Genomic DNA, 452118 nt, shown 5'->3' on the forward strand with positions numbered 1-452118 from the left:
GGCCATCGCCGGCTCTCAAGGCGTGGACAATTGCCGTCCTGGCCGGCTTCGGCATTTTTCACGTCGTCGGGGGATACATGCTGCATCGCGCGCTGAATATCCTACCCATCGAAACGGCAACAACGGCGATCGAGGGCGACTAAATGGATTGGCTGACGCCACGCGTGTGAGTTCGGACGCCCCCACGCTGTCCCGCCATTGACGACGATCACCTTTCTCGAGGAAGCGATACCATGTCAGACGTAGCGGTTTATTTGGTGCTGAGTGGGGCGGTTTTTGCGGGCGCGTTCGTTTCCGGTCTTTCCGGATTTGCGTTCTCGGCGGTCGCCGGCGCGATCCTGCTACACGTTTTTCCGCCTATCGAAGCAGTGCCTTTGATGATGGCTTGCAGCATTACTGTACAAGCCGCCAATCTGTTTGCGCTCCGCAAGAGCATGCAATGGAAAACCAGCCTCGTTTTCATCGCTGGTGGACTATTGGGCATTCCGATCGCGATCTATTTCCTGCAGAATGTGGATACCGGGATGTTCAGACTGGGCTTTGGAATTCTCGTATCGCTTTACGCCGCATATGCCTTGTTGCGGCCAACGGCTGCCTATTTGCGTCAAATGGACAGCCGGAGCAGGAATGCGCTGGTGGGGTTTGGTGGCGGGCTGGTCGGGGGGCTGACTGCGATGCCCGGCGCACTTCCTGCGATCTGGTGCGATATCCATGGTCTCCCGAAAAATCAGCAGCGTGGCCTGGTCCAGCCCTACATCGGGGTGATGCAGTTTTTCGCCCTCGCGCTCATGCTTTCGCACCACAGCCTCTCGCTAAAGGTCTTGATCGACTTTGGCATTGCGCTGCCCGCCTTGGCCGCTGGAACGGCCGTGGGTATCGTCCTGTTCGGACGCGTCAACGAAGCAGCCTTCAAACGAATTATCCTGGGTCTATTGCTGTTTTCGGGACTTTGCCTCGTGATCTAGAGGGGTCTCGGTGGAAAGGTGCGGGCGGCTTCGGGCTGAACATCTGACACCGCGCCGTCACCTGCGGCGGCGCAGGGCCTTTCGACATTAACCTCCTGACCGACGACGAAATACGACATCTGCCGTATCGCCCAGCGACCGGGATAAGGATATGAAGCCCGGTCATGGGGACGAAGTTCGTCTCGAGCATTCGCGTGAGACGCCTGGCATTGATGAAACGGGAGATGGAATATGACCATTGCGCAAGATGCGAATAAGCAAGGGGAAGCTGAGGGCCTCGCGGACGCCGCTCAGGACAAAAGTTCCCAGATCTCGTTGACGTCCGAAAAGGATGCGCTCGGCGATAGCTCCCTGGACAAAGTGTCGGGCGGCGTTTGGCCGTTCAATAATCTGGCGGCTGCCAGCTACGCCAGCACAGGCCCGGCGGGCTAGAAAGCACCTGAGCCGACGACGGCTTGAAGAGGTCATCTCCGCCGCCGCGCATCGAACCGGAAATGGTCGATCTCGTTGATATCGGCATGCCCGCTTTGCTCCATTCTGGAGGAGCGGACATGAGTTGAGCGCAGGGTTGCAACCTCGGGCTGGCCCCGATCAGCATTGATCAAGGATGGAGATTGAAGATGACCAATGAGCAGGACACCAATTCGAAAGCGCAGGCCGATGCTGGCGAGAGCCTCAAGGACGACGCTCAGAGCAAAGTCTCCCAGATCTCGGCGACGTCTGATGCGCTCAGCGACAGCTCCCTGGACAAAGTGTCAGGCGGCGGTTGGCCGTACGCAACCTTGCACTCCGCTCAGGTCTCTCCAACCATCTGATCTCGGGGTGAGGGCGGGACCGGTCTGGATATGACCGAGCATTTGGGATGACCGATGGTTCCGCGCGGTGAGCGTCGCTCTCTTGTCGCGGCGGCATTTGACCGCCGCGAGATAACCATGCCCGCCAATCAGGCATTGCGCTTCGCATGACGCGGCGAGCGGACGATGTCGGAAGCTGTTCGCCGGTGTTTGCGGGGGCTGCGTGAAAAGGGAAACGGAGCAAATCTTTCGGGCAGCGGCCATCGAGCGGCTTTCCAATCCCGAACAGCTCGACCATGTTGTCGGCGTCACGCGCCCGTTCGACTGGATGGCTGCAGCGGCGCTGGCACTTGGTCTTGCCGTGCTGGTTGCCTGGAGCGTGCTCGGCCGCATTCCAACCCGTGTATCCGGTGATGGCATTTTGTTGAGCAGCGGCGGTCGTCTGGTCGACGCCGTGTCCGCGGTCAGTGGCAAGCTGGCCTCGCTCGAGGTCGGCATCGGCGATGCCGTCCGCCGCGATCAGGTGATCGCCCGGATCGTCCAGACCGAGACCGAGCAGCGGCTTCAGCAGGCGAGGGATGTCCTGCGCGAGCGCGAACGCGAGCATGCCGAGCTCGCCGGGGCGATCTCGCGGGAGATCGATGCCAAGCTTGCCAATTATGCGGCGCAGGAGGCAGGTCTGGGCAACGTGATCGCGGCTGCCGAGAAGCGCACCGCCTATCTCACGGACGAGGTGGCCAAGCTCGAGCCGGCGGCAGCGAACGGAACTGTCACGCGCAGGTATCTCGAGGACCGCCGCGTCGAACTCAACAATGCGCGGGAACGCATCACCGACGCAAGGAACGACATTCTCAAGCTCAATGCGCAGCAGCTGGATCTGCAGAGCCAGCGTGAGCGCGATCGGCTGCTTTCGGAATTCAAGGTCAATGATGCGAAGCGGACGGTTGAGCAGCTTGCGGCCGAGCTGGAACGAGGATCACGGATCCTCAGTCCCGCCGACGGGCGTGTCGTCGAACTCAAAGTGTCCAGCGGCGCCGTGCTTGCCCTGGGTACGCCGGTTATCGAAATCGAGACCGCAGGACAGGTCCTCGAAGCGACGGTCTACATGCCGCCGGACCGTGGCAAGAACATCAGGCCCGGCATGGAGGTTCGTGTCGAGCCGAGCACCATCAAACGGGAAGAATACGGCGCGATTGTCGGCAATGTGGTGGCGGTTTCGGAATTCCCTGTCACGCCCCAGGGCATGCTGGCGGACCTGCACAACGATGCATTGGTCAAGCGCTTTTCGCAGGACGGCGCGCCCTATACGGCCAAGGTGACCCTGGAGCGCGATCCCTCCACCGTCAGCGGGTATCGCTGGACCTCCGGCAAGGGGCCGCCGATCCAGCTCTCGACCGGTACGCTGACCCGGGCCGAAGTTACGACGCGCGAGCAGCAGCCGATCGATCTGGTGATTCCGCTGATGAAGCGGCTCAGCGGCATTGGCGGCTAGGATCGGCAGCGTATGACCATGTCATCGCGCCAAACCGATGCCCGGCCGGCGCTCCTCGATCGCCTCGGCAACTGGCTCAGGCGCATCCCGCTGCCGGTGCGACGGCGCTGGGTGACGCGCACGGTATTCCAGATGGAAGCGCTGGAATGCGGCGCGGCTTCGCTCGCGATGATCCTGGCGTATCACGGTCTCTGGGTGCCGCTGGAAAAGCTGCGCGAAGCCTGCGGCGTGTCCCGGGACGGCAGCAAGGCCAGCAACGTGCTGAAGGCCGCACGGCAATTCGGACTGACGGCAAAGGGGTTCAGGAAGGAGCCGGCAACGCTGCATGAGCTGCCGATGCCATCGATCATCCACTGGAACTTCAACCATTTCGTGGTGCTCGAAAGGCTGGATTCGGATTACGCCTATCTCAACGATCCCTCGACCGGCCGCCGCAAGGTCGGTCACGATGAGTTTGACGCGGCCTTCACGGGCGTTGTCCTGGCGATGGAGCCGGGCCCCGACTTCAAGCCGGGTGGTCGCGAGCCCGACCTTGTTCCGCTGCTGCTGCGGCGACTGTCGAATTCGTTGAGGGCGGTGCTGCTGCTGGTTGCACTCAGCATGGCGCTGGTGGTGCCCACCATCCTGGTTCCGGCATTCGCGAAAATCTTTGTCGATGACGTCCTGATCAAGCATGCCGAGGGCTGGTTCACACCTTTGCTGATCGGCATGGCGATGACAGCCGTGGCGCGGGCGCTGATGACGGCATTTCAACAGTCGCTGCTCCTGCGCATCCAGACCAAGCTCACGGTGACGATGGTCAGCCAGTTGCTCTGGCACGTCCTGACCCTTCCGATGGAATTCTTCACCCAGCGGCACTCCGGCGATCTCGCCAACCGCATAGCCGCCAGCGAACAAATCGCCCAGCTGCTTTCGAACGGGGTGGCTGCCAATGCGCTGAACCTGATCGCGGTCGCCTTCGTCGCCGTGACGATGGCATTCTACGACGGTTTGCTGGCCGCGATCAGCATCGCCATGGCTCTCCTCAATGTCCTCGTCCTCAGGCTGGTCGCGCGCCAGCGCGAGGACCTCAACCGCAAGCTGTCGATCGAACGTGCCAAGCTGAATGGAAGCACCATCGAAATCATCCGCACGATCGAAACGATCAAGGCCGGCGGCCTGGAAGATGACGCCTTCGCGCGCTGGGCGGGGTTTCAGGCCAAGGTCCTGAACGCCGAGCGTGATCTCGGCGTCTACTCCACCTTCCTCGACAGCTGTCCGATCTTCCTGACCGGATTGACCACCGCGATCGTGCTGGGGGTGGGGGGCCTTCGGATCGTCGACGGCGCATTGACCATCGGTGGCCTCGTCGCCCTGCAGGCGCTGCTCACCAGCCTGGTCGAGCCGGTCAACGCACTTGTGCAGCAGGCCGCTGTCTTCCTCGCCATCAAGGGCAACCTGTTCCGGATCGAGGACGTCTTCAACTATCCCGCCCGTCCCCTGGTGCCGATCGAGTGCGCGCCCGCAACGATGCCCGCAAAACTGTCGGGCCGGGTCGAGTTGAAGGACATCTCGTTCGGCTATTCGGCGCTCGAGCCGCCGCTGATCGAGGATTTTTCGCTGGTCGTCGAGCCCGGTCGCCGCGTCGCGCTGGTCGGCGCGTCGGGCAGCGGCAAATCCACCGTTGGACGGCTGGTCAGCGGACTGTACCGGCCGTGGTCCGGCGACATCCGCATCGACGGCTGGTCGATGGCCGAGATTCCCCAGGAGATATTCACCAACTCGGTTGCCTATGTCGATCAGGAAATCCTGCTGTTCGAAGGGACGGCCCGCGACAACCTCACGCTCTGGGACCATACCGTGGCTGAGGCCAGCGTGTCCCGGGCGCTCAAGGATGCGCTGATCCACGAGGAGGTTGTCGTCCGGGCCGGCAACTACGATTGCCACGTGGCCGAGGACGGCAGGAATTTCAGCGGCGGCCAGCGGCAACGGCTCGAGATCGCACGGGCGCTGGCAGGCAATCCTTCCGTGGTCGTGCTCGACGAGGCCACTTCCGCCCTGGATCCGATCGTCGAGAAGGCGATCGACGACAACCTCCGGCGCAGGGGATGCACCTGCATCATCGTCGCGCACCGGCTCAGCACGATCCGCGACTGTGACGAGATTCTTGTCATGAGCAACGGGCGGGTCGTGCAGCGGGGAACGCATCAGGAGCTGCTCGCCGAGGGCGGCGAATATGTCCAGCTGGTGTCGAGCGAATGAACCGCGTCTACCAGCCTCCCGCCCTCGAAACTCCGCCCTGGCGCGGAGGCGCGGCGTCTCGCCCAGTCGGGCTCGAGAGCCGCCGACCGCTGCCGATCAATGACCTCGATCTCGTTCTGCACGTCGTGCGCGGCTATGTCGACCTGTTTGCCGTCAGGGAGAGCGCCGGCGGCGAGCCGAGCCGGCGGCATCATCTGTTTCGGGTCGAGCAAGGCGCGGTGGTTTTTGGCTTGCCCGGCATCGGCGATGGAAACGGAAATTCGGTGGCCGTGATTGCGGTCGGCGGTCTCGAGACCGAAATCGTGATCGATCATCGTGGCCGTTTTGCCGATCGGGACGCAATCGACGCATGGACCGCGCTTGTGTCGGGAGTCATCGCAGCGTCTCCTCAAGGAGCGGGCGTGCAGCAGGCCGCGATCGGCTCGCGATACGCATTGGCAGCCGGCGACATACTCCGGCTGTCCGGTCGGCGGGTCGGCTGGATCGGGATTGAGCATGGGACCATCGGCGTGATGGAGATGCCGGCGATCCATGGCTCCAGGGAGTGTCCCGCGCCGATGCCGCCGGGAACGTGGATCGTCGCCCGCGAGGACGCGACGCTGGTGGTGCGGGAGAGCACGGCATTCCCGCTTGCCGAGATATGGGCCGCGCTTGATCGATTCCATGCACGTGTCATGGAAAGCCTGTGTCGCAGGATCGACGAGGAAACCCTCGCGGAGGCCGACCGCCTGCGCCTGCGCTCGAACCTCAACCGGCTGCGGACCAGCAGCATTGTCGGTCGGCTTGCCGGTATCATCGCTGCCGAGCCCGGATCAACGCAACCCGGCGCGGTTGGTGCTAGCCGTCTGGTCGCCGCCTGTCGGGAGGTCGGAGCAGCGCTGGGCATAGCGCTCCACGCTCCGGCCAATATGGCGTTCGACCATGATGATCTTGCGAGCGCCGTGAGGATCGCGGAGGCGTCGCGGGTGCGAACGCGGCGATTGTTGCTGCGCGCGGACTGGGGGGCCAACAGTGCCGGTCCATTCGTCGCGTTTCTCGGCGAAGACCGGCGGGCCGTCGCGATCCTTCCGGGGGCAGGCGGCCGCCACATCATCGTTGACCCCGGCGCCGGCACGCGCCGTGAATTGACGCGCGCAACCGCCGCCGAACTGGCGCCCGAGGCGGTGATGTTCTATCGCCCGCTGCCTTCGGGGGCTCTGACGGTCCGCGATCTCCTGAAGTTCGGCGCCGCGACGGTCCGGGCGGATCTTCTGCGGATCGTTCTGGCGGCCCTGTGCCTCGGTCTTCTCGCGCTGGCCACGCCGCTGGTGATCAAGCTGCTGATCGATTCCGTGCTCCCGCGCGCGGAGGTCGACCAGCTCCTGATCTGCGCCATCGCGCTCATTGTCGTGACGCTGGTGACCGGCGGATTTCAGGTGATGCAGGGCATCGCCATGCTTCGGCTTGAGAGCCGGCTGGACTGGGTATTGCAGGCGGCGGTTGTCGACCGCCTGCTGCGGATGCCGGCCGGGTTTTTCCGCAACTTCTCCGTTGGTGACCTCGCGGACCGCACCCTTGGTGTCGAAGCCGTCCGCACCATCGTCACCGGCCGCGCCATTCGCGGATGTCTGGCGTTGGTGTCCAGCGCCTTCAGTTTTGCCGTGATGCTCATCCTCGATATCAGGCTCGGCATGCTGGCCGCGGCGCTCGCCGTGCTGCGCGTCGCAATGGTGGTCGCGATCAGTCTGGTCCGGCTGTCGGAGGAGCGCGAGAGCCTTTATCAGCAGGGATGGCTGGAGGGGCTGGTGCTACAACTCCTCACCGGCGTCGGAAAACTGCGGATTGCCAATGCGACCATGCAGGCGCTCTCGATCTGGGTCGAGCGCTTTTCCAGGCAGAAGCGCCATTTTATCGCGTCGCAGCGTGCGGGAAACCTCCAGAAGAGCCTCGAGGCGGGGTTTCCGGCGTTGGCGACGCTGCTCATCTTTGCGCTGGCCCAGACGACGTCAGGCGCGCGGCCGGTACACGAGCTTGGTACGTTCCTGGCATTCTATGCGGCGTTCGGGCTGTCGCTTGCCGCGGTCGGCGAGTGGGCGCTGGCGCTCGGAGAGCTGCTGGTCGCAATCCCGAGGATCGAGCGGATCAAGCCGATCATCTCGACGGCGACAGAAATCAGCGACGAGCGCAAGTCGGTTGGCGAGATCGGCGGCTCGATCGAGTTTGCCAACGTGTCGTTCCGCTACGGCGACAGCGGGCCGCTGATCCTCGACGATGTCAGCCTCAGCGTCGGGACAGGAGAGTACCTCGCCATTGTCGGCCCGTCGGGAAGCGGGAAGTCGACACTGTTCCGATTACTTCTCGGGTTCGAGAAGCCGGAGTCCGGCGTGATCTTTGTCGACGGCAAGTCGCTCGAGACCATCGACGTCGGCTTGTTGCGCCGCGACGTCGGTGTCGTGCTGCAGAACTCCAGGCTCGCCTCCGGCAGCGTCTATGAAAACATCTGCGGCGCAGCCCAGCTATCGATTGACCAGGCCTGGGAGATCGCACGGCTGGCGGGATTCGACCGCGACCTCGAGGCCATGCCGATGGGCATGCAGACACTCGTTGCAGAGGGCGTCAACACCCTCTCGGGTGGCCAGCGCCAGCGATTGCTGATCGCGCGGGCGCTGGCGCATCGGCCGCGGCTCTTGCTGATGGATGAGGCCACTAGTGCGCTCGACAACCGGTCGCAGGCCATCGTCAGCGATTCGATCTCACGGTTCAACCTGACGCGCATCGTCATCGCGCACCGGCTCAGCACCGTTCAGTCGGCGGACCGGATTGTCGTGCTGGACGGCGGCAGGATCGTGCAGACCGGCACTTTTGCCGAGCTGATGGCGCAGCCGGGCCTGTTTGCGGATTTCGCGGAACGTCAACTGATCTAGGGGTCACCGATATGCGCAAGGTCCTCTTCATATTCGGCGTGCTGAATGACTCCGACATCGACTGGATGGCCCGTGCCGGCGCCCGCCGCGGCATCGGGCGACAGGACGTCCTGATCGATGAAGGCGTGCCGATCTCGTCGATCGTCCTGCTGTTGCAAGGACGAATGGGCGTGAGTGTGTCCGGCATCGGCGAGATCGCCCAGCTCGAGGCGGGCGACTTCGTCGGCGAGATGTCGCTGGTCGATTCAGCGCCGCCCTCGGCCACGGTGGCTGCGAAGGTCGATTCGGTTGCCCTGTTCCTGGACAAGCAGCTCCTGAAACGAAAGCTCGCGGGAGATCACGCCTTTGCCAGCCGCTTTTACCGCGCCCTGGCCATCCTGCTGTCGGACCGCCTGCGCGCCACCGAGCGCAGGATGGCCTACGGTGAGCAGGACAGCGGCCTCGGCGACGAGACGACGCGGTTGAAGGACGAGCTTGATCCTGCCGTGCTCGACCAGGTGTCGATCGCGGGCGAGAGATTCGACCGCCTGCTCAAGCTGGTCGAGGAGGTCGCGATGAAGGGTGCCAGATCCTGAGATCGAAGGCAGGGCCTTTCGAAGGGGCGGCCTTTCGACGGGGGCCTTTGACACTTCCCCGTGACCGACGACGAAATACGGCATCTGCCGTATCGTTCGCAGATGGATCCAGCGGTAGCTTTCACCCTCAAGCGCAGGAAACAAGGGGCGACGCCGGGGAAACCGGTTTCCCGCCTCCGGCTTTGAAATATTTGGGAAATGACTTCATCGTTACGACGCAACTATTGATTCAATTGGCATGCACCAAAATCGGAGATTGAGAATGGCCAACAAGCAGGACGCGAATTCCAAGCCGGAAGCCGAAGCTCTCGATAGCCTCAAGGACGCCGCCCAGAACAAGGCACCGAAAATCTCGACGTCTGAAAAGGATGCACTCAGCGACAGCTCCCTGGACGATGTGTCCGGCGGTCGCGTGCCTCCGACCCACGGGTTCTGACGTCCGGCCATAGCGCTTGGCATTGATCAGAGTTGGAGATTGAACATGGCCGATCAGCAGGACACGAATTCCAAAGGGCACGCCGGCCCTGGCGAGAGCCTCGAGGACGGCGCGGAAAATCAAGCCTCCCAAGTCTCGCCGGTGGCTGATGCACTCAGCGACGGCTCGCTGGACGATGTCTCAGGCGGCGGTTGGCCCCTCAATACTTTCTCGAGCAGCGTCTACCGCCCCACGAACGGTGGCTAACCAATCAGCATCGATGAAGGTAGAGATTGGACATGACCAACAAGCAGGATGCGAATTCCAAGGCGGACGCCGGACCTTGCGAGAGCAGCAAGGACGGCGCTCAGAACACAGCCTCCCAAGTCTCGCCGGCGGCCGATGCGCTCAGCGACAGCTCGCTGGACGATGTGTCAGGCGGCAGTTGGCCGTATAATAACGCTGTGCGTGCCAGCATCGGCGCCACAGGCGGCGGAGGTTGACCGAGAAAGCGTCTGAGCCGACGACTTGAAGCAATGGCGGCTAACAATCAGCCTTGGTGAAGGTAGAGATTGAACATGACCAACAGGCAGGATGCGAATTCAGAGGCGGGGACCGAACCTCGCGAGAGCCTCAAGGACGGCACGCAGCACAAGATTTCCTCGGCGCCGGAGAAGGATGCGCTCCGCGATGGCGCGCTGGACGATGTGTCGGGCGGCGCTTGGCCTTACGGTACCACTGCATCTGCCAGCTACATCAGATCGGGCGGGGGGGGCTGACCGGGAAAGCACCAGAGCCAACGACGGTTCGAGCTAACGGCAGCTAACCAATCAGCATTGATGAAGGTGGAGATTGAACATGACCGATGAGCAGGACACGAATTCGAAAGGCGACGTTGTACCTCCTCAGAACCTCAAGGAAGGTGCGGAGACCAAGATTTCGTCGACGCCGGGGAAGGATGCACTCGGCGATGGCGCGCTGGACGATGTGTCGGGCGGGCTTTGGCCGGCCGTAATGAGCAGCAGCACATACAACAAAACCATCTGACCTTGGGCCTCACCGGCCAGCATTGATGAAAGTGGAGACTGAATATGAGTAGTGGGCAGGACACGAATTCAACGGCGCAAGCCGAATCTCTCGAGAGCAGCAAGGACGGCGCTCCGAACACGGCGTCCCAAGTCTCGCCGGCGGCTGATGCGCTCAGCGACAGCTCCCTGGACAAAGTGGCGGGCGGCGCTTGGCCTTACAATAGCACTGCGGCTGCCAGCTACAGTGCCGGCGGCCCGGGGGGCTAGCCGAAAAAGCGCTCCGCCGCGCACCGGTGGGGAACGGCCCATCGCCCAAGCGCTTCGCGCGATGCCACGAAACAAAGCGCGACGCCGGGGAAGCAGCTTTCCCGGTCCTTGAAATCCTTACGAAGCGAGACCAGCGCAGCATTTTCAACGTCGGGTTGGCCCGATCAGCATCGATGAAAGTGGAGACTGAATGTGAGCAGTGGGCAAGACACGAATTCAACGTCGCAAGCCGAATCTCTCGAGAGCAGCAAGGACGGCGCTCCGAACGCGGCGTCCCAAGTCTCGCCGGCGGCTGATGCGCTCAGCGACAGCTCGCTGGACGATGTGTCAGGCGGCTCTTGGCCGTTCAGTAGTGCCGCGCGCGCCAGCTACAGCGTCAACGGCCCGACGGGCTAGCCGAAAGCGCTCCGCCGCGCATCGGTGGGGAATGGCCCATCGCCCAAGCGCGATGCCGCGAAACAAAGCGCGACCGCCGGGGAAGCAGCTTTCCCCGGCCCTTGAAATCCTTACGAAACAAGACCAGCGCAGCATTTTCAACGTCGGGTTGGCCCGATCAGCATCGATGAAGGTGGAGATTGAACATGACCAGTGGACAGGACACGAATTCAACAGCGCAAGCGGAATCTCTCGAGAGCAGCAAGGACGGCGCTCAGAACACGGCACCGCAAACCTCGCCGACGTCTGATGCGCTCAGCGACAGCTCCCTGGATAAAGTGGCGGGCGGCGGGTGGCCCTACGCAACGATGGGCTCTGCTCAGGTCACCCCGACCATCTGACTTGGGGCGACGGCGGAATCGGGTCTAGACATTGCCGAGATCTTACGATGATCGATGGTCCTGCGGGCCATCGATCATTTTGTTTTGCTGTCGAGCAACGTCAAACGTCTTCGCGTCGCCCGAAGCGTCCCTGCGGCTGCGATCCTACTTTGCATGGGGTTGTTTTCGATATTTCGGTTTGGCCGGACATTGCTCCGCAGCTTTATGGCGCAGATCGGACGGGCAGGGTTTTCGAAAACATCATATTGCAATGAGCCGGTGTTGTGATTAAGCAATTGAGATGAAATACAAATTCTCCATTGCGCCGATGATGGATTGGACTGATAGGCATTGTCGCGTCTTCCATCGCCTGATGTCGCGGCGGGCGCGGCTTTATACGGAGATGCTGACGACGGGAGCCGTGATCCATGGCGACCGGGCGCGGCTGCTAGGCTTCGATGCCAGCGAGCATCCGGTGGCGCTGCAGCTCGGCGGTTCCGATCCGCGTGATCTCGCGACCGCAGCAACAATCGGCGAGGAGTTTGGCTACGACGAGATCAATCTCAATGTCGGCTGTCCCTCGGATCGGGTGAAGGACGGCCGCTTCGGCGCCTGTCTGATGGCGGAGCCCGCGCTGGTCGCCGAAGGCGTTGCGGCGATGAAGCGCGCGGTGAAGGTCCCCGTCACGGTGAAGTGCCGGATCGGCATCGACGACCAGGATCCGGAGGTCGCGCTCGATACGCTCGCCCGCGGTGTGATCGCCGCCGGCGCGGACGCGCTCGTCGTGCACGCACGCAAGGCCTGGCTGAACGGCTTGTCGCCGAAGGAGAACCGCGACATCCCGCCGCTCGACTATGATCGCGTCTATCGCCTCAAGGCGGCGCTGCCGGATGTGCCCGTCATCATCAACGGCGGCATCACGAGCCTTGCCGAGGCCAAACAGCATCTGGCGCATGTCGATGGCGTGATGCTGGGGCGGGCGGCCTATCAGGAGCCGTGGCGGTTGCTGTCAGTCGATTCCGAGCTGTTCGGCGAAGCTTCGCCGCACGCGACGATGAAGGATGTGTTTGCGGCCATGCTGCCCTATATCGAGCGGCAACTGGCTGAAGGCACGCGGCTGCATTCGATCACGCGGCATTTCGTCGGCGCCTTCCATGGCGTGCCCGGCGCGCGCGCCTTCCGCAGGCATCTGGCCGAGAACGGCGTTCGGCCGGGCGCTGACGTCGACGTGCTGCGCGATGCGATCGCACGCGTCGACGATCGCGCGCCTGCGGCGGTCGCGGCCTGAGGGCGCGGATTACGACTTGCGCTGACGCCGCGTGACCTCCTGCGCGACCTTCAGGAAATTGAAGAGGTGCGGCATCCGGTTGTCGCGCCGGTAGTTCAGCGACAGTGCGGTGCCCGGGTTACGGCCCTCATAGGCGCGGTAGGTGACACCGGGGCGTTCCGATTGCGAGACTGATTTCGGCACCAGCGCGATGCCGACGCCAACCGACACCAGGCTGATCGCGGTCTGATAGTCCTGGGCCAGCACCTGCGATTTCGGAATGAAGCCTTCTTCGAGGCAGATATTGAGGATGTGGTCGGCGAAGCTCGGGCGCGGCTTGCGCGGGTAGAGGATGAATGTCTCGGCCTTCAGCGCCGACAGAAGCGTGACCTGCTGTTCGAGCAGCGGCGAGGTGTCGGGCAATGCGAGGATCAACGGTTCCTGCAGCAGCGGCTCCGACTTCAACTCCTCGTCGTCGAGCGAGGGGCGGGCGACAGCGATGTCGATCTCGCGCTGGATCACGGCACGCTTCTGCTCCGCATTGTTCATCGCCGACAGCGCGAGCTCGACATCGGGATAGGCCGAACGAAACGCCTTGATCACGTTGGGTAGCACGCCATAGGTCGCCGATCCGACAAAGGCGACGCGCAGGTGACCCGAAAAGCCTTCTCCGATCCGCTTGATCTCGCGGTGCGTTCGATCGAGCCGCTCCAGCACGTCGCGCGCGCGTTCCAGCAGGACGCTGCCGGCCTGGGTCAAGCGGATCTGGCTCCGGCTCCGGTCGATCAGCATGACGCCGAGATCGCTCTCCAGCTGCGCGATCTGCCGGCTGAGCGGCGGCTGGGCGATCGCGAGCCGCGATGCGGCGCGGCCGAAATGCAATTCCTCGGCGACGGCCACGAAGTAGACCAGTCGCCTCAGATCCATGACATCGTCGCGGTCGGTCACGGTTAGGCGAACGTTGGTTCGCGCGCTTCCGCGGAAGCTGCGGGGAAGGCCTGCCGGGTTTGATGCCGCGTGGTCATCAGCGCTTGATCGAGACGATGGTTCCAGCGGGAAGACTGAGCGGGCATCCCTGGATTGTCAATTGTCCGCGGGGACGACGCCATCCGCCTAATCCTTCCGGGCGAAGGCGCGGATCTTGTCCTCGTCGACCTCGACGCCGAGACCGGCGCCATCAGGGACGCAGATCTCGAACTCGTCGAACCTGATCGGGTTGACGACAAGATCCTCCACGAGAATCCGCGGACCGAAATGCTCGCTGCCCCATTCGAGCCTGGGCAGGGTGGCGAGTGCGGCGAGATGCGCAGCCGCGCCGATGCTGCTCTCCAGCAGACAACCGCCATAGAGCTCGAGGCCGTGCGCGGCCGCGACCGCGGCGGCGCGCTTCATCTCGAACAGGCCGCCGCTTTTGACGAGTTTCAGCGAGTAGACGCTGCCGCAGCCCATCGTGGCGGTTCGGGCGATTTCTTCCTTGGTGAAAGCGGCTTCGTCGATCAGCAGCGGGATCGAGGTGCGTGCCGCGACACGCGCCATGGCTTCCAGCTGCTGCGCTGACACCGGCTGCTCGACCAGAGCGACATCCAGCTCCTCCAGCGCGGGCAAGAAGCGGATGCATTCGGCCTCGGTCCAGCCCTGGTTGATATCGACAATCAGACGCACCTCGTCGCCGAGGCCGGCGCGCAGCGCCTGCAGCCGCTTCAGATCGGCCTGCGGCCGGTTGAAGCCGAACTTGATCTTGAACTGGCGGTGCTCGCGGCGGCGCAGCTTCTCCTTGGCTTCCTCCAGCTCCTGGCCGCTGTCGCCCGAGGCGAGCGCCCAGATCACCTCCATGCGCGCGCGCACCGCGCCGCCGAGCAGGGCGCTGGCGGACAGGCCAAGCGTCTTGCCGGCGGCGTCGAGCAGGGCGGACTCGATGGCGCCCTTGGCCGCGAAATTGCGGGTGGCGGCCTTGCTCATGCGGAGCGCATTGGCTTCGAAGGCGAGGGCAGGCTGTCCCAGCAGCACCGGCGCCAGATAATTCGTGACCGCGGCCTTGATCGATTCCACGCTCTCCTCGGCCCAGCGCGGCCCGCCGAGCGTCGAGGCTTCGCCGATACCCGCCACGCCATTGTCGAGCAGGACACGGACCAGCACGTAGCCCTGATGCGTGACTTCGGTGTTGGAAAGCTTGTGCCGCCGGCGGGTCGGCGCCTCCACGATGGTCGCGCGGATGCTGCGGATCGTAGTGTCTTTCGCGAGAGGCTGCATGTGTTGCATGGGCTCGGCGATGTCGATCAAGGCACGACTCATATGTCCTCACATGTCAGTTCAAAATGGGCCCTGCCGGGCTCTGCGAGGCCTGGCAGGGCGTAACGCGCATCACTCGGCCGCGACGAGCCGCTCGACCGCCGCCTTCTTGAGCTTGAAGTCGAAGTCGAGAACGAGGTCGGTGTCGGCGCCGGCCGGGGCCTTGCTGAATTTGCCGATCAGGCTCTGCTTCACGGCAAACACCGAGTCGTTGTCGAGGTACTTGGTCTCGGAATCGTAGATCTGCGAGATCAGCGATTGATAGCCGTCCTTCGAGAGCATGAAGTGGATGTGGCCCGGACGCCAGGGATGGTGGCCCATGTACTTCAGGAGCTCGCCGCCGGCGCCGTCATAGGGGATTGGGTAGGGCTCGGGGCGCAGCGCGACGAAGGCATATTCGCCGTTGGCGTCGGTGGTGAACCGTCCGCGCAGATTATAGGCCGGCTGCTCCGGATCCTGCAGATCATAGAGCCCGTTCGGCGCGTCTTCCCAGACGTCGATGGTGACGCCCTCGATCGGGCGTCCCGCGGTGTCGCTGATGCGACCGGACACCTTGACTGTCTGCGCGTTGTCGAACGTCTTCTTGATGATGGAGGCGCCCTTGGCCAGCACCGGCGGATTTTCCCGGTAGAACGGCCCGAGCACGGTGGACTCGCTCTCGCCGTCGGTGACGCGGTTATCGAGCATGTCGACCAGCACCTCGACGCCGAGAATATCCGCGATCAGGATGAACTCGTTGCGCTTCTCGTCCGAGATGTCGCCGGCGCGGCGCAGGAATTCGCAGGCGGCGAACCACTCGGCGAAGGTCAGGTCGACCTCCTTGCAGAAATCGTGCATGTGGCGGATCAGGCTGGTCATGATCTGACGGTTGCGATCCGGAATGTCCTTCGCGAGCGCGGCGATCACGTGGTCGGTGATGGTGTCCTTGTTGACGTTCAGCATGGTCGTTTCCTCCTTTTCTTGCAGTTTGATCGAACTTGCATCCCCGTTTCGGGAATCTCGGTTGGTGGTCTCACCAGACGAATTCGTAGCCGGCATTCTCCAGCATCGCGGGCGCGGGGTGCGGATCGGCAAAGGCCGCCGAAACGGCCGCGGAAGAACAGCAGCGGCTTCTTGCTTTGCTCGAGCGCCATCTCGCGGACATGGCCGAGGAAGATGGTGTGATCTCCTGCGATGATCTCATCCGCAAGATCGGTTACGAAATACGCCGCTGCGTTGGCGATGACAGGCAGCTCGTTGCGGCGTTCGAACACGTCGCAGAGGTCGAGCCTGGGTTTGCCGGCGAAATGCCAGGCGAGATCCTCCATCCCTTCGGCAAGGACGCTGACCGCAAAGCGGCCGGTCTTCTGGATGTTGCCAAGCATCTTCGCGCTCTTCGCGATCGAGATTGCGACCAGCGGCGGCTCGAGCGACACCGACATGAAGGCGTTCGCCGTCATGCCGTGGTCGCGTCCCTCGCAATGCGTCGTGATGATGGTGACGCCAGTGCCGAATTGGCCACAGGCATTGCGCAGCTCTCGCGGATCGATGGCGGTCATTGGCTTGCGACCTTGAGTTGGACCAGAGAGGATCGATTGGCCGGTGGCGCGGTCACGATATCTAGCCAGTTTTCCAGCGCCGCGGCGGCGGCGGCAAGGCCGGATCGCCGCAAGCTTCGGATACGGCTGCTCGAGACGATCTCGCCATTGCCGCAGCGCACCGGCGGCAGAATGCGGGTGTTGAAGTGCTGCCGCAGCAACAGCGCGGTGCCACCCTTGCAGGACCCGAAGCGAAAATCCTCGCCGACGATCACCTCGCGAGGCTGCAAACGTTGCAACTCGGCGAGGAAATCGGCCGCGGTACGGCGGACATAGATCTGGTTGAAACCGGCGACGACGATGTGGTCAGGCGCGAATGTCGCGATGCGCTCGAGCTTTTCGCTGAGCGATATCAGCGGCTCGGCCTGGCCGAAATAGACCTTTGGCGGAGGATCGAAGGTGTAGACCACGGCCGGAACGCCGCGGCGTCGGGCTGCCGCAATCGTCTGCCGGAGCAATTCCTGATGGCCGCGGTGGACGCCGTCAAATGCGCCGATCGTCACGACGCTCGAGTCGAGGGCCAATTCTGCATCGCGATGGAAAGTGACAGTGGTGCTGTCAAAATCCTTGCCCAAACCTTGGCCCATGGTTCGCTCCGGTTTCGCTCCCTTGCCGTGCTGTGCAATTGCTGCGTCAGCTGCGGCGTTGCATCGGCCGGACGGTCATTGCCGTCAGGTCCGTGCCACCCGAGTCATAGCCCGGCCCGGGCCAGTCCGCGCGGTATGGTGTGATACCTTTCGCCCGCTCCCGCTCAGCGCGTAGCGTTTCCTCCGATGTCACGCCGACCAAGAGCGTGACGAGATGGTCCCAGGCCGGTGTGGCAACTCCCCGGTCCCACCACACAAGCGGAGGAGAAACGTTCATGACTACTGCAGCTGCCCTGCGGGCCGACACGCCTGCGTCAACCAGCGTCTATACCGGCGCGGAATTCCTGGACAGCATCCAGGACGGCCGCGAAATCTACATCTACGGCGAGCGCGTCAAGAACGTCACGGCGCATCCCGCCTTCCGCAATTCGGCGCGGATGGTGGCGCGCTGGTACGACCGCTTTCATGAGAAGAAGGATCAGATCGGCGTCCTGACCGACACCGGCTCGGGACAGTTGACCCATCCGTTCTTCCTGGGGTCGCGAACGGCCGACGATCTGATCAGGGGGCGCGATGCGATCGCCGAATTGCAGAAGGTTGCCTTCGGCTGGATGGGCCGTTCGCCGGACTACAAGGCGGCATTCCTCGGAACGCTGGGCGCAAATTCGGGCTTCTACGGCGAGTATGCCGGCAACGCCCGGAAGTGGTATGCCCGGACCCAGGAGCGGCTCGACTTCTGGAATCACGCCATCGTCAATCCGCCGATCGATCGTGACCGCGCGATCGAGGATGTGCGCGACGTCTTCATGCATGTCGAGAAGGAGACCGACGCAGGCCTGATCGTGTCAGGCGCAAAGGTGGTCGCGACCGGTTCGGCGCTCACGCACTACAACTTTATCGCGCATTACGGCATCCCGATCAAGGACAAGTCGTTCGCGCTGATCTTCACGGCCCCGATGGACGCCAAGGGCGTCAAGCTGATCGCCCGCTCGTCCTACGAATTCACGGCGGCCGCGACCGGCTCGCCGTTCGACTATCCGCTGTCGAGCCGCTTCGACGAGAACGACTCCATTCTGGTCTTCGACAAGGTGCTGGTGCCCTGGGAGAACGTCTTCATCTATGGCGACGTCGGCAAGATTAACCAGTTCTTCCCGGCGTCGGGCTTCGTGCCGCGGTTCACGCTGCACGGCGTGACGCGGCTTGCAGTCAAGCTCGACTTCATCGCCGGCCTGTTCTCGATGGCGGTCGAGGCGACCGGGTCGAAGGATTTCCGCGGCGTGCAGACGGCAGTCGGCGAGGTGATCGCCTGGCGCAATCTGTTCCACGGCATTTCCGATGCGATGGTGAAATCGCCGATCGCATGGCAGGGGACCGAGGGATATAATCTGCCCAATCTGAACTACGGGCTGGCCTATCGTGTGTTTGCGCCGATGGCCTATCCGCGGATCAAGGAATTGATCGAGCGCCATGTCGCGAGCGGCCTGATCTATCTGCCGTCGAGCTCGGCCGATCTGGAAAGCGAAGCCATCCGGCCCTATCTCGACCGCTTTGTGCGCGGCTCCAACGGCTATGCGGCGATCGACCGGATCAAGCTGCTCAAGCTGCTCTGGGATGCGATCGGCTCCGAGTTCGGCGGCCGGCATGAGCTCTACGAGCGCAATTATGCGGGCAATTACGAGAACCTGCGCGTCGAGACGCTGATGGCCGCGAGCGCCACCGGCGACCTCGGCGCCATGCAGGACTTCGTGCGCAACTGCATGAGCGACTATGACGTCTCCGGTTGGACGGCGAAGGACCTCATCAACCCCGATGACATCAACCTCGTCAGCCGCGGTCTGGTGCAAGGCTGACGACAGGGCTGACGATCTGGTAGACAGAATATCGGAGCCGCCGCGATCGCACGGCGGCTCCGTTCCGTTTTCGCGCCACTTCATCCTTGCAGAGAGAGTTCACCGTCATGCTGTTTCACGTCGAAATGGAGGTGCGGATTCCGCACGATCTGCCGACTGAGCGAACCGATGCGCTGAAGCAGGCGGAACGAATCCGCGCCATGGAGCTGCAGCGGACGGGCGCCTGGCGACATCTGTGGCGGGTGGCCGGACGCTACGCCAATGTCAGCGTCTTCGACGTCTCAGGCCCGCAGGAATTGCACGACATCCTGTCCAGCCTGCCGCTGTTTCCATTCATGGAGATCCGCGTCATGCCACTGTGCCGGCATCCGTCGTCGATCCACGATGACGACCGCTAGCGGCGGGCGTGTGCCGTTCGCGATCGCGCGAGAACGCGATAAATTCAGATCGGTCAGCCACGGGCTCGGTTCACCTCTCCCCGACGGGGAGAGGTCGATTTGCGAAGCAAATCGGGTGAGGGGCCGCGGCTCCAAGGAGAGACCGTAATCCCTCACCCGGCGCTGCGCGCCGACCTCTCCCAAGGGAGAGGTGAACCGAATGCTCGGCGAATCGATTCAACTAAAGCTCATCACACTCTAGTCGACGGCCATGCGCGGGCGCCGGTGCCGGCTTGAGGGGGAGACACTACCGGTGACGTCGGGGTATCCGGTCAGCGACAGCGTGTCGGAGCGGACGCCCCAGCTCTCGAGACGGTCGAGGAAGCTCATGCCGAGCAAATTGGTCTTCATCTGCCCGCGCTGCACCACCAGCGCCGGCACCGATTTCTCGACCAGCTTGCCGACCGCGAGCCGATCGAGCGTCAGCCGCGCCGCCTTGGTGTGACCGCCGGCGGTCTCGAGGTCGACATTGTATTCGAGCATGTCGGTCGGCAGCCCGATCGCCTTGGCGGTTTCCCAGGTCAGCACCACCGAGGTCGCGCCGGTGTCGATCACCATCGGCGCGCTGACGCCGTTGATCTTGGCGCGGAATGCGAACTCACCGCCCTGGCCGCGTGCGATCTGCACGGCGGGGGCAGAGGCGGGGGCCGACGCAGTGGTGGCAGTGCTGCGGCCGAGGATCTGGTTGAGATTTTCCCTTGCGCGCGCGATCTGGTCGGGATCGCCATAGGTCACGACGGCGCCGGCGGTCGTCATCAGCAGCAGGATGACGAGGAGGATGCGGGTCACGGTGCGTCTCCGGCGGCTGCGCCGATCAGGCGCGCTTCGGATGCGGCTCCATGCGCTCGAGCCCGGCGTCCGCCATGCGCGACGGCAACGTCGCCATCACCGTCAGCCGCTCCGTGCGGTCCATCTTGTGCCAGCGCGCGATCTCCGGAAGCGTGCGGCCACAGCCGAAGCAGAGCTTCGTTTTGGGGTCCATCATGCAGACTGCGATACACGGCGTTTCTGAGCTCATTCTTCCAGTGTTGAACGGTTTCAGCCGCTGGTGCAAGCCGGCCGAAGCGCGATGCTGTCATCACGCCTCAGCTTTTTGTCGTGAGCATGGTCTCCCGCGCCATGCTGCTACAATCCGGTGCCGGCACTCATGATCGCCCTGCGGCGCACACGTGTACGGTCGGCGCCCATCGTGGGCTCCGCGGGCTCCGGCTGCATCGGCGGTGATTCTTCCGCCATTGGCGCCAGCGCGCTCATCACCCGTTCCGGCGGCAAGGTCACGATCACCTCGGTGCCGATGCGCAGTTTCGATTTCAGCGTGAAGGTGCCGCCATGCATGTCGATCAGGCTTTTCGCGATCGGCAGGCCAAGGCCTGCGCCCTGTTCCGCCGACTTGATCGAGTTGGAGCCCTGACCGAACGAGGCCAGCACGACCGGGATCTCGTCCTCGGCGATGCCGCTTCCGGTATCCTTGACGCTCAGATATTGCCCGCCCGATGCGGTCCAGCCGACCTTCAGCCAGATCTCGCCGCCCTGCGGCGTGAACTTGATTGAATTGGAGAGCAGGTTGAGCACGACCTGGCGGATGGCGCGTTCGTCGCCCCAGATCCTGGGCATGCCATGCTCGAACACTTCGTGGATTGTGATGCCGCGGCTGGAGGCACGCAGCTTCAAGAGATGGTGGCAATCGGCGACGACATGCACCAGTGCCACGGCTTCTTCGTTCAGCTCGTATCGGCCGGCCTCGATGCGCGACAGGTCGAGGATCTCGTTGATGAGATTGAGCAGGTGCACGCCGGAATTATGGATGTCGGCGGAATATTCCTTGTACACCGCAACGGCATGCGCGCCGAAGATCTCGCTCTTCATCACCTCGGAGAAGCCGAGGATGGCGTTAAGCGGCGTGCGCAGTTCGTGGCTCATCTGGGCGAGGAAGCGCGACTTGGCGACGTTGGCGGATTCGGCGCGGTGCCGCGCCTCGTCGGAGATCGCCTTGGCCTGTTCCAGTTCGCCGATCAGCGCGTCCTTTTCGGCGCGGGCCTCCAGCGTCGCCAGCGTGGTCGAATGCAGGCGGTGCGCCAGCAGCGCGAAATAACCCTCGGCGGCAAGCGCGAGCAGCGCCAGCACATAATTGTCGAACGCGCCGTTGAGCACGAGGTCGAGCGCGATGCCGACCGTCACTGGAACGGTCGCCGCGAGGGCTGCGATCGGCAGGCTCGCCGCCAGCATGCTGGAGACTGCGATCACCAGCAGCATCAGGAACATCATCAGCGTGTTGGAGGCGAGATCGCGCCCGGCGGGGTGGATCAGGATCGCGGTCCAGCACAGGCCGTAGAGCAGGTCGAGCAGCACGAAGCGCGTCCGCCATTTGCGGGTCACCGCGACCGAGGGGGGCTCGGCGAGGAAGCGGGCGCAGCTGCGGATGATCGCGAGATGGACGGCGAGGATGCCGACGGTCCAGGCGCCGGCCACGATCGGCTGCATCCAGAGGCCAAACAGCACACCGGTCGCGACCACGAGCAGCATCACGACGTAGGACGCCGACATCCGGGTCTGGGCGTATTGCCGGAGCAGTTCGGCGTCGAACGCCGGGCGGGTTCCACTGGTTGACGTTAACCGATCCCGCGCCTCACGCACCCGCTGCGCGGCGGCACGCCGGCTATTCACCGGCGACGCCACCTGGGGGCTTGCCGGAAGCTGTACAACTTCAGGCTTTTCTGCGGGATTACTCATAAACAACACAAATCCTGCCCGCGAACCGCGCGGGCTTTTTGCATTGTCTATCTGTGACGCTAAATCATTAAGCGATGACTTAAAGAGCTAAAGAAAAGCGTTAACGGGGGGTTAAATTAACTTTTGCGCGGGCGCCGTGGCGCGCGATGAATCTCACCATCTCACCAGCAGCAGCGCCGCGGCACCCACCAGGATCGCGAGCGGAACCGCACCGAGCGGCCAGCCGCGCAGATACACGGTCCGCTCGAGATCGGGCTTTCCGGCCAGCGCGCAGCCGACCGCGACCCGCACCGGCGACAGCATGGTCAGGGCTGCGGCTGCAGTGTTCTGGATTGCGCCGAGCCACGGCAGGCTGAGCGCGGCGTCCCTGGCGAGCGCGATCTGGGCTGGCATCAACAGGCCGTTGGCGGCGTTGCTGCTGCCGGTCAGGAATCCGAACAGCCCGGCGAACAGGGGCGTCGCCAGAACGGCGAGCGGGCCAAGCGCCGACCTCAGGCCCCTCGCGAGGCCGTCGGCGAGGCCCGATGCGGCCATCACCTGCGCCATCGCAAGGAAGCAGCCGATGGTGAGGATGGGTTTGTGGCCCCGGCTCCATGCGCGTCCGAGCACAGACGCCGCCGGCCGTCGCATCGCGATCGTCGTGGCAAGGCCGACCACGAGCAGCCAGGAGCCTGGATGCAGCAGGGGAAACCAGGTCGGGCCGTCGGCAAACGGCCGCACCGCGAGCGCAAGGCGCTGCCATTCGTTCAGCAGCGTGATCGCGCGCGTCGCCATCAGGATGGCGATCAGGGCGACGTAAGGTAGCCCGACGCGCAGCGCCGCGCGCCACTGTTCGCGATCGGGCCGGCCGCTCAACAGGAATCTTGCGACGATCAGCGGTCCAAGGGCCGCCAGGGCGGCGACCTCCGGACCGAACAGAGCGTTGGCGGCGACCAGCAGCCCACCGGCCGCAATCGTGCACAGCGCTTCGCCGATAAAATCAAGCGCCGTCCCGGGAACCTTGGCGATGGCGGCGATGCGCCAGAACAGACCGAGCCAGGCCAGCAGCAGCGGCACTGTGAGGAGGGCGCTGTGCACGCCGAGGTCGGTCGGCGTAATCCCTGACAGTTGCGAGCCGACGATCGTGCCGTTGGCCATCGCGCCCCATGACACCATCATCTGGCTGAACAGCCCGAACAGGATGGCGTGGAGCGGCGCAAGCCCGATGCCGTTGAGGATCGGCGCAACCGTGACCTGACCGACGCCGAAGCCGGTCGCTCCCTCCGCGAACGGGCCGATCAGAAAGCACGTTGTGTAGAGCTGCTTGCGGCGCCGCTCCGGCGCGACCGGCACCGGATTGCTTGCCACGCGATGCTCCGAGACCACCTCGCGGAAGAATAATCCTCCAAGAATGACGGCGCCGACGAGCAGCGCCAGCCATCCGCCGCGCGCAATCGCGCCGAGCGCATCGTAACTGCCAAAAGGGTGCGGTGGCGCCGCCATGGCGACAATCAGCGAGCTGACGAGACCGAACAATCCCACCACGGTGGAGGAGGCACGTCCGGTGGCGATCAGCGCCGCGACGACGACGAACGGGAGCGACCACACCAGATATTGCAAGGTCGTCTCGCTTTCCTCTCGGGCATGCGGCATCGACGGCGGGTTTCAAGCTACCGCTATATTTAGCCGTCGACAGCGCGCGAGGGAGCGGAATTTGGGAGGCAACACCGCATGGCAGGTGACCCGCGGGCGCGGGACACCTTGGCTGCGCGGGCAGCTAGCGCTGCAGGCGGGCGAGCAGGCTCGACGTATCCCAGCGCTTGCCGCCCATCTTCTCGACCTCGGCATAGAACTGGTCGACCAGCGCGGTGGCCGGCAGCGTGGCGCCGTTGCGGCGGGCTTCGGCCAGCGCGATCGACAGGTCCTTGCGCATCCACTCGACCGCGAAACCGAAATCGTACTTGCCCTCGTTCATGGTCTTGTAGCGGTTCTCCATCTGCCAGGACTGCGCCGCCCCCTTGGAGATGGTCTCGATCACGGCCGCGACGTCGAGGCCGCTCTTCTTGGCGAAGTGGATGCCTTCGGAGAGGCCCTGCACGAGGCCGGCGATGCAGATCTGGTTGACCATCTTGGTCAGCTGGCCGGCGCCTGCCGGTCCCAGCAATTTGCACATCCGCGCATAGGCGCCGGTGATGATCGGCTCGGCGCCGGCATAGGCGTCCGCGCTGCCGCCGCACATCACCGTCAGCACGCCGTTCTCGGCGCCGGCCTGGCCGCCGGACACCGGCGCGTCGACGAACTTGAAGCCGGCCTTGGTGGCAGCCGCGTCGAGCTCGCGGGCGACTTCGGCGGAGGCGGTGGTGTGGTCGACGAAGGTCGCACCCTTCTTCATTCCGGCGAAGGCGCCGTCGGCGCCGATCGTGACCGCGCGCAGGTCGTTGTCATTGCCGACGCAGCACATCACGAAATCCTGGCCTTCGGCGGCGGCCTTCGGCGTCGGCGCCGTCTTGCCGCCAAACTTGTCGGCCCATTCCTTCGCCTTCGCCGCAGTCCGGTTGTAAACGGTGACCTCATGGCCGCCCTTTTTCACGAGGTGTCCCGCCATCGGGAAACCCATCACGCCGAGACCGAGAAAAGCGACTTTAGCCATATCTGTTACCTTGGGTTCTGTGATTTGCCGTGGTGATCGCCCCTTGAGACCGCCGGAAAACGTCGCGGCGGGCAGGGCATTCCGTCCATGGAAGGAGCCGCACCATACCCCCTGCGCAGCGGAGGGCAACGGCTTCGTTGGATGGCAGATGGCGGTTTTGTGCTAGGATGGCCCACCAAAGAACTTCACAAAAAAGGGAGTGTCTCGCATGAGCGTGGGTGTGCTCGATCATTTCAATATCCGGACCCGGAATCTCGCCGCCACGGTGCGGTTCTATGAGGACATTCTGGGCCTGGAAAAAGGCGCGCGGCCGAACTTCGCGTTCCCCGGCGCATGGATGTACAGCGAGGGCAAGGCGGTCGTGCATCTGGTCGATATTTCGCAGACCAGCGAGGCACAAAAGCCGGATTCCGGCGTCGTCCACCACGTCGCCTTTGCCAGCCAGGGCTTTGACGGGATGAGGCAGCGGCTTCAGTCCAAGGGCATGGAATTCGACTCGCGCCAGGTTCCCGGTGGCGACCTCTGGCAGATCTTCGTCAACGACCCGAACGGGGTCATGATCGAGCTGAACTACGAGGCCGCCAAGGAAGGCGGCTCGGCAGCGCCGGCCGAGCGGCGGGACGATGTCGGAGCGAGGTAGCCTTTTGCGCTGCAACGCTCTATGGGTCGTCTCCCTGGGCATGATCCGGAACTGAGGTTTTCCGGCGCGACAAACGCGACGCGTTTGCGCGGAGATCATGCCCACTGAAAAGCCAGGAGATGCGCGGTGAGCGTGACGCAGCAACAGGTTCTCGATTGCCTTGCCAAGGTGATGTCGCCGCGCGGCACAGCCTTGACCAACGCCAATGTGCTGTCGGCGATCACGGTCACCGACGGCAAGGTGTTCTTCTCGATCAACGTTGACGCCGCGGAGGCCCGCGCCTGGGAAAGCGTGCGTGCGCAGGCCGAGAACGCCGTGCGCGCCATTCCCGGCGTCAGCGTGGCGATGATCGCGCTGACCGCGGAGCGCAAGGCGGGCGCCGCGGCGCCTGCACCGCGCCCGGCCGGCGGCGTCCCGCCGGCGTCCGCGCACCGGCATCCGCATCCGCCCGGCGCGCAATCGCCGATGGCGCGCCAGGCCGAGATTCCCGGCATCTCCGCCGTGATCGCCGTTGCCTCCGGCAAGGGCGGGGTCGGCAAGTCGACCACGGCGCTCAACCTCGCGCTCGGCCTGCGCGACCTCGGCCTGCGCGTCGGGCTGCTCGACGCCGACATCTACGGCCCGTCGGTGCCGCGGCTGACCGGTATCCGCGAGAAGCCGCAGCTCAACGACGACAAGAAGATGATTCCGCTGCAGCGCTTCGGCCTGTCGATCATGTCGATCGGCTTCCTGGTCGAGGAGGACACCGCGATGATCTGGCGCGGGCCCATGGTGATGTCCGCGATCACCCAGATGCTGCGCGACGTCGCCTGGGGCACGCTCGACGTGCTGGTGGTCGACATGCCGCCCGGCACCGGCGACGCCCAGCTGACGCTGGCGCAGAACGTCCCGCTCAAGGGCGCCGTCATCATCTCGACCCCGCAGGACCTCTCGCTGATCGACGCCCGGCGGGGATTGGCGATGTTCAAGAAGGTCAACGTGCCGGTGCTCGGCATCGTCGAGAACATGAGCTATTTCCAGTGCCCGCATTGCGGCACGCGCTCGGACATCTTTGGCCATGGCGGTGCCCGCCACGAGGCCGAGAAGCTCGGGGTGCCGTTCCTCGGCGAAATTCCCCTGCACATCGCCATCCGGACCGCGTCCGATTCCGGCACCCCGGTGGTCGAGAGCGAGCCGGACGGCCCGCACGCGGCGATTTACCGCGCGATCGGCGGCAAGGTCCGTGAGCAGCTGCAGGACGTCATCGCCGCAGCCTGAGGTTGCCTTACCGTCGTCGCGGGCCGGGCTCTAAAGGCGTCGGCCTCGGCGGCGGTTCTTCACAGAACTGTCGCGCTGAACGGTTGCTGGGCCGCTTTCGGCCTGTATGGTTGTGAAGAGATAGCCGAATCGTACCAGTCTGTCCGTCAGCTTGAACGAGTCCATCGCCAGGCCGTAACCGCGGGAAAGGCCGTGAGGCCACGATCAACATGGCAGCACCAGCAAAGAAAGCACGCCGCAAACATCTGACGCGGGAGAAGCGCGAAGAGGCTTCCCGGATGGCGTTCAACATTGCGAAGAAATCCGACTCGATCAAGGAGGCCGCGGCGGCGATCTCGAAGACGTATGGCGTGAGCCACACGACCGCGCAAAGCTGGATCCGGCGCGGGCGGCATTTGGCCAACCAGGCCAAGAAAGCGCGGGAGACGACGCGGCGCTGATTGCCCCGGTAGCCTGGTGGTTGAGCGCGGGCCGGACGGCCCGCACGCGGCGATTTACCGCGCGATCGAAGGGGCCCGGTCCGCGAACAGCTGCAAGGCGTCATCGCCGCGGCCTGAGCCGCAATTCCCGGCCGATTCCCGCGTCATCAGACTTTCGTTTAATTGGCGTGGTCATGCCATTGTCGCGTTTCCGTGAGGCCGCCTTCCGTGTTAAAGGGCCGACCCAGAGCGCCTCGGCAGGCCTGTGCAAGCGTCCCGCCGGAGAACTGCTTGCGGTCACTGGGAAACGCCCCTCAAGGAGAAGCCTTACGATGAAGCGTCGTGATTTTTTGAAAGTTTCTGCGGCCGGTGCTGCCGCGACGGCGGTTGCGGCGCCGGCGATCGCGCAGTCCTCGCCTGAAATCAAGTGGCGCTTGACCTCGAGCTTCCCGAAGTCGCTGGACACCATCTACGGCGGCGCCGTCGAGGTCTCGAAATACGTCGCCGAAATGACCGACAACAAGTTCCAGATCCAGGTGTTCGCGGCGGGCGAAATCGTCCCCGGCCTGCAGGCGCTGGACGCGACCTCCAACGGCACGGTCGAGATGTGCCACACCGTGTCGTACTACTATGTCGGCAAGGACCCGACCTTTGCGATCTATGCGTCGGTGCCGTTCGGCCTCAACGCGCGCATGCAGAACTCCTGGTGGTACCAGGGCGGCGGCGAGGCGCTCGGCAACGAGTTCTTCAAGAAGTTCGGCGTGATCGGTTTCCCGACCGGCAACACCGGCACCCAGATGGGCGGCTGGTTCCGCAAGGAGATCAAGACGGTCGCCGATCTCTCCGGCCTCAAATTCCGCATCGGCGGCATCGCAGGTCAGGTGCTGCAGAAGGTCGGCGTGGTGCCGCAGCAGCTCGCCGGCGGCGACATCTATCCGGCGCTCGAAAAGGGCACCATCGACGCCGCCGAGTGGGTCGGTCCCTATGACGACGAGAAGCTCGGCTTCCAGAAGGTCGCGAAGTACTACTACTATCCGGGCTTCTGGGAAGGCGGTCCGACCGTGCACTCCTTCATCAACCTGGAGAAGTGGAACGCGTTGCCGAAGAACTACCAGGCGATCCTGACCAATGCGTGCGCCAACGCTAACAGCTGGATGAATGCGCGCTACGACATGCAGAACCCCTCGGCGCTGAAGCGGCTGGTGGCCGGCGGCACCCAGCTGCGTCCGTTCACCAACGAAGTGCTCGAGGCCTGCCTCAAGGCGACCAACGAGCTGTGGGGCGAGATCTCCGCCAAGAACGCCGACTTCAAGAAGTCGATCGACGCCATGCAGGCGTACCGCTCCGACCAGTATCTGTGGTGGCAGGTCGCCGAGTACACCTTCGACAGCTTCATGATCCGCTCGCGCACCCGCGGCTGATCGGCGCAGCGTTCGCGCGAGGAGAACGCTGCAACAGATAGGAAAGGGCTTCGCTTCCAGGACTGAAGCCCGTGCCAAGGTTCGACTTAAGTAGCCCGGCCTCCGCGAGGAGGCCGGGTTTTTTGCGTCTGGCGTTCGGCAAGGGGATGCTCCATGCTCGCGCCCGAAGCCTCGGCACGAAGGCGGCGCATGATCGGTCTCCGGTCGTGACGGCAAAAAAGAAAAGCGGCGCGACGATCGCAAGCAGTCGACGCTCGGACAACACAATCATACAGGGCAGGATTCATTCAAATGAAGCGCAGGGATTTCATCAAGGTCACGGGTCTGGGCGTCGCCGGTGCCGCAACCGTCGCGGCGCCGGCCATCGCGCAGTCGATGCCGGAGCTCAAGTGGCGGCTGACGACGAGCTGGCCGAAGTCGCTCGACACGCTGCACGGCGGCGCCGAGCTGATGGCGAAGGCGGTGGGTGAAGCCACCGACAACAAATTCCAGATCCAGACCTTTGCCGCCGGTGAGATCGTGCCGGGCCTGCAGGTGCTCGACGCCGTGCAGAACGGCACCGTCGAGATGGGGCACACCGCGCCCTATTATTATTACGGCAAGGACGCCACCTTCACCTTCGGCTCCTCGGTGCCGTTCGGACCCAACATGCGCCTCAACCAGGCCTGGTACATGATCGGCGGCGGCAAGGAGCTGCTCAACGAGTTCTACAAGAGCTACAACGTCACCTCGCTGCTGGCCGGCAACACCGGCTGCCAGATGGGCGGCTGGTTCCGCAAGGAGATCACCAGCGTCGACGATCTCAAGGGCCTCAAATTCCGCATCGGCGGCTTTGCCGGAAAGGTGATGCAGAAGCTCGGCGCGGTGCCGCAGCAGCTTGCCGGCGGCGACATCTATCCGGCGCTGGAAAAAGGCACCATCGATGCAGCCGAGTGGGTCGGTCCCTATGACGACGAGAAGCTCGGCTTCCACAAGGTTGCGCCGAACTATTACTTCCCCGGCTGGTGGGAAGGCGGCCCGATGCTGGTGGCGATGATCAACCTCGACAAATGGAATGCGCTGCCGAAGCACTATCAGTTCGTGCTCGAGCAGGCCGGCCATCTCGCCAACAACTGGATGATGGCGCGTTACGACCAGGCCAACCCGATCGCGCTGAAGAAGCTGCTCGCGGTCGGCACCAAGCTGCGCCCGTTCCCGCCTACGGTGATGGAAGCCTCCTTCAAGGCCGCAAAGGAGCTGCATTCCGAGGTCTCGGCGACCAACGCCAACTTCAAGAAGGTCTATGACTCGCTGACGTCGTTCTCCAACAACGGCTATCAATGGTTCCAGGTCGCCGAAGTCGGCTACGACAATTTCATGGCGCGCCACTCGCAGGTGTGATCGCGGCTCGGCATGACGACAGCAAGCCCCGAAGCCATCGCTTCGGGGCTTAGCTCATTGAACGATCAGTTCCTCGACGCGACGCGGCTTTCGAACACGCAGGAACGCCAGTCGCTGTTGCGCAATCGGTCGGCCAGCCGCCACCGAGCGCCATGAACAGCGCCGCGGTGTCGGACAGCCGCGTCGCCACCGCCTGCACGCGGGTGATCGCGGCATTCAAATAGACCTGCTGCGCGTTCAGCACATTGACCTGATTGACCTGGCCGAGCCCGAGCTGCTTCTGCACGATGTCGAGGCTGGCCTTGGCGGCGTCCTCCGCCTTGATCGCGGCCTGTACGGCACGGGCGTCGGCCTGCAGGCTGCGCAGCGCGTCGGCGACGTTCTGGAACGCCGTGATGACGGCCTGGCGGTACTGCGCATTGGCCTGCTCGAGCGCGGCCTCCGCCGCCTTTTGCTTGTGGTACAGCGTCAATCCGTCGAACACGGTCTGGGTCGCGCTGCCGGCAACCGTGTAGAACAGCGTCCCCGGCGTGAACAACTGGGCGGCGTTGAAGGCAGTCGAGCCGGGGTTGGCAGAGATGGTGAAGCTCGGCAGCCTTGCTGCGATCGCGGCACCAACTAGCGCGCTTGCCGAATGCAGATTGGCCTCGGCCGCCCGCACGTCGGGGCGCTGCGCCACCAGCGTACTCGGCAGGCTCACCGGCAGATTGGCCGGCAGCGCGAGCCGTTGCAGATCGAATTTCTGCAGGATCTCATCGGCGGAGAATTGCCCGGCTAGCGCCGTGAGCAAATCGCGCTGGATCGCGAGCTGCTTCTGCAGCGGCGGCAAGGTCTCCTCGGACTGCGCGAGCGCCGCCTGTTGCGCCAGCACGTCGACCTGCGCCGCCTGGCCGGCATTGAACTGGTTCTGCAGAATGCCGAGGATGTCGCGCTCGACCTTGATGATGTGCTCGGTGGCGGCGATCTGGCCGCGCAGCGAGGCCTCCTGGATCGCCGCCGTCACCACATTGGAGGTGAGCGTCAGATAGGCTGCCTCGAGCTGGAACTGGGCCTGCTCGGTGAGCGCGTCGAGGCTCTCGACGTTACGCATGTTCTCGCCCCACACGTCGGGCACGAAACTGATATTGAGCTGCGCGGTGTACAGCGTGTAGCGCGCCTGCGCCGTGTTGCCGGGCCCCGACACGGCGTTGGAGACGAGCTGGTCGGACGGGGTGAAGTTTGCACCGACTTGCGGAAAGTACAGGCCGCGCTGCGCCAGCGCGTTGAAGTTCGCCATCCTGATCGCGGCCTCTGCGGCCTGCAGGGACGGATTGCGCTCGACCGACAGGCGGATCAGCTGGTTGAGCGGCGCGGAGCGGAACGCGGCCCACCAGCGCGTCGTGATGTCGGCGCCGTTGACGAAGTGTTGCCCGGCCACGCGCGGTCCGGCCGGATCGGATGGCGGCGATTGCAGCTTCTCCGGCGTGTAGCCGGCGACGGTGGGGGCGGGCGGCGACGAGAAATTGGGGCCGACCGCGCAGCTTGCAAGCATGAGGGCGCCGGCGGCCGCGGCCAGCCCGCGCATCGCGGGAGCGGCATGACGTGGCGTCCTGGTGCTGAAATCGTCCATGGCACGCCCCCTAATGCGCGGCTTCAGGCGGCGCCGCGGCGGGCGTCTCGCTGGGCGAGGCTGCACGTTCGCGCGACAGGAAGATCTTGCGCAGCGCGGGCGCTACGATCAGGAGCCGCAGTGGGCCGATGAACATGCCGCCGACCACCACGGTCGCCAGCGGCCGCTGCACCTGGCTGCCGATGCCATGCGACAGCGCGGCCGGGAACAGGCCGACGCCCGCGGACAGCGCGGTCATCAGCATCGGGCGCATGCGCTGCTCGGCGCCGTTGAACACCGCCTCCGCAATGCTCTGGCCCGACGCGCGCAGCTCGCGGAAATAGGTGATGTTGAGAATGCCGTCCATGACCGCGACGCCGAACAGCGAGATGAAGCCGATCGCGGCCGAGATCGAGAAGTCGAGCCCGGCGAGGTACAGCGCGATCAGGCCGCCGCCGACCGCGAAGGGAATGCCGGCCAGCGCCAGCAGGCTGTCGCGCAGCGAATTGAACAGGCTGTAGAGCAGCACGAAGATCAACAGCAGCGTGACCGGCACCACGATCATCAGCCGTGCCTTGGCGGCTTCGAGATTGTCGAATTCACCCGACCAGATCATCCGGTAGCCGGTGGGCAACGGCACGGCTTGCGCGATCCTGGCCTGCGCCTCCGCCACCGTGCTGCCGAGATCGCGGCCGCGGACGCTGAACTTGATCGGGATGTAGCGCTGGCTGCGCTCGCGATAGATGAACAGCGCGCCGGTATCGAGCGAGATATCGGCAAGCTCGCTCAAGGGGATATAGGCATTGGTGCCCGACGGGGTCGCATAGGCAACCTTGATGTCGCGCACCGCGTCGATGCTCCTGCGGAATTTCGGATCGAGCCGCACCACGACGCCGAACTGCCGGTCGCCCTCCAGCACGGTCGTGGCATTGGCGCCGCCGAGCGCGGCCTGCACCACGGTGGTGACGTCGCCGGTATTGAGGCCGAAGCGCGCGGTCTTTTCCCGGTTGACCCGGATGTTGAGATTGGGCTGACCGACCAGATGGAAGATGCCGAGATCGGCGACGCCGCGGATTTTCGCCATCTCCTGCGCGACCTTGGTCGCGAGCCCTTCGAGCACGTCGAGATTGGGGCCGATGATCTTGATCGAGTTGGCGCCCTTTACCCCGGAAAGCGCCTCCTCGATGTTGTCCTGGATGTACTGCGAGAAGTTGAAGGTGACGCCGGGCATCTCCTCGTCGAATTCCTTCTGCAGCTCCTCGGTGAGCTTCTCCTTGGTGAGACCCGGCGGCCACTGGTCGAACGGCTTGATCGGCGCGAACAATTCGACATTGGAGAAGGGCGAGGCGTCGCTGCCATTGTCGGGGCGGCCATGCTGCGACACCACAGTGATGATCTCGGGGTGGCGCAGCAGGATCTCGCGCATCTTGCGGGTCGGGTCGGTGCCGGCCTCGAGCGAGATCGTCGGCGGCATCGAGGCGCGGATCCAGAAATTGCCCTCCTCGAGCGCGGGCAGGAATTCGCTGCCGAGCCTACTTGCCGCCAGCGCGCTGAGGCCGAGGAACACAATGCCGGATGCGACAGCGACCTTGAGATTGGCCTGCGACCAGCGCAGCACCGGCGTGTAGCTCTTGCGCAACCAGCGCGCGATGATGGTCTCGGTTTCCTCGATATGCCGCGGCAGCAGCAGCGACGCCAGCACCGGCGTCACCGTGAAGGTCGCCAGCAGCGCTCCGGCCAGTGCATAGCCATAGGTGCGCGCCATCGGGCCGAAGATCTGGCCCTCGACGCCCTGCATGGTGAGCAGCGGCACGAAGGCAGTCACCGTGATGGCCGCGGTGAAGAACACTGCTTTGTCGACCTGCAGCGCGCTGACGAAGATCATGCGCAGCCGCTCGGTCCAGCCCGGCGCGGGCCCGCCGTGCTGCGTCGTCGGGTCGCTCCCCCAATAGCCTTCGGCGAGGTTCTGCAGCACGCGCAGCCGGTTCTCGGGGCTGGACTGGAAGTTGCGGAAGATGTTCTCCATCATGATGACGGCGGAATCGACGATGATGCCGAAATCGACCGCACCGAGCGACAGCAGATTGGCGTCCTCACCCTGTAGCACCAGGATGATGATGGCGAAGAATAGCGCGAACGGGATGTTGGCGCTGACGATCAGCGCGCTCCTGAGGTCGCCGAGAAAGACCCACTGGATGACGAACACCAAAAGGCAGCCGAACAGCAAATTGTGCAGCACCGTGTGGGTCGTCACGCTGACCAGCGAGCTGCGGTCGTAATAGGGCACGATCCTGACGCCCGGGGGCAGGGTGCCGTCGCTGTTGATGCTGGCGACCTCTTCCTCGACCTTGGGGATGATGTCGTTGGTGTGCTGGGTGCGTCCCATCACCACGATCGCGGCAGCGACGTCGTCACGGCCGTCCTTGCCGGCGATGCCGAGCCGCGGCACATAGCCGATCGACACCTTGGCGACGTCCTTGATCTGGATCGGCAGCCCGTTCGACTGGGTCAGGACGATGTTCTCGATGTCCTGGACCCTGTAGCCCTTGGTGATGTCGTCATCGCCGCCGGAATTGATCAGGCCGATGCCGCGGATGTTGACGGATTGCTGGCCGATCGCGATCTCGCGGCCGCCGACATTGACGTTGGAATTGCCGAGCGCGCTGATCAGCTGCGGCACGGTGATGTTGTAGGCCTCGAGCTTGGCGAGATCGGCGTCGACATTGAACTGCTTGGTGGTGCCGCCCCAGGAGTTGATCTGCACCACACCCGGAAGCGTCATCAGCCGGCGGGCAACGACATAGTCCTGCAAGGTCCGCAAATTGGTCAGGCCGAAATTCGGCGGCCCGACGAGCTGGTAGCGGTAGATCTCGCCGACCAGGCTCGATTGCTGGATCTGCGGGACCTGATTGCCGGGCAGCTGGACGTTCTGCGTGAGGCTGTTGGTGGCCTGGGTCAGCGCGAAATAATAGTCGACGCCATATTTAAAGGTGACCCGCACGAAGGACAGGCCGTAGAACGAGGTCGAGCGGATGTTGACGACACCGGGCGTCGAGTACAGCCCGACCTCCATCGGGATCGTGTAGTACTTCTCCATTTCCTCGGCGGAAAGCCCGGCGGCCTGCGCCGTGATCTCGATGATCACAGGCGCCGGGTTCGGATAGGCCTCGATGTTCAGCTTGGCGAACGCCGCGAACCCGGCGGCGCAGAACACGATGAGGCCAAGCACGATGACGGCGCTTCGGGTCAGGCCGAACTGGAGGAGGCTCTTGATCAAGGTGCTGCACTTCCTCTTGGGGTGACGAGCGCGCGGTCAGCGTCGTATCCGGCGTGCTATCCGGAGGCCGCATTGGCGAACTTGTTGCTGAGGAAGATTGCGCCTGACGACGCGACCTTTTCGCCCGCGCCGAGGCCTGAGAGGATCTGCCGCCAGCCGTCCTGCTCCATGCTGATCGTCACCGTGCGACGGTCGAATTTGCGGCCGTCGGTCGTGACCCACACCGTCATCGTTCCGTCGCCCTCGCGCACGATCGCATCCGACGGCACGCTGACCGACAGTTTCGGCGGCTCGGTTTCGATGGTGAAGCTCGCCAGCATGCCGGCGCGCAGCTTGTGCTGGGGATCGTCAATCACCGAGCGCACCAGCTGACGGTGCGAGGTGGGATCGATGTTGAGGCCGAGCGTCGTCACGCGGCCGCGAAACACCTCGTTCGGATAGGCGGGCAGGCGGACCTCGACCGATTGACCGATCCGGTAGGAGGGGGCATCGGTCTCGATCACATTGGCGACCATCCACATCGTCGAGATGTCGGCAAGTGAGTAGGGCGCCGGTGCATTGCCGGGCTGCACGTAGAGCCCCGGCGCGGCGTTGCGCGCGATGATCCGGCCCGAGATCGGGCTCGGGACCACCAGGATGGAATCGACCTTGCGGTCGGCGACGATGCGGTCGATCTCGGCGTCGGTCTTGCCGAAGATGCGCACCGCGTCGCGCGCGGCCTTGTAGTTGCCTTCTGCGGTCTGCTGATCCGACGTCGCCTGGTCGACGTCCTTCTGCGCGCCACCGCCGGTCTTCAGCAGCTGCCTGACCCGTGCCAGCGTCCTGATCTGCAGTTCGAGCACGCCGGACGAGGCGAGCAGCGATGATTCCGCCTGCAGCAGGTCGGGGCTGTCGATCGTGAACAGCGTGTCGCCCTTGGCAACCTCGTCACCGACATTGAGCGGCGTGTCGACGATCCTGCCGGGGTTCGGCGTGAACGCCTGCACCAGCATGTTCTGGTTGAAGTCGATCGAGCCGACCGCGTTCTTCAGTGTCCGGAACGAACGTTGTTCCGCCACCATGACCTTGAGCGAGGCGGCCTGCTTGTCGCTCAGCGCGACATATTGCTGCTCGACGTGACATCCTGCGGCGCGGTCTCCTGTGCTGCGACCCTCTGCGCAGCCATCTTCTGTGCAGCCTTGGCGCTCACGACGCCGTCGGCGCGCGTCATCAGCCACGCGCCGGCGAGGAGCACGGCCAGCACCGGCATCGCCGCAAAGCCCATATGCTTCATTCGAAATGACATCGCCCGCCCGGCCAATTCTGCATGAAAGCCTCGCGCGAGGATCGAGGTCTTGCCGCATATTGGGCATTCGTCGAGCTCTCGGCGAGAACGAGCAATCTGTTATCAGGGCTAGCTGACGCCAGCCTTACGCTGGCCGGCCCATTCATGCGGGGTGGGCGCGGATTTTGATTGCAGCCGGTAGGCGTTTATCTATTTTCACGTCATGGCCGGTGCGGCCGGTCATAGCGAAAACATAGCGCGGGTCGCGCAATCGAGGCGTTGTGCCCAAATGCGTGTCGTTTGCATATCGTGATTGCCCAAGGTGATTGACCAAGCCGCGATCCGTCGCGCGGTTCATCCCGTGGCTGGCGCATCGCGACAAGATGTGCAAACGGAAGACATCGAATGAAGACAGGACTGCTGCGATGCGCCTTTTGATCGTCGAGGACAATGTCGAGCTCTCGAGACTTCTCGCCAGCGGATTGATGGCGGCGGGATATGAATCCGATGTCGTCAACAATGTTGCCGAGGCGCGTGATGCGCTGCGCAGCGTCACCTATGCCGCCATGATCCTCGATCTCGGTCTGCCCGACGGTGACGGCCTGTCGGTGCTGTCGGAGCTTCGCCGCAAGACCGACCCGCTGCCGGTGCTGGTGCTGACTGCGCGCAACGGCCTGCAGGACCGGGTCAACGGCCTGCGCAGCGGCGCGGACGACTATCTGGCGAAACCGTTCGCGCTGGAAGAGCTGGTGGCACGGCTCGAAGCCATCCTGCGCCGGCCCGGCCAGCTGCTCGGCTCGTCGCTGAAGCTCGCCAATCTGGTCTACGACACCGAGAGCAAGCAGGTGTTCGTCGACGGAGCGCCGCACGTGTTCTCGGCGCGCGAGACGTCGGTGCTGGAGATCCTGCTGCGGCGGCAGGGGCGGGTGGTGCCGAAGAAGAACGTCGAGGATCACATCTTCGGGCTGTCGGGCGAGGTCGCCTCGAATGCGGTCGAGGTCTATGTGTCGCGCCTGCGCAAGCTCCTCGCCGAGCACCACGCCAAGATCATCATCCACACCATTCGCGGCGTCGGCTATCTGATGGCGGAGGAGAAGTAGCGGTGTTCCGCTTCAAGTCGCTGACCTCGCGGATCGTGTTCCTGCACATCGTGGCGGTTGCGGTCGCCGCGATCTTCCTGCCGCTCTTGCTGCTGTGGCTGTTGAATACGGAGATCAACCATCTGCATCGCGAGGCAATGCGCGATCAGGCCGCCGATCTCGGCCAGAACCTCTCGGTCGATTCCAGCGGCAAGGTATCGCTCAATCTGCCTGATAGCCTGAGGGGGCTCTATTCCGACGCCTATGGCCGCTACCGCTACGACATCTACGATGCGGACGGCCACGTGCTGTTTTCGTCGCATCGCGAGGCGCCGCCACTGCCGGCCTCGGTCGACCGGATCTCCGGTGCCAGCGTCACCAGGCTGCTCGGCGGTCAGACGCTGCGTATCCAGGTCGCCGAGGACCTGTCGCATCGCGACGTCATCATCGATGACATCGTCACCAACTTCTTCCGGCGGGTGGGCTGGATCACCATCCCGATCCTGCTGATCCTGCTTGCCGCCGATATCCTGATCTTCCGCCGCGCGATTGTCCCGCTGTTGCGCGCCTCGGAGGAAGCCAGAAGTATCGGACCGGCCAGGACCGATATCCGTCTGCCGACCGAGGGGATTCCGAGCGAGATCCTGCCGCTGGTGACCGCCGTCAACCAGGCCTTCGACCGTCTGGAGGACGGCTTTCACGTGCAGCGCCAGTTCACCGCCGACGCCGCGCATCAGCTTCGCACCCCGCTCGCGATCCTCAGGACCCGGATCGAGACGCTGGACGCAGCCAAGGGGACCAGCGAGCTGCATGCCGACATCGAGAGCATGAGCCGGATCGTCAACCAGCTGCTCGAGATCGCCGAGCTCGATACGCTGGTGCTGGATCCCGGCGAGACCGCGGACCTGCGCGCGGTGTGCGCCGAGGTGGTCGGCTCGATCGCGCCCTACGCGCTGGCGCAGCAGAAGGACATCGCGCTGCGCGGCACGGACAGTGCGGTCCGGGTCAGGGGCAATGCCGAGATGCTGCAGCGGGCGATCTTCAATCTGGCGGAGAACGCCATCAAGTACACCGCCGATGCGACCTCAGTCGATGTCGAGGTGCACGAAGATGGCTCGGTGCAGGTGCGCGACTGCGGGCCGGGGATTGCGCCCGCCGAGCAGGGCCTGATCTTCCAGCGCTTCTGGCGCGGCGATCGGCAGCGCACCGACGGCGCAGGGCTCGGGCTCTCGATCGTGCGCGGCGTCGTCGACGATCACGATGCGACGGTGAGGGTGGAGAACCTGCCGGCCGGCGGTGCCCAGTTCACGCTGCGCTTCCGCCTTGCGGAGGCGGAGCCGGCGTCGTGAGACGGCCTGCGGCCGAACAGAGCGTTTTGAGCGAAGTGGTGATGCACCCGAAAGCGGACGTCTCACGCTTCAAGCTGTAGCCTTCAACCGCTGTGGCCAGCTTGGGCCACCAACCAATCGCCGACGACTGACTCGATCGCTGTTTGGTAGGCCGGATGCCGCGCCGGCGTCAGATCCCACGCCCGCGGAGCCTTGAAGCTCGTTGCCTGGTCGGCGGCATCAGTCAGGTAGTGGTCCATGTGGTCGATGATCCTGAGCTCGCCGCGGCCGGGGTGGACGCTGTTGACGTTCTGCAGAATCGCCCGGCTGTCGGCTTCACTGGTGATAAAATCCGCGGTCCCGTAAACCACCAGCACGGGTAGGTCGAGCGGCGCCCACAACGCCGGCAGGTTGAGAGCGGCGACCTGGCGCAGGTAAGCGTCCGAAGCCGGATACTTGATCATCGCCGCCGCGGCCGGCCGTTCAGCCAGCAGCGCCGCGCGTGGCTGGCCCTCGATCAGGAGGCGATGCATCGCCCATTCCTTGAGCGCCATGCGGTCGGCCACCGCGGCGGGCGCCAGCCCTTCCAGTTCCAATTGCCGGCGCACATTGACGAGTTCGTACTCGAACCACGTCGTGCCCACGCCTTGCATGACGACGATGCCACGCACCGGGTCGCGTGCCGCGGCCATCGGCGCTTCCACGCTGCCGATGCTGTGGCCCAGAATGAAGACCCGCTCGGGATCGACCTCCGGCCGCTGCTTGAGCATCCGCAGGCCGGCGACGTAACCGGCGAGCTCGCCTTCGAGATCCACTTCCTTGGCCGGCGGCCCTTCGCTGTCGCCGACGCCGCTCTTCTCAACCCTGAGGGTGACGAAGCCGCGGCGGGTGAGGGCGGTGAGCAGGCGCCGGTACGGCTCGGCGACGTCGTGATCGGGATCGAAGGAATAGTCGACGCTGTAGCTGCCGATGCCGCCGATCAGCAGCACCGCCGGTCGCCGACCGGCAGCAGGCGCCTGCGGCGTGGTCATGATCGTGCGCCGAAGTCCGGTCGGCGTTGTGACGGCGTCATAGGTGAAGTCGACGCCGAAGGCAGTCTCGAACGGTACAGCGCCGAGCGTGATGGCCAGTGTGAGTGGTTGGCCGGCGCGGCGCAGCTCGACGCGGATGGTGTCGCCGGCGCGGTGCACCCGCACCTCACGCAAGAAGTCGTCAACTGCGGCGAGCGGCGTGCCGTCCACCGACACCACGACATCACCGGAGACGACGCCGGCTTGAGCGGCCGGCGAGCCGGCGATGACGCGCGCGGCCAGCACGCCAGGTCCAATCGAGCCGGCTCCTGCCGGCAACGGCGTGGCCGTAATGCCGAGCAGTCCGCGACGTCCCAGATCGAGCGCCGATCCCGGGGTCGCCAGGACGACCGAGAGCAGGATCGAGCAAAGCAGTCCGATCAGGTGCTTGTACATCACACCGACCTCCCCAGGAGCGGTTTGCGGTGCGTCAGCTTAGGGACAGTGCGCAGTCACCGCAATCACAGCGGCTGCCATTTCGGGCCCTGCGCAAACGCCCTGCAGTAAGCCTGCCGGTCTATTTCACCTTGCCGTCGGACAGGTCCATGATCATGCGGGTGGCCAGGTACAGACGCGGCACGATGCTGTTGATCTGCACGTACTCCGCATCGTTGGAGTGGGCGCCGAAGCCGGACAGGCCCATGCCTTCCACCACGGCCCCTTTGGTCTTGAGGGCGGCAAACGCAGCGTCGGTGCCGCCGCCCGTAGCCCTTTCGGCCACGTTCAGCGACATGCCCAAGTCCTGATAGATCGTCTTGCCGTGGCTTGCCACGCGGCGCGAGGCATCATTGGCTTCGAGCGGCGGGCGACGCACCTCGAATTTCACGTCCACCTTGGAGTCGGGCAGTAGGCGGTTCTTGATCTTGTCCTGCAGCGCCTTCTCGAGCTCGTCGAAATCCGCAACCTTGAGCGCGCGCGCATCGGCCTGGGCGGTGGCCTCGGCGGGGATCACGTTGCGGTTGGTGCCGGACTTGGAAACCGTCCAGTTCAGCTTCAGCCCCTGCTCGGGCTTGGACAGGTCCTTCATCTGCAGCACCTGGTGTGACAGCTCATAGAGCGCATTAACGCCGCCTTCGGGCCTGGCGCCCGCATGTGACGATTTACCTTGCACCGTCAGGTAGGCCGAGCCGATGCCGCTGGTGGCGAGGCGGAGCGTGCCGCTGGCGTCGCTGCCTTCGAACGAGAACACGGCATCCTGCTCCGCGGCAACGCGGGTGATGGTGCTGCGCCAGCCGGGCGAACTGATTTCCTCGTCGCCGTTGATGAGCACGGTGAGGGTGCCGTAGTCCTTGAAGTTGAGCTTCTGCAGCAGCGCCACGGCATGGAGGATGGTGGCGATGCCCTGCTTGTCGTCGGCAATGCCGAGCCCGTAGGCCTTGTCGCCATCGACGCGGAACGGTTGGTCCTTCAGCATGCCCTTGAGATACACCGTGTCCATGTGCGCGATCAGCATGATCTTCGCCTTGCCGGTGCCGGTGAATACAGCCTGCACGGCCGGGCCGATCTTCTCGGGCGTGTCGTCCAGCCGATAGACGTCGGTGGTTTGCAGGATCTCCACTGCGCCACCGATCTGCTTGAGCTGTCCGGCGATGCGCTCGGCGATCTGGTTGAGGCCCTCGATGTCCTTGCTGCCCGATTCGATCTGCACGAGGTCGCGCAGGGTGTCGAGCAGCGGCTGCTGCTCCTGCTGCGCCAGCGCGCGAAGGTCGGCCTCCGGCGCCGCATGCGCCACGGGCGCGGCAACGGCCAGGCCGAGCGATATGATCAGCGGGCGAACGAACGAGCGGGCGGGACGCAATTGGGGCATGGGTGGGGTCTGTGAGTTCGAGGACGATCGGTGTCCCGTGTCTTCACAGGCCGCACGGCCGCCGTCAACAGGCGCGGCATGCCCCGCTCTCGCGAGGCACGCCGAAGGCGCTGAAGTCCGCGACTGCTTCGGCTGGCCCGGAATCCTACAGCTCTGTTCTCACCTTCCAGAGCTCCGGGAACAGCACGATCTCGAGCATCCTGCGCAGATAGGAGACGCCGGAGGTGCCGCCGGTACCTTGCTTCAGGCCGATGATGCGCTCGACCGTGGTGACGTGGTTGAAGCGCCAGCGGCGGAAATAATCCTCGAAATCGACCAGTTTCTCCGCCAGTTCGTAGAACATCCAGTAGGTTCCGGGAGATGCGTAGATCGTCTTCCAGGCGGCCAGAACCTTGTCATTTTCGTTCCGCGTCGCGCGCCAATCGGTGCGATGCGCATCCTCGCCGATATCGAAGCCATTGCGTCCGAGCAGAAGCAAGGCCTCGTCGTAGAGGCTGGGTGCGGCAAGAATCTCCTCCAGCCTTGCGACGATGTCGCCGCGATGATCGTGCGGGTGCAGCATCGCCAGGTTGCGGTTGCCGGCCAGGAATTCGATCGCCCGGTACTGGTAAGACTGGAAGCCGGAGGACTGTCCGAGCCGGTCGCGAAACTTGGTGTATTCGCTCGGCGTCATCGTCCGCAACACGTCCCAGGCATTGTTGAGTTGTTCGAAGATCCGCGCCATGCGCGAGAGCATCTTGAAGGCGGACTGAAGCTGATCCTGGCGAATGGCTGTGATCGCCGAGCGGATTTCGTGAATCGCAAGCTTCATCCAGAGCTCGGACGTTTGGTGCTGGATGATGAACAGCAGTTCGTCATGCGCGCCCGAGAGCGGCTTCTGGGCTCCCAGCACAAGTTCCAGATTCAGATAGTCGCTGTAAGACATGCGTCCCGCAAACGACATCTGGGCGCCTTCCTGGGAGGGGTCGTAGGGTTTTTCGGTCATGTCACCAGGGCCCTTTTGCGATATTCGGCGGTGTCCCACCGTCGGTTGGCGATGACGTCAGCGATCACGTAGACCGCGGCGCGAACCTCCGTTTCCCCGATGTAAAGCGGCGTGAAGCCGAAGCGTATCGCGTCCGGCGCCCGGAAATCGCCGATCACGCCGCGCGCGATCAGTGCCTGCATGATCGCGTACCCATTGTCGTGACGGAACGAGACCTGGCTGCCGCGTTTGCTTCCGTCGCGCGGTGAGGCCAGCTTCAGCTCCTGGCAGCGCGCCTCCACTTCGCGGATGAACAGATCGGCGAGCGCGATCGACGCCTGACGCACGTCGTTCATGCTGACGCCGTCCCAGACATCGAGCGCGGCGTCCAGCGCGGCCATCGCAATCACCGGCGGCGTTCCGACCCGCATCCGCTCGATCCCCGAGCCGGGCCGGTAGTCGAGATCGAATGCAAACGGCGACTGATGTCCCATCCATCCCGACAGCGCAGGCCGTGCGTTCTCGGCATGCTGAGGCGCCACGTAGATGAAGGCCGGCGCGCCGGGGCCGGCATTGAGATATTTGTAGGTGCAGCCAACCGCGAAATCCGCTTTCGCGCCCAGCACATCAACTGGGATCGCGCCCGCGGAATGTGCCAGATCCCAGATCGTGATGGCGCCGGCGCTGTGCGCCTTCTGCGTCAGCGCGGCCATATCGTGAAGCCGGCCGGTGCGGTAGTCGACCTCGGTCAGCATCGTCGCAGCGATCGTGTCGTCGATGGCGGCTTCGACGTCCTCAGGCGCGACGACCTTGAGCGTATATCCCCGGTCGAGCGTCCTGAGCAGACCTTCGGCCATGTAGAGATCGGACGGAAAGTTTCCGTTGTCGGTCAATACCATGCGCCGCGACGGGTTGAGCTCGAGCGCCGAGGCCAGCGCCTGGTAGATCTTGATCGAGAGCGTGTCGCCGACGACCACCGTGCCCACCGGCGCACCAATCAGGCGGCCGATGCGGTCGCCGATCCGGCGCGGCTGGACCATCCAGCCGGCGCTGTTCCAGCCTCCGATCAGTTGCTTTCCCCATTCCTCCGATATCACGCGGTGGACGCGTTCCGAGACCGCAACGGGCAACGGGCCGAGCGAATTGCCGTCCAGGTAGATCACGCCATCCGGCAGGCTGAACAGCGATTGCGTTCGTTTGAAATCGGTCATCCGTTTTCCTCACGCGCAACGGCAAATTCTGCCATGCGAGCGATTTACTTCAAGCCTAAAATTTATAGGCATGAAATACATTCCCGCTGTGCCTCGGGCGTCCATGCTATTAGATTCCGTCAAGCTGCGTCGCATTTATCGGCGCTGACCCGCAGGTCCCCGAACGGACATCGGCCCATGATTTTCCATCAGGTTTCCGACTGGAATGATGCCTATGCCAACGCCGCCAACATCCCCGGCGGCGAACGCTGGCCGGGGGCGTGGGTGCAGCCGGCCGAGGCCTATCGTGATGAACTCCAGGGTACCGCCCGCGCCAGGCTCGACATCAGCTACGGCGAGAGCGCACGGAACCGGTTTGACCTGTTCCTCCCGCAAGGTTCGCCCAAGGGCCTGGTCGTGTTTGTCCATGGTGGCTTCTGGCGCGCGCTCGACAAGAGCTACTGGTCGAACCTGGCGCGCGGCTCCGTCGACAGCGGCTATGCGGTGGCGATGCCGTCCTACACGCTGTGCCCTGCCGTTCGCATCGCGGACATCACGCGTGAGGTCGGCGCCGCGGTCGAGCGGGCCGCCTCGATGGTCGAGGGGCCGCTATTTCTGACAGGCCACTCCGCGGGCGGCCACCTGGTCACGCGCATGATCTCGGCGACGTCGCCGCTGCCGGATCAGGTGCGGGCGCGTATACAACACACGCTCTCGATTTCCGGCCTCCATGACTTGCGGCCGCTCATGAAGACCGCCATGACCGCCGATCTCAGGATTGATGAGGCGGAAGCATGGGCCGAAAGCCCGGCATTGCTGCAGCCATTGCCCGAGGCACGGGTGACCTGCTGGGTCGGCGGCGCGGAGCGTCCGGAGTTCATCCGTCAGAATGCCCTGCTGGCCAACATCTGGACCGGCCTCGGGGCGCGGACCTGCATCATCGAGGAACCCGGCCGGCATCATTTCGACGTCATTGACGGTCTTGCCGATCACCGTCATCCGATGGTCCGGGCCCTGTTGTCTGCCACCTAAGCGTTTTCGAGCGAAGTGGACGCCGGTTCGCGTGAAGAAAACGCGTCAAAACAAAAAGCTAGAGCGTCGGTTCTGATTCAATCAGAACCGAAAGTGCCCTAGCCGATCGGTGGTTGCTCCGAGCGCGTCAAGGTCGACCTGTCTCGCGACCGCCAAAACAAGCGAAAACCCCGGCGCGAAAGCCCCGGGGTTATTCCTTCTGAAGAAGCGAGGCGCGCTACTGCTTCGGTTGGCCGAAATCGAGCGGCGGCAGCTCGATCTGCGGCACCTCGATCTTGATCTTGCTGAGATCGACGTCGAGCGGCTTGTCGAGCAGGGCGGTCACCACGATCGGGAAAGCGATCACGATCGCCACCATGATCGCCTGCAGGCCGATCCAGGGCAGGGCGCCCCAATAGATGTCGGAGCTCTTGACCTCTTTCGGCGCCACGCCGCGCAAATAGAACAGCGCGAAGCCGAACGGCGGATGCAGGAACGAGGTCTGCATGTTGACGCAAAGCATGACGCCGAACCAGATCAGCGCGGCATCGGGTCCCACGACCGGCCCCAATACCTTCTGCGCGATCGGCGCGATCATCGGCAGGATGATGAAGGCGATCTCGAAGAAGTCGAGGAAGAACGCCAGGAAGAAGATGAAGAGGTTGATGAAGATCAGGAAGCCCCAGACGCCGCCGGGCAGCGAGGTCAGATGGTGCTCCAGCCAGACGCCGCCGGAGACGCCGAGGAACACCACCGAGAAGCAGGTCGAGCCGATCAGGATGAACACCACCATGGTGGAGAGGCGCATGGTCGACTCGTAGCCCTGCTTGATCAGGCCGCGCAGGTCGGGGATGCGGACGGCTTCGAGACAGAGCCAGACGACGGCGAGATAGACCACCGCGAAAGTCAGCTTGAACAGCTTTCCATCGCCGACGAGCATTCCGATGATCGTGCCGATGCCCGTGGCGGCGATGCCGATCAGCAGCATCTTGTGGCCCGTGTTGCTCAGATCCTTGTGGTGGATCGCGGCGAGAACGATGGCGCCGATCGCACCCATCGCGCCGGCTTCCGTCGGCGTCGCCAGGCCGAGCATCATGGTGCCCAGCACCACGAAGATCAGCACGGCCGACGGAATGATGCCCATCAGGCATTTGCGCCAGAGCGGCCAGCCCGTCAGCGTCCGCGCTTCCTTAGGAACCGCAGGGACGTGACTTGGCTTGAAGATGCCGAGCAGGAACGTGTAGCCGGCGAACAGGGCGATCTGGAGCACCGACGGTCCCCAGGCGCCGAGATACATGTCGCCGACCGACTTGCCGAGCTGGTCGGCCATCACGATCAGCACCAGCGAGGGCGGCACCAATTGGGTGATGGTGCCGGAGGCGGCCAGCACGCCGGTGATGTAGCGCACATTGTAGCCGTAACGAAGCATCACCGGCATCGAGATCAACGCCATGGCGATGACTTGCGCCGCCACCGTGCCGGTGATTGCGCCGAGGATGAATCCGACGATGATCACGGAGTAGCCGAGGCCGCCGCGGATCGGGCCGAACAGCTGGCCCATCGAATCCAGCATGTCCTCGGCCAGCCCGCATCGCTCCAATATCGCGCCCATGAAAGTGAAGAACGGAATCGCCAACAGCAATTCGTTGGAGAGCACGCTGCCGAAAATGCGGCCCGGAATGGCCTGCAGGAAGTTCATGTCGAAGAAGCCGAGATAGATCGACAGGAAGCCGAACGACAGCCCGAGCGCGGCCAGCGTGAAGGCTACCGGGAATCCGATCAACATGGCCAGAATCAAGCCGCCGAACATCAGTGGCGGCATCATTTCCAGCGTGATCATTGGGTCGGCCTCTCATACTTCGCATCGATCACGACGTAACCCTTCAGTGCAGCGATGCGCTTGATCACTTCGGAGACGCCTTGCAGCGCCAGGAAAACGAAGCCCACGGGAACAACGAGCTTGATCGGCCAGCGAACCAGCCCGCCGGCATTGCTCGAAATCTCACCCACTTCGTAGGCTTGATAGAAGAACGGCCAGGACAGATAGCTGAGCAACAGGCACGACGGGATCAGGAAGAACAGCGTTCCGATCATGTCGAGCCAGAGTTGGCCGCGCTCGGACAGCATGAGATAGAGAATTTCGACGCGAACATGCTCGTTCTTTTTGAAGGTATAGGAGGCGCCGAACATCACGAAGACGGCGAACATGTACCACTGCAATTCGAGCCAGCTGTTGGAGCTGTAGCCGAACGCGTAGCGGATCATCGCGTTGGCGGCGCTCACCACGCAGGCGGCGAGCACGAGCCAATTACAGATGCCGCCCAATTTCTCATTAAGCAGATCGATAACCGTACTGAGTGCCAGCAATGGGCGCATCACGATCTCCACGGTCGCGCCCTCTGCGCGCCGAATACGTTCTCAACCATCATCTGGCCGCCGTGCGTATGCGCACGGAGCCACGGCTCACTTTCAGGAGCAGTTGCAAACGTTCGTCCTCCCCCGAAATCCGCTTCAGCCGTTCTTGGCTGCACGGGGGCAGCGGCCTATCCTGGCCAGACTAGCGTGGAAGCTAAGGCACCAAATCAGCGCCGTGGAACGCCGTCAATCGGAAAATGGGCAAATTGACACGCGGGCAAATCATTGTCCCGCCTTGGCAATCAGGCGGCACTCAGGGCGTTGGGGAGGGGCCGGAGTCTAGCCGCCGGTCACGCTCATATGGCGGCTGACGCTCGGACGATTGTGGCGGCGGTCGATGATGAAATCGTGCCCCTTCGGCTTCAGCCCGATGGCGCGGTCGATCGCCGCCGACAGCAGCTCGTTGTCGTCGGAGGCGCGCAGCGGCCGGCGCAGGTCGGAGGCGTCCTCGTGGCCGAGGCAGGTGTGCAGCGTGCCGGTGCAGGTGATCCGCACCCGGTTGCAGGATTCGCAGAAATTATGGGTCATCGGCGTGATGAAGCCGAGCTTGCCGCCGGTCTCGGCGACCCGGACATAGCGGGCAGGGCCGCCGGTGTCGTCGGCGAGATCGGTCAGCGTGTAGTGCTTCTCGAGCCGCGCGCGCAGCAGCGACAGCGGCACGTACTGATCGATGCGGCCTTCGCCGATGTCGCCCATCGGCATCACCTCGATCAAGGTCAGGCCCATTGCCTTGCCGTGTGCCCATTGCATCAGCGCGGGGATCTCGTCCTCGTTCATGTTCTTCAGCGCGACCGCGTTGATCTTGACCGCGAGCCCCGCCGATCGCGCCGCCTCGATGCCCGACAGCACCTTGTCGATGTCGCCCCAGCGGGTGATGGCCCGGAATTTTACGGGGTCGAGCGTGTCGAGCGACACGTTGACGCGGCGCACGCCGCAATCGGCCAGCTCCTGGGCGAAGCGGGCGAGCTGCGAGCCGTTGGTGGTCAGCGTCAACTCGTCGAGCGCGCCCGTTGTCAGATGGCGCGACAGCGAGCGCACCAGGCCCATCACGTTGCGGCGGACCAGCGGCTCGCCGCCGGTGAGGCGGATCTTGCGCACGCCCTTGGCGACGAACGCCGAGCACAGACGGTCGAGCTCTTCCAGCGTCAACAGATCGGCCTTCGGCAGGAAGGTCATGTCCTCCGACATGCAGTAGAAGCACCGCAGGTCGCAGCGGTCGGTGACGGAGACGCGCAGATAGCGGATCGTGCGGCCGAACGGATCCGTCATCGGACGAAACAACGAGTCAGAATGCGCCTGCGTGGATCCGTTCATTCAACCCAAGCCTTCAACTAGGTCTTGCGACCTGTTTCCCTGCGTGCCGCGCCGTGATCGGCTCTGCACCGACAATCTATGCATGTTGGCTCGTTGTCACAATGCGTCCGTAAGGATGATCCGCAACATGTAACGCTGATTGCGCGCGCGATAGGTGAGCCATATCGCGTGATGCATCATCGCAATCGCCGATGTGTCTCCACAAAAACCAAAAACCCGGCTTTGGGCCGGGCTCTTGTGCACTGCAATCGTTTGCGATGTTCGACGCGCTTGCGCGCTAGCTTTTCGGAGCCGCAGCTGGCGGCGGCGCCGCGGCGGGAGCTGGGAACGCCGTGTCCGGAGCGGCGGCAGGGGCCGCGGCGGCCGGCTTCGGCTTCTTCTTTTTCGGGCGCATCGGCTTGCGTGCCGCACGCGGCGGCGGGCCGGCGGGTTGCAGCTCGGCGAACACCGGGCTCGGATCGAGTGCGGTAGTGGCCGGGCTCGTGAAGTCGCCCGGCGTGCGGGTCACCGTCACCGGCACCGTCGCCGGCTGGAACTTCGGCATGTTGAAGGTGACCGTGAAGTTCGCCTCCGGCGCCGGGATCGACACGGTGCAGGGCGTCTTGCAGCCCGGACCGAGCGAGGTCACGGCGTCCGCGCCCTGCGGGTTCGAATCCAGCTGCACCGGTACCGGCGGTGGCGCCGACTTGAACGAATCCAATGAGAAGGAGGAGCAGCCGGCCAGGCTCAGCCCGGCGGCCGCAATGACGATGATACGACGCATGATCCACACTCTACTGCGGCAATCAGCCACAATCCCCGGCCGGACCATAGGGGCGTCGGAACAGGGGCGCAACCGGGGGAGGCCTGTTCGTTAAAGGATGGTTAACAGCAGAATCGCATGGCAAATTATTGCCAAGCGATATCAATGTTTTGCAGGATATTTATGCCGCGATGAGGCTGGCGACGGCGTCGGGCAGATCGCGCATATGGCTGATCAGCCGGTCGGGCTTCAGCTCGGTCATCGGTACGTCGGTATAGCCGAAATCGACGCCGATCACCGGGACCTGGGCCCGCCGCGCAACCCCGACATCGGGGCCGGCATCGCCGACCATGATGGCGCCCGGCAGCCGGCCGCCGGCGCGGGCCACCGTCTCGCGCAGGAACGCCGGATCGGGCTTGGCGACGCCGAACGTGTCCTGGCCGCAGATCGCGGCAAAGCGCGAGGTCAGGCCGAGCCGGTCGAGCAAAAGCTTCGACAGCCATTCCAGCTTGTTGGTGCAGACCGCGAAGCGATGGCCCTTGGCCGCCAGCCTGTCGAGCGCGGCCTCGAGCCCGTCGAACGGGCGCGAGCCGTCGGCGATGTGCTCGGCGTAATAGTCGACGAAATCCTTGGTCAAACGGTCGAGGTCGCCAACGCTGACCGCGCGTCCGTCCACCTCGAGGCCGCGTTCCAAAAGCTTGCGCGCGCCGGCGCCGATCATGTTGCGGGCCGCGGCCAGCGGCACCGGCGGCAGATCCTCGCGGGCGAGCACATGGTTCAGCGCGCTGATCAGATCAGGCGCGGTGTCGACCAGCGTGCCGTCGAGATCGAACACGATGATGGGGGGAGAGGAGGCGGACATCACGCTTTTCGCTATCGGGCTGTGCGCCGCGATGCAAGAGTAGATGTGCGCGCGTCATGAAATTGGGGAGGCCTAGGATGCGGGAACTCGCCGGAAAAGCCGCTTTTGTCACCGGTGCGGCCAGCGGCATAGGACTGGCGATGGCAACCGCCTTCGCGGCAGAGGGCATGATGGTGATGCTGGCCGATGTCGAGACCGGCGCGCTGGACAAGGCGGTCGATGCGCTGCGTGCCACCGGCGCCGACGTTCAAGGCGTTGTCTGCGACGTCGCCGATCCCGACAGCGTCCAGGGTGCAGCGCAGGCTTCATTCCTCGCCTTCGGCAACGTTCACGTCCTCTGCAACAATGCCGGCGTCGCGGGCGGCGGCGGCATCGACCCGATCTCGCTCGACGACTGGCGCTGGGTGATCGACGTCAATCTGATGGGCGTCGTGCACGGCTTGAGGAGCTTCCTGCCGCATATCCGCAGGCATGGCGAAGGCGGCCATATTGTCAACACGGCATCGATGGCCGGGATGAATGCCGGGCTCGGTCTCAGCCCCTATTCCGCCACCAAGTTCGCCATCGTCAGCATGTCGGAGGGGCTCGCGGCGCAACTCAGGCCGCTCGGCATCGGCGTCAGCGTGCTCTGTCCGAGCTATGTGCGCACCCGGATCGCCGAAAGCGGGCGCAACCGCCCCGAGCAGTACGGCCCGTCCCGCCAGTTCGCTCCGGACAGCCCCGCGGCTGCGATCATCGCCGAGATCGCGCGCCGCCTGGAAGCCGGTCTCGATCCGGCATCGGTTGCGGCCCGCGTCGTGAGCGCGATTCACGACGATCAGTTCTATGTTTTCACCCATCCCGGGATGCGGGCCGAGGTCGAAGAGCGTTTTTCGGCGATTTTGGCCGCGATGGATGCCGTTTCGGCCTGAAGACGAGCCCGGATGCCGCTATTCCTGCCCGTGAATCGAGGCTAGATATGCGCCCGCCGGGCCGCCGATTGGCGCGCCCGCAACTGCGGAAACCGGGGGCTAGCGGCACGTGGACATGGACGCACTGAAACGCCAGGCGGCGGCGCGCGCGCTCGAAGAGGTGCGAGACGGCATGAAGCTCGGGCTCGGCACCGGGTCGACCGCCAAGCATTTCGTCGAGCTGCTCGGCGACAAGGTCCGCGCCGGCATGAAGGTGATCGGTGTGCCGACCTCGGAGGCGACCCGCGCGGATGCGATCCGCTGCGGCGTGCCGCTGACCACGCTGGACGAGATCGACCATCTCGACCTCACCATCGACGGCGCAGACGAGATCGACCCCGCGCTCAACCTGATCAAGGGCGGCGGCGGCGCGCTGTTGCGCGAGAAGATCGTGGCGGCCGCCAGTGATCGCATGATCGTGATCGCGGACGACAGCAAATGGGTCGACGTGCTCGGCCGTTTTCCGCTGCCGGTCGAGGTGATCCCGTTTGGCCTCGCCGCGACGCAGGCCGCGATGGCGCGGGCGTTCACTGATGCCGGCGTGTCCGGCCAAATGGTCATCCGTAAGGGCAAGGACGGTCACGCTTTTGTCACCGATGGCGGCCACTGGATCATCGATGCCCATCTCGGCCGGATCGGCGACCCGCCGCGTCTGGCCGGTCTGCTCAGCGTGATTCCGGGCGTGGTCGAACATGGTCTGTTCATCGGGCTTGGCAGCGTCGCCGTTCTGGCCGGCGCACAGGGAATTCGGGTTGTTGAACGGCGATGACGCCGCAAGCAAGGAGACTTGGAATGAAGCGTTTCTCGGGACTTTTGTCGGCTGTGGCCCTGTCGGCCGGCCTCGCGTTCGCGGCCGCGCCGGCGATGGCGCAGCAGCCGCCCGCTGCGCCCAGCGTCAAGCAATCGACCCCTGCGGCGATTGGGTACGCCAAGGAAATCCTGACGATGAAGAACGTGCAGGTGATGTATGCCGGCGCCGTGCCGGGCATCATCGAGAAGACCAAGACCGGTCTGCTCCAGCAATACCTCAACTACCAGAAGGATCTCGACGAGGTCGCGGTGATCGTCGCCAAGGCCTACGCCGGCCGCGAGAAGGAGATCGGCGACGGCATGGCGCAGATCTACGCCGCCGAGTTCACCGAGCAGGAGCTGAAGGACCTCGTGACGTTCTACAAGACGGCGCTCGGTCAGAAACTTTTGATCTCGGAGCCAAAGGCAATCAACGACTCCCTGCAATATATGCAGCAGTGGGCGCAGCAGTTTGGCGTGCAGGTCAACGCCCAGTTCAAGGCCGAGATGAAGAAGCGCGGCAAGGATATCTAAGCGCGCCATGTGACCTCGCCCCGCTTGCGGCGGCTATCGCATATGGCGTGTCAGGCGCTTTGGCCCTGACGTTTCCGCATCCGTCATGGCCGGGCTTGTCCCGGCCATCCACGTCTTTCTTGCTGCGGAAACCAAGACGTGGATGCCCGGGACAAGCCCGGGCATGACGAGTGATGAGGACAGCGCGGGGCGAGGCGTAGTGAGAGAGGGTTGCCATGGCCGAGTATGACGTCGACCTGTTTGTCATCGGTGGCGGTTCGGGCGGGGTTCGCGCCGCGCGCATCGCCGCCAATTATGGCGCCAGGGTCATGGTCGCCGAAGAGTACCGGATGGGCGGCACCTGCGTGATCCGCGGCTGCGTGCCGAAGAAACTGTTCGTGATCGGCAGCCACGTCCACGACGAGATCGAGGACGCGGCCGGCTTCGGCTGGCGCATCGGCCAGGTCTCGTTCGACTGGGCCACTCTCGTCGCCAACAAGGACAAGGAGATCGCCCGGCTCGAGGCTGCCTACACCACCAATGTCGAGAAATCAGGCGCGCGGATCGTGAAGACCCGCGCGGTGCTGGAGGATGCCCACACGCTCCGCCTCGCCACCGGCGAAAAGGTGACCGCGAAATACATCCTGATCGCGACCGGCGGCGCGCCCAACCACGGGCCGGCCGTACCTGGCATCGAGCACGTGATCTCCTCGAACGAGGCGTTTCACCTCAAGGAGCTGCCGAAGCGGATCGTGATCCAGGGCGGCGGCTATATCGCGCTGGAGTTCGCCGGCATCTTCAATGGCTACGGCTCCGACGTGACCGTGATCTACCGCGGAGACAACATCCTGCGCGGCTTCGACGAGGACGTGCGCAAGCATGTCCGCGCCGAGATGGAGAAAAAGGGCATCACCATCATCACCGGCTGCACGGTGGCGAAGGTCGACAAGCACGGCCATGATTTCACCACCCATCTGTCGAGCGGATCGAGCATCGCCTCCGACCAGGTGATGTTCGCGATCGGCCGGCATCCGAACGTCGGCCATCTCGGGCTCGAGGCTGCCGGCGTCGCCATCAATCCCGCCAATGGCGGCATCCAGGTCGATGCCTGGTCGAAGACCTCGGTCGACAACATCTATGCGGTCGGCGACGTCACCCACCGCACCAATCTGACTCCCGTCGCGATCCGCGAGGGCCATGCCTTCGCCGACACCGTGTTCGGCAAGCGCCCGGTCGCGGTCGACCACGCGACGATCCCGACCGCGGTGTTCTCGCAGCCCGAGGTCGGCACGGTTGGCCTGACGGAAGAAGAGGCGCGGGCGCAGTTTTCCCACGTCGACATCTACAAGACCGATTTCCGCCCGATCAAGGCGACGATGTCCGGCCGCGACACCCGGGTGCTGATGAAGCTCGTGGTCGACGGTGTGAGCGACCGCGTGCTCGGCTGCCACATCGTCGGCGACTGCGCCGCCGAGATCACCCAGGCGGTCGCGATCGCCGTGAAGATGAAGGCGACCAAGGCCGATTTCGACGCCACCGTCGCGCTGCATCCGACCGCCTCCGAAGAGCTGGTGACGATGCGGACGCCAACCGCGCGGCACGTGCGGCAGGCGGCGGAGTAGGGGGCTGCCGTCGCGAGATTTCTCCCGGATCAGAGGGAAGCGTCTCGATGAGGTTTCTGGTGCTGTGGCTGATCCTCGTCGCAGCACCGGGCCTCGCGCGTGCCGAGGACGCAATATTCAAGGTCGGCGTCACCACGCGCGATTTCACTCTGGCCGAACCTTACGATTGGCGCGGTGCCAGCGTGCATGCGCTCCGCGCCACCATCTGGTACCCGGCCGCGGCCGATGCGCGCGAGCAACCGCAATGGATCGGGCCGCGCATCGTCCCGTTCATCAGCACCGGCAGCGCCGCGCCTGATGCGACGCCGGCGGCGGGGCTCCGCCACCCGCTGATCCTGCTGTCCCACGGTTTTGGTGGCTCGGCGTCCAATCTGGCCTGGCTCGGCGCGGGGCTTGCGGCGCACGGATTCATCGCCGTTGCGGTCAACCACCCCGGCAACAACGGATCCGAGCGCACGACCGTCGACGGTTATGCGCTGACGTGGTTGCGCGCGGTCGATCTCAGCGCGCTGATCGACGCCATGCGCGCCGACAGCACGTTCGGCGACCGGATCGACCCGGCGCGGATCGGCGCCGCCGGCCATTCGTATGGCGGCTACACCGTGATCGCTATCGCCGGCGGCATCACAGATCCGGAACGGACTCCGGCATTCTGCCGCTCGCCCGCCGCCGATGCGCTGTGCACGTCGCAGTCGGGCGCGACAGAGCTGCGCCAGAAGAGCGTGTTGCGTTTGACGACCGATCCTGATTTCCGGCAGCGCTACAGTCTGGCCGGCCAGTCCTATCGCGACGAGCGCGTTCGCGCCGTGTTCGCGATGGCGCCGGGGCCGGTGCCGGCCTTCACGCCGGAGAGCCTTGCCGGCATATCGATCCCGATCGCGATCGTCGCGGGAAGCGCCGACGAGATCACGCCCATAGCCTCAGGCGCCGAGGCGCTCGGCAAAGCTGTTCCCCATGCGACGCTGAAGCTGTTTCCGCATGCGGGCCACTTTGTCTTCTTCGGGACCTGTACCGCGATAGGGCGCCTGGTCATCGGGGGGACCGTATGCCGCGATCCCGACGGCACCGACCGCGACGCAGTTCATGCCGAGACCATCAGCCTTGCGCGCGATTTCTTCACGGCGAACCTGCGCTGAGCGGACTGCGCCAGGCGGCGGAGTAGGGGGCTACCCGCACGCCGCCGGTGCGTGGTGGGTAATCGCGCGACCCGGCGCCCGCCACCACACAATCTGATTGCTCCCGGCCGCGCCGCGTCGCAGACTGCGGCGGCGCACCATATCGCGCGCGTTTTGGAACGTTGTGCCGGACTGGAAGTTCCCCTTTCAAACGATTTGATATTCGCGATTAAGGGAGCCGCTCATGAAAGGTCCCACCGAGCAGGAGATCAGGACCCGAGCCTACGAGTTGTGGAAGGACGCCGGCGAACCGCACGGCAACATGGATCAGCTCTGGTATCAGGCCGAGAGAGAACTTTTGGCGCGCAAGGCCGCCAATGGCGAGACGCCCTGCGGGATGAACGGCCATCACAAGCCAACGTCAGTCCAGTAGAGAGCCGGATCGCGCTCGACGCAATCGACGGCATGCGATCGCCGCGTCCATCGGGCGCGGCGATCGCATCTCGCTTCCCGCTTCCCGGCGATACGATTCGAGATCACCTCGAAGCCGGCGAGGCAACCCACCGGCGCTAGGAACGTCTCTCTGCCGCGGACATTGACATCGGTGTCCCAAACGACGGGAGGAAAGAAATGATCCGACCGATTGCCGTTGCTCTTTCAGTTCTCATCGCCTCGACGTCCCTTGCCTTCGCGCAGGCAAGCTCGAGCTCCAGCGGCAGCGCAAGCTCCAGTGGCAGCGCGAGTTCGAGCAAGAGTTCGAGCGGTTCGGGCAGCGCCCAGGGCTCAGCCTCGACGACGGGACAAGGGCAGCCACAGAAACCGCCGAGCGCAACAGACAAGTAATCAAGGAGGCCGCAGGAGTAAGCGGCCTCTTTCATGTGTGGTCTTCAGGCTGCCATCGATCGCCTTCAATCTGGCGAGCCCGGAGGCATCCATGAACGACGCGATCGATCTCGCACAAAAGCTGTCGACCTTTTCCGACCACTGGTCGCCGCGCACCGTCGCGCAATTCAACGCCTGCGACGTCATGGTGGTGAAGGTGCAGGGCGAGTTCGTCTGGCACAAGCACGACGACACCGACGACTTCTTCCTCGTCCTGAAAGGCGTGCTCGACATCGAGCTGCGCGACCGCACGGTGACGCTGAGAGAGGGCCAGATGTTCATCGTGCCGAAGGGCGTGGAACACAGGCCCGTCGCACGGGAGGAGGTGCATCTGCTGCTGATCGAGCCTACGGGGACGCCGAACACCGGCGATGGCGAGACGGCCGCGCCGCGCAAGCTGGTCTGAGGCCTTCAGTTCACCGCGACAAAAAAAGGGCTCCAGCACTTGACCGGGACGGACAGCGCTGGAGCCGTCAAGTAAGCGCCCATGTTCGATCCGCCGGGTGACGACAGCTACGTAGCGAGGTGGGTGCGGGTTTCAGTGTTGAGAGAAGTTGATCAACGGGCGTTGCTCTGCGCCAAAGCGCGAAATTCATAAGTCCAATCAAAGCGATCACCCCTGTCCAGTGCCCTCGCGGAAAATATTCCGCTTGGCGTTCGACCCAACTCAGATGTTCAATCTGGCCGTCTCACCCGATTGAGGGGCGCGTCGCGGTCGTCACGAGTGTTGCGGTGGACGCCGCGCATGCGAGAGACGAAGTGCATGTGAGGCGGACCCCGTCACCCTGAGGAGCGCGTAGCGCGTCTCGAAGGGTCGACGGCCACCAGCCGGGCCGTGCATCCTTCGAGGCTCGCCCAGTGGCGCAAGTACGCCGCAAGGCTCGCACCTCAGGATGACGGGGTCGATAGCCGTCATGCGAGCGAAGCAATGACGCCGCGGCCCATCGGTTCAATAACCACTGCCTCTGGAATACTGGATCGCCCGGTCGAGCTGGGCGATGACACCGGAGGTGGGGTACGCCAATGAAGCTGCGAGCGACGCTACAAACGACCGCGCGAGAACCATCCGCATCGTCGTCCTGGCGAAAGCCAGGACCCATTACCCCAAATGTTCGTTGCTGCACGACGCTGGGGCCGCGATCCCGTTCACAAACAAATGCGGTGGTTATGGGTCCTGGCTTTCGCCAGGACGACGGTGGTGAAAATTTGCGGCTACCCCTCCGCCTCGAGCCACTCCGCGGCGCCGCGCCACAGTGCGTCGCGGTGTTCGCTGCTGAAGAAGCCGAAATGGCCGATCGTCTTGACGCCGGCGTCAGTGGGGTGGATCGAGATGATCTCCGGCGTGGTCGAGGTGAACGCGGAGCACAACAGCTCGACCGCCGGACGCGTCGCCCAGGTGTCGTCGGTCATGCTGATGGCGCGGAGCTTGCCCTTGAACTTTGGAAAATTCTCGCGCGCGGCCAACGTCGTGTCGTCGAGCAGATAGCGCTCGCGCATCACCCAGCGGGTCCATTGCTCGAACACGCCCCTCGGCAGGTCCATGCCGAGCCCGGCCCAGCCGGGCAAATAGCCGAGCGTGCGCGTCAGCGGCAGGCCGATGCCGTTCATGAAGGCTATGACGCGATAGCGCTCGGGCGAGGCCATCAGTTTCCAATATGCGGCTTGCGAGGCGATCAGCAGCACGCGCGGGATCTCGGCATTGTTCGGCAACAGGCCGAGCGCTTGGCCGCCGAAGGAGTGGCCGACATAGGCAAACGGCAGGCCGCGGTAGCGCTCGCGCATCCAGCTCACGGCGGCGGTGGCATCGAGCGCGGCCCAGTCCGCCATCGTGGCCTTGAAGCCGGCGAGCGACTTCGGCTTGTTGAGGCCGGTCGCCGCCATCGGCCGGCTATCGCCGGTGCCGCGGTAGTCGTAGGTCAGGACCGCCGCGCCGCGGCGGGCGAGGTAGCCGGCAAAGCCGCGATAGACTTTTCGGGACACGGCGGTCGCCGAATTGATCAGCACGGCGTGGCGCTTGGCACCGCGCGGCAGGAACAGCGTCGCGGCGAGCGGATAGCCGTCCGCGGCCGGCACGACGATGTCGTCGCTAAAAACGTCGTCAAGCGTGGCGGAGGCCACGGCGATTTCCCTGGCATTCATGGTATGGTCCAGCAAAGGCGAATCCGCATTTTCCTGCAAGAGTTTGACGGGATTGCAGGAATCCTTCTAGCGGGGGAGCGGGCGGCTGTGTATAAGCCGGGCTTTCCCGTCGATTAAGTCGCGGTTTTTGCTCAGGAGTTGACCTCATGTCCGAGCGGTGGACACCCGATAGCTGGCGCGCCAAGAAGGTGCTGCAGGTGCCCGATTATCCCGATGCCAAGGCATTGGCCGATGTCGAGGCCCAGCTTGCGACCTTTCCGCCGCTGGTGTTCGCCGGCGAGGCGCGCAGCCTGAAGAAGGCACTGGGGCGGGTCGCCGCCGGCGAGGCCTTCCTGTTGCAGGGCGGCGACTGCGCCGAGAGCTTCGCCGAGCATGGTGCCAACAACATCCGCGACTTCTTCCGCGTGCTGCTGCAGATGGCGGTCGTGCTGACCTATGCCGGCGCGCTGCCGGTGGTGAAGGTCGGCCGCATCGCCGGTCAATTTGCAAAGCCGCGCTCGTCGCCGACCGAGAAGCAGGGCGACATCGAGCTGCCGAGCTATCGCGGCGACATCGTCAACGACATCGCCTTCACGCCGGAAGCGCGCATCCCCGATCCGCAGCGCCAGCTGATGGCCTACCGGCAGTCGGCCGCGACGCTGAACCTGCTGCGCGCCTTCGCCACCGGCGGCTTCGCCAATCTCGGCAGCGTGCATCAATGGATGCTCGGCTTCCTGAAGGATTCGCCGCAGTCCCGCCGCTACAAGGAGCTGGCCGACCGCATCTCGGATGCGCTGAACTTCATGCGCGCCTGCGGCCTCGACCTCGAGAGCCATCCCGAGCTGCGCGCCACCGATTTCTACACCAGCCACGAGGCGCTGCTGCTCGGCTACGAGCAGGCGATGACGCGGGTCGATTCCACCACCGGCGACTGGTACGCGACCTCCGGCCACATGATCTGGATCGGCGACCGCACCCGGCAGCTCGATCACGGCCATGTCGAATATTTCCGCGGCATCAAGAACCCGATCGGCCTGAAATGCGGCCCGTCGCTGAAGCCGGACGAGCTGTTGAAGCTGATCGACATCCTCAACCCCGACAACGAGCCGGGACGGCTGACGCTGATCAACCGCTTCGGCGCCGACAAGGTCGGCGACCATCTGCCGGGCCTGATCCGCGCCGTGCAGCGGGAAGGGCGCGTCGTGGTGTGGTCGTGCGATCCGATGCACGGCAACACCATCACCTCGACCTCGGGCTACAAGACCCGGCCGTTCGACCGCGTGCTGTCGGAGGTGAAGTCGTTCTTCCAGGCCCATGCCGCCGAGGGCACCCATGCCGGCGGCGTGCATCTGGAGATGACCGGGCAGGACGTCACCGAATGCATCGGCGGCGCCCGCGCCATCACCGATGAGGATCTCAACGACCGCTACCACACGGTCTGCGATCCCCGTCTCAACGCCGAACAGTCGATCGACATGGCCTTCCTGATCGCCGAACTGCTGAAGCAGGAGCGCGCCGGCAAGGTCAAACCGATGCCGGCCGCTGCGGGGTTGTGATTTGGGGCAGGTGACTTGGGGACAGTGACTTGCTGAGGTTCTGGCGGGCCACCATCAACTCGCGCAACGGGCTGGCGTTCGCCATTCGCTCGGAGCAGGCGATTCGCGAGGAGGTGGTGGCGCTCGTGCTGTCGCTGCCGCTGGCCTGGCTGGTCGGCGCCACCGTGATGCGCCGGGTCGAACTGGTCGCGACTGTGGTGCTGGTGCTGGTGATCGAGCTGCTCAACACCGCGATCGAGAAGCTCTCCGACCGCCTGACCATGGATCACGATCCGCAGATCGGCCGGGTCAAGGACATGGGCTCGGCCGCGGTCGGCGTCGCGCTGGTGATGGCCGGGGTGTTCTGGCTGTTCGCTCTCGCCGAGCGCATGGGGGCGTTCTGAGTCTGACCATGATCCGGAACGGCAAGGCGTAGGAGGTCATCGTGAGCGCCAACAAGGCGATCAAGCTTGCGGTGATCGGACGCGGTCTGATCGGATCGGCGGCTGCGCGACATCTGGCCAAAATGGGCCACGACGTTGCACTGATCGGGCCCGATGAGCCGGCCGATTTTTCGCAGCACAGCGGCGTCTTTGGCAGCCATTACGATGAAGGCCGCATCACGCGGACCTACGATCCGGGAGCGTTCTGGCGGCAGGCGAACCGCGCTGCGATTTCGCGCTACGGCGAGATTTCCGCTGAGAGCGGTGTCGAATTCTACCGCGAAGCCGGTGCGCTTCACGTCGGCAACAGCCAAACCACCGATGTCGCATCGGTCGGCACGATCTGCGCCGAAGACGGGATCGCTTGCGAAGAATTTCGTGATGCGGGGCTCGCCGAGCGATTTCCGTATCTCAAATCAACCGCGGGAATGCAGGGCTTTTTCGAGCCGCGCAATGCCGGATACATCTCACCGCGCCGCCTGGTCCGGGCGCAGACGATCGCGGCGGAGCGGGCAGGCGCGCGGATTATCGACGAAGTTGCGCTGGGGATTTCGGAGAACGGCTCCGGCGTGACGATCCGGACGCGATCGAGGAGCGTCGAGGCCGAGCGCGTTCTCGTCGCGGCAGGCGGGCACACCCAGTCGTTGCTTGGTCGCTCGCTGGGATTCACGGTCTATGCGCGCACCGCGGCGCTGTTTCGGCTCGGTGCGGCGGAGGTCCAGCGCCTCGCCGGAATGCCATCGATGCGTTGTCTGGGGCCCAAGGGCGACAATCCCTATATCCTGCCGCCGATCCTCTATCCGGACGGCCAGACCTGGTTGAAGCTCGGCGGTGATCCGGTCGACATTGCGCTCGACAGCGAGGCTGACATCAAGGACTGGTTCCGATCGGGCGGATCGGTTGACGTTGCTGATCACCTGCAAGAGCAGATCCTTGCCCGTATCAGCGACCTCAGGTTCGAGGAACGCCGCGTGGTGCCGTGCATGACCACCTTTGGCGACACGGGCTTGCCCTGCATCGGACCACTTTCCGAGCGGGTGACGGTCGCATTCTGCTGCTACGGCAAGAGCGCGAAATGTTCGGACGAATTGGGCCGGTTGGGTGGTATGGCGCTGCTCGGCGAGGTCAGAGCCGAGCTTGCGCCCTGACCAGCCCCCGACATGGTGCGATTTCTGCAATCGCACCATGACCGGACGACCATTGAAGTTTGCCCTTGTGCGGGACAACATGACGATATGAGCGAACAACAGATCAAGATCACCCTGGCGCAACTCAATCCGACGGTCGGTGACGTCACCGGCAACGCCGCGAAGGCGCGTGCCGCGCGCGAGAAGGCCAAGGCAGACGGCGCCGACCTTGTGGTGCTGTCGGAGCTGTTCGTCGCCGGCTATCCGCCGGAGGATCTGGTGCTCAAGCCGGCGTTCCAGTCGGCCTGCCGCGCCGCGATCGAGGAACTGGCGCGCGAAACCGCCGATGGCGGCCCGGCCATGCTGATCGGCACGCCCTGGGTCGAGGACGGCAAGCTCTACAATGCCTGCGCGTTGCTCGACGAGGGCCGCATCGCCGCGCTGCGCTACAAGGCCAATCTGCCGAACTATGGCGTGTTCGACGAGAAGCGGCTGTTCGCGCGCGGCCCGGCATCGGGCCCGGTGACGGTGCGCGGCGTTCGCATCGGCGTGCCGATCTGCGAGGACATCTGGCTCGAGGAGTCGGAGGAATACGAGAACGTCGTCGAGTGCCTCGCCGAGACCGGCGCCGAGATCCTGATCGTGCCGAACGGCTCGCCCTATGCCCGCGACAAGGCTGATCTGCGTCTCTCGATCGTGGTCGCGCGCGTCACCGAGAGCGGGCTGCCGCTGATCTATCTCAACGAGATGGGCGGCCAGGACGAATTGATCTTCGACGGCGCCTCGTTTGCGCTGAATGCCGATCTTTCGGTGGCAGCGCAGCTGCCGGCGTTCGAGGAGAACATCACGACGCTGATCTGGCGCAAGACGGCGGACGGCTGGCGCTGCAACGGGCCGATCACGCCGCAGCTCGAGGGCGACAAGGCCGACTACGCGGCCTGTGTGCTCGGGCTGCGCGACTATGTCCGCAAGAATGGCTTTCCCGGCGTGCTGCTCGGCGTCTCCGGCGGCATCGACTCGGCGCTGTGCGCGGCGATCGCGGTCGATGCGCTCGGCGCCGACAAGGTGCGCGGCGTGATGCTGCCGTTCCGCTACACCGCGCAGGTTTCGCTCGACGATGCCGCCATGCTCGCGACCGCGCTCGGCATCCGCTACGAGGTGCTGCCGATCGCCGACGCCGTCAACGGGTTCGAGGCGATTCTCGCGCCGGTGTTCAAGGGGCTGGAGCGCGACATCACCGAGGAGAATCTGCAGGCGCGCGCCCGCGGCACGCTGTTGATGGCGATCTCCAACAAGACCGGCGCCATGGTGGTGACGACAGGCAACAAGTCGGAAATGTCGGTCGGCTACGCCACGCTTTACGGCGACATGAACGGCGGCTTCAACCCGATCAAGGACATCTACAAGACCGAGGTGTTCCGCCTGTCGAGCCTGCGCAATGCCTGGAAGCCGGACGGCGCACTGGGACCGTCGGGCGAGGTGATTCCGGTCAACATCATCATCCGGCCGCCGACCGCGGAGTTGCGCGAGAACCAGACCGACCAGGATTCGCTGCCGCCCTATGACGTGCTGGATGCGATCCTCGAGCGGCTGGTGGAGCGCGAGGAGCCGCTTGCGACCATCATCGCCGCCGGCTTCGACCGCGACGTGGTGACCCGCATCGATCGCCTGCTCAACATCGCCGAATACAAGCGGCGGCAGGCCGCGCCGGGCGTGAAGGTAACGCGCAAGAATTTCGGCCGCGACCGCCGCTATCCCATCACCAACCGCTTCCGCGATTTCGGCCAGGCCTTGCCGGAGCCCGACGACAAGCTGGTGACCCGCACCTCGCGCGCGTCGGCCGAAGCGTTCGAGGGGTAAACCTTACTGCTTCTTCTGCGGAATAAAGGTCGGTCCGACGGTGCGGATCTGGCCGTCGCTCGCGGGCGCGGCCGGCGCCGTGGCGTCAGCGGCGGCAGGCTGCTGCGGCGCTGCCGCGGCCGGCGCACCCTTCTTGCCGGCGGCAGCCTTGGTCTGAGCCCGCTGCTGCATCTTCCGCGCGCTCTCCTCAGTGACGATGATGTCGCCCTGCTGCTCGGCGGACGCCTTGTCGTCGACGGCCTTCAGCGCCTCCGCCCAGCTCTGGCCGGCCGGCTTGCAGGAGCAGGACGGGTTGAACTCGGTGCGGTACTTGAAGGCGTTCGGCAGCGACGAGTAGGACTGGCCGTTGATCGAGACCGCCTGGTTGATGTCCTCGCCGGGATTCCGGTAGGTGAACAGGCTGGCTTCCGCGGCAGGGCACTGCGCCTTGCAAATTTGCTCGTCGGCGCCGAAGCGTGCCTGCGAGGTCGCGAACGAGATCGGGAAATAGGCGCCGTCGCAGGTGCGGACGCAGACCGTGCGGAAGGTGCCGGACTGCGCGCCATATTGCGCGTCGGGCGGGGGCAGCGGATTGGGATTGTTTTGGCCGCCGCCGAACAGGTTCTCGATAAAATTGCCGGGGCCGCGCGCCGCCGCGGCATATTGCGGGCCGCAATTGTTCTGCGCGAGCGCGGTCAGCACTGAGCGGCGCTGGTTCTCGCGGTCGGCGCCGCCGAGTCCGCCGGAGCGCAGCCGCTCCAGATTCGAGGTGATCTGGTCGAGATTGGCGCGCATCTGCTGGATCTGGGTGTTGACCGGACCGCACTGCGCCGAGTTGTTATTGAAGAGCGAAAAGAAGCCGGAACTGTCGCAGCCCATGCGCCGGGCCTGCGCCGTCACGCGATCGAGCTCGCCCTGCTGCCTTGTGGCCGCATCCTGATAGCGGCGGATTTGCTCGTCCTTGGCCGGATCGCCGGTGCCGCCGCCACGATCAATCGCCGCCAGCTGGCCTTCGAGCCGTCCGCACATCGGATTGGCTTGCGGATTTGCCTGCGCGCCCTGGGGGGCCGGGCCAGGCGGGCCCGGGGGCACCTGCGCGAAGGCGCCCGTGGCTGGCAGGGCGATGCCGGCCAGCACGGCGCCGGTCAGAAGCCAGCGAGAGAAGCGAGAACAGGGGCTATTGGGCATATCCGGCCATTAAAACGACGCCGCGCGGCGATCAACGCCAAAGCGCGCGGCCAAGCCGCTTGCAATAGCCGTTTCTCGGGGCAGCGTCACGTCGTTTCCGGGGCGCCGGTGTGGCAATAACCCCGCTTGACCAGCGGCTTGCCGCGGCCTCAGCGCTGGCAGGTGATGGCGACGTATTCGCCACAGACATTGCCGCTGCATTTCTCGTTCGCGGCGTGCGGAACCGCGCCGGTGATCTCGTCCGGATCGACGCGGCGGTAATTGGTGGCCTGCGCAAAATCGCGTGACTGGCAATAGGCGCGGGCGGCGGAGGCGCCGCAGCGGTCGCCGCGCGCCAGACATTGGTCGATGCCGTAGCCGTCGGCCTGGTTGGCGATGATGAAGACGCGGCTGTCGGCTAGCGCGGCCGAGGAGACAAGGAAGAACGTGCAGGCAATCAATGCTGAAATGGGCCGCATGGTGCACCAGTGAAAATGGCGGGGAATCCGCTGGCCCTCCCGATACGCCCAAATGCTCAATAATGATTAACCATGAGGGCGTTGGCGTGATTTTGGCCCGCCCCGGGCGCTGCAAATCGCCCGAAAACAGCCCCTTGACGCCATGCAGGGGGCATGAGACAGGATGGAACCATGAACGGCCACCTCGCCATCTGCAGCATTTGCCGCGAGATTATTAGCTAGCGATTCGCTGGCTGAGGCCGTCTTTTCTCAATCACCCTGAGATCACTGGACGCCCGGCCGCGAGGACAGGTGATCCATGGAATTGCGCCTTTACGACACGTTGACCCGGGAGAAGCGGCCGTTCGTGCCGCTCGATGCCAATAACGTCCGCATGTATGCCTGCGGACCGACGGTCTATGACTTCGCCCATATCGGCAACGGCCGCGCCGCTGTTGTTTTCGACGTGCTGTTCCGCATGCTGCGCCATCGCTATGGCGCCGGCCACGTGACCTATGTCCGGAACGTCACCGACGTCGACGACAAGATCAACGTCCGTGCCGCGCGGGATTATCCCGGCGTGCCGCTGAACGAGGCGATCCGCAAGGTCACCGAGCAGACCTATCAGCAATACCAGGACGACGTCACGGCGCTGGGCTGCTTGCCGCCCACGGTGCAGCCGCGCGCCACCGAGCACATCCCGGAGATGCGCGCGATCATCGAGAGACTGGTCGCCGGCGGCTTTGCCTATGTCGCCGAGGATCACGTGCTGTTCTCGCCGCAGGCTATGAACGCGGCCAATTCGGAGCTGCCGCGCTACGGTGCGCTGTCGAAGCGTTCGCTCGACGAGATGATCGCCGGCGCCCGCGTCGATGTCGCGCCTTACAAGCGCGACAACACCGACTTCGTGCTGTGGAAGCCGTCCAAGCCGGGCGAGCCGTCATGGCCGTCGCCATCAGGCATCGCGGTCGAGGGCCGGCCCGGCTGGCACATCGAGTGCTCGGCGATGGCCTGGAAGCATCTCGGCGAGAAGTTCGACATCCATGGCGGCGGCATCGACCTGGTGTTCCCGCACCATGAGAACGAGCTCGCACAGACCTGCTGCGCGTTCAACTCCGACCGCATGGCCAATGTCTGGATGCACAACGGCTTCCTGCAGATCGAAAGCGAGAAGATGTCGAAGTCGCTCGGCAACTTCTTCACGATCCGCGATCTCCTGGCCGATTGGCCGGGCGAAGTGCTGCGGCTCAGCATGTTGCGGACGCATTACCGCTCGCCGCTCGACTGGACGCTCAAAAGCGCGGAGGAGGCCGCGCGAACGCTCGACGACTGGTATGCGGTTGCGGCCGATGCCGAGCCCGGCGCGCCATCGCCGGCGATGGTCGAGGCGCTTTACGACGACCTCAACACGGCGCAGGCGATCGCGGTGCTGCATGGCCTCCGCAACGCCGCGTCGGCGAGCGAGCAGAGCCGCAAGGAGTTTGCCGGTTCGCTCCGGCTGCTCGGCTTCCTGTCGGAGAGCGCGGCCGCGTGGGAGGGGCGCAAGCAGCAGGCGAGCGGCGTCGATGCTGCCGCCGTCGAGGCGCTGCTCGCCGAGCGCACCGCGGCGCGCGCGCGCAAGGACTTCAAGGAGTCCGACCGGATACGCGATCAACTCGCCGCGATGGGCGTGGTGATCAAGGATGGCAAGGACGCCGACGGCAAGCCGATGACCACCTGGGAGGTTGCGCGATGAGCCGCTCCGCACCCGCATTGCGCCCGTATCTGCCCGACGACGCGCCGCTGCTGGCGGCGATCTTCACGGCCTCGATCATGGACCTGACCGGCGACGATTACAGCGAGGCGCAGCAGGAAGCCTGGGCGGGGGCCGCCGACGACGAGGAGGCCTTCGGCAAGAAGCTCGCCGGGCAGCTGACGCTGATCGCGACATTGCAGGGCGCGCCGGTCGGCTTCGCCTCGCTGAAGGGGGCCGATCACATCGACATGCTCTATGTGCATCCGAGCGCGGTGGGGCAGGGTGCGGGCAGCGCGCTGTGCGACGCGCTGGAGAAGATCGCGAGCGCCCGCGGCACCAAGGCCCTGAAGGTCGACGCCAGCGACACCGCGCTGGAATTCTTCCGCAAGCGCGGCTACGTCGCGCAGCAGCGCAATACAGTCACCGTCAACGACGAATGGCTCGCCAACACCACGATGCAGAAGACGCTCGACGGTGTCGCGACGCCGGGAGGCCACGCATGAGCCGCGAACGCCTCTATCTGTTCGACACCACGCTGCGCGACGGTGCGCAGACCAACGGCGTCGATTTCACGCTGCAGGACAAGCAGGTGATCGCGGCGATGCTCGACCAGCTCGGCATCGACTATGTCGAGGGCGGCTATCCCGGCGCCAATCCGACCGACAGCGAGTTCTTCAGCAGGAAGCCGGTCTTCGACCATGCGCGCTTCACCGCCTTCGGCATGACGCGGCGGCCGGGCCGCTCGGCGTCGAACGATCCGGGGCTTGCCGCCATCCTCGAGGCCAGGGCGGACGCGATCTGCTTCGTCGCAAAATCCTCCGCCTACCAGGTCCGCGTCGCACTCGAGACCACCAACGAGGAGAACCTCGCCTCGATCCGCGACAGCGTCGCGGCTGCGAAGGCGCTCGGCCGCGAGGTGATGGTCGACTGCGAGCATTTCTTCGACGGCTACAAGGAGAACCGCGACTATGCGCTCGCCTGCGCGAAAGCGGCCTATGAGGCCGGCGCGCGCTGGGTGGTGCTGTGCGATACCAATGGCGGCACCATGCCGCATGAGGTCGAGACCATCGTCGGCGACGTGATCAAGCATGTGCCGGGCGCCCATGTCGGCATCCACGCCCATAATGACACCGAGCAGGCGGTGGCCAATTCGCTCGCCGCGGTGCGCGCCGGCGCGCGGCAGATCCAGGGCACGCTCAACGGCCTCGGCGAGCGCTGCGGCAACGCCAATCTCTGCTCGCTGATCCCGACCTTGAAGCTGAAGCAGGAGTTTGCCGAGAAGTTCGAGATCGGCGTCACCGCGGAGAAGATGGCGACACTGATGAAGGTGTCGCGCACGCTCGACGACATGCTGAACCGCGCGCCCAATCGCCATGCGGCCTATGTCGGCGAGAGCGCCTTCGTCACCAAGACCGGCATCCATGCCTCCGCGGTCATGAAGGATCCGCAGACCTACGAGCACGTGCTGCCGGAGTTGGTCGGCAACCACCGCAAGGTGCTGGTCTCCGACCAGGCGGGCCGCTCCAACGTGATGGCCGAACTCGACCGCGCCGGCATCGTCTATGACAAGGGCGATCCGCGGCTGACCCGTCTGGTCGAGGAGCTGAAGGAGCGCGAGGCCGCCGGCTTCGCCTATGAATCCGCCAACGCCTCGTTCGAGCTCCTGGCGCGGCGCACGCTCGGCAAGGTGCCGGAATATTTCAAGGTCGAGCAGTTCGACGTTAATGTCGAGCAGCGCTACAACGCCAACGGCCAGCGCGTCACGGTGGCGCTCGCGGTGGTGAAGGTCGACGTCGACGGCGAGCGGCTGATCTCGGCCGCCGAAGGCAACGGTCCGGTCAATGCGCTCGACGTGGCGCTGCGCAAGGATCTCGGCAAGTACCAGAAATATATCGACGGGCTGAAGCTGATCGATTACCGCGTGCGTATCCTCAATGGCGGCTCCGAGGCGGTCACGCGCGTGCTGATCGAGAGCGAGGACGAGACCGGTGACAGCTGGACTACGGTCGGCGTGTCGCCCAACATCATCGACGCCTCGTTCCAGGCGCTGATGGATTCATTGGTCTACAAGCTGGTGAAGTCGGGCGCGCCGGTGTGAGTGGCTAGGCCGTCATTCCGGGGCGCGTTGAAGACGCGAACTATGGTTCGCAATTGCGCACCTGAGAATCTCGAGATTCTCAGATGTGCAATTGCACATCATAGTTCGATGCTTCGCATCGCCCCGGAATGACAGCATAACGAGGAGGGCGCTTGCATGATCGACCACGTCTCCGTCGGCGTCCGCGATCTCGAGCGCGCCGCGCGGTTCTACGAACCGACGCTGGCCGCGCTCGGCCTGACCCGTGTGGTCACGCGGCCGGCGACGATCGGCTTCGGCAAGGCCTATCCCGAATTCTGGATCAATCTGCGCGCCACGATGGCGCAGGTCGCGCATGAGAGCGGCAGCCATATCTGCCTGCGCGCCAAGACCACCGCCGAGGTCGATGCCTTCCATGCCGCCGCGCTGGCCTCCGGCGGCTTATCCGATGGCGCCCCCGGCCTGCGCCCGCACGACCGGGTGCGCTACTACGCCGCCTTCGTCCTCGACCCCGACGGCAACCGCATCGAGGCCGTGACGTTTCCGAGCGAGTGAGTTTAAATCAGGCGTTCGATTATCCCGACCCGTCATCCTGAGGAGCGCGTAACGCGTCTCGAAGGATGCACGGCCACAGTTGGGCCGTCGTGCTTCGAGACGGCCGCCGCGCGGCCTCCTCAGCATGACGGTGTAGGAGCTGCGAGCCCGAGACGTTACAGCCGCCGCGCCACTTCCGGCGCGAGTTCCTTCGCGGCCGCCGGCTTTCCAGCCACCGCGGAACGGAGCCGCGGCAGGATATCGTCGACGCGGTCGGCCATCAGCACGTTGATCGGAAGCGTCGCGCGGATGAATTCGGTCGTGCGCATGTGGCTCAGCAGCGAGAGCAGGGGTTCCCAGAAGTTGTCGATGTTGGCGAGCAGGATCGGCTTGTGGTGACGGCCGAGCTGCTGCCAGGTCAATTGCTCGACCAGCTCCTCCAGCGTGCCGATGCCGCCGGGTAGCGCCACGAACGCATCCGAGCGCTCGAACATCAGCCGCTTGCGTTCATGCATGTCGGGTGTGACGATCATCTCCTGAACTGAGGTCAGCGCGTTCTCGCGCGCGCGCAGGAATTCGGGAATGATGCCGGTGACCGAGCCGCCATGGTCGAGGGTGGATTTTGCCACCGCGCCCATCAGGCCGATCGAGCCGCCGCCATAGACCAGGCGCACATTGTTTTCGGCAAAGCTCTTGCCGAGCGCGATGGCAGCTTCGATGAAGCGGGGATTGTTACCGGGGCCGGAGCCGCAATAAACACAGACAGTCTTGATTTGGTTCATACGTTCCTTGTGGCACTGCAGCGTAAACAGGGTCAAGACTCGCATATGGGGATTGAGGGTCAAAAAATCCCGTAAATTCCCGCGAATCGCGAACAAATTTCGCCATAAGCCTGTACGCGACATTCAAACGATCTATATGACGAGCACAATGGCAAATCGTGGAAAAGCTGTGGCAGCGGACCGCCGCGCCGGCATGGCAGTGCTCTTCGTTACCCTCCTGGCGCGGGCGGGCTCCTGATGGTGCCGCCGCAACCTCATGTGACCGCTGCTGCAGCGCCCGCGGCCGCGGCGCCGGCCGTCGAGAAGGGGACGCTGGTCGGCACCCTCGTTCATCTCTGGCCCTATATCTGGCCGGGCGATCGCGCCGATCTGAAGACGCGCGTGATCTGGTCGGTGGTGCTGCTGCTGTTCGCCAAGCTCGCGACGCTGTCGGTGCCGTTCACCTTCAAATGGGCGATCGACGCGCTGAACGGCACGGGCTCGGCGCCGGTCGCGGCCTCGAACTGGGTGGTGTGGCTGATCGCCTCTCCGGTGCTGATGACGATCAGCTACGGCGCGGTGCGCATCATCATGGCGGTGCTGACGCAGTGGCGCGACGGCATTTTCGCCCGCGTCGCGATGCATGCGGTGCGGCGGCTCGCCTACATCACCTTCGTGCACATGCACGAATTGTCGCTGCGCTTCCATCTCGAGCGCAAGACCGGCGGCCTGACCCGCGTGCTGGAGCGCGGCCGCTCCGGCATCGAGACCATCGTGCGGATGGTGATCCTGCAGCTGATCCCGACCATCGTCGAGGTCGCGCTGCTGGCTGCGGTGCTGCTCTGGCAGTTCGACTGGCGCTATGTGCTCGCCGTGCTGCTGACCGTCGTCGTGTTCATGTACTTCACCTACATTGCGACCGAGTGGCGGATCGAGATCCGCCGCAAGATGAACGATTCCGATACCGAGGCGAACACCAAGGCGATCGACTCGCTGCTCAACTACGAGACGGTGAAGTATTTCGGCGCCGAGGAACGCGAGGCCAGCCGCTACGACCGCTCGATGGAGCGCTACGAGCAGGCCAGCGTGAAGACCTATACCTCGCTTGCGGTGCTCAACACCGGGCAGGCGATCATCTTCACCGCGGGCCTGACCGCGACCATGCTGATGTGCGCGTTTGGCATCCGCAACGGCACCCACACCGTCGGCGATTTCGTGCTGATCAATTCGATGATGATCCAGCTCTACCAGCCCTTGAATTTCATGGGCATGGTCTATCGCGAGATCAAGCAGGCGATCATCGACATCGAGAAGATGTTCGACGTGCTGGAGCGCAATCCCGAGGTCAAGGATTTGCCGGGCGCCAAGCCGCTTGCGGTGTCCACAGGCAGTGTGCGCTTCGAGGATGTCCGCTTCGCCTACGAGCCCGACCGGGCGATCCTTAAAGGTCTGAGCTTCGAGGTACCGGCCGGCAAGACGGTCGCGATCGTCGGTCCCTCCGGCGCCGGCAAGTCGACGATCTCGCGGCTGCTGTTCCGGCTCTACGACGTTTCGAGCGGCCGCATCCTGATCGACGGGCAGGACATCAAGACAGTGACGCAGGCCTCGCTGCGATCGGCGATCGGCATGGTGCCGCAGGACACCGTGCTGTTCAACGACACCATCCGCTACAACATCCGCTATGGCCGCTGGGACGCCAGCAATGAGGAGGTCGAGGAGGCGGCACGGCTGGCGCAGATCGACGGCTTCATCCGGATGTCGCCGCAGGGCTATGAGACCCAGGTCGGCGAGCGCGGCTTAAAGCTCTCCGGCGGCGAGAAGCAGCGCGTCGCGATCGCGCGCACGGTGCTGAAGGCGCCGCCGATCCTGGTGCTGGACGAGGCGACGTCTGCGCTCGACAGCCACACCGAGCACGAGATCCAGGGCGCGCTGGAGCGGGTGTCGCGCAACCGCACCTCGCTGGTGATCGCGCATCGGCTCTCGACCATCGTCGGCGCCGACGAGATCATCGTGCTGGACCAGGGCCGGATCGCCGAGCGCGGCACCCATGCCCGGCTTTTGGCCGGCGGCGGCCTCTACGCCAGCATGTGGAACCGGCAGCGCGAGGCCGAGGAGGCCCGCGAACGGCTCGCCCAGGTCGATGACGATGGCCCGGCGCCGAATCGCCCGCCGCCGCCGGTCACCGAATCCTCTGACGATTCCACCCCGGTTGCGGGTGAGAAGCCCTTGCCGACCGCCGCGGAATAGTCGATTTAGGGCATGATCCGGAAAAGTGCGAAGCGGTTTTCCGAAAAGATCATGCTTAAACAACCAACTAAAGAGCGATGATCCCATCGCGCTTTAGGGCCTCTCCCGCCAAACCGGGCGGGGAAACGCAAGCGAGCTTTGATGTCGATCGCCAATTCCATCCGCGCGCAGATCCCGCCGATCCACCCCGAGGGGTATCCCTTCATCGGCGGATTCGCGCTGGCGAGCTTGATCCTGTTCTGGATCTGGACCCCGCTGGGCTGGATCGGCACGCTGCTCACGGTCTGGTGCGCGCTGTTCTTCCGCGATCCCGTCCGCGTGACGCCGCTGCGCGACGGCATCGTGGTGTCGCCAGCCGATGGCCGCGTCTCGATGGTGGTGCAGGCGCTGCCGCCGGCCGAACTCGGCCTCGGCGATAAGCCTTTGCCGCGCGTCTCGGTCTTCATGAGCGTGTTCAACTGCCATGTGAACCGTAGCCCAGTGGTCGGCCGCATCGACCGCATCGCCTATCGGCCCGGCGCGTTCATCAATGCCGAGCTCGACAAGGCGAGCGAGGACAATGAGCGCAATTCGCTTGTCATCTCGACCGCCAACGGGCGCATCGGCGTGGTCCAGATCGCGGGCCTGGTGGCGCGCCGCATCGTCTGCTTCGTCAAGGAAGGCCAGTCGATCGGCGCCGGCGAGCGCTTCGGCCTGATCCGCTTCGGCTCGCGGCTCGACGTCTATCTGCCCGAGGGCACCAAGGCTTTGGTCTCCGAGGGCCAGACCGCGGTTGCCGGCGAGACGATCTTGGCGGATTTCCGCGGCGCCGATCCGGGCCGCACCTACCGCGCCGATTAACTCTGTTTCCCCAGCTTTATCGGCTGGTTCCCGGTGCAATGGCGGAGCCGGGCCATGCTTGCTATATTACCAAGCATGATGCCATCCGATCCCAATTCCACCGAGTTTCGCCGCCGGCGGTTCCGCCCGATTCCGGTGCGAATGCTCGTGCCGAACATGATCACGCTGCTGGCGATCTGCGCCGGCCTCACGGCGATCCGGCTGTCGACGGAAGGGCGGATGGAGCTTGCGGTCGCCGCCATCGTGTTCGCCGCGATCCTCGACGGCATCGACGGCCGCGTCGCGCGCCTGATCAAGGGCCAGTCGAAATTCGGCGCCGAGCTCGACAGCCTGGCCGACTTCGTCAATTTCGGCGTCGCGCCGGGCCTGATCCTGTATTTCTGGACGCTGCATGAACTGAACAATGGCGGCTGGATCGCCGCGATGGTGTTCGCGATCTCCGGCGGCCTGCGGCTGGCGCGCTTCAACGCCTCGATCGACGATCCGAACAAGCCGGCCTTCGCCGCCAATTATTTCACCGGCGTGCCGGCGCCGGCCGGCGCGATTACCGTGCTGCTGCCGATCTATCTCGCCTTCCTCGGCGTGCCGATGCCGCCGGCGACGCTGACCGCGTTCTACACGCTCTTGATCGCGTTCCTGATGGTATCGCGGCTGCCGGTGTTCTCCGGCAAGACCGTGAAGATGCGCGTGCCGCCGGAGATGGTGCTGCCGGTGTTCGTCGCCGTGGTGTTCTTCGTGGCGCTGTTGATCGGCTATCCCTGGCACATCCTGTCGGCCGGCTCGGTGCTGTATCTGATCAGCCTGCCCTGGGGCTGGAAGTCCTATCGAGACCAGGAGCGCAGCCTCGCCGCGCAGACGCAGGCGGCGGGTGCAGCCGCGCCGGCATCTGCTGCCGCGCCCTACGCGGCACCGGCCGCGGAGAGTGACCGGGACGATCGTCCGACGCATTTGCACTGACACATCTGCCTGCCCCGTCATCCTCGCGCAAAGGCTTCGCCTTTGTCGCCGGAGGAGCGCGTAGCGCGTCTCGAAGTATGCACGGCCACCAGCGGGGCCGTCGACCCTTCGAGACGGCCGCTGTGCGGCCTCCTCAGGGTGACGGGTATGAAGTTCGTTCGCTCTCTCCCAAATATCAGCCATGAGCGTGGCTCGGTTGGGTTCGCCGCCGATCTCGGCTATAGGCCTAAGACCGGCCAGCGAACGCCAAAAATCAGGAGAGAAACGCCGTGACGACATCCGCTTCCGCCCCGCTTCCTGCCTCCGTCCTTGAAGCGTTGGCGCGCTACGACACGCCGACGATCTGCAACGCGATGGAGATCGTCGCGCCGGAGCGCCGTCTGATCGGCTACACCGTGAAGCCGCTGGTCTGCCCGTTCCCGACGCTGCCGCCGATCGTCGGCTATGCGCGCACGGTCGCGATCCGCTCGGTGCTGAAGTCCGGCCTCTCGGCCGAGGAGCAGTCGAAGCGCCGCATCGAATATTACGAATATGTCGGCACCGGCTTCGGTCCGCGCATCTCCGTGATCCAGGATATCGACGGGCCCGATGTCGGCTACGGCGCGTTCTGGGGCGAGGTGCAGAGCGCCGTACACAAGGCGCTCGGCTGCCTCGGCGTCATCACCGACGGCTCGATCCGCGACATCCCGCAATGGGCCCCGGGCTTCCAGGCGCTGGCCGGCTCGATCGGCCCTTCACACGCCTGGGTACATGCCGAGAGCTTCGGCGGTGAGGTCCGTGTCGCCGGCATGACGGTGCGCTCCGACGATCTGATCCACGCCGACAGCCACGGCGCGATCGTGATCCCCCACGAGATCGCGGCCAAGCTGCCGGAAGCCGCCGAGCTCTGCGGCCGCCGCGAGACCCCGATCCTGGACATCGCGCGCAGCAAGGATTTCACGCTCGAGAAGTTGAAGGAAGCGCTGAAGCGCTCGGCGGAAATTCACTGAGGCAGCATGCGCTGTCGAACTAGGAACGGCGGGCCATGAGGCCCGCCGTTTTGCCTTCAGCCTCACGCCGGCGCGACCTTCGCGATCTCGGACGCGCCGCGCACCGTCATGTCGATGGCGACGTACAAGATCACGGCCAGGCCGACATAGGCGATCCAGCGATGGTTCTGCAGCAGTTTTGCGATGAAGCTGGCGGCCGCGCCCATCATCGCGATCGAGAGCGCGAGCCCGAACACCAGCACGATCGGCTGCTCGCGCGCCGCACCTGCCACGGCCAGCACGTTGTCGAGCGACATCGAGACGTCGGCGACGATGATCTGGGTCGTCGCCTGCAGCAGCGTCTTGCGCGGCGCCTCGGTCCCGCCATGCGCGGTCGTGGTCTCGTGTTCGGTGGCGCGCAGCTCGCGCCACATCTTCCAGCACACCCACATCAGCAGGATGCCGCCAGCCAATAGCAGGCCGACGATCTGCATCAGTTGTGTGGTGACAAGGGCGAACAGGATGCGCAGCAGCGTGGCGGCGCCGATGCCGATCAGGATCGCCTTGCCGCGTTGCTTCTGCGGCAGGCCGGCCGCGGCAAGGCCGATCACGACGGCGTTGTCGCCGGCCAGCACGAGGTCGATGACCACGACTTGCAGCAATGCGCTGAGGGCGTCGAGTGAAAACAGGTCGGACATGGATCATGCTCCCCTTGAGGTCGGGGAGTGGACCGGTTCGACGACGCCGGCTGTTGCCGTCATGCGGACGGAAAATCCGCCACGACGCTGGTCACGTCGCGGGTCGAAGCAGGGCCACTCCAACTGAGTTCCAGTCCGACATCGCAGCTTGTGGCTGCCAGAGGGGCCCGGCCTGGGATTACGGTCGCGTTACCGACGCAGCGCGGCCTGTTCCTCGAAGAACAGCGCCGCCTGATCCGGCTCGCCGAGGATCGCCGCCGCGCACCCCATGAAGGTGAACGCCCCGGCAAAATCCCACAGCGTGAGGTTCGCCGCGCTGCTGCGCACGTGGATCACGCACGCGGCCATCGCGGTAATGGCTGCCTCAGCGAACAACAACAGGCTGAGCGCGGGCAGCACGAGTGCGGGCTCAACCAGACGAACCGTCAGGATGATCGGCAGCGCGGTGAGCACGCCGAACAGCAGGAGCATGCCGTACGGCTCCAGCGAGGGAGCCTTCCGCAAAATCCGGTCTGGAATGGTCGAGGACATTTCGATCCCTGCCGATCCTTTCCGACCCTTGCCGATCCTGGCCTTGTCGTTCATCTCGACGATATCAGAACGCATTCACCTTGACGCGCGGCGCGGCGCCGCGCGACTGCAGGTCGCGCGACAAGCTGACCATGCAGGCATCGTATTTGCACTGGTCAGCAACGCCCTTGGGGCCATCTTTCTGCGGGGATGAGGTCGTGTTTGGTGATAAAATCCCGAACCATCACGTCGATGAGCGCCGCCTGCGGCGCGTCAGGAACCAGGAGGCCGAGCAGATGCGCGACTGCCCAATGGGCCATGCGGCCGCTCTGGGTGACCATGGAGCGGGAGGCCCTGGGCCAACCATGATGGACGCCGTTTTGGCGCCGCCGGCGGCGTGGCATGCCATGGCAATGTCCGCAAGGGGCCTTTATCTTCGGTGGCAGCGCTGGGCGTACGATCGAAAGGCAATTTCGATGAATATGGCAGGCAAGACGGTGCTGATCACCGGTTCCACCGATGGCGTCGGCCGCTACGTCGCGATGAAGCTGGCTTCCGCCGGCGCCCGGGTGCTGATCCACGGCCGCGATACCAAGCGGGCGCAGACCCTGGCCGACGAGATCAAGCGGGTCAGTGGCCGCGAGCCGATGTTCTATCAGGCCGATCTGTCCTCACTGGCCGAGGTCCGCGAGTTCGCCCAGCTGGTGCTCGACGATCAGGAGCGGCTCGACGTGTTCATCAGCAACGCCGGTATCGGCTCGCAGAATGAGGGGCCGGCGCGGCAGACCAGCAAGGACGGCCACGAGCTGCGCTTCGCGGTGAACTATCTCGCCGGCTTCTTGCTCGCGCATCTGCTGCTGCCGCGGCTCAAGGCGAGTGCGCCGGCGCGCATCGTCAATGTCGCCTCGCTCGGCCAGCATCCGATCGATTTCGACGACGTGATGATCACGAAGAACTATAGCGGCGCGCGCGCCTATGCGCAGAGCAAGCTGTCGCAGATCATGTTCACCATCGAGCTTGCCGCGGAGCTCGAAGGCTCCGGCGTGACCGTCAATGCGCTGCACCCGGCGACCTATATGAACACCACGATGGTGCGCGCCAGCGGCGCGACGCCGATCTCGACCGTCGAAAAGGGCGGCGATGCCATCCTGCGTCTGGTCCATGACGACGATGTCGCAGGCCAAAGCGGGCTGTTCTTCGACGGCAGGCGCGAGGTGCGCGCCCATGCCCAGGCCTATGATGCCGAGGCGCGCAAGCGGCTGCGGGCGCTGAGTCTCGCGCTTACCGGCTTGCGGGCTTCCTGACGCGGCGTGACGCCGGCGCGCCATGGGTGCGGTCTTGCGCGCGGATCGCCGCGAACAGACGCTTGCAGGCGGCCTGAACGCCGCGATCGGGCACCGTTGCAATGCCGAGCAGCAGGCCGGGCTGCGCGCGCTTCGATGAGACATACCAGGGCGAGAGCGGGGCGGGCGCCAGCCCATGCGCGAGCGCCTCGCGTGCGATTGCGACATCGTCGGCCTTGTCCGGCAGCGTCAGCATCACCGCGAGGCCGGCAACCCGCACATCGTTGCTCCACGTCCGCAGCGCAGCCGTCAGCGCATCGCGGCTGTCGCAATAGGCCCGTTTGGTTCGTCGGAGATGGCGGATGTAATGGCCCTCTCGCATGAACTCCGCGGTCGAAAGCTGTACCGCCGGTCCGGGGGCAGGGGCGAGGCACGTCGCCACGTCGGCGAACTGCGCCGCCAGCGCTTCAGGGGCAACCAGGAAGCCGAGCCGAAGCGTCGGCGAGATCGTCTTGCTGAACGAGCCGAGATGGATCACGCGGCCGGCAGGATCGAGCGAGGCGAGTGCGGGCGCGGCGCGGCCGTCGAGCTGCAACTCGCCGAGATAGTCGTCCTCGATGATCCAGGCGCCGGCCTGCGCGGCCCAGTCCAGCAGCTGCGCGCGGCGCCCCAGTGACAGCGGCGGGCCGAGCGGCGCCTGCTGTCCCGGCGTCACGACCGCGAGCGCCGCGTCGGGTGCGTGCCGCAGGCCGTGCTCGACATCGATGCCATTGGCATCGACGGGGATCGGGACCGGCTCGAGCCGAGCGAGCTCGAGGCCCTTCCGGGTCAAAGGAAATCCCGGGTCTTCCAGCCATGCGCGGCGGCCTTCGAGGCCGAGCACCCCCAGCGCGAGGCCGAGGCCGCCGCTGAAGCCCGACGTGATGACGATCTGTGCCGGCGAGCATTCGATCCCGCGCGCGATCGCAAGATGCGCTGCGATCTCGCGTCGGAGTTCGATCTCGCCGCGCGGATCGATGGTGCGCGTCACCGCGCTCAATTCCGCCCGCACGGCGCGTGCGCGGATTCGCGCCAGCAGCTTGGCGGGGAGGGTCTCTTGCGCGGGGACACCCATCCGGAAGATGCCCTGACCGCTCAAATCCTGAAACATCTCCACGACCGAGCCGGGAACGACCGGCGCGTCGGGCTTCGCCGCTTTCCTCGGCCGCATCGCGACGGTGGTGCCGTTCGCCTTCGACGACACGATGTGCTGCGCGTCCGCCAGTCTGTCGTAGGCCGCCCGCACGGTGCCGCGCGCGACGCCGAGCTGGGCGGCGAGGTCGAGCCATGACGGCAGCCGGGCGCCCGGCACCAGCACGCCATTGTCGATCGCCGCCGCAATCGCCTTGCGGATCTGCTCGGACAGCGGCGTCCTGGCCGAGCGGTCGAGCGCGATGGGAAGCGGGTTTGGCATGGCCCGTGGTACACCAATTCGGTTCATTCTTGGTGCTTCATTTTGGCCGTGTGCGCCCGCATTTATTTGTCAGCAATGGAGGCACATGATGAATACCTTATGGACGACGCTGCTGGCCTGCGCCGCGCTTGCGACCCCTGCGATGGCGCAATCGGTGACGCCGAAATTCGAGCACGCAATTACCAACATTCCCGGCAAGTCGCTGATCGCGGTCGAGGTGAATTTCCCGCCGGGCGAGCCGTCGGCGCCGCATCATCATGCCAAGTCGGCTTTCCTTTATGTCTACATTCTGCAGGGCGCGATCGAGAGCCAGCTGGAGGGCGAGGCGGCGCACGTCTATCGGGCTGGCGACAGCTTCTTCGAGCCGCCCGGCGCGCATCATGTGCTCGGCCGAAACGCCAGCGCGACCGAGCCGGCGAAGCGGCTTGCCGTGTTCGTCGTCGACAGCAACGACAAGGCGCTGACCGTCTTCGACAAGGAAGGACACAAGCAGTGAGCATGCGGATCGATTACAACAAGGCCGCGCCCGCCGGCATCAAGGCGCTCGGCGGCGTCTATGGCTACATCACGCAAAGCGGGCTCTCCGCGACGCTGATCGAACTGGTCTATCTGCGCATCTCGCAGATCAACGGTTGCGCCTACTGCCTCGACATGCACACGCGCAGCCTGCAGAAAATGGGCGTCAAGATCGAGAAGCTGGCGCTGCTGCAGGTCTGGCGCGAGGCGGAGACGCTGTTCGACGCCGAGGAGCGCGCAGCGCTGGCCTGGGCCGAGACGGTCACGCGCGTGTCGGAGACCGCGATCCCGGACGCGGATTATCAGGCAGCGCGCGCGGTGTTCAACGAGAAGCAGCTGGTCGACCTGACCATCGCAATCGGACTGATGAACACCTACAACCGGATCGCGATCGGTTTCCGCAATCCGCCGCAGGCGGTGGTCGAGCATTCGGCGGCGGCGTGAATGCGCAAATCTCGTAGGGTGGGTTAGCCGCCCACGAGTGCGGTCGTTCGGCAAGCGATGGTGCAAGGCGTAACCCACCATCCTTGTTGCGCGTAAGGTGGTGGGTTACGCGGAGTTTATCATCGGGCCGCGCTTCGCGCCGACCCGTTGGCTAACCCACCCTACGATTCCTGTTTCGCCTCGACCGGCTTCGTCGCGAATTGCGGAAAGGTCTCGGCCACGACAGGTCCGTCCAGCCGCCACGAATAGCAGCCGCCGACGAAGAACGGCGGCTCGGTCGCGTCGCGCTGGTGATCGAGCGAGCCGCGGCCCTGCGGATCCTTGCCGGCGGTCGCGGTCTGGAACAGCGTCGTTACCGCCGGCCCCAAGAGCTCGGCGAGATGGGTGCAGGTTTCGAGCTTGCCGATCTTGCGCCTGACAATCTCGCGCCAGCCCTTGCCGATGCGCTCGCCTACCAGGCGCTGCAAGATACCCTCGACATCGAGGCAGGACGGGTAGGGCGTCGAGGCCATCGTGGTGCCGGTCTCGCGGATGGTAAAGCTGTCGTCGACCGCGAGCCGCAGCCTTATGTCGTGCACGGGATCCTCCGGCTGCTGCTGGCCGCGATACTTGTCGTGCCGCGCATAGGGCTTGGTGTCGACCAGCCGTGCCTCGACCTCCCACAGCCCGTCGTCGCGGAGATAGCCCAGACATTCGACGGAGCGGCGGTGCATCAGGCGGCGGGGCTTGCCGTCGGCATTGGTATCAGGTGCGGACATCGGAACTCGCTGGATTGAATCTGGAATTGATCCAATCGGCCGCATGCTCCGATGTCAACGCCTGAGGCCCGCGCGGCGCCATGCATTGCGTAGGGTGGGTTAGCCGCCCGCGAACGCGGTCGTTCAACAAGCGGTGGCGGAAGGCGTAACCCGCCGTCTTTCGCGGCACGAAGTCGGTGGGTTACGCGGAGCCTGTCATCGGGCCGCGCTTCGCGCGGACCCGTTGGCTAACCCACCCTACGATTCCCGCGTGCCGGCCTCAGCTCACCCGCCGCTCGCGGTTCTCCCAATACGGCTTGCGCAGCTCGCGCTTCAATATCTTTCCCGCGCCGGAGAGCGGCAGCGGGGTTGCGGTGATGTCGACGCTGCGCGGGCATTTGTAGCCCGCGATCAGCGCCTTGCAGTGCTCCATCAGCTCTTCCGGCGTGGCGCCGGCGCCGCTCTTCAGCACTACGACGGCGTGCACCTGCTCGCCCCAGCGCTCGCTCGGGATGCCGATCACGGCGCATTGCGCCACCGCGGGGTGCTGAGCGAGGGCGTTCTCGACCTCAGCCGAATAGACGTTCTCGCCGCCGGAGATGATCATGTCCTTGACGCGGTCGACGACGTAGACGAAGCCGTCCTCGTCCATGTAGCCGCCGTCGCCGGTGTGCATCCAGCCGTCGATCACGGCGCGCGCGGTTTCCTCGGGCCGCTCCCAATAGCCCATCATCACCATATCGCCGCGCACCGCGATCTCGCCGACGGTGCCCAGCGGCACGACCTTGTCTTCGGCATCGACGATCTTCACTTCAGCGCCAAGCGTGGCGCGGCCGGCGCCGCGGTGTCGGCCCTTGGCGCGGCCGTCGCCGATATGCTCCTTCCAGTGCAGGATCGTAGCGATCGGCGACAGTTCGGTCATGCCATAAGCTTGCGTGAATTCGACATGCGGCAGCGCCTTCATGGCGCGCATCAGCACGGCGTCGCTGATCACAGAAGCGCCGTAGGAGATGCCCTTCAGCGACGACAGGTCATAAGTGCCGAGCGTGGGGTGATCGACGAACATCTGGATCATGGTCGGCACCAGCAGCACGTCGGTGACGCGCTCCTTCTGAATCGCAGTGGCGACGCCATCGGGCGTAAAGCCCTGGATCACGACGTTGGATCCGCCCGACAGCAGCACCGAATACATCGCAGCGCCATTGGCGAGGTGGAACATCGGTGCGGCGTGCAGATAGATCGTGCTGCCCGGCCACAGGCCTTCGCCGAGCGCGTTGAGCGCATTGGCCATCAGATTGCCGTGGCTCAGCATTACGCCCTTGGAGCGGCCGGTGGTGCCGCCGGTGTAGAAGATGCCGGCGAGATCGTCGCGCGAGCGCATCGCGTCCGCCATCGGTTCGCTGCGCGCGATCAGCGTCTCGTAGTTGTCCATGTCTGCGGGGGTCTCGCCCTCATCGGCATAGACCAGCTTGAGGCCGGGGATGGTGGTTGCGAGCGTCGCGCCGACCGGTGCAAAGGCCTTGTCGACGAACAGGATTTTGGCGCGGCAGTCGCGCAGCGCGTCCTCGTTTTCGAGGGGGCTCCAGCGGATGTTGAGCGGCACGATCACGGCGCCGGCCCAGCCGACCGCAAGGTACAGCTCGAGATAACGATCGGAGTTCAGCGACAGGATCGCGACGCGGTCGCCGTTGTCAGCGCCAAGGCCGCGGATCGCCGCGGCGAGGCGGGCGACGCGGGTGCCGACCTCGCGCCAGTTGCGTCGTCGCTCACCGCAGACGACCGCGAGCCCGTTTGGATTGACCTGCAGCGCCCGCCGCAGCCCGTGTGTGATGTTCACTTCCGTCCTCCCTTGGTGCGTTTCCGTTGTGAGGCGGTCTGTCCGCCTTCTCTCCAGCTGGAACGGCTGCTTTGTGCGCCGTTGTTTTGCGCGTTGATGTCGTGGCAATCCCCTCGGTGAGGCGGATCGCGAATTCCTCGGCGACGGCGCGTCCGGTCAACTCACCGCCGGGCTGGAACCAGTGGCCGATCCAGTTCAGCGAGCCCGCGATCGCAAACGCCGCGAGCTTCGGGTCGCACGGTTTGACCGAACCGTCCTCGACACCCTGTACGATGTAGTCGCGGAAGGCGCGGTCGATCCGCCGCTTCGCCGTCTGCACGATCTTGCGATTGTCCTCGCTGAGGTCGCGGATGTCGAAGCGGACCAGGCTCTTGCCGTAGTCCTCGGTCATCAGCTCGGCATAGCGGACCACCAGCTTGCGCAGCTTCGCAAGGCCGCTGCCGCTGCCGGCCGAGGTCTCGGCAATGCATTCGTCGACCAGCTCGTTGCCGATCGACCAGCACTCGAACAGGATCTCGTCCTTGCCGCGGAAGTAATTGTAGAGCGCGGGCTTGGTGATGTTGAGCCGCTTGGCGACGTCGTTCAGCGTGGCGCGGTGATAGCCCTGTTCGAGGAACAGCTGCACGGCGGCGCGCAGCACCGCCTCGCGCTTCTCGTCGCGGGCGCGGCGCCGGCTCTCGAAGGGCAGCCAGGGGGACTGGCTGGAGGAGGGGATGTGTCCGTCGTCCATGTGAGGCCGATACCGTGAAGCCGATGCCGCATTGACTCTGCGTGAGGTGCCGTATATTACCCATGGGTAATAAATAGTCCAGCGGGTAAGTTTCGGGAGGACACGCGATGACGTCACGCACCTATGTTGCCGGGGTCGGCATGATCCCGTTCGTCAAGCCCGGCGCCAATGCGCCGTATCACGTGATGGGCGCCGAGGCCGCCAGGCTCGCGCTCGCCGACGCCGGCCTCGACTACGGCCGCGTGCAGCAGGCCTATGTCGGCTATGTCTATGGCGACTCCACCTGCGGCCAGCGCGCGCTGTATCCGGTCGGCATGACCGGGATCCCGATCGTCAACGTCAACAACAACTGCTCGACCGGTTCGACCGCGCTGTTCCTGGCGCGGCAGGCGATCGAGTCAGGCGCGGCGGATTGCGTGATGGCGCTCGGCTTCGAGCAGATGAAGCCCGGCGCGTTAGGGGCCGTGTTCACCGATCGGCCCAGCGCGTTCGACGATTTCGACGCTGCGGCCGACAAGCTGGTCGATGCACCCGGCGTGCCGCTGGCGCTGCGCTATTTCGGCGGCGCCGGCTTGAGCCACATGAAGAAATACGGCACGCCGCTCTCCGCGTTTGCAAAAGTGCGCGCCAAGGCGAGCCGCCATGCCAAGAACAATCCGCTGGCGCTGTTCCGCAAAGAGGTCACCGCAGACGACGTGATGAACGACCAGGTGATCTGGCCCGGCGTGATGACGCGGCTGATGGCGTGCCCGCCGACCTGCGGCGGCGCCGCCGCAATCCTGGTCTCGGAGAAGTTCGCCGACCAGCACGGGCTCAACAAGCAGGTCCGCATCGCGGCGCAGGCGATGACCACCGACACCCCGTCGACCTTCGGTGCCGACGACATGATGCAGGTGGTCGGCTATGACATGACGCGCGACGCCGCGACGAAGGTCTATGAAGCCGCCGGCATTGGGCCGAAAGATCTCAACGTTGTCGAGCTGCACGACTGCTTCGCCCATAACGAGCTGATCACCTATGAAGGGCTCGGCCTTTGCGCCCAAGGCGAGGCCGCGAAGTTCATCGACGACGGCGACAATACTTATGGTGGCAAGTTCGTCACCAATCCCTCAGGCGGCCTGTTGTCGAAGGGCCATCCGCTCGGCGCCACCGGCCTCGCTCAGTGCTACGAGCTGACGCGGCAGCTGCGCGGCACCGCGGCGGCGACCCAGGTCGAAGGCGCGCGGCTCGGGCTGCAGCACAATCTCGGCCTCGGCGGCGCCTGCGTCGTGACGCTCTACGAACGCGTCTGAGGTCGTCATGGTCGATCAATCTGCCGTCGGGCGTGCGTTCACGCCGGTGACCGCGCGCGTCGAGCCGGGGCGCCTGCGCTTCTTCCTCGATACGCTCGGCGAGAGCAATCCGGTCTATCGCGACGAGGCGGCCGCGCAGGCCGCGGGTTTTGCGGCGGCGCCGGTGCCGCCGACCTATCTGTTCTGCCTGGAAATGATGGACGCAACCGTGCCGTTCGAGTTCCTGACCGCGCTCGGCATCGATCTCGCCCGCGTGCTGCATGGCGAGCAGCGCTTCGACTATCACGCCCCCGTCATGGTCGGCGACACCCTGACGTTCCGCCCGCGCGTCACTGGCGTCACCGACAAGAAGGGCGGGGCGATGACGCTGATCGTGGTCGACACCCCGGTCACCAACCAGAGCGGCGTCCATGTCGCCGATATCTCGCGCACCATCGTGGTGCGCAATGCGAGGCCGTCATGAGCGCTGCACATCCGGCGGTCGGCGACATCATCGTCCACAAGGCGTTCCCGCCGATCACCCGGCATCGCCTCGCGCTGTATTGCGGCGCCTCTGGCGATCACAACCCGATCCATGTCGACATCGACTTCGCGAAGCAGGCCGGTTTTCCCGACGTGTTCGCGCACGGCATGCTTGTCATGGGCTATCTCGGCCAGGCGCTGACGGATGCGGTCGCGCCGTCGCGCATCCGCTCGTTCTCGACCCGCTTTGCCGCCATCACCCAGCTCGGCGCCCAGCTGACCTGCGAGGGCACGGTGACCGAGCTGATCGAGCAGGGCGGCCAGAAGCGGGCGAAGGTCGCGCTGACGACGAAAGATCAGAACGGCGAGATCAAGCTCGCGGGGGAAGCCGTTATTGCGCTGTAGCGAGATAGTCACGCCAAGCAAGGACTCGTACTCCCTCTCCCGCTTGCGGCAGGGCTGTCCGGGAAAGCTCAGCCATAGCAGAACTCCATCTGGTTGGCGGAGGCTGTGGGTTTGCTGGGGCTGGGGTTGCTGGGCGGAGGCTTGTCGATAGTGGCAAGGGATCGGCGGGTGAACAGGAACTGGCCGACAAGTTCGGCCAGCCTGAGGGGAAGCATTTTGATGCAGTTGGCCCGCGCAGCGATGCGTAGCAGCAGGTAGGCAATCATCGCTGCAAGCACTTGCAGGCGGATCGCATTGTCGTTGGTGCCGAGAAACTTGCGGATATCGAGATGCTGCTTGATCCAGCGGAATAGCAGTTCGATCTGCCACCGGCTCTTGTAGAGGGCGGCGATCTCGACGGCCGTTCGCGTCATATCGTTGGTGAGAAGCGTGATCACGCCGCCGTTCTCCCGCCTGACCTTGATGCGCCGCAGTGGTATCGGCAGTCGCGAGTCGCCTTTGCTGGTGAGCTTCACCTCGTCATCGGCGATGACCTTGAAGCCATCGCCCTTGCGCTTGCGATTAGTGCGTCGCTTGATCTTGCGGAGACGCATGCTTGTCTTCGCCCGGGTGACGAAAAAAGCCTTGCTGTCATTGATCTTCTGCCACCAGTCGAAGCGGCAATATCCCTTATCGAACACGTAGGTTGTGCCCACCTGGATAGGGACATGGCGACCGATCTCGATGTCATTGACGTTCGCATCCGTCACCTCGACGCAGTCCGGGACATCGCCCTTGGGATCGTAGACCATATGCAGCTTCATGCCACGGATGCGGCCGTTCCACGCCGCCCAGGTGCAGAGCTTGCCCAGCGGGATCGGACTGGCGTCGATCAGGCGCACCATCTCCTGGCCTTCGCTCCGCAACTGCCGGCTTGCCATCGCTGATAGTCTGGCAAAGGTTTGCGCAAAAACGCCGGACGGGCGGCGGGCATTGGCATCCGATAGCGTCGAGCGGGACAACCTGCCGGTGCCCAGATGATAGTGGTGCTGAGGATTGGCGTTGAAGCCGGCCACCACGGCGCGCAGGCTGTCGTGACTGCTCAGCTGCGCATAGATCAGCGCCACCAGGTGATCCCAACTCCTGAACGATTTGTCGTAGGCATCCCCGTCCAGACGATCCACAGCCGTCTGAAACTGCCGTCGATTGATCGGTTCAAGCAGCCTTCCAAAAATGCTATCGCGGAATCGCATGCTCGGCCTTCTGTGTCTCGACAACCAGAAAAGGCCGATTTGCCTCGGTCTTGCCGAGCATGCACCGCGACATAGTGAATCATTCCCCGGACAGCCCTGCGCTTGCGGGGGAGGGCTGGGGTGGGGGCTCTCTCCACGAGTCATGTCGCGGAGAGAGCCCCCACCCGCATCGCATCTTCGATGCGATGCGACCTCCCGCGCAAGCGGGAGAGGTGAAGAAAGAAGATCATCTCGTTTGAGGGAGGAACCATGTCGAAACTGCAAGGCAAAGTCGCGCTCATCTCAGGCTCGGGCCGCGGCATCGGGCGGGCTATTGCGCTGAAGCTTGCGAGCGAGGGGGCGCGCGTCGTGGTCAACGACCTCGATGCCGAGCCGGGCAATGCCGTCGTCGCCGAGATCAAGGCAATGGGCGGCGAGGCGATCGCGGTCAATGGCAGCGTGACCGACGCCGGCTTTGCCGATCGTTTCGTAGGCCACGCGATCGAGCAGTTCGGCGGCCTCGACATCATCGTCAACAATGCCGGCTACACCTGGGACTCGACGATTCAGAAGATGTCGGACGAGCAGTTCCAGGCGATGCTCGATGTCCATCTGGTTGCCCCGTTCCGGATCATGCGTGCGGCGTCCGAGCCGATCCGGGTGATGGCCAAGAAGGAGGCCGAAGCCGGCCGTGAGGTGTTCCGCAAGGTCGTCAACATCTCCTCGATCGCCGGCCTCTACGGCAATGCCGGGCAGGCGAGCTATTCCTCCGCGAAGGCCTCGCTGATCGGGCTAACGCGCACGATGTGCAAGGAGTGGGGCCGCTACAAGGTCAACGTCAATTGCGTGGCGTTCGGCCTGATCAACACCCGCCTGACCCAGCCGATCGAGACCCAGCAGAAGACCATCGACGTCGCCGGCCGCGACATCAAGGTCGGCGTCCAGCCGCAGATGCTGGAGGCGATGGGCCGGATGATCCCGCTCGGCCGCGGCGGCACGCCGGAAGAGGCGGCGGACGCGGTCTATCTGTTCTGCGCTCCGGAATCGAACTACATCAGTGGTCAAGTGATCGTCGCCGGCGGCGGTCTGCTAATCTGATAACGAGGAAACAATGCTCTACCGATCGTCCTGGATGACCGAGGAACTGGACACCTTCCGTGACCAGTTCCGCAAATTCCTCGCCAAGGACCTTTTGCCGCACGCCGAAAAGTGGCGCGAGCAGAAGCTGGTCGACCGCTCCGCCTGGCGCGCGCTCGGCGAGATGGGCGCGTTGCTGCCGAGCGTGCCCGAGGCCTACGGCGGCCTGGGCGCCAGCTTCGCCTATGATGCCGCGGTGCTCGATGATCTCGAGAGCACGGTGCCGGAGCTGACCACCGGCGTCTCCGTGCATAGCGCGATCGTCGCGCATTACATCGTCAATTACGGCTCTGAGGAGCAGAAGCTGCGCTGGCTGCCGAAGATGGCGTCGGGCGAGATGGTCGGCGCCATCGCAATGACCGAGCCCGGCACCGGCTCCGACCTGCAGGCTGTCAAGACCACGGCCAGGAAACAGGGCAATTCCTACGTCATCAACGGCCAGAAGACGTTCATCACCAACGGCCAGGCCGCCGATCTCGTCATCGTGGTGGCGCGCACCGGGGCTGCGGGCTCGAAAGGCATTTCGTTGATCGTCGTTGAAACTGCCGGCGCGGAGGGCTACCGGCGCGGGCGCAATCTCGACAAGATCGGCCTGCACGCCTCAGACACCTCGGAACTGTTCTTCGACAATGTCACGGTGCCGCCGGAAAACCTGCTCGGGGCGGAGGAGAGCAACGGCTTCGCGCAGCTGATGCAGCAATTGCCGCAGGAGCGGCTGGCGCTCGCCGTCGGCGCCGTCGCCTCGATGGAGCGCGCGGTCCGGATCACCGCCGACTACACCAAGGAACGCACCGCGTTCGGCAAGCCGCTGCTCGAATTCCAGAACACCGCCTTCAAGCTCGCCGAGCGCAAAACCGAGGCGATGATCGCCCGCGTGTTCGTCGACTGGTGCATCGAGCGCCTGGTTGCCGGCGACCTCGACACCGTGACCGCCTCGATGGCGAAATGGTGGTGCTCGCAGAAGCAGGTCGAGACCGCGGACGAATGCCTGCAGCTGCACGGCGGTTACGGCTACATGCAGGAATATCCGATCTCGCGGATGTTCATCGATGCCCGCATCCAGAAGATCTATGGCGGCACCAACGAGATCATGAAGCTCCTGATCGCGCGCTCGCTGTAAGTGACCGGGTCATTCCGGGGCACGCGGAGCGTGAACTAATGGCGCGCAATTGCGCGCCCGAGAATCTCGAGATTCCGGGTTCGATGCTGGCGCATCGCCCCGGAATGACGGAGCCCGTCAGTGCAACGGAATCCGCCCGCTCTGCACAAATCGGCGGCCACGCGCCGCTGCCCTTTCCCTGCCGCATGGCTCGATGCCGCCACCGCGTCCCGCGGCGGTTTCGGCCTTGCGCCATATTGCCGTCTATCATACCCCCGTCGGACCATTTTCCGCGCAAGCCTCGCGCGCGCGCCAATGCCTGCAGGGAGCCCTCATGACCAAAAGCAATGCCCGCACCGGAGGCCAGATCCTGATCGACCAGCTGGTCGCGCAAGGGGTGGAGCGCGTCACCTGCGTGCCGGGCGAGAGCTATCTGGCGGCGCTCGACGCCCTGCATGACAGCCCGATCGACGTCGTGATCTGCCGCGCCGAGGGCGGGGCCGCGATGATGGCGGAGGCCTATGGCAAGCTGACCGGGCGGCCCGGCATCTGCTTCGTCACCCGCGGTCCCGGCTCGACCAATGCCGCCCACGGCGTGCACATCGCGATGCAGGATTCGACGCCGATGATCCTGTTCGTCGGCCAGGTCGACACCGGCATGCGCGAGCGCGAGGCGTTCCAGGAACTCGATTACAAGGCGGTGTTCGGCACCATGGCGAAATGGGCGGTCGAGATCGACCGTCCGGACCGCATTCCGGAGCTGGTCGCGCGCGCCTTCCGCGTCGCGCTGCAGGGCCGCCCCGGGCCGGTGGTGATCTCGCTGCCGGAGAACATGCTCACGGAGACCGCGGCGGTCGCCGACGCGCCGAAGGTCGAGCCTGCGGTGACCTGGCCGGCGCCCTCGGATCTCGAACGTCTCGGCACGATGCTCGCCGGCGCCAAGGCCCCGATCGTGGTGCTCGGCGGCTCGGCCTGGACCGCAGAGGCGGCCAAGGGCATTGCGCGCTTTGCCGAGCGGTTCGACCTGCCTGTCGCGACCTCGTTCCGCCGCGCCTCGCTGATCGACGCCGACCATTCGCATTATGCTGGTGACCTCGGCATCGGCCCGAGCCCGAAGCTGAAAGATCGCTTCACCGGCGCCGATGTGATCCTCCTGATCGGCGGCCGCATGTCGGAAATGCCGTCCTCGTCCTACACGCTGCTCGACATTCCCACACCGAGCCAGAAGCTGATCCATGTCCATCCCGGCTCCGAGGAGCTCGGCCGCGTCTACCAGCCGGCGCTGGCGATCCAGGCGACGCCTGCCGCCTTCGCCGCGGCGGTCGAGACCATGAAGCCCGCAGTTGCGCCCGCCTGGAAGGGCGAGGCGGCGAAGGCGCACGCGGATTATCTCGCCTGGACCGACAAGCCGCGCGAGCTGCCGGGCCATTTCCAGTACGGCGAGGTCGTGACCTGGCTGCGCGATCGGCTGCCGAAGGATGCGATCGTCTGCAACGGCGCCGGCAATTACGCCGGCTGGATTCACCGCCACCATCGCTTCCACACTTTCGCAGCGCAGCTCGCGCCGACCTCGGGCTCGATGGGTTACGGCGTGCCGGCGGCTGTGATGGCCAAGCGGCAGCATCCGGATCGCGTCGTCGTCGCGTTCGCCGGCGACGGCTGCTTCCTGATGAACGGGCAGGAATTCGCCACCGCCGTGCAGTATGACGCGCCGCTGATCGTCGTCGTCATCGACAACGCGCAATACGGCACCATCCGCATGCATCAGGAGCGGGACTATCCCGGCCGCGTCGTCGGCACCCAGCTCAAGAACCCGGACTTCGCGCTCTACGCCAAGGCGTTCGGCGGCCACGGCGAACGGGTCGAGCGCACCGAGGATTTTGCGCCGGCGTTCGAGCGCGCGCTGGCCTCCGGCAAGCCGGCGATCCTGCACTGTCTGGTCGATCAGCGCGCGCTGTCGGTCGGCAAGGACTTTGTGCCCGAGCAGGCCGCGCGTTGATGGCGCAGCCAACGGGCCGTCACGTCGCGATCATCGGCGCCGGCGCCGTCGGCGTGATCAGCGCCATCGAGGCGCTGCGCTGTGGTCACCGCGTCACGCTGATCGATCCGGGCGAGCCCGGCGGTGAGCAGGCGGCGAGCTATGGCAATGCCGGCTGGCTGTCGTCGCATTCGGTGATCCCGCCGGCCGAACCCGGCACCTGGAAGAAGGTGCCGGGCTATCTGATGGATCCGCTCGGGCCGTTGTCGATCCGCTGGTCGTATCTGCCGAAGGCGTTGCCGTGGCTGATCAAGTACTTGTTGTCGAGCCGGACCGAGGCGCAGGTCGAGGCCACTGCGCGGGCGATGCGCGATCTCTTGAAAGACGCGCCGCTGCTGCACCGGCAGCTCGCCGAGGAAGCCGGCGTGCCCGAACTGATCGAGCGGCGCGGGGTGATGCATGTGTTTCCCTCGCGCGAACCGTTCGACCGCGACCTCGGCTGGCGCATCCGCAAGCGTGTCGGCATCGAATGGCTCGAGCTCGATGAAGACGAGATGCGCCAGCGCGAGCCTGACCTGCATCCGCGCTACAAGTTCGGCGTCGTGGTCGAGGAGGCCGGCCGTTGCCGCGATCCCGGCGCTTATGTCGCAGCGCTCGCCGCGCATGCCATTGCGAACGGCGCCGAGCGCGTCGCCGCCAAGGCGGTCGGTCTCAGACTTGCGGGCGACCGGCTCGCCGCCGTGGTTACCACGACCGGCGAGATTGCCTGCGACGCCGCGGTGGTCGCCGCCGGCGCGCGCTCCAGGCAACTGACCGCGTCGATCGGCGATTCGCTTCCGCTGGAGACCGAGCGCGGCTATCACGTCATGATCGAGAATCCCGAATCCGGACCGCGCAATTCGATGATGGCCTCGGACGCCAAGATGGTCGTCAACTGGACCGACAAGGGCCTGCGCGCCGCAGGTACGGTGGAGATCGCGGGGCTCGACGCCGCGCCGAACTGGAAGCGCGCCGAGATCCTGCGCGAGCATCTCTTCAGCATGTTTCCGAAACTGCCGAAGGATATTCCGGCGTCGCGGATCAAGACGTGGTTCGGCCATCGCCCAAGCATGCCGGACGGGCGACCGTGCATCGGCCATAGCAGCGCCACGCGTGACGTGGTCTACGCTTTCGGCCACGGCCATGTCGGCCTGGTCGGCTCGGCCCGTACCGGCCGGCTGGTCGCGCAATTGCTCAGCGGCAAGGCGCCGGAAATCCCGCTCGCGCCGTTTGCGCCGTCACGTTTTCTGTAGGACGCAACATCACCGGAAGGCTTCGACCGGATCGAGCCGCGCCGCGCGCCATGACGGATAGAGCGTGGCAAGCAACGACAGCGTCAGCGCCATGATCACGACTGCTGCGGTCTGCGCGATGTCGACCTCCGCCGGCAGCTCGGACAGGAAATAGAGCTCGGGCGGGAACAGTTGGATGCCGGTCAGCCATGACAGGAATTGGCGGATCGCTTCGACATGGCGGCATACGAAAAGGCCGACCGCGAAGCCGACCAGCGTCCCCACCACGCCGATCGAGGCTCCGGTGATCAGGAAGATCCGCATGATCGCGCCCTGAGAGGCGCCCATCGTCCGCAGGATCGCGATGTCGCTGCCCTTGTCCTTCACCAGCATGATCAGCCCGGACACGATGTTGAGCGCCGCCACCAGCACGATCATGGTCAGGATCACGAACATCACGTTGCGCTGGACCTGAAGCAGGCCAAAGAAGGTCGTGTTGCGCTGACGCCAATCCACCAGGAAGACCGGCCGCTCGGCCGCTTCCGTCACCGTCTTGCGAAACTGGTCGACCCGATCGGGATCGGTGGTGAAAACCTCGATCCCGGTGACGTTCTTGCCGCGGTTGAAATAGGCCTGCGCTTCGATGATCGGCATGAAGATCAGGCCAGAGTCATACTCGGACATGCCGATCTCGAACACGGCCGATATCGGGTACTTTTTGATCCGCGGCATGATGCCCATCGGCGTGGTCGCGCCGCGCTGCGCGACCAGCGTGATGCCGTCGCCGACATGCGCCGAGAGTTGATCGGCGAGCCGGCGGCCGATGACGATCCCCTGGCCCTCGTCAAAATGCTCGATCGATCCCTTGATGGTGTTGCTGACCGAGGGCAGGCGGGAGAGGTCGGCGGCGCGAATACCGCGCACGAGAACACCGGAGGCGTTGGACGACGATGCCAGTGCCATGCCGTCGACCACGGGGACAGCGAGGCGGATGCCCTGCAACTGGCTGATCCGCTCGGCAACGTCCTGCCAGTCGGTCAGGGGCCTTTCCACCGGCTGAATCAGAATATCGCCGTTGAGGCCGAGGATCTTGCCCAGCAGCTCCTTGCGAAAACCGTTCATGACGGCCATGACGATGATCAAGGTGGCGACGCCAAGCATGATGCCCAGAAACGAGAACCCGGCGATCACAGAGATAAAGCCTTCCCTGCGCCGCGCCCGCAGGTAGCGCGCGGACAGCATCCATTCGAACGGTGCGAAGGGCGCAGTTTGCGATGGCTCTGCCAAAGTCCTGCTCATTGACCGGAGGGACCGGCATTCTGTCTGCTTGCCGGGGGATTCGCCAGCGCTCCTGCCGCCGCCTCAGCTCTTGCCGGCCCAGGTGGTGATCGCCGCCGGTGCGATCACACGCCTTGGGGTGTGCGGGTTGATCGTTCCGGCGCTGACGTCCTGCGCCTGATCGAGCAGGGTGCGCGCGAATGCCTTGGCGTCCAGCTCGCTCGCGAAGGTGCGGGTCTGGCGTGGGAAGCGGTGGTGTCCGGCGTCGGAATTTCTCACCGCGAACGAGACGTACCAGATGGCCTTGTCCGTCTTCATCGCGCGTCTCTGACGGCGGTGATCCGCCTGCGCGATCGGGACGTCGTGCCCGGTGCCTGATATGCAAAAAGTGCCAAAGTGAAGGATCCTGAAATTCAACAGATGACGACTAAATGAATCTCTCGGCGGACAGGCAACACGACGGGATCGGCACACATACCGAACACTGACGGGTGTTACCTTTCAACCGGTGGATGAAGTGACAATGCGCCGCACCGACGTTGGTTCCTGCGATCCGACGCCGCGGTTTCCAGTGGAAGACGGAGCCACCATCGGCCGCCCGGCTACGCGTCCGGGAGATCGCCGAACACCTCGACCAGGCGAAAGCGTTCGCACATCAGCATCATGTCTTCGCTGAATCGTCCGAGGCGGCCGAAATAGGCGCGATGCGCATCACGCCAATAAGCCAGGCTTCCGTCGCCTTCGCCCTCGTCACGTGCGAAGCCGGCATCGACCTCGCTGAAGCGCCGATACGTCACCTCGGTGGTTTCGATCACGCAGCGGGGCTCGCCGCGACCATCGAGCACGATCCAGCGCTCCCCGGGCGCCGAGGTGTTCGGCTCGTCTTCCGTGCTGCAGGTCGCGGTCTTGACGCCGTCGGTCACGAGTTCGAGGAGTTGATCGGCGAGGGCGGGATTGTCGCCGAAAGCGAACGCGCGGAGGTGCTGGTACCGTTCGGGGATCGGCTTTGCCATGGGGACAGCGTAGCCGGCCCGGACCGGCGCGCAAGCGTTGCGCGGGACGAACGTCTCTGGCCCGGGCACTGTCAGCTTCGCAACGCAAGAACACGCAGAAGAATGGCGCGGCCGCCACGCGACAGGCGATCGTGAAACAATTCGGAGAGCCGGTCTCCTCGCTTCCGCAGCGAGAGCCGCCTCCGCAACTCGTGGGCGCGAGGCAGCGAGCAAAAGAGAAAGTCCCGGCGGAGCTGGCGAAGGCGCTCGCCATAGCCTCTCACATCGGTGCTCGCATAGGCTTCCATCAAGGTGCGGATCAAATAGTCATCGCTCGGATCTGGATTGGATTCGTAGGCAACGCTCGATGATCGCATGGACACGGGTTCATCGGTCGTCGACAGGAATATGTTCATGCGGATCAGCCCATCTGATACGCCGGTCGCTTCCTTGTTGAAACTTCCGTAGTTCACAGAGGGCAAGGCGGCGAGTTGCCGGCGCAAATTTTCGAGCGTCGCCGCCGGAATCTTCACGCCGTTGCCCGCGCTGGTGTCGAGCCTGTTGGCGCGCAGCGTGGCGTACAAGTCGCCCCAGAACTTGTCCCAGGCGGCTGTGCCGGTGCGGTTAGCCGATGGATTCTTGCGCACGCTATAGGTCGTTTGAGTGAGATAGGCCGCCAATTCGCCCATGTGACGCGTAACGGTGCCATCAGGATCATAGACGTCGATCATGGCGTGGACGCATTCATGCAGCAGCAGCGCCCGATCGCCGTCATTTGCGGGCGGCGACTTCTTCTGTGTCAACAGAACCTCCGCCGTTTGATCGTAGAAAGCGAGATCCTCGGTGCCGCCCTTGACCAGGATATTGCCGGCGCGAATGTGGTCGCGAACTGTCGTCAAGTATTCGCCTTTAATGTGAATCTTATCCACGTAGAACTCGATGCCAAGCGCTACCGGGTCGCTCAGTGTATCCAGGACGTCGCCTTCGGTCAGTGGCATGACCTGCTTCCCTTGCCAGATTGAGCAATGATGGTCCGGCCAATCTCTGGTAAAAGAAAACCCTTCCTCTCAGGAGGAGGATCATCAAACTGCGCCTCTCCGATACCGCTTTTGGGCAGGCTTGGCGGCGTGCGGGGCGTGTCATTTTGATGCGGCAACCTCACCTGAGATTGCGTTTAAATGTGTCTGGCCAGGCGCACCAGGGTTCAAATTGTATGCTGTGCCGTCGTATGAACGTTACCTTTCACAATCACTGAGGACACCGTCATGCCGGAGAAGTCTGCAAAAGGCATCGATCGCCGCGATCTGATAATGGCATCCATTGTCACGGTCGGCTCCGCCGTCGCCGTCAACGCCGGTGCCGCGAATGCCCAGGGCGCAGCGGCACCCCCTGGCAATCCGGCATCAGGAACGGTCTACACCGGTGATGTTATCGAAGGCAAAAAGGTCGTCAGTGCGCTCGACGTCAACGACCTTGAGCCCGGGAAGAAACACCGTTTGTATTTTCAGGGCGTTGAGATGCCAACCGGACAGCACTGGTATGTGTCTGTGACGGTCGCCAAGGGAGCAAAGCCGGGCAAGCGCGGCATCCTGACCAGTGGCGTGCATGGCGACGAGATGAGTTCCGTGCATACGGTCCAGACCGTGATGAACCAACTCGACCCGGCGCAGATGTCGGGCACGGTGATGGCGGTCACGGACGTGTCCCGCCCGGCCCTGGAAAGCATGCAGCGCAGATGGCCCAACCAGGGCAGAGGCATCGATCTGGTAGATATGAATCGGGAGTGGCCCGGGAACGAGAACGGCGCCACCGCACCCAGCCGACACGCCGGGCTTCTGTTCAAGCGGCTGCTGCGGCCGAACGCCGACTTCGCGATCGACTTCCACACAGGGACAACCGGATTCGAAGTTACCGCATTCAATATTGGCGGCATGGATGTGCCCGCGGTCAAGGCGATGGTTGAGCTCTATCCCGTCGGCCAGATCTTCGACAATCATGTGTATCCCGGTGTCCTGCACAACGCGTTTATGGACGTCGGCATCCCGTCCTTCACACCGGAAATCGGCGCTGCGCGCGTCCTGGACCCTGAGATGATCTCGCTCTTCGTGGAAGGCACAATGAACGTCCTCAAGCATCACGGCATCGTTGCCGGGCCAATGGGACGTACAGGCAAGGACGTGACTGTCTTTGTCGGTAACAGCGCGTACCCGATCCTGGCCACCGCGGGCGGTCTCGTTGAGCATCTGGTCAAACTCAACGGCAAGGTCGAAGCCGGACAGAAAGTTGCGATCCAGCGCAATAGCTTCGGCGAGGTGATTGCGGAGTATACAAGCGGCGTGGCCGGAGAGATAACGGGCCAGCGCAGCGATGCAATGTCCGAGCCCGGCAACCCCTTGGTATTTATCCTTTTCAACAAGCCGGGGCCAAAGGACGTTCAGGTCTATCCCGAGTAGTTGCGTCACGCGCGAAGCCGGCATCGACCTCGCTGAAGCGCCGACGTGTCACCTCGGTGGTTTCGATCACGCAGCGGGGCTCGCCGCGCCCATCGAGCACGATCCAGCGCTCCCCGGGCGCCGAGGTGCTCGCCTCGTCTTCCGTGTTGCAAGTCGCGGTCTTGACGCCGTCGATCACGAGTTCGAGGAGTTGATCGGCGAGTGTTGCGCTCAGCTGTTTTCCGAATTTGCAAACGGCAAGATGCGAATGCGCCTGCCGGTCGCCTTGAACATCGCATTGGCCACCGCTGGTCCGATCGGCGGAACGCCGGGTTCGCCGACGCCGGTTGGCGGAGCCGACGATTTGACGATGTGAACTTCGACCGATGGCATTTCGTTGATTCTCAATACGTCGTAGCCGTCGAAATTGCCCTGGACGACCCGGCCCTTGTCGAGCGTGATCTGTGATTTCAGGATTGCACCAAGCCCGAATCCGATACCTCCCTCCATCTGTGCGCGAACCTGATCGGGGTTCACGGCTATGCCGCAATCGACGGCGCAGACGACGCGGTGGACCTTGGGCAGTCCCTTGTTGTCGACCGAAATCTCTGCCACTTGCGCGACATAGGAGTGGAACGACTCGGCGACGGCGACGCCGCGAAAGCGTCCCGCAGGGGGCGGGGTGTTCCAACCGGCTTTTTCGGCGGCAAGCTGCAGGACCGCCGCGTGCCGCGGCTTGTCCTTCAATATGGCCAGCCGAAACTCCACCGGATCCTTGCCGACTGCATGCGCGATCTCGTCGATGAAGGCCTCGAGCGCGTACGCTGTGTGCGTGGATCCCACCGCGCGCCACCACAGCACGGACACCGGGGAAGTTGTTGTTGTCAGGTCGACGCGCAGATTTGGAATGGCATAAGGCTGGTTGGCCATCCCCTCCACCGATAGCACGTCCACTCCGTTCTTGACGAGACCCGCCTCCATCACCGTGCCTTTGGAGATGGACTGGCCAACGAGTGTGTCGCGAAGAGCGATCAGATTGCCGTTCTCGTCGAGCCCCGCCCTCATTTTGTGGATGAAAGCTGGACGATAGTGACCGGCGCGCATGTCATCTTCGCGGGTCCACTGAACCTTGACGGGCGCCTTCCATCCGATCGCTTTCGCCGTCGCGACCACCTCGACAATGATGTCGGAATCGACGGAAGCGCGTCGACCGAAACCGCCCCCGGTCTTCATCACGCGCAAGATCACCTTATCCGGTGCAATGCCGGCAACCTTGGCTGCAACCGCCTGATAAAGGTCGGGCATCTGATGGCCGCCCCATACTTCGAGAGTCCCATCAGGATTCATTCTTGCGGCAGCGTTGATCGGCTCCAACGGAGCATGCGCCAAGTACGGGAATTCATACTGCGATTCGATCACCTTCGTTGCTTTCACAAACGCCGTATCGACGTCGCCGACATTGGCTGCAACGACTTCGCCCCCCTTCTGGGCGGCAGCGCGATATTCTGCGGTGATCTCGCTAGAACCTCGCTTCTCGGCGTTGGTATCCTCCCACTCAACGGTGACGACCTCGCGGGCTTTCATGGCCTCCCACATTCCCGTCGCAACGACCGCGACGCCCCGCGGGATTTCGACAACGTCGACAACGCCCTTCATCGCCTTGGCTTTCGATCCCTCGAAGGATTTCAACGTCGCGCCGAAGAGCGGCGGATGGATCACCACCGCCGTGAGGATGCCAGGCTCGCGCAGGTCGATCGTGTACCGCTGCGTGCCGTTGGATTTGGGCCGGGAGTCGTATCGAGGCAGCGCTACGTTGCCGATGTATTTCCATTCGCTGGGCTGCTTCAAGGCGACGCTCGTCGGAACCGGACCACTCGCGGCACTCGCGGCCAGCGCACCATAGGTCGCCGACTTGCCGGACGCGTGGCTCACAACGCCGTTCTCCGCCTTGATCTCGGCGACCGGCACATTCCAGTGTTCCGCGGCAGCCGCGATCAGCATCGTGCGCGCGGTCGCGCCAGCACGGCGATAACGCTCCCAGGACGAGGCGGTCCCGCTGGATCCGCCGGTCATCTGAATCTTCCCGCCAAAGGGAATGTTGCCGTACAGCGCTGTATTCCCGGCCTCGCCGACAACGGTCACTTTCGACCAGTCCGCATCGAGCTCTTCCTGAACCAGAGTGGCAATGCCGTGATAGATACCTTGGCCCATGTCCATTTGCGACGAGTGGATCGTCACAGTGTCGTCTGGCGCGATCTGCACATATCCGACAAATGGGTTCGCGCCCGGCTTGGCGGCATCCGGTACTGCATCAGACTTCGCCGAGAAGCCGACGACGAGGCTCGAACCGAGCGCTGTCGCCCCGATGAGGAACGAACGACGAGATGGCTCCGAGCCGGGCGGGAGCGAAGCAAGAGATGAGTCGTGCATGTCAGGCCTCCAGCAGCTTGGCGGCTTCGTGGACGGCAGCTCTAATGCGATGATAAGTGCTGCAGCGGCAGAGATTACCACTGAGCGCGTCATCGATGTCGGTGTCGGTCGGCTTCCGGTTTGCTGTCAGCAGGGCGATCGTAGCAACCACCTGACCCGACTGACAGTAACCGCACTGCGGGACGTCGAATTTGGTCCAGGTCGTCTGAACGACCTCGGCCACCTTTCCGGAGACGCCCTCGATGGTGACGATGCTTCGGCCTTCAGCATCAGCGATCGTCGTCTGGCAGGCGCGCGCGGGTTGTCCGTCGATGAGAACGGTGCAGGCCCCGCAAAGAGCCTGGCCGCAACCGTATTTGGTGCCAACCAAACCGAGATCATCTCGCAAAACCCAGAGCAGCGGCTTGCCGGCGTCGACGTCAATATCCGTCGTCTGCCCGTTCAAGGTCATTCGCATACTGACTCCTCCCGATTCATTGCCACATCAAGTCCACGTCGGCTCTGGCGCGGTCTACGGCTCCACTTGGTGCTCAACCTTAGCGAAACGCATTGGCGCCCGCGGCTGTGTCCGTGTACTCGTGGAAGGCTCCGATCTGACCGCCGCGAACGGTGAAGACGTGCGCGAAGTCGCTCTCGTAGGTGCGCCCGTTGGCCTTGACCTGCCAAACGTAATGACCGAGCACGACAACCTTGTCGCCCTGTGCAATGAATTCACGTGGCTCGAATGAACGCGCATCCTGTAGGCTGGCGAGGGTCGAAAAAAACTCGCCGACCGCGCCGCGCCCCTGTCGCTTGCCGGCAAAAGGCACGTTCTCAATCTCTGGCAACGTCCACGTGATGTCCTCTGACATGGATTGTAACAGAGTGGGGATGTCACCTGCTTTGAAGTTGGTGTAAGCCTGCTCGACAAGCTGTCGGTTCTCATGTTCGCTCATCGCGCCCTCCTAAAGCATTTTGGGTGAAATACCGTCATTTCAAAACTTATATGCGAACCTGTCAATGCGCGGCGGTTAGCGGCCATTCCGTCTGTGTGACTTCGACGCCGCTATCATGTTGCGTTCCTATGGACGCCGGGTGCCAAGCCTAATCCTGGATTGCTCATTGCACGGACTCGAATAGCGGTTCGATTAACCGCCGGATTATCGGCAAGGCAACCGGGAGTCAGTCATCAAGGCTTACGCAATGGCATTGCTCGCAGGTGTCACCATCGGAGCCATCGCAGTCCGCAGGTTGTTCAAATTGAGGGTAGCCGCCTCCCAAGAGTGCGGCCATCGTCGAATGAGACAGCATGGATGACGCAGTAGCATTCTACAAGTCGAAGGCCTGGGCGGACCTTGTACCCCAGCGGGACAAGGCAACCGAGGTCGTACGGCGGTACATCGTCGAAACCGAACAGGAGCCTGTTGCGCGAATAACGCTGCTGATTTCCACCGGGCAACGTGCGCCCCGGTATCCGCGTGCGTAACGAGGGAGGAAATGTCGATGACATCAAACTACAAAATTGCGGTGGCTGTAATCGCCAGCTTTTTTCTGGGGGTTGGCGCGGTCAGCGTATTGCACGCGCAGGTCAGGCTACCGGCTTATGTGGTAGCTGAGATCGATGTCAAAGATCAGGATGGTTACGCCAAGGACTTTTTGCCCAAGGCGCAAGCCAACATCAAAGAACACGGCGGCAAATACCTCGCCGGCGGCCTTAACAAAGCGGTCAGCTTGGATGGATCGCCCCCACCAAATCGCGTGGTGCTCTTGCAGTTTGCCGATATGGACGCGGTCAAGGCATTCAATGTCAAACAGAGGCAGCTTGAGGCAGACGTTGGCGACAAATACGCCAGCTTCCGCGCGGTCGGGATCGAAGGCGTCGAGCAGAAGTAACAATGCGGAAGGCGGCGGGCTGCGCTAGCGGCCCGCCGTTAGTCGGCCACCTTGCGGGCCGCGGCAATGGCCTTCTCGACTTCCGCGGCGAGGGCCGCAAGATCCTCGGCAAGCTTGGCAAACAGTTCACGCTTCTGGATGTCCGTGGTCAGGTCGCGGATCAGGGCGCACTCCGCGGCGTCGGTGCGAAGTTTCTCGAGATGCGTCAGCATATCCTGCATTTTTTCTGTCCCGCTGCCGTTTTCGGCGAACGGTAGGCGGCACCGAACCCGGCGACAATAACGTGTGATAGTGCCGGGCATGGGGCCGCGCGCCGGCTGGTGCCTCCGCGAGCGGCCTCGACGACGGGCAACCCGGCATAACCTGCCAATCTCCAGCGAATGAGGGATTTCGCGTTTTCGGAAATTTTTCTTGACGCGGCCCCCAACTCAGCAGTCTAATGCCGCCGTCTCACCCGATCGAGGGGCGCTTCGCGATCGTCACGAACGCGGTGTGGGATGCGGTGGACGCCGAGCGTGTGACTGACGAGAGCACGTGAAGCGGACGGTGAAGTCGTGTGGTCCTGACGCCCTAGCGGCAGGTGTCTCGTCGCAACACGCGAAGGCGTGATGCGGGGGCGGTGACAAGCAAGCCCAGTCTCGCCGGGGAGAGCACGAAGTAAGCCGTAACCCATCGCGCAGGGAAAGCCGGGTTGTTTCCGGTTTCACCTGTGGTCCTACCCCCGAGCTTTCTACCTTTGCTCGGGGCCCATGGGTGCGATCGGCACCCGGCTTTCCCTGCGCCCTCTGCGAGAGGAGGGCGATACGAAGAGCAAGCCTCGGACAAATCATGTCGCGAGAATGCGGATGTATGACCCGGATGTCATGTGGTTCGAAGTGATGCGTGCGTCAGCGCGCCGGATCAAACAGCTTCATCGCCTCGACGACGATGATCTCGCCCGCCTCCTGCACGAAATGCCCGGCGTCTGGCAGTTCGAGCGGCGGCGGACAGTTTCGGATCACCTGCCGCAGCACGCTCATCACCGGCGGACCGAGCACAGGGTCCTTCATGCCAACCGCCATGAAGCTTTGTCCGGTCCAGCGCTGCGACCAGAAGCCCCGCGCGCGCCGCGAAAGCGCTGCGCCTCCAGCGTCCGGCCGATCGGGCACCAGATTGGGAAAGCGCCGGACGCCGGCCTTATATCGCTCGTCCGGATAGGGTGCGGCGTAGGCGGCGGCTTCCTTGTCTGCGAGACCAGGGACCGCTCGCTGCATCAGCGCCGCGATATCCATGTCCGGGCTCCGATTGGAGAAGGCCCGCCACGCGAGAAAGCCTTCGCCGAGCGGCACATCTCCGGTGCCGAGCATCGTATTCATCACAAGCAGTCGATCGAAGCGATCGCTCATGTCCATGGGGATCGTCAGTCCGATCAATCCGCCCCAGTCCTGGCACACTAGCATGATGCGGTGCAGGTCGAGCGCTTCGACCAGGGACATGACCGAGGATCGATGGAAATCGAAAGTGTAGATGTCCTCGTCGACGGGCTTGTCGGAACGGCCGAAGCCGAAGAAGTCCGGCGCCACGACGCGGAACCCCGCGGCGACAAGCGCCGGGATCATTTTTCGATAGAGGTAGGTCCAGGTCGGCTGGCCGTGCAGGCAAAGCGCCACCGGCGCGGTCCTCGATCCCTCGTCGAGATAGTGCATTTGCAACGGACCGATCTGCATGTAACGCGCCGCGAAGGCAAACCCGGGCAATCCGGCGAAGCGCTCGTCCGCTGTTCGAAGCGTCTGCATGTCTCTCCCTTTTTCGATTCGTCATTCGGCTGCGCGAGGACGTCGCGCGATGTTTTCCATGCTAGTCTATCACACGACCCGACCCGGGAGAGGAAATGACTGTTATCGCGTCAATGATCGACGACACGCTTCTCGTGACCATCGATCGGCCGCCCGTCAACGCGCTCGACCTCGATGCGATTACGTCGCTCGAACAGTCGTTTGCCGCGGCTGCCGCTGACGCTCCGCCGAACGGCGTCGTGCTCACCGGCGGCGGCCAGGCATTTTCGGCGGGGGTCGATACGCGCGCGTTCGCGAGCTACGCCCGCGAGCAGCGCCATGCCATGGTGCGTGCGATCACGCGGATGCTGGCGCGCTTGCTGGCGATCCCTGTTCCCGTCGTGGCGGCAATCAATGGCCACGCGCTGGGCGGCGGCTTCGTGCTCATGCTCGGATGTGACTATCGCCTCGCGGTCGACAGCACGGCCGTAAAGCTCGGCATGACCGAGGCGCAGGCCGGCATTCCGTTCCCGTCGGGGCCCCTCGAAGTGATGCGCCATGAGCTTTCGCCGGAACTGCTGCGCCGCTTGACGCTGACGAGCGCGGTGCTCAGCCCGCGCGAATGTCTCGACCAGCGAATATTCGATGCGCTTTGCGCGGGTGCAGATCTGCAATCCAAATCGATCGCGGCCGCTAAAAGCCTCGCCGCCCAGCCAGGGTTTCGCGCAGTGAAGCGGCAAATCCGCGGCGGACTTGCCGAACGCCTCGAGGGCCTGGCCTTGACCGGGCACGACGCGTCTCTCGCTCTGTTCGGCTGATCGCGGAAACTAGAATCTGCGAGTTGTTGGCAGTTGAAGCGCACAACAGATTCATTGTCGTCCTGGCGAAAGCCAGGACCCATTACCCCGGATGCGAATTGCTGCGCGACGCTGGGGCCACGATCCATCTACCAACAAACGTCTGTGGTTATGGGTCCTGGCTTTCGCCAGGACGACGGTGAGGATGAGGTGACCGACGTGCCTCTCTCACCGTCCAATCCGCACCACCATCTTACCGAGCGCGGCGCGGGTCTGCATCGTGGTGAATGCGTCCCGAAAATCCTCAAACGCGAACACCTTGCCGACCACCGGCGTCAGTCGGCCGTTGTTCAGCCACGCCGACAATTGCGTCATCACGCGCGCCTGCGCCTCGGGCTCGCGGCGCGCGATCTGGGCGGCGTCGACGCCGATCAAGAGACCGCCTTTCAGGAGCGGCAGATTGAACGGCAGCGCGGGGATGCTGCCTGCCGCAAAGCCGACCACGACATGGCGGCCGTTCCAGGCGATCGAGCGGAACGCCTGCAGCGAGACCTCGCCGCCGACCGGATCGAAGATCACGTCGGGGCCATGGCCGCCGGTCGCGTCCTTTAGCGCGTCGCGCCAATCCGGCCGCGTGTAGTCGACGGCAGCATCGGCGCCGAAGCTTGCGGCGAAGTTGCGCTTCTCCTCGGTCGAGGCCGCGGCGACGACCCGCGCGCCGAGCAGCTTGCCGATCTGGATCGCGGCAATCCCGGTGCCGCCGGCGGCACCGAGCACCAGCAACTGCTCGCCGGATCGCAGCCGGCCGCGCTCGCCGAGCGCATAGAGCGCGGTGAGGTAGTTGGTGCGGAAGGCGGCGGCGGCCTCCATCGTCAGGCCGTCGGGCATGACCTCGACGGCGGCAGGCGGCACCACGATCTGCTCGGCCAGCGCGCCCGAGCGCGCCGCGCCCATCACCCGCATGCCCGGCGCGATGCCGGCGACGTCGCTCGCAACAGCATCGACCACGCCGGCGAATTCCGCGCCGGGCGTAAAGGGCAGGGCATCCTTGGTCTGGTAGCGGCCTTCGACCTTCAGCCCGTCGACGAAGCCGATGCTCGCGGCGTGAACCCGGACGCGGATCTCACCGGGACCAGGTTCGGGAGTGGCGATCTCTTTCAACCCGATCTGATCGATGGGCGCATATTGCTCGACGACGACCGCCTTCATCCTGTCCTGCTCATTGGTTCGTTTCCTCTGAGCCAACCTATCTCATGTCCGTTGTTCTACGGGGAGGCCTTTTCCGCATGCAGCGGCAGCGTCGCATGCGGAAAGCCAGCATCTTCAACGACATCACGAAAAGACCGGCGTTTACCCGTTGTTATCCCTACCAAATTCGGTAACGCGTCCTTAATGGCATTAACGTTAGGGTTTTTCCACGCGGCCCGCCTTGGGCTGCGCGCCGTCCAGGACAGGCGGGTTGCGTTCGCGTTGGAGTTTTTCATGGATATCATGACAGGCGCCGGGCTGTTGGCCGGCATCATCGTCATCGCGGTGATGATGTTCATGGGCGGCGACCTGCACATGTTCATCTCCGAACACGCCATGATTATCATCTTCGGCGGTTCGATCGCGGCGACGATGATCCGCTTTCCGCTCGGCGTGATGCTGCACGGCCTGCCGCTCGGCGCCAAATTTGCCTTCACCATGAGCCGGCTGTCGGCCCGCGACCTCGTCGACGAGCTCGCCCGCATCGCCGAGATCGCCCGCAAGCAGGGCCCGGTCGGCCTCGAAAAGGTCGAGACCGACGAGCCATTCCTCGCCAAGGGCATCCGCTACGTCGCCGACGGCTACGACCTCGAATTCATCCGCGACAACATGGAACGCGACCGCGACAATTTCCTGATGCACCTCGACGAGGGCAGCAAGATCTATCGCGCGATCGGCGACTGCGCGCCGGCGTTCGGCATGATCGGCACGCTGATCGGCATGGTGCAGATGTTCGCCAACATGACCGACCCCTCCAAGCTCGGCCCGTTCATGGCGACCGCGCTGCTCGCGACGCTGTACGGTGCGCTGGTCGCCAACCTGTTCTGCCTGCCAATCGCCGACAAGCTGCACGGCAAGCTGCTCGACGAGGAGACCAACCGCACGCTGATCATTGACGGCATCCTCATGATCCGCGACTCCAAGAGCCCGGCGCTGGTGCGAGAAATGCTCTTGGCCTATTTGCCAGAGAAGCATCGCAACGAGGAAGGCGAGCCGGTTCCGGCCTGATCGGCCGGCGCTTTCGGGAAACGCAGCGATGGCCAAGAAAAAGCGCGGCGACGCTCACGGTGGAGGTCACGGATGGTTCGTGACCTTCGCCGACCTGATGGGCCTGATGATGAGCTTCTTCGTGATGCTCGTCGCGTTCTCCACCATGGACAACAACAAGCTGAAGATCGTCGCAGGCTCGATGCGCGACGCCTTCGGCGTGCAGACCGATGTGCGCTATTCCGGCATCGTCGAGTCCGACGGCCTGCCGACCCGGCCGAAGCTGAAGAATGTCGAGCACATCTCGCCGGAGGAGTCCTCCGCCAATCCGACGCCGGACGAGAAGGAGCGTAGCCAGATCAACGGCGCGCGGCTTAAGATCGACCGCGAATTCGCGCTCGCCTCCGCCTCGCTGCGCCAGGCGCTGCAGGACATGCCGGAGCTGACCGAGATCTCCAAGAACATCATGTTCGAGGAGACCAAGGAGGGGTTGAACCTCGAGATCGTCGACCAGGACGGCCGCTCGATGTTCGCCGACGGTTCCAGGGAGCCCTATGAGCGCACCCGCCGGCTGATCCAGAGGCTCGCAGCTCCCTTGAAGGCGACGCCGCTGCGGGTCGCGATCGTGGGGCATACAGCCGCAGGCTTCGTGCCGGCACGCAGCGACTACGACGCCTTCGACCTGTCTGCGGACCGCGCCAATGCGGTGCGGCAGATCCTGGAGCGGGAAGGGCTGCCGCCGTCCCATATCTTCGCGGTTTCCGGCAAAGCTGACGGCCAGCCGCTGTTTCCCGACGATCCGACCTTGCCGGCCAACCGTCGCGTGACCATCACGTTGATGCGGGAAAATCCGCCGCTGCCGCCGGATCTGAAGCCGTAGCCTAGGTTACCATGCTACCGTCAAGCTCGTAATGTTGCGCGGTTGACACGCGGAGCGGAAGCGTCGATAGCCGCGCGGATCAAAATCAACCGATCGGGCGTTCCAATCTCGCCATGGCTGCCAGCGTCTCATCCACCGAAGCCCAGGAGGGTCAAGGCTCGGGCCAAGGAACGGGCCAAGGCACCTCCGGCTTCTGGGCCCTGACGCTAGGCAGCATCGGGGTTGTGTTCGGCGATATCGGAACGTCGCCACTCTACGCATTCCGCGAGGCGGTCGGCGGCGCCGCGCATGGCCAGCCGGTCACCCGCATCATGGTGCTCGGCGTGCTCAGCCTGATCCTGTGGGCGCTGTTCACCGTCGTCACCGCCAAATACGTGCTGCTGCTGCTGCGCGCCGACAACAATGGCGAGGGCGGCACGCTGTCGCTGATGGCGCTCGGCCAGCGCGCGATCGGACGGCGCAGCTGGCCGCTGCTCGCGCTCGGCGTGGTCGGCGCCTCGATGTTCATCGGTGATTCCATGATCACGCCGGCGATCTCGGTGCTGTCGGCGGTCGAAGGTCTCAAGCTCGCCACGCCGCATCTCGAGCACTATGTGGTGCCGCTGACGATCCTGATCCTCGTCCTGCTGTTCTCGGTGCAGCGCTCCGGCACCGCCCGCGTCGCCTCCGCCTTCGGGCCGGTGATGGTGCTGTGGTTCGCCGTGCTGGCGGTGATGGGGCTGGTCCACATCACGGACGATCCGTCGGTGCTGGCGGCGATCAATCCGTATTACGCGCTCCAGTTCATGCTGACCCACGGCACCATCGGCCTGGTGACCTTGGGCGCGGTGTTCCTCGCGGTGACCGGCGGCGAGGCGCTGTATGCCGATCTCGGGCATTTCGGCCGCAAGCCGATCCAGTCCGGCTGGCTGTTCTTCGTGCTGCCCTCGCTGCTCCTCAACTATTTCGGCCAAGGCGCGCTGGTGCTGTCCGATCCCTCCTCGATCGAGAACTCGTTCTACCGCATGGTGCCCGACGTGTTGCTGCTGCCGCTGGTCGGGCTGGCCACCGCTGCGACTGTGATCGCGAGCCAGGCTGTCATCACAGGCGCCTATTCGCTGATCAGCCAGGCGGTGCAACTCGGGCTGCTGCCGCGCTTCGAGGTCCGCTACACCTCGGAGACCCATGCGGGCCAGATCTATTTGCCGCGCGTCAACCGGCTGTTGTTGATCGGCGTGCTGCTGCTGGTGCTGCTGTTCCGCACCTCGAGCGGGCTCGCCTCGGCCTATGGCATCGCGGTCTCCACCACCATGGTCGCCGACGGCATCATGGGCTTCATCGTGATCTGGAAGTTGTGGAACTGGCGCGTGGCGTCGGCCGCGGCGTTGATCCTGCCGTTCGTGATCGTCGACATGACCTTCTTCAGCGCCAATCTGCTGAAGCTGTTCGAGGGCGCCTGGGTGCCGCTGTTGTTCGGCGCCGTGATGGCGACGATGATCTGGACCTGGCGCCGCGGCGCTGCGATCCTGATCGCCAAGACCCGCCGTATCGAGGTGCCGCTGCGCGATCTGATCCACAGCCTGGAGAAGCGGCCGCCGCACATCGTCAAGGGCACCGCGGTGTTCCTGACCAGCGATCCCAGTTTCGTGCCGACCGCGCTATTGCACAATCTCAAACACAACAAGGTGCTGCACGAGCACAACGTGATCCTGACCATCGAGACCGCACCGACGCCGCGCGTCGACCTGTCGGAGCGCGTCAACATGGAGAAGGTCAGCGACAAGTTCACCGCGGTGCGGCTGCGCTTCGGCTACATGGAATCGCCGAACGTGCCGAAGGCGCTGGCGGTCGCACGCAAGCTCGGCTGGCAGTTCGACATCATGGCGACCTCGTTCTTCGTGTCGCGCCGCTCGCTGAAGCCCTCGGCCCAGTCCGGCATGCCGCAATGGCAGGACCATCTGTTCATCGCGATGAGCCGCTCGGCCAACGATGCCACCGACTATTTCCAGATCCCGACCGGCCGGGTGGTTGAAGTGGGTACCCAGGTAACTATTTGATGCGGCAACGAATTCTACAGTTGAAAAGCCGTGAACTATGCGTGATATGCATGGCGGAGGCCTGAATCCGGGCTAACCTATGCATTCCTGCCGGGAGTATAGCCCTGCGACCCGGCATTGTGCGGTGCGGCAGAAGACAGAGGCGCAGCTTCCCATGTCATCCGAGAGTGCGATCACCGCGGCGGAAGCGCCGGCGGCAAATGGCCATGGCGAGGCGCATTCCACCGCCACCTTCAAGGCGCTGATGCTCGGCAGCATCGGTGTCGTCTACGGCGACATCGGCACCAGCCCGCTCTACGCGCTGCGCGAAGCCATTGTCGCGGCTGCCGGCGGCGAGGGCGGCGTGACGGCGCACGCGGTGCTCGGCGTGCTCTCGCTGATCCTGTGGGCGCTGATCGTCGTCGTCACGCTGAAATACGTCGTGATCCTGCTCCGCGCCGACAACAACGGCGAGGGCGGTACGCTGGCGCTGATGGCGCTGGCGCAGCGCGCGGTCACCAAAGGCGGCGCCGCAATCGTGCTGCTCGGCATTATCAGCGGCGCGCTGTTCTATGGCGACGCCGTCATCACCCCGGCGCTCTCGGTGTTGTCGGCGATCGAAGGCATCAAGCTGGTCACCTCGACCTTCGATCCCTATGTCGTCCCGCTCACAGTGGTGATCCTGGTTGTCCTGTTCGCGGTGCAGTCGCGCGGCACCGCGCGCGTGGCGGCGTTCTTCGGCCCGGTGATGTGCGTGTGGTTCGCCGTGATTGCGATCGCGGCGCTGCCGCAGATCGCGCGGCATCCAGAGGTGCTGTACGCGCTCAACCCGATCCTTGCGGTGTCGTTCATGCTGCATCATGGCGTGATCGGCTTCATCACGCTCGGTGCGGTCTTCCTCGCCGTGACCGGCGCGGAAGCGCTCTATGCCGACCTCGGCCACTTCGGCAAACGCCCGATCCAGACCGCGTGGCTGTTCATCGTGCTGCCATCGCTGGCGCTGAACTATCTGGGGCAGGGCGCGCTCCTGATCGGCGATCCCAAGGGGATCGAGAACCCGTTCTTCCTGATGTTCCCGGACTGGGCGCTGATCCCGATGGTCGCGCTTGCGACCATGGCGACCGTGATTGCGAGCCAGGCCGTCATCACCGGTGCCTATTCGCTGACCCGGCAGGCGATCCAGCTCGGCCTGATGCCGCGGTTCGAGATCCGCCACACCTCGGAGGCGCATTCCGGGCAGATCTACATGCCGCGCATCAACCGCTTCCTGTTCATCGCGGTGATCGTGCTGGTGCTGATGTTCCGCTCATCGAGCGCGCTGGCGTCGGCCTACGGCATCTCCGTGACCGGCACCATGGTGGTGACCGCGATGATGGGCTTTGTGGTGATCTGGCGGGTCTGGAAATGGTCGCCGATCGCCGCCGCCGCGCTGGTTGCGCCGTTCCTGTTCCTCGACATCACCTTCCTTGCCGCCAACCTGCTCAAGGTGTTCGAGGGCGGCTGGGTGCCGCTCGCGCTTGGCGGGGCCATGATCCTGGTGATGTACACTTGGCGGCGCGGCAGCCGGCTGCTGTTCGAGAAGTCGCGCAAGCTGGAATTCCCGCTCGACGATCTCGTGAAAATGCTGGAGAAGCGGCCGCCGCAGCGGGTCTCCGGCACCGCGGTGTTCCTGACCAGCGACCCCGTCAGCGCGCCGACCGCGCTGATGCACAGCCTCAAGCACTACAAGGTGCTGCACGAGAAGAACGTCATCCTGACCATCGAGACCGCGCCGACGCCGCGGATCGATCCGTCCGAGCGGGTGCGGATGGAGCAGCTGAGCGAGACCTTCTCCAAGGTGACGCTGAAGTTCGGCTTCATGGAACAGCCGAACGTGCCGAAGACACTGGCGATCGCCCGCAAGCTCGGCTGGCAGTTCGACATCATGTCGACCTCGTTCTTCCTGTCCCGCCGTGCGCTGAAGCCGGCGGCGCATTCGGGCATGCCGAGCTGGCAGGATCATCTGTTCATTGCGCTGAGCCGTTCGTCGAACGACGCCACCGACTATTTCCAGATCCCGACCGGGCGGGTGGTCGAGGTCGGCACACAAGTCACGATCTAGGGTCCACGATCTGGCGTTTCTGCGCAGCATCTAACCCGTTTCGGACGCTTGATTTTCTCCGCGCAAGAGGCGACTTTGCGGCCCGGAACGGCGAGCCGCGCGACGCTCGCCAACTGATTGTCGGGAGGATTTTTCCGTGGCGGACCACAAGGTGCAAGATTTGTTTCCGGACGAGGTGTCAAAGGGCATAGCGGAAGGCCGCTATCTCCTGGTCGACGTCCGCGAGCCCAATGAGGTTGCTGTCGAGGCCTATCCCGATGGCGTCGTGGTGGCGCTGTCGACGTTCGATCCGGCAGCGATTCCCGATCCGCAGGGCAAGCAGGTGGTGTTCGCCTGCCGCTCCGGCAAGCGCTCGGTGACGGCCTCGCTGGCCGCCCAGGCCGCTGGCCTGCCTTACGACAAGCATCTGGCGGGCGGCATCATCGGCTGGAAGGCGGGGGGACTGCCGACCAAGACGGGCGGCTGATCCCTGACATGACCTCCATGAACAAGGTCTTCGCAGACCTTCCCGTCACGATCTTCGAGGCGATGTCGCAGGCTGCGCGCGACAACAACGCCATCAATCTCGGCCAGGGCTTTCCCGACGATCCCGGACCGGAGGACATCCGCCGCGCTGCCGCGGACGCGTCCGTCAACGGCTACAACCAGTATCCGTCGATGATGGGGATTCCCGAGCTCCGTCAGGCGATCGCATCGCATTACGGCCACTGGCACGGGCTCAAGCTCGATCCGATGACCGAGGTGATGGTCACCTCCGGCGGCACCGAGGCGCTGACCTCCTCGATCCTGGCGGTGGTCGAGCCGGGCGACGAAGTGGTGTGCTTCCAGCCGGTCTATGATTCCTATCTGCCGATCATCCGCCAGGCCGGCGGCATTCCGCGGCTGTTGCGGCTCGAGCCGCCGGAATGGCGGCTCAACGAGGAGATGCTGCGCAGCGTCTTCAACCACAAGACCAAGGCGGTGCTGTTCAACAATCCGCTCAACCCGGCCGCCGTGGTCTATCCGCGCGAGGACCTCGAACTGCTGGCGCGATTCTGCCAGGAGTTTGACGTGGTCGCGATCTGCGACGAGGTCTGGGAGCACGTGGTGTTCGACGGCCGCGAGCACATCCCGCTGATCACGATCCCGGGCATGCGCGACCGCACCATCAAGGTCGGCAGCGCCGGCAAGATCTTCTCGCTGACGGGATGGAAGATCGGCTTCGTCTGCGCCGCACCGCCGCTGCTGCGGGTCGCCGCCAAGGTGCACCAGTTCCTCACCTTCACGACAGCGCCCAACCTGCAGGCGGCGGTGGCGTATGGCCTTGGCAAGCCGGACGATTATTTCCTCGACATGCGCAAGGACATGGCGCGGAGCCGCGACCGCTTGACCAAGGGGTTGGAGAGCATCGGCTTTCCGGTGCTGAAGTCGCAGGGGACCTATTTCCTCACCGTCGATCTGTCGCCGCTCGGGCTCAACGAGACCGATGCTGAGTTCTGCTGGCGAATTGTGCAGGACTACAAGGTCGCGGCTATTCCAGTGTCGGCGTTTTACGAGCAGGATGCCGTGACGTCGGTCGTGCGTTTTTGTTTCGCCAAGAAGGACTCGACGCTCGACACCGCGCTGGAGCGGTTGTCCGACGCAGTGCATCGTCGCAAGAGGTAAGCCAGAATGCAGAAGCAGAACCGTCGTCTCGTCAGCTTCGTCGGTACGGTCGCCACGGTTCTGTTGTTCGCTGCCTCCGCAAGTGCGGAGGAGCGCACGGTCAACTTCTACAACTGGTCAAACTACATGGCGCCGGGAGTCCTCGAGGACTTCACCAAGGAAACCGGCATCAAGGTCGTCTACGATACGTTCGACGCCAATGAGACGCTGGAGACGCGGCTGCTCGCTGGCAAGTCGGGCTACGACGTCGTGGTGCCGACCGGCTATTTCCTGCAGCGCCAGATCACCGCGAAGGTGTTTCTCAAGCTCGACAAGTCGAAGTTGCCGAACCTCGCCAATGCATGGCCCGTGGTGACCGGTCAGCTCGCGACCTACGATCCCGGCAACAATTACGGTGCCAACTACATGTGGGGCACCACCGGCATCGGCTACAACGTCAAGATGGCGGAGAAGATTCTCGGGCCTGACGCGAAGATCGACAGCTGGGACATCGTGTTCAAGCCGGAGAACCTCGCCAAGTTCAAGGATTGCGGCATCCATATGCTGGATTCCGCCGACGACATCCTGCCGGCGGCGCTGAGCTATCTCGGCCTCGATCCGAGCTCGACCAAGCAGGCCGACCTCGACAAGGCCGCCGATCTCGTCATCAAGATCCGGCCCTATGTGCGCAAATTCCATTCGTCCGAATATCTCAGCGCGCTGGCCTCGGGCGAGATCTGCTTCGTGGTCGGATGGTCGGGCGACATCATGCAGGCACGCAGCCGGGCGGCGGAAGCCAACACCGGCGTCGAGATCGGCTACACGATCCCGAAGGAGGGCGCGCAGATGTTCTTCGACAATCTCGCGATCCCCGCGGACGCCAAGAACGTCGCCGAGGCCTACGAGCTGATCAACTACCTCTACCGACCCGAGGTCGCGGCGAAGAACTCGAACTTCCTGTCCTACGCCAACGGCAATCTGGCGAGCCAGAAGCTGATCGATCCGAAGATATTCAACGACAAGAACATCTATCCCGACGAGGCGATGCAGAAGAAGCTGTTCGTGATCACGGCGCACGATCCGGCGACGCAGCGGATCATCAACAGGCTATGGACCCGGGTGAAGACCGGGAAGTGATGTCTCGTTGGAACCGCCGTCATTGCGAGCGGAGCGAAGCAATCCATCAAGCCGCATATGCTGAAGCATGGATTGCTTCGTCGCTTCGCTCCTCGCAATGACGAGGTGGAGTTGCCCCAGCTTACCGCCAGCGCCGGTGCAGCCAGAGCCATTGATCCGGATACTCGCGGACCCAGCCCTCGACGACATCGGTGATCGCCTGCATCGTGCCCTGGATATCGATCTCGCCGGATGCGTCGAACACCGGCTTCACTTCCTCGGAGACTTCGCCGCGGAAACGGCCGTCGGGCAGGCGGATGATCCGCGTGCCGTGGATCGGGCAATCGATCTGCCGGCGCAGGCGCGCCAGCAGCGGGTTCGCCGTGGTCTTGCGGCCGAAGAAGGTGACGGGAACGCCGTTGGTCAGATACTGGTCGACCAGCATCGCAACGTGCTGGCCGTCCTGCAGGGCCTTTGCCAGCTTGAGCGGCGCGTCGCGGCCGGCCGGGACCAGCGTGCCCAAATTGACGGCTCGGATCCGTTCGATGGCGCGGTCGGCGGCTTCGATGTTCGGTCGCCGGAACAAAACGACGGCTTCGAGCCCATGCGCGGCGGCGGCGAGCGGAGAAAGCTCCCAGTTGCCGAGATGTGCGGCAAAGAACAGCGCCGGTTTGCCGTCGTCGCGCAGCTGATCGAACAATTGCTTGCTGCGTCCGGAGAATTCGACACGGCCGGGCTTGTCGGGATGTGCGGGGTCGTGGTCCCAGATGCGATCGAGATGTGCGAACTCGGCGCCGATGCGGCCGAGATTGTGCCAGACCCCGGTGAGAATCGTCTCGATCTCCTCCGGTGACTTTTCCGGGAAGGCCGCCGTGAGATTCTCGCGGCCAATGCGATCCTCGCGCAGCCGGCGGCCGATGAAATGCGCGGCGTTGCCGAAGAAGTTTGCAGTCTTGTCCGGATCGAAATAGCGGGTGGTTCGCAACAGGCCGGTCGTCAGCGCGCCGATTGCAACGCCCGCCACAGGCTTGGCGGCGTCGCGCAGGCGCGCACGGGTACGAAGGAGCAGGCGTTTCATCGGATGAGGCGAGGGCGCCGGCCTAGGCCGGCTCCCGCGTCAGGATCAGCGAGGCGTTCTGCCCGCCGAACCCGAACGAGTTCGACATCACGGCGGTCACCTTGGCGTCGCGCGCCTTGTTGCCGACCACGTCGAACGGGATCGCGGGGTCGGGCACCTCGTAATTGATCGTCGGCGGAATTCGCTGATGCTCAAGCGTCAGCAGCGAGAAGATCGCCTCGACCGCGCCGGCGGCCGAGATGGTGTGGCCAACCATCGATTTGTTCGACGACACCGGAATGTTCGGCGTGTGCTCGCCGAACACGGCTGCGGTCGCCAGATATTCCATCTTGTCGTTTTCAGGCGTCGAGGTGCCGTGCGCGTTGATGTGGTCGATCTGCTGCGGCTCCATGCCGGCATCAGCAAGCGTCTTGCGCACGCAGCCGATCGCCGGCTTGCCGTCGGGCGCCGAGCGGGTGCGGTGGAAGGAGTCGGTCAGCTCGCCGCAGCCGGCAACGACGCCCAGGATGCGTGCGCCGCGCGCCATCGCGGCCTCATAGCTCTCCAGCACCAGCGCGCCGGCGCCTTCGGCCATCACGAAGCCGTCGCGGTTCTTCGAGAACGGCTTTGAGGCGCCCTGGGGCGGATCGTTCTGGGTCGAGAGGGCCGAGAGCAGCGAGAAACGCACCATGGCTTCCGGGTTCACCGAGCCGTCGGTCGCAATGCACAGCGTCGCATCGGCTTCGCCGCGGCGGATCGCCTCGACGCCGAGTTGAATCGCGGTGGCGCCGGACGCGCAAGCCGTCGAGAGCGAGATCGGCGAGCCCTTGGTGCCGAAGGTCTCGGCGAGGTTGAGCGCGACGGAGCCGAAGGTGAAGCGGCGGTGGAAATGCGCAAACTTGCCGCCGCTGCAGGTCGCCAGATAGTCGATGATTCCAAAGTCTTTGGTCGGGACGGAGCGCGCGACCTCGAGCCGCTGCGGCCACTCGGTCTCGATCGGCGCGACTGCCAGAAACAGCGGGCCGGGGAAGTCGCCCTTGCTGCCGATGCCGGATTGCTCCAGCGCTTCCTCGGTCGCAACCTCGGCCAGACGCTGCGACAGGCTGGTCGAGGAGAACGGGTCGACGGTGACGAAATCGACGGCGCCGGCCATCGTCGTCTTCAGGCTGTCGATCGGGAAGCGCGTCACGGTCCTGATGCCGGACTCGCCCGCGGTGAGACGTTTCCAATTGTCGGTCTTGCCGCCGCCGAGCGACGTCACGATTCCCATGCCGGTCACGACAACGATCGGTCGGCCGAATTTATCGCGTGGTGCTGTCATGGTTTCCCCGTCGGTGCTTGCGCCGGACTTAAAGCGCGATGACACTCATCGCGCTTTAGCTATTTGTTTGAGCATGATCTTTTCGGAAAACCGCTTCACACACTTTCCCGGATCATGCTCTAACTGACGGCCTCGACCAGTGCCATGCCCTCGCCCTGCCAGTGGCCGACCCCCAACACGACAATCTGGGTTGGCGCTTCGGTCTTTTCAACCTCCAGCCCGGTCGGATCGTTGGCCGGATAAAGCGCGCCGCGCGAGATCGACAACGCGGCCAGCGCCAGCCCGAGCGGGAACTGCGCCTCCATGGTGTGCCCAAAGGTCGTTCCGGTGGCGCGCACGGCGAGACCGGGGTGCTGACCGAGGAATGCGCGCTCCTCAGTGGTCGCGGGCTCGGCGCCGGTCGCGCCCGTGATCAGCATGGCCTTGTCGTCGTTGACGCCGAGCTTCGGCCACATCGCCTGCAGCGATTTCGTCACGGCGCCGGGCTCCTTGCGCTTGGCAAGATCGGCGACCACCCTGGTCAGCCTGGCGTAGGGCTTGGCGCCGCGGACCTCGGCGTGCTCGCGCGACTCCATCACCAGGAAAGCGCCGGCCGAGCCGATGGCGAAGCCCGGGTTGTTCCTGCGCCCCCATACCGCGCTATGCCGATCCTTGAGGGCGAAGTCGCCGAACGTGTAGAGCATCAAGAGGTCGCCGCGATCGCCATTATGCGCCGCGCCGACCAGCGCGATGTCGCTCTGTCCGGCGCCGATGCGCGCGACTGCGATCCGCGCAGCGTCAATGCTCGAGGCTTCCTCGCCCATGAAGGTGCGCGACGTCCCGCACACGCCGTGAACGATTGCGATGTTGCCGGCGAGCAAGTTGGAAAGCTGTGCCAGGAACAGCGTCGGGCGCAGTTCGTTCATCAGCTTTTCGTTGAGCAGGGCGGGCGGCAGCTTGCCCTGCGCATCGGCGTTCATGATCGCCAGGTCGACATTGAGGTCACGCTCGCCGCCACCGGCTGCGATGATCATGTCCATCCGCGACAGGATTTCCTGATTGCCTTTGACGCCGGCGGAATCGAGCGCCAGCCCGGCGGCATAGGTGCCGATGCGCTGCCACAGCTCCATCTGGCGCTGGTCGCCCTTCTTCGGGATCTGGGCGTCGAAGCTGACCGGGGCGATCGGATGGATCACGTAGGGCGCGAGACGCTTCTCGTCGGCATTGACGCGCCGTTCGCCAAGCGCCTGCCAATGCGCGTCCAGCCCTTCGCCGAGCGAGGAGAGCAGGCCGACGCCGGTGATCCAGACTTCCTTCTCAGCCATTGGTCATTGCCTGCATCGGAAAGCCGATCTTGTTGGCCATCGCATCCATGTGCACACGCAAGTCCGGGTGAGGGAAGGGGATGTGGCGGAAGGTCAGCTCGGCATTGCACTTGAGCTCTTTGCCGACGCGAACCCTCGCTGAGGTCACGGCGAAGCCTGAACCTTCGTGTTCGATCTTGGCTTCGATCCTCAGGACCGAGCCGGGGCTGACGAAGCCGCGCATCTTGGCTTCCTTGACCATGGCGAGGAAAGGCATGCGCTCGAACTTGGTCAGACCGAGGATCAGCCAGCCCGAGCTCTGGGCCATTGCTTCGGTCAGCAACACGCCGGGCATGATCGGGTAGCCCGGGAAGTGCCCCGCGAATACGGAGTGGCTCTCGGGCGGGACATCCGCCTCGACGACAATGGTTCTTGCGTCGAGGTCGAGGTCGACGATCCGGTCGATCAGCTGAAAAATTTCGAGCTGCATGATGGGCGATTACGAGCCCGTGCCCGTGCCCGCGTTCTTGGCCGCAACCAACTCGTCGATGCGGTCGGCGAGATTCTTCAGCACGAAGTACTGCTCCGTCGTTGCCTTGCCGTCGTTGACCTCCTGGGTCCACTTCTCGAGCGGCATCTTGATGCCAAAGGCCTTGTCGATGGCAAAGGCGATGTCGAGGAAGTCGAGGCTGTCGATTCCCAGATCGTCGATCGCATGGCTCTCCGGCTTGATCGTGTCGCGCGGGATGTCGCAGGTCTCCGCGATAATGTTGGCGATCTGCTCGAATGTGGAGGACATCATTAAGCCTTTGATATATTGAAGGTAATTTCGGGACTCTCGGAGGAGGCGGGCGCGTTGCCCCGGAATGCCCTTATTGCTGCTGCCGGAGTCGTGTGCCCGTATATCGGAGCAGGGCCGTTAGTTCAATGGAGCTTGGCCGGCCCGGCAAGGGCGGTTTTTGGGCAGGGTTCCGGCCAGCCTAGTTGCGCGGCATCACCGTAATCTTCGCGCAATCGCGGCGGCCCATCAGCACGCAGTCCTGGGTCTTGCGCAAATCGGCGATGCTCATGGCCAGCCAGATACCGATTGCGGTCAGCGCCACGGTGAAGGCGAAGGCGGCGATGTTGGCGAGCATGCGCTGGCGGAAATCGTCCGGCTCCTCGCGCGGCTTCTCATAGCGAGAGAGATCGTTGGCAACGGAAGCGGGACGGGGCGATCGGATCGCCTGCTCGCGCTTGCCGGGCGGCTGCGCCGAGGTGCGCGGCCGGAATTTGAGCACCACGTGCTCGTCATCCGAGGAAATTGGCCGCTGCGTCTTCACTGTTGTCAGTCCGGTCGCGTCGCCGCTTATCTCTAGCATGTTCGCCGCGCTTCACATCTAAAATCTTGGTGCGCGCAGAGGTGGTATTCATCCTTCGATCGTCTCGTGGAACCGACTGTAATCGATCCTGAGACGGCCGTCGTCGGTCGCGCGCAAAATTTCCGCATAGCGATGGCCGAAGCGGATGTCGGAATGTTCGTACGATTTTCGCGCATGCACAGTTTGCGCTGCAACGACGTCATAGCCGGATACGATGAGGCCGAGCCCGGCATTGACGGCTTCCAGGTCCGCGGCGCCGAGGCCGTGGAGCGGGCTGTCCTGGTCGATCACATGAAACACGGTCCAGCTCAGCGCCAGCGCCGGGCTTTCGCTGCGCACCAGTAGCAGCTCGTAGAACCGGCGATAGGCCATGCCTTCCTTGCTGACGCCGCTCTTGAACAGCCACAGCCGCGCGGTGGCATTGGCGATGATGTTGTGCCGCTCGTTGGCGAGACGGATCATCAGCGTCAGCTGTCCCTCATGGTTTGAGATCACGGGACTGTCGGCGAACAGCAGCCGCGCGCTCGGCCGCGAGAAGCGGGCGAAGATCAGCCCGGTCATCAGCGACATCGAGAAGATGCCGGTGAAGAGTTCGATGGTGGCGATGAAGTGCCCGTAATGCGTCTGCGGGTGCATGTCGCCGTAACCGGCGGTCGAAAGTGTTTCGATGCTGAAATAGAGGTAGTCGATGTATTGGCCGTTGGGCACGTTGGCGATCGGATGATCGCCGAGCCAATAGAACAAGGCGAACACGGCGTTGAATACGACGAACACCAATGCTGCACCGCCGATAAAGGCGGGCCAGGATGCCGTCATGCAGCGATGGCTTATGTCTGCCCAGAAACTGAGCTCCAACCCCTCGGTCACGACCTCGCGGTTGCCGAGGCGGACCGTGCGGGCCTTCACGCGATCGTTTGCTCTCAAAGCCATCCCGCCGAACCGGCTGTTTCACCTGTCTGCGACATCATGACATAATGGAACCTATTCCGGAGTGCCGGCCAAACGGGAGCATGCATCATGGCCCATACGCGCGAGCCCTACGTCAAACCGGTCCCGATCATGTCGCTGCGACCGACCCAGATGACGGTCGGCATGCATGAGGTAGAGGAGAAACGGAAGCGCTGGCGCGAGCACAAGTCCGACAAGAAGCGTGCCGAGCTTCTGGGCAAGCACATGATCCCGGTCGTCCATGGTCCCGACGATCGCTATTACGTGGTCGATCACCATCACATGGCGCGGGCGCTGCACGAGGAGGGCGTCAAGGACATCCTGGTCACCGTGATCGGCGATCTCACGATGGTCGAGCGTGACGTGTTCTGGGGCGTGATGGACAACAAGCGCTGGGTCTATCCTTACGACTCCAAGGGCGAGCGCCGGCACTTCAGGGACATTCCGAGATCGATCAAGGATCTCAAGGACGATCCGTTCCGCAGCCTTGCCGGCGAGATGCGCCGGGCCGGCGGTTTCGCCAAGGACACGACGCCGTTCAGCGAATTCCTCTGGGCCGATTTTCTGCGCCGCCACATCCCGCGCAAGACGGTGGAGAACAATTTCGCCAAGGCGCTGGAGAAGGGGCTGGCGCTCGGCCGCAGCGGGGGAGCGGTCTATCTGCCCGGCTGGTGCGGCCCGGCGTCCGACGACTGACCGGGCGCGGCCTCCGGCTTGTGCTGGTCCTCCTTGCCGCCGAGCGCGTGGTGCAGCCAGCGCTCGGTCCGCTTGCCGAAGGTAAGCAGCAGGAATGCCAGCACGAGCGCGGTTGCGACGATCGGCCAATGTCCGGCGCCGCAGACGATCCCGATGCATGCGGCGAAGAACGCGCATGCGGCGCTGGTCAGGCCGCGGACCTGAAAGCGGTCGCCCTGCCGCACGATGACGCCGGCGCCGAGAAATCCGATTCCCGTGAGCACGCCCTGGATCACGCGGCTCACCGCATCGGTGAACTGGCCGGGCGCGGCGGCTTGCAAGGCCAGCAGCACGACCGTGGCGGTCGAGAGGCTGACGAGACCCAGCGTCTTCAGGCCGATCGGCTTGCCGCGCAGGTCGCGGTCGAGCCCGATCGCGCTGCCGGCAAGGGTCGCAACGCCGAGGCGCAGGATGATCTCGCTCCAGTCCGTCACCGCGCCCTCTATTTCGGCTGCCGGCCGAGCATGTAGAATTCGGCGTTCGGCCGCATGCCGGTGACGTTTGCGAGCCGGTTCGACAGCGCGAAGAAGGCCGCAACCGCGGCGATGTCCCAGACGTCGTCGTCGCTGAAGCCGTGGGCGGCGAGCGCCGCGAAGTCGGTCTCCGCGACCTCCTCGGCCGTGCGGCTCACCTTCATGGCGAAGTCGAGCATCGCGCGCTGCCGCGGCGTGATGTCGGCCTTGCGGTAGTTGACCGCGATCTGGTCGGCGATCTCGGGATTCTTGGCGCGGATGCGCAGGATCGCGCCGTGGGCGATCACGCAATACTGGCACTGGTTGGTGGCGCTGGTCGCCACCACGATCATCTCGCGCTCGGCCTTGGAGAGGCCGGAGTCCTTTTCCATCAGCGCGTCGTGATAGGCAAAGAACGCACGAAACTCGTCGGGGCGATAGGCCAAAGTGAGGAACACGTTCGGCACGAAGCCGGACTTCTCCTGCACCGCCAGGATGCGGGTGCGGATATCCTCGGGGAGCTTGTCGAGAGCGGGTGTCGGGAAGCGCTTTGCGGTCGGCGGCGTCATGAGATGGTTCCGGCATGCCGCAGGCTGCGGCGTCAGGCGAAACCATAGTGGATGACGGGTCCGGCGCAAGGCGCATCGGCGCCTTGCGCGATCCCGCTAGCGCAGCGGCTTCTTCAGCAGTGAGAAGCGATCCGGATCGAGGCCCAGCGATGGCTGCAGCATTGGCGCCTCGGCCGGCGCCATCGTGCGCGGCGGCGCGGGCGAGTTGAGGTTGGAGGTGAGGCTGGAGTTGAGGCCGGGGTCGTTCGGCGCGGTATCGCGATGCGAGGTGGCGCCGCGCCAGCGTTCCAGCACGGCGCTGACGAAATGCAAATCATGCCCGGCGGTGACCGATGGCACGGTTGCTATGGTGGCCTCGCCGCGCGGCAGCTGGTGCGGTGGCACCTCCTTGAAGCGCAGCCGGGTCGGCAACGCCACGCCTTCGCCGAACGCCAGCACTTCGCGGGTGCCGAGCGAGGGCACGAACGACAGCAAATTGGCGGCCGCGTCCGAGACCGCGGAGCGCAGCAGCGCCTGGTCGCGGTCGTTTGCAAGGCGCATCGTGAACAGCGTGTTGCACTGGGAGATGATGGTCGCGTCTAGCTCGGCCGGACGCTGGGTGATCAGGCCGAGATAGACGCCATATTTGCGGCCTTCCTTGGCGATGCGCGACACCGCCTTGCGGGTCGGCCCGAAGCCGATATTGCGGTCGGCGGAGGCGTAGCGGTGCGCTTCCTCGCAGACGAACAGCATCGGCGAGACGCCGTCGCTCCACAGCCCGAAATCGAACGCCATGCGGCACAACACCGACACCACGGAATCGACGACCTCGGCGGGGAAGCCCGCGAGCTGCATGATGGTCATCGGCTTGCCGTTGGCGGGCAGGCGGAACAGATGGCTGATCACTTCGGCCATGGTGTCGCCGCCGACGTTGGCATTGTCGAACATGAAGGCGTAGCGCGGATCGTTGCGCACTGCGTCGATGCGCGAGATCAGCTTGTGATAGATGATGCGCGAGGAGCGGTTCTCCAGCTTGCCCATGCGCTCGTCGATCAGCGAGATCAGGTCGACGAGGCGATACGGCACCGGCGTATCGACGGTGTAGCCGACCTGCTTGGGGTCGACGCGCTTCAGCCCGAGACCGACCCGGTCGGAGTTCTGGTACTGGGTGTAAAGGCCCTTCGCCATCGGAATCACTTCGGCGAGGATGTCGAGCTCTTCGGGCACGCCGGGGCGGCCGCCGAACAGCACGTCGACGATCTCCTCGAAGTTGAACAGCCAGAACGGCAGCTTGAGGTTTCGCGGGTTGAGCACCTGGGCGCGCTCGCCGAAGCAGCGGCCGTATTCATTGTGCACGTCGAGCAGGAAGATGCGCAGGTTCGGCCGCGATTTCAGGATCTCGTTGAGCAGCAGCGAGACGCCGGTGGACTTGCCGACGCCGGTCGAGCCGAGCACCGCGAAGTGCTTGGAGAGCATTTCCTCGACGTCGACATAGGCGATGACCGAACGATCCTGCTGCAGCGTGCCGACATTGATCTGGTCCGAGCCGCTCGGCGCATAGACCGTGCGCAGCTCCTGGTTCGTGATCAGGTCGGTGCTGTCGCCGATGGTCGGATAATGGGTGACGCCGCGCTGGAATTTCGGGCGGTCGCCGCCAAGGATTTCGCCGAGCAGGTCGACGGAAGCGGTCGCCATGTACTGGTCGGACGGCGGCAGGTGCTCGCACGACACTTCGGTGATCATGGCGACGATGATCGAGCTCGCGCAGCGGATGCTGACGAACCGGCCGACAGTTGCGCGCATTTCTGAAAGTTGCATCTGTCCGCCGGCCAAGAGCCCAACCCGGGCCTGCGAGCCGCGCACAGAGATCACACGTCCGAAGGATGTCACAGTTCTCGCCTGGCTCGTTCTCGAAATCTAAATGTCCGGATCAATATGCCAGCCCGGGGCTGGAAAAACCGTTAAGTCGCCGGGGTTGCGTATCGGCTAAATCTACACGTTCGCGGTGACGATTTGTTTCTGTCGTGTCGTGAGATCGCGCCCTGTCGCGCGCCCCGGCGGCGAAATCGTCGCTTTCCGGCACAGCCGCGATTGTTTCGCGGTTTTGCCGTTAACGCCGCATTCACCATCTCCGAGGAGTGAGCGGCGGCTCGGTAGGTTTACGGAGACTGCGGCGCGATTTGCCGCGCGCCGTGTCATGGTATCGTGTAACCGATTGCTAACTGCGACTTGTAACGTCCTTTCCATTTGTGCCGCGTAACGATGCCGCGCTCGGGGAGAGATCAGCGTGCGCATCGAACACCGCAATGCAAAATCAGGAAATGCCGACGACGGCTCGACCAAGGGGCTGGCGTTCTGTGCCGGCATGCTCGTGGGCAGCCTGCTCGGAAGCGCGACCGCGCAGTGGAGCGAGCGCGAAGGCCTCTTGATGGCGGCATTTGCGATCATGGCCGTGATCGTCTTCCTGTTGCTGAAGCGGCACCAGATCTCGGACGACCGGCTCGCCGCCGAACGGCGCAATCTCACGACCGCCGTGAACAACATTCCGCAGGGGCTCGTGCTGTACGATGCGTCGGCGCGCATCATCATCTGCAACCGCCCCTATATCGAGATGTTCGGGCTCTCGCCCGATATCGCGAAGCCGGGCTGCACCATGCAGCGGCTGATCGCGCACCGTCAGGAGACCGGCTCGTTCGATGGCGACGTCGAGGATTTCTGCGATGCCATCATCGGCAACGTGAAGCTTGGCCGGGCCACGCGTCAGCTCACGCGCGCGCCGGGCGGGCGCGCGATCGAGATCGTCAACAAGCCGCTGCCCGGAGGCGGCTGGGTCGCGACCATCGAGGATGTCACGGAGCGCACGCGCACCGAGAACAGGATCGCCTACATGGCGCATTATGATGCGCTGACCGATCTGCCGAACCGTGTGCTGTTCCGCGAGCGCCTGGAGCGGGCGCTGAAAGCGCTCCGGCCCGACGAGCAGCTCGCGGTCATGTACATCGACGTCGACGAATTCAAGAGCGTCAACGACGCGCTCGGCCATCAGATCGGCGACGAACTGCTCAGGGCGATCGCCGATCGCCTGCGCTCCTGTCTCGCGGAGGGCGATGTCGCAGCGCGGCTCGGCGGCGACGAGTTTGCCGTGATCCAGACCGCCATCCGCGACCAGACCCAGACGATGCAGCTGCTGGCCGCGATCTATCAGGCGATCCGCCAGCCGGTCGACTGCAGCGGGCATCTGATCACCACCGACGCAAGCATCGGCATCGCGGTCGCGCCCGCCGATGGCCTCGACCTCGATCAATTGCTGCGCAACGCCGACCTCGCGCTCTATGGCGCGAAGAGCGACGGCCGCCGCACCTACCGGTTCTTCGAGACCGGCATGGATGCGCGCGCCAAGGCGCGGCGCAGTCTTGAGCTCGAGCTACGCCAGGCGATCGCCGACGGCAGCTTCGAACTGCATTATCAGCCGCTGCTTCATCTCGAGGACAGCCGGGTCAGCTGCTGCGAGGCGCTGCTGCGCTGGCGTCATCCCGAACGCGGCATGATCTCGCCGGCGGATTTCATCCCGGTCGCCGAGGATACCGGTCTGATCAACGACATTGGCCACTGGGTGCTCAACACCGCGTGCCGGGAAGCGGTGAACTGGCCGGAACATATCCACGTCGCGGTCAACGTGTCTCCGATCCAGTTCAAGAGCCAGACGCTGGCGCTGAACGTCGCCGCCGCGCTGGCGGCGTCCGGGCTCGCGCCCTCGCGGCTCGAACTCGAAATCACCGAGGCCGTGCTGATCCGCGACGACGAGGCCGCGCTCGATATCCTGCATCAGCTGCGCGAGCTCGGCGTCCGCATCGCGCTCGACGATTTCGGCACCGGTTATTCGTCGCTGAGCTACCTGCAGCGCTTCCCCTTCGACAAGATCAAGATCGATCGGGCGTTCATCAAGGATCTCGCCGGGGCCGGCGCGTCGTCCACGATCGTCCAGGCCGTCGTGAACATTGCCACCGCCAGCGACATGACCACGACCGCGGAGGGCGTCGAGACCGAGCAGCAGCGCAACATGCTGCGCATCCTCGGCTGCACCGAGATGCAGGGCTATCTGTTCAGCCGGCCGGTGCCGGCCGCTGACGTCCGCAAGCTGCTGTCGTCGCATCGCGAGAAGGCCGTTTCGGTCGCCTGACCGCCGGCCTCGATCGCTTTCACTCTGTGATTCCGGCCGCAGACTGCAGCGCGGGCGCCGGCCATCTCGTCGATACGCACGCTGAATAATTTGTTGACGAGACCTAATCCTTTGTACACTAGTACAAATCGACGCGCCGCCGCCCGCCCGAGCGAAAAGACGTCGATCCGGCCGTCGCGGAAGGAGACCGCCCCATGCAGCCGGAACCGATCTTCGATCTCGCTCATCTCGGGCACATGGAGCTGCTGACGCCGAAGCCGGACGAGAGCCTGAAATTCTTCGTCGACGTGATGGGCATGACGGTCAGCGGCCGCAACGGCGAGTCGGTCTATCTGCGCGGGTGGGACGATTATGAGCGCTATTCGCTGAAGCTCACCGCGTCGAACAATTCGGGGATGGAGCACATGGCGCTGCGGACCCGCAGTCCGCAGGCGCTGGAGCGCCGCGTCGCCGCGCTGAAAGGCTCGGGCTTCGATATCGGCTGGATCGATGGCGACATGGGGCAGGGACCGGCATTCCGCTGCCGCGATCCCGACGGCCACGTCATCGAGCTCTATTACGAGACCGAGTGGTACGAGGCGCCGGCCGAGCTGAAGCCCGCGTTGAAGAACCAGGCGCAGCGCTTTCCGGCGCGTGGCGTCAATGTCCGCCGGCTCGACCATCTCAATTGTCTTGCGGTCGACATCAAGGCCAATCGCCTGTTCTTCGAGAACTACCTGGGCTGCCGCACCACCGAGCAGATCGTGCTCAACGACGGCACCGAAGCGGCGATGTGGATGGCGATGTCGAACAAGAGCTACGACTTCGCCTACACGCGCGACCATTACGGCAAGATGAGACGCTTCCACCATGTCACCTACGCGCTCGACAGCCGCGAGGAGATCCTGCGCGCCGCCGACATCTTCCTCGAGCACGGCGTGCATATCGAGACCGGGCCGCACAAGCACGCGATCCAGCAGACCTTCTTCCTCTATGTCTATGAACCCGGCGGCAACCGCGTCGAGGTTGCCAACGCCGGAGCGCGCCTGATCCTCGCGCCGGACTGGAAGCCGATCGTGTGGACCGAGGAGGAGCGCAAGAAGGGGCAGGCGTGGGGGTTGAAGACGATCGAGTCGTTCCACACCCACGGCACGCCGCCGGTCGCGAGCTGAGCCGACGATCTCGGTATCGGGGTGCGGTCTCGGCAATTTGAAGCCAAGGCTGCCTCGGACGGCGTTGCACGCAGAGCGTGCCACACCATGTTCCGGCGGCCCCGGGGGCGACACCGCATGAGGTGATGCAATGGCATCGCAACCAGATTTTTCCAGCGAAACATTCAATCGAGATCCTGCCGCCGGCATCGCCGCGCTGCGTGCCCGTGGGCAGGTCGTCGAGGTCAAGTTTCCGATCGTCGGTCGGGTCTGGCTGACGACCACCTACGACACGGCTTCCGCAGTGCTGAAGGACAGCACGACCTTCACGCTCCGCAAGGAAAACGGCGAGGTCGCCGGCTTGCGCTGGTGGATGCCGAAGTCGATCGCGATCGTCGCCAACAACATGCTGACGATGGACGAGCCCGATCATACGCGGCTGCGCAGTATTGTGGACGAAGCCTTCCGACGCCGTGCCGTGCTCGAGATGGAGCCCCACATCCGCAGCATCGCCGATCGTCTGGCAGATGAATTGTTCGCAGCCGGAAGCCCGGCCGACCTGATCCAGCGCTATGCGCGTGTCCTGCCGGTATCGGTGATCTGCGAACTGCTCGGCCTGCCGCCCGCCGACCGGCCAAAATTCATCGCCTGGGCCAATGCGATGACGCAGCTCAGGGGACCGATCAGCTTCCTGCGCATGATGGGTTCGCTGTCGAAGATGCGGAAATACCTCGCGCAGCAATTGCAGCTCGTCCGGGAGCGGGGCGGCGACGGGTTGATGGCGGAACTGGTGCAGGTTGAGAAGGAAGGCGGTCGCATCACACCGGACGAAATGGTTTCGATGGTGTTCCTGCTGCTCGGCGCGGGCTCGGAGACCACGACCCATCTGATCGGCGGATCGGTCTTCGAATTGCTCAAGGATCCCGCGCGACGGGACTGGCTCGCGGCGGACTGGAGTCGCGTCGGCCTCGCGGTCGAGGAATTGCTTCGCTTCGTATCGGCGGTGCAGTTCACCAAGCCACGCTATGTCAGGCGCGACGTCGAGCTGGGTGGTGTCCATCTCAAGAAGGGCGAGCGTGTGATGGCTATGATCGCAGCCGCCAATGTCGATTCCTGCGCGCACGTCCATCCTGATCGAATGGACCTTGAGCGCAAGCCGAACCGGCATGTTTCGTTCGGGACCGGAATCCATTTCTGCCTCGGCCATCAGCTTGCGCGAATCGAGACGACTTGTGCACTGCAGGCGCTGTTCACGCGCTGGCCGCGCCTGCAGCTTGCGGTCCGACCGGAGCAGGTCCGCTGGCGTGGACGTCCCGGCATCCGCTCGATCGACAAATTGCCGGTCGTCGCTGGTAGTTGATGCAGCACTGCGCATTGCAGCCTTGCCTCGCCTCGGCCGTTTGGTGCTAGGCTGCACCTCGTAACGTCAGAGGAAAACGTCGATGAGCGAACACACGACGGACAAGCGCGTGCGAGAGGCGTCTCGCAGGCAATTCCTTCAGGCGGGTGCAGCACTGGCCGGTGGCTCCGCGATGGCGGCAGTTGCCGGTTCTACCGCGCTCGCCGATCAGGGGAATAATCTTCCGCCCAATGTGCCGGAATGGATGAAAGCGCCCGGCGATCCAATGGGAAGCCAGCCCTATGGCACGCCGTCGGTTCACGAGAAGGGCGTCGTCAAGAACATCTCGAAGACATTGCCGCAATATATCTCCGCCTCGGGCCGCACGCCGTTGCAGGAGCTCGACGGCATCATCACGCCGAACGGTCTGTTCTACGAACGCCACCATGGCGGCGTGCCGACGATCGATCCGGCCGAGCACCGGCTGATGCTGCACGGCATGGTCGATCGCCCGCTGCTGTTCACGATGGAGGACATCCGCCGCTTTCCGTCGCAGTCGCGCATCCACTTCATCGAATGCTCCGGCAATCCGGTCTACACCAAGCCCTACGGCAAGACGGCCTCCGACCTCGTTGGCCTCGTGAGCTGCGCGGAATGGACCGGCGTGCCGCTTAAGACGGTGCTCGACGAAGCCGGCCTGCAGGCCGGCGCCAAATGGATCGTGGCGGAAGGCGCCGACGCCGCCGCATTGACGCGCTCGATCCCGATCGAGAAATGCCTCGACGATGCCATGCTGGTCTACAGCCAGAACGGCGAGCGGCTGCGTCCGCAGCAGGGCTATCCGTTGCGGCTGTTGCTGCCTGGCTTCGAGGGCAACATGAATGTGAAGTGGCTGCGCCGGCTCAAGGTGGTCGCCGAGCCGGCCTATTCGCGCGAGGAGACCTCGAAATACACCGACCCGATGCCGGACGGCACGTCGCGCGAATTCACCTTCTATATGGAAGCCAAATCGATCATCACGCGGCCGTCCGGCGGCCAGAAGCTGACCACGCAAGGCTTTCACGAGATCACCGGGCTTGCCTGGAGCGGGCACGGCAAGATCAAAAGCGTGGAGGTCTCACTCGACGAGGGCAAGAGTTGGCAGCAGGCGGAACTCCAGGAGCCGGTGCTGACGCGCGCGCTCACGCGCTTCCGGCTGCCCTGGCACTGGGACGGCAGCCCCGCCGTGATCCAGAGCCGCGCCATCGACGAGACCGGCTACGTGCAGCCGACGCTGGCCGAATTGGTAGCGGTGCGCGGTCTCAACTCCTTCTACCACAACAACGCGATCTGGCCCTGGCGCATCGCTGCAAATGGCGAGGTGAGCAATGGCCAGGCGTAATGTAAAGGTCGCCGCTTGGGTGAGCGCGATCGCGATGTTCGGCATCGCCGCGCATGCCGAGGAGCGCTACGGCATAGGCCGGGCGGCGACGCCGGCGGAGATCGCCGGCTGGAACATCGATATCGGCCGCGACGGCGCGGCGTTGCCGCCGGGCAGCGGCAGCGTCGAGCGCGGCCGCATCGTGTTCAGCGAGCAATGCGCGGCCTGCCATGGCGACAGCGGGCAGGGCGGCGTTGGCGATCGCCTGGTCGGGGGGCAGGGCACGCTGGCGAGCCCCAAGCCGATCCGCACCGTCGGTAGCTATTGGCCCTATGCCTCGACCTTGTTCGACTACATCCGCCGCGCGATGCCGCAGAGCGCGCCGCAGTCGCTGAGCAATGAGGACGTCTACGCGGTGTCCGCCTACATCCTCAGCCTCAACGGCGTCGTCCCCACCAACGCCGTGCTCGACGCGAAATCGCTCGCCGCCGTCAAGATGCCGAACCGCGACGGGTTCGTCTCCGACCCGCGGCCTGACGTGCATAATCGCTGAAGGGCGGGCGGACGTCCCTCGCGAACCGCGGTTGGCGTGCCACGCAGACGGCTGCCTCGCGGCATTGTGACTTGCTGGTCCCTGTGTCCGGACGGTGGTCGTCACCACATCGATTGCGGGCACAGGGACGGCGCTGCTGCCCCTGAACAGTCTATTGGACTATTTTCAATCGATGCATCGGAGAGATCCTATGGCCGGACTCAAGGCCGTTGCAGCCGCTGTGCTGCTGGTGGGAATGACGTTCACGCCGGTCTTGGCTCAGATGTCGGAGCCGGCACTTTTCGACGCGCAGAATCCGGGGCGTAGCGCGATCAATGGCGGCGCCCTGACGCCGTGGGGCGAGGCCCAGCTGGCCGCGCAACAGGGCGGCAACCCGGCCAACGCCTATGGGGCGATACTGGCGGCACCGTCCTCCTCCTGCGCTCGCTACCATTCGTTCGATCCTGCGTCCGGCACCTTCCTTGGCCGCGACGGCCGCCGCCATCCCTGCCAATAAGGCCCCGCACCGCTTGGCCGTAGTTCTTGGCCGTAGTTCTTGGTGGTGGATAAGCGCGCCGGCTGTCGCCCGGCGCCCGAACGACTGCGCGCTAGGCGCGTTATAGTCCGACGATCGTGTCGGGTCCCCCGGACCCGAGCGGCGGAGGGCACCTGACGTGACCGACACCTTGGCCGGTTTCTGGGACCGAAAGTCGACCTCGGACCTGTTGCGCGAGGCGGCGCGCGCGGACGGCGATGCCGAGACGCCGATCTTCAAGCGTTCGCTGTCGGCGTTGCAACTGGTCACGCTCGGCATCGGCGGCATCATCGGCGCCGGCATCTTCGTGCTGACGGGCCACGCGGCCGCCGCCAATGCCGGTCCCGCGGTCACGCTCTCCTTCATGCTTGGCGCCGTCGCCTGCGCGTTCGCCGGCCTGTGCTATGCCGAGATGTCGTCGACCGTGCCGATCTGCGGCAGCGCGTACACCTATGCTTACGCGACGCTCGGCGAACTGATCGCCTGGATCATCGGCTGGGACCTGATCCTCGAATACGCGGTCGGTGCGATCGCGGTCTCGGTCGGATGGTCCGGCTATTTCGTCAGCTTCATGCGCGATTTCGGCATCAACCTGCCGCAGCAATTCACCTCGGCGCCGCTCGCCTATGACGTCAACAGCGGTGCGTGGTCGGCGACCGGCGCCGTCATCAACATCCCGGCGATGGCGATCATCGCCTTCGTCACCGCGCTGCTGGTGGTCGGCATTCGCGAGTCCGCGCGCTTCACCGGCTTCGTCGTGGTGGTGAAGCTCGTCGTCATCGCATTGTTTCTCGCAACCGCGGCTTCGTCGGTCTCGCTGGCGAACTGGGTGACGGCGGGCAATCCGGACGGCGCGCTGATCCCGCCGAATGCCGGCCCGGGCGCATTCGGCTGGTCCGGCGTGATCCGCGGCGCGGCGGTGGTGTTCTTCGCCTATATCGGCTTCGACGCGGTATCGACTGCGGCGCAGGAAGCGAAGACGCCGGAGCGCGACATGCCGATCGGCATTCTCGGCTCGCTCGTGATCTGCGCCACGCTCTATGTCGCGGTCGGCTTCGTGCTGACCGGCATCGTGCCATACGACAAGCTCAGCGTGCCCGATCCGATCGCGGTCGGCATCGATGTGATCGGCATCGGCTGGCTCGGTCCGTTCATCAAGCTCGGCATCCTGTTCGGGTTGACATCGGTGATCCTCATCATGCTGCTGGCGCAGCCGCGGATCTTTCGCGCCATGGCGCATGACGGGCTGCTGCCGGGCTTTGCGGCCAAGATCCATCCGCGCTTCCGGACCCCGTATGTCTCGACCATCTTCTCCGGCACCGTCGCCGCTGTTCTCGGCGGGCTGCTGCCGATCGGGCTGGTCGGCGAACTCGTCTCGATCGGCACGCTGTTCGCATTCACCGTGGTCTCGATCGGCACGCTGGTGCTGCGGCTGCGCGATCCGGAATTGCCACGCCCATTCAGGGCGCCGGCGATCTGGCTGGTGGCCCCGGCTGCCGCTGGGACGTCGCTGTTCCTGATGTTCGGCCTGCCGCTCGACACCTGGATCAGGCTCGCAGTGTGGCTCGTGATCGGGCTGGTGATCTATGCCGCCTACGGCAGGCGCCACAGCCGGCTGCGGGCGAGGGGTGGGGGCAGCGCAGGCCTATAGTGCGCGCGCGTGCGGCCTGCTAGATTTACGCGTTGAGATAGCACCGCAAGCCGTGACAGTCGGCACAGTTCCCGGGAGGCTTCCATGCAAAATCTAACGACGCGAGGGCGATGCGTGATCGCGGCCATTGTCGCGATCGGCCTCACAGCTTCAGTCCCTGGCCGCGCCGCGTCGGTTGCGCCGGTCGCCGCCGAGAACGGAATGGTCGTATCGGCGCAGCATCTCGCGACGCAGGTCGGCATCGAGGTACTGAAGCGGGGCGGCAATGCGGTCGACGCCGCGGTCGCGGTCGGTTACGCGCTTGCGGTGGTTTATCCGGCCGCCGGCAATCTCGGCGGCGGCGGCTTCATGACCATCCAGCTCGCCGACGGCCGCAAGACCTTCCTGGATTTCCGCGAGACCGCGCCGAAGGGCGCCACCGCTAACATGTATCTCGACAAGGACGGCAACGTCGTCAACGGCCTGTCGACCAAGGGGCATCTCGCCGTCGGCGTGCCGGGCTCGGTGTCCGGCATGGAATATGCGCGCGAGAAATACGGCACCATGAAGCGCGCGGACGTGATCGCGCCGGCGCTGCAACTCGCCGAGGACGGTTTTGTGCTGGACCAGGGCGACGTCAGCATGCTGGAGACCACGACCAAGGATTTTCAGGACGACCCGCCTTCGGCCGCGATCTTTCTCAACAATGGAAAGCCGTTCCAGGTCGGCGAGCGGCTGACGCAGCACGAACTCGCCGAAACGCTGCGCGAGATCAGCAAGCGCGGCACAGACGGCTTCTACAAGGGCTGGGTCGGGGCTGCGATCGTGGCCGCGAGCCAGGCCGGCAAGGGCCTGCTGACGCAGGAGGATCTCGACAACTACAAAGTCCGCGAGCTCGCGCCGGTCGAATGCGACTATCGCGGCTATCACGTGGTCTCCGCGCCGCCGCCAAGCTCGGGCGGCGTGGTGATCTGCGAGATCCTGAACATCCTGGAGGGCTACCAGCTCAAGGAACTCGGCTACCATTCCGCGCAGGCGGTGCACTACCAGATCGAGGCGATGCGCCACGCCTATGTCGATCGCAACAGCTATCTCGGCGACCCCGACTTCGTGAAGAATCCGCTCGCGCGTCTGCTCGACAAGGACTACGCGGCGAAGATCCGCGCCGTGATCGACCCGGCCAGGGCCGGCGTCTCCAAGGAGATCAAGCCCGGCGTTCCGCCGCATGAGGGCAGCAACACCACGCATTATTCGATCGCCGACAAGGACGGCAACGCGGTGTCGGTCACCTATACGCTGAACGACTGGTTCGGCGCCAAGGTGACCGCGGCCAAGACCGGCGTGCTGCTGAACGACGAGATGGACGACTTCACCGCCAAGGTCGGCGTGCCGAACCTCTATGGCCTGGTGCAGGGGGAGGCCAATGCGATCGCCCCGGGCAAGCGTCCGCTGTCCTCGATGAGCCCGACCATCGTTTCCAAGGACGGCAAGCCGGTCATGGTGGTGGGCACGCCGGGTGGCAGCCGCATCATTACGGCCGTGCTGCTGACGATGATCAACGCCATCGACTATGGCATGAACGCGCAGGAAGCCGTGGACATGCCGCGCTTCCACCAGCAGTGGCTTCCCGAAGCCACCAATGTTGAGGATTTTGCGCTGTCGCCGGACACGCGGAAGATCCTGGAAGGCTTCGGCCACAAATTCGGCCCGCCGCAGCCGGCCAACCATCTCGCGGTCATCATCGTCGGCGCGCCGTCGCTCGGCGGCAAGCCGGTCGGCAGCAACCGCTTCTATGGCGCGAACGATCCGCGCCGCAATTCGGGGCTCGCTGCCGGCTATTGATTGTCGCTGTGCGATTGTGTGGTGGCGGCTGGGCAGGGCCGCCGCGCGCGATATCGATCGCGCGTCAGGCGACCGCCGTCGACCTGCCGTCGCCGTCCTGGCCGCCGATAAGCAGCAAGCGCCGGCGGATCGCGTCCTCGACCAGCGCCAGCGATTGCCGGGCTTCGCGCGCTTCGGCTTCGGCGGCCCGGGCGCGAAATTCGGCGGCATCGAGCTGCTCCTGCTGGGACTCGATGCGCCGTCGGGCCTCCTCGAGCGCCCGGGAGGCGTCCCTTAGCTTGCGCTCGGTGGCGGCGATGATTTCGAGCTGCGCCTGTTCGGCGGCCTCGGCGCGCGCTTCGCCGGCGCGGGCCCGGTCCTCGATGCTGCGGAACAAATCCGCCGCCTGATAGACGAGGTCCAGGGCTTCCGTGCCCACAGCCGATGTGGGGGGTCTTGGAAATCCAAGGACATTCGGGTCGGCCACAAAAGGCCCCCTAAATCCGCGCAGTGCCATGTAATTCAGCCCGTCGCGAGTCAGCGTATGCCAACAACTTGCAGTAGTTATAGTTAGCGGATCGTTAATGTGACGCAGTCACGGATCCTGTCCACCGGTTTCTGATGACGCAGCACCCGAAACGGCAGCCGGGTAGTGCAGGCGTGCGTTCGGCCCGCGCTTTTCTTTCGTAACTTGTCCCTCGCGCAAGCGCCTCGATTGAGGCCCGGAGCAGGAGACGGCGGAGCGCGCGCGAATCGAGGCGCGGTGCGCCGGAGATCGATGCAGCGCCCGCAGAGCACCGCAAGGCGGGGGAGCTGCTGATTTGGCCGAGAGCGCGAGTCGGGGCTCTATGGCATAAGTTTGACGCCTGGCTCGCTTTAATTCTCCAGCGTCGAATTGCAGGTCGTTGGGGCGACCGATATACCGGGCAACCTATGTGGCACGCAGCGCGCTCAGAACGAGCGACGCACTCGCCACGGAAAATCTGGTCGATGAAATTTCTGTTGCGGTTCTTCGGGTTCCTGTTCACTGCAGGAACCATCCTGTTCCTGGCTGGTCTGGCCGCGGTCGCAGGGCTGTTCTGGCATTTTTCCAAGGACCTGCCCGACTATTCGCAGCTGCAGAACTACGAGCCGCCGGTGATGACCCGCGTGCACGCGGCCGATGGCTCGCTGCTCGGTGAGTTTGCCAAGGAGCGCCGGCTTTATCTGCCGATCCAGGCGGTGCCGAAGCTCGTGATCAACGCGTTCCTCGCCGCCGAGGACAAGAATTTCTATGAGCACGGCGGCATCGACTATACCGGCATGGCACGTGCCGGCGTCTCCTATGTCCAGAACTTCGGTTCCAACCGCCGTCCGCAGGGCGCCTCCACGATCACCCAGCAGGTCGCCAAGAACTTCCTTCTGACCAACGAGGTCTCGTTCAGCCGCAAGATCAAGGAAGCCCTGCTGGCGATGCGAATCGAGCGGGCCTATTCCAAGGACAAGATCCTCGAGCTGTATCTCAACGAGATCTATCTCGGGCTCGGCGCCTATGGCATCGCGGCGGCCTCGCTGGTCTATTTCGACAAGTCGGTGAACGAGCTCACGGTCGCCGAAGCGGCCTATCTGGCGGCGCTGCCGAAAATGCCGGCCAGCCTGCATCCGGTGCGCAACCGCGCGCGCGCCATCGAGCGGCGCAACTACGTGATCGACCGCCTGCAGGAGAACGGCTGGATCACCACCGCCGACGCCGACAAGGCGCGCAAGGACCCGCTCGTCGTCACCAGCCGTTCCAATGGCGCGCACACCTTCGCCGGCGAATATTTCTCGGAAGAGGTCCGCCGCGACATCTTCGAGCGCTACGGCGAGAAGAAGCTCTATGAGGGCGGCCTGTCGGTGCGCACCACGCTCGATCCCAAGGTCCAGGTGATGGCGCGCAAGGCCATGGTGGCGGGGCTCGTGAACTATGACGAGCAGCAGGGCTATCGCGGCGCGATCCAGAAGCTCGATCTGACCAGCGACTGGGGCGTGCCGCTCGCCGAGATCAAGTCGCTCTCGGACATCTCGCCGTGGCGGATGGCCGTGGTGCTGGAGAGCAACGACCAGTCGGCGCGGATCGGCTTCCAGCCGGGCCGTGAGCTCGGCGGCGCCGTCAGCAAGCAGCGCGAGACCGGCATCGTCACGATGGACGGCGTGCGCTGGGCCAAGAGCAAGGGCAAGACGCCGACCTCGGTGGCGCAGGTGCTGCAGCCCGGCGACGTGATCTACGCCGACCCGCTGTTCAAGGACGGTCGCGCCGTCGAAGGCCAGTACCGGCTGCGCCAGATCCCCGAACTGTCGGGCGCGATGGTGGCGATGGACCCGCACACCGGGCGCGTGCTCGCGATGGTCGGCGGCTTCTCGTTCGACCAGAGCCAGTTCAACCGCGCGACCCAAGCCTATCGGCAGCCCGGCTCGACCTTCAAGCCGATCGTTTATTCGACGGCGCTCGACAATGGCTACACCGGATCGACCGTGATGATCGACGCGCCGATCGAGATCGACCAGGGGCAGGGTAATGTCTGGCGGCCGGAGAACTTCTCCACCGGCAAGTATCAGGGCCAGGTGACGCTACGCAACGCGCTCCGGCTGTCGCTCAACACCGTGACGGTGCGGCTGGCGCAGGAAATCGGCATGCCTGTCATCGGCGAATACGCCAAGCGCTTCGGCGTCTATGACGAGCTGCCGAACTATCTCGCCTATGCGCTCGGCGCCGGCGAGACCACGGTGATGCGGATGGCCACGGCCTATTCGATGATCGCCAATGGCGGCGTCCGCGTGAAGCCGACCCTGATCGACCGTATCCAGGACCGCTACGGCCACACCATCTTCAGGCACGACCAGCGCGAATGCCGCGGCTGCGACGCGCCGGAGGGCTGGAAGAGCCAGGCGGAGCCGCAGCTCGTCGACCGCCGCGAGCGGGTGCTCGACGCGATGTCCGCCTACCAGATCACCTCGCTGATGGAGGGCGTGATTCAGGCCGGCACTGGCACCGCGCTGAAGGAGGTCGGCAAGCCGATCGCCGGCAAGACCGGCACCTCCAACGAGGCCAAGGACCTCTGGTTCGTTGGCTTCTCGCCGGACCTCGTGGTCGGACTCTATGTCGGCTACGACAAGCCGCGCTCGCTCGGCCGCAACGCGCAGGCCGGCCACACGGCAGCGCCGATCGCGCGCGACTTCATGAAGCTCGCGCTGGCCGACAAGCCCGCCACCCCGTTCAAGCAGCCGGTCGGCATCAGGCTGGTGCTGGTCGATTCCAAGACCGGCCTGCGCGCCTCGTCCGGTCAGAACCGGGGCGTGGTGCTCGAAGCCTTCAAGCCGGGCCAGGCGCCGCCGTTCTATGATCCGACGATGGTCGCCGGTACCGATGTGATCGACGGGACCCAGCAGCCGATCTCACCCGACGCGGGCCGCGCGGTGATGCAGTCCAGCCCGAGCGGGCTGTATTGAGGGCGATTTTCACGCCCATTCCCCGCCAACAATGCTTGCCAAGCGTGGGACCAAGCAGGTAGAAGGTCGCACTCGCGCGGGCGCTGATTTGGCAAGCGAAGGCGCTGCACCGAGATGTCCAGTCATCCAGCTAAGCTGTTGATACCACGGACAATTCTTGGGGAATGGTGTAACGGTAGCACAACAGACTCTGACTCTGTTTGTCTTGGTTCGAATCCAGGTTCCCCAGCCAATCTGCCTTAATGGCGCGAGCAACCCTCAAAATCCCGACGCGACTGCGCGGCACAGCCTGCTCCTGATGGAGGACCGGTCGTCACCCAGCGTGCCCTCACGGCATCGAGGGTGGATTAGCCCGGCGTAATCCACCATGGTCGCGCGCGCGGCTCCGGCCGCTCGGATGTTGCGACAGAGGTTAAGGTGATGGACGAAATTCTCTATGCCCGCGAAGCGTCGATCGGCATCGACGAGTTCATCGAGGTGCTGCGCCAGTCGAGCCTCGGCGAGCGGCGTCCGCTCGCGGATACCGACCGGATGGAGCGCATGATCGCCAATGCAAATCTGATCGTGACGGCGCGGCAGGAGCACACGCTGATCGGCGTCTCGCGCGCGCTGACGGATTTCGCCTATTGCTGCTACCTGGCCGATCTTGCGGTCGATCGTCGGCACCAGGGGCACGGCATCGGCAAGCGGCTGATCGCGGAAACGCGGCGCCACGCCGGACCTGAATCGATGTGCCTGTTGCTGTCGGCGCCCGACTCGATCGGGTTCTACAAGTCGATCGGCATGCCGCAGCCGGACAACGCGTTCCTCTACAAGCGGGAGCGATAGCGCGGGCGGCTGCCTGCGCTGACCTACTTGATCTTGTCGTACACCGTCGCGAAGTCGGCGAGCGGCATCGGGATAGAGATGGTTTCCTTGGCGAGATTCTGGAACGACACCTTGAGCTGCTTGCCCGATTTCAGCTGGCTCAGGACGTCGGCCGCGATCGGCGCATTGATGTAGCAGCCACGCGCCTCGCAGGTCTGGATCGGCACGTCGACGGCCTTGCCGTCGTCGACCTGCAGCTTGGCGCCGATGGGCAGGTTCAGCCCGAGCGGAAGCTGGATCAGCGCGACCGGCGTGCGGGTGTCGCCGGGAACGCGGATGTTGACCAGCACGATGAGCTGGCCGGTCTTGGTGAGCACCGCGGTCTGCTCCATCGCGCATTCGAGCGGGGCGTCGCGGCTTGCGCTGGTACAGCGCGCGACCCAGCCGGTGTTGTTGGGGGCTGCGGCGTCGCCTTGCGGAGCTGCGGGAGCGGCGGCCGGAGCCGGCGCGGCGGCATTCTTGGCCTTGGGCGTCTGGGCGTGGCCAAGGCCGGCCATGCCGAACGCGGTCAACAGGACGACAAGCGACTTTGCGACAATCTGCACGGTACCTGCTCCGAAACGAACATCTTTCGGATGTGCCGGTATGAAGGCAAAGTCAAGTCACTCGGCGGCCTGCTTGACCGATCCGTCCTCGCCGTCGTCGGCGTCGTGATCGGCGCGCGGCGAGCGGCCCCAATTCGCGAACGCGTTGGAGAGCTTGTCGAGATAGAGATAGACGACGGGCGTCGTGAACAGCGTCAGCGCCTGGCTGACGATCAGGCCGCCGACCATGGCATAGCCGAGCGGCTGGCGGATTTCCGAGCCGGTGCCGGTGCCGAGCATCAGCGGCACGCCGCCGAGCAATGCCGCCATCGTCGTCATCATGATCGGGCGGAAGCGGAGCAGGGCGGCCTGACGGATCGCAGCCTCCGGCTCCATATGCTGGTCGCGTTCGGCGGCGATCGCGAAGTCGACCATCATGATGCCGTTCTTCTTCACGATGCCGATCAGCAGGATGATGCCGATCAGCGCGATCAGCGAGAAGTCGAAACCGGCCGCCATCAGGATCGCCAGCGCGCCGACGCCGGCCGAAGGCAGCGTCGACAGAATGGTGATCGGGTGGATGTAGCTTTCGTAGAGAATGCCGAGGATCAGGTAGACGACGACGAGCGCGGCCAGGATCAACAGCGGCACGGTCGACAGTGATTGCTGGAACGCCTGCGCCGTGCCCTGGAAGCTCGAGCTCAGGGTCGCCGGCGCGCCGAGGTCGACCATCGCCTTCTGCACCGCTTCCGTCGCTTGGCCGAGTGCGACACCCTGCGCCAGGTTGAAGGAGATGGTGATCGCCGGGAACTGGCCCTGGTGGCTGATCGACAGCGGCCGCACCGGCACGCTGGTCCACTTCGCAATGGTCGAGATCGGCACCTGCTCGCCGGTCAGCGGCGACTTGATGTAGATGTTGTTCAGCGTGTCGATCGCGCCCTGCAGTTCGGGCAGCACCTCGAGGATCACGTGGTAGCTGTTGAGCTGGGTGAAGTACTGCGTCACCTGGCGCTGGCCGAACGCGTCATAGAGCGTGTCGTCGATCAGCTGCGGCTGGATGCCGTAGCGCGAGGCGGTGTCGCGGTTGATCTTCAGCTCGACCGTGGTGCCGTTGGTCTGCTGGTCGGTGGCGACGTCGCGCAGCTGCGGCAGCGTCTGCATCTTGCTGAGGATTTTCGGCGCCCACTGGTTCAGTTCGCTGAGATCGGCATCCTGCAGCGTGAACTCGAACTGGGTGCGGGTCGGGCGGCCGCCGAGGCGGACGTCCTGCGCCGCCTGCATGAACAGCCGGGCTCCCTCGATCTTCTCCAGCTTCGGCCGCAGCCGGGCGATCACCTGCTGCGCGTTGGCGTCGCGATCCCTGAGCGGCTTGAGCGTGATGTACATTGCGCCGTTGTTGCCGGCACGGCCGCTGCCGCCGATCGCCATCGCCACCGTCGCGACGGCCGGATCAGTCATCACGATCTTGCCGAGCTCTTCCTGTCTCCGCTTCATCTCGGCGAAGGAGATGTCCTGGTTGGCTTCCGACGTCGCCGTGATCAGGCCGACGTCCTGCTGCGGGAAGAAGCCCTTCGGAATGACGACGAACAGGTAGACCGACAGCGCCAGCGTCCCGAAGAAGATCATCAGCGTCGTGAACTTCCAGCGCAGCGCGAGGTCGAGCCCGCTCTGATAGCCGCGCAGCATCGCATCGAAGCCGCGCTCGCTGAGCTGGTAGAAGCGGCCGTGCCGCTCCTCATTATGGGCGCGCAGGAACCGCGAGGCCATCATCGGGGTCAGCGTCAGCGACACGAACATCGAGACGAAGATCGTCATCGCCAGCACGACAGCGAATTCGCGGAACAGGCGGCCGATGATGCCGCCCATCAGCAAGAGAGGGATCAGCACCGCGACCAGCGAGATGCTGATCGAAACGATGGTGAAGCCGATTTCCTGCGAGCCCTTGAAGGCGGCCGCCATCGGCTTCTCGCCCTCTTCGATGTAGCGGCTGATGTTCTCCAGCATCACGATGGCGTCGTCGACCACGAAGCCGACCGCGATCGTCAGCGCCATCAGCGACAGATTGTCGAGCGTGTAGCCGAACACCCACATCAGCGCGCAGGCGCCGAGCAGCGCCAGCGGCACCGTGACGGTCGGGATCACGGTGGCCCAGAAACTGCGCAGGAAGACGAAGATCACCATCACGACCAGGAAGATGGTCAGGAGCAGGGTGAACTGGACGTCCTCCACCGCGGCGCGGATCGTGGTGGTGCGGTCCGAGATGACATCGATCTTGATCGCCGGCGGGATCGCCGCGACCAGCCGGGGCAGCGCTGCCTTGATCTTGTCGACGGTGTCGATGACGTTGGCGCCGGGCTGCTTGAAAACGACGAGGAACACGCCGCGCTTGCCGTTGGCCCAGGCGGCCTGCTTGGCGTCTTCCGGCCCGGTGACGGCCTGGCCGATGTCGCGGATGCGCAGCGGCCCGCCATTGCGGTAGGCGATGATGACGTCGTTCCACGGATCGGCCGTGAGCAACTGGTCGTTGGCATAGATGGTGTAGGCGCGGGTGGCGCCGTCGATATTGCCCTTCGGGCTGTCGACGGTGGCGATGTTGATCGCGGCGCGGACGTCTTCCAGCGACAGGCCTTTGGCGACCAGCTTGGCCGGGTCGATCTGGACGCGAACCGACGGCTTCTGCTGACCGCCGATGATGACCTGCGCGACGCCGGAAATCTGGCTGATCTGCTGGGCAAGTTGCGCATCGACGCTGTCGCTGACCGTGGTCAGCGGCAGCGTGTCCGACGTCGCCGACAGCAGCATGATCGGCGAGTCGGCCGGGTTGACCTTGCGGTAGGTCGGCGGCGAGGGGAGGGTCTTCGGCAGCTGGCCACTGGCGGCGTTGATGGCGGCCTGCACGTCGTTGGCGGCGCCGTCGATGGAGCGGTTGAGATCGAACTGGATGGTGACCGCCGCGGTGCCCAGATAGCTCGTCGAGGTCATCTGGGCGATGCCCGGGATCTGCGCGAACTGGCGTTCAAGCGGCTGGGCGACCGAAGTCGCCATCGTCTCCGGGCTTCCGCCCGGCAGCGTCGCGGTGATCTGGATGGTCGGGAAGTCGACCTGCGGCAGCGGCGCCACCGGCAACAGCGGATAGGCGACGAGACCTATGAACAGGATGCCCGCCATCAGCAGCGAGGTGCCGATGGGGAAGCGAATGAATGGTGCGGAAATTCCGGCGCTCATTCCTGCGTGACCTTCGACTGGGATTGATCCGAGCTCGCCACCGCCGTCGTCACCAGGGTCCCCGGCGAGACCTTGTACTGGCCCGCGGTGATCACCTGCTGTCCCGGCGACAGGCCTTCCTCGATCACCGACTTGCCGTCGATCGACTGGCTGACCTTTATCTTGCGAAGCTCGGCCTTGTTCTCCTGATTGACTGAATACGCGTAGAGGCCTTCGGTGCCATGCTGCACCGCGTCATCCGGGACGACGGTGGCATCCTTCAAGGTCCTGACCAAGAGCCGGGTCGAGACCGACTGGCCCGGCCACAGCGCATGGTCCTTGTTATCAAACACCGCCTTCAGCCGGACAGTCCCGCTTGACGTGTCGACCTGGTTGTTGATCAGCGCCAGGGTTCCGGTGGACAGCACCCGCTTGCCGTCGGTGGTCAGAGCAATGGTCTTGGGCGGTGCCACGGCCAGCGCCGCCTTGATGTCGGGCAGCTGGTCTTCCGGTGCAGTGAAGATCACCGTGATCGGCTCGATCTGCGTGATCGTCACGATGCCGGTCTGGGCCGAGGCGTTGACGATGTTGCCGATATCGACCAGTCGCAGGCCGACGATGCCGTCGATCGGCGACTTCACGGTGGTGTAGTCGACCTGGGTCTGGGCGTTGAAGATGGCGGCCTCGTCGGCGGCGATCTGGGCCGTGAGCTGGGCCACGGTGGAGCGCTGGGTGTCGAGCTGCTGGCGCGTCGCGAACTCGCCGAGCTTGGTGTAGCGCTGCAGGTCGAGATTGGCGTTGGCGATATTGGCCTCGTCCTGGGCCTTCTTGGCCTTGGCCTGGTCGAGCGTCGCCTGATAGGGCCGCGGATCGATCTCGACCACTGTGTCGCCGGCCTTGACGAATTGGCCTTCCTTGAAGGCGATCCTGGTGATCTGGCCGTCGACCCGGGTGCGGACCTGGACGGTGTTGAAGGCCTGCACGGTGCCGAGCCCGGTGAGATAGACCGGGAAGTCAGCCTTCTCGACCGGCGAGATCTTGACCGGAACGGCCGGGCGCTGGGCAGCCCGCTTCTGCGCAGCCGCGATCGCCTGCTGGTTGTCGATGTATTTCTGCCAGCCGAAATAACCGGCCGCGCCGACCGCTGCGATCACTAAAACCCAACCGATGGTGCGTGACTTTGACATGCGGACTCTTGGGCTCGACGTAACAATAAAGGGTGATCGAAACGGTTCACAGAGCTTGCGGATATAATATGCGTGCACTTAATGTGTAAACACACCAAGGCTTGAGAATCCTAAACATTTGGAAAGGTTTAGGTCAGAAACGATCAGAAACATTCCGTCTGGGAAATGCACCGAGGACCCCTATGTCGCTCGATCTCAAACGCCAGTTCATTGCGCAACTCGTGGAGAGTTCCAGGCTGCTGCGCAATTATATCGATCATCGCGCCAAGGCGCGAGGCACCACGCGTGCACAATGGATTGTGCTGTTCCGCCTGCGCGAGCAGGAGGGACTGTCCCAGGTCGATCTCGCCGACGTGCTCGAACTGCAGCCGATCTCGCTGGTGCGGCTGCTTGATCGCCTGGTCGAGCATGGCCTGCTCGAACGCCGGCCTGACCCGAGGGATCGCCGCGCCAATCGCCTGTTCCTGACCAGGACCGGGCGCCGCCTCGTCGATGATCTCGACAGTCTGCGCGATGCCATCGCCGGCGACGTGCTGCGCGACGTATCCGACAAGCATGTCGAAAGCGGCCTCAACACGCTTCGCGAGGTCAAGGATCGCATCAAGGCGCTCGGCGAGGAGGCGGAGCACATCGCCGCGAAATAGCGCGCATCTCGTCGCGCGCAGATCTGCTTTCTTGTCCGTTCACCTGCTGCAGCTTGCGCGACGTGGTTGAAACGCCGCGCGATGTCGTTCATATCGCGCAGCGACGATGCGAGAGGATGAGGGCAGCGATGGATGAGTTGAACGGGCGCATGATGGCATGCCAGATCCTGGTCATCGGACTGATCGCGCGCGTCGCCAACGAGCAGCGCGACCCGCTGCGCTTCCTCACGGATTTCCGCGACGAGATCAAAGCTGTCGTCAACGGCGTCAATATCACGGGCCTGGAGAACAGCGACAGCGTGCGGCAGGTCGCGCAGCGGACCATCGACGAACTGTTTTCGCTGATGAAGCCACCGAGCGCCGAGTGATCGGGACGACGTATAGATCAGCGCCTTGCAAGGCGGTGGCCGGCGACGCTTGGTGTCACTTTAGAACAGTTATTAGAACGCTTAAAAACTAGAGTTTAGAACGATTTGAAAGCGCAGATTAGAATCGCTTTGAATTGGGGCGATTCAAGCCAACTGTTGCGCTGATCGCATTGATAAAAAAACTCACGCTCGATAACCGATGAAGACAGTTCGTCGCAGCTTCATTTCGCGAACGAACTGGATTTATCTGGGGCACGCAAAAAATGAGCAATGTGAAGGCGCCGAGATCGCTGCGCTTCGATGCAGCGAACGGTTCGGCTGATGATACGGGGTATTCCGCGACGAAGGTCTCCGCGGTCGCTGGTCTGATCGCGGTGGCGTCGTTTTCGGGGGCGGAAGCGCAGCAATCCAACCTCCCGCCGGTGAATGTCGATGCGCCGGTCGCCCGACCCAAGCCCGTCACGTCAAAGCCGACCTCGGATCAGGTCCGCGCCCGCAATGCGCTGCGCCGTGCCGCGCGCCGCAACAATCAGCAGGCGCAGCAGGCACCGGTGCCGTTTCCCAACGCCGGCGGTCTTGCCGCCGACCGTGACCCCTATGCGGATCCGGCCGCGCCGTACAAGGGCGACCGCTTGCAGGCATCCGGCAAGTTTCCCGAGCCGATCCTGAACACGCCGAGGTCGGTCACCGTGCTGACCAAGGACGTGCTCGAAGACAAGAATGCGACCTCGCTGAAATCGGCTATCCTGTCGACGGCGGGTGTCACACTCGGTACGGGCGAGGGCGGCAACGCTTTCGGCGACCGCTTCTTCATCCGCGGCTTCGACGCACGCAACGATATCTTCATCGACGGTGTCCGCGACGCCGGCGTCAGCGTCCGCGAGAACTTCTTCACCGAGCAGGTCGAGATCCTGCGCGGCCCGGGCTCGTCCTTCGCGGGCCGCGGCACCACCGGCGGCGCGATCAACATCGTCACCAAGCAGGCGACGACGGAGAAGAGCTTCTACAACATGGACACCACGTTCGGCACCGATCGCACCAAGCGAGTGGTGCTCGATGTCAACCAGGTGATCAGCCCGACGCTGGCGATCCGCGCCGGCGGTCTGTTCCAGGATGCCGGCGTCGCCGGCCGCAGCTACGTCACCGACAATCGCGATGGCGGCTTCGTCGCGGTGAACTGGAAGCCGGTCGATGCGGTCAAGATCACCGGCAACTACATCCACACCGAACTCACCGGCATTCCGGATTTTGGCGTGCCGTATTATCGGCCGAGCACCGCGAGCACGGCCGGCGGCCCGTTCCCGGACTTCGGCGTCAACCGCAACAATTTCTACGGCTTCGTCAATCGCGACTTCTTCAGGACCGGGCAGGACATCGGCACGATCAACGCCGAGGTCCAGATTACGCCGGACCTGACGATCAGCAACAAGATCCGGGAATCGCGTTCGACCCAGAACTACATCGGCACGCTGCCTGAATCGCCGACGCTGGCCGCTGGTGCGCCGTTCAGCGCGTACACGCTGACTGCGAATCCGCAGAGCCGATACCAGGTCACCGACGTGTTCGCCAACCAGACCGAGGCGACCTACAAGTCGGTCGACGGGCTCGGCTTCAAGCACACGACGACGGCCGGCATCGAATACGACAACGAGCGGTCTTCGATCGACGGCTACACCGGCCTGAGCTCCGAAATCACCACCGGCACATCGTCGTTCACGGGCAGCGGTTCGCTCTCCGGCGTCAGCGTCTTCAACCCGCAATTCACAAATCAGCCGTTCGGGATACCGTCGCTCCTGGGAAGACCGACCAAGATCGGTATCGACACCGTCAGCGGATACGTGATGGATTCCGCCAACTACAACGACTTCGTCATCCTCAATGGCGGCGTCCGTTACGACGACTACAAGATCAACACGTCCGCATTCGCGACCAATGGTACCCTCGGCCAGCAGTCGGCCGAGTTCGGGATGCCGAACTTCAACCTCGGCCTCACCCTGAAGCCGCTCCCGAACGGCAGCGTCTATGCAGCCTACGCGACCTCGTCCAACCCTGTCGGCGCCGAGTTCGACGGCACCAGCACCGCCTATGGCGGCATCAATCCCAACCTTCCCGGCGGCAACACCCAGATCTTCGGGCCGGAAAAGAACAAGGCCATCGAGGTCGGCACCAAGTGGGAGCTGTTTGATCGCCACTTGCTGGTGACGGCGGCGCTGTTCCAGACCGAGAAGGAAAACGCGCGCGAAGCGCAGAATGTCAACAACGCAACCGCGGCTTCAGCGCTTGGATGCACCTATCCAGCCGGAACGACCGGCAACATCTCCTGTATCACGGCGGGCGCCGCCTACCGTATCCGCGGTATCGATCTCGGCGTCGGCGGCAAGATCACCGACAAATGGAGCGTGTTCGGCGGACTGGTGCTGATGCAGTCGGTCGTGACGAAGTCGCTGGCGCCGCCGGCCAACACGATCCTGTACTCCAGCAACGTCGGATTGCCGCTCGCCAACGTCGCGCCTCAGTCGTTCAGCATGCTGACGAAGTACCAACTCACCGACATGTGGGAGCTCGGCGGGCAGGCGGTGTACCGTTCGAAGGTGTATGGCGGCACGCTGCTCGCGGCGAACCAGGGCACCTCGATCCCGAGCTACTGGCGCTTCGACGCCTTCGCCGAGGCGAAGATCGACAAGAACTGGACCATGAAACTGTTCGTCAACAACATCTTCGACAAGCGCTACTACGACGCGCTGTACCAGAGCGCTGCACCGTTCGTGCTCGAAGCACCCGGACGCGCCGCGTATCTGGTTGTTTCTGCGCGTTACTGACGGAGGCTTCGCGGCGGAAGATGCTGGTCTGTGTTCCCAACGTATTGAGCAAGGCTGATGTGGCGGACTTCCGCCGCATCATGGATGCCAGCGGATGGGAGGACGGCCGCTCGACCGCCGGTGCCGCTTCCGCGCTGGTCAAGCGCAACGAGCAGTTGCCGCCCGACAGCGAGGTCGCGCGGCAGCTTGGCAACCGGATCCTGAGCGCGCTGTCGGCAAGCCCGCGCTTCATCTCGGCGGCGATCCCGCTTAGAATCTTTCCACCCTTGTTCAACCGCTATGCCGCAAGCGACGGGCACCATTTCGGCCTGCATGTCGACAATGCGGTGCGCGGCGACAAGCTGACGGGCCTGCGGATCCGCACCGACCTCTCGGTCACGCTGTTTTTATCGGAGCCGGAGGACTACGATGGCGGCGAGCTTGTGATCGAGGACCTCTACGGATCCCATGAAATCAAGCTGCCGGCGGGCGATCTGGTAGTTTATCCTGCTTCCAGCTTGCATCTGGTCACGCCGGTGACCCGGGGCACCCGGGTTGCGTCTTTTTTCTGGCTGCAGAGCATGGTACGGGATGCACACACGCGCAGCCTGATCTTTGATCTCGATACGGCGATCCAGGCTCTGGTGGAGCGGCTGGGGCGCGATGACCCTGAAACGGTCAAATTGACCGGCATCTATCACAACCTGATCCGTCACTGGGCTGAAGTGTAACTGATGATGACATTCAAGTTCCCCGCTGCATCCGTCGTGATCGCCTCGCTGGCGATGCTGATGCTGGCCGCGCCGTCTTCGGCGCAGCAGCAAACGGCGCCTGCCGCGAAACCAGCGCCCGTGACCCAGTCTCAGTTGCCCGTGGCCCAAGCGCCCGCGGCCCAACTGGCGCCCGCGGCCCAACAAGCGCCTGCGGCCCAGCAGGCGCCGGCGGCCCCATCCCCAGTGGCTGCCCAGGCTGCGCCGGTGGCCCCAGCGGCACCGCAGGCCCAGGCCGCCCCGGTACCTGCCGCGCAGGCCTCAGTACCGACCGCGATCGATGCGTCGTCGGTCGCGCCCGCAGGTGGCGATGGCAAGTCGCTGAAGTCGACCGGCACCGGGCTGCGCGAATTGTCGCCGTGGAATATGTTCCTGAACGCCGACATCATCGTGAAGGCGGTGATGCTTGGCCTTGCCTTCGCGTCGCTCGTCACCTGGACGGTGTTCATCGCCAAGATGGTCGAGCTGACCGTGGCGCAGAGCAAGCTGCGCGGTGCGCTGGCCAAGATTGCTGAATCGCGCTCGCTGGCGGAAGCGCAGTTCGCGCTCGGCGCCAAGGGCAGCGTGCTATCGTCGTTCATTGCGGCTGCGATGCGCGAGGGACGTCTGTCGGCGGGGATCTCCAGCGACAGCGGCATCAAGGAGCGCGCCGCGTCGAGCTTTGCCGAGATCGTGCGCGCCGAAGCCCGCAAGATCCGCATCGGCATGGGCCTGCTCGCGACCATCGGCGCGACGTCGCCCTTCGTCGGTCTGTTCGGCACCGTCTGGGGCATCATGAACAGCTTCATCGGCATCTCGAAGTCGCAGACCACGAATCTTGCCGTGGTGGCGCCGGGCATCGCGGAAGCGCTGCTGGCAACCGCGATCGGCCTCGTCGCGGCGATCCCCGCCGTCATCATCTACAACCATTTCTCGCGCGTCACGAAGGTCTACCTCGAGCTCGTCAACCGCGCCTCGGGCGCGGCCGGACGTCTGTTGTCGCGCGATCTCGATCGCACCCATGGCAGCGTTCCGCTCGGCACGCATGCGCGCGCCGCGGCGGCGGAGTAGGCGATGGCAGTCTCGATCTCCGAGAACGATGGCGACGACGATTTCGCGGAATCCCACGAGATCAACGTCACGCCGTTCATCGACGTGATGCTGGTGCTGCTGATCATCTTCATGGTGGCGGCGCCGCTCTCGACCGTCGACCTGCCGATCGATCTGCCGACTTCCAGCGCGACGCCGCAGAAGAAGCCGGACAAGCCGACCTATGTCAGCATCAAGCCGGACCTGACGCTTGCGATCGGGGAGAATTCGGTGAAGCGCGTCGACCTGGTCAATGCGCTGGATGCGGTGCCCGAGATGAGCAGGGACAAGTATGTGTTCGTGCGTGCCGACCGTGTCGTGCCCTACGGCGAATTGATGGGCGTGATGGAGTTGCTGCGCGCCGGCGGCTACACGCGGGTCAAGCTCGTCACGCTCGAGGGCGTTCCGGGAGCGCCCGCGGCACCGCAGGCCGAGCCGGCCAAACCCTGACGGCGAACAACGATGTCCACCAACCCCGATCTCGATCTGCGGGCGTCCAAGCGGCTCTGGGTGATCGCCGCGGTGACGGCGGTCGGGCTGCATCTGGGCGGCGCGGCGCTGGCGCTGACCAATTTGCGCGGCGACGACGACGACGAAGGCCTTGGCGCTGCCGGCGCGGAATATGCCGTCGAGCTTGCCTCCCCGGATGTGCCTGAGGAAGCCGCACCGCCCGGAGCGCCGGCCGACGAGCAGCAGGCCGTGCAGGAGATGACCCAGCAGAAGGCGGAGGTCAAGGATACCGACCTGCCGCAGGCCCAGCCGATGGAGGCCGACGACCCCGATCGCATCGTCACCGAGGACAACAGCAAGAAGCAGAAGGAGGAGGAGGCCAAGGTCGCCAAGGTCGAGACCAACGCGCAGGAGGCTCAGCAGGCTTCGGAGGCGGCGGCGCCGACCAAGCTGGAAGACGCTTCGCGCCAGTCGGAGACCACGAAGGCCCCCAATCCCGGGATCGGCAAGGACAAGCTCGCGCTGACCGCCAAGTGGGGCAAGAAGATCAGCGCCTATCTCGACCTGCACAAGAAATTCCCGGAGAACAAGATCAAGGATGCCAAGGTCAAGGTGGCCCTTGTGCTCAACCGCGTCGGCAAGGTGCTGTCGGTCGCTGTGATGGAATCGTCGGGTGACGCCGCCTATGACGACGCGGCGGTCTCGATGGTGCACCGTTCCGATCCGGTGCCGGCGCCCCCGGCCGACCTGACCGACGATCAGTTCTCCTTCAGCCTCGACGTCAAGTTCAACAAGCCGAAGAAGTAAGCGGAAAGACTCGCGACATAATCGCAAGTCTTCGTCATTCCGGGGCGCGACGAAGTCGCGAGCCCGGAATCCATTTCACCGTTGAATACGCTGCCCAGTCGCGTAGGGCGGGTTAGCTTTTCTTCACCAATGGGCAGACGCTCTTCTCGAGCGGCAAAAAGGCTTCATCGGCGGGGATGGTGGCGACCAGCTTGTAATAGTCCCACGGATACTTTGACTCCGACGGCTTCTTCACCTCGAACAGATAGGCGGGGTGGATCTTGCGGCCGTCGATGCGGATCGAACCCTTGCCGAACAGCGGATCGTCGGTCGGCAATTCCTTCATCTTGGCGACCACGGCGCGGCCGTCGTGCGGATTGCCGCCGAGCGCCTCCAGCGCCTTGAAATAATGGATCAGCGACGAATAGACCCCGGCCTGCACCATGGTCGGTGGGTTCTTCTTGAAGCGCTCCATGAAGCGCTTGGTGAAGGCGCGGGTCTGGTCGTTCAGGTCCCAGTAGAACGTTTCGGTGAAGTTCAGGCCTTGCGCGACGTTGAGGCCGAGCGCGTTGACGTCGGTCAGGAACATCAGCATGCCGGCCAGCTTCTGGCCGCCGGCGACGATGCCGAACTCGGCCGCCTGCTTGATCGCATTGGTGGTGTCGCCGCCGGCATTGGCCAGTCCGACGATCTTGGCCTTCGAGCTCTGCGCCTGCAGCAGGAAGGACGAGAAGTCGGCGTTGTTGAGCGGATGCTTGACGCTGCCGAGCACCTTGCCGCCATTCGCGGTGACGACCGCCGCGGTGTCTCGCTCGAGCGCCTGGCCGAACGCGTAGTCCGCGGTGAGGAAGAACCAGGTGTCGCCGCCGGACTTCACCAACGCCTTGCCGGTGCCGTTGGCCAGCATGTAGGTGTCGTAGACCCAGTGCACCGTGTTCGGCGAGCACTGCGCGCCGGTCAGGTCCGATGATGCCGAGCCGGAGTTCAGGTTGACGACGTTCTTCTCCTTGGCGAGGTTAGCAATCGCAAGCCCGACGCCCGAGCTTGCGAGGTCGACGAACACGTCGACCTTCTCGACGTCGATCCACTGCTTGCCGATGTTGACGCCGACGTCGGGCTTGTTCTGGTGATCGGCAGCGATCACATCGATCTTCCAGCCCTTGGCGAGCAACCCGGAATCCTCGATCGCCATCTGCGCCGCCACCGTCGAGCCGGGTCCGCCGATATCCTGATAGAGACCGGACTGATCGCCGAGGCTGCCGACCCGGACAACCTTGTCCATGGTCTGCGCCGACGCGCTGCCTGCGAATACCAGGCTCGTGGTCATGACCAGGGCTGCAATGGAACGCTTCATCTTCCCTCCAGTATGATTTTGTTTTTTGAGTTCCGCATTATGCCCGGCATCGGGCGCATCGCCTAGGGCACTGGCGCGATCGGCCGCACGCGTTATTCCACGCTGCGGCGATATGAGGGGCCGGTGACGCGCGACGGGATGCCGCGGCGTCCGCGCGTCGATCATCAAAACGGGGGAGGGTTGAAGCGCGGACTGCGCTATTTGAAGTAGTAGCGGATCGCGACGTAGACCACGACAAGACAGGCGAAGATCAGCGCCACCGGCATCGGGCGCTTGGCGTTCGCGTCGGAGGCGTTCGCCTTCTTCGCAGGCAGGCGGCGGAACGTGGTGACGTTGCCGGTGTCGGCAACCGGTTCGCGCGAGCGCGCCGGAACTTCCGGCGCTTTGCCGGCGCCGCCCATCTCCGCATAGTAGGTGCGATACATCTGTTGGATGGTTGCCTCGCCGGCATCGGCTTCGCTCATCTGGTCCACAAGCTTCTTGTAGATGGCGAGGAAATTCTGCGCCTCAGGCGGCAATGCGGAGGCGCCGTTCAGCTTGGCCATCATCTTCCAGGTTGCAAGGTCAGCCCGCGCGCGGGTGTCGGCGCGTCGTGCAATCAGCATATCGGCAGCTTTGATCACCATGGCCTCGAAGCGTTCCCGTTCCCGCGCATGACCCGGACAAATGGACGCCGGTTTTCCGATCAGGTCATGCCTAAAGCAAGGCTATGTGTTTCCGGTAATGAGGAGAAGGGCATTGATCACATAGCCGGTCAGAGTTCGCAGTATCGTTGAAATAACATCAAGATTTAGGCCGATCTGCCGGCCGACCACCGGCAGCAGGATCAACAGCCCGATCAGGATCAGCATGCCGTAGGGCTCGAGCCTGGAGAGCGGGATCGCCAGCGGCCGCGGCAACAGTCCGACCGCGACCCGGCCGCCGTCCAGCGGCGGAATCGGCATCATGTTGAAGATCGCGAGCACGATATTGATCAGGAAGGCGTTTTTCAGGTTGTCCGCGGTCCATTTTGCGGCATCGGCCGGCACCAAGGGCAGTGCGTGGAATGCCAGCGCCGCCGCGGTCGCCAGGATGATGTTGGTCACCGGGCCGGCCAGCGCCACCCACACCATGTCGAGCTTGGGATGGTTGAGCTTGCGGAAGTTCACCGGAACCGGCTTGGCGTAGCCGAACAGGAACGGCGAATGCGCGAACAGCAGCATGGCCGGCAGGATCAGCGTGCCGAACGGGTCGATGTGCTTCAGCGGGTTGAAGCTGACGCGGCCAAGCTGCCAGGCGGTGTCGTCGCCGAGCCGGTGCGCGACGAAGCCGTGTGCGGCTTCGTGGAAGGTGATGGCGATGAGGACCGGCAGCACCCAGACGGAGACGTCGTAGAGGGAAATATTCAAATGCGTGCCGCCTCGGGTTCGCTTGGACCGGACCGTCAGGCTAGCACGGATTCGCCAGGAACCTGGCTGGCAGGCGTTGCCGCAGGTCAGCGCGGGTCCGGAGCGACGGCCGGCTCAGCCACGTGCGCCTGTTGCGGCTGGGTGGTGGCGATCCAGATGCCGGCGAAGACGGTGACGATGCCGGCCATCAGATTCCAGCTCAGCGGTTCGCCGAGCAGGACGGCGCCGACCAGCGAGGCCGCGATCGGATTGACGGTGACGGATATTGCGACCCGGGTCGGCGTCGTCCGCTCCAGCGCGAAGGCCCAGAGATAGAAGGTGAGCGCTGCGCCGAAGGCGCCGAGATAGATCGCGCCGAACCATTGCGGTGCGCCGAAATCGGCAACCGGCGCAAAGCTGCCGCGCACGAGCGAGGCCGTTATGAGGACCGCGGCTCCGGCCGCCATGGCGAATGTGGTGAAGGGGATCGGGCCGGAACGGCGGATGAAGGGTTTCGACCAGATGCTGTAGAGCGCCATGCACAGCGCGGCGGCGACCATCAACAGGTCGCCGCGCCAGGCGCCCATGGGCGCCGTGGCGAGGCCGGAGAGCAGCGCCAGCGAGACGCCCAGGATCGTGACCAGCACGCCTGTGGTCTTGCGTGCGGTCAGCGGCTCGGCACCGAGTGCCGCGCCGACCAGCATCGTCAGCAGCGGCAGCGTCGAGAGCGCGAGCGCGCCGCGCGCGGCGGTGGTTGATATCAGCGAAGCGTTGAACAGGATCGGAAACGCCGCAAAGAACAACAGGCCAAGGCCGGCCACGCCGGGCCAGTCACGCCGCGGCGGCCAGCTCCGACGCTGCAACAGCGCCAGCGGCAGCAACAGCAAGACGCCGATGCCGAAGCGGAATGAGCCGATGGCCAACGGATCGATGGCGCCGACCAGATACCGCGTCGCCCCGATCGAGGTGCCGCCGAGCGCACTCGACAGCACCGCCGCCAACACCCCAGAGATCTCGCCCATGCCGTTCGCCCCCGGTTTCGCTTGCGCAATCTAGGGAAGGGGCGATAATCAGGAAATCGAATAGATTTGATCAATCAAATCACGGATCGTTATGAGTATTCCTGTCCTGGATCCGGACCTGCTGCAGGCCTTTGTCGCGGTGGCGGACCATCGCTCCTTCACCCGCGCCGCTTCGGCGCTGAACCGGACTCAATCGGCCGTCAGCATGCAGGTGAAGCGGCTGGAGGAGCGGTTGCAGGCCGAGCTGTTCCACCGCAGCACGACCAATGTCGACCTAAGCGCGGCCGGCGAAGGGCTGCTGGGTTACGCCCGCCGCATTCTGAACCTCAACGCGGAGGCGGTCGGCCGGGTGCGCGAGCGCGGCACGGACGGGCGGGTGCGCTTGGGCGTGATGGACGACTACGGCACGTTGATCGTCCCGCCGTTGCTCAAGGACTTCATCGCCAACTATCCGCTGATCCATGTCGAGATGGAGACCGGGCTGACCTCGTCGATGACCGACCGGCTCGGCGAAGCCTATGACCTCGTGATCGCGATGCACCCCGAGGGGCGCGGCGAGGGCGAGCTGCTGCGCAGTGAGCAGGCGGTGTGGGCAACGAGCGCCGCGCATCGCGTCGAACAGCTCGATCCGCTGCCGGTCGCGCTCTACCCGCAGGGCTGCCTGTTCCGGAGCTGGGCGATGCAGGCGCTGGACGAAGCCAACCGCCCGTGGCGGCTCGCCTTTGTCAGCCACAGCCTGTCAGCGGTCGAGGCGATCGCGGCGCAAGGCCTTGCCGTGACCGTCGTCAAGTCGGGCACCTTTCCGCCGAGCTTGCGCCGCCTGACCGCGCGCGACGGCATGCCGCGACTGCCGCGCGCCGAGATCCGCCTGCATCGTGCGCCAAATCTTTCGCGCGCAGCGTCACTGCTCGCCGATCATCTCGTCACGGCGCTTCGGCAGCCGGCCAGGCGTGGAGCCGCCTAGTACGTCGCGCGTCCGCCGGAGATGTCGAACACTGCGCCGGTCGAGAAGGCGCAATCTTCCGACGCCAGCCACGCCACCATCGAGGCGAGCTCCTCGACCAGCACGAAGCGGGCTTTCGGAATCTTCGACAGCATGAAGTCGATGTGCGCTTGCGTCATCTGGTCGAAGATCGCGGTCTTCGCCGCGGCCGGCGTCACCGCATTGACCAGGATGTCATGCTGGGCGAGCTCCTTGCCGAGCGATTTCGTCAGCGCGATCAGCCCGGCCTTCGACGACGAATAATGCGCGGCGTTCGGATTGCCTTCCTTGCCGGCGATCGAGGCGATGTTGACGATGCGGCCGTATTTCTGGCCGATCATGGTCGGCACGATCGCCTTGCAGCAGATGAAGGGACCCTCGAGATTGATGCGCATCACCCTGCGCCAGTCGTCGAGATCGGTTTCCCACACCGGCTTGTTGGCCCCGGTGATACCGGCGTTGTTGACGAGGATGTCGATCTTGCCGAACGCCCGCAGCGTCTGATCGCGCGCGGCGTCGACCGCGGCGGGGTCGGTGACGTCGGTCTTGATCGCGATGACGTTCTCGCCGATCGCCCGCGCGGTCTTCTCGGCCAGCGGCTGGTCGAAATCCCAGATCGCGACCTTGGCGCCCGATCCGACAAAGCGCTCGGTGATGGCGCGGCCAAAGCCTTGCGCGCCGCCGGTGACGACGGCGCAGCGGCCGTTGAGATCGATCCTGTTCATGCAAAATGCCTTTGATCGCGTGGAGTCAGAGCATGAAGCCGCCGTCGACGACCATGTCGACGCCGGTGGTGAATGCCGCTTCGTCGCTCGCAAGATAGACCGCCATGGCCGCGATTTCCTCTGCGGTGCCGAGCCGGCCCATCTTCTGGCGGGCGACGAATTTCTCGCGTCCATCCGGGCCGGCGGCGGCCGCGCGATCGAGCATCGAGGGCGTCTCCACCGTGCCCGGGCAGATCGCGTTGCAGCGAATGCCCTGGGTGATGAAGTCGAGCGCAACCGCGCGCGTCAGCAGCGAAACTGCCGCCTTCGACGCGCTGTAGACATAGCGATTGGCCGGCGGCCGCAGCGCCGCGCAAGACGAGATATTGACGATGCTGCCGCCTCCGCCCGCCAGCATCCCAGGCAGAAACGCCTTGATGGTCCGGTGCATGGATTTGACGTTGAGGTCGAACGAGAAGTCGAAATCCTCGTCCGAGCACTCCAGAATGGTGCCGTGATGCACGAAGCCTGCCGCATTGAGCAGGATGTCGATCTTGCCGACGCGCTTGGCGAAGCTGTTGACCTCAGCGCTGCTGCGGACGTCGAGCCGCGCGGTCTCGGCGACGCCTTCCTTGCCCAGCGTGGCGATGCCGCTCTCATTGATGTCGGTCGCGATCACGGTGGCGCCTTCACGCGCGAATGCGATGGCGCATGCACGTCCGATGCCTGCCGCGGCGGCGGTGACAATTGCGCGCTTTCCCTTCAGTCGATCTGACATGCGTTTCTTCCTTCAGCTCTCGTATCTTTTTGCTGTCATGCGCGGGCTTGACCCGCGCATCCATCTTGCGAAGAGCGATGGATTGCCGGGTCAAGCCCGGCAATGACGGTTTTGGGGTCAGTGATTATCCCGCGCCACGCCGACCTTGCCGGCGATGTCGTGGTAGCGGGTCGCGAGCTCGAGGCAGGCGCCGGTCGCGTGCTGGCCGACGGTCTGGCGGTAGAGCTCCTGCCACGGCGTCTGGTTGGCCGGGTGCGGGAAGCCGCCCTTGGCCTTCAGCTCGGCGCGGCGGGTGCGCAACTCATCCTCCGAGATCAGGATGTTGGCGCTGCCCTTGTTGAGGTCGATGCGCACCTTGTCGCCGGTCCTCAGGATCGCGAGCCCGCCATCGGCGGCGGCCTCCGGCGAGGCGTTGAGGATCGACGGCGAGCCCGAGGTGCCGGACTGCCTTCCGTCGCCGATGCAGGGCAGGGACAGGATGCCGCGTTTGATCAGCGCCGCCGGCGGCTGCATGTTCACCACCTCGGCGCCGCCGGGATAGCCGATCGGGCCGGTGCCGCGGACGAACAGCACGCAGTGCTCGTCGATCTCGAGCGCGGGGTCCTCGATCCGGGCGTGATAGTCCTCCGGCCCCTCGAACACGATGGCGCGGCCCTCGAAGGCGTTGAGGTCCTTCGGGTTGGACAGATAGCGGTCTCGGAACTCCTTCGAGATCACGCTGGTCTTCATGATCGCGGAATCGAACAGATTGCCGCGCAGCACGAGGAAGCCGGCGTCCTTCACCAGCGGCTTGTCGTAGCCCCAGATCACGTCGCCATCCGGCTTCGGTGCTTCCTTGCAATTCTCGCCCATGGTGCGGCCGTTGACGGTCAGCGCCCCTTCATGGATGCGCTTGTGCTTGATCAGCTCGCGCACCACCGAGGGCACGCCGCCGGCGCGGTGATATTCCTCGCCGAGATAGAATCCGGCCGGCTGCATGTTCACCAGGAGCGGCACGTCATGGCCGTATTTCTGCCAGTCGTCGATCGACAGCTCGACGCCGACATGGCGCGCCAGCGCATTGATGTGGATCGGCGCATTGGTCGAGCCGCCGATCGCGGAGTTGACCACGATGCAGTTCTCGAACGCCTCGCGGGTCAGGAAGTCCGACGGCTTCAGATCCTCCCAGACCATGTCGACGATGCGTTTTCCGGTCTCGTAGGCGATCTGGCCGCGCTCGCGATAGGGCGCCGGGATCGCCGCGCAGCCCGGCAGCGAGAAGCCGAGCGCTTCGGCCAGGGAGTTCATCGTGGAGGCGGTGCCCATGGTGTTGCAGTGGCCGACCGAGGGCGCCGAGGAGGCGACGATCTCGATGAACTGCTCATAGTCGATCTCGCCCGCGGCGAGCCGCTCGCGGGCCTTCCAAACCACGGTGCCGGAGCCGGTGCGCTGGCCCTCGTGCCAGCCGTTCAGCATCGGTCCACCCGACAGCACGATCGCCGGCAGGTTGACGGTCGCCGCCGCCATCATGCAGGCCGGCGTGGTTTTGTCGCAGCCGGTGGTCAGCACCACGCCATCGAGCGGATAGCCGAACAGGATCTCGACCAGGCCGAGATAGGCGAGGTTGCGGTCGAGCGCCGCGGTCGGGCGCTTGCCGGTCTCCTGGATCGGATGGGTCGGAAACTCCATCGCGATGCCGCCGGCGGCGCGGATGCCCTCGCGGACGCGGTGCGCAAGCTCGAGATGATGCCGGTTGCAGGGCGACAGGTCGTTGCCGGTCTGGGCGATGCCGATGATCGGCTTGCCTGACTGCAATTCCTCGCGGGTCAGGCCGTAATTGAGGTAGCGCTCGAGATAGAGCGCGGTCATGCCCGGATTGTGCGGATTGTCGAACCATTCCTGGGAGCGGAGCCGGCGGCCCTTACCCTGCTTGGTCTCGCCTGCGGCGCTATGCCCGTTGGTGGGGGGTTTTGTCATTGGTTTCTCCCGCAATGCAAACACTTGATGGGCCCATTCAAGGGCTCTGGTTCAACGTTGTTCTACCTTGCGCAAATCGTGGCGCATTACAAACCTCGACGATCACGCACAGGTGTTTCACTGGATGGATTGGACCTTAGTTGAAGGCTCTTGGTTGCGCTACCATTTTGTCATTTTTGCTTCCCTTGTGACGGTCTGTTGGCGGGTGGATGTCAGGTGCGTCGCGCCGAGCTTTGTCGTTCCATGACACTGAAGCCGAGATCGACGACCGGCTCGGCGGGGCGGCGTCCTTCCAGCGTCTCGATCACCATCATGGCAGCGCTTCTGCCCATTTCGTAGCGATTGGTGCGCACGCTGCTCAGCGTCGGCTCGCTCGACGCCATGAATTCGAGGTCGTTGAAGCCGACGATGGCCATCTGCTCCGGCACCGCCACGTGACGGCGCTTGCATTCGAACAGCGCCCCCAGCGCAAGGTCGTCATTGACGCAGAACACCGCGTCGATATCGGGCGCCTTGGCGAGCAGGTCGGCAAATAACGTGCCGCCCAACGTCACCGAGGTTGGAATCGCCGTGGTGACGATCAGCTGTGGATCGAACAGCCCAGCCTCGGTCATCGCGGCGCGATAGCCGTCGAGCCGGCGCTGCACCCGTGGATCCATCCGCGCGCCGAGGAAGCCGATCCGCCGGTAGCCCTGCGCGAGAAGATGGGCGATCGCAGCTTTTGCCGCGTCAAAATGCGAGAATCCGATCATCATATCGATCGGAGAGGGGCCGACCTCCATGATTTGCACGATCGGGCAGTCGACCGTTTCCATGATGCTGCGGGAATCGGGGGTCTGGTTGATGCCGGTGATGATGAGACCGGCCGGCTTCTGTGCCAGAAAAAGACGCAACAGGCGCTCTTCCTGCAGAATGCTATAGCGGGTGTTGGCGAGCTGGATGCTGTAGCGGCTGCCGTCGAGTGCCTCATAGATGCCGCGCAGCACGTCGGAGAACACATTGTTGGTCAGCGACGGGATCAGGACACCGATCACCTCGGTGCGCTGCGATGCGAGCGCGCGTGCCGCGAGATTGGGCACATAACCGAGTTCTTTTGCCGCACTCTCAACCCGGGCGCGCTTGCCGAGCGAGAGGGCTTCCGGATTCCTGAAGAAGCGTGAGGCCGTAATCGGGCTGACACCGGCGAGTTTCGCGACTTCCGCGAGCCGGATCTTGCCTGGCATGATGCGCTTTCGGGCCATTTGCCGCTCATATCACGACGTTCGTCGCAGACAAACTGATATTGACAGCGCTACCAAGCGATTGCTAATCGAACGATTGCCAAAACCGGATAAACTGCGGACAATAAGTTCAGTCCAACAGAGCCGCGCACCCAGCGCGGCCGGAACAAAACAGAGCGGTGGCGGCACTCGCCGTACGTCGTCGGGAACTTGAGGGAGGGAAGTGGATGTCGTCGGTCCAGATTCGCGACGTGCGGAAATCGTTCGGCAATTTCGAAGTCCTGCACGGCGTGTCGATCCCGATCGAGGACGGCGAGTTCGTCGTTCTGGTCGGCCCTTCCGGCTGCGGCAAGTCGACCCTGCTGCGCATGCTGGCGGGGCTTGAGAACATCACCTCGGGCACGATCTCGATCGGCGACCGCGTCGTCAACAATGTCCAGCCCAAAGAGCGCGACATTGCGATGGTGTTCCAGAACTACGCGCTCTATCCGCACATGACGGTCGCCGACAACATGGGCTTCTCGCTGAAGCTGCGCGGCGCCAAGCCCGAGGAAATCTCGAGCGGCGTCAGGCGCGCAGCCGAGATCCTCGCCCTGACGCCGCTGCTCGAGCGCTATCCCCGCCAACTCTCCGGCGGCCAGCGCCAGCGCGTCGCAATGGGCCGCGCCATCGTGCGCGATCCCCAGGTGTTCCTGTTCGACGAACCGCTGTCGAACCTCGACGCCAAGCTGCGCGTCGCGATGCGCACCGAGATCAAGGAGCTGCATCAGCGGCTGAAGACCACGACCGTCTACGTCACCCACGACCAGATCGAGGCCATGACCATGGCCGACAAGATCGTGGTGATGCATGACGGCATCGTCGAGCAGATGGGCTCGCCGCTCGAGCTCTACGACAAGCCGGAGAACCAGTTCGTGGCCGGCTTCATCGGCTCGCCCGCGATGAATTTCCTCAAGGGCAAGGTCAAGGTGAACGGCGCGGCCTATTTCGAGGGGCCGAACGGCGTCAAGCTGCCGCTGAAATCGGCGCCGGCCAATTCCGACGGCCAGCCCGCGGTCTACGGCGTGCGGCCCGAGCATTTCACCATCGCCGATGACGGCGCCGAGGCCGAGATCGTGGTGGTCGAGCCGACCGGCTCGGAGACCCAGGTGTTCGCCAAGCTCGGCGGCGAGCAGGTCGTCGCCGTGTTCCGCGAGCGCCATCAGTTCAATCCCGGCGACAAGGTTCGGCTCAAGCCGGATCCGGCGCTGGTTCATCTGTTCGACGATTCGACGGGGAAACGACTGAATAGCTGACGGACCGATTGATCTGAATGGCCGACCAACAGGCCAGATCAAAAACAAGAAAAACACAAATCATTTGGGAGGAAGAACGATGCACGATTTGACTCGCCGCTCGCTACTTCAGGGCGGCACCGCGCTGGCTGCAACCGGCATGCTCACCGGGCCGGCGCTGTTTGACTTCGCCAAGGCCTGGGCGCAGAGCGCGCCCTGGAAGGCGGAGCCCGGCGCCAAGCTCACCGTGATGCGCTGGAAGCGCTTCGTGCCCGCGGAAGATGATGCGTTCAACGCCATGGTCGCGGCGTTCAAGACGGCGACCGGCACCGAGATGAACGTGTTCAGCGAGTCCTTCGAGGACGTGCAGCCGAAGGCGTCGGTTGCCGCCAACACCGGCTCCGGTCTCGACCTCGCCTGGGGCCTGCACACCCTGCCGCAGCTGTTCCCGACCAAAGTGCTGAAGATGAACGACGTTGCCGACTATCTCGGCAAGAAATACGGCGGCTGGACCGACGCTGCCGCGAAAACCTGCAAGCAAGGCGATGACTGGCTCGGCATTCCCGTCGCAACCATCGGCGGTTACCTGACCTATCGCAAATCGGCGGTGGAGAAGGCGGGCTTTAAGCAGGTGCCGTCGGACTTCCCGGCCTATCTCGAACTGTGCAAGGCGCTGAAGGCAAACAACACGCCGGCCGGCTTTGCGCTTGGCCACGCCACCGGCGACGCCAACGCGTGGGTACACAACATCCTCTGGGGCCACAACGGCTGGACCGTCGACAAGGACGACAAGGTCATCATCAACTCGCCGGAGACGATGAAGGCGCTGGAATATGCCAAGGCGTTGTCGGACACCTTCATTCCGGGTGTCGCATCCTGGAACGACTCCTCCAACAACAAGGCGTTCCTGTCCGGCGAGCTGTACCTAACCTCGAACGGCATCTCGATCTACGTCGCGGCCAAGGACGATCCGAGCAAGAAGGAGCTCGCCGAGGACATCGACCACGCGCTGTGGCCGGTCGGCCCGCTCGGCAAGCCGACCGAGCTGCAGCTTGCGGTTCCGATCCTCGCCTTCAACTTCTGCAAATATCCGAACGCGGCGAAGGCCTTTGTCGCCTTCATGCTGGAGAAGGAGAATTTCGAGAAGTGGCTGTCGGGCGCGCGGGGCTATCTCACCCAGACGCTCAATGCCTACGACACAGCTCCGGTGTGGACCGCCGATCCGAAGAATGCCGTGTTCGGCCAGGCCTCCAAGCGCGCTCTGCCGGCCTCCGGCATCGGCACGCCCGGCGAGAAGGCGGCGACCGCGATCGCCGACTTCATCGTGGTCGACATGTTCGCGAACTACTGCACCGGCGCCAAGGACGGCAAGACCGCGATGGCGGAAGCCGAGCGGCAGTTGAAGCGCATCTATCGCTGATGTGATGCCCGCGGGCGGCGGACAGCCGCCGCTCGCGCCATCGCTGGAATGCCATCATTGGAAGTTTGCGTAGCCATGCTCAATGCTTTGAGCAATCGGGACATCGCCTATGGCTGACATTGCCCTCGCGCCGCGACGTGCGAAGACGGAAATCCGCGAAGCGACCACGTGGGATCAGCTCCGCCACAACAAGAACTGGCTCGGCTTCTGGTTCATGTTGCCGGCGCTGGCCTTTCTGATCTTCTTCCTGGCCTATCCGCTGGGGCTCGGAATCTGGCTGTCGTTTACCGACACGCGGATCGGCCGAGTCGGTCATTTCATCGGCACCGAGAACTATGAGTGGCTGTGGGACGATTCCATCTTCTGGCTGTCGGTGTTCAACACGCTGCTCTACACCTTCGTCGCGAGCGCCATTAAGTTCGCGGTCGGGCTCTATCTGGCGCTGCTGCTCAATGAGCGGATGCCGTTCAAGGCGCTGCTGCGCGCTGCCGTCTTGATTCCCTTCATCGTGCCGACGGTGCTGTCGGCGCTGGCGTTCTGGTGGATATTCGATTCCCAGTTCTCGATCATCTCCTGGTCGCTGAAGCATCTCGGCGTGATCACCCAGAACATCAATTTCCTCGGCGACACCACCTGGGCCCGCATCTGCGTGATCTTCGCCAATATCTGGCGCGGCGTGCCGTTCGTCGCGATCACGCTGCTGGCCGGCCTGCAGACCGTGCAGCCCTCGCTCTACGAGGCCGCGACGCTCGACGGCGCGTCGCGCTGGCAGATGTTCCGCTTCATCACCTATCCCTTGCTGACGCCGATCATCGCGGTCGTGATGACGTTCTCGGTGCTGTTCACCTTCACCGATTTCCAGCTGATCTGGGCGATGACCCGCGGTGGCCCGGTCAACGCCACCCATCTGATGGCGACGCTGTCCTACCAGCGCGCGATCATCGCGGGGCAATTGGGCGAGGGCGCTGCGATCTCCAGCGCGATGATCCCGTTCCTGCTTGCCGCGATCATGGTGTCATGGTTCGGCTTGCAGCGCAGGAAGTGGCAGCAGGGAGAAAGCAATGATTGATCTCTCCGCTCGCTGGTTTTGTTTTGCGCTGACGGGGCAGGCCCCGCGCGCGCTCTCGCGTCCCGGGCGCAGCGCGGCATGCAATGACGCGCTGCTGAACCGGGACCCACGGGTCCACTCCACCAAGACAATGGGTCCCGCATCTGCGGTGCACCGCTGCGCGATGCACCGCGCGCGGGACAAGAGAGGGCGTCATGACTGATCTTCCCGCCCAAAAGGTCGATCTCAAGTCCATCCTGTCGACGTCGGCCCGCGTCGACAACAGCGAGGGCATGAGCTACCTGCAGTCGGTGCCGCGGCGGATCGTGACGCTCTACATCCCGCTCTCGATCATCGTCATCATCCTGCTGTTCCCGTTCTACTGGATGGGGCTGACCGCCATCAAGCCGGACGACCAGCTGCTTGACCTGGACAAGTACAATCCGTTCTGGACCTGGAATCCGACCTTCAAGCACGTCCACAAGCTGCTGTTCGAGAGCTACTATCCGCACTGGCTCTGGAACACGATGTATGTGGCGATCGGCGCCACCGTGCTGTCGATCGTCGCGAGCGTGCTCGCGGCCTATGCGATCGTGCGGCTGCGCTACAAGGGCGCCAACCTCGTCGGCGGCCTGATCTTCCTGGCCTATCTGGTGCCGCCGTCGATCCTGTTCATTCCACTCGCGACCGTCGTGTTCCAGTACGGCCTGTTCGACTCGCCGATGGCGCTGATCCTCACCTATCCGACGATCCTGATCCCGTTCTCGACCTGGCTGTTGATGGGCTATTTCAAGACCATCCCGTTCGAGCTCGAGGAATGCGCGCTGATCGACGGCGCCAGCCGCTGGCAGATCCTGATCAAGATCGTGCTGCCGCTCGCGATCCCCGGCCTGATCTCGGCCTTCATCTTCTGCTTTACGCTGTGCTGGAACGAGTTCATCTACGCGCTGACGTTCCTGCAATCGACCCCGAACAAGACGGTACCGGTCGCCATCGTCAACGAATTCGTTGACGGCGACATCTATCGCTGGGGTTCCCTGATGGCAGGGGCGCTATGCGGCTCGCTGCCGCTGGTTATTCTTTACGCCTTCTTCGTTGAGCATTATGTCTCGGCGATGACGGGCGCCGTGAAGGAATGAGCGCGCAAGGCCCGCATCTGAATTCGAAGAACAAGCCAAGAAGACAAGACAAGAAAAGGAGAGCAGGGTCGTGCACATTCTGATTCTGGGCGCCGCCGGCATGGTCGGCCGCAAGCTGACCGAGCGTCTGCTGCGCGAGGGACGCCTCGGCAAGCAGGACATCACCAGGATGACCCTGCAGGACGTGGTCGCGCCGGCCAAGCCCGCGAATGCCGCGATCCCGGTCAATGTCGTCGCCTCCGATTTCGCCGACGCCGGCGCTGCGGCGCCGCTGATCGCCGAGCGGCCCGACGTGATTTTCCACCTCGCCGCGATCGTCTCCGGCGAGGCGGAGGCCGAGTTCGACAAGGGCTACCGGATCAATCTCGACGGCACCCGCTATCTGATCGACGCGATCCGCGCGGTCGGTGGTGGCTACAAGCCGCGGCTGGTGTTCACGTCCTCGATCGCGGTGTTCGGCGCACCGTTCCCCGAGAAGATCGGCGACGAGTTCTTCCACACGCCGCTGACGAGCTACGGCACGCAGAAGTCGATCTGCGAACTCTTGATCAACGACTACACCCGCAAGGGCTTGCTCGACGGGATCTCGATCCGTCTGCCGACAATTTGCGTGCGTCCAGGCAAGCCGAACAAGGCGGCGTCCGGCTTCTTCTCCAACATCATCCGCGAGCCGCTTGCGGGCGAGGAGGCGGTCCTGCCGGTCTCCGAGGACGTCCGGCACTGGCACGCCTCGCCGAAGTCTGCGGTCGGCTTCCTGGTCCATGCCGGCACCATGGACCTCAATGCGATCGGGCCGCGGCGCAATCTCAGCATGCCCGGGATGTCCGTGACGGTCGGCGAGCAGATCGCGTCGCTCGAGCGTGTCGCCGGCAAGAACGTCACCGCGCGCATCAAGCGGGTGCCCGATCCGACCATCATCGGCATCGTCTCCGGCTGGCCGCGCGATTTCGTCACCGACCGCGCGCTGAAGCTCGGCTTCACCACCGCCGAGGAGACGTTCGACGACATCATCCGTATCCACATCGAGGACGAGCTCGGCGGCAAGTTTGCCGCCTGAGCGACGTCCGGGCGAGCGCGGCTCTCGAGATGACCAGGGTTGCCAGCATCGGCGAATGCATGATCGAGCTGCGTCAGGCCCCGGGCGGCCAGATCGGCGGTCTGTATTCGCGCTTCTACGGCGGTGACACGCTCAACACCGCCGTCTATCTGTCGCGGCTCGGCGTCCACATCGATTACATTACGGCGCTCGGCGATGACGCGCTGAGCGATGAGATGATCGCCGGCTGGGCGAGCGAAGGCATCGGCACCAAGCATGTCGCGCGATTGGCGGGCAAGCTGCCGGGGCTCTATCTGATCCAGACCGACGACAAGGGCGAGCGGCGCTTCTTCCACTGGCGCGACAGCGCCGCCGCACGCGAGCTGATGGACCTTCCCGAAACGGACGACCTGCTGAACTCGCTCGCGACCTATGACGTCGTCTATCTCTCGGCGATCACGCTCTCGATCCTGCGCGACGACGGCCGGGAGCGGTTGATGGCGGCGCTCAAGCGTGCGCGGCTGCTGGGGACGCGCTTTGCGTTCGACACCAACTTCCGCGCCCGTGGCTGGCCGGATCTGAACGTCGCGCGAAAAGTCTTCAGCAGCGCGTTCGAGACCGCCGATATCGTGCTCGCCTCGACGGAAGATCTGGCGCCGCTTTATCCCGGCGAGAGCAACACGGCGCTACTGGCGGGCATCTCCAGCCCGGAGGTCGTGCTGAAGCTCGCCGAACCTGCCTGCATCGTGCGCTCTGCCGGCGGCACGCGCGAGGTGAGGGCGGAGCCGCTGCCAAAGCCGGTGGTCGATACCACTGCGGCCGGCGACAGTTTTGCCGCGGCCTACCTCGCCGCGCGGCTCGGCGGCGCCGAGCCCGAGGAGGCAGCGCGCGCCGGCCATCGGCTGGCCGGCGTCGTGGTGTGCTATCCCGGTGCGATCATTCCCCGCTACGCCATGCCGCCGAAGAAGGCGCCTCGTCCCCCACCATCCCGCAAGGCCTCGCAATGACAACGACTTCAAAGCAGGACCGGATCGCCGAACTGATCCGCCAGGCCACCGTGATCCCGGTGCTGACCATCGAGCGGCTCGCGGATGCGGTGCCGCTCGCCAAGGCGCTGGTCGCCGGCGGCGTGCGGACACTCGAGGTGACGCTGCGCACGCCGGTCGCGGTTGACGCGGCCAGGGCCATCATCGCCGAGGTGCCTGACGCGATCGTCGGGATCGGCACGATCCTCAATGGCGACGATCTGGCGCGCGCCGAGGCGCTCGGCGCCAAATTCGGCATCAGCCCCGGCGCGACGCCCGAGCTGCTGAAGGCGGCTGCCGCCAGCCGGCTGCCCTTCGCACCGGGGATCGCGACCGCGTCCGAGCTGATGCAGGCGCTGACGCAAGGCTTCGACGTCGTCAAATTCTTCCCCGCCGAGCAGGCCGGCGGTATCAAGGCACTGCGGGCTCTGGCTGGTCCGTTCCCGCATGTGAGGGTCTGTCCGACCGGCGGTATTGGCGAGGCCAATGCGGCGACCTGGCTCGCCGAGCCCAATGTGCTGGCCGTCGGCGGCTCCTGGCTGTGCCCGGCCTCCGATATCCGCGCCGGCAATTGGGTAGGCATAACCGCCATGTGCGCGCAGGCGATGAAAACGCTGAAAGCCGCCTGAAGATACGCTACATAACTCCCTGAACAGGAACAGGGAGATACGGCCATGACAGCAGCCAGCATCGTGGGTTGGGCGCATACGCCATTCGGAAAGTTCGACGCCGAGACCGTCGAGAGCCTCGTCGTCAAGGTCGCCAACGAGGCGCTCGCCGATGCCGGCATTGCTGCGTCCGACGTCGACGAGATCATGCTCGGCCATTTCAACGCCGGCTTCTCGCCGCAGGATTTCACGGCTTCGCTGGTGCTGCAGGCCAATCCGGCGCTGCGCTTCAAGCCGACCACCCGCGTCGAGAACGCCTGCGCCACCGGATCGGCCGCCGTCCATCAGGGCATTCGCGCCATCGAAGCGGGCGCTGCGAAGATCGTGCTGGTGGTCGGCGTTGAGCAGATGACGCGGACGCCGGGCCCGGAGATCGGCAAGAACCTCCTGAAGGCGTCGTATCTGCCGGAGGACGGCGACACCGTCGGCGGCTTCGCCGGCGTGTTCGGCAAGATCGCGCAGGCCTATTTCCAGAAGTATGGCGACCAGTCGGACGCGCTGGCGATGATCGCCGCCAAGAACCACAAGAATGGCGTCGCCAATCCCTATGCGCAGATGCGCAAGGATTTCGGCTTCGAGTTTTGCCGCGCCGAGAGCGACAAGAACCCGTTCGTCGCGGGTCCCCTGAAGCGCACCGATTGCTCGCTGGTGTCGGATGGCGCCGCCGCGCTGGTGCTGACCGATGCCGAGACCGCCAAGACCATGGGTAAGGCGGTGAACATCCGCGCCACTGCGCATGCGCAGGATTTCCTGCCGATGTCCAAACGCGACATCCTGCAGTTCGAAGGCTGCACCACCGCCTGGCAGCGCGCGCTGCAGAAGGCCGGGCTGCAGCTGTCCGATCTCTCCTTCGTCGAAACCCATGACTGCTTCACGGTTGCCGAGCTGATCGAATATGAAGCGATGGGCCTGACGCCGAAGGGCCAGGGCGCGCGCGCGATCATGGAGGGCTGGACCCAGAAGGACGGCAAGCTGCCGGTCAATCCGTCCGGCGGCCTCAAGGCCAAGGGTCATCCGATCGGCGCCACCGGCGTCTCGATGCACGTGATGAGCGCAATGCAGCTCACGGGACAAGCGCCCGAGGGCATGCAGCTCAAGAACCCGCAGATCGGCGGCATCTTCAACATGGGCGGCGCCGCGGTCGCCAATTACGTCTCGATCCTCGAGCCGGCGAAGTAGCTTGAACGTTGCCGAATGGCTGGCGGCGACGGCGCGGGCGCGTCCCGCCGCGCCGGCGCTGCTGACCGGATTCGACCTCGACGCCGACTATGCAACCTTTGCCCGCCGCGCCGCCTCGATCGGGGCGGCGCTGGCGCACGATCACGGGATTGCCGCCGGCGACCGCGTCGCACTGTTTGCGACGAATTGCACGCAATATCTCGAATGCCTCTACGGCATCTGGTGGATCGGCGCCGCCGCGATCCCGATCAACGCAAAACTGCATGGCCGCGAGGCGGCGTGGATCTGTGGCAATGGCGGCGCGAAGCTCGCCTTCGTCTCCGACGACACGATCGATGCGTTGAGCGAGGCGAAGTCCGATTGCCCCGCCGGCATGACCATGCTGTCGGTCGACAACGCTGCCTACAAGGCGATGCGAAGCGGCGAGGGCGCGCCCGCGCCGCTACCGCGCGAAGTCAACGACCTCGCCTGGCTGTTCTACACCTCCGGCACGACAGGCCGTCCCAAGGGCGTGATGCTGAGCCACGGCAATCTGGTCGCGATGTCGCTGTGCTACCTCGCCGACGTCGATGCGGCGACGCCGAACGACGCCTCGCTCTACGCCGCGCCGATCTCGCACGGCGCCGGCCTCTACAATTTTCCGCATGTCCGCATGGGCGGCCGTCACGTCGTTCCGCAATCCGGGGGCTTCGATCCGGATGAGGTGCTCAACCTCGGCCGCCAGCTCGATAACGTCGTGATGTTCGCCGCACCCACCATGGTGCGCCGCCTCGTCGATGCCGCCAGGAAGCGCGGCGAGAATGGCGAGCGGCTGCGCACCATCATCTATGGCGGCGGGCCGATGTATACCGCCGACATCCTGGACGCGATGGCGACGATGGGCCAGCGCTTCGTGCAGATCTATGGCCAAGGCGAGTCGCCGATGACCATCACGGCGCTGTCGCGCGACTGGCACCGGCAGAGCGATCACCCGCGCTATCTCGAACGGCTGGCCTCGGTCGGCACGGCGCAGAGCGTCGTCACCGTGCGCATCACGGACAAGGGCGGCCAGCCGCTGCCGGCGGGCGAGACCGGCGAGATCGAGGTCAAGGGCGCAACCGTGATGCTCGGCTACTGGAACAACCCGAAGGCCAATGCCGAGACCCTGAAGGACGGCTGGCTGCGCACCGGCGACGTCGGCCGGCTCGATGCGGACGGCTTCCTGACGCTGTCAGACCGCTCCAAGGACGTGATCATCTCCGGCGGCACCAACATCTATCCGCGCGAGGTCGAGGAAGCCCTGCTGACCCATCCCGATGTCCGCGAGGTCTCGGCGATCGGCGTGCCGGATGCCGAATGGGGCGAGATCGTCGTCGCCTGCGTCGTGCTGGAGGACGGCGTCGCGGCCGACGACGGCAAGCTCGACGCGCATTGCCTGGCTTCGATCGCCCGCTTCAAGCGGCCGAAGCGCTACGTCTATCTCGATGCCCTGCCGAAGAATAATTATGGCAAGGTGCTGAAGACCTCGCTGCGGGAGATGATGGCCAAAGGGATAGGCCAAGGGATAGGCTAAGGGATAGGCCGCTGCCTCCCGCCGCGCTAAGCTGCCTGTGCCTGTCACCGGGAGAACGGACCATGGGAATCGAGACGTCTCTGTCACTGTCGGAAGTGAACAATCGCATCGCAATCCTCCGGGACAACATCAGGCAGCTGATCGAGCAGGCCGCAGGCGCTGCGGGCGCCGAAGTCGAGGAGCGCATCGCCGACCGCCTCGAGCAGCAGAATGCGGAACTGGAAAAGCTCCTGAAAGCGCGCGAGGCGATGACGGGGCAGTAACATTAGGGGCGGTGGACACGCTACGGTTTTCCCGCCGTTCCGCCGCGCGGAAACCGTTCGGCCGCCGCCGCGCATACGCCCATACGCCTGGCGCCGGTTGATCTCGGCAAAGACCTCCCGTTACTAGCTCCGTAACCAGAACATCCGGGAGCGAACAGGACGATGGGACCACTGCAGGGTATCAAGGTCGTCGACATGACGACCGTGCTGATGGGACCCTATGCCACGCAGATGCTTGGCGACTACGGCGCCGACGTTATCAAGGTGGAATCGCCTGACGGCGACGTGACGCGGCAGATCGGTCCGACGCGGCACCCCGGCATGGGGCCGGTGTTCCTCAATACCAACCGCAGCAAGCGCTCGGTCTGCCTTGACCTGAAGAAGCCGGCGGGGCGCGAGGCCGTGCTGCGGCTGATCGCGAAGGCTGACGTGCTGGTGTACAATGTGCGCCCGCAGGCGATGGCGCGGCTGCAGCTCGGCTACGACGTCGTCGCCAAGGTCAATCCGCGCCTGATCTATGCCGGCGTGTTCGGCTTCGGCCAGGAGGGACCGTATGCCGCCAAGCCCGCCTATGACGATCTGATCCAGGGCGCGACCGCGCTGCCGGCGCTGATGGCGCAGACCTCGGACGGCGTGCCGCGCTACGTGCCGAACGCGCTGGTCGATCGCATCGTCGGCCTCACCGCGGTCGGTGCGATCTGCGCGAGCCTCGTGCATCGCGACCGGACCGGGCAGGGCCAGCGCGTCGACATTCCAATGTTCGAGACCATGGCCGGCTTCGTGATGGGCGACCACATGGGCGGCCTGACCTACGATCCGCCGCTCGACAAGGGCGGCTATGCCCGCCATCTGTCGCCGGACCGGCGGCCGTACAAGACGCTCGACGGCTATATCTGCGTGATCGTCTACAACGACAAGCAGTGGGAGAACTTCTTCAAGGCGACCGGGCGTGACGATCTGCGCAGCGATCCGAAGTTCGCGACCTTCGCCGGCCGCGCCAGCAATATCGATGTCGTGTACGCCGAGCTCGCGCGCATCCTGCTGACCAAAGCGACTGCCGAGTGGAACGAGATCCTCGAAAAGGCCGACGTGCCTGTGATGCCGATGCACGATCTCGAGAGCCTGCTGCAGGACCCGCATATGGTTGCCACCGGCGTCTTCCCCGTGATTGATCATCCAACCGAAGGCCGCATTCGGAGCATGACGCCGTCGGCACGCTGGTCGGAGACCAAGGTCGAGCCGAGCCGGCTGGCACCGCGGCTGGGCGAGCACAGTGCGGAGATTTTGCGGGAGGCGGGTTACTCCACCGATGAGATCGCGGCGATGGTGCGCGACGGCGTTGCCAAAGCGGTGAAGGCATAGGAGCACGACAGATGGATTTCGCACTCTCCGCCAACCAGGAATCGATCCGCGATGCCGTCGCAAAGATCTGCACTAGCTTCGACGAGGCCTACTGGCTGAAGAAGGACAAGGAAGGCGGCTATCCCTCTGACTTTCACCGCGCGCTGGCCGATGCCGGCTGGCTCGGCATCTGCATCCCCGAGGAATATGGCGGCTCCGGCCTCGGCATCACCGACGCTGCCATCATGATGCGGACGATCTCCGAATCCGGTGCCGGCATGTCCGGCGCGTCAGCCGTGCACATGAACGTGTTCGGGCTCAACCCGGTGGTAGTGTTCGGCACCAGGGAGCAGTGCCAGCGCATGCTGCCGCCGATCGTCGACGGCCGCGACAAGTCCTGCTTTGCGGTCACCGAGCCGAATACCGGCCTCAACACCACGCAGCTCAAGACCCGCGCGGTGCGCCAGGGCGACAAATATATCGTGAACGGCCAGAAGGTGTGGATCTCGACCGCGCAGGTCGCCAACAAGATCCTGCTGCTCGCGCGCACCACGCCGCTGGAGGAGGTGCGCAGCCCGACCCACGGCTTGAGCCTGTTCTACACTGATTTCGACCGCAAGCGTGTCACCGTGCACGAGATCGAGAAGATGGGCCGCAAGCCGGTCGACTCCAACGAGCTGTTCTTCGAGAATTTCGAGATCCCCCTCGAGGACCGCATCGGCGAGGAGGGGCGCGGCTTCGAATACATCCTGCACGGCATGAACCCGGAGCGCATCCTGATCGCGGCCGAAGCCGTCGGGCTCGGCCAGATCGCGCTGAAGCGGGCGTCGGAATATGCCAAGGGCCGCATCGTGTTCAACCGCCCGATCGGCATGAACCAGGGGATCCAGCATCCGCTGGCGAAGTGCTGGATGGAGCTGGAGGCCGCCTGGCTGATGGTGCTGCGCGCCGGCTGGCAGTACGACCAGAACCTGCCCTGCGGCCCCGCCGCGAACGCGGCAAAATATCTCGCGGCGGAAGCCGGCTTCCACGCCTGCGAGCAAGCGGTGATGACCCATGGCGGCTTCGGCTACGCCAAGGAATATCACGTCGAGCGTTACTTGCGGGAATCCCTGATCCCGCGCATCGCGCCGATCAGCCCGCAGTTGATCCTCAGCTTCATCGGCGAGAAGGTGCTCGGCCTTCCGAAGTCGTATTGATGTTAACCCGTCATTCCGGGGCGATGCGAAGCATCGAACCCGGAATCTCGAGATTCCCCGATGCGCAATCGCGCATCTGCGGTCTGGTCCTTCGGACCATCCCGGAATGACAGCGGATCGAGGTGAACAGATGAGCTTCGTCACCGGCGTCGGCCTCACACCCTACGGCAAGCATGAGGGCTCATCCTCGCTCGACTTGATGAGCAAGGCGGCCGAGCTTGCGATATCGGATGCCGGGCTGAAGCGCTCCGAGATCGACGGCATCCTCTGCGGCTATTCCACGGTCTCGCCGCACATCATGCTGGCGACCGTGTTTGCCGAGCATTTCGGCATCCGCCCGTCCTACGCCCACGCCGTGCAGGTCGGTGGCGCCACCGGGCTTGCGATGACCATGCTGGCGCATCACCTGGTCGACGCCGGCGTTGCAAAACACGTGCTGGTGGTCGGCGGCGAGAACCGGCTGACCGGGCAGAGCCGTGACGCCTCGATCCAGGCGCTGGCCCAGGTCGGGCACCCCGATTACGAGGTGACACTGGGGCCGACGATCCCAGCCTATTACGGCCTGGTCGCAACGCGTTACATGCATGAATACGGCCTCACGCAAGAAGACCTCGCCGAGTTCGCCGTGCTGATGCGCAAGCACGCGCTGATGCATCCCGGCGCGCAATTCCACGAGCCGATCACGGTTGCCGACGTGATGGCCTCGAAGCCGGTGGCGATGCCGCTGAAACTGCTCGACTGCTGTCCGGTGTCCGACGGCGGTGCGGCCTGCGTGATCAGCCGCGAGCCGACCGGTGAGCGGCGGGTCCGTGTCCGCGGCTGCGCCCAGGCACACACCCATCAGCACGTCACGGCCGCGCCGGCGCTGAGCGAGCTTGGCGCGGAGATTTCGATCGCGAAGGCGAAAGCGGCGTCGGGCGTCGCGATCTCGGACGTCCGCTATGCGGCGGTCTACGACAGCTTCACGATCACGCTCGCGATGCTGCTCGAGGACCTCGGCTTCGCCGGGCGTGGCGAGGCGGCGGCGCGGGTGCGCGCCGGCTGTTTCAATCAAGATGGCGAGATGCCGCTCAACACCCATGGCGGGCTGCTCAGCTACGGCCATTGCGGCGTCGGCGGCGCAATGGCGCATCTGGTCGAAACCCATCTGCAGATGACCGGCCGCGCAGAAAACCGTCAGGTGCGCGACGCCTCGGTCGCGCTGCTGCACGGCGACGGCGGCGTGCTGTCGTCGCATGTCAGCATGTTCCTGGAGCGCGTGCGATGAGCGGACCGATCGCGGACTGGACCAAAGGCGCGGAAGCCATCGTCTATCAGAGCTGCAACGCCTGCGGCGCGCGGCAATATTTCCGCCGCAGCTTCTGCGCGGCGTGCGGCGCGTCCGATCTCGCCGAGCATCGCGCGAGCGGGGCAGGGACGGTGTATGCGGCCTCGCTGGTCTGCCGTGCCGCGACACCGGCGACGCGGGCGCATGTGCCTTACAACATCCTGCTTGTTGATGCCGACGAGGGCTTTCGCATGATGGCCCATGGCGACCACGACCTCGCCATCGGCGACAAGGTTTCCGCGCGTTTCACGCAATTTGCGGGACGGCTGGTTCCATATTTCGCGAAGACGAAATGAGGGGCTGAACGATCCGATCAGAACGCAAGACCAGGCTGAATTGGTTCGCTCGCGCCCCTCATAGTTGCGGATATTAGTGCCAGTAAAAGACAAAGCTGGCGATGACGAGCATTGCCGTCACCGCCAGCATTTGCGCAAGCGCTTCCGAGGCCGCCCTCTTGGTGGCTTCCTTCATGCGTTTCCCCTAGACTTGGGCGTGACTCATCGTTGCGCTGAAAGCGCGCTAGACGGCCAGATTTTTGTACTCGGAACACCCCGCGTCGAGCATCCGCTTTTGATGAGTCCCCACTCAGCGAATATCGACTGTGACAAGGTTGTCTCGGAATGCGGCGGCAATTTGACTCGCGCGTGTTGCTCCTGCGACGGCCGCCCGTACAGAGCGTTTTCGAGCGAAGTGGATACCGGTTCGCGTGAAGAAAACGCGTCAAAACAAGGATCTAGAGCCCCGTTCCGATTTCATCGGAACGGAAAAGGCTCTAGTGTTTCGGAACCCGACAGAAACGACGGCAAGATCAAGGTTAGGAAATGGCCCGTATCGATTACTCCGATCCCGCGAAGGCAAACCCGCGCACCCGCGAGATCCTCGACAAGAACCGCAACGCCAACATCTTCCGCATGATGGCGCATTCGCCGAGCTACTTCGAACAATACTGCCGGCTCGGCGGTGCGATCCGCCACAAGGGCGAGCTCGATCCGATCGTGCGCGAGCTTGCGATCACGCGCACCGGCATTCTCTGCGAGGCGCCTTACGAGATCGTCGCGCACAAGCGCATCGGCAAGAATGTCGGCGTCACCGACGAGCAGAACGCGGCGCTGGACAACTGGCAGTCCGCGACCTGCTTCACCGAGGTGCAGCGCGCGGCGCTTACCTTCACCGACGAGGTCGTCAAGCTGAAGAAACCGACCGACGCGACCTTCAAGGCGATCGCGGCGATGCTGACGCCGGCCGCGCTGATCGAGCTGCAGCTCTCGGTCGGCTTCTACATCATGACGTCGAAGTTTCTCGAAACGTTCGAGATCGACATGCAGCCGGTGACGGAAGTGGTGAGCTGAGGCGCCGCGCGCGAAGACCGGAGCGCATGCACCCTCCGACGTCATGGCCGGGCTTGACCCGGCCATCCACGTCTTTCTTCACGGTCAGCAGCAAGACGTGGATGCCCGGGTCAAGCCCGGGCATGACGGAGTTGTACGAGTCCTCTCGCTGCGTGATTGGAATCTACCCCGACGTCAGCAGATCGACCTTCGCATTCGCCAGGATCAGCCGCTCGGCGAGAATCTGCGCGAGGTTGCGCATGATCCGCTCGCCGGCGCGCGGATGTTGCCCGCGGAAGCGCTCGAAATCCTTGATCGTCACTTCGTAGGTCGTCGCCGACATGTCGGCGACCACGTCCGCGATCCGCTTCGGCTCCAGCAGTCCCATCTCGCCGAACGCCATGCCTGCGGTCAGCGTCGCAAGGCGGATGCCGTCGGGCAGGGTGACGTGGACCACGCCGCTGCGCAGGAAGAACAGTGAGGTCGCCTCGCTGCCCGCGGCGATGATCTGCTCATTCGGCTGGTAGGTCCTGACCGTGCAGAGCGGGATAAGATCGGCAATCTCCTGCTCACTTAGTCCGGCCAGCAGCGGCTGCTCGGCAAGCTCCGTCGTCTCGAGGAAGTCGATCGAGCCGCCATAGCGGTAGACGATCTGGTCCTCCGCCCACTCGATCGCGGTGTCGAGCAGATAGAAATCCCTGATATTGCCGAGCCGGTTGGTCCATTCGCTGATCGTGGTCCATTCGCGCGAGGTCCGCTTGATGCCTGAGAGGATCACGGTGACGCCGAGCTCGGCCAGTTCCTGGAAGGCTTCCGCGACCAGCCGGGCGCCGGCGCGGGTCGTCGCGGTGACGCGGCGCAGATCGAAGATCACGAACTCCGGCCGCGGGCTGCCGGCGAGGCGGCGCGAGACATAGTCGACATTGGAGAGCGACAGCGTGCCGACCAGCTCGATCACGCGCACCTCCTGGAAGTGCTTCGCCAGGATCTCCTGCTCCTGCGGTCGGCGCACCCGCCGTGACGGGTTCTTGCCGATATTGTAGTCGGCGATGATGCTGTGGCGGGCGTCGTCGCTGCGGTTCAGCATGTGCAGGTCGTAATGCGACGACAGTGCCTCGCATACCTTGATGCCGCGCACGCTGTTGCCGTGCTTGTCGAGCTTTGGTGAATAGCTGCCGAGCCCAAGCCGCGCCGGCAGCGCCGCCAAAATGCCGCCGCCGACGCCGCTCTTGGCGGGGATGCCGACCCGGTAGATCCATTCGCCGGCGAAGTCGTACATGCCGGACGACGTCATCACCGAGAGCGTACGCGCGATCGCATAGGGCGTGACCACCTGCTCGCCGGTCACGGGATTGATGCCGCGGTTGGCGAGCGTTGCGGCCATCACCGCGGTGTCGCGCGCGGTGACCAGGATGGCACATTGCCGGAAATAGACGTCGAGCACCGCCGGGACGTTCTCGGTGATCACGCTGTTGGTGCGCAAGAGATAGCCGATCGCCCGGTTGCGGTCGCCGGTGGCGCTCTCGGAGGCGTAGACCGCTTCGTCGACGCCGAGCTCGCGGCCGGCGAAGCGGCCGAGCGCCTGGCGGATGAAGTCGAACGCACCGTCGCCCTTGTCGGCGTGGAGCAGGCCGGAGCAGGCGATCGCGCCGGCATTGACCATCGCATTGAACGGATGGTTGTCGGCGTTGAGCCGGATCGAATTGAAGGGGTCGCCCGACGGCTCGACGCCGATCACGCTCTCCACCCGCTCGGCGCCCAGCGTGTCCAGCGCCAGTGCGAACACGAACGGTTTTGACATCGACTGGATGGTGAAGGGCACCCTGGTATCGCCGACCTCGTAGACATGGCCGTCGAGCGTCGCGAGGCTGATGCCAAAATGGGCAGGGTCGGCCTTGCCGAGCTCGGGGATGTAATCGGCGACCGCGCCGGCGGCCTCCGGAAGGAAGTCTGCGTAACACGTGTGCAGAAACCGCAGCAGCGGCGGCTTCGAGCTGGACCAGTTGACGGTGCTGGCGGTGACAGGCGGAGGCGATTGTTTCATCGCCTCCTGTTGTGCAACGCAATCAGGGCGCGCGCAACTGGTTCGCAACCAGCGGCTGGCGGCGCACCAGCACCAGCGCGATCAGGATGGTCGGGGCGAGGATCGCAAGCCCCAGCAGCGTCACCTGCAGCTGCGACAGCGGGTTGATGCCGCCGCCCGGCGTCGCGATCACAAAGCCGCCGATCACCAGCAGCACCCGCAGCGGCCATTCCACGATGCCGGCCCTGCGCAGGTCGCCGACATAGGCCTGGTAGCCCTGAATGCCGCCGCAGATGAAGACGATGCCCAAACAGGCAAGGCCGGTCAGCCCGAGCGCCTCGAGATAGGGATTGCTGCCCTGGAGCAGCAGGGCCGGGTTCAGCACGAAGAAGAACGGGATGAAATAGATGATGCTGCCGACCCACATCGATTCCCATCCGGTCTTCATCGCCGGCGCGCCGGCGATGCCGGCAGCCGCGAAGGAGGCGATCGCGACCGGGGGCGTGATCGAGGACAGCATGCCCCAGTAGAAGATGAACATGTGCACGGCCATCTTGTTCAGCCCGAGCTTCTCCAGCGCGGGGGCGACAAGAATAGCGAGGAAGATGTAGCAGGACGTCGTCGTCAGCCCGAGCCCAAGGATCAGGCTGGTGATCGCGCACATGATCAGCAGCAGGAAGGCATCCCCGGCGGCGATGCTGAGCAGATCGTTGGCGAGGCTCGAGATCACGCCGGTCAGCGAAAACGCGCCGATCAGGAGGCCGCAGCCGGCGAGGATCGCGATCAACTCGACGAAGGTCTTGCCGTTCAGCTCGAGGAATTGCAGCCAGCGGGCGCCGCCCCAGTTCTTGCCAGGGAAGAACTCGTTGAGTGCTACAAGCAGGCACATTCCCCACAGCACGGCGTTGAGCACGTCGAACCAGAGCATCAGCGCCGTCACCGCGACCGACAGGGCGAGAACCGCCGTGTTGCCAGCCTTCCACGGCGCCGGGCCCGACCATTGGTGCAGGATCACGAGCAGGGCGGAGGCATAGAACGGCGCGTGGCTTTCGCGCTTGAAGTAGAGCAACATCACCACCAGCACGACGATGACGAACAGATAATACCAGCCCTCCATAAAGGCATCGCGGAACCGCGGCAGCTCGGCGCGCGGAATGCCTTCCAGTTTGTGGCGGGCGGCGTAGGCATCGACTTGCGCGAACAGGCCGACATAATAGAGCATTGAGGGGATGGTCGCGGCGAGTGCGACGTCGGCGTAGCTCGTGTTCATGAACTGCGCCATTACGAACGCCGTGGCGCCGAGCACCGGGGGTGCCAGCACCGCGCCGGTCGAGGCGCAGGCCTCGATGGCGCCGGCATAGGACGGCGTGAAACCGGTCTTCTTCATCGCAGGGATCGTCATGGTGCCCGCGGTGAGCACGTTGGAGACGATGCTGCCACCGACGGTGCCGAGCAGTCCCGAGGCGAACACGCAGACCTTGGCGGCGCCGCCGCGGAAGGTGCCGCACATCGCGAACGCGATATTGATGAAGAACTTTCCGGCACCCGTCATCATCAGCGCGGTGCCGAACACCAGGAAGCCGATCACCGTGTCGGCAAAGGCCTGGATCGGGATGCCGAGCAGGCTCTCGCCGGAGAGCATGTGATAGGCAGTGGTTTGCTGCAGCGTCGACTGCGTGCCGCGGAATGGGCCGAGCCAGCTGGCGTCGGCAAACAACGGATAGAGCGTGAACGGCAACACGCTCAGCAGCAGGCTCCAGCCACCGGTGCGGCGCAACGCCTCCATCAGCACGAACCACATGATCAGTCCGGCTACGATGACATTGGTCGGCGCGCCATCGAACTCCCATCCGGCCTGCGCCGCCTTGCGGATGTTGGCCATCAGCCAGATCGCCGAGCCGAATGTCAGCGCGAACAGCAGCAGGTCGTACCAGGGAATCCGGTCAAGCGGCGCTTGCTCGCTTCCCGGGAAGATCAGGAAGGTGAACGGCAGCATCAGCGCGATCAGGACATAGAAATATTCGGTGTTGAGCTGGGTGTAATCGATGAAGAAGCGCAGCGAGAATTGCTGATTGACGCACAGCAGGATGGTCGCAGCAGTGGCCACCAGCAGGGCCCAGCGCCAGGCGCCGCGCAAGGTGCGGACGCGCGTGACCTCGGATTCCTGCAGGTCGGCCGCCGCGGAGAGATGCGGATCGTCGAACTCGACCTTCTTCGCCATCGCGGCCGCGCCGTCGGACATCGCGCTCCCTCTCGGTGATCTTGTTATCGCGGCAGCCTAACCGCCTTTAGTCGAAGCCATTAGGCATATTGGCTTTCGTAAGCGCCGTGGCGCGCGCCTTCATCCAGCCGTCGAGGAAGGCTTTTTCATCGGAGGGTGGATTGGACTTGCCGTAATCCGTCCAGGCCGCGCCCAGCACCTCCTGGCGCTTGTAAAGTGCGTTGTTGTGCGCGTCCTGCTCGTCGCTCCAGTAGCCTGCTTCCTTGAGCGCCTTCACCGCGCCGGGATGCACCGGGACGACCCAGTTCTTGGTCTGACGGTCGGCGCTGAGGCCGCCGGCGCCGGGCGCCGAATCCTTGTAGGCGTCGTAGTTGACGATCATCGCCTTGGTGATCGCATAGATCTGGTCGGCCGGTTGCGCGGCGTAGGCGACGAAGATCGGGTAGGGGTAGTTGCCGAGCTGGATCGGCTTGTCCGGCGAGATGCCGGCGCCGCAGGTTGCGGTTTGCGGGAAGAAGAACGAGCCGACCTTCTTCACCCGCGCCCAACCTTCCTTGTCGCTGGCGGGCAGCGGCGGCCACATCAATCCGCGCGGCGAGGTCTCGGCCTCCTTGGAAGGGCCGGTGATCGTGGTGCCGAAGGCGGCGTCGGTGTCGTTGTTGATGAGGCCCTTCCACATCGCGCCATAGCTTGCGAACTCGACGACCTTGACGTCGCTTTGGGTGAGGCCGCCGAAGGCGAGCATCGCCAGCGAGTTCTGGTTCAGCGCCGGCGAGCCGACCACGAAGCCGACCCGCTTGCCGCGCAGATCCTTCATTTCCTTGACGCCGGCATCGGCCGCCACGCCAAGCGCTCCGCAATTGCAGTCGACCGACGACAGCATGAGCTGCAACGGCTGCGGGCCCCATTCCTTGGCGCCGAACTCGAACACGCCTTCCTGCGCGAAATAGGTCCCCGATCCCATCGCCGACGAGACCGCGCGCTTGGCGCGCAAGGGTGCGAGACGCGCGACGTCGTTGCCGGCCGGCAGCACGCGGACGTCGGTGCCGTATTTGTCCTTCATCATCTTGCCGACGCCGACCGCGATGTTGAAGCCGGCGGTGCCGGTGTCATAGGCGGTCACCGCCATGGTCGGCGGCAGCTTGATGTCCTCGGCCGAGGCGGGCAGGGCAGCGACGAGTGACAGGCCGGCAAGCGCGGCAGGCGCGAGCGCCATCAGCCGATGGATCATAATCCCTCCCTTTGTTTCGCTGTGCGAAACTTTTCCGGGCGGGATGATTGCATCGCGATCCGGCGATGGCAACGCCGCCCTGGCCGCAGGCCGCCGATTTCGGCCGCTGCATCACCGGACAGATTGTCGCGGCTGGCCGGAGGTTGCGAGATCTCAGGTCTCGACGATCGCGACCGCCTGGCCTTCGGCGATGACGTCGTCGATCTTGACCAGAATCGACTTGATTTTGCCTGCTGCCGTCGATGTGACCGGTATTTCCATCTTCATCGCCTCGACGAACGCAATCTCGTCGCCATCGCCGATGCTGGTGCCGGCCTCGACAGGAAGCGCGCAAACGCGCCCGGCAACTTCGGTCACGATCTTGATCTCAGGCATTCCACTCTCCGATACCGTCTTGCGGAAATTTCATCCGGCGAACGGCTTTTTGTTGTGGCGGCAGATTGCCTGAGGTAGCTTCATCTGCAAGTGGAATTTTATTCCGCAGGACGGAATGGAGCCAAAACAAATGGGACGGCGCTCGGAACGACTTAGCAGGCAGGGAATGCTCGCCAGCGAGACAGGCGATGGCGATGTCATCCAGGTGGTGTCGCGCGCCTTTGATGTGTTGCGGTGCTTCGAAGGGCACGAAGCCCGGCTCGGCAATCTCGAAATCTCGAACCGCTGCGGCCTGCCGCGTTCGACGGTGTCGCGGTTGACGCACACGCTGACGCGGATGGGACAGCTCGTCTATCTGCCGCGCGATCAGAAGTATCGGATCGGTCCGAGTGCGGTCGCGATGAGCACCACGATGATGAAGGGGCTGCAGCTGCGCAATCTGATCCGGCTGCGCCTGCAGGATGTCGCCGATCAATTGCCGGGCACGGTGGGCTTCGTGATCCCCGACCGCTTTCAAATGGTCTATCTGGAGTTTGCCCGCGCGGCGAACGCGCTCGGCCTGCATGAGGCGACCGGCAGCCGCATCTCGATGGCGACCACCGCCGCCGGCCACGCCTACACGGCCGCGCTCGATCCCGCGATCGGCGACGCGCTGATATCAGAGATGGAAGGCGAGTTGCCTGAGAGCGCCAAGATGCTGACGCCGCGGATCGAGGCCAACCGCCGTCACCTGCAGGAGCACGGCTACGTCGTCGCCTGCGGCCTTTGGAGCCCGCATATCAACGGCGTCGCGGTGCCGCTGTGGTCGCCGCAATATCAGACCTATGTGGTCACCACGATCGGCCTGCTCTCGGCGATGTACGACGAAGAGCGGCTGCACCGCGAGGTCGCGCCGCAGATGGTCGAACTCGCCGCCGCGCTCGGCAGCCTGCTCGAAGGCGCCGACGGCGATATCTTCAGCAATCGGATCGAACGCAAGTCGCTATCGGTGGCCGCCCATAACAACAAAATGATCAAGACGGAGGCAATGAATGAACTGGAAGCCGGAACTCGACGACCTCGCCCGGCGCGAAGCGTTCGCGCGGGAGATGGGAGGCGTTGACAAGGTCAAGCGGCAGCGCGACCAGGGCCGGCTCACCGTCCGCGAGCGCATCGACAAGCTCGTCGACCAGAACAGCTTCCACGAGGTCGGTGCCATCTCCGGCATCGCCGAATATGACGAGAGCAACGAACTCAAGCATCTGACGCCGGCGAACTGCGTGTTCGGCCGCGCCAGGGTCGACGGCCGCACCGTGGTGGTGGTCGGCGACGATTTCACCGTGCGCGGCGGCTCGGCCGATGCATCGATCTCCGCCAAGCCGTTGATGGCGGAGGAGATGGCGCATGATTTCCGCCTGCCGATCGTTCGCGTGATCGAAGGCTCCGGCGGCGGCGGCTCGGTGAAGACGATCGAGACCAAGGGCGCCGCCAATCTGCCAGGCGGCGTCGGTGGCACGCGCTGGTACTGGTACACGACCGCCAATCTGGCGCGCGTGCCGGTGGTCGGCCTCGGCCTCGGTTCGGTCGCCGGCTTAGGTGCGGCGCGGCTGGCGGCCACGCATTATTCGGTCATGACCAAGAGCTCCGCGATGTTCGTCGCCGGCCCGCCGGTGGTGAAACGCTTGGGCCAGGATCTGACCAAGCAGGAACTCGGCGGCGCCGACATCCAGACCCGCGCCGGCGCGATCGATCAGGCGGTCGAGACCGAGGAGGAGGCGTTCGACTACGCGCGGCGCTTCCTGTCCTATTTGCCGTCGTCGGTCTACGATTTGCCGCCGACCATTCCCTGCACCGACGATCCGGAACGCGCCGAGGAGCAGCTGTTGAAGGCGGTGCCGCGCAACCGCAGGCAGGTCTACAAGATGCGGCCGATCATCGAGGCCGTCGTCGACAAGGGCTCGTTCTTCGAGGTCGCCGCCAATTTCGGCCGGCCTGTGATCACCGGGCTGGCGCGCATCGAGGGCCGGGCGGTGCTGCTGCTCGCCAGCGATCCGTTCCACTATGGCGGCTCGTGGACCGCGGACGCCTGCCAGAAGGTGGTGCGCTGGGTCGACTTCGCCGAAACCTTCCATCTGCCGGTGGTCTATCTGATGGACTGCCCGGGCTTCATGATCGGGCTTGAGGCGGAGAAGTCGGCGACCATCCGGCACGGCGTGCGGGCGATGGCGGCGGTCAACCAGAGCACGGTGCCGTGGTGCACCATCATCATCCGCAACGCTTTCGGCGTTGCCGGCGTGGTGCATCAGCCGGCCAACCGCTTCTCGATGCGCTATGCCTGGCCGTCGGCTTATTGGGGCTCGCTGCCGCTCGAGGGCGGCATCGAGGCCGCCTATCGGGCCGAGATCGACGCGGCCAGCGATCCCGCCGCCAAGCTGCGCGAGATCGAGGATCGCCTCAACAAGCTGCGCTCGCCGTTCCGCTCGGCCGAGAAGTTTTGGGTCGAGGAGGTGATCGATCCGCGCAAGACGCGCTCGCTGCTCTGCGAATTCGCGCGTCTCGCCGAACCGATCCGAACCCCGGGCCCGCCGGGCAACATGTCGACGCGGCCGTAAGCTTTTCACGCCGTCATTCCGGGGCGATGCGAAGCATCGAACCCGGAATCCCGAGATTCCGGGTCTGGTCCTTCGGACCATCCCGGAATGACGATGCGTGCTACTCGCTCTCCCGATGCACGTCGTGGATCACGATGCCCATGCCGTTCTCGGGCATCTTGATCCATTCGCGATGCTTTAGCGAACGCTTGGTGTCCTCGTGTCCACTCACCCAGTGCTCGCGCATCGAGGTGCCGGAGAATTCGTGGTCCTTGGCGTCGCCCTCATAGGCCTTCTGCTGATAGATCAGCTGCAGCAGCGTGATCCCGGGCAGCCGGCTGTTCGCCTCCTTGAGCTGGCGCTCTTCGTCCGAGAGCTGATCGTCGGGGATTTTTCCCAACGCGTTGTGCAGGGCGGTGCGCAGATTGTAGGTCTTGCGATAGACGTCGGTGTTGTAGCGGGTGCGCGACGAATACATGATGTCCTTGTGGCGGGCCATCACGTCCTGGATGTCGCGTGGCAGCATGCCGCGCGCCGAGAACAGGTCGACCTGGAACACCAGCGAGTTGGCGTTGTCTTCCTGGTCGAGCAGATGCTGCAGGGGCGTGTTGGAGACGATGCCACCGTCCCAGAAATGATCGGTGCCGACCTTCACCATCGGCAGTGCCGGCGGCAACGCGCCGCTCGCCATGATGTGCTCGGGGATGATCTCGTCATGGGCATTGTCGAAATAGATGAAGTTGCCGGAGAGCACGTTCACCGCGCCGACCGCGAAGCGCATCTTCTTGGAGTTGATGCGGTCGAAATCGACCAGCTCGAGCAGCGATTCACGCAACGGCGTGGTGTCGTAATAGCTGGTGGCGGTGCGCGCGCCGGCCGGGCTGAACCACGGATTGGCTTGATGCGGGGTGAAGAAGCCGGGTTGCCCGAGCGTCGTCGTCAGCCATGAACTGGTGAAATTGCGGGCCTTGCGGAAGATGTCGCCGTCTGGCGTGTAGTGCCAGATCTTGCGGCTGGTGATGCGATCCCAGAATGTGTGCAGCCGCTCCAGCCGCTTCGAAGGCGGATTGCCGGCGATGATCGCCGAGTTGATCGCGCCGATCGAGACGCCGCAGACCCAGTCGGGTTCGATATTGGATTCGTGCAGCGCCTGATAGACGCCGGCCTGATAGGCGCCGAGCGCGCCGCCGCCTTGCAGGACAAGAGCCACGCGATCGCAGCCTTCGGGGCGCCAGCCGGGCGTCGCGTGCTCGATATCGTCAAAATGAGGGGTTCGCGCGTCCATCTCATGGCACTCCAAAAATTCGCGGCGAGAATTCAGGGCGCCGATGACGCCGTGATGACAAACACCGCGTCGGCCCATGGCGCATCCGCCATGCCTGCCTGCATGGTTAGCATTGGCCACCACCGTGAGACGCGGGTCATGCGGCTGACGGAAATCCCTCATCTCGCTGTCAATCTCGGCCGTTAGCTTCCGCGCAAGCTTTTCAAACAGGGGGTTATTGCGATGCGCAGGGAAGATCTGCTCAAGCTTCCGTCCATGCCGGCCGCCGGTCCGAGCTATCCCGCCGGTCCCTACCGCTTCATCGATCGCGAATTCCTTGTCATCACCTATGAGACCGATCCGGAGCTGATCCGTGCCGGCCTGCCTGAGCCGCTGGAGCCGATCGAGCAGGCGATCGTGCATTACGAATGGATCAAGATGCCCGACAGCTCCGGCTTCGGCAGCTACACCGAGTCCGGTCTTGTGATCCCCGCACGCTTGCATGGCGAAGAGGTCAATTTCGTCTGCCAAATGTATCTCGACGATGATCCGCCGATCGCGGCCGGCCGCGAGATCTGGGGCTTTCCGAAGAAGTACGCCCACCCGAAGCTCGAGATCGTCAAGGACACGCTGACCGGTACGCTGGAATATGCCGGCCAGCTCGTTGCGATGGGCACGATGGGCTACAAACACGAGAGCATGGCGGGCAATGGCGACATCACGCGCGCCACGCTGTCGAAGACGCAGATCAATCTGAAGATGATCCCCGGCGTCGACGGCCATCTCGAAATCTGCCAGCTGGTCGCGATCAACCTGACCGACATCGTCGTCAAGGGATCGTGGATCGGGCCGGGCCGGCTGCATCTGGTGCCGCATGTCAACGCGCCGGTCGCGGATTTTCCGGTCAAGCGCGTCGTCGGCGCGCATCATTTCCTCGCCGATCTGACGCTGCCGTTCGGGCGCGTTGTGCACGACTACAACAAGGAAGCCGCCGAGGCGGCGACGCCGACCGGCCTTGCGGCCGAGTAGGGCTGTCGCTGACACAAAACTGTAACGGGCGCGTCCTCCAATATGAAGGACGCGCCCGCCCGGTTTTGCACGTGGGCGGGGTTTTGAACATTTCGCGCGGTTGCCTTGAAGATTCCCTTGGAGAGCGGCCATGCTGGCAGATCCACCTCCTGCTCCTGTCGGCTCGCTGCTGACACGTGAGGCCGTCCCCGGCCTGGTCTGGGCGTTTCGCCTGCACCACGACGGCCGTGCCGAGGCGCTTCCGATCGACAAGCCGATCGAGCCGAGCCATGACGGAAGGTTGTGGCTGCACTTCAACCTGAGCGATGTCCGCACCCGGGCGTGGCTCGCCAACATGCATATCCCGCAGCTCGCGCGGGACCTGCTGCTGTCGAGCGACGAATTCCAGCAGATCCACACCATCGACAATTGCGTCTATGGCGTGTTCTCCGATCTGGTGCGCAGCATCGATGCTCCGACCGAGGAGACCGACTTCCTTCGGTTTGCGATGACCGAGCGTCTCCTGATCAGCGGACGCCACCAGGCGCTCTGCGCGGTCGACGCGACGCGCCGCGTGCTCGAAAGCGGCTATCGCGTCGAGAGCGTCGCGGCGCTGCTGGAAAAGATCATCCACGAGGTCGCCGACACCATGGACCGCATGGCCGACAAGATCGGCACCGAGATCGATGCGATCGAGGACCGGGTGGTCGCCGGCGAAACCAATTCCGAGATGCGCAGCGCGCTCGGGCGGATGCGCCGGACCTGCGTGCGGCTGCATCGCCAGCTCTCCGGTTTGCGTGTGCTGTTTCACCGTCTCGAGCTGAAGAACATGGACAATCTCAGCCCGGCGCTGCGGCTGCAGGCCGGCAAGCTGGCACAGCGGCTCGACGGCCTCGACCATGACATCGTCGAACTGCGCGCGCGCAGCCGCCTGCTGGAGGAGGAGCTGCGCTTCAAGCTCGAGGAGGAGAGCAACAAGCATCTGCATGCGCTCTCCGTCGTCACCATGATGCTGCTGCCGCCGACGCTCGTCACCGGCATCTTCGGCATGAACACCAAGGGATTGCCGCTGACCGACGTCGACAGCGGGTTTCTGTGGGCTGCAGGCTTGTTGGTCGGATCGTCGCTCTTGGCCTATCTGCTGATGCGGCGGCTGCGCATCGTCAAATAGCGCGATCGCACTGCGGCATCTTCCATGAGCAGAGCTCTTTCCCGCGCAACACTGGTGGCCGCGGCCCTCGCGCTCTGCGCCCCGGCGCATGCGGACGACAAGCCGGTCGCCGATCGGATCGCGGATACGCGCGCCGCGCTGGAGGAAGCCGGCTACCAGTTCAGCATGACCTATATCGGCGAGGCGTTTAGCAACACCTCGGGCGGTGTGAGCAACGGTGCGGCCTATACCGGCCGTCTCGATCTCGGCACCACGATCGACCTCGACAAGGTGATGGGCTGGACCGGCGCGACCTTCCACGCCAACATGTTCCAGATCCATGGCGACGGGCTGTCGCGGGGCTATGTCGGCAATTTGTTTCTGGTGTCCGGCGTCGAGTCGCTGCCGGCGACGCGGCTCTACGAGTTCTGGATCGAGCAGAAGCTTCTGGACGGCAGGCTCGCGGTGCGCGTCGGCCAGCAGGGCTCCGACGTCGAGTTCATCGACAGCCAGTACGACGACATCTTCATCAATTCGGCGTTGGGCTGGCCCGGCATCACCGGCGTCAATCTTCCGACCGGCGGGCCATCGCCGGCGCTTGCCGTGCCCGGGATCCGCATCAAGGCGAGCCTGACCGACCGCCTCACGGCCTATCTGGGGCTGTTCGACGGTTCGGCCGCTCCGCCGCAGGGAACCGAGGACCCGCAACTCCTCAATCCACACGGGATCCTGTTCCGCGTCAACGATCCGCCCTGGTGGATCGGCCAGCTCAAATACAAGTTCGAGATCGGCGAGAGCAAGCTGCCGGCCACGATCACCGGCGGCGGCTGGTATCACATGATGTCGTTCGCCGATCAGCGCTTCGGGGCCGACGGGCTGTCGCTCGCCGATCCCAACAGCTCCGGCGACACGCGGTGGCTGCGGCGGGACAACGGCATCTTCATGGTCTATGAGCAGTTGCTCGCGCGCGCCAAGCCGGACGCGGACAAGGGCGTCGCGTTCTTCATGCGAGCTTCGGTCAGCCCGTCGGACCGCAACCTCATCAGCACCTATGTCGACGGCGGCTTCCTGTTCACCGGCTTCAGCGACAAATATCCGGACGACCGGTTCGGCATCGCCGGGATTTACGGCAAGATTTCCGACGCCGCGCGCGCGCTCGATCGCGATACGCAGATCTTCACCGGCACGGCGTATCCGATCCGCGACTATGAGGCGATCCTCGAGATCACCTACCAGCACGTCGTGAACGCCAACTTCACGATGCAGCCGATGTTTCAATACATCGCCCATCCCGGGGGCGGCGCCGTCGACCCAAACGATCCGACGCAGACGCATCGGATCAAGGACAGCATCGTGTTCGGGATGCGCACCATCCTCTCGTACTGACCGGCGCAAGTCGCGCAGGCGAGGGCCTCAAGCCGCCGCCGGTTTCGGCTCGGCCGCGGGCTTCGGCTGCGGCCGTGCGATTGCGAGGGCGATCAGCGCGGCGAACACGCAGAGCGCGCCGGCAATGAAGAACGCCGGCAGATAGCTCTGATAGAGCGTGCGCGACAGACCGGCGCCGAACGCGGCGGTGCCGGCGCCGAGCTGGTGGCCGGCGAAGATCCAGCCGAACACCAGATTGGCGCGCTCTGCGCCGAAGCGCTGCGCGGTGAGGCGCACCGTCGGCGGCACGGTCGCGATCCAGTCGAGCCCGTAGAACATCGCAAACAGCGACAATCCGTAGAACGTGAAGTCGGAGAACGGCAGGAACAGCAGCGAGAGGCCGCGCAGGCCGTAATACCAGAACAGCAGGTAGCGGTTGTCGTAGCGGTCCGACAGCCAGCCCGAGACGATGGTGCCGAAGAAGTCGAAGATGCCCATCGCGGCGAGCAGGCTGGCGGCCTGCACCTGCGGGATGCCGTAGTCGAGGCACATCGGGATCAGGTGGACCTGGACCAGGCCGTTGGTCGATGCGCCGCAGACGAAGAAGGTCGCGAACAGGATCCAGAACACCGACGATTTCGAGGAATCGCGCAGCGTGCCGAGCGCGGCCGCCACGATCGGCGCATTGGCCGGCGGTGGCGCCGGGAGGGGCGCGGTGCCCTGATCGCCGAACGGACGCAGGCCGACATCGCTGGGACGGTCGCGCATCAACATCAGCACGGCGAAGGCGGCGACGCCGAGCACGACGCAGACCAGCGACAGCGCGATGCGCCAGCCGTAACGCTCGGTCAGCGTCGCGAGCAGCGGCAGGAAGGCGAGCTGCCCGGTCGCAACGCTCGCGGTGAGGATCCCGATCACGAGCCCGCGCCGCGCCACGAACCAGCGCGTGGCGATGGTCGCGCCGAGCACCAGCGCGGTCATGCCGGTGCCGATCCCGATCACGACGCCCCACAACAGCACCAGCTGCCAGACCTGCGTCATGGCGAGCGAGGCGAGCAACCCCGAGACCACGATCAGCTGTGCCGCCAGCGTCACGTTGCGCAGGCCGTAGCGGTTCAGCAGCGCTGCGGCGAACGGCGCCATCAGCCCGAACAGGATGAAGCGGATCGACAGCGCCGAGGAAATCTCGGCGGTGGACCAGCCGAACTCCTTCTGCAGCGGCACGATGAAGACGCCGGGCGCGCCGACGGTGCCGGCCGAGATCAGCGCGGCGAGGAAAGTGACGGCGACCATCACCCAACCGTAGTGGATGTTGCGGCGGGCGAGGGCGGAAGCAAGCCAGTTCGAGATCATTGGGCCCCAATTGAAATGCGATGAGGGTTCTGTTCGTGATGCGCAATATGGCACGACGGAGCTATGTCTAAAACGACTTAGTTCCCTCGTTTTCGGACTCGCAGGCTGCGCTCGAATTGCCGGCTGCGTAGATGCTGTGCTCCCTCTCCCGTTTGCGGGGGAGGGCCGGGGTGGGGTCCCGCCGCGAGTCATATTGTGGAGACACCCCCCAAACCCGCCGCGCTCTGGCACGCGAGTGCGCTGCCGAGCGCGTCGGCCTCCCCCGCAGGCGGGAGAGGCGAGGTGAGGCTGCGGACAAAGCGATCGGAACTAGGATCATTGCGCCTCAGTGCGTGACGCGCTCGATCGCGATCGCGGTGGCTTCGCCGCCGCCGATACACAAAGCGGCGACTCCGCGCTTCAAATTCTGCGCTTCCAGCGCGTGCAGCAGCGTCACGATCAGCCGCGCGCCGGTGGCGCCGATCGGGTGGCCGAGCGCGCAGGCGCCGCCATTGATGTTCAGCCTGTCCCTGGGAATTCCGAGATCGCGCTGCGCCGCCATCGCGACCACGGCGAAGGCTTCGTTGATCTCGAACAGGTCGACATCGCCGACGCTCCAGCCGACCTTGTCGAGCAGCTTTCTGATCGCCGGGATCGGCGCGGTGGTGAACCACTGCGGCTCCTGGCTGTGGGTGGCGTGGCCCTTGATCTCGGCCAGCACCGGTAGCCCGTCGCGGTAGGCAAGCGAGCGCTTGGCCAGGATCAGCGCCGCGGCGCCGTCGGCGTTGGCGGAGGAGGCCGCCGGCGTGATGGTGCCGTTGGCACGGAATGCGGGTTTGAGGCCGGGGATCTTCGCGGGATCGACCTTCAGCGGATGCTCGTCATTGGCGATGATGCGCGGGCCGGCCTTTTCCTGCAGCGTGATCGGCGCGATTTCGGCCTTGAAGGCGCCGCCCTCGACCGCCTTGCGGGCGCGGCTCAGCGTCTCCATTGCGAAAGCGTCCTGGTCGGCGCGGGTGAACTGATAGGCCTCCGCGGTCGCCTCGCCGAAATCGCCCATCGAGCGGCCGGTCTCGTAGGCGTCCTCGAGCCCGTCCATCATCATGTGGTCGATGATGCGGTCATGGCCGGCGCGATAGCCGCCGCGCGCCTTCTGCAAAAGATAAGGCGCGTTGCTCATGCTCTCCATGCCGCCGGACAATACGATCTCGGCCGAGCCGGCCTTGATGATGTCGTGGGCGAGCATGGTCGCCTTCATGCCGGAGCCGCAGACCTTGTTGACGGTGGTGGCGCCGGTGGCATCGGGCAGTTTTGCGCCGCGCGCCGCCTGGCGGGCAGGGGCTTGGCCCTGGCCGGCGGGCAGCACGTTGCCCATGAACACCTCGTCGATGCGTTCCGGCGCGAGCCTCGCGCGCTCGAGCGCCGCGCCGATCACATGCGAGCCGAGCTTGTGGGCCGCGAGCGGCGTCAGTTCGCCCATGAAGCGGCCTAGCGGGGTGCGGGCGGCGGAGAGGATGACGACGGGATCGGCGCTGGATGCCATGGCAGGATTTCCTTCAATGCCGGGGATTTGATTGAATTATCTTCATCATATGATGCGATGCAAAAAATGCAACTCCGCGTCCCATGACAAAATGTCGTGTTCGCATGAGTTGGAGAGGGAGCGTGAGGCCGCGTTGTCGCCTCGATTCCGCTGTCGTCCCGGCGAACCCCCAACCCGGGATGTCATCACCCGCGTATGCGGGTGATCCAGTATTCCAGAGACTGCGGTGCTTGAGCCGAAAGGCCGCGGCGTACTGGATCGCCCGGTCGAGCCGGGCGATGACAGGGGTAGATGTGGATGCAGTTCTATATTCTCGCGACATGATTTGCCCGAGCTTTGTTCTTCGTCTCGCCCTCTTGCAGAGGGCGCAGGGAAAGCCGGGTGCCGATCGCACCCATGGGCCCCGAGCAATGGGTAGAAAGCTCGGAGGTAGGACCACAGGTGTAACCGGAGCAGTCCGGCTTTCCCTGCGCGATGGTTTTACGGCTTACTTCGTGCTCTCCCCGGCGAGACTTGGCTTGTTTGTCACCGCCTTCGCAAGACGCAATTACGTCTTACAAGGGGACACCGGCCGCTAGGGCGTCAGGACCACACGACTTCGCCGTCCGCGTCATGCGCATTCGTCGACTGCGCGATCGGCGTCCACCGCATCCCACACCGCGTTCGTGACGACCGCGAAGCGCCCCTCGATCGGGTGAGACGAACAGTTCATACACTGAGTTGGGTATTCTGATAAATAGAAATATTTTTGCTGCGGGGGCTTGCGTCGTCGGGCAACTCAGTGATCGAGATTTCGGCACGGAACCGTTGATTTCGCCGAGTGGGAACACGTTGCCAAGAAGCCACAGCGATCGAAAGGAATGGAAATTGGTAGCGTCATTCCCGTGGCGGCGCGCGCGCTCGCGGCTTATTGGTTAGGGATCAAATCGGGCAGCGTGAATGATTTCCGGCCCGGCAGTTTGTTTCAAATGCGTGATTGATCAGAGCTGGAATTGGCATGAGCCAATTCAAGAAGCCATGGAGCTTGTCGCGAAATGAATTTTGATAATCGATCCACATCCAACTGTTCGAACCACACACATTCAGCATCAGCGAACCCCGTCGACGAAACGACTGAAAACCAGAGCGCTGAGATGCGCTTTGGTTTCAAGGCGACGGACTTGATCGTGTACCCTGCGCACGGCGTCGGCCAAATTGTAGCGATTGAGGAGCAGACAGTGGCAGGGGCTTGCCTCGAGTTCTTTGTCGTCTATTTCGCGAAGAGCAAGATGACGCTGCGCGTTCCGACGAGGAAAGCGGCAAGCGCTGGAATGCGTAAGCCCTCCGATCCCGCTGCCATCCAGCACATGCGACGAATCCTGGGTCAAGCGCCGCACAAAGCGCGGGGGAATTGGTCCCGGCTTGCTCAAGAATACGAAGGCAAGATCAATTCGGGCAATATTGTCGCCATCGCGGAAGTCATGCGGGATCTCTATCGGCCCGCGGTCAATCCCGAACAGAGCTACAGCGAACGGCAGCTTTACGCGGCGGCAGCCGATCGCCTGTCCGGAGAAGTCGCGCTCGTCAGCGGCATAACCGAAGCAGAAGCCGTCAGGGAGCTTGAAAGCCTGATGCTCGCTGAGGTCAGGCGGAGCGCATAGAGCGGTCGGCTCGGACATCGTCGGAACGTCCGCTTCCGCCTCCAGGCTGACGTTCCGGCGCCGCTGGCGCTCTAGGATGGCCGTTCGACGAAGGCGACGGCCTTGTTGCTATAGGTCCATATCGCGCCGTCGCGTTTGCTGATCCCGAGAAAGGCGGTCGGCGAACCGGCATATTTCATGTTCCGATTGCCGCCGTCGATGCCATAGGCCCATGGGTCGAGGCATAGAAACTCGGTGATCTTGCCGTCGGCTCCCGAAGTGCGGTGGCCGACGATGCCGACATAATGGGCGCCGCCGAGCGAGGCCCGCACCGGCACCTTGTTTTCAAGATTCTTGATCGTCCAATCCACCGCTTTGCCGGGATCGCGGGCCGCGCTCACTTGGTCGCGCGACGTCGGTTCGGCCATTTTCCAGCCCATATAGCGGACGAACACGATCTTGATGATCGAACCGCACCAATATTGATTGTTCACTGCCTTGAGGAAGCCGCCATTGTTCTGGTTCCATGGCAGCTTGCTCTTCTTGTAGTTTTCCATCGACTCGTCGGCGGTCGCCGCCAGGGTGGGAAGGGTGTTCAGCGGTTCGTCCACCAGCATTTCATAGACGCGATGGCGGTCGTCCAATTCGTCGCTGGGGTCTTGGTTGCTGTAGAACTTGCGATAGGCGGGCGTCTTGGCCGCCGTCGTGACGTTGTGGAGATAGTGCCAGATCAAATCGGTTGTCCACGAGGAGTCGCGGGTATGGGTGTCGGCCATCGGGAGGTTCCATATAGGGCATTCGGCTGCGGCGGCTTCGCGGCCGTTTCCCACTTGCGGTCAGACCAGCCGCGCTGAAAGGTTAGTCCCCGCTCGGTTGATGACGGTTCACTGAGGACTTCGCGAAGCCCGATCTCGTCTTGGCAGGAACATTGATCAAGCAAACCGTCTTGGAAGCACCGGCCGCATGATCGAATAGCGTCTCTTTTTGGTGCACCACCTGAGCCTGGATTTGGCCCTTGGCGGACCTGCGCGTGTCCCAGGCTGAGGTCGCGAATGACCCAAAGCAGACTTCCGCGCGGGCTCGGAGCAGACAAAGCCGTCGGCGCACGCCGACGTCGGCCGTTGACCCGCAGCCGACTTCGCGAACTCGATAGACACGCCCCGGTTCCGACGCATAGACTTGTCCCACTACTACGCTGGGTCGGAGCGCACCACGTGGCCGAGACGCGGGTCGAACGCAGACTTGCTGCCATCCTTGCAGCTGATGTCGCAGGCTACTCGCGCCTGATGGGCGCTGATGAGGTCGGCACGCTGGCCGCTTTGAAGGCGCACCGCCGCGAGGTCGTCGATCCAGCCATCGCCCAGTATCACGGCCGGATTGTCAAGACCACCGGCGACGGCATGCTCGTCGAGTTCGCCAGCGCGGTCGACGCCGTAACTTGCGCGGTTGCGGTTCAGGAAAAAATGGCGGAGCGAACGGCCGAAGAGACCGTGGCGCGTGTCCAGTTCCGGGTCGGAATAAACGTTGGCGACATTATCATCGACAGCAACGACATCTTCGGCGATGGCGTCAATGTCGCCGCGCGGGTCGAGAACGAATGCGAGCCGGGTGGCGTATACCTATCAGAGGATGCCTATCGGCAGGTACGGGGAAAGACGGCTTATTCGTTCGATGATCTCGGCGAAAGATCGCTAAAAAACATTGACCGGCGGGTGCGGCTTTATGCCGTGCGTTCAGCCATTTCGTCTGCAGTAGACACCAAGTCGCCTGCCGAGACCGGCAAGCTTCTCCCGCTGCCTGACAGACCCTCCATCGCAGTACTGCCGTTCGCCAACATGAGCGGCGACCCCGAGCAGGAGTATTTCGCTGATGGCGTTGTGGAGGACATCATCACGGCGCTGTCCCGCTTCAAGTCACTGTTCGTGATCGCGCGAAATTCCAGTTTCACCTACAAGAGCAAGGCCGTCGATATCAAGCAAGTCGGTCGCGAGCTCGGGGTGCGCTATGTACTGGAAGGCAGCGTTCGCAAGATGGGCGGGCGGGTGCGCATTACCGGCCAGCTCATTGAAGCTGCGACCGGCGCTCATCTCTGGGCGGACAAGATCGATGCTGCGCTGGAAAACGTGTTCGAACTACAAGACGATGTGACGACGCGCGTGGTCGGCGCTATCGAGCCGTCGATCACCGAGGCCGAGATCAGTCGTGCGCAGATGAAGCCGACGTCCAGCCTCGATGCCTATGATTTCTATCTAAAGGCCCTCTCGATCCACTATTCTCAACTGCGCGCCGACCTCGACGAAGCGCTCCGGCTGCTTGAACGGGCTATCGCTCTGGACCCGACCTATTCCTGGGCAAAGGCATTCGCGGTCTACATTCATACCTTACGCTTGAGCCAGGGCTGGGCATCGCCAGAGGACGTGGCGCGGGGACGTGAGTTGGCTCAGGAGGCATTGCTCGCGAGCCGCGATGAACCCAACACGATAGCACTCGCGGCTCATGGCTTCGCTTGGCTGGCACATGAGTTCGACATGCCTCTCGCTGCCATGGACCGCGCCCTCTATCTAAATCCCAATTCGTTCAACGTTCTGATTCGGAGCGGTTGGCTGCGGGCCTGGGTAGCCGATACTGAACGTGCCATCGATAATTTCTCGCGTTCGATCCGATTGAGCCCGGTCGATTCTTTACTTGGATGGGCTTACGGCGGCCTCGCCTTCGCCCATATTCTCAAAGGCGAATACGCGATTGCCTTGGAGTATGCCCGCCGCACCACATATGAGATGCCGCGATGGGTCGGGAGTTGGAATGCGGTCGCCATTTCGGCAGGTCACCTTGGCAATCAGCAGGAAGCGGCTGTTGCCAAGGATCGGCTACTCGAATTGATACCTCACAATTCCATAGCGGCGACACGTTTACGCAGACCTTTCCGAGACAGATGGGTCAGCGACCTGTTCGACGAAGGTCTGCGTCTGGCAGGGCTACCCGAGGGTTAAGTTCGTCAGGCGACTGCTGTACTTCCGCTCCTGGCCCCAAAAGCAGACTTCGGCGCGGCCAACCCGCCTACGGTGCGACAGAGCGAGCTGGTAGGGTTGCAAGAGCGGGGCCAATTTGCCGGAAAGTCACCCTGCCGAGGTGGAGCCCGCGCGTCCGAGTGCATGGCGTTGATGACGGGAGTAACGAGATGATACTCAATCCTGACCATGTCACCATCGCAGTGGCCGACGCCGGCCCGGCGATCGCGTTCTTCGCGCTGCTTGGCTTCAGAAAGGCGCATGTCGCGACGATCGACGGTGGCGTGCCCGCTCAGTACATGGGCATGCCGGGCATGAAGGCGCAGCACATCACCCTCGCACTCGAGGGAGCGGATCCTCATTTCGAGATTCAGCTGCTCGCGTTCGACCCGCCGCCTGCGACCGATCCGGGTGCGCACCCGACGAATCTGCGACGACGAGGCTTCAACCACCTCGCGTTCCGCGTCGACGACATCGAGGCGGCCACCGCACACCTCGTGGCCAATGGCGTGACCATGCTGAGCGACGAGATGGATTACATCAGCCGTAAGCTGCGGCTCTTCGAGGGTCCCGAGGGCATCACCATCGAGTTGGTGCAGCGGGACGACTGAGACGCTTCCGATTAAGGGCCGTTACTCGGCGCGACGCCGAGCGGCTCGAGCGGGCGTTGACGCCCGGGCGTTTTGCCGCCATATACAACTCATGAACAAGCTTTTCTCAGCCGCTTCGACCACCACCGCGACCGCTGACGGCGGATCGCCTGCTGGTTGCGCGCGCTAGAGACAAGCGTCCTTCACCCAGAAAGGCCCCGCCGGCGACGGACGGGGCCTTTTCTGTTTGGGTGGTCACCGTCCGCGCTGTTTCCCATCACAAGGAACATAGCCATGGACGATCTCGACCACAGACATCTCGGCGTACAGCTCAAGCTCTGGCACCTCCAGGAGGATGCGCCGGGCATGGTGTTCTGGCATCCGCGCGGCACCGCGCTCTACCGGGTGCTGGAGGACTATGTCAGGCGCAAGATGCGCCGCGCCGGTTATGCCGAGGTCCGGACGCCGCAGCTGCTGCCAAAGCAGCTCTGGGACCGCAGCGGTCACTGGGACAAGTTCGGCGCGCACATGTTCCGCGTCGACGACGGCGAGGCGGCGATGGCGCTGAAGCCGATGTCGTGTCCGTGCCATGTGCAGATCTTCAACAAGGGGCTGCGCTCGTGGCGCGAGCTTCCGATCCGCTATGCCGAATTCGGCGCCTGCCATCGCAACGAGCCGTCCGGTTCGCTGCACGGCATCATGCGAACGTGCGCGTTCGAGCAGGACGACGCGCATGTGTTCTGCCGCGAGCAGGACGTCGAGAGCGAAGTCGCGTGCTTCATCGCCCTGCTTGATGAGGTCTACCGTGAGCTCGGCTTTCCCGACTACGAGGTGGCGCTGGCGACGCGGCCCGCGCTGCGCGCCGGCAACGATGCGAGCTGGGACTGGTCGGAGGCGAAGCTCGGCGATGCCGCGCGGCGCTGCGGCCTCGCGCCGCAGATCAATCCGGGCGAAGGCGCGTTCTACGGACCGAAGCTGGAATTCGCGTTGCGCGACCGTCTCGGACGATCCTGGCAGTGCGGCACGGTGCAACTCGACAGTGTGCTGCCGGAGCGCCTCGAAGCGTCCTACATCGCCTCCGACGGCAGCCGTGCGACGCCGCTGATGATCCATCACGCCATCTTCGGATCGCTCGGCCGCATGATCGCGATCCTGCTCGAGCATCACGGCGGTGCGCTGCCGTTCTGGCTGTCGCCGGACCAGGTTGCGGTGGCGCCGATCTCGCAAGAGCAGGCGGCGTATGGCGCGGACGTCAAGGCAGCGTTCGAGGATGCCGGGATCCGGGCTGTTGGCTATGACGGCGCCGACACGCTGTCGCGACGCATCGTGGCGGCGCATGACATGGCGGTGCCTGTGATGGCGATCGTCGGCGGGCGCGAGATGAGGGAGGGCCGGGTGACCTTGCGCGAGCGCGACGGCGCGCAGGCCGACATGCCGCTGGCCGAGGCGGTGTCCCGCCTGCAGGCGAGGGCACGGCCGGGTGCCGTGATGGCTGAAGCGTTGTAGCCCGCGGATGCAGGTCCCAGGCGAGCAGGCGCCAGGATGAGGGGGGCTTCGCCCGCTGGCTCACTGCGGACCTGCCGATCGGCGGCGCTGCCAGACGCTTTCACCGCTTTTTCTTGGGCGCGGCTTCGCTGCTCGCCGCTGCCTCGCGCGCCAAACGCTCCGCCTTCAGTCGCTCACGGTTCGCATGAAATGCGTTCTGGACGCGTTGGTGTTCCGATGTCGCGGTCTTGGCGTCAGCTGCCCGGAACGCCTTTTGGGCCTCGCGCTGAGCCTGGGTGGGTCTCCTCGACTCATGGGTGTAAGGCATTTCTTCCTCCTTACCGCGGCATTGCTCCCGACTTGGGCTCTCAGGGGCGTCGCTTGCCGGAGGTAAGAAGTCTACTCCCGATTCGCCCTAAAGTTCCATTTTGCGGTGCAGCGGAACGCACACAGCGTTCGAAGACGCGGTCTTGTGTGCACCTTTGGGCATACGCGGAAGGCAGAAGGGGTGCGAGCCGACAATCAATAGCGACCACCATCGCGCTTCTGTTGTGTGAGCCATTCCGACAGGGTCTTGGTTTTTGATCCTGGATCGGCCGACGCCCCTCGTCTGATACTTCCGCCGGAGCGCGCTGACCGAAGCCCGGTTGATTGAGTTTCCGTGATCGCCTCCGCGGAAGCGGTCGATCTCACCGCAGCTTCCTTTTCGAGGCGCAGCTTCTTCAATCGCGCCATCTTGTCCCGCTCGGCCTCAGTTTCAGCTGTGTCCGACAGCAGCGCCTTGTGGTGAGCGGTCTCTGCTGAACCCAAGACTCCGATAATCGTCGTCTCGCCAAGCGCCTTGCAGGCCTCGAGCCGATGCAATCCCTCGAGCAAAACGAGCCGGCCTTCGTCAGGCCGAACGAGAATGGGAATCTGTTGTCCTAATTCCAGAATACTCGCCGCGATTTCCTGAACGAGCTCAGGCCTCAGCGTTTTCCTCTTCTTGATGGGAACGTAAATCTGGTCGATTGGAAGACTTTCCGGGTCGGGCACAGTCATACTCCCTCCTCAGGGTCCGTCCACAATACGGTTTAGGGACGAAGCGCTATGCCGCCAAGGGATTTCTAAGGCATTTCTCATCCTATGGGGCGGTGCACCTGTCGCGGCCCGGGAGCGCGTCCGCATTCGATGCCACAAGGCTGGCGTGCCTCAGTCCGAACGCCACGCGCCGAGCAGGAATCGCCGCTTCGGTGTGGCGCCTGCCTGATTGTGCAGATCGGGCAGATCGACGGCGTAACGCTTCATCAGGAGCCGGATTGCGACCCCAAGGATCACAAAGGGCGTCAGATAGATCGCGAAAACTTCGAAGGCTTTCATGTGGTCCTCCGCAGCTTTGAAGCGGGCATGCTACCCCAAAGCCGGCACGGCGGCACCTAAAACTGTACCTGTGACGCTGGGTCCCCGTTAACCGAATTCCCGAACGCCGATCAATTCAAGGTTGCGGCATGGAGGGTCCATTTACCGACCGGATGCTAGGCATCGCCGATTGTGCAATGGAAAGTCATATCGCAATGTCCGTCATCGCTGTCGAACAGTCGCCCGCGCGCATTCCGCTCTCCGTCAAGATCGGCTTCAGCGCCTTCATGGCCGTCCTGGTGCCGGTGTACACATATTCCTACGGGCCGACGAATTTCCTGTATTTTTGCGACGTCTGCCTGATCCTCACTTTGATCGGGGTCTGGACCGAAAGCGCGCTCCTGATTTCGATGTGCGCCGTCGGGCTGCTGGTGCCGCAGACCGTCTGGGTGATCGACTTCCTCGCGCATGTCGCCGGCTTTTCGCTGACCGGAATGACCGATTACATGTTCGACTCGAACGTCTCGCTGTTCCTGCGCTTCCTGTCGGGCTTCCACGGCTGGCTGCCGTTCCTGCTGCTGTTCCTGGTCTGGCGTCTCGGTTACGATCAGCGCGCGCTGATCGCCTGGAGCGTGCTGGCATGGGCGCTGCTGCTGCTCTGCTACTTCGTGATGCCGCCACCGCGGCCGGACCCGGGCATGGCCCCGGTCAACATCAACTACGTCTTCGGCACCAGCGACAGGGCGCCGCAAGGCTTCGTGCCGCCGCTGGTGTGGCTCGCCGGCCTGATGATCGGCCTTCCGCTGCTCGCCTTCATTCCCACGCACTTCATGCTGCGGCGCGCCGTGCCGCGGACGTGAAGGACGTCGGCTTCCGCAGATCGAAGACCCCGCCGCTGATGCCATGGCGGCATGGCGGTGCGGCGGCGCCGGAGCACGATCCGCTGTATCGGCATCCGCGGATGCGTTAACATCCAGCGGCGCCGTCGTTGCAGAACGAGCCGGAGCGGCGTTTACGCTGCATTCGGCGGGCGCGACCTGACCGGCATTATTCCGCAATCGATTTTTGTGGAGTTCATTTGACCAATCAGTTTGACGAGATGGCCGTCGTGGTGGACTGGCTCGACTGCTGCCGGAGCCGCGATCTCGAGGCGTTGCTCGACCATTATGCCGATGATGCCCGGCTGGAATGCGCCTGCGAGGGGAGCTCGATCAGCGGCCGTTCGGCGCTGGCGGATTACTGGCGACCGAAACTGTCCGCGGTGGCGTCGAGCGCGTTCGGGCTCGAGGAGATTTCGCCGCGAGGGAACGGGATCGTGCTTGACTATCTGAGCTTCGAGGGCAGGCGGGTTCAGATCGTGTTCGGGTTCGATGCCGAGGGGCGGATATCGCACATGCGCTGTGCCCCGTCGTCGCGGTGATGCCTTCCTCATTGCACGACAGCATGGTCGAGCGGCAACAGGCATCGCACGACGGTGAGACCTTGCTCGCGGACCAGCTCCAGCGTGCCGTCGAGCGCGCGCACGCGTTCCTGCATGCCGGTCAGGCCGCGGCCGAAAACCAGGTTCCGCGGCAGGCCAATGCCGTCGTCCGAAATCTCGATCCGGATCTGGCCGTCCTCGATCGCCGCCGCGACGCTCATCGTCCACGCCTCCGCATGGCGGAGGACGTTGGTCACCCCCTCCTGGATGACGCGGTAAGCGGTTTGCGAGAGCAGGCCGTCGAGGTCGTTCAGACGCTGATCGATCTGCGATTGCAGGCTGAGGTCGGGAGCCTGGGATTTGGCATTGCGCAGCAACGCCTGCACGCTGGCCATTAGTCCCAGCTCCGTAACGTAGAGCGGGCTCAGCCCCTCAAGCACGCGCCGGTTGGCCAGCTGCAAGGCCTCGGCCGCGCTGAGGATGCCATGCGCCGGCGAGCCCGGCTCGGGAGGGCCCTCAGCCTCGGCCAGCGCCGTGGCGTTGGCGCGGATGGCGAACAGCAGCGGGCCCATCTCGTCATGCAGCTCGCGGGCGAGCTCGCGGCGCTCGTCGTCCTGCACCGCAACGAGCTTGCGCAGCAGCTCGCGATTGTCCTGGCTGAACCGCCTCAGCGTCGCGGCGAGCTGGTTGGCTTCCGCGCAGCTGTTGCGGATCTCGGGCGGGCCGGCCAATGGAATGGCGGCGTCGTATTCGCCGTTTCGCATCCGGGTCAGGCCGGCGCCGAGCTCGGCCAGCGGGCGCAGCGCCGTGCCTGTCGTGAAATAGACGCTGAGCGCGGCGAGCAGCATCAGCGCCGAGCTGGACGCGGCGATGGCCAGGAAGCCGAACCATTTCTCCTCGATGTCGGGCGAAAGATCCGGACTGAAGACGATGTCCCCGACGTGAGCCGCCCCGATTCTGACCGGATGGGTCGAGCCGAGCTGGGGGACCTGGAGCAGGGCGGTGAACCAGGCGGGAATGTTGCCGCGATAGGGGGCGGCCGCATTGGGCTGCGGGCTGGACCCGGGCGGTACGAATGCGATGGCCTCATGGCTCCCGAGCCCGGCCGCGAACGCATCGAGGGTCTGCTGCGGATTGCGCGCAGCCGCCAGCGCGGCATTTAGCGCGTCGGCGACGAACCGGGCGGAGCGCGCCCCTTGCGCGTTCTCGTTCTCGAATTGCTCGGGCGAGGCGATCTGCAGGGCCAGGCCGCCGAGCAGCAGCGCCCCGACCACCATCGCCGCCATCGGCAGCAACAGCCGGGCGCGAAGGGAGAGGCGGTTCCAGAGTTTTGGCACATCGGGCTCCGTTCGGCGATTCTTCTCTTTCCATTCCCGCGCGAAGTTTCTATCAAGGCGGAGGGGTAGTCATGCACGAAACGGCCAAATCAGCCACGAGGGTATTGATCGTCGACGACCATCCGGTCGTGGTCTCGGGCTGCCGCTCCCTGTTCGCCTCCGACAAAACGGTCAAGATCGACGAAGCCGCCGATGCCAAGGCCGGCCATCGTGCCTTCATGCAGAAGCGGCCCGACGTCACCGTCATCGACATCAAGCTGCCCGATGTCTCCGGGTTCGAGCTGCTGCGCAGGATCCGCAAGGACGATCCGGACGCCCGCATCATCATGTTCAGCATGAACGACGACCCCGCATTCGTGGTGCGGGCCGTCGAGATGGGCGCGCAGGGCTATCTCTCGAAGAGCGACGATCCGCGCCTGTTCGTGAAGGCGGTGCGCAAGGTCGCAGCCGGCGAGCGGTTCATCTCGCCGCATCTCGCGGAGGCGATCGCCTTTGCCGGCGCCGCGATCAAGGCCAACCCCGCCTCGCAGATGTCGGCGCGGGAACTGGAGATCCTGCGGCTGCTGGGCCGCGGCGACAAGATCGTCGATGTCGCCTCCGCGCTCGGCATCTCCTACAAGACCGTCGCCAACACCACCTCGCTGCTCAAGCAGAAGCTCGGCGCCAAGAACCACTCCGACCTGGTGCGGATCGCGGTCGAGCTGGAGCTGGACTGAGCTTTGCGGAAGACGCCCAATCCTGCTTTTCGGGAAAAATATGCAGCCGGCTGGAACTGTTTGTCTCTGTCCCGGTTGATGCCGTGCGTTAAGACACAATCAACTTCCCAATAAGACTCCGGCGCGGCTCCCCGGCTGCGCCGGAGCTGATTTTTGTGTGCAGTGGTGGAGCAGGAACGAGATCAGGCGCGGCGGTCGCGCCGCGCGGGATGATACCTCAATTGACGGCTTTGCCTCAGACGCCTCAGAGACCACAGGCTCTGACAGAGCGTGAGCACTTGACCGCGCGCTAGAGCGGAACCCTGACCTGCGGCACGGCCGGCATTACAGGGCTCCTTGCCGCCCGGGACTCGACGAACAGGCTGGATGTGACGATCAGCGCGATCGAGAACAACGCCACCACCGACATGCATGCGACCTGATCGCCAGCGCCCATTTCGCTCCTCCGCGTTTGCTTCGAGCGGAGAACTTGGCAGCGATCGGTTCGTTCCTATGATCGGGAAAAACCAGCAATACTCGCTTCGCCGTTGCCGGCGCTTCCGCAACGCAGGATCGGCTGCGGCTGATTCGGACCGGGTTTGACGCGAGGCCTTGACGCGAGCGGTGCGAAGAGGGCCGCGCCCGGCATGGCCGCATGCGGCGGCCGCGATTGACAGGGGCGGCGTTGGCGCTACGCTTCCGGAAGTTTTCCCAAACGACTGCAATCAAGACCACGCTCATCACGACCAGACTCAAGAGCCAACCAAGAACCAAGAACAAGGGCAGGAACGCCGTGAAACGCGTCATCGCGTCTTGAGCGGAGCCACGCGGACCTCCGCGCTCGCGCCATTTCGCATCCGCAGCTATCGCTTTCAATGGCCGTCCGATCTGCTCACCTCGTGGGCGTTCGAGGTCGAGACGCTGGTGCTCGGCTGGTACATCATGGTCGAGACCGGCTCGGTCCTGCTGCTGACCGTGCTCGCCTCGCTGCAATATGTCGGCACCCTGGTCGCGCCTGTCGTCGGCATGATCGGCGACCGCATGGGGCATCGCGATCTGCTCGCCGTGATGCGCTTTGCCTATACCGTACTCGCCGGCACCATCATGACGCTGGCCCTGACGGGGCACCTGGCGCCCTTGAACGTCATGATCATCGTTGCGATCATGGGCGTGATCCGCCCGTCGGATCTCGGCGTGCGCGGTGCGCTGCTCGCCGACATCATGCCGCCGGAGCAACTGGTCGGCGCCATCAGCCTGGCGCGCACCACGCAGGATTCGGCGCGGATCGCCGGCGCGCTGACCGGGGCCGGATTGTTCGCGGCGCTCGGCATCGGCTATGTCTATGTCGGGATCGCCGGCTTCTATTTCATCGCGGCGATCCTGATGCTGTGCATGAGCCGTCCGAAATCACACGGCGTAGCTGATCTTGCGGCCGACGATCTGCCGGGTTCAAAACTGCTGCGGGACCTCAAGGAGGGCATCGTCTATGCCTGGAGCGGCCCGGGCATGCGCGCCGCGCTGTGCGTTGCATTCCTCGCCAACCTGACCGCGTTTCCGCTCACCAACGGCCTATTGCCCTTTGTCGCGCGCGACATCTTCCATACCGACCAGACCGGGCTCGGCTATCTCTCGGCGAGTTTTGCGGTCGGCTCGCTGATCGGCTCGATTACGCTCAGCATGGCCGGCGGCGTGCGCATCGCGCGGCTCCTGATCGGCGCGACCTTGGCCTGGTACGCAATGCTCTTGGTGTTCGTCGAGCTCAGGACCATGCCCGTGGCGATGGCCTGCCTGGTGCTGGCCGGCATCGCGCAGAGCATGTCGATGATCTCCGCCGCGGTGATGCTGATGCGCAATGCCAGCGCCCATTTGCGCGGCCGCGTGATGGGCGTGCGGATGATGGTGATCTACGGCCTGCCGCTTGGCCTGCTCGCCGCCGGCAGCCTGATCGACCTGATCGGCTACACCGCGACCGGCACGCTGCTCGCTGCCGCCGGCTTCATCGCGATGCTGGCGATCGCGCTGCACTGGCGCGCCGATCTCTGGCCGACCCATGCGCCGGCGAATGCAAGGTGAAGGCGAGCTTCCGTAGCCCGGATGAGCGAAGCGATATCCGGGGCGAATGGTCCCGTATGTCGCTTCGCTCATGCGGGCTACATTCAGCGAAGCGGCGCTACGCCGCCTTGTCAGCGCGGCGGATATGCACGGGCACCGACTTGTACGAAGGCGTGCCGCTTTCCTTGTCCTGGTAGTCGAGCGGCACCAGGCCGTTGGCTTCCGGGTAATAGGCGGCGACCGAGCCGCGGGCGATGTCGTAGGCGATCGCGGTGAGGGTGAGGCGGCGTGGCGCGCCCGAGGGCAGCGCGGTCTCGATCTCGACGAGGTCGCCATGCGCAAGCCCGAGTTCGGCGAGATCAGCCGCGTTGGTGAACAGCACGTCGCGCCGCCCGAACACGCCGCGATAGCGGTCGTTCAGCCCATAGATCGTGGTGTTGTACTGATCGTGGCTGCGAATCGTCGTGAGCTTGAGGACCGCGTTGTCCGACAGCACCGGATCCTCCTCGAGGCCGTCGAAGATCAGGAATTCGGCCTTGCCTGATGGCGTCGTCCATTTGCGCTCGGTCGGCGGCAGCGGCAGGCGGAAGCCGCCGGGAATCCGGATGCGCGCGTTGTAATCCTTGAAGTCGGGGAAGACGCCCTCGATGGCGTCGCGGATGCGGTCGTAATCGGCGATCAACTCGGCCCACGGCACCTTGCTTGCCGGCAAGGTCGCCATCGCGATGCCGGCGACGATGGCCGATTCCGAGCGCAGATGCGCGGAGGCCGGGGTCAGCTTGCCGCGCGAGGCGTGCACCATCGACATCGAATCCTCGACGGTCACGACCTGCGGGCCCGAAGCCTGGATGTCGCGCTCGGTGCGCCCCAGCACCGGCAGGATGATCGACTGCTTGCCGACCAGCAGATGCGAGCGGTTGAGCTTGGTGCCGAGATGCACGGCAAGCTCGAGCTTGCGCATCGCGACCGTGCAACGCTCGGGGTCGGGCAGCGCAATGGCAAAATTGCCGCCGAGACAGATCAGGACTTTCGATCGCCCGTCGTCGATCGCCTCCATCGCCGCGACCGCGTCGTGGCCCTGATGGCGCGGCGGCTTGAAGCCGAAGGTGCGCTCGATGCCCTCGAACATCGGGATGTTGGGCTTCTCGGTGATGCCGACGGTGCGGTTGCCCTGCACATTGGAGTGGCCGCGGAGCGGGCAGATGCCGGCGCCCGGCTTGCCGTAATTGCCCTTCAGCAGCAGCAGGTTTGCGATCTGCTGGACATTGTCGGTGCCGTGGCTGTGCTGGGTGATGCCCATGCCGTAGGTGACGATGGTGGCGTTGGATTTTGCGTACGCGGCGGCGACCTCGCCGAGCTGTGCGCGCGTGAAACCGGAGACAGCCTCGATCGCGTCCCACGCCGTGCCGCGCAGATCGGCCGCAAACGCCGCAAAACCGTTGGTGTGCTCGGCGATGAAGGCATGATCGAGCACGTCCTTGGCAACGTCGTCCTTCTCGATCAGCGCCTTCATGACGCCTTTCAGCACCGCGGCGTCGGCGCCGACCTTCGGCTGATAATAGGTCGACGCGATCCGCGTCGAGCTGAAGGTCGCCATCTCGATCGGGTCCTGCGGATCGGCAAAGCGCTCCAGCGCACGTTCGCGTAAGGGATTGAACACGATGATCGGCACGCCGCGGCGCGAGACCTCCCACAGCGTGCCCATCATGCGCGGATGGTTGGTGCCGGGGTTGTGGCCCATCGCGATGATCAGCTCGCAATGGTCGAAATCGTCCAGCGACACCGTGCCTTTGCCGATGCCGATCGATTGCGGCAGGCCGACGCTGGTCGCCTCGTGGCACATGTTGGAGCAGTCGGGGAAATTGTTGCTGCCGTATTCGCGCGCGAAGATCTGGAACAGGAAGGCGGCTTCGTTCGAGGCGCGGCCGGAGGTGTAGAACTCGGCCATGTCGGGATCGGGCAGGCTGCGCAGGCTCGCGCCGATCCGCGCGAAGGCATCGTCCCATGCGATCGGCTGGTAGGTGTCACTCGCGGCGTCATAGGCGAGGGGCTCGGTCAGGCGGCCCTCGTTCTCCAGATGGAAGTCGCTCCAGGTCAGCAGCTCGGTGACGGTGTGACCGGCAAAGAATTCCGGCGTGACGCGCTTGCTGGTCGCCTCCCAGGTCACGGCCTTGGCGCCGTTCTCGCAGAACTGGAAGGTGGAGGTGTGCTCCTTGTCCGGCCAAGCGCAGCCCGGGCAATCGAAGCCATCAGGCTTGTTCGTCCGCAGCAGCGTGATCGGCGCCTCGACCAGATCCATCTGATCGCGAACCGCTGTTGCGGTGGCCTTGAGGGCGCCCCAGCCACCGGCCGGAGCATCATAGGGGCGGATACCGGGAACGTCGCGCTTTCGGACCATATGTCCTCCTGCAGCTCTAGAGTGGTGACCCCGTGCGTTTGTCCCGAAAGTGATTGTCTTGTTGGCCGCAAGCGCGGCGATCCGCGCGACCAGCGCGTTTCTATCGACATGCTCGATCCGATGCGGCTGGCTCGCGATGGAGCTTAGCCTAATAGGCTGGCGTCTGCGGTCAACAGTCTGTCAGGTTGGTCTTCTAGCCCGGATGGAGCGAAGCGTAATCCGGGGCATTTCGGTCGGCGGACAACGTGCCCCGGATTTCGCTCCGCTTCATCCGGGCTACAAGGTATCTACGCTTACCGCTTCCGATCCAAAAATCCCTGCAGCAGGCGCTGCGGCTCGCCGGTCTGGAAGGATTTGCCGAACACGCCGACGCTGAGGTTCACCGACTCGGTCAGCGGCAGCTCTTCCCACTGACGCAGCAAATCCTTCTGGATGCGCAGGGCTTCGGGACCGCATTCCAGCAGCGCCTTGACGGTGTGCTCGACGGCGTCGTCGAGGCCGCCGGGTTTTGCCACGGTGTCGACCAGGCCCCAGGCCAGTGCGGTTTGGGCATCGATGTTCTCCGCGGTCATCATCAGCCAGCGGGCGCGGCCCCAGCCGATCAGGCGCGGCAATAGCGCGGCGTGGATCACCGAGGGGATGCCGACGCGCACCTCGGGCATGCCGAACATCGCGTCATGCGCCGCAATGCGGACGTCGCAGGCGGCCGCGACCTCGAGCCCGCCGCCGAGGCACCAGCCGGGCAGGCGGGCGATGACAGGCGCCGGGAATTTGCGCACGGCCTCGCAGAGGTCACGCAGGCGGCTGATGAACGCCTCCGCAGACGTCTGGTCGAGCGTCGCCATCTCCTTGATGTCGGCGCCGCCGATCATGCTCCGCTCGCTTTCGCCCGTCAGGATCACCGCGCGGATATCGCGGTCGGCGGCGAGGTGCTCAAAACCTTCGCGCACGCCGTTGGTCACGGCCGAGCTGACGATGTTCAGCTTGCCGGCGTTGCAGATCGTGAGGCGGACGACGCCTCTGGAGTCGCGGTCGATGCCGCAGTGGGGATTGAGCATGTCCATGGAAAAAGTCCCGGCGCAGGAATTGATCGCGCCATGTCCCGGACAAAGCGCGTCCCTGTCAAGGGACCGGACTGGCGGTTGCGCCGCAGGGCGCGCGTCTATAGAATTATATTCATCATACAAGTGGAGCCGTCATGACCGCCGCCGAGACCACCGACCTTCATTCGTCCGATCTGCTGCGCAACCGCGTGGTGGAGTGGCAGGCGCCCGGGCCGGTCGCAAAGGCGGCAATGCCGATGTCCGGCATCGAGGCGATGCGCGCGATCCGTGACGGCCGGTTGCCGCCGCCGCCGATGGCGAAACTGATCGGCTTCCGCATGGCCGTGGTCGAGCCCGAGCGGATCGTGATGGAACTCGAGCCGCATGAGAGCCTGGAGAACACCATCGGCCTGCTGCACGGCGCGACCGCCGCGGCGCTGCTCGACACCGCGATGGGCTGTGCGATCTCGACGGTGCTGCCGGCCGGGCAGACCTCGGTGACATTAGACCTCAAGCTGACTTATCTGCGCCCGCTCTCGGTGCGTTCCGGGACCATCTCGGCCGAGGGCAGGGTGATCAAGCTCGGCCGCCAGACCAGCTACACCGAAGGTTTCGTCCGCGACGGCAAGGGTAGTCTAGCGGTGCACGCGACCGCGACATTCTCCATGCTCGGCGGGGAACCCAAGACTCTGGGCAACAGTCGGGACCAGACACCGAATGAGACGAAATAAATGCAGCAACGCGGGCGCAAATCTGCTATTATATGATTAGAAACATTCCATGAGAGCGGCATGCGCTATTCGAAAGAGCACAAGCAGGAGACCCACGCGCGGATCGTGAAGAAGGCCGCAACGCGGCTGCGCGAGCGGGGCGCCCACGGCATCGGCGTCGCCGACCTGATGAAGGACGCCGGGCTGACCCATGGCGGCTTCTATGCGCATTTCGATTCGCGCGAGGCGCTGGTGATCGAGGCCTTCAGCTATGCGATGGACCGGGCCATCGAGCGCTGGCGCAAGGTCGCGGCGGATATACCGCCGGAGAAGCGGCTGTCGACCATCATCGACGGCTATCTGTCGGCGGCGCACCGCGACGATCCCGGCCAGGGCTGCGCGATCCCGGCGCTCGGCGCCGAGATCGCCCGCGAGAGCCCGAAGACCCGCAAGGCCTTTGCCCTCAAGCTCGACCAGATGATCGACATGATCGCCGACCAGATCCCCGACATACCGCGCAAGGCCGCGCGCAAGCAGGCCATGGCCGTTCTCGCGACCATGATGGGCACCATCGTCATGTCGCGGATCTCGGGCAGCGGCGAAATGTCCGACGAGATATTGGCCGCCGGCCGCGAGGCGGTGATGGGACGGGCGGCCGCGGTTAAGGCGCCGGCGAAGAAGAGGGTGAATTAGGCGGGGTCTCTCCCCGCCGTCGTCCCGGGCTTGACCCGGGACCCATAACCACTGATGTCAGCTGTAGAGTTCCGCTGGGGCCACGCTCCCGTCAACAACACGATCCGGTGGTTATGGGTCCCGGCGTTCGCCGGGACGACGGAGAGATACATTCCGCCAAACAGTGCGCGCTCAGCTTCTAGTGTCTCGTAGATGCAGTCGGCCACAGCGTGGATGCGGGCGAGGCCGCGGACTCACGATCAGTCCGGAAGCCCTGCTTCGCGAAGACCCTTGGCAAAAAGGGCCGCATCCTCCGCCCGGCGAAATGGTGCCAGATCTTCCAGATTGGAGATGCGCAGATCGGGATTGCGCTCGCGTGCACGCGCGATGCCCTTCTGTGCCGACTCAAGGCGTCCGGTGAGCGCATTGCAGGCCGCGCTCATGCAGATTGTCAGCAGGAAATCCGGATTGTCGCGCAATGCTTTCTCGGCCCATGACAACGCCATTTCATGACGGCCGGAGAGAAAATGAGCATACGCCACGGCTGCGTTGATGCTGTACATCGACGGATCGAGCGGGCTCAGGCGCATGGCGCGCGCGGTGTAGTCAAGTACGAGGTCGGGCTCACCTCGAAAAATCCTCACCCACGCACCAAGATTCCAGGCTTGCGCCAGGTTCGGATTGATCGCCAGTCCGCGATCCACGAAAGCAATCGCATCATCGAACTCATGGGCGATGAAGGCGAGGACATATGCACCCATGCACATCGCTGCCGGGTCATCTACTCCCAGATGCACTGCTTTCCAGCCTAGCCGCGTCGCTTCGGCACTTTCCTGCTCACGATCGATCATCCAGCGACGCGCTTTGCGCTGGATGTAGCACCACCCGGCCATGCCATAGGCGCACGCCAGACCGGGGTCGAGCTCGATCGCCTTGCAAAAGAGCTGGAGTGCTTCGCTGTTCGCTTCCCTGGTCCAGCGACGAACGCTCGCCAACCCACGCAGGTAGTAGTCGTATGCATCCAGGTTCTCGGTCGGCTTGCGCCTGGCTCGCCTGATTTCCTCGCGCTGCAGCATGGGCGCGATGGCACCCACGACGGTAGAGGTCACCTGGTCCTGCAAATCGAAGAAATCTTCGAGCGCACCATCAAAACGGTCAGCCCAGAGATGCGCGCCGGTTTCAGCATCGATCAGCTGACCGGCGATACGAATGCGATTTCCGGCCTTGCGCACGCTACCTTCGAGGACATAGCGCACCGCGAGTTCGCGGCCGACCTGCTTGATGTCCACGGGCCGGCCCTTGTAGGTGAAGCTGGAATTGCGCGCGATCACGAGCAGCCAACGAAACCGCGACAGTGCCATCGTGATATCTTCCACGACGCCATCGGCGAAATACTCCTGCTCCGGGTCGGCGCTCAGGTTCTGGAAGGGCAGCACGGCAATCGAAGGTTTGTCGGGGAGCGCGACGGTTGGCTTCGCCAGTTCCAGCTCAGCGCCGGCTGTTTCCGCGCTTGCAGGCCCCCGATCTTCCCGGACCGCACCGACGAACCGAAAACCTTTGCGTGGCAGTGTCTTGATCAGGCGCTGCTGTTCGCCGGAATCACCGATGGCGCTGCGCGCGACGTTGAGGCGGGTGGTCAGCGCCGCATCGGACACGCTGCGCCCGTTCCAGATGGCGTCGATGACGTCGTCCTTGCTGACGACGCGCTCCCTGTTGCGGATCAGAAAGTCGAGCAGGTCGAATACCTGTGGCGTGACGGAGACCATGTCCGCCCCGCGATGCAGCTCGCGCCGGTCAGTGTCGAGTGCGTACTCCTCGAAGAGATAGCGCAAGCCGCGAATCCCTTGGGTGTGCCTCCGATGATCGTCATGAGGCGCCTTGGCACCGCCTGGAGCGCCAAGAATAAGCCGCCGGTGAGGAAAATGTAAGCCGCCTGTGAAGCGCGCGCGTTCATGCCGCGGCACCTTGTGCGGGTGGAGAGAACGTATCCCGGAGGTGCTGCAATGAGCACGACCTACAGTCCAACGCGTTCAGCCCGGACGCCCGCGTCGACGCCGCGCGGCCCCGGCGCCTTCAGGAATTTTTGGGATGCAGTTCAGGAATGGCGCAAATGGGAGCGGCTGCGCGCCGATCTCGGCAGTTTGAGCGATCGGGAGCTCATCGATATCGGGATTTCCCGTGGCGAGATCGACCACGTCGCCGCGAACCGGGACACCGACCCGCGAGGCATCCGATCCGCCTGACGACGTCGATATCCGGCAGCGGTCGGAATTGGACACGACCATGCGTCTCCTGGCGCAGATGCCCGCCCTGAACGGTCGGTTACGCTTCCCGCCTATGCTCTGCCGCTGGCGGGCTTTCCGGCGGCCCGTGCCCAGTTGATGAACGCCGTGATCAAGTCCGTCTTCGGGTGTCCTGCGCGGTGCACGATGTAGAATCCGTAACCCGGCAGCTTGATCCGGGAGACCGGCACCAGTGTGCCGTTTGCCAGCTCGGGACCGATCAGGACGGTGCTGCAGATCGCCACGCCCTGGCCGGCGATCGTGGCCTCGATCGCATGCAGCTCCTCGCGAAAGCTCAGGCTTGGCAGCGCCGCGAAATCGGGCGTGGAGCGATGGCGCCGACTGGCGATGCGTTGCCAGTGCTGCCAGCGCGGCGCGTCAAGGTCGGCCGGTGGCCATTCGGCTTCGATCAGGGGGAAGCGCGCCAGCTCCGCTGGGCTCAACGGTCGCTTGAGGTCGCCGACCAGCCGGGGACTGGCGACGACATAGAATTCGTCGCGAAGCAGCTCGACGGAGGGGCCGCCCGGCGGCGCCTTGCGTGCGTAGCGAACGGCAATGTCGGCCTCTCCGCTATCGAGATCGAGCACCGTGTCAGTGCCGATGATGTCGAGCTTCAGGCGTGGATAGGCGTCCCGCCAGTCGGGCAATCGCGGCACTAGCCACCGTGCGGTGAATGCGTTGGTCGCGGTCAGGCGGAGCCGTCCGCTTGTGCCGCCGCTTCGTATCGCGCTCAGCGCCTCAGCGAAGGTTTCGAAGCCGTCGCGAACTACGGGGAACAGCTGTTGTCCGGCGCGCGTGAGCGCCAGCGGCCGCGGCCGGCGGCGGAACAGCGACTGGCCGCAGTGACGCTCCAGCAATTTCAGCTGGTGGCTGATTGCGGTTGGCGTGACGCCCAACTCGGCCGCAGCCAGCTTGAAACTGAGGTGGCGGGCGGCGGCCTCGAACGCGCGCAGTTCGGTCAGCGGCGGCAATTTGCGCATGCGGCATTGTAGATGAATTCAGTTCACCTGCACCTGAATTCTTCGGATTTGCCGTGGCAGTTCCTGCTTTCTAGACTGCCTGTCGCGCGTGATGGAGGTGTCCATGCTGATGACGGCTCACACCGGTGTGTCGGATTATCTGGCGGCCGTGCAACGGCTCGTGCCTCTCATCGACGAGCATCGAGGAAGCTTCGATACGGAGCGCAGGATCCCCGATGCAGTGTTCATCGCGCTCGCCGAGGCCGGGCTATTCCGCCTCTATCTGCCGAAGGTACTGGGCGGTCCCGAATTGTCGCCGTTCGATTTCATGAACGTCGTCGAAGCCGCTTGCGCGCTTGACGGTTCGGTCGGCTGGCTAGTTGGCAACGGCGCTGGAATGAGCCGGACCGGTGGCTATCTGCCGGAAGCGGTGGTTCGCGACTGGTTCGCCGACCCTCACACGTTCATTGCCAGCGCGACCGGAGCCGTCGGCGTGGCGGAACGCGTGGCTGGAGGCTATCGCGTCAGCGGGCGGTGGCCGTTCGGCAGCGGCGCCCATCACGCCACCAGGTTCATGGGGCTGGCCAGCGTCAAGTCCGCCGACGGTGAGAGCGAGCCGCCGTTGTGCTGCTATTTCGCGAAGCGCGATGTCACCGTTCACGACAACTGGTTCGTTTCTGGTCTGCGCGCCACCGGCAGCTGCGATTTTGAAGTCCGCGACGTCTTTGTCTCCGCCGACCACTCGCATCCGTTGGTCGACTTCAAGCCGACGCAACCGGGATTGATCTACCGCTTGCCCGGCCTGTCGGCGTTTGCATCGACCATCTCGGCCGTTCCACTCGGGATCGCGCGGGGGGCGATCGTCGCATTTATTGCGCTTGCCGGCCGCAAGACGCGCTTGGGCAGCACCATGCTGCTGCGCGAGAGCGAGCTCGTTCAGGCGATGGTGGGGCGCGCGGAAACGGCGCTGCACGCCGCGCGTGCCTTGCTGGTCGATGCCATGGCGGAGCTCATGACGGCGACCGATATCGGCGGGGATCGTCTCTTGCAGGCGCGCGCCGCGTTTCGAGCGGCCTGCAGCAATGCAACCGAATGCGCGCTGCAGATTGTCGATAGCATCGCGGCCAACGCCGGCACCGCGGCCATCTTCGAGTCCGGAAAGCTGGAGCGTGCGGTTCGCGACGCCCAGGCGGCGGCCAAGCATGTGGCGGTAAGTCCGAACAACTACACCATCGTCGGGCGGCTTGCGCTGGGGCTCGAACCCGGCACCACGCGCGTCTGACCATCAGGCGTCGGCGCGTCGGGAAGGCCCGCTGAACAGCATGCGCTCGGTTTCCACCGTCTCGTAGATGTAATCCGCCACCGCGCGGATGCGGGCGAGGTCCTTGCTGTCGGCGTGCATCAGGAGCCAGAAGGTGCGGGAGATCCGCACTTCGTCCGGCAGCACCGGCACCAACTCGGGGTGTGCGGTCGCCATGAAATGCGGCAGCACGGCGATGCCGAAGCCGGCGATGGTGGCATTGAGCTGTGCGATCAAATTGGCGCTGCGGAATTTTGCCGAGATTTTTGGCGAGACCTGCGGCAGATAGTCCAGCTCCGGCGTGAACAAGAGCTCCTCGATGTAGCCGACGAAGCGATGCTGCGGCAGGTCGGCGCGCGCGGCGATCCTTGGCGCCTGCGCGAGATAGCCGGGTGCGGCATAAAGCCCGAGCGTGTAGTCTAGGAGTTTGCGGCCGACGATGCGGCCTTCCTTCGGCATGGTCAGGCTGATCGCGATGTCGGCCTCGCGCTTGGAGAGCGAGAACAGCCGCGCGGTGGCGACGAGCTGCAGATCGAGATCGGGATACCGCTCGGTGAACTTGACCAGCCGCGAGGCCAGGAAGTGGCTGCCGAAACCGTCGGGCGCGCCGATCCGCACCGTGCCGGTGAGGTGCGCGCGCGAGCCGCCGACCGCCTCCTGGTTGGCGACGATGGTCGATTCCATCGCCTCGGCGCTGTCGGCGACCCGCTGGCCGGCCTCGGTCAGCAGGTAGCCGGTCTTGCGGCGATCAAACAGTTTTGCGGAGAGGTGGCGCTCCAGCCGGTCGACACGGCGGATCACTGTGGCATGATCGACACCGAGCTGCTTAGCGGCAGCCGAAACCGACCCGCCGCGCACGATGGCCAGCACGAAACGGAAGTCGTCCCAGTCGATCGCGTCGCCGCCTTGATCCTGCATTTCCGCACATCTATGGTGCAATTTATCGGACTTGAATCCTATAAAATGCAGGGTCATTAGGGTTTGTAAAGCGATCTCGCCGCCGGCAGCGGCGATTCAGGTCTCCAAGGGAGGATATTCATGCGCGCGATCGGACATTTCATCGGTGGCAAGGAGGTCAAGGGCACATCGGGCCGCACGGCCGACGTCTTCGAGCCGATGACCGGCGAAGTCCAGGCCAAGGTGGCGCTGGCCTCCAAGGCCGAAGTTCGTGCCGCGGTCGAGAACGCCCGCGCCGCCCAGCCGGAATGGGCCGCGACCAATCCGCAGCGCCGCGCCCGCGTGATGATGAAGTTCGTCGAGCTGGTGCAGCGCGACTACGACAAGCTCGCCGAACTGCTGGCGCGCGAGCATGGCAAGACCGTTCCCGATGCCAAGGGTGACATCCAGCGCGGTCTCGAAGTGGCCGAGTTCGCCTGCGGCATCCCGCATCTGATGAAGGGCGAGTACACCGAAGGCGCCGGCCCCGGCATCGACATCTACTCGATGCGGCAGCCGCTCGGCGTCGTCGCCGGCATCACGCCGTTCAACTTCCCGGCGATGATCCCGATGTGGAAGTTTGCGCCGGCGATCGCCTGCGGCAATGCCTTCATCCTGAAGCCGTCGGAGCGCGATCCCGGCGTGCCGATGAAACTGGCTGAACTGATGATGGAGGCGGGCCTGCCGGCCGGCATCCTCAACGTCGTCAACGGCGACAAGGAAGCGGTCGACGGCATCCTCGACGATCCCGACATCAAGGCGGTTGGCTTCGTCGGCTCGACCCCGATCGCGCAGTACATCTACGAGCGCGCCGCGCAGACCGGCAAGCGCTGCCAGTGCTTCGGTGGTGCCAAGAACCACGCCATCATCATGCCTGACGCCGACATGGACCAGACCGTCGATGCGCTGATCGGCGCCGGCTACGGCTCGGCCGGCGAGCGCTGCATGGCGGTGTCGGTTGCCGTCCCGGTCGGCAAGACCACCGCCGACCGTCTGATGGAAAAGCTGATCCCGCGCGTCGAGTCGCTCAAGATCGGCACCTCGGTCGACCCGTCGGCCGATTACGGTCCGCTGGTGACCCGCGAGGCGGTCGAGAAGGTCAAGAACTACATCGACATCGGCATCAAGGAAGGCGCCACGCTTGCGGTCGACGGCCGCGGCTTCAAGATGCAGGGCTACGAGAAGGGCTTCTATCTCGGCGGTTCGCTGTTCGACAACGTCACCAAGGACATGCGGATCTACAAGGAAGAGATCTTTGGCCCTGTGCTCTCGGTGGTGCGCGCGCACGACTACCAGGAGGCGCTGGCGCTGCCGTCGGAGCACGACTACGGCAACGGCGTTGCGATCTTCACCCGCGACGGCGACACCGCGCGCGACTTCGCGGCCAAGGTCAATGTCGGCATGGTCGGCGTCAACGTGCCGATCCCCGTGCCGATCGCCTATTACACCTTCGGCGGCTGGAAGAAGTCCGGCTTCGGCGATCTCAACCAGCACGGTCCGGATTCGGTGCGCTTCTACACCAAGACCAAGACCGTGACCTCGCGTTGGCCGTCCGGCGTCAAGGACGGTGCGGAGTTCTCGATCCCGACGATGAAGTGATTTCCTCAAGCGTCATTGCGAGGAGCGCAGCGACGAAGCAATCCATTCTTTCCCGGTGCGGAGACGTGGATTGCTTCGCTTCGCTCGCAATGACGATGGGGTAACAAGGGTAGGCGGCGAGATGCAGTTCGCTCTCAACGAGGACCAGATCGCGGTTCGCGACATGGCGCGGGCGTTTGCGGCGGAGAAGATCGCGCCGCACGCGCTCGAATGGGACGAGAAGAAGCATTTTCCTGTCGACGTGATGCGCGAGGCCGCAGGCCTCGGCATCGGCGGCATCTATATCAAGGACGATGTCGGCGGCTCGGCGATGACGCGCTTCGACGCGGCGCTGATCTTCGAAGCGCTGGCGACGGGATGTCCGACCACGTCGGCCTTCATCTCGATCCACAACATGGCCTCCTGGATGATCGATGCCTATGGCAACGACACCCAGCGTCACACATGGCTGCCAAAACTCTGCACCATGGAGCTGATCGCGAGCTACTGCCTGACCGAGCCGGGCGCCGGCTCCGACGCCGCCGCCTTGCGCACCCGCGCGGTGCGCGACGGCGATCATTACGTGCTCAACGGCCAGAAGCAGTTCATCTCCGGCGCCGGCAGCACCGACCTGCTGGTGGCGATGGTACGGACCGGCGGCGATGGTCCCGGCGGCGTCTCGACTGTTGTCGTCGACGGCAAGACGCCGGGCGTGTCGTTCGGCGCCAACGAGCGCAAGATGGGCTGGAACGCGCAGCCGACCCGCGCCGTGATCTTCGAGAACGCGCGCGTGCCGGTCGCAAACCGGCTCGGCGAGGAGGGCATCGGCTTCAAGATCGCGATGGCCGGCCTCGATGGCGGCCGTCTCAACATCGCGGCGTGCTCGCTCGGCGGCGCGCAGTCAGCACTCGACAAGGCGCTGGCCTACATGAGGGACCGCAAGGCGTTCGGCAAACGCCTCGACGAATTCCAGGCGCTGCAATTCAAGATCGCCGACATGGCGACTGAGCTCGAGGCCGCACGCACCTTCCTGTGGCGCGCCGCGGCCGCGCTCGACCGCAAGGACCCGGATGCCTCGATGCTCTGTGCAATGGCAAAACGGTTCGGCACCGATGTCGGCTTCGAGGTCGCCAACCAGGCACTGCAGCTGCATGGCGGCTACGGCTATCTCAGCGAATACGGCGTCGAGAAGATCGTGCGCGATCTGCGCGTGCACCAGATCCTCGAAGGCACCAATGAAGTTATGCGGCTGATCGTGTCGCGCAAACTGATCGAGGGCGCGCGATGAATGATGCGGCAGCTGCCGAGGGCGATCTGATCGCGCGCAAGGAGGGATCGGCCGGCATCATCCGCCTCAACCGGCCGAAGGCAATCAATGCCGTGACGCTTGAGATGTTCCACGACATCGACAAGGCGCTCGACCTGTTCGAAGCCGATCCTGATGTCGCGGTCATCGTGCTGGAAGGCGCCGGCGAGCGCGGCCTGTGCGCCGGCGGCGACATCCGCGCGCTCTGGGAAAGCTCCAAGGTCAAGGGTGACCTCGGCAAGATCCTGTGGCGCGACGAGTACATCCTCAACGCGCGGATCAAGAAATTCCCGAAGCCATACATCGCCTTCATGGACGGCATCGTGATGGGCGGCGGCGTCGGGCTGTCGGCGCACAGCCGCCACCGCGTGGTGACGGAGCGAACCAAGCTCGCGATGCCTGAGGTCGGGCTCGGCTTCTTCCCCGATGTCGGCGGCACCTATCTGCTGTCGCGCTCGCCGGGCGAGGTCGGCACCTATTTTGGTCTCACCGGCACCACCATGAATGGTCCGGACGCGATCTACGCGAAGTTCGCCGACGCGGTGGTGTCGAGCGCCAAGCTGCCGGCGCTGCGCGAGGCGCTGACCAAAATTGCGCCAGGCACCAGCTCGGTCGAGATCGATCGCCTGATCGCAGGCTTCGCCACCGGCGAGACATCCGGCCCTGTTGCCGCGATGCAGGCCACGATCGACAGCTGGTTCGCGCGCGGACGGATGGAAGACATCATTGTCGCGCTGAAAGCCGATGGCTCCGATCTGGCGCAGGCAACCTTGAAGACGCTGGCTGAGAAGTCGCCGCGCGGCATGGTGGTGACGCTGAAGCTGCTGCGGCTGGCGCGCGCGACCGCGACGCTGGAGGAGTGCCTGGTGCGCGAATATCGCGCGGCGCTGGAAGTGTTCGCCAGCGACGATTTCCGCGAGGGCGTGCGCGCCGCCGTGATCGACAAGGACCGCAATCCGAAATGGTCGCCGGCGAATATCGAGGACGTGACGCCGGAGATGGTGGCACCGTATTTCACCGAGATCGGTGCCGACGAACTGAAATTCCCTGACAGCAAATAGAAACGCCGCAAGCGGAGGACTTCCCATGGCAAACGTCGCATTCATCGGGCTCGGCAATATGGGCGGGCCGATGGCGGCCAATCTGGTCAAGGCCGGCCACAAGGTGACCGCGTTCGATCTGATCGCGGCGTCCCGCGATCAGGCCAAGAGCGATGGCGCTGCGATCGCCGACAGCGGCGCCGGCGCGGTGAAGGGCGCCGATGTCGTGATCACAATGCTGCCGGCCGGCAAGCACGTGCTCGGCGTCTGGAACGAGGTGCTGCCGGCGATGGGCAAGGGCGCGCTGATCATCGACTGCTCGACCATCGATGTCGAGAGCGCCAAGCAGGCGCATGCGCTGGCCGCCAAGCATGGCATGGCCTCGGTCGATGCGCCGGTCTCCGGCGGCACCGGCGGCGCCAAGGGGGGGACGCTGACCTTCATGTGCGGCGGCGAGGCGAAGGCGTTCGCGGCGGCCCAGCCGATGCTGGCCAACATGGGCAAGAAGATCGTGCATTGCGGCGCCGGCGGCGCGGGGCAGGCGGCCAAGATCTGCAACAACATGATCCTGGGCATTTCCATGATCGCGGTCGGCGAGGCCTTCGTGCTGGCCGAAAAGCTCGGCCTGTCGCACCAGGCGCTGTTCGACGTCGCCTCGACCTCGTCGGGGCAGTGCTGGTCGCTGACGACCTATTGCCCGGTTCCCGGCCCCGTGCCGACCTCGCCCGCTAACAACGACTACAAGCCGGGTTTCGCCTCAAACCTGATGGTCAAGGACCTGACGCTGGCGCAGGACGCCGCCACTGCCGCCGGCGCCGTCACGCCGCTCGGCAAGCATGCGCAGGAGCTCTACAAGACCTTCGACGCGTCGGGCCATGGTGGGGTCGACTTTTCCGGAATTATCCAGCACGTTCGCAGCCTCGCTGGGAAGTAATGTTGATCGCGTCATCCTGAGGTGCGAGCGCCAGCGAGCCTCGAAGGATGCGGCGCCCGTGGCCCATCCTTCGAGACGCCGCGCAAGGGCGCGGCTCCTTAGGATGACGCCAGAAAACGTGGTGAAGCCGGATGACCACATTTCAGGACGCACGCGCCTTTCTGCTCAAGCACCGCACCGACTACGACACGGCGGTGAGGGATTTTCGCTGGCCAGATCCGGTGCCGTTCAACTGGGCGCTGGACTGGTTCGACGCCGAGCTGGCGCACAACGCCGACAGCCGCGATCGCCCGGCGCTGTGGATCGTCGATGCCGCCAGCGGCAATGAGACCAAGCTTTCCTTTGCGGCGCTGTCGCGCCGCTCGAACCAGGTGGCGAATTTCCTGCGCGCGCAGGGGCTGAAGCGCGGCGATCATCTGTTGCTGCTGCTCGGCAATGTCGTGCCGCTGTGGGAGACCATGCTGGCGGCGATGAAACTCGGCGTCGTCGTGATCCCGGCGACCACGCTGTTGACTGCGGATGAATTGCGCGACCGGCTGGATCGCGGCCGGGCCAAGGCGGTGGTCGCGACGCAAGATCAGGTGGCGAAGTTCGCCGGACTCGGCAGCGACAAGCTGGTGCGCATCGTGGTCGGTGCGACGCAGACCCAGGACGGCTGGCTGCCGTTCGAGGACGCCGCGAAGGCGCCCGAGGCATTTTCGCCCGATGGCCCGACCAAGGCCGACGACCCGATGCTGCTGTATTTCACCTCGGGCACCACGGCAAAGCCAAAGCTAGTGCGGCACAGCCAGCGCAGCTATCCGGTCGGCCATCTCTCGACCATGTACTGGATCGGCCTGCAGCCAGGCGACGTCCATCTCAATATCTCGTCGCCCGGCTGGGCCAAACACGCCTGGAGCTGCTTCTTCGCGCCGTGGAATGCCGGCGCGACGATCTTCATCGCCAACCAGCCACGCTTCGAGGCGAAAGGACTGCTCGCGACCATCGCCCGCTGTGGCGTCACGACGCTGTGCGCGCCGCCGACGGTGTGGCGGATGTTCATCCAGGAGCAACTGTCAGACTTCAAGGTGAGCCTGCGGGAAGTCTGCGGAGCCGGCGAGCCGCTCAATCCCGAGATCATCGACCAGGTCAAATCGGCCTGGGGGCTGACCATCCGCGACGGCTACGGCCAGACCGAGACCACCGCGCTCGCCGGCAATTCGCCGGGGCAGAAGGTGAAGGTCGGCTCGATGGGCCGGCCGTTGCCGGGCTATCGCGTCCAGGTCACCGACAATGACGGCCATGCGTCCAAGGAAGGCGAGGTGACGCTGTTGCTCGGCGCCGACAGGCCGGCCGGCCTGATGCAGGGCTATCAGGGCGACGACGGCAAGCTCGCCGGCGCCGACGGCGAGATCTATCGCAGCGGCGACGTCGTGTTCACCGATGACGAGGGCTATCTGACCTTCGTCGGCCGCACCGACGACGTCTTCAAATCCTCCGACTACCGGATCTCGCCGTTCGAGCTGGAAAGCGTGCTGCTGGAGCACGATGCGGTGGCGGAAGCCGCCGTGGTGCCGAGCCCGGATCCGATCCGGCTGGCGATCCCGAAGGCCTATGTGCTGCTGGTCTCGGGTGTCGAGCGCACGCCGGAGACCGCGCTGTCGATCTTCCAGCACCTGCATGCAAGGCTGGCGCCGTTCAAGCGCATCCGCAAGATCGAGCTGGTGACCGAGCTGCCGAAGACGATCTCCGGAAAAATCCGCCGGGTGCAGTTGCGCCGGCTCGAACATGACGATAATCGCAGCGATGCGTTGCGCGGAGCCGAGTTCCGCGAGGAAGAATTTCCGGAGCTGCAGAAGGTGCGGTCGTCCGGATCGGAGAGCTAGCGAAATGAACGAAGTCTGGAAGAAGCCGCCGGTGTCGCTGGAAACCTACCAGGGCATGGTCGGCAAGGAGATCGGCGTGTCCTCGTGGCATCTGCTCGATCAGGGCCGCATCGATACCTATGCCGACGTGATCGAGGATCACCAGTTCATCCATGTCGATCCCGAGCGTGCGAAGAAGGAGACCGCCTTCGGCACCACGATCGCGCATGGTTTCCTCACGATGTCGCTGATGTCGATCATGTCCTACGAGGTGATGCCGGTGCTCGAGGGCACCGCGATGGGCGTCAATTACGGTTTTGACAAGCTGCGCTTTATCTCGCCGGTCCGCTCGGGCAAACGTGTCCGCGGCCGCTTCGTGCTGGCGGAAGCCACGCTGCGCAAGCCGAAGGAACTACTGTCGCGCACCAACGTCACGGTCGAGATCGAGGGCGAGGAGAAGCCCGCGCTGGTCGCCGACTGGCTTGGCCTGATCTATTTCAGCTAAAGCGACGTAAGATCGTCTGAATAGTAGCCACGACGAGGTTGCGCTCCCACTCCCGCTCGCGGGCGGGGCGAGCGCAAATGACGTCTGAGGCTTTGAAACTGACGTTTCCACATCGTCATGGCCGGGCTTGTCCCGGCCACCCACGTCTTCCTTTATGCCGAAACCAAAGGCGTGGATGCCCGGGCCAAGCCCCGGCATGACGAGTTTCATAGGCGGTGAGTTGCTCGCCAAGTCCACTTGGCGCATTGACGGCGACGGTTCCTGGTGTCCATCATCGCCCTTTAGGCGGTGCGGTCCCGGAGTGGCAGCCATGGTGCAGAACATCGTCGCCGGACTTGTCGTAGTCGCTTTGATTGTGATTGGGGCGATCAGCTACGCCCAGGAGCATCACGAGTGCTGGAGCGGGCACCTGCTCAAAAGCCTGAAACCCTGCGGATCGATGACTCCTTCCGTATAGCGCGCCCGATGGCCGTCTTGGACGGTCCTGGCCGGGCTTGACCCGGCCAGCCATCGCTGCTCAAAAGCTGCCAATCGCGCGCGGCAGTACCCTCTCCCCCTGTGGGAGAGGGTGGCTTCGCGGAACGCGAAGCCGGGTGAGGGGTCTGCCTCCACGCAAAGACTCTCGCTTGAGTTCGCGGAGACAGACCCCTCATCCGGCGCGCCGGCGCGCGCCACCCTCTCCCACAAGGGGGAGAACGGAAGAAACGACAGGGAAATACTTGCATGGCAATCAGGTTTGACGGACGCGTCGCTATCGTCACCGGCGCGGGCAATGGTCTCGGACGGGCGCATGCGCTGGGGCTCGCCAGCCGCGGCGCCAAGGTCGTGGTCAATGATTTCGGCGGCGCGCGCGACGGCACCGGCGGCTCGCTGTCGCCGGCCGAAACCGTGGTCGAGGAGATCCGCAAGGCGGGCGGCATCGCGATGGCCGACGGTGCCGACGTCTCGAATTTCGAACAGGTCACCGCGATGGTCGAGCGCGCCACCAGGGAGTGGGGCAGCGTCGATCTGCTCTGCGCCAATGCCGGCATCCTGCGCGACAAATCGTTCGCCAAGATGGAAGTCGCCGACTGGGACAAGGTGCTCGGCGTGCATCTCACCGGCACCTTCTACTGCTGCAAGGCGGTGTGGGCCGGCATGCGCGAGCGCAACTACGGCCGCATCGTGCTGACGACCTCGTCGTCCGGCCTGTTCGGCAATTTCGGCCAGGCCAATTACGGCGCGGCGAAGGCCGGCATGGTCGGCCTGATGAACGTGCTCGCCGAGGAGGGCCGCAAGAACAACATCAAGGTCAACACCATCTCGCCGACGGCGGCGACCCGTATGACCGAGGAACTGCTGCCGCCGCAGGCGCTGCAGTTGATGCGGCCGGAAGCGATCACGCCGGCGGTCGAATTCCTGCTCTCGGAGGATGCGCCGACCCGCACCATCATGGGCGCTGGCGCTGGATCGTTCGCGGTGATCCAGGTGCTGGAGACCGAAGGCGTCAACCTGCCGCAGTCCGAATGGACGCCGGACGGCGTCGCCGCGCACTTCAAGGACATCGCTGACATGTCGACCGCGAAGGCGCTGCAGGGCGCCTTCGAGCAGACGCAGAAATATGTCGCCCAGGCCGCCGCGCGGGCGGGGATCAAGCTCTGAGCATGGTCGTCGCCGTCATCGGAGCCGGACCTGCCGGCCTGATGGCGGCGGAGGCGCTCGCGCAAGGTGGCGCTGAAGTCGCCGTCTACGACGCGATGCCGTCGGCCGGCCGCAAGTTCCTGATGGCGGGCCGCGGCGGGCTCAATCTCACCCATTCCGAACCGCTGCCGGATTTCCTTGCGCGCTATCGTGAGGCGATGCCGCGCCTGAAGGCCGCGGTCGAGGCATTTCCCCCCGACGCCCTGCGCGCCTGGAGTGAGGCGTTGGGGCAGCCGACCTTCGTCGGCACCAGCGGCCGCGTATTCCCCAGGGCGTTCAAGGCATCGCCTCTGCTGCGTGCCTGGCTGCGGCGGCTCGACGCTGCGGGTGTGCAGTTCGCATTCCGGCATCGGTGGACCGGATGGGACGCGGGCGGCGGACTGCTGTTTGAGACGCCGGATGGCCGGCGCGCGATCAGTGCCGATGCAGCCGTGCTCGCGCTCGGCGGTGCAAGCTGGCCGCGGCTCGGCTCGGACGGCGCCTGGGTGGACATCCTCGCCGCAAAGGGCGTTGCCGTCGCGCCGATGAAGCCGGCCAATTCCGGCTTCACGGTCGCGTGGTCCGATGTCTTCCGCGATCGGTTCGAGGGCCAGCCGCTCAAGGGCGTCGCGCTGACGATCGGCCCGCACACCGTGCGCGGCGAGGCCATCGTCACTCGCGCCGGGATCGAAGGCGGCTCTATCTACGCATTGTCGGCGGAGCTGCGCGAGGCCGTGCTCGCCAAGGGAACGGCGACGCTGAGCGTGGCGCTGCGGCCCGACGGTGCGCGCGACGAACTGATCGCGCGGCTGTCGGCGCCGAAGGGCAAGCAAACCTTCTCCAACTTCCTGCGCAAGGCCGCGCAGCTCTCGCCGGTCGGCATCGGGCTGCTGCAGGAGGCGGCCATCGCCTCCGGCCGATCGCTGGCCGCGTTGCCGCCGGCCGAACTGGCCGATCTGATCGGTGCGGTGCCGATCAGGATCACCGGCGTGGCGCCGATCGCGCGGGCGATTTCGAGCGCCGGCGGAATCAGGTTCGACGAGCTTGACGAGCATTTCATGCTGCGGCGGCTGCCCGGTGTTTTCGCCGCCGGCGAGATGCTCGATTGGGAAGCGCCGACTGGTGGTTATCTGCTGCAGGCGTCATTCGCGACCGGAGCCGCCGCCGGAAAAGGCGTGTTGGTGTGGCTCGCGCAGAAATCGTAGGACGGGTAGAGCGAAGCGAAACCCGTCGACTTCGATCCACGCGGAGACATGATGGGTTTCGCTGCGCTCTACCCATCCTACGAGATCGTCGTCATTCCGAGCCGGTCTTCGTCGCCATGTCGGTGATGAAGCCGAGCACGCCGAACCCCGCGGCAACTGCGCAAACCATATTCCAACTGCCATAACTCCACGCCGCCGACGCCGCGGCCGCGCCGATCGCGCCGCCGATGAAGAACAGCGCCACGAACAGGCCGTTGATTCGGCCGCGCGCCTCGGGCCGCAGCAGGTTGACGGCGCGGCGGCCGAGCGTCTGGTCGGTGGTGATGCCGAGATCGAGCAGGATGGTGCCAAGACTGAGCACGACAAGCGCTGCGATCCGGGATTCGAGCATGCCGGCCCAGGCGCACAGCGCGAGCGATGCGATGATGAGAAGGTGCGAGACGATCAGCAACGGGCGCGCAAAACCCATGTCGCCCCAGCGCCCGGCGATCGGGGTTGCCGCGGCCCCGGCGACGCCGATCAGCGCGAACAGCGCGATGCCTTTGGCATCAAGGTTGAACGGCGCGTCCGGCAGCCGCAGCGCGACCGCAGCCCAGAACGCGGTGAATGAGGCCATCACCAGCGCCGCGGTCCAGGCGTGGACGCGCAGCACCGGCTCCTCGCGCAGCAGTCGTGGGAACGACGCCAGCAGCGCGCCGTAACTGACCTTCGCTGAAGGTTGCAGCGTCGGCAGATAGCGCGCCAGCGCACCGGCGAGCACGATCATCAGGATGGCCGAGGTGAAATAGTAGCCGCGCCAGCTCCAGTTGTCCGCGATCAAGCTCGCCATCGGCCGCGACAGCAGGATGCCAATCATCAGGCCGCTCATGACGTCGCCGATCGCCTGTCCCCGGCGCTCCGGCGGGACCATCGAGGCGACCAGCGGCACCACCATCTGGATCGCGGCGCAGGACGCGCCGAGGATGAAGGTAGCGGCGAGCAGGATCAGCGGCGTTGGCGCCAGCGCAGTGCCGACCGCGGCCACGATGGCGCAGGCGAGCGTGCGCAGGATCAGCCGCTTGTTCTCGACGAGATCCACCAGCGGCACCAGCAGCAATAGCCCAAGCGCATAGCCGAGCAGGGTCAGCGTCGAGATCAGGCCGGCCTGCAGCGCCGTCATGCCAAGCGAGCGGCCGATCAGGCCGACCAGGATCTGTGGCGCAAACAAGTTGGTGACGACGGTGCCGGTGGTGATGGCGCCGATCCAGATCAGGGGGCGCACGGAGACGGCGCGCGCCGGGAGTTTGGTGGCTTCGGAAATAGTCATGGGACCTCGCGATGGAGTGGCGAGGCCCCCTTTAGGGGATCGGCTTAATATGCTACAATTCAAATAAGATGATGATGAATATGCGAGATTGTTATGAACACGCATGACCTAGTGGCGTTCGTCGCCGTGGTGGAGACCGGATCAATCGTCGCGGCGTCGGCGCGGCTCAACCTGACCCAGCCCGGCGTGACGCGGCGGATCCAGAATCTCGAGGAGATGCTCGGCGCGCAGTTGCTGGACCGGCTGTCGAAGCCGCTGAAGCCGACCGCGGCGGGGGTCGAAGCCTATGAGCAGGGCCGCCGCGTGCTGCGCATGCTCGAGGATCTCAAGTCAGGCGTCGCCAATGACGGCGTGGTGCGCGGCGAGTTCAGGCTCGGGCTGACGCCGTTCTTGTCGGAGGCGGGGCTGACCGGTCCGCTCGATGCGGTGCGCGGCGAATTTCCCGCGCTTGCGGTGCGCGTCGTCTCGGGCTGGTCGCCCAATCACCTGGAGCGGGTCAGCCGCAACGAGCTCGACGCGGCTGCGATCTGCCTGCCTGACGGCACCGCGCCGCCTGACGATCTCGTGGCCTCCGATCTCGGCGCGCAGCCGGTGGTGTTCGTCGTCGCGCGCGACATGAAGACGCCGAAATTCGCCGACCTCGAATGGCTGTCGCGGGTCGGATGGGTGATCAACCAGGACGGCTGCGGCTTCCGCCAGACGCTGAAGCGCCATTTCGATGCGGCGCATCTGCCGTTCACCATCGCTGTCGAGGCGCTCGACAGCGAGCTGCGCCTGTCGCTGGTGGCGCGCGGGCTCGGCATCGGCCTGGTTACGCCGGTGGCGCTGAAGCGCAGCGCGTTCAAGAGCCGGCTCAAGACCGTGAAGATCGCGGACTTCAATCCCGCGGTCCGCGCCTGGATCGTGCATCGCCCGCCCGCCGGCCGGCTGGCGCAGCCGATCGAGGTGTTTCGCGCGGCGCTGGATCAGGAGTTGCAGGCGCTGATCCGCGGGTAGATTTGTAGGATGGGTAGAGCGAAGCGAAACCCATCAACTTTTCTTCCGCGCGGAGACATGATGGGTTTCGCTGCGCTCTACCCATCCTACAGGATAGCCTAGCGCAGCTTGCCGCGAGCCGCGACAGGCAGCGTGCCGATGATTTCGTCGCCGCGCACCATCACGACCTCATCCATCATGTTGACGACGACGCAGACATGGTTCGGCACGATCCGCACGACGTCGCCGACATTCGGGCGGGTGTTGCTGCGGGAGAGGTCGAGGAAGCCGTGCTCCTCGGCAAAGCGTGCGATCCTGGCCTCGGGATGTTCGAGGATCAGGCCGTGGCCTTCCAGCCCGCCGGTGTCCGAGGTCAGTGTCTTCGAGCCGGCGTCGAGGATGCCGCGCTCGGGGCCGGCGCGGCTGACGACGGTCGAATAGATATGCAGGGCGCAGTCGTCCCAGCCGGCGACGCCGGCCGCGACCTGCATGCGGTCGTTGTAGATATAGGTGCCGAAGCGGTGCTCGGTGCCGCCTTTCAGCTTGCCGAGATTGACCAGGTTCGGCGTGCCGCCGGTGGAGACGATTGTCGCGTCGAGGCCGTGGGCGCGGACGCCGGCCAGCGCCTCGTCGTAGAATTTCTGCGCCTCGGCCCAACCGGTCTCGGTCGGGTACAGCATGAAGCCCGCGAAGCTCAGGCCCTTGGAGGCCGCGATCTCGCGCGCCAGCGCGATCGCCTCGGACGGGGTCTCGACGCCGGCGCGCTTGCGCCCGGTGTCGCACTCGACCACGACGGAGAGCGGGCGGCCGGAGGCGGCTGCCGCCTTCGGCAAGTCGCCGACCACGACCGAATTATCCGCCGCGACGGTGACGTTGGCCTTGCCCCGCAGCGCGCCGAGCCGCGCCATCTTCTCGTCGCCGAGCAGATTGTAGCTGATCAGGATGTCGTCGATGCCGGCATCCGCCATGATCTCGGCCTCGCCGAGCTTCTGGCAGGTGATGCCCTTGGCGCCGGCCTTGATCTGCAGCTGCGCCAGCGTCGGGTTCTTGTGGGTCTTGATGTGCGGCCGGTTGGCGACGCCGGCCTGATCGCAGGCCGCCTGGATGCGCGCGATGTTGCGCTCGACCCGGTCCATGTCGATCACGGCGCAGGGCGTGCCGTAGTCCTTGGCAATCTTGGCGGCGAGGGGCGTGGTCATCGGGTCAACTCCAGTTATTTCCGTCATTGCGAGCGGAGCGAAGCAATCCATCTCTCCGCGTCTGCCGATTCATGGATTGCTTCGTCGCTTCGCTCCTCGCAATGACGAAGAATCATGTTCACGCCTGTTCGATCTCTTCGCGCAGCACTTCGAGTTCGAGCCAGCGGTCCTCGGCTGTGGCGAGCTCGTCCTGCGCCTTGGCGATCGCGGCCGAGGCGGCGTCGAACTTCTTGCGATCCTTGCTGTAGAGATCGGGATCGTCGAGCAGCTTCTGCTGTTTGGCGATTTCGGCGTGCAGCTTGTCGATCGTCTTCGGCAAGGTTTCCAGCGCGTGTTTCTCGTTGAAGCTCAGCCGGCGCCTGGGTGCCGCTTCGGGTGCGGTGGCGGTCACCGCAACCTTGGCTTCCTTCTTATCCTCGACCGCGGCGTCAGCCTTCACGGTCTCGCGCTTCACGTCGGCGCCGCGCTGCGCCAGCATATCAGAATAGCCGCCGGCATATTCGATCCAGCGGCCCTGGCCTTCGGGCACGATCACCGAGGTCACCACGCGATCGAGGAAGTCGCGGTCATGGCTGATCAGGATCACCGTGCCGTCGTAGTCGCCGAGCATCTCCTCGAGGACGTCGAGGGTTTCGAGATCGAGGTCGTTGGTCGGCTCGTCCAGAATGAGCAGGTTCGACGGCTTGGCCAGCGCGCGCGCCAGCATCAGCCGGCCGCGCTCGCCGCCGGAGAGGGCTTCGAGCGGCGTTCCGCGCTGCTCCTGCGCGAACAGAAAGTCCTTCATGTAGCCGATGACGTGCTTCGACTTGTCGCCGACCATCACGTGGTCGCCGCGGCCGCCGGTCAGGGCTTCGGCCAGCGTCAGCTTCGGATCGAGGCTTTCGCGATGCTGGTCGAGCGTCGCCATCTCGATATTGGCCCCCAGCCGCACCGAGCCGGAATCCGGCGGATCGTTGCCGATCAGAAGGTGCACCAGCGTGGTCTTGCCGGCGCCGTTCGGGCCGACGATGCCGAGTCGGTCGCCGCGCTGGATCCGGGTCGAGAAGCCGTCGACGATCTTGCGTTCGCCGTAGGCCTTCACGATGTTCTTCGCCTCGATCACCAGGCGGCCGGATTTGTCGGCCTCGGCGGCGGCGAGCGTGGCATTGCCGGTGGCGCCGCGATAGTTGCGGCGCTGGTCGCGCAGCGCGAAGAGATTGCCGAGCCGCTTGACGTTGCGCTTGCGGCGGCCGGAGACGCCGTGGCGCAGCCAGTGCTCCTCGTTGACGATCTTGCGGTCGAGCTTGTGCTGATCGCGCTCTTCTTCCTCCAGCACCTCGTCGCGCCACGCCTCGAACGCGCCAAAGCCGCGGTCGATCTGCCGGATCTGGCCGCGATCGAGCCAGGCCGTTGAGCGCGACAGGTTGGTGAGGAAGCGGCGGTCGTGGCTGATCAGGACCAGCGCGCAGCGCCGGCTCTCCAGCTCGCCCTCCAGCCATTCGATGGTCGGCAGGTCGAGATGGTTGGTCGGCTCGTCCAGCAGCAGGATGTCGGGCGAGGGCGCCAGCACCCGCGCCAGCGCCGCGCGGCGCGCCTCGCCGCCGGAGACATGCGCCGGGTCTTCGTCGCCGGTGAGGCCGAGCTGTTCGAGCAGATAGCGCGCCTGGTAGTGGTCATCGCCGGGGCCAAGGCCAGCCTCGACATAGGACAGCGTTGTCTTGTGGTCGCCGAAATCCGGCTCCTGCGGCAGATAGCGGATGGTGGCGCCGGGCTGCACGAATCGGCTGCCGGAGTCAGGCTCGACCAGGCCGGCCGCGATCCGCAGCAGCGTCGACTTGCCGGAGCCGTTGCGCCCGATCAGGCCGACGCGCTCGCCTGCGGAGACCGACAGCTCGACGCCGCTAAGCAGCGGCGTGCCGCCAAAGGTCAGGCTGATGTCCTTGAGCTGGATCAGGGGCGGGGCCATCGCGCTAACCCCCGTTCGCCGTTGCCTGCTCGGCGCGGCGGCGCTGAATGCGGCGGATGGTCTGGTCGAGTGTCGCGAGGAACGTCGAGCGGTCGCGCGGCGAGTAGGATTTCGGCCCGCCGGTGATCTCGCCCGACGAGCGCAAATCGGTCATCAAATTGCGCACCGCGAGCGTCATGCCGATCGACTCCTCCGTGAACGGCTTGCCGTTCGGCGCGATCACGTCGGCGCCGGCCTTGACGCAGCGGCTCGCCAGCGGAATGTCCGCGGTGATCACGACGTCGCCCTCGCGCGCGCGTTCCGCGATCCAGTCGTCGGCGGCGTCCATGCCGGAACCGGCGGCGACGCGTTCGATCAGGGGATCCTGCGGCACGCGGATGAAATTGCCCGCGACCACGCTGACGGGCACGCCGAGCCGGATCGCGACGCGATAGATCTCGTCCTTCACCGGGCAGGCGTCGGCATCGACATAGATACGGGTGGGAGCGGGGGTTTCAGTCATCGATTCAATGGTTGGCAGGCGCGGCCTGCGTGTACTCCATGGTGCGGAAAATTGCGAGCAAAACGAGAGGCTTGCCACGCCTCTTTGTTCGACTACCATTGTCACCAGAAAAACAACGGAAATAAGGGAAAACCCCATGGACTCGCAGACCTACCGCGTCTCGGCCTACAACACCTCAAAGCTGTCAGAGAACAAGATCCACGACGACACGGTGGCGCGGAAGTTCGGCTTTTCCGGCGGTCTGGTGCCCGGCGTCGATGTGCTGGCCTACATGATGCACCTGCCCGTCGAGAAGTGGGGCCGCGATTTCCTCGCGCGCGGTCTGATCGAGGCGCGTTTCGTCAAGCCGGTCTATGACGGCGAGATCGCTGAATTGACCGGGCGAGAGACCGGCAATGGGCTCACGATCGAGCTCACCAGCCGCGGCGAGCTCTGCGCCACCGGCACCGCATCGCTGCCGGCATCGGCGCCGAAATTTGTGCTCGACGATTACAAGCAGGTCGCAGCGGTTGCCGAGCGCAAGCCGGTGAGCGCGTCGTCCTATCAAGAGGGCCAGTGGCTCGGCACCATCCCGCGCGACTGGTCCGGCGACGCCGCGAAGGAGTATCTCGCCGATATCAGGGAGACCGATCCGATCTATTTGCGCGAAGGTCTCGGCCATCCCGGCCTCTTGCCGCGGGTGATGAACAAGGTCCTGGTCGACAATGCGATCCTCGGGCCCTGGATCCATGTCGGCACCCGCATGCAGCTGTTGTCGGCGGGAAAGATCGGTGACGAACTGACCGCGCGCGCCAAGGTCACCGGCAATTACGACAAGAAGGGGCATCGTTTCGTCGAGCTCGACGCGCTGGTGCTCGGCAACGGCACGCCGCTCGCGCATTGCTGGCACATCGCGATCACCCAGCCGCGCGAGCAGGCGGCGGCGTAGCGCGGTCCGTCATTGCCGGGCTTGACCCGGCAATCCATCGCCTTCGCAAGAGTCGCTTCAGGTTGATGGATGCGCGGGTCAAGCCCGCGCATGACGAGAGTGAATCGGGCTAGGCTCGAGCTCATCCGCACCAACAGGTGTCATCCCCCGCGCATGCGGGGGATCCAGTACGCCGCGGCCTTTCGGCTCAAGCACAACTGTCTCTGGAATACTGGATCACCCGCTTTCGCGGGTGATGACAGCGGTGTTGCTGGTGGCAGCGGCGCTAGCGGCGGCCGCGCGGCCTTACGCCGCCTTCGCCTTGGCATCCTGGATCGCGCGCCAGACGCGCTCGGGCGTCAGCGGCATGTTGATGTGCTTGATGCCGTACTCCGACAGCGCGTCGACCACGGCATTGACGATGCAGACGAGGCTGCCGGCGCAGCCGGCTTCGCCGCAGCCTTTTGTCCCCAGCGGGTTGGATTTGGCCGGCGAGGGGTGATCGCCGACCTGCATCGACGGCACGTCGCCGGCGCGCGGCAGCGCGTAGTCCATGAACGAGCCGGTGATCGGCTGGCCCGAGCCGTCGTAGCTGACTTCCTCCATCAGCGCCTGGCCGATGCCCTGCGCGACGCCGCCATGCAGCTGTCCCGCGACGATCATCGGATTGACCACGGTGCCGAAATCGTTGACCGCGGAGTAGCGCACGATCCGGACCACACCGGTATCGGGGTCGATCTCGACCTCGGCGACGTGGCAGCCGTTCGGGAAGGTCGACGCCGTCTCCTTGGTGGCGTGGTCGACGTCGAGCGACTCAGGCGTGCCCTCCGGCATCTTGGCTCCGCGCATCCGCTCGGCGAGCTCCATGATGCCGATCGAGCGGTCGGTGCCGGCGATGGTGAAGCGGCCCTGGCCGAACTCGATGTCGGCTTCGGAAGCCTCCAGCATGTGCGCGGCGGCCTTCTTGCCCTTCTCGACGACGAGCGCCGAAGCCTCGACGATCGCCTGTCCCGTCGCGGTGATCGAGCGCGAGCCGCCGGTGCCGTTGCCGAAGCGGACCAGATCGCTGTCGCCCTGTTCGAGCGTGATCTTCTCGAAGGGAACGCCGAGCTGCTCGGACATCACCTGCGCGAACGGCGTGGCGTGGCCCTGGCCGTAGTCGAGCGTGCCGGTGGTGAGCTTCACTGAACCATCAGGCTCGAAGGTGATCTTGCCGAGCTCGCCGCTCGGCGGCGCGGTCACCTCGAGATAGGAGCCGACGGCGATGCCGCGCAGCCTGCCGCTCTTTTTGCTCTCCTTCTTGCGCCTGGTAAAATTCTCGTAGTCGGAGATCTCCAGCGCCTTCTGGAACACGCCGGCGAAATCGCCGCTGTCATAGGTGACGCCGGAGGCCGCCGGGAACGGCAGCTGCGACGGCTTGATGAAATTGCGCTTGCGCAACGTGAAGCGGTTGATGCCCATCTCGTCGGCGGCGGCGTCGATCAGCCGCTCCATGTAGTAATTGGCCTCGGGCCGGCCGGCGCCGCGATAGGCGCCCATCAGCGTGGTGTTGGTCAAAACCGTCTTGATGTCGACGCCGAGCAGCGGCGTGCGATAGACGCTGGCGAGGTTCTTGCCGGTGTTGAGCGACAGCGGGCCCGGCGCGACGCCGGTGATGTAGGCGCCGAGATTGCCGTAGCCGGACAACCGCACCGCGAGGAACTTGCCGTCGGCATCGAGCGCGAGCTCGGCATGGATCAGCTGCGCACGGCCCTGGCTGTCGGAGAGGAAGCTGGTCGAGCGCTCGTCCAGCCACTTCACCGGACGGCCGAGTTCGCGCGCCGCATGCGCGATGCAGGTGTATTCGGGATAGTTCATGTTCTTCATCCCGAACGAGCCGCCGACATTGGCGGTGAGAATACGAACCTTGTCGGCTGGCACGTTGAGGATCTTTGCAAACCCGGCCTTGTTGCCGGAGACCCCCTGGGTCGGCACTTGCAGCGTGAAGCGTTCGGTCTTCTTGTCATAATGTGCGAGCGCGACGCGCGGCTCCATCGAGACCACGGCGACGCGGGTGTTGACGATGTCGAGTTTTGTCACATGCGCGGCACCGGCGAACGCGGCCTCGATCTTCGCGGTGTCGCCATAGTGATAATCGAGCGCGACGTTATCAGGGATGTTGTCATAGAGCTGCGGGGCGCCGGGCTTGGCGGCTTCGGCCGCGTCGGTCACGGCGGGCAGCGGCTCGATATCGACCTCGACGGCCTCGGCCGCATCGCGCGCCTGCGCCGCGGTCTCCGCGACCACGAAGGCCACGGGATCGCCGACGAAGCGCACCTTGTCGGTGACCAGCGCAGGGCGGTTGGTCTGCTTGAGCGGCGAGCCGTCGCGGTTTTTCAGCGGCAGGCCGCAGGTGAAGGGGTTGTAGCCGGCGGCCGCGAGATCGGCGCCGGTCCAGGCTCCGAGCACACCCGGCATCGCCCTGGCGGCCGCCGTATCGATGCCCTTGATGATTCCGTGGGCATGGGAGGAACGAACCATCCAGCAAGTGACTTGGCCGGGCAGGGAGAAATCGTCGGTGTATTTGCCCTTGCCGCGCACCAGGGTGTCGTCCTCTTTTCGTCGAACCGGCTGTCCGACACCGTATTTTTGCAGTGCGATAGCGTTCTCGAGGGAGGCGGGCGGCGTATGATCTTGCATCGGAAAATGACCTGAAATGCCCGGATTTGCTGGAGTTTGGGGGCGCTGAGGAGATAACGCACACCCCCCTTAACGACAACGCCCGATTAGGCATGGACCCAATGTGAACGGAGTTTGCGCAGGCCCTTGGCGCTGCTAAAGTTTCCGTCAACGACAATTCTTCGGCGGGCCCTATGGATTCCCCGTGGGCCCTGCGGAAAGACAGTATTTTGATGAATGACCATGTGCGGCTTTGTGACGGTCCTCCGGCCGGCGAAGCCCCGTCAGGCTTGGTTGCGGCAGGACCGGAGACCGGCGTCTACGCCGCGCTCGATCTTGGCACCAACAATTGCCGGCTCCTGATCGCCTGTCCGACCGGCGACGGGTTCCGCGTGGTCGATTCGTTTTCGCGGATCATCCGGCTCGGCGAGGGCATCGCTGCGACCGGCTCGATCAGCGAGGCGGCGATCGAGCGTGCGATTGCTGCGCTCGCCATTTGCAGCGACAAGATCCGCTATCGTAAGGCCCGCCGGCTGCGGCTGATCGCCACCGAGGCCTGCCGTGCTGCCGGCAACGCCGAGAGTTTTCGCGCGCGCGTCGCGGCCGAGACCGGCATCAAGCTCGAGGTGATCGACCGTGAGACCGAGGCGACGCTCGCCGTGATCGGCTGCTCGCCGCTGCTCGATCCCAGGGGGCGCGGCGCCATCCTGTTCGACATCGGCGGCGGCTCGACCGAGCTGGTGCGGATCGAGCGCGATCCCGACCCGCCCAATGCTCCGCCACGCATCAAGGCGTGGATGTCGATCCCGCTCGGCGTCGTCACGCTCGCCGAGCATTTCGGCGGCAAGAACGTCACGCGGGATCTGTATGCCCAGATGATCGACGAAGTCGCGCGACACGTCGCGCCGTTCGCGGCCGAGCACGGCAAGGATCTGCGCGACATGCACATGCTCGGCACCTCGGGCACCGTGACCACGCTCGCCGGCGTCTTCCTTAATTTGTCGCGTTACGATCGCCGGCGCATCGACGGCATCTGGATGAACGATGGCGACGTCACGGCGACGATCCAGAAGCTGCTCGGCATGAGCTATGAGGCGCGCGTCAGCAACAGCTGCATCAGCGTCGAGCGGGCCGATCTGGTGCTCGCCGGCTGCGCGATCCTCGACGCGATCCGCAACGCATTCCCGATGCCGCGGCTCCGCGTCGCCGATCGCGGCCTGCGCGAGGGCATGCTGGTCGAGATGATGCGCGAGGACGGCGCGCTGCGGGCGTGCTAGATGCCTTGCTTGCCTCGCCCCGCTTGCGGGGAGAGGCCTAGGCCGCCTTTGGCGGCCGTTCTTAAGATGGACGCCGAAGCGAAGCTTCGGCTATGTCGCGTCGCAAGATGCGATCCGGGTGAGGGGGACTCTCCACGAGCACATCTCTCGCCTTCATTTGCGGAAGCAGCCCCTCACCCCAACCCTCTCCCCGCAAGAGCGGGGCGAGGGAGAAGAGAAAATGAAATGGCGAAAGACACCACCGGGCGGCTGCACGTCACGGTCAAGAGCGGCGGCAAGCGAAAACTGTCGTCAAAACTCTGGCTTGAGCGCCAGCTCAACGATCCCTATGTCGCCAAGGCCAAGGCGATGGGCTACCGCTCGCGCGCGGCCTTCAAGCTGCACGAGATCGACGACAAATATCGCCTGCTCAAGCCGGGCATGACGGTGGTCGACCTCGGGGCTGCGCCGGGCGGCTGGAGCCAGATCGCGGCCAAGCGCACCGGCGCGGCCGACGGCAAGGGCAAGGTGATTGCGATCGATCTCTTGGAGATGGGCGAGATCCCCGGCGTCACCTTCGCGCAGCTCGATTTCCTCGACCATGACGCGCCGGCGAAGCTGATCGCGATGATGGGCGGCCGCGCCGATTTCGTGATGTCCGACATGGCCGCCAACACCACGGGCCACCGCAAGACCGATCAGCTGCGCATCATCGGCCTGGTCGAGACCGCCGCGCATTTTGCCGGCGAAGTGCTCAATCCCGGCGGCACCTTCCTGGCAAAAGTGTTTCAGAGCGGCGCCGACGCCGAGCTGGTGGCGCAGCTGAAGCGCGATTTCGCCAGCGTGCGCCACGTCAAGCCGTCCGCCAGCCGGCAGGATTCCTCGGAGCGCTACGTGCTGGCGACGGGGTTTCGCGGGCAGCAGCAGCCGTCATTGTGAGGCACTGAGGCCGCTTCTTGCAGGACTGGAAAATTGGGTAACGCAGGCGCATATCTCTCATATGGCGACCATTGTTCAATGCAATTGCGGCGCCGAGTACAGACGCACTGAAGAGAAGTTCTTGGTGCCGCATACGGGTGACGCAATCTGCACGGTCTGCGGAGCTGCGCTGGAATCGTGGCTGGAAACGACCCACGTTCCCACATACGAACTTGTTGAACGTCCGGATCGAAGACAGCCAGCCGGAACGACCGGCCAACCCTAAGGGCTTGGCCGTGACCGGACGGCGGCCTGCAGCGTCCGTGCCTCGGGAACGGCTCGTTCGCTCGACTAGCCGAGCCGCTGATCCCGCGCGTTTTGCGTATCCTCGGTCGCGACCTTGACGGCCTCAGTGGCGGCGCGCTTCTCGGCGCCCTTGCGGCTCGAAATGTCGATCGCCTTGCGGCCGGCGATTTCGTTGCCGGCGTCAACCGGCATCTGCCAGAAGAACCAGGCCGAGGCCGCCGAGATCAGCGAGACCACGATGAAAGCCGGCGCGAACACGTCGGCGGAGAGCTCGGTCGCATGGTGCAGCGCCAGCGTGGTTTCAACCGAGAACGCGCCGACTGCGACGCCCGCGGACACCGCGAGCTGCTGGTTGACGCTGACGAGGGTGGTGGCGCGGCTCATCTGCGGCGCCTCGACCTCGGCATAGGCCACGGTGTTGATCGCGGTGAATTGCAGCGAGCGGAAGAAGCCGCCGACCACCAGGATGGTGAAGATCAGCATCAGCGGCGTCGAGATCGTGAACAGGGCGCAGGCGGCCAGGAAGGCCGAGCTGACCACGGCGTTGACGGTCATCATGTTGCGGAAGCCGAAGGCGCGGATGATGCGCGCGGCCAGCGTCTTCATGCCCATGGCGCCGACGGCGGAGGCAAAGGTCACGAGGCCGGACTGGAACGGCGACAGGCCGAAGCCGACCTGCATCAACAGCGGCAGCAGGAACGGCAGCGCGCCGATGCCGAGCCGGAACATGAAGCCGCCGATGATCGACGCGCGCATCGTCGGCAGCCGCAGCAGCCCGAAATCGAGCACCGGCGAACCGGTGCGCCGGGCGTGGATGACATAGAGCGTCATCGACACCGTGCCGACCCCGACCAGTGCGGCGACGATCGGCCACGGCAGCAGATTGAGGCCGGCGACCGAAAGCCCGAAGGCGATGCCGGCAAGCCCGATGCCGGCCAGCACCAGCCCCACGAGATCAAAGCGCTCGGGGTCTTCGCTCTTGATCGGGTCGATATATTTCAGCGCCAGGAAGATGCCGAGCAGTCCGATCGGAATGTTGATCAGGAAGATCCAGTGCCAGGAGAAATAGGTGGTGATGAAGCCGCCGAGCGGTGGCCCGATCACCGGGCCGATCAGCGCCGGGACCGTCACCCAGGCCATCGCGTTGACCAGCGCGCTCTTGTCGACCGAGCGCAGCAGCACCAGCCGTCCGACCGGGGTCATCATCGCCCCGCCGAGGCCCTGCAGGATGCGGGCGAACACGAAATCGGTCACCGAGGAGGACAGCGCGCAGCCGATCGAGCCCAGCATGAAGACGGCGACCGCGCCGGCAAACACAATGCGGGCGCCAAAACGGTCCGCGGTCCAGCCGCTCGCCGGGATGAACACCGCAAGCGACAGCAGATAGGACGTGATCGCGAGCTTCAGCGTCAACGGGCTGGTGCCGATATCGGCGGCGATCGCCGGCAGCGAGGTCGCGATCACAGTCGAATCCATGTTCTCCATGAACAGGGCGCTGGCGACGATCAGTGGAATGATACGCTGATTGTTCAAGGGCTTGGTCGATTCGTGGAACTTGTGGGGCCGTTAGACTTGGCACAGAATGGCAGCGATTTGCACCCTGATCCGGGGAATATCCGAGGAGCGTTTTAGATCGCAGTACGCCAATGATCCCGTCGCGTAATCGCTCTGGCTCGATCCGGCCGCCGTGCCTTGCAGCAGCTTCCGCGCGTTGCCGTTTTGGTCGGATCAAACGAGCGAACCGGCTGCACCCGCTTCAAGAGTGCTGCAACCGATGAGTGCCGGCTCGCGCTGAAACGCCTGTTCGATTTGTTTCCAAATATTTCCAAACATCGAGGCAGGCACAAACAGACGTTGTTGGGAGACAAATCTCACGTAATCTGAATGAGTCCCCCAATCGATCGGACCCCATGCCCGCTGCCACCGACCGTCTCCTCGCCGCCGTCGAAGCGATCTATGACACCGCGCCCAATCCATCACTCTGGCCATCCGCTCTTGGCAAGATCGCCGACTGCTTCGATGACGCCGGCGCGATCCTCGAATGGCGAAGGGAGGATGCGACGTTCGGAGTGATCGTTTCCGAGGGCCTCACAGCGGCGGCCCGCGAGTTCGAGGCGCGGTGGGCGCAGCACAATTTCAAGGGCGAACGAGCGATACAGGCCGGCCTCTATTTCAGCGGCGAGCCCGTCACGGATCGGCACGTTGGCCCGATCGACGATGCTTACCTCAATCATCCCTTCCAAAAGGAGTTCCTCGTCAAACACGGCCTAGGCTGGTTCGGCGCAGTGGGAGTGTCGCCGGATCCACGGATCGCTGTGGCGATCAGCGTGCAGCGGGATTTCGCCAAGCCGCAATTCTCCGACGCTGAACTGGAGGTCATAGGGACGCTCGGGCGCCACACGGAGAAATCCTTACGTCTGTCGATCAGGCTGCTTGATACCGAACTTGCCAATCTCGGCCTCGGCGACGCGCTCGCCCGGATCGGTATCGGCGTGTTTGCGCTGGACTGGTCGGCGCGCGTGCTGTTCGCCAACCCGATCGGGAAGAGTCTTATTGGCGAGGTGTTCGACCTCGTGAACGATCATCTACGCGTTCGCATGGCGGCGAGCCGGGCTCCGTTCGAGGCCGCGATGACGCAAACCCTTCGCGCCGAGGCGAGGGACCTCCTTGCCGAGCCAAGACCCATTCTCCTCGGGCCGACCTCGACAGACCGGCGTTTCGTTATCTACGTGCTCCCGATCACGGCCGGCGCACTTTCAGCCGGTCACTTCCTGACCCATACTCGGGCGATCGTCCTCGCTATTGAACAAAAATCCGCCGAGCCGCCCGACCCCGCGGTCGTGCGTGACATCCTGGGATTGACGCTTGGCGAAGCAAGGGTCGCCTCGCTGGTCGGTTCGGGTCTTCCGCCGCGAATGGCTGCGGAACGCCTCGGCATTGCCGAGGATACGGCGCGCAACGTGCTGAAGCGGGTATTTGAGAAGCTGAACGTCTCGCGGCAAAGCGAACTCACGGCGTTGCTCGGCCGGCTGGTCTTGCGCTGATCTCGGATCATCGCGGCGCATCCTTTTGCGTCGCCGGTCCAATGAATCGCACAGATTGTATCGCAAAAAATGAGCGCTTAGACCCATTTGGGTCATGTCCCGGCGGTGGAGCAGCGGAATATCCCCCTGCGATCGCGTGCAGTGGACTGAAGCCTCCCAATCATGTCTCGGTTTCTCAAGAAGCTTGCGGTCGTCCTGGTGACGGCTCCGCTGGTGTTGTCCTGCTCAGCGGCGGGTACAGCCGGATATCGGGAGCTGAATTTCTCGCACGAGACGCTCCTTTTTCATTTTACTCATTTCTCAATTCATACTGGAGAAGATTGTGTCCACCATTTCGTACGTCGCTTTGACAGGCACTTCCGCTTCCGAAACCCTGACTGCGAACGTTAGTTACGATCCGGTCGCCGACACCTACGATGTTGTAAGCGTTATTTACGGCGCCGGAGGCAACGACGTCCTGACGGCCCTTTCGATGCCGATCACGGTCAATGGCCAGGTGCTCGATTTTGGTTCGAGCCTGGATGGCAACGACGGAAACGATGTGCTGTACGGCGGGAATCGTAACGACACTCTCAGTGGCGAAGCAGGCTCGGACACGCTTTATGGCGGCGATGGCAACGACCAGCTTGCCGGCGGCGGCGGCAACGACGCGTTTTACGGCGGCAACGGCGACGATAATATGTCATTCGACGGCGCCGGCTTCGATACGTTTGATGGGGGCGCTGGCAATGATACGCTGACCGTCGTGAATGCCGATCTCAGCAACAGCACGTTCACCAGTGTAGAACACCTATACCTAAATAATCTCGATCCTTATCTCAGCGCTACGGCGGCGCAGCTCAACTCCTTTAGCTCGGTAGGCAGCTACACCGGTTTCCACCTGACGTTGACCTCCCCGGGCAGCATTGGCTCGAACTTCAACGCGCTCGATACCTCCCTCAATCCATATGCCTCCGGTTCGATCACGGGATCGTCTGGAGCAGACACTATCGACATGGCGCAGGCGAATGGGGGATTAACATGGTACTTGTATGCTGGCGACAACCTCGGCGGAAACCTGCTCGTCGGCGGATCGGGCAATGACTACCTTTGGGGCGGTAGTGGCGGCGACACGCTCGTGGGGAATGGCGGCGACGACTGGCTAACCGGCGGCAGTGGCAGCGATGGGCTCTACGGTGGCGCCGGGAATGACTCGCTGAGGGGTCAATTGGGCAACGACACGCTCGATGGTGGCGAGGGAAACGACAATATAGCAGGCGACGGCAGTCATGAGGTCTATTACGGCGGTGCGGGCGATGACATCATAGATCCGGGCAGCCTCGGCTTTGATACGATCGACGGCGGTTCGGGCAACGATTCCTTTTACCTCACCAGCCCGAATACAGACCTTAGTCATAGCACCATTACCGGCGTAGAAACTCTCCAGCTCTACCTTATTTCTTTCACTGCGACGGCTGCACAGATCAACTCATTCACCACGGTTGGCGGTGGGGACTATAATGCTTGGACGCTGACGCTGGCGACGCCAGGTTCGATCGGATCGAATTTTGACTATCTCGACGATTTTGTTTCGACGATAATTGGCTCATCGGGGGCAGACACCATCGATGTGTCGCAGTCCTCAGTCGGATCCAGATGGACTTTATCCGCGGGCGACAATCTCGGTGGAAATGTCCTTAGTGGCGGGGCCGGCGGGGACGTGCTCAACGCAGGCAACGGCGGCGATACGCTCAATGGCAACGGTGGCAATGACACCCTGAACGGCGGTGGCGGCAACGACTACCTCAGTGGCGGCATCGGCAATGACAGTCTCTATGGCGGTGGTGGCAACGATACGCTCGACGCGGGGGTCGGCACCAATACGTTAGACGGCGGCAGCGGCACCGACACAGCCAACTATACCGCCTTTACGCGCGCAAGCTTCACTGTCACCGATCTCGGGAACGGGCATTACCATATCGTTGGCAACGGTCATGACGATACGCTTGCCAATATTGAATATCTGAAATTCTCCGATCAGACCGTTTCTATCGGCGCACCTGTTCCGATCAGCGGAACGGCAGGCAATGATCAGCTCTACGGCACCGCTGGCAACGACACGTTCTACGGCGGCGCGGGCAACGACGTGCTCGTCGGTCTTGCCGGCAACGACCTCGGCTACGGTGGTGACGGTAACGACTACTTCTATGCCGGCTCAGGAAACGACACGCTGATCGGCGATGCCGGCCTCGACGTGCTGTTGGGCGAGGACGGCAACGACGCCCTCTATGGCGGCACCGGCTTCAACTATCTGTTCGGCGGCGCGGGCTCCGATACGCTGCTTGGTTCGGGTGGCGTTGCCGGCGACGTCAACGTCATGTTCGGCGACGACGGCGCCGATTATCTCTACGGCGGTCTCGGCACCAACTACTTCTACGGCGGCGCCGGCGTCGACACCATGTATGGCGGCGCCGGCCTCAACATTTTCATTTCCTCCGGAGAGACCGACGGCAACCTGATCTATGGCGGCTCCGGCCAGAATTACATCTACGGCTCCAATGGCGGCGACACTGTCACTGGCGGCAGCGGCGTCGACGTATTCTTGATGGGCTCCGGCAACGACGTCATCAGCGGCGGGGGCGGGGTTGACTATGCCTGGGGCGGCGGCGGAGTCGACACGTTCGCCATTTCCGACACTAAGCCGGAAGTGATGGTGATTCAGGATTTCAACAGCGGTGGAACGAATGATTTCGTGAACTTTGCCGGTACGTCCCTGCATTCGTTTGCGGACGTGCAGGCGGCGGAGTTCTATTCGCCTGGCATCAACACGACGATCATCACCGATGGCGCAGGCAACGCCGCGTGGTTGATCGGCGTTGCTCCCGGACAACTCGATGCCAGCATGTTCAAGCTTACATGACGCGCTGTCGTCAGCTAACGGGCCAAGTCGAGACTCGCCCAAGTTTAGATGCCGCATTTGACGGAATTCTCGAAAAGGCGGGCGAGGGGGCCGTATCGTCCTGCCCCCGGCCACGCTATTGCGGAACCGGCCAAACGTCCTAGATCCTGCGTGACGCTGGTATGCATCCGCCAGCGCTCGAGTCCCTTTCCGCTCGGATAGGATCGGAAAGGGGCTCTGGTTTCTTGTTTTGACGCGTTTTCTTCACGCGAACCGGAAGCCACTTCGCTCGAAAACGCTTCTGAGGTGTGTGCCGTGATCTACGTCCTTGCCGCTCTGCTGCCGCCGATCGGGCTGCTCCTGAACGGACAGCCGTTTTCGGCCGTCTTCAACCTGGTCCTGATCGTATTTTGTGCGGTTTTCGGGCTGTTTTTCCACGTCTTGCTGCTGGTGCCGTCGGCCCATGCCGTGATCGCGGTGCATATGAAGCGGGAGGACCGCCGCCACCGCGAGATGGTCGAGGCGATCCGCCGGCACGGGCCGCCGCCGGGCTTTCGGGCCCCGTAGGGCTACCGGGCCCTTAAAAAGGCCTGTGCATGGCTGGCAAACGCTTTGATTCGTCATCCCGCCATGCTATCGACCCGCGTCAACCCCATCGATGGGCTCCGATTCGACGGTGACGCAGCAAGCGTCGCCGCAGACGGCGTTCATCCGTAAGACCATCGCGGCGGACGCCGCAGATAAGGAGTTGGCAATGGCCACGGGATTTCAGGCTATCCGCGAAGCCTACACGTTCGACGATGTGCTTCTGAAGCCCGGCCTGTCGGACATCCTTCCCTCGGAGGCCGACATTCGTTCGCGCGTCACCCGCGCGATCCAGCTCAACATCCCGATCATGGCGTCCGCAATGGACACCGTCACCGAGGCGCGCATGGCGATCGCGATGGCGCAGGCCGGCGGCCTCGGCGTCATCCATCGCAATTTCGATCCCGAAGGCCAGGCCGCCCAGGTGCGGCAGGTGAAGAAATTCGAATCCGGCATGGTGGTCAATCCGCTCACCATCGGTCCCGACGCCACGCTGTCGGATGCGCTCTCGCTGATGAAGGATCACGGCATCTCCGGCATCCCGGTCGTAACCGGTGCGGCTAAGAACGTGCCGGGCAAGCTGGTCGGCATCCTGACCAACCGCGACGTGCGCTTCGCAACCGATCCGCGGCAGAAGGTTTCGGAGCTGATGACGCACGAAAATCTCGTCACGGTGCGCGAGGGCGTCAGCCAGGACGAGGCGAAGCGGATGCTTCATCAGCACCGCATCGAGAAGCTCGTCGTCGTCGACGATCAATATCGCTGCGTCGGCCTGATCACCGTCAAGGACATGGAAAAGGCGGTCGCCCATCCGCTCGCCTGCAAGGACGCGCAGGGCCGGCTCCGTGTCGCCGCCGCGACCACGGTCGGCGAGACCGGATATGAGCGCACCGAGCGGCTGATCGATGCCGGCGTCGACGTCGTCGTGGTCGATACCGCGCATGGCCACTCCCGGCATGTGCTCAACGCCGTCAACCGCATCAAGCGGCTCTCCAATGCGGTGCAGGTCGTGGCCGGCAACGTCGCCACCGAAGGCGGCGCGCAGGCCCTGATCGATGCCGGCGCCGACTGCATCAAGGTCGGCATCGGCCCGGGCTCGATTTGCACCACGCGCATCGTCGCCGGCGTCGGCGTGCCGCAGCTCACCGCGATCATGGATGCGGTCGCGGCGGCGAAGAAGGCCGACATTCCCGTCATCGCCGATGGCGGCATCAAATATTCCGGCGACCTCGCCAAGGCGCTCGCCGCCGGCGCCGACATCGCGATGGTCGGCTCGCTGCTCGCCGGCACCGACGAGACGCCCGGCGAAGTCTTCCTGTGGCAGGGCCGCTCCTACAAGGCCTATCGTGGCATGGGCTCGGTCGGCGCGATGGCGCGCGGCTCGGCCGACCGCTACTTCCAGCAGGATATCAAGGACACGCTGAAGCTCGTGCCCGAGGGCATCGAGGGCCAGGTGCCTTACAAGGGCCCGGTCGGCAATGTCATGCATCAGCTCGCCGGCGGCCTGCGCGCCGCGATGGGCTATGTCGGTGCCCGCAACATCGCCGACTTCCACGACAAGGCCGAGTTCGTCCGCATCACCGGTGCGGGCCTGCGCGAGAGCCACGTCCACGACGTGACGATCACGCGCGAAGCCCCGAACTATCCGGGCGGGGTGTAAGTAGCTCGTTCGTCATTCCGGGATGGTCCGAAGGACCACACCGCAGATACGCAATTGCGCAGCATGATTGCGCAAACGCCAAAAAGGGGATGCCGTCAACTGAGGCGGCCTCACCATCCACCTTGTTCGGCTTGCTTTGCCATCTCCCGCAGATGGCGAGCCAGCTCGAGGTAAATCTCTCGGGCGGCAGAGTCGCGCACGCTCGCTGCCTTTGCCTCGGCTTCTTCGGCTTGGAGTCGATATTCTTCCGCTTTCGAGTTTGGCATCCGGCATCAGGTCGGTGACTGCAATCCAGGTTAGGTCAACCAGTCTGTCATGTGTGCTGCGGCTTCGCGCTGCCGCGCCCTTCGGATCAGGGCTTCGCGCTCGACACCGTGCGGCATGTTGCCGGCCCGCGCTCGCAACTCTTCGGCTTCGATCGTCAGTCTCTCTTCGAGTGAAAGGTCGTGCTTTACGCGGTGTCGGAGTTGTCCCATGCATTTCCCCTTTTCGGTTCCTGCCCGGAACGGAGAGTCTAAGTGTCAGGCAGCCGTAAGGTTCCAATGCCCCCAAATCTCCTCCACCACGAATGACGATGCCGGGCGGGCGCATCGTCTCGAAATGACGACTGTCATTTCAAACAGAATTTCAAACAAGTGCGCGCGAAAGAGCAGATCCGTCTCCCTTGCGGGGAGCTGGATTGCGTGACTACGTGTCCGCCACGAACCAATCACCTCAAGAGGAAATCAGCATGTCCCAAGGAAAGCGCATCGTTCTTGCCTCGCGCCCGCATGGCGAGCCCACGCCGGCCAATTTCAGGCTCGAGGACTATACGCCGCCGGTGCCGGGCGCAGGTGAGGTGCTGCTGCGCACCATCTGGCTGTCGCTCGATCCCTATATGCGCGGCCGCATGGCCGACGGTCCGTCCTATGCCGCACCGGTGCCGGTCGGCGGCGTGATGGAAGGCGGCACCGTCAGCGAAGTCGTCGCCTCGAACAATCCCGGCTTTGCCACGGGCGACATCGTGCTTTCGCGCGCGGGCTGGCAGACGCATGTGCTGTCCGACGGCAAGGGCCTCGCCAAGATCGATCCGAAGATCGCGCCGATCTCGACCGCGGTCGGTGTGCTCGGCATGCCCGGCATGACCGCCTATACCGGCCTGCTCGAGATCGGCAAGCCGCAGGCGGGCGAGACCGTGGTGGTTGCGGCCGCGTCCGGCGCCGTCGGCTCCGCGGTCGGGCAGATCGCCAGGATCAAGGGCGCGCGTGCGATCGGCATCGCGGGCGGCAAGGACAAATGCGCCTACGTCAAGAACGAACTCGGCTTCGACGAGTGCCTCGATCACCGCGATCCCAACCTTGCGGCCAAGCTGAAAGAGGCCTGCCCGAAGGGCATCGACGTCTATTTCGAGAATGTCGGCGGCGCGGTGTTCGACGCGGTGTTTCCGCTCCTCAACGCGTTCGCGCGCATCCCGGTGTGCGGCCTGATCGCGCACTACAACGACACCGAGGCTCACGCACCGAAATGGGCCGGCGCGATGATGCGCAACATCCTGACCAAGCGGCTGACCTTCCGCGGCTTCATCGTCAGCGACTTCGCCGCCATGCACGGCGATTTCCTCCGCGACATGTCGCAATGGGTCCGCGAGGGCAAGGTCAAGTACAAGGAGTTCGTGACCGAGGGCCTGGACAGCGCGCCGGAGGCCTTCATGGGCCTGCTCAAGGGCGCCAATTTCGGCAAGCAGCTGGTCCGGGTCGGGCCGGACAAGGCGTGAAGCTTCCCAGGATTCGATTCACCTCTCCCCGACGGGGAGAGGTCGATTTGCGCAGCAAATCGGGGTGAGGGGCCGCAGCTCAACGAGAGACCGTCAATCCTCACCCGGCGCTTCGCTATAGCCGAAGCTTTGCTTCGGCGTTCCCTTCAAGAGCGGCCGCCGAAGGCGGCCTACGCCTCTCCCAAGGGAGAGGTGACGGCGGTTGCTTGTCCGGGTCGGGCTGGATAGGGCCTTCCACCTCCCATTCCGCGCAACAAAGTATCAAAAACGCCACAATGGCGGGCTTTTGGGGGCTTTTTGGCCCCCATTTGCTTGACGGGGGAACCGGAGCAGTTGAATCAATTTGGCTATATTTCAGAGTGTAGCCATGGTTTTTGAGCTTATTGTTTCGGGGGTCATTCTCCTCGCCGTCGGCTATTGGGCGACGATGTTCGTCATGGGTCGGCGCGACGACGTCTTGCATGGAAAGTTCGTGGAGCAGGAGGAGGACGCCGAGCCGCAGCGGCGCCAGATGCCGCCGCTGACGCGCGCCCGGCGCGTGGTGCAGGCCGCACCGCAGCCGAGCAAGGACTCGCTGCAGGCCCTGCTCACCGTCATCAAGCAGGACCTGCACGACGCGGCACGGAGCTGAGGCCGCTTACGCCGCCGGCTGCTTGCCGAGCAGCATGTCGAGATCGACATCGACCTGGCCTTTCGCCCTGACGTGGCGGACCTCGAAACTGTCGGGCTGGAAACGGTACTCGACGAAACCAACTTCCTTGGTGCCGATCCACTCCTGCTTGGCGTCGGGGACGGTGAAGCCGACCGAGGGCGCCCAGACATGTCTGACGTGCTCGAAAGTGTAGTCGCGGCGTTGGTGCACATGGCCGCTGCCGACCAGGCGCCAATCGACCTTGCCGAACATCTCGATCAGGCGCCGCCGCGCCGGTTGCGGCACGTAGCGGAACGAGGTCGCCTCGCGCTCGGCATCGTAGGGCACGTCGAGATAGAGCGGCTTGTGTATGAACAGCGCGACCGGCTTGCCGACGGCCTTGTCGAGTGCTGTGGCGAGCCAGTCGAACTGCTCGGACTCGCGGTCGAGGCCGGTGTTCATGATCAGCGAGTTGAGGCCGATGAAGCACCAGCCGGCGGCGTCGAAATGCCAGCGGTCCTCGCCGACCACCGAGGCGAAGGCGTCGCAGGTCGCTTCGGTCGGCAGTTGCGCCGGCACCGCGGCGACCGCGGTCGGGTTGTCGCCGATGTCGTGATTGCCGGGCAGATAGAGGCAGTCGACCGGCAGCGCGGTGTGCAGTTGTTTGGCGAACACCAGATCGTCGCGGCCGTTAGGCCCGTCGAACGAGACGTCGCCGGAGTTGAGCACGAGGTCGGGACGCGTCGCGTCGATGTGCTCACTGACCCGATGAAAGTTGTCGATGAGCAGTTTGTGGCGGCGCGCGAGATGGGTGTCGGAGATCTGTGTCAGGCGAAATTGGGGCATGCATCGATCCTTTCGCACCAATCATAAGCCGGCGCGGAAGTCGGAACGATGACGATTTCAATGACTTATTCGATGCTCTGTTTGATGTCTTGTCTGAAGACTTGTTCGATAATTTGGCGCGGGCCGGCCGCGGGAGCTAGGACGCGGACTCATTGGCGCGCAGCCATGGCCTGATCGATGCGAGTTGAACGAAGGCAAGGTAGTTGGCGGCGGCTTGTCATAGCGCGTCGCAACACGCTTTGGTCGCGATGCGCCCGAAAGCGGACGCGTTATGCTCACTTTGAGTTTTGTCGTTCGTGACCCTGAGCGGACATTCGCACATCCCCTGACGGGGCTATGTCTCGGCTACGGTCGGCCGTCAGCATGCCAGCGGGACCAGACCACGTCAAACCAAGTTGATTTGCTTTGCAAACGCGCCGTTCCCGGGCGATTTGGCGTCGTCTCAACGAACGAGGGGGTATTCATGGCCGATCCTACACCGACGAATGCCGCTGATGACATCGATCCGGCGCGGGTGGCTCCGGATATCACGAACACAACACCGGAAAACCAGGCGCCGACCTTCCGCAACCAGGACCAGGTCTGGCCGCATCGCGTCATCCGGCGCGGCGACGCGGTGCGGCCACTGCCACCGCACGCCCGTTCGCTCGCGGACCTGACGTTCGAGGTGGGCGGGGTGCGCGTCGGCCTCAGCGACTACATGGCCCGCCGCCGCACGGCCGGGCTGCTGATCCTGAAGCGCGGCGAGATTGCGCTGGAGCGCTACGGCATGGGCAACGGCCCGGAGAGCCGGTGGGCCAGCATGTCGACCGCGAAGTCGATCACCGCGACGCTCGTCGGGGCTGCGCTCCACGATGGCGCGATCGGGAGCCTTGACGCTGCGAGCAATACCTGCCGCGGATGCGCGGCTCGGCCTACGAGGGCGTCACGATTCGTAATCTCCTGCGGATGTGCTCCGGTGTGGCCTGGCGCGAGGAAAACGATGCAGACGGACGCTCAGAGGACTATCGCCTCGGCAAGGCCATGGTGAGCCGGCGGCCAGGGTCCGTCCTGGGCCTGCTATGCAAACTGCCGCGTGCTCATCCGCAGGGCGTCGTCTTCAACTATTCGACCGGCGAGAGCTGCCTGATCGGCGCGCTGGTTGTGGCCGCTACGGGCTGGCCCCTGGCCGACTACTGCGCTGAGAAGATCTGGGGACCTGCCGGCATGGAGGCCGACGGGTATTGGCAACTTGAGTCTGAAGGAGGCATGGAACTCGCCGGGTTTGGCGTCAGTGCGCGCCTGCGCGACTTCGGCCGCTTCGGCCAGCTGGTGCTGGAGGATGGCGAAGCGTTCAGTGGCCGACGGGTGCTGCCGCCCGGCTGGCGCGATCTCGCCGGACAGACCGACAGCGCGCCCACTGGCTTCGGCCGGCTCATGCCCGGTTCACCGGCGGGATACGGCTATCACTGGTGGGCGGTGCCGCCCTTGCAGGGCGGCGTCAACAACGGTGCCTTTGCGGCGAATGGCGCCTTCGGCCAGTTCATCTACGTCAATCCGACCGAGCAGGTGGTCATTGCACTTCAGAGCGCGTGGCGTCAGCCTCGCGACAGCGACGCCGCGGTCGAAAACATCGCGATGATCAGAGCCGCGGTAAGCGCGCTGCGAAGGGAGCCAGCGTCGTAGGCTGCACCCTAGATCGCCAGCTGCTTGATCGAGGGCGGTGGCGGGGCAGGTGGACTGACGCCGCGTCCGAGCAATCCGGTGTCGGGCAGATTGGTCCCGGTGACTGGTGGTGCCGCGGTGAGGCCGAAATAAGCGAGCGCATCGCGCCTGACATCGTAGACCGCAACGCCGATCAGGGTCAGCACCAGCGCCGCGGCGAGCCCATGCCTGACCATGTCGCGCGTCGAGCGATAGCCGCTGCGGAAATAGATCGAGAGCAGGATTGCGACTAGCAGCGCCGCGGCGACGCCGGCAAGCCCCGACATCACCATGCCGAGCCCGCCATCGGCTGCGTCGTCGAACCAGCCGGTGGGGGAATCGATCGCCTGCAGCAGGGGCGTGGTGATATCGCCGAGAGTTTCGGTCGCTTGGGCCGCCTGGGCCGCGCCGTCGAAAATCCGGGCGATGATGCTCATCGCGTCATCCATGAGGGGCTGAAACCGTCGTAACTCCTGAGAGTTGGTCATCCAGGCTCGGATGATGGTTCAACGGGCTCCACAGCTGCTTGATTGCGCCGGGCGGGGTTGGCAGCTAAGAGGACGGCCGGGCGCTGAGGGAGATTCTGATGTCGGTTCAAATGGTTCTGCTACCAGTCTTCATCCAGATTGGGCTCACCTTCGCACTCCTGTTCGCGATGGCGACGACGCGCACCAGGGCGCTGACGAGCGGCGAGACCCGGATCAAGGACATCGCGCTGCGCGAGCCGAACTGGCCGGCCGGCGCCACCAAGTTCGGCAATTGCTTTGCCAACCAGTTCGAGCTCCCGGTGCTGTTCTATGTCCTGATCGCCATTGCGCTGCCGCTACGGCGTGCCGATCTGTTCATCGTGCTGATGTCCTGGGTGTTCGTGGTCACGCGCTTTGCCCATGCCGGGGTGTTCGTCACCTCCAACGACGTGCGGCCGCGCTCGCTCGCCTGGTTCGCCGGCGTGCTGGTGCTGGCGGCGATGTGGCTGTATTTCGCGCTCAAACTGCTGCTGCTGATCTGACGCGCCCAACCGAAAGAGACCAATGACCCCCGCTGCCCGGCTTTCCGCCGCGATCGAGCTGATCGCCACCATCGACGCACAGCGCATTCCCGCGGCGAAAGCGCTGAAGGAATGGGGCACCGCGCACCGCTATGCCGGCTCCGGCGATCGCGCCGCGATCTCCGGCCTGATCTGGGACGTGCTGCGCCGGCAATCCTCCGCGGCCTGGCTGATGGAGGATGACAGCGCCCGCGCGCGGGTGATCGGCATGCTCAAGCTCGAACGCGGCATGGATGTCGCCACGATCGCTGCGCTGTGCGACGGCGGCCGCTTTGCGCCTGATACGCTGACGGGGTCCGAGGAGGCCGCGCTGACCTCGCGCTCGCTGAAGGATGCGCCGGCGCCGGTCGCGGGCGATTATCCGGAATGGCTCGATCCCTATCTGGCGAAGGTGTTCGGCGACGACCGCGCCGCGGAAGCGACCGCGATGGCGAGCCGCGCGCCGCTCGATCTGCGGGTCAACACGCTGAAGGGCAAGCGCGAGAAGATCCTGCCGCGATTGCATCATTTGGGCGCGAAGGAAACGCCGTGGTCGCCGCTCGGCCTGCGCATCGAGCTCGGCGCCGATGCGCGCAATCCCGGCATCCATGCCGAGGAGGATTTCATCAAGGGCGCGATCGAGGTGCAGGACGAGGGCTCGCAGCTCGCGGCGCTACTCTCGGCCGCCAAGCCCGGCGAGCAGGTGATCGATCTCTGCGCCGGCGCCGGTGGCAAGACGCTGGCACTCGCCGCGATGATGCAAGGCAAGGGCCGGCTGATCGCGACCGACAGTGACAAGCGCCAGCTCGTGCCGATCCATGAGCGGCTGTCGCGCGCCGGCGTGCACAATTGCGACGTCCGCACGCCGCGCGGCGAGGAAGAGGTGCTGTCCGATATCAAGGCGTCCGCCGACCTCGTGCTGATCGACGCGCCCTGCACCGGCACCGGCACCTGGCGCCGCAATCCCGACGCCAAATGGCGCATGCGCCCGGGCGCGCTCGAGGTGCGGCTGAAGGACCAGGCCGAGGTGCTGGAGCGCGCCGCGCCGCTGGTGAAGCCGGGCGGCCGCATCGCCTACATCACCTGCTCGGTGTTATCAGAGGAGAACGGCGAGCAGGTCAGGGCCTTCATGGCGCGGCATCCGGAGTTCTCGGTGCAGCCGCCGGAGCAGACCGCCTCGGTGCTGTGGGACAAGGCCGAGGCTTTCGCAGAAGCCGCGCTGCAATCGGCCGAGGGCTGGCTGATGACGCCACGCCGCACCGGCACGGACGGATTTTTCGTCTCGGTGCTGACGAAGGCGTGACGCTTCCTCCGCCGTCATTGCGAGGAGCGTAAGCGACGAAGCAATCCATCGTTCCGCATATGCGGCGGGATGGATTGCTTCGCTGCGCTCGCAATGACGGGTTGAACAGCCTATGCCTCGGAACACACGCCCGCCGGCACCGGCGTTCTGCTCACCACGACGACCCAGTACAGCAGCGCGCAGGCGCTGATCGCAGCGCCCAGCACGCAGACCCCGAGCCAGCCAGCCATCGCGTAGGCCATCGTCGAGCCGATCGCGCCGAGGCCTGAGCCGATCGAATAGAACACCATGTAGGCGCCGATCAGGCGGCTCGAGGCGTCGGGGCGCGTCGCCACGATCAGGCTCTGGTTGGTGACATGCACCGCCTGCACCGCGAAATCGATCATGACCACGCCGGCGAGCACCAGCCATAGCGAGCTGTGAAGGCAGGCGATCGGGATCCAGCCGGCGAGCATCAGCATCAGCGACAATCCGGTGGTGCGCTGCGCCCAGCCGCGATCGGCGAGGCGGCCCGAATTGCGCGCCGCGAGCGCGCCGGCGAGCCCGGCAATGCCGAGCATGCCGATCGTGGTGTGCGACAGCGACAGCGGGGGAGAAGCGAGCGGCAGCACGACCGAACTCCAGAACGCGCTGAAGCTTGCGAAGATCAACAGCGCGAACACCGCGCGTTCACGCAGCACCGGCTCCTGGACCACCAGGGCTGCGGTCGAGTGCAGCAGTTTTGCATAGGACGATCCGGCGAGCGGCTGCGGCTGCCGTTGCGGCAGCGCGCGCGCGAGCAGCGCCGCCATCACCAGCATCAGCACCGCCGAAGTCAGGTAGACCAGACGCCATCCGCCGATGTCGGCCAGCGCGCCGGACGCGAAGCGGGCGAGCAGAATGCCGGAGACGACGCCGCTCTGGATGGTCCCGATGGTCTGGCCGCGTTCGGCCGGCGTTGCGAGCGTCGCGGCGTAGGCGACGATCACCTGGATGACGACGGCGAGCAGCCCGACCAGTGCCATGCCGACGAACAGCACGATGGCGTTCGGCGCCATGCCGACGACAATGAGGGCGACCGCGGACAGCATCACCTGTCCGACGATCAGCCGCCGGCGGTCCCAGAGGTCGCCGAGCGGCACGATCAGCATCAGACCGAGGGCGAGGCCGATCTGGGTCAGCGTCACGACGATGCCGATCGCGGCGGGGGTAATGCCGAGATCCTGCGCTATGGTGTCGAGCAGCGGTTGCGCGGAGTAGATGTTGGCGACGCTCAGCCCGCAGGCGACGGCAAACAGCAGGACGATCGCAGGCGACAGCGGGCCTGTTGTCGCGTTGCCGGCCTCGTTCGCGGCTTCCTGGGCCGGTCGGGCCTCCGCCATGGTCCTGTTCGTCATCATGCCTCCGCTGCAGTTCGCAATCTGGTCTTATAATAAGACCAGTTGCGCTGGACGCTGTCTAGTCCTATTTTAAGACCAGTTCGAAATCGTGAGCGAGGAGAGGCTGAGCGCGATGAAGCGGACCGAACTCGCAAAAGCGGAATGCCCGGTGGCGCGCGCGCTGGACGCGATCGGCGACTGGTGGTCGCTGTTGATCGTCCGCGATGCGTTCGACGGGTTGCGCCGGTTCGGCGACTTCCAGAAGAATCTCGGCATCGCCAAGGGCATGCTGACGGCGCGGCTGCGCAAGCTGGTTGAAACCGGCGTGCTCGAACAGGTCGCGGCCTCCGACGGCAGCGCCTATCAGGAATATATGCTGACCAAGCGGGGGCACGATCTGTTTCCGATCGTGGTCTCCTTACGACAATGGGGGGAGGCGCATCTCTACGCGCGCGGCGAGCCGCATTCGGTGCTGCTGGATCAGGCCGGGCAGGCGGTCGGGCAACTCGTGCTGCCGTCGAAGGCGGGCAAGCCGCTGAGCTGGGCGGACACCAGGGTGAGGAAGGTTGCGGCGCGGAGGCGGTGAGCGCTTTGCTGTGGCTAGTTTACCGTCGTCTCCCCAAACGCTGGCGTCATCCCCGCGCAACGGCGAAGCCGTTGTCGCTGGAGGTGCGAGCGGAGCGAGCCTCGAAGGATGGGGAAAGAGCGAGGCCGTCGACCCTTCGAGACGCGCTACGCGCTCCTCCAGCGACAAAGGCGAAGCCTTTGCGCGGGGGTGACGGATGACATCGGTTCAATCCACGATGAACAGCGTCGCGCCGGTCGCCGTCGACGAGCGGTGCGCGGCGTCGCCGAAATCGGAGACCTGGTAGCTCATGCCCGGCTTCAGCGTGAACTTGCGGCCGTCGCGCAGCTCGGTGTCGAGCTCGCCCATGACGACGTAGAGCACATGGCCGCGGTCGCACCAGTGATCGGCGAGATAGCCCGGCGAATATTCCACCATCCGCACCCGCAGATCGCCGATGTTGAGCGTGCGCCACAGCGCTTGCCCGGTCTCGCCGGGATGCACCGACGGCTCAAGCTGGCTCCAGTCGGTGACGGTGAAGGGCAGGGTCGGGATTTTCATGGTGCGCGTCCTGATCGCCGCTGCGTAGGGTGGGTTAGCGTAGCGTAACCCACCGACTTTGCTCACCGCGGAGAGAATGGTGGGTTACGCCTTCCGCCTTCGCTCGTTGAGCTATGGCGGACGCGGTCGGCTAACCCACCCTATGATTTTCGCCTCAATGCACCAAATGGTTCGCGGAGCCTTGCGTGATCTTGCCGTCGGCGTCACACCGCAGATACTCGCAAATCTTGCTGCCGCGTTCGTTCTGGTAGAACACCACGACGCTGTCCGGCGAGACATAGAGGTCGATCAGCTCGAAATGCAGCTCGGGCAGTTTTGCCAGCGCCGCGCTCCAATAGGCGCGCAGTTGCGTCTTGCCGCGCACTGTGCCTGACGCGCCGAAGCCGAGCGCCGGGATCCGGTCCGAGGTCATCTCGGTATCCTCGGCATACATCGAAAGTACGCGCTCGAGATCGCGCGCGTTCCAGGCGGCGATCCAGTCGTGGCCGAGCGCTGTGAGGCGGGACGGGTCATGGAAATCTGGCATGGGTTTCCTCCGACATTCGTTCTGGCCAAATTAGGTCAACGATACTGACATATATCAATTTGTCCATGCCCAAAGAAGAATGTGGGCGCCCCGCGCAGCGCGGTTGCGGGGGCGGGCGGTGTCGCGTATCTGCTTGCCATGACAGCCGCACCGAAAACTCAGCCCTCGTCGACGCCCACCGTGGCCTCGGCGCATGACAAGATTCTGATTGTCGATTTCGGCAGTCAGGTGACGCAACTGATCGCCCGCCGCGTCCGCGAGATGGGGGTCTATTCCGAGATCGTGCCGTTCCAGAAGGCGGAGGCAGCCTTCAAGGTGATGAAGCCGAAGGCGGTGATCCTCTCCGGCGGCCCTGAGTCCGTGCACGAGACCGGCTCGCCGCGCGCCCCGCAGCTGATCTTCGAATCAGGCGTTCCCGTGCTCGGCATCTGCTACGGCCAGATGACCCTGGCCGCCCAGCTCGGCGGCGAGGTCGAGGGCGGGCACCACCGCGAATTCGGCCGCGCCGATGTCGAGGTCAAGACCGACAGCTGCCTGTTCGACGGCGTCTGGGCCCACGGCGAAAAGCATCAGGTGTGGATGAGCCATGGCGATCGCATCACCAGGATGCCGCCCGGCTTCTCCGTGGCCGGCGTCTCGCCGAACGCGCCGTTCGCGATCATCCAGGACGAGACGCGGAAGTATTACGGGCTGATGTTCCATCCCGAGGTGGTGCACACGCCCGACGGCGCCAAGCTGTTGCGCAACTTCGTCCGCAAGGTCGCGGGTCTCACCGGCGACTGGACCATGCGCGCCTTCCGCGAGGAGGCGATCGAGAAGATCCGCGCCCAGGTAGGCTCGGGCAAGGTGATCTGCGGCCTGTCCGGCGGCGTCGATTCCGCCGTTGCCGCGGTCTTGATCCACGAGGCGATCGGCGACCAGCTGACCTGCGTGTTCGTCGATCACGGCCTGCTGCGGCTCGACGAGGCGAAGACGGTCGTCGATCTGTTCCGCAACCACTACAACATCCCGCTGGTCCATGTGGACGCGTCGAAAGAGTTCTTGGGCGAGCTCGGTGGCGTCACCGATCCCGAAGTGAAGCGCAAGACCATCGGGCGTCTGTTCATCGACGTGTTCGAGGCGGAGGCGAAAAAGATCGGCGGCGCCGAGTTCCTGGCGCAGGGCACGCTCTACCCCGACGTGATCGAGAGCGTCTCCTTTACCGGCGGGCCGTCCGTCACCATCAAGTCGCACCACAATGTCGGCGGCCTGCCTGATCGCATGAACATGAAGCTGGTCGAACCCTTGCGCGAGCTGTTCAAGGACGAGGTGCGCGTGCTCGGCCGCGAGCTCGGCCTGCCCGAAGTGTTCGTCGGCCGTCACCCGTTCCCGGGCCCCGGCCTCGCGATCCGCTGCCCCGGCGACATCACAAAAGAAAAGCTCGACATCCTGCGCAACGCGGATGCCGTCTATATCGACCAGATCCGCAAGCACGGCCTATACGACGCGATCTGGCAGGCCTTCGCGGTGCTCTTGCCGGTCAAGACCGTCGGCGTGATGGGCGACGGCCGCACCTACGAATACGTCGTGGGCCTGCGCGCCGTCACCTCGACCGACGGCATGACCGCCGACTTCTACCAGTTCGACATGAAATTCCTGGCCGAGACCGCGACGCGCATCATCAACGAGGTGAAGGGCGTCAACCGCGTGGTGTACGACGTGACGTCGAAGCCGCCGGGGACGATTGAGTGGGAGTAGTGTGGCCGGCTGCTATCGCGCAGTTTTGCGTAGTCTGGTGGAGTTGTTCTCGCTTCCTTTCGCATTGAGGACGCCGACCGAAGTAGTGAGCCGGCTTATCCCGGCTGAGGCCGGTAATCCAACGCGTTTTCGCTAACGGAGCATTGCAGCGTACTTGATCGTGCAGAGGGGCGGGGCGTCCAAAGCTCAGCTTCGAGCACCGCCAGGTTTTGGCGGCAAAGGCGGACATTCGGCTGGAGCCGCTCGTCTCAGAAGGGTCCAGAATATGACTTGGCGCGAGGGCCGCTTGTGGCGGCGCAAAGCGGACATGCCTCACATGGCCGATCGCTCGTATCCTCGTCGTTTTCTGTTTGCGCCTTGGCTCGCCAGGTGCATCAGACCGTCGGGCACAAACAGTTTAATTGCCGCAGAATTTTCCGCAGCACTTCTTCGGCATTTTTGGAACGCACAATCGCCGGCGAGGTGGGGCTCTCGCCGGCGATGCCTCGCCATCAGCAGGGTGCCACCCTTATTGCCGCGTCAGGCGAACCACGTCCTGCCTCAGCAGGTAGAACGAGACGGCGAGCAGGACGACGTCCTTCATCAGGAAGGGCACGTTACCGGTCATCGCAGGGAAGCCTCCCGCAGCGACGTCCCAGCCCTCCGGCATGAAAGGAATGATGGTAACGGTTGCGATGAAAGTGCCTGTCGAGCCCAGTGCGCCAAGAACGCCGAGCCGCTTGTCCCAGAAGCCTGCGAGCAGCAGGGTCCCGAACGTCCACTCCGATGCGCCCAGGAAGTAGCTGGCGCCGGCATGGCCGAAGACCGGATAGAGCCACCAGATCAGCGGCCCGTTGCTGATGAACGGGACCAGTCGTTCGAATTCGTACGGAAACCACTTCTGGTAACCGAAGAAGGCGAACATGATCACCATCGAGGCCCGGACGACGTGGTAGTCGAGGTCCTCCGCCAACAGGCCGGATCTATGCAGCGCACGGACGATCGGGTTTTGAGCAGTAATGGAAAGCGTAGTCATGGTCGTGATCCTTTCATGTTTGAGATCTGACGGATCGCTCGATCGCTTCACGCGACGGCGGGGAAGTCGATCTCGGTGTCGTTGATGCGGTTGAAAACGTTGGTGAAGACGGTGGTCGCGAAGGCCAGGCTGATCTCGACGAGCTGGGCGTCGCTGTAGCCAGCGGCCTTGATCGCCGCGAACTCCTCGTCGCTGACGGTGCCGCTGGACTGCGCGAGCTTGCGGACGAAGCGGGCGAGCGCATCGCGCTTGGCGTCGCCTGTGGGCTTGCCGTCGCGGATGTTCTTCAGTTCGTCGGGCTTCAATCCCGCGAGCTTGCCGAGCAGGCTGTGCGCGGCCACACAGTAATCGCAGCCGGCAACACCGCTAATGATCAGTTTGATGGTTTCCTGGTCGCGCTTGCTGAGCGAGCCGGACGCGAGCACCGTATCTGCGGCGAGGACGGACTTGAGCGCAGCGGGGCCATGGGCAGCGATGGCCGCAAAAGTCTTCGGCACGCTGCCGATGGCCTTCTTGATCTGGGCATAGACCTGGCCGGACGGACCGGCGTCGGTTTCGAGGTTCGGAACAGAAAGACGGGACATGGTGGCACTCCTTTGTTGGGTGGTGAACGATTGCGGAGTGACAGTATGATCAGTGGATGAGACTTTGAATGTCGCTCAGGCTCGAGTATATGCTTCAACGTCTCACATTTAGTCCGTTCAGGAGGTGGCCATGGACTGGCTGAGCAGGGTGTTCGAGATGATGCCGGTGCGCGGGAGGCTGGATCTTCGCTGCTCCTATGGCGCGCCTTGGCGGATCGATCAGGGGCCGGGCAAGGCGAACGAGATCCCCTATCATGCGGTCGTCGGTGGCTCGGCCGTTTTGGAAGATCCGGCCGGCGGCAAGCCGCTGCGGCTGGAGACTGGAGACATCCTCCTGCTGCCGGGCAATCCGCGACACGTCATGCACGACGGGAGCGGGAGCCGGCCGAAGCCGGCGCGCAATCGCGCGGAGCTCAATCTCGTCATCAGCGAGAACGCCGGCAGGGGAGACCGATTGGATCTGCTCTGCGGGCACTTCGCGATCGCGCCCCCGCACGATCGCCTGCTGCGCAGTTATCTGCCACCCCGGTTGGTCGTGCATGCCCGCGGTCAGGACGAAGGAGAGAACGCCACGCAGCTCGCGGGCCTGGTTGCCCTGTTGCGCGGCGAGTCGGCGGACGATCGCCTCGGCGGTCGCGCGATGCTGAATGCGCTGTCGACCGCGATGTTCGCGCTGGTGCTGCGGCTCGCCAGCGAGACCGAAGATGCGCCGCGCGGTCTTCTGGCGCTGGCCGGGCATCCGCGCCTGGCGCCGGCGGTGGCCGCAATGTTCAACGAGCCAGCGCGCGCATGGTCGCTGCCCGACCTGGCGCACCTGTGCAACATGTCGCGTGCCACGCTCGCCCGCCAATTCCAGGAGAAGCTGGGGCGATCGGCCTCCGATCTTCTGGCTGACATCCGGATGACGCTCGCGGCGAACGAGCTGAGGAGCTCGTCTCTTTCGACGGGTGCCGTAGCGGAGGCTGTGGGGTACCAATCAGAAGCCGCCTTCCAACGCGCCTTCAAGAGTCACATGGGCGCTACGCCGGCGCAGTGGCGCAAGATGCTGGAACCGTCGGGTCGGGACATATTCGCAAAGCCCGCGGCGCATACGGACGCTGATTCCGCGAAGGTCGCCGCGGACTGATGCGCCCACGAACGAGGGCCAGCGAGGGGCGGCGACGTGCCCTCGCTGGCCCTGTTACGCGGCTGATGAAGCGAGTTGCGTTCAGGCCGCCGCTTTCGCGGTCGGGTAGTCCGTGTAGCCGCGCGCGTCACCGCCGTAGAACGTCGAGCGATCGTAGTGGGCGAGAGGCAAGCTCTGCCGGATCCGCTCCGGCAGATCCGGGTTCGAGATGAAGTGGCGCCCGAACGCGACCAGATCGGCGTCGCCGAAGGTGACGATGGCTTCCGCCGAAGCCGGAGTGAAGCCGCCGGCCGCGATCAAAGTCCGCGAGAACTTCGGCCGCAGATGCTGAGACGCGATCGGCGCTCGGCCGTGCGAGATCTCCTCGGTGCCCTTGATGCGCGGCTCGACCACGTGAAGATAGGCGATGCCCAGGCGGTCAAGCTCCTTCGTCACGTAGCCGAAGGTCGCCGCCGGATCGCTGTCTGACATGGATCCGTAGGTGCCGCTCGGCGCGATGCGGACGCCGACGCGATCGGCTCCCCAGACCGAGATGGCGGCCTTGGTCACCTCCAGCATGAACCGGGCGCGGTTTTCGATCGGGCCGCCGTACTCGTCCGTCCTCTTGTTCGTTCCGTCTTGCAGGAACTGGTCGGGCAGGTAGCCGTTCGCGCCATGGATTTCGACGCCGTCGAAGCCCGCCCGCAGCGACCGCTCGGCGCCCAGCCGAAACTCTTCGATGATGCCAGAGATCTCATGCAATGCGAGCGCGCGCGGCATCGAGAACGGGACCTCGCCGCGCTTGGAGTATGCGTAGCCCTCGGCCGCGATGGCGGAGGGCGCGACCGGCGCGTCTCCATTCGGCTGCAGGTCGACATGCGATTGCCGGCCAACGTGCCACAACTGCTGGAAGATGCGGCCGCCCCTCGCGTGGACCGTGTCGGTGACGCGCTGCCATCCTGCGATCTGGGTGTCCGAGTAGATGCCGGGAGCGCCGGCATAACCGTTGCCGCGGATCGAGACCGGCGACGCTTCGGAGATGATCAGGCCGCCCCTCGTGGCGCGCTGCTTGTAGTATTCGACCATCAGCTCGCTCGGGATGTCGCCGGGATTGGAGCGCATCCGCGTCAGTGGCGCCATGGCGACGCGATGGGATAGACGGTAGGGGCCGATCAGGGTCGGCGTGAACAGCTTGGACATAGGTATGTTCCTTTGAGTTGAGAGACAGCGGCCGGTGGTCATTGCGCCCCACCGGCCGTCTCATGTGCCGTCACACTTTGACGGCCGCCGCCCGCTGGAGGACCGGGATCATGTCTTCAGGCTCCGGCCGGCGGTTGTAGTCGGGGTTCACTTCGGAATAGAGGATGACGCCGTCCTGTCCGACGACGTAGCGGGCCGGCATCGGCAGCGTCCAACTCGGGTCGTCGTTGAACGTCGGCAGATCGTTCTTGAGCTGCTTGTAGAGCTCGACCAGATAGTCGGGCAGGTCGAAGCGCAGGCCGAACGCGGCGCCGACCTTGCCCTTCACGTCCGACAGGATCGGAAAGGACAGCTTGTTCTGGTGCACCGACTTCCGGCTGTTCGGAGCGGTCTGCGGCGAGATCGCAACGAGCGAAGCGCCGTACTTGTCGAACTCCGGCTTGGCGGCTTCGAGCGCCTGCAGCTCCATGTTGCAGTAGGGACACCAGACGCCGCGGTAGAAGCTGAGCACCAGCGGGCCGCGCTTCAGCAGGTCGGCCGAGCTCACGACGTTGCCCTCCGGATCCTTGAGCGAGAAGGTCGGAGCGAGGTCGCCCGCCTTCTTGGCGCGCTTGGCCGCGCCGGATTCAATCAGTTCTGCGGTGGCGCGGTGCATCGTCTCGATGACGGGACGAGGAACGCTGTAGGGCGGCTTTCCGGCCTCGAAATCGGCTTTGAAAGCATCGAGCTTGGCTTGAAGCGACACGTCGGTCTCCTTTGGTGTCTGCGTGGAGGACGGCGGTGCCGTCCGTTTCGTGGAAGTCACGTGCAGAAAGCTAAAGGAGGCCGCCGTTCGAGGTAGCGGGCACGTCCGACTAGAGCTTATTCCGCTTGGGAATGACCGCCGCGCAGCGGGTCAACATCCCTTGCAGATGATCAGCTTACGGTCCAATTCCTGGTCGAACTGCTGTTGCTGCTGCTCCCATGCCGAGACCGCTTCGTGCTGGGGAACGTCGGCCTGGTTAGGTTGCCGATGACCGACCGGAGCGAGCCAGGGCATGCGCGAGGTCAACAGGATCGGGGTGCGAGCTGCTGCCGCGCTCGTCGACACATCGGGGAAGACGGCGAGGGCATCTTCCCGGTCGGCTGCGTTTGCCGGTGAGAGCAAGGCGGAAAGGACAACAGCGACGGCCGTTGCGCGTACTGAGCGATTCAGGATCGAGGTGCGGGACATGGTGACACTCCTTTTGGGGAGGGCTCGGGGTGAGCAACTCCATGGATGTCACCGTACTCATTCGCCTGAGACGTTGAATGCCGCATTTGCCAGAAAAAATGCTCATTCGTCTCAAGCATTTTGCATTCGCTGCGCGGTCGTTGGGATGCGATCGTCGGATGTGGGGCGCGCGAGGGTCACATCCGACCTCGTCGGAGAAAGCGATCGAATGACTTCCGGAGCTTGCGAGACTGAAGTTGCCCGATTGAGCAAATTCCACCCTCGGGGCCTCGTCTGCGCCGACGAGAGCCATCATGCGACCCACGACGTCGAACGCAGCGCGCCACGCATCCAGCCGACTTCGACAGTCCCGAAATTAAGGGTTGAACGAACGCTCGAAGAACCCGACAAACGCTCGCGCCTTCGCCGTTGCGGCACGGCCGCTCGGTAGGACTGCCCACAGATCGAGTGGCGGGAGACTCCATTCAGACAGGGCCGTACGGACGGCGCCCGATCGCAGTTCGGGGCTGAACATCCATTCCGACGCGATGGTCAGGCCCGCATCGGCGAGCACGGCGGCTCTCACGCCCTCCGCGGCGCTCACCCGCAACCTGCTTTGAACGCTAACGGCCAATTCCGTACTCTCGCGCCTGAACGACCAGACGCTGCCTTCTCCCTGCAGATAGACGACGGCCTGGTGCTTGCTCAGCTCGCTCGGCGTCGACGGCGTGCCCGCCCGATCGAAGTAGGCGGGCGTCGCGAGCACGAGCCGCTTGCACCTTGCGACGCGGCGAGCGGTCAGGGTCGAATCCATCATCTTCCCCATCCGGAGCGCCACATCGATCCCCTCCTGGACCAAGTCGATTTGACGGTCGTCCAGGATCACCTCGAGATCCAGCTCCGGATGCTGAGCCATGAACTGCGGCAACATCGGAATGAGATGGATCCGGGCGAACGTGACGGCGGCGCAAACACGCAGGCGTCCTTTGAGGCCTGCCCGAGCTCCGCGCGCGGCGAGCTCGGCCTCCGCCGCTTCCTCGAGAGCCCGTCTGGCGCGCTCAAGATAACCGAGCCCTGCTTCGGTCGGCGTGAGTCCGCGGGTCGACCGGGTCAGCAGCTTGACGCCGAGATAGTCCTCGAGCTGAGCGACCGACTTGGAGACGGCCGGCTGCCCAACGCGGAGCTGTCGGGCCGCTCCGGAAAAGGAGCCCGTCTCGACCACCCGCACGAACGTTTCCATCGAAGCCAGACGATCCATCTTACTTATTCTCCGCAGGAATGAGCGATATCGCTTGGCCCTATCTGCCATGCCTTGGAAGAATTGGCCACTCTCCACGTAAAGGAGAGACGCAATGAGTACGAATGAATTCCAGAGCGCCAGCTTGCCGACCGCAGGTGCGGTCTGGATCCGCTCCATCCGCGCGAAGGCGGTCGCAAGCGAGACGGTTCAGATCATCAGCGCGACGGCGAGGGATGCGCTGTTCGCCTATGCGACGACGGGCAGCGCGCTGGCCAGCGTAGCCATTGTCGTTGCCCCGCATCTCGACATCCTGCTGCGCTGCGCCGCCCACGGCCGCGGTTAAGACCATGCTGCTAACCAACACCTACCGAGGAAGAGGAGAGTACGATGTTGCAGTTGTTGATTTCAGTATTGACGATTGCGCTGACGTCCACCCTGGCCGTGGCGTCGCTGTATTCCGGCGAAACGATACTGTCGGAAGCCAAGGTCAAAGCAAACGTACAATCCGGTAGCGGCCTGCACAGCGATTGACAGCAAGCCGGAACCGTCTTGAATCGGCGAAGAGTTCCTTGAAAGCAGGAGGTCCGCATGAACCGACCGATCGAACGTCTTGAGGCCAAAGATGGTTCGCAGCGCCGCCGGTCGGACCGCAGCGACCTCCCGGGTCAGATCGTCCTGGTACTGCAGGGCGGCGGCGCTCTTGGGTCGTACCAGGCTGGCGTCTATCAGGCGCTGCAGGAGGCCGGGATCGAACCGGAGTGGATCATCGGCACCTCGATCGGCGCCATCAACGCAAGTCTGATCGCTGGAAACGAGCCGCAGCGCCGGTTAGAGCGGTTACGCGAGTTCTGGAGTCGCGTGCAGCGCGCCCCGGCGTGGGGCTTTGAGGGCGCTTTCCCTGCATTGGACGGACGCTGGTCGCACTGGAGCACGTTGACCCAGGGCATTCCCGGCTTTTTCACGCCGAACCTGCTTGCCCACGTCGGGGACGCTTTTCCGCTGGGCGCCGATCGGGCCGGCTACTACTCGACGGCGCCGCTCGAACACACCCTTGCCGAGATGGTGAACTTCGACCTGGTCAATCAGGGAAGGCCGCGCCTGTCGGTTGGCGCAGCGCATGTGCGAACCAGCCAGATGCGCTATTTCGATAGCCGCGATGGCAGAATCGACGTCAGGCATATCATGGCTTCGGCAGCTCTTCCGCCCGCGTTTCCGCCGGTGCGCATCGACGGCGAACTCTACTGGGATGGCGGCATCCTTTCCAATACGCCCACCGAGGCGGTGTTCGACGACAATCCGCGAAGGGACTCGGTGATCTTCTCGGTCCATCTGTGGAATCCGATTGGGCCCGAGCCGACGACGATGGCCGATGTTCTCAACCGTCACAAGGACGTCCAGTATTCGAGCCGGATCGCGAGCCAGATCGCGCGCCACCAGCAGACGCACCGGTTACGTCATGTGATCAACGAGCTCGCATCGAAGCTGTCCGAAAGTGAGCACAGCAATCCGGAGGTCAGGGAATTGCTGGGCTATGGCTGCCAGACCCGCATGCATGTGGTCCAATTGCTCGCGCCGCAGTTGGACCACGACGATCACACCAAGGACATCGATTTCAGCCAGGCCGGCATCCGGCGGCGTTGGGAAGCAGGGTACGCGCACACCAACGCGGTGCTCGCGCGCAAGCCTTGGGAGGGCCAGTTCGACCCGTTGTCAGGTGTCATCCTTCACGTAGCCAGGGATTTGACGGCGCTCGCCGCCGTATGAGCGGCCGCGAGTCACGCGTCCGCGGCCACGCTCAACTGGTATAGCCGACCCGTGGCATCTAGATCCTCCACCCGCCATGGGCCGCCGACGCCGGCGATCATCCACCTGACCAGCGCCCAAAGATCGGCGTCGATCTCCGGATCGTTCAACGGCTCCAACGCGTCGGGCAGGGCGCAGACCTCGATCCCGTCGGGAAACGGTTCTCCGCTGCGGCCGATGAAGACGAGCGCGTAGACCATTCCCGAGGGCGCCAGCACGTAGCCGGGACGCGATAAGGCGTTCGCGTCCAGAGAAAACTGCTTGACGAAGAATTCGCGGAATTCCGGGTAATGTCCGACGCGGTCTTCGGCGAGCACAAACGCTCTCCTCTTGCCTTCGAGTGTCGGATTTTCGATGACGTGGATCGTTGTCATGACTGCCTTCCCTCGATGCGGTCCAGGAAACCGTTGATCTTGCCGGCGATTTCCTCGCCGGAGTCCTCCTGCAGAAAGTGCCGGCCCGTCACCAGCTCGGGTCCTTCGGCATGCGGCAAGAGCTCTTTGAAGCGCGTTGCGAACGTCTTGTGGTCGAAGACCTCGTCTTCCCGACCCCAGACCAGCAGCGTCGGGAGTTTCGACTTCCTCAGTTCGCGCTCGAGCCATTCGAAGCGGGCCAGGCCGCGTGCGCTTTCGTCGAGCGGGATCCAGCGCGGCCAGGTCCATGTGAGTAGGCGCGATGCGGGATCTGGCAGGATGCTCTCATAGACGCTCTGGGCCTCCGCCCTGAACTTCTTGCGGTCGACCACGGAAAGATACATTCCGCGACCTGTAAGCGCATTGTGACGTCCGAGAAGATAGGGGCCGACGAGGGGCGCGTGCATCATGCGCCAAGGAAAAATCCGCTTGTGGAAGTCGGCCGGAGGCAGCGGCCATGCCCAGGTGCTCATGATGACCAGAGCGCGGACCCGGTCCGGATTGGATAGAGCGAACCCGAGGCCAGTGGGGCCGCCCCAATCGTGACAGACGATGGTCGCGTTGCGCACGTCGAGCTGTCGCAGGAGGCCGGTTAGATTGGCGATGTGGCCGTCGAGCGTGTGGGCCTGTTCGCGGACGGGCTTCTCGGACAGCCCGAAGCCGACCATGTCCGGAACGATCACGCGCCTTCCTGCCTCGGTTAGCGGCTGGATGAATTTCCGGTACAGAAAGCCCCAGGCCGGGTTGCCATGCAGGAGAACGACCGGATCGCCGGTGCCCTCGTCGACGTAGTGCATGCGCCAGCCGTTGACTTGCTTGAATCTCGGATCGTACGGCCATTGGCCGTGCTCGAACCTATGCGTTGCTCCCGATGCTTCCATTATTTTCCTCCCTAGCCAAAGAAGATCACGGCCTGGCCGTTGAGACCTGGCAATGTAACCACCGGTCCCAAGGATTCGCCGGTCGTAAAATCGAACGCGACGACCTCGTCCTGGGCGACGCAGTACAGCTTCCCGTCCGGTCCGAAGCGTAGCCCGCGCGGCTTCCTGAATCCGACCCGGCGATCCGGAGTCAGGACGCGAACGAGACGGCCGTCGGATCGGTCGTATTCGCGGATGGTCGTCACCGCGTCCGGAGCACCGAAGGGATGTTCGCTGCTGACGAGCACGTTTCCGTTCGGCGCGATCGTGAGATCCAGCGGACTGAGGTCCGGATCCTGGACATTCCAGGAAGGCTTGACCGCTCCCTCCGGATCGAAGGCCAGAATGGTGTTGTCGCCTTCGCCGCCCGGGCCGATGCCGGACGCGAGAAAGAGGGTGCCATCCGGGCCGAAGGCAAATCCGCGTGGGAACGGTACCACGGAGGATGGAAGCACGGCTTCTGCAGCTCCATCGAGGGTGGGCGCAAAGGCCATAATCGTCCGCGCGGCTCGCATTCCTACATGGTACCGGCCGTCGGGGCCGAAATTACCGCCGCCTGGGTTCAGCCAAGGTATCACGCCGGTCTCGCGCACCACACGCCCATTGTCGTCGAGCGCCAGAATGCGGTCCGAGCCGCTGTTCACGAAGAGGAGTGATCCGTCGCTGCCGAGTCCGCGCGGGTCGACGATCCGGACGTCGTCACTGAAGGGGCCGAGCGCCTCGCCGTCCGCATCGAACGCCAGGAGCTTGCCGTACCCCGAGCCATTCGCGCCCGATGCGCTCGTTACAAGAAGGACCATCGAAGGCTCCTGTGGTTGTTCTCAAGCGATCATCTCGAGGGCGAGAGCGATTCCTTGCCCGCCGCCGATGCACATCGTGACGACGCCCTTCTTGAGGTCGTCTCGACGCATCGAATGGAGCAGCCGGGTCGTCAGCACGGCGCCGGTAGCACCGATCGGATGTCCGTGCGCGATGGCGCCACCCTCCACGTTCACGATCTCGGGCGGCAGCTTGAGCTCCTGCATGACCGCGAGCGCTATTGCGGCGAATGCTTCGTTGATCTCGATGCGCTCGACATCCTGATTGGTCCAGCCGGCGCGTGCCAGCGCCTGTCTGACGGCAGGGATCGGGCCGAGCCCGAACATACCCGGCTCGACGGCCGCGATGCCGTACGACACCAGCCGGGCAACCGGCGCCAGACCGCGTTTGTCGGCCCAATCCTCGCTCGCCAGCACCATCGCCGCAGCGGCCGTGTTCAGGCCGGGGGCATTGCCGGCGGTGATCGTGCCGCCCTCGCGGAAAGCCGGCTTCAGCTTGGCGAGCGTCTCGATCGTCGCGTCCGGACGGTTATGCTCGTCGGTCCGGAACGTGTTCGCTCCCTTTCGCGCGCGAACTTCGACCGGCACGATCTCGCCCTCGAATTTGCCGGCGCTCTGCGCGGCGGAAAAGCGGCTGTGCGAACCCAGGGCCCATTCGTCCTGCGCTGCCCGGCTGATCTGAAACTTCGCGACCAGGTCTTCCGTGTGCCAGCCCGAGTGCGCGTCCGAGAAGGCATCGTTGAGCCCGTCGCGCAGCACGCTGTCGTAGAGGGTTCCGTCGCCCATGCGGTGACCCCATCGGCCGCGCGTGACGAGGCAGGGAGCGGCGTCCATGTTCTCCATGCCGCCGGCGATGGCCGCATCGACAGAACCCATCAGGATTTCATGCGCCGCGGAGACGATGGCCTGCGCGCCCGAACCGCAGACGCGATCGACCGTCATCGCAGGTACCTGGACGGGAAGCCCCCCGTGAATCGCGGCCTGGCGGGCGGGATTCATCTTGTTGCCGGCCTGCACCGTGTTTCCCATGACCACAGTGCCGATCTCGTCGGGTCGCAGCATCGATCGCTGGAGAGCGGCATTGATGGCCGCTGCGCCCAATTCGACGGCAGGAATATCCCTCAAGGTGCCGCCGAACGTCCCGATGGCCGTACGAACAGGCTCAGCGATCACTACCGAGTGCTTCGATGTCATGAAAAAATCCTCCGCCGAGTTGACGCGCAGGGAACACGTGCCGACAAAATTGCGGAGCCGGCTACGATCTCGGCAGTGCGCTTGTCGCAATAATGCTTATTCCTGCGTGGCATATATGGACCGACGGCTATTTGGTCTGCTAACCCAAGCCGCCCGTCGACCGTCGAATTTGGGCTATCAACGTATGGTCTCATTGTTTACGCTGCATTTTCTAGCCGTGACAGGCGCTGGTGGTCGACTCGCCCCCTGAGGCATCGCGCGGTAGACTAGGGCGGATCTGGCACGGGTACTTGCTGTCCCCGAAAGAGAGAGCCGCGATGCCGAGCCACGACCGCGGAATGCGTGTATGAACCGTCGTCACGATGGCCGGCCCGGTGACGTGCTTTGCTTTGGGCCGTTCAGTCTGTTCGTGGCGGCCAGGCTGCTGATGAGGGCTGATGAGACGATACCGCTTGGCGGACGCGCTCTCGACGTTCTGATCGCGCTGGCGGAGCGAGCTGGCGAGACCGTCGGCTACGATGAGCTGATATCGACTGCGTGGCCTAGCGTGACGGTGGATGAATCCAATCTCCGCGTTCAGATTGCATCCCTGCGGAAGGCACTCGGCGGAGAGGATGGGGCTCGTTACATATCGAACGTTGCCGGTCGTGGCTATTGTTTCGTGGCGCCCGTATCGCGTTCGACGGAGCGGCTGCCTATTGCGGAAGGCGAGCGGCCCAGAAAGCTGCCGCCCCCATTGGGACGGATGGTCGGTCGAGATGACGTCGTGCGCGCCGTATCGGAGCAGCTCCTGACAGCGCGGTTCGTCAGCATCGTCGGCCCCGGCGGCATAGGCAAGACGACGGTAGCCGTTTCGGTGGCGCACGCATTGTTGGGCGGCTTCAGTGGTGCCGTTTCCTTTGTCGATCTGAGCGCGCTGACGAATCCGCAACTCGTTCCAACGGCAGTCGCGTCGGCACTTGGTTTCATTCTTCAGTCCGCCGATCCGTTCGGCAGCCTTGTGTCTTTTCTCGGTGACAAGAAGATCCTTCTTGTTCTCGACAACTGCGAACATGTGATCGAATCGACGGCGGTGCTGGCCGAGCGGGTCGTCAGCGAGGCGCCACAAGTACATATCCTTGCGACCAGCCGCGAAGCGCTACGCGTCGAAGGTGAGCGTGTCCATCTGCTCTATTCGCTCGACTGCCCGCCTGATCAGGTCGGTCTGACCGCCGCAGAAGTGCTGAAATTCCCTGCTGCGCAGCTTTTTATGGAGCGGGCGGCCGCCGGCGGTTACAGCGTAGCGTTGGGCGATGAAGAGGCGCCGATCGTCGCCAACATCTGCAGACGGCTCGACGGGATCGCGTTGGCTATTGAGCTCGCCGCAAGCCACGCCGGCTCTCTTGGGATTCGCGGAATTGCGGAACTTCTCGACAATCGCTTCAGCCTCCTCTGGCACGGACGCCGAACCGCGCTGCCCCGGCACCAAACTCTGCACGCGATGCTCGACTGGAGCTACAACCTCCTTCCCGAACACGAAAGGGCTATTCTGCGCCGACTATCGGTGTTCGTGGGGGATTTCACGTTTGAGGCAGCCAGCGCCATTGCCTACGCTGCGGAGCCGGACGAGGAGGGCTCTACGGGGGCCTTCGAGAACCTGCTTGCGAAATCGCTTATCTCCACGACGCCGGTACACGGGCCGACGTATTACCGGCTGCTCGACACGACGCGCGCCTATGCCAAGGCAAAACTAGCCGGGCGAGGCGAGCTGGATCATATCGCCCGCCGGCATGCGAATTTCTTTTCCGACTTTCTCCGGGATGACGAGCTCGTTCAGTCGAGGTTCGGGGAGTGGGATCTTTCCGGCTATGCCTCGCATATTGGCAACGTGCGGGCGGCGCTCGAATGGGCGTTCTCAGACGACGGTGACGTTTCGATCGGTGTGGAGCTCGCTGCCTGGGCGGCTCCCCTGTTTGTTGGACTGTCCTTGCTTGAAGAGTGCGCTCGGTGGTGCGAGCGGGCGCTTGCGTGTCTTGAGGACGGTGCGCGAGGCACAAGACAGGAGATGATTCTGCAGGAAGCTCTGGCGTTGTCCGCAATGTACACCAGCGGAAACTCGGAACAGGTTCATGCCGCGATCGAGCGTGGTCTCGCGATCGAGGAGACATTCGGTGACCGGCGCCACAAGTTGCAGCTTCTTTACGGTCTGTATCGGCTTCTCATGAGGCTGGGGGATTTCCGTGGCGCGCTCGATACCGTGCGGAAGGCCGCAGCTTTTGCGGAGGATGCGCAGGATCAGGCGGGTCTGGTGGTGGCCGATTTCATGCTTGGTGCCTGTTACCACTTCATGGGCGACCAATCGGCAGCTCAATTCCACGACGAGCGCGGCATGACCCGCGCGGCCAACACCGGCACGGTCATCCCTAACTTCTTCGGGTTCGACTATCGGATCTACGCCCCGATCAGTCTCGCGCGGACCCTATGGTTGCGCGGTTTTGCCGACCAGGCGCGCCAGCTCGCAAAGACCGCCATCGATGGAGCCGGACATGACAACCCGCTTTCGATGTGCGTCGCGCTTGCCTACGGTTCGGCGGTCTTTGTCTGGAGCGGAGATTTCGACATGGCAGCCGAGTACGCCGAGCGGCTCGTCAAATATTCGGACCGATATTCGATGGAACCATATCGCGCCGCCGGAGATGGGCTTAAGGGTACGATTGCTATCGCGCGCGAGGACTTGGTTGCCGGCGTTGACTTGCTACGAAGTGCGATAGGCACTTTGTCGGCGGGAAGGCCAAACCACCAGCTAACGCCCTTTGCGGGAGCACTGGCCGAGGGCCTCCACATGATCGGGCAAGTGGAGGAGGCCCTGATCACGGTCGACGGGGCGATCTCTCGCGCCCACGATTGCGGATCGACCTTCGATTTGCCGGAACTCTTGCGGGTCAAAGCCCAGATTCTAGCGGCGATCCCGCGTTATGGCTCTGGGCCTGCTATAAATTGCCTGTCCGAGGCCATCCAAGTCGGACGCAAGCAGTCTGCGCTCGCCCTTGAGCTGAGATCGACGATGAGCCTGGCGCGCTTGTTGGCCCAAGAAGGACAGCGCGATCAGGCCGGTCATGAACTCGGTCTCGTTCTGAATCGTTTCACGGAAGGATTCCAAACCAGAGATCTCAAGCTGGCGCGCGCCCTCCTGGACGATTTGCTGACGTCATCGTAGGTCAGATCACCCGTTCGGAGATGCCACCATCCGGACGCGTCCGAAGCGGTGACGCCGACGAAGCGCTGAGCGCGACAACCATCGATTCTGCCGATTTAATAAATTTTTACATCATACAATGATCCGTCGGTCGGAAGATGATGCACCCTGTTGAGGTGGCGCAAATTCGTGATGGCGGTCCTTCCGCATGCCAAATCCAGGTTCTTCGACCAGCGGTCCGATTAGCCTTCCACCCCTCATAGCGGCTTTCGTAGAAGCCACGAACGGCTTCGACCTGGATCGGATGATGGCTACCTTTGCTGACGACGCGCTCGTCAACGATCAGCTGCGTGACTATTGGGGCAAGGCGGCCATCAGGCGTTGGGCAGAGCGTGATCTCATCGGCGAAGAGCTGACGATCGCAGTCACGAAGGTCTTGAAGCACCACGACAACTTTGTCGTGACCGCCAACGTCGATGGAAATTTCGATATGCGTGGTTTGCCGGATCCGCTGATTCTGGCCTTTTATTTCACGATCGATCGTGACCTCATCGCCCAGTTGATCATCTTGCGCAATCGTCAGGATATTTGACGTATCGTCAGGCGCATCTTCCGCGCCCTTGATCCACTACCCCGGGCGCGTCTTCAGCCCGTCCGATTCACAAAATATTAGAACGTTTAACTGGCCTCCGAGGAGGAGCTGCGTGACGCTAGGACCCGCAACAGCGTTATCGGGTCTACCTGCGGGAGAGCGCACATGTGCGAGACAAGAAGCCGGGTCGGTGCCGCGGTAGCCAGTCGAACATTCGGCAGCGGTGAGCCGTGTCCGGCCTGGAGTATGACCCGGCCTGGCCGCGCACGGGACGGTCTCGGAATTGGCCTGTTCATCGCCGGCAGGCGCTCGGGATGCTGGGGTCACCGCATCGACATCGTTTCCACGCCCTGCCCCGGTTCTCGTTTTTCCGTTTTCGTCGCGCGTTTCGATGCGATGGCACCATATTCCAGACCGGAATGAACCATATCGCCAGCCCGCATCTGCCGCAGCGCAGGGGAATGGGTGAGGGTGCGGTCCTAGAGTTCACATGAAGAAGGAGAGAGAAAATGATAAACGGCTTCACGCTTCACGACACGAACACGGCGCCGGCAGCGTCCGGCGAAATGCTAAACGGGATCCAGAAAAGCTGGGGCTTCGTGCCCAACTTGCATCGCATTCTCGCGCAGAGCCCGGCGGCGCTCGAGGCTTACAGCACCCTCTGGGGGATCGCCGAAAAGACGAGTTTCACCCCGCAGGAACGCAACATCGTCTATCTCGCCATCATCTATGAGAACGAGTGCACTTATTGCATGGCCGGCCACACCAATCTGTCGCGCATGGCGAAGGTGGAGCCGGAAGCGATTTCCGCCGTCCGCGAAGGACGTCCGATCGCCGACGCGAAGCTCGAGGCACTGCGCCAGTTCGCGGCCAAGGTCACGCGTCAGCGCGGCGTCGTGAGCCAGGCCGAGGTCGCCGCCTTCAAGGCCGCGGGCTACGACAATCAGGCGGTGCTAGACGTGCTGGTGCTCGCCGCCACCAAGCTGATCTCCAACTACACCAATCATCTCGCCGAGACCCCGAACGACTCGTTCATGAAGGGGGCCGAGTGGAATCCTCCCGGCAAACTGAAGCCCGCGGCCTGACCACGCTGCGATGAGCCGCCCTCGCGTGAAGGCGGGAGCGGCCTCTTCTTCGACACCGAAATCGACTTCCCGATTTCCGCGGTCGTGTGATGCGGCTGCGCAACGGCGCTCGACACAACTCGACACAAGGAGTGGCGAAAATGAATGCAATTCTAAACGCGGCAATGAGTCCGCTTACCATGATCATGCGGCGGTCCGGCCTGCTTACTGAGGACCTCGACTACCATCTGGTGCGCGCGTCGATGGTGATCATGTTTCTCTTCTTCGGTTACCAGAAGTGGTGGCCGTATGAGGCCGAGCGGCTTGTGCCGTTCATCAGCAACGGCCCATTGATCTTTTGGCTCTATCCGGTTTTCGGCCATCAGGGCGCGAGCTGGTTTCTCGGCGTCAGCGAATGGACATTCGGTACGCTGCTGTTCGCGGGCTTCTGGGACAAACGCCTCGGTGTTCTTGGCGCCCTGGGGTCGACCGGCACCTTCATCGCCACCGTCACGATCATCCCCTTCATGCCCGAGGGGTGGGATCCCGCGGCTGGATTTCCGGCGATGACTGGCAACGTGCCGTTCCTGATGAAGGATGTGGTTCTGCTGGCGGTTTCCTTCTACCTGCTGCGACAGGACGTGGTGCGTGTCGCCCGGCATGAGCCAGCGCGGCGTCGCGTGAAAGGCATGGAATTCGTCCATTCCGCGCGGGAATGAAAGATATTGCTCTGACCTGGCTGCCCTTTGGGCTCGCGGACCCGCATTTTTGTCGCCGTCACATCGTAAAGGAGACGAGGGATGATCAACGGTTTCACACTTCACGACGCGTCCTCGGCGCCGGCGGACTCGACGGAGATCCTCGACAGCGTTCAGAAGTCCTGGGGCCTCGTTCCGAACCTCCACCGCGTACTGGCGGAGAGTCCCGCCGCCCTGGAAGCTTACGCGACCCTGTGGAGCATCGCGGAGAAGACGGGCTTCACGCCGCAGGAGCGCAACGTCGCCTATATCGCGATCATCTACGAAAACGAGTGCACGTACTGCATGGCCGGCCACACGAACCTGTCGCGCATGGCGAAGGTTGAGCCGGAGGCCATCGCGGCTGTACGGGAAGGACGGCCGATCGCCGATCCCAAGCTCGAGGCCTTGCGTCAGTTCGCGGCCAAGGTGACGCGAAGCCGCGGAGTCCTCAGCGAAGCGGACGTGTCTGCATTCAAGGCGGCGGGCTACGACACCCGCGCGATGCTGGACGTGCTCGTCCTCGCCGCGACCAAGCTCATCTCGAACTACACAAACCACCTGGCGCAGACACCGCTCGACCCTTTCATGAAGGGAGCCGAGTGGAACGCGCCGGGCAAGCTGAGACCCGCCGCTTGACGCGCGAAGGCCGCCGTTCGCCTCTGCGTGGCGGCCTCGCGCTTAGCGCACAGAGAGATCGCAGATGATCGAGCTCTACTACTGGCCTACTCCGAACGGCCACAAGGTTACGATGTTCCTGGCAGAGGCCGGGCTGGATTATGCGATCCATCCGGTCGACATCAGTGGCGGCGATCAATTCAAGCCCGAGTTTCTGGCGATCTCGCCGAATAACCGCATGCCGGCGATCATCGACACCGCGCCGGCCGACGGCGGCGAGGCGATCAGCGTATTCGAGTCGGGCGCCATTCTGCTGTACCTGGCCGAGAAGTCCGGTCGCTTCATTCCCAAGGATGTGCGTGGCCGCAAGACCGCGGCGGAGTGGTTGTTCTGGCAGGTCGGTGGGCTCGGACCGATGGCCGGTCAGAACCACCATTTCGGCGTCTACGCCCCGACCAAGATCCCGTACGCGATCGACCGCTACGTCAACGAGACGAACCGGCTCTACGGCGTGCTCGACCGGCACCTGGAAAACCGCGCCTTCATTGGCGGCGACAGCTACAGCATCGCCGACATGGCTTCGTATCCCTGGGTCGTTCCCTGGAAGCGTCAGCAACAGAATCTGGAGGACTTCCCTAACCTCCGGCGCTGGTTCGACTCGGTGCGCAGCCGCCCCGGCACGCAGCGGGCCTACGCCAAAGGCGAGCCGTACTCGAGCCGCCCGGCCGTCACGGAGGAGGGGAAGAAGATCCTGTTCGGACAAACCGCGACCAGGGCGTCGGTGGCGTGACGGTTCAGGGAGAAACACGTGGAGAGGATAGTGCGATGACGAGACGCGAAACCGTCGATGTAGGCGGTGTTCCGATCAGCTATCTGACGGCCGGCAAAGACGGGCCTTTGGTTCTCCTGCTTCATGGTACCTATTGGAGCCGTGTCTGGCTGCCGGTGCTCGACGACATCGCTGCTGCGGGTCTCCGCCCGGTGGCGGTGGATTTTCCCGGCTTCGGTCGCTCCGGAGGGGAACTCACGGTTGCCGATGCTTCGGTGCCGCGTCTCTCGGCCTGGCTCGTCCGTTTCCTCCAGGCGCTCGGACACAAGGACCCGGTCATGGTGGCCGGTCATGACATCGGCGGAGGCGTCGCGCAGCACTTGATGCTCGCGAAGGCGGTGGAGGTACCGCGCGTCGCGGTCGTGAACGGAACCATGTACGACTCTTGGCCGGTACCCGGCGTCGCCCGCTTCCGGGATCCGGCGGTCGCTGCGGCCACCACGCGCGACGACATTCTGGCCGCGCGTCGCGTATCCGTCGTGAAGGCGCTTGGACGCCCGGCAAGCGAGGCCGAGATTGCGGAATATCTCGACCCGTGGACGGACCCGCGGGTCGCCCGATCCTGGCTGGCGCTCGCAGGCGCTGCCGACCATCGCTACACTATGGAGATGCTGCCGGCATTGCTGCACTCCAAGACCCCGAAGCTCCTCGTCTGGGGCGAGGACGACGGCTTCCAGACGGTCGACTACGCCGAACGCTACGCACGCGAGATTCCGCAAACGCGGCTCGTCCGGATCAAGTCGGCCGGCCACATTCCGATGGAGAACGACACCAAGGCGGTAGCTGGAGCTCTGGCCAAGTTCTTCGCCGCCGAACGCTGAGGGAGGGCTGCAATGAAGGTTGCGATCCTCGACGACTACCAGAACGTGGCGCTGCGGCTCGCTGACTGGTCTGACGTCCGTCGGCACGCCGAGATCGTCGTGTTCAATGACCACTTGGCCGACCCCTCGGCCGTCATCGAACGGTTGCGGCCGTTCGATGTGGTTTGCGTCATGCGGGAGCGCACTCCGCTTCCCAGGGAGATTCTGCAGCAGCTACCGAACCTGAAGCTGATTGCTTCGACCGGGCCGCGAAACGCGTCCATTGACAGTCCGGCCGCGACCGATCTCGGGATCGCAGTCACCGCGACAGGATACGACGCGACGCCCACCATCGAGTTCACCTGGTCGCTCATCCTGGCGAGTATGCGGGGCATCGATCACGAGGCCGCCTCGCTCAAGGCGGGCGGGTGGCAGACCGGCCTCGGCTCGAATCTGCGAGGTAAGACCCTCGGGGTCGTGGGCTTGGGCAACATCGGAAATGAGGTCGCGCGCATCGGACTTGCTTTCGGCATGAAGGTGATCGCCTGGAGCCAGAACCTGACCGCGGAGAAGGCCAGTGCCGCCGGTGCCGTCCTCGTCGACAAGCAGACGCTGTTCCGCGAGGCGGACGTCGTCACGATCCATCTCGTCCTGAGCGGGCGCACCAGAGGCCTGGTCGGCGGGTCCGAGCTTGCCTCGATGAAGCCGACGGCGAGGCTCGTCAACACGTCGCGCGCTCCGATCGTGGACGAAGCGGCTCTGATCGAAGCGCTGCAGGCGCGCCGAATCGCCGGCGCTGCAATCGACGTGTTCGACGTGGAGCCACTGCCTCCGGATCATCCGTTCCGGAAGTTGCAGAACCTCCTGGCGACCCCTCACATCGGCTACGTGACCGAAGATCTCTATCGGACCTTCTACGGCGATGCCGCGGACAACATCGCGAAATGGCTCGAGGCCAACGCATCGGCCGCGTGAGCTTCTTCACGCGCGACAATCATCCACAACAACGAGGATTGAAATCATGAATACGACCAATCAAAGCAAGATCGCTCCGCAGAAGGTCCTGATCACAGGCGCAAGCGGCCTGCTGGGCGTCGCGGCCATCGAGAGGTTTCTTGATGCGGGATGGGACGTGGTAGGCGTCTCACGCCGCAAGCCCGAACTGCCGAGCGGCCGCGACGTCGATTTCCTGTCCGTCGATCTGCGGGATCGGGAAAAGGCCCGCGCCGCATTCGAGCCGCTGACCGACGTCACGCACGTCGCCTACACGGCCCTGCACGAAAAGCCCGAGCTGGTCGCCGGATGGTCGAGCAAGGACCAGATCGATACCAACAACGCGATGCTGCGCAACGTGGTGGAGCCCATCGTCCGCAGCGCGACGAATTTCCAGCACATCAGCGTCCTGCAGGGGACCAAGGTCTACGGCGTGCACTTGCATCCGATCCCGATCCCCGCCCGCGAGCGTGATGCCCGCAAGGATCACCCGAACTTCTTCTTCGATCAGGAAGCCTATGTGGGTGAGATGGGGGCCAAGCACGGTTTCAGCTATACGGCTCTGCGTCCGCAGCTCGTCACCGGTCCCACCCCAGGGGCGCTGAACGTGCTCCCCGCCATCGGAGCCTACGCGGCAATCCGTCGCGAGAAGGGTGAGCCGTTCGGCTTCCCGGGCGGCCCGTCGTTTGTCTGGGAAGCGGCCGATGCAGATCTCGTCGGGGACGTGGCGGTCTGGGCTGCGCAGTCGCCTCAGGCAGCGAACGAGGCTTTCAACATAACCAACGGCGACGTGTTCGAGTGGCGCAATGTGTGGCCGGGGATCGCCGAAACCCTCGGCGTCGAGGCCGGACCGGACACGCCGATGAGTGTGACGGCGTACCTCGCGGAACACGCCGACGTTTGGGGCAAGATTGTCGCGAAGTATGGTCTTCGCTCGCGGAGTCTGCGGGATCTCGTCGGTCAAGGGGACCAACATGCCGACTTCGCTTTCGCCTATGGCGCCCCGGCGGGACCGAGGGCCTTCGTGAGCACCGTCAAGCTGCGCCAGGCCGGCTTCGTAACGGTGGTCGACACGGAGGTGTCGTTCCGCAAGGCCCTGCAGTCTCTGATCGACAATAAGCTCTTGGCGCCGGCCTCGAAGCAAGCGGCTGCCCGGCTCTCAGTCGCATCCTGATTGGAAGGAAGGGAATGATGCCAAGACTGCAAGGTAAAGTGGCGCTCATAACAGGCGGTAGCAGTGGTCTCGGACTCGCGACGGCCCAGCGGTTTGCGAGGGAGGGGGCATTTGTCTACATCACAGGCCGCCGCCAGGACGAGCTCAAAATGGCGGTTGCCCTGATTGGAGAGCGCGCAGCGGCCGTTCGAGGGGACGTCCAGAACCTCCAGGATCTCGATCGGCTCTACGAGAGGATCCGGAGCGAGAAGGGAAGGATCGACATCCTGGTCGCAAATGCGGGCTTCATCGATCCGGAGCCGTTCGTCGAAGTGACGGAGAAAAATTTCGACCAGACCTTCGGCATCAATGTGCGCGGGCTTCTGTTCACGGTTCAGAAGGCGCTGCCTCTCTTCTGTGACGGAGGCGCCATCGTCCTGATTTCGTCTATCGCCGCCTTCAAGGGCATTCGGGGCTACACTGCCTACAGCGCCACCAAGGCAAGCGTTCGTTCGTTTGTGCGAACGTGGACCGCTGAACTCAAGGACCGCGGCATCCGTGTCAACGCGATCAGTCCGGGCGCGATCGACACGCCCATCATCGACGCGCAGGCGGCAACGGAAGAAGGCGCCGACGCGATCAGGGAGAGCTTCAAGGCTGCCACCCCGCTCAACCGCCTTGGTCGCCCGGAGGAGATTGCTGCGGCAGCGCTGTTCCTGGCTTCTGACGAAAGCAGCTACGTGGCCGGAGCTGATCTCGTCGTCGATGGCGGACTGAGCGCGCTTTGAGTTTGGAGATGCTATGTTGGCAATCCCGCGTCGCTACAGTCACTTCATCTTTGGCGTTATCCAATCGGGATTGACTTCCTTTGCTGCTGCAGGCATCGCGAGCCTTTCCGCGTCCGCAACCGGCCATTTCCCGTGGAATTGGCTCGGCTCATGGCTGGTTTCGTGGGCCGTGATGTCGCCTGTTGTCCTGCTCGCCGCGCCAATAGTAAGATCATTATCAATGGCTCTTACATGAGAAGAGTCGACGGACTAAGGGCGCCAGCGCTGCAAACGCGTGATCGCATTCAGTTTCGACCCCCTGGACTGAAAGACTTCTAACTGCAGTCCTTCAGTAGTCGACAATTACGCCGAAACATGTGCTGGCGAAGTCATGCGGTGCAGACTTTGCGGGAGGGCAGCTCATCGCGCAAACCGGACCATCCATACCCAGTTCGACTGACTATAGACGGTATCGGGCGGAAATTGGCGAGAGGCCAAGAGGAGGCCGTTCCGACTTAGTATACGTCTACTGCGTCGATTGATTCCGATACTTGCCGAAGTCGCCATGCCTCCGAGCCGCGCAAATTTTACTGTGAATTCAAGATCGAAAAGTTGGGACGGATGTACCGCCGGGATTTGTCCGTCAGCTTTGAGAGATTGTGCTTGCGAGGTTGACCTCCATCGACGCGACCAAATGGTCCCACCAGTCGAGGTCTTACGGGAACGTTGAGCCCCACTTGATATTGCCGGTGGCCGTCCACCAAGCCGTCGGTTCGCAACTGTAAAATCTTCGGTTTTGCATGCGGCGACAAACCGAGGCCCACGCTAAGCAGCGGACATATGCTGCCGAAAATTACCAATATACGCCAATCGAAAGCCGAGCTTCGCGTTGGAAGCTCATATCACGAGACCGACACTTATTGCGGCTTCCATTTGCCGCGAAACTCTCTCGGTGTAATTCCGGAAAATCGTCGGAAAGCGCGTGTGAAGTGCGCGGGGTCAGAGTAGCCCGATGAAAATGCGACATCGATAATTTTGGCATTCGTGTCGCGAAGAAGTTTAGCGGCATTTTCAAAGCGGGCCCCGTCAAGGAGGTCAGAATATGAAACGCCCGCGCCTGACAGTTTGCGCTGAAAGCTTCTGATGCTGATGCCAGCCATCTCTGCGATTTCTGCGATAGTTGGAATTCTATCGTCCAGGTAGGATGGCAGCATCAATTTGACTGCTGAGACGATTTCGTGGCCGGACGGCCCAACGTCGTCGCTATGTGAAGGCGCCGGCGTCTCGACGGCGAGATTGGGGAGATCCAGGAATGAAACGGGAATATCGATCCACGAGGAATTCTGATCCGATATAAAGCGGGTATTTTGCCAGAACGATCGAGTCTCAAGGCTCGGTTCATAGCGGGCTTCGAAGGCCATCGTCGCCGGAACCCAGTGGGGGCCGGAAAATTGCCTTACGATATGCATCACGTAAACGTTCTGAAGCCACTGCGAATGCTCAAGATGCGGCACCCCGGCCGTGTCCGCGAGCTTGCTGCAAATTCTCACGTGATTGTCGTCGCGCTCCAGCCACACACTCACGGTCGTGTCTTCAATCGACGCCCATTTGCACAATTGCTGCAAGGCAATGAACAGTGTCGGGGAGAAGCGGATGATGGCGCGCATCTTCTCGCTCAGGTGGCCGAAATGCAGTTGGCGAGCAGCTTGAAATCCAATGTCTGTGATGCCTTGCGACCGCTGTGCGGCTTCCGCGAAACGTATGGCTAGCAGGATCGGGATATAGTGCTCAGGCTTTTCCTCTAAAGAAGCCGGAAGGCGAAACTTGGTCAGCAACGCCTCCGTTGGAGCACCGATCGCATCACAAATGGCAGCAAAAGGAATAATGAATTGGCAACGGGTCAAAGGAATGGTCATTTTTCTGTCTCGTGCAGAATTTGAGTTTCGGCGGCCTCTCCCGTTTCGGGATGCGGCTTGGCTGAACTGTCGAAAGCCTAACAGTTCTCGGTTGGCGCGTATTGCAAAATGTTGCCCGATGCATTTGGAGGCCGAAGGGGGGAGGGTCTGGGTTGACCCGCTGGGAGCAGGCGCGCTGTTCGTTTTCGGCTTGGCGGCTTATGGCAAGACCGCTCACGATTTCCCACTCATGCTCCAGCAAGAAGAAGGCTAGACGAGGCGTCACGGCGCTGCTCTTCACCAGATGTCTTCGGTCCTATGAAGCCAGTTCAAATACCTTCCCGATACTCGGTGCGGGCAGCGATTGCTGCCTCACTGTGTCACGGTGACGCAGCCCTTCTACACACAGCACTCCAGCTGGGGTTGAGCCCGCGCTCGTTGCAGCGTCATCTCGCCGGAATGGGCACCAGCTACAGTGACATGGTTGCGGAAGTGCGCCTCGATACAGCCTGCTACCTGCTTCTAGAATCCAACGAGCGTATATCGGACATCGCCTTGCGCCTCGGCTATGCGGGAACGAGCAGCTTCAGCCGTGTCTTCATGCGTTTGACAAGGATGCAACCTGTCATCTATCGGCGGCAGCGAACTGTTCAAGGAAATGACAAGTCCCGTCTCGTGAAGGAGCCGCATACGGGCAATCCGCAGAAGCCGTCGCGATTGGCGCGAAATGGCAAGACATCTTCCCAGCCAAGCGGGAGTAACGTCGTGCGCCCTAGACAAGGGAAAAAACCGTTCTAACGGCACTGACCGAAGAACGTTTGCCTCAGCCTGCCACCGCTGCGACAGGACAAACGATGTTCATCATTCTCGTCAGCTACCTTGTCTTGATTTGGCTGGCATTTTCAAAGTTCAAGCTGATACGCTTGACTTGGTCGTCCGGAGCCGTCGCGGCCCTTGCAGGCATTGCGATTCTCGCCGTCTTCATGGCGATGCTGAATTATCTCACCCCCAACGGGCGCGTCGTGGTCGTATCACGTGTCGTGGAGGTGACGCCGAACGTCAGTGGCGAGGTGATTGCGCTCCCCGTCAAACCAAACGTGCCGATAAAGGCCGACGAGGTCTTGTTCGAAATTGACCCGACGCCGTTTCGATACAAGGTCCGTCAGCTTGAAGCTGCACTAATCGCCGCTCAGCAGGCCGAGGTGCTGAAGGCGAATTACGATCAAGCCAATGCCGACGTGACGGGTCTTGAAAAGCAGGTCGCCTTTCATGAAAAGAGGCTGAACGATATCGCCTCCCTGACGAACAGCGGAGCCGCCACCTCGTTTCGTGAACAGGACACGCGCGAGCAACTCGATATTACGGTTGCCCAGTTGCAGTCCGCAAAGGCGCAACAGCGGAGCGCGAGGGCCTCGTTCGAATCGTCGATCGGCGGTGTCAACACCACCGTGGTGCAGACTCATGCGCAACTCGATGACGCAAAATGGGAGCTTGAGCAGACGACGGTCAAGGCGCCCTCGGACGGTTACGCCAGCGTCGTGGCGCTCGCGGTCGGTGCGCGCGCCCTGCAGGCGCGTGCGGCGATGTCCTTTATCGTAGAGTCCGACATTTCCATTGTCGGTGTGTTTTCGCAGAATGGCTTTGGCACCATCAAGCCCGGCGCGCGGGTGAGACTCGTTTTCGACAACGACCCTGGACGCATCTACGAGGCCAGCATCACGGAGATTCCGGAGGGCGTCGGTCAGGGGCAGATTGCGGTATCAGGGATGCTCGCTCGTGTCGGATCAGTCGGCGGTACGAGCGCGTATCCCGCGGTGATTTCGCTTCCAGCGGACGCCAACCGCTCCATCTTGCGCCTCGGTACGTCGGGCACGGCGACAGTGTTCGCCGAAAATGCGGGTCCCATCGGGCTCATCGCCCGTATCGTGCTCTGGGTCCAGTCCTATGCGGCTTATCTGTAAGAATTCGATAGCGATCCGGCAGCAAGAATTAGCGAAGGCCGCAGCCATTGGCGTGAAATGGCAAGATATCTTCCCCGGTTGCCGCGAAATGGCGGCGTGAAAACCACTTCCCGGTGCTCACCGGATGCCAGCGACGATGGTCTGAGTTGGGGCGGAGAGCATGACACGGGACACAGGGATCTGGCAGCCGAGGTGCCCCGTTTGAGGGCACGACTTCGGCCTGCCGCCGTGCGGACAGGATATAGAAAGGTGAACCAATGACAATACTGCGTGCCGCTCTTCTCGCCATTGCCGCTGCTGGCATGGCGTGTGTGCCGACGATCCTTTCCGCTCAATCGGCAGCCGAGCCGAAGCCGCACATGCCGTTGGAGAAATCCATCGGACAGTCGAAGCCCGAGGTCGTTCCGTCGTTGTTTGTTCTCAACTCCAAGGGCGCCAGCCTCAAGGACGGAAAGCTCGTTCTCGCCGGAGTTTCTCCGAATGCCATCGTATTTGCGGATCGCCCTGTGCGGTCTGCCGGGCATGATCTGACGACGCGGATCGTCGAGGATTGGGGCAGCGGCAGCGACAATTTCGCAAAGGATCCGCCGAACGCTACGGTGTCCGGATTCAAGAAGGACGGATCGGCTGTCTTCGACGCGGTGGTTGTGCTGAAGTCGCCGAAGCTCGAAGGCGACAAGCTGACTTTCGATGTCGATGTGCTCGAAGGTGATCTGGCAGGAGCCGATGGACCGGCATCGATCTTCATCGACATCATTGGCCGGCCGCTGACGCCGCTGTCGTTTGCTGGTGTCGCCCGCAGAACGGCTTGGCGCGGCGCTTACTATCGCGGCGCTGCTGTTGCCGGGGCCGCGGCTGTTGGAGCGGCTGCTGTGGCTGCCTATCCTTATTACTATGGGCCGCCGCGCTGTGGCTATTACCCCTATCCGCCTTGCTACTAGCGAGCCGCGCGGCAGTTCGAACGACCTTATGGCAGGAGCAGGCCGGGCGTCGCGATCATGAGTATGTGACAATCTTGCAGGCTGGTCGCTGTCGCGTCGCTGGCAAGCGCGGAGGCCGCGGTCAATGTGTCGGTCGGTGTATCAACCAATAAACTGCAATGGGTGCTCCGAGATCCGAATGCAGATCGATTCGATAACTCAATCGAACAATAATGGAGTACGGCAAATGTTGACGAAGCGAGACTTACTTCGCTCCACCGCGGCGATCGCCGCCGGCGCCGCGATTGCGAGGCCAAGCCGCATGATGGCACAGAGCTACCCTGGCATTATCGAGGCCAAGGACATCGCCGAAGCCGGATTCATCTACGGCCTGCCGATCGTGATGAACTACGGCATCATGTACGAATACGCCATTGACCGCAACTCGGGACAGTTCAAGGCGCCGTTCAATCAGATCAAGAACGAATCCCACGTCTTTACTTATAAAGATACCGCCGTCATTTCACCGAACAGCGACACGCCCTATTCGGTTGTGTGGATGGACCTGAGGGCGGAGCCGATGGTGCTTTCGGTCCCGGCGGTGGATCCAAAGCGCTACTACTCTGTCCAGCTTATCGACGGCAATACCTTCAATTACGGTTATATCGGCAGCCGCGCCACTGGAAGCGATGCTGGCGACTACATGGTCGTCGGACCGGAGTGGAAGGGGACAACTCCCGCCGGAATCAAGAAGGTGTTCCAGTCGGGCACGCTGTTCTCGCTCGCCCTGTACCGCACCCAGCTTCTTGATCCGGGCGACATCGACAACGTGACGAAGGTGCAAGCCGGTTACAAGGCGCAGCCGCTTTCCGCCTATCTGAAGCAGCCGGCGCCGCCCGCTTCGCCGGCCGTGAGTTTTCCGAAGATCGACAAGGAACTCGTGAAGACGAACTTCTTCGAGTATCTCGATTTCTGCTTGCAGTTCGCGCCGGCGCTCGAGAACGAGAAAGATATCCGGGCGAAGCTCGCGCGCATCGGTGTCGGGAGCGGAAAGACCTTCAGCTTCAGGGATCTCCCGCTTGAGCACAAAGCCGAGATTCTCATTGGAATGAAGCAAGGAGAACGAAAAATCGACGAGGCCATCGACAAGGCCGGCGTGTCGGTCGACGGATGGCGGCTCAGCTCCCTCTTTGGCGACGCCGCATTCTTCAATCGCGACTGGCTGAAACGCGCCGCAGGCGCCAAGGCGGGCATCTATGGAAACGATGCGGTGGAAGCGACCTATCCGCTCGGAAAATTCGATTCGGAAGACAGGCCGCTCGACGGCAGCCAGCATAACTACACGCTGACTTTCCCGGCCGGTCAATTGCCGCCGGTCAACGCCTTCTGGTCGGTGACAATGTACGATGGCAAGACCCAGTTGCTGATCGAAAATCCGATCGACCGCTACCTGATCAATTCGCCGATGCTGCCGACCTTGAAGAAGAACGCCGACGGGTCGCTGACGCTTTACATCCAGCACAAGTCGCCGGGTGCGGACAAGGAATCGAACTGGCTGCCGGCGCCGAACGGCCCGATTTATACGGCGATGCGGCTCTACTGGCCGAAAACTGAAGCGCCTTCGATTCTTCCGGTCGGCAAAGGGACGTGGCAGCCGCCTGGCATCAAGCGGACTTGACGGCACTTGGACCAATCATGCTGCGCGGAAAATGACTTGAGCGCGCGAACTCGTGCCGGCCTTTTTTGGCGGGCGCGAGTTCGAGCGTGACTCACAGGTTCCAAAGCAGCAATCGGAAAATGTTGAGCAATTGCACACAGAGCACTGATCCTCTCGCTGCAATACTCCGCCTGGCGGCAATACAATCGGCGCGCGCTCAGACCAACCTGAGCGCCTGCGTAGATAGCGAAGGACATGTCGACATTCAGGCGCTGACCTGCGCTCAACTTGCGGGCACCTGGCAGGAAGACGCGGATATGTTCCCAAGTGGTTGGTACGACGGTCTCGCCCGTATGCATCGTCTCAACGTCAGGAGAGCGAAAGAAGCGGAGCACGAGGTCATATCGTACTGCAAGGCCAAACCCAGCAAGCCGGTCGTCGAAGCGATTGCTGTCGTGTTCAAGGATATGCGCGCGATGCTTGGTATCAAGATGACACCGCGAGCCGATAGAAAGCCGAGTGGGAGGAGTTTTCCGTTGGCGGCTGTTAGCGACGTACCATTGCTCAGCCTTAGCTTTGACCAATATTCTGACATGGTTATTGGGGCGACGGTGGATTTCCTGCTGACTGGTCCCAGTCAAGCCCCTTGGTCGGTTGGTCATTGCAAATTGGGTTCGATCGTCTTGCAATTTGGCGTGGAGGGAGGCTCCAAGATTTTGCACGGCGTTTCGCGTCCGGATACTTTGAGCTTTATTTTCCAGGGCGAGCAAATTGCCGATCGTCTGATTTTTGACGGTCAAGTCCTTCAGCCTCGGGACTTTGTGGTGCTTCCGCCTGGGAGCGATTTTACGTTCGCGTCGTGCGGCATCCATCGTTGGATGTCGATTTCGATGCGTGTTGGGTTTTTTGAAACATTGTCTATTAAGACCGGCAGAAAACGTCTCGCATGGCTCGAGAAGGAAAAGCGCGTCATTTCGCCCCCGGAACAATTGTTCGAATGTTTGACTGCGGCAGCCGCGAGCACCGCCGTGCTTATGCGCGAGAAGCAAACGTCGACGCTCCATGGATTTGGTGTCGCCAGTTTAAATGCATTGATCACCGCAATTGCGGATTTGGATAGCGAAATGCGTCCCCCAACAGAAAAGTCCCGATTGCCCAGCGACACCGTGGCAAAAGCTTTGAAGTATGCCCGTGGTCTGAAATGGGGAGGGCTTCAGGTTGCTGACTTGGCCCTCGCTGCTGACGTAACAAGCCGGACACTGTTGAGGACGTTCCGGCAGCAGCTGGGCGTCGGGCCGGCAAGCTATCTTAAGCTACGTCAACTCAACATGGTCCGCCGTGCACTCCGCGGAAAATGTTTGCCGTCAAGTAAAGTCACAAACATCATGAGCGAACACGGCGTTACTGAATTCGGTCGTTTTGCCTCGGAATACAAGGCCCTTTTTGGCGAGCGCCCATCAGAGACGGTGGCGAGGTCGCGGGTACAAAGAGCGGGATGACGCGATGCGCTTGAGCCGGCGTCATCGGCCGCAGCGCGCAAATTCACTAAGTGCAATTCGCGCCTCCGAGCGCGCCTAAAAGAAGCGCGGACGCAGCCGCCTGCGAAATGGCATTCGGCACGTGATAGGCCGCCTTGTTCAGTGACCGGTTTCCGACGAAGCATTTGGCTTCAAGACTGGCCTTGAGGTCGGTTGATGCTGCCGAAACGGAAGCGTCGCACTGCAGTGTACCGAATTTGCAACGGGCCAACTTCTTTCTTCGGTTGTCCGATTTTACATAGCGACCGGTAGTTGACCCAAATATTTTCGGTACAGGCCCTCGAACTTGCGGCTGATGTGTTTCCAAAGGATTCAAAAATGAAAAAGATCGTACTCGCGGCTGCTGCGTTCGCTGCATTCGCAGCCCCTGCGTTCGCTGCCGACCTGCCGCAGCGAACTTACGCCCCGGTCAAGGCCCCCTTGATGGCTGCAGTCTACGACTGGACCGGCTTCTACATCGGCGGTAACGGCGGATATGGAACGAGCCGTAATTGCTGGGGCGTCGTACCGGCAGGTGGCGCGGTCATTCCCGACGGTTGCCACAGTCAGTCGGGAGGCGTCATCGGTGGACAGGTCGGTTACCGTTGGCAGGCTGGTCAGTTTGTGTTCGGTCTGGAAGGCCAGGGCGACTGGGCAAGCATGCGCAGTTCACACGTGAGTGTTGTTAATCCGCTTCTTACCGATTCTTCCAAGGTTACTAGCTTGGGCCTTTTCACCGGCCAGGTTGGCTACGCCTGGAACGCAGCGTTGCTGTACTTGAAAGGCGGCGCGGCGGTGACGAACAACAACCTTCTTCAAGCGACCACGTTTGGAGGCGTTGGCCTGAACTATGCGACCTCAACCCGTTGGGGCGGCGCCATCGGCGTTGGGTTCGAATACGGCTTCACGCCGAACTGGTCGGCAGCCATTGAATACGATCGCTTGATCATGGGGAATGCCAACAATTCCTTCTCGGTACCGGCAGGCGCTGCTGCTGTGGTCAATCAGATCAGCCAAGATGTGGATGTGATCACAGTGCGCGTGAACTACAAATTCGGTGGACCCGTCGTTGCGGCATACTGATCTTTGCTGGCTAACGCAAAGGCCGGCTTGGCAGCCGGCCCTCGTCGGCCTCTTGGCCCTTTTGGAGCGGAGTTTTCGTGATGAACGACATGAAGAAGTTTATTATTGGAGCAGCATTTGCTGCAGTCAGTTCTACCAGCGCCTTTGCGGCAGACCTTCCTGTGCAGGCCTATAAGAGCGCGCCCGTGGTGGCCCAGGTCTATAACTGGACCGGCCTCTATGTCGGCGTGAACGGAGGTTACGGCTGGGGCTCGCAAGATCCGCTGACGCTCGTCTCTAACAGGTTCGACCGTACAAGCTTCAATATCAGTGGCGGGATGCTCGGCGGCACCATGGGCGCCCAGATCCAGCAGGGGTATGTGGTGATCGGCCTCGAGGGTGATCTTGATTGGGCGAACATCAAGGGCAACGGCATCTCAAATCCGGCTATTGCTGGCATTGGGCAGGGTATTGCGCTCGATATCGCGTCCAAGGTCAGCGCCATTGGAACGGCAAGAGCACGCGTTGGCGTCGCTTTGAATAACTCGCTGCTCTACGTAACCGGCGGTGCGGCATTTGTGAAATCGAGCGCCAATGGCACCTCAATTGCGGGCTTGCCTTGCGGTACGCTTGGTGTGCTCCCGAATTGCGCGGCCTCCGCCTGGCGCCCTGGCATCGTTGCAGGCCTGGGCATCGAATATGGCTTCACACCTAACTGGTCCTTGAAGGGTGAATATCTTTTCACGCAGGTGGTCGGCACGGGCGCAAGCACGGACAAGCTCAACACCTTCCGCGGCGGCATCAATTATCGATTTTGAAATGGAAGATGCGGGGAGGGCGTTATTATGAGTCCTAAGGCATTGGCTCTTTGCGCAACGTTGGTTGCACTTGCCGGTCCTGCTTCGGCCCAGACGCCAACATGGACCCAGACGGGTATGCTTAGCTGTAAGCTTAACCCGAGCATTGGCTTCATTATCGTCGGACACCAGTCGATGGAGTGCCGCTTCGTGCCATCCATGCCCGGTCCCCCACAACTTTACGAGGGTGCCCTCAACACTGTGGGAATTGATATTGGGATAATCGGTGGCGGCGCTTTGGCGTGGGGCGTTCTGGCGCCCAGCGCCGGCGTTCCTGCCGGCGCTCTGGCTGGCACCTATGTTGGTGCAAGCGGTGATGTGGCGTTGGGCGTTGGTGTTGGGGCAAACGTTCTGGTCGGCGGATCCAACAGAAGCTTCGCACTGCAACCGGTGTCGGTCGAGGGCTCGGTCGCGCTGGATGTCACACTTGGTCTGTCAGCGCTTCAACTGCGATCGGTTCCTTGAGCAAAGCGCGCCTGCCGCGGAACACCCAAGTCGAACAAGAGATAGAGGATTTATAATGCGGTATTGTTACCTTCTTGCAGTTGCCATGACAACCGCTTGCTCCGGCGCTCTCGCCCAGACGCCGCTGTCGACCTACGTCGACAGCAACGGCTTCATCGATGTGCAGAAACTGACATGCGCCCAACTCGCGGGTACCTACCAGGAAGACGCGGACGCTCTGACGTCCTGGTACAGCGGTTGGTACAACGGTCTGGCCAAGAAGCACTACCTGGATCTCAGGAAGGGAAAGGTCGTGGAGCATGAGGTGATCCAGTACTGCAAGGCAAATCCTGACAAACTCATCATCGAAGCCATCGCTGTCGTATTCAAGGATGAGCGGGCGAAACTGGGAATTCGGATGAAGGCCGATTGAGAGAAGAGCGCCATTCGTTAGGTCTGGTGTTCGATGATAGGAGACCTGCTGATGTTGCCCATTGCGAAGCGTACAGTTGCCAACGTGCTGTTTGGTGGTTCAAACCGCACCATCGCACTGCAGCCACTCTCGGTGGAGGGGCAGGCGGGCATCAATGTTTCCCTCGGGGTATGCGGCCTGATCCTGGCGTTCGTATCGTGATGCCATGAGCACCCCCGCAATCAATCTGTGGCCACGATGGCTCAGGATATTGATTGTCGGAGCAGCCACGGCCACGGCGATTGGCAGCGGATGGTTCGCATATCGCTACTTCGCAAAGCCTGTTGTGCTCACCGTGGCTGCCGGGTCGGCCGATGGCGAGTCGCTGGCGCTGATCTCGGCGATATCAGCGCGCCTGTCGGCGTCGAACTCTCATGTCCTGTTGAAGGTCAGCGATGCCGGAAGTTCAGCGAAGGCCGCCGAATTGTTGGCGGCGGGCAAGGCCGATCTTGCAGTCGTTCGCGGCGACACCAGAGGCCTGGCGGACGCGCGGAGCGTTCTGCTCCTGACCCATGGGGTGGTCCTGATCGTGACGCCCGCGGCTGTCAGCGCCGACAGCCTCGGTGACCTACACGATACAACCATTGGCGTCGTCGGCGGCGCCATCAACGCTCCGACAGTTGAGGCCCTCAAGCAGGTGTATCAATTCGACCGCGCCAAGGTCACCTTTAAGAATGTTGCCATCAACGACGCTGCGGCGTCGCTCGCATCAGGAAAAGTTCACGCGTTGCTGGCCGTTGTTCCGCTAACGGAGAAATACCTCGCCAAAGTTAGGCAATTCTTTCACCAGGAACGCGCCAAAGGGGCGGGGCTAAAACTGATCGAAATCGAGTCGGCTGGCGCGGTCGCCAACGTCGCGCAGTATTACGAGAGCTATGACATCCCGAAGGGCACCTTGCGGGGCGCTCCGCCGGTTCCGTCCGATGACCTGACGTCGCTGCGCTTGTCGTATTTTTTCGTCGCCAACAAGTCAGTCAATGCCGACGCCATTACCGATCTGGCGCAGTCGCTGGTCGATGCAAAACGGGATCTGCTGTCACAGTTTCCGATATTGGCCCAGGCCGCGGCGCCGAGCACGGATGCGGACGCGTTGATCCCGATCCATCCGGGGGCTGCGACCTATTACAATGGCAACCAGCAGAGCTTCTTCGACAAATACGATGACAAGCTTTACTACGGGTCGCTGCTGCTCGGCTCTCTGATCTCCATCCTCGTGGCAGCCTGGCGTTTCGCCCGCTCAGGCCGCGGACCGGAAAGTATGCTGGAGCCGCTTTACGAGCTTGGCAACGAAATCAGGATGGCGAAGAGCGAGGCCGAACTGGACCAAATCGAACGGAGAATTGACAGCATCCTCAGGGCTGAACTCGCCAGAAATGCTGGCGGTGAGGGCGCCGACGGCGCCGAGATGGCCGCGCTAGGTCTTGCCTCTCAACGGCTCCAATATCTGATGAGCCATTGCCGGACCCGGCTCGGCCACACATTGGCTCGCCCGGCGAGCAACTAGCGCGTGCACGAACACTCACGCTGCTGGGCAAGCGCCGCATCCTTGATCTGGATCAGCGCGGGCGGCGACTATACTCCGGCCGCCTTGTCGGCTTGCTCGATGCACGAGCCGTGCCAGGCATACTTCCCCGTCCGTGCAATAGGGATCGCTTCGCCGTTCCGGCCATCAAGCGTGGGATCGATCCCGTCCATAGATGACCGTCCGTTCCGAAAAAGCGGCGGTATCTTCAGCGTTTGATGGACGATCGATAAAGGCATTCCGACAAAGAGAAATTCTGTAGTGATCTCAATCGCCCGAAAAGCAGGCAAAACGTCCGAATGAGTGCTGAAAGCACTCTGGAAATTCGAAGACTTCCAAGCTGAATACCGCAAGTCGTAGGGGTCTCAAGCCGCTGACTCGAAGAGTAATTTGAGATGGTTGCAGGTCCAGGATTCGAACCTGTCGCGGCCGTCTCGTCGGTGGACCTACGTGATATAGTACGACGTCCGATGACACTTCCTGAAACTAGCTCAAACTTGCCCGTGATGGATTGGAGCGAGAGTTCAAATGTTTCAATTGGTTAGAAGGCGACGTGTGGGCGACGTGTGCACCGGGAGATCAAAAAAATACTTTGGCAACCAACGTCAACTGTCGTTCTGCGGCTAACCGGATATCGGCGAGGCGGAGCGGCGCGCACAAGCAAACGCTGGCCGAACACGGGGCCGCCTAGGGAAATCTAAACTTCAACTATGAGAGTAGAGAATGCTGAGGACGCTCGACGCGTTGCGCTGAACGCCGGCAACTGGGCTCAACTCGCTACCCCTCTATCTTTTCCGCGATCAGCGCGATCTTCTGCCGCGTTGTTCTTGAGACGGAGCGATAACAGAGCTTTGGACGTTGGGAGACGATCCTTGGACCCTGAGAGACCCGGGCGCCTTTGGCTCTATGACCTGGAATAATACTTAGCACGCTAGGACCACTTCGTGCCGGATGACAAAGCGCAACATAGCCGAACCAGGTGCAACTTCTCGGCCGAGGTCTCGGTCATATGAGCATGGTACGACCCGCGCAGGTGAACGTTCATGGCGGATAATTCGGTTATGGGGGCAGAGGAATTCTTGTCCTTTGGGCCGTTTCGACTCTCGTCCGTTGGACGCATCCTGTACCGAGACGATAAGCCCGTGGCACTTGGCAGTCGCGCGCTCGATATCCTGATTGCACTGGTCGAGCGCGCTGGGGAGACCGTTTCTCGGCGAGACTTGATGAATCAGGTGTGGCCGGACTTGTTGGTGGAGGATGCGAACCTTCGCGTTCACGTCACGAATCTTCGCCGGGCGCTGCTTGATGGCCGCGATGGCGCTCGTTACGTGACGAACATTCCTGGCAGAGGCTATTGCTTCGTAGCACCTGTTAGGCGAACCACGGCGCCGCAACCGCATGCCGCCCGCGCTCTGCGCCATTCCTCGGCTCCGCCTTGCAATTTGCCACCGCGTTTGGAGCGCATGGTCGGGCGCGACGAGACTGTCTCTGAGCTCTCAGGGCTCCTTCTTCGGCACCGCTTCGTCAGCGTGGTGGGGGCGGGAGGCTTAGGTAAGACAACGGTCGCAACGGCCGTTTGCCACACGCTCCGCCAGAAATTCGACGGAGCGGTCTACTTCGTCGACCTCAGTGCGATTTCGGATGGCTCGCTCGTCGGGAACGCGGTGGAGTCAGTGCTTGGTCTGTCCACAGGCTCACAAGACTGTTTCGAAAGCCTTGTCTCCGTTCTCACCGGCAAGCGGACGATGCTCGTCTTGGACAATTGCGAACACGTGATCGACAGGGTCGCGCCGCTGGCCGAGAGAATTTTCGCCAGCGTGTCGGACGTGTTCATCCTTGCGGCCAGTCGCGAAACGCTTCGTGTAGAAGACGAGCATGTCTATCTGCTGCATCCCCTTGATGCACCTCCCGCCGGCGCCGACCTGACGGCGGATTGCGTAGTTGGTTGGCCTGCCGCCCAGCTTTTCATGGAGCGGGCGGCGGCTGGAGGATATCGCTTTCAGCTCAACGATAATGAAGCGCCGGCCGTGGCGAGCATTTGCCGACAGCTCGACGGGTTGGCGCTTGCGATCGAGTTGGTCGCCAGCCGGGTCGGTGCATACGGGATTCAGGGGACTGCCGACCTCCTGGAAAACCGATTCAAGCTGCTCTGGGAAGGTAGGCGTAGTGCTTTGCCGCGGCACCAGACCATGCGCGCCTTGTTGGACTGGAGCTACCATCTCCTGTCCGAAAAGGAGCAGCGCGTTCTTCGGAGATTATCCGTCTTTGCCGGGTTCTTTTCGCCCGATGCCGCACAGAGAGTTGTGGCCGACGAGGTGGTATCGGAACAAGATGCCGCCGAGGCGCTGGCAGGCCTGATCGACAAGTCCCTGATCGGGATCTCGACGGTCGGCGGAAAGATCTACTATCGTCTGCTGAATACGACGCGGTCCTACGCGATGCTCAAGATTGAGGAGACGGAGGAGCGCGATATCGTCGCCGGTCGGCACGCCCTATACTATTGCGACATGCTCCGATCGAGGTCGATCCGCGACTTCGACCGACAGGAACCAGGTTCGTACGGACTCCATATGGGCAACATTCGGGCGGCGCTTGAGTGGTGCTTTTCCTCTGGCGGAGACAGCAGGATCGGAGGCGAACTCACGGTCGGTGCTGCACCGCTATTTCTGTGCATGTCGCTGCTGAGCGAGTGTCGGCATTGGTGTGAACATGCGTTGGCCGCGCTGGAGACCTCCGATCGAGGAGGCGTGCCTGAACTCGTGCTCCGGCGATACCTGACAGTCTCGATCATGTTCACCAGGGGAGAACAGCAGGATATTCGTCATGCCCTCCAACGAGGGCTTGATCTTGCCGAAACGGTAGGGACGCCCGAGGATCAACTGTATTTCCACGCCGGGCTGCATCTCTTTCTGATCCGCGTTGCCGAGTTTTCCGGCGCCGCGGAGGCGGCCGAACGAAGCGCCGTCCTGGCGGCGGACCTTGACCGAGCGGACGCCATGGTGGCGGCGGAATGGATGCGCGGCGCTGCCTACCACCTGATCGGCGACCAGCGGAGAGCACAACACCACTGCGAGATCGGATTCAGACGGGCAGCCTCGCTCGGACAGCTTGAGGTCAATGTTTTCGGTTACGATTATCGTGTTCGCAGCCTCGCGGTCTTTGCCCGTGTCCTGTGGCTGCGTGGGTTTCCGGAACAGGCCGAACGGACAGCGCGCCAGGGAATCGAAGAGGCAGAGCGCTGCGGGCATCCCGTAAGCCTATGCGCTACCTTGTTCTATACGGTATCGGTTGCATTATGGGATGCGGACTACGAGCTTGCCAATGGGCGTGTGGAGCGCCTTGTCGCTCATGCGGCGAGACATTCGCTTGCTTCCTACCATGCTATCGGGCTTGGGTTCAGGGGGGAATTGGCGGTGTGCCGGGGAGGCGCAGCATCCGGGGTCGCCATGCTACGTGATGCTCTTGCCGCTCTCCATCAGGAACAGCACCATATGTTCATGACGGCGTTTCAACGTGCGTTAGCTGAGGGCTTGGCGCTCAGCGGCCAGGCGGAAGAAGCGGCAAATATGATCGATGGTGCTCTCGTCAGGGCGACGGAGCGGGGCGAGACCTATGAGCTTCCGGATCTCTTGCGCGCGCAAGGAGAGATACTCTTGGCTCTGCCGCGCCCTGATGCGACCCTTGCCGAGGAGTCGCTGTTGCGCTCGTTGGCGATGGCGCGCGAACAATGCGCTAGAGGCTGGGAGGTGAGGACAGCCGTTCCGTTGGCACGGCTTTGGCTCGCCCAGGGACGCAACCACGAAGCAGACGAACTGCTCGCCACCACGCTGCAACAGTTCAGCGAGGGATTGCGAGGCGCGAGCCTCGTGGAAGTGGCCAAGCTACGGCGAGAGGTTCAACGCCCAATCGGTCGCAAGTAAGCATGACAGGCACAACGCAAGCCGCGATCTTCGAGAAATATGGCCGCCCGTTCCGCGTGACGACGATACCGCGTCCCGCGCCAGGGCAAGGTGACGTGCTGGTGCGAATTCGAGCCAGTGGCATTAATCCGCTAGATCTCAAGATTCTCGACGGCGCAGCCGCCCATGCACGTCACCTCCCGCCCGCGGTTCTCGGGCTCGATATGGCCGGCATCGTTGAGGCACTCGGGCCAGACGTCACCAAGTTCAAGGTAGGCGACGAAGTCTACGGAATGGTTGGCGGCGTCGGCGGAATCCAGGGAACGCTCGCGGAGTCTGCGGCAGTCGATCCCGATCTCCTCGCGCTCAAACCGACCAATCTTTCGTTCCGCGAGGCGGCGGTGCTGCCTTTGGTCGTGATCACGGCTTGGGAGGGGTTGGTTGACCGGATGCAGGTCAAGCCTGGCGACAAGCTTCTTGTCCAAGGCGGCGCCGGCGGCGTCGGAACCGCGGCGATCCAGCTCGCCCGCCATTTCGGGGCTGACGTGTTCGCTACGGGTTCGACATCGAGCCGTGAGGTCATCGAGCACGCTCGCGCGACATTTATCGAATCCAGCGAAGCAGTCGTCGACTACCTTGGCCGACTGACGGGTGGGCGCGGCTTCGACATGGTCTATGACACGGTAGGCGGAACGGGACTGGACGCGTCATTCGAGGCGGTAAAGAAATTCGGTCACGTCGCGAGCGCTCTGGGCTGGGGCAATCACCTGCTCGCGCCGCTTTCGTTCAAGGCGGCGAGCTATTCGGGCGTGTTCACGTTGATGCCGTTGCTCACGGGGGAGGGGCGCCGCCATCATGGCCGGATCTTGCGTGAGGTGGCACGAATGGTCGAGGCCGGGAAACTGAAGCCGCACATCAGCGGGGAGCGCTTCACGCTCGAAACCGCATTCGATGCCTACCAGGCGATCGCGGAGCGCCGGTCGCGCGGCAAGTTCGCTGTCGATATCGGTTGACAGAAATCCATTCGGGACGGCGGCATTCGGCCGTCCCGATCGTTCCGTGTGTTCGCTGCTCGTCTGCTACTTGAGGAGCACCGGTCCCGCGTCGATTTTTACGCGAAACAGGGAGTAGGGCTTCTCGCGCAGGTCCCTGCCTTCGTGGAATTGGGGTTGCCGATGCAATTGATTGGCCGTGAAATAGAGATACCCGTCGCCGGCGACAGAAAGTGTGTCTGGCCATAGAATGCGCGGATCATGGGCGATGGTTTTCCATTCGCCGTCGGTCTGACGCTGTCGGATGCTGTTACGTTCGTAGTCTCCGGCATAGATGCGGCCCTTGTCGTCCGCTTCGAGGCCGTCTGACGCGCCTTTCTCGCCGAGGTCGATGACGGCCTTCGCCACGTCGGCCTCGGAGACCGATCGGTCGAGCAACAGGGCGGTCGGGACTGAGAACAGATGCCGGCTCGACAGCGAGCAATAGTAGAGCGTCGCGCCATCCGCGGAGAGGGCAATGCCATCGGATGCCACGGCGAAGGGGACAGGCGGCTTTCCCGTTTCGCGAATTGCAAGGGTCTCGCCCTCGACCACGGGAACGAACGCGGGGTCGGCCGACGTTGAAGCGTGGCCGTTCAGCTTACGCCAGCTTTCACCGCTGTCGAGGTCGACGACGATGATTGCGCCCGGGCCCGAAACCGAGGAGTCGGTGATGTACGCCAGGCCAGCTTTGCCCTTCCGCAGATCGAAGCGCACATCGTTGATGTAGGTGGTGTTCAGCACGGAGGTCGGCGCCAGCACAATGGTCTTGACCACTTTGTCCGTCGCGAGATCGACGGCGACGAGCTTCGCGCCGTCAGGCACGGGCGTGCTGAAGGAGGGCGCCGCGGTGTCGAGGATCCAGAGCCGGTTCACCGGGTCGACGACGACGCTCTGCACGCTGCCAAGCGTCTCGCTCGGACGCTTTGGATCGAACTTATTTATCGTCGCGTCGGGATATGGAACGATCTTTCGGTCGCGGATTTCCGCGACTGTAAAGGGGACCTCACCGCCCCATCGTGGGAAGTTGATGAAGATCCGACCGTTGTCGGCGACGGTCACTCCGGTGGGCATGTCGTCACGAAATTCGAAAACCGGCTCGATGTCGCCGATCGGACGATCTGTTGGCACGCGAGTTGACGTATTCATGATCTCTCCATGGGTTTGGGCGCATACGGCGACAGGCAACGCAAGAAGGAGAGCGAAGCATGCTGCGGTTGGGCGGGGAAGACGGCTCATCATCGGCTCCGGAATGGGTGGGCCGCCTGTCAATCGGTTTGGGCTGAGAGAGCAGCGAGCACGGCATCGCGGCCGGCTTCAGCCACCGCTACGTCCTGCTCGGTGGTGCCGGAGCCGACGCCGATGGCGCCGAGGACGTGGCCATTGAAGATGATAGGGAAGCCGCCGCCGAGATTGACGATACCGCCTTGGCTCGCGAAGCCGAGATTAGCACCAAACTCGAACGGTATGCCACCTGTCGGCATCGCCAGAGAAGCTGCCGTGGCAGCCTTGGCGACAGCGGGCTCGCGGGCAAGCACTGCGGCACCCTCGACCCTTGCGAAGGCCAGGAGGTTGCCGCCAGCATCGACAACAGCGATGCATTCCGGCGCTGCGATTTTCTTCGACCTTGCGACTGCGGCCTCGATGGCGATTGCCGCGCCGGCATAAGTCAGTTGTCGTGTATCCTGGAGAAGCTTGGAATGGGTCATGTGTCGGTTCCTGCGTGGGGCGGGCGAGAAACTACTTTCGTCGAGAGAGACGTGTCATCCTCCACGTTTACGTGGCTGGGAATCCAAGCCGGCGTTGCGGCGCAGCGCATCGTCGAGCGCGCTCATGCGCGTGTTGCCGATAGTTAGGCGCGACAATTCAGCGAGCGCAGGCGCGCCGATCCGAACCTCGGCATCGTGACGCACGATCAGGGTAGCCTTGTCGGTTCCGCCGAGCAGCCCCTTTGGCTCCTCGAGCGCGCGAATCTTGTGACGATGATGCAACGCCTGCGGATGCCAAAGCGGAATGACGACCCAGCGGCGTTCAGCCACCGCATCCTCGAACCGGCCGAAGCAGTCTTGCTCCGTCCCAGCCTCGAAGTGATAGCCCGCGGCCGCCAAGCCATATTGCTCAATGATGGCCTTCGAGAAGCGGCTTATGCCGGCCCCCGGATTGATACCCTGGATCAACTTTTCCATTCGGGCCGAAACCTCTGGCCTTAGGAGGTCCGCAACCCCGGCGACGTCGGCCGGGACGTATTCCGGCACGCCCCAGATGCAGTAGGGTTCATACAGGACGGTGACCTTTCGCACCGCCTGCTCGAATGGTCTGAGGTAGCCGCCGTGACTTGTCGGAAGCCACGCCGAAACAAGCATATCGATCTTGCCGCGGCGCATCCGCTGGAACATCTCCCCATGCGGTGCTGCCGAGCGCTCGACGTGATGGCCGTGAGACGTCAAGATCGCCTCGACTTCCCGCGCACTGGCGTCGTGGAAAGATAGGTCGATGTGACCGACTCGGACTACGCTGCCTGTACTGTCCGTCATTTCACGTCCTTGCTGCTCTTGTTGCCCGTGCGTGGCGATGGAGAGGGGACGGGTCATCTTCCCGCTGCGACGGAAGGTGCGCCATCGAGCCAGTCCTGGCGTTGCGGCGCGAAGAAATCGATATCGATTGTGTCCTCGGTACAAACGAACTCGTGCGGCGTATTCGGCGGTATGACCGGAACAGTGCCAGCCGTCATCACGAACTTTCTGCCCTGGGAGTAAACCTCGCAGCGCCCTTCGGTGATCCACGTGATCTGCTCGCTGGCATGATGATGCAGCGGAAATACTCCACCTTTCTTCACCGTCCATTTGACGAAGGTCGACTGCGTGCCGTTCAAATACTGGCGCTGGACGAGCGGCGAAATCTGTTCGATTGGTTGTGCGTCCAGTTGGTAGAGCGTCGGCACGATGGCGGTATGGCCGCTCACGGTCGGCAAGGTGCCACGACCACGGGCGTCCGTGACGACCGGAGGTCCCGACAAGGCAGGGGCAGGCATGTCCTGGGCAGATGCGGCCGCGCGTGCGGCTAGGGCCAGGATGGCGGTAACGAAGACAGCCGTTTTGGAGTTTTTCATTTCGATGAGGCTTCTTTGATATGAGATTTGCATTTCGGGTGATCGTGGCTGGTTGCCTCAGAAGCCGGAAAGCACCGTCTTTCCGATCGCGCGACCGCTCTCGACCAGCGCGTGCACGCGCTTCAGATTCGCTACGTTGATGGCGCCCTCATCGTCCGTCATCGTGGAGCGGAGCACACCATCGTCGACGAGAGCGGCGACTTCATTCAGAAGGCGGTGCTGCGCAATCATGTCCGGGGTCTGGTAGAGCGATCTGGTGAACATCAATTCCCAATGCACTGATATGCACTTGCGCTTGAGACCGACGATGTCCAGCGCGTCGGGATCGTCGATCAGCGCCAGGTGACCCTGCGGTGCCATCACTGCCTCGATAGCCTGGAGATGCTTTCCGGTTGCAGTCAGACCGGCGACATACTCGACCTGCGCAACCCCAAAGCCCAGCAACTGTTCGGGGAAAGGCTGGTGGTGGTCGATCACGTGATGTGCACCCATTTTCCTGCACCACGCGATCGTCTCCGGTCGAGATGCCGTTGCGATAACGGTAAGTCCGGTGAGGCGCCGCGCAATCTGGGTCAGGATCGATCCGACGCCGCCGGCACCGTTGATGATCAGCAGCGTGCCGGATTGCGTCTTGACGCCATAGGGAACGCCCAGGCGGTCGAACAGCAACTCCCATGCGGTGATCGAGGTGAGCGGCAACGCGGCTGCCTCGGCGAAGCTCAGTGTCTTGGGTTTATTGCCGACGAGGCGCTCGTCGACCAGATGCAATTCGGCATTCGTGCCGAACCGATCGATGGCGCCTGCATAGAACACTTCGTCGCCTGGCCGGAACATCGTCACGTCGGAGCCAATAGCCTCGACGACGCCCGCCGCGTCGTAACCCAGGATGCAGGCCTCGCCCTTGGGGGGCGGGCTGCTGGCACGACGCTTGACGTCGGCCGGGTTGACCGAGATCGCCTTTACTGCCACGCGCAGGTCGCGTGGCTTCGGTGCTGGGATAGGCAGCTCGAGCTCGATGAGAGCGTTCGTTGCCGTGATTGGCTGCGGAACAAGATAGCCGATTGCTTTCATGCTGACCTCCTGGGATGGACTTCGCGGGGTGAGAAGTCAGATGAGCGGCGGGACGGCCGGGTCGATCTCCACTTCGATCAGGTGCGGAGTTTCGCTCGCCATGCCACAGCGCAGGGCGCTTGCCAGCAACGCCGGATCGGATACCCGCTCGGCGATGACGCCATAGCCGGCAGCGAGCGAGACGAAATTAAGACCTGGCAGATCGAGACCGGGAACACCGGGAGTCTCGAGCAGATGCGCGAACGACTTCAGAATATTGTAGGCGCCGTTGCGAGGGATAACGAACAGGATCGGCAACCTGTGCTGTGCAGCCGTCCAGAGGGCCTGGATGACATAGTTGGCGGCTCCGTCGCCGACGATACAGACGATCTTGCGGTCGCCGCCCTTGTCGCGCTCGGCAAGCGCGACCCCGACAGCGGCGGGCAGACCGTAACCAAGAACTCCGCTCGACATCGAGAAGAACGAGCGCGACCGGCTCGTCGGCAGGCGCTGACGCCGCATCTTCAGGGTCGAAAGCGATTCCTGGACAAGAACACTGTCCTGCGGTCGAGCCTCGTTGATCGAATGATAGAGGAAGTCGGCCGTGATCTTCGTCGCGCTCTCCGGTTGCGGCAGCTTGCTCCGTGCCGGTGGTGGCGCCCGATCCGGCGGTGCGACATAATCCGCCAACACCGCGCAGGCCCGTCCAGGATCGGCAAGGACGCTCTCTCCCACCGGTGCACGGCCAGCCTCGGCCGGGTCATCGGTAATGTGAAAGAGGCGAGATCCCGCGGGGATGTAGTCGCCGGGAACGTGGGGATAGTAGCGAAAGACCGGCGCGCCGATCACGACGATCACATCATGGCCTGTCAGTTGTTTCCCGAGTGGGCCGATCGCGCTGGTATCAGCATGCCCTGATAAAGTCGATGGGTCTCGGGAAAGCCGGGCCGGCCTTCGGCCGGCGCCGCCCACACCTCGCAACGCAGCTTCTCGGCAAGCCGCACTGCGTCATCCCAACCGCCGCTCTGGTCGACGGCGCCGCCGATCACGAGCGCGGGCGACCTGGCGGAGGAAAGCGCTTCGATGACCGAGGCGAGGTTTTGTGGATCCGCCCCCAGGCGACGGCTGAGCGTCCGGATTTGCGGTGGGTGCGGACAGGGCTTGTCGACATCGTCCATCGGGATCGACAGGAAGACCGGCCCGGCTGGTGGCTGCACCGCCATGGCGTAGGCACGCATCAGAGCTGCTGGCACGTCTTCCGCACGGGCAGGCTCATAAGCCCACTTGACGAACGGCTTCGGGATTTCGAGCGGCTGCACGTTGGTGAGATATGGCTCGATCAGCAACATCTCGCGGGTCTGTTGACCGGCAGTGATGATCAGTGGCGCGCGGTTGTACCAGGCGCTCTCGATATTGCCCAACGCATTCCCCATGCCCGCCGCGGTGTGCAGGTTGACCAGCACGGCCTCACCCGTCGCCTGGGCATAGGCATCCGCCATCGCAACGGCGGGCGCTTCCTGCAGCGCGAGCACGTAGCGAAAATCGGAAGGAAAGTTCTTCAGCAGAGTTTCTTCGGTGGATCCGGGGTTGCCGAAGATCGTGGTGAGCTTCAGCTTGCGGGCGACATCGAAGAATGCTTCTTGGACCGTCTTCATCGTGGGATCTCCTGGTTGATGCGCTGTGATTAGCCGCCCTGGTTGACGCCGGGTGGTGGCGCCCCGACGGGAGAGACGTTGATGAGCCGCCGGTTGACGAATTCTCCGAAACCCAGCTCCGACAGTTCACGGCCGTATCCGGATCTCTTGACGCCGCCGAAGGGAAGTTCCGGTGCGGTCCACGTCGGATGATTGACAAAAACCATGCCGCTTTCGATCCGGGCCGCTAGCCGTCGGCCGCGCGTCAGGTCCGCCGTGAAGACGGAGCCGCCGAGGCCATACGGCGTCGCATTGGCCAGCGCGATCGCCTCTTCCTCGCTGTCGACAACGTAGAAGCTCATCACCGGCCCGAACAATTCCTGCCGGAAGATCGGATTGTCCCTGCTGATGCTGGTCAGGATCGTCGCCTCGACATAGAAGCCGGGCCGCTTTACCCGGCCGCCTCCGAGAACGACCTCGGCGCCGCCGTTGCTGGCGGCTTCGATTTGCTCGAGCAGCCGGTGCATGGCCTGCTCCGAGCAGACGGGGCCGAGCGTCGTGTCAGGATCGAACGGATCGCCGGTCTTGAGTGCGCCCATGCGCGCCTTGAGTCCCTCGAGGAATGCGGCGCCCCGATTCTTCCCGACCACGATGATCCGCTTGGCGGCGACGCAGCTCTGCCCGGTGTTGTTCATGCGGCCCCAGAGCGCATTATCGAGCGTCGGCTCGAAAGGAGCGTCCTCGAGCACGATGAGCGGATCGCTACCGCCGAGTTCCATGACGGATTTCTTGAGGTTACGGCCGGCGCGCTCCGCGACGATCGCGCCGGCACGTTCGCTGCCGGTGAGGGTGACGCCGCGGATGCGCGGATCGTCGATGAGCCGTGCGACCTGCTCGAAATTGGCGAAGAGGTTGGTGTAGAGCCCCTTGGGCGCTCCGGCGTCTTCAAACAGCTGCGCGAATGCCAGCGCCGATTGCGGGACATTGCTCGCATGTTTGATCATCACGACGTTGCCGACCATCAGCTGTGGACCGGCGACCCGAGCGAGCTGATAGTAGGGAAAGTTCCAGGGCTCGACGCCGAAGATGATGCCAAGTGGCCGCGCTTCGACGATGGAGCCGGGTGCCTCTGGCAGCGGCTGCGGCTTCAGGTATGCCTCCGCGCGCGCCGCATAGTAATCGATGATGGCTGCGGAGAGAGCGACCTCGCCACGGGCCTCAGCAATCAACTTTCCCATTTCGAGGGTGAGGTATCGCGCATATTCTTCGGCGTTCTCGCGCAGCTTGGCCGCGACGGCGTTGAGAACTTTTGCTCTGTGCTTGACAGGTTGCTGGCGCCAGGTCTCGAAGGCAGCCTGAGCTTCGGCCACGGTCGCATCAAGGTCCGCATCCGAGATTTCCGTGAAGCGCTTGATGACTTCGCCGGTGGATGGATTGATTGTCTGGTAGGCCATTTATCGTTCTCCGTGCGCCGGAAGGGTGGTGGATCGGAAGATCTCGCTCGATCTGCGGGAGACGCCATCAAACCTTGACGGCGTATTTCGCGACGGCCTTTTCGTTCCAGCTGATGCCGATGCCGGGCCGGTCCGGGGCATGAACGCGGCCTTCACGTGGCTGGAGCGGTTCCTCGAGAATCGGGTTCGCCCAATCGACCCACTCGAGCCAATGCGCCGTCGGCGTCACGCGCAGCAGGTGGGCAGAAATCTCGGGATACAGATGATTGGAGAGCTGGACGCCCGTCGCTGCTGCGATGCTCGCTGCGCGCAGCCAGCCGGTGACGCCGCCGATGCGCATCAGGTCGGCCATGGCATAATGGACCGCGCCGGCATTCAGATTAGCGAAGAAGTCGCGAGGACCGTAGAAGTTCTCGCCCATCTGCAATGGCGTGCGCACTTTGGCGGCAAGCTGGGCATATCCGCGGGTGTTGTCGTACGCGATCGGTTCCTCGAACCAGTAGAGGCCGGTCTCATCAAGCTCGTGACAACGTCGAATGGCGTCGCCGAGGCCGAGGGCCTGATTGAAGTCGACCATCAGATCGATGTCTCTGCCGACACCCTCGCGGACTGCGTTGATCGCGGCGACGTCGTCTTTCAGGTGCTCGTTGCCGAGCCGCAGCTTCATGGCGGAGAAGCCACCCTCTCGTTGAAGCTCGCGCGCCTCGGCAGCCAGCGTACTCACTTCATGCCGCCATAGGCCGTTGCTGTCGTAGCTGCGAACGGGACCGGGAGTGCCGCCGAGAAACCTGACCAACGGCTGGTTGGCCGCTTTCGCCAGCGTGTCCCAGATCGCCATGTCCACCGCAGAGGCCGCGATCATCGACATGCCGGCCAAACCGACGACGTTCAGGGCCTTGGCTGCGGACTCGAATGCATCGAACGGCGCCACCGGCGTGCCCTTCAGCATGTCGTGCAGATCTCTCAGGGCGGCAACAACGACCGGTATGGCCGCCGCGCGGTACGGCGCCACATAACTGTGCCCAATGATGCCGCCGGTGGTTTCGAGATCGACGAGCACCAGTGGCCACAACTCGAACCGCCCGATGCCGGCAATCACCGGACGCCGCAATGGCACGAGTACAGCCCGCGTCCGGATATCCTTGATCAACAGTGCAGATGTCATCACGCAAGCTCCTGACAGATGTCTATCGGAGAGCCTGTTCCGCCCGAAACGAGCGTCCAAGCTCTTCGCCTGCAATGTCGCAGAGTGCAGCGTCGATTGCTCGCTAAGCTACGCAAAGGGACGCTAAGCGCTGTCAGTCTGGCGCGATCTTCGTGTTGGTAGGGGGAGCGGCTTGGTGCGTTCTTTCCGATGCCGGAGCCGCGCGGTGCTTAGCCGAATGGCCGGTGTCGATGCGCGGCTTTGCAATGATTTGCACCGATCAGCGCGACCGTGGGACTTCCACCTGCGATAAGGAGAGGGAGGAAGCTTGGTGGCGCGGAATCTACCGATGGGGCGGACAATGTCTGGTTGGAGCCTTCCCTCGCGCGTCGACAGGTTTCTGCGCGCGGCTCAGGTCACCGACGTTGATCGAATGGTCTCGGCGATGGAGAGCGATTGCATTCTCGTGGACGCGGGACGCGAACTTCGAGGCGACGAGAGAGCTGCTTGGCTGCGTGACTTTCTAGGGCGTGGAGCTGTCCAGATTCGCCCCGTCAGTTGCCGGCGGGAGAAGGGGGGTGTCGTCTTGACTGTGCTGGTTAGACGCGGCGAACTCGGAGAAAGCATCGCCTTCGATTGGATCTTTCACTTGGAGGATGAACGGATCCGACGGGCGTTGATCGAACTCCATCAACTTTCGGCGCTTCCGCTCCCAGTGGATACATTCGTGCGTGCGACGAATTCCGGAAACCTGGAGCTGCTGCTGGACACATTCGTCGATGACGCGCTGGTGAATGACCAGCTTTGCGATCACTGGGGAAAGGAAGCAATTCGCGAATGGGTGATTCGTGACGTTGTCGGCGAACAGCTTGCCATCCACGTGGTCAGTAACGTTGACCACTACGGACATTGCATTCTGACGGCGCATGTCGACGGAAATTGTGACAGGCGCGGCCTTCCAGAACCTCTTGTTCTGGTATTCTACTTCTCAATGCACCGCGACAAGATCGCCCAGTTGATCATCTTGCGCAATCTGTCGGGTACCTAGCGGCTCAACCTTCAATTGGTTACTGAAGGTTGACGCCTACAGCGAAAATGAATCGTCGCTTGGCTCTGACAGCGGCGGCCGTGCACCGTCCGCTTGCGAAAGCGTGAGTTTCTGTTCAGCACGAAGTTCGCTGGGCGAGTAGCCGAAGACCTGCTTGAAAGCATGGCTGCAGGAGGTGCGGGAGGCGTAGCCATTCCGATAGGCGACGGTGGCAAAGGGCAAGCTCGTGGCCAGCAATTCTCGCCGCACCTTGTGCATCCGCCAGCGCGTGACGTAGTCGAGAGGTGAGAGTCCCACTCGGCGGCGAAATCGCTCGGCGAAGGATGAACGCGACATTCCCGCCGCCTTTGCCAGCGATGCCACTGTCCAATCAGCCGCGGGATCGGCGTGAAATTTCTGTATGGCGCGACCGAGCTGCCGGTCGGTGAGTGCCGCAAGCCAGTTGGTTGCTTCGGGATTGTCCGCGAGATGAGTGCGGATCGTCTGAACGAGGAGCACATCCGCCAGACGGCTCGTGATCAGGCGCCTACCCGGAGCATCGGCTTCGCTTTCAGACCTCAGCAGTTCGATGATTGAACCGGTCGGCTTCGCTGCGGCAGCCTCGGCGGCGAGACGAATAACCGGCGGCAGCGCTTCCCTGAGCCAGGCGGCGCCTTCCTTGTCGAGAGTGAGACGTCCGGCGACGACAACGTCATTCATCGATCCGGTTCCGACGCGCATAACGCCGCCCGAACCGCCGCTATAGTCCGAGCAGTAAATCTCTCGACCGCCTTCGACGTTGAAGGCGCGGCCAGCGCGTGCGCCGGTCAGCAAAAAGCAGTCGCCGGCTGTCGGGCGAACTGGCGCCGTTTCTCCGTCCAGCCATATGTTGTGGCTGCCCGTGATCACGACGCCGAACGTGAAGCGTTCGTCCGCATCGAAGCGCGTTTCAAAGGGAACGCTGCTTTCAAAGCGCACAAGCTCGGTGCCGACGACCGTGAACGCGCTGAGGGTGTCTGCCAGCGGGTCAGTCAGCATCGAATCGATGCGCAAATGATCAAGTGGGTGTTGGGCCATGGTCATGAAAATCTTTGTCAGCAGCAGCGCCACAAATGTGGGGACTTGCAGGAATAAGGCAAGCGCATAGTTATGATTGCATCTATTGGATAATCAAATGGGCGGCCAATGCGCTATCCCGACCTGGAAATTGAACTTCTCCGTGCCTTCGTGGCTGTGGCCGAATCCGGCGGTTTCACGGCAGCCTCTGGTGTCGTCGGCCGATCGCAATCCTCGGTAAGTCAGAAGGTCGGCAGGCTTGAGGACCTTGTTGGGTGCAAGCTCTTCGAACGGACGAGCCGCTCCCTGAGCCTGACACGGGACGGAGAGCGGCTGCTGGTCACCGCGCGGCAGATGCTCGAACTGAACGATCTCACCGTCCGCAGCATGCGCGAACCGGCAACTGTCGGCTCACTTCGCCTCGGTATCTCCGAGGATTTCATTCCGCGCCAGTTGGCGGCGTTGCTTGCACGGTTTCGGCGTCTCTATCCTGAAGTGCAGCTTGAACTCATGACGGGGCTGAGCTGCGATCTCCTCGATGTGTACGATGCTGGTGGCCTCGATGTGGTGATCGCGAAGAAGGATGGTACAGCCCAGCGAGGACGCGTGATCTGGCGAGAGCCGCTCGTTTGGCTCGCTGCGGCTGATTATCAGCCGGACTTTAGTAAGCCGACGGAGTTGGTCCTGCTGAAGCCGCCCTGCACCTATCGAGAGTTAATGGCGCGCACCCTGGATTCGGTTCGACAGCCATGGATAGCATCCTGCACAGCGCGTAGCTTGATGGGGGTGCAGGCGGCCGCCGCCGGCGGCCTGGGCATCACAATACTTGGGCGGTCATTCGTTCGGGATGGCCTGCAAGTTGTGCCGACGCCGGACTCCTGGCCGGCATTGCCGATGACTGAAATCGTGCTGCTTGGGGAGGAGACGGCGGAAGCCGACCTGGTGCGTCCGCTGGTCTCCTTCCTTACCGAGACTCTCGCCGGAATGGGTGCGCTAGCGCTTGTGGCTTAGCTTCACTTTGCCTGAGCATCCAGCCCGTACCGGTACAGACGGATAGGCCACGCGATCCGGGAGGTGCCGCTGTTGAAGAGCGACACACGGTCGATCTGCGGTACGGGCAGCCAGATGAAGCCGTCCGCGAGAGCAGGTGCGTCGCACCAGTGCAGGCGTGAATCCCGGATGATGGTTGTGATCGTGCCGTCTGGCGAGCGCTTCTTCAGCGCATCGCTTGCCAATTCGGTGAAATAGAGCGTTCCGTCCGATGCCATCGCCGTTCCGCCGACTGGCGGAAGATCCGCCCAAGCTTCCACCTTACGCGCGAGTTCGGTTGCGGGAACACCGGGATCGTCGAGCAGCCGTGTCTCGACCCGAGACCAGGGCCCATGCAGACTGCCAAAATAGAGATAGCGTCCATCGGGGCTGACCTCGAGCGGGTCGCTGTTGACCCGCAGTGGGAAGCCGTCCGGCGCGCGGACGATCTCGCCGTCGATCACGATCGGTCGGTCGGTAGGCGCCGTGACCGAGGGGGCGCCGTCGAGCACCCGACGTGTTTCTCCGTTGCGTAAGTCGAGCACGATCAGCCCGGCGCGCCCGGCATCCGTGAAATAGGCATGGTCGCCATGGAAGCGGATGTCGTCGATATAGCTGCCGGGAAGAGCGGCTGGAGGTCCGAAGGGATAAATCCGCTCGACGAGATTAGTGGCGAGATCGATACGCACCGCCTTGGCAGCACCGGGCAATGGATCGCCGCCAAAGCTGGGTGAGCCCGTGTCGATGATCCACAGGCCACCGTGGTTGTCGCGATGGATCGCATTCACGTTGACGAAGGTGTTGGTCACGTCGGCGCCGGGCTGCCACGCGTTCCATGACGCGTCGGGATAAGAGATCAAACCGTCCTTGCCATCAATCAGTATCGCATGCAGGACTTGGCCGGCGATGGCGAGTACATCTTCGCGAACGCGGACGGTGTGCCGTTGAGCGACGCCGCGATGGGCGCTGTTATCAACCGTATGAATGAAGAAGTGCGGCGTTGGATCGATCCCGCGTCAGACCGCGAAGTCGTGCCTCATGGCTTCCGCTCTTCGTTCCGCGACTGGGCCGCCGAGCGCGGCTACGACGATCCGGTCGCCGAAGCTGCGCTCGCGCACAAGATCAGCGATAAGGTGGTTGCAGCGTACAAACGCACGCGCTTTTTCGAGTTGCGCAAGCAGATGATGGCCGACTGGGCTGACTACTGCGCCCGTCCTGCTGCTGGGGATAACATAGTGCCGTTGCGGGCTTAGGTATGGCTGCAAATCCGACGAAGGCGCGCAAGCGCGGAAGGAAACAACAGCTCAAACAGATCGAGCGACTGCAAGACAGGATTACAGCGGGAGGGCTGCTCGACATCAAGAGCAAGGACGAACTGCTGATTGACGAGTTCGAGAGGGACTACGGTAAAGGTCTGCGTTCCAAGGTCGAGCGGATTGGGCGAAACGTGGCGGCCAAAGCGGTTCTTTCTCTCAAGACGCTACCTGCGGCAAGAGAAACAGCTGAGAGTGCGCTCCAATCCGTCGCCAAGTTGGATCAGGAAACGCGGCGGCTGATCGGCCTGGACCGGCGGATCCTGGCGACGGGTTTCAACGCGCAGGGCGATCGACCTCCGAGCCTTCTATGGAAAGAGAAGTTGGCGCTCGTTCGCGATTGCTATCAGGTTCTCCTTCGCGATCTTACGCTGACAGCGCCGCTCCCCGGTGGCCGCATCGAGATACTGGCGGACCAATTCGTGACGGAGATGTACGTCTTTCACGTGCGCCACACCGGCCAACGCCCTTCTAAGTCAAAGACCGGAAGGTTCGTCGATTTCATGCTGGCTGCATGGGCCGATCTCGATTTTCCCAAGCCGCCGGAGGGCGCGCTGGGAAGCAGAGCGGAACGGTTGCCGCATTCGAAGCTGATTTTTCAGAAGCGAACGCGGTAAGCGCAAGCCCGATCAGGCGCTAGATGAGCCTTCCTGAACTACGGATGGCTCTGAATGTCTCGTACCCCCCACAAGAAACAGCATTCGCCGTTGGCGTCGCATCGTCTCGGCTGGCGCATTCCGGAATGGATGAAGGCAACCGGCACCTCGCGCCCGACGCTCTGGCGGCAAGTCAAGCGTGGTGACCTGAAGCTCGTTTACGTCGGCCCGACGCCGATGGTGCCCCGCTCCGAGGCGATCCGCCTCGGTTTCATCAAGTCGTAATTCACGAAGCAAAGCCCGGGACGTTCGCGCGTCGCCGGGCTTCAGTACTTTGGAAATCAGTCAATGCACGGCCCTTATAATACTGATACCGAGCGCTCGCAAGCGCAGATCAGCGAGCCCGCGTTTAACGAGCACGACGCGGCCAGCGCGAAGGTCAACGTCACCTTCTTCAAGACCTTCGCGGCCAAGACCAACACGACCGACAATCTGACCTTAATGGAATTGCGTGAACGTGTGCTGAACGCCGCCGCTCGCGAGAAGGGCAAGCTGCCCTGGCTGAAGTTGGCGATCTTTGGCAAAAAGCGCACCGACCAGAACAGCCTGCGCCATGATGCCAACGTAACGCAGATCACGGGCATCGAGCTGGACTACGACGACGAGAAGATCGCGTTCGACCACGCGGTGAACGCCGTCAAGGCGATGTGCATCTCCGCCTTGATCTACACCTCGCCGTCGCATGCACCCGATGCGCCGCGCTGGCGCATTCTGGCTCTGACCTCGCAGCCGCTGCCGCCCGAGATGCGCGCCAAGCTGGTGGCGCGGCTAGATGGCTTCCTGAAAGCCAAGCTCGGCGCGGAGAAGATTGCTGCCAACGAGAGCTTCACGCTTAGCCAGGCGTATTACTATGGCTGGGTGATGAACAAGCAGGGTCTCGATCATCGCGCCGAGGTGAGCCGGTTTCGCGCGGAAGTGAAGTAAAGAGGCGGACTTCAAAAAATATTTTCGACCAGCCAAAGGACTGGCAAGAGGACATCGACGCCGCTGCACGCAAACTGTTTCCGAATGTCAGTGACGATTTGCTTGAAGAGGCGAAATTGCTGGCCGACGATCAGATCATAGCCGACATCATCAGGGAGCGGGGTTAAGGCTCCGCCTTGAGCAGTAGGCTGAGCAAACAAACTCACAAGGCGTTGGTGATCGAGCATCAGCGTCGGACTGACAATCAGACCGAAAGCGACGCCGACCCACGAGCTAGAGCGGTACATGCGCTGCAAGGATTGCTCGGATGTTCGGGGCTATCCGTACAAGCGCGGCCATCTCATCGCGTTGCGGCCGACCAAGATTTCGGCCGACCATCCGCGCTCGACGTGGTGGCCGGGTGAACGGCGAAGATCACCAAAATACCGCTCGGTCTGTTGCAGTCATGCAACCTTCTCTCTGCTCCGAAACGATAGTGTTTTGGGTTCGGATCGGAGGTGGCACATGTTCGACGTGTACCTAAACCATAAACGTGATCTGCTCGTTGTGAGGCAGGGATCGTCAATACCTCTCGGTGGCACGTCGGGGAGATGGCAAAAGAGAAAGAGGAGGGTCGTCAGCGTCAGCGATGAGATTAAGTCTACCGTTCAGAGGCAGGGCTACTACATGCGGAAGCGAAGTGAGTTGAAGGCAAGCTAGGCTCAAGTCCGGTTTTCGAAGCGCGGCTCGCATGTGCAACCTCTACAGCATCACGACCAACCAAGCGGCTATCGCCGCACTCTTCCGCGTCGTTAATCGCTACGTCGGCAACCTCGCGCCATTGCCGGGTGTGTTTCCTTGTTTCCTGATTATCCCGCGCCGGTCGTCCGCAATACTGGCACCGGCCGCGAATTCACGATGATGCGTTGGGGCATGCCCACCCCCACCGCGCACAGGCGGCCCGCCCGTCACCAACATCCGCAATACATCCTCGCCGCACTGGCGCGGCTGGCTCAAGCCCGAGCGCCGCTGCTCGCCAACGTGCTTGGAGCGCTGGGCTGCCTCGCTAATGCAATGCAGTCATTTCCGCAAACCGGAGACCACGGCGATTGCAGTAATCAGAGCGGCTATCAGCATCCAATACTGAACGTGGACGCCCCAGAGGCTGAAACCTTCAACAAGCGTATTCAGATTGGACTGCCATCGTTGACTCAAAGAAAGGCCCAGCCGCGCGGGAAGGGATGCAGTGAAAACCGCAAGCGCCGTTACGCGCGTGCTCTCATCAGCACGAAGAATTCAGACAGGCTCGCCGGCGGCGAGAGGAACCCGGTAAGCGACGACGATACCAGACCGAGCCGCGTTTGGCACGGTGCTGGTGTGGGTTCGCAAGCCGCCGAACCCATCAAATTCTGTTTAGAGAGCCCGCCTCAGTTCCGTCCAACTGAGTGAGCTTAACTTGCTCTCCTCGTTCGCAATGACTCCAAAGATTGGAGCACGAACTAAAATCAAATTTGGCGGTGTCGTCAGATTGCGAACCCGCATCAGCTTCACGCATTCGGCGTTCCAGTGAAAGCTCCACCATGGATTGTGACCGCTCCAAGCCCAACGGTACTGTGTTCGGCATACACGATTGGCTTGACTATCTTTGGAATCAAGCGGCCATGTGCCGGAAACTTGTTCAGCAGGCCGACGATCCTCTCGTTAAAACCGAACTGCTAGCGTTGGCGTCGGTCTGCCAGGAGATCGCCGATAACATCGAAGATCATTTGACGGGTGGGGAAGGCCATGCGCCGCGCGGGCAAAGGCTGTCATGAAGAGGCCGCCAACTGAGACGGCGTTACTCGCCCCGGCTTAGTTCGCTTTTGAGCCCCACTTGGATTCATTGGTCCTCCGCCAGCGTTTTGTAGGCCAGTTCGCACTTGGGACATACAAGCGTGCACAAATCGGGACCGGCCACGCTGCACTCGACACCGACCAGCATCATGCGAATATCGCACTTGGGGCAGCGAGATCGCTCGATCATGCGAGGGGAATGACATTCCGGCATGTGATGCACTCCCCATGGGTCAGGCGGGAGCGCAACACTCTCAGTCACCGATAGCAGCCGAAGGCAGGGCGGTGATGATGATATTCCACACCCGCAATACGCCTGGAAGCTGACGAAAAAGTGCAATCTCGGACACACTTGCCGCGCCCATGGCTTTTTGGCCACTTCCCGGCACTTGCCCCAAAGGACCCGGAAAATGATGGGTGCACACGAAAGGAAAGGCCGCCTGCGTTGCCACAAGCGGCCCAAGTCCAGGGAGGAAACGCCCAAGGAGGGCAGCGATAGCGGGAGCGCTACCGCACACTCAGCTAAGACGATCGCGATCAGCGGCTCAATTGGACGTAGGTAATCGTCGGGGTATCCAGAGGGGTCGCCGGAACGATACGATGGTTTATGGCGCTCGCCCTTAAAGCCGACCACTTCTGCAATGGGCCCCGTCGATCTTGTCATTTCGCTACAGGTCCGATCTCGGACACGACGGTGTGAAAAGTGGTTCCAAGGCTAGACGACGGTGCATGCCTCAAGAGTGCTCTTCGGTAGTCGCATTTCATTCCGAAGGCATGGTTGTGATAACCCCGGCAGTCTAGTGAATGCGTTGACGCCACTCGCCGGGTTCCTCGTCCGGACAGAGCCTGATCAAGGGAACGAAAGCCGCCGCCAGGCATTAGAAATATGAGACCGTCGCTCGCCGGTGTTTAATACGGCGCATGTCGCGGATAGCCAAAGGTCGCTGCCGGCGACCCGCTGCTCTTAATGCAACGCTCGCGCGGATAGCCAAAAGCGGCGGTCTCCGGTTCCATTCAGAATTGCCAGCCGCGCTCGCGAGCGGAACGCGCAAGATGCTGGGGCTTCGCTGCTGGCGCTTCGCTGCTGGCGCTTTCTTACCCAAACGAGGCTTCGTATGCACAACCGCATCAACATTGAGCACGTACACAGCCGAGCCATCGTTCGAGAGATCGGCGAAAGACTGTACTTGTCGCTGAAACCAGAGCCGGCACTCCCAACGAGATTCGGGAAGCAAATCGACCAGCTTCGCGAATTGGAGGAGCGTTCACCGTCGATCGTTCCCAGTGCCGAGCATTGAATAAACTCGCCGTTGAGCCAAAGACGGCTCGCACGAACATGGACGAGTGATGCCGTCGGTGAAGCGCCGTGCGTCGCAAATTCTGAACGAGTTTGGCGAGGCGCAGGCCGAATTAATCGGGAAAACCGTCATCCTTACCGACGGAAAGGCAGGCGCTGTCGAGAACGTTTGGCTGGATGAATTGCACGGGCTTCGGATTTCGATCAAAGGTCATGATGGAAGATGGCCGGTCTCAACCATCAAGTTCGAGGAGAACTAGACCTTCGCACCCGCTGCGCACCACCCCAATAGCGCGCTATTTCAGAACATTCCGATCAGGATGAAAAACCCGATCTCAATCAGGAACGTCGTGCTCATAAGCGCGACCGTAAGGAACACGTCGCTCGCCGAAAGAGGGTTCATGAATGCCTCGCATCTTGCGAAGCCCGAGTGAGTAAATTCATTCAGGCTAGAAAATGTTTCAGTTCCGAACGCAGACGGCGCGAGATGCGAGCGGCGCGGACATCCTAGGCGGCCTAAGGTGCAATGCCCGCTAATGGGTCAAATACGGAAGTTGGAGGGCGCAACCGTGACAAGTCCGCTCAACCCCGTCACCAGACTTTCGATAGCCAGCGCGGCGCCTTCCGATAAGGGCCAACAACGGCCAGTGCACCGCAGCAGTGATAGTCACCGCTTGGTAGTGCTGGACGGCGCTCAATGCGAGGGATAGCTCACCGAGCCTAGGTGTGATGCGGGGCTGACTTGACACGTCCCAAGGGTCCTCGAACTGTCGCATGGAGGATCGTCACTTGGGACGGCCGTCGTATCGTTAGTTACGCAAACCGACAAATCAGAACAAGTAGGATCAGCGCAACAACAATCACAACAGCGGCAGTACGTGCGGGCCAAGGATAACGCCTATCGCGGCTGCGGAGAGGCGGAATATAGCGGGCTTCCATGGCAACCCTAGTCGCGCATTCGACGCCGAAGGCGCGTCACACGTGCTTGCTTTAGTAGGATGTGTCGAAAATATTTCCGTGCGACCCTATCTAACACTGCCGAGATTAGTTCATCCGGTCCTGACGCATCACGGCGCTTTGCTTCACGCAAATATTCGGCAACGTCTTCCCCCAATTTCACCAAGCTCGCATCATCACAAATTGGCGTTGCCAATCGAAGCCGTTCGAACGCGCGTATCCTTTCGCTGCGTGAAGGCATGAGAACCTCCCGACATTATTTTGGCTGATTGATCTTGAAGCGACCAGGATGCTGTTGAGGTCCGGTTCGGTAGATCATTCGGATAACCGATGGCGATATGTCCGGTTCCTGACATAAGCGGTGAAACAGTTGTTCCTTGTCAGAGAACCGGCGGTTTCCAGTTTGCGTTTCCGATGTCACGGGTCACAAGGCGACAACCTTGGTGCGGGACCGCGTGTCGGTTTCGCTTTCAAAAGCGGACATCCCAGGGTTCCTTTCGAACGCGCCTTAGGTCGGCAGGTTTTACATTTGCAGCCTTGACTCATCGTTCGCGTTTCGTTCTTATGGCAGCTCGTCGTCGTCCAGAGCGAACTATGCCCACACTCGAATTCGTCCGTTCGGAGATCGAGCGCATGCGCGTGCAAGTTAGCCGCCAGCGCAAGGAAATGCTTCAGCTTCAGAGAGCAGGTATTCCGACCAACTCGGCCGAGGCGCTGCTGCAACGGATGCTCAACAAGATCGACACCCTCTGTGCTGACCGAGATCGAATGAAGGCCGCACTGCCGAAGCCGAAGGGCAAGGTTCTCGGAGGTCGGAAATGGTGAGAGAGCGCCCGCAGTGGTTTGATGATTGGGAAAATCCGCCGCCGTTTGTCAGAGCGCTAAACGAAGTCCGACAGCTCTCAGCCCGTGAAGGTTGGTGCTATTACCACGTTCAGGCCATCCAGGTTGCCATCGATCAATACGCGGAGGCCGCGCTCGGCAACCGCGAGTTCTTTTTGAACCGGCCTTACAGTATCGGTCCGACTAGGAAGGAAGATTGTCCCTAATAAAGCGGCTCACCGCGCTGATCCGCTTGCTTGGTGCAGGCTTCAGCAATCTCGACGCGCAGATCAAACACGGCCTTGTCGATCGCGCGGCGCGCGGCCAGATCACGACCGCCGCACCGGGCCGACAGACCGCTCAAGCCAGTCAGAAACAACCCGACCAGTTGCTCCATCTGGCTGAAGGCTTCCTCCTGCGGGATCAGCTCCCGCTGCTTTTCGGCCACCCGGAGCCTTACCAGTTCTGCCTTTGCCAAGGCGAACTCTGCATCAACCGCCGATCGCGGCGATTGCCGCCGCTCGCGCCGCAGGTATCGCAGGTAGGCAACTCGGCTCTGGTCGAGCGGAAAGCCGCCACCTTGCCGCTGGAACACGCCTTCGGCTTCGAGCTTGCCGATGTAGGTCCGGCTGCAATCGAGGTGCTGCGCCAGTGCCGACGCGCTGACGGTCGCTGCCTTTCTGGATCGCGGTTGAGAGACCGTCGCCCCGGCGGCGGGCGGGCGATCAATGGGGACGGTCTCAGCCATCAACGTCGTTCCTGCGCGTCGAGTAGAATAGCGCACTTCCGCTTTCGGCGTCATAGCAGACATGGCCGGGCTGGCTGTTGTCTCGACCCGGTCGCGAATGACCCATCAGAGACATCAGCCGCTCGGGCGTCTTGCGGTCGGTCAGGACTGGGTCCGCGCTATCGCGCGGTAACGGGAACGTGACCGATGCTCCGGCTGAACTTCTGGCCGCGTTGATCTGCGTCAATATGCGTGAAGGCAAACGTTCATTGGTGAAGGATGGGGTGGGTGTTCCTCAAAACGGAGAAGAGCTCATGAAGTATGTAAGAAAGGCAGCGCTTGCAGCTTCTGCCTTCGGCTGTGCAGCACTGTTCTCCCTTAGTTGGGCTGGCAAGGCGGCATCTCGCTGTCAGTCGAGAGCGCCCAGGCGCGGGTTGGTCGCCCGCTAACCCCCGTGAGCGTTGCGGGGGTTGCGCGTCGTCACAACCGACGGGCGGCCTACTACGGGGCAGGTGTTGTCGGCGCAGGCGTTGCAGCGGTCGGCACGGGTGCCGCTATCGCCGCCACGGCTGCGCCTAACGCTTGGGGAAACAACAATTGGGGAAACAACAATTGGCGCGGCGCTTACGCGGCCCAAACTGATCCTTACTTTGGGCAAGCTCACTACGTCCACAGGGCTTATCCCGGACACAGCCCCTACTACGGTTATTCCGGATGGGATGATTACTCGGCGCGTAACGGCATTAAATGCACACCGGGTGGCGCTATTAAACTTGACGACGGTCAGATGTATTTCTGCCAGTAGGGGCTCCACCTACGCATCGCGAAAGAGGCGGCTTTCTCGGCCGCCTTTTTGCGAGCTGCTCAGACGCAGGAGTATTAATTGATTGACCTAGATCAACACTCCGCCGGTCTATCAGATTGCCTATAACAGTTGTCGACAATAGGCACACACAGACCAGACAGCCTTTGCCGTCTACCCAATGTGACAACAGGGAGTAGGTGCAATGAGAGCTTTCTCACTTATCGGACTGCTGTTTGCGGCGGTGGTGTTGGCGACCGTTCCGGTCTCGCCGCAGGTGACACCGCGCGGCGTGGAGTTAAGCGTTGATCAAGCGCAGGCCATCACGTACCGGCGCGCCCGCGTGACTGCGCGTCGTGTCGACCGTCGCGATTTCCGCCAAACACGGCGCGCCGTGCGGCGTGGTGTCTATTAACGGTGCTCGATGGGCAAGGATAATGGCGCGGGCAAAGTGAGCCAGAAGCGACCCAAGGTATCCGCTGATGGCATCGCGTCTTGGAGACCTGTTGTACTGGATTGCCTCATGGATCGCCGTGATCGTGATCGCTGGTGGGATCGTCGTCTGGCTCTTCTTCGCTCGGCCGAACTACGATCCCTTAGGATTATTGATCAGTGCGTGGGGCGTCATCATTTGGCTAGGCGGTCGTGTGATCCGGTATTGGCTTGGTGGTCGATAGACATTCGCCCCTGTAACTGTAACCACGGATTTTCTCGTACCTAATATCCTCGATAAGCCCGGTGGCGCGGTCCCGGCGGTTACCTACGCTCACAGAGGGACCCAAAATTTAGTGGCGGGTCCATGGAGACGGAAGCGCGCAGTAGTGGCCTCCGATGCGATTTGCCGCACGGGACCGTCCTTCTGATGAGTTAACGTTAGGGAAGATGGCTGGCCTGACGGAGGATCGCCGCTATGGGGGCATTTGAAGCACTCGCCATCGTCGTTCTTTTTGTTGTGGCAGCAGTGGTCGTGACCATGCTCGTGCGAGCCCGGAGACGATAGCAGGACGGCGTCACGATCCAAGACACAGCCGTCGCGCATCACGTCACCACGCAACACGGTGCAAACCATCAACGAAGGGAGTGTCCGTTTTTGGGGCCAAAGCAGACGTGCGCTGGTCGGCCCGGAATTTCGCCTTTTGACCCATGGCAGACATCGGCCAACCTATCTATCCAGTGTCACTTTTGCATGCAGATGGGCCTAAGCGTCTCGTCAAGGCCACGGGCCTTGGCGTAGTCGATCACTGCCTGCCGGGCTGCTTCGCAACGCTCTGCGCTCGTAAATTCCTGTGTCGATATCGCGGCGCCATTGACAGCCCCGAGCCAGCTCATGACGATTAGAACATGGGTCATAATATCCTCATCACCGTCTTGTTTGGCGGCTCATTACCTCAAAAAGGCGCACGTTGCGCCTGCGCACTTTGCGCCCAATGAGCGGCTGACAATTGATCTGTATCAACGCGAAACACTGACCGGCCGGTGCTGCTGGCCAGCGCCGGTTGCATCTCAATCGCACTTTGCCGGGAATTTGCACGCAAGCGGGCTGGTAGATGCCCCCAGCAACGAGCGATTGTCACGCGCCGCCCTCTTCGCTACCAGCGTCGAGGCCATTAGAAGGCCACACAGCGTCCCATCGTAGGGCCACAGGCACGGGCAAGCCGCGCCAGCGCACAGACTTTGATCTAGGTCAACGTCAGCGATCCTTTGGCGCTCACGCTATGTTCAGCCGCACCTGAGGCGGCTCCCGTGCATCTGTTCCTCAGGCACGAAAAAGGGAGGTCCGCGATGCATTCGAGGAAGCGTCTTTCGATCAAGTCAGCGACTGTTGCCGGGATTGCTGCTAGCGCCCTGTTGGGCCTTGCAGGTCTCACTCTCAATCCAGTCCCAGCCAGCGCGGTCGTGTACTGCCAGTACACTGCATATCCGGCTGGTTGCGTTGCCCGCGCAGGCGTCGTGCTTAGGCCTCGTCCGGTGGCACGCGCTGCGGTTCGTCATAACGCCGGTGGCAACATGAATGGTGGCGTCAATCGCGTTGGGGCGCGGCGGTAAGAGCTTGTTCGCGGTCACGAGCGAAAGAGAAGCCGTCACCGCTTCGTCCCGGTGATGGCTTTTTATCGTCCCGGTGCGGAGGACAGGCGACCGACATTGGGTGGCGACATCGCGGCATGAACCACACGTGGTATGTCACTTTTGAAGTGCCGACAGATGGCACGCTGTCAAGGCGGCGACATCCGCGCTTAACCAAGACGTTCGCAACAGAGGCAGAAGCTAAGGATTTTGCGCGAACCAAATTCAACGACGGTTTGATCGTCACTGCCGGAACCATCATTCCGCACCTGCCGAGAGTGTCAATCCCATCGGTAGAAATTCCAGCGTGGCTTGAACCGCGCGGCCAAGTTGATCCAGATCAATAACTAAGCTCTCGACGTTAAGTGACATGCTCCGACAGGGCAGCAAACCGGGAGCCTGAAAATGAGCGAACGTTCGGAGCCGAAAGAAGTCTGTCGTCGCAGCGCACTCGTTTTCCTTGGACACGCGGCTGCATTTGGACTTGTCGCTTCTTCTGCGGTGCTGACGGTCTCGCAGGCTGAAGCCCAAACCACCACGACGCCCGCCGCACCAACGACACCGCCCACGGATACCGCGAGGTCTGGTACGGAGCGGCGTCAGGAACGGCGAAGCGGGCGAGCGGAACGACGACAGGAACGACGCACGGGACGCGCAGAACGGCGTCAGGAGCGGCGCACAGGACGCGACGAGCGACGAGACACCCGCGACGGCACCACCACCACCGAGCAAAAAAAGTAATCGGTCCAACTACGGCAACCGCGCCGCCTCAGCGCGGGACCGTAGGAAGGTCCACGGCACTTCGCCAGCGCCGGGCTACCAGACAGCGGGCCGCCAGCGCCAGCGCGACAGGCGGCCACGCGGCGCAATCTGCCGGGCCATTCGGGAGGAACCTCGAACAAGGGACACTATACGGACACCGATTTCGGTTTGTGCCGCTATCTCAATCGGTTACATAGAGCCGCATATTCCCACAAGGGGAAAAGGTACGCCCCCGGAAGAGGTGTATGTAGGGGTGTATGTAGTCGTAGCGCTGTGCTGGAAACGCCTATAAAAAGCGGCGTTTTTTGAGTTTCGGGCGGACACTCTCTCCGCCTCACTGCTTGTCTACTAGATTAGTTCACCACGCAAGTCGTAGGACGGACTGCGCATAGCACGCAAAGCCCAAGCATCTTGAGCAGGCTTCACGATTTGAATGTTGGGCTCATTGGGCAGGGTGCAAGACGGTCTTCTTTATGTCTTGGTACGAACCTTGCGATGATTTGGCTCCAATCGGACATCAATTGCTGGAGCTAGCGCAAACTTGCCCATGATGGACTGGACCGACTGACGTGTCGCGGTGAGAAAGTGTCAGTCTACAACGCGGGGCGTTTCAAACCGATCCGCATGCGAGGCCCAGATCTCCGATCTTGCTGTCCCAGCCGCGACATCGTCACGAATGCGTTGAACCGGCTGATCGATAAGGCCTCGGTCGCAAACTGACTCAAGGAGCACGGCCCCACACACCTCGATAGCCGGCGCCTCATGGGCAAGGCTGAAGGTCGTTGGGCCCCTTGGGCGGTGTAGGGAACGATCGGGCGACGAAACCAGCGTTTTCCTCATCGCTGACGGTATATGAAGCTACGCTGTGTCAGTACGAGCGGTGGCGATGTCCGCTAAGAGTGCGGAGCTATTCAGACGATTGACTCCAATAGATAGCGGAATCGCCAGTATTCCGAGCGGCACAAATTATTCTGTGAATTCAAGACCGAAAAAATACGGCGGGTATACCGTCGGGATTTGTCCGTCAGACTTGAAGATTTGTGCTTGTAGATCAACGACGAAATGTCGTCCTAAATGATTGAGTGGGAGTAGGGTAGGAGGCACCAATAGCCAGCTCGCAGCTCGCAGAGGGTGGATTAGCCAACGGGTCCGCCCACAGGGCGGCCCGATGACAGGCTCCGCGTAATCCACCACTTCCTGCAGTCGTGCTCGCGATGGCGGGTTACGCTTTCGCTAACCCGCCCTACGAGCTTGCATGGACCCGGTCACCCGCCGCCGCGAGCTACGTGAGCCTGAACATGCTCGCGTCCAGCTGCCCCGGCGCCACGCCGATCAGCCAGGCGGCATTGCCGGCGGCATCTGTGATGATGGTGGTGTTGATGCCGGGCGAGTAGAACTCCGCCGCCTGCAAATCGGCAAACGAATGCAGCGATGTGCCGGCGAAGTTCACGACGTCGTTGACGCCGCCCGCGTTGAAGTCCTGGATCACCATGACTTCCGACGTCGTGTCGTTGATCATAAATGTGTCCGAGCCGCCGCCACCCCAGGCATAGTCGACCCCGCCGCCGCCGCTGATGACGTCTGCGCCGCTCCCCATCAGGAACACGTCGACGCCGCTGCCGCCGGAGACGGTGTCACCGCCATTGGAGCCATAGACGTAGTTCTGACCCGAGCCGCCGTAGATATAGTTGCCGTCGGTCTCGCCTGACGAGATGAAGATGTTCTCGCCCGAACCGCCGAACATGGTGTCGACGCCGGCACCGCCGTAGAAGTAGTTCGTCCCCAGGCCGCCGTAGAGGTCATCGCCGCCGTTGCCGCCGAACATCACGTTGACGTCCGAGCTTGCCGTCCCGCCCGATCCGACCAGGATGTCATTGCCGTCGCCGCCAAACAGATAGTTGAAGCCGGAGCCGCCATAGATGCTGTCGTTGCCGGCTTCGCCGAGCAGCACGTCGAGGCCATTGCCGCCGAACAGCACGTCATTGCCGGCGCCCGCATAGAAATAATCGTTGCCGTCGCCGCCATAGCCGACATCGTCGCCGCCGAGGCCGACGAGGACGTCGTTGCCGGCAAGGCCGCTGAGCGTATCGTTGCCGCCGCCGCCATAGATCAAATCATTGCCGGCGGTCCCGGTGCTGTTGATCGGCACGTCGCTGGCGTTCAGCGTCATGTCGGCGAATTGCAGATGCTCGACGTTGGTCAGCGTCACGACATAGGTGCCCGATACCAGGATCTGGCCGCCCGAGTTGCTGATCGTGTAGCTGCTCCGGTTGCCGGAGAACACGGCGGTATCATCGCCGGCGCCGCCGTCGATGGTGTCGTTGCCGGTGTTGCCCGCGATGGTGTCGTTGCCGCCGCCGGCGCTGATCTGGTCCGCACCAACGCTGCCGTTGATCAGATCGGCCTGGCTCGATCCGATCGCCGTTGAGGTGACGCCGTAATAACTGACGTTGATCGTGATGCTGTCGACACCCGCGGTCCATGAGCTGAAGGACACGCCGGAAAGGTTGGTCTGGCTGCTGTTGATGACGATCTTGTCGGTGCCGGCGCTACCGATGATGGTCGGAACGGCCGTGACCAGCGTGTTGCCAAGAAAGGTGATGGTGGAGTTGCCGCTCAGGAACACCAGGCGTTCGACATTGGTGAGGCGGCCATCGCCATAGGTGATGTTGGCGGATTCGAGTTCGATCGTGTCGTTGCCGGCCCCGCCGTCGAGGTCTCCGCCGGCGCTGGTGGCGTTATAGATGAAGGTGTCGTCGCCGGTGCCGCCCTGAACGTTGCCGCCACCGTTCAGAGTCATGGTATCGTTCTGATTGGTTCCGACCAGCGAACCAAAATTGCCGTTGTTGGTGATGAAGTTGATCGTATCGACGCCCGCGGTCCACGACGTGAAGGTCAGGTGGGAGAAATCGCTGTAGGCATTCTTAAAAGTGACGGTATCGGCCTGCGCACTGCCGATGAAGGTATTGATCTCAAGGGTGCCGGCGTGCACCGGTTGCCCGGAGTCGAAGGTGGCGCTCGAGACGCCGCTGCCGAACTTGACGGTGCTGATTCCGGAAAACGTTCCGGTGCTGAAGTCGACGCTGCCGGCATTCTCGAGATCGATGATGCCGGCCCCGTTATCGGTGATCGACTCGCCCGCCGCGAAGTCACCCGCGTCGAGGATGAAAACGTCGTTGCCGCCGCCGCCGTTCAGCGCATCGGCGCCGCCGCCGCCGGTGATGGTGTCGTCGCCGGTGTGGCCCCAGATATGATCGGCCCCGGACGAGCCGACGATGCTGTCGTTACCTGCGAGGATGCCGGTGAAGAAATGCCCGGCCTGGTATCCGAGCGTGATGTTGGTGATGCTTTCGAGCACCGTGGTGCCGTCCGCCGCAACATGATCGACTGACGTCAGCGTCGTCCATGTCGGGTCGTTCGAAACGGTCAGGCCGGTGCCGTTCAGATAGGTAAGCGTGCCGTCGCCGTTGTTGAAAATCAGCCGGGTCGAGGTGGAGTGCACCGAGTCGATGCTGCCGAGGCCGTCGAATGCCCAGGACGCGTTCGCAGTCCCGGAAAAGGCTGTCCAGGTCGCCATAATATGCCCCCGCAGTATGTCAAAGTTCGAAAAAGCCGAGATTCTTCAGCAATATAATTCAGTGTGTCAAATTGTCGCGATTAAGTCCAGTGGCAACATTGGATATCCAAAGGACGTGGTGAATGACGCTCGGGTGGCGGTGCTCGGCGTCATGTATGGCGGGCGGCTCGTGGGTTTCTTCGGGGGAAAGGCATCAACCGCGTGGTGTACGACGTGACAGGCGCGGCGGCCGGGCGTTGCCGAGTGCAGCGTTTCGCTGTGAGCCAGCTAAATTCCTTTGGTCGAGACGATGGAGGGGAACGGCAGCCGTTCGGATGGCCGCAGATTCGTATCGTCGCCCTGCAATCCCGATCTGAGGAACTGGTCGGCGTGTGATACGAAGAGTTCCGGGTACTGGTAGAGCGATCCGTGATTTGCATCCGGGTAGAGGATCAGTTGCGCGTTCGCTAGATTCTGCTGCAGGACATAAGAGTTCACCGTGGGCACGATGACATCGTTGCTACCTTGCACGATCAGCGTTGGCTGACGGATATCTCTCAGATGGTCGAAGACGCTCTCGGCCGGCGCGATATATTTGCCGATCGCTTCGCGCTGCGCCGCCGCGGCTTCTTCGCTCACCTCGGGGTCGCGATCCCGACGGAGGAGCTTGCGTTTCAGAAAGGCAAGGCCAGCGGCCCGGCTCGAAGCGGACGGCGAGAAGTGAACCGCAAGCCAGAGGTGCTCGGGCGGATCGTAGGTGCCGCCAAAGATCTCAGCGGATTTACTCGTTGACATATCGGCGCCGCGCGGCCCGGTGCCGACAAGAATGAGCCGGCGTACGAGATCGGGAGCCTGCACGGCGATTTCCTGAGCGACCATGCCGCCGATGGAAAAACCGAGCACGTCGACCTTGGCAAGTCCGAGAGCCTTGATGAAGGCGATGGCGTTTGCCCCCATCTCCTGAAAGCTCGTCGGGACCTGCCCGGAACTGCTGGAAACACCCGCGTTATTGAAAAGAATGACCTCGCGGTTCTTGGCCAGGCCGTCGGTGACGGCTGGATCCCAGTAATCCATGGTCCCGCGGAAATGCTGGTTGAAGACCAGCGGCACGCTGCCTGTCTTGCCAAAACGGCGATAGGCGAAACGGATGCCGTTGGCCTCGACGAATTGTGTTGGCGCGGTCTGGTGGGTGTGAGTCATGTCTTGGCGCGGATGAATCATTTCTGGACGGGTGTGGATCACCATGATCCGAGCCTCGATTATTCAGTCAGTATCGCATCGGGCACGAGCGCAAGGGCGGCTTTCGCGCAATCGACGTCATGCTGCACAGTTGGAGCCCCGCTCACCCCAATTGCCCCAACGATTTCTTCGCCCACCTTGATGGGAAACCCTCCTCCGTACGCCGCCACGCGTGCAAGCGTGGGGATTCCAGCCAGAAGCGACGGGTCGCGCTGGATGAAGTTGAAAAAATCCTGCGTGGAGACGCCGAACAGAGCCGTGTACGCCTTGTTGTGCGCAATCTCGATGGAGAGGATCGGGGCCCCATCCATTCGGCTAAAGGCCTTGAGATTGCCGCCGTCATCGAGAATCGCGATGTTCTCGGAGACGCCCATTTGTCTGGCTTTCGTCACCGCTTGATCGATCATCTTCTGTGCCAGCTCAGAAGAAATGCTGTACTTCCTCACCACGTCGGCCATCGGACTCCTCCCACCAATTTCGCTAACCCGCCCTGCGAACTGCCCGATCTCAGGGGCGTTCTTCGATCGCGTCGACGCGATCGGGGTAAAAGGCCAGGTGGTCCTTGATGGACACCACCGCCGGGTAGGGCGCCTCATACGTCCAGACGGCGTTGGTCGAACGCTCGCCGCCGGGCGGAATGCTGAAATAGGCGCAGTCGCCTTTATAGGGACAGTAGGTGGAGTGATCTGTTCGCTGAAGGAGCGCCATGTCGACGTCCTTGCGCGGAATATAGTGGACGACCAGATAGGCGGCCTCACGGAGCGTCAACGCGTCCCGCGTGTGGGCAATGACGCGGCCCGCCACCGAGATCACAACCTGATGGGGATTGCGCTCGATCGCGATTGGATGATCCGGCCCCGGAACCTTGATCGACTTGGTGGGTGCATCTTTGATCTGTTGCATGATTTATCCTTTGGATGGTTCAGCGCGACGCGAACCTTCGCGCCCAGACCGGAGTTAGTGGCTCTTGCCACCATCGACATTGAGGACATGACCGGTGATGTATGACGCTTCGTCCGACGCGATGAAGACGATCGCGTTGGCAAGCTCCTCCGAGAGGCCAAGGCGAGCCATCGGAACGGTCGTCACCAGAGCCGCCTTGTTGTCCGGCGTGCCGGTGAAGCGGGTCAGCATGCCGGTGTCCGTCGGGCCGGGCGCAACCGCGTTCACGCGGATTCCGGATTTCGCGAGCTCGAGCGCCACCGACTTTGTGATGCCTTCGACGGCGTGCTTGCTGCCGACATAGATCGAGGCCCCCGCCGCGCCCTCGTGCCCATAAGTCGAGGAGATGTTGATGATAGTGCCGCTGCGCTGTCTCTGCATGACGCGCGCTTCGTGCTTCATGCTTAGGATCACGCCGAGAACATTGGTGTCGAACGTCGCGGCATAGCTCTCGGCGGTCTGGTCCGTGATCGGGCCGGGTCGGCCTTCGGTGCCGGCGTTGTTGACCGCAACATCCAGCCGGCCAAACCGCGCGACGGTCTTGTCGACGAGGGAGCGGATGTCATCTTCCTTGCGGACATCGGCGTTGATGAACTCGGCCTCCGCACCGAGGTCACGCAGCTCGCTCGCCAACGCCTTGCCGGCCTCGTCGCGCCGGCCGGCAACGACGACTTTCGCGCCCTTCCTGGCGAAAGCTATGGCTGCGGCGCGCCCGATGCCGGTAAGTCCACCTGTGATCAAGACGACGGGGTTGCTCATGGATCCAATCCTTCATTGCGTTGAGTTGGACCGAAGATGAGCTCCCCCGCAGGCTTGAAAAATGGGCTGTAGTTCCAAACATATCGGACTTGGTTGTCCGCAATGGAGCTGCGGGGATGGACAGTCTGGGATCGCTACATGCCTTCGTTCAGGCCGCGGAAGCCCGAAGCTTCACGGTTGCGGGACGGCAACTCGGCGTGTCGTCGTCGGCGATCGGCAAGGCGGTGGCGCGGATGGAGGAACGACTCGGTGTGCGTCTCTTTCATCGCAGCACGCGCAGCATCACGCTGACCGTGGAGGGGGCCCTGTTTCTCGAACGCTGCCGGCGCATCTTTTCTGAGATCGAAGCGGCCGAGTTCGAACTGTCGCAGACGAAGGACGCGCCGCGCGGCACACTGCGTGTCGGCCTGCCGTTGGCCGGCATTCTGCTGATGCCCACTCTCGTCGCGTTCATGCGGGCCTATCCAGAGATCCTGCTGGATCTCGATTTCAGCGATCGAGTGGTCGATGTGATCGAGGAGGGCTTCGACGCCGTGGTGCGCTTCGCCGATTCCGGCGACTCGCGTCTGATGTCCCGGGCGTTGGGCCTATATCGCCGACGACTCGTGGCGGCCCCGGCCTACCTGGTGGCGAGGGGTGTTCCCCTGACCCCGGACGACCTCAAGGCTCATGCCTGTCTGCACCACAAGTTTCCGACCAGCGGAAAGTTCGAGCGCTGGCCGCTGCGGCCCGAGCATGCCGGCGTCGAGAGGGACCTGCCCAGAACGGCCGTGGCAAGTACGCTCGAGCCAATCATCTTCATGGCCGAACAAGGCTTGGGCATCGCCTACCTGCCGGACTTCGCCATCAGCAGGCAACTTCGTGAGGGCCTCCTCGTCACGGTGCTCGACGACTACACTGACCGCTCGGGGCCGCTGCGGGTCCTATGGCCGTCGAACCGGCACCTCGCTCCCAAGCTCCGCGTGTTTGTCGACTTTCTCGCCGCGAACCTCATCCCCGCCGTCGAAGGCGAAGCAAGGGCAGCTCGACAAGTTGCGGGGCAACAAACGTTACCCGGATGAGCGTCGCGAGATCTGAGGCTCGTCCGCGCAACGCGCTCCGTTACGCGATTGATTTGCGTCGGGTGACGCAAATCAAATCTCGCTCCTCCGCCTCCGACAAATCACCCCGACGGGCAACTCAGCAAAACCTGTCAATCCCGCGATAAGAAAATATTCCGCTTGGCGTTTCACCCAACTCAGATGTTCAATTGGCGTGTCCCACCCGATCGAGGGGCGTTTCGCGATCGTCACGAGCGCGGTGTGGGATGCGGTGGACGCGGAGCGTGTGACTGACGAGAGCACGCGAAGCGGACGGCGAAGTCGTGTGGTCCTGACGCCCTAGCGGCAGGTGTCTTCTCGCGGAATGCGAACGCGTCTTGCGAGGGCGGTGACAAGCAAGCCCAGTCTCGCCGGGGAGAGCACGAAGTAAGCCGCACAACCATCGCGCAGGGAAGGCCGGGATGTCCCGGTTACACCTGTGGTCCTACCCCCGTGCTTTCCACCTTTGCACGGGGCCCATGGGTGCGATCGGCACCCGGTCTTCCCTGCGCCCTCTGCAAGAGAGGGCGGAACGAAGAGCAAAGCTCGGGCAATTCATGTCGCGAGGATGCGAAAGTACGCCCCCATCCACATCTGTCATCGCCCGGCTCGACCGGGCGATCCAGTACGCCGCGGCCTCTCGGCTCAAGCACAGGCGTCTCTGGAATACTGGATCACCCGAATGCGCAGGTGATGACACCGCGTGGTGCGACAACTTGAATCGAGAACCATCCTCATCGTCGTCCTGGCGGAAGCCAGGACCCATTACCCCAAATGCCAATTGTTATGCGACGCTGGGGCCATGATCTCGTTCATCATCAAATTCGGTGGTTATGGGTTCTGGCTCCCGTGCGCAATTGCGCACCAGGCCAGGATGACAGTGGTGCAAGCAGAGGCGGCGCTGCGACAAACGCCATCCTGCAAATTATTTTCATCAGCTTGGCGCTGCGGTGTCGGCTGGCGTCTTCGCCAATCGTCCTTCGCCCATACAAGGAGACTGCAAATGACCGATCTCGTCACATGCCTTTGGTTCGATCAGGGCCGGGCGCGCGAAGCGGCGGAGTTTTACGCCGCGACATTCCCCGACAGCCATGTCGATGCGGGCCACCCATCGCCGATACCGGGTATCGGGCAGGGCGACGAGCTGACCGTGGAGTTTACGGTGCTTGGCCGCCGCTTCGTCGGGCTGAACGGCGGCTCCAACTACACGCCGAACGAGGCGGTGAGCTTCATGGTGCTGACCGACAGCCAGGACGAGACCGATCGCTACTGGAATGCGATCACCACAGGTGGCGGCAAGGAATTGCCGTGCGGCTGGTGCCGGGATCGCTGGGGCTTTGCCTGGCAGATCACGCCGAAGCGGCTGCTCGCGCTCGTCAACGGGGCTGACCGCGCCGCCGGGAAGTGCGCGATGGAGGCGATGATGACGATGACGAAGATCGACATCGCCGCGATCGAGCGTGCGGCGGTGAATGCGTAGGGTGGATTAGGCGAAGGCGTAATACACCATGCTGTTGGGTTTTGGTCCATATGGCGGGTTACGCGGAGCCTGTCATCGGGCCGCACTTCGCGCGGACCCGTTGGCTAACCCGCGCTACGATTCCGGCCTAACCGCGCGACAGCTTCTCGTATCGCTTGATCAGGCGCTCCCGCTTCAGGCGGGACAGCCGCCTGATCCAGAACACGCCGTCGAGCTGATCGATCTCGTGCTGATGGCACACCGCACGCAGGCCGTCCGATTCCTCGGTGTGCATGTTGCCATCGGTGTCCTGATAGCGGATCCGGAGGCGCGCGTGCCGCTCGACCTCGTCATTGACGCCGGGCATCGAGACGCTGCCTTCCTTGTGCAGGATCATCTCGCCCGACGCCCAGATGATCTCCGGATTGACATAGGTCCGCGGCCCCTCGGCTGTGTCGAGCTCGAGCACCACGACCCGCAGCGCCACGCCAATATGCGGCGCGGTGATGCCGATACCCGGCGCCGCATGCATGGTCTCGAGCAGGTCGGCCGCCAGCTCGCGCAGCGCGTCGTCGAACAGGCTCACCGGCTCGGCCGGGAGCGCAAGCCGCGGATCGGGATAGCGGACGATGGGGCGGATGGTCATGCCAGCGTCTTAGGCCAGCGCGCGGCGCCGGACAATACGCGCGTGCAAGGGCTCAACTCGCCGCGCCGCTCAGAGACGTTTTTCGAAGAACAGATCGGGGTAGGGGTCGTCGTTGAAGCGCGGGATCTCGGTCCAGCCGCTCCGGCGATAGAGCTGGCCGGCTTCCGCCAGCGCGCTGTTGGTGTCGAGCCGCAGCACCGCAATGCCGAGCTCCCGCGCGGCGCGCTCAGACGCGTCCATCAGGCGGCGGCCGAGGCCGAGCCCGCGCGCGGCCGGCGCGACCCAGAGCCGCTTGATCTCCGCGAATTCGCCGCTGCTGCCCTTCAGCCCGACGCAGCCGAGCGGCAGGCCGTCCGACATCGCCACGATGAAGCTGCCGCGCGGACGCACCATGTCCTTGGCATCGGGATCGCGCGACAGCTTGACGTCAAAGCCCTGTTTGAAGCGTCGCGCCAGCTCGGCGTAATATTCGCCGAGGCAGTAGCGTGCTTCCTCGCCGCGCGGATCCATCTCTCGCAGAGCGGTGCCGTCGCGCCCGAGCGCCGAGGCGATCATGTCCATCGCCGCCAGCAGCGCATCGCGTTGCGTGTGGTGGGCGAGGAAGTCCTTTGCCTGGCGGTTGGAGATCGCCTCATAGGCGTTGAACTCGCGCTTGCCCGCCGGCGTCAGCCTGGCGATGCGGCGGCGCGCGTCGTCGCCATGGGCCGTGGTCTCGATCAGCCCCTCGTCCTCGAGGCTGCGCAACAGACGGCTCATCAGGCCGGAATCGAGGCCGAGATAATCCCTGATCTCGCCCACGTCGGTGCGTCCATGCCCGATCGCGTTGAGCACGCGCGCTGCCCCGAGCGGCCGGCCGCGCCCGAGGAACGAGGTGTCGAGCGCGCCGACGGCGGAGGTCACGGCACGGTTGAAGCGGCGGACGCGGGAAACAGGGTCGAGCATATATCTGACTTTAGTCAGATATTATTTCCGCGTCAATCGCCCGCCGATCCGCTGCGTCCCTTCATGCCATGTCCGCGGTCACGCGACGGCCATCCTGACCTTGACGGTCTGCGGATCGACGAAGCCGCCGAAGCCGACCGCGATCCGGTTCCAGCCGTTGATGATGTTGATCAGCAAGGTCACCTTGACCTGCTCCTCCGCCGTGAAATGCGCCTTCAGCGTCTCGTAGGCGGCGACATGGGTGCGTTGCTCGCAGAGCCGCGTCAGCGCCTCGGTCCAGCCGAGCGCGGCGCGCTCGCGGTCGGTGTAGCAGGGCGCGTCGCGCCAGGCCGACAGCAGATAGATGCGCTGCTCGGTCTCGCCCTCGTCGCGGGCGAACGTCGTGTGCAAATTGATGCAGTTGGCGCAGCCATTGATCTGGGAGGCGCGGATCTTGATGAGCTCGGCGAGCCGCGGCCCGAGGCTGGCCGCGATCGCGACGGAGGCGTCGAACCAGATCTTCATGATCCTGGGGGCGGCGGCGAGGGGATCAAGTCTGACAGTCATGCTGGGTTCCTCGGTGTTGTCCGACATCAAGACGAACGAGGAACGGCCAAAGTGACATGATGGCGAGATTTTTCTGGGATCTAGTTCCGCGCCAGCACCAGCACATTGCCGGCCAGGATCGCGCCGGCGCCGGCGAGCACCGGCCAGCCGAGTGCAAGGTGCTCGAACAGCGCGGACAGCACCAGCGCGACCAGCGGCACCAGCGCGAGCGTGTAGGCGGCGCGGCCAGGGCCGAGGCGGCGCACCAGCTCGAAATACAGCATGAAGGTGATGCAGGACGCGGCGATCGCGAGATAGAGGAAGCTTGTGAGATAAGAAAGGGAAATGTCGGCCGCAAACGGCGTGCCGGTCGCTGCGGCCCAAAGCGCGCTCGCGGCCGCGCCGACGAATGCGCCCCAGGCCAGCACGGAGACGACGGGCAGTCCGGCGCGCTGGTTGCGCGCACCGACCGTCGTTCCGGCGCCGGTCGCGACCGCCGCAGTGAGCGCCCAGGCGAAACCTGCCAGCGGCGCGGTGCCATTCGCGGCGGCGCCGGGCAGGAAGATGATGGCGAGGCCAAGGATGCCGCACAGCGCGCCCCACACGAAGCCGGAGGAGATCGGGACGCCGAGCGCGGCGCGCGCGATCACGGCCGCGAACAGCGAGGATGTCGACAGCACCAGCGCCGCAAGTCCGCTCGGCATCCGCGCGGTCGCTTCATAGAAGGCGATGAAGGCGATGGCGAAGAACAGCAGGCCCTGCAACGCGACGGCCAGGCGATCTTTTCGTGGGATCGCCAGCGGCACGCCGCGCAGCCGGCCGTAGCCGAGCAGGACGAGGCCTGCGAGCACCATGCGCAGTGCGACCGACCACGGCGCGGGCGTCACGCCGGCCTGCATCGCGGTTGCCAGCGCGCCGCCGCCCCACAGCAGTGCGGTCAGCGCGAACAGTGCGGCGGTCATGGCGCAGCGGTGTCATCGAGCAGCGCGTGCCAGCCGCCGGCGTCGATCCGTGCGCTCTCTCCCTCAAGCCTGGTGAGGGCAGAATCGAGCATCGTTCGCTCGCTCTCCGAGAGGCGCGCAAGCAGTCGCGCCTCGATCGCGCTGCCCAGCGCGGCGATCCGGTTGAAGGCGGTTCGGCCGCTGCGGGTGATGCTGACCGCGGCGAAGCGCCGATCAGTCTTCCCGGAGCGTCGCACCGCGAAGCCGAGCTCGACCAGCTGGCCGATGCCGCGGCTGACCGCGAACGGGTCGAGCGCGCAGGCGCGGCCGATCTCGGAGGCATTGGCGGCATTTCGTTCGGCGATGACGGCGAGGATGCGCCAGCCTGCCTGGCTCAGTCCAAATGTCTCGCTGTAGAAACTCTCGAGCGGGCGGGCGACCTGCGCCGCGACCAGGAACAGGCGGTAGGGCAGCCAGGCGCTGAGCTTGAGGCCATCATCGGACGCAGGGGCGGTCTGTTTCATGGGGCAGGAGGCTCGCACAAGTAATTGCAAAGTGCAAGCATATCGCAAGGATGAAGTCGGGCATCGAGGCGCATGCGGGAAAATCCCGACACACTTGTCACTCCCACCCGTCGCTGCCGCTGCGCCAGATTGCGGCATGGCCAATGACGAACGGCCGCGGACGTGGAACTGCGCCGAGGCCCCCGAGTTCGTCCAAATCGGAGATGGAGATCATCATGAGCAAATCAGCGGAAAACGATCGCGGCGGACTGGCGGCGATGCAGACCCCGCCGGTGGTGTCGCAGGAGGCGTGGGAGGCGGCGCGCCTGCAGATGCTGGTGAAGGAGAAGGCGCAGGTGCGGGCGCGTGATGCGCTCGCTGCAGAGCGGCGGCGGATGCCCTGGATGGCGGTCGATAAGCCGTATGTGTTCGAAGGACCGAACGGCAAGGTCAGCCTGCTCGATTTGTTCGAGGGCCGCCGGCAGCTGATCGTCTACCGCGCCTTCTTCGAGCCCGGCGTGTTTGGCTGGCCCGACCACGGCTGCCGCGGCTGCTCGCTCGGCGCCGATCAGGTCAGCCATCTCTCCCATCTGAACCAGCGCGACACCACGCTCGCCTACGCCTCGCGCGCGCCGCAGGCCGATATCGCGCGGCTGAAGGAGCGGATGGAGTGGGAGATGCCCTGGTACACGATCACCGACAGTTTCGATTCCGACTTCGGCGTCGCCGAGTGGCACGGCCACAACGTCTTCATTCGCGACGGCGCGCGGATCTTCCGCACCTATCTCGTCAACAGCCGCGGTGACGAATCGATGGGGACGGTCTGGAGCTATCTCGACATCACGCCGTTCGGCCGCCAGGAGCTCTGGGAAGATTCGCCGAAGGGCTATCCGCAGGGCCCGACCTACAAATGGTGGAACTGGCACGACAATTACGATGCCGAAGCCACCCCGAACGCGAAGTGGGCTGCGGTGACCGATGCCGGTGAGGCCGCATTCCGTGAGATCGCGGAGCAGGAGCGCAAGGCCACTTGATGGGGTGGGAGCAGGGAGGGCGCGCGGCGTCCTCCCTAGCGGCCGTTGTGCCTTCCGGCCGAGAGCGTCTTCAGCGCCGACAAGGCCTGCCGGAGCCCGCGATCGAGGCGTTTGTCGCGGCGGATCACGACGGCGAGCCGGCGGTACAGCTTTGGCGACAGCGACCGCACGACGAGATCGCGCTGCCTGGTCCTGGCGGGCACGGCCATGCCGGGCAGGATCGCGCAGCCAAGACCGGCACGCACCATCTCCTTGATCGCCTCGACGCTGCCGAGCGACATCAGCGGCTTCAGCGACACGCCGCCGCGCGCCAGCCATTCGTCCGCGGTGCGCCGGGTGTTGCCGCCGGGCTCGAACAAGAGAACGGGCCTGGTCGCCAGCACCTCGGGCGTGATCCGCGCCGGCAGCTGCATGTCGCGGGGCGCGATCAGCACGAACTCGTCATTCATGACCGGCGTGATCTCAAAACTTCGTCCCGACACCGGCAGCGTGACCAGCGCGATGTCGATCGTGTTGTCCTCGACGGCTCTGGCGATCTCCGCCGTGTTGCCCGTGGTGACCGTGATCTCCAGCGAGGGCAGTGCAGCGCGCAGCTCCTTCAGGATCGGCGGCAGCAGGAAGATGCAGGCGGTCGCGCCGGTGCCGAGCCGCACCCGGCCTGCCGTTCCCGTCGTCTGCTGCGCGACGGCGTCGACCGCCGATGCCACGGCCGCGTTGATCTGCTGCGCATGCGACAGCAAGGCGACGCCGGCGGCGGTCGGCCTGGCCCGCCGTCCGACCCGCTCGATCAGGGTTGCATTCAGGCTGCGCTCGAGCTGGCGCACCTGCAAACTCACCGCGGGCTGCGTCAGCTGCAGCCGCTCGGCCGCCGCGGAGAAGCTGCCGCAATCGATCACCACGGCGAAACTTTCGAGATAGTCGAGGTTGAGGCTCTTCATCAAAGTATCTCTTATGCTTTGCATAAGCTGTCAAAGCTTCACTTATATAGCGCCAGGGCGCATGCTCGAGCAACATTGACGGCTTGGGTGAGAGACGGAATGGCGGTAGGCAGCAACGGCGTCGTGGTCCGCGACGCTGCAGGTGGTGACATGGCTGACGTGCAGGGCATCTATGCCCATCACGTGCTCAACGGACTGGCGACCTTCGAGGAAGTGCCGCCGACGGTGGACGAGATGCGCAGCCGCCGGAACGCCGTGCTGGCGGCAGGGCTGCCGTATCTCGTGGCTGTCGTTGACGGCCGCGTGGCCGGCTATTCCTATGCGACATCGTATCGGCCGCGGCCGGCCTATCGCCTCACCATCGAGGACTCGGTCTACGTGTCCGACGGACTGGGTGGACGCGGCATCGGCGTGGCGCTGCTGCAGGGCTTGATCGCGCGGGCCGAAGCAGGACCCTGGCGGCAGATGCTCGCCGTGATCGGCAACAGCGGTAACGCCGGATCGATCGCGCTGCACCGTCGCATGGGCTTTCAGCCGGTGGGCACCCTGACATCGGTCGGCTTCAAGCTCGGCCAATGGGTCGACACCGTGCTGATGCAGCGGCCGCTGGGGCCGGGCGCATCAGTGCTTCCATCGGAGCAGGAGACGGCCCGGTGATCGAACGCCGGGTCGTGGCCGCCCTCGGGCTTGCGCAACTGATATCGTGGGGCGCGACCTACTACCTGATCGGCGGCTTCGGCGAGCAGATCGCCGCCGATCTCGGCTGGAGCCGCGACATCGTCTACGGCGGATTTGCCGCTGCACTTCTGGTGATGGGCGTGACGTCACCACTGGCGGGGAGATGGGTGGACGGCCGCGGCGGCCGCGAGGTCATGGTCACGGGCGCCGTGATCAACGCGCTCGGCTGCGCCGGCCTCGCTGCCTCGTATCAGGTCGCAACCTACTTCGCATCGTGGATCATCCTTGGTCTCGGCATGCGGCTGACGCTATACGATGCGGCGTTCGCGGCGCTGGCCCGGATCGGCGGACCGGAGGCGCGCCGCGCGATGTCCGGCATCACGCTGCTCGGTGGCCTGGCGGCGACGGTGTTCTGGCCGCTCGGCCATACGCTCTCGGAACATTTCGGCTGGCGCGCTGCGGTGCTGGCCTATGCCGGCCTTGCGCTGCTGACGATCCCGCTGCATCTGCTGATTCCGAACCAGCGGTTTGCCGGCGTGCCGAGCTCCAGTTCGGTAGTGCCCAAGCAGCCGCGCGCGGTCGGCCGGAGGCAGCTTGCAGCGGCAGGCGGGCTCTATGCCGTGATCATGACCGGCGCCAATTTCCTGAATGCCGGCATGTCCGCGCACATGATCGCGGTGCTCTCCGGCCTCGGGCTCACCGTCACCGTGGCGGTGTGGATCGCAACGTTCCGGGGCATCGGGCAATCCGCCGCGCGTCTCTGCGAAGTGCTGTTCGGCGGACGGATCGATCCGCTCGCGCTCAACCTGGCCGCCTGCCTGATCATGCCGCTCTCCTTCATCGCCGGCCTGTTCAGCGGGTCGTCGAAGGAGATGGGGATCGCCTTCGCGCTGCTGTACGGCGCCTGCAACGGCATTCTGACCATTACCAGGGGAACGCTGCCGCTGATCCTGTTCGATCATCGCAGCTATGGCACGTTGGTCGGCCGGCTGATTGTTCCGAGCTTCATCCTGCCGGCGGCGGCGCCGCTGGCCTATGCGATCGTGATCGACCGGCTCGGCGATGCGAGTGCGCTCTATCTCTCCACCGGCCTTGCCACGATGACATTGCTTGCGGCCGCCATGCTGAAGCTGCTGTTTCCGCCGCGTCGTGAGGACGCGAAGCAATAGCTCAACCCGCCGTCGGCTCGCGAGGCAGCCACAGCGAGAGCCAACCGCCGACGGCCAGCAGCGCCACGTTGCAGCCGAGCGCGATCGTGAAAGCGTGCGCGTAATCGTCGGTCTGCGGATGCGTCCCGAGCAGGCCGTAGAAGACGCCGCCGATCACAGCGACGCCGAGTGCCGCGCCGATCTGGAAGGTCGAGATCATCATGCCCGATGCCAGCCCGGCATGGCGCGGATCGATGCTGCCGATTACGGCCTTGATGACCGAGGGCATCACGGTGCCAAAACCGAGCCCGCCGCAGATCAGGCCGAAGGCGAGGCTTTGCGGCAGCGCGCCGCCGACCGACAGCATGACGATACCAAAGCCGATCACCTGCAACGCAAAGCCCAACGTCAGCGTGCGCGCGCCGAGCCATTGCATCACCAGCGGCGAGACGAGCGAGCTCACGAAGAAGCCTGTGGCAAAGGGCAGGGTGGCGAGACCGGCCGCCAGCGGAGACTGATGCAGGCCGCTTTGCAGGTAGACCGCAAAGGTCAGGTAGAACGACGAGAGCATGTAGAACGCGGGCGCCATCACCAGGCCGATGACGAAATCGCTGTTGCGCAGCAGATGCAGCGCGACCAGCGGGTCGCCGCCGCGGGCTTCGAGTCGCGCCTCGAAGCGGACGAAGGCGGCGAGCATCACTGGTGAGGCCAGCAGCATCGCGATGATCCACGCCGGCCAGCCGAGTTCACGGCCCTCGATCAACGGATAGACCAGAAGGCCGAGCGTGAGCGACAGCAGGATGACGCCACCAATGTCGAGCCGCTGGGCGTGCTCAGAGCGGGAGTCGGCGAGGTACAGCACGCCGCCGACGAACGCGACGAGGCCGATCGGCAGGTTGATGAGGAAGATCGCCTGCCAGGCCAATCCGAACGGACGGGCCGATACCAGAACGCCGCCCAGCACCTGGCCGCAGATGTTGGCAAGGCCGAAAGTCGCGCCGTAGAAGCCGAGCGCGCGGCCCTGTTCGGCTGCCGGAAACAGCACGCGGATCGAGGCAAGCACCTGCGGGGCCATCACCGTCGCGGTGAGGCCCTGCAGGATCCGCCCCGCGACCAGCACCGTGGGCGACCATGCAATGCCGCACAGCACCGACGCGATCGTGAAGCCGGCGACGCCGGTCAGGAACATGCGGCGACGTCCGAAGAGATCGCCGAGCCGGCCGCCGGTGATTAGGAACACCGCATAAGTCGCAGCATAGGCCGAGATGACGAACTGGACCTCGCTTGCGCTGGCACCGAGATTGTCGCGAATGGCCGGCAGCGCGAGATTGACGACATTGAAATCGAGGATCGGCAGGAAGGCGCCGGTCAGCAGCACGGGCAGGGCCAGCCACCGCCTTGGGTCGGCTGTCGCCGGCCGTGGGTCGTGCAGTTGCAACGTCTCGGTGGTCTCGCTTGTCACCTGCCATTCCTCCTCGGCAATCGGCAACGGCTCGCGTGGGGTGCGCGAGGCCGATTTAATAATGGAGAAGATGGCCTGTTCGTTTGCGATCAGGTATTATCCAGATATGGCAAATGAGTTTGCAAAAATGCACAGTGCAGGAATGCACAGCGCGCTGGACTGGAACGATCTCCGGCTCGTCCTCGCCATTGCGCGGGAGGGCAGTCTTTCGGGAGCGGCGCGCCGGCTGGGCGTCGCGCATTCGACGGTGTTTCGCCGTCTCGGCACGATCGAGCGAACGATCGGAACACGTCTGTTCGAACGCTTCCGCGACGGCTATGCGCCGACGCCTGCGGGAGAGACCGCTGCGGCATCGGCGGCCCGTCTCGAGGACGAGGTGCTCGCGCTCGAGCGCAAGCTGGCGGGACAGGACCTCAGGCCGTCGGGTCCGGTCCGGATCACAACCACCGATACGCTCGGCGCGGTCCTGATGCGGCATCTGCCGGCGATGCGGGCCGCGCATCCGGAGATTCAGCCCGAGATCGCCATCTCGAATACGATGGCGAACCTGACGCGCCGCGAGGCCGAGATTGCGATCCGGCCCACGCCTGCGCCATCCGAGCTGCTGGTCGGGCGGCGCGTGGCCGATATTGCACATGCGGTCTACGGATCGCGGGCCTATCTCGCCCGGCGCCACGACAAGGATCTGTCTGCACACGACTGGATCGGGCTCGACGACGTGCTTGCGGGAACCGTGATCGCCGGCTGGATGCGCGACAACTTTCGTTCAGCGCGGATCGCCTGCCGCGTCGATGCGCTTCCGGCGCTGCGCGACGCGGCCATCGCCGGAATGGGGCTCGCCTTGCTGCCCTGCTATGTCGGCGATCTCGCGCCCGCGCTGCGCCGCGTAACCCCGAAGACGCTTGCCGAGCCGCGATCGGCGCTGTGGCTGTTGACGCATGACGATCTCAAGCGCACCGCGCGGATCCGCGCCACCCTCGATTTTCTGGCCAAGGCGCTCGCGTCGGAGCGCGCGCTGTTCGAGGGCAAGCGCGCCGACAGCGCGCGACGCTAGTTGGCATATGGTTCAGGACCCAGCGGCTTCCGTGACGGCACGGATTTCCTCGGCTGCGCGATCTGCAGGCAGCCGATGATGCTCGCGAAAGGCACCGACGAGCGTCTTCAGCACGACGCGGGATTTTGCATCCGATAACGCCGCTAGCAGCACGATCTCGGACGGCGGAAGGGCAGGCAGGCCGAACCGGCGACTGACCTCGATTGTGCCTGCCGGTGCAAGGCGGCACGAGAACACCGATGTGGCGAGGCCGGCGGCCACCGCGTCGGCGACCGCAAAGGATCCGCAGCCGAGGAAGGTCTCCGTCCACGGGATGCCTGCCGCCGCCAGCGCCCGCGTCGCGATGTTGAGCACGCCGCAGCTTGGCGAGGAGGCGGCCAGCCGCAGCGGCTCGCCGGTGCGATGGACAAAGTCCGGCGTGGCGAACCAGCCGTAGTGATCCGTCGCCAGTATCTCGCCGTCACGGCGGTCGTCCTCGCGGCGGATGATCGCGGCGTCGATCTGGCCGCGGTCGAAGGCGTCGAGCAGGTCGCGGGAATCGTCGAGCCGGACCTCGATGGTGAGCGTAGGATCGTGCGCATGCAGCCGCGCCAGCAAGGTCGGGACTTCAGCGCCTCCGACATGGGTGGCGATGCCGAGCGAGAAGCGGCGGTGGCGCGCCGGCGACAGTCCCGCGACGGCGCGGTCATGCGCAGCGAGCAGTTCGCGCGCGGGCGCGAGAAATTCCGCGCCCTGTGCCGACAGGCGGACCAGCCGCGGTGTCCGCTCGATCAGCCTGTGGCCGACCTGGCGCTCCAGCCGCTTCAGCTTCACGCTGATCGCACCCTGCGTGGTGCCGAGTGCTTCGGCGGCGCGCGTAAAGCTCCTGAGCTCGGCGATGGTCACGAAGGTCTTCACAGCATCGACGTCAAGCGTGGTCATGTCAGTCATCCGGAATTGTTGTCTCTGAAATATCTAGTCATCCAATTCACCAATGCTCAAGCCGTGACTAGCTTTGCGCTCTGAAGCGCCGCGGCCACCCGATTCCTGCCGCTGCTGCCTCAATACATCGTGAGTCAATCGACCGACGCTGCTGCCAGCACCCTGGCAACAGCGTGCGGTATGCCGTTGGCTCGCCACAACAAAAGGCCTGATCATGTCCTCTGAACTGAGCCGCCGCGGCGCTGTCGTGCTGTCAGCCGTATGCCTTGCCTGCCTGATGTTTGGATTGGAGATCTCCAGCATCCCCGCGATCCTGCCGACGCTTGAACAGGTGCTGCATGCCGACTTCAAGGCGCTGCAATGGATCATGAACGCCTACACGATCGCGGTCACCACGGTGCTGATGGCGATCGGGACGGTGGCGGATCGCTATGGGCGCAAGCGCATCTTCTTGGTCGCGATCGCGGCGTTCGGCATCACCTCACTGATCTGCGGCGTCGCCTCGAGCGTCGAGATGCTGATCGTCGCGCGATTTCTGCAAGGGCTGAGCGGCGGTGCACTCTTGATCTGTCAGATCGCCGTGCTGTCGCATGAATTCCAGGGCGGCCGGGTGCGTGCGGTCGCCTGGGGCTGGTGGGGCGTCATCTTCGGCATCGGTCTCGGCTTCGGGCCGATCATCGGTGGCGCCGTTGCCGCGGTACTGAGCTGGGAGTGGGTGTTCCTTGTCCACGTGCTGCTCGCTGCTGTGGCGTTCGTGCTCACGATCGGCGGCGTCCATGAATCCAGGGATCCGAAGGCGAGCAGCCTCGACATCGCCGGCATCGTGACGATGTCGCTCTCCGTGTTCTGCCTCGCCTTCTACATCACGCAGGGCCCCGATCTCGGCTTCCTAGGCACGAAGGGGCTTGCGATTCTCGGTGTCTCCGTTGCGAGCTTCATCGCGTTCCTCGTTGCGGAGAAAGTCAGCCGGCGGCCGATGTTCGACTTTTCTGTGTTCCGTATTCCAGCCTTCTCCGGCTCGATCATCGGCTCGGCCGCGATGAACCTCAGCTACTGGCCGTTCATGATCTATCTGCCGATCTGGTTTCACGCCGGCCTCGGCTATGACAGCGTGTCGGCCGGTCTTGCGCTGCTCGCCTATACGCTGCCGACACTGGTGATGCCGCCCTTCGCCGAACGCCTGTCGCTGCGCTATCAGCCGGGCCTGATCATCCCAGTGGGGCTGTTCATCATCGGCACCGGATTCATGCTGATGAAGTTCGGCAGCGCCGCTGCGCAGCCCGGCTGGCTGACGATGCTGCCGGGCTGCCTGATCGCCGGAATTGGCCTCGGCATCACCAACACGCCGGTCACCAACACAACGACCGGCTCGGTGTCGAGCGACCGTGCCGGCATGGCCTCCGGGATCGACATGAGCGCGCGGATGGTCTCGCTTGCGGTCAACATCGCGCTGATGGGTTTCATCCTCGCAAGCGGGGTGCTGGCGCATCTGAAGGCGGTGCTGCCGGCGCTGGACAGCGTGCAACTGCGCGTCATCGCCGAGCGGATCGCGGCTGGTGACGTTGCAGCGTCGCCCGAGCTAACGGGCCCGATCGTGCATCAGGCGCTCGCCAGCGGCTTTGGCTGGGTGATGCTCTATGGCGGCGTCGGCGTGTGGATCATGGCCGCGACCAGTCTGCTGATCTTCAACGCGCGGCCGGTGCGGCAGGCCGAGGTTCAATGCACGAAGTGAATCTGATGTCGCCGTGCCCGCCCGTGAGGTGGCGGGCAGGCGGCTGACTTCACTTCGCGAGAGTGAGCAGCGGCTTGTCCTTCTCGACGATATACGTCGCAAGCTCGCTCGCGGTGACATTGCCGACGTTCCTCGCCGCATGGATCGTACCTGCGGGGATGAATAGCACGTCGCCGGCCTTCAGCGTCGCCGGCGGCTTGCCGTCGACGTCGTATTCGAGCGTGCCGGCGAGCACATAGATGATCTCTTCGCCCGGATGGGTGTGCCGGCCGAACGCCTTGCCGGGAGCGATGTCGACACGCACCTGGACCGCTTCACGTCCGGGCGCGCTGAGATCGTGGCGCTGAAGGTCGGTTCGCGTGATGCCGGCCGGTTGCTGGGCCTGCGCGGTTGGGATCGTCAGGAGGCTTCCAGCGATTAGGGCCGCTCTTGCGAACAGGCGCGTCGCCTTCATCAGTCTGCTGGTCATTTTGAACTCCTGTGCTTTGTCGCCCGACCGCGAGCCGGCAGCCGGCCGGCCCGCGTCGGAGGCCGTCATGCGCGTGTTTCAGACGAGCGTGGTGGTGACGTCGATGTTGCCGTGGACCGCCTTGGAGTAGGGGCAGATGCCGTGGGCGGCTTCGATCAGCTGCTGCGCAACCTCGCGCTCGACGCCGGGAACGTGGACGTTGAGGCGCGCGCTCAGGAAGAAGGCGCTACCGGCCTGGTTCAGATCGATCTCGGCGTCGACCTCGGGCTCGCTCGCGAGCTTGATCTTGCGCTGTCCGGCGGCGAGCTGGATCGCGCCGAGGTAGCAGGCCGACCAGGCGGCCGCGAACAGGTTTTCGGCGGCGGGGTGCGGCTGCGGCAGCTTGACGTCGAGGAAGCCGTCGCGCGAGCGGGCGGCACCGTTCGCTCCGGCGGTAACGTGGGTCTTCCCGGTGACGAGAACCTTGGCATTGGCGGTCATGGCGAGCTCCTTTTGGATGTAGATAGATCGTATACGATCTAATCGGATGCGTGTTGAAATAGACCTCGCGTCCGGCGGTGTCAAGCACTTCCGAGTTAATCGGATACGATTTATATTGATTCGGACTTCACGAACTCCGGAGACGCCCGTGACCCGCCCCGCCAAGGCCGACACCAAAGGCCGAAAACTCTCGAATTTTCTGTGCTTTGCGGTCTATTCGGCCAATCTGGCCTTCGGCCGCGCCTACAAGCCGATCCTGGACGCGGTCGGCCTGACCTACACCCAATACATTGCCCTGGTGGCGCTGTCGGAGGCCGACGAGCAGACCGTCAGCGCGCTCGGCGAAAAGCTGTTTCTGGAATCCAACACGCTGACGCCGATCCTCAAGAAGCTTGAGCAGAGCGGGTACATCAGCCGCGTCCGCGATCCTGCCGACGAGCGGCAGGTGCGGGTGAGCCTGACGCCGGCGGGAAGGCGCCTGCTCGACAAGGACCTCAACGCGTCCCTGATCGAGGCGACCGGACTCGGTGACGAGTTTCCAGTCGTGCAGAAGACCGTCGTCAGGCTGCGCGACAATCTGCTGCACAACACGCGCGGCGATCCGAAGAAGGGCTGATCCCGCGGCGGCAAATTGTAACGCGCTGTATCCGCACCGCGTCCTTCCGCATTTTCGCCACGGCGCAACCGGCAACTCCGGCCCGCGTTGCGATGATGCGGAGGAGGGATCAGTTTGCGCGGAAGATCGTCATCGATCTGCGGGGTGATTGCCACGATGAGCCTGCTCTGCGCGGCCATCTCGGCTGTATCGGCGCAACCGGCTCCATCAGATCAAGAGCATCGTCCGCAGCCGGGCGGAGATCGCTCGCCGGCGAGCGCAGCCGAGATCTGGGACGCCAATCGTGATGGCGTCTACACCTGCGACGAGTGGAAGGCCTATCTGGGGCGGCTGTTCGATCGTGCTGACCGCAACCACGACGGCAATCTCGCGCCTGCGGAGTTCGACGGCGTTCGCCGCGCCGGCAGCGCGCTCGCCGACGCGGATTTCGGCTATTTCGACGAGAACCAGGACGGCAAGATCACGCGCAGCGAGTTCGTCGGCAAGCCGAATGAATTCATCCTGCAGAACGACAAGAACGGCGACTGCCGCGTCACCCAGGACGAGCTCAAGAATACCGGAACGGACCAGAAGCGACCTCCCGGCAGAGGCAAGAAATCCTGACGCCCGGTCTATCCAATGGCGTCCTCGTGAAGCGGCCGACGCGACGAATGCGACCCGCTGCGATTCGGCTCCTGGCGCTGCGTTCCCGGCAGCTCAATGCGGACGAGCAGGCCGTGCGGCGCATTGTTGTGCAGCGAGAGCCCGCCGCCATGCCCGCGCACCACGGCGTCGGCGATCGAAAGGCCAAGTCCGAAGCCGCTTTTCTCATCCATGGTGCGCGCCTCGTCGCCGCGGACGAAGGGTTTCAGCATTTCGGCGCGGCGGTGTTCGGGAATCCCCGGACCGTCGTCCGCGACGTCGATGGTGGCCCGGTTGGCCGATGCGGTCAGCCGGATCTCCACCTCGCTTCCGAAGCGCAGGGCATTCTCGACCAGGTTGGTCACGGCGCGGCTGATCTCGCCGGAGCGGATCATCAGCGAAGCTCTGTTCGGGCCCTGGTAGCGCACGACATGGCCGCAATCGGAGAATTGCTCGCAGATCGTCTGCAACAGGGCGGCCACGTTGACGAGGGTCGGCTTCGCCGCGCTGCCGCCGCTGAGGAATGACAGCACGGATTCCAGCATCGCCTGCATCTGGTCGAGGTCGTGAAGGGTCTCCGCGCGGTGGGCGTCGTTCTCGATGTATTCCGATCTGAGCCGCAGCCGGGTGATCGGGGTGCGCAAATCGTGGCTGATCGCGGCGAGCATGCGCGTGCGGTCGTTCATCAGGCTGGTGATGCGTTCGCGCATCTGATTGAGCGCGACCGCCGCCGCGCGGATTTCCTCCGGGCCCGTCTCGGGAAGCGGTGCTGCCGCCTGGCTGATGCTGAAATTCTCGGCGGCGCGGGCGAACGCGGACAGCGGAGCGCTGAGCGCGCGCCCGGCCCACACGCCGAGCAGCGTGACGCTGACGAACAGGAACAGGAACGTACTCAGCCAGAATGCGCCGAAGAAGGGCGGCATTTTGGTCGGGCCGATCGTTGCCTCGAACAGGGCGCCGTCCGGCAACCGAACCGCCGCCGGTGCGGTCTTCGCGGAAAACTCATCGACATCGTCGACGGCTGGCGCATTTGCATCGTCAGACAAGCCCGGGCCAGCGTCGCGCAATGTGAAGTGCAGCCGGGGAAAGGTCCGATCGGCCGCCTGCAACAGCGTTACGCGATTGGCCGCAGGGGTCACAGCCAGAAGCTTGGCAATCAGCTGGAACTGATGGATCGGCCGGTCCGCAAACGATCGCGGTTTCTGGCTGGTGAAATACAGCCCGATCAGCGCGTGGATCAACACCAGCGAAAGCAGGATCAGCGCGGCGATCTGGCCGCTGATCCGCCGGAAGCTGAAAAGCGCGGCAATCCTGCGGGTCCAGCTCATGCGTCTTCCACATGCGGTGTGAAGATGTATCCGCCGGTCCGCACTGTCCGGATCACGGATGATCCTTCGTTCGTATCGAGCTTGCGACGCAGCCGGCTCACCAGCACATCGACGCTGCGCCCGAACGGACTGGCCGGCCGGCTGCGCGTCATGGTCAACAGGCCGTCCCGCGTCAGAATGCGGCCGGGCCGCTCGCAAAACGCTTGCAGCAGATCGAACTCCGCGCTCGTCAGCGGCACCTGGGCGCCCTCGGGATCGCGCAGCTCGCGCACGCGCAGGTCGATGGTCCAGTCCTGGAAGCGCAGCCGGGTGGCGCTCTGGCCGGAGCGCCCGGCAAGATCGGCCTGGGCCTGACGGCGCAGCACGGCGTTGATCCGCGCCAGCAGCTCGCGCGGATTGAATGGCTTGGCGAGATAATCGTCGGCTCCCATCTCGAGCCCGAGGATCCGGTCGAGGTCCTCACCTTTCGCCGTGAGCATGATGATCGGGATCGTCGAATCGCCGCGCAGGCGGCGGCACAGCGTCAGCCCATCCTCTCCCGGCAGCATCAGGTCGAGCACTACGAGATCGAGCGAATGCCCGGCAAGGTAGCGATCCATCTCGCGGCCGTTCGAGGCGGTGGCCACCAGGCAGGATTGGTCGCGCAGGTAGCGGGCAATCAAGTCTCTGGTTTGCTGATCGTCCTCGACGACCAGGATCTTTGGCGTATGTGCAAGCATGGTCCGTGTCTGGGCCCTGGTCATGATGTCATCTGGCGCGCGTTCTCGTGCGCGTTCAGCCACCAATCGACCAGCATACGCGTCGCTTGTGGGCGGCATTGTGCCTTTTCGTCAGTATAGTGTTTCTGGAGTGTAACCGGCGCCCGCCTGCCGGAAACAAGCCGGGCAAGGGCTGCGTCGCTTGGCGCTTACAGTCCCAAACCACTGGAAATAATCCCGCAACCTAGCAGCCACACCGCAGCCATCACCGTCCCGTCACAACGGGTGACTTGTTCGCGAGGTGTGGAATGAAGACGTGGCGGAGCCTTGTCGTGGCGGTCGTGCTCTCGGGTTTGTCGATCCCGGGAACGCCGGGGACATGGCTGTTGGTGGCACCAGTGGCGGCGCAATCGGTCGATGCGATCACGGTCGAAGGCAACCGGAGAATCGAGGCGGAAACCGTCCGCTCCTATTTCAGGCCGGGGCCCGGCGGACAGCTCGATCAGGCCGCGATCGACGACGGGTTCAAGGAGCTGCTCGCGACCGGGCTGTTCCAGGACGTCAAGATCAATCGCGCCGGTGGGCGGATTGTCGTCTCGGTGATCGAGAATCCTGTGATCGACCGCGTCGCGTTCGAGGGCAACAAGAAGATCAAGGACGAGCAGCTCTCGGCCGAGGTGCAGTCGAAGTCGCGAGGCACGCTGTCGCGGCCGATGGTGCAGTCCGATGCGCTGCGGATCGCTGAAATCTACCGGCGCTCCGGCCGCTACGACGTGCACGTCACGCCTGAGATCGTCGAGCGGCCGAGCAACCGCGTCGATCTCGTCTTCACCGTCGAGGAGGGGCAAAAGACCGGCGTCAAGACCATCGAGTTCATGGGCAACAACAGCTTCTCGGCGGCGCGCCTGAAGGACATCATCAAGACCCATGAGTCGAACCTCCTGAGCTTTCTCGGCAACGGCGACATCTACGACCCCGATCGCGTCGAGGCCGATCGCGACCTGATCCGTCGCTTCTACCTCAAGCATGGCTATGCGGACGTGCAGGTCGTGGCCGCGCTCGCCGAATACGACCCGGGACGCAAGGGTTTTCAGGTCACTTTCAAGATCGACGAAGGGCAGCAGTACCGCGTTGCGACGGTGAGCTTCCGCTCGACCATCGCGGGGTTCGATCCAAACAGCCTGCGCTCGCTTTCGCGGGTCAGTGAAGGCTCGCTCTACAATGTCGAAGCCATCGAGAAATCGGTCGAAGACATGCAGATCGAAGCCTCGCGCCGCGGCTATGCCTTCGCCGTGGTCCGTCCGGACGGCAGCCGGAATTTCGAGGCCCACACGGTGGGGATCATGTTCCGCGTGGAGGAGGGGCCGCGGACCTATATCGAGCGCATCGACATTCGCGGCAACGGCCGCACGCGCGACTACGTGATCCGGCGCGAGTTCGATCTCTCCGAGGGCGACGCGTATAACCGCGCGCTGGTCGATCGTGCCGAGCGGCGGCTGAAGAATCTCGACTACTTCAAGACGGTCATGATCACCACGGAGCCCGGCTCATCGAGCGATCGAGTGATCTTGGTCGTCAATCTGGAGGAGAAGTCGACCGGTGACTTCTCCGTTTCGGGGGGCTATTCCACCACCGACGGCGCGCTCGCCGAGGTCAGCGTCTCCGAGCGCAATCTGCTGGGCCGTGGCCTGTTTGCGAAGGCAACGGTCAGCTACGGCCAGTACTCGCGCGGCCTGTCGCTGTCCTTTGTCGAGCCGTATCTGCTCGATTATCGCGTCGCGCTCGGGCTCGATGCCTATTACAAGGAGCAGTTGCCAACCGATTACACGACCTATGGCGTGAAGACGATCGGGTTCTCGCCAAGGCTTGGTCTGGCGTTGCGCGAGGATCTGACGCTCCAGCTTCGGTATTCGCTTTACCAACAGGAAATCTCGCTCGATAGCGCCTACGCGAACTGCAACAACAACGCGTCCAACACGTCGCTCGCGTTCAATCCGACGCCCGCCTACATCCAGAGTCTGCTCGGCGGCGTCGATCCGACCAACTCGGTCTCATCGGGGCTCTATGGATATGGTTGCTACGGCGACGGCGAATCCACCTTGCCCGTGCGCAAGGAGCTGGCTGCCGGTGCGACCTGGACCTCGCAGCTCGGCTACACCCTGAGCTACAACACCCTCGACAACAACAAGAACCCGACCGACGGCCTGATGATCGACTTCAAGCAGGATTTTGCCGGCGTCGTCGGCGACGTGACCTATCTGAAGAGCGCGGTGGACGCCAAGTACTATACGCCGCTGGTGTCCGACCTGATCGGGCTGATCCACCTGCAGGGCGGCCTACTCACCAAGATCGGGGACAATGATCTGCGTATGCTGGATCATTTCCAGATGGGGCCGAACCTCGTGCGTGGCTTTGCTACCAACGGCATCGGTCCGCGTGACATCACCTACGCGAGTTTCGGGGCGGTCGGGGATGCGCTCGGCGGAACCAAATATTGGGGCGCTTCGATGGAACTGCAAATGCCATTCTGGTTCTTGCCGTCGGAGGTCGGGTTGAAGGGAGCGGTCTATGCGGATGCCGGCTCGCTCTGGGGTTACCAGGGACCGACGTCGTGGGCCGCGACCGGCGAGGTGAACACGGCTGCTTGCAAATGCGGCCTGCAATACGACGACGAGAACGTGGTGAGGACCTCGGTCGGCGTCGGCCTGATCTGGGCGTCGCCGTTCGGGCCGCTGCGCTTCGATTACGCGGTGCCAATCACCAAGGGCAAATACGACATCGTGCAGGAGTTCAGGTTCGGCGGCGGGACGTCGTTCTGAGGCGGTTGCGCCGACCAGATGCGACGCCTGCCATGCGGCGCTGCGGCTTGCGGCGCCTGCCGAAGCGGGGCAGGCTGCACCGGTTCAGTTCCGACCCGAGGCGAGATCCAAGGCAAAATCCATGTCACGCGTGTCCATCAAGACCAAGAGCGACCTGCCGGCCGAGCTCAAGCCGCTGTGGGACAAGATGACCACCTATGGCGCGTTCGAGAACCAGGCCGGCGTTATGGCGCAGCGCCCGCCGATCTTCAAGCACACGTGGTCGCTGCTGGTCGATCTTGCCGACGAGGCGGTGCTGTCGAAACGGCATCTCGAACTCGCACTGGTGACGGTGTCGCTGTTGAACAAGTGCGATTATTGCGTATCGCATCATGCGCCGAAGCTCGCGATCCAGGACGTCTCGGAGGAGGGCGCCGAACGGCTGCGCGACTATCAGGATCATCCCGAGCTCGACGCGCTCGACAAGCTCGTGGTCGAATATGCGATCGCCGTCACTAACAACTGGAACAAGACCCGCGACGAGATCTTCGCGCGGCTCCGCGCGCATTTCTCGGAAGCGCAGATCGTCGAGTTGACCTGGCGGATCGCGCTGTGCGGGGCCTTCAATCGCTTCAACGATATTTTGCAACTCGATGTCGAGCAGGGCGTTCCGCTGCGCGAGGCCGCAGAGTGACGGCTTGATCAGGTAACAGATGTGATGCAGCCGCCGAGCGTAGCCAGGACGAAGTCGGCGCGCGCGGCCGGCGATGTCTTCGGCAGGTTGACGACGTCGTAGTCGGGCGTCGGAAGCGTCTCTATCAGGCGCTGATGCTCGGCCGTCGTCGCCTCGAACTCGTGCCGGCGCTTTGCTTCTGGAGGCATGCTATGACTATGTGGCAGTCTGCAGAGATTCTTCCGTCGAAAGCGCATATATATGAGTATTGGAAGCATCGGCTTTCACGGTTGTACTTGCATGTAGAACCGAGGAAGCCTCGCTGTTGGGCTTGTGGATTTCACTATGGCACAAGGTACGACATCAAGCGGCCTGACGCGGGTTGGGACGAAATACTGCGATGTTGGAACCGCATTCCTCTTCAACGCTGTCACATAATCCCAAGGTCGCTCAACGGAAGCGACAATGTGTCAAATCTGTTCTTGCTTTGCCGCGAGTGCCACGACCAGATGCCAAACACCAGCATTCCTGAGGTGTTCTTCAGATGGTCTCGCGCACAAAACTGGGAGTCTCGTGAGGATGCCAGGATTCGAGATGCGATGAGAGCTTTCGGCGTGGACACAGTCAGCTTGCGGCGTCTCGATCAGGTGATCAAGTCGTCTGAGTTCAAATCTTGGATCGAGGGCAAGTTCGGGTTGCATCGTCCACAATCGAATTACGCGCCGATTTCTTCGCGGCTCACGCCGGCGACGTTCGTAGGGTTGGCTGTCCTTTATCATCGCGAATTGGCCGACACCTCTCGGAGTTCGCGAGGCAATCCCGCAACCAAGCAATAGCCGGGAGCGATTGCCCCGGCGGTTGCGCTCTTAACCAATCCTTTCGAGCCGCGCAGCTAGACTCGGCCGACATGCGCTTGTCGGCGGTACGAATCGAGGACACATGGCATCACGCAGGATCACGTGCATCGCGCTCGCGCTGCTGCTCGGCTCCACGGCGCTGCGACCTTCATGCGCAGCGGACGCCGGCGGACCGATCCGCGTCGGCGCGGTGCTGCCGTTTTCGGGTGGCGTCGAGCTTTATGGCCAGCAGGCGAAGCTCGGGCTCGATCTCGCCGCGCGCGACATCAACGCGGCGGGCGGGATTCTCGGCCGTCCCGTCGAGATCATCTATGCCGACGACAAGACGCGGCCGGAGGCCGCCGCTGACGCGATGCGCTCGCTGGTCGAGAAGGACGGCGCGCTGGCCGTGGTCGGTCCGATCACCTCGCGCAATTTGAATGCGCTGGTGCCGCTGGCCGAGAGTTCGAAGACGCCGCTGCTCTACGCCACCAATTACGAGGGCGGCAAATGCAGCCGCTATCTGTTTTCGTTCGGCGCGGTGCCGAACCAGGAGCTCGGCCAGCTGTTGCCCTACATGACCCAGACCTTCGGCAACACGTACTTCCTGCTCGGCGCCGACCGGGTCTGGCCGCACCAGATGTTCGACATCGCACAGCCCCTGATTGAGAAGCTCGGCGGCAAGGTGGTCGGGACCAAATACACGCTGGGGACCGAGACCGACTTTTCGCCGCTGATCAAGGAGGTCGCGGCGAGCAAGGCCAAGGTGCTGCTGTTCGCGCTGAAGGGCGACGGCATGGATTTCATCCGGCAGGCCGACGAGGCCGGGTTGCTGAAGGACATCACGGTCGCTTTCCTTGGCTTGTCGGAGGTCGACCTCGGCATCTTCCGCGGCAAGGGCCAGAACATGGTGACCGTGGTGCCGGCGGTCGCAGCGAGCGACGATCCCGCCGTCAAGGCATTCGTCGCCAAGGCACGCGCGGCGGCTGGTGCCGGCGTTGCCGTGTCGAATTACGTGATGACGCACTACAACACCCTGGTCGCGCTCAAGGCGGCGGCCGAGAAAGCCGGCAAGCTCGAGAAGGAGGCCATCATCGACGCAATGGCGGGCCTCACCATTGCGTCGCCGACCGGTCCCGTGACGCTCGGTCAGGATCACCACGCCGCGATGAACATGTTCATCGCCAGGACACAGGGGAGCGAACTCGTACAGGTCCGTGCGCTCGGCGAGATCGCGCCGCAGCCCGGGTGCAGTTTGGCTGGTCGCTAGGCGCCAAGGGGACGGGGCGCGGTTGCGGCCATTGGAGGCTGCCACGCTCGCAAAAAAGTGAGCCGGAGCGGGTCGCCGGCTGTCGGTTCCTCACCGTCCCGCTCGTCTTCCATTCAGAACGAGCTGAATGGGAGTTTTGGAATGAGCAATTCGACCTATCGCTGGGTGATCGTCGCGGCCGGCGGCCTGCTCGGCTGCGTCGCGATCGGCGGCATGTTTTCGCTGCCGGTGTTCCTCCAGCCCATGGCGCGCGAGACCGGCTGGTCGGTGACCGGCATCTCCAGCGCGATGACGATCGGCTTCCTCGCGATGGCCTTCACCAGCATGATCTGGGGCACGCTGTCCGACCGGTTCGGGCCGCTCCCGGTGGTGCTGACCGGATCGGTCGTGCTGGCGGCGAGCCTGGCGCTGGCCAGCCAGGCCACGTCGCTGCTGGCGTTTCAGTTCGTGTTCGGCGTGCTGGTCGGTGGGGCCACCGCCGCGATCTTCGCCCCGATGATGGCCTGCGTCACCGGCTGGTTCGACACCCATCGCAGTCTCGCCGTCTCGCTGGTGTCGGCGGGCATGGGCATGGCGCCGATGACGATGTCGCCGCTTGCGGCCTGGCTGATCTCCCACCACGACTGGCGGTCCGCGATGCTGATCGTGTCGGGCGTGGTCGGTGCGATCATGATCCCGGTCGCGTTCCTGGTGCGCCGTCCGCCGGCGCTGCAGAGCGACCACGCTGAGGCGGTCACCGAGAACGGCGAGCCGCCGATGTCGCTGGCTCAGGCGCTACGCTCGCCGCAATTCATCATCCTGACCGCGACCAGTTTCTTCTGCTGCGCCACCCATTCGGGCCCGATCATCCACACCGTCAGCTACGCTATCACTTGCGGCGTCCCGATGATCGCAGCGGTCACGATCTACAGCGTCGAAGGACTGGCCGGCATGGGCGGCCGTATCGGCTTCGGCCTGCTCGGCGATCGCTTCGGCGCCAAGCGCTTGCTGGTGTTCGGCCTGCTCGCCCAGGCGTTCGGCGCTCTCGGTTACGCCTTCGTCCGCGAACTTGCCGCGTTCTACGCAGTCGCTGCGCTGTTCGGATTCATCTATGCTGGAACCATGCCGCTGTATGCCGTGCTGGTCCGCGAGAATTTTCCGCTGCGGATGATGGGCACTGTGATTGGCGGTACGTCGATGGCCGGCAGCCTCGGCATGGCAACCGGCCCCTTGGTCGGCGGCCTGATCTACGATGCCTTTGCGAGCTACACGTGGCTCTATGTCGGCTCCTGGGCCATGGGCATCGGCGCGTTCCTGATCATGATGACGTTCCGGCCGATGCTGGCGGCACGGCCCAATGCGGTGCCGGCGCCGGCGTGAGAGTACGGTGGGTGACGCGGTCTGTTCGATCGCGTCACGCACGTCACTTGCGGTCGCGCTTCGGCCGCCGGATGGCGCGCACCTTGTTGTTGGTGGAACCGCTGCCGCAGAAGAACCGGTCCTTCCCGTCGGATTCGAGCCCGGAGACGAACACGCCCTGCGGCATCTCCAGCCGTTCGATCACTTCGCCGGTCTGCGGATCGATCCGCCGCACGTCGCTCTGGTCCTCCTCCCATGTGCCGTGCCAGAGCTCGCCGTCGACCCAGGAGACACCGGTGACGAACCGGTTGCTTTCGATGGTGCGGAGGATCTTGCCGGTCTCCGGATCGATCTGGTGGATGGTGCGGTCGCGATACTGGCCGACCCACAGCGAGCCTTCCGCCCAGGCCATGCCGGAGTCGCGGCCGCCGCCGGGCGCGGGGATGGTGGACACCACGCGTCCGCTGTCCGGCTCGATCTTCAGAATGCGGTCCTCGGCGATCTGATAGAGGTGCTTGCCGTCGAAGGCGGTGCCGGCATGGGCCGCGATGTCGAGGATGCGGGTGGTCTTGCCGCTGTCGGGATCGAACGCGACCAGCCGGCCGCCGGCCGCGAACCAGACCTGCTCGCCGTCGAAGCTGACGCCGCCCACGCTCTCGACGCCTTCGAAGGCATATTCCCGGATGATCTCGGCTTCGGACTTCTTCATGCGGCGCTCCTGGTTCTTGCTTTGACGCGTTTTCTTGACGCGAACCGGTATCCACTTCGCTCGAAAACGCGCTGATTGCGCCCTGATGCTAGCCGTTCGGCAGCGGGGCAGGGAGTAACAACGTCGTCGTGAATCCCGGCACCGGCGGCGTCATCCAGCGCCGGGCACGAGCGCGGCCGACCGACTGCACCTTGCCTGTGGCGGCCAGCGCGTCGAGCGCGCGCTGCACGGTGCGCTGGCTTGCCCCGAGCGCCACCGACAGCGCCGAACTCGACCAGGCCTCGCCGTCGGCGAGGAAGGCGAGCACTTCCGCGTGCTCCTCGTCGACCGGCAGCGCCAGCACGGCGACGTTGCGCCGGCCGCGCGGCTCTAGCACGAAGCCGTCAGGCGTCGCGGTGAGATCGGCGAGCGGCCGCAATGCCCGGCGCAGACGTCCGATCTCGACCCGGAGCCGCGCGCGGTGCGATTCGTCGGCGTGCTTGCCGCGAAACGCCCGCGCGATCAGCGTGCCGCGCGACACGTCCTGCGGCCAGGCTTCGCCAAGCGCGCGGGCGAGCGCGAACAGCACCGGCCGCCGCGTCAGCGACACAGTGGTGCTGAGATCGCGCACGACATAGCGGCAGGCATCGACGACGAGCGCCTTCGACGCCAGCAGGGCCTCGACCTCCGCGAGCAGCAGCGGCCGCTCGCTGCCGCGTGCGATCAGACGCGCCGCGGGGGTCGCGAGCAGATGCGCGGTGCCTTCGACCTCGGCCGCGAGTTCGGCGATGCCGGCGCGGCGCGCCGCATCCCTGGCCCGCGCCAGCGCTTCGCGTGCGGGCTTGGTGCGCAGCCGCCGCATCGCGATCCCGGCCACGACCAGTTCATGGCCGACCCGCAGCGCCGGCGGGAAGGGCGCCGGGTCGAGGTCGTCGAGCATACGCTCGGCTGCATCGAGGCTTCCGATCAGCAGCAGGCGACGGATTTCGAGATAGCCGGCATGCGCAGCGTTGAGCGCGTCGCCATGCGCGGCCAGCGTCGCGCGCGCCGCGGCGAGCGCCTTCTTGGGAAAGGACAGATCGCGCGACACCAGCGCGATCTCGGCCTCGGCCACCACGCAGCGCGCCCGTGCGATGGCTTCCCGCGGGCCGAAGGCGCGGCCCGCCCGCCGCAACAGCTCCTTGGCGCGGGCGAAATCGCCGAGCCGGGCCATCGCAATGCCGCGGAGCGCCAGCGCCGGGGCATCGTCACGCAGGGCCACCCGTTTCAGTGCGCCGAGGGGATCACCCGCCGCCAGCGCGCGCGCCGCAGCTGTTATCAGCGAGTCCATTCGAATCCCGACACACTTGTCACTCTCGCCCTCCGAGGCCCGGTCCTAACCTAGCACATGACGAGATGGATCAGCTCCAGAGAGATCGAATGATGACCGGGATCGAAACACACGAGGATTGGTTGAAGGGCCGGCTAGGCGGACGCGGTCCGATGGTGGCGCGCTGGCTCGCGCTGGCGGCAGCGCCGACCTTCGCGCTGATGGCGCTGATCGCCGCGATGGCGCCGGCCGACATGATCTGCGGCGGCATGCAGGGGCCGCTTTCACTGCAGGGGATGGTGCCGATGTATGCGCTGATGAGCGCCTTCCATCTGGCGCCGTGGCTGCGGTTGTTCCGATGACCGGCTCATCCCTCCGGCACGACCGCACATGGCCGTGCGATGCCGCGCAGCTCGTGGGTGCCGAGTGCGATCAGCGGCATCTCGGTCTCGGTGGCGAGTGCGCCCGAGACCAGCACGGTCTGCTCGAGCGGCTTGCACAGTCCTTCCAGCCGGCTGACCAGATTGACCGCGGCGCCGATCGCGGTGAAGTCGAGGCGGTCGGCCGCGCCGATATTGCCCCAGTGCACCTCGCCGAGATGCAGCGCCGCACCGAATGGCAGCGGCGGCAGGTCGCGGCCGCGCCGCTCGGCATCGAGATGCGCCATGCCGACGCGTGCCGCCGATACTGCGCGCAGCGCCGCCTCGCATGCGCTGCGCGCGCTGGTCGTGACCGGAAAGATCGCGAGCAGACCGTCGCCGATGAATTTCAGCACCTCGCCGCCGAAGGCATGGATCGCGCCGGCGATGCGGTCGAACCAGGCATCGAGCGCCGCGATCACCTCGGCAGGCGGATGGTTTTCGGAGAGCGCGGTGAAGCCGCGCAGATCGGCAAACAGCAGGGCCGCCCGGATGGTTTCGCCGGTGTTGCGCCGCAAGGGCGACGCCAGCACGCGCGCCGCGCTGCGCCGGCCGAGATAGGCTTCCAGCGCCGCGGTGAGTGTCGCGCGTGCGGCGAGCGCGACAAGCGGTGCGGCCGTGAAGCGCGCCGCCTCGCGCAATTGATCCGCCTCCGCGGGCGTGAAGGGACGTGTCCCGATCCAGCCGAGGGTCGGGCCATCCGGTCGCCGCCAGCAACCGGTTGGCGCCCGCGGTCTCGGCGGCGGCGTCGACCAGCCAGCTCAGTGTCGAGGACAATCGCATCGCCCATCATGGAGTTGATGCGCCGCCCTTGTCACGAATTATCCCGAAACCTGACCGCCCATGGAGGATCAACCGATGACCGAAGCCTTCATCGTCCAACGCGAGATGCAGATCGCAGCTCCGCCCGCAACCGTGTTCGCCTTCCTGACCGATCCGCAGAAGATCGTCAGCTGGATGGGGCTCGAGGCCGAAACCGAGCTGCATCCCGGCGGGCTCTATCTGCTCAAGGGCGTCTCCGGCGATCTGTCGCGGACGGCGCGCGGCGCGTTTCGCGAGGTCGTGCCGGTGCATCGCCTAGCCTACAGTTTCGGCTGGGAGGGCGGCGCCGAAGTGCCGCCGGGATCGAGCCTGATCGAGATCGACCTGATGGAACAGGACAACGGCACGCTGTTGCGCATGACCCATAGCGGCACGCCAAATGCGGCGCAGTGCGCGAGCCATGACAAGGGTTGGACGCACTACCTTGCCAGGCTCGCGCTCGCGGCCGGTGGGCGAGCTCCTGGCCCTGACCGCGGTCCGCACGCCTGAACCGCGCCGCGGGCGCCGTTCAGTCTGCTCGCATCGAGGAGATCGGATCGCTGCAGGGAAAGCTGTCCTCGAGCGCGACGTCGAGCCAGTAGTCTTTATGGATCGGCTGGTCGTTGCCGCGAAACGCTGGCTCGGCATGCGATGCCACGGAGGCGTCGCGATTGATCTCGAAAGCGGTCATTGTCGTTCTCCCTGATATGCCTGCTGTTGGGCGGTCCTATTTCACGTCGAGCGTCGCGCGCAGCATCCAGGCGTGCTTTTCGTGAGCGGCGGTGCGGGCGTTGAGCATGTCCATCGTCGCTTCATCGCTGGCAGACTCGGCGACTGCGAAGGCGCCGCGGATGGCCTTCACGACGGTCTCGTTGTCGAGCAGCAGCTCGGCCACCATGGCGTCGGAGTCGAGGCTGGCGTGGCCGTCCTTGATCGCGGTGAGGTTGGCGAAGGCGGAGTAGGTCTGCGGCACCAGCTCGCCGAGGGCGCGAATGCGCTCGGCGATGTCGTCCAGCGCCTGCCACTCCTCGCGATATTGTCCCTCGAACAGCGTGTGCAGGGCCTGGAACGTCGGACCGGTGACGTTCCAGTGGTAGCCATGCGTCTTCAGATACAGCGCATAGGTGTCGGCAAGCACCTTCGAGAGCGCCTCGGCGATGCTGGTCCGTTCCGCTTCGCCGAAGCCGGTGTTGACGGCGATGGTCATGGTCGTCTCCTTCGCGGTTCGGATTGAAATTCGGCGCGGCGTCATGTCGGCCATTTCGAGCCGAGGATGATCGAGCAGAAGTTCGTCCTTGTGTAATTCACGTCCTTCAACGCGAGCACGTCGGCCTTGACGTTGCCGAAGGTGGTGTGCGGCTTCTTGATGGTGCCGGCGGCGAAATGGTCGATGATGTTTTCCTTGAAGTTGGCCTCGCGCGGATGGTGCGCGCAGACGTGGTCGCGGTGTTCGTGCGCGAAATCGTCATATGCGATGCCGAGCACGTCCATCTCGACGCCGGCGGTGACCAGTGCAATGGTCGGGCGCATGTGCTCGGGAACGCCGGGCGTGGTGTGCAGCGCGATCGATGTCCAGACGTCCTCGATGTCGCGTTCGGCGACGCCATAGCCCTTGAGGAAGTCGCGCGCGGCGTTGGCGCCGTCCACCTCGAAGCGCAGGTCCGGGCTCGCGTGCGCCGCCGTGAGACCCATGTCGTGGAACATGGCGCCGATATAGAGCAGCTCGGAATCGAATTTCAGCTTGCGGCGGTTGCCAGTCAGTGCGCCCCAGAAGAACACCCGGCGGCTGTGATTGTAGAGTAGATCGTCCTCGGTATCGCGCACCAGCTGGGTGGCGGCGCGAGCCATGGCGCTGTCGGGTACACGGATGCCGGCGATGATCTCGGTCATTTCAAGACGCTCCTCGATGTGGCAAGACGATGCCGTGGCGTGCGAACACGCGGGCACCAGCGTTCGTCTCTGCGGTGGGTTCGGATCGCCCGGTGGCGTGATCCGTGGGGTGTATGTCGCCCGTTTGGCCTGATCTCGCAACGATCGCGCGCCGCCGGATCGGGCCAACGAGACGTCGTTTCGCGCCAGCTGAGCAAGGAGAACGTATGGCGGTTCAGAAGATCGCGATCGCAATTCACGAGGGGGTTCAGGCGCTCGATGTCGCCGGTCCCGTCGATGTGTTCGCGGAAACCAATGGCTTCGTGCCATCAGGCCATGGCTACGAGACCGTGCTGATCGGCGCCAACCGCGAACCGCTGCGCGCATCGAACGGCATGAAGATATCCGCCGACCTCAGCTTCGACGAGGCAAACGAGAAGTTCGATATTCTGCTGGTCGCCGGCGGGCCTGGATTGCCCGACGCCGATCCCGATCCCGAACTGACGCGGTGGCTGCGCGGGGCGCCCGAGCGCGCCGAATTGTATGGTTCGATCTGCACCGGCGCGTTCGCGCTCGGCCATGCCGGGCTGCTCGACGGCCACAAGGTGACGACGCATTGGCAGAACGCGCAGCGGCTGGCGGCGCGCTTTCCGGCCGCCGAGGTGATCTTCGACCGGATCTACATCCGCGACGGCAAGCTGATGACCTCAGCCGGCGTGACCGCTGGGATCGATCTTGGATTGGCGCTCGTCGCCGAGCGTCATGGGCCACAGGTCGCGGTCGCGGTGGCAAAGCGGCTGGTCGTGGTGGCACAGCGCCAGGGCGGGCAGTCGCAGTTCAGTCCCTATCTCACCGCGCCGGTCGACGAGGATTCGCCGATCGCGCGGGCGCAGGCGCATGTCATGCAGCGCGTCGGCGAGCGCCACACGCTGCAGTCGCTGGCCGAGGCCGTCAGCATGAGCGTGCGCAATTTCGGCCGCAGCTTCGCGCAGGAGACCGGCATCACGCCGCACGAATTCGTCGAACGGGCGCGGGTCGACGCCGCGCGCCGGTTGCTCGAGGGCTCGGACCGGCCGCTGAAGGCGGTTGCGTTCGACTGCGGCTTCGGCTCGGCCGACCGGATGCGGATCGTGTTCTCCGAACGGCTCGGCGTGTCCCCCGCGCAGTACCGCGCGAGTTTTCGCAAATTGTGACGCCGTTCATGAAGCCGACGCCTGATCGGGGGTAGGATCGATGTCGCCGACGCCGTTTCCCCCCGCATATCCTTCCCCACGAGGCCGCCATGGACGCGCTCACGCTCTTCATCATCCGTCATGCCGAAAAACCTGGCGATGGCTGGCCGGGACCCGGCTTCACCGCGGACGGAGTGTCCGATACCGAGTCGCTTGTGCTCCGCGGTTGGCAGCGCGCGGGTGCTTGGGCTGCGTTGTTCGGCACCGATCTCACCGGCGGTGACTATGCCAAGCCTGACGCGATCTACGCCGCGACGCCCGGCACCACGCCCAACCAGCCGCCAAGCAGCCGTCCAGCCGAGACGATCTCGGCACTCGCCGCGCGCCGCTCGCTGGCGCCGAACGAAGGCTTTGGCAAGGGTGATGAGCCGGCGCTGATGCAGGCCGTGCTGGCGCTGAAGGGCGTCGTGCTGTTGTGCTGGGAGCACAAGGCGATCATCTCGGACATCCTTCCGCTGATCCCGGTCAGCAAGGGCACGCCGCCGACCAAATGGGAGGGTAGCCGCTTCGACGTCGTGCTGCGCTTCGACCGCGCAAAGGGCGACGACAAGTTCGCCTTCAAGGAGCTGTTTCCGAAATTGCTGTCGGGCGATTCCGACAAGCCGTTGGGTGGTTGAGCGGCGCTGCGGCCGGAGCCTTTGCCGTTCCGATTGAATCGGAACGGGGCTCTAGATTCTTGTTTTGGCGCGTTTTCTTCACGCGAACCGGTATCCACTTCGCTCGAAAACGCTTTTGCCGGTCACGCGAGCCCGAGCGCCTTGCGTGATTTCCGCGTCAGCTTCGCGGCGATCAGGGCATGCGCCTGCGCGAGATAGGCCTTGAGCTCGGCGTCGGGCAGGGCGTCGTTGGCCGCCAGCTGCACCCATGTGGCACGCGCCAGATACGGCGCCGGCCGCGCCAGGCCCTGCTCGATCAGCAGCTGATAGGCCATGTTCGAGGTCTTGAACATGAAGCCGCCGGTGCTCTCGATGAAGCCGCCGGCCAGCGCGAACATCTTGCCGCCGACCTTGAACACCGACGTGCCCTCCCATTGCACCACCTTGGTGGCGGCGGGCAGGCGCAGGCAATGGGCTTCGAAGGTTTTGGGGCGCATGAGTCGCAGAAGTTGGGAAACCTTCTGAAGCCATAGGCCAGCTGCGCGAACGTCGACAAGCCCAGTCGTTCCCAGCGAGCGTGGCCGCCGCGGCGTCGGGCCGCCGGCTCCTCACGAAAACGTGGGTTGTCGTCTTTTCATCTGAAGATATATCGTAAGATACGTTTTCAGTAAGGAACAAGCGATGATAAAACAGATGTTTCGTGACCGGGACGATGATGGATTCCGGTTTGGGTTCTTCGCCATGGGCCGGCACGGCCGAGGTGGCCACCGCTTTGGCCGCGGCGGTCCTGGCTTCTTCGGACGAGGCGGAGGCGGCGACTTTCCGGGATCGCGGCGGCTCTCGTCGCAGGATCTGCAGCTCGTCGTCCTGGCGCTGCTCGGCGAGCAGCCCGCGCACGGCTATGAGCTGATCAAGACCATCGAGGAGAAGTCAGACGGTTTCTACAGCCCGAGCCCGGGCGTGATCTATCCGGCGCTGACATTCCTCGAAGAGATCGGCCATACCAGCGTCACCCAGGATGCAGCGCGCAAGCTCTACAGCATCACCGAGCAGGGCAAGGCGCATCTCGCCGACAACCGCGCCACCGCGGACACCATTCTCGAAGCGCTGTCGCGGATCGGCCGCCGCATGGAGGAGGTGCGCGAAGCCTTCGCCGGCGTCAGCGATCTCGATGGCGAAGCGTCCGACGAAATGCACCGCGCTCGTCACGCGCTGAAAAGCGCGCTGCGCCAGAAGCGCGGCAGCGATGCCGCCGAGGCGCGGCGCATCGCGAAAATCCTGGAGCGCGCTGCCGCCGAAATCCTGCAGCAATGACACAGTCGCAGCGAAGGAGACCTTTCATGTACAACGCTGAACCGCACAGCGCGATGATTGACGCCCGCGTTGCTGCCGTCATCGAGCGCCTGCAGGCGACGCGCCGGGCGCCCGTGCGGGGCAATCCGATGCAGAGCGGCAGCCGCGATCCGCACGACTATGCCGGGCAGGGATTCTCGATCCATCCCGAGCAGGGCGAACTGATCTATCTCTTGTGCCGCGGCCTGCGCGCCAAACGCGTCGCCGAGTTCGCGACCTCGGTCGGAATGTCGACGCTGTATTTCGCCGCCGCGATGCGCGACAATGGCGGCGGCACGGTGATCGGCTCGGAGATCGTGCCGGCCAAGGTCCAAACCGCGCAGCGCAATCTCACTGATGCCGGCCTTGCCGACTACGTCGAGATCCGCGAGGGCGATGCGCGCCAGACGCTGCGCGATCTCGGCGGTCCCGTCGACTTCATCCTGATCGATGGCTGGCCGGGCGACAAGGGACCGACGCTGGCGCGCCAGGTGATCGAGATCGTCGCCCCGCAGCTTCGGGTCGGCGGCTATGTCATGAACGACAATGCCGAGGCGGATTTTCTGGAGTTCGTGCGCGATCCGAAAAATGGCTTCGTGTCGATCACGCTGCCGCTCAAGGGCGGCACCGAGCTCTGCCTCAAGGTGGCGTAGCCCGGCCGACGGCATCGCTTGACCGGCGGCTGGCGTGATTGTGAGCCGCATCCGCATCACGCCATGCTGGATTTTGCCGGCGCTTCTTGCTCTGTTCGAGGCAAATCAGGAGCGAAGCGCCGCATGTCCGCCGTACCGCCACTTCATCCGCTCGATCGCCCGATCTGGAGCGCGCTGACCACAAGACAACGCGGCCTGGCGGAGGGCGGCACCGAGCCCGGCGCTTTCCGCTCGCGATCGCACCCTTCGCCGACATGGTCGACATGTCGCCCGAGAGCTTTGCGGCGCTCGGCGCGCTGTTGTCGGGACCTGAGATCGCGGTGCTGTTCACGCCCGATCCGGTCACCGTGCCGGCGGCGTTCAAGGTGCTGCTGGCCGAGACCGGCGAGCAGATGATCGGCACACCCGCAGACTTTGCGCTGTCCGGCGTCGAGATCGTCACGCTCGGCGCCGCCGACGTTCCTGCGATGATGGCGTTGACGGAGCTGACAAAGCCCGGCCCGTTCAGTGCGCGGACGCATGAGCTCGGCACCTTTCTCGGCATTCGCGTGAACGGCGAGCTGGTCGCGATGACCGGGGAACGCATGAAGCCGGGGAACTTTACCGAGATGACCGCGGTCTGCGTGCATCCGGACTATCGCGGCCGCGGCTACGCGCAGGCGCTGCTGGCGGCGGTCGCCCGCCAGATCGTGGCGCGCGGCGAAATTCCGTTCCTGCACGTTTTCACCAGCAATGTTTCGGCGATCGCGCTGTACCGGCGCCAGGGCATGGAAATCCGCCGCCGTCTGCACATCACGGTGTTGCAGAAGCAGGGACAGGGCTGAAGTGTTGTCTCTGCTCAATTCGGCGCTCGCTCATGCCAGCCGGTTGTTGGCGAGATGCACCGTGCGCTTGTCGCAGCTGGGATCGATCGCGACGGCATTCGCCGCGATCCGGCCGCGTGCGGCGACATTGTTGCTGATCTCGACGTTCCTGGAGTGGCCGACATAGATCGCGCTGTCGGGCCTGATCCTGAAGAACTCGCCGGCCCCGAACGCATTGCCGCGCACAAATGTCTGGCCGATCACATTGTCGGCGATCTTGAGGCCGTCGGCATTGCTGACGAAGATCGCGTAGATGCAGGAATCGTCGATATGATTGCCTTCGATGATGACGCGCCGGTTCTCGAAATTGTCCTGAAATCCCTTCGCGCTCTCCGGCGGCACCATGCCGACATAGATGGTGCCGAGGGTGCCGCTGCCGCTGGTCAGCTCGTTGGCGCCGTTGACGCAATGGCTGAAGCGGTTGCCTCTGAACACGAGGTTGTCGGCAAATCCCGACTCCGACCAGAAGCCGATGTCGCTGCCCGCCTGCAGCGCCACCCCGGTCGAGAAGGTGAACTGGCAGTTTTCGACGATGGCGTTCGGCGCCTTCATCAGCACCCGGCCGCAGGCGTGGAAGCTGCACCTCAGCACCGTGGCGCCCGACCCGGCATGCGTCAGCGAGGTGATGGCGTCGCCGACCTTGAGCGGCAGGTCCTGCTGCAGGGTGACGTCATAGACCAGGTCCGGCTCGGTTGTCGAGCTCCTGTTGTTCCAGAGCTGGGCGATCTTCGCCTTCAGCTCCGGCGCATGGCGCTTGGTCAATTGCGCGACCTTGCCGCGCCCCAGTGAACGAAACGTCGCGTGATCGCAGCTCTCGATGTCGTCACCGGCCACAAGCCCGATGTCCCATTTCGGGCTGAGCAGAAACCGCCGCGGCGCGGTCTTTGCCACGACGTAGTAGTAGAAGCCGTGAACATTGACCGCATCGTCGGAGGTGTTGGCGAAACTGCAATCCTCGATGGTCGGACCCCGCGCGACCGCGGTGAAGTGCGAACCGTCGGAGTTGGTCGAGATCAGCCGGTCGGTCGTCGCGCCCTTCGGCCGGGGTCCCGGAACGACTGAGACTTTTTGCAGCATCATCGAGCCTTCGCCGCCATTCTCGATGATGCCCATGCCCGGCGAGGCCAGGAGCTTCAGGTCGATCAGGCTCGTGGCGACGCTGGAGTCCACCGTAACGGCGTGCGCGCCGCCGTTGGAGATCGCGACCACGTCGCCGATCGCGATCGGCAGCTGGCTCGGGAAGCGGTCATTCGCGCTCCACTGCAGCCGCACATTGATCAAGCCGTCACTGATGCGCGCGACGTGGCTCGGCGAGAGGAAGTCGCGGGCGCCAGTCTTCAGCGCCCGGTTGTGGCGGTCCATCACCTTGAAGAAGCCGCCGGCCATGGCGGCGAGCTGGGCGGCATCATCGGGATAGCCCGGATCGATCCTCACCGTGATCTCGAGTGCGGCCTTGTCGAAGGCCGCGATCGTACCCTGCGTGAACGGCAGCGGATCGTAGTCAATGCTGAGGTCACGGATCGTGAGGTGGCTGCAACCCGAGATCACGAAGGTCCCGCTGCGCGTCGTGTTGATCAGCTGCGCGCCATTGCCGTTAAGCTCGAAGCCGTGCAACTGCCGGAACGCGATCGGCCGCTCGATCCGGTAGCTGGCGTTCTTCTCTAGGTTGAGAACGATGTGAACCGGTCCAGCCTTGCTGGCGTCAGCCGCTGCCTTGGCAACGGCAGCCAGCGCCTTGGCGAAGGCCACGTCGGCGTCGCCGCTGGAGGTGGCCGTGAAGCTGGCCATGTCGAAGGTTGCAGACCCAGGGAGCGGCGCCGGTTCGGCGCCGCTTTCGGCGCCGAGCAGCGGGCTCGCTATGACGAACGAGGCAAGCGTCAGCGCTCGCCGGCGGCTGATCGGCATCATGCACGACTCCTTGCGCGACCGCGATCGGTCGCGCGCACCATCCGGCCGCGGAGATGAATTGGAGCCAAACGACGCGGAGGTGGCGCAGGGGCTCTCGACGTTGTGATGAATATCGCCGCTGCGTTCCCTCAGGCTGCACCGGTCTGGCGCCGGGTTCCCCCCCGCGAGCCATTGAGGGAAATCCCTCGTTCGTGATTTCGGGGCTCGTGCTTACCTTTGCAGGATCGCAACACGATGAGAGGATATCGCGATGTCCGAGCAATCCCAGGACAAGCGTCCCGTACCCGATCCGGCGGAGAACAACGCCTTTTTTCCGTCGCCTTACTCGCTTGGGCAATTCACCTCGGCCAAGTCGGATCTCTCCGGCGCGGACTATCCCAATGCCTACAAGGGGGGCCGCTGGAAGATTCTGATGATCGCCGCGGATGAGCGCTATCTGCTGTTGCAGAATGGCACGATGTTCTCGACCGGCAACCATCCGGTCGAGACCTTGTTGCCGATGTATCACCTCGACAAGGCCGGTTTCGAATTCGACATCGCGACCGTGTCGGGCAACCCGGTCAAGATGGAGCTCTGGGCGTTTCCGAAGGAGGACGACGCGATCAAGAGCATCTACCAGAAATATCTCGGCCGGCTGAAGCAGCCGCTCAAACTCTCCGACGTGATCGAAAACAAGCTCGGCAAGGAGTCCGATTACATCGCGGTCTTCATTCCCGGCGGCCATGGCGCGCTGATCGGGTTGCCCGAAAGCCTCGATGTGAAGGCCGCCCTGAAGTGGGCGCTCGACAACGACAAGCATATCATCTCGCTTTGCCATGGCCCGGCGGCGCTGCTGGCGTCCGCGGTCGGCGAAGCCAAGGGCGATTATCCCTTCAAGGGCTACAAGATCTGCGCATTTCCCGACGCCATCGACCGCACCACGCCAGACATCGGCTACATGCCGGGCGCGCTGACCTGGGCCTTCGGCGAACAGCTGCAGGTGCTCGGCGTCGAGATCCTGAACAAGGACATCACCGGCAAGACGTATCAGGATCGCAAGCTGATCACCGGTGACAGCCCGTTCGCTGCCAACAATGTCGGCAAGGCGGCGGCAAAGGCCTTGCTCGATACGCTCGGCGGCTGAGGGGGGCTTGGCCATCGGCCAAGCCAGCGCACGGCGAGGGCAAACCTCGCCGCGTCGCCCGCGACCGGCAGACGATGGTGACGCGGCTTGAGTGACGCGGTTTGGGTGACGCGGCTTGCGGGTCGGCTTCCGCTGAGGGAAAGTCCTCAATCGGCCGGGCCGCGCCCGGCGAGACTTTCCGGGACACGACATGGATCGCTACATCGAAGCCGTGGTTGCGATCGAGGGCAGCGAGAGCTTGTCCGCGATCCGGGCGGTTGTGCGGTCGGCGTGCGTGCCGCTCGGTTACGACCGGTTCGTGATGTTCTCGGCATCCCCGGCGCGGGAGGACCTGGTCGACAGGATTTATTGGGTCGAGGGCGACTGGTTCGGCAAGGGCGTGACGGTCGATGCCGAGACCTATGTCCGGCACTGTCCGGTGACGCGCAATTTCCTCAATGTGGACGAGCCGTTTTTCTGGACCAAGGTGCTGTCCGCTCGTGGCGAGAAATACCGCGTGGTGCGCGCGCCACGCGGACCGGGTTTCCATGGGCTGCAGGTCCCGGTGTTCGGGCGCACCGGCCTCGAAGGCGCGATGAGCTTCGCCGGCATACGTATCGACGCGTCGGCACGGACGCGGGTGGCGCTAGCGATGATCGGCGCCGCGGCCTTCCGCGCCGCTCGCCGGCTGATGGAAGCACGCGAGCCGGACGGTGCGTCGAGCCTGTCGCCGCGCGAGCGCGAGGTGTTGCGCTGGATCTCCGCCGGACGGCGGCAGGCCCACATCGCGGCGTCGCTTGGTCTGTCGGAGCGGACGGTCGAAAACCATTTGCGGCGGGCCCGGCTTCGGCTCGGCGTCGCGACCACCGCGCAGGCCATCCGGCTCGCGATCCGCAGCGGCGAGATCGAGGATTGACGCGAGCACGAACTGGCTGCCGCTTCTTAGCGCTTCTTCGCCGCCCTCGTTTTGATTTTTGGCTGGCTGCTGCGCGCAGCAATCCGCGTCAACGCCTCTGCAAACGCGCCCGCGGCGGGGCCGAGCGGCTCGTCGAGCCGGTGCGCGAGATAGGCTTCCATCGCAAGCGCGGCGTTGCGGCCGAGCGCGCCGGTTTCGACCCGCACCAGGCGGCGTTCGCTGAGGTCGCGCGCCACCTGCCAGAGCGGCAGCCGGCCCCAGCCGAGCCCGGCCAGCATCATGGCGTGCTTGGTGTCCTGATTGCTGACCCTACAGATCTGCGGCGAGAGCACGCCGAAGCTGCGGCCCTCCGACAGCGGTGTCGGATCCGACAGCACGATCTGCAGATGATCGGCGAGGTCGGCGACGCTCTTGCGGCCGCGGCGCGCGAGCGGATGGCTTGCGGCGACGACGGCGACCATCTGCACGGCGCAGATCGCATCGAGTGCGAGGCGGGGATCGCGGAAATCTTCCCCGACCGTGACGGCGAGCGCGCTGCGTCGTTCGGTCAGGGCGGCGATCGGCCCGCCCATCGGTTCGACCGCAAGCCGGACGCCGACCGATGGATAGGCCGCCCGCATTTCCGTCAGCGCCGCGCCGATGGCGGCGATCGGAAACAGCGTATCGACGACGAGCGAAAGTTCCGATTCCACCCCGTCGCCAAGGCCGCGCGCCCGCGCGCGCATCGCGTCGACGCGGAGCAGGAGGTCGCGCGCATTGCCGAGCAGCGCCTTGCCCTCGGCCGTCAGTGCCGGGCGGTGGCTGGAGCGATCGAACAGCATGAGGCCGAGTTCCGCCTCGAGGTTGGCGATGGCGTGGCTGACCGCGGATTGCACCCGCGTCAGCTTGGTCGCCGCGGCGCGAAAGCTGCCGTTCTCGGCGATGGCGACGAAGGTGCGGATCTGGTCGAGCGTGAGGTTATCGAGCATGATCTATGAAATCGATCAACTGGATGCAAAACATATCACTCCTGTCGATGATCGGGAAACGCTATCTCTGGTGAATTGGGCTGGGGCAGGGTGAACGCATGACGATCGAGACGGCCGTGGTGCAGCAAAGCGAGGCGAAGCGATGGGCGACGGTCGCCGTCGTGATGGGCTGCGGCATCGGCGCCGCCCTGCAGGTCGGCAAGGTGCCGATTGCGGCGTCGATGCTGCAACAAAGCCTCGGTATCGACCTCGCCGCGGTCGGCACCGTCGCCGGCATCTTTGCGGTGCTGGGGCTCATTGGCAGTGTCCCGGCCGGCGTCGTGATTGCCGCGGTTGGCGCGCGCCGGGTGTTATTGTGCGGCCTCGCAGCCATTGCGCTCGGCGCGGCCTCAGGCGCGCTCGCGCCGTCGCTTGCGGTGCTGCTTGTGTCCCGTCTGCTGGAAGGGCTCGGCTTCCTGCTGGTGATGGTCGCAGCCCCAGCACTGCTCGATCGCGTCGTCGATGTCAGCGCGCGCGACGTCACCATGGCGGTGTGGAGCTGCGTGATGCCGTTCGGGATCGCGCTGGCGCTGGTCGCGGGGCCGATCTTCGATGGCTGGCGCGCGATCTGGTGGGCCAGCGCCGCCTTTGTCGCCCTGCTGTTCGTGCTCGCCGGCGTCATCGTGCCGGAAGTGGCATCGCAGACCGGCCCAGCGCGAACTGGCCTGATGCAGGAAGCGGCTGCGCTGGCGCGGCGACGCACACCGGCGCTTCTGATGGTGCTGTTCGCACTCTACAGCCTGATGTTCTTTGCGTTGTTCAGCTTCCTGCCGATCCTGCTGACCGAGCGGCTCGGTGTGTCCAGCCAGAGCGCCGGCGGGCTCAGTGCGCTGGCGGCGGCCGGCAACGTCCTTGGCAATCTCGCCGCCGGCAATCTGCTCGCGCGCGGCGTCAGCCGCATCGTGCTCATCGCGGTGGCGGCCTTTGTGATGGGCGCCTCGGCGCTCGGAATCTTCCTGCCGTTGCTCGGCGGGTGGGGGGCATTTTGGCTGTGCCTGCTGTTCTCCGCGACCGGCGGCCTGATCCCGGCGACGTTGCTTGCAACCGCACCCGCGGCGGCGGGTTCGGCGGCGATGGTCCCCGTCATGATGGGACTGTTGATGACCGGCAGCAATTTCGGCCAGGTGACCGCACCGATCGCGGTCGGCGCCGTGGTCTCGGCTTGGGGCTGGGGCGCGGCCTGTATCATGGTGGTTGCCGCGGCGATCCTCGCCGGTCTTGCGGCATGGGTGCTGGCGCGCGGCGATCACAAGCGCGTGGGCGAGGCGAGTGACCCGGCTTGACGCCGCGGGCGCAGAGGTCGAAGGAGTGAAGGTCTCTCACGCCAACGACAACAGGAAAGTTTCATGACACGCGTGCGCTGTATCACCGAAATGGGCATGGGCGTCGACGTTCATGGCCGCGACGCCACCAAGGCCGCCAAGCGCGCGGTCTCGGACGCGATCCGCCATTCCAGCCTCGGCTTCTTCCGCATGCTCGGCAAGACCGCGAATGACATGTTCGTCGACGTCACGATCGCCGTGCCGAATCCCGAAGATGTCGATATCGCAGCGGTCGCCAAGGAACTGCCCTATGGCACCAAGACGGTGAAGGCAATCGCGGGCGGGCTTGAGATCCCGTCTGATCTCGGCAACGACCCGATCCTGATCGCCAACGCCGCCGTCATCGTCAGCTTCGACGACGGGAAGACCAGCTGATCAACCGCGGTGGGTCGATGGGATCGAGAGCCGTCCCTCACGGCGTCGTCCTGGCTTGCGCCAGGACGACGCAATTGGAGGCGTCAATCGCCGCCCCGAAAATAGTCCGGCTTGCCGGTCGTCCAGGTCTCGCCCCAATGCTGACCGCCGCCATCGACGGTCAGCGTCTCGCCGGTGATGAACTTGCCGGAAGGCGCGGACAGATAGGCAGCCGCTTCTGCGATGTCCCACGGCGTGCCCGGGCGCATCATCGGGTTGGAGCGCGGATAGGCGGCGCGCGCGGCCTCGCTGTAGACGTTCCAGCCCTCGGTCTCGATCGCGCCGGGCGCGATGCAGTTGATGCGGATGTCCAGCGGCGCCCATTCGACCGCGAGCGCGCGCGACAGCCCGATCACGCCGGCGCGCGCCGCGATGGTGTGCGCGATGCCATAGAGGCCGTGCGTCGTGACCACGACGATATTGACGATGCTGCCGGGATGCTTGCAGTCGCGCCAGCGCTGCGCCGCGGCCTGCATCATGTACCAGGTGCCGTTGAGGTTGGTGTTGATGACCGCGTTCCAGCCCTTGATCGAGAAATCGATCGCGGCTTGCGGGAACTGGCCGCCGGCGCTGTTGACGAGATGATCGATGCGGCCATGCGCGGTCCACAGCGTGTCGAACATCGCGCCAACCCCATCGGGATCCCTGATGTCGGCGACATGCGCGGACGCCTTCAGGCCGCGATGGCCGAGATGATCGACCAGCGCATCGAGCTTGTCCGCATTGCGGCCGACCACCACGACGTGCGCGCCGAGCCGGGCGAACAGCCAGGCGATGGCGCGGCCGATGCCGCCGGCACCGCCGGACACGACGACCACCTGACCGGCCAGCGCGTCTGCCGCGAACACGGTCCGGTGTGTCGCGAGTTCGTCATCGGAGAGGCCGAGACTTGTGCCTGTTCTTGCGTGTGTCTGTTGATCGTTCATGGCCGGTTGCAGACCTTGCGGCTTCCACTGAGCTCCGTACATTAGCCACCCAACAACAACCCTGCAAAGAATGTCGACATGACCGACCTGTCAGCCTTTCCCATCACAAAACGCTGGCCCGCCCAGCATCCGGACCGCCTCCAGCTCTACTCGCTGCCGACGCCGAACGGCGTGAAGGTCTCGATCATGCTCGAGGAGATCGGGCTGCCCTACGAGGTCCATCTCGTCGACTTCGGCAAGGACGACCAGAAGACGCCGGAGTTCCTGTCGCTCAACCCGAACGGCAAGATTCCGGCGATCCTCGATCCCAACGGTCCCGGCGGCAAGCCGCTGCCACTGTTCGAATCCGGCGCCATTCTGCAATATCTCGCCGAGAAGACCGGCAAGCTGTTGCCCTCAGATCCGGCGCTCCGCTACCAGGCGATCCAGTGGGTGCATTTCCAGATGGGCGGCATCGGACCGATGTTCGGCCAGGTCGGCTTCTTCCACAAATTCGCCGGCAAGGATTATGAGGACAAGCGGCCGCTGCAGCGCTATGTCGACGAATCCAAGCGCCTGCTCGGCGTGATGGAGATGCATCTCGCCGGACGGCAATGGTTCATGGACGATGAATACACGATCGCCGACATCTCGATGATCGGCTGGGTGCGCAATCTGATCGGCTTCTACGGCGCGCGCGAGCTCGTCGCATTCGACCAGTTCAAGCACGTCGCCGGCTGGCTGGAGCGCGGTCTCGCGCGGCCGGCCGTGGAACGCGGATTGAATATTCCGAAGCGGCCTTAAAATTTGGGCATGATCTTTTCGGAAAACCGCTTCGCACTTTTCCGGATCATGCCTTAACTCGCTCGCTTCAGCAGCTCATAGACGACCGGATTGTCGGCACAGGCGCCAAAGCCGCATTCGAGCAGGGTGGAGAGCACGTTCAGCGCCGTCAGCCCGACCACGAGCCACACGGCACCTTGCGCGAACTTGCCGGGTGAGGCGCCCGGCGCCGCGCGGTGGTCGAACTGGCGGTCGAACAGCAGCATCGCGGCGAGCAGGACGATCGCCGCAATGAAGGCGATCAACGCCCACGGATAATAATGATAGCCGAGCAGCGCCGAACCATAGCCGGCGTCGCCGGGCAGGATGTGCAGCAGCACCTGCCGGGTCGAGACCGTGGCGCCGAGCACGGCCGTCAGTAGGGACAGGGCATAATGGCTCGGCCGTGGTCCGAAGCGGATGTTGAGGATCGGCCCGATCGCCAGCAGGGCGAAAAGGATGCGCTGCAGCAAACACAGCGGGCAGGGGAGCTCGTGCAGCACGAGCTGCGCGGCAAAGGCGGCGGCCAGCAGCAGCGCAAGGCCGTAAAGTGCGAGCGCGTTCAGGGTGACGGCCTGCGTATCATTCATGGCTGGCCTCAGAACGACAGGGGCAGACGGTCGGTGGCGTGGTGCAGCAAGGTTGCAACGCAGGCGACCAGGATCACCGCGAACAATCCAATCGCCAGGGGACGCGGACCACGCCAGGCCACCAGCATGGCGATGGTGATGGCGAGAAACAGCACGGTGAATTCCATCCTCAGCCTCCGGATGCGAGCCGGCCGTAGTCTATGACAGATTCGTGTGCGCTCGCGGCGGGCCTGAATGGGCATTGTCGCTTGCGCAGTGCTCGGCCAAGATGGCATCACCATTGAATTCATCCTAACCCGGGGCACCTCATGACCACAGACGCGATCAGGCCCGCCGCCCAACGCCATCATCAGCCCTGGTACAAGATCCTCTACGTCCAGGTGCTGATCGCGATCGCGGCAGGCGTCCTGATCGGGTACTTCTATCCAAATCTCGGCAAGGAGCTGAAGCCGCTCGGCGACGGCTTCATTGCGCTGATCAAAATGATGATCGCGCCGGTGATCTTCTGCACCGTGGTGCACGGCATTTCCTCGATGGGCGACCTCAAGCGCGTCGGCCGGGTCGGGCTGAAGGCGCTGATCTATTTCGAGGCGGTGTCGACGGTCGCGCTCGCCGTCGGCCTTCTGATCGGCGAAGTGCTGCAGCCCGGTCGCGGCTTCAACATTGATCCCTCCACGATCGATCCGAAATCGGTCTCCACTTACGTGACGCAAGCGAAGGAGCAGGGCATCGTTTCCCACCTGATGGCGATCATCCCCGACAGCTTCTTCGGCGCGCTCGCGCGCGGCGACCTGTTGCAGGTGCTGCTGATCTCGATCCTGTCGGGATTTGCCATTGCCTTGATGGGTAAGCCCGGCGAGCCGATCGCCGAGGCGATCGACAAGGCATCCAAGATGTTCTTCGGCATCATCCGCATGATCGTCCGGCTTGCGCCGCTCGGCGCCTTCGGCGCCATGGCCTTCACGGTCGGCGCCTATGGTCTCGGCTCGCTGGTGAATCTGGCGGCGCTGATCGGCACCTTCTACCTCACCAGCGTGCTGTTCGTGCTGATCGTGCTCGGCGCGATCGCCCGCCTGGCCGGATTCTCGATCATCCGCTTCATCGCCTATATCAAGGACGAGCTGTTGATCGTGCTCGGCACGTCGTCGTCGGAGACCGTGCTGCCGCAGATGATCCAGAAGATGGAGCATCTCGGCGCTTCGCGCTCGGTGGTCGGCCTCGTGGTGCCGACCGGCTACAGCTTCAATCTCGACGGCACCAACATCTACATGACGCTGGCGACGCTGTTCCTGGCGCAGGCCACCAACACCCATCTGACGATCTGGCAGGAGCTCGGCATTTTGGGCATCGCCATGATCACCTCGAAGGGTGCCTCCGGCGTCACCGGCGCGGGCTTCATCACGCTGGCCGCGACGCTGTCGATTGTGCCCGACATCCCGATCCAGTCGATCGCGATCCTGGTCGGCATCGACAAGTTCATGAGCGAATGCCGCGCGCTGACCAATTTGATCGGCAACGGCGTCGCCTGCATCGTGATCAGCCTCTCCGAAGGTGAGCTCGACAAGGACGCGCTGCACGAGACGATGGCGCATCCGCTCGAACTCGGCGAGGCGCTGGAGCCGGGCGGGGCGGGCTAGCGTGCAGGGTTCGGTATGAATACGATACGTTCCGTCTGTGTCTATTGTGGTTCCTCGCCAGGCAACGATGTTGCCTTTGTCGAAGCGGGCGAACGCTTCGGCAGGGATCTTGCGGCGGCAAGATTGGAGCTGATCTTCGGTGGCGGAACTCATGGTGTAATGGGTGCGGTCGCACGCGGGGTCCTTCAATCCGGCGGGAAGGTCGGTGCCATCATTCCGCGTTTTCTCACCAACCGCGAGTCCACTACGGATGCGCTGGCAATCTTCGATGACTTGACGGTTACTGAAACAATGCACGAACGTAAGCACAGGATGTTTGAACGTTCGGACGCGTTCGTGGCGCTGCCCGGCGGCATCGGCACAGTGGAAGAGATCATTGAGGTCATGACCTGGGCCCAGCTCGGGCAACACCGGAAGCCCATGGTCTTTGCCAACATTAAGGGTTTTTGGGATCCTATGCTGGCTATGCTCGACCACCTGCAACGCGTTGGTTTCCTTCACAGTCACCACCTGATCCGTCCGATTGTGGTTGATCGCGTCGACGGCATAATCCCTGCGATCTTGGCTGCTGCTTCGTCCGCTGGCACGTCTTCCGAGGGCAGTTCCGCTGTCGTCGACAAGATGTAGTGCGGACGGGTAGCCGCGCCACGATGGCGCATCCGCTCGAGCTCGGTGAGGCGCTCGAGCCGGGCGGCTCCGGCTAGAGCAATATGAAGTTATGGGGCCGTCGCAGGGGGGCGCTGCCAAAATATCGAAAACAACCCCATGCAAAGTAGCCGGCGGCGGCCGGCGTTCGACCAAGCAACTTGACCCGTCGGGCAACTCAGGCGTATATTTCTAATATTCAGAAATTGCCCAATGTTCCCCTCGCGCCAAGGCGTCGCATATGGCATTTGCGGGCCTCTGCAACTGAGGCTTCCACATCGCAGGTCGGAGAGGGAACGCGCCGTATTCGCGGCCGCAGCCTAGGTCGTGAACCGATAAAGTGGGAAGGGCCCGCACGGTAGGATGACGAATATGTGCCAAGCCTTGAGTGCATTATGCGCCATCGATAGTCCATTGCGCGACTGGCTCACCTCTGCGAGTGAGTCTGGCCCAATCCAGGAAGGCTTAACTATGCTCACCGTCTATGGCGAAGGTCGTGGCTTCCGTGTTGTTTGGCTGCTTGAGGAATTGGGATTGGCTTATCGGCTGCGCCCGGTCGATCTGCTGGCAGCCGAGAAGGATCGCGATTTTCTCGCGATCAACCCCGCCGGCTTCATTCCCGCACTGCAGGACGGCGAGACGATCATGGTCGAATCGATCGCGATTCTTGAGTACCTGCTCGCCCGCCACGGCTCAGGCTCGCTTGCCGTCGCCCCGGACGATCCCGCCTTCGCTTCCTATCTGCAATTTCTCCACTTGGGCGAGGCCGGGCTCGCCGGGCCGATGAACGCCGTCATTGTAGGTCGCCAACTGGCGCCCGAAGCCGAGCGAGATGCCCGGGTTACTTGTTGGGCACTCGAGACCTTCGAGAGCCGGCTGGGGTTGGTTATCCGCCGCCTCGCGGATTGCCCCTATCTCGCCGGCGACCGCTTCACTGCTGCCGATATCTCGGTGAGCTACGCCCTCCTGCTCGGCCTGCGAACTGGCAACTACGTCCCCGGTTCTACCGAGCGGGACTATCTCGCCCGCACGACGGCACGCCCTGCCTACGTCCGGGCGATGGAAAGCTGCCAGGCCACCAAGGCTTGGGCGGCGAGATCACCGGGATTGTAGTGCTCGCTTCATCGGAGCGGCCAAGCGACGGGAGTAGTACTGCGTAAGCCGTGTACTCATTGAGCGACCGGCGCCTGACGTCCGCTTAACCGCAACAGCGGCGGAAAAGCGGACATCTCCCGAGATCGCCGAAGGGCCAGAAGCGGAAGCAATCCAGACAATACAGCCGGAGCCGATCATGCCCCGGCGTCAGCCCGGGCGGAGACTCGGGCCTTAACTTCGGGGGCTAGGCTGAGGCATCGGCAAAGCTTCTCTGCTTCTGCGTAGCTTTTCATCGCCACTACGGACGTCCGTGATCGATTTTGGATGGAAACGATATGGTCCCCGCGTCGACGCGGGAGGGAACTTTCGGTTTCGCTCCGAGTCATATTTGTAACACGATGCGGCTTGGCGCGGAGGAGGGATCATGTCGACGTCCCGCATTGGAATGGCTGCGGCCGGCGTTGCCATGGTCGCTCTGGGCGCGTTGCCGAGCGCGGCCGAGGCGGGCTTCCGCCTGCGCGTTGGTGGCCCAGTCGGTGTCGCGCGCTTCGCGATGGCCAGCATGCTGTCGGTCGCAGGTCTCCGCCACGCACGCATGGCAGCACGCCACAGCCGCGTCCGAACCGCCGCCTTAAGACCGCAAGATCTCCGCTCCACCGCCGAGTCGATCCACCCGAGTGCGCGTGCGCAGCTCACTGCCGTGGCGGCGCTGGCCGGCTGGCAGGGCGGCCGAGCTGCGCAAGGCTGGTGGCAGCACGCCGACGGTTCATACGGCTGGGTCGGTCCGCTGTTCTGGCCGTTCGCCTATAGCGATCTTTATGACTACGCGCTTCTCAGTGACGGTAGCGGCTTCTGGGCCTATGGCTACGGCGATCTCTACGCCGCGATCTTCTCGCCTTACGCTGCCAGCGATCTCTCAGCGTTCGCGGCCGAGCGCCCTGCCGGGAGGCGGCATCGCAAAGCGCCCTCCGTGCAGGAGTTCTGCGGCGCTGACACCGCCAAGATGACCGGCCTTCCCTTCGAGCGGATCGGCCGGGTGGTCGCGGCGAACGAGGCACAGCGCACAGCCTTCGACGAGCTCGCGAGCGCCTGGACTTCCGCCGGCGACACCATCCGCGCCTCCTGTCCAACACAGGCCGCAACCACCGCGCTGGAGCGGTTCGCGGCCATGCAGGGCCGCGTCAACGCGATGCTGAGCGCGGTTGCGGCGGTTCAGCCACCGTTCCAAAAATTCTACGATCTCCTGAGCGATGAGCAGAAGGCGCGGCTCAACGCGCCCCAACGCGACCGCCGCGCCAACGCCGCGGCCGCGAAGCTGAAGGAGATGCAGGACGCCGCCTGCCAGGCGAGCCGCGAACTGCAGGACGAGCAACAGGCCGAAAAGCAATACCGCGAGCTCGTCGCCCAGCAATGGCCCCTCGACGACATCGCCGCCAGCCTGAAACTGGACGATCTCCAACTCGCCGCTCTCGAAGTGGTGCAGGACACCACAATGGGTACTATGGAAGCCTTAAGCGCATGCCCGCCAAAGGACGCGCTCACCCCGCCGAACCGCCTTAAGGCCGTAAAGGCGCGGTTGGAAGCGATGCGAGAGGCGATCAGAAGCGTGAACGACGCGGTCGACGATTTCTATGCGAACCTGAGTGACGAGCAGAAGACGCTGTTCGAGGGGCTCGGGCCGAAGATGCGGGGGGTATGATTTTTCCATCCCCAAACGAGACTTTTTCACGAAAAGGGCCAACAGCAGACAGTTGCCTTCGGCGCGATCCGTCAGTTGTCGAAAGACCCTTAACGCTCACGCTCCCAATTGAGGGTGCCAACGACTCGCTTACCGGGAAGAACTGCGCTGGCCTGTTCGGCTGTTCGAATGGAGAGCTTGTCTCCTTCCAGCTTGAAGAACCGGACTTGGGACGTACCGGTCAAAAGCTCGTTCCACGATAGATCGACGTCGGTCGTAAGCTTGTCCCCGTCTATGGTAAATCTTCCGGTGTAGACCATCAGCGATTTGAGGAGCGCGGCCGAGTCCGCATCATTCGTTGCCGGCTTGCGATCTGGCCTAGCGATCATGAACGCCGAGAACCCGTCCGGCGTAAAGACCGCCCTACCTTTGGGTTTGGGACCGAAAGGCTCTGTAGCGTCTCCGCCGATAATCTGAATCGTCCATGAAGTTAGTTTCCAACTACCGGCAAGTCGTCCCGCGATATCCTCCGCAAGGGAAAATCCAGATTGAAGACAGAAGCATACAGCGACAAGGACACCGAGACGCATCATCTTCGTCCTCCTCCACCACTAACCAGTGCATCAAGTAATGAGCAGACTGCCCTGAGCGACGAAACGCGCGAGAGCAAGGCTTAGGGAAGTCCACTTCGGGTCAAACTCGACAAAACTCAAAGTGAGCATAATGCGTCCACTTTCGGGCACATCGCGACCGCTCCCGTCGGCACGGGCTCATTGAGCCTAACTGCCGAGCCATGATTCAAATCTTTGACCGAATAGATCCGGATCATGCGCTACGAACTCTACGACGAGGGATGCACCGCCATCAGGCCGATGCTGCCAAACAAGCCGCCCGGCGCACCACTGGTGAATGATCGTCGCGTCGTCCGAGCAGCATCAATCCGGGACGCCGGCCGCCTTGAGGGTTTCACGATAAGTGGCGGACATCGCTTCCACCGGGAAGGGGATCCGCGCCAGGAAGCCGGAGACCGTGAACTCCGGGTCGACCTTGAGCAGTTCGCGCGCGGTCTGGGTCGCGCGCTCGTTGTCGCCGGTCTTCACCAGCGCCACAATCAAGACGCGCAGCGCCACCGCGAAGCGGCGGTTCTGCGCCAGCGCCTTGTCGGCCCAGATAACCGCCTCAGTGAAATCCCGGTCGAGCACCGCGCAGATCGCCAGCGCCGCGGAGGCGAACCAGCCGCGCGGGTCGCGCGGGTTGAGCCGCTGCGCGCGCTCGATCATGGCACGGCCGGCCTTCTGGTTGCCGCGCATCGCCTCGATCCAGCCGCCGAGCACGAGCGCCATCGCCGAGTTCGGGTTGATCGCAAGCGAACGCTCGAACAATTCGCGCGCGGGCTCGATCTCGTCGGCCATGTTCCAGATCGCGAACGCCGCCATCCACAACACTTGCGGATCGCCGGGCGCAAGCTCGACCGCGCGCCAGGCCTGCGCGACGGCGCGTTCCCGGTAGGCGTCGTTCGGCTTCAGCCAGCCCTGGAAATGGCACAGCGCGTGACAATAGGCGGAGGCCGCCAGCGCCGGCGCATAGGAAGGGTCGAGCGCCAATGCCTGGTCGAGGCAAGCGAGCGCGGCGGTCATGCTCTCCGGCGTGAACTCGTACCGCAGGCTGTAGGCGCGCAGCAGCAGGTCGTAGGCGTCGAGCTTGTGCGGCGGCGCGGCGCGCAGCCGCTCGGCCTCAGCGATAAGCAAGGTCGGCTCGATCGCGCCGACCACGTTCTCGGTGATGCGGTCCTGCAGGTCGAACACGTCGGTCGCCGCGCCATCGAACCGGTCGGCCCACAGATGCGCGCCGGAGACGGCGTCGATCAACTGCCCGGTGATGCGCAGCCGATCGCCGCCGCGGCGAACGCTGCCCTCGAGCACATAGCTGACGCCGAGATCGCGGCCGACCTGGCGGATATCGACCGCCTTGCCCTTGTAGGTGAAGGCGGAGTTGCGCGCGATCACGGTGAGGCGGCTGCAGCGCGCGAGCGCGGTGGTGATGTCCTCGGCGATGCCGTCGGCGAAATAGTCCTGCTCGGGATCGCCGCTCATATTGGTGAACGGCAGCACCGCGATCGAGGGACCCTCGATCGGCCGCGGCGGGGTGGCGCTGTCCGAGATCGGACGATCTGATGCGGTGTCGTCCCTGACATCGCCGACAAAGCGAAGGCCCTTGCGGGGCAGGGTGCGGATCAGCCGCTGCTCCTCGCCACTGTCGCCGATCGCCGACCGCGCCGCGTTGACCCGGCTGCTCAGCGTTGCTTCCGAGACGATCCGGCCGTGCCAGACGGCTGCCAGCACTTCGTCACGGCTGACCACGCGGTCGCGGGCGCGGATCAGGAACTCGATGAGGTCGAAGACCTGCGGCTCGACCGCCACCAGGGCATTGCCACGGCGCAGCTCCCGGCGCTCAGGGTCGAGGATCAAGTCGTTGAAATGGTAAGCCAAATTCGATAGTCCGGCGGCCGGCAGCTGAATCGGTGGCGGAACCTAGCACAGGCGGCCCAGAGCCAAAATCACGACGCCCTGAAGGATAAATCCACGTCCTCTGAAAGCGGACGGGTTCGGTCTCTGCAATATTCAAGTCCGACACCAGACGCAGGAGATTGCCATGTCCCAATCCATCAATCAGCAACGCCGCCGCTTCCTCGGCATCGCCGGCGGGATCCTCGCCGCTTCCAGGTTCGGCTTGATCGGATCGGCCCAGGCCCAGTCCAAGCCGGCGCTGCCTGCGGTCAAGGTCGGCGCCCATACCTCGATCGGTCCGGTCAAGCAGATCAATGCCGGCGTGCTCGACACCGGCTATGTCGAGATGGGGCCTGCACCGGCCCCGCGGTGATCCTGCTGCACGGCTGGCCCTACGACATCCACAGCTATGCCGACGTCGCGCCGGCGCTGGCCGAGGCCGGCTACCGGGTGATCGTGCCGCATTTGCGCGGCTACGGCACGACTCGCTTCCTCTCCACCGACACGATGCGCAGCGGCCAGCCGGTCGCGGTCGCCGCCGACATCATTGCGCTGATGGACGCGTTGAAGATCGAGAAGGCTGTGCTCGGCGGCTATGATTGGGGCGCCCGCACCGCCAACATCATGGCGGTGCTCTGGCCCGAGCGCTGCAAGGCGATGGTCTCGGTCAGCGGCTACCTGATCGGCAGCCAAGCGGCCGGCAAGATGCCGCTGCCGCCGAAGGCCGAACTGCAATGGTGGTACCAGTTCTATTTCGCGACCGAGCGCGGCCGCGAGGGCTATGCCAAGAACCGGCACGATTTTGCCAAGCTGATCTGGCAGCTCGCCTCGCCGCAGTGGAAGTTCGACGACGCCACCTATGACCGCAGCGCTGTTGCTTTCGAGAACCCCGACCATGTCGATATCGTGATCCACAATTACCGCTGGCGGCTTGGGCTCGCCGAGGGCGAGGCGAAGTACGACGCCTTCGAGAAGACGCTCGCCCAGGCGCCTGTGATCGCGATCCCGACCATCACGATGGAGGGCGATGCCAACGGCGCGCCGCATCCGGAGCCCGCGGCCTATGCCCAGAAGTTTTCCGGGCATTACGAGCATCGGACCCTGACCGGCGGCATCGGCCACAATCTGCCGCAGGAGGCACCGCAGGCCTTCGTCCAGGCCATTATCGACGTCAGCAAGGTCTGAGCTGAGAGCGGACCAAAGATCATGACACAGGTTGTGAAATGGGCAGCTGCCGCGATCGCGGCAGCCTGCATCAGTGCCGCATTGCCCTTTGCCGTCGGACATGCCGATGACGCGGTGCCGGCATCGCCGATCTTCGGCGTGAGAATTCCCGAGGGCTATCGCGACTGGAAGCTGATCGCGGTCGGCGAGGAGACCGGGCTCGACGAGCTGCGCAGCGTGCTCGGCAACGCCACCGCCGTGAAGGCCTATCAGGACGGCGCCGCGCGATTCCCTGACGGCACCGTGCTGGTCAAGCTTGCCTGGAAGCGCAAGCCCGTCGCCGGTCTCAACGGCGCCTTCATCACGGGGCCGGCGACCACCGTGCAAGTGATGGTCAAGGACTCCGCCAAATATGCCGCGACCGGCGGCTGGGGCTTTGGCCGCTTCATCGACGGCAAGCCGGTCGACGCCGCCCAGCATGAGACCTGCTTCGCCTGCCACGAGGCGCACGCCAGCGATCACGATTTCGTCTTCACGCATGACGCACACTGAGCGCCACCAAGATCGGTGTGGAGACCGGCGCGGTCCGATCTGGCGCTGTGGTTGCCGCGGGGCTAGTTTCGCCGCTGCAATCGCATGCGGGGAACGGCTTTGACCATCACCATCTACGGCATCAAGAACTGCGACACGATGAAGAAGGCGCGCGCCTGGCTCGACGATCATGGCGTCGACTATGATTTCCACGACTACAAGACCGCCGGGATCGGCAAGGACAAGCTCAAGCAGTGGAGCGACGAGGTCGGCTGGGAGACGCTGCTCAATCGCGCCGGCACGACCTTCAAGAAGCTGCCCGATGCCGACAAGGAAGGGTTGAATGAGCGCAAGGCGCTGGCGCTGATGGCGGAGCAGCCGTCGATGATCAAGCGTCCGGTGCTCGACCTGGGCGCAAGGCGCGTCGTCGGCTTCAAGCCGGACATCTACGCCAAGGACGTGCTGGCCAAGGCGCGCAAGAAGGGCTGACGCTTTTTGCGCGAACCCCAGTTTGGGAATTTGAATCACGGGAGTCCGGCCGAACAGGACACTTCTGGTTCGGCCCCTGTTCGGCGCTTACGGACAGAATCGGACATCAACCTGCTGACAATCCCTGGCTAATCCCTCGACCCGTTGCGGACCTTTGACGATGCTTCGGATCGCGCGTCCTGCTATGCTGAAACCTACCGGATACTACAGGCAATGGTTCATGACTGATATCGTCGTTAAGACCGGCCTCACAGACCATGCTGCGTTCCAGCGGCTGCTCATGTCCTGGTTGCCGGACGTAGCCGCAAAGATCGACGACGAGGAGCGAGCGCTGCTCCACATGGAAATGTCAGTCGTAGCGCGGGCGACCTGTCGCGCCATCGAGAATGGCGATGAGAATTCAATCCGCCGCCACTTTGAATTCATCGACAGCGTGCTCTCGAATGCGGCACCGGACGTCGAGAATGCTGTCCACGTTTCGTATCTGGAGAACGTCTTTCTGGGCGAAGAGAAAGCAGCCTTTCTAAGGGCGCGTAATGCACTTCCTAGTCGTCTATCTGCTGCTTTGTCAGACTTGGAAGCGCATTGGAGGCTACTCAGTACGGTGTCCAAAGGCACCTAAGCCCCTCGTTGTGGAACGGGGGCGCGGGAGCACTCACAACAGCATCCAAGCGCCTCCTCATTTCAATCGGCGGAGCGACCATCGATTTGTTTTGACCGAAGCGTCACCCATAGCCAATCCATCATCTCTCGCCGTGTCGAGTTGAACGTGGGATTGCCTTACAACCTGAGCTTGATTTACAGTTGCATTGCTCGCAACGGGGTTTTGCAATGTGGTGGAAGGTTATCACGTTTGTTTACGCGTTTGGTTACTTGTGGGCTGTCTTTGATGCCGCGCATGACGGGACGGCATTTCGTCTGATAACGACAGCGTTACTGCTCCCTGCGCTCGTAAGTTTGTTTTTGCTTGCTTTTAACAAGCATCTTCTTCCGAGACTTTTTTGGAAGACTTATGCCATCATATTCGTGGCCTATTGGGCGTTACCATTAGCCTTAAGGTGCGAAGATGCTGGTCAACGCAAGCGGCATTCTGACTTACGCGATAATCATCATGGCCTGCGTAGTCTTCTTGCTGCCTGTCGTGCGGAGCTTGTGGTGGCTTTCCTTCGTGCGCGCTGAACCCGGCTTAGAACACCTTGGTGAAACGGCCAACCCGTCGCAAAACTGATGAGACACCGACCATGGACTTCGATAAGGCGGCAGCACTTGCAACCGCTTGGGTGGATATCCTTTGCGACGGACAGGCGCGCATTGTGCGTGAGGCCACAATCGCGAAACCATATGGCTGGATATTCTTCTACCAATCCAAAGAATTCCTCGATGATGGCAACCCCTCAGCCCAGCTCGCCGGGAACGCTCCGATCATCGTGAACAGAAACACGTGTGAATTGCGCCTAACGGGAACGGCAAAGCCGCTTGAACACTATTTGGCTGAATACGAGAAAACGCTCCCTCCAATCTCACTTCAACGAACGCCGCAGCTTCCAACTTGATAAGGACATCCGAATCTAGACGAACGGCATGGCGGCGCAGCCGCTTTTGGCCCATCCCGACATTTGCTGCGGTTGCACAAAGGCGGTCGGTGTCGGGGCGAACCGGACATCGGCGAAGGTTTATGAGTATGCGTCCTAGTCTAGATCAACTCGACTGAATCCTGGCTCGCCGGATGATCCGCCGGCACGAACCTGCGGTCGATTACCGCGCGCACGGTGACGACCGGGACCGACTTCGGCGTCACGCCCATCAGATTGTGCAGCCGAAAGCCGCCCTCGATGCTGATCGCCTTGTACGAGCCGATGATGTGTTCGACGGTATCGCCGCGTCCGAACGGCAGCAGCAGCCGTTCATAGGACACGTCCTTGCCGTCGGCGTCCGTGACCTCCGCAACCGTATAGGTCGGATGTTTGCGCGTCAGGCAGGCACGATAGGACAGGATCACGCCGGCATAGCGCTCCGGGCCGATCGCCTCATCGAGATAGCGGTTGGTGCGCTGCCGCGGATCGACATGCTCGTTGCCGTAAGCCGTGGTCAGCCTCACGCCTTCCTGCGTGATCAGGAAGCGGGCGTCCTCGCCGCTGCCGACCACGTCAAAACCCATCATGTCGGCGCGCTCGTCGGCGCTGCCTTCGGTGTGGAAGTCGCTCAGCTTAGGAAGCGCGTCCGGCTTGCGCGCCGCGCGCAGCCAGGCATTCAGCAGCACCCGCTGCGTGATCGATTTGACCACCGATGGATAGGCACTCCTGAATGGCATCGGCTAGCCGAATTCAAGCACATCCCCGAGCGGGATGCGGCCGGGGGACCGGTGGTACAGGTCGCGGTCGATGATCGCGCACAGCTTGAAACTCGGCAGCACGACATTGCCGCGCATCAGATTGCGGATTTCGAAATGGCCGTTGTCGCTGATCGTCTTCAGCGACGCGACCAGATGCGTGACGGGGCCGCCATCCGAGAACGGCAGCAGCAGCCGTTCATAGGCCACGACGTGACCATAGATGTCGTCGATGTCGGTGATGGTGTAGGCGGGAAGCCGGCGGGCGATGCATGCGTGGTAGACCGGCATCACGACCGGCGCGAGCCGCGGGCCGAGATAGTCGTCGAGCAGGCGGCCCTTGCCGCTGTGTCCGTAGGCGGTGGCCATCCGCGTGCCGTCGCTCTCGATCGTCAGCTGCGGCGGTTGCGCCGCGGCGTCGACGCTGAGGAACACGGTGTCCGGCAGATCTTCCTCGATCCGCTCCGGCTGAAATTCATCCATGCGCGGGATCGTCTGGCTACGGGCATAAAGTCGCAGCCACGTGTTCAGGAAATCACGTTGCCGGATCGACTTGACGACCGAAGAATTGGCGCTCTCGAAATGCAAGGCTCTAGCCATTCTCAATGCAATGGCCGGAGCTTCGGCGAGAGGCGGAAATATTCTATGAAAGTGACGGTCCGGAGGAAAACACCGTTAACGGCCGCTTTCCCGAGGCGCAAAGCCCGTTCAAATACCATTCGACTAAGGATCAACCGGAACTGGTCGCGCCGATACCGCACCGCACAGCTTTCGACCTTGCGTAACCGCCGCAGATGACGGCATATTCCGGCCCGGAGGCGACGGGCCCCGGACGGTTTCCAAGACGGTCGGACAACCTGTCGAACACGAAAAAATCTGGCCACGCGGGCGACGGGCTTCGCGGCGATGGCGTATGGGGGATTCTATTTGGCCGATGAGTTCATTCTCGAAACCAGCGGATTGACCAAGGAATTCGCGGGTTTCTTCGCCGTTCGCGACGTTGCATTGAAGGTGCGTCGCGGCAGTATTCATGCGTTGATCGGGCCGAACGGCGCCGGCAAGACGACCTGTTTCAATCTGCTGACTAAATTCCTGAAGCCGACGGGAGGGCAGATTCGCTACAAGGGCCAGGACATCACCGCGATGCCGCCGGCCGATGTGGCGCGGCTTGGCCTCGTCCGCTCGTTCCAGATTTCGGCGGTGTTTCCGCATCTGACCGCGCTCGAGAACGTTCGCGTGGCGCTGCAGCGCCAGCATGGGTCGTCGTTCGATTTCTGGCGCTCGAAAACCGTGCTCGACCGCTTCAATCCGCGCGCCCACGAGCTGCTGAACGACGTCGGCTTGAGCGAATTCGCCAACACGCCGGCGGTCGAGATGCCGTACGGCCGCAAACGCGCCCTTGAGATTGCAACGACGCTCGCGCTCGACCCCGAGATGATGCTGCTCGACGAGCCGATGGCCGGCATGGGCCACGAGGACATCGACAAGATCGCGGCGCTGATCAAGCGGATCTCCGCCAAGTACACCATCCTGATGGTCGAACATAACCTCTCGGTGGTGGCCAACCTCTCCGACATCATCACCGTGCTGACGCGCGGGCAGGTGCTGGCGGAGGGCAACTACGCCGATCTCTCCAAGGACGAGCGCGTGAAGGAAGCCTATCTGGGAGCGGGTCATGGCTGAGGCAATTCTGGCGGAGAAGCCCGTGGCTGCGGCCGGTGCCGAGGTGCTGACGGTCAAGGATCTGCAGGCCTGGTACGGCGAATCCCACATCCTGCACGGTGTCAATTTCAATGTGAGGGCCGGCGAAGTGGTGACGCTGCTCGGCCGCAACGGCGCCGGCAAGACCACCACGCTGAAGTCGGTGATGGGCGTGATCGGCAAGCGTTCGGGATCGATCCGCTTCGACAACAAGGAGATCATCCGCACCACCTCCGACCGCATCGCGCGGCTCGGCATCGCATTCTGCCCCGAGGAGCGCGGTATCTTCGCCAGCCTCGATGTGAAGGAGAACCTGCTTCTGCCGCCGGTGGTGCGCCCGGGCGGTCTGCCGCTCGACCAGATCTTCACGCTGTTTCCGAACCTGAAGGAGCGTCTCACCAGCCAGGGCACCAAGCTCTCGGGCGGCGAGCAGCAGATGCTGGCGATCGCGCGTATCCTGCGCACCGGCGCACGCTTCCTGATGCTGGACGAGCCGACCGAAGGGTTGGCGCCGGTCATCATTCAGCAGATCGGGCACACCATTGCGCGCTTGAAGTCGCAGGGCTTCACCATCCTGCTGGTCGAACAGAATTTCCGTTTCGCCTCGACCGTTGCCGACCGCTACTACATCGTCGAGCATGGCAAGGTGATCGACGGCTTCGCCAATTCGGAGCTGTCGGCCAACATGGACAAGCTGCATACCTATCTCGGCGTTTGAAATCTCCAGAGCCAGAAAATTCAAAGACTGAGGAAATACGACATGAAGAACACGATTTCTGCGCTCCTGCTCGGCACCGCGATGGTGCTGTCAGCTGCAAGCGTCGCCTCCGCTGACGACAAGACGGTCAAGATCGGCGTGCTGTCGGATCAGTCCGGCCTCTATGCCGACCTTGCCGGCCCCGGCTCGACGCTGGCGGCGCAGATGGCGATCGAGGACTCCGGTCTGAAGGCCAAGGGCTGGACCATCGACCTGATCTCCGGCGATCACCAGAACAAGCCCGACATCGGCACCACCATCGCCCGCCAGTGGTTCGACGTCGACAAGGTCGACACGGTCGTCGACGTACCGAATTCCGGCGTCGCGCTCGCGGTCAATAACGTCGTGAAGGAGAAGAACGGCGTCTACATCAATTCGGGCGCCGCGACCTCCGATCTCACCAACGCGCAGTGCTCGCCGAACACCGTGCACTGGACCTACGACACCTACATGCTCGCACACGCCACCGGCCAGGCGCTGGTGAAGGCGGGCGGGGACACCTGGTTCTTCCTGACCGCAGACTATGCATTCGGCGCCGCGCTCGAGCGCGACACCACGGCCGTCGTGACCGCCAATGGCGGCAAGGTGGTCGGCGGCGTCAAGCATCCGCTCAACACCGCTGATTTCTCCTCCTTCCTGCTGCAGGCGCAGGCCTCCAAGGCCAAGATCATCGGTCTTGCCAATGCCGGCGGCGACACCACCAACTCGATCAAGCAGGCCGCCGAGTTCGGCATCGTCAAGGGCGGCCAGAAGCTCGCCGCGCTGCTCTTGTTCCTCACCGACGTCAAGGCGATCGGGCTCGAGACCGCGCAGGGCCTCAACTTCACCGAGACGTTCTACTGGGACCTCAACGACAACACCCGCGCTTTCTCCAAGCGCTTCTCGGCGCGGATGAAGAGCAGCGCGCCCCCGACCATGGTGCAGGCCGGCGTCTATGCGGGCCTCATGCATTACTTCAAGGCGTTGGAAGCGCTCGGCGGCAATCCGCATGACGGCGCCAAGGTGGTCGCGAAGATGAAGACCATCCCGACCGACGATCCGCTGTTCGGCAAGGGCGAGGTCGAGGCCAACGGCCGTGTCACCCACGACGCCTATCTGTTCGAAGTGAAGAAGCCCTCGGAGTCCAAGGGGCCGTGGGACTTCTACAAGCTGGTCGGCACCGTGCCGGGCAACCAGGCCTTCACGCCGCTCGACAAGAGCACCTGCGCGCTTCTGAAGAAGTGACGGTCATGCCCGCCGGCCATGAGCGTGGCCGGCGGGCTTCATCTATCCAGCGAAAGCTCATTCGATGCAGGCTCTCTACGCACAGCTTCTGGTGGGACTGATCAACGGCTCGTTCTACGCGCTGCTCAGTCTGGGGCTCGCCGTCATCTTCGGCATGCTCAACATCATCAATTTCGCGCACGGCGCGCTCTACATGATGGGCGCCTTCGTGGCGTATTTCCTGCTCAACCTGGGCGGCATCAACTACTGGTGGGCGCTGATCATCGCGCCGGTCATTGTCGGCATCTTCGGCATGATCCTCGAGCGCACCATGCTGCAATGGCTGGCCGGCCTCGACCATCTCTACGGACTGCTCCTGACCTTCGGCATCGCGCTGATCGTGCAGGGCGTGTTCCAGAACTATTTCGGCTCCTCCGGTCTGCCGTATTCGATCCCGGATCAGCTCAAGGGCGGCGTCAATCTCGGCTTCATGTTCCTGCCGATCTATCGCGGCTGGGTCGTCATCTTCTCGCTCGTGGTGTGCCTTGCCACCTGGTTCCTGATCGAGAAGACGCAGCTCGGCGCCTATCTGCGCGCCGCCACCGAGAACCCGACGCTGGTGCGCGCCTTCGGCATCAACGTGCCGCGCATGATCACGCTGACCTACGGGCTCGGCGTCGGCCTTGCCGCGCTCGCCGGCGTGCTGTCGGCGCCGATCAACCAGGTCCGCCCGCTGATGGGCGCCGATCTCATCATCGTGGTGTTCGCGGTGGTCGTGATCGGCGGCATGGGCTCGATCATGGGCTCGATCATTACCGGCTTCGCGCTCGGCGTGATCGAGGGACTGACCAAGTATTTTTATCCCGAAGCCTCCAACACCGTGGTGTTTGTCCTGATGGTGGTGGTGTTGCTGGTGAAGCCAACGGGACTGACGGGACGGGCGGCCTGATATGTCAGCATTGACCGACGATACACTTCCGGTGACGCCGCGCGCGATGCGCGACGAGATGATCGTATTCGCCGTGATGGCGGTACTGCTGGCGGTGGTGCCGTTCACGGGGATCTATCCGTTCTTCGTGATGCAGGCGCTGTGCTTTGCGCTGCTGGCATGCGCTTTCAACCTGCTGATCGGCTATGGCGGTCTCTTGTCGTTCGGCCACGCGATGTTTCTCGGCACCTCCGGCTACGTCACGGCGCACGCGCTGAAGGTGTGGGGGCTGCCGCCCGAGCTCGGCATCGTGGTCGGCACCGCTGCCGCGGCCTTGCTCGGCCTCGTCACCGGCTTCATCTCGATCCGCCGCCAGGGCATCTATTTCTCGATGATCACGCTGGCGCTGTCGCAACTGCTCTACTTCATCTATCTGCAGGCGCCGTTCACCCATGGCGAAGACGGCATCCAGGGTATCCCGCAGGGGCGCCTGTTCGGGATCTTCGATCTCTCGAAGCCGCTGGTGCTCTATTACGTCGTGCTGGCCGGCTTCCTCGCCGGCTTCCTGCTGATCTACCGGACCATCAACTCGCCGTTCGGCGAGGTCTTGAAGGCGATCCGCGAGAACGAGCCGCGCGCGATCTCGCTCGGCTACAAGACCGACCAGTACAAGATGCTCGCCTACATCCTGTCGGGCACGCTGGCGGGCTTCGCCGGCTCGCTGAAGGTGTTCGTGGCGCAGAACGCCTCGCTCACCGACGTGCACTGGTCGATGTCCGGTGAAATCGTGCTGATGACGCTGGTCGGCGGTCTCGGCACCATCTTCGGGCCGGTGGTCGGTGCCTTCGTGATCATCGCCATGCAGCAATATCTCGCCGGCTTCGGCCAGTGGGTGACGGTGATCCAGGGCGTGATCTTCGTCGCCTGTGTGCTGCTGTTCCGGCGCGGCCTGGTCGGCGAGCTGGCCCATATGCTCAGGCGGTCGCTGTAGGGCAGGGCGCGGCCTGCGATTTTCCGCTGACATAGCGGTGGACGACCGCCCGTTCGGGCGGTCGATCGGTCCTTTCCCCGCCAGATGCTATATGACAGTTCTGTGACAGTCGCTAAAAGGGCTGTCCCGGAACGATGGAACTGAGACATGCTGCGCTGGTTTCGCGCCTTCCTGCCCAAGGAAGAGCGGTTTTTCGACCTGTTCGCCCGCCACGCCCAGACCTCCGTGCAGTGCTCATTGGCGCTGCAGGACATGCTGAAGGGCGGGGAGGAGACCCCGGTCTTCTGTCAGCGCGTCAATCAGTTCGAGAACGACGCCGATAGCGTCACCCGTGAGGTGCTGACCGCGGTTCGCCGCACTTTCATCACCCCGTTCGACCGCGGCGACATCAAGAACCTGATCACCGCGATGGACGACGCGGTCGACCAGATGCAGGCGACAGCAAAGGCGGTCATGCTGTTCGAGGTGCGCGAGTTCGAGCCGCCGATGCGCGAGATCGGCACCCTGATCGTCGAATGCGCCAATCTGGTCATCCGCGCGCTGCCCTTGTTGCAGGCGATCGGCCAGAACGTCTCGATGCTGACCCAGATCACCGAGGAACTGACCAAGCTCGAGGGCCGGGTCGACGATCTCCATGATATCGGGCTGAAGGAGTTGTTCCTGAAGCACCGCAACGCCAACACGATGGACTTCATCGTCGGCGCGGAGATCTACGATCACCTCGAGAAAGTGGCCGACCGCTTCGACGACGTTGCCAACGAGATCAATTCGATCGTGATCGAGCAAGTGTAAGGCGGGGGCCATCACGTGGACGCCACGCTGGGTCTTCCGGTTCTCACCATCCTGATCGCGGTCGCGCTGCTGTTCGACTTCCTGAACGGCCTGCACGATGCCGCGAACTCGATCGCGACCATCGTCTCGACCCGCGTGCTGCGGCCTCAATATGCGGTGTTCTGGGCGGCCTTCTTCAACTTTGTTGCCTTCGCAGTATTCGGCCTGCACGTCGCTAACACCATCGGCACCGGGATCATCGACCCGTCGGTGGTCGACGCGACGGTGATCTTCGCCGCGCTGGTCGGCGCGATCGTCTGGAACGTCATCACCTGGGCGCTGGGTATTCCCTCGTCGAGTTCGCACGCGCTAATCGGCGGGCTGGTTGGCGCCGGCATGGCGAAGGCGGGCATTTCGGCGGCGGTGTGGAGCGGGCTCACCAAGACCTTGCTCGCGATCGTGCTGTCGCCGCTGGTCGGCTTCCTGCTGGCGCTGGTGCTCGTGGCCGTCGTGTCCTGGCTCTCGGTGCGCTCGACGCCGTTCGCGGTCGATCGCGCCTTCCGCATCCTGCAATTCGCCTCGGCGTCGCTCTATTCGCTCGGCCACGGCGGCAACGACGCGCAGAAGACCATGGGCATCATCGCCGTGCTGCTCTACTCGCAGGGCCATCTCGGCGACACCTTCGAAATTCCGTTCTGGGTCGTGCTGTCCTGCCAGAGCGCGATGGCGCTGGGCACCCTGATGGGCGGCTGGCGGATCGTGCGCACCATGGGGCTGCGGATCACCAAGCTGACGCCGATGCAGGGCTTTTGCGCCGAGACCGGCGGCGCCGCGACCCTGTTCATGGCGACCTATCTCGGGGTTCCGGTATCGACCACCCACACCATCACCGGCGCCATTGTCGGCGTCGGTGCGGCACGGCGGCTCTCCGCCGTGCGCTGGAATGTGGCGAGCTCGATCGTCTATGCCTGGGTGATCACGATCCCGGCGTCGGCCGCGGTCGCGGCCGCGACCTATTGGGCCGTGCAGATCCTGAAGTGACCGTCGCGATGTCGAGCGACGAAATTATCCGACGAGCTTCAGTCCGACGATGCCGGACACGATCAGGGCGATGCTGGCAAGCCGCATCGCGGTCGCGGGTTCGCCGAGCAGGATGATACCGAGCGCCGCGGTGCCGACCGCGCCGATCCCGGTCCAGACCGCATAGGCGGTTCCAATCGGCAGCGTCTTCAGCGCGATGCCAAGCAGGATCACGCTGCCGGCCATCGCCGCGAGCGTCAGCACCGACGGCACCAGCCGCGAGAAACCCTCGGTATATTTCAGCCCGATCGCCCAGCCGATCTCGAGCAGGCCAGCGGTGAACAGAATGGCCCAAGCCATCACGAACCCTCCGGAAAAGGCAGGGTCGTCCCCGCTGATGGTGTGGTGAGGAGAAGGTCGTCCTTCGCGTACCTATATGGGGAAGGTGCGGCCCGGCCGCATTGCGACAAAACGCCCTTGATTGCGCCCGTTTTCCCTGCCAAACGCTGCCCCGCCATGTCCGATACCGCTGCAACAACCGAATCGCCGACCCGCTCGCCACTGTCAGAGGAAGTGGCGCGACGGCGCACCTTTGCGATCATTTCCCACCCGGACGCCGGCAAGACCACGCTGACGGAAAAGCTGCTGCTGTTCGGCGGCGCCATCAACCTCGCGGGTCAGGTCAAGGCCAAGGGCGAGCGCCGCAACACCCGCTCGGACTGGATGAAGATCGAGCGCGAGCGCGGCATCTCGGTCGTCACCTCGGTGATGACCTTCGAGTTCAACGACCTCGTGTTCAACCTCTTGGACACGCCGGGCCACGAGGACTTTTCGGAAGACACTTACCGGACGCTGACCGCGGTCGACTCCGCGGTCATGGTGATCGACGCCGCCAAGGGCATCGAGGCGCGGACGCGAAAGCTGTTCGAGGTGTGCCGCCTGCGCGACATCCCGATCATCACCTTCATAAACAAGATGGACCGCGAGAGCCGCGACACGTTCGATCTGCTGGACGAGATCGAGAAGACGCTGGCGCTCGATACCACGCCGATGACCTGGCCGGTCGGCCGCGGCCGCGACTTCCTCGGCACCTATGACGTGGTCAATGGCGGCGTGCGGCTGCTCGAGGGCGGCGGCGCCAAGACCGGCGCCACCGAGCAGATCGACATCGCCGATCTCGGCAAGCGCAACCCCAATCTCGACGTCTCCGAGGTCAGGGACGAACTCGCGCTGGCCTCGGAAGCCTGCAAGCCGTTCGAGCTCGCGGCGTTCCGCGAGGGCCATCTGACGCCGGTCTATTTCGGCAGCGCACTGCGCAATTTCGGCGTCGGCGACTTGCTCGAAGGCCTCGGCAAGTTCGCACCGGCGCCGCGCGCGCAGGATTCCGATCTGCGCAGGGTCGAGGCGGCCGAGCCGCGCATGAGCGCGTTCGTGTTCAAGATCCAGGCCAACATGGATCCGAACCACCGCGACCGCATCGCCTTCGCCCGGCTGTGCTCGGGCAAGCTGAGCCGCGGCATGAAAGCCAAGCTGGTGCGCACCGGCAAGAACATGAGCCTGTCGAGCCCGCAATTCTTCTTCGCCCAGGACCGCTCGGTGGCGGACGAGGCGTTTGCCGGCGACGTCGTCGGCATTCCGAACCACGGCACCTTGCGGATCGGCGATACCCTGACCGAGGGCGAGGATCTGACCTTCGTCGGCGTGCCGAGCTTTGCTCCGGAAATCGTCCGCCGTGTTCGCCTCACCGATGCGATGAAGGCGAAGAAGCTGAAGGAAGCCCTGCAGCAAATGTCGGAGGAGGGCGTCGTGCAGGTGTTCCGCCCGCGCGACGGCGCGCCGGCGCTGGTCGGCGTGGTCGGCCCGCTGCAGCTCGACGTGCTGAAGGCGCGGCTGGACGCGGAATATTCACTGCCGGTCGAGTTCGAGATCTCTGAATTCTCGCTGGCACGCTGGATTTCCTCCGACGACCGCAAGAAGCTCGACGCCTTCGTCGCCGCCAACAATTCCGGCATTGCCGACGACGTCGACGGCGATCCCGTGTTCATGGCCAAGAACGAGTTCTATCTCGGCTACACCCGCGAGCGCGCCGAGGGCATCACCTTCTCCAACGTCAAGGACGTGAAGAAGAAGGCGTAATGCCCATTCCTCGGTGTCGTCCCCCGGCTTGACCGAGGGACCAGTACGCCGCGGCCTCTCGATTGATCACAACTGCCTCTGGAATACTGGATCGCCCGGTCGAGCCGGGCGATGACAGTGGGGGTGTGACGCGAAAAGCGCGAGGACGTGAACTCGGCCCGGCTTGCTCCGCTCCGGCCGCGGTACCATGTTTCCGAAAAGCGCATTCCGGATCCAGCTGCATGCTTCGACGCGTCATCATCTGCCTCGCTCTAGCCGTGCTGGCCATCAGCCTTGTGGGCGCGGCCGGTGCGCAGGAACGGCAACAGACCAACCCGGTGCCGTTCGCGCACACGCCCTGCAGCGTGCTCGACGGCGGGCCCTGCACGCCGTCCTATTGCAGCGTGTTCAACCATGGGCCGTGCCTTCCAGAGATGGATTATCCGTACGGCGAAAATCTTCAGCTCACGATCCTGACCGTGCCGCCCGCGGCGCAAGCCCAGAAATACCACAAGCCGGACCATGATCTCGATACCATCGGCGATCTCTTCGCGGCGCTGCGTTCCTGCTGGGCGCCGCCGCCGCCCGACGATGCGCGCGAGGGCATGCAGATGTCGGTGCGTTTCAGCTTCAAGCGGACGGGCGAGATGATCGGCGCGCCGCGCCTGACATTCGCGACGCGGGGCGTCCCGGCGGACACCCGCACGACCTATCTCAATGCGATCAACGCCTCGCTCGGCGCTTGCCTGCCGCTGAAATTCACCGGCGGGCTCGGCGGCGCGCTGGCCGGGCGCCCGATCATGATCCGCTATGTCGACAACCGCGAGTTCGCCAAGCCGGCCGGCAATCCCTGATCCGCCGCCCGGCGTGATGCATTGCCTACCGCCCGGCGAAGATGTTACGCGAGGACATCAATCGATCAGGGGAGGAACATCGTGGGACTGCTCGTCATGATCCTGGGTCTCGTGCTGTTCCTCGGCATCCATGTGCTGACCAGCCTACGCGACCTGCGTGCCGGCCTGATCAAAACGATGGGCGAGGGCGTCTACAAGATCGTCTATTCGCTCGCCGCCGCCGCAGGGCTGTTCCTGATTGTCTGGGGCTTCGGCCACTACCGCGCGACCGGATGGATCGATGTCTGGACGCCGCCGACCGCGTTGAAGCACATCACGGTGGCGCTGATGCTGCCCGCCGTCATCCTGGTCGTCGCCTCCTATATCCGCGGCCGCATCTATACCACGCTGAAGCACCCGATGCTGGCGGGCGTGAAGCTGTGGGCGTTCGCGCATCTGCTCGCCAATGGCGACCTCGGCTCGATCATCCTGTTCGGCTCGATTCTCGGCTGGGCGGTCTATGACCGCATCTCGCTAAAGCGCCGCGCGGATGCCGGCGCGCCGCCGATCCCGGTGGGCGGCCCAACTAACGACCTGATCGCGATCGCGGTTGGTGTCATCGCTTATCTGGCGCTGGCGTTTGCGTTCCACCCGGTCGTGATCGGCGTGCCTGTCATGGGAGCCTGACAATGTCTGTTCAATCTGCCATCAAGCGCAAGACCGCGCCCGATCTGCGCGCCCGCAAGAACGGCGAGCCGATCGTGATGCTGACGTCCTACCACGCGCATACCGCGGCGCTGGTCGACCGTCATTGCGATGCGATCCTGGTCGGCGATTCCCTCGGCAACGTCATGCACGGCTTCGAGACCACGGTGCCGGTCACGCTCGACATGATGATCCTGCAGGGCCGCGCGGTGATGCGTGGCTCGCAGGCGGCGCTCGTCGTCGTCGACATGCCGTTCGGCTCGTACGAAGGCTCCAAGGAGCAGGCGTTTCAATCGGCGGTGCGGATCATGAAGGAAACGCTGTGCGGCGCGGTCAAGCTCGAGGGCGGCGCGCGGATGGCGGAGACGGTGGCGTTCCTGTCCGAGCGCGGCATTCCCGTGATGGGCCATATCGGTCTGACGCCGCAGTCGATCAACACGCTCGGCGCGTTCCGCGCCCAGGGCCGCGAGGAGGAGAACTGGGCGCCGATCGAGAACGACGCTCACGCGATCGCGCAAGCCGGCGCGTTCTCGATCGTGGTCGAGGCGGTCGCCGAGCCCTTAGCGCGCAAGATCACGCAATCGATCGCCGTGCCCACCATTGGCATCGGCGCCAGTGCGGCCTGCGACGGCCAAGTGCTGGTGCTGGAGGACATGCTCGGCCTGTCGCCGCGCGCGCCGAAATTCGTGCGCCGCTACGGCAATCTCGGACCGATGATCGAGGAAGCGATCGCGGGCTATGCGCGCGACGTCAAGAGCCGCGCCTTCCCCGGGCCGGAGCACGTCTACGGCATGAAGAAGAGCTGACGGAGCGGGCATGGACTGGTCGCAACACGCACTGCCGCCGATGCGGCTCGAGCCGCGCTTCGGTGACCGCGTCGTGCCGGCTTTCCCGGAGCGGCCGGGCAGCCTGTGGGCGATGGTCACTGAGGCCGTCGCGCACAACGGCGACGGCGAGGCGCTGGTCTGCGGCGATCAGCGCCTGAACTGGCGCGAGGTGGCCGAGCAGTCGTCCAAGGTGGCGGCGGGCTTTGCCGCGCTTGGCCTTGCGCCCGGTGACCGCGTCGCGATCCTGCTCGGCAACCGCATCGAATTCGTGCTGACGATGTTCGCCGCTGCCCATGCCGGGCTGGTCACGGTGCTGCTCTCAACCCGCCAGCAGAAGCCCGAGATCGCCTATGTGCTGAATGATTGCGGCGCGACGCTTCTGGTGCACGAGGCCGCGCTTGCCGATCGCATCCCCGATGCGGCCGATATCCCCGGCCTGAAGCATCGCATCTCCGTCAGCGACGACGGTGCGTCGCAATTCACAGCCTTGCGCGACCATGCCCCGGCGCAGGCGCCGGCGGAGGTGAGGGAAGAGGACATCGCGATGATCCTCTACACTTCGGGCACCACGGGCCGGCCGAAGGGCGCGATGCTCGCCCATTGCAACATCATCCACTCCTCACAGGTGCTCGCGTCCTGCCTGAAGCTGACCAGGGCCGATCGCTCGATCGCTGCGGTGCCGCTCGCGCATGTCACCGGCGCGGTCGCCAACGTCACGACCATGGCGCGCTGCGCCGGTGCGCTGATCATCATGCCGGAGTTCAAGGCGGCGGAGTATCTCAAGGTCGCCGCCCGCGAGCGCGTCACCTACACGGTGATGGTGCCGGCGATGTACAATCTCTGCCTGATGCAGCCGGATTTCGACAGCTACGACCTGTCGAGCTGGCGGATCGGCGGCTTCGGCGGCGCGCCGATGCCGGTTGCCACCATCGAAAAGCTCGACGCAAAAATTCCCGGGCTGAAGCTCGCCAATTGCTACGGTGCGACCGAGACCACGTCGCCCTCGACCTTGATGCCGGGCGAACTGACCGCGGCCCATATCGACAGCGTCGGCCTGCCGTGTCCCGGCGCCGAGATCATCGTGATGGGGCGCGACGGCCGCGAGGTGCCGCGCGGCGAGATCGGCGAGCTCTGGATCCGCAGCGCCTCCGTCATCAAGGGCTACTGGAACAATCCGAGGGCGACCGCGGAGAGCTTTACCGCCGGCTTCTGGCATTCCGGCGATCTCGGCTCGGTCGACGCGGCAAACTTCGTCCGCGTGTTCGATCGCCAGAAGGACATGATCAACCGCGGCGGCCTGAAGATCTATTCCGCCGAGGTCGAGTCGGTGCTGTCAGGCCATCCGGCCGTGGTCGAGAGCGCGATCATCGCCAAGCCGTGTCCGGTGCTCGGCGAGCGCGTCCACGCCGTGATCGTGACCCGTACCGACGTCAACGCGGAGAGCCTGCGCGCCTGGTGCGCGGAGCGCCTGTCGGACTACAAGGTGCCGGAGACGATGGCGCTGACCGTAGAGCCGCTGCCGCGCAACGCCAATGGCAAGGTGATCAAGCGCCAGCTGCGCGAGGGCCTGGCGGGGGCGTGAGCCCCGGGGCAGGACAAACTTCCCCTGTTAACGCGTTGATCCGCCTCGCTTTGCCTTGCCTCCGCCACACCGTTAGGGTAACGCCGCCGCGATGTGGGGATCGGGTGCGGGCATGGCCCCACCGAGATTCGCGGTCCCGAGGGGATGGGATAGCCTTAAGTGTCTGAATTATTTGACGAAGTCGACGAGGAAGTCCGTCGCGATCAGCTCAAGAAGCTGTGGGACAAGTACTCGATCTTTATCATCGCGCTGGCGATCCTGGTGGTCGCCGGCGTCGGTGGCTGGCGTGGCTACCAATATCTCGAGGCCAAGAAGGCGGCCGAGGCCGGTGCGGCGTTCGACCGCGCGGCCGAGCTGTCCGAGCAGAACAAGCACGCCGAGGCAGAGGCTGCGTTCGCCGACCTCATCATCAAGGCGCCGTCCGGCTACCGCAATCTGGCGCGGCTGCGCATGGCCGCCGAGGTCGCGACCCGCGACCAGCCGGCCGCAGCGAAGATCTATGACGAGATCGCGGCCGATCGCAGCGTCGGCGGTCCCGAGCAGGATCTGGCGCGGATTCGTGCCGCGCAGATCCTGATGGAAACCACGACCTATCCGAACATGCTGCAGCGGCTCGAGGCGACGGCCACGGCGAAGGATTCGACCTTCCGCCACTCCGCGCGCGAGCTGCTGGCGCTGTCGGCCTTGCGCGCCAACGATGCCACCGCCGCGCGCCAATGGCTCGAGCAGATAGCCAATGACGGTGAGACGCCGCCGAGCCTGCGTTCGCGCGCCGAAGCGCTGCAGGCACTGTTGCCGCCGGTCGCCAAGAGCTGAGGAGGCATGATCCGCAAAAGTGGGAACCGGTTTTCCCTCGCGACAAACGCGAAGCGTTTGCGCGGAGATCATGCCCAGACGAACCCGAGTTTGAGTGAGAGATCGACCATGCGCCGCTCGCAACGCCTGATCGCAGCCGCAGTTCTCATCGCGCTTTGCAGCGTGTTGGCGGGCTGCGGCGGTGGCGGCATGTCCAATTTCGACCCGAGCGACCTGCTCGACTTCCTCGACACCAAGAAGAAGCTGGCCGGCGACCGCAAGCCGGTGTTCCCGGAAGGCGTGCCTGGCCTTGAGCAGGGCGTGCCGAAGGAATTGTACAAGGGCTCGCAGCAGGAACAGCTCGACCAGCAGAACGCCGCGGCTGCCGCCGCCCAGCAGGCTCCGCCGCCCGAGCCGCCGAAGGGCGCCAAGAAGAACGCCAAGGGCAGGGCGGCGCCGGCCGCAGCCCCCGCGGCGGATCAGGCGGCGGCTCCCGACGCCGCGCCGGAGGAGGGTGCGCCCGCCGCGCTGCCGCCGGAGCCGAAGCCGAAGAAGATCGTCCGCCGCCGCACCACCGCGCCGCCGGCCGACGACCAGCAGGCGCAGCCTGCGGCGCCGGCCCAGACCCAGACCTCGCAACAATCCGGCGGCGGCTTCCCTGCGCCGGTGCCGAGCGGCGGCTTTACACGCTAACCGTTAGTTGAGTTCCACCTCGCCCCGCTTACGGCGAAGGGGGAAGGTGCCCGATCATTTGCTTCGACCGACCAACATTCCTGCTGTAGTTCTTGCCAGCACCTTGACCCGCGCGTCGCAGACCGCGCCTGGATGATCCATGTCCTTCACCATCGCCATTATCGGCCGGCCCAATGTCGGAAAGTCGACGCTGTTCAACCGGCTGGTCGGCCAAAAGCTCGCGCTGGTCGACGACGAGCCCGGCGTGACGCGTGACCGCCGCGAGGGCCAGGCCCGGCTCTACGATCTCGACTTCACCATCATCGATACCGCGGGCCTCGACGAAGGCGCCAAGGGCTCGCTGACGGCGCGGATGCAGGAGCAGACCGAGACCGCAATCGAGCTTGCCGACGCCCTGATGTTCGTGGTCGACGCCCGCGTCGGCCTGACGCCGACCGACCGCGCCTTCGCCGATTTCGCCCGGAAAGCCAACAAGCCGGTGGTGCTGGTCGCCAACAAGGCCGAGGGCAAGCATGGCGAGATCGGCGCGCTGGAATCCTACGCGCTCGGCCTCGGCGATCCCGTGCAGATCTCGGCCGAGCACGGCGAGGGCATGGGGGATCTCCGCGATGCGCTCAGTGCGTTGATGCCGGAGTCTGCCGAGGAGGCGGAAGATGGGATCGAGGGTGTCGAGGATTGGTCGGACGAGGAGATCGCGCAGCGACCGATCCGGGTTGCGATCGTCGGCCGGCCCAACGCCGGCAAGTCGACGCTGATCAACCATCTGCTCGGCGAGGAGCGGCTGCTGACCAGCCCCGAGGCCGGCACCACGCGCGATTCCATCGCGGTCGAGATCACCTGGCAGGGCCGCCAGTTCCGGGTGTTCGACACCGCCGGCCTGCGCCGCCGCTCGCGGATCGAGGAGAAGCTGGAAAAGCTCTCGGTCGCCGACGCGTTGCGCGCGGTGCGCTTCGCCGAAGTCGTCGTGATGATGATGGACGCGCAGAACAGGTTCGAGGAGCAGGATCTGCGGATCGCCGACCTGATCGAGCGCGAAGGCCGCGCCATCGTGCTCGCGGTCAACAAATGGGACCTTGTCGAGCGCAAGCCTAACCAGATCTCGCAGCTGCGCACCGATGCCGACCACTGGCTGCCCCAGGTCAAGGGCGTGCCAATCGTCGCCGTCTCCGGCCTGATGGGCGAGGGCATCGACCGCCTGATGATTGCGATCCAGGAGGCCTATGCGGTCTGGAACCGGCGCTTGCCGACGGCCGCGCTCAACCGCTGGTTCGAGCAGGCGATCCAGGCCGCGCCTCCGCCGGCGGTCTCTGGCCGCCGGCTGAAGCTGAACTACATCACGCAGGTGAAGGCGCGCCCGCCGAGCTTCGTGCTGTTCTGCTCGCGCGCCGACGCGATCCCGAGATCCTATCTGCGCTACCTCACCAACTCGCTGCGCGAGACCTTCGATCTGCCGGGCACGCCGATCAGGATCACGCTGCGTGAAAAGGCCAATCCGTTCGCCCACAAGCGCAAACGCCCGTCATGAGCGGAGAGGTGGCGCTTAGCGTTTTCGAGCGAAGTGGGTCCCGGTTCGCGTGACGAAAACCCGTCAAGACGAGAAAGACGCAGCGGACGCGCCGCAGGCGCGCGGTGCGCCGTCATCTTCATCTTCGTCACCATCCTGCTCGACACGCTCGCGCTCGGCGTGGTCATTCCGATTCTGCCGAAACTGATCGAGAGTTTCGTCAACAACGACACCGCGAACGCCGCGCGCATCTTCGGGCTGTTCGGCACGATCTGGGCGTTGATGCAGTTTTTCTGCTCGCCGATCCTGGGTGCGCTGTCCGATCGCTTCGGTCGCCGGCCCGTGGTGTTGTTGTCGAACTTCGGGCTTGCCGCCGACTATGTGGTGATGGCGCTCGCGCCGACGCTGAGCTGGCTGTTCATCGGCCGGATGATCTCGGGCATCACCTCGGCGAGCATCTCGACCGCATTCGCCTACATCACCGACGTTACCGCGCCTGAGCAGCGCGCCGCCGTGTTCGGCAAGATCGGCGTCGCCTTCGGCGCGGGATTTATCCTCGGGCCGGCGCTGGGCGGTTTGCTCGGCCAATTCGATCCGCGGCTGCCGTTCTGGGTTGCAGCCGGCCTGAGCCTTGCCAACGGCCTCTACGGCCTGTTGATCCTGCCGGAGTCGCTGCCCGCCGGGCGCCGCTCGCCGTTCCGCTGGCGGAGCGCCAATCCAATCGGCGCATTGCATCTGTTGCGCTCGAACCGGGTGCTCGCCGGGCTGTCGCTGGTGAATTTCTTCGCCCAGCTTGCCCATGTCGTGCTGCCGTCGGTGTTCGTGCTCTACGCGACCTATCGTTACGGCTGGAGCACCGGCACCGTCGGCGCGACGCTGGCGCTGGTCGGCGTCTGCGCCATGATCGTGCAGGGTGCGGCGATCGGCCCGATCGTCAAGCGTTTCGGCGAGCGCAAGACGCTGTTCCTCGGGCTCGGCTTCGGCGCGGCCGGTTTCTTGATCTTCGGTGCGGCGCCGACCGGCCATTGGTTCTGGGTGGGCATTCCCGTGATGGCGCTGTGGGGTGTCGCGGGCGCCGCGACCCAGGCACTGACCACGCAACTCGTTGCGGCAGATCAGCAGGGCCAGCTGCAGGGCGCGACATCAAGCGTGCAGAGCGTCTCGCAGCTGATCGGCCCGTTCCTGTTCACGCTGACATTTGCGCATTTCATCGGCGCCAACGCGCCAGTGAAGATGCCCGGCGCGCCATTCTATCTGGCGGGCGCGCTGCTGCTGCTCGCGCTCGCGATTGCATGGCGTTCGACGGCGAAGGCGCCTGCGCAGGGTGGGTGAGTTAGTTCGGCCGAAGGCCTCACCCGGCCGACGCGCGCGCAGTCTCGGCGTGGTCAGGTCGCGTGCTCGATCTTCCGGGTCAGCGCGGCCGCTTCGGCGTCGGCCTGGCGCATCGGATTGAAGCTTGCGTCGGCCTTGGTGAGCGCCGCATAGAAAGTCCCCTGCTGCGAGCGAAGCCAGCCCATCAGCAGTCGCGGCGACGGCGTCAGGTTCTTGTCGAGGAACGACGCCGCATCGATCGGCGCGCCGGCATAGTCGAAGATCGACTGCCGCCGTTCCGAGCGATAGACCATCTGTACGACACTGGCGAAGAACTCCTCCATATTGCGATAGCTGCCGCTGACCGGCGCCTGAAAGGAAAGTCCCTTCGCCAGCCGCGCGGCATGCACCAGCTCATGCAGCAGTGCATCGTCGGCGCCCATCGGCTGATCGTCGAAGCGCTGCGCCGTATAGAACATATAGACGCCTGTCCCCGCACCGGTGGCCGGATAGGTGAAGTCGAGACGACTCCACTGCGTGCCCTTCAGCATGCCGTCGAGCTGCGGCTGCAGTGCCGCGGGTGGAACCGTGGGATTGGCCCGCCAGGCGGCGATCATCTCCGGCGTCGGCATGATCACAGTCGCCTCGGTCGCGGCCGCCGTCTCGGATTTCCACTGCCCCGAGGGCAGGAAATCGAACGGAAAGATCGTCACCTTGTGCGACGGCTTGCGGCCGATTTCCGCAAGCACGGCGCGGCCAGTGGCGCGCTTGGGGATGAGATCCAGCTGCGCCTTCACGGTGCGCTCATGATGGCCCTTCATGTCCTGGTAACGGGATTCCAGCGCCATGACGTCGCGATAGATGCCCTGCTCGTTGGGCATGCGCAGCGGGCCCGGCTGGTACAGCGCCAGCCAGTCCAGCCGATGCGGATAGCCGATGACGATGTCAGGCGCCGCCGCATACGGCGTTTCCTCGATCGGCCTCGTGATTGCGAATTTGGGTCGGTTGGCCATCTGTCCAGCTCCCGTGTCGAGCTCCCGTGTCGAGCTCGGGCTTGGCCGCCCCTTCTCTTCGGTCGCCCCCCGGGAGGAGCGGGTTCACGCCGTTAGGCAAAATAGCTGTCGGCCACATCACGACACAAAATGCCGAAAGCTTGCGGAACGATGTGTGCGTCGCGCGCTCCATGCTGGAGCCGTTGGATGCAATGTGATCCGTCACACTGAGAGGATCTGAGGCAATTTCCGGCCAGGCACGAGTGAGGGCACACATCAATCCGTCGCGGGCACCGAATGGTGCTCGTGCGTGATGCGCCAGCCGTCGCCGACCTTGCGCAGTCCGATCGTCAGCCTGAACTGGAAGGTGGCATCGGGCGGGCCGCAGCGCATCACCGCAGCCGCGAAGGCGACATCCTCGCCGGCCGTGATCGCGATCTCCTCGATATCGAACGCGTAGGACGGGCGGTTGTACCTGAAGAACAGATCCCAGGTCTTGCGGTACTCATCCAATCCGCGCGACTGCAACGGCGGCGGCACGTCGAACATCACGATGTCCTGATCGTGATGGGCGAGCACGCCGGGATAGTCGTGCCTGCGGACGGCGTCCGCCCAGGATTCGATGAGTGCCCTGATTTGGGTTGTCTGGCTCTGTGACATCGCTCGCATGCTCCAAGTGCTGGCTGATCGATGCTTCGAGGACGAATGCGAGGGCGGCTATCCGACAGGCCGATGGGCCCGATCGGCCGAATCCGGCGGATTGCGCTATTTTGCCTATTTACAAACCATCCGGTTGGTTTGTATGCAGGATGGTATCGGATCTAGATGCGTGCCTCGCCCGGAGGCCACTTCGGCAGGAGGAGCGTGGTGAACGACGAGGCCGTTGATATCTGCGATGAATTGAGCCGCTTCAGCGACGTACAGGCGGCGCTGCTGATGTCGCGCGGCCTCGTCTATCTCACCGACCTGAAGCTCGAGGGGAACAGGCACGGCACGATCGTCGCCGCCAGTTATGCCGATGCAGAGTCTGTTGCCCGCACGCGTGGTCGAGGGGAAAAGGTCATCGGCCGAATGGCGCACGGTTTCCTTCACGGCCTGCGTCGCCGCTTGCTGCAGACGGTTCGCGGCACCGTACGCGCGTGCGCGTGAGCGATCAGATCGCTCGATGATCGATTCGTTCGCATGATGCGCCACCCGAGGCCGACGCCGGCATTTCGGGTACGTCGTTCGCGCTGCCTGGCAGAATCGGATGCAGCGCTTGAGATTGACCGAGGCCGCTGAGATACTGTGCGCTCAAGCGACTCCTTCCTGAGTAAGCAACCCCATGGATAATCCTTCTCGCTCGGAACGCTCCCGCAACGCCGCACTCGAGGCCGCGATCACCATCGTGACGCGCGATGGTCCGGGCCGCCTGACGCTGGACGCGATCGCGCGCGAGAGCGGGCTCAGCAAGGGCGGCGTGATGCATCAGTTCCGCACCAAGGAAGCGGTGCTGCGCGCGTTGCTCGAGCAGCAGATGGCGCATTTCGAGGAGTTCTCGAAGCGCTACATCGAAAAGGCGCGTGAGACCACGGACCAGCCCGAACTCGCGGCGCAGATCGCCACGCTGCGGGAGGCGATCTCAACGCCGCGGGCAGGCGCCTTCGCACTGCTGGCGGCGATGAACGAGAACCCCGAATTGATGGCGATGCCGCGCGATGTCGACGTCCAGAAGATCGCGCTGATGAAGGCCGAGGCGCGTGACCCCGATCTCGCGCTGTTGCGCTGGGCGGCTGCGAGGGGGCTGCTGCTGAGTTCGTTGTTCGGCCTGTCATCGTTGAGCGATGCCGAGCGCGATCGCCTGTTCGAGCGATTGCTCTGTGACAGCAAATGGGCTCCGATCGAGCAGGGCGCGACGGCGGCTGCAAAGCCGGCCGGGACGGTCGCGGCGCGCGCGGCATCGCAGGCTCCGGCCGTAAAGCCGGCCACGGCCCGCAAGCGCAACTGAATCTCCCTGACACCGGCGGCGCTTCTGGCGCCGCATTTTTTCTAACGCGTTTCTTGCGATTGCAACTTTACAAACCAACTGGTCGGTTTTATAATTCGTCGCACTGAGGCAAGATCTGGCGGCGCCGGGACGGCGAGCCAGATCGGCAGTGGCGGCCGCAGCCGCACTTTCAGCCCCGGACGCGGCTGCGGCCGAGCTGCTTTTTTCCGCAGGTCGGATGAGGAGACTGGAATGGAGAGCTCGATCGCCGCGCGCGGTCTGGGAGCGATGGCGCTTTGCGTCATCGCAGCAGGATGTGCCGCCGTCACGCCGGTGGCTTATTCGGAGGTGGCCTCGTCGGCCTACATGACGCCTGACACGTCCGATTCCTCGGGCCGTGTGCCGTATCGCTATGCGCCGCCGGTCGACTGGCGGAGCTACAACAAGGTCATGCTCGATCCGGTCGTGATCTATCGCGGCGCGGATCATCAGTTCGGCGACATGTCCGAGAAGGACAAGGAAACGCTCGCCGCCTACATGCAGACCCGCTTCGCCGACAAATTGCGCGGCCGCTTCACGCTGGTGAACACGCGTGGGCCGAACACGTTTCGGCTGCGGCTGACGCTGACCGGCGCTGTCGCCAACACGCCGGTGCTCGGCACGCTGTCACGGTTCGATCTGGCAGGCGCGGTCTACAACGGCGTCCAGGCGGCGCGCGACGGCGAGGGTACCATGACGGGCTCGGTGATTTATGCCGTCGAGATGTTCGACAGCTCGACCTCGCGGCTGCTCGGCGCTTACGTCAGCAAGCAATATCCCAACGCCTACGACATCAAGGCCAGCGTCGGCGATCTCGCCGCCGCCACCGCCGGCATCGACAAGGGCGCCGATGCCTTCATGGCGCGACTCAAGTGAGGCGCGCGTTGCGCGTCCCTAAAACCATCCCGGCAATGAAAGGTCCCCTGCCATGAACTTTCTGGTTCGCATGTTTCTGCGCAGCCTCGTCGCCGCCTTGCTAATGAGTTCGACTGGCCGCGCCGAGACGATTGCTCCGGTCGATCCCGGCGGCACCTGGTTGACCGAGGACGGGCGAGCCCGCATCCGTCTCGAGCGCTGCGGTGCTGCACGTGACCGCATCTGCGGCTTCATCGTGTGGATGAAGGATCCGCTGGATCCACGCGGCCAGCCGTTCCGCGACAGCTTCAATCCCGATGCCGACAAGCGAACGCGCGCGCTGCTCGGCCATCAGCTGATCCTGGGATTGAAGCTGACGCCAGAGGGCCGGTTCGACGGCGACATCTACAATGCCGAGGACGGCAAGTCCTATTCGGTCTCGCTGTGGCGCGACGCGTCCGACCGGCTGAAGTTGAAGGGCTGCCTGCTCAAGCTGCTGTGCCAGACCCAGACCTGGACCCAGACGCTCGACGTTCAGGCTGGACAACTCGTCGGCCTGACCGGCGATCCCGGCGGCCCGCGCGCCGACAAGGAATGGGCATCGTTGCCGCCGCCGGCGAGGAAGGCGGCCGCAAAGTGATGGGGTGGAGTAGGGTGGGTTAGCTACACAGCTACGGCTACTCGCTCACTGAGAAGGAGCGAGTCATTCCGGGATGGTGCGTAAGCACCAGACCCGGAATCTCGAGATTCCCCGGTGCGCAATTGCGCACCTGAGGTTCGCGCGTTGCGCGCCCCGGAATGACTGCTACGCAGTCACTTCTTCACCAGCGGACACTCGCTGGCCTCGAGCGGCTTGGCGGCGTCATCCGGCGAGATGGTGGCGATCAGCTTGTAATAGTCCCAGGGATATTTCGACTCTTCCGGCTTCTTCACCTCGAACAGGTAGGCCGGAATGATGCGGCGGCCGTCGATGCGCAGCGGGCCCTTGCCGAACAGCGGATCGTCGGTCGGGATCTCCTTCATCTTGGCGACGACCTTGGCGCCGTCATGCGGATTGCCGCCCATCGCCTCCAGCGCCTTCAGGTAATGCAGCACGCCGGCATAGACGCCGGCCACCGTCATCGACGGCATCGCATTCTTCGGCGAGACCTTCTGGAAGCGCTTCGACCAGGCGCGGGTCTGGTCGTTCATGTCCCAGTAGAACGACTCGGTGAAGGTGAGGCCCTGGGCGATCTTCAAGCCCAGCGCGTGCACGTCGTTGACGAACAGCAACAACGCCGCGAGCTTCTGCCCGCCCGCGGTGATGCCGAATTCGGAGGCCTGCTTGATCGAGTTGGTGGTGTCGCCACCGGCATTGGCGAGGCCGATGACCTTGGCCTTGGAGGCCTGCGCCTGCAGCAGGAAGGAGGAGAAGTCTGCGGTGTTGAGCGGATGCTTGACGCCGCCGAGCACCTTGCCGCCGCTGGCGGTGACGACCGCCGTGGTGTCGCGCTCCAGCGCATGGCCGAACGCATAATCGGCGGTGAGGAAGAACCAGGTGTCGCCGCCCGCCTTGGTCAGCGCCTTGCCCGTGCCGTGGGCGAGCATGTAGGTGTCGAAGGTGTAGGAGATCGTGTTGGCGTTGCATGCCTTGCCGGTGAGATCGGCGGTCGCCGCGCCCGAGTTGAGCACGATCGAGTTCTTCTCCTTGGCGAGGTTACTCACCGCCAGCGCGACGCCGGAGTTCGGCGTGTCGGTGATGATGTCGACCTTCTCGTTGTCGATCCATTGGCGCGCGATGTTGACGCCGACGTCGGGCTTGTTCTGATGGTCGCCGCTCACCACGTCGATCTTCCAGCCCTTGGCACGCAGGCCGGAATCTTCCACCGCCATGTTGGCCGCGGCCACCGAGTTCGGGCCGCCGATGTCGGCATAGAGGCCCGACATGTCGTTCAGCACGCCGATCTTGACGTTCTTGTCTTGGGCAAAGGCAGGTGTTGCAAGGCCGAGTGCAGCGCAAGCGAGAAGCACGGCGTGGCGCCGCACGAGCGTCGTCGTCATGAGTATTCCCTCCATTGTCATTTTCCGGACGGCCCTCTTGTGGAGCCTTGTACCGGTCGTTCGAGTTCCCGCTTACCCTTTCTCGGCAGAGGCGGCAATCCGCATAAAGCCTGATGAACTGCGTCGAAGCGTCATCCAGCTGTAATCCTCACTTCAGCGCGTCCGAGGTCAGCCTGAACTTCTGGATCCGCTTGCCCTCGACCTCGCCGGTGTAGACGTTGCCCTTCTGGTCGACTGCCATCGCGTGCAGCAGCGCGAACTGGCCGGCATTGTGGCCGCTATGGCCGAACGTGCCGACCACAGTGCCGTCGTCGCGCTTGAGCACGCGGATCTCGTTGTTTGCGCCGTCGGCGTTGAGCAGATAGGTCTGCTTCGGATCGGGCCACAGCGCGAGGTCGAACACCGCGCCGTCGCCGCGCGTGTTCTTCTCGTAGAACCATTCCCTGACGAAGGTGCCGTTCTTCTGGAAGACCTGGATGCGGTCCTGGCTGCGATCGCAGACATAGACCAGCCCGTCATTGGCGATCTTGATGCAATGCACGGGATTGCCGAACTGCTCCTGCACCGCGGCGCTCGGATCGTAAGGCGGCTGCTTGTCGTCGGTGGGCAGCTTGCCATAGCCGCCCCAGTGCCGCTTGTACGCCAGCGTGGTGGCGTCGAACACGATGACGCGGCGGTTGCCATAGCCGTCGGCGATGTAGAGCTCGTTCGCATCCTTGTCGATCGCCATCTCGGCGGGCCGGCCGAGCTGGGTGGTGTCGTTGCTGTTGGTGCGGGCTCCGATCTTGCCGATCTGGCCGAGATATTTGCCGTCGAGCGTGAACTTCAGGATCGCGCTGTCGTCGTCGGCATTGCCGCCGATCCAGACGAAGCCGCGCTCGTCGACCTCGATGCCGTGCTCGCGGCCGACCCATTGATAGCCGTCGCCGGGGCCGCCCCAGGATCGCAGCAGATTGCCGTCGACGTCGAATTCGAGCACCGGCGGCGCCGCCACGCAGCATTTCGCGCGCGGCGGGGTGAGGCTCAAAGCCTTCTCGCCATCAGTCAGCGAACGCGGACGATGGATGACCCAGATGTGCCCCTGCCAGTCGACGGTGATGCCGCCGATCTGGCCGATGATCCAGTTGTTGGGAAGCTGTTTTGGCCAGGAGGCGTCGACCGCGAAGGTCGGGATGTCGGCTGCCTTGGCGGGCGAGGGCGGAGCGAGAAGGACTGACGATGCGATGCCGGCAGAGAGAAACAATCCGGACAGAATGGAGCGCGCGCGATTGAGCGTCGGCGTCATGAAGCCTCCCGAGATTTTTCTTGGCGGGGCGTCCCGCTGGGGAGGGCAGTCAATCGTGAGGAGGGGGCGGAGTCAATTGCATCGGAAAGGCAGGCCCAAGCGTCAGAAAGGCGTCATCGCCCGGCTTGACCGGGCGATCCAGTACGCTGCGGCTTCTCGATTCAAACGCAATCGCCTCTGGAACACTGGATCCCCGCATTCGCGGGGATGACAATCGAAGGCGCGGCTCACCTGTTACTCCTTACGCCGGTGGCTGAAAGCTCCGCAGCGTGCGCGCCTTGTAGTCGTAGAGCTTGCCGGTCTCGGTCCACACGGGCGAACACATCGGCACGATGTATTCGGCAGCCATGTCGGGCGTATCCAAGGTCATCGGGTCTTCGCCGGGAAATACCTGCGCGCGCATCCGCGTGCGGATCGGACCGGGGCTGAACAGGTTGACGCGCAAAGCCGTATTCGCGGTCTCATTGGCCCAGGAGCGCACCAGTGCGTCCAGGGCGGCCTTCGAGGCCGCGTAGGGGCCGAGATAGGCATTGGCCTTGTGGGCTACGCCCGAGGTTACGAACACCGCGCGGCCGGCGTCGGACTGGCGCAGCAGCGGGTCCATGCAGCGGATCAGCTGGAAGTTGGCGGTGACGTTGATCGCGAACACGTCGTTCCACGGCTTCAGCTCGATATGGCCGAGCGGCGAGGAGGGACCCGCGGTGCCGGCATTGCCGACCAGGATGTCGAGCCTGCCGTGCCGCTCGTGCAGCGCGAGCCCGAGCCGCGCGATGCCGTCGTAATCGGTGAGCGAGAGCGGCACCAGGGTGGCGCTGCCGCCATCCTTCTGGATCGCGTCGTCGAGCTCTTCCAGCCCGCCCTGGGTACGCGCCACCGCCACGACATGGGCGCCGGCCTTTGCCAGCGCGACCGCGGTCGCATAGCCGATCCCGCGCGAGGCGCCGGTCACGAGGGCAATACGGGAGGCGAGGGGTTTTGTCATGAGCGTAACTCTATCGTCGTCGTCCCTGCGAAAGCAGGGACCCATACGCCGCGGCGGTCGTGTTGTGCAAAGGTGTTCGTAACCGATGCCGCCCGAAAAAACGAGGGCCGGTGGTTATGGGTCCTGCTTTCGCAGGGACGACGGTGGTGGTGGCGTCAGCTCGCCTCCGCCAGCAGCGAGAGCTGGCGCGGTGGCGCCTCGGTTTCGCTCTGGTCGGTGAGATGGGTCGGATAGGCGCCGGTGAAGCAGTGGTCGGCGAATCTCGGATTGGTCGGATCGCGTCCCTCATAGCCCATCGCGCGGTACATGCCGTCGATCGACAGGAACGCGAGCGAGTCGGCGCCGATGATGTCGCGCATCTCCTCGAGCGAATGGGTGGCGGCGAGCAGGCCGCCGCGGTCCGGCAGGTCGATGCCGTAATAGTCGGGGTAGAGGATCGGCGGCGAGGCGAGGCGGAAATGCACCTCACGGGCGCCGGCGTCGCGCATCATGCGCACGATCTTCTTCGAGGTGGTGCCGCGCACCAGACTGTCGTCGATCAGGATGATGCGCTTGCCCTCGATCGCGGCGCGGTTGGCCGAATGCTTCATGCGCACGCCGAGCTCGCGCACGCTCTGGGTCGGCTGGATGAAGGTGCGTCCGACATAGTGATTGCGGATGATGCCGAGCTCGAACGGCACGCCGGAATACTGGCTGTAGCCGACCGCGGCGGGCACGCCGGAATCCGGCACCGGCACCACGACGTCGACCTCGGGATGGCTCTCGCGCGCGAGCTGCGCGCCGAACGCCTTGCGCACGTCGTAGACCGAGCGGCCGCCGACGATCGAGTCGGGCCGCGCGAAATAGATGTATTCGAAGATGCAGGGCCGGGCCGGCTTCGGCGGGAACGGCTTGTGGCTGTGCGCGCCGGTCTCGTCGAACACGATGATCTCGCCGGGCTCGATGTCGCGGACATATTTCGCGCCGATCATGTCGAGCGCGCAGGTCTCCGAGGTCAGGATCGGATGACCGTCGAGATCGCCGAGCACCAGCGGACGGATGCCAAGCGGATCGCGTGCGCCGACCAGCTTCTTGTTGGTCAGCGCGACCAGCGCATAGGCGCCCTCGATGGTGCGCAGCGCCTCGATGAAACGGTCGATGAAGCGGGTGCGCTTCGACTGCGCGACCAGATGCAGGATCACCTCGGTGTCGGTGGTCGACTGCATCATCGCGCCGCCCTTGACCAGCTCGCGGCGCAGGGTCAGGCCGTTGGTGAGGTTGCCGTTGTGGCCGACCGCAAAGCCGCCGGCGCTGAGCTCGGCAAACAGCGGCTGAACGTTGCGCAGGATGGTGCCGCCGGTGGTGGAGTAGCGGACATGGCCGACCGCGGCATTGCCGGGCAGGCGCTCGATCACCTCGCGGCGGGAGAAGGCATCGCCGACCAGGCCGAGGCGGCGTTCACTGTGGAAGCGGCCGCCGTCGAAGGTGACGATACCGGCGGCCTCCTGGCCGCGGTGCTGCAGGGCGTGCAGGCCGAGCGCGGTGATCGCGGCGGCTTCGGGATGGCCGAAGATGCCGAACACGCCGCATTCCTCGCGGAGCGTGTCGCCATCGAGATCCGGGTGGTATCTGAGAGGGTCCTGCAGTTCGATCGGGCCGAGGTCGAGATCCATCTGGTCGGCTTGATCCGAAGGGGTCTGCATCTCGTTCATCGCCTCTCGTCAGGGCCCAAATAGTTTATCGGCCCGCGGGTTTCTCGATCAGCTTTTTCAAGCTGTCACGCGCCGGTTTGCTATAGCCATCACCCGACGCCGGCGTCGCCTGATCGTTGGTATCGGCCGCAGAATCGTCGTCTGGCTTATTCTTCTTGAACTTCTTTAAGATGGTGTTCTCGGGGTCGTCAGGCAAGAGCGTCATCAGCCAATCCCCGGTTCCCTGTAGCACCACGCGGGACTTCGCCCCGGTGACCCAGTCGGGCCGCTGCTTGTCCGGAACCAGCCAGGTGAAGAACATGAACGCCACGACCACGATCAGGAGACCGCGGGCGAGCCCGAACAGGAAGCCGAGGGTGCGGTCGAGCGCGCCGATCCGGGAATCCAGGATCATGTCCGAGATCCGCACCGTGATCACCGAGACCACGATCAGCGTGCCGATGAAGGTGCCGGCCACTACCACCACGGCCGCGACCGTGTCGTTATTGAAGTAAGTTTTGGCGGTCGGCAGCAGCTTCGAGAAAGCATACAGCGTGACCAGGGCGGCGGCGCCCCAGGCCGCGATCGACAGGATCTCGCGCATGAAGCCGCGCACCATCGCCAGCAGGCCCGAGATCAGCATCACGCCGAGCAGGACAAGATCGAGTATCGTTACGGGCATCGGCTGGTCAGGTCCGCTGGTACGTTTCGGTACGCTGTTAAGGGCTTACGCTGTTAATGGCTCTCGCGAATCGGCAAAGTCGGTGCCGTCCTAAATGAGGCGCATCGGGGGCGTCCGGCAAGTCCGCAACACCACCTGTCCCGCGCGGCGGATGTATAGCGGCGAGGGGCTGAGACGTCACGCCCGCTTTAGCCGTTGTCGCGACGGAATCGGGCCGGTGTGGCATTTTTCCCAGCCGATTCAGCGCGCCCAGAACCGTCTTGGTCGCCCGAAGACGGATTCCGGCCGCCTCTGGGCGTTCCGCGTGCGGCAATTTCGGCGACCAGCGTGGTCAGATTGCCGACGCTGTTCAGCGCTAGGCCGGCATCGCCGCCGCTCTCACCGCGGACCGATTCGGGCAGGATGGCGCGGCCGAAGCCGAGCTTGAGCGCCTCCTTCAACCGGGCCGGGGTCTGCGCCACCGGGCGGATCGCCCCCGACAGCGAAATCTCGCCGAAATAGACCGCATCCGTCGGCAGCGGCGCGTTGACCAGCGAGGACACCAGCGCGGCCGCCGCCGCGAGGTCCGCGGCCGGCTCCTGGATGCGCAGGCCGCCGGCGACATTGAGATAGACATCATGTCCGGACAATTTGACCCCGCAATGCGCTTCCAGCACCGCGAGCACCATCGACAGCCGGCTCGGGTCCCAGCCGACCACGGCGCGGCGCGGGGTGCCGAGCGAGGTCGGCGCCACCAGCGCCTGCAACTCGACCAGTACCGGGCGGGTGCCCTCGATGCCGGCGAACACCGCCGTGCCGGGGCTGCCGAGCTCGCGTTCGGAGAGGAACAATTCCGAGGGATTGGTGACCTCGCGCAGACCAAGCCCGGTCATCTCGAACACGCCGATCTCGTCGGTCGCACCAAAGCGGTTCTTCGCCGAACGCAGGATGCGGAACTGCTGCGAGCCTTCGCCCTCGAACGACAGCACCGCATCGACCATGTGCTCGACCACGCGGGGGCCGGCGATCTGGCCGTCCTTGGTCACATGCCCGACCAGGATGATCGTTGCCCCGGTCTTCTTGGCGAACCTGATCAGGGCCTGCGCCGAGGCGCGGACCTGGGTCACGGTGCCGGGCGCGGACTCGACGGTGTCGGTCCACATGGTCTGGATCGAATCGATCACGATCAGCCGCGGCACCGCGCCTTCCGACAGCGTCGAGACGATGTCCTCGACCGACGTTTCGGACGCCAGCTGCACCGGCGCGTCGGCGAGCCCGAGCCGCTCGGCCCGCAGCCGCACCTGGGCGACGGCTTCTTCGCCGGAGATATAGACCGCGCGATGGCCGGCGCGCGCCATCATGCTGGTGGCCTGGGTCAGCAGCGTGGATTTTCCGATGCCGGGGTCGCCGCCGACCAGGAGCACCGAGCCGCGGACGAAGCCGCCGCCGGTGACGCGGTCGAGCTCGGCCATGCCCGACGACAGCCGCGGCGCGTCCTGGGTCTTGCCGGACAGCGATTCCAGCACAAACGTCCGGCCCTTGCGCTTGGAGCGGATCGAGACCGGCACCGAGCCCGTGGTGTCTTCCTCGGCCAGCGTGTTCCACTCGCCGCAGGAATCGCATTTGCCCTGCCAGCGATTATACGCCGCGCCGCAGTTCTGGCAGACGAAGGAGAGGGTCGATTTGGCCATGACGGGATTGGTTCAGCGGTGATTTCGAATCCGCGACACCCATTAGCACGGAATGAGGAATGCGTGGCGTTTGATGCGCACGACGCTAAGCCTACGACGTCGCCGCCGACCACAGCAGCGACACGCCGGCCGCCAGCATGATGCCGTCCATGATCAGGCGGAACGCTTCGGGCTTCAGATGCAGCACGAAGCGTTTTGCGATGAAGGCACCGGACATCAGCGATGCCCCGGCAACCAGGCCCTTGAATGCGATGTCAGGCGTCAGCGCGCCGAAGCGCTCGAACGTCACCGACTTGCTGACATAGAGCCCGAGCGAGCTTGCCGCTTCGGTGGCGAGGAACGCGCCCTTGGACAGGCCGTAAAACAAAAACAGCGGCACGCTGAGCGGGCCGGTCGAGACCACGACGCCGGTGAGATAGCCGATCACGGCGCCGCCGATGGCCAGATGCCAGAGATTGGCCTTCAGCTCGTGCCGCGCCAGCCAGTGCCGCGCCGGCACCATCGCGATCAGGAACACGCCGATCGCGATATCGACCGCATGCGAGGGCAAAGCGAGCAGCGTCCGTGCGCCTAGCGCTGCGGCTGGAATGCCCGTGATCGAATAGGCCGCGCAGGCGCGCCAGTCGACCTCGCGCCACCAGGCGAGAATCCGCGACAGATTGGCCATCACGGCGGCGACCGCCATGATCGGCACCGCCTGCTTCGGCCCGTACTGATAGACCAGCACCGGCATCAGCATGATCGACGAGCCGGTGCCGACGATGCCGGAAATGGTGCCGGCGACCAGGCCGACGATGAGGACGAAGAGGAAGCCCACCTGCGCGCTCCGGGACGTGATTCCGAGCCGCGCTGGATGCGAGTCTCGGGATCGGAAGCTCACTGTGACCTGATGGTTCGAGACGGCGCAAGGGCGCCCCTGAACCACGGACATGCGATCGTGAGGCGCGTCAGTACTTCGCGATGACCGGGCCGCCGAACCGGTAGTTGACGCGCACGGTCACCATGTCGACGTCCTGGCGGATGCGTTCGTCATGGTTGAGCTGGGCGATGAAAGCCGGATCGTAGGTCATGCGAACATTGTTGGTCCCCATGAACAGATGGTCGTATTCGACCGCCAACGACCAGTTGCGCGCGATCGCATATTCGGCGCCGGCGCCGATCGCGCCGCCCCAGCGCGTCTCGGCGCCGCGATCGGCGATGAATCCGACCGGCACGCCGGGACCAAACGCCGGTGTGATGAAGCTCTCGTAGCGATCGCGCACGACGGCCGCGCCGCCTTTCGCGTGCAGCAGGAACGAGCCCCAGGAATAGCCGACCTGTCCGGTGAACAGGCCGATGGCATCGATCTTCGAGCGGTTGGCGAAGCCCGCGAACAGCGGGGCGACGGACGGATTCGAGCCGGAGAGGTCGGCCCAATTACCCTGCGCTTCCACGCCGAACACCCAGGTCGCCTGCTGCCAGCGATAACCGATCTGGCCGCCGGCGGTCGCGCCAGAGGCCGTGTGGCAACCCTCGGGGCCGGCAAAATTCAGCACGCCGAGCGTCGGATTGGTGATCGTGAACGGCACCACGTCCCAGCATTTCCGGCTCCAGCCGCCGCCGCCGTTGGCGCCGACATAGAAGCCGCTCCAGTCATAGGCGGTGGCGACGATCGGGACCGCCTTGGTGTAGGGGCGGGCGGCGAGGTCGGCAGCGGACGCGCTGGCAATGCCGAACATGAGCATCGACGCGGCGGCGAAATAGGACTTCATGGGCAGACCCAATGCATGAATCAAATCGGCGCGATTGTAGTCGATTTGCACCACCCCAGGCTGTACCCGGCCCGCCACATGCGAAGCGCATTCGCCTGCATCGGCTGGCCTCGGCGAGCCATGCAAAAACTGCCCGTCGGGCAACTACGAAGCTGCGTCCCCATCCACAACTGTCATCGCCCGGCTTGACCGGGCGATCCAGTACGCCGCGGCCCATCCGCTCAACTACGACTGTCTCTGGAATACTGGATCGCCCGGCCAAGCCGGGCGATGACACCGAACGAGCTGTTTGACAGATTGAATCGAGAACCATCCTGATCGTCGTCCTGGCGAAGGCCAGGACCCATTACCCCAAATACGAATTGTCGTGCGACGCTGGGGCCGCGATCCCCTTTCATAACAAAGCTCGGTGGTTATGGTCCTGGCCTTCGCCAGGACGACGTCAACAATGAGCATCCATCACTTCAACACCACCCACGCCGGCGCATGATCGCTCGCGCCTTCCTCGCCACGAACATCCCGGTCGACGCCGGCTTTCGCAAGCCGCGGCGCCACTTGGGGGCTGAGCAGCAGATGATCGAGCCGGAGGCCGGCATCGCGCGGCCAGCGGTTGCGCTTGTAGTCCCAGAAGGTGAACATCTGATCATCCGGATGCAGCGTGCGGATCGCGTCGCACCAGCCCTGATCGACCAGCGCCTTGAACGCGTCGCGGCTCTTCGGCTGGATCAGCGCGTCCTTGTCCCAGGAGCGGGTCGGATAGATGTCGAGAGGCGTCGGCGCGACGTTGTAGTCGCCGGCGAGCACCACGGGGACGTCCTGCTTCAGCAGCTTGGCGGCGTGGGCGCGCAGCCGCTTGAACCAGGCAAGCTTGTAATCGAATTTCGGTCCGGGCTGCGGATTGCCGTTCGGCAGATAGAGGCTGGTGACGACGATGCCGCGCACCGCGGCCTCGATGTAGCGCGCCTCGTGGTCGTCGCGGTCGCCGGGCAGCGCGGTGCGGATCAGGACCGGCTCGGCCTTGCGCGCCAGGATGGCGACGCCGTTCCAGGTCTTCTGTCCTTGCCACACCGCGCCGTAGCCGGCCTTCTCGATCGCGGCAGCAGGAAACTCTGCGTCGGACGCCTTGAGCTCCTGCAGGCTGACGACATCGGGCTTCGCCGACTTCAGCCAGCGCAACAGGTTCGGCAGCCGGCGATTGATATTGTTGATGTTGAAGGTCGCGATCTTCATGCGTGCAGCCGATCGCGCCGATCGATCGCGTCAAGTGGATGGCGCGGTCGGTTCGGCGGGCAATGGCGGTGGCGCAGCGAGTGCTGTCGGCAGCGCAGGCGGCGCTGCAGGTGCGGCGGCAGCTGTCTCGCTCTTCTCGGCGATCGCCTCGCTCTTCTCGACGGCATCGCTTCGTGCGGCTGTGGCATCGCCGCCCTTGTAGATGCGCACGAAGCGGCGGCCGAGGCTGGTCAGCACCTCATAGCCGATGGTGCCGAAATGATGCGCGACCTCGTCGACCGTGATGCCTTCGCCGATCAGCGTCACCATGTGGCCGCGCCGCACGGCATTCTTGTCGAGATCGGTGACGTCGACCGCGATCAGGTCCATCGAGACGCGGCCGGCGATCGGGCAGCGCTTGCCGGCAACCACGACCTCGGCGCCGCGGGTGCCGTCATTGGCGCTGGCGGCGCGGAAATAGCCGTCGGCATAGCCGGCGGAGACGATCGCAAGCCGGGTCGGCCGCCGCGCGGTCCAGGTGCCGCCATAGCCGACGGTCTCGCCGCGATCGATGTTGCGGATCTGCACGATGCGCGCCTTGAGGTCCACGACCTGCTGCATCGGGTTGTCGGCTTCGGGCGTCGGATTGACGCCATAGAGCGCGCAGCCCGGCCGCACCATCTCGAACTGGAACGGGGCGCCGAGGAACACGCCGGAGGAGTTGGCGAGCGACGCCTGCACGCCGGTGAACAGGCTCGCGATCTCGCGGAAGCTTGCAAGCTGCCTGGCGTTGGCAGGACTGTTGAGCAGTTCGGCGGAGGCGAGGTGGCTCATGACAAGCGTGATGCCGTGGTCGCCGGCATTGATCCGCGGGATGATGCCCTGGGCCTCGCTGACCGTGAGCCCCAGCCGGTTCATGCCGGTGTCGATATGGATGGCGGCGCCGCCGGACCAGCCGGAGCGGCGGCAGAACACGTCCCATTCGGCGAGCTCGTTGAGATCGCCGATCACCGGCTTGCAATCGATCCTGGCGTAGGCGTCGCCGGTGTTCTGGAAGAAGCCGCCCAGCGAATACACTGTGGCCTCGGGAACGGCCGCGCGCACCACGGCGGCCTCCTCGACGGTGGCGACGAAGAAGGTCTTGCAGCCGGCCTTGGCCAGCGCCCGCGAGACCTGCTCGGCGCCGCAGCCATAGGCGTTGGCCTTGACCACGGCGGCGCATTCGGCCGGGACTGCGGTCTTCTCGAGCTTGCGCCAGTTGGCGATGATGGCGTCGAGGTCGACGGTAAGGATACCGCTGGCGGTCGGATGGGCCGGCAGCAAACTGGCTTCGGGCGTCAGCTGCGATTTCGCGTCGGTCACGATGTTCATGCCGCACTTCTACGCGTCGCGCTTGCGGCGTTCAACCGCGTCAGAGCATCAATAGTGGCGATCCGGAACCTGGCCGTCGGGGGCGAGGTCGCCGAAGCGCGTCACGCTGGCCTCGAAGTGCAGATCGACCGTGCCGGTCGGGCCGTGGCGTTGCTTGCCGATGATGACTTCGGCCTTGCCGTGGGCAAGGTCCATGTCCATCTGCCACTTCTCGTATTCCGGAGTACCCGCGCGCGGCTCCTTGTTGGCGAGGTAATATTCCTCGCGATACACGAAGATCACGACGTCGGCGTCCTGCTCGATCGAGCCGGATTCACGCAAGTCCGAGAGCTGCGGCCGCTTGTCTTCGCGGTTTTCGACCTGACGCGACAGCTGCGACAGCGCGATGATCGGGACGTTCAACTCTTTGGCCAGCGCCTTCAAATTGGTGGTGATCTCGGTGATTTCCTGCACGCGGTTGTCGTTGCCCTTCTTGCCCGAGCCCTGCAACAGCTGGATGTAGTCGATCACGATCAGGTCGAGACCCTTCTGACGCTTGAGCCGCCGCGCTCGCGCGGTGAGCTGCGAGATCGAGAGGCCGCCGGTTTCGTCGACGTAGAACGGCAGCGATTGCAACTCGATCGAGCAGTCGCGGATCTTCTCGAAATCGAGCTCGGAGATGCCGCCGCGGCGGATCGAGCTCGAGGGGATGCCGGAGCGTTCGGCGAGAATACGGGTGGCGAGCTGCTCGCCGCTCATTTCGCAGGAGAAGAAGCCGACCGCGCCGCCGTTGATCGCCTTGGTGGTACCGTCCGCCTGCACCTCGCCCTCATAGGCTCTGGCGACATTGTAGGCGATGTTGGTGGCAAGCGAGGTTTTGCCCATGCCGGGACGGCCGGCAAGGATGATGAGGTCGGAGGATTGCAAGCCGCCCATCTTGGCGTCGAGGTCGCGCAGGCCGGTCGAGATGCCGGACAATTTGCCGTCGCGCTGAAACGCCTTCGCCGCCATGTCGACGGCGACGGTGAGTGCCTGCGCGAAGCGCTGGAAGCCGCCATCGTAGCGGCCGGTTTCGGCGAGGCTGTAGAGCTGCCGCTCGGCATCCTCGATCTGCGCGCGCGGGGCAAAGTCGACCGGCGCGTCGAACGCGACGTTGACGATGTCCTCGCCGATCCGGATCAGGTCGCGACGCAGGCTGAGATCATAGACGGTACGTCCGTAATCCTGCGCGTTAATGATGGTGGTCGCTTCGGCTGCGAGCCGCGCCAGGTATTGGCTGATGGTCATGCCGCCGATGTCGGTATCGGCCGGCAGGAACGTCTTCAGGGTCACGGGGGTCGCGACCTTGCCCATCCGGATCAGGGAACTGGCAGTCTCGTAGATCGTCTGATGCAGCGGCTCGAAGAAATGCTTCGGCTCCAGGAAGTCGGAGACGCGGTAGAACGCGTCATTGTTGACCAGGATCGCGCCCAGAAGACTCTGTTCCGCTTCGATGTTGTGCGGCGCACTCCGATAGGTCGGGGACGCGGCGTCGGGCGCGAGCTTGTGGACGTTCGAATCAATCAAGGCCATGGACGAGCTTATTCTTCTGATTTCGTCGTTACTGCGATTTTCGGATGTGGGGCGGCGATCAAGCGCCAGCCCGGCACGAAGCGAAAGGACGGATGTGCCTTATGCACGATTCACACAACGCGATGTGTGAATCCGCCACGGCCGAATGCATTCCGCTTGACGGGGTTTTGCCCGAAACCGAGGGGAGCGCGGCCGATCAGGGATGTCGTTGGTAAAAATTGGAGGCGGCCTGAACCTTTTGTCGGGCTGCCGCGCCCAATCCGAAGCGAAGTCGCTGCTGGCCCCGGTTCCTCAGACCAGAATGAGGAAAGCCAGTGCGATCAAGGCGGCCGCCACGCCGGTTGCGATCAGGGCGTAGTCGGTCACGAGGTCGCGTTGCGGGTCCAACATCGTCTGGTGCGTTTCTCGGGTCATTCCGGACCTCTACGACAGATCGGGGCGGACCTCTGTGAAGCAGATCACACCTGGCGCACTTTCTTTGCGTCAGGTTCGCGGGAACGACCCGGCGGATTCCGGGTTGTATTCGCTCAGGGAAGATACGGGGACCATGGCTCACGAGTTTCAGACAGCGCGAATTCAGCCCGGCCGGGCAGGTGGCATGGACCGCCGCTGGCTGGCGGCGCTTGTCGAGGCCATGGAGCAGGCGGCGCGTCCGGAGGTCCGGAGTGTTCCCTGCGATGCCCGGCTGATCTCGGCGGCCGCGGCCCATCTGGCGCGTCCGGCCCCGACCTTCGCCCATTGCAGGTCCGCCTTCAGCCTGCGCAACTAGCAGATAGCATTCCTTCAGACTTATTCGCCGGCGAGTTGCAGCCGGGGCTTGGCGGCGCCGGCCTCCTTGAGCCGCAGCCGGGCTTCCTCGCGGCCGATATAGTCGCGGGTCATCGGGACCACGCCTTGGCGCTTGGTGAGCTGCAGCTGGAAATTCATCATGTTCTGCACCCGGAACGACATCTCCGAGGCCGCCAGATAGAATTCCCACATCCGGGCAAAGCGCTCGTCGTAGAGCCGCACAGCCTCCTCGCGCCGCGCCATGAAGCGCTCGCGCCACGCCTTCAGCGTCTCGGCGTAGTGCAGGCGCAGGATCTCCATGTCGCAGATCAGCAAGCCGGCCTTTTCGATCGCCGGCATCACCTCGGAGAGCGCGGGAATGTAGCCGCCGGGGAAGATGTATTTGCGGATCCAGGGGCTCGTGACATCGGGCCCGGTCGAGCGGCCGATCGAATGCAGCATCATGACGCCGTCGTCGCTCAAGAGCTCGGCGCAGCGCTTGAAGAAGGTTTCATAGTAGGCGACCCCGACATGCTCGAACATGCCGACCGAGACGATGCGGTCGAACGGGCCGGGGATGTCGCGGTAGTCCTCGAGCAGGAAACGCGCCGAATGCGACAGGTTCCGCTCCGCCGCCCGGGCTTTGGACATCTGCAGCTGCTCGGTCGACAGCGTGACGCCGGTGACGTCGGCGCCGCTCATCTCGGCGAGATAGAGCCCAAGCCCACCCCAGCCGGAACCGATGTCGAGGATGCGGTGGCCGGGCTTGATCAGGAGTTTTGCGGCGAGGTGGCGCTTCTTGGCGAGCTGGGCATCGTCCAGTGCCGCGTCCGGCGTCTCGAAATAGGCGCAGCTGTACTGCTTGTCCGCGTCAAGGAACAGGGAATAGAGGCGGCCGTCGAGATCGTAATGGCTGGCAACATTGCTCCTGGAGCGGCCGCGCACATTGATCTGCTGGGCGCGCCGTCCAAGGAAACGCACCCAGGCCTGCAGCCTGGCAAAGTTCGGCAACATTGCCGCCTGGCCCATCAGGACAGACAGCACCTCGGCGATGGTGCCTTGTTCCACCACGAACGTGCCGTCCATGAAGGCTTCGCCGAGATAGAGCTCGGGATCGACCAGAACGCGGACTTCAGCCCCTCGGGTCATGAAGCGCGCGGCAACGGGTTCGCCGGTGCCGTCACCGCAGGCGAATTGGGCGCCGCTCGCGGTCGTGAACGTGATCGAGCCGCGGCGGATGAAGCGCCCCAAGAAGAATCGCAACAATCGGTCCATCGAAACACCAACGGAACGGCAAGCTGCACACCGACACCACCGGAGCTGATCACTCCAATGTGTCCCCATCCTCAACATAGGCAGGGAATTAAAAGCCGCTATTGCGTTGTGGTCAAAGCCGATATTCCAAAATGTGACAATTGCGTGGATGCGTCATGCGCGCGCTTCCATTCGCGTGATAATCGGCTAAAAGGTCACCGCCGCGGCCGATCCATGAGGCGCAGGCGGCGATTTTTCCGGAATCTGGAGACTTAAGGAATGTTGAGCCGAGCCCTCAGTCTGGCGACGGTGACGCTTCTGATTGGCTGCCTGTCAGCCGTATCGGCGCAAGCGCAAAACCTCGAGGCCGGCAAAAGCCCCTCCCAGATCTTCGCAAACACCTGCACAGCCTGCCACAAGAGCCCGCGCGGCCTGCTGAAGACCGTGCCGGCCGGTTCGCTGCCGGGCTTCCTGCGCCAGCACTACACGACGTCCAGCGACATGGCCGGAGTGCTCTCGTCCTTTCTGATTTCGAACGGTGCCAACGATCCGCGCTACCAGGCCAAGGATCAGCCCAAGGGCTCAAAGCAGGGCGCGCGCGAAGGCCGGCAGGAGGCGAACCAGTCGCCGGAGCAGCAGCCGTCCGAGCGTCCGCCGCGCCGCCAGCGTCAGGGTGCTGCGCCGCAGGAAGGCGCCAATGAAGCGTCGAAGCCCGACGCGGACGGTCTGACGCCGGCTCCAGGTGAAGGACGCCATCGCGGCAGGCGGATGGCGCGTCCGAGCGAGGCGCCCGACGGCGCCAAGCCGGAGGACGGCCAGACCCCGCAGGCCGCCGGCGAGGGCAAGCCGTCGCGCCAGAAGCACGGCCGTCGCGGCAAGCCGGTCGACGAGCCGAAGTCCGACGAGGCGCCCAAGGGAGAGGCGAAAGGCGCGGCGACGGGCGACGAGCCCAAGGCCCAGACCGCCGTCAAGCACGAGGACAAGGGTGAGACCGAGAAGCCGGCGAAGCCCGCCAGCGAACCTGACACGGCCAAGGTCGATGCGCCCAAGAGCAGCGGCGAGCCGGCCGCGGCGCGGCCTGATCCGGTTCCGCAGGTAACGCCGGTGGCGCCCGCCGCTTCGTCATCACCCGAGCCCGCCGCAGCCGCGTCTCCCGCTCCGGCACCCGCCGCGCCGCCGGTGACCGCAACGGCGCCGCCGCCACCACCGCCCCCGACGACGCCGGGCTCCGGTCCACCGGAAGCTCCGACCTCGAGGTAATTGCCAACGCCGGGCCGCGAGGTCCGGCGTTATCGTTTGACAGCCATTAGAGCAATACTCTAGAGTAATAATCTAGTCAGGAGTGAGGCAGGTTGACCACGGCGCGCGAAGATCTGCTGGCGGCGGGACTGGCGGTGTTCGACCGCGACGGTTTCGAGGGCGCAACGGTCGCTGAGATCCGCTCCCGGGCGCGCGCCTCCAACGGCAGCTTCTTTCATTTCTTCGCCTCGAAGAAGGAGCTCGCCGGAACCCTGTTCCTGGAGATCCTGCAGGCCTATCACGCAGCGATCATCACCTCGGTCGACGCCAGCTGCGCCGCCGCCGAGGGCGTTGCGCGGCTGATCCACGCCCATCTCGATTGGGTCGTGACCTTCAGGCGCGAGGCGCGCTTCCTGTTCGAGATTTCGCGCAGCGAGTGGGGCGAGGAGGTGCGCGGCGCACAGCGCACCGAGAATTCGCGGCTCACTGACGGCATCGAGCGCTGGCGTGCACCGCTGCTCGCGCGCGGCGAATTGCTGCCGATGAGCGCGACGCTGTTCTTCAGCCAGATCATCGGGCCGGCGCAGATCTTCTGCCGCGCCTATCTGTCGGGCCGCCATCAGAGTGATCCGCGCGAACAGGTCGAGACGCTGATCGCCTGCGCGATCCGCGCGGTGGTGGCGCCGGGGGCGTCGGAGCGAGGAGGAGGAACGTCATGAGCGAGACCGATCCGGACTTTGCGCCGATCGCAACGCGGATCCGCGACAATGTCGGCCGTCAGGGATTCATGGGGCTCGTTGGCGCCGAGGTGGCCGAACTGTCGCGCGGCGCGTGCACGCTCGCGGTCGACCGGCGGCCGGAGCTGCTGCAGCAGCACGGCCTGTTTCATGGCGGGGTGACGGCGTTCCTGGTCGACAACGCCACCACGATCGCGGCGGCGACGTCGCGCGGCCAGCCGGCGCTGACGGCGGAGTACAAGCTCAACCTGCTGTCGCCGGCGTCGGGCGATCGGCTGATCTGCCGGGCGCGGGTGATCAAGCCGGGACGTCAGGTCGCCGTCGTTGCAGCCGACGTGTTCTGCATCATCGACGGCAAGGAGAAGCACACCGCGACAGCACTGGCGTCGATCGCGATGCTCGACAATCAGGCGGCGGCACGAATCCAAAGCCCGGCCTGATGGGGCCGGGCTTCAGTCGGTGGAGTGATGAAGAGAAGCTTACTTCTCTTCGGCAGCCGGGGCCGGCTCGGCTTCGTCGTGCTGGGCTTCCGGATCGAAGAACTCGCCAGCGGCGGCGATCGCCTCGGCGGCAGCGTCCTGGTCTTCCTGGCGGGTCGAGATGTCCTCGCCGCGCTTGATCCGATCGGCCTCTTCGGCGGAGCGGGCGACCGTCACGGTGACGCTGGTCTCGACCTCGGGGTGAACCGCGATCGTCACCTTCTGCTGGCCGATCGTCTTGATCGGCGAGTCGAGCCAGACCTGCGGACGGGCAACCGTGACGCCGTCGGCGGCCAGCGCAACGACGATGTCGCGCACCGTGACCGAGCCGAACAGCTGGCCGGATTCGGAGGCCTGGCGGATAATGACGACGTCGCGGCCGTCGATCTTCTCGGCGACCACGGCGGCTTCGCCCTTGGCCTTGATGTTGTTCGCCTCGAGCTCGGCCTTCATGCCGTCATACTTGGCGCGGTTCGCGTCGGTGGCGCGCAGCGCCTTGCCGCGCTTCAGCAAGAAGTTGCGGGCGAACCCGTCCTTGACGCGCACGACTTCGCCCATCTGGCCAAGCTTGGCGACGCGTTCGAGCAGAATGACTTCCATTTTCGTTCTCCTTTAGATGCAAAGTATCGGGTTGAAGTGGTTGGATCGAATGTCACGCCACCGGCAAAGGCGGCGGTCTTGTTTGCAGATAGCGCTGGCGCAGTCCGAACACGGCGTCGGCGATGCCAAGCGCAGCCATCACGAGGATCAGTCCGCTGAAAACGAACATGACGGCATAGACGCAGACGAGCCACAGGGTGCGGTTGCTGGCCGACAGGGTCAGGACATGCAGGACGGCAAAGCCGACGAGCGCGTAGGCGAACAGCAACGCGGTCGCGACCGCCTTTGCCAGCATTGCGAACGTGCCGCCGACAAAGCAGAACGCGACGGCTGCGGCCAGGATCGCGAGCGTGACCGGCGGCAGCGCGGTGCTTCGCAGGTCCGGCCATGGCCGATGCAGGCGTCTGGATGTCAGTGCGACCTTCGCCGCCAGCCACAGGTTCAGCGTGAACATCATCGTCACGCTCACCGGCAGCGCCAGCGGGGCAAGGAACACGAACAGCCTCGCGAGCTGATCGATTTGCTCGGCCGTCATATTGCCGTCGGTCTGGCGCATCATCTCGCGCAGGCCCTGCCGGATGGTCTCGGCGATGGCGTCGACGTCTGCACCGAACGACAGCAGGATGCCCGCCGTCGTGAGGACCGCTATGGCCACGATCCAGATCAGGATGCGACCGACCGGATACCATTCGAGATTGGCGGCGCTGCCCGCGGCCGCTGTGGTCGCGCCCGGCCGTCCGAGCATGGCGAGGTGGCCGAGCCACCAGGCCGGCAATGCGACCCCGATTGCGAAGCCGACGCCGTGGGACAGGCCGAGGAGGGTTGTCAGCGCGGCGGTCGCGATGATGCCGCTGAACACAGCGGCGAGCGGACCCCAGCCGAGCGCCACCACCATGAGCGGCAGCGGAGCAAAATAGGCGAGCAGCAACGAGACCGCCGCGCCCGAAACGATCGAGGCGAACATCAGCGCCGACGCGGCGCCGGCTGCAAGTGCAACGATGAGTATCGCGATCATCAGCTGTCCCGCTCCTTTCGAGCGGTTAGAGGCACTCTGTCGAGAACCCCAACCATCGGCGACCGGACGACCCGGAAGCCTTATGAGAATAAGCGGCCGGCGGCGCGTGCCGCCGGCCGGAAACGTTTACCTGATAACGTAGGGCAGCAAGCCGAGGAAACGCGCGCGCTTGATGGCGCGGGCGAGCTCACGCTGCTTCTTGGCGGACACCGCCGTGATGCGGCTCGGCACGATCTTGCCGCGCTCGGAGACGTAACGCATCAACAGCTTGGAATCCTTGTAGTCGATCTTCGGCGCGTTCGCGCCCGTGAACGGGCAGGACTTGCGGCGACGGAAAAACGGACGGCGGGCACCAGCATCAGCCATGATTCATTACTCCTCGGTCGCAGCTTCTTCTTCGCGCGGACGGCGCGGGCCACGGTCGCCACGGAAACCACCCTCGCGGTCGCCACGGAAGCCGCCTTCGCGGTCGCCGCGGAAGCCACCGCCGCGGTCATCGCGCTCGCGGTCACGGTCGGCCTTGCGCATCATCGCGGACGGGCCTTCCTCGTGCTCTTCGACGCGCACGGTGAGATAGCGGATGACGTCTTCGTTGATCCGCTCCTGACGCTCGATCTCGGTGACGACAGCCGACGGTGCGTCGATGTTCATCAGCACGAAATGCGCCTTGCGGTTCTTGTTCATGCGGTAGGTGAGGGAGCGCACGCCCCAGCTCTCGGTCTTGGTGACCTTGCCGCCGCCCTGCTCGACGATCCCCGTCATCTGAGCCGTCAGTTCATCCACCTGCTGGGTGCTCGCATCCTGACGCGCGAGAAAAACATGCTCATAAAGAGGCATGGTTGTCCTTTCCTGTGTTGGCGCGGGTTTCCGGCGACAAGCCCTTCGAGACCTTCGGAAAGGACTCGAGCTGCTCAGAAGGCGGGAGCACGGGACGACGGGCCGACTGGCCCTGCCACATCAAAATCAACGGGTGAATTTGCTGAGACCGTCCGTTCAGCTCTCGGCCGGAGCCCACGAATGGGGCGCTTTATACGGATTTTGGCCGCGAAGGCAAGGGTTGTCAGCCCCGGGATTTCGCGAGGAGGCGGGCCGCTCCGGCGCTCCATAGCCCAATTCCGGAGTTCCATGTTGATTTCTTTGTTTGTATATCATACAAATATCTCCGGGAGAACGATCAATGGGTTCGGAGACCACCAGCGGCATGTCCGCGTCCGATCCGAAGCACGCCGTCCGCGCGACACGGTCGGCGGGGCGCAAGATGCGCTCGTTGCTGCTCGATGCCGCCAGCCGCCTGTTCAAGGAGCGGGGGCTCTCGGGCACGTCGATCTCGGATATCGCCGCAGCCGCCGACGCCTTTCCGAGCCAGATCACCTATTACTTCCGCACCAAGGAGGCGCTGTTCGTCGAAGCCGCCAGCCGCGACATGCTTTATCTGGCGCGCGCGACCGAGCAGGCTGCGCTGCAGGCACAGACGCCGCGGGAGTACACGCGCGCTTTGGCCGAGACCGTGACGGCAACCGACACGGTCGCCTTCTTCGCCGAGGCTTTGACGCTCACGCGGCGTCGCCAGGATCTCGCGCCGCTGGTCGAGCGCACCATCGAACGTCTCCACAGCGAAGGCGCACGCGCTTATGCGGGCCAGGTCGAGCGGCACGGTTGGCGCTCGCTGCGCGCGCCGGAAGAGAGCTCGCGGCGCTTCTGGGCGATTGCGATCGGCGTGATCGTCGAAGGCTTTGCCATGGGCCGCGGCTCCGAGGAGATGTGCCGCGAATTGCTGCGCGCGCTCGGCGAGCAGGCGACCGCAACATCGACGTCGGCCAATGATGGATCGCGCCTGCGCCTGGTCGGCGATCGCGACAATTTACCCTGCACGGACGGGGAGACCAGCTCATGACCGCGCTTCGCATGCGTGCCCGCGATTTTCTCACCGAAGACGAACTGGTGGCGGTCCGTGAGCGCACCACGTGGAAGGGCGTCGCGCTGATCGCGCATGCCTGGGCCTTGATCCTGGTGGCGATCGCGCTGGTCGCCTGGTGGCCCAATCCGCTGACCTATCTGCTTGCGGTCGCGATCATCGGCTCGCGGCAGCTAGGGCTCGCGATCCTGATGCATGACGGCGCGCATGGCTGTCTCTCGGCGGACGAGAAGACCAATCTCACGCTGAGCCAATGGTTCTGTGCCTATCCGATCTTCGCCGAAACTCGCGGCTATCGCCGCTACCATTTGCAGCATCATGCGCGGACGCAGCAGGAGGACGATCCGGATCTCGTGCTGTCGGCGCCGTTTCCGATCACGAAGGTGAGCTACCGCCGGAAATTCTTCCGCGATATCACCGGGCAGACCGGCTACCAGCAGCGCAAGGCGCAACTGCTCAACGCACTCGGGCCGAAGGACTGGCCGTTGTCGCAGCGTGCCGCGAATTTCTGGGACAAGCTCGGGCCGCAATGCGTCGCCAATGCGCTGCTGTTCGCAGGGCTTGCCGCCGCGGGCGTGTGGTGGGCCTATCCGCTATTGTGGCTGGTGCCGCTCTTCACCTGGATGATGGTGATCACGCGGATCCGCAACATTGCCGAACATGCCGTCGTGCCCGACAGCTCCGATCCCCTGCGCAACACCCGCACCACGCGCGCCAATGTCCTCGAGCGTCTCTTCATCGCGCCGTACTACGTGAACTATCACCTCGAGCATCATTTGCTGTTCTACGTGCCCTGTTACAACCTGCCGCGCGTCCACCGCATCCTGAGCGGAAGCCGTTATGCCGAGCGGATGGAGGTGCAGCCGGGCTACGCCGCCGTGCTGCGGCTTGCGACGGCCAGGCCCGCCCACGAGGATCGTCCGGGGCAACTGGTCAACAGCGCGCGCCGGGCGAGGGCCGGCGCCGAGGTTAACGCCGACCAGAATGCCGGCGGGTTCTAGGGCGGAAGCCCGTCCGGCATCCCCAGGGTTCCTCCCGCGCGGCTTGACATCGCGCCCCCCATCAGTGTCTTACGGCCCGGTCCAGGGCCGAGGTGCACGGCAGGGCCCGGACCCGCTGTGGCGCGTTTCGCGCGACGCGGATACCGTTTCCCCTGCGGCGGGCGCCAAGCGCCTGCGCGGGGATCACGCTCAACAAGGTAGGGATCGCCGATGACGGCAGCATTTACGTTTCCCGGGCAGGGCTCGCAGGCGGTCGGCATGGGCAAGGCCCTGGCCGACGCCTTTCCGGTCGCCAGGGCGGTGTTCGACGAGGTCGATTCCGCGCTGGGCGAGAAGCTGACCGCGATCATCTGGGATGGTCCGGGCGAGACATTGCAACTGACGGAAAATGCCCAGCCGGCCCTGATGGCGGTCTCGATCGCCACCCTGCGCGTGCTCGAGAGCGAAGCCGGCTTCTCGGTCGGCCGCAACGCGGCCTTTGTCGCCGGGCACTCGCTCGGCGAGTATTCGGCGCTGGCCGCCGCCGGCAGCCTGACCGTCAGCGACACCGCGCGGCTGCTGCGCACCCGCGGGCTTGCGATGCAGAAGGCGGTGCCGGTCGGCGCCGGCGCGATGGCCGCGCTGCTCGGCCTCGATTACGAGGCGGCGGTAACGGTCGCCAATGAGGCGGCGCAGGGCCAGGTCTGCCAGGCCGCCAACGACAATGGCGGCGGCCAGGTGGTGGTCTCCGGCGACAAGGCAGCCGTCGACCGCGCCGTCGAGATCGCCAAGACCAAAGGGGCAAAGCGCGCGATGCTGCTGCCGGTGTCGGCACCGTTCCACTGCAAGCTGATGCAGCCGGCGGCCGATGCGATGGCCGAGGCGCTGTCCGGCGTCACGATCAAGGCGCCCGCGGCGCCGCTCGTCTCCAACGTGCTGGCCTCGGCGATCACCGATCCCGACGAGATCCGCCGCCGCCTGGTCGAACAGGTCACGGGCACGGTGCGCTGGCGCGAGTCGGTCGCCTATATGGCAGGGCAGGGCGTGACGCGGTTCTTCGAGATCGGCGCCGGCAAGGTGCTGAGCGGCCTCGTCAAGCGCATCGCCGATGGCGCGGTCGGCGTGTCCGTCGGCGGCCCGAACGATATTGCTGCGGCCAAGGACGCGCTCGCAGCTTCGGCTTGAAGCAGCCGGGAGGAGAATTCGATGTTTGATCTGACTGGCAAGACGGCGCTCGTCACGGGCGCAACCGGCGGCATCGGCGGCGCGATCGCCCAGGCGCTGCACGCGCAGGGCGCGACGGTTGCGATTTCGGGGACGCGGCGCGAGGCGCTGGACGGCTTTGCGGCCAAGCTCGGCGAGCGCGTTCACGTGCTGCCGTGCAATCTCTCCAGCAAGGATGATGTCGAGGCGCTGGTGCCGGCAGCGGAAGCTGCGATGGGGCAGGTCGACATCCTGATCGCGAACGCCGGCATCACCCGCGACAATTTGTTCGTGCAGTTGCGCGACGAGGATTGGGACGACGTGATTGCGGTCAACCTGACCGCGACATTCCGCCTCGCGCGCGCGGCGACCAAATTGATGATGCGCAAGCGCTTCGGCCGCATCATCGCGATCACCTCGATCGTCGGCGTCACCGGCAATCCGGGGCAGGGCAACTACACCGCCTCGAAGGCCGGCATCATCGGCCTGATCAAGACGCTCGGTGCCGAATACGCCAAGCGCGGCGTGACCGCCAACTGCATCGCGCCGGGTTTCATCAAGACGCCGATGACGGATGCGCTCAACGACAAGCAGCGCGAAACCATCCTGGCGAAGGTTCCTGCGGCGCGGCTTGGAACGCCCGAGGACATCGCTGCGGCGGCGGTCTATCTGGCCTCGAACGAGGCTGCCTACGTCACCGGACAGACCATTCACGTCAACGGCGGGATGGCTATGATTTGAGCTGCTTACTGGCTCTCGCAATGCGGCGAAAAGCCGTTTTCGGGAGCCGGTTCAGGCGTGTAGTCAAGGCTTGGGAAGTATGATAGCTGAACCCCCCATGGATGGGCAAAGAACGCCATTGCAGGATTTTGAAACCCTGTATATTGGCGTGGCGACGCCTGCCGTTCGCCGGGGCTTTAGTCGGCTACGACCGGGCCGAATCAAGACTATGCGCGACTGAGTAATCGAGACGACCACGATGGCTCGTATCGTCTTGGGGTCGGGTCCAATGGAACAACGAGGTTGAACGATGAGTGAGATTGGCGAGCGGGTTAAGAAGATTGTGGTCGAGCACCTTGGTGTCGAACCCGAGAAGGTGGTCGATGGCGCGAGCTTCATCGATGACCTCGGCGCCGACAGCCTCGACACGGTCGAGCTCGTGATGGCCTTCGAAGAAGAATTCGGTTGCGAGATTCCCGACGACGCGGCGGAGACGATTCTCACCGTCGGCGACGCGACCAAGTTTCTCGAGAAGAACGCGAAGAGCTGACGCCGATCGCGGAGTTGATGGAGCCGGACGGACCGCGGTTGAGCGGTCCCCCGGTTTCTTACTATTAGCCGCCCATTGCTGGCCGGAGGCGTGGAAATGAGACGGGTTGTCGTCACGGGGCTGGGCATGCTTACACCGCTCGGCTGCGGCGTTGACGCAACCTGGACGCGCATCCTCGCCGGCGAGAGCGGCGGCAAGAAGATCGACACGTTCGAAGTGTCCGACCTGCCGAGCCAGGTCGCCTGCTACATTCCGCGCGGCGACGGCTCCAACGGCACCTTCAATCCCGATCAGTGGATGGAGCCGAAGGACCAGCGCAAGGTCGACGACTTCATCCTCTACGCGATGTGCGCCGCCAGGCAGGCGCTTGACGATGCCAATTGGCATCCGAAGTCCGATGAGGACCAATTCGCCACCGGCACGATGATAGGCTCCGGCATCGGCGGCCTCACGGGCATCGCCGAGACCGCGGTGCTGCTGAAGGAGCGTGGACCGCGCAGGGTCTCTCCGTTCTTCATTCCGGGTCGCCTGATCAATCTGGCGTCCGGCTACGTCTCGATCGAGCACGGCCTGAAGGGTCCCAATCATGCGGTCGTCACGGCGTGCTCGACCGGTGCGCATGCGGTCGGCGATGCGGCGCGGCTGATCGCGCTCGGCGATGCCGACGTGATGCTCGCGGGCGGCGCCGAATCGCCGATCTCCCGCATCGGCATCGCCGGCTTCTGCGCGGCGCGCGCGCTGTCCACCGGCTTCAACGACACCCCGCAAAAGGCATCGCGGCCGTACGACAAGGATCGCGACGGCTTCGTGATGGGCGAGGGCGCCGGCGTCCTCGTCCTCGAGGAATACGAGCACGCCAAGCAGCGCGGCACGAAGATCTACGCCGAGGTCACCGGCTACGGCCTGTCGGGCGATGCCTTTCACATCACCTCGCCGCCGCCGGACGGCAATGGCGGCTTCCGCAGCATGAGCATGGCGCTGAAGCGCGCCGGCCTCGCGGCATCCGATCTCGACTACATCAATGCGCACGGCACCTCGACGCAGGTCGGCGACGAGATCGAGCTCGGCGCGGTCGAGCGTCTGCTCGGCAATGCGGCCTCGAAGGTTTCGATGTCGTCGACCAAGTCCGCGACCGGACATCTGCTGGGAGCGGCCGGCGCGATCGAGGCGATCTTCGCGGTGCTTGCGATTCGCGATAATGTGGTGCCGCCGACCATCAATCTCGACAACCCGTCGGTGCAAACGGCGATCGATCTTGTGCCACATACGTCGCGCAAGCGTGACGTGAATGTGGCGCTCTCCAATTCCTTCGGTTTCGGCGGCACCAACGCCTCCGTGATCGTGCAGCGCGTGACCAATTAGTAGGTCTTTAGAACTAGTCCACCGTTTTGCCGTATTCCGCGGTGACTCCTAATAGCGGGCGTATGCTATTGGCAGGGCAGGGGTTTGTCCGGCCACGATTCAACCGGCAGGATATTGGTTTGCATCGATGAGTGAGAGGCCGCCCATTTCACCGAGGAGTCCACGTGCCGCGCTGGAGCCCGAACAGGTTCCGCCGCCGCCCAAGCGCTCGGATCGTGCCCGCAATCCCTTCGTGATCGTCGGCAATGCCATCTTCACCATCCTGATCATCCTGATGATCGGCGCGGGAGCGACGTATTACTACGGCAGGCAGACGCTGGAATCGCCGGGCCCGCTGCAGGAAGACAAGATCGTCAACATCCCCGCGCGCGCCGGCAAGCGTGACATCGCCGACGTGCTCTCGCGCGAGGGCGTGATCAACGTCAATCCGTGGATCTTCATCGGCAGCGTGTTCGCACTGAAGGCGAGCTCCGATCTCAAGCCCGGCGAATACTCGTTCCAGAAGAACGCCAGCCTGCGCGACGTCATTGCCACCATCGTCGACGGCAAGGTGGTGCAGCACGCCATCACGATTCCCGAAGGCCTCACTTCGGAGCAGATCGTGACGCGGCTCACCGACAACGACATCTTCACCGGCTCGGTGCGCGAGATTCCGCGCGAGGGCACGTTGCTGCCGGAGACCTACAAATTCCCGCGCGGCACCACGCGCGATCAGGTGATCCAGCGCCTGCAGCAGGCGCAGAAGCGCGTGCTTGCCGAAATATGGGAACGCCGCAACACGGACACGCCGCTGAAATCGCCGGACCAGCTGGTGACGCTGGCCTCGATCGTCGAGAAGGAAACCGGCCGCTCCGACGAGCGCAGCCGCGTCGCCGCCGTGTTCGTCAATCGCATGCGCCAGAAGATGAAGCTGCAGTCCGATCCGACCATCATCTACGGATTGGTGGGCGGCAAGGGTACGCTGGGGCGCCCGATCAAGCGCAGCGAGATCACGCAGCCGTCGCCCTACAACACCTATGTGATCGACGGCCTGCCGCCCGGACCGATCGCCAATCCCGGCCGTGCCTCGCTGGAGGCAACCGCCAATCCGGCGCGCACCCGCGACCTGTTCTTCGTCGCCGACGGAACCGGCGGCCACGCCTTTACCGAGACCTACGACCAGCACGCGAAGAACGTCGCCAAGCTGCGCGCCTCGGAGAAGCAGATCCAGAACGACACCGTCGAGCCCGCGGATGATCCGGCGCCGGCCGCCGCGGCGCCGGGCGCAGCCGACAACAATCCCACGGCGGCCACGCCGCCGAAGCCCGCCAATCAGAAGAAGCCGCCGCGCAGCGGTCGCCAGGGCGCAGCCCAGCAGACCAATTCGCCGCCCGTTGTGCAGCGCTAGAGCGCGATGCAATTGGGCTGTATCGTCGTCGCGCTTTAGCTTCTTGTTTGAGCATGATCTTTCCGGAAAGCCGCTGCACACTTTTCCGGATCAAGCCCCAGCTCTGCATTTTCCGGGGGTGGACGTAATTCCACTTTCACGGAATCCGTTTTAAGGTCGCACCGGCTCCCCCGAGTCTCGTTAGGCTCCGGGTGAGTGCCATATCCTTCTGTTGGAGAGTTTCACGCGATGGCGCTGTCGAGCATGACTGGCTTTGCCCGAAGCCATGGCGGAAGCGGTCCCTACACGTTCGAATGGGAGCTGAAATCGGTCAACGCCAAGGGCTTTGACCTGCGGTTGCGGCTGCCGCCGGGCTGGGACGAACTGGAAGCCCTCGCCAAGAAGCGCGCCGGCGAGCTGCTGTCGCGCGGCACGGTCTACGCCAATCTAACCGTCAAGCGCACCGATGCGGCGCAGACCATCCGGATCAACGAGGACGTGCTGGCTGCCGTCGTGAAGGTCGCAGGTGAGCTCGCGCAGCGGATCGACGCGGTGGCGCCGAGCATCGATGGGCTGCTCGGCATCAAGGGCGTCATCGAGGTGGTCGAGCCTGACAGCAACGAGGACGAGGACAAGGCGGCACGCGAGGCGGCGGCGAAGGCGTTCGAGCAGGCGCTCGGCAGCCTCGTCGAGATGCGCCGCCGCGAAGGCGATGCGCTGGGCGCGATCCTGATGCAGCGGATGGACGAGATCGAGCGGCTCGCCAGGCGCGCCGAGGCGGCGCCGGGCCGCAAGCCCGATGCGATCAAGGCGCGGCTTGCCGAGCAGATCGCGGCGCTGCTGGAGACCTCCGATCGCTTCGATGCCGACCGGCTGAGCCAGGAGGCGATCCTGATCGCCACCAAGGCCGATATCCGCGAGGAGCTCGACCGCATCGCCTCGCATATCGCCCAGGCGCGCGAGATGATCGGCAAGGGCGGCCCGGTGGGACGGCGGCTCGACTTCCTCGCCCAGGAGTTCAATCGCGAGGTCAACACCGTCTGCTCGAAATCGAACGACGTCGAATTGACCAATACCGGACTTGAGATGAAGAACGTGGTCGAGCAGTTCCGCGAACAGGTCCAGAATCTGGAGTGAATGATGACGGCGCAGGGTTTTGACGGCGTTGAGCGGCGCGGACTGATGTTCGTCCTGTCGTCGCCCTCGGGCGCCGGCAAGACGACGCTGTCGCGCATGCTGATCGAGCGCATGCCGGATTTGAAGATGTCGGTGTCGGCGACCACGCGCGCGAAACGGCCGGGCGAGGTCGAGGGCCGCGACTATTTCTTCGTCGATAAGGCGAAGTTCGAGGCGATGGCTAAGCAGGGCGAGCTCTTGGAATGGGCCACCGTGTTCGACAATCGCTACGGCACACCGCGCGCGCCGGTCGAGGCGGCGCTCGCGGCCGGCCAGGACGCGCTGTTCGACATCGATTGGCAGGGCACCCAGCAGTTGCGCGAGAAGGCGCGTGCCGACGTGGTCAGTGTCTTCATCCTGCCGCCGTCAGCCGCCGATCTCGAGAAGCGGCTGCATACCCGTGCGCAGGACTCGGAGGAGGTCATCCGGGGGCGGATGAACCGCGCCACCCATGAGCTGAGCCACTGGGCGGAGTACGATTACATCGTCGTCAACCAGAACGTCGACGACGCCTTCGCCGAGGTGCAATCGATCCTGAAGGCGGAGCGTCTCAAGCGTGAGCGCCGCACCGGCCTCACTGAATTCGTGCGCGGCCTGCAGCGTCAGCTCGAGAAGTAGCTGACCGCGATCGTGATGCGATCGCGGGGATCGCATCACGTCTCATGTCCTCGCTCGAGCGCAGTCTAGTTCGCCGCGCTGCGCGCCAACCGCTGCAGCATGGCTGCGATCTGCTGGTTGTCTTGCTCCCTTTGATCCAGATCGCGCGCGGTCTCGCGACGCGCAACCGGCGTCTCGGTACGGCGCGCAGCCGGTGTCTCGGAGCGGCGCGGCACCGGTGTCTCGGAGCGGCGCGGCGCTGCCTCGGACAGGCGCAGCGGACGGTCGCGGCCGACCACGGACATCGGTGGTGCCGGCTCGGTGTGGAGTGAATCCCAGGGCGCGCGCCACTCCTCCTTGATTTCATAAGGCGGCGTCCGCGTGCGCGTCAGGCCGAACACCAGCGCGCTGACGAGGCCGGCCAGCGCCAGGGCACCGACCATCACGATCAGCAGCATCTGCGTCGAGGACGACGATTTCTCCGCGGGCGCTTCGGCCGCGGCAGAGGCGGCAGGAGCGGTCGCGGCCGCCTGTTGCGGCGTTGTATCCGCCTGCGCGACCACCGTCGGCTGGTCTGCGGTGTGCCGGGTTCCGTTGGTTCCGGCCATGCTCGACGCATCCAGCCATCTCGTGTTCACGGCCGACGGCTGGGCGGTCGCGTCGGGCGGCGCAGCAGACGCCGCCGGATCGGTTGCCGCCGTGCTGCGGGCCTGACCGGCATCGGGGCCTGCGACCGGCGCGGCCGCGGCCTGCGGCGAGGGCCATTCGGCATGGGCATCGGAGACCGATTTGCGCATCGCCGGCTGCGGCGTCGGCTTGGTAGGTGGCGGCGCCGCGTCGGCCGTGGCCGTGTCGGGCGCGGCGGCCGGCTGCTGCTGCGCGGCCGTGGTCTTGGCAGCCTTGTCCTTGGCCTCACCGAGATACCAGCACTTCTTCTTCGTGCGGTCGAGATGGTAGAACCAGTGGCTTCCCGCAGGCGCGGTTGCCTTGGGAGCGGACAGACAGGTGTCCGCCGTATTCGCCGTATTGGTGCTCGCCGTATTGGCGGCCGTCTGGGCCATGGCGCTGAAGCTGGCGCCGGCCAGGATGCTGGCGGCAAGCGCCGCAGCGAATTTCGCTGAACGATTTGACATACGCGTCCCCGGTATTCTTTTTTACGCAAACGCTGGTGACGCCAATCTCGGTAAAGAGTTGGGTCGCAATGCGCCGCAAATCCGGAGCGGGTAGGGCTTAATTGGGGCTTGCGACGCCCCGCAATTGCGGCGCGCCGGTGGCCAGAAATCGCGCTGGTTCGGTCAGGGAACGGCCTACCGTTTTGACGCGGTCCAGCGGCCCTTGCATCCGTCAGATCGCACGAACGAGCCGGAGCCACTGCGGGCCGAGAAACGGCCCGAGCTGGTCCAGCTCAAGCCTCGGGCCGATCCGCTTCCCGTCGTGGACCCATTGGGGCTGACACGTCCGGAACTCAGCTCTCCCGAAATGCTGCCGCCTGAGATCACCAGCCGTTCGGTGCTGGAGCCGCAAGGCGACCCCTCGGCGACAACCACCCACGAACCATCGAAATTGCCGCCACCGCCGCCTTCACCGCTGGTTTTCCGCGTCGCGCGGCGCGGCGCCTCCGAGCTTCGTGCAGGCTTTGACGGTGCGACGGCGCGCGGCGCCTGGCGGGTCCCGGACAGCGACTTCTCGTCATTGCCGATGCTGCCGCCGCTGCTGCCGGACTGCGCGAGCGCGGCCGCCGAACCGGTAAGGCAGAGCAGGGCAGAGAGCAGGGTCATTCGGATGTTCGGCTGAAGCATCGTGTGCATGGTCGGGCATGTCCAAATTCTTGATCTACAAATTCAGGGTCCGGGGCAGCGCTATTGTTTGGTGGCGGACCAGGTCCCGCCGCAGCCGTCGGAGCGGCGGAACGTTCCCGAACCACTGCGGCCGGACAGCCGACCCGACCCGATCGAGGTCAAGCCGTTGGCCTGGAAAACGGAGCGCGCCGCGCCGCTGGGGCTGACGGATCCGGTGAGCCCTTCGCCGATGATCCTGCCGCTCGTGATCACGACCGCGCCGGAGCCGGTGCCGCCGCAACCGACTGACGTGACGACCCAGGCGCCGTCGACGCTACCGCTACCGCCACCGCCGCTCTTGCGCGCGGCGGGGCGCGGCTCGTCCGCTTCCGGCTTGGTGCGCCGGGCCGGTCGATCGGTCTCGACCGAGCGGGGCGCGGCGCGCGAGCCGGACAGCGACTTCTCGTCATTGCCGATGCTGCCGCCCGAGCTGCCGGACTGCGCAAGCGCGGCCGTTGAGCCGAGGGCGGAAAGCAGCAAAGCGGAAAAAAGGAAGGATCGAGGCATCGAGTGAAACATGCTTGTCATTCTCGGCCTTATTCAAAATGATCGTCAGCAAATTCAGTGTCCGGCGCCGTCGGCGCAGACGGCATCGATAATGCGACAGGATTTCCCGGCCTTGCCACACTCGTCAAGTGCGGCGGTCCTGGCGCGATCGAGCGTGTCGCGCTGGATCAGCGACCAGGACTTGCTCGAGATTGCGAACGCGCCGCAGCGTGAGCCGTAGAACGAAAGCTCGAGGGTGCATTTGGCGCCGCCGCATTTGGCGCGCGCGTCGTCGACCGCGGCGCGCCGCGACGCGTGCTTCCAGGAGATGCCCCATTTGTCGATGTCGGGGCCATAGACGATCGATCCCCAGGGCTGCAGGTCCTCCATCTTGCGCAGCCGCGTCAGCAAGCCCTCGGTCGCTTCGCCGGTCGGCGTCATCGCGACCTTCTCCTGGAATTTGCTGATCGCCGCGCGCATGCCGTTCTTGCTGTCGATCGGCTCGGGATCGAAATTGTGCTCATAGAGCCGGTCGCTCAATTCACGCAGCAGTGCCGGATCCCTGATCTGAATGCGGTCGGGATCGGGCCGCAACGTGCCCGGCGATTGCGGCTCGGGCTGCGGCGCGACCGCAACCTTCTGCTCGGCCGCGGCCGCCGGCGGCACGAAATAGAAGGTCCCGTCGATCGGCGACGACGAGACCCAGGGCTGCTGCGATCCGCCGGTCGCGCGCTTCACGGCAAGGCCGACCTGGTTGAAGGTCTGGAAGATGTCGAGCCCGGCGAGCTTGATCGTGGAGGCCAGCGCCCTGGTGTAGGGGCTGTGGCCGTCGGTGCCGTCCTGCGCAACGTTGCCGGGCTGCGTGGCGTAGGAAATCAGCGTGCCCTCGGGCGCGCGCATTTGCGCCAGGCCGCCGTCGGCGGCGCGCAGGCCGTGTCCGCCGAACGGATTGTTCCGGCAGGCATCGAGGATCACCATGTTGAGCCGCGTGCCGGAGCCCTGCATCTGCCTCAGCACCAGGTTGACGTCGAGCATCTGGAAATCGACGTCAGCCTCGCGCGTGGCGTTGGCGTTGACCGGCACCAGGTAGTTCGCGCCGGACACCTGAACGCCATGACCGGCGTAATAGAACAGCGCGACGTCGGCGCCCTGCACCTGCCGGCCGAAGCTCTGGACGGCGATGTCCATGCCCGACTTGTCGAGATCGAGCTGGGCGCGGCCGCCGATCAGGGTGAAGCCGAGGCTTGCCAGCGTCTCGGACATCAGCGTGGCATCGCTGCGGGGATTATCGAGCCGGGTGACGTTCTGGTAGGCGGAATTGCCGATCACCAGGGCAACGCGCTTCTCGGTGGCCGCGTGCGCCACGCCGACGAATGCCTGCCACAGCAGCGCCAGCAGCGCCGCGGCCGCCAGGCTCCTGTCTTGCACAGCCCCGTGCATCCCCGTGATCCTCTCAGCCTCGCTGGCAGACTACCAGCGTGCGCGGGAGGACAAAAGCGCAGTTGGGCCGGCCGGGCGCGACCAATTGCGCTCAGTGACATCGCACAGGGAGTACCCCGCCGGGAGCTTGCGCGGCGGCGGGATGGTTCGTTAAGCGCGCATGATCTCCGCGCAAACGCGTTCCGCGTTTGTCGCGAGGGAAAACCGCTTCACACTTTTCCGGATCATGCGTTAATTCTTCAGGACGATGCGTCCCACGACCTTGCCGGCGCGTAGTTCGTCGATCCATTTCTGGACGTCGGCCATCGGCTCTTCCTTCATCGGCGTCGGCTTGATCTTGCCGGCACGCGCAAGCGCCATCAATTCCTGGCCTTCGGCCAGCGTGCCCACCATGAAGCCCTCGATGGTCATGCGCTTGTAGACCCACTGCACCATCGGCAGCGCGAACTGGCCGCCCATCAGGCCTGAGACCACGATCTTGCCGCCGCGCGCCACCGCGGAGACCGCAAACGCCATCGACTTCTCGTTGCCGGCAAAGTCGACGACACCGTCGAAGCCGCCGTCGCTCTCCTTCAACATACGCTTGACGACATCGGGCTCGGCGGGGTCGTAGGCGGCTGCGGCACCATTCTTCAGCGCGGTCTCGCGGGCCGCGGGGCTGAGATCGGCGACCGTGATCTTTTGCTTGAACATCGCTTGCGCGAACGACAGGCCCATCATGCCGACGCCGCCAAGGCCGATCAGCAGCAGATTGCGCTGGCGCGGGCGATCGACCAGACGCTTCAGCGCGCCATAGGCGGTGACGCCGGAGCACATCAGCGTGGCGGCCTGGTTGACCGGCAGCGGATCGTAGTCGAGCAAATATTTTGCGTCGGGCACCAGCACGTGGGTGGCGAAGCCGCCATCGATCGAGACGCCGAGGAAGCGCTGCTTGACGCAGAGGTTCTCGTCGCCGGCGAGGCAGTCGCGGCACTGGCCGCAGCCGATCCAGGGGAAGACGGCCTTCTTCGATCCGACCAGATCCTTCGGCGCATCGGGGCCGACCTCGTCGACGACGCCGGCGATCTCATGGCCGAGCGTGAAGGGCAGGGTCATGCCGCGGGTGGTGTCGAGCTTCTTGCCGCCGCCGAGATCGGCGTAACCGTCCTGGATGTGGAGATCGGAATGGCACAAGCCGCAACGTTCGATGCGCACCAGCACCTCGCGTCCTTGCGGCTTCGGCGTGTCGATGATGGTTTCGCACAGCGGTGCATCGAATTTGACAAGGGATTGGCGAACCATACGCGCCATTACGTTTTCTCCTGATGTTTTATTTTGTGGACCGTGTATCGGCCAATTCCCGCGCCATGGCAACAAAGCCCGCGACCGGAATGGTTTCGGCGCGCCGCGTCGCATCGACCTGGGCTGCGGCGGCAAGCCGCGCCGGATCGGCCGACAGCGATTTCAGGCTCTGGCGCAGCATCTTGCGGCGCTGGCCGAAGGCGGCGGCCGCCACCTGCTCGAGCATGCGGCGGTCGCATGGTTCGGGTGCGGCGCGCGGTATCAATCGTACCACCGAGGAGGTGACCTTCGGTTGCGGCACGAATGCTGCGGGCGAAATGTCGAACAGGATCTTGGTCTCGGCGCGCCAGTTGGCGAGCACCGCAAGCCGGCCATACGCCTCCTCATCCTCATGGGCGACGATGCGCTCAGCGACCTCGCGCTGGAACATCAGCACCATGGTGTCGTACCAGGGCGGCCACGGTTCGATCGACAGCCAGTCGACCAAGAGCTGGGTTGCGATGTTGTAGGGCAGGTTGGCGACGATCTTGGCCTTGCCGCCATCAAGCAGGGGACGCGGATCGAAATCTTGCGCATCGCCATGCACGATCTCGATACGGCCGGGATAGCGCTTCACGATGTAGTCGAGCGCGGCAAGCGCCCGCTCGTCGCGCTCGATGGCGATCACGCGTTTGGCGCCGAGTGCAAGCAGCGCGCGTGTCAATCCGCCGGGCCCGGGCCCGACCTCGATCACGGTGCAGTCTTCCAGCGGGCCCGCCGCGCGGGCAATCCGCGCGGTGAGATTGAGATCGAGCAGGAAATTCTGGCCGAGAGATTTGCGCGCCGACAGCGAATGCTCGCGAATGACGTCGCGCAGCGGTGGCAGATCGTCGATCGCGCTCACGTCGTGCGCGCGGCCGCCATACGCGCGGCGAGCCGGAGCGCGGCGATCAGGCTCGAGGGATTGGCCTTGCCGGTGCCCGCGATATCGAACGCGGTGCCGTGGTCGGGCGACGTCCGGATGAAGGGCAGTCCCAGCGTGACGTTGACGGCGTCCTCGAACGCGACGGTCTTGATCGGGATCAGCGCCTGGTCGTGATACATGCAGATCGCGCAATCATAGTTTTTTCGCGCGGCTGCGTGGAACATGGTGTCGGCCGGCAGCGGGCCGCGGACGGCAATGCCGTCGCGGCGCAGGATCTCGACGGCGGGCGCGACGATCTCGACGTCCTCCATGCCGAGCGTGCCGTCTTCGCCGGCATGCGGATTGAGGCCGGCAACGGCAAGGCGCGGTGCCGCGAGGCCGAACCGCGCCTTCATGTCCGCGACCACGATCCGCGCCGTCGACACGATCAGATCGGTCGACAATTGCGCCAGTGCCTCGCGAACCGAAACGTGGATCGTCACCGGGACGACGGCGAGTGCCGGCGACCACAGCATCATCACCGGCTGCGGTGCGCGCCCGCTGCGGGCGGCAAGCTCGGCGAGGAATTCGGTATGGCCGGGATGACGGAAGCCGGCGCGGTACAGCACGTTCTTGGCGATCGGATTGGTGACGACGGCGCCGGCCTTGCCGGACGCGACATCGGCGACGGCTTGACGGATCGAGGCCAGCGCGGCGGCGGCACTGCTGTCGTCCGGCTCGCCCGGTCGCGCCGTCACCGCCTTGCCGGTCGCAACGACGGGCAGGGCGCGTGCAAACGCCGCGGCCGCCTCCTCGGCGCTGACCTCGGCAAACTCGACGGCAAGCCCGAGCGTCCTGGCGCGTTCGGCAAGGGATACGCGGTCGCCAAGCAGGTAGAACGGCGGCAGATCGAGTTCGCGGCGGCGCAGCCATGCTGCGAGCGTGATGTCGGGGCCGATGCCTGCGGGCTCGCCGGATGTCAGTGCGAGAGGTTGAGCCATGCGTCAACGATAGTCGATCATCGCCCGCCTGGGTATTCGATCATCGCGGCTTTTCGGACTTCCTGCAGGTAGGCTTTCGACTTCGCCTCGTACTTCTGCACGTACATCTTGTCCCGCACCTCACGCTTCTTCGGCGTGTCCACGGTGGTTGCCTTCCTGCCGCAGAGCGCGACCATTTCGATGCCCTGCTTGGTGACTTCAGGAGGGGTGAGGTGGCCGACCGGGGTCTTGTCCAGGATGTCGCGCAGCGCCTGCGGCAGGTCGGCCGAGGTCTTGACGACGATTTCGCGGATCGCGGCGTTGCGCATCGACTTGAAGGAGGTGTTGGCCTCCTCGCAAGAGGTCACGCGCTCGCGCAGGCTCTCCGCTTCCTTGCGGCGGCTCTCGAACTCCGACTGCGGCGCGCCGCGGGGGATGATCAGGACGACCGGCTGCATCCTGTATTCGAACGCTTCGGCGTCCGCGGCTTCTCCGGTTTCCTTGACCGCGTTGTTGACGTCCTTTTCGCCGACCTGCAGGCTTTCCTTGAAGCGGCCGCGGACCAGGCTGGTCCAGACCATGTCGGCCCTGATGCGCTGTTTCAGCGTATCCGGGCGGATGCCCTTGCTCTCCAGCACCTTGGTGAGCTGATCGTTCGAAAGCCGCATCCGCTGCGCCATTCCGCCGTAGGACTGTTCGATATCGTTGGCGGAGGGATCAACGCCAAATTTCTTGGCTTCCTTGATCTTCAGCTTCTCATCGATCAGGTCGTCGAGGACGGCCTTTCGATCGGGGGCCTTGCCGCCGGTGAGGGCGTTCAGCTTGGCGCGCATCTCGATGTCGTAGTTGGTGATGGGCTCGCCATTGACCATCACAGCGATGGTCTGGGCGTGCAATCGCGCACCGCCTGCCAGCAGGAGGGCAAGCGCCAGCACGGTACTCAACAACAGGGAATGGCGGCGCGTCGGCGGGCTAGCAGTCGTCATTATTGTCATGTCAGCCGTTTAAACCAATTCAAGCCGGAGCCACAGGCCCCCGGGCAATTCAAGCCCCTTGCCAGCACCCTCGCTCGCTACTGCACGCCAGCCGAACTGCTGGTCGTGGAGGTTTGCGCGATCGTCCGCAGGCCGATCTGGAACATGAACGCGTGGCTGAGGACGGGCGGTGTCGAGCCCGCCTGATAGGTATAGGAAGTGACATAGTTGGCCGCCAGCACGAAGCAGTCGTCCACATAGCCCGCGCCGAACGCGTACTGGTTGATTTTGTTCGCTTCAAGGTCCCAGCGCGCAGCGCCCTGAACCACCCAGTTCGACGCCACCTTGACCGATCCGCTGGTGAGAACGCCTTCGCGGCGCGTCAGGTAGCCGAGTTCCGGCTGCGCTGCATAATCGCCGTACGTGACGGCGACCGACCAGCGGTCGAAATTCGCGCTCGCCGTGGCCTCGAACCGGTTGATGTTCCAGGTTGCCTCATCCATCCGCGAGCGCACGCTGAACGTATAGGTGCGGTTCGGCGAATAGGCGACGCTCGCGACATAATCCGAGCGCGGGTTCTGCAGGCCGGAGTCGACACCGGTGTTGGTCATGTCGGTGACCGCGAACGAATTCAGCCCGAACATCTGGTAGGACTGTCCGAACATCGTCTTGACGCTGCCGCCGCGATCGAACTGCGTGGTGGCCTGCACGCCGACATTGGCGCGGCCGCCGCCCTCGACACGGTCATAGCCGGAGAACTTGTCGACCGCGAACAGGTTGCTGGTGTCGAACACCAGGCTCTGTGCATCCTCGTTTGGCAGCTTGCCGGCATCAGGCTCGTTGGGCCGGATGATGACCTGCGCGATTGGCTCGACGGTGGTCGTGCCCCACGGCTGCACATTGATGAACGGGTAGCGGTATTCGAAGCCGACGGTCGGCATCGCGCGGACCGTCTGGGTGTCGCCGACCGGCAGGAAGTTGGAAACGCCCGGCTGATTCGAGACGTCGGCATTGATGGCGTCGGCGCGGATGCTGGCGAACGGCGTCCAGATCTGGCCGAACGGGTCGGTGTAGGACTTGCGCCACTGCGCCTCGGCGGTCAGCCTTGTGTAGGTCCCCGGCATGCCGCGCAGCAGGCACTGCGACGGCGTCCGCGCCAGCGGATCTGCGGACGTCAAACTGCACAGGCCGGCGGTGTTAGCAAGCGTCGTGATCGGATCGAACACCGCGGTTTCGCGGGTCAGGTTGACGAAGTTCATCCTGTAGGAGAGCTCGCCACCCAGGATCGGGCTGTTGATCACGTTGTTGTAGTCGATGACGGGGGCGACCACGGGCACCTGGTTCTGGTTGCCCGAGTAGCTCAGGTAGTAGATCGCGCGCGCGTCAAAGTAGCTGCGGTTGCCGACACCGGTCAGATAGAGCTGCGAGATCGCCTCGGTGGGCAGCGACAGGAACGATCCGAACGGGTCCTTGTACTGGGCGAGCCGGTAGTCGGACATGAAGAAGTAGTCGGACAGCACCACGCCGTCCCAGCCCCAGACCCATTTGTCGTTCAGCGCGAACTGACCCTTGGTGTCGACGCCCCAGCGGAACTGGCGATCGCCGGGCTGGCCGGCAAACTGGCCTTGATCGAGCTGGTCGATGCCGTAGAGCCGGATCTGATAGGAGCCGTCCGCCAAGCGCTGGCGGAATTCGCTCTGGAACAGCACGCCCTGCTTCGACGTGATGCGCGGATTGAAGGTGGCGTCCATGTCAGGCGCGATCGCCCAGTAATAGGGGATTTCGACGCCGTAGCCGAACGCCGTGTACGACGTGAAGCCCGGCATCAGGAAGCCGCTCTTGCGCTTCACGGTCGGATCGGGCGTCGAGAAATAGGGCAGATACGCCATCGGGACGCCGAAGAACTCGATCTGGGCGTTCTCGAAATAGAGCATCTTCTCGGTCTGGTCATGGATGATCCGCGCGCCCTTGACCTGCCAGAGCGGCGGCTTCTTCGGATCATCCTTACAGGGCGCGCAGGCGGTATAAACGCCGTTGTCGAACACCGTGTAATTGCCGCTGGAGCGATCGGCGCGGGTCGCCGCCATCCGGGTCTGGTCTTCGGTATCGACGCGCAGCGAATCGACGAAACCGTCGCGGTAGTCGTCGCTGAGATCCATGATGTTGGCGTAGGTGATCTTGCCTTCCGCATCGGTCATGCGGATGTTGCCTTCGGCGTGAAGACGCTTGGTCTTCTGGTCGTAGATGACCTTGTCGGCCTCCACGCTGGTGCCGTTGTAGAACATCTGCACGTTGCCGACGGCCGAGATGCGGCTGTTGTTGTAGTCGTAATCGACCTCGGTCGCCTGAACGAGCATCTGCCCGTCGTTCTTGGCCGGCGGGCGGGTCGGCTTCGGCGGACGCGGATTGTAGGTGAAGGACTGCGCGTGCGCCGGCGTCGCCACGACGATGTCGAGCGCGCTGACCACGACGAGCGCGGTGAGGAGGGCGGAGATCGAGGCGCCAAAAGCGGCCACGCGGCTCCGTTGACGGCGCAGGGCACTGCGCCGCCCGAATGCAGGCGACATCAACTGGCGGGCGGCGACTGTAGCCACTACCCGTCCTCCTGGTACAGCAAGGCTAAGAAGCCGGTGAGGCTACCCACAACGACAGGCAACCACGCCGCAGCGATGGGATGCATCAACTCAGCCTTGCTCAAATCTTCAGTTACTTTCGACAGAACGTAGAGCAGAAAGCCTGCGCCCACGCCACTCAAAACCATCTTCTGCACGCCGCCCATCCGGAAGAAACGAAGGCTCACAGAAGCCGCCAACATCACCATCGCAGCCAGCAAAAATGGCTGCGCGATGAGCTTTTGATACTGCAAGCGATAGCCCGCCGTCGCGAACCCCGAACTCTCCGACGAACGGATGTAGGTCGGCAGTTGCCAAAAGGACACAGTTTCGGGGGTGGAGAAACTGTTGCGCACCTGTGCCGGAGTAAGGGTGGTGGTCAGGTAGAAGGTGTCCTGGTCCTGCGGAGGCTTGTCGAGGGTGTATCTGCGTACGCCCTTGAACACCCAGCGCCCTTCTTCGAGCGCCGCTTCGCGGGCTTCGATTCGCTCCTTGAACTGCAGCGCCGTATCGAATCGAAACACGGTGAGGCCGGTCAGCCGGACGCCCTGCTGCTCGCTGCGGGCCGCATTGATGATCGCCTGACCCTCATCGTTGATCTGGTTCAGCCAGAAGCCGGCCGCATCCTGGATGCCGCCGCCCGGCGCCGAGCCGAACAGCTCGGCCTCCATGCGTTTGGACAGCTCGCGCAGATTGGCCGACACCGGATTGTAGGCCGTGGTCGCGAAGACGCCGAGCACGATCGCACTGACCAGCGCCGGCGAGATGAATTGCCAGGCCGACACGCCGGCGGCGCGCGCCACGACGAGCTCCAGCCGCCGCGACAAAGCGAGATAGCAGGTCATCGCGCCGATCAGCACGCAGAACGGCATCAGCTTCTCGAGCAGTTGCGGCACGCGAAACAGCGAGGTCTCCGCGACCGTGATCGCGGAGGCCCCGACGAGGCCCGACGTCTTGCGCACCATCTCGATGTAGTCGACCAGCACGAGCAGCACGAAGATGCCCGCGAACACGCCCACCGCCGCGACGACGAAGCGGCCGGCGAAGTAACGTCCGAGCGTGTTTGTCACTATGCTCATGCGGTTGCCGGCCTCCCGAAGAGGCGCGCAATGCGCTCGTTGTTCCTGTTGATCGCTTCCATCAGCGCCGCCGGCGGCTCGACGACCACACCGCCGACGATCATCCAGATGCCGATGGCGATGCCGCCGAACAGCATCAGATACTGCACCAGCGCCGCCAGCGGCGACTTCACCGCCACGACGGAGCAGGCGAATCCGACCATGCGCAGCCCGAACACCGCGAACACCGAGCCGCCGATCGAGAAATTGCGGCTTTGGCGCGTGGTGCGCGGCGCACCGAGGAAGGCAAAGGTGAGGGCAGCGAATGCGAACGGATAGATCGGCGCCATGAAGCGATCATGCAGCTCGGCGAAGAACTGGCCCGACAGCTGTTGATAGGTCTGATCGTTCTCGTCCGGCCACATCAGTTCCCAGAGGTAACGTTCGCGAATCCCGAGCGTGACGTCGCGGCCCTGCGAGAATTTCGACATGTCGAAGGCGTAGCGCTGAAACACCACCAGCGTCGGATCGCGCTTGCCGACTTCGAATCGCTCGAGATTGCCGTCCTCCAGCACGAGATACGAGCCGCTCTCGTTCTTCAGCACGGTGCCGTGGTCGGCGACGATGGTGACGCGCTGCTGCGGATCGCGGCGGTCGTCGACGAAGACGCCGCCGAGCACGCCGCCGGGCAGGCGCTCGCGGATGCGAATCGTCAGATTCTGGTCGAGCTGGGCAAAGCGGCCGGGCTGCAGGATGTTGGTCAGCACGTCGGCGGTGATCTCGGCATCCCACTGCTTGATTCGGCGCATGCCGTCGGGGGCGAGATAGGCGCCGATGAAGGCGACCAGCGCCGCGACCACGCAGGTGGCAAAGAAGAACGGCCGGAACAGCCGGAACGGCGAGAAGCCCGCCGCGTTCATCACGATGATTTCGGAATCGGTCGCGAGCTTGTTCAGCGTGTGGGAGATCGCGATCATCAGCGCGATCGGGGCGATGATCAGGACCAGGGCCGGGATCACGAGACCGGTGATGCCGAGGAAGGTCAGGATGGTCTGACCCTGGCTCGTCATCAGGTCGATGCCGCGCAACGCCTGCGTAATCCAGATCACGCCGGTGAGGCTGACCAGGACAAGCGCAAACGACGCCAGCGTCGTCTTGAAGATGTACTTGTCGATCGACCCCATCGCTACCGCACGACCCCCAACGACCCCCTTCGCACACCAAAACGCACGGCTTTCGACCAATCCCGTCAACCCGGGTTCCCCTTTGGTCGAGCCGCGGACCCGTCCGGCTCACACTCTCACTACCATCCCTTTGATCCATCAACAAAATGGCCGAGCCAAGGCGCGCTTAATTTATGGTTAATTATTCGCTTTTGTGACCTTCCGGCCACTCCGGCGCTTGGCAGCAGCGCGGCCGACAGGTCATAGTGTGTCACAAGCTCGGTCCGGGGCATTCCGGACCGCTATCGCAATGCTCACCCCGCGTGCCGGAAGGACCGCCTCAGGTCCGAGCAACACCCTGAGTTCTGGAGGATTTTCCTATGTCCGACGCCGTCAAGGTCGGCTTTGTCCCATTCTCCGCGTCTGCTCGCGGCATTCTGGTGGTCTTTTGCGACGAGCAGTTGAAGCTGGGAGCCGCCACCCGGAAGGCGCTGGGAGCTGCCGCCGAGACGGTGAAGCGGGCCGCGGCCGCCAACCAGTTCAAGGGCAAGAGCGGGGCAACCCTCGACATCCTGGCGCCGGAGGGAATCAAGGTCGAGCGGCTGATCGTGATCGGCACCGGCACGCCGGCCGACCTCAAGGAGAAGGATTTTCTCAAATTCGGCGGTGTGGCGGCCGGCAAGCTGAACGCCGGCAGCGCTGCGATGACCGTCTTCGCCGAACTGCCCGATGCCGCGATGGCGGCTGGCCAGGCGGCGGCGATCGCCACCGGCATCCGCCTGCGCGCTTACAAGTTCGACCGCTACAAGACCAGGAAGAAGGACGAGGACGGCGCCGTGCGGGCCGACGTCTCGATTGCGGTCGACGATGTTGCTGCCGCCAAGAAAGCCTTCGCGCCCGAGGCCTCCATTGTCGACGGCGTGAACCTGGCGCGTGAGCTCGTCAACGAGCCGCCGAACGTACTGTACCCCGAAGAGTTCGCGCGTCGCGCAAGCCAGCTTCGCAAGCTCGGGGTCAGTGTCGAGGTGCTCGACGTCAAGGCGATGACCAAGCTCGGCATGGGCGCGCTGCTCGGCGTCGCGCAGGGATCGGCGCGGCCCGGTCGCACCGTGATCATGCGCTGGAACGGCGGCAAGAAGAGCGAGGCGCCGGTCGCGTTCGTCGGCAAGGGCGTCTGCTTCGACACCGGCGGCATCTCCATCAAGTCGGCCGGCGGCATGGAGGATATGAAGGGTGACATGGGCGGCGCAGCCTGCGTGGTCGGGCTGATGCACGCGCTCGCCGTGCGCAAGGCCCGCGTCAACGCGGTCGGCGCCATCGGCCTCGTCGAGAACATGCCCGACGGCAATGCCCAGCGTCCCGGCGACATCGTCACCTCGATGTCGGGCCAGACCATCGAAATCATCAACACCGACGCCGAGGGGCGCCTCGTGCTCGCCGACGTGCTCTGGTACGTCGCCAAAAAGTTCAAGCCGAAATTCATGGTCGATCTTGCAACGCTGACCGGCGCCATCATGGTCGCGCTCGGCACCGACCACGCCGGCATGTTCTCCAACAATGACGAACTCGCCGAACGGCTGGCCAAGGTCGGGCTGGAGACCGGCGAGAAAGTGTGGCGCATGCCGCTCGGTCCCGAATACGACAAGCAGATCGACTCGCAATTCGCCGACATGAAGAACACCGGCGGGCGCAATGGCGGCTCGATCACGGCCGCGCAATTCCTGCAGCGTTTCGTCGACGGCACGCCCTGGGCCCATCTCGACATCGCCGGCACCGCGATGGGCGCGCAGAAAACGGAGATCAATCAGAGCTGGGGTTCTGGTTATGGCGTCCGGCTGCTCGAGCGGCTGGTCTCCGAGTATTATGAGGCCAAGAAATAGAGTGTCGGCCGCCGCATGACCGAGGTTCTGTTCTACCATCTGCAGAACATGACGCTGGAAAGCGTGCTGCCGCCGCTGCTCGAGAAGTCACTCGAGCGCGGCTGGCGCGTGGTCGTGCAATCGACGTCGCAGGAACGCGCCGAGACGCTCGACGCGCATCTGTGGACCTACAGCGACGATTCGTTCCTGCCGCACGCGACCTCGCGCGTGGCCGACGCGCAGGACCAGCCGATCATCCTGTCGATCGAGGAGGGCAATCCGAACCGGGCCAATGTCCGCTTCCTGGTCGACAACGCGGCGCTCCCGGCCGACTGCGACAGCTACGAGCGGGTGGTGCTCGTGTTCAACGGTGACGACCCCGACGCGCTGGCTTCGGCCAGGGAAAGCTGGACCGCTTGCAAAGCCCGCGGCTTCGAGGTCACCTATTGGCAGACCGACGAGCGGGGACGCTGGCAGCGCCAATAGCGATATCGACGAATTAATGATAATTCGAGGTTTCCTTCGAGTTTCCCGGGGCGGGCCACGGTCATGCCGCAAAGTGATGTTCGGACAAGCCCTTAGGTAAAGGGGTCAGGAGCCTTGTCGATCGTGCGAGACGGAACATTCAGTCGGAAGTCGCTGCTGGCCTTGCTGGTGCTTGCGCCGGGTCTTGCCGGCTGCTCGAGCGGATCCGACATTTTTTCGCGCGACGCGGATTGGTTCTCGCGTCCCGGACGGGTGTTCATTCGCAACATCTCGATCGAATCGCCGCCGCTTACGCCGGACAAGCCCGTGACCAACGACGATCTCGTCAGTGCTGACGGAGGCTGTCCGGGCATGGCGCCGCCGGCCGGTGCCGCCGGTGCGAACGCGTTGGCCGACGGGGCTGCCGCGGCACCGCCGCCGCAGCCGACGGGCGGCAGCGTCGCGCTTGGTCACACCGAATGCGACGTCGTGCGCGGCATCGGTGCCCCCGACAGTGTGAACTTGTCGAGCGGGCCGGGCGGCGGGCGCGTCGCAGTCGTGACCTGGTCGCGCGGTGCGCGCGCCGGTATCTATACGTTCAGCTCAGGGCGTCTGACGTCGGTCGAGCGTGGCCCGGATCCCGCGCCGGAGCCGAAGGCAGTCAAGCCGAAGAAGAAAAAGACCGCGCACAGCTAGAGCATTTTTGCCGCAGCGGCAGGTCGACGCCTGCATGCGCGGGCATAACACCGGTAAGAATGAGAGCCCAGGCTCCCTCCGCACGTCGTCCCTGCGAAAGCAGGGACCCATACTCCGCGGCGGATGTGGTTAAGGGGACTCGTCGTTCGACGATCGCGCAACAATGACCATCTGTGGTTATGGGTCCCTGCTTTCGCAGGGACGACACCGGATATGTGGCTCCGCCCGGCGGATCAAATCTAGTTCGCGGCCTCGTCAAGTTCGGCGCTGGCTTCCAGCCACTCTTCCTCGGCGCGCTGCAATGCGGTTTCCGCGCCGGCACGCGCCTTGGTCAGCTGTGCGGCCTGTTTGGGATCGCGCGTGAAAATATCGGGCAGCGCCAGCGCGGTATCGATCTTGCCAATGATGCCGTTGATGCGCTCGATTTCGGCCTCGGCCTGCGTGATCCGTTGCCTCGGTGAAGAGCGCTTGTCATTGCGGTTGCGTTCGGGCCGTGCCGGCTCCTTGACGCGCTCGCGTGATGCCGGGCGGCCGTCATTGGCCGACAGGATCATGCGTCGATAGTCGTCGAGATCGCCGTCGTAGGTGGTCACGGTCTGGTTGGCCACGACCCACAACCGGTCCGCGCAGGCCTCGATCAGATAGCGATCGTGCGAGACCATCATCACGGCGCCGGGGAAGTCGTTGATCGCTTCCGCCAGCGCGGCGCGGCTGTCGATATCGAGATGGTTGGTCGGCTCGTCCAGGATGATCATGTTCGGGCCGTAGAACGTCGCGAGCCCAAGCAGCAGCCGCGCCTTCTCGCCGCCCGACAGGCTCCTCACCAGCGTGTCGCCGGCCTTGCCGGAGAAGCCGATCGCGCCGACGCGGCCGCGCACCTTGCTCTCCGGCGCTTCGGGCATCAGCTTGCGGATGTGATCATAGGGCGAGCCGTCGAGATTGAGTTCGTCGACCTGATGCTGGGCGAAATAGCCGACCGACAGCTTGTCCGCCTTGGTGATTCTCCCCGAGAACGGCGCGAGCTTGCCCGCCAGCAGCTTGACCAGCGTCGACTTGCCGTTGCCGTTGGAGCCGAGCAGCGCGATGCGGTCATCGGTGTCGACGCGCAGCGTCACGCGATTGAGCACCGGCTTGCCGGGCTCGTAGCCGACCGAGACGTCATCGACGGCGATGATCGGCGGCGACAGCAGCTTCTCCGGCGCCGGAAACGAGATCTCGCGAACATCCTGGGTCACCAGCGCGGTGATCGGCTTCATCCG

At 64.1% G+C, this 452118-nt stretch carries 436 protein-coding genes, 1 tRNA gene and 6 pseudogenes (2 of these 443 running past the window's edge); 255 read left to right on the forward strand and 188 right to left on the reverse strand.

Annotated features, from left to right (window positions below; all coding sequences use genetic code 11):
- The 15 genes from G6P99_RS19265 to dusA form a co-directional block, all read left to right on the forward strand.
- Positions 1-143, forward strand: partial view of a hypothetical protein gene (locus tag G6P99_RS19265; protein WP_156928382.1) — the 3' portion only. It extends 31 nt beyond the left edge of the window; the window shows 143 of its 174 coding nt (coding positions 32-174); its start codon lies beyond the left edge, outside the window; it ends in the stop codon at positions 141-143.
- Positions 144-233: 90 nt separating this feature from the next.
- Entirely contained in the window at positions 234-965 is a 732-nt protein-coding gene (locus G6P99_RS19270) for a sulfite exporter TauE/SafE family protein (RefSeq protein ID WP_029078497.1), read from the forward strand.
- A 231-nt stretch (positions 966-1196) separates the two neighbouring features.
- Complete coding sequence (locus tag G6P99_RS19275) at positions 1197-1397, forward strand: hypothetical protein (RefSeq protein ID WP_029078498.1); 201 nt, start codon at positions 1197-1199, stop codon at positions 1395-1397.
- 188 nt (positions 1398-1585) lie between these two features.
- Positions 1586-1780 carry a hypothetical protein gene (locus tag G6P99_RS19280; protein WP_029078499.1) on the forward strand — a complete coding sequence of 65 codons (195 nt, stop codon included), beginning with the start codon at positions 1586-1588 and terminating at the stop codon, positions 1778-1780.
- Between the two features lie 202 nt (positions 1781-1982).
- The gene (locus G6P99_RS19285; protein ID WP_029078500.1) at positions 1983-3251 is read left to right on the forward strand and encodes an NHLP bacteriocin system secretion protein; all 1269 of its coding nucleotides are present in this window, start codon (positions 1983-1985) and stop codon (positions 3249-3251) included.
- A gap of 12 nt (positions 3252-3263) precedes the next feature.
- Complete coding sequence (locus G6P99_RS19290) at positions 3264-5492, forward strand: NHLP family bacteriocin export ABC transporter peptidase/permease/ATPase subunit (RefSeq protein ID WP_198031114.1); 2229 nt, start codon at positions 3264-3266, stop codon at positions 5490-5492.
- Positions 5489-8395, forward strand: a complete 2907-nt coding sequence (locus tag G6P99_RS19295) for an NHLP bacteriocin export ABC transporter permease/ATPase subunit (RefSeq protein WP_051346019.1) — start codon at positions 5489-5491, stop codon at positions 8393-8395. Before G6P99_RS19290 ends, G6P99_RS19295 begins: the two co-directional genes overlap by 4 nt.
- A gap of 11 nt (positions 8396-8406) precedes the next feature.
- A complete protein-coding gene (locus G6P99_RS19300) occupies positions 8407-8970 on the forward strand; it encodes a cyclic nucleotide-binding domain-containing protein (RefSeq protein ID WP_029078502.1) in 564 nt (187 codons plus the stop codon).
- A gap of 262 nt (positions 8971-9232) precedes the next feature.
- The gene (locus tag G6P99_RS19305; RefSeq protein ID WP_165123179.1) at positions 9233-9406 is read left to right on the forward strand and encodes a hypothetical protein; all 174 of its coding nucleotides are present in this window, start codon (positions 9233-9235) and stop codon (positions 9404-9406) included.
- Positions 9407-9451: 45 nt separating this feature from the next.
- Positions 9452-9652, forward strand: coding sequence for a hypothetical protein (locus G6P99_RS19310; protein WP_029078503.1), 201 nt, complete (start codon positions 9452-9454; stop codon positions 9650-9652).
- A 32-nt stretch (positions 9653-9684) separates the two neighbouring features.
- Positions 9685-9888, forward strand: coding sequence for a hypothetical protein (locus G6P99_RS19315; RefSeq protein WP_029078504.1), 204 nt, complete (start codon positions 9685-9687; stop codon positions 9886-9888).
- 75 nt (positions 9889-9963) lie between these two features.
- On the forward strand, positions 9964-10164 hold the full coding sequence (locus G6P99_RS19320) for a hypothetical protein (RefSeq protein WP_029078505.1): 201 nt from the start codon (positions 9964-9966) through the stop codon (positions 10162-10164).
- 79 nt (positions 10165-10243) lie between these two features.
- Positions 10244-10432 (forward strand): hypothetical protein, encoded by a 189-nt coding sequence (locus G6P99_RS19325; RefSeq protein WP_029078506.1) that lies wholly within the window; start codon positions 10244-10246, stop codon positions 10430-10432.
- 829 nt (positions 10433-11261) lie between these two features.
- Positions 11262-11456, forward strand: a complete 195-nt coding sequence (locus G6P99_RS19330) for a hypothetical protein (RefSeq protein WP_029078508.1) — start codon at positions 11262-11264, stop codon at positions 11454-11456.
- A 280-nt stretch (positions 11457-11736) separates the two neighbouring features.
- Positions 11737-12723 carry a tRNA dihydrouridine(20/20a) synthase DusA gene (dusA, locus tag G6P99_RS19335; protein WP_029078509.1) on the forward strand — a complete coding sequence of 329 codons (987 nt, stop codon included), beginning with the start codon at positions 11737-11739 and terminating at the stop codon, positions 12721-12723.
- 9 nt (positions 12724-12732) lie between these two features.
- Here the strand turns inward: dusA and G6P99_RS19340 are convergent, their stop codons facing one another.
- The 5 genes from G6P99_RS19340 to G6P99_RS19360 all read right to left on the reverse strand — a co-directional run bounded on the left by G6P99_RS19340 (position 12733) and on the right by G6P99_RS19360 (position 17155).
- Positions 12733-13629 carry a LysR family transcriptional regulator gene (locus G6P99_RS19340; RefSeq protein ID WP_029078510.1) on the reverse strand — a complete coding sequence of 299 codons (897 nt, stop codon included), beginning with the start codon at positions 13627-13629 and terminating at the stop codon, positions 12733-12735.
- Between the two features lie 186 nt (positions 13630-13815).
- Entirely contained in the window at positions 13816-14994 is a 1179-nt protein-coding gene (locus G6P99_RS19345; protein ID WP_084518287.1) for a muconate/chloromuconate family cycloisomerase, read from the reverse strand.
- A 69-nt stretch (positions 14995-15063) separates the two neighbouring features.
- Positions 15064-15933 carry an intradiol ring-cleavage dioxygenase gene (locus G6P99_RS19350; protein ID WP_029078512.1) on the reverse strand — a complete coding sequence of 290 codons (870 nt, stop codon included), beginning with the start codon at positions 15931-15933 and terminating at the stop codon, positions 15064-15066.
- Complete coding sequence (locus G6P99_RS19355; RefSeq protein ID WP_063618911.1) at positions 15927-16529, reverse strand: flavin reductase family protein; 603 nt, start codon at positions 16527-16529, stop codon at positions 15927-15929. Before G6P99_RS19355 ends, G6P99_RS19350 begins: the two co-directional genes overlap by 7 nt.
- Positions 16526-17155 carry an FAD synthetase gene (locus tag G6P99_RS19360; protein ID WP_245284523.1) on the reverse strand — a complete coding sequence of 210 codons (630 nt, stop codon included), beginning with the start codon at positions 17153-17155 and terminating at the stop codon, positions 16526-16528. Before G6P99_RS19360 ends, G6P99_RS19355 begins: the two co-directional genes overlap by 4 nt.
- Positions 17156-17430: 275 nt before the next feature.
- On the opposite strand from G6P99_RS19360, the gene G6P99_RS19365 reads away from it, so the two are divergent.
- Both G6P99_RS19365 and catC read left to right on the forward strand, forming a co-directional pair.
- The gene (locus G6P99_RS19365; RefSeq protein WP_029078514.1) at positions 17431-19005 is read left to right on the forward strand and encodes a 4-hydroxyphenylacetate 3-hydroxylase N-terminal domain-containing protein; all 1575 of its coding nucleotides are present in this window, start codon (positions 17431-17433) and stop codon (positions 19003-19005) included.
- Between the two features lie 107 nt (positions 19006-19112).
- The gene (catC, locus tag G6P99_RS19370; RefSeq protein ID WP_029078515.1) at positions 19113-19403 is read left to right on the forward strand and encodes a muconolactone Delta-isomerase; all 291 of its coding nucleotides are present in this window, start codon (positions 19113-19115) and stop codon (positions 19401-19403) included.
- A 237-nt stretch (positions 19404-19640) separates the two neighbouring features.
- Here catC and G6P99_RS19375 read toward each other — a convergent pair whose 3' ends face one another.
- From G6P99_RS19375 to G6P99_RS19395, 5 genes are all read right to left on the reverse strand, one after another.
- Positions 19641-20231, reverse strand: coding sequence for a TIGR02281 family clan AA aspartic protease (locus G6P99_RS19375; protein WP_029078516.1), 591 nt, complete (start codon positions 20229-20231; stop codon positions 19641-19643).
- A gap of 25 nt (positions 20232-20256) precedes the next feature.
- The gene (locus G6P99_RS19380) at positions 20257-20460 is read right to left on the reverse strand and encodes a DUF1289 domain-containing protein (RefSeq protein ID WP_165123181.1); all 204 of its coding nucleotides are present in this window, start codon (positions 20458-20460) and stop codon (positions 20257-20259) included.
- 107 nt (positions 20461-20567) lie between these two features.
- Positions 20568-22172 (reverse strand): sensor histidine kinase, encoded by a 1605-nt coding sequence (locus G6P99_RS19385; RefSeq protein ID WP_029078518.1) that lies wholly within the window; start codon positions 22170-22172, stop codon positions 20568-20570.
- 153 nt (positions 22173-22325) lie between these two features.
- Entirely contained in the window at positions 22326-23804 is a 1479-nt protein-coding gene (locus tag G6P99_RS19390) for an L-lactate permease (protein ID WP_165123183.1), read from the reverse strand.
- Positions 23805-23928: 124 nt separating this feature from the next.
- Positions 23929-24801, reverse strand: a complete 873-nt coding sequence (locus tag G6P99_RS19395) for an NAD(P)-dependent oxidoreductase (protein WP_029078521.1) — start codon at positions 24799-24801, stop codon at positions 23929-23931.
- 199 nt (positions 24802-25000) lie between these two features.
- Here G6P99_RS19395 and G6P99_RS19400 point away from each other — a divergent pair, with 199 nt between their 5' ends.
- The 5 genes from G6P99_RS19400 to G6P99_RS19420 all read left to right on the forward strand — a co-directional run bounded on the left by G6P99_RS19400 (position 25001) and on the right by G6P99_RS19420 (position 29918).
- A complete protein-coding gene (locus tag G6P99_RS19400) occupies positions 25001-25441 on the forward strand; it encodes a VOC family protein (RefSeq protein ID WP_156928383.1) in 441 nt (146 codons plus the stop codon).
- Positions 25442-25567: 126 nt separating this feature from the next.
- Entirely contained in the window at positions 25568-26698 is a 1131-nt protein-coding gene (locus G6P99_RS19405; protein WP_029078523.1) for an Mrp/NBP35 family ATP-binding protein, read from the forward strand.
- Between the two features lie 209 nt (positions 26699-26907).
- Positions 26908-27138: a hypothetical protein gene (locus tag G6P99_RS19410; RefSeq protein WP_029078524.1), complete on the forward strand. Its 231-nt coding sequence runs from the start codon at positions 26908-26910 to the stop codon at positions 27136-27138.
- A gap of 311 nt (positions 27139-27449) precedes the next feature.
- The gene (locus G6P99_RS19415; RefSeq protein WP_029078525.1) at positions 27450-28538 is read left to right on the forward strand and encodes a TRAP transporter substrate-binding protein; all 1089 of its coding nucleotides are present in this window, start codon (positions 27450-27452) and stop codon (positions 28536-28538) included.
- Between the two features lie 291 nt (positions 28539-28829).
- The gene (locus G6P99_RS19420; RefSeq protein ID WP_029078526.1) at positions 28830-29918 is read left to right on the forward strand and encodes a TRAP transporter substrate-binding protein; all 1089 of its coding nucleotides are present in this window, start codon (positions 28830-28832) and stop codon (positions 29916-29918) included.
- A gap of 49 nt (positions 29919-29967) precedes the next feature.
- Here the strand turns inward: G6P99_RS19420 and G6P99_RS19425 are convergent, their stop codons facing one another.
- The 4 genes from G6P99_RS19425 to G6P99_RS19440 are packed head-to-tail and all read right to left on the reverse strand — an operon-like array spanning position 29968 to position 36068.
- Positions 29968-31527: an efflux transporter outer membrane subunit gene (locus G6P99_RS19425; protein WP_334262090.1), complete on the reverse strand. Its 1560-nt coding sequence runs from the start codon at positions 31525-31527 to the stop codon at positions 29968-29970.
- A gap of 10 nt (positions 31528-31537) precedes the next feature.
- The gene (locus G6P99_RS19430; RefSeq protein WP_165123185.1) at positions 31538-34783 is read right to left on the reverse strand and encodes an efflux RND transporter permease subunit; all 3246 of its coding nucleotides are present in this window, start codon (positions 34781-34783) and stop codon (positions 31538-31540) included.
- 56 nt (positions 34784-34839) lie between these two features.
- Positions 34840-35841 (reverse strand): efflux RND transporter periplasmic adaptor subunit, encoded by a 1002-nt coding sequence (locus G6P99_RS19435; RefSeq protein WP_334262091.1) that lies wholly within the window; start codon positions 35839-35841, stop codon positions 34840-34842.
- Positions 35842-35873: 32 nt separating this feature from the next.
- Positions 35874-36068 (reverse strand): hypothetical protein, encoded by a 195-nt coding sequence (locus G6P99_RS19440; protein WP_165123189.1) that lies wholly within the window; start codon positions 36066-36068, stop codon positions 35874-35876.
- 404 nt (positions 36069-36472) lie between these two features.
- Here G6P99_RS19440 and G6P99_RS19445 point away from each other — a divergent pair, with 404 nt between their 5' ends.
- Together G6P99_RS19445 and G6P99_RS19450 are read left to right on the forward strand one after the other, a co-directional pair.
- On the forward strand, positions 36473-37147 hold the full coding sequence (locus G6P99_RS19445; protein ID WP_029078529.1) for a response regulator transcription factor: 675 nt from the start codon (positions 36473-36475) through the stop codon (positions 37145-37147).
- Positions 37148-37149: 2 nt separating this feature from the next.
- Complete coding sequence (locus G6P99_RS19450) at positions 37150-38475, forward strand: sensor histidine kinase (RefSeq protein ID WP_029078530.1); 1326 nt, start codon at positions 37150-37152, stop codon at positions 38473-38475.
- 83 nt (positions 38476-38558) lie between these two features.
- On the opposite strand, the gene G6P99_RS19455 is transcribed toward G6P99_RS19450, so the two are convergent.
- From G6P99_RS19455 to kynU, 4 genes are all read right to left on the reverse strand, one after another.
- Entirely contained in the window at positions 38559-39920 is a 1362-nt protein-coding gene (locus tag G6P99_RS19455; RefSeq protein ID WP_165123191.1) for a PDZ domain-containing protein, read from the reverse strand.
- Positions 39921-40041: 121 nt separating this feature from the next.
- Positions 40042-41292, reverse strand: coding sequence for a M20/M25/M40 family metallo-hydrolase (locus G6P99_RS19460; RefSeq protein WP_029078532.1), 1251 nt, complete (start codon positions 41290-41292; stop codon positions 40042-40044).
- A gap of 184 nt (positions 41293-41476) precedes the next feature.
- On the reverse strand, positions 41477-42316 hold the full coding sequence (kynA, locus tag G6P99_RS19465) for a tryptophan 2,3-dioxygenase (protein ID WP_029078533.1): 840 nt from the start codon (positions 42314-42316) through the stop codon (positions 41477-41479).
- Positions 42313-43506, reverse strand: a complete 1194-nt coding sequence (kynU, locus tag G6P99_RS19470; protein WP_029078534.1) for a kynureninase — start codon at positions 43504-43506, stop codon at positions 42313-42315. The genes kynA and kynU overlap by 4 nt, the downstream gene beginning before the upstream one ends.
- A gap of 177 nt (positions 43507-43683) precedes the next feature.
- On the opposite strand from kynU, the gene G6P99_RS19475 reads away from it, so the two are divergent.
- Complete coding sequence (locus G6P99_RS19475) at positions 43684-44517, forward strand: alpha/beta hydrolase (RefSeq protein ID WP_029078535.1); 834 nt, start codon at positions 43684-43686, stop codon at positions 44515-44517.
- 217 nt (positions 44518-44734) lie between these two features.
- Here G6P99_RS19475 and G6P99_RS19480 read toward each other — a convergent pair whose 3' ends face one another.
- The 5 genes from G6P99_RS19480 to G6P99_RS19500 form a co-directional block, all read right to left on the reverse strand.
- Positions 44735-46336, reverse strand: coding sequence for a TRAP transporter large permease (locus tag G6P99_RS19480; RefSeq protein WP_029078536.1), 1602 nt, complete (start codon positions 46334-46336; stop codon positions 44735-44737).
- Entirely contained in the window at positions 46333-46872 is a 540-nt protein-coding gene (locus G6P99_RS19485) for a TRAP transporter small permease subunit (protein WP_029078537.1), read from the reverse strand. The genes G6P99_RS19480 and G6P99_RS19485 overlap by 4 nt, the downstream gene beginning before the upstream one ends.
- Before the next feature lie 318 nt (positions 46873-47190).
- Entirely contained in the window at positions 47191-48225 is a 1035-nt protein-coding gene (gene moaA / locus G6P99_RS19490) for a GTP 3',8-cyclase MoaA (RefSeq protein ID WP_029078538.1), read from the reverse strand.
- Positions 48226-48502: 277 nt separating this feature from the next.
- A complete protein-coding gene (locus G6P99_RS19495; RefSeq protein ID WP_029078539.1) occupies positions 48503-48988 on the reverse strand; it encodes a hypothetical protein in 486 nt (161 codons plus the stop codon).
- A 160-nt stretch (positions 48989-49148) separates the two neighbouring features.
- Positions 49149-49829, reverse strand: a complete 681-nt coding sequence (locus tag G6P99_RS19500) for an HAD hydrolase-like protein (RefSeq protein WP_029078540.1) — start codon at positions 49827-49829, stop codon at positions 49149-49151.
- A 77-nt stretch (positions 49830-49906) separates the two neighbouring features.
- Here G6P99_RS19500 and G6P99_RS19505 point away from each other — a divergent pair, with 77 nt between their 5' ends.
- The 6 genes from G6P99_RS19505 (at position 49907) to G6P99_RS19530 (ending at position 55251) form a co-directional block, all read left to right on the forward strand.
- Positions 49907-50740 carry an SDR family NAD(P)-dependent oxidoreductase gene (locus tag G6P99_RS19505; RefSeq protein ID WP_029078541.1) on the forward strand — a complete coding sequence of 278 codons (834 nt, stop codon included), beginning with the start codon at positions 49907-49909 and terminating at the stop codon, positions 50738-50740.
- 109 nt (positions 50741-50849) lie between these two features.
- On the forward strand, positions 50850-51548 hold the full coding sequence (gene rpiA, locus G6P99_RS19510) for a ribose-5-phosphate isomerase RpiA (protein ID WP_029078542.1): 699 nt from the start codon (positions 50850-50852) through the stop codon (positions 51546-51548).
- 23 nt (positions 51549-51571) lie between these two features.
- The gene (locus G6P99_RS19515) at positions 51572-52102 is read left to right on the forward strand and encodes a DUF2059 domain-containing protein (protein WP_029078543.1); all 531 of its coding nucleotides are present in this window, start codon (positions 51572-51574) and stop codon (positions 52100-52102) included.
- A 215-nt stretch (positions 52103-52317) separates the two neighbouring features.
- A complete protein-coding gene (gene gor / locus G6P99_RS19520; RefSeq protein ID WP_029078544.1) occupies positions 52318-53703 on the forward strand; it encodes a glutathione-disulfide reductase in 1386 nt (461 codons plus the stop codon).
- A gap of 47 nt (positions 53704-53750) precedes the next feature.
- Complete coding sequence (locus G6P99_RS19525) at positions 53751-54839, forward strand: alpha/beta hydrolase family protein (RefSeq protein ID WP_051346021.1); 1089 nt, start codon at positions 53751-53753, stop codon at positions 54837-54839.
- A gap of 223 nt (positions 54840-55062) precedes the next feature.
- Positions 55063-55251 (forward strand): DUF2934 domain-containing protein, encoded by a 189-nt coding sequence (locus G6P99_RS19530; protein WP_029078546.1) that lies wholly within the window; start codon positions 55063-55065, stop codon positions 55249-55251.
- Positions 55252-55387: 136 nt separating this feature from the next.
- Here the strand turns inward: G6P99_RS19530 and G6P99_RS19535 are convergent, their stop codons facing one another.
- The gene (locus G6P99_RS19535; protein WP_165123193.1) at positions 55388-55696 is read right to left on the reverse strand and encodes a hypothetical protein; all 309 of its coding nucleotides are present in this window, start codon (positions 55694-55696) and stop codon (positions 55388-55390) included.
- Between the two features lie 56 nt (positions 55697-55752).
- Between G6P99_RS19535 and G6P99_RS19540 the strand changes: the two genes are divergently transcribed.
- Positions 55753-56106: a cupin domain-containing protein gene (locus G6P99_RS19540; RefSeq protein ID WP_029078547.1), complete on the forward strand. Its 354-nt coding sequence runs from the start codon at positions 55753-55755 to the stop codon at positions 56104-56106.
- 806 nt (positions 56107-56912) lie between these two features.
- Here the strand turns inward: G6P99_RS19540 and G6P99_RS19545 are convergent.
- On the reverse strand, positions 56913-57839 hold the full coding sequence (locus G6P99_RS19545) for an alpha/beta fold hydrolase (protein WP_165123195.1): 927 nt from the start codon (positions 57837-57839) through the stop codon (positions 56913-56915).
- 146 nt (positions 57840-57985) lie between these two features.
- Between G6P99_RS19545 and G6P99_RS19550 the strand changes: the two genes are divergently transcribed.
- The 4 genes from G6P99_RS19550 (at position 57986) to G6P99_RS19565 (ending at position 62783) form a co-directional block, all read left to right on the forward strand.
- A complete protein-coding gene (locus G6P99_RS19550; RefSeq protein ID WP_029078548.1) occupies positions 57986-59374 on the forward strand; it encodes a class II 3-deoxy-7-phosphoheptulonate synthase in 1389 nt (462 codons plus the stop codon).
- A gap of 29 nt (positions 59375-59403) precedes the next feature.
- Complete coding sequence (locus G6P99_RS19555; protein ID WP_165123196.1) at positions 59404-59757, forward strand: diacylglycerol kinase; 354 nt, start codon at positions 59404-59406, stop codon at positions 59755-59757.
- A gap of 41 nt (positions 59758-59798) precedes the next feature.
- Positions 59799-60944, forward strand: a complete 1146-nt coding sequence (locus G6P99_RS19560) for an NAD(P)/FAD-dependent oxidoreductase (protein ID WP_035976207.1) — start codon at positions 59799-59801, stop codon at positions 60942-60944.
- Positions 60945-61031: 87 nt separating this feature from the next.
- Positions 61032-62783 carry an NAD+ synthase gene (locus G6P99_RS19565; protein WP_165123198.1) on the forward strand — a complete coding sequence of 584 codons (1752 nt, stop codon included), beginning with the start codon at positions 61032-61034 and terminating at the stop codon, positions 62781-62783.
- Positions 62784-62786: 3 nt separating this feature from the next.
- On the opposite strand, the gene G6P99_RS19570 is transcribed toward G6P99_RS19565, so the two are convergent.
- Both G6P99_RS19570 and G6P99_RS19575 read right to left on the reverse strand, forming a co-directional pair.
- On the reverse strand, positions 62787-63950 hold the full coding sequence (locus tag G6P99_RS19570; RefSeq protein ID WP_029078552.1) for a DUF2865 domain-containing protein: 1164 nt from the start codon (positions 63948-63950) through the stop codon (positions 62787-62789).
- A 149-nt stretch (positions 63951-64099) separates the two neighbouring features.
- Positions 64100-64408 carry a hypothetical protein gene (locus G6P99_RS19575; protein ID WP_029078553.1) on the reverse strand — a complete coding sequence of 103 codons (309 nt, stop codon included), beginning with the start codon at positions 64406-64408 and terminating at the stop codon, positions 64100-64102.
- Between the two features lie 298 nt (positions 64409-64706).
- Between G6P99_RS19575 and cysS the strand changes: the two genes are divergently transcribed.
- The 4 genes from cysS to G6P99_RS19595 all read left to right on the forward strand — a co-directional run bounded on the left by cysS (position 64707) and on the right by G6P99_RS19595 (position 68754).
- Positions 64707-66122 (forward strand): cysteine--tRNA ligase, encoded by a 1416-nt coding sequence (cysS, locus tag G6P99_RS19580; protein WP_029078554.1) that lies wholly within the window; start codon positions 64707-64709, stop codon positions 66120-66122.
- Complete coding sequence (locus G6P99_RS19585) at positions 66119-66625, forward strand: GNAT family N-acetyltransferase (RefSeq protein ID WP_029078555.1); 507 nt, start codon at positions 66119-66121, stop codon at positions 66623-66625. The genes cysS and G6P99_RS19585 overlap by 4 nt, the downstream gene beginning before the upstream one ends.
- On the forward strand, positions 66622-68220 hold the full coding sequence (gene cimA, locus G6P99_RS19590) for a citramalate synthase (protein WP_029078556.1): 1599 nt from the start codon (positions 66622-66624) through the stop codon (positions 68218-68220). Before G6P99_RS19585 ends, cimA begins: the two co-directional genes overlap by 4 nt.
- Before the next feature lie 156 nt (positions 68221-68376).
- Positions 68377-68754 carry a VOC family protein gene (locus G6P99_RS19595; protein WP_029078557.1) on the forward strand — a complete coding sequence of 126 codons (378 nt, stop codon included), beginning with the start codon at positions 68377-68379 and terminating at the stop codon, positions 68752-68754.
- A gap of 155 nt (positions 68755-68909) precedes the next feature.
- Here G6P99_RS19595 and G6P99_RS19600 read toward each other — a convergent pair whose 3' ends face one another.
- Entirely contained in the window at positions 68910-69515 is a 606-nt protein-coding gene (locus G6P99_RS19600) for a TIGR00730 family Rossman fold protein (RefSeq protein ID WP_029078558.1), read from the reverse strand.
- A 237-nt stretch (positions 69516-69752) separates the two neighbouring features.
- Between G6P99_RS19600 and G6P99_RS19605 the strand changes: the two genes are divergently transcribed.
- The 4 genes from G6P99_RS19605 to G6P99_RS19620 all read left to right on the forward strand — a co-directional run bounded on the left by G6P99_RS19605 (position 69753) and on the right by G6P99_RS19620 (position 74527).
- Positions 69753-71741, forward strand: a complete 1989-nt coding sequence (locus tag G6P99_RS19605) for an ABCB family ABC transporter ATP-binding protein/permease (protein WP_029078559.1) — start codon at positions 69753-69755, stop codon at positions 71739-71741.
- Between the two features lie 141 nt (positions 71742-71882).
- Positions 71883-72581 carry a phosphatidylserine decarboxylase gene (locus G6P99_RS19610; RefSeq protein WP_029078560.1) on the forward strand — a complete coding sequence of 233 codons (699 nt, stop codon included), beginning with the start codon at positions 71883-71885 and terminating at the stop codon, positions 72579-72581.
- 78 nt (positions 72582-72659) lie between these two features.
- Complete coding sequence (pssA, locus tag G6P99_RS19615) at positions 72660-73538, forward strand: CDP-diacylglycerol--serine O-phosphatidyltransferase (RefSeq protein WP_029078561.1); 879 nt, start codon at positions 72660-72662, stop codon at positions 73536-73538.
- A 269-nt stretch (positions 73539-73807) separates the two neighbouring features.
- Positions 73808-74527, forward strand: a complete 720-nt coding sequence (locus G6P99_RS19620) for an RraA family protein (protein ID WP_029078562.1) — start codon at positions 73808-73810, stop codon at positions 74525-74527.
- 62 nt (positions 74528-74589) lie between these two features.
- Here G6P99_RS19620 and G6P99_RS19625 read toward each other — a convergent pair whose 3' ends face one another.
- Positions 74590-75204: a TerC family protein gene (locus tag G6P99_RS19625; RefSeq protein WP_029078563.1), complete on the reverse strand. Its 615-nt coding sequence runs from the start codon at positions 75202-75204 to the stop codon at positions 74590-74592.
- 189 nt (positions 75205-75393) lie between these two features.
- Positions 75394-75789: a hypothetical protein gene (locus G6P99_RS19630; RefSeq protein WP_245284525.1), complete on the reverse strand. Its 396-nt coding sequence runs from the start codon at positions 75787-75789 to the stop codon at positions 75394-75396.
- A 401-nt stretch (positions 75790-76190) separates the two neighbouring features.
- Here G6P99_RS19630 and G6P99_RS19635 point away from each other — a divergent pair, with 401 nt between their 5' ends.
- Positions 76191-77018, forward strand: a complete 828-nt coding sequence (locus G6P99_RS19635) for an SDR family NAD(P)-dependent oxidoreductase (RefSeq protein WP_029078566.1) — start codon at positions 76191-76193, stop codon at positions 77016-77018.
- Here the strand turns inward: G6P99_RS19635 and G6P99_RS19640 are convergent.
- Entirely contained in the window at positions 76996-78450 is a 1455-nt protein-coding gene (locus G6P99_RS19640) for a PLP-dependent aminotransferase family protein (protein ID WP_029078567.1), read from the reverse strand. The genes G6P99_RS19635 and G6P99_RS19640 overlap by 23 nt on opposite strands.
- Before the next feature lie 88 nt (positions 78451-78538).
- Here G6P99_RS19640 and G6P99_RS19645 point away from each other — a divergent pair, with 88 nt between their 5' ends.
- Both G6P99_RS19645 and G6P99_RS19650 read left to right on the forward strand, forming a co-directional pair.
- Positions 78539-78946 (forward strand): cupin domain-containing protein, encoded by a 408-nt coding sequence (locus G6P99_RS19645; RefSeq protein WP_084518308.1) that lies wholly within the window; start codon positions 78539-78541, stop codon positions 78944-78946.
- Positions 78943-79410, forward strand: coding sequence for a carboxymuconolactone decarboxylase family protein (locus G6P99_RS19650; RefSeq protein WP_029078569.1), 468 nt, complete (start codon positions 78943-78945; stop codon positions 79408-79410). Before G6P99_RS19645 ends, G6P99_RS19650 begins: the two co-directional genes overlap by 4 nt.
- Positions 79411-79571: 161 nt before the next feature.
- Here G6P99_RS19650 and G6P99_RS19655 read toward each other — a convergent pair whose 3' ends face one another.
- The 3 genes from G6P99_RS19655 to G6P99_RS19665 all read right to left on the reverse strand — a co-directional run bounded on the left by G6P99_RS19655 (position 79572) and on the right by G6P99_RS19665 (position 82714).
- A complete protein-coding gene (locus G6P99_RS19655) occupies positions 79572-80168 on the reverse strand; it encodes a DUF2889 domain-containing protein (protein WP_051346022.1) in 597 nt (198 codons plus the stop codon).
- Between the two features lie 259 nt (positions 80169-80427).
- A complete protein-coding gene (locus G6P99_RS19660; protein WP_029078570.1) occupies positions 80428-81984 on the reverse strand; it encodes an acyl-CoA synthetase in 1557 nt (518 codons plus the stop codon).
- Complete coding sequence (locus G6P99_RS19665; protein ID WP_029078571.1) at positions 81914-82714, reverse strand: TetR/AcrR family transcriptional regulator; 801 nt, start codon at positions 82712-82714, stop codon at positions 81914-81916. The genes G6P99_RS19660 and G6P99_RS19665 overlap by 71 nt, the downstream gene beginning before the upstream one ends.
- A gap of 107 nt (positions 82715-82821) precedes the next feature.
- On the opposite strand from G6P99_RS19665, the gene G6P99_RS19670 reads away from it, so the two are divergent.
- From G6P99_RS19670 to G6P99_RS19680, 3 genes are read left to right on the forward strand one after another with little or no spacing between them, the layout of a single operon-like run.
- Entirely contained in the window at positions 82822-84006 is a 1185-nt protein-coding gene (locus G6P99_RS19670; protein WP_165123200.1) for a lipid-transfer protein, read from the forward strand.
- Positions 84007-84013: 7 nt separating this feature from the next.
- Positions 84014-84469: a MaoC family dehydratase N-terminal domain-containing protein gene (locus G6P99_RS19675; RefSeq protein WP_029078573.1), complete on the forward strand. Its 456-nt coding sequence runs from the start codon at positions 84014-84016 to the stop codon at positions 84467-84469.
- Complete coding sequence (locus G6P99_RS19680; protein WP_029078574.1) at positions 84466-84873, forward strand: MaoC family dehydratase; 408 nt, start codon at positions 84466-84468, stop codon at positions 84871-84873. The genes G6P99_RS19675 and G6P99_RS19680 overlap by 4 nt, the downstream gene beginning before the upstream one ends.
- Before the next feature lie 68 nt (positions 84874-84941).
- On the opposite strand, the gene G6P99_RS19685 is transcribed toward G6P99_RS19680, so the two are convergent.
- Entirely contained in the window at positions 84942-86105 is a 1164-nt protein-coding gene (locus tag G6P99_RS19685) for an IS4 family transposase (RefSeq protein ID WP_165125720.1), read from the reverse strand.
- 249 nt (positions 86106-86354) lie between these two features.
- Between G6P99_RS19685 and G6P99_RS19690 the strand changes: the two genes are divergently transcribed.
- The 4 genes from G6P99_RS19690 (at position 86355) to G6P99_RS19705 (ending at position 91590) form a co-directional block, all read left to right on the forward strand.
- Entirely contained in the window at positions 86355-87182 is an 828-nt protein-coding gene (locus tag G6P99_RS19690; RefSeq protein WP_029078575.1) for an SDR family NAD(P)-dependent oxidoreductase, read from the forward strand.
- 13 nt (positions 87183-87195) lie between these two features.
- Entirely contained in the window at positions 87196-88341 is a 1146-nt protein-coding gene (locus G6P99_RS19695; RefSeq protein WP_029078576.1) for an acyl-CoA dehydrogenase family protein, read from the forward strand.
- 313 nt (positions 88342-88654) lie between these two features.
- Positions 88655-90319 carry a thiamine pyrophosphate-binding protein gene (locus G6P99_RS19700; protein ID WP_029078577.1) on the forward strand — a complete coding sequence of 555 codons (1665 nt, stop codon included), beginning with the start codon at positions 88655-88657 and terminating at the stop codon, positions 90317-90319.
- Positions 90319-91590 carry an NAD(P)/FAD-dependent oxidoreductase gene (locus G6P99_RS19705; RefSeq protein ID WP_029078578.1) on the forward strand — a complete coding sequence of 424 codons (1272 nt, stop codon included), beginning with the start codon at positions 90319-90321 and terminating at the stop codon, positions 91588-91590. Before G6P99_RS19700 ends, G6P99_RS19705 begins: the two co-directional genes overlap by 1 nt.
- 9 nt (positions 91591-91599) lie before the next feature.
- Here G6P99_RS19705 and G6P99_RS19710 read toward each other — a convergent pair whose 3' ends face one another.
- The 4 genes from G6P99_RS19710 to G6P99_RS19725 all read right to left on the reverse strand — a co-directional run bounded on the left by G6P99_RS19710 (position 91600) and on the right by G6P99_RS19725 (position 94837).
- Positions 91600-92868 carry a lipoprotein-releasing ABC transporter permease subunit gene (locus G6P99_RS19710; RefSeq protein ID WP_029078579.1) on the reverse strand — a complete coding sequence of 423 codons (1269 nt, stop codon included), beginning with the start codon at positions 92866-92868 and terminating at the stop codon, positions 91600-91602.
- A gap of 63 nt (positions 92869-92931) precedes the next feature.
- Complete coding sequence (locus G6P99_RS19715) at positions 92932-93165, reverse strand: hypothetical protein (protein ID WP_029078580.1); 234 nt, start codon at positions 93163-93165, stop codon at positions 92932-92934.
- 284 nt (positions 93166-93449) lie between these two features.
- On the reverse strand, positions 93450-93860 hold the full coding sequence (locus G6P99_RS19720) for an ASCH domain-containing protein (RefSeq protein ID WP_029078581.1): 411 nt from the start codon (positions 93858-93860) through the stop codon (positions 93450-93452).
- A gap of 71 nt (positions 93861-93931) precedes the next feature.
- Entirely contained in the window at positions 93932-94837 is a 906-nt protein-coding gene (locus G6P99_RS19725) for a hypothetical protein (RefSeq protein ID WP_029078582.1), read from the reverse strand.
- A gap of 267 nt (positions 94838-95104) precedes the next feature.
- On the opposite strand from G6P99_RS19725, the gene G6P99_RS19730 reads away from it, so the two are divergent.
- On the forward strand, positions 95105-96292 hold the full coding sequence (locus tag G6P99_RS19730) for a M14 family metallopeptidase (RefSeq protein WP_029078583.1): 1188 nt from the start codon (positions 95105-95107) through the stop codon (positions 96290-96292).
- On the opposite strand, the gene G6P99_RS19735 is transcribed toward G6P99_RS19730, so the two are convergent.
- The 4 genes from G6P99_RS19735 to G6P99_RS19750 all read right to left on the reverse strand — a co-directional run bounded on the left by G6P99_RS19735 (position 96249) and on the right by G6P99_RS19750 (position 99636).
- Entirely contained in the window at positions 96249-96470 is a 222-nt protein-coding gene (locus tag G6P99_RS19735) for an ASCH domain-containing protein (RefSeq protein WP_198031115.1), read from the reverse strand. The genes G6P99_RS19730 and G6P99_RS19735 overlap by 44 nt on opposite strands.
- Before the next feature lie 32 nt (positions 96471-96502).
- Positions 96503-98701 (reverse strand): xanthine dehydrogenase family protein molybdopterin-binding subunit, encoded by a 2199-nt coding sequence (locus G6P99_RS19740; RefSeq protein ID WP_165123202.1) that lies wholly within the window; start codon positions 98699-98701, stop codon positions 96503-96505.
- Between the two features lies 1 nt (position 98702).
- A complete protein-coding gene (locus tag G6P99_RS19745; RefSeq protein WP_029078584.1) occupies positions 98703-99158 on the reverse strand; it encodes a (2Fe-2S)-binding protein in 456 nt (151 codons plus the stop codon).
- 79 nt (positions 99159-99237) lie between these two features.
- Entirely contained in the window at positions 99238-99636 is a 399-nt protein-coding gene (locus tag G6P99_RS19750) for a nuclear transport factor 2 family protein (RefSeq protein WP_165123204.1), read from the reverse strand.
- A gap of 547 nt (positions 99637-100183) precedes the next feature.
- Between G6P99_RS19750 and G6P99_RS19755 the strand changes: the two genes are divergently transcribed.
- Positions 100184-100573 carry a DUF1330 domain-containing protein gene (locus G6P99_RS19755; RefSeq protein ID WP_165123206.1) on the forward strand — a complete coding sequence of 130 codons (390 nt, stop codon included), beginning with the start codon at positions 100184-100186 and terminating at the stop codon, positions 100571-100573.
- A 38-nt stretch (positions 100574-100611) separates the two neighbouring features.
- On the opposite strand, the gene G6P99_RS19760 is transcribed toward G6P99_RS19755, so the two are convergent.
- Entirely contained in the window at positions 100612-100794 is a 183-nt protein-coding gene (locus G6P99_RS19760; RefSeq protein WP_035976211.1) for a hypothetical protein, read from the reverse strand.
- A 666-nt stretch (positions 100795-101460) separates the two neighbouring features.
- On the reverse strand, positions 101461-102348 hold the full coding sequence (locus G6P99_RS19765) for a haloalkane dehalogenase (RefSeq protein ID WP_029078586.1): 888 nt from the start codon (positions 102346-102348) through the stop codon (positions 101461-101463).
- Positions 102349-102443: 95 nt separating this feature from the next.
- On the opposite strand from G6P99_RS19765, the gene G6P99_RS19770 reads away from it, so the two are divergent.
- A complete protein-coding gene (locus G6P99_RS19770; RefSeq protein WP_084518290.1) occupies positions 102444-103145 on the forward strand; it encodes an enoyl-CoA hydratase/isomerase family protein in 702 nt (233 codons plus the stop codon).
- 207 nt (positions 103146-103352) lie between these two features.
- On the opposite strand, the gene G6P99_RS19775 is transcribed toward G6P99_RS19770, so the two are convergent.
- The gene (locus tag G6P99_RS19775) at positions 103353-104333 is read right to left on the reverse strand and encodes an NADPH:quinone oxidoreductase family protein (protein ID WP_029078587.1); all 981 of its coding nucleotides are present in this window, start codon (positions 104331-104333) and stop codon (positions 103353-103355) included.
- Between the two features lie 273 nt (positions 104334-104606).
- On the opposite strand from G6P99_RS19775, the gene G6P99_RS19780 reads away from it, so the two are divergent.
- The 7 genes from G6P99_RS19780 (at position 104607) to G6P99_RS19810 (ending at position 113115) form a co-directional block, all read left to right on the forward strand.
- Positions 104607-105380 (forward strand): motility protein A, encoded by a 774-nt coding sequence (locus G6P99_RS19780; protein ID WP_029078588.1) that lies wholly within the window; start codon positions 104607-104609, stop codon positions 105378-105380.
- 28 nt (positions 105381-105408) lie between these two features.
- A complete protein-coding gene (locus tag G6P99_RS19785; protein WP_029078589.1) occupies positions 105409-106239 on the forward strand; it encodes an OmpA/MotB family protein in 831 nt (276 codons plus the stop codon).
- A 113-nt stretch (positions 106240-106352) separates the two neighbouring features.
- The gene (locus G6P99_RS19790; RefSeq protein WP_029078590.1) at positions 106353-108275 is read left to right on the forward strand and encodes a potassium transporter Kup; all 1923 of its coding nucleotides are present in this window, start codon (positions 106353-106355) and stop codon (positions 108273-108275) included.
- Between the two features lie 154 nt (positions 108276-108429).
- The gene (locus tag G6P99_RS19795; RefSeq protein ID WP_029078591.1) at positions 108430-110355 is read left to right on the forward strand and encodes a potassium transporter Kup; all 1926 of its coding nucleotides are present in this window, start codon (positions 108430-108432) and stop codon (positions 110353-110355) included.
- A 136-nt stretch (positions 110356-110491) separates the two neighbouring features.
- Positions 110492-110821, forward strand: a complete 330-nt coding sequence (locus tag G6P99_RS19800; RefSeq protein WP_165123208.1) for a rhodanese-like domain-containing protein — start codon at positions 110492-110494, stop codon at positions 110819-110821.
- 8 nt (positions 110822-110829) lie between these two features.
- The gene (locus G6P99_RS19805) at positions 110830-111999 is read left to right on the forward strand and encodes an aminotransferase (RefSeq protein ID WP_029078593.1); all 1170 of its coding nucleotides are present in this window, start codon (positions 110830-110832) and stop codon (positions 111997-111999) included.
- Between the two features lie 6 nt (positions 112000-112005).
- Entirely contained in the window at positions 112006-113115 is a 1110-nt protein-coding gene (locus tag G6P99_RS19810; RefSeq protein ID WP_029078594.1) for a polyamine ABC transporter substrate-binding protein, read from the forward strand.
- Between the two features lie 121 nt (positions 113116-113236).
- On the opposite strand, the gene G6P99_RS19815 is transcribed toward G6P99_RS19810, so the two are convergent.
- The 7 genes from G6P99_RS19815 to G6P99_RS19845 form a co-directional block, all read right to left on the reverse strand.
- The gene (locus tag G6P99_RS19815; protein ID WP_029078595.1) at positions 113237-114172 is read right to left on the reverse strand and encodes a lipid A biosynthesis lauroyl acyltransferase; all 936 of its coding nucleotides are present in this window, start codon (positions 114170-114172) and stop codon (positions 113237-113239) included.
- A 22-nt stretch (positions 114173-114194) separates the two neighbouring features.
- Positions 114195-115472, reverse strand: coding sequence for a beta-ketoacyl-ACP synthase (locus G6P99_RS19820; RefSeq protein ID WP_029078596.1), 1278 nt, complete (start codon positions 115470-115472; stop codon positions 114195-114197).
- 119 nt (positions 115473-115591) lie between these two features.
- On the reverse strand, positions 115592-116776 hold the full coding sequence (locus G6P99_RS19825; protein WP_029078597.1) for a beta-ketoacyl-ACP synthase: 1185 nt from the start codon (positions 116774-116776) through the stop codon (positions 115592-115594).
- Positions 116769-117245: a 3-hydroxyacyl-ACP dehydratase FabZ family protein gene (locus tag G6P99_RS19830; RefSeq protein WP_029078598.1), complete on the reverse strand. Its 477-nt coding sequence runs from the start codon at positions 117243-117245 to the stop codon at positions 116769-116771. Before G6P99_RS19830 ends, G6P99_RS19825 begins: the two co-directional genes overlap by 8 nt.
- 9 nt (positions 117246-117254) lie before the next feature.
- Positions 117255-117554 carry an acyl carrier protein gene (locus G6P99_RS19835; RefSeq protein WP_024582229.1) on the reverse strand — a complete coding sequence of 100 codons (300 nt, stop codon included), beginning with the start codon at positions 117552-117554 and terminating at the stop codon, positions 117255-117257.
- Positions 117555-117735: 181 nt separating this feature from the next.
- Positions 117736-118077, reverse strand: coding sequence for a hypothetical protein (locus G6P99_RS19840; RefSeq protein WP_029078599.1), 342 nt, complete (start codon positions 118075-118077; stop codon positions 117736-117738).
- A gap of 87 nt (positions 118078-118164) precedes the next feature.
- Complete coding sequence (locus tag G6P99_RS19845; RefSeq protein ID WP_246709585.1) at positions 118165-119022, reverse strand: ion channel; 858 nt, start codon at positions 119020-119022, stop codon at positions 118165-118167.
- 111 nt (positions 119023-119133) lie between these two features.
- Here G6P99_RS19845 and G6P99_RS19850 point away from each other — a divergent pair, with 111 nt between their 5' ends.
- The gene (locus tag G6P99_RS19850) at positions 119134-119760 is read left to right on the forward strand and encodes a ParB-like protein (protein ID WP_029078601.1); all 627 of its coding nucleotides are present in this window, start codon (positions 119134-119136) and stop codon (positions 119758-119760) included.
- Here the strand turns inward: G6P99_RS19850 and G6P99_RS19855 are convergent.
- From G6P99_RS19855 to G6P99_RS19865, 3 genes are all read right to left on the reverse strand, one after another.
- Positions 119721-120233, reverse strand: coding sequence for an MgtC/SapB family protein (locus tag G6P99_RS19855; protein WP_029078602.1), 513 nt, complete (start codon positions 120231-120233; stop codon positions 119721-119723). The genes G6P99_RS19850 and G6P99_RS19855 overlap by 40 nt on opposite strands.
- A gap of 8 nt (positions 120234-120241) precedes the next feature.
- Positions 120242-120820: a peroxidase-related enzyme gene (locus tag G6P99_RS19860; protein ID WP_029078603.1), complete on the reverse strand. Its 579-nt coding sequence runs from the start codon at positions 120818-120820 to the stop codon at positions 120242-120244.
- A 96-nt stretch (positions 120821-120916) separates the two neighbouring features.
- On the reverse strand, positions 120917-122689 hold the full coding sequence (locus G6P99_RS19865; RefSeq protein ID WP_029078604.1) for an ATP-binding protein: 1773 nt from the start codon (positions 122687-122689) through the stop codon (positions 120917-120919).
- A gap of 397 nt (positions 122690-123086) precedes the next feature.
- Here G6P99_RS19865 and G6P99_RS19870 point away from each other — a divergent pair, with 397 nt between their 5' ends.
- From G6P99_RS19870 to ggt, 8 genes are all read left to right on the forward strand, one after another.
- On the forward strand, positions 123087-124979 hold the full coding sequence (locus G6P99_RS19870; protein WP_414645579.1) for a putative bifunctional diguanylate cyclase/phosphodiesterase: 1893 nt from the start codon (positions 123087-123089) through the stop codon (positions 124977-124979).
- Positions 124980-125173: 194 nt separating this feature from the next.
- Positions 125174-126130, forward strand: coding sequence for a catechol 2,3-dioxygenase (locus tag G6P99_RS19875; protein WP_029078605.1), 957 nt, complete (start codon positions 125174-125176; stop codon positions 126128-126130).
- A gap of 130 nt (positions 126131-126260) precedes the next feature.
- Positions 126261-127469: a cytochrome P450 family protein gene (locus G6P99_RS19880; RefSeq protein ID WP_165123210.1), complete on the forward strand. Its 1209-nt coding sequence runs from the start codon at positions 126261-126263 to the stop codon at positions 127467-127469.
- A gap of 82 nt (positions 127470-127551) precedes the next feature.
- Positions 127552-128829 carry a sulfite dehydrogenase gene (soxC, locus tag G6P99_RS19885; RefSeq protein ID WP_029078606.1) on the forward strand — a complete coding sequence of 426 codons (1278 nt, stop codon included), beginning with the start codon at positions 127552-127554 and terminating at the stop codon, positions 128827-128829.
- Positions 128830-128863: 34 nt separating this feature from the next.
- Positions 128864-129361, forward strand: coding sequence for a c-type cytochrome (locus G6P99_RS19890; protein WP_051346042.1), 498 nt, complete (start codon positions 128864-128866; stop codon positions 129359-129361).
- Positions 129362-129551: 190 nt separating this feature from the next.
- Positions 129552-129857, forward strand: coding sequence for a BA14K family protein (locus tag G6P99_RS19895; protein WP_029078608.1), 306 nt, complete (start codon positions 129552-129554; stop codon positions 129855-129857).
- A 169-nt stretch (positions 129858-130026) separates the two neighbouring features.
- Positions 130027-131526, forward strand: a complete 1500-nt coding sequence (locus G6P99_RS19900) for an amino acid permease (protein WP_029078609.1) — start codon at positions 130027-130029, stop codon at positions 131524-131526.
- A gap of 84 nt (positions 131527-131610) precedes the next feature.
- On the forward strand, positions 131611-133347 hold the full coding sequence (ggt, locus tag G6P99_RS19905) for a gamma-glutamyltransferase (protein ID WP_029078610.1): 1737 nt from the start codon (positions 131611-131613) through the stop codon (positions 133345-133347).
- A gap of 64 nt (positions 133348-133411) precedes the next feature.
- Here the strand turns inward: ggt and G6P99_RS19910 are convergent, their stop codons facing one another.
- Positions 133412-133765 (reverse strand): hypothetical protein, encoded by a 354-nt coding sequence (locus G6P99_RS19910; RefSeq protein ID WP_029078611.1) that lies wholly within the window; start codon positions 133763-133765, stop codon positions 133412-133414.
- A gap of 551 nt (positions 133766-134316) precedes the next feature.
- Between G6P99_RS19910 and G6P99_RS19915 the strand changes: the two genes are divergently transcribed.
- The 3 genes from G6P99_RS19915 to G6P99_RS19925 all read left to right on the forward strand — a co-directional run bounded on the left by G6P99_RS19915 (position 134317) and on the right by G6P99_RS19925 (position 137622).
- Positions 134317-136794 carry a penicillin-binding protein 1A gene (locus G6P99_RS19915; protein WP_165123212.1) on the forward strand — a complete coding sequence of 826 codons (2478 nt, stop codon included), beginning with the start codon at positions 134317-134319 and terminating at the stop codon, positions 136792-136794.
- Between the two features lie 158 nt (positions 136795-136952).
- Positions 136953-137026: transfer RNA gene (locus G6P99_RS19920), tRNA-Gln, on the forward strand.
- 188 nt (positions 137027-137214) lie between these two features.
- A complete protein-coding gene (locus tag G6P99_RS19925; protein WP_029078613.1) occupies positions 137215-137622 on the forward strand; it encodes a GNAT family N-acetyltransferase in 408 nt (135 codons plus the stop codon).
- A 23-nt stretch (positions 137623-137645) separates the two neighbouring features.
- Here G6P99_RS19925 and G6P99_RS19930 read toward each other — a convergent pair whose 3' ends face one another.
- The 3 genes from G6P99_RS19930 to G6P99_RS19940 all read right to left on the reverse strand — a co-directional run bounded on the left by G6P99_RS19930 (position 137646) and on the right by G6P99_RS19940 (position 142576).
- A complete protein-coding gene (locus tag G6P99_RS19930; RefSeq protein ID WP_165128927.1) occupies positions 137646-138158 on the reverse strand; it encodes an invasion associated locus B family protein in 513 nt (170 codons plus the stop codon).
- A 105-nt stretch (positions 138159-138263) separates the two neighbouring features.
- On the reverse strand, positions 138264-141410 hold the full coding sequence (locus G6P99_RS19935) for a multidrug efflux RND transporter permease subunit (RefSeq protein ID WP_029078615.1): 3147 nt from the start codon (positions 141408-141410) through the stop codon (positions 138264-138266).
- Positions 141407-142576 (reverse strand): efflux RND transporter periplasmic adaptor subunit, encoded by a 1170-nt coding sequence (locus G6P99_RS19940; RefSeq protein WP_165123214.1) that lies wholly within the window; start codon positions 142574-142576, stop codon positions 141407-141409. Before G6P99_RS19940 ends, G6P99_RS19935 begins: the two co-directional genes overlap by 4 nt.
- Before the next feature lie 182 nt (positions 142577-142758).
- Here G6P99_RS19940 and G6P99_RS19945 point away from each other — a divergent pair, with 182 nt between their 5' ends.
- The 7 genes from G6P99_RS19945 to G6P99_RS19975 all read left to right on the forward strand — a co-directional run bounded on the left by G6P99_RS19945 (position 142759) and on the right by G6P99_RS19975 (position 149481).
- The gene (locus G6P99_RS19945; RefSeq protein WP_029078617.1) at positions 142759-143220 is read left to right on the forward strand and encodes a MarR family winged helix-turn-helix transcriptional regulator; all 462 of its coding nucleotides are present in this window, start codon (positions 142759-142761) and stop codon (positions 143218-143220) included.
- Between the two features lie 128 nt (positions 143221-143348).
- Positions 143349-143588 carry a hypothetical protein gene (locus G6P99_RS19950; protein WP_029078618.1) on the forward strand — a complete coding sequence of 80 codons (240 nt, stop codon included), beginning with the start codon at positions 143349-143351 and terminating at the stop codon, positions 143586-143588.
- A gap of 263 nt (positions 143589-143851) precedes the next feature.
- Positions 143852-146407, forward strand: a complete 2556-nt coding sequence (locus G6P99_RS19955) for a TonB-dependent receptor (RefSeq protein WP_165123216.1) — start codon at positions 143852-143854, stop codon at positions 146405-146407.
- 20 nt (positions 146408-146427) lie between these two features.
- Positions 146428-147117, forward strand: coding sequence for a Fe2+-dependent dioxygenase (locus G6P99_RS19960; RefSeq protein WP_029078620.1), 690 nt, complete (start codon positions 146428-146430; stop codon positions 147115-147117).
- A 3-nt stretch (positions 147118-147120) separates the two neighbouring features.
- On the forward strand, positions 147121-148206 hold the full coding sequence (exbB, locus tag G6P99_RS19965) for a tonB-system energizer ExbB (protein ID WP_029078621.1): 1086 nt from the start codon (positions 147121-147123) through the stop codon (positions 148204-148206).
- 3 nt (positions 148207-148209) lie between these two features.
- On the forward strand, positions 148210-148674 hold the full coding sequence (gene exbD / locus G6P99_RS19970; RefSeq protein WP_029078622.1) for a TonB system transport protein ExbD: 465 nt from the start codon (positions 148210-148212) through the stop codon (positions 148672-148674).
- 12 nt (positions 148675-148686) lie between these two features.
- Entirely contained in the window at positions 148687-149481 is a 795-nt protein-coding gene (locus G6P99_RS19975; protein ID WP_165123218.1) for a TonB family protein, read from the forward strand.
- 112 nt (positions 149482-149593) lie between these two features.
- Here G6P99_RS19975 and G6P99_RS19980 read toward each other — a convergent pair whose 3' ends face one another.
- The 4 genes from G6P99_RS19980 to G6P99_RS19995 all read right to left on the reverse strand — a co-directional run bounded on the left by G6P99_RS19980 (position 149594) and on the right by G6P99_RS19995 (position 153203).
- Positions 149594-150814, reverse strand: coding sequence for an ABC transporter substrate-binding protein (locus G6P99_RS19980; RefSeq protein WP_029078624.1), 1221 nt, complete (start codon positions 150812-150814; stop codon positions 149594-149596).
- A gap of 197 nt (positions 150815-151011) precedes the next feature.
- Positions 151012-151440, reverse strand: a complete 429-nt coding sequence (locus G6P99_RS19985; RefSeq protein WP_084518293.1) for a hypothetical protein — start codon at positions 151438-151440, stop codon at positions 151012-151014.
- Positions 151441-151521: 81 nt separating this feature from the next.
- Positions 151522-152202 (reverse strand): site-2 protease family protein, encoded by a 681-nt coding sequence (locus G6P99_RS19990; protein WP_029078626.1) that lies wholly within the window; start codon positions 152200-152202, stop codon positions 151522-151524.
- 86 nt (positions 152203-152288) lie between these two features.
- The gene (locus G6P99_RS19995) at positions 152289-153203 is read right to left on the reverse strand and encodes a DMT family transporter (protein WP_029078627.1); all 915 of its coding nucleotides are present in this window, start codon (positions 153201-153203) and stop codon (positions 152289-152291) included.
- A gap of 91 nt (positions 153204-153294) precedes the next feature.
- Between G6P99_RS19995 and G6P99_RS20000 the strand changes: the two genes are divergently transcribed.
- The gene (locus tag G6P99_RS20000; RefSeq protein ID WP_029078628.1) at positions 153295-154167 is read left to right on the forward strand and encodes a LysR substrate-binding domain-containing protein; all 873 of its coding nucleotides are present in this window, start codon (positions 153295-153297) and stop codon (positions 154165-154167) included.
- On the opposite strand, the gene G6P99_RS20005 is transcribed toward G6P99_RS20000, so the two are convergent.
- The 4 genes from G6P99_RS20005 to G6P99_RS20020 all read right to left on the reverse strand — a co-directional run bounded on the left by G6P99_RS20005 (position 154164) and on the right by G6P99_RS20020 (position 158864).
- Positions 154164-154910, reverse strand: coding sequence for an SDR family NAD(P)-dependent oxidoreductase (locus tag G6P99_RS20005; RefSeq protein ID WP_029078629.1), 747 nt, complete (start codon positions 154908-154910; stop codon positions 154164-154166). The two genes, G6P99_RS20000 and G6P99_RS20005, sit on opposite strands and share 4 nt — an antisense overlap.
- A 25-nt stretch (positions 154911-154935) precedes the next feature.
- On the reverse strand, positions 154936-155667 hold the full coding sequence (locus G6P99_RS20010) for an SDR family oxidoreductase (protein ID WP_029078630.1): 732 nt from the start codon (positions 155665-155667) through the stop codon (positions 154936-154938).
- 117 nt (positions 155668-155784) lie between these two features.
- The gene (locus tag G6P99_RS20015) at positions 155785-157623 is read right to left on the reverse strand and encodes an IlvD/Edd family dehydratase (protein WP_029078631.1); all 1839 of its coding nucleotides are present in this window, start codon (positions 157621-157623) and stop codon (positions 155785-155787) included.
- 212 nt (positions 157624-157835) lie between these two features.
- A complete protein-coding gene (locus G6P99_RS20020; protein ID WP_029078632.1) occupies positions 157836-158864 on the reverse strand; it encodes a LacI family DNA-binding transcriptional regulator in 1029 nt (342 codons plus the stop codon).
- A gap of 206 nt (positions 158865-159070) precedes the next feature.
- Between G6P99_RS20020 and G6P99_RS20025 the strand changes: the two genes are divergently transcribed.
- From G6P99_RS20025 to G6P99_RS20095, 15 genes are all read left to right on the forward strand, one after another.
- Positions 159071-160138: an ABC transporter ATP-binding protein gene (locus G6P99_RS20025; RefSeq protein ID WP_029078633.1), complete on the forward strand. Its 1068-nt coding sequence runs from the start codon at positions 159071-159073 to the stop codon at positions 160136-160138.
- A 79-nt stretch (positions 160139-160217) separates the two neighbouring features.
- On the forward strand, positions 160218-161537 hold the full coding sequence (locus G6P99_RS20030; protein WP_029078634.1) for an ABC transporter substrate-binding protein: 1320 nt from the start codon (positions 160218-160220) through the stop codon (positions 161535-161537).
- Between the two features lie 109 nt (positions 161538-161646).
- Positions 161647-162606 (forward strand): carbohydrate ABC transporter permease, encoded by a 960-nt coding sequence (locus G6P99_RS20035; RefSeq protein ID WP_029078635.1) that lies wholly within the window; start codon positions 161647-161649, stop codon positions 162604-162606.
- Between the two features lie 194 nt (positions 162607-162800).
- A complete protein-coding gene (locus G6P99_RS20040) occupies positions 162801-163724 on the forward strand; it encodes a carbohydrate ABC transporter permease (protein ID WP_029078636.1) in 924 nt (307 codons plus the stop codon).
- Between the two features lie 70 nt (positions 163725-163794).
- Entirely contained in the window at positions 163795-164781 is a 987-nt protein-coding gene (gene denD / locus G6P99_RS20045) for a D-erythronate dehydrogenase (RefSeq protein ID WP_029078637.1), read from the forward strand.
- A 29-nt stretch (positions 164782-164810) separates the two neighbouring features.
- Complete coding sequence (locus G6P99_RS20050; protein WP_165123220.1) at positions 164811-165767, forward strand: sugar kinase; 957 nt, start codon at positions 164811-164813, stop codon at positions 165765-165767.
- Positions 165764-166414 (forward strand): bifunctional 4-hydroxy-2-oxoglutarate aldolase/2-dehydro-3-deoxy-phosphogluconate aldolase, encoded by a 651-nt coding sequence (eda, locus tag G6P99_RS20055; protein WP_029078639.1) that lies wholly within the window; start codon positions 165764-165766, stop codon positions 166412-166414. Before G6P99_RS20050 ends, eda begins: the two co-directional genes overlap by 4 nt.
- A 45-nt stretch (positions 166415-166459) precedes the next feature.
- On the forward strand, positions 166460-167632 hold the full coding sequence (locus G6P99_RS20060; protein WP_029078640.1) for an acetyl-CoA acetyltransferase: 1173 nt from the start codon (positions 166460-166462) through the stop codon (positions 167630-167632).
- A gap of 1 nt (position 167633) precedes the next feature.
- A complete protein-coding gene (locus tag G6P99_RS20065; protein ID WP_165123222.1) occupies positions 167634-169184 on the forward strand; it encodes an AMP-binding protein in 1551 nt (516 codons plus the stop codon).
- A 62-nt stretch (positions 169185-169246) separates the two neighbouring features.
- Positions 169247-169447: a hypothetical protein gene (locus tag G6P99_RS20070; RefSeq protein ID WP_029078642.1), complete on the forward strand. Its 201-nt coding sequence runs from the start codon at positions 169247-169249 to the stop codon at positions 169445-169447.
- 162 nt (positions 169448-169609) lie between these two features.
- The gene (locus G6P99_RS20075) at positions 169610-170809 is read left to right on the forward strand and encodes a CaiB/BaiF CoA transferase family protein (protein ID WP_029078643.1); all 1200 of its coding nucleotides are present in this window, start codon (positions 169610-169612) and stop codon (positions 170807-170809) included.
- Between the two features lie 11 nt (positions 170810-170820).
- Positions 170821-171987 (forward strand): acyl-CoA dehydrogenase family protein, encoded by a 1167-nt coding sequence (locus G6P99_RS20080; RefSeq protein ID WP_029078644.1) that lies wholly within the window; start codon positions 170821-170823, stop codon positions 171985-171987.
- A gap of 130 nt (positions 171988-172117) precedes the next feature.
- The gene (locus G6P99_RS20085; RefSeq protein WP_029078645.1) at positions 172118-173254 is read left to right on the forward strand and encodes a thiolase family protein; all 1137 of its coding nucleotides are present in this window, start codon (positions 172118-172120) and stop codon (positions 173252-173254) included.
- Positions 173251-173610, forward strand: coding sequence for a Zn-ribbon domain-containing OB-fold protein (locus G6P99_RS20090; protein WP_029078646.1), 360 nt, complete (start codon positions 173251-173253; stop codon positions 173608-173610). Before G6P99_RS20085 ends, G6P99_RS20090 begins: the two co-directional genes overlap by 4 nt.
- A gap of 525 nt (positions 173611-174135) precedes the next feature.
- A complete protein-coding gene (locus G6P99_RS20095) occupies positions 174136-174663 on the forward strand; it encodes a carboxymuconolactone decarboxylase family protein (protein WP_029078647.1) in 528 nt (175 codons plus the stop codon).
- A gap of 163 nt (positions 174664-174826) precedes the next feature.
- On the opposite strand, the gene glsA is transcribed toward G6P99_RS20095, so the two are convergent.
- The 4 genes from glsA to G6P99_RS20115 all read right to left on the reverse strand — a co-directional run bounded on the left by glsA (position 174827) and on the right by G6P99_RS20115 (position 180492).
- Complete coding sequence (gene glsA, locus G6P99_RS20100; RefSeq protein WP_165123224.1) at positions 174827-176686, reverse strand: glutaminase A; 1860 nt, start codon at positions 176684-176686, stop codon at positions 174827-174829.
- Positions 176687-176708: 22 nt separating this feature from the next.
- Complete coding sequence (locus tag G6P99_RS20105) at positions 176709-178907, reverse strand: TRAP transporter permease (protein ID WP_205751504.1); 2199 nt, start codon at positions 178905-178907, stop codon at positions 176709-176711.
- A gap of 46 nt (positions 178908-178953) precedes the next feature.
- Positions 178954-180117: a TAXI family TRAP transporter solute-binding subunit gene (locus tag G6P99_RS20110; RefSeq protein ID WP_165123226.1), complete on the reverse strand. Its 1164-nt coding sequence runs from the start codon at positions 180115-180117 to the stop codon at positions 178954-178956.
- A gap of 153 nt (positions 180118-180270) precedes the next feature.
- Complete coding sequence (locus G6P99_RS20115) at positions 180271-180492, reverse strand: acetyl-CoA carboxylase biotin carboxyl carrier protein subunit (protein WP_029078651.1); 222 nt, start codon at positions 180490-180492, stop codon at positions 180271-180273.
- Between the two features lie 130 nt (positions 180493-180622).
- Between G6P99_RS20115 and G6P99_RS20120 the strand changes: the two genes are divergently transcribed.
- Together G6P99_RS20120 and G6P99_RS20125 are read left to right on the forward strand one after the other, a co-directional pair.
- The gene (locus G6P99_RS20120; RefSeq protein ID WP_029078652.1) at positions 180623-181594 is read left to right on the forward strand and encodes an IclR family transcriptional regulator; all 972 of its coding nucleotides are present in this window, start codon (positions 180623-180625) and stop codon (positions 181592-181594) included.
- Entirely contained in the window at positions 181524-183083 is a 1560-nt protein-coding gene (locus G6P99_RS20125) for an acyl-CoA carboxylase subunit beta (protein ID WP_029078653.1), read from the forward strand. The genes G6P99_RS20120 and G6P99_RS20125 overlap by 71 nt, the downstream gene beginning before the upstream one ends.
- 100 nt (positions 183084-183183) lie before the next feature.
- Here the strand turns inward: G6P99_RS20125 and G6P99_RS20130 are convergent, their stop codons facing one another.
- Positions 183184-184347 (reverse strand): patatin-like phospholipase family protein, encoded by a 1164-nt coding sequence (locus G6P99_RS20130; protein WP_029078654.1) that lies wholly within the window; start codon positions 184345-184347, stop codon positions 183184-183186.
- Positions 184348-184569: 222 nt separating this feature from the next.
- Between G6P99_RS20130 and G6P99_RS20135 the strand changes: the two genes are divergently transcribed.
- The 3 genes from G6P99_RS20135 to G6P99_RS20145 all read left to right on the forward strand — a co-directional run bounded on the left by G6P99_RS20135 (position 184570) and on the right by G6P99_RS20145 (position 187870).
- Complete coding sequence (locus G6P99_RS20135) at positions 184570-185355, forward strand: acetoacetate decarboxylase (RefSeq protein ID WP_029078656.1); 786 nt, start codon at positions 184570-184572, stop codon at positions 185353-185355.
- 130 nt (positions 185356-185485) lie between these two features.
- The gene (locus G6P99_RS20140; RefSeq protein WP_029078657.1) at positions 185486-186505 is read left to right on the forward strand and encodes a transporter; all 1020 of its coding nucleotides are present in this window, start codon (positions 185486-185488) and stop codon (positions 186503-186505) included.
- A 24-nt stretch (positions 186506-186529) separates the two neighbouring features.
- Positions 186530-187870 carry a carbohydrate porin gene (locus tag G6P99_RS20145; RefSeq protein WP_165123228.1) on the forward strand — a complete coding sequence of 447 codons (1341 nt, stop codon included), beginning with the start codon at positions 186530-186532 and terminating at the stop codon, positions 187868-187870.
- A gap of 27 nt (positions 187871-187897) precedes the next feature.
- Here G6P99_RS20145 and G6P99_RS20150 read toward each other — a convergent pair whose 3' ends face one another.
- Positions 187898-189202 carry an MFS transporter gene (locus G6P99_RS20150; protein WP_029078659.1) on the reverse strand — a complete coding sequence of 435 codons (1305 nt, stop codon included), beginning with the start codon at positions 189200-189202 and terminating at the stop codon, positions 187898-187900.
- Positions 189203-189527: 325 nt separating this feature from the next.
- The gene (locus tag G6P99_RS20155; protein WP_029078660.1) at positions 189528-190724 is read right to left on the reverse strand and encodes an acetyl-CoA C-acyltransferase; all 1197 of its coding nucleotides are present in this window, start codon (positions 190722-190724) and stop codon (positions 189528-189530) included.
- Positions 190725-191758: 1034 nt separating this feature from the next.
- Here G6P99_RS20155 and G6P99_RS20160 point away from each other — a divergent pair.
- The gene (locus G6P99_RS20160; protein ID WP_029078661.1) at positions 191759-192364 is read left to right on the forward strand and encodes a CarD family transcriptional regulator; all 606 of its coding nucleotides are present in this window, start codon (positions 191759-191761) and stop codon (positions 192362-192364) included.
- 71 nt (positions 192365-192435) lie between these two features.
- On the opposite strand, the gene G6P99_RS20165 is transcribed toward G6P99_RS20160, so the two are convergent.
- Positions 192436-193173 carry a hypothetical protein gene (locus G6P99_RS20165; protein WP_245284528.1) on the reverse strand — a complete coding sequence of 246 codons (738 nt, stop codon included), beginning with the start codon at positions 193171-193173 and terminating at the stop codon, positions 192436-192438.
- Between the two features lie 384 nt (positions 193174-193557).
- Here G6P99_RS20165 and G6P99_RS20170 point away from each other — a divergent pair, with 384 nt between their 5' ends.
- From G6P99_RS20170 to thrS, 3 genes are all read left to right on the forward strand, one after another.
- Positions 193558-195333: an adenylate/guanylate cyclase domain-containing protein gene (locus G6P99_RS20170; RefSeq protein ID WP_165123230.1), complete on the forward strand. Its 1776-nt coding sequence runs from the start codon at positions 193558-193560 to the stop codon at positions 195331-195333.
- Positions 195334-195521: 188 nt separating this feature from the next.
- A complete protein-coding gene (locus G6P99_RS20175; protein WP_029078663.1) occupies positions 195522-195962 on the forward strand; it encodes a VOC family protein in 441 nt (146 codons plus the stop codon).
- Positions 195963-196235: 273 nt separating this feature from the next.
- A complete protein-coding gene (gene thrS / locus G6P99_RS20180) occupies positions 196236-197447 on the forward strand; it encodes a threonine--tRNA ligase (protein WP_051346027.1) in 1212 nt (403 codons plus the stop codon).
- A gap of 100 nt (positions 197448-197547) precedes the next feature.
- On the opposite strand, the gene G6P99_RS20185 is transcribed toward thrS, so the two are convergent.
- The 3 genes from G6P99_RS20185 to G6P99_RS20195 form a co-directional block, all read right to left on the reverse strand.
- The gene (locus tag G6P99_RS20185) at positions 197548-197754 is read right to left on the reverse strand and encodes a hypothetical protein (RefSeq protein ID WP_029078664.1); all 207 of its coding nucleotides are present in this window, start codon (positions 197752-197754) and stop codon (positions 197548-197550) included.
- Between the two features lie 194 nt (positions 197755-197948).
- Complete coding sequence (locus G6P99_RS20190; RefSeq protein ID WP_029078665.1) at positions 197949-198461, reverse strand: ParB N-terminal domain-containing protein; 513 nt, start codon at positions 198459-198461, stop codon at positions 197949-197951.
- A 156-nt stretch (positions 198462-198617) separates the two neighbouring features.
- Positions 198618-198785: a hypothetical protein gene (locus tag G6P99_RS20195; RefSeq protein ID WP_165123232.1), complete on the reverse strand. Its 168-nt coding sequence runs from the start codon at positions 198783-198785 to the stop codon at positions 198618-198620.
- A gap of 194 nt (positions 198786-198979) precedes the next feature.
- Here G6P99_RS20195 and G6P99_RS20200 point away from each other — a divergent pair, with 194 nt between their 5' ends.
- Positions 198980-199624, forward strand: coding sequence for a hypothetical protein (locus tag G6P99_RS20200; RefSeq protein WP_035976230.1), 645 nt, complete (start codon positions 198980-198982; stop codon positions 199622-199624).
- Positions 199625-199842: 218 nt separating this feature from the next.
- The gene (locus G6P99_RS20205; protein ID WP_029078667.1) at positions 199843-200184 is read left to right on the forward strand and encodes a nuclear transport factor 2 family protein; all 342 of its coding nucleotides are present in this window, start codon (positions 199843-199845) and stop codon (positions 200182-200184) included.
- An 8-nt stretch (positions 200185-200192) separates the two neighbouring features.
- Here the strand turns inward: G6P99_RS20205 and G6P99_RS20210 are convergent, their stop codons facing one another.
- On the reverse strand, positions 200193-201470 hold the full coding sequence (locus G6P99_RS20210) for an ATP-binding protein (protein ID WP_051346028.1): 1278 nt from the start codon (positions 201468-201470) through the stop codon (positions 200193-200195).
- Between the two features lie 122 nt (positions 201471-201592).
- Here G6P99_RS20210 and G6P99_RS20215 point away from each other — a divergent pair, with 122 nt between their 5' ends.
- Positions 201593-202237: a response regulator transcription factor gene (locus tag G6P99_RS20215; RefSeq protein WP_029078669.1), complete on the forward strand. Its 645-nt coding sequence runs from the start codon at positions 201593-201595 to the stop codon at positions 202235-202237.
- Between the two features lie 289 nt (positions 202238-202526).
- On the opposite strand, the gene G6P99_RS20220 is transcribed toward G6P99_RS20215, so the two are convergent.
- On the reverse strand, positions 202527-202673 hold the full coding sequence (locus tag G6P99_RS20220; RefSeq protein ID WP_165123234.1) for a hypothetical protein: 147 nt from the start codon (positions 202671-202673) through the stop codon (positions 202527-202529).
- 356 nt (positions 202674-203029) lie between these two features.
- Between G6P99_RS20220 and G6P99_RS20225 the strand changes: the two genes are divergently transcribed.
- Complete coding sequence (locus tag G6P99_RS20225) at positions 203030-204289, forward strand: MFS transporter (protein ID WP_029078670.1); 1260 nt, start codon at positions 203030-203032, stop codon at positions 204287-204289.
- Between the two features lie 97 nt (positions 204290-204386).
- Here the strand turns inward: G6P99_RS20225 and G6P99_RS20230 are convergent, their stop codons facing one another.
- Positions 204387-206666 carry an FdhF/YdeP family oxidoreductase gene (locus G6P99_RS20230; protein ID WP_029078671.1) on the reverse strand — a complete coding sequence of 760 codons (2280 nt, stop codon included), beginning with the start codon at positions 206664-206666 and terminating at the stop codon, positions 204387-204389.
- Positions 206667-206959: 293 nt separating this feature from the next.
- The gene (locus G6P99_RS20235) at positions 206960-207730 is read right to left on the reverse strand and encodes an enoyl-CoA hydratase (RefSeq protein WP_029078672.1); all 771 of its coding nucleotides are present in this window, start codon (positions 207728-207730) and stop codon (positions 206960-206962) included.
- A 134-nt stretch (positions 207731-207864) separates the two neighbouring features.
- Here G6P99_RS20235 and G6P99_RS20240 point away from each other — a divergent pair, with 134 nt between their 5' ends.
- Positions 207865-208440, forward strand: a complete 576-nt coding sequence (locus tag G6P99_RS20240) for a PaaI family thioesterase (protein ID WP_035976239.1) — start codon at positions 207865-207867, stop codon at positions 208438-208440.
- Between the two features lie 60 nt (positions 208441-208500).
- Complete coding sequence (locus G6P99_RS20245) at positions 208501-209112, forward strand: TetR/AcrR family transcriptional regulator (RefSeq protein ID WP_029078673.1); 612 nt, start codon at positions 208501-208503, stop codon at positions 209110-209112.
- Between the two features lie 239 nt (positions 209113-209351).
- Here G6P99_RS20245 and G6P99_RS20250 read toward each other — a convergent pair whose 3' ends face one another.
- Positions 209352-210923 (reverse strand): winged helix-turn-helix domain-containing tetratricopeptide repeat protein, encoded by a 1572-nt coding sequence (locus G6P99_RS20250; protein WP_165123236.1) that lies wholly within the window; start codon positions 210921-210923, stop codon positions 209352-209354.
- Between the two features lie 171 nt (positions 210924-211094).
- Between G6P99_RS20250 and G6P99_RS20255 the strand changes: the two genes are divergently transcribed.
- Positions 211095-211334 carry a DUF1127 domain-containing protein gene (locus tag G6P99_RS20255; protein WP_035976240.1) on the forward strand — a complete coding sequence of 80 codons (240 nt, stop codon included), beginning with the start codon at positions 211095-211097 and terminating at the stop codon, positions 211332-211334.
- A 92-nt stretch (positions 211335-211426) separates the two neighbouring features.
- On the opposite strand, the gene G6P99_RS20260 is transcribed toward G6P99_RS20255, so the two are convergent.
- Entirely contained in the window at positions 211427-212353 is a 927-nt protein-coding gene (locus tag G6P99_RS20260) for a LysR substrate-binding domain-containing protein (RefSeq protein WP_029078676.1), read from the reverse strand.
- Positions 212354-212456: 103 nt separating this feature from the next.
- On the opposite strand from G6P99_RS20260, the gene G6P99_RS20265 reads away from it, so the two are divergent.
- Complete coding sequence (locus G6P99_RS20265; protein ID WP_165123238.1) at positions 212457-213614, forward strand: acyl-CoA dehydrogenase family protein; 1158 nt, start codon at positions 212457-212459, stop codon at positions 213612-213614.
- A 3-nt stretch (positions 213615-213617) separates the two neighbouring features.
- Here G6P99_RS20265 and G6P99_RS20270 read toward each other — a convergent pair whose 3' ends face one another.
- Complete coding sequence (locus G6P99_RS20270; protein ID WP_029078678.1) at positions 213618-214550, reverse strand: LysR family transcriptional regulator; 933 nt, start codon at positions 214548-214550, stop codon at positions 213618-213620.
- Between the two features lie 120 nt (positions 214551-214670).
- Between G6P99_RS20270 and G6P99_RS20275 the strand changes: the two genes are divergently transcribed.
- The 9 genes from G6P99_RS20275 (at position 214671) to G6P99_RS20315 (ending at position 224639) form a co-directional block, all read left to right on the forward strand.
- Complete coding sequence (locus tag G6P99_RS20275; RefSeq protein WP_029078679.1) at positions 214671-216167, forward strand: CoA-acylating methylmalonate-semialdehyde dehydrogenase; 1497 nt, start codon at positions 214671-214673, stop codon at positions 216165-216167.
- Positions 216168-216288: 121 nt separating this feature from the next.
- A complete protein-coding gene (locus G6P99_RS20280; RefSeq protein ID WP_165123240.1) occupies positions 216289-217434 on the forward strand; it encodes an isobutyryl-CoA dehydrogenase in 1146 nt (381 codons plus the stop codon).
- Positions 217431-218513 carry an enoyl-CoA hydratase/isomerase family protein gene (locus tag G6P99_RS20285; RefSeq protein WP_029078681.1) on the forward strand — a complete coding sequence of 361 codons (1083 nt, stop codon included), beginning with the start codon at positions 217431-217433 and terminating at the stop codon, positions 218511-218513. Before G6P99_RS20280 ends, G6P99_RS20285 begins: the two co-directional genes overlap by 4 nt.
- 25 nt (positions 218514-218538) lie before the next feature.
- Complete coding sequence (mmsB, locus tag G6P99_RS20290; RefSeq protein ID WP_029078682.1) at positions 218539-219426, forward strand: 3-hydroxyisobutyrate dehydrogenase; 888 nt, start codon at positions 218539-218541, stop codon at positions 219424-219426.
- Between the two features lie 131 nt (positions 219427-219557).
- On the forward strand, positions 219558-221291 hold the full coding sequence (locus G6P99_RS20295; RefSeq protein WP_029078683.1) for an AMP-binding protein: 1734 nt from the start codon (positions 219558-219560) through the stop codon (positions 221289-221291).
- Positions 221292-221295: 4 nt separating this feature from the next.
- Positions 221296-221775 (forward strand): MaoC family dehydratase, encoded by a 480-nt coding sequence (locus G6P99_RS20300; RefSeq protein ID WP_029078684.1) that lies wholly within the window; start codon positions 221296-221298, stop codon positions 221773-221775.
- A gap of 310 nt (positions 221776-222085) precedes the next feature.
- Complete coding sequence (locus G6P99_RS20305; protein WP_165123242.1) at positions 222086-222232, forward strand: hypothetical protein; 147 nt, start codon at positions 222086-222088, stop codon at positions 222230-222232.
- A 266-nt stretch (positions 222233-222498) separates the two neighbouring features.
- A complete protein-coding gene (locus G6P99_RS20310; protein ID WP_165123244.1) occupies positions 222499-223416 on the forward strand; it encodes an SDR family NAD(P)-dependent oxidoreductase in 918 nt (305 codons plus the stop codon).
- A gap of 41 nt (positions 223417-223457) precedes the next feature.
- Positions 223458-224639, forward strand: a complete 1182-nt coding sequence (locus tag G6P99_RS20315) for a TIGR03862 family flavoprotein (protein ID WP_035976293.1) — start codon at positions 223458-223460, stop codon at positions 224637-224639.
- A gap of 91 nt (positions 224640-224730) precedes the next feature.
- On the opposite strand, the gene G6P99_RS20320 is transcribed toward G6P99_RS20315, so the two are convergent.
- The gene (locus G6P99_RS20320) at positions 224731-225945 is read right to left on the reverse strand and encodes an MFS transporter (protein WP_165123246.1); all 1215 of its coding nucleotides are present in this window, start codon (positions 225943-225945) and stop codon (positions 224731-224733) included.
- Positions 225946-226038: 93 nt separating this feature from the next.
- Here G6P99_RS20320 and G6P99_RS20325 point away from each other — a divergent pair, with 93 nt between their 5' ends.
- Positions 226039-226941, forward strand: coding sequence for a LysR family transcriptional regulator (locus G6P99_RS20325; RefSeq protein WP_029078688.1), 903 nt, complete (start codon positions 226039-226041; stop codon positions 226939-226941).
- A 98-nt stretch (positions 226942-227039) separates the two neighbouring features.
- On the opposite strand, the gene G6P99_RS20330 is transcribed toward G6P99_RS20325, so the two are convergent.
- The 3 genes from G6P99_RS20330 to G6P99_RS20340 form a co-directional block, all read right to left on the reverse strand.
- Complete coding sequence (locus G6P99_RS20330; protein WP_029078689.1) at positions 227040-228119, reverse strand: D-TA family PLP-dependent enzyme; 1080 nt, start codon at positions 228117-228119, stop codon at positions 227040-227042.
- A gap of 118 nt (positions 228120-228237) precedes the next feature.
- Entirely contained in the window at positions 228238-230064 is a 1827-nt protein-coding gene (locus G6P99_RS20335; protein WP_029078690.1) for an ABC-F family ATP-binding cassette domain-containing protein, read from the reverse strand.
- Between the two features lie 4 nt (positions 230065-230068).
- Positions 230069-230566, reverse strand: a complete 498-nt coding sequence (locus G6P99_RS20340) for a YaiI/YqxD family protein (RefSeq protein WP_029078691.1) — start codon at positions 230564-230566, stop codon at positions 230069-230071.
- A 136-nt stretch (positions 230567-230702) separates the two neighbouring features.
- Here G6P99_RS20340 and G6P99_RS20345 point away from each other — a divergent pair, with 136 nt between their 5' ends.
- The gene (locus tag G6P99_RS20345; RefSeq protein ID WP_029078692.1) at positions 230703-231494 is read left to right on the forward strand and encodes a hypothetical protein; all 792 of its coding nucleotides are present in this window, start codon (positions 230703-230705) and stop codon (positions 231492-231494) included.
- Between the two features lie 285 nt (positions 231495-231779).
- On the opposite strand, the gene G6P99_RS20350 is transcribed toward G6P99_RS20345, so the two are convergent.
- On the reverse strand, positions 231780-234152 hold the full coding sequence (locus G6P99_RS20350) for a xanthine dehydrogenase family protein molybdopterin-binding subunit (RefSeq protein ID WP_029078693.1): 2373 nt from the start codon (positions 234150-234152) through the stop codon (positions 231780-231782).
- A 212-nt stretch (positions 234153-234364) separates the two neighbouring features.
- Between G6P99_RS20350 and G6P99_RS20355 the strand changes: the two genes are divergently transcribed.
- Both G6P99_RS20355 and G6P99_RS20360 read left to right on the forward strand, forming a co-directional pair.
- Positions 234365-235408 carry a Ppx/GppA phosphatase family protein gene (locus tag G6P99_RS20355; protein ID WP_029078694.1) on the forward strand — a complete coding sequence of 348 codons (1044 nt, stop codon included), beginning with the start codon at positions 234365-234367 and terminating at the stop codon, positions 235406-235408.
- A 225-nt stretch (positions 235409-235633) separates the two neighbouring features.
- Positions 235634-236326, forward strand: coding sequence for an RlmE family RNA methyltransferase (locus G6P99_RS20360; RefSeq protein WP_029078695.1), 693 nt, complete (start codon positions 235634-235636; stop codon positions 236324-236326).
- Positions 236327-236656: 330 nt separating this feature from the next.
- Here the strand turns inward: G6P99_RS20360 and G6P99_RS20365 are convergent, their stop codons facing one another.
- Positions 236657-238144 (reverse strand): DHA2 family efflux MFS transporter permease subunit, encoded by a 1488-nt coding sequence (locus G6P99_RS20365; RefSeq protein WP_029078696.1) that lies wholly within the window; start codon positions 238142-238144, stop codon positions 236657-236659.
- A gap of 245 nt (positions 238145-238389) precedes the next feature.
- Here G6P99_RS20365 and G6P99_RS20370 point away from each other — a divergent pair, with 245 nt between their 5' ends.
- From G6P99_RS20370 to guaB, 4 genes are all read left to right on the forward strand, one after another.
- The gene (locus G6P99_RS20370; RefSeq protein ID WP_156928387.1) at positions 238390-239655 is read left to right on the forward strand and encodes a helix-turn-helix transcriptional regulator; all 1266 of its coding nucleotides are present in this window, start codon (positions 238390-238392) and stop codon (positions 239653-239655) included.
- Positions 239656-239977: 322 nt separating this feature from the next.
- Entirely contained in the window at positions 239978-242554 is a 2577-nt protein-coding gene (locus G6P99_RS20375) for a calcium-binding protein (RefSeq protein WP_165123248.1), read from the forward strand.
- A 294-nt stretch (positions 242555-242848) separates the two neighbouring features.
- Positions 242849-243100 carry a hypothetical protein gene (locus tag G6P99_RS20380; protein WP_029078699.1) on the forward strand — a complete coding sequence of 84 codons (252 nt, stop codon included), beginning with the start codon at positions 242849-242851 and terminating at the stop codon, positions 243098-243100.
- A 187-nt stretch (positions 243101-243287) separates the two neighbouring features.
- Positions 243288-244778 carry an IMP dehydrogenase gene (gene guaB / locus G6P99_RS20385; RefSeq protein ID WP_029078700.1) on the forward strand — a complete coding sequence of 497 codons (1491 nt, stop codon included), beginning with the start codon at positions 243288-243290 and terminating at the stop codon, positions 244776-244778.
- A 296-nt stretch (positions 244779-245074) separates the two neighbouring features.
- Here the strand turns inward: guaB and G6P99_RS20390 are convergent, their stop codons facing one another.
- Positions 245075-245254 (reverse strand): hypothetical protein, encoded by a 180-nt coding sequence (locus G6P99_RS20390; RefSeq protein ID WP_165123250.1) that lies wholly within the window; start codon positions 245252-245254, stop codon positions 245075-245077.
- 254 nt (positions 245255-245508) lie between these two features.
- On the opposite strand from G6P99_RS20390, the gene G6P99_RS20395 reads away from it, so the two are divergent.
- Both G6P99_RS20395 and G6P99_RS20400 read left to right on the forward strand, forming a co-directional pair.
- Positions 245509-246531 carry an NADP-dependent oxidoreductase gene (locus tag G6P99_RS20395; protein ID WP_165123252.1) on the forward strand — a complete coding sequence of 341 codons (1023 nt, stop codon included), beginning with the start codon at positions 245509-245511 and terminating at the stop codon, positions 246529-246531.
- Positions 246532-246898: 367 nt separating this feature from the next.
- Positions 246899-247162 (forward strand): hypothetical protein, encoded by a 264-nt coding sequence (locus tag G6P99_RS20400; RefSeq protein WP_165123254.1) that lies wholly within the window; start codon positions 246899-246901, stop codon positions 247160-247162.
- 6 nt (positions 247163-247168) lie between these two features.
- On the opposite strand, the gene G6P99_RS20405 is transcribed toward G6P99_RS20400, so the two are convergent.
- Together G6P99_RS20405 and G6P99_RS47700 are read right to left on the reverse strand one after the other, a co-directional pair.
- Positions 247169-248008 carry a metallophosphoesterase family protein gene (locus G6P99_RS20405; RefSeq protein ID WP_029078703.1) on the reverse strand — a complete coding sequence of 280 codons (840 nt, stop codon included), beginning with the start codon at positions 248006-248008 and terminating at the stop codon, positions 247169-247171.
- Between the two features lie 136 nt (positions 248009-248144).
- A pseudogene (locus G6P99_RS47700) lies at positions 248145-248245 on the reverse strand (IS5/IS1182 family transposase); the annotation flags it as partial.
- A 226-nt stretch (positions 248246-248471) separates the two neighbouring features.
- Between G6P99_RS47700 and G6P99_RS20410 the strand changes: the two are divergent.
- Together G6P99_RS20410 and G6P99_RS20415 are read left to right on the forward strand one after the other, a co-directional pair.
- Positions 248472-249038, forward strand: a complete 567-nt coding sequence (locus tag G6P99_RS20410; protein ID WP_165123256.1) for a serine hydrolase — start codon at positions 248472-248474, stop codon at positions 249036-249038.
- Positions 248951-249673 carry a serine hydrolase domain-containing protein gene (locus tag G6P99_RS20415; RefSeq protein ID WP_256434756.1) on the forward strand — a complete coding sequence of 241 codons (723 nt, stop codon included), beginning with the start codon at positions 248951-248953 and terminating at the stop codon, positions 249671-249673. Before G6P99_RS20410 ends, G6P99_RS20415 begins: the two co-directional genes overlap by 88 nt.
- Before the next feature lie 8 nt (positions 249674-249681).
- On the opposite strand, the gene G6P99_RS20420 is transcribed toward G6P99_RS20415, so the two are convergent.
- The gene (locus G6P99_RS20420; protein WP_156928389.1) at positions 249682-250128 is read right to left on the reverse strand and encodes a hypothetical protein; all 447 of its coding nucleotides are present in this window, start codon (positions 250126-250128) and stop codon (positions 249682-249684) included.
- Positions 250129-250277: 149 nt separating this feature from the next.
- Between G6P99_RS20420 and G6P99_RS20425 the strand changes: the two genes are divergently transcribed.
- On the forward strand, positions 250278-250700 hold the full coding sequence (locus G6P99_RS20425; RefSeq protein WP_029078704.1) for an MAPEG family protein: 423 nt from the start codon (positions 250278-250280) through the stop codon (positions 250698-250700).
- Between the two features lie 22 nt (positions 250701-250722).
- Complete coding sequence (locus tag G6P99_RS20430; protein WP_029078705.1) at positions 250723-252021, forward strand: RsmB/NOP family class I SAM-dependent RNA methyltransferase; 1299 nt, start codon at positions 250723-250725, stop codon at positions 252019-252021.
- 110 nt (positions 252022-252131) lie between these two features.
- Here the strand turns inward: G6P99_RS20430 and G6P99_RS20435 are convergent, their stop codons facing one another.
- Complete coding sequence (locus G6P99_RS20435; RefSeq protein WP_029078706.1) at positions 252132-253397, reverse strand: MFS transporter; 1266 nt, start codon at positions 253395-253397, stop codon at positions 252132-252134.
- A 115-nt stretch (positions 253398-253512) separates the two neighbouring features.
- Between G6P99_RS20435 and G6P99_RS20440 the strand changes: the two genes are divergently transcribed.
- A complete protein-coding gene (locus tag G6P99_RS20440) occupies positions 253513-253965 on the forward strand; it encodes a winged helix-turn-helix transcriptional regulator (RefSeq protein ID WP_029078707.1) in 453 nt (150 codons plus the stop codon).
- Between the two features lie 207 nt (positions 253966-254172).
- Here G6P99_RS20440 and G6P99_RS20445 read toward each other — a convergent pair whose 3' ends face one another.
- Both G6P99_RS20445 and G6P99_RS20450 read right to left on the reverse strand, forming a co-directional pair.
- Positions 254173-254505 (reverse strand): DHCW motif cupin fold protein, encoded by a 333-nt coding sequence (locus G6P99_RS20445; RefSeq protein WP_029078708.1) that lies wholly within the window; start codon positions 254503-254505, stop codon positions 254173-254175.
- A 154-nt stretch (positions 254506-254659) separates the two neighbouring features.
- A complete protein-coding gene (locus tag G6P99_RS20450; RefSeq protein WP_029078709.1) occupies positions 254660-255031 on the reverse strand; it encodes a nuclear transport factor 2 family protein in 372 nt (123 codons plus the stop codon).
- Between the two features lie 138 nt (positions 255032-255169).
- Between G6P99_RS20450 and guaA the strand changes: the two genes are divergently transcribed.
- A complete protein-coding gene (guaA, locus tag G6P99_RS20455) occupies positions 255170-256768 on the forward strand; it encodes a glutamine-hydrolyzing GMP synthase (protein ID WP_029078710.1) in 1599 nt (532 codons plus the stop codon).
- A 508-nt stretch (positions 256769-257276) separates the two neighbouring features.
- On the opposite strand, the gene G6P99_RS20460 is transcribed toward guaA, so the two are convergent.
- Positions 257277-257783 carry a YkgB family protein gene (locus G6P99_RS20460; RefSeq protein WP_165123260.1) on the reverse strand — a complete coding sequence of 169 codons (507 nt, stop codon included), beginning with the start codon at positions 257781-257783 and terminating at the stop codon, positions 257277-257279.
- A 47-nt stretch (positions 257784-257830) separates the two neighbouring features.
- Positions 257831-258367, reverse strand: coding sequence for a carboxymuconolactone decarboxylase family protein (locus G6P99_RS20465; protein WP_165123262.1), 537 nt, complete (start codon positions 258365-258367; stop codon positions 257831-257833).
- Between the two features lie 130 nt (positions 258368-258497).
- Here G6P99_RS20465 and G6P99_RS20470 point away from each other — a divergent pair, with 130 nt between their 5' ends.
- On the forward strand, positions 258498-259493 hold the full coding sequence (locus G6P99_RS20470; RefSeq protein ID WP_165123264.1) for an AraC family transcriptional regulator: 996 nt from the start codon (positions 258498-258500) through the stop codon (positions 259491-259493).
- A gap of 81 nt (positions 259494-259574) precedes the next feature.
- Here the strand turns inward: G6P99_RS20470 and G6P99_RS20475 are convergent, their stop codons facing one another.
- The 4 genes from G6P99_RS20475 to G6P99_RS20490 all read right to left on the reverse strand — a co-directional run bounded on the left by G6P99_RS20475 (position 259575) and on the right by G6P99_RS20490 (position 263122).
- On the reverse strand, positions 259575-260672 hold the full coding sequence (locus tag G6P99_RS20475) for an alkene reductase (protein ID WP_165123266.1): 1098 nt from the start codon (positions 260670-260672) through the stop codon (positions 259575-259577).
- 70 nt (positions 260673-260742) lie between these two features.
- Positions 260743-261417 carry a peroxiredoxin-like family protein gene (locus G6P99_RS20480; RefSeq protein WP_165123268.1) on the reverse strand — a complete coding sequence of 225 codons (675 nt, stop codon included), beginning with the start codon at positions 261415-261417 and terminating at the stop codon, positions 260743-260745.
- A gap of 150 nt (positions 261418-261567) precedes the next feature.
- Positions 261568-261885, reverse strand: coding sequence for a hypothetical protein (locus tag G6P99_RS20485; protein WP_165123270.1), 318 nt, complete (start codon positions 261883-261885; stop codon positions 261568-261570).
- A 355-nt stretch (positions 261886-262240) separates the two neighbouring features.
- Entirely contained in the window at positions 262241-263122 is an 882-nt protein-coding gene (locus G6P99_RS20490; protein ID WP_165123272.1) for a LysR family transcriptional regulator, read from the reverse strand.
- A 94-nt stretch (positions 263123-263216) separates the two neighbouring features.
- On the opposite strand from G6P99_RS20490, the gene G6P99_RS20495 reads away from it, so the two are divergent.
- The 3 genes from G6P99_RS20495 to G6P99_RS20505 are packed head-to-tail and all read left to right on the forward strand — an operon-like array spanning position 263217 to position 264868.
- Positions 263217-263447, forward strand: coding sequence for a hypothetical protein (locus G6P99_RS20495; RefSeq protein ID WP_165123274.1), 231 nt, complete (start codon positions 263217-263219; stop codon positions 263445-263447).
- A 44-nt stretch (positions 263448-263491) separates the two neighbouring features.
- Positions 263492-263635, forward strand: a complete 144-nt coding sequence (locus G6P99_RS20500; protein WP_165123276.1) for a hypothetical protein — start codon at positions 263492-263494, stop codon at positions 263633-263635.
- 57 nt (positions 263636-263692) lie between these two features.
- Entirely contained in the window at positions 263693-264868 is a 1176-nt protein-coding gene (locus G6P99_RS20505) for a patatin-like phospholipase family protein (RefSeq protein ID WP_165123278.1), read from the forward strand.
- A gap of 11 nt (positions 264869-264879) precedes the next feature.
- Here G6P99_RS20505 and G6P99_RS20510 read toward each other — a convergent pair whose 3' ends face one another.
- Genes G6P99_RS20510 through G6P99_RS20525 form a run of 4 tightly spaced genes read right to left on the reverse strand, consistent with a single transcriptional unit; the run spans position 264880 to position 268252 of the window.
- Positions 264880-265281: a hypothetical protein gene (locus G6P99_RS20510; RefSeq protein ID WP_165123280.1), complete on the reverse strand. Its 402-nt coding sequence runs from the start codon at positions 265279-265281 to the stop codon at positions 264880-264882.
- Positions 265278-266201 (reverse strand): alpha/beta fold hydrolase, encoded by a 924-nt coding sequence (locus G6P99_RS20515; protein WP_165123282.1) that lies wholly within the window; start codon positions 266199-266201, stop codon positions 265278-265280. Before G6P99_RS20515 ends, G6P99_RS20510 begins: the two co-directional genes overlap by 4 nt.
- A gap of 11 nt (positions 266202-266212) precedes the next feature.
- On the reverse strand, positions 266213-267040 hold the full coding sequence (locus tag G6P99_RS20520; protein WP_165123284.1) for a hypothetical protein: 828 nt from the start codon (positions 267038-267040) through the stop codon (positions 266213-266215).
- A 21-nt stretch (positions 267041-267061) separates the two neighbouring features.
- Positions 267062-268252, reverse strand: a complete 1191-nt coding sequence (locus tag G6P99_RS20525) for a thiolase family protein (RefSeq protein WP_165123286.1) — start codon at positions 268250-268252, stop codon at positions 267062-267064.
- A gap of 346 nt (positions 268253-268598) precedes the next feature.
- On the opposite strand from G6P99_RS20525, the gene G6P99_RS20530 reads away from it, so the two are divergent.
- The 11 genes from G6P99_RS20530 to G6P99_RS20580 all read left to right on the forward strand — a co-directional run bounded on the left by G6P99_RS20530 (position 268599) and on the right by G6P99_RS20580 (position 279236).
- Entirely contained in the window at positions 268599-271448 is a 2850-nt protein-coding gene (locus tag G6P99_RS20530; protein ID WP_165123288.1) for an ATP-binding protein, read from the forward strand.
- A gap of 286 nt (positions 271449-271734) precedes the next feature.
- A complete protein-coding gene (locus tag G6P99_RS20535; RefSeq protein ID WP_245344131.1) occupies positions 271735-272019 on the forward strand; it encodes a hypothetical protein in 285 nt (94 codons plus the stop codon).
- Positions 272020-272528: 509 nt separating this feature from the next.
- Positions 272529-273104, forward strand: a complete 576-nt coding sequence (locus G6P99_RS20540) for a carboxymuconolactone decarboxylase family protein (protein WP_165123290.1) — start codon at positions 272529-272531, stop codon at positions 273102-273104.
- 140 nt (positions 273105-273244) lie between these two features.
- Positions 273245-273802 (forward strand): YkgB family protein, encoded by a 558-nt coding sequence (locus tag G6P99_RS20545; RefSeq protein ID WP_094184174.1) that lies wholly within the window; start codon positions 273245-273247, stop codon positions 273800-273802.
- A gap of 81 nt (positions 273803-273883) precedes the next feature.
- The gene (locus G6P99_RS20550) at positions 273884-274459 is read left to right on the forward strand and encodes a carboxymuconolactone decarboxylase family protein (RefSeq protein WP_085402247.1); all 576 of its coding nucleotides are present in this window, start codon (positions 273884-273886) and stop codon (positions 274457-274459) included.
- Positions 274460-274523: 64 nt separating this feature from the next.
- Entirely contained in the window at positions 274524-275228 is a 705-nt protein-coding gene (locus G6P99_RS20555; protein ID WP_165123292.1) for a glutathione S-transferase N-terminal domain-containing protein, read from the forward strand.
- Positions 275229-275263: 35 nt separating this feature from the next.
- Entirely contained in the window at positions 275264-276088 is an 825-nt protein-coding gene (locus tag G6P99_RS20560) for an alpha/beta fold hydrolase (protein WP_165123294.1), read from the forward strand.
- A gap of 12 nt (positions 276089-276100) precedes the next feature.
- Complete coding sequence (locus tag G6P99_RS20565; RefSeq protein ID WP_085402250.1) at positions 276101-277042, forward strand: D-2-hydroxyacid dehydrogenase family protein; 942 nt, start codon at positions 276101-276103, stop codon at positions 277040-277042.
- Positions 277043-277088: 46 nt separating this feature from the next.
- Positions 277089-278234 carry an SDR family oxidoreductase gene (locus tag G6P99_RS20570; protein WP_165123296.1) on the forward strand — a complete coding sequence of 382 codons (1146 nt, stop codon included), beginning with the start codon at positions 277089-277091 and terminating at the stop codon, positions 278232-278234.
- A gap of 17 nt (positions 278235-278251) precedes the next feature.
- Positions 278252-279001 (forward strand): SDR family NAD(P)-dependent oxidoreductase, encoded by a 750-nt coding sequence (locus G6P99_RS20575; protein ID WP_165128931.1) that lies wholly within the window; start codon positions 278252-278254, stop codon positions 278999-279001.
- Positions 279002-279014: 13 nt separating this feature from the next.
- On the forward strand, positions 279015-279236 hold the full coding sequence (locus G6P99_RS20580; protein ID WP_085402252.1) for a DUF2798 domain-containing protein: 222 nt from the start codon (positions 279015-279017) through the stop codon (positions 279234-279236).
- A gap of 661 nt (positions 279237-279897) precedes the next feature.
- On the opposite strand, the gene G6P99_RS20585 is transcribed toward G6P99_RS20580, so the two are convergent.
- Positions 279898-280896 carry an AraC family transcriptional regulator gene (locus G6P99_RS20585; RefSeq protein ID WP_085402253.1) on the reverse strand — a complete coding sequence of 333 codons (999 nt, stop codon included), beginning with the start codon at positions 280894-280896 and terminating at the stop codon, positions 279898-279900.
- Positions 280897-281313: 417 nt separating this feature from the next.
- On the opposite strand from G6P99_RS20585, the gene G6P99_RS20590 reads away from it, so the two are divergent.
- From G6P99_RS20590 to G6P99_RS20650, 13 genes are all read left to right on the forward strand, one after another.
- Complete coding sequence (locus G6P99_RS20590; RefSeq protein ID WP_245344132.1) at positions 281314-281673, forward strand: helix-turn-helix domain-containing protein; 360 nt, start codon at positions 281314-281316, stop codon at positions 281671-281673.
- Positions 281674-281729: 56 nt separating this feature from the next.
- Positions 281730-282836, forward strand: coding sequence for an HlyD family secretion protein (locus G6P99_RS20595; protein ID WP_165123298.1), 1107 nt, complete (start codon positions 281730-281732; stop codon positions 282834-282836).
- Positions 282837-283093: 257 nt separating this feature from the next.
- The gene (locus tag G6P99_RS20600; protein WP_414645580.1) at positions 283094-283777 is read left to right on the forward strand and encodes a hypothetical protein; all 684 of its coding nucleotides are present in this window, start codon (positions 283094-283096) and stop codon (positions 283775-283777) included.
- Positions 283778-284003: 226 nt separating this feature from the next.
- Entirely contained in the window at positions 284004-285434 is a 1431-nt protein-coding gene (locus G6P99_RS20605; RefSeq protein ID WP_165128933.1) for a DUF1254 domain-containing protein, read from the forward strand.
- An 86-nt stretch (positions 285435-285520) separates the two neighbouring features.
- Entirely contained in the window at positions 285521-286912 is a 1392-nt protein-coding gene (locus G6P99_RS20610) for a helix-turn-helix domain-containing protein (RefSeq protein ID WP_165123300.1), read from the forward strand.
- A 357-nt stretch (positions 286913-287269) separates the two neighbouring features.
- The gene (locus G6P99_RS20615; RefSeq protein WP_165123302.1) at positions 287270-288013 is read left to right on the forward strand and encodes an outer membrane protein; all 744 of its coding nucleotides are present in this window, start codon (positions 287270-287272) and stop codon (positions 288011-288013) included.
- Between the two features lie 80 nt (positions 288014-288093).
- Positions 288094-288810, forward strand: a complete 717-nt coding sequence (locus G6P99_RS20620) for an outer membrane protein (RefSeq protein WP_165123304.1) — start codon at positions 288094-288096, stop codon at positions 288808-288810.
- Between the two features lie 27 nt (positions 288811-288837).
- Positions 288838-289314: a DUF992 domain-containing protein gene (locus tag G6P99_RS20625; RefSeq protein ID WP_085402258.1), complete on the forward strand. Its 477-nt coding sequence runs from the start codon at positions 288838-288840 to the stop codon at positions 289312-289314.
- Between the two features lie 85 nt (positions 289315-289399).
- Complete coding sequence (locus G6P99_RS20630; protein ID WP_245344133.1) at positions 289400-289726, forward strand: HdeA/HdeB family chaperone; 327 nt, start codon at positions 289400-289402, stop codon at positions 289724-289726.
- Positions 289727-289777: 51 nt separating this feature from the next.
- On the forward strand, positions 289778-289927 hold the full coding sequence (locus G6P99_RS20635) for a DUF992 domain-containing protein (RefSeq protein ID WP_414645581.1): 150 nt from the start codon (positions 289778-289780) through the stop codon (positions 289925-289927).
- 4 nt (positions 289928-289931) lie between these two features.
- Positions 289932-291269 carry a TAXI family TRAP transporter solute-binding subunit gene (locus tag G6P99_RS20640; protein ID WP_165123306.1) on the forward strand — a complete coding sequence of 446 codons (1338 nt, stop codon included), beginning with the start codon at positions 289932-289934 and terminating at the stop codon, positions 291267-291269.
- Between the two features lie 1061 nt (positions 291270-292330).
- On the forward strand, positions 292331-295207 hold the full coding sequence (locus G6P99_RS20645; RefSeq protein WP_165123308.1) for an ATP-binding protein: 2877 nt from the start codon (positions 292331-292333) through the stop codon (positions 295205-295207).
- A gap of 2 nt (positions 295208-295209) precedes the next feature.
- Positions 295210-296199, forward strand: a complete 990-nt coding sequence (locus G6P99_RS20650) for a zinc-dependent alcohol dehydrogenase family protein (protein WP_165123310.1) — start codon at positions 295210-295212, stop codon at positions 296197-296199.
- Between the two features lie 66 nt (positions 296200-296265).
- Here G6P99_RS20650 and G6P99_RS20655 read toward each other — a convergent pair whose 3' ends face one another.
- The 9 genes from G6P99_RS20655 to G6P99_RS20695 all read right to left on the reverse strand — a co-directional run bounded on the left by G6P99_RS20655 (position 296266) and on the right by G6P99_RS20695 (position 304629).
- The gene (locus G6P99_RS20655; RefSeq protein WP_085402265.1) at positions 296266-297366 is read right to left on the reverse strand and encodes an L-dopachrome tautomerase-related protein; all 1101 of its coding nucleotides are present in this window, start codon (positions 297364-297366) and stop codon (positions 296266-296268) included.
- 119 nt (positions 297367-297485) lie between these two features.
- Complete coding sequence (locus G6P99_RS20660; protein WP_085402266.1) at positions 297486-297926, reverse strand: GlcG/HbpS family heme-binding protein; 441 nt, start codon at positions 297924-297926, stop codon at positions 297486-297488.
- 54 nt (positions 297927-297980) lie between these two features.
- Positions 297981-298808 carry a glycine betaine ABC transporter substrate-binding protein gene (locus G6P99_RS20665; RefSeq protein ID WP_201266200.1) on the reverse strand — a complete coding sequence of 276 codons (828 nt, stop codon included), beginning with the start codon at positions 298806-298808 and terminating at the stop codon, positions 297981-297983.
- The gene (locus G6P99_RS20670; protein ID WP_246709591.1) at positions 298805-299359 is read right to left on the reverse strand and encodes a cupin domain-containing protein; all 555 of its coding nucleotides are present in this window, start codon (positions 299357-299359) and stop codon (positions 298805-298807) included. Before G6P99_RS20670 ends, G6P99_RS20665 begins: the two co-directional genes overlap by 4 nt.
- 24 nt (positions 299360-299383) lie before the next feature.
- Positions 299384-300397, reverse strand: coding sequence for a zinc-binding alcohol dehydrogenase family protein (locus G6P99_RS20675; protein WP_165123312.1), 1014 nt, complete (start codon positions 300395-300397; stop codon positions 299384-299386).
- 36 nt (positions 300398-300433) lie between these two features.
- Entirely contained in the window at positions 300434-301234 is an 801-nt protein-coding gene (locus tag G6P99_RS20680; protein WP_210256973.1) for a thiamine pyrophosphate-dependent enzyme, read from the reverse strand.
- An 11-nt stretch (positions 301235-301245) separates the two neighbouring features.
- Positions 301246-302031, reverse strand: a complete 786-nt coding sequence (locus tag G6P99_RS20685) for a thiamine pyrophosphate-binding protein (protein WP_210256974.1) — start codon at positions 302029-302031, stop codon at positions 301246-301248.
- 29 nt (positions 302032-302060) lie between these two features.
- On the reverse strand, positions 302061-303464 hold the full coding sequence (locus G6P99_RS20690) for an NAD-dependent succinate-semialdehyde dehydrogenase (protein WP_165123314.1): 1404 nt from the start codon (positions 303462-303464) through the stop codon (positions 302061-302063).
- A gap of 67 nt (positions 303465-303531) precedes the next feature.
- Positions 303532-304629 (reverse strand): enolase C-terminal domain-like protein, encoded by a 1098-nt coding sequence (locus G6P99_RS20695; RefSeq protein WP_085402269.1) that lies wholly within the window; start codon positions 304627-304629, stop codon positions 303532-303534.
- 340 nt (positions 304630-304969) lie between these two features.
- On the opposite strand from G6P99_RS20695, the gene G6P99_RS20700 reads away from it, so the two are divergent.
- On the forward strand, positions 304970-305656 hold the full coding sequence (locus G6P99_RS20700; protein ID WP_165123316.1) for a nuclear transport factor 2 family protein: 687 nt from the start codon (positions 304970-304972) through the stop codon (positions 305654-305656).
- A 36-nt stretch (positions 305657-305692) separates the two neighbouring features.
- Here G6P99_RS20700 and G6P99_RS20705 read toward each other — a convergent pair whose 3' ends face one another.
- Entirely contained in the window at positions 305693-306745 is a 1053-nt protein-coding gene (locus G6P99_RS20705; RefSeq protein ID WP_165123318.1) for an AraC family transcriptional regulator, read from the reverse strand.
- A gap of 75 nt (positions 306746-306820) precedes the next feature.
- Between G6P99_RS20705 and G6P99_RS20710 the strand changes: the two genes are divergently transcribed.
- Entirely contained in the window at positions 306821-307702 is an 882-nt protein-coding gene (locus G6P99_RS20710; RefSeq protein ID WP_165123320.1) for a LysR substrate-binding domain-containing protein, read from the forward strand.
- 2 nt (positions 307703-307704) lie between these two features.
- Here G6P99_RS20710 and G6P99_RS20715 read toward each other — a convergent pair whose 3' ends face one another.
- A complete protein-coding gene (locus G6P99_RS20715) occupies positions 307705-308529 on the reverse strand; it encodes an L-dopachrome tautomerase-related protein (RefSeq protein WP_334262104.1) in 825 nt (274 codons plus the stop codon).
- Between the two features lie 78 nt (positions 308530-308607).
- Here G6P99_RS20715 and G6P99_RS20720 point away from each other — a divergent pair, with 78 nt between their 5' ends.
- The 4 genes from G6P99_RS20720 to G6P99_RS20735 all read left to right on the forward strand — a co-directional run bounded on the left by G6P99_RS20720 (position 308608) and on the right by G6P99_RS20735 (position 310613).
- On the forward strand, positions 308608-308973 hold the full coding sequence (locus G6P99_RS20720) for a tyrosine-type recombinase/integrase (protein ID WP_165123322.1): 366 nt from the start codon (positions 308608-308610) through the stop codon (positions 308971-308973).
- Between the two features lie 2 nt (positions 308974-308975).
- Positions 308976-309650, forward strand: a complete 675-nt coding sequence (locus G6P99_RS20725) for a hypothetical protein (protein WP_165123324.1) — start codon at positions 308976-308978, stop codon at positions 309648-309650.
- Positions 309651-309704: 54 nt separating this feature from the next.
- Positions 309705-309914 (forward strand): hypothetical protein, encoded by a 210-nt coding sequence (locus G6P99_RS20730; RefSeq protein ID WP_165123326.1) that lies wholly within the window; start codon positions 309705-309707, stop codon positions 309912-309914.
- Between the two features lie 63 nt (positions 309915-309977).
- Positions 309978-310613 carry a hypothetical protein gene (locus G6P99_RS20735; RefSeq protein WP_165123328.1) on the forward strand — a complete coding sequence of 212 codons (636 nt, stop codon included), beginning with the start codon at positions 309978-309980 and terminating at the stop codon, positions 310611-310613.
- Between the two features lie 11 nt (positions 310614-310624).
- On the opposite strand, the gene G6P99_RS20740 is transcribed toward G6P99_RS20735, so the two are convergent.
- Positions 310625-310909, reverse strand: a complete 285-nt coding sequence (locus G6P99_RS20740; protein ID WP_165123330.1) for a hypothetical protein — start codon at positions 310907-310909, stop codon at positions 310625-310627.
- Positions 310910-311343: 434 nt separating this feature from the next.
- Between G6P99_RS20740 and G6P99_RS20750 the strand changes: the two are divergent.
- The 4 genes and pseudogenes from G6P99_RS20750 to G6P99_RS20765 form a co-directional block, all read left to right on the forward strand.
- Positions 311344-311625, forward strand: a pseudogene (locus G6P99_RS20750) (SOS response-associated peptidase); the annotation flags it as partial.
- A gap of 547 nt (positions 311626-312172) precedes the next feature.
- The gene (locus G6P99_RS20755; RefSeq protein ID WP_165123332.1) at positions 312173-312406 is read left to right on the forward strand and encodes a hypothetical protein; all 234 of its coding nucleotides are present in this window, start codon (positions 312173-312175) and stop codon (positions 312404-312406) included.
- Between the two features lie 1366 nt (positions 312407-313772).
- The gene (locus tag G6P99_RS20760; RefSeq protein WP_165123334.1) at positions 313773-313982 is read left to right on the forward strand and encodes a PRC-barrel domain-containing protein; all 210 of its coding nucleotides are present in this window, start codon (positions 313773-313775) and stop codon (positions 313980-313982) included.
- A 1291-nt stretch (positions 313983-315273) separates the two neighbouring features.
- On the forward strand, positions 315274-315504 hold the full coding sequence (locus tag G6P99_RS20765; RefSeq protein WP_165123336.1) for a hypothetical protein: 231 nt from the start codon (positions 315274-315276) through the stop codon (positions 315502-315504).
- Positions 315505-315724: 220 nt separating this feature from the next.
- Here the strand turns inward: G6P99_RS20765 and G6P99_RS20770 are convergent, their stop codons facing one another.
- Entirely contained in the window at positions 315725-316249 is a 525-nt protein-coding gene (locus tag G6P99_RS20770; protein WP_165123340.1) for a hypothetical protein, read from the reverse strand.
- 986 nt (positions 316250-317235) lie between these two features.
- Between G6P99_RS20770 and G6P99_RS20775 the strand changes: the two genes are divergently transcribed.
- The 3 genes from G6P99_RS20775 (at position 317236) to G6P99_RS20785 (ending at position 319441) form a co-directional block, all read left to right on the forward strand.
- Positions 317236-317445, forward strand: a complete 210-nt coding sequence (locus G6P99_RS20775; RefSeq protein WP_165123342.1) for a hypothetical protein — start codon at positions 317236-317238, stop codon at positions 317443-317445.
- Positions 317446-318812: 1367 nt separating this feature from the next.
- Positions 318813-319076, forward strand: a complete 264-nt coding sequence (locus G6P99_RS20780) for a hypothetical protein (RefSeq protein WP_165123344.1) — start codon at positions 318813-318815, stop codon at positions 319074-319076.
- A 116-nt stretch (positions 319077-319192) separates the two neighbouring features.
- Positions 319193-319441: a hypothetical protein gene (locus tag G6P99_RS20785; protein WP_084518706.1), complete on the forward strand. Its 249-nt coding sequence runs from the start codon at positions 319193-319195 to the stop codon at positions 319439-319441.
- Between the two features lie 1697 nt (positions 319442-321138).
- Here the strand turns inward: G6P99_RS20785 and G6P99_RS20790 are convergent.
- From G6P99_RS20790 to G6P99_RS20810, 5 genes are all read right to left on the reverse strand, one after another.
- Positions 321139-323433, reverse strand: coding sequence for a beta strand repeat-containing protein (locus tag G6P99_RS20790; RefSeq protein WP_165123346.1), 2295 nt, complete (start codon positions 323431-323433; stop codon positions 321139-321141).
- 267 nt (positions 323434-323700) lie between these two features.
- Positions 323701-324657 (reverse strand): alpha/beta fold hydrolase, encoded by a 957-nt coding sequence (locus tag G6P99_RS20795; RefSeq protein ID WP_198031118.1) that lies wholly within the window; start codon positions 324655-324657, stop codon positions 323701-323703.
- A 14-nt stretch (positions 324658-324671) separates the two neighbouring features.
- Complete coding sequence (locus tag G6P99_RS20800) at positions 324672-325109, reverse strand: GlcG/HbpS family heme-binding protein (RefSeq protein WP_029078712.1); 438 nt, start codon at positions 325107-325109, stop codon at positions 324672-324674.
- A gap of 49 nt (positions 325110-325158) precedes the next feature.
- On the reverse strand, positions 325159-325554 hold the full coding sequence (locus G6P99_RS20805; protein WP_029078713.1) for a DUF427 domain-containing protein: 396 nt from the start codon (positions 325552-325554) through the stop codon (positions 325159-325161).
- A gap of 54 nt (positions 325555-325608) precedes the next feature.
- Positions 325609-326352: an SDR family NAD(P)-dependent oxidoreductase gene (locus G6P99_RS20810; protein ID WP_029078714.1), complete on the reverse strand. Its 744-nt coding sequence runs from the start codon at positions 326350-326352 to the stop codon at positions 325609-325611.
- Positions 326353-326468: 116 nt separating this feature from the next.
- Here G6P99_RS20810 and G6P99_RS20815 point away from each other — a divergent pair, with 116 nt between their 5' ends.
- Both G6P99_RS20815 and G6P99_RS20820 read left to right on the forward strand, forming a co-directional pair.
- A complete protein-coding gene (locus G6P99_RS20815) occupies positions 326469-327413 on the forward strand; it encodes a LysR family transcriptional regulator (protein ID WP_063618913.1) in 945 nt (314 codons plus the stop codon).
- 1021 nt (positions 327414-328434) lie between these two features.
- Positions 328435-328911, forward strand: a complete 477-nt coding sequence (locus G6P99_RS20820) for a VOC family protein (RefSeq protein ID WP_029078715.1) — start codon at positions 328435-328437, stop codon at positions 328909-328911.
- Between the two features lie 127 nt (positions 328912-329038).
- Here G6P99_RS20820 and G6P99_RS20825 read toward each other — a convergent pair whose 3' ends face one another.
- From G6P99_RS20825 to G6P99_RS20845, 5 genes are all read right to left on the reverse strand, one after another.
- On the reverse strand, positions 329039-329536 hold the full coding sequence (locus G6P99_RS20825; protein ID WP_029078716.1) for a peptide deformylase: 498 nt from the start codon (positions 329534-329536) through the stop codon (positions 329039-329041).
- Between the two features lie 69 nt (positions 329537-329605).
- On the reverse strand, positions 329606-330478 hold the full coding sequence (locus tag G6P99_RS20830; RefSeq protein WP_029078717.1) for a bifunctional helix-turn-helix transcriptional regulator/GNAT family N-acetyltransferase: 873 nt from the start codon (positions 330476-330478) through the stop codon (positions 329606-329608).
- Between the two features lie 78 nt (positions 330479-330556).
- Entirely contained in the window at positions 330557-331024 is a 468-nt protein-coding gene (locus G6P99_RS20835; protein WP_029078718.1) for a carboxymuconolactone decarboxylase family protein, read from the reverse strand.
- Between the two features lie 80 nt (positions 331025-331104).
- On the reverse strand, positions 331105-331965 hold the full coding sequence (locus G6P99_RS20840; protein WP_029078719.1) for a DMT family transporter: 861 nt from the start codon (positions 331963-331965) through the stop codon (positions 331105-331107).
- Entirely contained in the window at positions 331962-332468 is a 507-nt protein-coding gene (locus G6P99_RS20845) for a MarR family winged helix-turn-helix transcriptional regulator (RefSeq protein WP_051346032.1), read from the reverse strand. The genes G6P99_RS20840 and G6P99_RS20845 overlap by 4 nt, the downstream gene beginning before the upstream one ends.
- Positions 332469-332683: 215 nt before the next feature.
- On the opposite strand from G6P99_RS20845, the gene G6P99_RS20850 reads away from it, so the two are divergent.
- Positions 332684-333481, forward strand: a complete 798-nt coding sequence (locus tag G6P99_RS20850; RefSeq protein WP_156928390.1) for a DUF899 domain-containing protein — start codon at positions 332684-332686, stop codon at positions 333479-333481.
- Between the two features lie 35 nt (positions 333482-333516).
- Here the strand turns inward: G6P99_RS20850 and G6P99_RS20855 are convergent, their stop codons facing one another.
- Positions 333517-334419, reverse strand: coding sequence for a LysR family transcriptional regulator (locus G6P99_RS20855; protein WP_029078722.1), 903 nt, complete (start codon positions 334417-334419; stop codon positions 333517-333519).
- Positions 334420-334518: 99 nt separating this feature from the next.
- Between G6P99_RS20855 and G6P99_RS20860 the strand changes: the two genes are divergently transcribed.
- Positions 334519-335076 (forward strand): GNAT family N-acetyltransferase, encoded by a 558-nt coding sequence (locus G6P99_RS20860; protein WP_051346033.1) that lies wholly within the window; start codon positions 334519-334521, stop codon positions 335074-335076.
- Positions 335073-336266, forward strand: a complete 1194-nt coding sequence (locus G6P99_RS20865) for an MFS transporter (protein ID WP_029078724.1) — start codon at positions 335073-335075, stop codon at positions 336264-336266. Before G6P99_RS20860 ends, G6P99_RS20865 begins: the two co-directional genes overlap by 4 nt.
- A 1-nt stretch (position 336267) precedes the next feature.
- Here the strand turns inward: G6P99_RS20865 and G6P99_RS20870 are convergent, their stop codons facing one another.
- Positions 336268-337707 carry an MFS transporter gene (locus G6P99_RS20870; RefSeq protein WP_156928392.1) on the reverse strand — a complete coding sequence of 480 codons (1440 nt, stop codon included), beginning with the start codon at positions 337705-337707 and terminating at the stop codon, positions 336268-336270.
- On the opposite strand from G6P99_RS20870, the gene G6P99_RS20875 reads away from it, so the two are divergent.
- Positions 337691-338761, forward strand: a complete 1071-nt coding sequence (locus tag G6P99_RS20875) for a LysR family transcriptional regulator (protein WP_246709593.1) — start codon at positions 337691-337693, stop codon at positions 338759-338761. The two genes, G6P99_RS20870 and G6P99_RS20875, sit on opposite strands and share 17 nt — an antisense overlap.
- A 12-nt stretch (positions 338762-338773) precedes the next feature.
- On the opposite strand, the gene G6P99_RS20880 is transcribed toward G6P99_RS20875, so the two are convergent.
- The gene (locus G6P99_RS20880) at positions 338774-339682 is read right to left on the reverse strand and encodes a LysR family transcriptional regulator (RefSeq protein ID WP_165123347.1); all 909 of its coding nucleotides are present in this window, start codon (positions 339680-339682) and stop codon (positions 338774-338776) included.
- Between the two features lie 214 nt (positions 339683-339896).
- Between G6P99_RS20880 and G6P99_RS20885 the strand changes: the two genes are divergently transcribed.
- Positions 339897-341414 carry an MFS transporter gene (locus tag G6P99_RS20885; RefSeq protein ID WP_029078728.1) on the forward strand — a complete coding sequence of 506 codons (1518 nt, stop codon included), beginning with the start codon at positions 339897-339899 and terminating at the stop codon, positions 341412-341414.
- A 49-nt stretch (positions 341415-341463) separates the two neighbouring features.
- On the opposite strand, the gene G6P99_RS20890 is transcribed toward G6P99_RS20885, so the two are convergent.
- Both G6P99_RS20890 and G6P99_RS20895 read right to left on the reverse strand, forming a co-directional pair.
- Positions 341464-341868, reverse strand: a complete 405-nt coding sequence (locus G6P99_RS20890; protein ID WP_029078729.1) for a cupin domain-containing protein — start codon at positions 341866-341868, stop codon at positions 341464-341466.
- Between the two features lie 93 nt (positions 341869-341961).
- Positions 341962-342363: an Ohr family peroxiredoxin gene (locus tag G6P99_RS20895; RefSeq protein ID WP_029078730.1), complete on the reverse strand. Its 402-nt coding sequence runs from the start codon at positions 342361-342363 to the stop codon at positions 341962-341964.
- A 148-nt stretch (positions 342364-342511) separates the two neighbouring features.
- Between G6P99_RS20895 and G6P99_RS20900 the strand changes: the two genes are divergently transcribed.
- Together G6P99_RS20900 and G6P99_RS20905 are read left to right on the forward strand one after the other, a co-directional pair.
- Positions 342512-342979 (forward strand): MarR family winged helix-turn-helix transcriptional regulator, encoded by a 468-nt coding sequence (locus tag G6P99_RS20900; RefSeq protein WP_029078731.1) that lies wholly within the window; start codon positions 342512-342514, stop codon positions 342977-342979.
- 156 nt (positions 342980-343135) lie between these two features.
- Positions 343136-343582: an EF-hand domain-containing protein gene (locus G6P99_RS20905; RefSeq protein ID WP_029078732.1), complete on the forward strand. Its 447-nt coding sequence runs from the start codon at positions 343136-343138 to the stop codon at positions 343580-343582.
- 8 nt (positions 343583-343590) lie between these two features.
- Here G6P99_RS20905 and G6P99_RS20910 read toward each other — a convergent pair whose 3' ends face one another.
- Both G6P99_RS20910 and G6P99_RS20915 read right to left on the reverse strand, forming a co-directional pair.
- Complete coding sequence (locus G6P99_RS20910; RefSeq protein ID WP_029078733.1) at positions 343591-344928, reverse strand: ATP-binding protein; 1338 nt, start codon at positions 344926-344928, stop codon at positions 343591-343593.
- Complete coding sequence (locus G6P99_RS20915) at positions 344925-345671, reverse strand: response regulator (protein ID WP_245284531.1); 747 nt, start codon at positions 345669-345671, stop codon at positions 344925-344927. Before G6P99_RS20915 ends, G6P99_RS20910 begins: the two co-directional genes overlap by 4 nt.
- 263 nt (positions 345672-345934) lie before the next feature.
- Between G6P99_RS20915 and bamA the strand changes: the two genes are divergently transcribed.
- Both bamA and G6P99_RS20925 read left to right on the forward strand, forming a co-directional pair.
- A complete protein-coding gene (bamA, locus tag G6P99_RS20920; protein ID WP_165123349.1) occupies positions 345935-348445 on the forward strand; it encodes an outer membrane protein assembly factor BamA in 2511 nt (836 codons plus the stop codon).
- Positions 348446-348566: 121 nt separating this feature from the next.
- Positions 348567-349118 (forward strand): carboxymuconolactone decarboxylase family protein, encoded by a 552-nt coding sequence (locus G6P99_RS20925; RefSeq protein ID WP_165123351.1) that lies wholly within the window; start codon positions 348567-348569, stop codon positions 349116-349118.
- Positions 349119-349126: 8 nt separating this feature from the next.
- Here G6P99_RS20925 and G6P99_RS20930 read toward each other — a convergent pair whose 3' ends face one another.
- Positions 349127-349306 (reverse strand): hypothetical protein, encoded by a 180-nt coding sequence (locus G6P99_RS20930; protein WP_029078737.1) that lies wholly within the window; start codon positions 349304-349306, stop codon positions 349127-349129.
- Positions 349307-349315: 9 nt separating this feature from the next.
- Between G6P99_RS20930 and G6P99_RS47705 the strand changes: the two are divergent.
- The 4 genes and pseudogenes from G6P99_RS47705 to G6P99_RS20945 form a co-directional block, all read left to right on the forward strand.
- Positions 349316-349555 (forward strand): annotated as a pseudogene (locus G6P99_RS47705) (hypothetical protein); the annotation flags it as partial.
- 9 nt (positions 349556-349564) lie between these two features.
- Positions 349565-349933 (forward strand): hypothetical protein, encoded by a 369-nt coding sequence (locus G6P99_RS20935; protein ID WP_165123353.1) that lies wholly within the window; start codon positions 349565-349567, stop codon positions 349931-349933.
- 103 nt (positions 349934-350036) lie between these two features.
- On the forward strand, positions 350037-351203 hold the full coding sequence (locus tag G6P99_RS20940) for a substrate-binding protein (RefSeq protein WP_165123355.1): 1167 nt from the start codon (positions 350037-350039) through the stop codon (positions 351201-351203).
- A gap of 141 nt (positions 351204-351344) precedes the next feature.
- Complete coding sequence (locus G6P99_RS20945; protein WP_029078739.1) at positions 351345-352562, forward strand: MFS transporter; 1218 nt, start codon at positions 351345-351347, stop codon at positions 352560-352562.
- A gap of 43 nt (positions 352563-352605) precedes the next feature.
- Here the strand turns inward: G6P99_RS20945 and G6P99_RS20950 are convergent, their stop codons facing one another.
- The gene (locus G6P99_RS20950; RefSeq protein ID WP_029078740.1) at positions 352606-353250 is read right to left on the reverse strand and encodes a glutaminyl-peptide cyclotransferase; all 645 of its coding nucleotides are present in this window, start codon (positions 353248-353250) and stop codon (positions 352606-352608) included.
- Positions 353251-353338: 88 nt separating this feature from the next.
- Positions 353339-354559, reverse strand: a complete 1221-nt coding sequence (locus tag G6P99_RS20955; RefSeq protein WP_029078741.1) for a hypothetical protein — start codon at positions 354557-354559, stop codon at positions 353339-353341.
- Positions 354560-354651: 92 nt separating this feature from the next.
- On the opposite strand from G6P99_RS20955, the gene G6P99_RS20960 reads away from it, so the two are divergent.
- Positions 354652-354900: a hypothetical protein gene (locus G6P99_RS20960; protein ID WP_371261137.1), complete on the forward strand. Its 249-nt coding sequence runs from the start codon at positions 354652-354654 to the stop codon at positions 354898-354900.
- 5 nt (positions 354901-354905) lie between these two features.
- Here the strand turns inward: G6P99_RS20960 and G6P99_RS20965 are convergent.
- Positions 354906-355664: pseudogene (locus G6P99_RS20965) on the reverse strand (adenylate/guanylate cyclase domain-containing protein); the annotation flags it as partial.
- 151 nt (positions 355665-355815) lie between these two features.
- On the opposite strand from G6P99_RS20965, the gene G6P99_RS20970 reads away from it, so the two are divergent.
- Positions 355816-356268 (forward strand): SRPBCC family protein, encoded by a 453-nt coding sequence (locus G6P99_RS20970; RefSeq protein ID WP_029078743.1) that lies wholly within the window; start codon positions 355816-355818, stop codon positions 356266-356268.
- Positions 356269-356287: 19 nt separating this feature from the next.
- Here the strand turns inward: G6P99_RS20970 and G6P99_RS20975 are convergent, their stop codons facing one another.
- Genes G6P99_RS20975 through G6P99_RS20985 form a run of 3 tightly spaced genes read right to left on the reverse strand, consistent with a single transcriptional unit; the run spans position 356288 to position 357648 of the window.
- Entirely contained in the window at positions 356288-356449 is a 162-nt protein-coding gene (locus tag G6P99_RS20975; RefSeq protein WP_156928394.1) for a hypothetical protein, read from the reverse strand.
- Between the two features lie 36 nt (positions 356450-356485).
- Entirely contained in the window at positions 356486-356965 is a 480-nt protein-coding gene (locus G6P99_RS20980) for a Dps family protein (protein WP_029078744.1), read from the reverse strand.
- Between the two features lie 41 nt (positions 356966-357006).
- Complete coding sequence (locus G6P99_RS20985; RefSeq protein WP_029078745.1) at positions 357007-357648, reverse strand: HD domain-containing protein; 642 nt, start codon at positions 357646-357648, stop codon at positions 357007-357009.
- A 206-nt stretch (positions 357649-357854) separates the two neighbouring features.
- Here G6P99_RS20985 and G6P99_RS20990 point away from each other — a divergent pair, with 206 nt between their 5' ends.
- Together G6P99_RS20990 and G6P99_RS20995 are read left to right on the forward strand one after the other, a co-directional pair.
- Positions 357855-358820, forward strand: coding sequence for a GlxA family transcriptional regulator (locus G6P99_RS20990; protein WP_165123357.1), 966 nt, complete (start codon positions 357855-357857; stop codon positions 358818-358820).
- Positions 358821-358909: 89 nt separating this feature from the next.
- Positions 358910-359476: a hypothetical protein gene (locus G6P99_RS20995; protein ID WP_029078747.1), complete on the forward strand. Its 567-nt coding sequence runs from the start codon at positions 358910-358912 to the stop codon at positions 359474-359476.
- Positions 359477-359598: 122 nt separating this feature from the next.
- Here G6P99_RS20995 and G6P99_RS21000 read toward each other — a convergent pair whose 3' ends face one another.
- Entirely contained in the window at positions 359599-359952 is a 354-nt protein-coding gene (locus tag G6P99_RS21000) for an MmcQ/YjbR family DNA-binding protein (protein ID WP_029078748.1), read from the reverse strand.
- Positions 359953-360136: 184 nt separating this feature from the next.
- Between G6P99_RS21000 and G6P99_RS21005 the strand changes: the two genes are divergently transcribed.
- The 3 genes and pseudogenes from G6P99_RS21005 (at position 360137) to G6P99_RS21015 (ending at position 362264) form a co-directional block, all read left to right on the forward strand.
- Complete coding sequence (locus G6P99_RS21005; protein ID WP_245284533.1) at positions 360137-360769, forward strand: PadR family transcriptional regulator; 633 nt, start codon at positions 360137-360139, stop codon at positions 360767-360769.
- A gap of 26 nt (positions 360770-360795) precedes the next feature.
- Positions 360796-361440: an O-methyltransferase gene (locus G6P99_RS21010; RefSeq protein ID WP_029078750.1), complete on the forward strand. Its 645-nt coding sequence runs from the start codon at positions 360796-360798 to the stop codon at positions 361438-361440.
- A gap of 123 nt (positions 361441-361563) precedes the next feature.
- Positions 361564-362264, forward strand: a pseudogene (locus G6P99_RS21015) (GNAT family N-acetyltransferase).
- 30 nt (positions 362265-362294) lie between these two features.
- On the opposite strand, the gene G6P99_RS21020 reads toward G6P99_RS21015, so the two are convergent.
- Positions 362295-364211 carry a right-handed parallel beta-helix repeat-containing protein gene (locus G6P99_RS21020; protein WP_029078752.1) on the reverse strand — a complete coding sequence of 639 codons (1917 nt, stop codon included), beginning with the start codon at positions 364209-364211 and terminating at the stop codon, positions 362295-362297.
- Between the two features lie 250 nt (positions 364212-364461).
- On the opposite strand from G6P99_RS21020, the gene hchA reads away from it, so the two are divergent.
- Together hchA and G6P99_RS21030 are read left to right on the forward strand one after the other, a co-directional pair.
- Entirely contained in the window at positions 364462-365334 is an 873-nt protein-coding gene (gene hchA, locus G6P99_RS21025; RefSeq protein WP_165123360.1) for a glyoxalase III HchA, read from the forward strand.
- Positions 365335-365524: 190 nt separating this feature from the next.
- Entirely contained in the window at positions 365525-366229 is a 705-nt protein-coding gene (locus G6P99_RS21030) for a PA1136 family autoinducer-binding transcriptional regulator (RefSeq protein ID WP_029078754.1), read from the forward strand.
- A 26-nt stretch (positions 366230-366255) separates the two neighbouring features.
- On the opposite strand, the gene G6P99_RS21035 is transcribed toward G6P99_RS21030, so the two are convergent.
- Positions 366256-367197, reverse strand: coding sequence for a LysR family transcriptional regulator (locus G6P99_RS21035; RefSeq protein ID WP_029078755.1), 942 nt, complete (start codon positions 367195-367197; stop codon positions 366256-366258).
- Positions 367198-367295: 98 nt separating this feature from the next.
- Here G6P99_RS21035 and G6P99_RS21040 point away from each other — a divergent pair, with 98 nt between their 5' ends.
- Both G6P99_RS21040 and G6P99_RS21045 read left to right on the forward strand, forming a co-directional pair.
- On the forward strand, positions 367296-368519 hold the full coding sequence (locus G6P99_RS21040) for an MFS transporter (protein ID WP_165123362.1): 1224 nt from the start codon (positions 367296-367298) through the stop codon (positions 368517-368519).
- Between the two features lie 63 nt (positions 368520-368582).
- Positions 368583-368933: a Lin0512 family protein gene (locus G6P99_RS21045; RefSeq protein ID WP_029078756.1), complete on the forward strand. Its 351-nt coding sequence runs from the start codon at positions 368583-368585 to the stop codon at positions 368931-368933.
- 83 nt (positions 368934-369016) lie between these two features.
- On the opposite strand, the gene G6P99_RS21050 is transcribed toward G6P99_RS21045, so the two are convergent.
- On the reverse strand, positions 369017-369898 hold the full coding sequence (locus G6P99_RS21050) for an SDR family oxidoreductase (RefSeq protein WP_029078757.1): 882 nt from the start codon (positions 369896-369898) through the stop codon (positions 369017-369019).
- A 78-nt stretch (positions 369899-369976) separates the two neighbouring features.
- Here G6P99_RS21050 and G6P99_RS21055 point away from each other — a divergent pair, with 78 nt between their 5' ends.
- Positions 369977-370681, forward strand: a complete 705-nt coding sequence (locus G6P99_RS21055; RefSeq protein ID WP_029078758.1) for a glutathione S-transferase family protein — start codon at positions 369977-369979, stop codon at positions 370679-370681.
- A gap of 53 nt (positions 370682-370734) precedes the next feature.
- On the opposite strand, the gene G6P99_RS21060 is transcribed toward G6P99_RS21055, so the two are convergent.
- The gene (locus G6P99_RS21060; protein WP_029078759.1) at positions 370735-371289 is read right to left on the reverse strand and encodes a disulfide bond formation protein B; all 555 of its coding nucleotides are present in this window, start codon (positions 371287-371289) and stop codon (positions 370735-370737) included.
- 8 nt (positions 371290-371297) lie between these two features.
- Positions 371298-371456 (reverse strand): DUF5993 family protein, encoded by a 159-nt coding sequence (locus G6P99_RS21065; RefSeq protein WP_165123364.1) that lies wholly within the window; start codon positions 371454-371456, stop codon positions 371298-371300.
- A gap of 141 nt (positions 371457-371597) precedes the next feature.
- Between G6P99_RS21065 and G6P99_RS21070 the strand changes: the two genes are divergently transcribed.
- The 4 genes from G6P99_RS21070 (at position 371598) to G6P99_RS21085 (ending at position 376365) form a co-directional block, all read left to right on the forward strand.
- On the forward strand, positions 371598-372926 hold the full coding sequence (locus G6P99_RS21070) for a dicarboxylate/amino acid:cation symporter (protein WP_029078760.1): 1329 nt from the start codon (positions 371598-371600) through the stop codon (positions 372924-372926).
- A 15-nt stretch (positions 372927-372941) separates the two neighbouring features.
- Positions 372942-373553, forward strand: a complete 612-nt coding sequence (locus G6P99_RS21075) for a TIGR00730 family Rossman fold protein (protein WP_029078761.1) — start codon at positions 372942-372944, stop codon at positions 373551-373553.
- 489 nt (positions 373554-374042) lie between these two features.
- On the forward strand, positions 374043-374684 hold the full coding sequence (locus tag G6P99_RS21080) for a glutathione S-transferase family protein (RefSeq protein ID WP_165123366.1): 642 nt from the start codon (positions 374043-374045) through the stop codon (positions 374682-374684).
- A gap of 406 nt (positions 374685-375090) precedes the next feature.
- Positions 375091-376365, forward strand: a complete 1275-nt coding sequence (locus G6P99_RS21085) for a Spy/CpxP family protein refolding chaperone (protein ID WP_414645582.1) — start codon at positions 375091-375093, stop codon at positions 376363-376365.
- An 89-nt stretch (positions 376366-376454) separates the two neighbouring features.
- On the opposite strand, the gene G6P99_RS21090 is transcribed toward G6P99_RS21085, so the two are convergent.
- Together G6P99_RS21090 and G6P99_RS21095 are read right to left on the reverse strand one after the other, a co-directional pair.
- Positions 376455-376937, reverse strand: coding sequence for a lipocalin-like domain-containing protein (locus tag G6P99_RS21090; protein ID WP_029083576.1), 483 nt, complete (start codon positions 376935-376937; stop codon positions 376455-376457).
- A 342-nt stretch (positions 376938-377279) separates the two neighbouring features.
- Positions 377280-378833 carry a winged helix-turn-helix domain-containing tetratricopeptide repeat protein gene (locus tag G6P99_RS21095; RefSeq protein ID WP_165123368.1) on the reverse strand — a complete coding sequence of 518 codons (1554 nt, stop codon included), beginning with the start codon at positions 378831-378833 and terminating at the stop codon, positions 377280-377282.
- A 163-nt stretch (positions 378834-378996) separates the two neighbouring features.
- Here G6P99_RS21095 and G6P99_RS21100 point away from each other — a divergent pair.
- The 5 genes and pseudogenes from G6P99_RS21100 (at position 378997) to G6P99_RS21120 (ending at position 382588) form a co-directional block, all read left to right on the forward strand.
- Positions 378997-380036 (forward strand): annotated as a pseudogene (locus G6P99_RS21100) (alpha/beta fold hydrolase).
- A 21-nt stretch (positions 380037-380057) separates the two neighbouring features.
- Positions 380058-380567, forward strand: a complete 510-nt coding sequence (locus G6P99_RS21105; RefSeq protein ID WP_029083574.1) for a cytochrome P460 family protein — start codon at positions 380058-380060, stop codon at positions 380565-380567.
- Positions 380568-380666: 99 nt separating this feature from the next.
- The gene (locus G6P99_RS21110; protein ID WP_029083573.1) at positions 380667-381035 is read left to right on the forward strand and encodes an ArsC family reductase; all 369 of its coding nucleotides are present in this window, start codon (positions 380667-380669) and stop codon (positions 381033-381035) included.
- A 220-nt stretch (positions 381036-381255) separates the two neighbouring features.
- On the forward strand, positions 381256-381657 hold the full coding sequence (locus G6P99_RS21115; RefSeq protein WP_156928834.1) for a DUF7674 family protein: 402 nt from the start codon (positions 381256-381258) through the stop codon (positions 381655-381657).
- Positions 381658-382276: 619 nt separating this feature from the next.
- Positions 382277-382588, forward strand: a complete 312-nt coding sequence (locus tag G6P99_RS21120) for a YrhB domain-containing protein (protein WP_084518621.1) — start codon at positions 382277-382279, stop codon at positions 382586-382588.
- 140 nt (positions 382589-382728) lie between these two features.
- Here the strand turns inward: G6P99_RS21120 and G6P99_RS21125 are convergent, their stop codons facing one another.
- Both G6P99_RS21125 and G6P99_RS21130 read right to left on the reverse strand, forming a co-directional pair.
- Positions 382729-383346: a hypothetical protein gene (locus tag G6P99_RS21125; RefSeq protein WP_029083571.1), complete on the reverse strand. Its 618-nt coding sequence runs from the start codon at positions 383344-383346 to the stop codon at positions 382729-382731.
- A gap of 3 nt (positions 383347-383349) precedes the next feature.
- On the reverse strand, positions 383350-383964 hold the full coding sequence (locus G6P99_RS21130) for a PAS domain-containing protein (protein ID WP_051346595.1): 615 nt from the start codon (positions 383962-383964) through the stop codon (positions 383350-383352).
- 327 nt (positions 383965-384291) lie between these two features.
- Here G6P99_RS21130 and G6P99_RS21135 point away from each other — a divergent pair, with 327 nt between their 5' ends.
- The 7 genes from G6P99_RS21135 (at position 384292) to G6P99_RS21165 (ending at position 390756) form a co-directional block, all read left to right on the forward strand.
- Positions 384292-385047: an ABC transporter ATP-binding protein gene (locus tag G6P99_RS21135; RefSeq protein WP_024581422.1), complete on the forward strand. Its 756-nt coding sequence runs from the start codon at positions 384292-384294 to the stop codon at positions 385045-385047.
- Positions 385040-385783 carry an ABC transporter ATP-binding protein gene (locus G6P99_RS21140; RefSeq protein ID WP_029083568.1) on the forward strand — a complete coding sequence of 248 codons (744 nt, stop codon included), beginning with the start codon at positions 385040-385042 and terminating at the stop codon, positions 385781-385783. Before G6P99_RS21135 ends, G6P99_RS21140 begins: the two co-directional genes overlap by 8 nt.
- 42 nt (positions 385784-385825) lie before the next feature.
- Positions 385826-387046, forward strand: coding sequence for an ABC transporter substrate-binding protein (locus G6P99_RS21145; RefSeq protein WP_029083567.1), 1221 nt, complete (start codon positions 385826-385828; stop codon positions 387044-387046).
- Between the two features lie 64 nt (positions 387047-387110).
- Complete coding sequence (locus G6P99_RS21150; protein WP_029083566.1) at positions 387111-387974, forward strand: branched-chain amino acid ABC transporter permease; 864 nt, start codon at positions 387111-387113, stop codon at positions 387972-387974.
- 1 nt (position 387975) lies between these two features.
- The gene (locus G6P99_RS21155; RefSeq protein WP_029083565.1) at positions 387976-388944 is read left to right on the forward strand and encodes a branched-chain amino acid ABC transporter permease; all 969 of its coding nucleotides are present in this window, start codon (positions 387976-387978) and stop codon (positions 388942-388944) included.
- A 147-nt stretch (positions 388945-389091) separates the two neighbouring features.
- Positions 389092-389736: a DUF47 domain-containing protein gene (locus tag G6P99_RS21160; protein WP_029083564.1), complete on the forward strand. Its 645-nt coding sequence runs from the start codon at positions 389092-389094 to the stop codon at positions 389734-389736.
- Positions 389737-389751: 15 nt separating this feature from the next.
- Positions 389752-390756 (forward strand): inorganic phosphate transporter, encoded by a 1005-nt coding sequence (locus G6P99_RS21165; RefSeq protein WP_029083563.1) that lies wholly within the window; start codon positions 389752-389754, stop codon positions 390754-390756.
- Between the two features lie 24 nt (positions 390757-390780).
- Here the strand turns inward: G6P99_RS21165 and sugE are convergent, their stop codons facing one another.
- Complete coding sequence (gene sugE, locus G6P99_RS21170) at positions 390781-391095, reverse strand: quaternary ammonium compound efflux SMR transporter SugE (protein WP_029083562.1); 315 nt, start codon at positions 391093-391095, stop codon at positions 390781-390783.
- A gap of 156 nt (positions 391096-391251) precedes the next feature.
- Here sugE and G6P99_RS21175 point away from each other — a divergent pair, with 156 nt between their 5' ends.
- The 9 genes from G6P99_RS21175 to G6P99_RS21215 all read left to right on the forward strand — a co-directional run bounded on the left by G6P99_RS21175 (position 391252) and on the right by G6P99_RS21215 (position 401121).
- Complete coding sequence (locus G6P99_RS21175) at positions 391252-392871, forward strand: peptide chain release factor 3 (RefSeq protein ID WP_029083561.1); 1620 nt, start codon at positions 391252-391254, stop codon at positions 392869-392871.
- A 221-nt stretch (positions 392872-393092) separates the two neighbouring features.
- Positions 393093-393704: a hypothetical protein gene (locus G6P99_RS21180; RefSeq protein ID WP_165123370.1), complete on the forward strand. Its 612-nt coding sequence runs from the start codon at positions 393093-393095 to the stop codon at positions 393702-393704.
- A gap of 81 nt (positions 393705-393785) precedes the next feature.
- Positions 393786-394370, forward strand: a complete 585-nt coding sequence (locus tag G6P99_RS21185; RefSeq protein ID WP_029083559.1) for an NnrU family protein — start codon at positions 393786-393788, stop codon at positions 394368-394370.
- A 2-nt stretch (positions 394371-394372) separates the two neighbouring features.
- Entirely contained in the window at positions 394373-395194 is an 822-nt protein-coding gene (panB, locus tag G6P99_RS21190; protein ID WP_029083558.1) for a 3-methyl-2-oxobutanoate hydroxymethyltransferase, read from the forward strand.
- 10 nt (positions 395195-395204) lie between these two features.
- Positions 395205-396797, forward strand: a complete 1593-nt coding sequence (locus tag G6P99_RS21195; RefSeq protein ID WP_165123372.1) for a class I adenylate-forming enzyme family protein — start codon at positions 395205-395207, stop codon at positions 396795-396797.
- Between the two features lie 159 nt (positions 396798-396956).
- Positions 396957-397613 carry a tetratricopeptide repeat protein gene (locus G6P99_RS21200; protein ID WP_029083556.1) on the forward strand — a complete coding sequence of 219 codons (657 nt, stop codon included), beginning with the start codon at positions 396957-396959 and terminating at the stop codon, positions 397611-397613.
- A gap of 108 nt (positions 397614-397721) precedes the next feature.
- Positions 397722-398285: a hypothetical protein gene (locus tag G6P99_RS21205; protein WP_029083555.1), complete on the forward strand. Its 564-nt coding sequence runs from the start codon at positions 397722-397724 to the stop codon at positions 398283-398285.
- Positions 398286-398424: 139 nt separating this feature from the next.
- Positions 398425-399810 carry a ribosome biogenesis GTPase Der gene (gene der, locus G6P99_RS21210; protein ID WP_029083554.1) on the forward strand — a complete coding sequence of 462 codons (1386 nt, stop codon included), beginning with the start codon at positions 398425-398427 and terminating at the stop codon, positions 399808-399810.
- Positions 399811-399843: 33 nt separating this feature from the next.
- Complete coding sequence (locus G6P99_RS21215) at positions 399844-401121, forward strand: TCR/Tet family MFS transporter (protein ID WP_246709594.1); 1278 nt, start codon at positions 399844-399846, stop codon at positions 401119-401121.
- A gap of 53 nt (positions 401122-401174) precedes the next feature.
- Here G6P99_RS21215 and G6P99_RS21220 read toward each other — a convergent pair whose 3' ends face one another.
- Both G6P99_RS21220 and G6P99_RS21225 read right to left on the reverse strand, forming a co-directional pair.
- Positions 401175-402113, reverse strand: coding sequence for a hypothetical protein (locus G6P99_RS21220; protein WP_165123374.1), 939 nt, complete (start codon positions 402111-402113; stop codon positions 401175-401177).
- 255 nt (positions 402114-402368) lie between these two features.
- Positions 402369-402752 (reverse strand): YybH family protein, encoded by a 384-nt coding sequence (locus G6P99_RS21225; protein ID WP_029083551.1) that lies wholly within the window; start codon positions 402750-402752, stop codon positions 402369-402371.
- A 207-nt stretch (positions 402753-402959) separates the two neighbouring features.
- Here G6P99_RS21225 and G6P99_RS21230 point away from each other — a divergent pair, with 207 nt between their 5' ends.
- The 4 genes from G6P99_RS21230 to G6P99_RS21245 all read left to right on the forward strand — a co-directional run bounded on the left by G6P99_RS21230 (position 402960) and on the right by G6P99_RS21245 (position 405592).
- A complete protein-coding gene (locus tag G6P99_RS21230) occupies positions 402960-403241 on the forward strand; it encodes a hypothetical protein (RefSeq protein ID WP_165123376.1) in 282 nt (93 codons plus the stop codon).
- A 175-nt stretch (positions 403242-403416) separates the two neighbouring features.
- Positions 403417-404079, forward strand: coding sequence for a TetR/AcrR family transcriptional regulator (locus G6P99_RS21235; protein WP_029083549.1), 663 nt, complete (start codon positions 403417-403419; stop codon positions 404077-404079).
- Positions 404080-404310: 231 nt separating this feature from the next.
- Positions 404311-404973 (forward strand): DUF3313 domain-containing protein, encoded by a 663-nt coding sequence (locus G6P99_RS21240; RefSeq protein WP_029083548.1) that lies wholly within the window; start codon positions 404311-404313, stop codon positions 404971-404973.
- Positions 404974-405025: 52 nt separating this feature from the next.
- A complete protein-coding gene (locus tag G6P99_RS21245) occupies positions 405026-405592 on the forward strand; it encodes a DUF2147 domain-containing protein (RefSeq protein ID WP_029083547.1) in 567 nt (188 codons plus the stop codon).
- Between the two features lie 173 nt (positions 405593-405765).
- On the opposite strand, the gene G6P99_RS21250 is transcribed toward G6P99_RS21245, so the two are convergent.
- From G6P99_RS21250 to G6P99_RS21305, 12 genes are all read right to left on the reverse strand, one after another.
- Positions 405766-406992 carry an ABC transporter substrate-binding protein gene (locus tag G6P99_RS21250; protein ID WP_029083546.1) on the reverse strand — a complete coding sequence of 409 codons (1227 nt, stop codon included), beginning with the start codon at positions 406990-406992 and terminating at the stop codon, positions 405766-405768.
- 148 nt (positions 406993-407140) lie between these two features.
- On the reverse strand, positions 407141-408277 hold the full coding sequence (locus G6P99_RS21255) for a hypothetical protein (RefSeq protein WP_029083545.1): 1137 nt from the start codon (positions 408275-408277) through the stop codon (positions 407141-407143).
- Between the two features lie 241 nt (positions 408278-408518).
- Complete coding sequence (locus G6P99_RS21260) at positions 408519-409259, reverse strand: SDR family NAD(P)-dependent oxidoreductase (protein ID WP_029083544.1); 741 nt, start codon at positions 409257-409259, stop codon at positions 408519-408521.
- Between the two features lie 155 nt (positions 409260-409414).
- Positions 409415-410911, reverse strand: a complete 1497-nt coding sequence (purF, locus tag G6P99_RS21265) for an amidophosphoribosyltransferase (RefSeq protein ID WP_035977722.1) — start codon at positions 410909-410911, stop codon at positions 409415-409417.
- Between the two features lie 64 nt (positions 410912-410975).
- A complete protein-coding gene (locus G6P99_RS21270) occupies positions 410976-411611 on the reverse strand; it encodes a CvpA family protein (protein WP_029083542.1) in 636 nt (211 codons plus the stop codon).
- Between the two features lie 188 nt (positions 411612-411799).
- On the reverse strand, positions 411800-413281 hold the full coding sequence (radA, locus tag G6P99_RS21275; RefSeq protein WP_029083541.1) for a DNA repair protein RadA: 1482 nt from the start codon (positions 413279-413281) through the stop codon (positions 411800-411802).
- Positions 413282-413372: 91 nt separating this feature from the next.
- Positions 413373-414098, reverse strand: coding sequence for a sulfite exporter TauE/SafE family protein (locus tag G6P99_RS21280; RefSeq protein WP_029083540.1), 726 nt, complete (start codon positions 414096-414098; stop codon positions 413373-413375).
- Between the two features lie 130 nt (positions 414099-414228).
- On the reverse strand, positions 414229-415032 hold the full coding sequence (locus G6P99_RS21285) for an outer membrane protein (protein ID WP_029083539.1): 804 nt from the start codon (positions 415030-415032) through the stop codon (positions 414229-414231).
- Between the two features lie 459 nt (positions 415033-415491).
- Positions 415492-416262, reverse strand: a complete 771-nt coding sequence (gene xth / locus G6P99_RS21290; protein ID WP_029083538.1) for an exodeoxyribonuclease III — start codon at positions 416260-416262, stop codon at positions 415492-415494.
- Between the two features lie 30 nt (positions 416263-416292).
- A complete protein-coding gene (gene alr / locus G6P99_RS21295) occupies positions 416293-417612 on the reverse strand; it encodes an alanine racemase (protein WP_165123378.1) in 1320 nt (439 codons plus the stop codon).
- Positions 417613-417660: 48 nt separating this feature from the next.
- The gene (locus G6P99_RS21300; RefSeq protein WP_029083536.1) at positions 417661-419163 is read right to left on the reverse strand and encodes a replicative DNA helicase; all 1503 of its coding nucleotides are present in this window, start codon (positions 419161-419163) and stop codon (positions 417661-417663) included.
- Between the two features lie 291 nt (positions 419164-419454).
- The gene (locus tag G6P99_RS21305; protein ID WP_256372062.1) at positions 419455-419577 is read right to left on the reverse strand and encodes a hypothetical protein; all 123 of its coding nucleotides are present in this window, start codon (positions 419575-419577) and stop codon (positions 419455-419457) included.
- A gap of 133 nt (positions 419578-419710) precedes the next feature.
- Here G6P99_RS21305 and G6P99_RS21310 point away from each other — a divergent pair, with 133 nt between their 5' ends.
- The gene (locus tag G6P99_RS21310; protein ID WP_156928832.1) at positions 419711-419932 is read left to right on the forward strand and encodes a hypothetical protein; all 222 of its coding nucleotides are present in this window, start codon (positions 419711-419713) and stop codon (positions 419930-419932) included.
- A 20-nt stretch (positions 419933-419952) separates the two neighbouring features.
- On the opposite strand, the gene G6P99_RS21315 is transcribed toward G6P99_RS21310, so the two are convergent.
- On the reverse strand, positions 419953-421206 hold the full coding sequence (locus G6P99_RS21315) for an SAM-dependent methyltransferase (protein WP_029083535.1): 1254 nt from the start codon (positions 421204-421206) through the stop codon (positions 419953-419955).
- A 258-nt stretch (positions 421207-421464) separates the two neighbouring features.
- Between G6P99_RS21315 and G6P99_RS21320 the strand changes: the two genes are divergently transcribed.
- From G6P99_RS21320 to G6P99_RS21330, 3 genes are all read left to right on the forward strand, one after another.
- Positions 421465-422445 (forward strand): hypothetical protein, encoded by a 981-nt coding sequence (locus G6P99_RS21320; RefSeq protein WP_029083534.1) that lies wholly within the window; start codon positions 421465-421467, stop codon positions 422443-422445.
- A 92-nt stretch (positions 422446-422537) separates the two neighbouring features.
- Positions 422538-423143, forward strand: a complete 606-nt coding sequence (locus tag G6P99_RS21325) for a TetR/AcrR family transcriptional regulator (RefSeq protein WP_029083533.1) — start codon at positions 422538-422540, stop codon at positions 423141-423143.
- Complete coding sequence (locus G6P99_RS21330; protein WP_029083532.1) at positions 423140-423601, forward strand: PaaI family thioesterase; 462 nt, start codon at positions 423140-423142, stop codon at positions 423599-423601. The genes G6P99_RS21325 and G6P99_RS21330 overlap by 4 nt, the downstream gene beginning before the upstream one ends.
- A gap of 39 nt (positions 423602-423640) precedes the next feature.
- Here the strand turns inward: G6P99_RS21330 and rplI are convergent, their stop codons facing one another.
- The 4 genes from rplI to rpsF form a co-directional block, all read right to left on the reverse strand.
- On the reverse strand, positions 423641-424240 hold the full coding sequence (rplI, locus tag G6P99_RS21335; protein WP_029083531.1) for a 50S ribosomal protein L9: 600 nt from the start codon (positions 424238-424240) through the stop codon (positions 423641-423643).
- Between the two features lie 52 nt (positions 424241-424292).
- On the reverse strand, positions 424293-425255 hold the full coding sequence (locus tag G6P99_RS21340) for a DUF2232 domain-containing protein (protein WP_029083530.1): 963 nt from the start codon (positions 425253-425255) through the stop codon (positions 424293-424295).
- Positions 425256-425381: 126 nt separating this feature from the next.
- Entirely contained in the window at positions 425382-425621 is a 240-nt protein-coding gene (gene rpsR, locus G6P99_RS21345; RefSeq protein ID WP_016844287.1) for a 30S ribosomal protein S18, read from the reverse strand.
- Between the two features lie 6 nt (positions 425622-425627).
- Positions 425628-426092, reverse strand: a complete 465-nt coding sequence (gene rpsF, locus G6P99_RS21350) for a 30S ribosomal protein S6 (protein ID WP_029083529.1) — start codon at positions 426090-426092, stop codon at positions 425628-425630.
- Positions 426093-426432: 340 nt separating this feature from the next.
- Between rpsF and G6P99_RS21355 the strand changes: the two genes are divergently transcribed.
- The 9 genes from G6P99_RS21355 to gmk all read left to right on the forward strand — a co-directional run bounded on the left by G6P99_RS21355 (position 426433) and on the right by gmk (position 435145).
- On the forward strand, positions 426433-427149 hold the full coding sequence (locus G6P99_RS21355) for a TetR/AcrR family transcriptional regulator C-terminal domain-containing protein (protein ID WP_165123380.1): 717 nt from the start codon (positions 426433-426435) through the stop codon (positions 427147-427149).
- Positions 427146-428171, forward strand: coding sequence for a fatty acid desaturase family protein (locus G6P99_RS21360; protein ID WP_165123382.1), 1026 nt, complete (start codon positions 427146-427148; stop codon positions 428169-428171). Before G6P99_RS21355 ends, G6P99_RS21360 begins: the two co-directional genes overlap by 4 nt.
- A gap of 210 nt (positions 428172-428381) precedes the next feature.
- Positions 428382-429335, forward strand: a complete 954-nt coding sequence (gene fabD / locus G6P99_RS21365; protein WP_029083526.1) for an ACP S-malonyltransferase — start codon at positions 428382-428384, stop codon at positions 429333-429335.
- A 21-nt stretch (positions 429336-429356) separates the two neighbouring features.
- Entirely contained in the window at positions 429357-430094 is a 738-nt protein-coding gene (gene fabG / locus G6P99_RS21370; protein ID WP_165123384.1) for a 3-oxoacyl-[acyl-carrier-protein] reductase, read from the forward strand.
- Between the two features lie 289 nt (positions 430095-430383).
- Positions 430384-430623 carry an acyl carrier protein gene (locus G6P99_RS21375; RefSeq protein ID WP_011441358.1) on the forward strand — a complete coding sequence of 80 codons (240 nt, stop codon included), beginning with the start codon at positions 430384-430386 and terminating at the stop codon, positions 430621-430623.
- A 96-nt stretch (positions 430624-430719) separates the two neighbouring features.
- Positions 430720-431985, forward strand: a complete 1266-nt coding sequence (gene fabF, locus G6P99_RS21380; protein ID WP_029083525.1) for a beta-ketoacyl-ACP synthase II — start codon at positions 430720-430722, stop codon at positions 431983-431985.
- Between the two features lie 127 nt (positions 431986-432112).
- Positions 432113-433372 carry an endolytic transglycosylase MltG gene (gene mltG / locus G6P99_RS21385; RefSeq protein WP_029083524.1) on the forward strand — a complete coding sequence of 420 codons (1260 nt, stop codon included), beginning with the start codon at positions 432113-432115 and terminating at the stop codon, positions 433370-433372.
- 228 nt (positions 433373-433600) lie between these two features.
- Positions 433601-434488 carry a YicC/YloC family endoribonuclease gene (locus G6P99_RS21390; RefSeq protein WP_029083523.1) on the forward strand — a complete coding sequence of 296 codons (888 nt, stop codon included), beginning with the start codon at positions 433601-433603 and terminating at the stop codon, positions 434486-434488.
- Between the two features lie 3 nt (positions 434489-434491).
- A complete protein-coding gene (gene gmk, locus G6P99_RS21395) occupies positions 434492-435145 on the forward strand; it encodes a guanylate kinase (RefSeq protein ID WP_029083522.1) in 654 nt (217 codons plus the stop codon).
- Between the two features lie 65 nt (positions 435146-435210).
- On the opposite strand, the gene G6P99_RS21400 is transcribed toward gmk, so the two are convergent.
- Entirely contained in the window at positions 435211-436257 is a 1047-nt protein-coding gene (locus G6P99_RS21400) for a hypothetical protein (protein WP_051346594.1), read from the reverse strand.
- A gap of 124 nt (positions 436258-436381) precedes the next feature.
- Between G6P99_RS21400 and G6P99_RS21405 the strand changes: the two genes are divergently transcribed.
- Positions 436382-436918 carry a hypothetical protein gene (locus G6P99_RS21405; protein ID WP_029083521.1) on the forward strand — a complete coding sequence of 179 codons (537 nt, stop codon included), beginning with the start codon at positions 436382-436384 and terminating at the stop codon, positions 436916-436918.
- 65 nt (positions 436919-436983) lie between these two features.
- Here the strand turns inward: G6P99_RS21405 and G6P99_RS21410 are convergent, their stop codons facing one another.
- From G6P99_RS21410 to lptF, 9 genes are all read right to left on the reverse strand, one after another.
- Positions 436984-437490 (reverse strand): hypothetical protein, encoded by a 507-nt coding sequence (locus tag G6P99_RS21410; protein ID WP_414645583.1) that lies wholly within the window; start codon positions 437488-437490, stop codon positions 436984-436986.
- 33 nt (positions 437491-437523) lie between these two features.
- The gene (locus G6P99_RS21415) at positions 437524-438861 is read right to left on the reverse strand and encodes a caspase family protein (RefSeq protein WP_371261227.1); all 1338 of its coding nucleotides are present in this window, start codon (positions 438859-438861) and stop codon (positions 437524-437526) included.
- A 258-nt stretch (positions 438862-439119) separates the two neighbouring features.
- The gene (locus tag G6P99_RS21420; protein ID WP_165123386.1) at positions 439120-440178 is read right to left on the reverse strand and encodes an alcohol dehydrogenase; all 1059 of its coding nucleotides are present in this window, start codon (positions 440176-440178) and stop codon (positions 439120-439122) included.
- Positions 440179-440197: 19 nt separating this feature from the next.
- Complete coding sequence (rsmA, locus tag G6P99_RS21425; RefSeq protein ID WP_029083518.1) at positions 440198-441052, reverse strand: 16S rRNA (adenine(1518)-N(6)/adenine(1519)-N(6))-dimethyltransferase RsmA; 855 nt, start codon at positions 441050-441052, stop codon at positions 440198-440200.
- Complete coding sequence (pdxA, locus tag G6P99_RS21430) at positions 441049-442053, reverse strand: 4-hydroxythreonine-4-phosphate dehydrogenase PdxA (RefSeq protein WP_029083517.1); 1005 nt, start codon at positions 442051-442053, stop codon at positions 441049-441051. Before pdxA ends, rsmA begins: the two co-directional genes overlap by 4 nt.
- A 17-nt stretch (positions 442054-442070) precedes the next feature.
- Positions 442071-443018, reverse strand: a complete 948-nt coding sequence (locus G6P99_RS21435; protein WP_029083516.1) for a SurA N-terminal domain-containing protein — start codon at positions 443016-443018, stop codon at positions 442071-442073.
- 86 nt (positions 443019-443104) lie between these two features.
- The gene (locus tag G6P99_RS21440) at positions 443105-445573 is read right to left on the reverse strand and encodes an LPS-assembly protein LptD (RefSeq protein WP_165128945.1); all 2469 of its coding nucleotides are present in this window, start codon (positions 445571-445573) and stop codon (positions 443105-443107) included.
- A gap of 26 nt (positions 445574-445599) precedes the next feature.
- On the reverse strand, positions 445600-446697 hold the full coding sequence (gene lptG, locus G6P99_RS21445; RefSeq protein ID WP_029082294.1) for an LPS export ABC transporter permease LptG: 1098 nt from the start codon (positions 446695-446697) through the stop codon (positions 445600-445602).
- Complete coding sequence (gene lptF, locus G6P99_RS21450) at positions 446694-447860, reverse strand: LPS export ABC transporter permease LptF (protein WP_029082293.1); 1167 nt, start codon at positions 447858-447860, stop codon at positions 446694-446696. The genes lptG and lptF overlap by 4 nt, the downstream gene beginning before the upstream one ends.
- Positions 447861-448219: 359 nt before the next feature.
- Here lptF and G6P99_RS21455 point away from each other — a divergent pair, with 359 nt between their 5' ends.
- From G6P99_RS21455 to G6P99_RS21465, 3 genes are all read left to right on the forward strand, one after another.
- Entirely contained in the window at positions 448220-449719 is a 1500-nt protein-coding gene (locus G6P99_RS21455) for a leucyl aminopeptidase (protein WP_165123388.1), read from the forward strand.
- Positions 449720-449734: 15 nt separating this feature from the next.
- Positions 449735-450184: a DNA polymerase III subunit chi gene (locus G6P99_RS21460; RefSeq protein ID WP_029082291.1), complete on the forward strand. Its 450-nt coding sequence runs from the start codon at positions 449735-449737 to the stop codon at positions 450182-450184.
- A 114-nt stretch (positions 450185-450298) separates the two neighbouring features.
- Entirely contained in the window at positions 450299-450859 is a 561-nt protein-coding gene (locus G6P99_RS21465; RefSeq protein WP_156928694.1) for a hypothetical protein, read from the forward strand.
- Positions 450860-451098: 239 nt separating this feature from the next.
- On the opposite strand, the gene G6P99_RS21470 is transcribed toward G6P99_RS21465, so the two are convergent.
- A protein-coding gene (locus tag G6P99_RS21470; RefSeq protein WP_029082289.1) for an ABC-F family ATP-binding cassette domain-containing protein crosses the window boundary here: on the reverse strand, positions 451099-452118 show its 3' portion. It continues 843 nt past the right edge of the window; the window shows 1020 of its 1863 coding nt (coding positions 844-1863); its start codon lies off the right edge, out of view; it ends in the stop codon at positions 451099-451101.

This window comes from Bradyrhizobium sp. 6(2017) (assembly GCF_011058295.2).
Taxonomy (GTDB): domain Bacteria; phylum Pseudomonadota; class Alphaproteobacteria; order Rhizobiales; family Xanthobacteraceae; genus Bradyrhizobium; species Bradyrhizobium septentrionale.

What these genes read in the sequence shown, in the direction of transcription:
- G6P99_RS21000 (WP_029078748.1), bottom strand. Translation starts at nt 359,952, where the DNA reads ATGCGCCCCAAAACCTTCGAAGCCCATTGCCTGCGCCTGCCCGCCGCC.
- eda (WP_029078639.1), top strand. Translation starts at nt 165,764, where the DNA reads ATGACAACGACTTCAAAGCAGGACCGGATCGCCGAACTGATCCGCCAG.
- G6P99_RS19485 (WP_029078537.1), bottom strand. Translation starts at nt 46,872, where the DNA reads ATGCGCCCATTGCTGGCACTCAGTACGGTTATCGATCTGCTTAATGAG.
- dusA (WP_029078509.1), top strand. Translation starts at nt 11,737, where the DNA reads ATGAAATACAAATTCTCCATTGCGCCGATGATGGATTGGACTGATAGG.
- G6P99_RS19935 (WP_029078615.1), bottom strand. Translation starts at nt 141,410, where the DNA reads ATGAGCGCCGGAATTTCCGCACCATTCATTCGCTTCCCCATCGGCACC.
- G6P99_RS19740 (WP_165123202.1), bottom strand. Translation starts at nt 98,701, where the DNA reads ATGCACGACTCATCTCTTGCTTCGCTCCCGCCCGGCTCGGAGCCATCT.
- G6P99_RS19995 (WP_029078627.1), bottom strand. Translation starts at nt 153,203, where the DNA reads ATGGGCGAGATCTCTGGGGTGTTGGCGGCGGTGCTGTCGAGTGCGCTC.
- G6P99_RS20645 (WP_165123308.1), top strand. Translation starts at nt 292,331, where the DNA reads ATGGCGGATAATTCGGTTATGGGGGCAGAGGAATTCTTGTCCTTTGGG.
- G6P99_RS20475 (WP_165123266.1), bottom strand. Translation starts at nt 260,672, where the DNA reads ATGTCCAAGCTGTTCACGCCGACCCTGATCGGCCCCTACCGTCTATCC.
- G6P99_RS19960 (WP_029078620.1), top strand. Translation starts at nt 146,428, where the DNA reads ATGCTGGTCTGTGTTCCCAACGTATTGAGCAAGGCTGATGTGGCGGAC.
- G6P99_RS20200 (WP_035976230.1), top strand. Translation starts at nt 198,980, where the DNA reads ATGTCCGTCATCGCTGTCGAACAGTCGCCCGCGCGCATTCCGCTCTCC.
- G6P99_RS20460 (WP_165123260.1), bottom strand. Translation starts at nt 257,783, where the DNA reads ATGACTACGCTTTCCATTACTGCTCAAAACCCGATCGTCCGTGCGCTG.
- G6P99_RS19390 (WP_165123183.1), bottom strand. Translation starts at nt 23,804, where the DNA reads ATGCCGCATGCCCGAGAGGAAAGCGAGACGACCTTGCAATATCTGGTG.
- G6P99_RS21180 (WP_165123370.1), top strand. Translation starts at nt 393,093, where the DNA reads ATGCTTCGACGCGTCATCATCTGCCTCGCTCTAGCCGTGCTGGCCATC.
- G6P99_RS20015 (WP_029078631.1), bottom strand. Translation starts at nt 157,623, where the DNA reads ATGACAAAACCCCCCACCAACGGGCATAGCGCCGCAGGCGAGACCAAG.
- G6P99_RS20855 (WP_029078722.1), bottom strand. Translation starts at nt 334,419, where the DNA reads ATGAAGAGCCTCAACCTCGACTATCTCGAAAGTTTCGCCGTGGTGATC.
- G6P99_RS19290 (WP_198031114.1), top strand. Translation starts at nt 3,264, where the DNA reads ATGACCATGTCATCGCGCCAAACCGATGCCCGGCCGGCGCTCCTCGAT.
- G6P99_RS20095 (WP_029078647.1), top strand. Translation starts at nt 174,136, where the DNA reads ATGGCCCGTATCGATTACTCCGATCCCGCGAAGGCAAACCCGCGCACC.
- G6P99_RS20330 (WP_029078689.1), bottom strand. Translation starts at nt 228,119, where the DNA reads ATGACCACGCCCCTCGCCGCCAAGATTGCCAAGGACTACGGCACGCCC.
- G6P99_RS20515 (WP_165123282.1), bottom strand. Translation starts at nt 266,201, where the DNA reads ATGGAAGCATCGGGAGCAACGCATAGGTTCGAGCACGGCCAATGGCCG.
- G6P99_RS20890 (WP_029078729.1), bottom strand. Translation starts at nt 341,868, where the DNA reads ATGAAGGCGACGCGCCTGTTCGCAAGAGCGGCCCTAATCGCTGGAAGC.
- glsA (WP_165123224.1), bottom strand. Translation starts at nt 176,686, where the DNA reads ATGAAACAATCGCCTCCGCCTGTCACCGCCAGCACCGTCAACTGGTCC.
- catC (WP_029078515.1), top strand. Translation starts at nt 19,113, where the DNA reads ATGCTGTTTCACGTCGAAATGGAGGTGCGGATTCCGCACGATCTGCCG.
- G6P99_RS20060 (WP_029078640.1), top strand. Translation starts at nt 166,460, where the DNA reads ATGACAGCAGCCAGCATCGTGGGTTGGGCGCATACGCCATTCGGAAAG.
- G6P99_RS19675 (WP_029078573.1), top strand. Translation starts at nt 84,014, where the DNA reads ATGGTCGATCAATCTGCCGTCGGGCGTGCGTTCACGCCGGTGACCGCG.
- G6P99_RS20735 (WP_165123328.1), top strand. Translation starts at nt 309,978, where the DNA reads ATGCACGGCCCTTATAATACTGATACCGAGCGCTCGCAAGCGCAGATC.
- kynA (WP_029078533.1), bottom strand. Translation starts at nt 42,316, where the DNA reads ATGACCGAAAAACCCTACGACCCCTCCCAGGAAGGCGCCCAGATGTCG.
- G6P99_RS20355 (WP_029078694.1), top strand. Translation starts at nt 234,365, where the DNA reads ATGAATGACCATGTGCGGCTTTGTGACGGTCCTCCGGCCGGCGAAGCC.
- G6P99_RS19745 (WP_029078584.1), bottom strand. Translation starts at nt 99,158, where the DNA reads ATGCGAATGACCTTGAACGGGCAGACGACGGATATTGACGTCGACGCC.
- G6P99_RS21010 (WP_029078750.1), top strand. Translation starts at nt 360,796, where the DNA reads ATGTACAACGCTGAACCGCACAGCGCGATGATTGACGCCCGCGTTGCT.
- G6P99_RS20550 (WP_085402247.1), top strand. Translation starts at nt 273,884, where the DNA reads ATGATCAACGGTTTCACACTTCACGACGCGTCCTCGGCGCCGGCGGAC.
- radA (WP_029083541.1), bottom strand. Translation starts at nt 413,281, where the DNA reads ATGGCCAAATCGACCCTCTCCTTCGTCTGCCAGAACTGCGGCGCGGCG.
- G6P99_RS19425 (WP_334262090.1), bottom strand. Translation starts at nt 31,527, where the DNA reads ATGGACGATTTCAGCACCAGGACGCCACGTCATGCCGCTCCCGCGATG.
- G6P99_RS20080 (WP_029078644.1), top strand. Translation starts at nt 170,821, where the DNA reads ATGGATTTCGCACTCTCCGCCAACCAGGAATCGATCCGCGATGCCGTC.
- G6P99_RS19705 (WP_029078578.1), top strand. Translation starts at nt 90,319, where the DNA reads ATGGCGCAGCCAACGGGCCGTCACGTCGCGATCATCGGCGCCGGCGCC.
- G6P99_RS20280 (WP_165123240.1), top strand. Translation starts at nt 216,289, where the DNA reads ATGCAGTTCGCTCTCAACGAGGACCAGATCGCGGTTCGCGACATGGCG.
- G6P99_RS20110 (WP_165123226.1), bottom strand. Translation starts at nt 180,117, where the DNA reads ATGATCCATCGGCTGATGGCGCTCGCGCCTGCCGCGCTTGCCGGCCTG.
- G6P99_RS19940 (WP_165123214.1), bottom strand. Translation starts at nt 142,576, where the DNA reads ATGTCAAAGTCACGCACCATCGGTTGGGTTTTAGTGATCGCAGCGGTC.
- G6P99_RS19530 (WP_029078546.1), top strand. Translation starts at nt 55,063, where the DNA reads ATGAAAGGTCCCACCGAGCAGGAGATCAGGACCCGAGCCTACGAGTTG.
- G6P99_RS20390 (WP_165123250.1), bottom strand. Translation starts at nt 245,254, where the DNA reads ATGGGACAACTCCGACACCGCGTAAAGCACGACCTTTCACTCGAAGAG.
- fabG (WP_165123384.1), top strand. Translation starts at nt 429,357, where the DNA reads ATGTTTGATCTGACTGGCAAGACGGCGCTCGTCACGGGCGCAACCGGC.
- G6P99_RS21240 (WP_029083548.1), top strand. Translation starts at nt 404,311, where the DNA reads ATGGAGAGCTCGATCGCCGCGCGCGGTCTGGGAGCGATGGCGCTTTGC.
- G6P99_RS21175 (WP_029083561.1), top strand. Translation starts at nt 391,252, where the DNA reads ATGTCCGATACCGCTGCAACAACCGAATCGCCGACCCGCTCGCCACTG.
- G6P99_RS19645 (WP_084518308.1), top strand. Translation starts at nt 78,539, where the DNA reads ATGAATACCTTATGGACGACGCTGCTGGCCTGCGCCGCGCTTGCGACC.
- G6P99_RS20810 (WP_029078714.1), bottom strand. Translation starts at nt 326,352, where the DNA reads ATGAGCAACCCCGTCGTCTTGATCACAGGTGGACTTACCGGCATCGGG.
- cysS (WP_029078554.1), top strand. Translation starts at nt 64,707, where the DNA reads ATGGAATTGCGCCTTTACGACACGTTGACCCGGGAGAAGCGGCCGTTC.
- G6P99_RS20470 (WP_165123264.1), top strand. Translation starts at nt 258,498, where the DNA reads ATGGACTGGCTGAGCAGGGTGTTCGAGATGATGCCGGTGCGCGGGAGG.
- G6P99_RS20050 (WP_165123220.1), top strand. Translation starts at nt 164,811, where the DNA reads ATGACCAGGGTTGCCAGCATCGGCGAATGCATGATCGAGCTGCGTCAG.
- G6P99_RS19575 (WP_029078553.1), bottom strand. Translation starts at nt 64,408, where the DNA reads ATGCGGCCCATTTCAGCATTGATTGCCTGCACGTTCTTCCTTGTCTCC.
- G6P99_RS20770 (WP_165123340.1), bottom strand. Translation starts at nt 316,249, where the DNA reads ATGGCTGAGACCGTCCCCATTGATCGCCCGCCCGCCGCCGGGGCGACG.
- G6P99_RS19505 (WP_029078541.1), top strand. Translation starts at nt 49,907, where the DNA reads ATGCGGGAACTCGCCGGAAAAGCCGCTTTTGTCACCGGTGCGGCCAGC.
- G6P99_RS20670 (WP_246709591.1), bottom strand. Translation starts at nt 299,359, where the DNA reads ATGCAAATCTCATATCAAAGAAGCCTCATCGAAATGAAAAACTCCAAA.
- fabD (WP_029083526.1), top strand. Translation starts at nt 428,382, where the DNA reads ATGACGGCAGCATTTACGTTTCCCGGGCAGGGCTCGCAGGCGGTCGGC.
- G6P99_RS20450 (WP_029078709.1), bottom strand. Translation starts at nt 255,031, where the DNA reads ATGCCAGATTTCCATGACCCGTCCCGCCTCACAGCGCTCGGCCACGAC.
- G6P99_RS20230 (WP_029078671.1), bottom strand. Translation starts at nt 206,666, where the DNA reads ATGGTCCGAAAGCGCGACGTTCCCGGTATCCGCCCCTATGATGCTCCG.
- G6P99_RS20425 (WP_029078704.1), top strand. Translation starts at nt 250,278, where the DNA reads ATGTCGGTTCAAATGGTTCTGCTACCAGTCTTCATCCAGATTGGGCTC.
- G6P99_RS20075 (WP_029078643.1), top strand. Translation starts at nt 169,610, where the DNA reads ATGGGACCACTGCAGGGTATCAAGGTCGTCGACATGACGACCGTGCTG.
- G6P99_RS20525 (WP_165123286.1), bottom strand. Translation starts at nt 268,252, where the DNA reads ATGACATCGAAGCACTCGGTAGTGATCGCTGAGCCTGTTCGTACGGCC.
- G6P99_RS19980 (WP_029078624.1), bottom strand. Translation starts at nt 150,814, where the DNA reads ATGAAGCGTTCCATTGCAGCCCTGGTCATGACCACGAGCCTGGTATTC.
- G6P99_RS19670 (WP_165123200.1), top strand. Translation starts at nt 82,822, where the DNA reads ATGACGTCACGCACCTATGTTGCCGGGGTCGGCATGATCCCGTTCGTC.
- G6P99_RS21090 (WP_029083576.1), bottom strand. Translation starts at nt 376,937, where the DNA reads ATGATGCGTCTCGGTGTCCTTGTCGCTGTATGCTTCTGTCTTCAATCT.
- G6P99_RS19415 (WP_029078525.1), top strand. Translation starts at nt 27,450, where the DNA reads ATGAAGCGTCGTGATTTTTTGAAAGTTTCTGCGGCCGGTGCTGCCGCG.
- lptF (WP_029082293.1), bottom strand. Translation starts at nt 447,860, where the DNA reads ATGGGGTCGATCGACAAGTACATCTTCAAGACGACGCTGGCGTCGTTT.
- G6P99_RS19350 (WP_029078512.1), bottom strand. Translation starts at nt 15,933, where the DNA reads ATGCTGAACGTCAACAAGGACACCATCACCGACCACGTGATCGCCGCG.
- G6P99_RS19515 (WP_029078543.1), top strand. Translation starts at nt 51,572, where the DNA reads ATGAAGCGTTTCTCGGGACTTTTGTCGGCTGTGGCCCTGTCGGCCGGC.
- exbD (WP_029078622.1), top strand. Translation starts at nt 148,210, where the DNA reads ATGGCAGTCTCGATCTCCGAGAACGATGGCGACGACGATTTCGCGGAA.
- G6P99_RS19275 (WP_029078498.1), top strand. Translation starts at nt 1,197, where the DNA reads ATGACCATTGCGCAAGATGCGAATAAGCAAGGGGAAGCTGAGGGCCTC.
- G6P99_RS20255 (WP_035976240.1), top strand. Translation starts at nt 211,095, where the DNA reads ATGAGCACGACCTACAGTCCAACGCGTTCAGCCCGGACGCCCGCGTCG.
- G6P99_RS20605 (WP_165128933.1), top strand. Translation starts at nt 284,004, where the DNA reads ATGTTGACGAAGCGAGACTTACTTCGCTCCACCGCGGCGATCGCCGCC.
- cimA (WP_029078556.1), top strand. Translation starts at nt 66,622, where the DNA reads ATGAGCCGCGAACGCCTCTATCTGTTCGACACCACGCTGCGCGACGGT.
- G6P99_RS20535 (WP_245344131.1), top strand. Translation starts at nt 271,735, where the DNA reads ATGGCTACCTTTGCTGACGACGCGCTCGTCAACGATCAGCTGCGTGAC.
- G6P99_RS21260 (WP_029083544.1), bottom strand. Translation starts at nt 409,259, where the DNA reads ATGACAAAACCCCTCGCCTCCCGTATTGCCCTCGTGACCGGCGCCTCG.
- moaA (WP_029078538.1), bottom strand. Translation starts at nt 48,225, where the DNA reads ATGAACGGATCCACGCAGGCGCATTCTGACTCGTTGTTTCGTCCGATG.
- G6P99_RS20465 (WP_165123262.1), bottom strand. Translation starts at nt 258,367, where the DNA reads ATGTCCCGTCTTTCTGTTCCGAACCTCGAAACCGACGCCGGTCCGTCC.
- G6P99_RS20945 (WP_029078739.1), top strand. Translation starts at nt 351,345, where the DNA reads ATGAGCAATTCGACCTATCGCTGGGTGATCGTCGCGGCCGGCGGCCTG.
- G6P99_RS19455 (WP_165123191.1), bottom strand. Translation starts at nt 39,920, where the DNA reads ATGTACAAGCACCTGATCGGACTGCTTTGCTCGATCCTGCTCTCGGTC.
- G6P99_RS19535 (WP_165123193.1), bottom strand. Translation starts at nt 55,696, where the DNA reads ATGAAAGAGGCCGCTTACTCCTGCGGCCTCCTTGATTACTTGTCTGTT.
- G6P99_RS20035 (WP_029078635.1), top strand. Translation starts at nt 161,647, where the DNA reads ATGGCTGACATTGCCCTCGCGCCGCGACGTGCGAAGACGGAAATCCGC.
- fabF (WP_029083525.1), top strand. Translation starts at nt 430,720, where the DNA reads ATGAGACGGGTTGTCGTCACGGGGCTGGGCATGCTTACACCGCTCGGC.
- G6P99_RS19330 (WP_029078508.1), top strand. Translation starts at nt 11,262, where the DNA reads ATGACCAGTGGACAGGACACGAATTCAACAGCGCAAGCGGAATCTCTC.
- G6P99_RS20820 (WP_029078715.1), top strand. Translation starts at nt 328,435, where the DNA reads ATGACCGATCTCGTCACATGCCTTTGGTTCGATCAGGGCCGGGCGCGC.
- G6P99_RS19300 (WP_029078502.1), top strand. Translation starts at nt 8,407, where the DNA reads ATGCGCAAGGTCCTCTTCATATTCGGCGTGCTGAATGACTCCGACATC.
- G6P99_RS21220 (WP_165123374.1), bottom strand. Translation starts at nt 402,113, where the DNA reads ATGGCCAACCGACCCAAATTCGCAATCACGAGGCCGATCGAGGAAACG.
- G6P99_RS19780 (WP_029078588.1), top strand. Translation starts at nt 104,607, where the DNA reads ATGGATATCATGACAGGCGCCGGGCTGTTGGCCGGCATCATCGTCATC.
- thrS (WP_051346027.1), top strand. Translation starts at nt 196,236, where the DNA reads ATGGACGATCTCGACCACAGACATCTCGGCGTACAGCTCAAGCTCTGG.
- G6P99_RS19955 (WP_165123216.1), top strand. Translation starts at nt 143,852, where the DNA reads ATGAGCAATGTGAAGGCGCCGAGATCGCTGCGCTTCGATGCAGCGAAC.
- G6P99_RS21255 (WP_029083545.1), bottom strand. Translation starts at nt 408,277, where the DNA reads ATGACGCCGACGCTCAATCGCGCGCGCTCCATTCTGTCCGGATTGTTT.
- G6P99_RS20430 (WP_029078705.1), top strand. Translation starts at nt 250,723, where the DNA reads ATGACCCCCGCTGCCCGGCTTTCCGCCGCGATCGAGCTGATCGCCACC.
- G6P99_RS21080 (WP_165123366.1), top strand. Translation starts at nt 374,043, where the DNA reads ATGCTCACCGTCTATGGCGAAGGTCGTGGCTTCCGTGTTGTTTGGCTG.
- G6P99_RS19630 (WP_245284525.1), bottom strand. Translation starts at nt 75,789, where the DNA reads ATGAACGACAAGGCCAGGATCGGCAAGGGTCGGAAAGGATCGGCAGGG.
- G6P99_RS20495 (WP_165123274.1), top strand. Translation starts at nt 263,217, where the DNA reads ATGAGTACGAATGAATTCCAGAGCGCCAGCTTGCCGACCGCAGGTGCG.
- G6P99_RS19605 (WP_029078559.1), top strand. Translation starts at nt 69,753, where the DNA reads ATGGTGCCGCCGCAACCTCATGTGACCGCTGCTGCAGCGCCCGCGGCC.
- G6P99_RS20570 (WP_165123296.1), top strand. Translation starts at nt 277,089, where the DNA reads ATGAATACGACCAATCAAAGCAAGATCGCTCCGCAGAAGGTCCTGATC.
- G6P99_RS20710 (WP_165123320.1), top strand. Translation starts at nt 306,821, where the DNA reads ATGCGCTATCCCGACCTGGAAATTGAACTTCTCCGTGCCTTCGTGGCT.
- rpsF (WP_029083529.1), bottom strand. Translation starts at nt 426,092, where the DNA reads ATGCCTCTTTATGAGCATGTTTTTCTCGCGCGTCAGGATGCGAGCACC.
- G6P99_RS20585 (WP_085402253.1), bottom strand. Translation starts at nt 280,896, where the DNA reads ATGACCATTCCTTTGACCCGTTGCCAATTCATTATTCCTTTTGCTGCC.
- G6P99_RS19545 (WP_165123195.1), bottom strand. Translation starts at nt 57,839, where the DNA reads ATGAATGCCAGGGAAATCGCCGTGGCCTCCGCCACGCTTGACGACGTT.
- bamA (WP_165123349.1), top strand. Translation starts at nt 345,935, where the DNA reads ATGAAGACGTGGCGGAGCCTTGTCGTGGCGGTCGTGCTCTCGGGTTTG.
- G6P99_RS20295 (WP_029078683.1), top strand. Translation starts at nt 219,558, where the DNA reads ATGACCACATTTCAGGACGCACGCGCCTTTCTGCTCAAGCACCGCACC.
- xth (WP_029083538.1), bottom strand. Translation starts at nt 416,262, where the DNA reads ATGAAGATCGCGACCTTCAACATCAACAATATCAATCGCCGGCTGCCG.
- G6P99_RS21055 (WP_029078758.1), top strand. Translation starts at nt 369,977, where the DNA reads ATGACCGACCTGTCAGCCTTTCCCATCACAAAACGCTGGCCCGCCCAG.
- G6P99_RS20020 (WP_029078632.1), bottom strand. Translation starts at nt 158,864, where the DNA reads ATGGCCCGAAAGCGCATCATGCCAGGCAAGATCCGGCTCGCGGAAGTC.
- ggt (WP_029078610.1), top strand. Translation starts at nt 131,611, where the DNA reads ATGCAAAATCTAACGACGCGAGGGCGATGCGTGATCGCGGCCATTGTC.
- G6P99_RS20700 (WP_165123316.1), top strand. Translation starts at nt 304,970, where the DNA reads ATGTCTGGTTGGAGCCTTCCCTCGCGCGTCGACAGGTTTCTGCGCGCG.
- G6P99_RS20980 (WP_029078744.1), bottom strand. Translation starts at nt 356,965, where the DNA reads ATGACCATCGCCGTCAACACCGGCTTCGGCGAAGCGGAACGGACCAGC.
- pdxA (WP_029083517.1), bottom strand. Translation starts at nt 442,053, where the DNA reads ATGGCTCAACCTCTCGCACTGACATCCGGCGAGCCCGCAGGCATCGGC.
- G6P99_RS19500 (WP_029078540.1), bottom strand. Translation starts at nt 49,829, where the DNA reads ATGTCCGCCTCCTCTCCCCCCATCATCGTGTTCGATCTCGACGGCACG.
- G6P99_RS20530 (WP_165123288.1), top strand. Translation starts at nt 268,599, where the DNA reads ATGAACCGTCGTCACGATGGCCGGCCCGGTGACGTGCTTTGCTTTGGG.
- G6P99_RS19495 (WP_029078539.1), bottom strand. Translation starts at nt 48,988, where the DNA reads ATGCGTCGTATCATCGTCATTGCGGCCGCCGGGCTGAGCCTGGCCGGC.
- G6P99_RS20675 (WP_165123312.1), bottom strand. Translation starts at nt 300,397, where the DNA reads ATGAAAGCAATCGGCTATCTTGTTCCGCAGCCAATCACGGCAACGAAC.
- G6P99_RS19975 (WP_165123218.1), top strand. Translation starts at nt 148,687, where the DNA reads ATGTCCACCAACCCCGATCTCGATCTGCGGGCGTCCAAGCGGCTCTGG.
- G6P99_RS19770 (WP_084518290.1), top strand. Translation starts at nt 102,444, where the DNA reads ATGACTGTTATCGCGTCAATGATCGACGACACGCTTCTCGTGACCATC.
- G6P99_RS19930 (WP_165128927.1), bottom strand. Translation starts at nt 138,158, where the DNA reads ATGGCCGGCCTTGGCCACGCCCAGACGCCCAAGGCCAAGAATGCCGCC.
- G6P99_RS19720 (WP_029078581.1), bottom strand. Translation starts at nt 93,860, where the DNA reads ATGGCAAAGCCGATCCCCGAACGGTACCAGCACCTCCGCGCGTTCGCT.
- G6P99_RS20640 (WP_165123306.1), top strand. Translation starts at nt 289,932, where the DNA reads ATGAGCACCCCCGCAATCAATCTGTGGCCACGATGGCTCAGGATATTG.
- G6P99_RS20310 (WP_165123244.1), top strand. Translation starts at nt 222,499, where the DNA reads ATGGCAATCAGGTTTGACGGACGCGTCGCTATCGTCACCGGCGCGGGC.
- soxC (WP_029078606.1), top strand. Translation starts at nt 127,552, where the DNA reads ATGAGCGAACACACGACGGACAAGCGCGTGCGAGAGGCGTCTCGCAGG.
- G6P99_RS19895 (WP_029078608.1), top strand. Translation starts at nt 129,552, where the DNA reads ATGGCCGGACTCAAGGCCGTTGCAGCCGCTGTGCTGCTGGTGGGAATG.
- G6P99_RS19690 (WP_029078575.1), top strand. Translation starts at nt 86,355, where the DNA reads ATGTCGAAACTGCAAGGCAAAGTCGCGCTCATCTCAGGCTCGGGCCGC.
- G6P99_RS20785 (WP_084518706.1), top strand. Translation starts at nt 319,193, where the DNA reads ATGAACCACACGTGGTATGTCACTTTTGAAGTGCCGACAGATGGCACG.
- G6P99_RS20730 (WP_165123326.1), top strand. Translation starts at nt 309,705, where the DNA reads ATGTCTCGTACCCCCCACAAGAAACAGCATTCGCCGTTGGCGTCGCAT.
- G6P99_RS19665 (WP_029078571.1), bottom strand. Translation starts at nt 82,714, where the DNA reads ATGGACGACGGACACATCCCCTCCTCCAGCCAGTCCCCCTGGCTGCCC.
- G6P99_RS21145 (WP_029083567.1), top strand. Translation starts at nt 385,826, where the DNA reads ATGAAGAACACGATTTCTGCGCTCCTGCTCGGCACCGCGATGGTGCTG.
- G6P99_RS21105 (WP_029083574.1), top strand. Translation starts at nt 380,058, where the DNA reads ATGACACAGGTTGTGAAATGGGCAGCTGCCGCGATCGCGGCAGCCTGC.
- G6P99_RS20595 (WP_165123298.1), top strand. Translation starts at nt 281,730, where the DNA reads ATGTTCATCATTCTCGTCAGCTACCTTGTCTTGATTTGGCTGGCATTT.
- G6P99_RS20135 (WP_029078656.1), top strand. Translation starts at nt 184,570, where the DNA reads ATGCGCAGGGAAGATCTGCTCAAGCTTCCGTCCATGCCGGCCGCCGGT.
- G6P99_RS21285 (WP_029083539.1), bottom strand. Translation starts at nt 415,032, where the DNA reads ATGAAGTCCTATTTCGCCGCCGCGTCGATGCTCATGTTCGGCATTGCC.
- G6P99_RS21225 (WP_029083551.1), bottom strand. Translation starts at nt 402,752, where the DNA reads ATGTCACAGAGCCAGACAACCCAAATCAGGGCACTCATCGAATCCTGG.
- G6P99_RS21320 (WP_029083534.1), top strand. Translation starts at nt 421,465, where the DNA reads ATGTTGAGCCGAGCCCTCAGTCTGGCGACGGTGACGCTTCTGATTGGC.
- G6P99_RS20520 (WP_165123284.1), bottom strand. Translation starts at nt 267,040, where the DNA reads ATGGTCCTTCTTGTAACGAGCGCATCGGGCGCGAATGGCTCGGGGTAC.
- G6P99_RS19525 (WP_051346021.1), top strand. Translation starts at nt 53,751, where the DNA reads ATGAGGTTTCTGGTGCTGTGGCTGATCCTCGTCGCAGCACCGGGCCTC.
- G6P99_RS19725 (WP_029078582.1), bottom strand. Translation starts at nt 94,837, where the DNA reads ATGCCACTGACCGAAGGCGACGTCCTGGATACACTGAGCGACCCGGTA.
- G6P99_RS20905 (WP_029078732.1), top strand. Translation starts at nt 343,136, where the DNA reads ATGAGCCTGCTCTGCGCGGCCATCTCGGCTGTATCGGCGCAACCGGCT.
- G6P99_RS20800 (WP_029078712.1), bottom strand. Translation starts at nt 325,109, where the DNA reads ATGGCCGACGTGGTGAGGAAGTACAGCATTTCTTCTGAGCTGGCACAG.
- guaA (WP_029078710.1), top strand. Translation starts at nt 255,170, where the DNA reads ATGACAGCCGCACCGAAAACTCAGCCCTCGTCGACGCCCACCGTGGCC.
- G6P99_RS20120 (WP_029078652.1), top strand. Translation starts at nt 180,623, where the DNA reads ATGGGACGGCGCTCGGAACGACTTAGCAGGCAGGGAATGCTCGCCAGC.
- G6P99_RS21355 (WP_165123380.1), top strand. Translation starts at nt 426,433, where the DNA reads ATGGGTTCGGAGACCACCAGCGGCATGTCCGCGTCCGATCCGAAGCAC.
- G6P99_RS20845 (WP_051346032.1), bottom strand. Translation starts at nt 332,468, where the DNA reads ATGAAACAGACCGCCCCTGCGTCCGATGATGGCCTCAAGCTCAGCGCC.
- guaB (WP_029078700.1), top strand. Translation starts at nt 243,288, where the DNA reads ATGGCCACGGGATTTCAGGCTATCCGCGAAGCCTACACGTTCGACGAT.
- G6P99_RS21360 (WP_165123382.1), top strand. Translation starts at nt 427,146, where the DNA reads ATGACCGCGCTTCGCATGCGTGCCCGCGATTTTCTCACCGAAGACGAA.
- G6P99_RS19730 (WP_029078583.1), top strand. Translation starts at nt 95,105, where the DNA reads ATGCCGGAGAAGTCTGCAAAAGGCATCGATCGCCGCGATCTGATAATG.
- panB (WP_029083558.1), top strand. Translation starts at nt 394,373, where the DNA reads ATGTCTGTTCAATCTGCCATCAAGCGCAAGACCGCGCCCGATCTGCGC.
- G6P99_RS21340 (WP_029083530.1), bottom strand. Translation starts at nt 425,255, where the DNA reads ATGATCGCGATACTCATCGTTGCACTTGCAGCCGGCGCCGCGTCGGCG.
- G6P99_RS20150 (WP_029078659.1), bottom strand. Translation starts at nt 189,202, where the DNA reads ATGATCTCGAACTGGCTTGCTTCCGCCCTCGCCCGCCGCAACATCCAC.
- G6P99_RS21440 (WP_165128945.1), bottom strand. Translation starts at nt 445,573, where the DNA reads ATGTCGCCTGCATTCGGGCGGCGCAGTGCCCTGCGCCGTCAACGGAGC.
- G6P99_RS20690 (WP_165123314.1), bottom strand. Translation starts at nt 303,464, where the DNA reads ATGGCCTACCAGACAATCAATCCATCCACCGGCGAAGTCATCAAGCGC.
- G6P99_RS20500 (WP_165123276.1), top strand. Translation starts at nt 263,492, where the DNA reads ATGTTGCAGTTGTTGATTTCAGTATTGACGATTGCGCTGACGTCCACC.
- hchA (WP_165123360.1), top strand. Translation starts at nt 364,462, where the DNA reads ATGTCCGAGCAATCCCAGGACAAGCGTCCCGTACCCGATCCGGCGGAG.
- G6P99_RS19585 (WP_029078555.1), top strand. Translation starts at nt 66,119, where the DNA reads ATGAGCCGCTCCGCACCCGCATTGCGCCCGTATCTGCCCGACGACGCG.
- G6P99_RS19950 (WP_029078618.1), top strand. Translation starts at nt 143,349, where the DNA reads ATGGATGAGTTGAACGGGCGCATGATGGCATGCCAGATCCTGGTCATC.
- G6P99_RS20245 (WP_029078673.1), top strand. Translation starts at nt 208,501, where the DNA reads ATGCGCTATTCGAAAGAGCACAAGCAGGAGACCCACGCGCGGATCGTG.
- G6P99_RS19360 (WP_245284523.1), bottom strand. Translation starts at nt 17,155, where the DNA reads ATGGGCCAAGGTTTGGGCAAGGATTTTGACAGCACCACTGTCACTTTC.
- G6P99_RS20270 (WP_029078678.1), bottom strand. Translation starts at nt 214,550, where the DNA reads ATGCAGGATCAAGGCGGCGACGCGATCGACTGGGACGACTTCCGTTTC.
- G6P99_RS19875 (WP_029078605.1), top strand. Translation starts at nt 125,174, where the DNA reads ATGCAGCCGGAACCGATCTTCGATCTCGCTCATCTCGGGCACATGGAG.
- gmk (WP_029083522.1), top strand. Translation starts at nt 434,492, where the DNA reads ATGACGGCGCAGGGTTTTGACGGCGTTGAGCGGCGCGGACTGATGTTC.
- G6P99_RS20000 (WP_029078628.1), top strand. Translation starts at nt 153,295, where the DNA reads ATGAGTATTCCTGTCCTGGATCCGGACCTGCTGCAGGCCTTTGTCGCG.
- mmsB (WP_029078682.1), top strand. Translation starts at nt 218,539, where the DNA reads ATGGCAAACGTCGCATTCATCGGGCTCGGCAATATGGGCGGGCCGATG.
- G6P99_RS21085 (WP_414645582.1), top strand. Translation starts at nt 375,091, where the DNA reads ATGTCGACGTCCCGCATTGGAATGGCTGCGGCCGGCGTTGCCATGGTC.
- G6P99_RS20420 (WP_156928389.1), bottom strand. Translation starts at nt 250,128, where the DNA reads ATGAGCATCATCGCCCGGATTTTCGACGGCGCGGCCCAGGCGGCCCAA.
- G6P99_RS21130 (WP_051346595.1), bottom strand. Translation starts at nt 383,964, where the DNA reads ATGGCTAGAGCCTTGCATTTCGAGAGCGCCAATTCTTCGGTCGTCAAG.
- G6P99_RS19640 (WP_029078567.1), bottom strand. Translation starts at nt 78,450, where the DNA reads ATGCCAAACCCGCTTCCCATCGCGCTCGACCGCTCGGCCAGGACGCCG.
- G6P99_RS20955 (WP_029078741.1), bottom strand. Translation starts at nt 354,559, where the DNA reads ATGGACTCGCTGATAACAGCTGCGGCGCGCGCGCTGGCGGCGGGTGAT.
- G6P99_RS20990 (WP_165123357.1), top strand. Translation starts at nt 357,855, where the DNA reads ATGGCGGTTCAGAAGATCGCGATCGCAATTCACGAGGGGGTTCAGGCG.
- G6P99_RS20885 (WP_029078728.1), top strand. Translation starts at nt 339,897, where the DNA reads ATGTCCTCTGAACTGAGCCGCCGCGGCGCTGTCGTGCTGTCAGCCGTA.
- purF (WP_035977722.1), bottom strand. Translation starts at nt 410,911, where the DNA reads ATGGATCTCGACCTCGGCCCGATCGAACTGCAGGACCCTCTCAGATAC.
- G6P99_RS19410 (WP_029078524.1), top strand. Translation starts at nt 26,908, where the DNA reads ATGGCAGCACCAGCAAAGAAAGCACGCCGCAAACATCTGACGCGGGAG.
- G6P99_RS20850 (WP_156928390.1), top strand. Translation starts at nt 332,684, where the DNA reads ATGAGCAAATCAGCGGAAAACGATCGCGGCGGACTGGCGGCGATGCAG.
- G6P99_RS19345 (WP_084518287.1), bottom strand. Translation starts at nt 14,994, where the DNA reads ATGAGTCGTGCCTTGATCGACATCGCCGAGCCCATGCAACACATGCAG.
- G6P99_RS20650 (WP_165123310.1), top strand. Translation starts at nt 295,210, where the DNA reads ATGACAGGCACAACGCAAGCCGCGATCTTCGAGAAATATGGCCGCCCG.
- G6P99_RS19860 (WP_029078603.1), bottom strand. Translation starts at nt 120,820, where the DNA reads ATGACGCCGCCGACCGCAAAGCGCTTCCCGACACCCGCTCTCGACAAG.
- G6P99_RS20395 (WP_165123252.1), top strand. Translation starts at nt 245,509, where the DNA reads ATGTCCCAAGGAAAGCGCATCGTTCTTGCCTCGCGCCCGCATGGCGAG.
- G6P99_RS21420 (WP_165123386.1), bottom strand. Translation starts at nt 440,178, where the DNA reads ATGGCGCGTATGGTTCGCCAATCCCTTGTCAAATTCGATGCACCGCTG.
- G6P99_RS20125 (WP_029078653.1), top strand. Translation starts at nt 181,524, where the DNA reads ATGAACTGGAAGCCGGAACTCGACGACCTCGCCCGGCGCGAAGCGTTC.
- G6P99_RS20185 (WP_029078664.1), bottom strand. Translation starts at nt 197,754, where the DNA reads ATGCCTTACACCCATGAGTCGAGGAGACCCACCCAGGCTCAGCGCGAG.
- G6P99_RS20995 (WP_029078747.1), top strand. Translation starts at nt 358,910, where the DNA reads ATGGACGCGCTCACGCTCTTCATCATCCGTCATGCCGAAAAACCTGGC.
- G6P99_RS20685 (WP_210256974.1), bottom strand. Translation starts at nt 302,031, where the DNA reads ATGAAGACGGTCCAAGAAGCATTCTTCGATGTCGCCCGCAAGCTGAAG.
- G6P99_RS20830 (WP_029078717.1), bottom strand. Translation starts at nt 330,478, where the DNA reads ATGCTCGACCCTGTTTCCCGCGTCCGCCGCTTCAACCGTGCCGTGACC.
- G6P99_RS20130 (WP_029078654.1), bottom strand. Translation starts at nt 184,347, where the DNA reads ATGGACGCGCGAACCCCTCATTTTGACGATATCGAGCACGCGACGCCC.
- G6P99_RS20340 (WP_029078691.1), bottom strand. Translation starts at nt 230,566, where the DNA reads ATGACTGAAACCCCCGCTCCCACCCGTATCTATGTCGATGCCGACGCC.
- G6P99_RS21040 (WP_165123362.1), top strand. Translation starts at nt 367,296, where the DNA reads ATGACGATCGAGACGGCCGTGGTGCAGCAAAGCGAGGCGAAGCGATGG.
- G6P99_RS20915 (WP_245284531.1), bottom strand. Translation starts at nt 345,671, where the DNA reads ATGACCAGGGCCCAGACACGGACCATGCTTGCACATACGCCAAAGATC.
- G6P99_RS20720 (WP_165123322.1), top strand. Translation starts at nt 308,608, where the DNA reads ATGCAGGACTTGGCCGGCGATGGCGAGTACATCTTCGCGAACGCGGAC.
- G6P99_RS20555 (WP_165123292.1), top strand. Translation starts at nt 274,524, where the DNA reads ATGATCGAGCTCTACTACTGGCCTACTCCGAACGGCCACAAGGTTACG.
- G6P99_RS20540 (WP_165123290.1), top strand. Translation starts at nt 272,529, where the DNA reads ATGATAAACGGCTTCACGCTTCACGACACGAACACGGCGCCGGCAGCG.
- G6P99_RS20305 (WP_165123242.1), top strand. Translation starts at nt 222,086, where the DNA reads ATGGTGCAGAACATCGTCGCCGGACTTGTCGTAGTCGCTTTGATTGTG.
- G6P99_RS20560 (WP_165123294.1), top strand. Translation starts at nt 275,264, where the DNA reads ATGACGAGACGCGAAACCGTCGATGTAGGCGGTGTTCCGATCAGCTAT.
- G6P99_RS20950 (WP_029078740.1), bottom strand. Translation starts at nt 353,250, where the DNA reads ATGAAGAAGTCCGAAGCCGAGATCATCCGGGAATATGCCTTCGAAGGC.
- G6P99_RS19315 (WP_029078504.1), top strand. Translation starts at nt 9,685, where the DNA reads ATGACCAACAAGCAGGATGCGAATTCCAAGGCGGACGCCGGACCTTGC.
- G6P99_RS20620 (WP_165123304.1), top strand. Translation starts at nt 288,094, where the DNA reads ATGAACGACATGAAGAAGTTTATTATTGGAGCAGCATTTGCTGCAGTC.
- G6P99_RS19570 (WP_029078552.1), bottom strand. Translation starts at nt 63,950, where the DNA reads ATGCCCAATAGCCCCTGTTCTCGCTTCTCTCGCTGGCTTCTGACCGGC.
- G6P99_RS20155 (WP_029078660.1), bottom strand. Translation starts at nt 190,724, where the DNA reads ATGGCATCCAGCGCCGATCCCGTCGTCATCCTCTCCGCCGCCCGCACC.
- G6P99_RS20805 (WP_029078713.1), bottom strand. Translation starts at nt 325,554, where the DNA reads ATGCAACAGATCAAAGATGCACCCACCAAGTCGATCAAGGTTCCGGGG.
- G6P99_RS20545 (WP_094184174.1), top strand. Translation starts at nt 273,245, where the DNA reads ATGAATGCAATTCTAAACGCGGCAATGAGTCCGCTTACCATGATCATG.
- G6P99_RS21035 (WP_029078755.1), bottom strand. Translation starts at nt 367,197, where the DNA reads ATGCTCGATAACCTCACGCTCGACCAGATCCGCACCTTCGTCGCCATC.
- G6P99_RS20930 (WP_029078737.1), bottom strand. Translation starts at nt 349,306, where the DNA reads ATGCCTCCAGAAGCAAAGCGCCGGCACGAGTTCGAGGCGACGACGGCC.
- G6P99_RS20970 (WP_029078743.1), top strand. Translation starts at nt 355,816, where the DNA reads ATGACCGAAGCCTTCATCGTCCAACGCGAGATGCAGATCGCAGCTCCG.
- G6P99_RS20815 (WP_063618913.1), top strand. Translation starts at nt 326,469, where the DNA reads ATGGACAGTCTGGGATCGCTACATGCCTTCGTTCAGGCCGCGGAAGCC.
- G6P99_RS19815 (WP_029078595.1), bottom strand. Translation starts at nt 114,172, where the DNA reads ATGAAACGCCTGCTCCTTCGTACCCGTGCGCGCCTGCGCGACGCCGCC.
- G6P99_RS20580 (WP_085402252.1), top strand. Translation starts at nt 279,015, where the DNA reads ATGTTGGCAATCCCGCGTCGCTACAGTCACTTCATCTTTGGCGTTATC.
- G6P99_RS20025 (WP_029078633.1), top strand. Translation starts at nt 159,071, where the DNA reads ATGTCGTCGGTCCAGATTCGCGACGTGCGGAAATCGTTCGGCAATTTC.
- G6P99_RS19420 (WP_029078526.1), top strand. Translation starts at nt 28,830, where the DNA reads ATGAAGCGCAGGGATTTCATCAAGGTCACGGGTCTGGGCGTCGCCGGT.
- G6P99_RS21250 (WP_029083546.1), bottom strand. Translation starts at nt 406,992, where the DNA reads ATGACGACGACGCTCGTGCGGCGCCACGCCGTGCTTCTCGCTTGCGCT.
- G6P99_RS21245 (WP_029083547.1), top strand. Translation starts at nt 405,026, where the DNA reads ATGAACTTTCTGGTTCGCATGTTTCTGCGCAGCCTCGTCGCCGCCTTG.
- G6P99_RS19310 (WP_029078503.1), top strand. Translation starts at nt 9,452, where the DNA reads ATGGCCGATCAGCAGGACACGAATTCCAAAGGGCACGCCGGCCCTGGC.
- G6P99_RS20240 (WP_035976239.1), top strand. Translation starts at nt 207,865, where the DNA reads ATGACCGCCGCCGAGACCACCGACCTTCATTCGTCCGATCTGCTGCGC.
- G6P99_RS20235 (WP_029078672.1), bottom strand. Translation starts at nt 207,730, where the DNA reads ATGGACATGCTCAATCCCCACTGCGGCATCGACCGCGACTCCAGAGGC.
- G6P99_RS19595 (WP_029078557.1), top strand. Translation starts at nt 68,377, where the DNA reads ATGATCGACCACGTCTCCGTCGGCGTCCGCGATCTCGAGCGCGCCGCG.
- G6P99_RS21455 (WP_165123388.1), top strand. Translation starts at nt 448,220, where the DNA reads ATGTCCGACGCCGTCAAGGTCGGCTTTGTCCCATTCTCCGCGTCTGCT.
- G6P99_RS20445 (WP_029078708.1), bottom strand. Translation starts at nt 254,505, where the DNA reads ATGAAAATCCCGACCCTGCCCTTCACCGTCACCGACTGGAGCCAGCTT.
- G6P99_RS19395 (WP_029078521.1), bottom strand. Translation starts at nt 24,801, where the DNA reads ATGGCTAAAGTCGCTTTTCTCGGTCTCGGCGTGATGGGTTTCCCGATG.
- G6P99_RS21050 (WP_029078757.1), bottom strand. Translation starts at nt 369,898, where the DNA reads ATGAACGATCAACAGACACACGCAAGAACAGGCACAAGTCTCGGCCTC.
- G6P99_RS20665 (WP_201266200.1), bottom strand. Translation starts at nt 298,808, where the DNA reads ATGACCCGTCCCCTCTCCATCGCCACGCACGGGCAACAAGAGCAGCAA.
- G6P99_RS20435 (WP_029078706.1), bottom strand. Translation starts at nt 253,397, where the DNA reads ATGACGAACAGGACCATGGCGGAGGCCCGACCGGCCCAGGAAGCCGCG.
- G6P99_RS20775 (WP_165123342.1), top strand. Translation starts at nt 317,236, where the DNA reads ATGAGAGCTTTCTCACTTATCGGACTGCTGTTTGCGGCGGTGGTGTTG.
- G6P99_RS20895 (WP_029078730.1), bottom strand. Translation starts at nt 342,363, where the DNA reads ATGACCGCCAATGCCAAGGTTCTCGTCACCGGGAAGACCCACGTTACC.
- G6P99_RS19915 (WP_165123212.1), top strand. Translation starts at nt 134,317, where the DNA reads ATGAAATTTCTGTTGCGGTTCTTCGGGTTCCTGTTCACTGCAGGAACC.
- G6P99_RS20405 (WP_029078703.1), bottom strand. Translation starts at nt 248,008, where the DNA reads ATGCCCCAATTTCGCCTGACACAGATCTCCGACACCCATCTCGCGCGC.
- G6P99_RS20220 (WP_165123234.1), bottom strand. Translation starts at nt 202,673, where the DNA reads ATGGGCGCTGGCGATCAGGTCGCATGCATGTCGGTGGTGGCGTTGTTC.
- G6P99_RS21305 (WP_256372062.1), bottom strand. Translation starts at nt 419,577, where the DNA reads ATGACCCGAGAAACGCACCAGACGATGTTGGACCCGCAACGCGACCTC.
- G6P99_RS21270 (WP_029083542.1), bottom strand. Translation starts at nt 411,611, where the DNA reads ATGCCCGTAACGATACTCGATCTTGTCCTGCTCGGCGTGATGCTGATC.
- G6P99_RS20400 (WP_165123254.1), top strand. Translation starts at nt 246,899, where the DNA reads ATGGTTTTTGAGCTTATTGTTTCGGGGGTCATTCTCCTCGCCGTCGGC.
- G6P99_RS20315 (WP_035976293.1), top strand. Translation starts at nt 223,458, where the DNA reads ATGGCGGCGGAGGCGCTCGCGCAAGGTGGCGCTGAAGTCGCCGTCTAC.
- G6P99_RS19550 (WP_029078548.1), top strand. Translation starts at nt 57,986, where the DNA reads ATGTCCGAGCGGTGGACACCCGATAGCTGGCGCGCCAAGAAGGTGCTG.
- G6P99_RS20565 (WP_085402250.1), top strand. Translation starts at nt 276,101, where the DNA reads ATGAAGGTTGCGATCCTCGACGACTACCAGAACGTGGCGCTGCGGCTC.
- G6P99_RS19775 (WP_029078587.1), bottom strand. Translation starts at nt 104,333, where the DNA reads ATGAAGGCGGTCGTCGTCGAGCAATATGCGCCCATCGATCAGATCGGG.
- G6P99_RS20825 (WP_029078716.1), bottom strand. Translation starts at nt 329,536, where the DNA reads ATGACCATCCGCCCCATCGTCCGCTATCCCGATCCGCGGCTTGCGCTC.
- G6P99_RS21120 (WP_084518621.1), top strand. Translation starts at nt 382,277, where the DNA reads ATGGACTTCGATAAGGCGGCAGCACTTGCAACCGCTTGGGTGGATATC.
- G6P99_RS19755 (WP_165123206.1), top strand. Translation starts at nt 100,184, where the DNA reads ATGACATCAAACTACAAAATTGCGGTGGCTGTAATCGCCAGCTTTTTT.
- G6P99_RS21065 (WP_165123364.1), bottom strand. Translation starts at nt 371,456, where the DNA reads ATGGAATTCACCGTGCTGTTTCTCGCCATCACCATCGCCATGCTGGTG.
- G6P99_RS20145 (WP_165123228.1), top strand. Translation starts at nt 186,530, where the DNA reads ATGAGCAGAGCTCTTTCCCGCGCAACACTGGTGGCCGCGGCCCTCGCG.
- G6P99_RS20005 (WP_029078629.1), bottom strand. Translation starts at nt 154,910, where the DNA reads ATGAACAGGATCGATCTCAACGGCCGCTGCGCCGTCGTCACCGGCGGC.
- G6P99_RS19825 (WP_029078597.1), bottom strand. Translation starts at nt 116,776, where the DNA reads ATGGCTGAGAAGGAAGTCTGGATCACCGGCGTCGGCCTGCTCTCCTCG.
- rplI (WP_029083531.1), bottom strand. Translation starts at nt 424,240, where the DNA reads ATGGAAGTCATTCTGCTCGAACGCGTCGCCAAGCTTGGCCAGATGGGC.
- G6P99_RS19765 (WP_029078586.1), bottom strand. Translation starts at nt 102,348, where the DNA reads ATGCAGACGCTTCGAACAGCGGACGAGCGCTTCGCCGGATTGCCCGGG.
- G6P99_RS19270 (WP_029078497.1), top strand. Translation starts at nt 234, where the DNA reads ATGTCAGACGTAGCGGTTTATTTGGTGCTGAGTGGGGCGGTTTTTGCG.
- G6P99_RS20600 (WP_414645580.1), top strand. Translation starts at nt 283,094, where the DNA reads ATGACAATACTGCGTGCCGCTCTTCTCGCCATTGCCGCTGCTGGCATG.
- G6P99_RS20795 (WP_198031118.1), bottom strand. Translation starts at nt 324,657, where the DNA reads ATGGTGATCCACACCCGTCCAGAAATGATTCATCCGCGCCAAGACATG.
- G6P99_RS19385 (WP_029078518.1), bottom strand. Translation starts at nt 22,172, where the DNA reads ATGAGTAATCCCGCAGAAAAGCCTGAAGTTGTACAGCTTCCGGCAAGC.
- G6P99_RS20760 (WP_165123334.1), top strand. Translation starts at nt 313,773, where the DNA reads ATGCCGTCGGTGAAGCGCCGTGCGTCGCAAATTCTGAACGAGTTTGGC.
- G6P99_RS20635 (WP_414645581.1), top strand. Translation starts at nt 289,778, where the DNA reads ATGTTGCCCATTGCGAAGCGTACAGTTGCCAACGTGCTGTTTGGTGGT.
- G6P99_RS20215 (WP_029078669.1), top strand. Translation starts at nt 201,593, where the DNA reads ATGCACGAAACGGCCAAATCAGCCACGAGGGTATTGATCGTCGACGAC.
- G6P99_RS21155 (WP_029083565.1), top strand. Translation starts at nt 387,976, where the DNA reads ATGTCAGCATTGACCGACGATACACTTCCGGTGACGCCGCGCGCGATG.
- G6P99_RS21310 (WP_156928832.1), top strand. Translation starts at nt 419,711, where the DNA reads ATGGCTCACGAGTTTCAGACAGCGCGAATTCAGCCCGGCCGGGCAGGT.
- gor (WP_029078544.1), top strand. Translation starts at nt 52,318, where the DNA reads ATGGCCGAGTATGACGTCGACCTGTTTGTCATCGGTGGCGGTTCGGGC.
- mltG (WP_029083524.1), top strand. Translation starts at nt 432,113, where the DNA reads ATGAGTGAGAGGCCGCCCATTTCACCGAGGAGTCCACGTGCCGCGCTG.
- G6P99_RS19610 (WP_029078560.1), top strand. Translation starts at nt 71,883, where the DNA reads ATGTCGATCGCCAATTCCATCCGCGCGCAGATCCCGCCGATCCACCCC.
- G6P99_RS20325 (WP_029078688.1), top strand. Translation starts at nt 226,039, where the DNA reads ATGAACACGCATGACCTAGTGGCGTTCGTCGCCGTGGTGGAGACCGGA.
- G6P99_RS20790 (WP_165123346.1), bottom strand. Translation starts at nt 323,433, where the DNA reads ATGGCGACCTGGACAGCCTTTTCCGGGACTGCGAACGCGTCCTGGGCA.
- G6P99_RS20085 (WP_029078645.1), top strand. Translation starts at nt 172,118, where the DNA reads ATGAGCTTCGTCACCGGCGTCGGCCTCACACCCTACGGCAAGCATGAG.
- G6P99_RS19695 (WP_029078576.1), top strand. Translation starts at nt 87,196, where the DNA reads ATGCTCTACCGATCGTCCTGGATGACCGAGGAACTGGACACCTTCCGT.
- pssA (WP_029078561.1), top strand. Translation starts at nt 72,660, where the DNA reads ATGCCATCCGATCCCAATTCCACCGAGTTTCGCCGCCGGCGGTTCCGC.
- G6P99_RS19715 (WP_029078580.1), bottom strand. Translation starts at nt 93,165, where the DNA reads ATGAAGACGGACAAGGCCATCTGGTACGTCTCGTTCGCGGTGAGAAAT.
- G6P99_RS21195 (WP_165123372.1), top strand. Translation starts at nt 395,205, where the DNA reads ATGGACTGGTCGCAACACGCACTGCCGCCGATGCGGCTCGAGCCGCGC.
- G6P99_RS21435 (WP_029083516.1), bottom strand. Translation starts at nt 443,018, where the DNA reads ATGACGACTGCTAGCCCGCCGACGCGCCGCCATTCCCTGTTGTTGAGT.
- G6P99_RS19850 (WP_029078601.1), top strand. Translation starts at nt 119,134, where the DNA reads ATGGCCCATACGCGCGAGCCCTACGTCAAACCGGTCCCGATCATGTCG.
- G6P99_RS20960 (WP_371261137.1), top strand. Translation starts at nt 354,652, where the DNA reads ATGACCGGGATCGAAACACACGAGGATTGGTTGAAGGGCCGGCTAGGC.
- G6P99_RS20655 (WP_085402265.1), bottom strand. Translation starts at nt 297,366, where the DNA reads ATGAATACGTCAACTCGCGTGCCAACAGATCGTCCGATCGGCGACATC.
- G6P99_RS20725 (WP_165123324.1), top strand. Translation starts at nt 308,976, where the DNA reads ATGGCTGCAAATCCGACGAAGGCGCGCAAGCGCGGAAGGAAACAACAG.
- G6P99_RS21020 (WP_029078752.1), bottom strand. Translation starts at nt 364,211, where the DNA reads ATGATGCCGATCAGCCGCCGGCGAGCGCTGACGCTTGCCTCGTTCGTC.
- G6P99_RS21030 (WP_029078754.1), top strand. Translation starts at nt 365,525, where the DNA reads ATGGATCGCTACATCGAAGCCGTGGTTGCGATCGAGGGCAGCGAGAGC.
- G6P99_RS20140 (WP_029078657.1), top strand. Translation starts at nt 185,486, where the DNA reads ATGCTGGCAGATCCACCTCCTGCTCCTGTCGGCTCGCTGCTGACACGT.
- G6P99_RS19835 (WP_024582229.1), bottom strand. Translation starts at nt 117,554, where the DNA reads ATGTCCTCCACATTCGAGCAGATCGCCAACATTATCGCGGAGACCTGC.
- G6P99_RS20300 (WP_029078684.1), top strand. Translation starts at nt 221,296, where the DNA reads ATGAACGAAGTCTGGAAGAAGCCGCCGGTGTCGCTGGAAACCTACCAG.
- G6P99_RS19355 (WP_063618911.1), bottom strand. Translation starts at nt 16,529, where the DNA reads ATGACCGCCATCGATCCGCGAGAGCTGCGCAATGCCTGTGGCCAATTC.
- G6P99_RS19795 (WP_029078591.1), top strand. Translation starts at nt 108,430, where the DNA reads ATGTCATCCGAGAGTGCGATCACCGCGGCGGAAGCGCCGGCGGCAAAT.
- G6P99_RS21045 (WP_029078756.1), top strand. Translation starts at nt 368,583, where the DNA reads ATGACACGCGTGCGCTGTATCACCGAAATGGGCATGGGCGTCGACGTT.
- G6P99_RS19750 (WP_165123204.1), bottom strand. Translation starts at nt 99,636, where the DNA reads ATGAGCGAACATGAGAACCGACAGCTTGTCGAGCAGGCTTACACCAAC.
- G6P99_RS19760 (WP_035976211.1), bottom strand. Translation starts at nt 100,794, where the DNA reads ATGCAGGATATGCTGACGCATCTCGAGAAACTTCGCACCGACGCCGCG.
- G6P99_RS19480 (WP_029078536.1), bottom strand. Translation starts at nt 46,336, where the DNA reads ATGATCACGCTGGAAATGATGCCGCCACTGATGTTCGGCGGCTTGATT.
- der (WP_029083554.1), top strand. Translation starts at nt 398,425, where the DNA reads ATGTCCTTCACCATCGCCATTATCGGCCGGCCCAATGTCGGAAAGTCG.
- G6P99_RS19280 (WP_029078499.1), top strand. Translation starts at nt 1,586, where the DNA reads ATGACCAATGAGCAGGACACCAATTCGAAAGCGCAGGCCGATGCTGGC.
- G6P99_RS20630 (WP_245344133.1), top strand. Translation starts at nt 289,400, where the DNA reads ATGACAACCGCTTGCTCCGGCGCTCTCGCCCAGACGCCGCTGTCGACC.
- G6P99_RS20505 (WP_165123278.1), top strand. Translation starts at nt 263,693, where the DNA reads ATGAACCGACCGATCGAACGTCTTGAGGCCAAAGATGGTTCGCAGCGC.
- G6P99_RS19565 (WP_165123198.1), top strand. Translation starts at nt 61,032, where the DNA reads ATGAGCGAACAACAGATCAAGATCACCCTGGCGCAACTCAATCCGACG.
- G6P99_RS19785 (WP_029078589.1), top strand. Translation starts at nt 105,409, where the DNA reads ATGGCCAAGAAAAAGCGCGGCGACGCTCACGGTGGAGGTCACGGATGG.
- G6P99_RS20040 (WP_029078636.1), top strand. Translation starts at nt 162,801, where the DNA reads ATGACTGATCTTCCCGCCCAAAAGGTCGATCTCAAGTCCATCCTGTCG.
- G6P99_RS19540 (WP_029078547.1), top strand. Translation starts at nt 55,753, where the DNA reads ATGAACGACGCGATCGATCTCGCACAAAAGCTGTCGACCTTTTCCGAC.
- G6P99_RS21460 (WP_029082291.1), top strand. Translation starts at nt 449,735, where the DNA reads ATGACCGAGGTTCTGTTCTACCATCTGCAGAACATGACGCTGGAAAGC.
- G6P99_RS20910 (WP_029078733.1), bottom strand. Translation starts at nt 344,928, where the DNA reads ATGAGCTGGACCCGCAGGATTGCCGCGCTTTTCAGCTTCCGGCGGATC.
- G6P99_RS20210 (WP_051346028.1), bottom strand. Translation starts at nt 201,470, where the DNA reads ATGGCGGCGATGGTGGTCGGGGCGCTGCTGCTCGGCGGCCTGGCCCTG.
- G6P99_RS20070 (WP_029078642.1), top strand. Translation starts at nt 169,247, where the DNA reads ATGGGAATCGAGACGTCTCTGTCACTGTCGGAAGTGAACAATCGCATC.
- G6P99_RS19325 (WP_029078506.1), top strand. Translation starts at nt 10,244, where the DNA reads ATGACCGATGAGCAGGACACGAATTCGAAAGGCGACGTTGTACCTCCT.
- G6P99_RS20485 (WP_165123270.1), bottom strand. Translation starts at nt 261,885, where the DNA reads ATGTCCCGCACCTCGATCCTGAATCGCTCAGTACGCGCAACGGCCGTC.
- G6P99_RS21115 (WP_156928834.1), top strand. Translation starts at nt 381,256, where the DNA reads ATGACTGATATCGTCGTTAAGACCGGCCTCACAGACCATGCTGCGTTC.
- G6P99_RS21375 (WP_011441358.1), top strand. Translation starts at nt 430,384, where the DNA reads ATGAGTGAGATTGGCGAGCGGGTTAAGAAGATTGTGGTCGAGCACCTT.
- G6P99_RS19810 (WP_029078594.1), top strand. Translation starts at nt 112,006, where the DNA reads ATGCAGAAGCAGAACCGTCGTCTCGTCAGCTTCGTCGGTACGGTCGCC.
- G6P99_RS19365 (WP_029078514.1), top strand. Translation starts at nt 17,431, where the DNA reads ATGACTACTGCAGCTGCCCTGCGGGCCGACACGCCTGCGTCAACCAGC.
- G6P99_RS19340 (WP_029078510.1), bottom strand. Translation starts at nt 13,629, where the DNA reads ATGGATCTGAGGCGACTGGTCTACTTCGTGGCCGTCGCCGAGGAATTG.
- exbB (WP_029078621.1), top strand. Translation starts at nt 147,121, where the DNA reads ATGATGACATTCAAGTTCCCCGCTGCATCCGTCGTGATCGCCTCGCTG.
- G6P99_RS20410 (WP_165123256.1), top strand. Translation starts at nt 248,472, where the DNA reads ATGGCCGATCCTACACCGACGAATGCCGCTGATGACATCGATCCGGCG.
- G6P99_RS20625 (WP_085402258.1), top strand. Translation starts at nt 288,838, where the DNA reads ATGAGTCCTAAGGCATTGGCTCTTTGCGCAACGTTGGTTGCACTTGCC.
- G6P99_RS20010 (WP_029078630.1), bottom strand. Translation starts at nt 155,667, where the DNA reads ATGTCAGATCGACTGAAGGGAAAGCGCGCAATTGTCACCGCCGCCGCG.
- G6P99_RS19680 (WP_029078574.1), top strand. Translation starts at nt 84,466, where the DNA reads ATGAGCGCTGCACATCCGGCGGTCGGCGACATCATCGTCCACAAGGCG.
- G6P99_RS20265 (WP_165123238.1), top strand. Translation starts at nt 212,457, where the DNA reads ATGCTGATGACGGCTCACACCGGTGTGTCGGATTATCTGGCGGCCGTG.
- G6P99_RS19945 (WP_029078617.1), top strand. Translation starts at nt 142,759, where the DNA reads ATGTCGCTCGATCTCAAACGCCAGTTCATTGCGCAACTCGTGGAGAGT.
- G6P99_RS19890 (WP_051346042.1), top strand. Translation starts at nt 128,864, where the DNA reads ATGTTCGGCATCGCCGCGCATGCCGAGGAGCGCTACGGCATAGGCCGG.
- G6P99_RS19820 (WP_029078596.1), bottom strand. Translation starts at nt 115,472, where the DNA reads ATGACAGCACCACGCGATAAATTCGGCCGACCGATCGTTGTCGTGACC.
- G6P99_RS20440 (WP_029078707.1), top strand. Translation starts at nt 253,513, where the DNA reads ATGAAGCGGACCGAACTCGCAAAAGCGGAATGCCCGGTGGCGCGCGCG.
- alr (WP_165123378.1), bottom strand. Translation starts at nt 417,612, where the DNA reads ATGAACATCGTGACCGACGCGAAATCGCAGCTGACGCCCGAAGCCAGT.
- G6P99_RS19295 (WP_051346019.1), top strand. Translation starts at nt 5,489, where the DNA reads ATGAACCGCGTCTACCAGCCTCCCGCCCTCGAAACTCCGCCCTGGCGC.
- G6P99_RS19805 (WP_029078593.1), top strand. Translation starts at nt 110,830, where the DNA reads ATGACCTCCATGAACAAGGTCTTCGCAGACCTTCCCGTCACGATCTTC.
- G6P99_RS19830 (WP_029078598.1), bottom strand. Translation starts at nt 117,245, where the DNA reads ATGCAGCTCGAAATTTTTCAGCTGATCGACCGGATCGTCGACCTCGAC.
- G6P99_RS20345 (WP_029078692.1), top strand. Translation starts at nt 230,703, where the DNA reads ATGGACTCGCAGACCTACCGCGTCTCGGCCTACAACACCTCAAAGCTG.
- kynU (WP_029078534.1), bottom strand. Translation starts at nt 43,506, where the DNA reads ATGACCGATTTCAAACGAACGCAATCGCTGTTCAGCCTGCCGGATGGC.
- G6P99_RS21125 (WP_029083571.1), bottom strand. Translation starts at nt 383,346, where the DNA reads ATGCCATTCAGGAGTGCCTATCCATCGGTGGTCAAATCGATCACGCAG.
- G6P99_RS20880 (WP_165123347.1), bottom strand. Translation starts at nt 339,682, where the DNA reads ATGACCACGCTTGACGTCGATGCTGTGAAGACCTTCGTGACCATCGCC.
- G6P99_RS20765 (WP_165123336.1), top strand. Translation starts at nt 315,274, where the DNA reads ATGCCCACACTCGAATTCGTCCGTTCGGAGATCGAGCGCATGCGCGTG.
- G6P99_RS20175 (WP_029078663.1), top strand. Translation starts at nt 195,522, where the DNA reads ATGATACTCAATCCTGACCATGTCACCATCGCAGTGGCCGACGCCGGC.
- G6P99_RS21390 (WP_029083523.1), top strand. Translation starts at nt 433,601, where the DNA reads ATGGCGCTGTCGAGCATGACTGGCTTTGCCCGAAGCCATGGCGGAAGC.
- G6P99_RS21150 (WP_029083566.1), top strand. Translation starts at nt 387,111, where the DNA reads ATGCAGGCTCTCTACGCACAGCTTCTGGTGGGACTGATCAACGGCTCG.
- G6P99_RS20030 (WP_029078634.1), top strand. Translation starts at nt 160,218, where the DNA reads ATGCACGATTTGACTCGCCGCTCGCTACTTCAGGGCGGCACCGCGCTG.
- G6P99_RS20490 (WP_165123272.1), bottom strand. Translation starts at nt 263,122, where the DNA reads ATGGATCGTCTGGCTTCGATGGAAACGTTCGTGCGGGTGGTCGAGACG.
- G6P99_RS19600 (WP_029078558.1), bottom strand. Translation starts at nt 69,515, where the DNA reads ATGAACCAAATCAAGACTGTCTGTGTTTATTGCGGCTCCGGCCCCGGT.
- G6P99_RS19700 (WP_029078577.1), top strand. Translation starts at nt 88,655, where the DNA reads ATGACCAAAAGCAATGCCCGCACCGGAGGCCAGATCCTGATCGACCAG.
- G6P99_RS21060 (WP_029078759.1), bottom strand. Translation starts at nt 371,289, where the DNA reads ATGAATGATACGCAGGCCGTCACCCTGAACGCGCTCGCACTTTACGGC.
- G6P99_RS21235 (WP_029083549.1), top strand. Translation starts at nt 403,417, where the DNA reads ATGGATAATCCTTCTCGCTCGGAACGCTCCCGCAACGCCGCACTCGAG.
- G6P99_RS20755 (WP_165123332.1), top strand. Translation starts at nt 312,173, where the DNA reads ATGGATTGTGACCGCTCCAAGCCCAACGGTACTGTGTTCGGCATACAC.
- rpsR (WP_016844287.1), bottom strand. Translation starts at nt 425,621, where the DNA reads ATGGCTGATGCTGGTGCCCGCCGTCCGTTTTTCCGTCGCCGCAAGTCC.
- G6P99_RS21070 (WP_029078760.1), top strand. Translation starts at nt 371,598, where the DNA reads ATGACCACAGACGCGATCAGGCCCGCCGCCCAACGCCATCATCAGCCC.
- G6P99_RS20275 (WP_029078679.1), top strand. Translation starts at nt 214,671, where the DNA reads ATGCGCGCGATCGGACATTTCATCGGTGGCAAGGAGGTCAAGGGCACA.
- G6P99_RS20835 (WP_029078718.1), bottom strand. Translation starts at nt 331,024, where the DNA reads ATGACTGTCAGACTTGATCCCCTCGCCGCCGCCCCCAGGATCATGAAG.
- G6P99_RS19440 (WP_165123189.1), bottom strand. Translation starts at nt 36,068, where the DNA reads ATGTCATTTCGAATGAAGCATATGGGCTTTGCGGCGATGCCGGTGCTG.
- G6P99_RS19380 (WP_165123181.1), bottom strand. Translation starts at nt 20,460, where the DNA reads ATGAGCTCAGAAACGCCGTGTATCGCAGTCTGCATGATGGACCCCAAA.
- G6P99_RS20860 (WP_051346033.1), top strand. Translation starts at nt 334,519, where the DNA reads ATGGCGGTAGGCAGCAACGGCGTCGTGGTCCGCGACGCTGCAGGTGGT.
- G6P99_RS19320 (WP_029078505.1), top strand. Translation starts at nt 9,964, where the DNA reads ATGACCAACAGGCAGGATGCGAATTCAGAGGCGGGGACCGAACCTCGC.
- G6P99_RS20350 (WP_029078693.1), bottom strand. Translation starts at nt 234,152, where the DNA reads ATGCAAGATCATACGCCGCCCGCCTCCCTCGAGAACGCTATCGCACTG.
- G6P99_RS20195 (WP_165123232.1), bottom strand. Translation starts at nt 198,785, where the DNA reads ATGAAAGCCTTCGAAGTTTTCGCGATCTATCTGACGCCCTTTGTGATC.
- G6P99_RS19925 (WP_029078613.1), top strand. Translation starts at nt 137,215, where the DNA reads ATGGACGAAATTCTCTATGCCCGCGAAGCGTCGATCGGCATCGACGAG.
- G6P99_RS19790 (WP_029078590.1), top strand. Translation starts at nt 106,353, where the DNA reads ATGGCTGCCAGCGTCTCATCCACCGAAGCCCAGGAGGGTCAAGGCTCG.
- G6P99_RS20320 (WP_165123246.1), bottom strand. Translation starts at nt 225,945, where the DNA reads ATGACTATTTCCGAAGCCACCAAACTCCCGGCGCGCGCCGTCTCCGTG.
- G6P99_RS21140 (WP_029083568.1), top strand. Translation starts at nt 385,040, where the DNA reads ATGGCTGAGGCAATTCTGGCGGAGAAGCCCGTGGCTGCGGCCGGTGCC.
- G6P99_RS20510 (WP_165123280.1), bottom strand. Translation starts at nt 265,281, where the DNA reads ATGACAACGATCCACGTCATCGAAAATCCGACACTCGAAGGCAAGAGG.
- G6P99_RS21330 (WP_029083532.1), top strand. Translation starts at nt 423,140, where the DNA reads ATGAGCGAGACCGATCCGGACTTTGCGCCGATCGCAACGCGGATCCGC.
- G6P99_RS19655 (WP_051346022.1), bottom strand. Translation starts at nt 80,168, where the DNA reads ATGTCCGCACCTGATACCAATGCCGACGGCAAGCCCCGCCGCCTGATG.
- G6P99_RS20985 (WP_029078745.1), bottom strand. Translation starts at nt 357,648, where the DNA reads ATGACCGAGATCATCGCCGGCATCCGTGTACCCGACAGCGCCATGGCT.
- G6P99_RS20575 (WP_165128931.1), top strand. Translation starts at nt 278,252, where the DNA reads ATGCCAAGACTGCAAGGTAAAGTGGCGCTCATAACAGGCGGTAGCAGT.
- G6P99_RS20940 (WP_165123355.1), top strand. Translation starts at nt 350,037, where the DNA reads ATGGCATCACGCAGGATCACGTGCATCGCGCTCGCGCTGCTGCTCGGC.
- G6P99_RS20360 (WP_029078695.1), top strand. Translation starts at nt 235,634, where the DNA reads ATGGCGAAAGACACCACCGGGCGGCTGCACGTCACGGTCAAGAGCGGC.
- G6P99_RS19710 (WP_029078579.1), bottom strand. Translation starts at nt 92,868, where the DNA reads ATGAGCAGGACTTTGGCAGAGCCATCGCAAACTGCGCCCTTCGCACCG.
- G6P99_RS21400 (WP_051346594.1), bottom strand. Translation starts at nt 436,257, where the DNA reads ATGTCAAATCGTTCAGCGAAATTCGCTGCGGCGCTTGCCGCCAGCATC.
- G6P99_RS21005 (WP_245284533.1), top strand. Translation starts at nt 360,137, where the DNA reads ATGATAAAACAGATGTTTCGTGACCGGGACGATGATGGATTCCGGTTT.
- G6P99_RS19635 (WP_029078566.1), top strand. Translation starts at nt 76,191, where the DNA reads ATGAATATGGCAGGCAAGACGGTGCTGATCACCGGTTCCACCGATGGC.
- G6P99_RS20335 (WP_029078690.1), bottom strand. Translation starts at nt 230,064, where the DNA reads ATGGCCCCGCCCCTGATCCAGCTCAAGGACATCAGCCTGACCTTTGGC.
- G6P99_RS20925 (WP_165123351.1), top strand. Translation starts at nt 348,567, where the DNA reads ATGTCACGCGTGTCCATCAAGACCAAGAGCGACCTGCCGGCCGAGCTC.
- G6P99_RS20840 (WP_029078719.1), bottom strand. Translation starts at nt 331,965, where the DNA reads ATGACCGCCGCACTGTTCGCGCTGACCGCACTGCTGTGGGGCGGCGGC.
- G6P99_RS21205 (WP_029083555.1), top strand. Translation starts at nt 397,722, where the DNA reads ATGCGCCGCTCGCAACGCCTGATCGCAGCCGCAGTTCTCATCGCGCTT.
- G6P99_RS20260 (WP_029078676.1), bottom strand. Translation starts at nt 212,353, where the DNA reads ATGCGCAAATTGCCGCCGCTGACCGAACTGCGCGCGTTCGAGGCCGCC.
- G6P99_RS20615 (WP_165123302.1), top strand. Translation starts at nt 287,270, where the DNA reads ATGAAAAAGATCGTACTCGCGGCTGCTGCGTTCGCTGCATTCGCAGCC.
- lptG (WP_029082294.1), bottom strand. Translation starts at nt 446,697, where the DNA reads ATGAGCATAGTGACAAACACGCTCGGACGTTACTTCGCCGGCCGCTTC.
- G6P99_RS21410 (WP_414645583.1), bottom strand. Translation starts at nt 437,490, where the DNA reads ATGACAAGCATGTTTCACTCGATGCCTCGATCCTTCCTTTTTTCCGCT.
- sugE (WP_029083562.1), bottom strand. Translation starts at nt 391,095, where the DNA reads ATGGCTTGGGCCATTCTGTTCACCGCTGGCCTGCTCGAGATCGGCTGG.
- G6P99_RS20285 (WP_029078681.1), top strand. Translation starts at nt 217,431, where the DNA reads ATGAATGATGCGGCAGCTGCCGAGGGCGATCTGATCGCGCGCAAGGAG.
- G6P99_RS19475 (WP_029078535.1), top strand. Translation starts at nt 43,684, where the DNA reads ATGATTTTCCATCAGGTTTCCGACTGGAATGATGCCTATGCCAACGCC.
- G6P99_RS20695 (WP_085402269.1), bottom strand. Translation starts at nt 304,629, where the DNA reads ATGACATCTGCACTGTTGATCAAGGATATCCGGACGCGGGCTGTACTC.
- G6P99_RS20975 (WP_156928394.1), bottom strand. Translation starts at nt 356,449, where the DNA reads ATGACCGCTTTCGAGATCAATCGCGACGCCTCCGTGGCATCGCATGCC.
- G6P99_RS20780 (WP_165123344.1), top strand. Translation starts at nt 318,813, where the DNA reads ATGCATTCGAGGAAGCGTCTTTCGATCAAGTCAGCGACTGTTGCCGGG.
- G6P99_RS20105 (WP_205751504.1), bottom strand. Translation starts at nt 178,907, where the DNA reads ATGTCCGACGGCGCGGCCGCGATGGCGAAGAAGGTCGAGTTCGACGAT.
- G6P99_RS19685 (WP_165125720.1), bottom strand. Translation starts at nt 86,105, where the DNA reads ATGCGATTCCGCGATAGCATTTTTGGAAGGCTGCTTGAACCGATCAAT.
- G6P99_RS21160 (WP_029083564.1), top strand. Translation starts at nt 389,092, where the DNA reads ATGCTGCGCTGGTTTCGCGCCTTCCTGCCCAAGGAAGAGCGGTTTTTC.
- G6P99_RS19880 (WP_165123210.1), top strand. Translation starts at nt 126,261, where the DNA reads ATGGCATCGCAACCAGATTTTTCCAGCGAAACATTCAATCGAGATCCT.
- G6P99_RS19625 (WP_029078563.1), bottom strand. Translation starts at nt 75,204, where the DNA reads ATGTCCGACCTGTTTTCACTCGACGCCCTCAGCGCATTGCTGCAAGTC.
- G6P99_RS19305 (WP_165123179.1), top strand. Translation starts at nt 9,233, where the DNA reads ATGGCCAACAAGCAGGACGCGAATTCCAAGCCGGAAGCCGAAGCTCTC.
- G6P99_RS19445 (WP_029078529.1), top strand. Translation starts at nt 36,473, where the DNA reads ATGCGCCTTTTGATCGTCGAGGACAATGTCGAGCTCTCGAGACTTCTC.
- G6P99_RS20160 (WP_029078661.1), top strand. Translation starts at nt 191,759, where the DNA reads ATGAATTTTGATAATCGATCCACATCCAACTGTTCGAACCACACACAT.
- G6P99_RS21315 (WP_029083535.1), bottom strand. Translation starts at nt 421,206, where the DNA reads ATGGACCGATTGTTGCGATTCTTCTTGGGGCGCTTCATCCGCCGCGGC.
- G6P99_RS20660 (WP_085402266.1), bottom strand. Translation starts at nt 297,926, where the DNA reads ATGACCCATTCCAAGCTTCTCCAGGATACACGACAACTGACTTATGCC.
- G6P99_RS20115 (WP_029078651.1), bottom strand. Translation starts at nt 180,492, where the DNA reads ATGCCTGAGATCAAGATCGTGACCGAAGTTGCCGGGCGCGTTTGCGCG.
- G6P99_RS19985 (WP_084518293.1), bottom strand. Translation starts at nt 151,440, where the DNA reads ATGGTGATCAAAGCTGCCGATATGCTGATTGCACGACGCGCCGACACC.
- G6P99_RS21075 (WP_029078761.1), top strand. Translation starts at nt 372,942, where the DNA reads ATGAATACGATACGTTCCGTCTGTGTCTATTGTGGTTCCTCGCCAGGC.
- G6P99_RS20090 (WP_029078646.1), top strand. Translation starts at nt 173,251, where the DNA reads ATGAGCGGACCGATCGCGGACTGGACCAAAGGCGCGGAAGCCATCGTC.
- G6P99_RS21300 (WP_029083536.1), bottom strand. Translation starts at nt 419,163, where the DNA reads ATGGCCTTGATTGATTCGAACGTCCACAAGCTCGCGCCCGACGCCGCG.